The following is a 451,493-nucleotide window of genomic DNA, read 5'->3' as shown; positions in this document are numbered from 1 at the left end:
GTAACCGCTTATGCAAATCATGACCATTGCGTTAAAGTGAAAGTGATTCGTTTAACTCCCGCAATAACGTACTACTACCGTTTTTTATATTTGAAAAATGGGGTTTATTACGCAACAAAAACCGCTAAAACTAAGACCGCGCCAGTGTCGACAGCAGATGTCAGTGTTAAATTTGGATTTGTCAGTTGTCAGGATTATATCGGTCGTTATTACAACCCTTATGTAAAATTATTAGATGAGCAAGCCGACTTTTTTATTCATTTAGGCGACTATGTTTATGAAAGTACAGGCGACCCTAGTTTTCAAAATGCTAGCGGAGTGCGCGTTATTCAATTCACTGACCAAGTAAATGCAATTACTGCGTATGCAAGTAATGGTCAACCTTATTATTTAGCTGCATCTTTAGATAATTATCGGCAGCTATATCGCACTTATCGCAGTGATGCATTATTGCAAGAAGTTCATGAAGCAATGCCCATGATTCCCATCTGGGATGATCACGAATTTGCCGATGATTGCTGGGGCGCGACAGCAACAACTTTCGATGAGCGTCGCAATGAATTATCTATCAGTCGGCGACAAAATGCAGAGCGGGCATGGTTGGAATATATGCCTGTTGACCTAGATGAAGTGAGTGAAGGCTCTATCAGTGTGAATGAAGCGACGTTATACCCGAATAATCGGATTTACCGTGAATTTTATTTCGGTAAACACTTGCATTTAATCATGACCGATTATCGAAGCTATCGCCCTGATCATTTAATTCGAGAAGATGCATTCCCCGCAACCGTCGTGCTAGACGAGGCAACCTTACAACAGTTAATCAGCGCGCAAGGTTTAGATTTTCAAACTGTCCGCAATAGTTTCTTACCCTATTTCAATATCGATTTAGCTGAGTTAGCCACATTAAAAGTTATTTTAACTGCTGTAGTAACACAGGCGTATCTTGCCGAAGGAATTGCCACCGCTGACGCACAACAACGTGCTTCAACCGTTATTCGCGGTAATTTAGATGCAACCGTTGTCAATAACCTGCTGCAATCCTATAACCAAACAACAAGTACGCCATATCCCTTGTTTGACAATACACAACTAGCGAACATGTCGAGAGGTTTATCCTACTTAGGCTTAGGCAAACAATCCCTGTTTAGCTCTTTAGGCTCGCGCTATTTAGTGGTTAAACAATCTTATGATTTATATGCAAACTATCAATATTTAATGGGTTCAGGGGACAGCGGACAAAATGGTTTAGGACAAACCCAAGAGACATGGTTACGCAATACGTTATTAAACTCGACACAAACTTGGCGCGTGGTGGGTAGTTCAGTCTCGTTGACCAGCTTATTACTGGATTTAGCCAATACAGACGGCTTACCTGCCGATTTTATTGCTTTATTAAATAGCTTACCCAGTGCCTATCGTCATTTATTCTATTTCAACGTTGACCAACGGGACGGTTTTGTTAATAAACGCGCTGCGTTGGTTGAATTATTAGACAGCGTAACCAATACCGTTAGCATTGCAGGAGATATTCACGCCAGTTACGTATCACAACATGGCGAAAGAACTTTCGAGTTTACAGGAACATCTGTTTCATCTGGAACGTTTTCCACTCTAGCCAGTAATCAAGCAACAGAAATCGGCTTAAGTAATGTAGAAGCCATTACCGCATCTATCGATTATTTATTAAGACGAGCAAACCCCATGATTAGCTACGCAAATAGCAACGCGAACGGCGTTTCTATCATGCAAGTCAGCGCAGACTCGATTGAGGTTGATTACCACTTACTAGCCGCAGAAGTGGCTTTTGAAAATCATTATAATGATCGTCAAGCAATTCGTGATAACGTACAAACACTCAGTTTTCAAGTAAAATCAGGAAAATTGAGCCTAATTTAACCCCAGTATTGCGAATTTTATAAAATAAAACAGAAATCTACTAGGTTTTGAAAACCTAGCAGGTCTGTCAGAACGCGCAAAAAGAATTCACCAGACAAGATTAAAACATTATCTGAATCAGGATTTTCAGGATTAACAGGATTTAAAACCCTAAAACCAAAAATTTAAGGTGAATAACGCTTTTTAATTCTGAAAATTCTGAAAATTCTGTGAATTCTGATTCAGACAAAAAAAGACCTACTAGGTTTTGAAAACCTAGCAGGTCTGTCAGAACGCGCAAAAAGAATTCACCAGACAAGATTAAAACATTATCTGAATCAGGATTTTCAGGATTAACGGGATTAACAGGATTTAAAATCCTAAAACCAAAAATTTAAGGTGAATAACGCTTTTTAATTCTGCTAATTCTGAAAATTCTGTGAATTCTGATCCAGACAAACGCTTGTCTTTTTAAAAGAAACACGACTAACTCAGGTTAAAGCACGATTTCGCAAAACATAGGGATAACTTTGCGTCCTATCGATAGCTTGCTAGAATATAATTTACTGTAACTTTTCGCTGTGATAGGTATTGTTAAGAAATCAATGGGACGTAAACTTTATATAAAAACATTTGGTTGCCAGATGAATGAATATGATTCATCTCGCATGATGCAAGCTCTACAAGTCGCGCACGGCTTAGAGCCGACGGATGATCCAAACGAAGCAGATGTATTATTACTAAATACTTGCTCTATCCGCGAAAAAGCACAAGAAAAAGTCTTTTCTCAATTAGGCACTTGGCGTTCTTTAAAAGAAGCCCGTCCTGATATCATGATTGGTGTGGGTGGCTGTGTCGCTAGCCAAGAAGGCGCGGCAATTCGAGAACGTGCACCTTATGTCGATGTCATTTTTGGCCCTCAAACCCTGCACCGTTTACCCTTAATGCTCAAAGCGGTTGAACAATCGCGTAAACCACAAATCGATATTTCTTTCCCTGAAATTGAAAAATTTGATTGTCTGCCCGAACCACGAGCGGAAGGCGTTAGCGCGTTTGTTTCTATCATGGAAGGCTGTAGCCGTTATTGCACTTTTTGCGTCGTACCTTATACCCGTGGCGAAGAAGTCAGCCGACCCTTTGATGATGTGCTAGCAGAAGTCGCACAACTAGCAAGACAAGGCGTGCGCGAAGTCAATTTATTAGGACAAAATGTCAACGCCTATCGCGGGTTAATGGCTGACGGGGATACTGCTGACCTTGCCTTACTAATCAGCTACGTTGCCGCGATTGAAGGCATAGAACGCATTCGTTATACCACCTCGCACCCGATGGAATTAAGCGACAGTTTAATTCAAGTTTATGCCGATGTGCCTGCTTTAGTCAGTCACTTACACCTTCCAGTACAAAGTGGTTCTGATTTGGTTCTATCACGCATGAAACGCGGACACACTGCTTTAGAATACAAGCATAAAGTCAGACGCTTGCGAGAAATTCGCCCCGATTTAAGTTTATCCTCCGATTTTATTATTGGCTTCCCTGGAGAAACAGAAGCCGATTTTCGCGCCACCATGCAATTGATTGAGGAAGTGGGCTTTGACCACTCATTCAGTTTCATTTATAGCGCGCGTCCTGGAACACCCGCAGCAAGTATGCCTGATGATGTACCGATGGACGTTAAAAAACAGCGTTTAGCTGAGTTACAAAAACGCATAGAGGACATGGCAAATGTTATTAGTCAATCGATGGTCGGCACTGTACAAAAAATCTTAGTTGAGCGTCCGTCCAAAAAAGACCCGCAACAACTCGCGGGACGGACGGAAAATAATCGTGTGGTTAATTTCAACGCAGACCCCAATTTAATCGGACAATTTGTGAATGTTCGCATTACTGAAGCTCTGCCTAATTCATTACGGGGTATCTTAGCCTCCTAAATACCCCAATGCACTTTTAAGGAAGCTGGTAACACTTGAGCAAACAACTCCCCAATCCTGAAATGCTAATGGTCAACGATTTCACGCTAGAACCGCTTGATAATCAAAAGCTAGCGAACCTCTGTGGACAGTTTGACGAACATTTACGCCAACTTGAAAAACGTTTTAATGTAGAAATCAACAACCGAGGTCATCAATTTCGGGTTGTTGGTATGGACAATGCCGTGAAAAATGTCACTGAAGTTTTAAATCAGCTTTATACCGCTGACGAACCCCTAAACCCTGAACGGGTACATTTATACTCCCAACCCGCAAGCCTTGAAGATGCTTTAATATCAACCGACTTAAACGACCCCGAAGGGGCAGAAGTGATTATTCGCACCCGTCGGGGCATGGTGCGCGGTCGCGGTATTAACCAACGTAACTATCTCAATCGGATATTCCGCCACGATATTAACTTTGGTGTTGGTCCTGCCGGTACGGGTAAAACCTACTTAGCCGTTGCTTGCGCAGTAGAAGCCTTAGAACGCGAACAAATTCGCCGTATTATTCTCGTGCGTCCTGCGGTAGAAGCGGGTGAACGACTAGGTTTTTTACCTGGTGATTTAGCCCAAAAAGTCGACCCCTATTTACGCCCTTTATACGACGCATTATATGAAATGCTCGGCTTTGAACGAGTGACCAAGTTGATTGAACGTAGCGTGATAGAAATTGCCCCATTAGCCTATATGCGCGGACGGACATTAAACGACTCATTCATCATCCTAGACGAAGCCCAAAACACCACGATAGAACAAATGAAAATGTTTCTAACCCGTATTGGTTTTGGCTCTACCGCAGTGATTACAGGCGATGCGACACAAATCGACCTGCCCAATGAACGGCAATCAGGCTTAAGACACGTCATTAAAATCTTACCCGACGTGGAAGGCGTGAGCTTTACCTTTTTTGACAGTAAAGATGTCGTACGTCATCCCATCGTTGCCCGCATCATCAATGCCTACGACCGCGCCGAAAAACAAGCAGAAGCTGAAAAATTGCTCACAAAATAAGGCTTAGGCGAGAACACTTGTTTTTCTGTTGGATGTCACTGTAAACTTTAATTAATTAAGCGCGGGACACTGTTGTACAGTGTCCCCTTTTCTATTCTCAACGCAATACGCACCACTCAAAAATGGACATCTATGAACGCAGACGTTGACCTTCAATACGCCTGTGCTGTGACCGATCTACCGACCCGTAGCCAATTCGTGGACTGGGTCAATGCTGTTTTACACCACCCTGATATACAAAACCGTCTAAAAATCAGCCGTAAAAACGCGCTAACCATTCGCATTGTTGACGAAACAGAAGGAAAAACCCTCAATGAAACATGGCGACATAAAGCCTATGCAACCAATGTTTTATCGTTTCCTTTTGAAACCCCCAAAGGCTTAAAACTCCCCCTCTTGGGAGACATTATCATCTGCGCCCCTGTTGTTGCTCATGAAGCCAGCGAACAAGAAAAACCCCTGCTTGCCCATTGGGCACATTTGGTTATTCATGGCACGCTACACCTCATTGGCTATGATCACATCGACGAAGCAGAAGCAAATGAAATGGAAGCCTTAGAAATTCAAATTCTGCAACAACTAGGTTACTCCGATCCCTATAACACGATAGATAAGCCATGAACGCCGTCCCCCCTGCTCCTCAAGCAAACTCCCTCATGTTCTCTTGGTTTGGTCGTTTACGCCAAGTCCTTGCTAACGAACCACAAGATAAAGAACAACTCATTACCCTGCTTCGTGACGCACAAAAACGTAACCTCTTCAATACAGACACACTCAACATGATTGAAGGCGCGTTAGCCATTTCAGAAATGCAAGTGCGTGACATCATCATTCCACGCGCCCAAATGATAGCCCTCTACCTAGATGACACCCCAGAGGACATGATGCGCACCGTTATTGAATCAGGACATTCACGTTTTCCCATGCTCGGCGAGAATAAAGACGACGTACAAGGCATTTTTCTAGCAAAAGACCTCCTCGAATACTTTGCCCAAGGCAAACCTAACGACTTCAACCCCCGCGATTTAATGCGCCCCGCAGTCTTTGTTCCAGAAAGCAAACGCCTCAATATCCTACTGCGCGAATTTCGCACCAGCCGCAACCACATGGCAATCGTTGTCGACGAATATGGTGGCGTTGCAGGCTTAGTGACCATTGAAGACGTTATCGAACAAATCGTTGGCGATATCGACGATGAACACGATTTTGACGACCAAGTCTATATTAAGCCAAGAGAAACAGATATTTATTCCGTTTTAGCACTCACACCTATCGAAGAATTCAACGACTACTTTAAAACCAATTTTAGCGATGAAGAATTTGACACCATCGGCGGGGTTGTCATCAACACCTTTGGACACCTCCCCCAACGTGGCGAAAAAACCATCCTAGACGGCTTAGAATTCGAAGTTATCCGCTCAAATAGCCGTCGCCTCCATCTTTTACGGGTCAAACGCCTTGCCTACCCACCTGTTACTGACGAAGACTATATCGACCTATAACTAAACCAACACAAACCCTCAATCAATAAACTATCAGGTGTATGCACATAACCGTCATACACCTTTTTTTATCATGCTAAAACCCTTATTAAAAATAAAATCAGCTACTCACAACAGGAGAACGGAATGCCCGAACTCTCACAACGCCTGTTTTTTGCCCTCTTTCCCCCACCAACACTCCACGACCAAATCGCCCAACTTGCGCAAACCCTGACACAGGGACAAACAGGCAAACCCCTACACGACCTAGATTTACACATCACGCTAGTTTTTTTAGGCGATATTCCTGTTGCAAAGATACCTTGCTTACAACAAGTTGCTGATAACATTCGAGCAACTCCTTTCGCAGTATCTCTTAACCAATTTGGTTATTGGGAAAAACCCCGTATTCTCTGGCTTGCGCCTGATGAGCCTATTCCCGCACTTAACCAACTAGTACAACAGCTTACCGATAAACTGACACAACATTGTGCTTACCAAGCAGAAAAACGCCCGTATCGTGCCCATATGACCCTATACCGTCATGCAACACCCTGTTTAAATTACCCAACAATAGACCCCCTTATATGGCAAGCCCAAGAATTCTGTCTTGTTCGTTCTAACCCACAATCAACCAAGAATCGTTATGAAATTATTCAACGCTGGCAGTTTCAAACTACACCTTAACACCCTATTTTTAGCCCTCTTATTACTCAGCTTTACCAGTTTAACCGCTTGTAGTAGCAACAATAATGTTAAAAGCAATACCCAAATGACAGGCATAAAAGCGGCTGTTTTTTCAATTGAAAATGGCGACACACTGTCATTACTAGATAGCAAAAATAAACTATTCACCGTCCGTCTAGCAGGAATAGACGCACCCGAAAATACCCAACCCTCAGGACTTGCCGCCAAACAAAACTTATTCAACCTTGTTTTCGATAAAACAGTACAAGTAGTCATTGAAAAGGCAGACACCCGCCAATCCATCGCACGGGTATATGTCAATAAGGTTGATATCAGTGCCAACCAAGTCCAAAAAGGCTTAGCATGGGTACTCACCGACAGCACTGATAAAAATTTACAAACCCTAGAAAAAACCGCCCGTGCTAAAAAAGTTGGTCTATGGGCAGCCACCAACCCCATCGCCCCATGGGATTGGCGAGCAGGAAAACGGCGTTAATTACTCTCTAAGCGATACTTACCCCCCCATTACGGAGCACCTCTTATGAATAAGCAAACTGTTTTACCCTCTTTTTTTAAACACAGTGCACAAGCCATAACCCTGCTACTATGCGCATCTTTTTCCCTCAACACGGTTCAAGCGGGCTATGTCAATAAAGACCACCAAACTTGCCGAGCGTTGAACAACAACACATTTAATAAACTATATCCCGACGCGAAATTAGTCCAAGAACAAACATTTTCCCTAAACTTACCAAATTTTGGAGAAAGTTGTTTTCTAACCCTTTATCAAGCCAAAGCAGAAAGAACCTCCTTTCTACTCACAGCAACTGATGGCTCAATCCGTTACCAATTTGACACCATCAAAAACAGCGCGTTAGGCGCAGGTTGTAAACTATTAGCAGTCGGTTTTGAAGATGTAAACAGCGATAAACAAATGGATATTATTGCCGTGAATCAATGCCAGACCAGTGTCGGTAATTACAACTACAACAACCTATTAATCATCAGCACTGCTACCACTTGGCAAGTTGATAACGCCCACAGTCAAGCCATTAGCCGTTATAAAACCTTTGCTGATATTCGCTTATATTTACGTGACTATCCCCCCGCAGGCACAACAAAACCCAGTAACAACTTCTCCCTAAATACAGGGGATAAAGAAAAATTTTCCACCACCACAAACAATGCGGATAAGATTTCCAGTGAGAAATTTTCCAGCAATAACAAACCTAACCCAACACCAGAAACCACTAACCCCAGCACAAACAGCAACGATAAAACAGATAAAACCAAAAGCGGTGAAAGCAACCTCAGTATTCGTGGTGAATTAGAATTCGACAGCGACGGCTTTTCACTACTTTCCAGTGAAGAAACCAACACCATTTATTTACTCAAACGTTATCCAAAACGCTTGGACGAACAACGTAATGACTTTGTTGGTAAATCTCTGCTGATTACAGGAAGGATATTAAATACAGAACAGAAAGGCGCGTTAATTTATAAAACCATCGACGCACTGGATGTGAAAGTGGAATAATGTGGGATATTACCTAACCTGAGTTCGGCGAGTTTCTTTTAAAAAGACAACAGCTTGTCTGAATCAGGATTAAAAGATTGTCTGAATCAGAATTTTCAGAATTAAAAAGACAAGAAAATTAAAAGAATAAAAAATTATGTTTTTAATTGTTTTTAATTCTGCTAATTCTGAAAATTCTGTGAATTCTGATTCAGACAAAAAAAGACCTGCTAAGTTTTAAAAATCTAGCAGGTCTCTGTTATAAAAATCACCGAAATCAGGTTGTTTTAAGAACAATGAGCAAGCCCACGCTTTGCTAAATATTGCTGATGATATTCTTCTGCTCGATAAAAAGTCGGTGCTGGTGCGATTTCAGTCACGACAGGGGAACGATAACGCCCGCTTTTATCCAATTCTGTTTTAAAAGCCATTGCTTTTGCCTGTTGCTCTGGCGTGTGAAAGAACACCACCGAACGATATTGAGAGCCAATATCAACCCCTTGGCGGTTTAAAGTCGTTGGGTTGTGATTGTTCCAAAAAATGGTTAAAAGCTGTTCATAACTGACTTGTTCAGGGTCATACTCAATTTGCACAACTTCTGCATGTCCTGTGTTATCTGTACAAACATCTTCATAGCTTGGATTAGCTAAATGTCCACCAGCATAACCGACAGCTGTATTAACAACCCCATTGACTTGACGAAAACGATGTTCTACACCCCAAAAACATCCCGCGCCAAATGTTGCTTTTTCTAACATGATAATGCGCTCCTGTTAGGAAATTATCGTGATGATGAAATTGTGTTTACTGCTGCTCTTATCAAGGTTATTAATGGTAATCCTAAACAAGTAAAATCTAAATTTCCTGAATCAGGATTTTCAAAATTAACAAGATTTAAAACCCTAAAACCAAAAAACTAAGGTGAATCACGCTTTTTAATCCTGCTAATTCTGAAAATTCTGTGAATTTTGATTCAGACAAGTTGTTGTCTTTTTTTAAAAACTCGCCGAACTCAGGTTGCTATCAAAAATATTACAACGCTTGCGTTGATAAAAAAAATTCCCACCTGTCGTAACAAGTGGGAATCAAAGGTTAAAGCGCGTAGGAGATAAGACGTTTTTATAAAAAATTCTAGGATTGGAATTTAGAGATTAAACGGCGTAATTGTCCGCGCCACCATAAATAAATCCCTGTTCCAATTAAAAAGAGGAAAATCGCGGCGATAATATCGCCCCAAAGCCATTCGGCATCGTGTCCCACAATCGCTGTGCCTGTGTGTAAGTCTCGGATAAATCGTGCAATACTGATTTCTCCCGCTTTTGCTTCGCTTGGCGGTAATTTAGCCAGTGTGTCTTTAAATTGTGTTACATCTACCCATGTTTGCCCACCATCGTTTGTCGTTTGCAACGGTTTGCCACGTAAGACTAAATAGAGTTGTTCCCCCGCTACAAATGCGCTGGTAATAAATCCGCGTGGGCTGATGCGTTTCCATTCATTGTTATTTTCTAGCCATAAGCCTTGTTGCGTTAAAACAACGGTTTTCCCTGTCCATTGGAATAAATTGCGAATTTCTTGCCCTGCAAATTGGGGAAGCAGTTGCACATTGTCGCTCGTTTGGCGAACTAATCCGCCTGCTGTGCCTATCCACGCGCCATCAGTGACAGGTAGAAAAATGCGGATGTCGCTTTGTGGGTCATTGCGGGGCGCGTCGCTGTAGGCGGGTAGCCAACTGACATTTATCATTTTGTCTCGAAAACCGAGAGCTTGCCCGTGATAGAGAAAAATAGCGGTAACAGCGACAATTAAAAAGGGTATCGCAAGAATGAATGATAGCCATGCGTGCCACGTGCGGGCGTTGAATTTAAAGCTCATAAAATGTCCTTGGTTTTATTATCAACAGGATGTTAAGAAAGTTGTCGCTAAAACAATTGAGTAGAAAGAAATCGTTTTCATATATCAGCCCACATTCTGAGGAGGTTGTGATAACAACCTGTGAGTTGAACACGGGCGGCTTCGTCGGCGTTGGTTTGGTTTAGCCGTTGGATAGCGGTATCCATATCAAAGAGCATTGAGCGTTGTGCGTCGTGGCGTATCATGCTTTGTACCCAGAGAAAACAGGCGATACGCGCCCCACGGGTGACGGGGGAAACACGGTGCAAGCTGGTGGAGGGGTAAACAACCATGTGTCCCGCAGGTAATTTAATGGCGTTTACGCCGTAGGTGTCTTCAATGAGCAATTCGCCATCGTCGTATTCGTCGGGTTCTGCAAGAAAGAGGGTAGCGGATACATCGGTGCGGATTTTTTGTCCGTTGCTATTGGGGATAATGCGCACGGCGTTGTCGATGTGGTTGCCAAAATACATACCTTCGGCGTAGCAGTTGAACATGGGCGGATAGACGCGCAAGGGCAGTGCCGCGCTGATAAATAGGGGATGACGTTCAATCGCGCTTAAAATCAGGTCGCCGAGTTCTTTGGCTATGGGGGAATTTTCGGGCAGTTGTTGATTATTTTTAACTTGGTAGCCTTGATAGCCTGCGGTGACTCGTCCATCAACCCAGCCTGTGCTTGCAAGGCGTTCACGACAGTATTTAATTTGTTCTGGATTAAGTACGTTTGGAATAGATAACAGCATAATGAGTTGATTTGTTTTTAATCATTTATTGTTATCCTGCTTACTTTGCGTTGTGTTCGCGTGTAAGCAGGGGTTTATAAAAAAGGATTAGAAGCGGTATTGCACGCTGACAATGCCTGCTCTGCCATCAACAGGAACAGCACGCCCTGATGAGGCAGTTTCGAAATAGTCTTCGTCGGTAATATTTTGTAAGTTCAGACGAACGTCATAGCTAGGTTGATGATAAGCAAGCGTTGCGTCATAACGGGTGTAGCCGTCGATGGTTGCGGTGTTGGCGTTATTGACGAAGCGGTCGGAGGAGTAAATTAAACCGCCACCGACTTCCCAATCTTTAAGAAAGTTGTAGGATGTCCAGAGGGATATGGTATGTTCTGGGGTGTTTTGTAGTTTTTTGCCTTGAACCGCGACACCGCTTTGCACATCGTTAGACTTGGTAATTTCGCTGTCTAGGTAGGTGTAACCTGTAAACACTTGCCATTCACGGGTAATCCGTCCTGTTATGCCTAATTCAATCCCTTGAACGCGGTTTTCACCATCTAGGATTTGTAAACTGCTGTTTAAGGGGTCTGTTGTGCGGGCATTGGTTTTTTCAACACGGAATAGGGCTGTATTCAGAGATAACGCACCGTTGAGTAGGTCAAATTTGCCGCCAATTTCCATCGAGCGATTTTTTTCGGGTTCTAAGTCTTGATTCGCATCGCTTAAGGTCATGGTTTCGGCAGAAGGATTAAAGGACGTGCCGTAGGAGGTGTAATAAGATTGGGTGTCGGTGGGTTGATAAATCAGTCCCACTCGTCCACTGGTCATTTTGTCGGTGCGGTCGCGTTTGGTTTCTACGCCTGCGGCGGTACGGCTTAGGCTATCAACTGCGTATCTGTCCCAGCGCAAGCCGGCGGTGGCTTTCCATTCTTTGGTTATTTCTACTTGGTCATTGAGGTAAACGGCAAAGGTGTCGCCTTCGCTGTCGGTGTAAGTGCCTAGTGTACGAGTCGCGCTACTGGGTGCTGATTCATAGAAGGGATTAGCGGCATTGGTTGATGGCAAGGTTGACCATGTGTAGCCTTGGTTTTCGTAGGTATCGCGTCCAATTTCTATGCCTGTTGTGACGGTGTGGCGTATGCCTGCAGTTTCAAATTTGGCGATTAAATCAGTTTGGTTATAAATAGCGGTGTCATCTATTTCGCGGTCACGACGGCTACGGGTAATTGTCATTGCTTCCAGTGGGGTATCTACAGGAAGTGTCGTGGAGTTGGCAATCGATACAGGGGTCGGTGATGCATCTATCCTTGAGTTGTTGTACTGAAGTTGTGTACGAATTTGTAATGAATCTGAAAATTGATGTTCCAAACGAGCGGATAAAATATCGCTGTCTTGGTCATATTTATCATCAGTTAAGCCATAAAAATTGCTGGTTGATGCATCGATGGGTGTGCCGTTAAATAAAGGGAAACCATAATCAGGAATATCACTGCGCCGTTGATGGACGGAATAAATGGTTAATTCTGTCGGCGTGCCTATCCCAAAACGCACTGAGGGCGAAATGCCAAAGCGTTCGGATTCGACGATATCGCGGGTTGATTTACTCGTATGTGCAAGCCCTGCAATTCGAAAAGCAGCGGTTGATGTCATTTCTTGATTAACATCAAAAGTCGCACGGTAATAGTCATCAGTGCCTAAACTAAAACCCACTTCACGGCTGTCTTTTAGATGAGCCACTTTACTCACTTGATTAATTACGCCTCCTGTTGAACCTCGACCAAATTGCATGGAAGAAGGACCTTTTAACACTTCCACCGCTTCTAAGAAAAACGTTTCCCGTGATGCTTGTGAGCGGTCGCGGAAACCGTCTAAAAAGATGTCAGTGCGTGCAGAAAAACCGCGCAAATTGATGTTGTCACCAATCACGCCTCCTTCACCTGCTGATAGGGTTATTCCTGGTACATTACGTAAAGCATCGGTTAAATCCGTCGCTCCTTGTGCTTCCATCACCGCCTTATTTATTACCGTCACTGATTGAGGCACATCGCGCAATAACATAGGTACTTTTCCGCCAACGGTTGTCGTCGTCGGTGCATAATCCGCCGTTTCACTTTCAGTCGTCGCTTGGACGTTCACTTCTGGGAGTGTGGTTTCTTCAGCAAATGCAGAGAGAGCAAGCGGAGCGGTTGCCGCTGTTAATAAAGCAGCAACAAGGGAAGTGTGTTTCTGAGACATCAAAAATCCTCTTCAAAAAGCAGTATGCCTTTAATACATAAATAAAAGTATTGGGTTTATTATCTTATAATAAGCACTTTATATAAACATAAACGCAAATGAGAATCAATATCATTCTTATTTTTTAAGATTTGACAATCAGATAGCACTTGTTTTGTGGGTTTTTTATGGTCAGTAAAGCGTGATGCGATATTAAAACGATTCAGGTGAAAGAGGCAGGATTAAGAGCGGAAAAACAAAGGGGTGAAAAAATCAACCTAAAGAAAATAGATTTACCCAGTAAACTATAGGGACGATACAACAATTTAGGGTAGTGTTAAACAAGTCAGGTTTTTCTCGTCTTAACACGGTTGTCTGAATCAGGATTTTCAGGATTCATAGAATTTAAAAGATTCGTTCACCTTGTTTTTTTATTTGAGGGTTTTAAATCCTGTCTATCTTGATTCAGACAATCAGGTTTTATGCGTTTAAACCCTGACTTGTTTAGCACTACTTAATTTAGGTTAGGAAAAATATCATGCTTGCTACTTTACCGTTATTACAACAAACGGATTTCCCTGCCATTACGCGTCGACAATTAGAAACAGTACAAGTTAATTTAGGTTATCGCTGTAATCAACGTTGTTTACACTGTCATGTCAACGCAAGCCCAACACGACAGGAAAGTATGAGTCGTGAAACGATAGAGCAGGTTTTACAGTATTTAAAAACGGCAGGAGCTTCTACGTTAGATTTAACAGGGGGCGCGCCTGAGCTTAATCCACATTTTCGTTGGTTAGTGATACAAGCCCGTCAGCAAGGGATTAAAGTTATAGACCGTTGTAATTTAACAATTTTATTTGAGCCTGAACAAACGGATTTAGCTGAGTTTTTAGCAGGACAACAGGTTGAAATCGTGGCTTCTTTACCCTGTTATCTGGCTGAAAATGTTGATAAACAGCGCGGTGTTGGGACATTTGAAAAAAGTATTGCGGGTTTACAACGTTTAAATCAACTCGGTTATGGACACGCGGGGAGTGCTTTACAATTAAATCTTGTTTTTAATCCTTTAGATACCTATTTACCGCCCGCTCAACAAACCTTAGAAGCCGATTATAAAAAAATCCTCTTTGAAAATTATGGGATTGTTTTTAATCAACTTTACACTTTGTGCAATATGCCAATTCAACGTTTTGGCAGTAGCTTATTGTCAAAAGGACAGTTTCAAGATTACATGCAATGCTTAAAACAGGCTTTTCAAGTCGAAAATTTAGCGCGAGTGATGTGTCGACAATTAATTAGTATCGATTGGCAAGGTTATGTTTATGATTGTGACTTTAATCAGATGTTAGGTTTACCCCTATACCGACAAGGGCGTAAACAACATATTAAAGACTTAACCAACCAAGATTTAACCAATAACCCCATCACCATTGCAGACCATTGTTATGGCTGTACAGCGGGACAAGGGAGTAGCTGCGGGGGCGCATTATCTTGAGTAAACTTTCTATCATCATCCCGACGCTGAATGAAGCCAAGAATATTGTGGCAATTTTAGAAGCTTTACAGCCACTTCGAAATGCTGGACATGAAGTGATTATTGTCGATGGTGATAGTCATGATGAAACGCGCAAATTAGCAGCTTCGTTTGTTGATAGTTTACTCATTGGACAACGCGGGCGGGCGCATCAAATGAACCTCGGGGCAAACTTTGCCCATTATGATATTCTGCTCTTTCTTCATGCAGATACCCAACTCCCGCCACAAGCCGATAGCCTCATTTTAAATAAGCTCCGTCCGCAACAAGTTTGGGGACGCTTTGACGTTCAATTATCAGGCAAACATTGGTTATTTCGTTGGATTGAACGCTTGATGAATTGGCGTTCCCGTCTGACGGGAATTGCAACGGGAGACCAAGCAATTTTTGTTTATAAATCTGCTTTTCAACAAGTTGAAGGTTATCCCGCACAGCCGTTAATGGAGGATATTGCCTTGAGTAAACGCTTAAAATGTCTCTCTGCACCAATTTGTTTATCTGAAAAAGTGACCAGCTCCAGCCGTCGCTGGGAACAAAAAGGCATTATTCGCACGATTTTTTTAATGTGGTATTTACGCCTTGCCTATTGGTTAGGCGCAAATCCAAAGCAGTTAAAGCAATATTATGATAAATAGGCTACAAATTTTTACAAAAGCTCCAATTGTCGGACACGTTAAAACCCGCTTATTTTCAAGCTACTCACCAGAGCAGGCGACCAAAATACATCAAGGCTTAATTCACCGCTGTCTTGCCCAGTTTACCCCGCACTTTAACAGCGAATTATGGTGTTCTCCTAACTGCCAACATCCTTTTTTTCAACACTGTCAACAACAATACCCCATTTCACTTTATACCCAACAAGGCGATGATTTAGGAATGCGGATGTTATTTGCATTACAACAACATCTCCCTGTTCCAACAGTTTTAATTGGCACTGATTGCCCGAGCCTCAGCGTGGCAGACATTCAACAGGCTTTTCAGGTATTACAACAAGGTTGTCCAGTTGTTTTAGCCCCTGCGGAAGATGGAGGCTATGTCTTAGTTGGAATACAAGGCAAAGCACTGGATATTTTTAGCACAATGCCATGGAGTCAAGAAAATCTGATACATGAAACCCGAGCGCGATTGCGTCAACTGCGCTGTGATTGGTACGAACTCCCCTTACAATGGGACATAGACAGACCTGAAGATGTACAACGCTATTTTGCGAACCCCTCAATAGACAACGCCCGTATCACTTTCAACACTATGTTATAGTTTACCGTCCAAAAACTTCTAAAAACCAATTAACAGGGATAAACCATGAAACTCATCGCTTGTTTAACCACTGCTATTCTGCTCATCTCTCTGAGCAGTCATGCGGCATCCCCGTATATGAGCATCAGCGTTGCAGAAGATTTACAATTCACTGATGAAAACTGTTTAAACACATCAGAAACGGTATTAACCCAAAACGGCTTTACCCAAATTAACCGCGCAACAGGTAGCCCGACCTTATTTGCCAGCGTCAGCGACAGCAAAAATTATGGCTTTAAAGCCCTTGTTCGCTGTTTTTCTAAAGCAGGCATTATAAACGTGGTGGTGGTTTCCGAAGACCGAAGCAAAATCTTAAGCAAAGCCGATACCTTACGGCAACAAATTCAAACCCAACTCACAGGCAACCCACAAACAGCGGTAGAGCCTGCTAATACAAGCCCTGTTGCACCTGCAACCGTCAAAAGTCCAACAACGAGCGCGTTACCAACAACCGTTGTGATTCTCTACTCCATGCAATCGCAACCCAATGCCATAGACAACGCACAACGTTTGATTGCAAAAGGCTTTGATGCAAGCGTTTACTGGGGCACAAATAACTTAAATATTGTCGCTGTCACCGCCTCCAATAAAAGCCAAGCCAATGCGTTACGTACTCAACTGATTAATCAAGGACTCGCGCAAAGTGATGCCTTTGTCGCAGACAATAGCCGTTTACAATATCGAATCTTTCCCACTGGCAAAACGTCACCAACAACTTTAATCAGCAATTTCGACAACAGCGGTTTTGCCTTTGCCGATACAACAGGCTCACGCCTACTGGCTTTAGGCGAACTCAACGCACCTGATAAAATTACCACGGCGTTATGTGAAGGCAATCGCCTTTTACCCGTCAGCTATGTTCAACTACAATCAGGAAATAATAACCGCAACAGTCTGCGCGACATCGCCCAAAACTTTAACAACCAACGTGGGGAATTATTTCTGATTGCGGAGGGCAACACACGCCCCGATAGCACCTGCTTACTGCTCAACGACAACGATAAACTTGCCTTAGGGACACAACAACCCATCATGATGGGCGTTTATGCAGACTGTGAACGCGCAATTATCCAACGCCTTACCCAACAACGACAACGTGCTATTAATCAATGCTGGCACTTAGCCAATGTCGGTAAGAATGGACAAATTGTTGTTGCTGAATTTCAACGACAAAATAACGAAATGTTAGCCAGTATTATCTATGTCAGTCCGACAAACTTGATTTTTCAAGATTACTTAGCAAACTATAATCAATCGAGCTGTTGGCGTATTGATGACAGTTGCAAATTTGATCCAGGTGGATTTCACATTTACAGCGTTTTCCAATCCGCACAAGCCCTATACCTCATCCTCACATGGGATGGTGCAGAAGGACAAAACGCCATGCTACTCAAAGCCAGCAACGCCTTATTTGAAGCTGTTAAACAAGGCTATCGCTACTGGGCGCAATAATATAACCTGATGACAAAAAGAGGATTTATATCATGAAAAAGCCTACATTAGGCGCGAAAAACATGCTCACCCTGCATGTGAAAGATGAACTTACTCTTTACAACTCCTATTTGCCTTTCCTCAAACGTGGTGGGCTATTTTTTCCAACCGATAAAAAATACGAATTGGGTGAAGAAGTCTTCTTAAAACTCACGCTCTTAAACGATGAAGGCACAACCCCCGTTGCAGGCAAAGTTGCATGGATTAACCCTAAAGGTGCACCCGGTGGTCGTCCTGCGGGCATTGGCGTACATTTTAACGAAATGGACAACGGCAAGACTCGTGAAAGAATCGAACAAGCCATCGTTGCGATGCTCAAATCCGAAAAACCCACTTACACCATGTAATTTAAAAAATGCTTGTAGATTCCCACTGTCATTTAGATTTAATTGAAAAAATGCAACCGCAGACTTTAATTGACAACGCCCAACAAGCGGGTGTGAGTCATTTCCTCTGTGTTGCAGTTGATTTACACAATATCCCTAATGTCGTACAACTTGCTGAAAAATATGCAAACGTTTACGCCTCTGTCGGTATCCATCCCAATAGCGAGCGCGATAACGAGCCAGATGTTGAACAACTGATTAAACTTGCCGACCATCCCAAAGTGATTGCTATCGGTGAAACAGGTTTAGACTACTACCGTAGCGAAGGTGATTTAAGCTGGCAAAAACAACGCTTCAGAACGCATATTGCTGCTGCTAAAGTCACAGGCAAACCCCTGATTATTCACTGCCGCGAAGCCCGCGCCGATACGCTACAAATTCTCCGCGAAGAAAAAGCCCACGAAGTTGGCGGGATTTTGCACTGTTTTGTTGAGGATTGGGACACCGCACGGCAAGCCATGGATATGAATTTTTACATCTCCTTTTCAGGCATTGTCACCTTTAAAACGGCAACAGATTTAAAAGCTGTTGCTCGCCAATTGCCTTTAGACTATATGTTGATAGAAACCGACGCGCCCTATCTTGCCCCTGTCCCCTATCGTGGCAAACTCAACCAACCCGCCTACGTTAAATATGTTGCTGAACATATTGCCGAACTCAAAGGCGAACCTTTCGCTAAAGTCGCGCAAGCAACCACGGATAATTTTTTCCGCTTATTCCAGCGACAAATTCACCACTGATTTAAATTTATTGTGCAAATTCAATTAATTTGTGTCGGACAGAAAATGCCTGATTGGGTCACACAAGGCTATCAAGATTATGCAAAACGTCTTCCCGCTAGTTGTAGCTTGCAACTGGTGGAAATTCCTTTGTTAAAACGGGGAAAAAACGCAGATATTGCCCGCTTTCAACGGGAAGAAGGGGAAAAAACTTTGCAGGCTATCGCCCCGCAAGCGCATGTCGTCGCTTTAGATGAACGCGGGCAAGCATGGAATACGCTACAACTTTCTGAACAACTTGCTCAATGGATGCAAACTGCCCGCACTGTCGCGCTGTTAGTAGGTTCTCCTGAAGGATTAGCCCCTGCCTGTTTAGAACGTGCTCAACAACGTTGGTCGTTATCAGCCTTAACCTTGCCTCATCCTTTAGTTCGCATTGTTGTTGCTGAACAGATTTATCGCGCTTGGAGTGTGTTACAAAACCATCCTTATCATCGGGCGTAATAACTTTAATTTGAAGAGTTTTGCTGTTTTTTAATGAAGTTGCATCAATATCGAGTTATTCATCTCGTCGGGATAAACGGGAATAATAGAATAGTCCTTTAAAATCAAGAAGAGAGTTCTACTTTTCGAGGGTCGTAAAATGGGCGGTTTTTTTAAAAACGGCATTTGTATTTTATTGATTTAATTGCATATTTTCTTATGCAAGAAATATGCAAAAGAGTTCTACTTTTTTGGGCAATTTTTCGTGAAAATTTTGGCTTGCAAGCAAGTGAAAAATATGTGATTATTTTGATCGTCGGGGTTACAGCTGATTCGCCAAAGCAGGCGGTTGAAACATATTAATTTTGACACCATAATGGTTAGTGACTGGTTACAGCTGATTCGCCAAAGCAGGCGGTTGAAACATAGAACAGTTATATTGTTCATGAAAGATATTACGTTACAGCTGATTCGCCAAAGCAGGCGGTTGAAACTCCATTAGTTTTCGATTACTATCTTTTACTTCTGCGTTACAGCTGATTCGCCAAAGCAGGCGGTTGAAACATTGAATAACTCCACCGTTACCTTAATCGTATGTTACAGCTGATTCGCCAAAGCAGGCGGTTGAAACACTTTACCTCTACTTTGTTACTACTACATACACCAGTTACAGCTGATTCGCCAAAGCAGGCGGTTGAAACGCATCGGAATGTTTTTTGACAAATTCCTCAACTTCCGTTACAGCTGATTCGCCAAAGCAGGCGGTTTATTGAAGATGATAGAAATGAAAAAGCCTCAGTATGTTGATACTGAGGCTTTTTTATTTGCGCCTTAACCTGAGTTTGGCGGGTTTCTTTTAAAAATTATCTGAATCAGAATTCACAGAATTTTCAGAATTAGCAGAATTAAAAAGCGTGATTCACCCTAACTTTTTGGTTTGAGGGTTTTAAATCCTGCTAATCCTGAAAATCCTGATTCAGACAATATTTTAGTCTTGTCTGGTGAATCTTTTTCGTGTGTTCCGACAGACCTGCTAGGTTTTAAAAAATCTAGCAGGTCTCTGTTTTATTTTATAAAATTCGCAAAACAGGGGTTAATTAATTCGCTAAAACTTGTGTTAAAGTTTTCGCAAAAAATTCAATATCTTCAGCGGTGCGTGTTTCTGTAGCACACACTAATAGAGCATTCCCTAATTCAGGATAATAACGACTGACATCATAACCACCCCAAATGCGTTGTTGTGCCAGTGCGGTTAAAACCTCTGCAACGGGTTTATTCAGTTGTAGCAGATGTTCGTGGAAATAATCGCCTTTAAAGACAGATGTTACGCCATCAATTTGGCTTAAGCGTTGAATTAGTTGATGGGTATTTGCATGGCAGGCTAACGCGGTTCGTTCTAAACCTTCCGCGCCCATGATAGATAGGTAAATAGTTGCTGCTGTGACCATTAAGCCTTGATTGGTGCAAATATTCGAAGTGGCTTTAGAACGGCGAATATGTTGTTCACGGGCTTGTAGGGTGAGGACAAATCCTTCTTTGCCGTCAAGGTCTGTGGTACGTCCAATAATGCGCCCTGGCATTTGGCGAACGTAGTCTTGTTTACAGCAGAGGAAACCAAAGTAAGGGCCGCCTGACGCAAGGGGAATGCCTAGCGGTTGTCCTTCTCCGCACACAATATCCGCGCCTTGTTCACCCCATGTGTCGGGTGAGGAAAGGATTGATAATGTTGTCGGGTTGACTTGTGCAATAACCAATAATTTGTTTGCTTTTGCCCAATCTGTTAGTGCATTAACTGCTTCTAACATGCCAAAGAAGTTTGGTTGAGGAATGACTAACGCCGCCATGTTTTCTGTGACGCTTGGTAATTTTTCGAGGTCAACTGTCCCTGTTTTTGGGTGATAGGGTAGCATTTTTAATTGAATCCCTTGATTTTTAACAAGTGTTTCTACGACTTGTCGATAAATGGGGTGTACTGTTGCAGGCAGTAAAACGGTATTGGCTTTGGCAGATTTGTTTAAACGCACTGCCATTAAAACGGCTTCTGCTAATGCACTCGCGCCATCGTATAAGGAGGCGTTAGAGACATCCATCCCTGTTAAACGGGTCATCATGGTTTGATATTCGTATAACAGTTGTAAAGTGCCTTGACTGGCTTCTGCTTGGTAAGGGGTGTAAGCAGAGTAAAATTCGCCCCGCGTGGCAATTTCCCATACTGCAGCAGGGATATGATGCTCATAAGCACCTGCGCCAATAAAGCATAGGGCATTGCCATCTTGGTTTGCGCGTTGGCGCATAAGTTGACCGATTTCTAATTCAGTCAGTTGGGGGGGGAGTTGTGTCAGTGGCGCACAACGTAATGCGTCTGGGATTTCGTCAAACAAGGCTTCGATGCTACCAACGCCAATGGTGGCTAACATCGTTTCTATTTCTTCTTGAGTATGCGGAATGTAGGGCATTATGAGTTTTAGACGTTTATGAGTCGGAGAGGGTATGTGTTTAACCGTATGTTGCGTAAACGGTCAAACACATGTTTAACGCGGAGAAAAATACGCAGGCGTTATTCTTCGTTGATAGATTCCGCGTATTCTTCCGCGTTTAATAAATCATCAAGACCTGTATCTCCGTCGCTTAAACGTACTTTAAACAGCCAACCGTCATAGTAGGGGCTTTTGTTCACTAATTCAGGTTCATCGACCAGACTAGCATTCACAGCGATGACTTCACCACCAACAGGGCTGTAAACGTCAGACGCGGCTTTGACGGATTCTACAACCGCGCATTCGTCGCCAGCTTCTACAGGTTGCCCGATTTCAGGTAATTCAATGAAGACTAAATCCCCTAACAATTTTTGTGCATGGTCAGTAATGCCGATGATGGCAATATCATTTTCGACTCTAACCCATTCATGGCTTTCTGCATATTTTAAATCATCTAAAATTTCACTCATTTACCATACTCCCAATGAATTACATAATCAGTTAATCAATAAAATTAGGAATTTCAATTAATGCTTTACCTTGACGCACAAACGGGGGTTTGACGACTTGGGCAGGTAGTTGCTTATTGCGTATTGTAACCGTTACATTTTCATAAATCCCAGCGGGAAGTCGAGCTAAGGCAATAGATACGCCTAATGTCGGGGAAAATGTCCCGCTCGTAATTTGCCCTTCTCCGACTTCTGGAATTTGAACCTGTTGATGTGAACGTAACACACCTTTACTTTTTAGCACTAAGCCAACCATAACAAAGTGTTCGCCTGTCGCTAATTGTGCTTTTAAAGCCGCACGTCCAATAAAATCACGGTCATCAGGCGACCATGCAACTGTCCATGTGAGTCCTGATTCTAATGGCGTATAATTTTCATCCATGTCAACGCCGTATAAATTCATGCCTGCTTCTAAACGCAACGTATCTCGCGCACCTAAGCCGATAGGTTTTACCCCTTGAGCCAGTAATTTATCCCAAAAATCAGGGGCAAGATGAGCAGGTAGAATAATCTCGAAACCTTCTTCACCGGTATAGCCTGTTCTTGCAATAAAAAACTCTTCATCCCAGCAGGCTTGAAAGACGCTTAAAGCGGTCGCACTGGCTTGTAAAGCTTGTGGTAATAAGGGCAACGTCAATGCATGTGCTTTAGGACCTTGTATTGCTAACATGGCTAAGTCTTTTTGCTCAGTGACTTGTACCTCAAAAGCCTGTGCATGTTGGCGAATCCACTGCAAATCTTTTTCACGTGTTCCTGCATTCACGACTAAACGATATTGAGTATCTGTCTGTTTATAAACAATGAGGTCATCTAAAATACCGCCTTGTTCATTTAACATGCAGGTATATAACGCTTTACCAATTATTTTTAAACGAGCGACATCATTTGCTAATAAATAGCGTAAAAATGCAGTGACACGTTGACCGACTAAATCAACAACAGCCATGTGTGAAACATCAAACACGCCTGCGTGCTGACGTACTTGATTGTGTTCATTTAATTGAGAGCCATAATGCAAGGGCATATCCCAACCACTAAAATCAACAATTTTAGCGTTGGCTTGCAAATGGTTTGCATACAGCGGTGTTTGTTTACCCATAATCGTGTCTTATTAAATTAAAGGGGGGAAATGTGATAATAAACGACATATTGACTTTAAAAACTGCTTTTATCAAGTCTAATCATGCGCTGTATCACCGTATTAGCGGGTTATTATACAAGGGGTTATGCTTTTTACCATTAATACTCTCTAATCTTGTTTTTGCAACAGATTATCGTATGGATAATTATCGTGCGCCAACGCCTCAAGCATTAGCAGGGGCAACAACGATTAATACAACAGAATTAATACATTTATTACAACAAGAACCTGCATTACTCATAGATGTATTAGCTATTACCTACCGTGAAGAATCCGCCTTATTAGAGGGGGCTTGGTTACTCAGTGAACCGCGAGCCAATTTGCCCCACAGCCTCTGGTTACCCAATGTCGGCTATGGTCACTTAAGCCCCCCAATGCAACACTATTTTAGCGATAATTTAGCCCGTGCTACAAAAGGCAATAAAAACTACCCCCTCGTATTTTACTGCATTATCGATTGTTGGATGTCATGGAATGCAGGAAAACGCGCCCTAGAAATGGGATATACCCGCGTTTATTGGTATCCCGAAGGGACAGACGGCTGGAAAGAAGCAGGACAAGCTTTAGAAAATGCCACACCAATTCCGCTAATCCTTCAAGAAGACAATTAACTCACTTATTTTAAAAATAAATACACAAAAATATCTCAATGCCCTTTGCTGACCTCTGCGTAATCGGTACAGTTAATGCTACTATTAACTAAATACGGGTTAGCAACAAATGCATTATTGCGGTTATCAAAAGCCACAACAATTTAGGCAAAGTGATGAACTAACTAATTGTCCACGAATAATTTTTAAAGCCCTCTTTAGAACTTTTTAAATTGTACGCATAATGCAAAGACTCACATTAAGCAGTTATGTCATATTAAGGTGGTCACCATGTTAGAAGAAGAAGGCGTTATTGTTGAAGCAACAGAAAAATTTGTTTGGGTACGGACACAACGACGCAGTGGCTGCGCCCAATGTAGCGTTGATGGTTGTGGAACAAGCAGCCTCGCCAGCTTATTCGGGCAAAAAATCAATGAAGTCAGAGTGATAAATAACCTATCCGCCAAATTAGGCGATAAAGTCATTATTGGGTTAGAAGAACGCGCCCTATTGCGTGGCTCACTTCTTCTCTATATCTTACCGCTGATTTTTTTATTTTTAGTTGCTGCAAGTTACGATAGTCTTGCGATATCATCAGGATTACCCAGTGGAGAAGGCTGGACAGCACTAGCGGGTTTATTTGGACTTGCAGGCGGATTAGGACTGGCTCACTACCTCTCCTCCCGTTTAGAAGAAGATACACGTTACCAACCTGTATTAATTAAAATAGCCAATCCAACCTTATACTATCCAACCATTAATAATGTCAGTCCTTCTCTTCATGAAACAAGCAGATAAAAGCTTGCCACTTTATTATAAACATGTGTTGTTGGGAGCGAATATGCGGAAAATTTTTGTATATGCTTCATTCCTTATTGGATTAAGCATGAGTTTATTAAGTCTAGGCGTACAATCACGGAGTTTGCCAGAATTTACCGAATTAGTAGAAAAATACGGTCCTGCGGTCGTTAATATCAGTACAACGACAAAGAAAGAAACGACCCCACCGCCAACAGAAAAAAAATTACCCCAAACTATCCCAAATTTACCCGAAGATAGCCCCTTTAACGAATTCTTTCGCCGCTTTTTCGAAGATGAAGAGAACGCCCCCTACTTAAACGAACTCCCCTCAACATCGCTAGGTTCTGGCTTTATCATCTCCGCAGATGGCTACGTTGTCACCAATAATCACGTTATTGAAAATGCTGACGAAATTATTGTTCGACTAACAGACCGCCGAGAATTCACGGCTGAACTCATCGGCGCAGATGCCCGCACCGATTTAGCCCTGTTAAAACTGTCAGCAACCGAACTACCTTTCGTAAAACTAGGCAATGCTAACGATCTAAAAGTAGGCGAATGGGTGCTAGCAATTGGTTCTCCCTTTGGATTTGAATACTCCGCAACAGCAGGGATTGTCAGCGCAAAAGGTCGCAGTTTACCAACAGACAGCTACGTCCCTTTCATCCAAACAGACGTTGCAATCAACCCTGGTAACTCAGGTGGCCCACTCTTCAACTTAGACGGCGAAGTTGTTGGCGTTAACTCACAAATCTACAGTCGCACGGGTGGATTTATGGGCTTATCCTTCGCAATCCCCGTCGATGTCATGAAAAACATTGTTGACCAACTGCGAGAAAAAGGAAAAGTAAGCCGTGGCTGGTTAGGCGTACTCATCCAAGACGTAACAAGAGAACTCGCCGAATCTTTTGGCATGACCAGACCACAAGGCGCGTTAGTAGCAAAAGTTCTACCAAACAGCCCCGCTGAAGCCGCAGGTTTTCAAGCAGGCGATATCATCATTGAATTCAATGGTAAAAAAATAGACCACTCCTCAGATTTACCGCCTATTGTCGGAGTTACCCCCATTAACAGCGTTATTGCGACTAAAATCATTCGTGCAGGTAAAGAACAAAACTTACAAGTGACAATTGCCGAATTACCCGCAGAAGACGACTTGCAAAAAACAATGACAGGTCAATCCAAAGTCATCCGTAATAAGTTAGGACTAACGCTCGGCAATTTGGAAGAAAATCAACGAAAAGAACTAGAAATTGCTGAAGGCGGAGTGATTGTTAAATCTGCCGAAGGTATCGCCCAAGAAGCAGGTGTCAGAGTTGATGACATCATTCTTATGATTGCTAATACATCCGTTAAAGATGTCGCACAAGTTGAAGAATTAATTAGCAATTTAAAATCAGGGCAAGCTGTTCCAATCTTAGTAAAACGTGGCTCATCACAGCTATTCCTCGCACTAAAAATGCCGAAAGAGGAGAAAAAAGAAGAGAAGAAATAACTTAATTTCTGCTCGTCACAAAAAAGCCCCCAACAATTTTACAATTGTTGGGGGCTTTTACATTGATATAGTAAACGCACTATAAAACGATGCGAAGGACTGGCAGTCCTGTGAGGACTGCCAGTCCTAAATTTAACCTGAGTTCTGCGAGATTTATAAAATAAAACAGAGACCTGCTAGGTTTTCAAAACCTAGCAGGTCTTTTTTTGTCTGAATCAGAATTTTCAGAATTAGCAGAATTAAAAAGCGTGATTCGCATTAATTTCTTGGTTTAATTTGAGTTCTGCGAGTTTTATAAAACAAAACAGAGACCTGCTAGGTTTTGAAAACCTAGCAGGTCTGTCGGAACACGCGAAAAGGGTTGAAGGACTGGCAGAGATTACTCTCTTGTTTTTCATCGGAATTCACCAGACAAGATTAAAACATTGTCTGAATCAGGATTAACAGGATTAGCAGGATTTAAAATCCTCAAACCCAAAAGTCAGGTGAATCACGTTTTTTAATTTTGCTAATTCTGTGAATTCTGATTCAGATTTAGACGACAATAGACCTGCTAGGTTTTGAAAACCTAGCAGGTCTATGTGTTATTTATAAAATCTCGCCGAACTCAGATTAAATAAAAAGTTAACTATGCTGTTTGTTTTATGAGTTGTTGATATTTTAAATATAAGTCGTCCTTAGTTTCTATAAAGCTGGGGTTGGTAATAATGCAATCAACGGGGCAAACATCTATACATTGTGGTGTATCATAATGTCCGACACATTCTGTACAGGCGTTCGGGTTAATTACATAAATTTCATCCCCTTCACTGATTGCACCATTTGGGCATTCAGGCTCACAAACATCACAGTTGATACATTCATCAGTTATTAACAGTGCCATTACATTTATTCCATACTAAAAAGCTAGGGTATTGCAAATATTAGCGCATTTTCTTAGAAATGGCATCTAATACTTTTGGGTGAACAAATTCGTGTATTGGTCCCCCTAAACGGGCAATTTCTTTGATAAGGCTTGAGGAAATATAGGTATATTGCGTCGCAGGGGTTAAAAAAATCGTTTCTATTTCAGGCATTAACGTGCGATTCATCCCTGCTAGCTGAAATTCGTATTCAAAATCAGAGACTGCACGTAAACCTCTGACAATGACTTGTGCTTGCGCTCGGGTTGCGAAGTTTGCCAGTAAATTATCAAAGCCACAGACTTCAATATTTGAAACATCGGCTAAAGCTGTTTTCGTTAATTCGACCCGTTCTTCTAAAGGAAATAAGGGAGTTTTTGCAGGGTTTGCAGCAACAGCAATAATAACCTTATTGAAGAGTTTTGCCGCTCGTCTGGCAATATCTGAATGTCCTAATGTAATGGGGTCAAATGTGCCAGGGTAAATTGCCTTAATATTCATGAGATGCTTCACTCAGTAAGGGATAGAGACCATGATCATGTCAGGTGATTATGTCGGATTAAAGAAAAGACGAAGCAGGCAAGCGGGGAAAAAGGGCTTGTCATTCAAGATGACGTGTTTTATTGAAGTATTGTAGAGGTCGCTAATTATCAATGGCAAGTGTTATTTCTATCACAATGACGCACATAGGTTATCGTGCGTCATTGATGCGCAGAGCAGGTTTTTAAGCGTAGGCTAAACCTTCTTCATGTTTAATTTGTACTAGCTCGCCTTGTGATAAGGACATCAGCAGAATGGCAATAATTTCATGCATGATGACTGTGTGATTATTGCCTGTTTTATACAACGCTTGACGTAACTGTTCACGGACTTCTGTTTTCCCCGTGACTTCAATAATGATATCTACCGTTTCGCCCATATTGGCGATTTCCATAAAATCTTGTGTGGTGTGAATTCCTTGCTCACGAGCAAGGCGCATCCCGACGGTGTCTTGATTCACATCCGCAACGGCGACAATTTGGATAAAACTACTTGCAGAGAGTTGTTTTAGTAGTGGTGTCCCTGTCTCTCCTGCACCGATGATTGCAATATTGATTTTTGTTTTTTGTACAGTCATTTGTAAATCTCCATCCGTTTAGCAATATTTTTACAGATAACTACAATTTTAGTTTTTAGATTAAGTAGTTACTTTTTGTGAAAGACAGTAAATATTGTTATTTCAATAAACTCAAAACTTGCAGAGTCTGCAATAAATAACATTTTTTTTCTTTAACATAGTTTAAATTATCGCTTTTATTCAATTTCCTCATTTTGTAACATTTATTACAAAAGGGTTTAAGCGCGTCTTTCGAACCGACAAATACGACATTTTTGCACTGCACTATACGAGGTTATTATTTTGATTTTAGTTGCTTAATTTAGCATTAAAAGCGAGTGGCACACTTTATGCCATGTGTAGGAAAAATGGGTCTTTCCACGAGGGTAATGAGTGTCATGAGCGAGTATTTATTAATTTTGATTGGTACTGTTTTAATCAATAATGTCTTATTGAGTAAATTTTTGGGGTTATGTCCATTTATGGGGGTATCTAACAAAATTGATACTGCCATTAGTATGGGAATAGCAACAACTTTCGTGTTAACGCTTGCAACCATTGCCAGTTGGTTAATGGAGCATTTCATCTTAATTCCCCTCAATATTAGTTTTTTACGAATTATTTTCTTTATTTTAGTGATTGCGGCGGTTGTGCAATTTACTGAAATGGTCATTCATAAAACCAGCCCGACGTTATATCAAGTATTAGGGATTTACTTACCGTTAATCACGACTAACTGTGCGGTGTTAGGGGTTGCGCTTTTAGTGATTCAAGAAAAAATCGGTTTCTTACCTAGCATTGTTTATGGCTTTGGCTCTGCGGTGGGTTTTACGTTAGTCATGGTGATTTTTGCAGGCATTCGGGAACGGATTGCGATTGCAAATGTGCCTGCTGCATTTGTAGGTGCGCCCATTGCCTACGTAACGGCGGGCTTGTTGGCAATGGCGTTTATGGGGTTTGGTGGTTTGTCATTTAAGTAACAGTGAAGGAGTACATGCAATGGTTGCTGCTGTTTTTTGTCTCACAATTTTAGGTTTTGTTTTAGGTATCGGTTTAGGTTATGCCGCGAGAATTTTTAAAGTTGAGAAAAATCCAATTGTTGAAGAAATTTTAGCCATTTTACCTAATTCTAATTGTGGTCAATGTGGATTCCCAGGGTGTGCTGGGGCGGCTGATGCATTAGCAACAGGACAAGCACCTGTAACTTGTTGCCCGCCTGGTGGTCGTGCTTTAGCGGAAGAATTAGCGGTTAAGTTGAATGTGTCATTTGATGCATCCGCAGTGGCAGATAGTGTGCCGATGTTAGCAGGAATTGATGAGAATAATTGTATTGGTTGTGCGCGTTGTATTAAGCATTGTCCAACCGATGCGATTATTGGCGCGCCAAAACAAATTCATGCCGTTATTAAAGATGCTTGTACAGGATGTTCTGCATGTGTTGATCATTGTCCAACAGAGTGCTTACAAATGCGTCCTATTGAGGTGACTTTGAAAACATGGCGTTGGGATAAACCTGCGGAGCAATTACCTGTTGCAGCTTAGTGCACCCGTGTTGAACGGTTAGATGTAATAAAAATTTGGGTAGGGGCTTGGTTAAGTAATTTTGTGACAGTCCCTACACTGTCTTTCCCTTTCCTGAGTTGATGGTAACAGATGGGTTACATCCTCAGTGGTGATGAGAAAAGCGATGAAGTTGTTTAAGTTTAATGGTGGTGTTCATCCCGAAGAACATAAGCAGATTACCAGTGCTAAGCCAATTCGGGTTATGCCCATGCCTAAGCGTCTGTATGTCCCTTTACAACAGCATATTGGCGCGCCTGCTGAACCTGCAGTTAAAGTGGGTGATACGGTTTTAAAAGGTCAGTTACTCGCAAATAGTCAAGGGGCTATTTCTGCCCCTGTACACGCGCCAACGTCGGGCATGATTGTCGATATTAGTGACCATCCTGCCCCCCATCCTTCTGGCTTGCCCGTCCGTACTATCGTTTTAGAATCTGATGGCGAAGATAAGTGGGTAGATTTGCCCAGCATGGATGCAGACCCGTTAAGAACTGATGGGGCTGAAATTGCCTTGCGTGTGGGGGCTGCGGGTATTGTTGGTATGGGCGGGGCAACTTTTCCTTCTGCGGTGAAATTGCGTTTAGGCAGTCGCAATAAAATCCATATGTTAGTGTTAAATGGGGGCGAGTGTGAGCCGTATTTAACCTGTGATGACCGTTTAATGCAAGAGCGAGCGGACGGCATTGTTGATGGGGCACGCATTATTTTACATACCATTAAAGCGGAAAAAGCTTTGTTAGTGGTTGAAGATAATAAGCCTGTTGCGATTGCTGCCCTGCAAAAAGCCTGTGAACATGCGGGCAATCTGCGCGTCGTGGTTGTGCCTGCGCAATATCCCATGGGGTCTGAAAAGCACATGATTAAAGCGGTCACAGGGTTAGAAGTGCCTGCGGGTGGCTTAGGAGCTGATATTGGGGTCTTGGTGCATAACATGGGCACTGCTTACGCGGTACATCAGGCTATTAGACATCATCGTCCTTTAATTTCTCGAGTGATTACAGTCGGTGGTGGGGCTGTGAAAGAGCCTCAAAATGTGGAAGTGCCGATAGGTACGTTATTGTCTGATGTTATTGCTTTTTGTGGCGGATTGTCTGAGCCTCCCGCACGTACTTTGATGGGGGGACCGATGATGGGGCAGATGATGCCTTCTTTAAATGTTCCCGTTGTTAAAGGGACAAGTGGCGTAATAGCGTTAACCGCGCAAGAAGTTTCAGCACAAACAGTCATGCCCTGTATTCGTTGTGGTAGCTGTGTCGGTGCGTGTCCTTGTGGGTTATTGCCGTTACAGATGGCAGCCCATGCAAAAGCGGGCAATTTGGATAAAGTGGTCGATTTTGGTTTAGTTGACTGTGTCAGCTGTGGCTGTTGTTCCTATGTTTGCCCTTCACATATTCCTCTCGTGCAATATTTTAATTATGCCAAAGGGGAAATTGCGGCACGTCAACAAGCGAAGCATAAAACACAGGAAAATCGTCGTTTAGTTGAACAACGTACCCAACGCTTAGAGCGGGAAGCTCAATTAAAAGCAGATGCCGCCGCCAAGCGAAAAGCAGAAGCAGATGCTCGTAAAGCTGCGCAAGCTGCTAAAGCAGTCAATGCAGAATTGTCATTAGATTAAGGTTATTGAAGGTTTACTCGGAGTAATTTCATGAATCCTGCCACGCTGATTAGCGGCCCTCATACTCATGCACCGACATCGGTTGCAACCGTGATGCGTACGGTTATTTACGCCCTCGTTCCAACGACAGCTTTTGGCATTTTTTTGTTTGGTTGGCCTGCTTTATTTTTATTATTAATTAGCATCGCGGCTGCCTTAGCGACAGAAGCTGCCTGTTTGTACTTGATGGGAAAACCGATTAAACCGTTTTTAAATGATGGTTCTGCGGTGTTATCGGGCTGGTTAATTGCGTTAACCTTGCCACCATGGGCCCCTTGGTGGATTGCAGTCGTTGGCGTGGTGTTTGCGCTAGGCATTGGCAAGCATTTATTTGGCGGTTTAGGACAAAATATTTTTAATCCTGCGATGTTAGCGCGGGTCATGCTCCTGATTGCTTTCCCCCTAGAGATGACGACATGGATTAATCCAACGCCACTGTTTTCTAGTAATGCCCCCAGTTTACTGACCAGTTTAGGCATTACTTTTGGCGGGAGTATTCCAAATATCGATGGATACAGCGGTGCAACGCCTTTAGGACATGTCAAGACAGAATTAACTTTAAATCATACCGTGCCACAAGTGCTTACAGACTATAACCCCTTGTATTCCCTTTTAGGATGGACAGGGGGTAGTTTAGGGGAAACCTCTGCATTATTAATATTGTTAGGGGGGTTATATATGCTCTATAAACGGGTGATTACATGGCATATTCCTGTCTCTATGTTATTAACCTCATTAGTTTTAGCAACGGTTTTTCACCTGATTAATCCCGACCGTTATACCGATGGTCTTTATCATATTCTCAATGGCGGGGCGATGTTAGCAGCATTCTTTATTGCAACTGACTATGTGACTTCGCCCTCTAGCAAAATAGGACAAATTTTATTTGGGGTTGGGGCTGGCGTTTTGGAATATACCATTCGGACATGGGGCGGTTTCCCTGAAGGGGTTGGCTTTGCGGTGTTACTGATGAATGCATTAACCCCATTAATTGACCATTATGTACGCCCTCGCATTTATGGTCGTACTTATCGTGGTAAACCTATCGACGTTAGCACCCGTTCTTAAAGAGAAATATCATGACGAAAGGTATTAAAAACCCCAGTTATCGTAACCGTATTGGTTATCACAGCGGTTTATTAGGGAGCGTTGGTTTATTAGCCAGTGCCGCCTTAGTAATTGCTAACGTAGAAACCCATGATGCCATTGAAAAAGCGAAAGCGGCTGAAAAACAGGCTTCTATTGAACAAGTGTTACCCGCTGCGTTACATGACAATGACATGTTAAAAGAAGCGATTGAAGTGACAAATGCGGATGGTTCTAAACGTCAAATTTATGTGGCAAAGAAAGCAGGTGAATTAACAGGTGTCGCTTTTGAAGTGACAGGACATGGTTATGCAGGTGCGATTAATCTCATCATGGGGATTGATAAATCAGGCAAAATTTTAGGTGTACGTACCCTAGCGCATAAAGAAACCCCTGGACTTGGTGACAAAATCGAAATCAGTAAAGCCCCATGGATTGAGAGCTTTACAGCCAAATCCTTAGCTGATCCTGATGAGAAGGGGTGGAAAGTTAAGAAAGACGGCGGGATTTTTGACCAATTCACGGGGGCGACGATTACCCCGCGTGCTGTCGTGAATGCAGTTAAAGAAGGGCTAGATTTCTATAAGGAAAAACAATCCGACATTTTGGCAGAAGTGAATAAACCCGTTGCTGACAGTGCCCCGACAGCAACAACAGCAGGAGGCAAATAGCCATGGCGACAAATTACGGCAAAATTATGCGTGATGGACTTTGGGATAATAATCCTGTGTTAGCGCAACAATTAGCATTATGTCCAGCCCTAGCCGTTACGACGACGGCGACTAACGGCTTAGGCATGGGCTTATCCACCTTGTTAGTATTAGTCCTAACTAACCTCGTGATTGCATTAGTCCGCGACATCGTCACGCCTGAAGTACGGATTCCTGTCTTTATCGTCTTGATTGCGGCAGTAGTGACTATCATTGACATGTGCATCAATGCGTTTTTACATGACTTATACAAAGTACTCGGTTTATTTATTCCCTTAATTGTGACGAACTGCGTTATTTTAGGACGAGCTGAATCATTTGCCTCGCGCAATAGTATTCCCGCCTCTATTGTTGACGGATTTGCCATGGGCTTAGGATTCACTATCATGCTCACTATTATGGGTGGAATTCGCGAAATCATTGGCAGTGGCACTTTATTTGCGCAAGCCTCCTCTTTATTAGGGCAAAGTTTTCACTTCTTAGAAATGACCATTATTCCTGATTATAAAGGCTATTTATTAATGATTCTCCCCCCAGGGGCATTTATTGTCATGGGCTTTTTAATCGCTGCAAAACGGGTATGGGAATCACGGCGTAAAACAGTATCAGCACCTGCCTTAGATTCTGTAGAAACCCCAGCAACTTAATTTTTATCCATGGGGTTATGCTTTAATCCCATGCAAAAAGCAAAATAGGTGATATACGTATGAATGTCGGAATTGCTTATGCAGACTCAACGCAACAAGTCTGGTTGCGTCTTGAAGTGCCTGATGGTAGCTCAGTTGAAGAAGCGATTAATTTATCAGGTATTTTAAAACGATTCCCCCATATTGACCTGAAAAAACAAAAAGTAGGGGTTTATGGAAAAATTGTAAAGTTAGACACCCCATTGCAAGAAAGTGATCGGGTAGAAATCTATCGCGCCATCATTGCCGACCCAAAAACGGTCAAACGGCGAGATCGGGATGACGACGACGACGATGATGAAGATTAATAAAACGGTCATCTGGTGTTATGGTAATTTTTCATAACACCATCTTACACAACCGCGTTAAACGCATTGAATGTATTGCTTGTTGTTGACTGTTAGGATTTAACCCATCTCTTTTTATGATGACGTGAATGAAGGCATTACAAACTTACATAAAAATCTAATAAGATAGAAATGCTTCTGTTGCAGAAGCAAATCACCCGTATTAGGGATGGTGTTAATAATGAGTGAACCACAAGAAAAAATGACTAAGCAATTACTTTCTGCCCGCTTAAATACCTTAACGGACGCAATAGAGTCCTTTCTGAACAACCCACCAGAAGGGACACCCACAGACATCTTAGAATTATTTAAACATGCCGTTACTAACGAAGATACGGCATTACCTCCCCGCCTGTTTTTCGAAGCGGTTGAACAAGCACAAGTTGCAATTTCTATCACTGATTTAGACGCAAAAATTCTCTATGCCAATCCTGCTTTTGAACAAGTCACTGGATACGCCTTAGAAAATATTATCGGTAAAAAAGAATCCGCGTTATCTGACCATAAAACCCCCTCTTTGGTTTATAAAACCTTGTGGGGACGGCTAAAACAGAATAAACCTTGGACAGGGATGTTAGTCAATCGGCGCGAAAATGGAGAACGTTATCTTGCCGAAGTAATTATTGCCCCTGTGCTCAATAAACAAGGCGATGCGGCATATTATCTCGGTATGCACCGTGATATGACCGATGTTTACCATTTAGAACAAAAGGTTAAAAGTCAAAAAGCCCTGATTGAATCCGTTGTTGATTCCGCCCCTGTCGTGATTGCCCTATTAAACGACCATGAAAAAGTCGTATTAGACAATCACGAATATAAAAAATTAGTCGGCGATTTACGCGGGCTAGAACCTGCAAAACTCTTCTTAACCGCTTTAAAAGATGCCTTAGGCAATGAATGGAAAGATTTATCATCAAACGATGGTAGTTTTGAAGACCAAGAAGTCAGTTTAGACATGGGGGGAAATCGTCAGCCGCGCTGGTTTGTTTGTGCGGGGACATGGTTTAGAGAACGCGACAGCAGTGCTGATGCGTTTTTTGAAGTCAGAAAAGAAAGTTATTTTTTATTAGTCGCCAAGGAAATAACCGAGTTGAAACATCGCCAAGAAGAAGTTCGCATGAATGCCTTAAGGGCATTATTGGCAGAGGGAGAAGTTATTGAAAATATGCGTGAAACCCTAACAGGGGCTATTCACCAATTTCAAGGACCTATCAACATGATCGCGGCGGCAGTCGGTATGCTGGAACGACGTTCAGAAGCCAAAGGCTCTTCTGATCCCTTGTGTGATGCATTAAAAAATGCCTTATCAGCGGCTGAACAAGCCATTGATAACCTAAGACAAAGCACACCCAGTTTAACCAATGAAGCCATTGTTCCCGTTAATTTAAACGAACTGCTCCGCGACGTGCTCACCCTCTCTACTAGCCGTTTATTAGCCAACGGCATTGTGGTCGATTGGATTCCAACCCCCATACTCCCCCCAATGCTTGGTCGAGTGGGACGCTTAAGAAGCTTGTTCAAACACCTGATAGATAATGCTTTAGACGCGATGCAAGATAATCGTGGTAAACTATCAGAACTGCGGGTTCGTACCGCAGCAACCGAAGAAGGAATGCTCAGAATCATTGTAGAAGATACAGGTCCTGGTATTCCTGAACATCTGCGTTTAAAAGTCTTTGAACCGTTCTTTACTACCAAAGGTAGAGCACATCGTAGTGCAGGCTTAGGACTGACAGCCGTGCAAGAAGTTGTGAACCTCCACGCGGGTACAATACGGATCGATCCAGACTATGACAGCGGATGTCGGTTTATTGTTCAGTTTCCAAGTGTGCGTTATCGGGAAGCGGTATAAGTGGATTCAAAAAACGATCAAGACGTAACCCTATTAAACAATCGTGCCAACCTAATAGAATCTGAGTTAGAAGCCTTGTTCCAAGTGGGCAAGGTCTTAAGTCGTTCCCTCAATTTGGATGAGACACTAGAAGAAGTGCTAAAACACCTACACCATTATGCGGGTATGCATTATGGTGTTGTTACATTACGCACGGACGACGGTGAATTATCTGTCAACGCAGTTTATGCGGGCGATAAACAACAGCCGCCTAAGTTTCGTTATCGAATTGGGGAAGGAATTATCGGCTCAGTCATGCAGCTCAATAAAACCATTGTGGTCGAACGAGCGGGCGATGACCCGCGTTTTTTAGACCGCTTAGGCTTATACGAGCGGCATCTTCCTTTTATAGGCATACCGATTCACATCAACCAAGAGCTAGTCGGCGTATTAGCCGCCCAGCCCTGTAAAAACGACCGTTTCCTACATGAGCGTACCCGCTTTATGGAAATGGTCGCACAACTGATTGCCCAAAGCGTCCGATTCTCTAATGAAATTGCCAAAGAACGTCGTGACTTAACCGACGAACGCGACCGTTTACGCCAAACCGTGCGCGGACAATACAGCTTTGACAACATCGTCGGACATTCGCCCACCATGCAACGAGTCTTCGAAATGGTGCGCCAAGTTGCTAAATGGAACACCACCGTTTTAATCCGTGGAGAATCAGGCACAGGGAAAGAACTGATTGCCAACGCAATTCATTATAATTCCCCCCGCCACACCGCCGCCTTTATCAAAGTCAACTGTGCCGCCTTGCCTGAAAATCTGCTCGAATCGGAATTATTCGGACATGAAAAAGGCGCGTTCAGTGGGGCGATTAACCAACACAAAGGACGCTTTGAACGGGCCGATGGTGGAACACTCTTTCTCGACGAAATCGGGGAAATATCCCCCACTTTCCAAGCTAAATTATTACGGGTTCTACAAGAAGGCGAATTAGAACGGATTGGCGGGACACGCACAATAAAAGTTGATGTTCGTGTCATTGCAGCAACCAACGTAAACTTAGAAGATGCGGTAGAAAATAACGAATTTCGTGAAGACTTATACTATCGCTTAAACGTTATGCCAATTCGCCTGCCTCCCTTACGGGAACGCATTGAAGATATTCCAGAACTTGCGCATTTTCTCATCACCAAAATTGCCAAAATGCAAGCACGGAAATTGGAACTCACTGATAGTGCTATTCGTTTACTCATCCGTCACGATTGGCCTGGTAATGTCCGCGAGCTAGAGAACTGTTTAGAACGTGCCGCAATTATGTGCGAAGGTGAATTAATTGACCGCTCCATCATCAGCATGACGGGGCTAGAAGAAAAGCTCACCATGCCCACGACAAACAACGATAGCAATAATAACGCGCTCACTAAAGTTGATTTAAACGATGAATCGATTGATGAGCGTGAACGAGTGATTGCAGCCTTAGAACAAGCGGGCTGGGTACAAGCAAAAGCTGCGCGGTTGCTCAACATGACCCCGCGTCAAATTGCCTATCGGATTCAAACGCTCAATATTAAATTGCGGAATATTTAACCCTAACGGAACAAGGTCGAGTCATACTCGACCCCTTTTATAAAACAGTGACACAACAGTAAATTTTGCTATCAGTCATCATAATTCCTGCTTATACTTAACTTGAGTTCGGCGAGTTTTATAAAACAAAACAGATATCTGCTAGGTTTTCAAAACCTAGCAGGTCTGTCGGAACACGCGAAAAGGGTTGAAGGACTGGCAGAGATTATTCTCTTGTTTTTCATCGTGATTCACAGGATTTAAAACCCTTAAACCAAAAAGTCAGGTGAATCACGCTTTTTAATTCTGCTAATTCTGAAAATTCCGTGAATTCTGATTCAGACAAGCTGTTGTCTTTTTAAAAGAAACTCGTAAAACTCAGGCTGTTTTATGCCTAAAAACACAATAACCATCCGTTTTTATTTTTGAATCTCGCAGAATTAGGGTTGACTATGCTGCATTACGACTCCTTTTTTACCATCGGCAAAACGCATGTTGTCTGTGAAGACTATGCCTTACATGGCGACAGTCCAACCCCCTTTTTAATCGTTTGCGATGGTTGCTCGTCCTCACCGAACAGCGATGTCGGGGCGCGTATTCTTGCACTCACCGCAAAAACACTCGTAGAAAAACAAGTCGATAATTTAATCAGCGATTATTATCTATTTGGACAACGTCTGATTAAACAAGCCGCCGATATCGCACAAAAACTGCCAATATCCCTATCCGTCTTAGATGCAACCACATTGATTGCTTATCAAACTGCGGACAGTGTGCGCATTTACGTTTATGGTGATGGAACGATTCTACTTAAAAATCAATCAGATAAGATTGACTATATCAATATCGAATTTACCCACAACGCCCCCTACTACCTTTCTTACTGGCTAACGGAAGAACGCCAACAAGAATATGCCAGCCATGAACTGTACCCATTAATTATTCAGGATTCACGCGCAAGCCAGAAAGAAAACGCTATCTATCATAAACCACTCATTTTTGAGTTTTCCTTAACAGAATATCCCACAATTGCCATTGCATCCGATGGAATTGGACAATGCTACAACTTTAGCGACGGTACGCGGATATCACTACTAGATGTTGCAACACAATTACTGGCTTTTAAACAAGTCGAAGGTGACTTCGTGAAACGTCGAGTAAAACGGGCTTTAGAACAATTCGCCAAACAAGGCATTTATGCCGCAGATGATTTAAGCCTTGCGGCACTGGTACGCACTACATAAAAACACTTTTGCCTAAACTCGCAATAACAACTGTTACCAACCCCAAGGTTAAATTAATCCCAATTAAACGGCGTATTTGCCCCAAGCGTAAACCACCTGTTTGCCAATCCTGTGTTTTTACTGCCTCCTGCAACCGCTGATACAAGATAAAAAAGATATGGATAAAAATCACCATCATGCTTAATCCTGTCAACAGCATGAGGTGTACATGCCATTGCACCTGAGCCATCCCGCCGTACAAATGTATTATGCCGATACCCGTTACCAGCAAGCTAAAAATCGCAACCCATACCCAAGGGAAAAACTTCTTAAAGACCTGCACCCACAATTGCAGACGTAACGGCAACTCCAGAAGTTGCGCAGCAACAGGACGTAAGGCAACGTAAGCGAAAAACATTCCTCCCACCCAAAGAAGACAGGCTAAAATATGCAAGGTTTTTAATAAGCTGAATAACATGAGTTTTCCTAAACAAAGCGTAGTGATAATAAAAACATTCTACCGAAACCTGCTAAGATACCGATAGATATCAATCAACTATAGCGATAACTAGATGATATACTAATGACAAACTAATACACTATTTTAGAATATCTTGCCCTATTTATTCAAAAAGTGATTGCTGATTAACCTGAGTACGGCGAGATTCTTTTAAAAAGATAACAGCCTGTCTGAATCAGAATTTTCAGAATTAACAGAATTTAAACCCCTTAAACCGAGAAATTAATGCGAATCACGTTTTTTAATGCTGCTAATTCTGAAAATTCTGATTCAGACAAAAAAAGACCTGCCTAGATTTTGAAAACCTAGCAGGTCTCTGTTTTATTTTATAAATATCACCGAACTTGGGTTAATTAATACACCCTATTTAAAATCACCATCCATTGCTAAATTGAGTAAATACTTGAACTTTCAAGCAACAGTCATCATATTTTATCTATTAATTTTTTATTAAAATAAATAAGTTAAATTAACGGAGTCACATCTTATGGCTGAATCCCCTTATATCATCGATGTCAATCTACAAAACTTTTTAACGACTGTTGTAGAAAAATCTAAAGAAACCTTAGTTCTCGTCGATTTTTGGGCGGACTGGTGCTCCCCTTGCAAAGTCTTAATACCATTACTTGCAAAATTAGCAGATGAATATCAAGGTAAATTTATACTGGCAAAAGTCAATATTGATGAACAACCAGAACTTGCGGCACAATTTTCTGTTCGTAGCGTGCCAACCGTTAAAATTTTTAAACAAGGCAAAATTGTCGATGAATTTCTAGGCGTACAACCCGAATCAGCCTTACGCACGTTACTAGAACGCCATATCGAACGCCCTGTCGAAAGATTACGCCAACAAGCCTATGATGCGTATAAACAAGGCAATATCCCTGCGGCAATACAAATCATTCAAACCGCACTTGCCAGCGAACCAAACTATTATCCACTACATTTAGACCTTGCAAATTACTACATCAGTAACAAGCAACTAGAAGCCGCCGAAAAAATTTTGCAATCGCTACCCGTCAATATTCAAGCGGATGCACTATTTACACAATTGTCCAATAAATTGAACTTTGCCAAAATAGTCGTAAACGCGCCCTCTTTAGAAACATTAAACGCAACACTGACCACACAAGAAAATGACGTACAAGCTCGCTACCAACGCGGTGCTTATGCCGTTTTACACGGAGAATATGAAAATGCCCTTGCGGACTTTTTAAGCGTGATGCGTTTAAATCGTCGTTTTGAAGATGATGCAGGGCGTAAAGGGCTGATTGCTGTCTTTGAATTACTGGGCAATCAAGGGGATTTAGTCAGTCGCTATCGGAGCAAAATGTCCGCATTGCTTTATTGACGAAAGCCTGTCATGTTTAAATAACATCATTACAGTGATTAAAAAAACCTGTCAGACCTCAAAAGCTGACGGGTTTTTTTAACGATGAAAACAACTGACTGATTAAAAATCAAGCAATAAATCAGAGGATTATCTGTGAATACTTTCATGTTAAGTTTTTCTGCCATGCTCCTCTATGTTGCAACGGCAATTGCACGTTTATACGGCAATAAAATTCCAGTAAATACTGAAAACCCGCCCCTGTTTCAACTCAAAACACTATTAATGGGTTTAGGGGGTATCGCTGTCGTCTTACATGCAATTGTCCTTTATCAAAGCATTATTACAACAGACGGACTAAATCTAGGCATTTTTAACGCCGCGTCGCTGGTGACTTGGGTGATTGCCTTATTACTACTCCTGACCTTATTCCGCGAACCTGTAGAAAATCTGATATTTATCCTCTTTCCTGTTGCTGCCTTAAGCATTGGATTAGATAACTATTTCCAATCAGTTCGCCTTTTAACCGCAGACATGGGGGTTAAATTTCATATTTTTTCCGCCATTGTCGCTTATAGCTTTTTAAGCATTTCCGCATTACAAGCCGTTTTTATTGCCATTCAAGATTATCAATTACGTCACAAGCATTTAGGTTGGGTCATGCATGTTTTACCACCGCTTAAAGTGATGGAAACACTACTCTTTCAGATGATAGCGTTAGGCGTTTTATGGCTAACACTGGGGCTTATCAGCGGTTTTTTATTCATTGAAGATTTATTCGCGCAACACTTAGTTCATAAAACTGTACTATCACTGATAGCATGGGGATTTTTTATGATATTGCTGTGGGGACATTGGCAATATGGTTGGCGCGGACGAAAAGCGATTTATTGGACTTTAAGCGGATTTGCCTTGCTAATGCTTGCCTACTTTGGTAGTAAAATCGTGCTGGAATTGATTTTACAGCGTTATTAGCGGTTAACCGCTAAGGATAAATATTTTTTACAGTTTTTTTAGTAAGCAGGTATTTTTTTTAATTTGCACAAATTTTATTTGCATTTTCAGGTATAGTTAAACGCTCGCGTTCACCCATAATTAATAAGGGATAAACGCGGGGCTAATTTTGTCGCACAAATTCCATCGTATTTAATTGATAAAATTCAATAAAATATAAAATACAGCAAAGGCATTTGACGCATCAAATTATCATTATTGGACAAAACCCATGACGCAAGTTATTCCCGTCCCTGAAGGTGAAGTGACAAAACGTCCTTTGCATTTCTTTTGGCTTACGGATTATTCAGGCTCTATGAGCGGTAAAAAAATTGCTGTTTTAAATCAAGCAATTCGTGAAGCAATTCCTGAAATTCGTAAAGCACTCATCAATCATCCGCAAGTACAAATTATGATGCGTGCCATCAAATTTGCTGATAAAGCTGACTGGCATGTTGGTGCAGACCCTGTCCCCATTGAATCATTTTCATGGCCAGAACTAGAGGTTGCGGGTCTTACTGCAACGGCTCAAGCCGTTGAATTATTAGCGGATGAATTAGAGTTGCAGAAAATGCCTCGTCGTGGCTTGCCACCTGTTTGTCTGTTAGTATCTGACGGTTTTTGTACAGATACCGATGAAGAATACGCGCAAGCCATTAAACGCCTGAATAGCCTGCCATGGGGTAGAAAAGCAGTGCGTTTGGCAATAGCCATCGGAGATGAGAGCGATTATGATGAAGAGCAGTTATTAAAATTCGTTTCCCACCGAGAAATTGGCGTGTTAAAAGCGCATAATCCAGCGGAATTATTAGAATATATTAAATGGGCCAGTATTACCGCTTCTATAGGGGTTTCGCAAGGGAAAAGTAAAGGGTCACAAGCCCTAGAACAAAGTGAAAATGTCATTTTGACACCGCCACCACAACCCATATTAAGCACCAGTGAAGATGTATTTTGACTGCCCATGTTAGCCCATTATCCTATTGGCTGGACGATTGCCGCTTGTCAACAAGGGGCATCACATCGACAAACTCAACTCCCCTGCCAAGATGCCTTTGCAATTCGTCATCATCGTGTACACGATAAATCCTGTATTGCCTTAGCCGTTGCTGATGGACATGGCGATAAACAATATGATTTAAGTCAATATGGTGCACAATTTGCGGTGACTTTAGCCGTTGAACAACTGCTTGAGTTTTTTCAGCACTTTTATATTGAACAACGTAGTATCCCACTATTTATCAATCACTTCCGTCAAGACTTTCCCCGCCGAATGGTGCGCGTATGGCGTAACCACGTGATTCAAGACATACAACGACGTTCTCCCCATTTGTCCACCGAACAAATGACGGCACAACTTAAACGCTACGGCTCTACATTGTTAGTTGCCTTAGTATTACCTGAACTCCTGTTACTTGGACAACTCGGTGATGGCGATATGTTGCGTTTAATGACAGACGGTGGCACAGAATGTCCCTTTCAAGAAGACCCTCATTTACTCGGAAACGCGACATTTTCCTTGATTTCTAACGATGCTGATAAATATTGGCAAATTCGCACAGTAGAACGTCATGCGGGCGAAGCCCTTTTATTAGCAACTGATGGCTTAAGCAATTCGTTTGCGGATGAACAACAATTTCACGCTTTTGCACATAGTTTGCTTGTTAGAGTTCAACAATTTGGCGTGTCTGCGGTAGAGCAAGCATTGCCGCAATGGTTAAATCACTATTCCGATGCAGGAAGTGGTGACGATATTACGCTTATCGTTTTTGGAGAGTCTCGATAAGTTAAAACACAATAGCAGCATATTAGGGAAGTAACGCTAATATCATGCATATTTAGACAAATCCGTTATTAATTCATTGCCTGATAATAGAAAACTCATGACAATATCAGGCTATTCTATACTTAATCATGAATGGGTTAGCGTTAAAAGACTTGTACAAAAGTTGCATCCTTCTCTAAAGTCAAATAACGCCCCCCAACAACTCATCCACATTGGAAAAAATAAAATACGCCAGCTATTCTGCTTTTCCCGCACCAATATTAAAAAAAATTGGTTCGCACATAACTTATTAAAACTAAATGTTTTCATGTGCTGAGTATGATGGAAAAGTAACTAGCGTAAAAGGGAGGTGCATTGCATGGTACCTGATAAATCAGAACCGCTATGGCGGTTACTTGTGACAGGACAAAAAGGCTATAAATGTCAGGTTGTTCCTGCCAGCATGATGTTGGCGCGGGTCATTCGCTCAACACAACTTGATAATTCCGCCGAAAATATCGACAAATGTATTAACGAAATTCACTCGTTTTTTACACGTTACGAACCCATTTTAGAACAGGATATTCAGGCAATTTTTGGCAGTGAACAAAAAATAAGAAATGGTAGTTCGTTGTAAATCACCTAAAATAATAACGTATTAAAAAAGAACAGCTAAAGGGGGAGAATATGTTAATTACAGTAGAACAAGCGCAAGAAGCCATTCGAGCGGGAAAAACGCTGTTTTTGGCAGGGGATGAAAATCTATTACGTCAACTGCCACAAGGTAAATGGATAGGGGGTAGCATCCCCTATTTTATGAGCGAAGCAGGGGGATTATGCACACAACAGCTAATTTTTGCGACAGAAGCCCCTGCCGAAGTTTCTGCAATACATATTTGCGAATACGATAAAAATTCACTCGCACAAATTCCACAAGACGCGCCAAACAATGGTTTTACACTGCTTATCATTCCAGCGTTCAGTTCTGCCCACATCACTTATGCCCACAATGCGCCCAGTTATTCCAACTTATTTTTAAAACCGATTATTGGTTGGATTGCGGGCGTACATTTAGACGAATTTGGTGAACGTTTACCCATTATTTTTAATGGAGAAACGGGCAATAGTTCGCACCAACACGCCATTGCCATGCATTTAACCTTACCCGCTGACATCATGGCATTAATTCACATTCTTAACCTATTTCGACCTGATGAAACAGACGCAATTACCTTTGAACATGAAGGCTTTATGGTCAAAGAATGCATAGTTAATGGACAAAAATGGCGTTTTGCTGACTATATTACTCACAAAAAAGCCGATATACGCTACCCATTAATTGCAGATTACTGTGGTGCTTTAGTAAACGTCAGCTTTCAAGCCATAGACCAAAAAACAGGCGTTGTACATCTTTATGCACCTGTATTCAAACAAGTTAAATACCGATTAGCACAACCATTAACTAATTATATTCAAGCGTTTGAACAAGCTTTTCCAAAAGATGCAAAACCCGTTTTTGCCTGCAACTGCATCCTAAACTACCTATTTTCAGAATTAGAAGGCAAAAAAACGTTACCCATTACAGGCCCTATGACTTTTGGTGAAATTGCCTACCAATTGCTTAACCAAACCCTTGTTTATTTAGAATTAAAATATGTCTAACCCTTACCTAGCGACAGAAAACATGATGACTTATTGCTATGAAATGAGCATTTCGCATCATGATTTCTTCCGCACATTTCACCAAGCTTTTAACGACTGCCTCTATCAAAAACAAGGTAATACGATTACACGTCAAGAAAATAACCAACAACTCACGATAACACTGTCTCCCGAAACACAAAGACGCATTGCCCTGATTTGTTTACCCGTAACACATATTACCCTGACATTTAAAGGCTATTCCCCCCGTTTTGTGCACGATTTTATACGCCAATTTCACCAAGCCTATCAACGTGGTGGCGGTTAAATGGCAAAACCGCTCTACTATAAAAAATCTTGCTAAAATTTCCCTTTTTACCCCCAAAGGAGCTTATACCATGACACAACTAGAAAACCGTTTACCGTGGAGTCGTGAAGAATTTACCGAAAAACTCCGCGCCAAAGGTGCGTATTATCATATCCATCACCCCTTTCACATCGCCATGAACAGCGGTAAATGCACCAAAGAACAAGTACAAGGCTGGGTTGCCAACCGCTACTACTATCAAATCAGCATCCCCATTAAAGATGCCAACGTCATGGCAAACTGCCCAGACCGCGAAGTACGGCGCGGTTGGGTGCAACGCATCCTCGACCACGACGGACAAGGCGACAGCGAAGGCGGTATCGAAGCATGGATAAGACTCGGCGAAGCCTGCGGCATGACCCGCGAAGACATCACCTCCCTTAAATATGTCCTACCAGGTGTCCGCTTTGCCGTTGATGCCTACGTCAATTTCGCCCGTAAAGCCCCATGGCAAGAAGCTGTTTGCTCCTCCCTAACTGAACTCTTTGCCCCCGAAATTCACCAAAAACGCCTAGACAACTGGCCACAATACTACGAATGGATAGACAAAGAAGGCTACTTCTATTTCCGCAAACGTCTTACCGAAGCCCGACGCGATGTTGAACAAGGCTTACAAGTCACCCTAGACTACTTCACCACCCGCGAACAACAAGAACGCGCCCTCAATATCCTCCAATTTAAACTCGATGTTTTATGGACGATGCTCGATGCCATGCACCTCGCCTACGTCGCTGATATGCCTCCCTACTTCAATATTCCCCAACAACCATGATAGAAAACCATCACATTATCAGCATCGCCCCCCTGCACCGCTTTCAATGGGAAGAAGCCCAACAATGCTTTGTCATCCTCTACCCCGAAGGCATGGTACAACTCAACCCCACCGCAGGCGAAATCCTCCAGCGATGTAATGGGCAACGCACAGTCAGTGACATTGTGCAAGACCTACAAACCGCATTCCCCCAAGGGGGGGAGGCTATCGTGCAAGATGTTCATGAATTTCTAAAGGCAGCACAAGAACATGGCTGGATTAGTATCAAATAACGCAAAACCCCTCTGGCTACTCGCAGAACTGACATACGCCTGTCCCCTACAATGTCCCTACTGCTCAAACCCCTTAGATTTTGCCAAAACCAAAAACGAGCTAAATACAGAAGAATGGCTCAAAGTCTTCCGCGAAGCCCGCGCCATGGGTGCGACACAACTTGGCTTTTCAGGCGGAGAACCACTCGTTAGACAAGACCTAGAAATCTTAATCCGCGAAGCCCGTGCCATGGGCTACTACACCAACCTGATAACCTCAGGCGTTGGCATGGATGCAGAACGGGTTAAAGCCTTTAAAGACGCAGGGCTAGACCACATACAAGTCAGCTTTCAAGCCAGCAGTGAAGAACTTAACGACTTCATTGCAGGAACGGATGCCTTTCAACACAAACTTGACATGGCACGAGAAGTGAAAAAAAACGGCTACCCGATGGTACTCTGCTTTGTACTTCACCGCCAAAACATTGAACAAATTGAACAAGTCATTCAATTAGCAGTAGAACTACAAGCCGATTACGTAGAACTCGCCACCACCCAATACTACGGCTGGGCATGGGTCAACCGCGACTACTTACTACCAACCCTTGCCCAACTGCAAACTGCCGAAGCCATTGCCCACGAGTATCAAGCCAAACTTAAAGGCAAAATGAAACTGTACTACGTCGTCCCCGACTACTACGAAAAACGTCCCAAAGCCTGCATGAACGGCTGGGGCGCGGTATTTCTCACCATCACCCCCGACGGTTTAGCCCTCCCCTGCCACGCAGCCCGCCAACTGCCAAATATGACATTTCCCAATGTCCGCGACCACAGCGTCGACTGGATATGGCGCGAATCCCCAGCATTTAACTGGTTTCGTGGTGACGAATGGATGAAAGAACCCTGTCGCTCTTGCCCTGAAAAAACGAAAGATTTCGGTGGATGTCGCTGTCAAGCCTACCTATTCACAGGCGACCCGACCAACACTGACCCTGTTTGCAGTCTCTCGCCCGAACACGAAAAAATCATGCAAGTGATTAACTCTCGAGAACAGATAAACAGTAACGCAGCCCCGCTTGTGTTTCGTAATCCTAAAAATTCTAAGGAATTTATTAAGGCGAGTTAAAAAAGGTTAGAAATAGAAAAAGCCCTATTATGTTATAAAACAGGGCTTTTTTTAGAGTAATCTGAGTTCGGCGAGTTTTATAAAGTAAAACAGAGACCTGCTAGGTTTTAAAAACCTAGCAGGTCTGTAGGAACACACGAAAAGGTCTGCTGACACTTTTCAATCCTGCTAATCCTGAAAATCCTGTGAATCCTGATTCAGACAAGCTGTTGTCTTTTTAAAAGAAACTCGCCGAACTTAGGTTAGAGTAGAATCGGATTAACGCCAAAAATCTTGATTCAAACAAATTATGCAGATAAATAACGGTTTTATTTGAGCTCTCGCTCAACATAAAACTGGAAAATCTCATTTAAAGCTTTTTCTTCATCCTCAGATAAAATAACTTTAGATTCACTGAAACGTATCATCGTTTCCCGAGGACGAATAAACTCAGAAAACTGGCGTTTTGCAAAATCACTTGCCTTTATATCTGAACAGTTTTCTTGCCAATATTTTTGTAAAATTTCTTTAAATCCAGACAACTCTTTTTCAAGAATTGCTTTTCTCGCAAATCGATAAGTATCACGTACTTTTTTACCAAACATATGCCTAATACGTCCTACACGCTTTGTTACTAATTTAAACCCAAAAAAACGCTGTTGGGGTGCTAATAATATAACCCCAATATTAATAAATTCTTCTGTTTCAATCATGGGCATAAAACGCACAACAGCATACTGACAAACAATTTTTTTCATATTACGTCCCAAAAAGTATCATATTGATAAGCAAGTAATTGCTGATAAGCGAGTGTCTTATCAAAATCAACATTTAAGGTTTGTTCTTCATCAATAAACCACCATTCATGAGGAATCATACTACAAATATTTTCCCAATCTTGAAGCGCGTCATTAAATCTTTGCTTATAAATAATTTGTTTTTGCTTATCAGCAAAGATGTGTCTGCCTTGTTCTCTAAAAATATGCGTAGCCATGAAATCATGTACACAAAAGTCTGAATCAAATGCCAAGTTATGATCAATGATAAAAATATGTTTCTGATTATTCTGTTCTTCTAATAATAAATTTGCATTTCCACCATATTCAGACAATGTCCGATCCATATTTCTAATCCACCAATCAAATACAAAAATATCTTGTTGTAACGCAATAGGAATATCGTTATAAAAAGTTGGGAGTAAATTTCTGGGTTCTTCAATACCTGCTTTTTTTTGCGAGCCGAAGACAAGTCCTGTACCTAATGCTCTATATTCTTCACTGGTGATTAAATGCTCAGATACATTCACAATAGAAAATGGTGCAATTGGTAACTGTAAGTTTTTTGCTAAACATCCTGCTATCCATTCACAAATCAAACTACGTGCTCCAGCATTCTTACCTTTAACGAAATAAGTATTGCCATCGCTACCACGACAAATATAGGGTTGTGTTGCCCCTTGAGCAGAACGCTTAAAAATTTCAATGATGTCTATCATAATGTTAAGCTGAAATAAAATTTTTGGCAGTACTAAGCAATCACAAATAAGATATTGATAAGTGTAATAGCTTCAATGATTGCTTTTTTTGCGCATTATTATTTTTTCAATCTAGCGAATCTTGATTTTGGATAGAAACGGGTAAAACACCGTTTTAAGTGGGGGGAACTGTGCGATGGTCTTCAATTGGTACTGAAGAAACCTTAAGGATATTATTGATAATTTTATCAACGACTGAGTTAAATTTTTTATTCTTATTATTAATAATCTTTTCTGGTTTTCTGGCATTTGTAGGAAACAAATCTTTTTCTATTTTAAAAATCTTAGGATTACAAGTTGAGTAAATAGATATATCCGAATTGGTAATGAGTATTTTAGTAATATCTTTATAATATAAAAGTGTATTTCCACAAACAAAATATCGTTGTTCTATATATATTTTATATGGAATTGCTCTTCTATGTGATAGATACAGTGGATAAATTATAATAAAACATATGAATAAAAATAATAAGAATGGATGTGGATATGGCAGGTTGCTGCAAAAAGCAAAGATAACAATAAAAAATATAAATACGTGTCTAAATTTAAGGTTTACATTATTTAGATCTTTATGATTATATCTAAAATGTAAAGGTTTTCTATTAACCATATTTTATTACCCATTACTGCCATTATTATTATTGTTGTTGTTATTATTATTGTTATTGTTGTTATTATTACTAAGCCCGACACTGAAACGGTTTTCAGTGGGAAAAGATGTGAAAGAAGATAGGTATAGAGAACTTAACATAACAATACCTGAGCGTTGTGTAAAATCAACCATGTTATTAATAACAGATATTTTATTGCCGTTACAAAAGATAGTTTCTTGTTCCGTTGCATCAGACAAAAGAAAACTGTTTATTCTTGTTTTATAGTGATAGCAAAACAGTGCTTTTCGATGATAAATAACAAAATTTTTAAAATCTCTTTCGCTATAAAGCCAACCTACAAGATATTTCTCTATTTTCAATCTTTTCTCAGAATCTGTTATCGACAAAGAGTTAAGAAATCTATCTATCGTAAAAGCTATTTTTTGTAATTGACTCATTATTTAATCCTCTCTTTCATTGAGATAAAAAAACTCAAAATTTTGAAAAGGTAAATTCACTGCCTGTATATGATAAAAAGCATTATTTCTCTGCTTGTTATAATGATAATCTCTTAAAAATGAGGTCGTAAAAAATAGGTTATTTAAAACATCCTGTTCATAAAGTTCTTTATGTAAATAAATAAGTTCTTTTAGGTCAAACATAAAGTAATCGTCGCCTAAAACTGTGCTTTTTTTCAACATTGAGCTGTATATCTGATAAGTAAATAAATGCTGTTGTTTACTCCTTTTTTCATCTCCATAAATAACAAAATTATGGTTGAGCATTTGTAGATAAAGCGTATTTTTTACGGTTTCGTCACAATTCACAGTCATCAAATCCACAGGAAAATGAATAATAATCTTATCTTCTGAAGATAAGGTATAAAAATCATTATCCGTTTTTAAGATTTGAGATTCTAAATTTAAAACCTCATCATTAAGCTCAAGTATAAAAGACTTATTACTATAAAGTTTTTGTAATACTTCATCTTCTTCTATCAAATTTAACAAAAAGTTTTTATTTTCGTTTAAATCATTCGGAAAAACTAAAGAAGGTTCTATTGCCTGTTTTTCAATTAAATAAGGGTGCATCTCTCTTGTGTAATATTTTGAATAGGCTTTTTGTTCCTCTTCTGGAGACGCTGGATAAGAATAAGGATTGTCTTTATAGATTTCCTTTTGTAATTCACAAGTATAAGACTTCGCGCTTGAACGTTGAAATTTTACAACAGCACATCCTGTGTTACAGGTTAATAAGTTGTTACAGCCTGAACAGTCAGCATTCATCCCGTATTTTTGATGAATTTCACTGATTTTTCTTGCGCCGTTATCCAATATTTCTTGTACGGAGCTTTCAAAGATATTACCGTAATAAAACTCTTCTATGCCCTGACCTCTAACACAAGAATAAACAGAGCCATTACTTTGTAATAAATAAAATTTTTCGCCACAGTTGAATGCATTTGTACAGTAAGACGGTTTAAATTCATCAAACCAATTTCGTTTAAATCCTTCCTCTAATTCCGTGCCCGTAAACGCTTCTTTCAGTTTTTGATATAAAAATAATTGTTCTTCTTTTGAGGCGGGTGTGAGTACTTTATCTTGTTTATCAATACTGTTTAACGCCGATTCAAAGGCAAACATAAAATTAAAATTGGTCATATCGAAATTTAATTCTTGATGTATAAACCAAATATCTTGAATCATTTGGTCAATATGCTCGATATGTTCGCTAGAAATGGTTGACGATATTTTTTTGCTGTAAGGGTATTGTGAAAGGAGTTTTATATTATCTATCGTTAAGTTAAGCCAATCTTTTCCGCCTTTTGTCGTTCTGTATTTTCCGTGCATAAAAAGCGGTAAATCAATACTGGCACTGATAGAAACCTTATGTTTTTTCATCAAATCGAATTGATTTGCAAATCGATACAAATTTGTTTTTATATGAGGGTTAGATTTTTTATGACCGAGTGCATTGATTTCATCAAAGTTTGTAACGTAATGTTGCTTAATGAGATTAAATAGGTCTTCAAGGATGTTATCAGCAAGGAGGGTAACTTCTCCTCCGTGTAGGGAAATATGAAACGGTAATATGTTTTCTTCGCTACATTTTTTTAAGGCATATTCTAAGGTGCTGACAGCTCTTTCTGCGTCTTTTTTGATGGGTGCAATGCTGGTTTGTCCGCCAAGGTAACAGTATTGACAACCAAGGTTACAAGCTAAGGTAGGACTATAGAGTAAGTGTATATTTTTATTGTAAGATTTTTCCAATTTTTCTATACCGAATCAGGTTTATATTCTAAGTGCTAACATAAATCGGTATAAATAGTAACCATTTATTATTGCAATATCATGAATTTTAGGTTGTGCAAAATAAATTAACCCCAGTTCTGGGTGAATCCTGATTAGCAATAAGTAGGAAGAAAATAAATTATCCGACTTTGTTGGGAATACATAACTGGTTTTTTTAGATTATTGGAGAGAACGCCTATGAGAACAGCAATTGTGTCAGATATTCACGGTAATCTTGAGGCATTAAAGACGGTTTTTATAGATATAGCAACGAGGTCTGTTGATAGAGTTATTTGCCTTGGTGATTTAGTCGAGGGCGGAAAATATAACGATGAAGTTGTTGAGTTTATTAAAAATAATCAAATACAAACCGTGCAGGGTAATCATGATGCGATTAACCCTTGCCAATTAAAACCCGTTAATCAAAGATGGTTAGACCAGCTCCCGACCTGTTTTATAGAAGAAGATATTATTTTTACGCACATTAGCCCACGGAAGAAGAAAGAAAATATTATAGATTATATAGAGGCATGGAATATCTTTGATGAAACAACATACCGTCTTTGTTTTGTTGGTCATCTTCATTTCCCTTGTTTATACGGTTCACAATGTGAGTTTTTCGGAGAGTCTCAAACATATGTCGTGGATCATGGAAGGTATGATTTAGCTTTAGATAATCGATATGTTATTTGTTTTGGCGCAATCGGTTATCCACGACGTGGCGGGCTGTTTATTCGCTATGGTATTTATGACAGTAAAACCCATAGTCTTGAATTTATTAAGTTAGAAGGAACATTATTGCCTTATGGTTTATGTGAAGACCTCTTTTAGAGATTGAGCTGTTTCTTAACGCATCTCACATGAATAAGGGGGGGACAAAAACTAATTTTGTTCGCCCTTATCCTTTTTATAATGCTGACAACATAATTTTATTGATTATCAAGCTCTTGTACGAGCCTAAATCCTAAGTAAGATGTTTTCTTTTCAGGTTCATGATATCCGCGAAATGTAGGGCGAGAACGGCGTGAGTTGTCTTCCCAACTGTTGCCACGAATGACGCGATAAGAGCCTATCATAGAGCCGTAAGGGTCTGTTTTGGGGTCACGACTATAAGATGAGTACCAGTCGCGTATCCATTCCCATACATTGCCAGTCATATCATATAAACCGTAAGGATTAGCGGTAAATGAACCAACAGGAGCGGTTTGATTTGCATATGTATCGCCACAATCTAAGCAGTTTTCCATATTCAGCTTAATGTCATCGCCCCACCAATAAGTCGTTTTTGTCCCGCCTCGCGCGGCATATTCCCATTCAGCTTCGGTTGGTAAGCGGTAGCGTTTATTGGTCAATTCACTTAACCACGCCGCATAATCAGTTGCATCTTGCCAACTCACATTAATCACTGGGCGTTTATCGCGTCCCCAACCTTCATCGTGAGGCTTTTCCCGTCCTGTCGCATCACAAAATAAGTCGTATTCTGCAAAGGTTACTTCGTACTGTCCAATATAAAAATCGCGGGTGAGATTAACCGCATGTATGGGTTTTTCGTCAGGGTCTCCGCCGTTATAGCCCGCAAGGAATTTACCCGCAGTAATTTTGATCATGGTGGGTTCTATAGAACCTATTTGAAGTCTAAGATAAAATGTAAAAGATGAAAAAACAAAACAAAAAGAGTCCTTACACAAGTAGCCTAACAGATGCAGAATGGGCAGTGGTTGAACCCCTCTTAAATGCGTTATTGCCCAAAAAAAAGCTTACCTGTCCGCATAAATGGGGCTATCGCCTGCTATTTGATGCAATGCTTTATCAGCTCAAAAATGGCTGCCATTGGGGCGACCTTCCTAAAGACTTCCCTCCCTATTCAACGGTTTATTGGCATTATAAACAATGGCGGGCTTCGGGAGTTATCGATAAACTGATGATAGGCTTACATGAAAATGCCCGCACGCAATCAAAAAAAACGCTCAATATACAAGCCTAATCATAGTAGATTCCCAAGCGGTGAAAAATACTTGTCTGGCGAGTCGTCAAAGTAAAGGCTTCTGCTTTTACAAAGCTACCAATGGAATTAAAAGACACTTAGCCGTTGATAGTTTAGGCTTGCCCTTGTTTACACGCTGTACAAAAGCCAATATCAATGATGACCTAGGATTGATTGAGCTGTTCAAGGAGAATATCGATTACTTCAGGAACAAACCTTTAGAGATGCCTAAAACGACAATTCTCTTGGATAATGGCTATCATCCTGTGCGTATTCAGGAAGCGTTAGAAAAAATTTATCCTGATATTCTGAGTAAAATCCAGTTTGAGTTATCTCCCAAGCCCAATAAGCAAGAAAAGTTAGCACAAGGTAAGACAGGCTTTGTACCTGTTAAAGCAAGATGGGTAGTAGAACGTTCTAATGCTTGGGTTGAGCGATGTAAGTCCTTAGTTAAGAACTTTGAACGGACTCTTGAGAATGCTAATGCTAAACTGAAACTGTGTTTTATCAGACTCATGATTAAACGAATCGCTTCTTTTTAAACATTTCAAATCGGTTCTATAAAACGGGGTTGTTTTGTCGCTTTATTTTCTGTCGCAACGCTAGAGAGCGGCAGGAAAATTAGGCAAAAGATAATATAGTGAAAAAGGTGTTTAAAGGGATTCATTGACACTTAGTTTCCTTGGTAAAAGGGGGGATAAACCCGTAAATTTGTGTGCTTGCCTTTTTTAGTGGCTTAATGCTTCAATTATCACCGTTCAATTTTTCCTGACAATAATCACATAACCCTACAGGACGTTAAATATTATGCCCGATAGAGAATTTAGCATTGAAACCCTATGCTTACATGCAGGACAGATTCCTGATGCGGCAACGGGATCACGTGCGACCCCGTTGTATCAAACGACTTCTTATGTATTTGATAGCACAGACCATGCCGCGAGTCTGTTTAATTTGCAGACATTTGGCAATATTTACACACGGATTATGAATCCAACCACTGCCGTTTTTGAAGAACGCATGGCGGCTTTAGAAAACGGTCAGGCTGCGGTTGCGGTTGCGTCAGGCATGGCGGCGGAAATGGTAGCAATTCTGACATTGTTGGAAGCTGGGGATGAGCTGTTATCCGCGAGCACTTTATACGGGGGAACATATTCCTTATTTAATGTGAATTTTCGCAAATTAGGCATTCATACAACCTTTGTAAATCCTGATAATCCTGATAATTTTCGCCAAGCAATCACGCCTAAAACTAAAGCAATTTATGCAGAAACAATTGGGAATCCTTCTTGTAATATTTTGGATATTGAAGCCATTGCGAATATTGCGCATGAGGCGGGAATTCCTTTAATTATCGATAATACTTTTGCAACCCCATATCTATGCCGTCCGATAGATTTCGGTGCAGATATTGTTGTGCATTCCGCGACAAAATTTATTGGCGGACATGGTACTTCTATTGGTGGTGTCATTATCGAATCAGGGAAATTCCCTTGGGACAATGGTAATTTTTCTGGTATGGTTGAACCGTCTAAAGGCTATCATGGTGTGCGTTTTTATGAGACATTCGGCGATTTTAGCTACACCATGCGAGCACGTTTAGAAGTTATTCGGACGATGGGACCCGCATTAAGTCCATTTAATTCCTTTCTATTTTTACAAGGTTTAGAAACCTTACATGTCCGCATGGATAGACATTGCGAAAATGCGTTAGCCGTTGCACAGTTTTTACAAGAACATCCCGCTATTGCTTGGGTAAATTATCCCAGTTTAGCAGGCAATAAATATCAAGCATTAGCGAAAAAATACTTACCAAAAGGCGCAAGTTCTATCATGACTTTTGGGATTAAAGGCGGACAAGCAGCAGGGGTAAAGTTTATCGAGAACGTGCAATTCTTGAGTCATTTAGCCAATGTAGGCGATGCAAAAACCTTAATTATCCACCCTGCTTCTACCACGCATCGACAATTGAGCGAATCGGAACAATTAGCAGCGGGTGTCAGTCCCGATATGATACGAATTTCAGTCGGTATTGAAAATATTGATGATATTCTGTGGGATATAGACCAAGCCTTAAAGATTTCACAATCATGAAACCGCATATTCTTGTCGTTGCTAACGGGCGAATTCAAACGCCAGCGTGGTATCAGCCATTAATTCAGCAGGTTGACAAAATCATCGCGGCGGATGGCGGAGCGAATAATTGTCGTTTACTGGGTATAGAGCCTGACTATGTGATTGGTGATTTAGACTCTATAACCCCCACAACCCGCGCCCAGTTGACCGCAAAAACACAAGTCATTGAAGACCCTGACCAAAATAAAACCGATTTAGAACTCGCTTTTAGCCTTGCGCAAACCTTTGACCCCGTTAAATTGAGCATTATCGGCGCAATCGGCACTCGGTTAGACCACACTTTGAGCAATATTATTTCACTGGATCAAGTGCATGTCCCTTGTGTGTTATTAGATGAATATAACGATATTTATCTGGTTCAAGATAGCTTACAAGTTACGGGACAACCCAATGATATTATTTCTATTTTACCCATCACCGCCGTGCAAGGCTTAACTTATACGGGGCTAAAATGGGGCGTGGACAATTTAGACGTGCAAACAGGTTGGCTAGGCACATCTAACCGTTTACTGGAGACAGTTGCAACGATTAGCTTACGACAAGGAAAAGTTGTGGTTATCAAAGCGCGGGAAGTAATAAGCCCGTTTGGATAAATGAGGCTAAAATATTCGGGTCAAGGTTATAAACTTTGACCTGCAAATCAATATGAAAATACAAACCCTCTTGCAAGATAAAGAAACCTATCATTTTTTAATTGAATTAAAAAACGGCAGTATAGAAATCATCACAGATTTAATCAAAACAGAATATTGCTTAATCTTGTATGAATTACATATAGATGGTTTAGGTAAAGGCATGAGTAGTCGCACTGAACTAAAAAATGCAGTTATTGAATTAGGTAAACAATTTGATGTAAAAGAAGTTGTAATATTCGGTGGACGCAGAACAACAGGCGCAAGTGTTGGCATAGTTGCAAAGAATCCTAAAAAGCTAATAAAGTAAAAACCTTTAATATTCAAAGTTGAATGAAACACCCCATGAGTAAACTCATTATTGAATTGACCAACTGGGAAGTAGGTTTGAATAAAATCAAACTGACAAAATTGCTACAACATTATGCAGGCTATTCTTTATCAGAAGCCAAACATAGTGTTGATGCCTTTTTATCTGGAAAAGTCATTAAACTCGATAGTAACAATCTTGCTTTGCCTATTTCTCAACTACTTGAAGAGCTTAATCAGTTCGGTGTTAAATCTAAAATTGATACGGTGCATCTAAAAGGGGCTTATATGCGTGGTTGGAATGATGCACTTAAAGTAAAGAAAGGCAAGAGAAAGCCCTATTCTAACCCCGATAAAGAGACCTTAACGGCGTTGGGTTATCGAGATGCTTCAACATTTGAAATGCCTAAAGAACAAATCTGGCAAAAGCGTTGGTTGGAGTTTTCGCAGAAACATGGAATAAATTGCAACTCGTGAAAACAACTTTTAACTTGAGTACGACAAAAAAAGCCTAATAGCTTGATAAATCTCAAAGAAGTCTTATTGACTTTTGCTAACACTAACTACTTTACATTGCAAAGTACTTGGGCTATTGTTATGACTATGGAAATTGAGAAAGCCTTAGACCAATTAGCGACGATTCACGCGCACCTATCCCGTACAGAACCTTATCGCGGTTTACGTGCGTTACCGATTGCCTTTACAGCACTCAGTGGCTTTATCGCAATGCTGATTCAAGCAATCTGGTTAGATGAAAATCCATATTATTTTCTGATGTTATGGGTAGGCATTGCGACATTGAATATTGCGATAACGCTGATTTTTTTAACGCATCGCTATCTATATCATCAAACCGCTTTAGCCCGTGAAAAAGACCACGCCATGTTTTTGCAATTCGCGCCGAGTCTGTTTGCAGGCGGTTTAGTTGCCTTAGTCGCGGGACAAGTGGGCGAAAGCTTTATTATTCACTTACCTGCGTTATGGTGCTTAATTTTTGGGCTTGGCATCTTTGCCTGTCGCCCCTACTTACCTTTTAAAATGTTGTGGGCAGGCACTTTTTATTTATTAGCAGCTACCGTACTTTTTCTCCAAGCCTTAGCGGGTACGAGTTTACATCCAATAAATATGGGGTTTGCCTTCGGTATCGGACAACTGATTATTGCAGGAATTCTTTACTGGGATTTAGAACGGGTTCGTTAATACAGGTCGGTTTGTTATGTCTCAAGAATCAGGTCGTTATGCATATGATGGGTTAGAACGAGTTATTCATGAAAAAGCTCGTTTAGGTATTTTAACCTCCTTACTCACCCATCCTGAAGGAATTTTATTTAATGATTTAAAAGCATTATGTGCGCTAACAGATGGCAATTTAAGTCGCCATTTAAAAGTTTTAGAAGAAGAAGGCTTAGTCGATATTAATAAAAGTTTTCAAAATAACCGCCCGCAAACCGCGTGCAGTTTAACCCCAACAGGACGAGAGCGATTTCTAGCTTACTTGCAAGCCTTAGAAAAAGTCATTAAAGATGCAGAACTTGCTACGCAACAGACTAAAGCCGTTAATGGCAAAATTATCACTGCTTAATAGTTGAATTAAATAAAAATCCCGTGTTCATTGCGGGATTTTTTCTCCCTTCATACTTTGCATTACAAAGGAAAAAACATGTCTTACCGTTTAAAACGTCCGCTTGATATTGGTTTAGCAACCGTCGGTTGCCTACTCTTTGCCCCCGTAATGCTCATTATTGTTATCAGTATTTATTTAGATGACCGTGGCACGATTTTATTTAAACAACAACGTATTGGACAATATCGCCGACCTTTCATGATTTTCAAATTTCGCAGTATGAATGCGCAAGGCGTGACCCGTGTTGGGCGATGGTTGCGAGCAACAGGGCTGGATGAATTACCACAATTTATCAATATATTACGGGGTGAAATGACGATTGTTGCACCGCGACCATTAACCCAAGCAGATATTGTGCGTTTAGGCTGGGATAAACCCGCATTTGATGCGCGTTGGTCATTACCATCAGGCATTACAGGGCTAGCGCAATTATACAGCGGACACAGTGCACGTGTTTCTGCCTATTTAGACAAACGCTATATTGAACAATCTTCATTAAGCCTTGATAGCTATGTCATCGTTATTTCATTTCTCATAAATGTATTAGGAAAACAGCGTGTTCGTGCGTGGTTACGTCCGAAAAAATTCAGTACGACATTAAGCATATCAACGGCATCAACTGCCTCATAAATCCTATTTTTTTGCTTTTTAACTTTGTAATTTAAAGTATTCTACTATGCAAAACGACTATTTTGGCAGTGACATCACGCGCAAAATTTGGGGCGACGTAGAAAATATCTTACTGATTTATGTGGGAACAGCGGCAGAATTCCCTCTGACCCGCGAAAATCATTGGATGTTTGCCAACTTGCGCTTTACCGAAAACCCACAACAACGGTTTATTAACACATTTTTGTACAATCAAACCCTATTCTTTTCCCCAAAACAGCAAACCCCACAAATTTTAAGCGCGATTCGGGCAATTCATCAGCGATTGGAAGCGGCACAAGAAACCAGTATTTCTAATAAAGCATTTATTGAAGTCTTAAGCATGTTAGTTGAATACGGTATTCAAGGTTATCAATATTTAAACGCTAAACCATTAACTGATAAAGCAATTAATAGCTACTATCAAGATATGTATGCCATTGCACAAGGCTTACATATTCAAGATTTTCCTGCCGATTATGTCCAATTTTGTACTTATCGCGCTAAACATCGCACTAATCAATTAATGAATAATGCTTACACCGCCCGTTTTTATCAAGTTTATCGTGATGATTTAGGCAGTTGGCGATATTGGATACTGTGCCAGTTTCAAGCCTATTTTGCACATCCACAAATTGCTAACCTGTTAGGTTTAAAACGTAATCCCTTATTTTATCTTGCCTATAAACTATATCCTTACTGTCGCAATACGTGGCTACTGCGTTTAATCCTGCGTTTATTGCTAAAACCTGATGTTGTTCACACCTTAACCCGTTTTCAACATCACACTCATACCCCCTAATTTTATAGCCTGTGAGTTTTCAACATGCACAATCAACAACAATCACAAACATGGCTTAAGTACTTTCTGAGTAATCAAAAAACCCTTAAAAGTGTTGACTGGCAATTGCCTGATGACTTATCCCCAGCCCAACAAACCCTTATCCGCCAATCGCTCCAAGCCTTTCAACGCGGTGAAAATTCTGAAGGTAAACACTTATTAAGCTTTGCCCAACAATATGCCCACACGCAAGCAGATGCGCATTACGTCGACGCGATAAAACTCTTTATCCGTGAAGAACAACGCCATGCCTTACTGCTCGCTACTTACATGAAAAAATGGGAAATTCCAACGACTAAACATAATCACTTAGATCACTGTTTCCGTGCATTACGGCGACAATTTAACCTCCGTTTCTCTATTCGTGTTCTACAGGTTGCTGAAATGATTGCCGATGTTTACTACACTGCGCTGGCACGCGCGACACAATCCGCATTGTTAAAACATCTTTGTCATCACATTTTGCAAGATGAACGAATGCATTTGCGGTTTCACGCGGAACAATTGGCAATGATGGACTGGGAAAAAGGGATTATTGGGCGGATAACAGGCAATTTATTGCAAAAATGTCTTTTTTATCCCACATTGTTAATTATTTGGTTTAACTACGCCGATTTATTTCGCGCCAGTGGTTACGATTTCCCGCGTTACTTTGCCCACTGTCAATGGGTGCTATATCAAGGGATTAATTACCAAAATGCCTATTATGCACAGTTGGATAAACCACTTTCTAACCTCAATACGGTTTAAGTCATGCGCCTAATATTCATCAACAGCTAGTTGATTGAAAAAACTAAATTAAACAAAATGTTATCCAAAAACGTAACATTTAGTTATCGCTATAGGCGTGTTTATTATAAGTTTCAGAAGATTAGAAAAGAAAATACAATAAAGTCTGATAGCAATGTTTTTATGACAGGAAATATTCATGACTGCCCGCTTCACAGACGAACAAATTCAAACCTATGCGGCTGATTATGCCAGCCAATCCCCTAAAGCAATTCTACAACTTGCATTACAACATTATGAAAATATAGCGATTGCCTTCAGTGGGGCTGAAGATGTCGTCCTTATCGACATGGTCTATCAACTGCTTAAAAAATCCGTTACGGTTTTCTGTTTAGATACAGGACGTTTACACCCTGAAACTTATCGCTTTTTAGAAACAGTTCGTACCCATTACCACTGCGATTTAAACATACTCACCCCTGAAACGAGCGCATTAGAACGGTTTGTCAAAGAAAAAGGCTTATTCAGCTTTCTACAAGACGGACATCAAGAATGCTGTGGCATCCGCAAAGTTGCACCACTTAAACGCCAACTGAGCCAACTCGACGCATGGATAACAGGACAACGCAAAGACCAAAGCCTAGACACTCGTGCACAACTTGCCGTCATTGAAAAAGACAACGCATTTTCTACCGCAGAAAAAACCTTAGTCAAATTTAACCCGCTTGCTAACTGGACATCCGTCCAAGTGTGGAACTACATCCAACTCTATGAAGTTCCTTATAATCCTTTACACGAAAAAGGCTTTGTTAGCATCGGCTGTGAACCCTGTACCCGCCCTGTTTTACCGCATCAACATGAGCGCGAAGGGCGTTGGTGGTGGGAAGCAGGCACGAAAAAAGAATGCGGTTTACACGCCAGCAATTTGGCAACACCGACAAAATCAACTTGATTATTCCCAACAACTCCCACACTGAATAAGGGCTTGTTACGCTCCCATTTAACAAGCAAAACAATCCCTCCCATTTATTCAGAGAGTTCATGATGAGTGCTAAAAAAATTCTGCTTTTAGCGGGTGATTATGTTGAAGATTATGAAATCATGGTACCGTTCCAAGCCCTAACCATGGTAGGGCACATTGTCCACGCCGTTTGTCCCCAGAAAAAACAAGGTGATATTGTTCGAACTGCTATCCATGATTTTGAAGGCGACCAAACCTACAGCGAAAAAGTCGGGCATAATTTCACCCTCAACGCCACCTTTGCCGATATTAAAGCCAGTGACTACGACGCGCTTTTAATTCCAGGGGGACGTGCGCCTGAATATTTACGCCTAAATCCTGACATTATTACAATCGTCAAACACTTCGCCGAAACCAACAAACCCATTGCTGCTGTTTGTCACGGTGCGCAAATTCTCACTGCGGCGGGCGTTGTGAGCGGTAAAAGCTGCTCGGCTTATCCTGCTGTCGCGCCAGAAATCAATAATACAGGCGGTTGCTGGGTCGATATTGCTGTGACCGATGCCTATGTCGACGGCAACTTAGTCACCGCCCCCGCATGGCCAGCCCATCCGCAATGGTTAGCAAAATTCCTTGAATTGCTGGGAACAAAAATTACGCTATAAATAAAATTTTTTAAATATTAAGGACTAGTAGCTATTTAAATAGGGCTAGTCCTTTTTTATTACATTACCACTTGACTAAATAGTCAACTTCTATTTAAACTAGCCCTTGACTAATCGGTCAACTACTTTAAAAGGAAGACTACCATGCCCTTAATTAGAACCATCAGCCCAGAAACTGCAACGGGTGAAATCGCCGAATTATACAAACACATCATTGCATTACGGGGCAGAGTGCCAAACTCCTCACAGATTTGGAGTATTAGCCCAGAACTTTATAAACAACAACTCAATTTTATTGACTACTACATGACCCACAAAACGCTATCCGCGCCTTTATTGGCGTGCGTGCGTTTGTTAGTGTCTAGCAACACCAATTGTCAATATTGCATTGATTTTAATACTGCTTTACTGGTCAACTTGATGGGCTGGCAAATGGATGATGTGGCACATCTCAAGCAGACGCAACAAAGCCCAAAATTAAGCGAGAAAGAAAACAAAATGCTGACTTTTGTTTTAAAATCGGTGAAAAACTGCAAAAAAGCGGATGTTGCTGATTTAAATGCATTACGGGCATTAGGTTGGGATGACGCGGATATTTTAGACGCAGTACAACACGGTGCAAGAATGTCCGCGATTGACGTGATTTTGAATACGTTTGATGTAGAGCTGGATACGGTGTTGTAAGGTTATTTTTACCCGTTCTCACGCTCTTTTGCGTGGGAATGCGTAAAAATCACTTGAGCCTTGCGGGATTTATAAAAAAACAAAGACCTGCTAGATTTTCAAAACCTAGTAGGTCTTTTTTTATCTGAATCAGAATTCACAGAATTTTCAGAATTAGCAGAATTAAAAAGCGTGATTCGCACTAATTTCTTGGTTTAAGGGGTTTAAATCCTGTTAATTCTGATTCAAACAAACTATTGTCTTTTTTAAAAGAAACTCGCCGAACTCAGGTTAAAAATACGTAAAGATGATTTTATAACCAAAAGTTATGCGTCAATGTCTCATAGCCTCTCGTTTTTAAAAATGCCATAAATTCTGTTTTATCAGTGCTAGGAAATTCAAGTTGAATTTCAGCAGACAGTTTATTAAGGATATGATGTGCAATAGTATTTGCAAATTCTCCACGCAATGCTTTTTCATACCAACGAATTAAATCACTTTCTACTAAAATACTTTGTATTTTTGATTTCCAACCCATTTGATTTAATAATGAAACGATTATCTTTTTTTCTGCATCTTTACACACAATAACAATACGGTCAGCGGATATAGCGGTTACTATATTTTCTGCCAGTTCTTCAGTTAGTGAAAGATGTTTGACTTGTATGGCTAACCCAAAGTTAGCCCACATATCTAACCCTCTGTCAGCAGCATTAGTTACGCCAGTGCGATTGATTCGTGCTTTTAAGCGATAATGTGTTTTTTTAGCATTTAATTGAATCACTGCTTCTGTAAAATCTTCAAAATCTTGTAATATTGTCTTTTTCTCAGTATTAATGCTGACATCAATATTAACTTCTAAAACTTCTACTAAAGTGGAGAAAAGCGCGTAAACAATGATTTCATAAACTTTATCTATACTACGGCGTAATCCCGCTTCGTGCCAAAAAAGAGCTAAAAACTCTCTGAGTTGAAATGTGTTTGCATCATGTGTTTGACAGTAATCTAACCCAGTTGATAATTGTCCAATTCGTTGAGCAAATCGATGATAAATATAGGCTTCAACGATACCTTGATGTATGCGATTTTCTTCACCTAAACAAGCTAATATTGGAGGAGGAATTGCGTTATCGTTGAATAAATCATCTTGATAACGTGCTGAAGAGGCACTCGTTCTACCTAAAAATTGTAAACAAATAATGTCCCGCCATTTTTTCGAACTTATCCGATAAGTTGCTAAATCAATGAGATTAATATCTTGTATTACCCGATCACGGTAAAGTATTTCAGCGATTTGAATTGGTTTATAAAAATGTACTCGCGCCTTATCAATGATTTTATCTAATGCGTATTTAGCATCTTTAATAGTTGTCACAATGTTGATTCGAATAGGTTGAATTGTAATGGTTTAAGTGGGGGTTTTGCTTGTTGTTGTAATGATTTTATCATTTCTTCAGCAATCGCTTGAATGACAGGAACAGAGACCGAATTACCAACAACTTTACGAATGGCTGAATAAGGCAAGTTAATTTTAAAATCTTCAGGAAATCCTTGTAAACGTAACATTTCTCTATCAGTTAAACGCCGTAAGCCATTGACTACTAAATAGTTATAACTACCTCCTGCTCTTAAAGCACATGAATAGGGTAAGGCAGAAATATTTCCTCCAATATTTTCATGCCAAATAGAAGGATAAGGCGGTATTCCTTTCACAAGCTGTAACCGTTTTTGTTTTAAAGCATCGGATAAATAATAATTTTTAGGAACATTATCATCATGCTCCAAAACATCGGCGAGTGGTTTGTAATATCCTAATGGCTTTGGAAATTGGAAATTAAGTGGTTGAGAAAAACCGACAATATAAATGCGTTCTCGTTTTTGAGGTAAACCAAAATCTAATGAATTAAGCACTTGATAGAAAACTGAATAGTTTAATTGTTGGAGTTTTTCTAAAATTATTGCAAAGGTTTTACCGTTATCATGCGTTGTTAAACGTTTAACATTTTCTAATAAAAATGCACGTGGTCTTTTCGTGGCTAAAATAGTTTCAATATTAAAAAACAATGTGCCACGTGTATCCGCAAATCCTAAGCCTTTACCTGCAATGCTAAACGGTTGGCAAGGAAAGCCTGCTAATAAAATATCATGGTCAGGAATATCTTTCGGTTGAATGAGATTGATGTCGCCATGAGGTTGTTCATTAAAATTGGCAAAGTACATCTTTTGTGCATCTTTGTCCCATTCTGAGGAGAAGACATTTTTACATTTATGCGCTTCAAACCCTAGACGGATGCCACCAATTCCTGCAAATAAATCTATTGTTTTATACATATTTAACTTGATTAAAAAAAACAAGAAATTACATGAAAATATTGATATTTTACCATAGCTATTATTATAGCCTGAGTTCAACGAAATCTTTTAGTCAGATATAGGGAGCTATTAGGTTTTTAAACCCTATAGTAAACGTACCATAAAGTGACTAAATTTAGGACTGGCAGTCCTTCGCATCGTTTTATAGTGTGTTTACTATATTTAACGTGAGTTCGGCAAGTTTTATAAAATAAAACAGAGACCTGCTAGATTTTGAAAACCTAGCAGGTCTGTCGGAACACGTGAAAAGGTTTCACCAGACAAGATTAAAACCTTGTCTGAATCAGGATTTTCAGAATTAACAGGATTAGCAGGATTTAAAACCCTTAAACCAAGAAATTAATGCGAATCACGCTTTTTAATTCTGCTAATTCTGAAAATTCTGTGAATTCTGATTCAAACAAGCTGTTGTCTTTTTAAAAGAAACTCGCAGAACTCAGATTAAAATCGCTATGTCCTCCTCAAGCCTATACTCCCACATTTGGTCAATCGTCCAACAAATCCCCGTCGGTAACGTTGCGAGTTATGGGCAGATTGCGCGTTTAGCGGGTTTACCGCGTCAGGCGCGTTTAGTGGGGTATGCGTTGCATCATTTACCGCCTGATAGTGACGTGCCTTGGTTTCGAGTGTTGAATGCACAGGGAAAAATTTCTTTTCCGCTGGATAGTGATTTGTATTTATGGCAAAAACAATTGTTAGAAGCGGAAGGGGTGATTTTTTGGCAGGGTAAAGTCGATTTACAGCAGTTTGGATGGCAGGTGACAACTTTAGCTATAAATCCGTTTGAAGCATGAAGTGTTTAGCTTTTGTGAATCATTTCTTTAATTTTAAGGGGTTGTGGTTCTCCGACCCAGTAGCCTTGTACGTAGTCGACGTTAATTCCCTTGAGTTTGTCTAAAATCGCTTTGGTTTCTACCCGTTCAGCAATGGTTTTTAAGTGCATTAAGTGCCCAATGTCGTTGATGGCTTTTACGGTGGCGTAGTCTATCGGGTCGTTGACGATTCCTTTTACAAAATCCCCATCTATTTTTATAAAGTCTATTGGTAAGTTCTTCAGGTAGTTAAAGGAGGACATGCCAGAGCCAAAGTTATCTAAGGCAAATCGACAGCCGAGCTTTTTCAATTGGGTCATGAAGTTGACTGCACCACTTAAGTTGGTTATCGCGCTGGTTTCGTTGATTTCAAAGCAGAGTTTGTAAGGGGGGATCGGTGCATGACGGATGTCATCGATAACGGTGGTTAAAAAGTTTTTATCGCTGAGGGAGTGTCCCGATATGTTGATTGATAATAGGGTGAGTTGAGGGATGTAGCGCGGGTTGTCAACAAACCATTGGAGGACAGTTTTTACAACCCATTGGTCTAAAACGGGCATTAAGTTGTGCCGTCCTGCTGCTGATAGGAATGAACCAGGGGAGAGTAAGTTACCTCGTTGGTCGTCCATGCGTAGCAGAATTTCGTAGTAGAACCCTTGTTCAGGTTCTGAGAGGGGCATGATGGGTTGATAGTAGAGGGAAAAGCCATTTTCACGGGTGAGATTGTCGTTAATCAGGGAAACCCATTGAATTTCTTTATGGCGTTCGAGTTGTTCGGCGTGTTTTTCTTGATAGACGTGGACAATGTTGCGTCCTGCGTGTTTGGCGGCGAAACAGGAGGCATCTGCCATGGCTAATACGTCATGTTGGGGAGCATGTTCGGTGTTGAAAGGGACAAGACCGATGCTGATACCAATGCTAAAAACGCCTGTTTCTTGGGCATCGCTACGCCAGAAAAATCGGTAGGTTTCTACTGCAACACGGATGTTATTAGCAATTTTGAGTGCTTGTTCTAAATTGCATTTTTCTAGGAGTAAGCCGAATTCATCGCCACCTAAACGGGCAAGCGTAGCGCGTCCATAACCATTGTATTCTTTAACTCGTTGCTTAAGGAGTAGTGCTATATCTTTTAGCAGTTGGTCGCCTGCTTCGTGTCCGCAAAGGTCATTGACAATTTTAAATTGGTCTAAATCCATGTAGAGCAAGCAATGCTCGGTTGGGGTGCGGGTGTGGAGAATGCGTTTTAAACGAGATTCGAATTCACGACGGTTGTAGAGGTCGGTTAGGGAGTCATGTTTGGATTTGTAAACTAATTCGGTGACATCGTGAAAGACAACGACTACGCCGATAATATTGCCTTTGCGGTCACGGATAGGGGCAACGGAGTCTTCTATCGCAAAATAATCTTTGGTTTGATGGTTAAATAAAACGTGATTTTCTTTTGCAATATCGTCGATTTCGCCTTGTTCTAAACAGCGTTGTAATGAAATGGGGACGGCTTCGCCTGTGGTTTCGTCAATGATAAAAAAGACGTTTTGTAGCGGGCGACCATAGGCTTTAGCGGCTGTCCAGCCTGTCAGGCGGGTGGCGACGGGGTTGATGTAGTCAACATTGCCATCAGCATCGGTGGTGATAACGCCATCACCAATAGAGGCAAGGGTAACTTGTGCGCGTTCTTTTTCTTCAAAGAGGGCTTCTTCAGCTTGTCGGGCTTGAAGGATGTAGTGGATGCGGTTGCGTAGGACGTGCCAATTAACGGGTTTTGTTAAATAATCCGTCGCGCCCATTTGGTAAGCACGGTCGACCCATTCACGTTCACCAAATGCAGTAACGATGAGGATAGGAACGTTTTTGCCTTCTGGTAGGTCTCGTATGCGTTGACAGGCTTCTAAGCCGTTAAGTATCGGCATGTCAGCATCCATAAGGATTAAATCGGGATGATGTTCAGTGAAGTAGTCGACTGCTTCTTGCCCATTTTCTGCGGTATTGACGATATAGCCTGCTTTTTTTAACACTTGTACCATCATATTGCGGATGAGTTGTGCATCATCTACAACAAGTATGTGTATTTGTGAGACATTCATGACGATATTCATGAGTTAATGGATGTCACTAAAAGGAATAGTAGTAATATCAATATGAGTGGTAATAGTGACAAAGTAATACTTTAAGTACAATCGCATAGCAGCTTAAGTGGTCGTATCGTTTTCAGGAGAGGCAAAGACAAGCGCGACAAGCATGAAAATATAATACATCAATGTTCTCGGGAAAATAACTAAATAAGGTCAGTACAATTACATATTGCAATTAAAGCAAAACAATTTCTCATTTTTTGCATAGCAATAAATAGAGGCGTTACAAATTTAAATTTGCTGTGTAGTATTGTGTATATCTAATGACATATTTTACATTTCTTTACCAATAACTTCCTTTATTTTATAAGCCTTTATCTTAAGGAGATGTCCCATTATGGCAGTGGTTGAAGAAGACCCCTCCGCATTAGCAAACGATAGTAGTAAGCCTATATCGCCATCCTCTCATAATGCTAACTATATTCGCATTGAAAACGTTACAAAAACCTTTGATAAATTTGTAGCCGTTGATAATGTCAGTTTAACCATTAATAAGGGTGAGATTTTCGCATTATTGGGGAGTTCAGGCTGTGGTAAATCTACTTTATTACGGATGTTAGCAGGTTTTGAAGTACCAACAGAGGGGAAAATTTATATTGATGGGCAAGATATGTCATCTATTCCGCCTTATTTGCGCCCCGTTAATATGATGTTTCAATCATACGCGCTTTTTCCACATTTAACCGTTGCACAGAATATCGAATTTGGTTTAAAGCAAGATAATATTCCTAAAGCAGAACGCCTTGAGCAAGTGGCGAAAATGTTGGAGCTTGTGCGTATGTCACCATATGCGAAGCGTAAACCGCATCAATTGTCAGGCGGGCAAAAGCAACGGGTAGCATTAGCGCGGAGTTTAGCGAAAAAGCCTAAATTGTTATTGTTAGATGAGCCTATGGGCGCACTCGATAAAAAATTGCGTGGACAAATGCAGTTAGAAGTAGTGGAGATTTTAGAACGTGTTGGTGTGACGTGTGTAATGGTGACTCATGACCAAGAAGAAGCCATGACGATGGCGGGGCGCATTGGCATTATGGATAAAGGACGTTTATTGCAAATTGGCGCGCCCAGTGCCGTTTATGAAACCCCAAACAGTCGCTTTACAGCAGAATTCATTGGCTCGGCAAATATGTTTGAAGGGATTTTGATTGAAGACGAGCCTGATTATGTCGTGATTGATTGCCCTACGATGCCGAATAAATTTTATGTAGAACATGGCATTACAGGCGAAGAGGGGATGCAAGTCTGGGTTGCGATTCGTCCTGAAAAAATTTCGATTCTGACAGAACAACCTGAAGGCGACTATAACTGGGCAAAAGGTATTGTTCACGACATCGCCTATTTAGGCAGTCATTCCATTTACTACATCAATTTAGACTCGGGCAAACGGGTACAAGTCATTGTTGCGAATCAAGGGCGATTCTCTAAATTAAGCGTGACTTGGAAAGATGAAGTTTATATCAGTTGGCATTCAGAAAGCATGGTGGTGCTGACATCATGATTAATTTTTTTAACCCTTGGTTGCCGAAACCGCGTTTTTTCGTCATTGCAGTGCCATATATTTGGTTTCTACTGTTTTTCCTGATTCCCTTCGCGATAGTCTTAAAAATCAGCTTCAGTGAAGCCGCAATTTCCATCCCCCCTTATACGCCATTAATTGTGCGTGAAGATGATGTCGTACAATTAACTTTAAAATTAGGTAACTATGCGTATTTATGGACTGATAACTTATATATCAGTGCCTATCTCAGTTCGCTGACTATTGCTTTTTTCACCACATTATTATGCCTACTGATAGGCTATCCCATCGCTTACGCCATCGCTAATGCAGATAGTTCTATTCGTAATGTATTATTAATGCTGGTGATTTTACCCTCATGGACATCGTTTCTTATTCGGGTTTATGCGTGGGTTGGCTTGCTGAAAAATAACGGGATTATTAACAATTTTCTCATTGGTTTAGGCGTTATTGACCAACCCATAGAAATGCTTTATACCCCATTTGCCGTCTATGTTGGTTTAGTTTACAACTACTTACCGTTTATGATTCTGCCACTTTATACCAACTTGGTCAAAATGGATCATTCCCTGCTAGAAGCCGCAGCGGATTTAGGCTGTAAACCGATTAAAGCCTTTTTAACCGTAACAATTCCGCTCTCAATGGGTGGCATTATTGCAGGCTCTATGCTGGTCTTTATTCCCGTCGTAGGTGAATTTATCGTCCCTGAACTCCTCGCAGGGCCTGATACGCTGATGATAGGTAAAGTTTTATGGCAAGAATTCTTCAATAATCGCGATTGGCCTGTTGCCTCTTCCGTTGCGATTATCATGCTACTCCTGCTGATAGTCCCGATAATCATCTTTAACCGTTATCAAAACCGTCAAACAGAGGCTTAAATACCATGTCGAATAAGGCAAATTCAGGCTTTTTATGGTCAATGCTTTTTCTCGGTTACATCTTTCTTTACGCGCCTATCATCATCCTGATGATTTACTCGTTTAATGAAAATCGCCTCGTTACAGTTTGGTCAACTTTCTCGACAAAATGGTACGGTGAATTACTACAAGATGAACAAATGCTCGAAGCGGCATGGATGAGCTTAAAACTGGGCGTTTTTACCGCAACCAGTGCTGTGATTCTGGGCACGTTAGCGGGTTTAGTCATGACGCGCTTTCGGCGTTTTCGCGGACAAGTGACCTTTGCCGCCTTAATTACTGCCCCCTTAGTCATGCCTGAAGTGATTACAGGATTATCCCTGCTCCTGATGTTTGTTGCCTTAGAGCAAACCATTGGATTTCCTGAAGGACGTGGCTTATTAACCATGTGGATAGCACACGTCACTTTTTGCACAGCCTATGTCGCCGTTATCACCACCTCGCGCTTGCGTGAATTGGACAACTCAATTGAAGAAGCGGCAATGGATTTAGGCGCGCCACCACTAAAAGTGTTTTTTGTCATCACCCTGCCCATTATCGCCCCCGCGCTTATTTCAGGCTGGTTATTAGCATTTACCCTTTCTTTAGATGACCTAGTCATTGCCAGCTTTACCTCAGGGCCAGGTTCAACCACCTTACCGATGGTTATTTACTCCAGCGTGCGCTTAGGCGTTAGCCCGAAAATTAATGCATTGGCAACAATTATTATTCTGCTTGTTTCCACAGTCGTCTTTATCTCAGGCTTAATCATGATGCACTTAGAACGTAAACGCACTCGCGAAATGCAACAAGCCGTTGCGGAGGCTTTAGCCGCTGAAAGTGCGGGTTATCGCTAAAACAACGAGTTAACCGAGTTTTCTAAAATAAAACAGAGACCTGTTAGGTTTTCAAAACTTAGCAGGTCTTTTTTTGTCTGAATCAGAGTTCACAGAATTTTCAGAATTAGCAGGATTGAAAAGCGTGATTCGCATTACTTGGTTTAAAGATTTTAAATCCTGCTAATTCTGTTAATCCTGAAAATCCTGATTCAGACAATGTTTTAATCTTGTCTGATGAATCCTTTTCGCGTGTTCCGACAGACCTGCTAGATTTTAAAAACCTAGCAGGTTTCTGTTTTATTTTAAAAAATGTACAAAACGGGGGGTTAGTTTGGACTTGCCTTATTATCGCCAAGCAGCATTTGCCACCATTCACAAACTTGCTGACGATGTTCATTAAACGCATCAGGTGCAAGATAAGCCGATTGATTTTGTAAGGCTAAACGATGTGTTTCTGCTCGATAAACATGGTAAGCCGTACTCAACTGCTCACAAGCTAACTCAGGAATAAGCCCTTGTTCCGCTAACCGTTTTAACATCGGAATCACCCCTGTTGTTGTCAACAATTGCGGATACTGATGCGACCAACGCAATGCTGCATATTGAATCATAAATTCAATATCGATAATGCCCCCATTTCCCTGTTTAATATCAAACTGTTGTGAATTAGTTTTATTCAAGTTATCGCGCATTTTTTGACGCATTTCTAACACGTCTAAACGCAATTTTTCAGGGTCGCGTTGTAAACTCAACACCTCACGACGAATCTGCTCAAAACGCGCTAAACATGCGGACTCACCAGCAACCGCACGCGCTCGCACTAACGCTTGATGTTCCCATGTCCACGCCTCGTGATGTTGATACGACTGAAAAGCCTCAAAACCACTGACTAACAAACCCGATGCCCCGCCTGGACGCAAACGCGGGTCAACTTCATACAATGAACCACCAGCGGTATTCGTCATTAAAATATGAATAATCCGCTGTGCTAAACGCACAAAAAACACACTGTTTTCTAAAGGCTTTTCCCCATCGGTTTGCTGGGATTCCCCTTCACTGTCATGCAAGAAAACAATATCTAAATCAGAGCCATAACTTAACTCTATTCCACCCGCTTTACCATAAGCCACAATACAAAAATGCGCGGGGCGTTTTTGTCCTGCAACTACACAATACGGCACACCATGCTTTGCTATTAAATAATCCCACGCCATGACTAAAGCACGACGGACTAACGTATCTGCAATGGCGGCTAAATAATCGCTGGCAATCATCGGGGTCATATTGCCCGCAATTTCTTCGGTCGCTACTCGCATCACATTGGCACGTTTAAATTGGCGCAAGCAATCCATCTGCATTTCCAAATCATCAGCGGGCAAATGTTGCAATAAATGACTCAATTCATTATCCAGCTCATTCGGCTTTAACATATCGTATAAGCCACGATGGTCTAATAATTCATCCATTAACAAGGGATAACGGGTAATTTGTTCCGCAACCCAAGCACTATTTGCACAAAAATAAATTAATTGACGTAAAACTGCAGGACGTTCAATTAATAAGGCTAAATAAACGCTACGCTGTGCAATCGTGCTGATTAAATCCAATAAACGCGACAAGGCAATATCTTTTTGCGGTAACTCGCTCACCATTTCCAAAACCAATGGAATTAACTTATCAAGACGCTCTCGCCCTTGCCGACTCAATTTCTGCAAGGCGTGCGACTGTGCAACTCGCTGTAAATGCGCTAAAGCCTCATCAGGATTGACATAACCAGCACTGACAAATAAAGTTTTTTGCGTCTCATCAGACACCGCAGAAGCAACGCGCAACCACAACGTCAGCCATGGACTGACAGAATGATTAACACCACTTTGCGCATCTAAAGGTGTTATCACAGTTTGAAACTGTTCGTGTACTAAAGCTTGATGCTTCTCCAATACTGCCAAAAATTGCGCCCAATCGCTAAATCCCAAACTCCATGCCAAACGCGAACGATTTAGCTCATCATCGGGCAAGGTCTGCGTTTGTCGGTCATCAATCGCTTGCAAATGATTTTCTGCCAGCCGTAAAAATAAATAAGCCTCACGCAAGCCCGCCGTGACGGTTGGAGATAAATAGCGATATTTTTCCAAATGGGCGAGCGTGGTTAATAAATGTCGTTGCTGTAAAGCGGGTTGTCGTCCACCGCGAATTAACTGAAAAGTTTGACAAGTAAACTCAACCTCACGAATTCCACCCGCGCCCAATTTAATATTATTTTCCAGCCCTTTACGCTTCGCCTCTTGGTCAATTAACGCTTTCATATTGCGCAAGGATTCAAAAGCGTTGTAATCCAGATAACGCCGATAGATAAACGGGCGGAGCATATTTAATAAAACCTGTCCCGCTTTCTTATCCCCTGCCACTACCCGCGCTTTAATCATTGCATAACGTTCCCAATCACGGGCTTGCAACTGATAATATTCTTCTAGGGCATTAAAATTTAAGACTAATGAGCCACTATCACCAAAAGGACGCAAACGCATATCCACACGGAAAACGAAGCCATCCACCGTAATCGTATGTAAACTATTGATTAATTGCTGTCCTAAACGGGTAAAAAACTCATGATTATCGCGGGCGCGTCCTGCACCGCCCACCGTTTCGCCCGCATGAGGATAGACAAAAATCAAATCGATATCGGATGAGAAATTTAACTCTTGTCCGCCCAGTTTTCCCATACCTAAGACGATTAATGACTGCGCAACGCCATTTTTATCGCAAGGTGTACCAAATTGTTTGCACAACTGTGCATATAAACGGCTTAAACTGCCATCAATCAATGCATCCGCTAAATCTGATAATGATTTTAAAGTTTCCTCAACCGATGCCCAGCCCGCTAAATCCCGCCACGCAATCCGCACCATTTCCCGCCGACGAAATAAACGTAATTTTTGCGATAAACTCGCTTCATTCGGCGTATCGCCTAAAAAATCTTCTAAATGACTTGGATATGCATCAGGTGGGCTTAATAAATCCCCTGTTTTGATTAAATTTTCTAATAAATCAGGATACTGCACACAATGACGCGCCACAAAAGGACTACATGCCCAAACCAACGGTAAGGTTTCGGCAATACTCGCTTGTCGCTCAATGAGTTGCTGTTGCATTGCACTTGCGCGTTGACAAAAATCCTCCCATAAACGCTGTGCCTCTCCCTGCAATAATGGTGGTAATACGCTTATTTTTTCTTTTATATTCATCGCTTAGCCATTTGTCTGTTGTTATTAAAATCTATCACTTATCAATCTGCGATTTACAAGGTAGCCTGAGTTCAGTGAATAGTTATTTAACCCGAATTTTGCGAGATTTTATAAATTAACTCGGGTTAAAATAGTATGACAATTCCAGTGCTGTAAGATAATTAATACAAAACATAGTATTAACAGTAAAATCTGGAAAAATAGAAGGGCTGAAATAAAAAATTGGGTAATGCCCTAAACAAGTTGGGTTTTAAATGCGTAAATCCTGATTCAGACAAGAAGGTTAAAATGAATCACTAAAATCTGACTCGTTTAGCACTACAAAAAGTTGTACCTATTTCCAAGGCACGATCATGAATATGATAACAAGCCTGTTCTGCTCAATCGATGACTTTTATAAATGGTTTATACCCTTATGGGAGCAAAACTTGTTAGCAGAAGGAAATACAAATAAAAGTCGGGTTTTACGTATTTAAAACCTGACTTGTTTAGCACCACCTATTTTTATTCTGGTTGGCGCGCTGTTGATTGAAAAAACACAGAATAACAGGGCATTTACTGCCCCACTCACAGGAATTACTGCTGCTGTGGTGGGGATTATTATCAAACTGGGCTTATTTTTTACTTACCATGTGTTATAGCAAACGTATTATAAAACGATGCGAAGGACTAGCAGTCCTCACAGGACTGCCAGTCCTAGATTTAAATCACTTTATGATACGGTTACTATATATCCACAAGGCTGGTCTGGAGGGCTTGATGGTTTTTCTGCGGTTTTAATGTTAATTGCCTTGTGGGGATTGTTTCGATATCAATGGAATATTTTAATATTATTAGCAGGTTGTGGTACTGCTGGTGTTTGCATTTCATTCCTCAGCTAACGCACGACTGATAACCATACGTTGAATATCGCTTGTGCCTTCATAAATTTGTGTCACGCGCACATCGCGATAAATCCGCTCTACGGGAAAATCGCGCAAATAGCCATAACCGCCATGAATTTGAATAGCTTGTGAGCAGACTTTCTCCGCCATTTCTGAGGCAAAGAGTTTTGCCATGCTGGCTTCTTTGAGGCAAGGATAACCTTGGTCACGTAAATTTGCCGCTTGCCAAATTAATAAACGTGCCGCTTCAATCTGAGTCGCCATATCGGCTAAACGGAAAGCAATGGCTTGATGTTGAATTATTGGCTTGCCAAATGTTTGGCGGTCTTTGGCATATTGCAATGCTGCTTCATAGGCTGCACGGGCTAAACCGACCGACTGGGAAGCAATACCAATACGCCCGCCTTCTAAATTGCCTAAAGCGATTTTATAGCCCTCGCCTTCTGCCCCTAACAAATGGTCAGCAGGAATACGGAGATTTTCTAAAATAATTTGAGCTGTATCAGAGGCATGTAGCCCTAATTTTTCCTCCAGTCGAGCGACAATATAGCCTTTACTATGAGTCGGTACGAGGAACGCGCTAATGCCTTTTTTACCTGCTTTTGGGTCTGTCACGGCGAAAACAATGGCTAAATCGGCATTTTTTCCCGAAGTAATAAACTGTTTAACCCCATTTAGCACATACTCGTCTCCGTCTCGTACCGCACGAGTACGTAAATCAGCCGCGTCTGAGCCTGCTTGTGGTTCGGTTAAACAAAACGCGCCAAGTAATTCCCCGCGTGCCATTGGTTTTAAAAAGCGATTTTTTTGCGCTTCTGTCCCATATTTCAGCAAGGGCATACAAGCCAGTGAGTTCACTACGCTGATAATTGTGGAGCAAGAACCATCTCCCGCCGCAATTTCTTCCAATGCCAGTGCGAAAGAAACATAATCCGCCCCCACGCCGCCCCATTCTTCAGGGATAATAATGCCAAAAAATCCCAGTTTTCCCATTTCGGTAATAGCTTGCTTGGGGTAAATCGCTTCTTTATCCCAATGGGTTGCATTTGGGGCGAGTTGCTCACGGGCAAAATTGCGTGCCATATCACGAATCATGCGCTGTTCTTGCGTGATGTGTAACATAAGGTTTCCTTTGGTGAAAAATAATTTTATTATTCCCATCTCTGCGAAATTCAAAAATCAAAACAGAGGGTTACTATATTTTCAGACATAAAATAACCTGAGTTCTGCCAAGGCAATACGGATTTCTGCACTCATGATGATGGACGAATTCATCAACAACGCTTGTCCATACTTTCCCTCATGCATAATAATTTGCGCTTATTAAAACAGCAGTAAGGGCGTTATAGCCTAAATCCACCATATTTGCCATTGACGCATAAACTGACATGAACATTCATACTTTTTTGGTTTTTTGCTGAGTCTTTTGTTTCAGTCATTATGCAGAACCTTTCTTTTTGCAAGCGTTTTATTATAGTCGCTTTAAGCAAAAAACAATATAAAAAATCAGTTTTTTCAACTCTTAACAACGATTTTGCCTAAAATAGTCCATGCGCTGATTAAACATATCTTCTCTGTCTGATGTCAGGTAAAATAAACGATTGCAATCGATGATTTATTGTAATTTGCTACCGTTTTACTAAACTTTTAACGTTATTAACTGCGCCTACCTCATTCAATGACTGTTGTTCTCGTCACGATTTTTTCAAAATTCATTTTCATTTATTAGCCAGTCAGACAAAATTCTTGTACTTCTCCTTAACGCTTTAATCATGAGGGTAAAAATTTATGTTCTCAAAAAATATGACTATTGCCGAGTTTGACCCCGAATTGTTCCATGCGATTCAACAAGAACAACAACGCCAAGAAGACCATTTAGAATTAATTGCCTCAGAAAACTACACCAGCCCGTGCGTGTTAGAGGCGCAAGGCTCTGTTTTAACCAATAAATATGCAGAAGGTTATCCGAGCAAGCGTTACTATGGCGGGTGTGAATTTGTTGATATCGCTGAACAACTGGCAATTGACCGCGCGAAACAACTATTTAATGCGGATTATGCCAATGTGCAACCCCATTCAGGTTCTCAAGCTAATGCCGCCGTTTACATGGCGTTACTTGAGCCACACGATACCGTACTAGGCATGAGCCTTGCCCACGGTGGACATTTAACCCACGGTGCGAAAGTCAATTTCTCAGGCAAAATCTATAACGCAGTACAATATGGCTTAAACCCTGCGACGGGTGAAATTGATTATGAAGAAGTCGAACGTTTAGCCCTAGAACATAAACCGAAAATGATTGTTGCAGGTTTTAGCGCGTATTCTCGTATTGTCGACTGGCAACGATTCCGCGACATTGCGGACAAAGTGGGCGCGTATTTATTCGTCGACATGGCACACGTTGCGGGCTTAGTGGCAGCGGGTTTATATCCAAGCCCTGTTGCGATTGCTGACGTAACCACGACGACAACGCATAAAACCCTGCGTGGCCCTCGCGGTGGCATGATTTTAGCCCGTGCAAACCCTGAAATTGAGAAAAAACTGCAATCTCTCGTCTTCCCTGGTACTCAAGGGGGCCCTTTAATGCACGTTATCGCGGCGAAAGCCGTTGCATTTAAAGAAGCCTTACAACCCGCGTTTAAAGCCTATCAACAACAAGTCTTAGATAACGCTCGCGCTATGGCTAGCGTCTTTATTGAACGCGGTTACAATATTGTCTCTGGTGGTACAGATAACCACTTGTTCTTAGTTGATTTAATCAATAAAGGCATTACGGGTAAAGCGGCTGATGCGGCGTTAGGCTTATCTCATATCACCGTGAATAAAAACGCAGTGCCAAACGACCCACAATCGCCATTTGTCACCAGTGGTTTACGCATTGGTACGCCAGCGATTACCACGCGGGGCATGGGCTTAAATGAAGCGAAGCAGATTGCAAATTGGATTTGTGACATTTTAGATGACTTGAACAATACCGACGTACAAGCCCGTGTCCGTCATCAAGTCAAACAACTATGCGCACAATTCCCTGTTTATGCAGAGGATACACGCCAAGCAAATGCAGCTTAATTAAGCTGGGTTCGGCGAGATTTTATAAAATAAAACAGAGACCTGCTAGATTTCAAAACCTAGCAGGTCTTTTTTTGTCTGAATCAGAATTCACAGGATTTTCAGGATTAAAAAGCGTTTTTCACCTTCAATGTTTTAATCTTGTCTAGTGAATCCTGATTTACGCCTGAAATTGCTGTAATTCTTTGGGAATTAAGTTTGTAAAGGTAACGACTTTAGGATGTGTTAGCAGGGTTAAATCTTGTTGCACTCGTTGGCTCAATTCGGATGAGCCGATACAATACAGGTGATAGCGATAATCGGTAGAAAATTTATTTTGTTCATTGAGATAATAGCGCAATAAATGACTAATATGTCCTTCATAACAGCCTATCAGTTCTTGTTCACTGGCTAAACGGCTCACAATACCCCAGTCGTCAAGTAACGGCATCGCACCAATGACACCGTGTGGCATCGCGGGGCAATGGATTAAAGAAGGGCGTTGATTAAAGGGGAAATATTGATTTGTATAGAGTAAACAAAGCGATTGAGTCGTTCTTAAGCGTTGTAAGCCTTGTTGTTGTAGGAAAAAAACCAGTGCGCCGATATAAATATCTTCCGCGATGAATAACGGGATTGCGGTTGTTTCTATGGTCGGTATTGGAATACTGATAAAACGCGCTTTGTGTTCTGTTCCTCGTTGATAGCGTGCATTTTCGAGGCATAACACCTCAACAGCGGATTGTTGTGGAAAAACTTGCATCACCGCCAGCAGTTGCTTGTCAATGAAGATAAAACATAAGGTTGATGTGGTTTGTGGGAAAAGTTCGGGCAGGCAAGAGAGTCGCAACAGGCTGTAGCCATTGGACATTGGCGTATTAAGTAATACGGTTGTCGAGAACAAAGGGGCAGTATAAGTGCCCCTTTGTCCGCTCTCTGACTGAGAGCGGGAAAACTGTCGATTTTCTGACATGTTTTAGGGATTACATGGGTAAAGGCATTTCTTTACCGTTAACCATGAGTTTACCCGCTTTCAGGGTAGCATTCAGTTTGAATTGCTCGCCAGCAGGAGCTAAGAAGCCTTCTTTAACCACGCTTTCAATTTGTTGGTCAATCATGGTTTGCATTTGCTTTTCTTGCTCTTCCGTCATTTCTTGGTCGCCCATGCCTTCTGCCATTTGCATCCACATGATTTGTTCAATCAAGGCTTTGTCAATGGTGAAGTCCGCTTTACCAGAAAGCGCGGCGATTAAAGCGGCAGGGTCATCCATTTTTAAAGGTTTGCTACCATCTAAGCTGATGGTGAAACCGCCATCTAATTCGCCTTCGCTTGTTTTAACGTTTAATTTGGTTAAGGCAATTTCAGGAGATTTAGCAATCAGTTTGGGTAAGGCTTGCATGAGAGTTCCCATCATTGCCATGCCCATCATGGATTCGTCCATTTTGCCTTCCATTTGTTGCTTACGCATTTCAGCGGCGGCTTTTTGGACTTCTAATAAAGCAGCAACGTCTAATTTGCGGAATTCTAAATCGGAGACAAAGCTAACATCTAATTCTTGTTCGGTAATCAGTAATTTACCTAACGCAAAATGCATGGCATAGCTGGCGAGGTCTTTTTCTTCGGAGGCATCCAGTTTAATAGAGAGATCGCTCAGTTTGACTTGAGATTCTTCTGCTTTGTTGTCAACGCTAATATCACTAATGCTGATATCGCCTTTACCCAGTTCTAAACCGCTTGCCCCTTTATTACCTGTGAAATCAACGATAATTTTACTGAGCGCAAATTGTGATTTGTCATCCCCGCCAACGAGGGAGGGTAAATTTAAGCTCAACTTGGTGGGGTATAAAGTTTCGTCTAAATCAGCGGAAAAAGTGGTTTTATCGAGGGTGGCTTTGAAATCTTTTGAGTCAAAGGTTAAGCCAGCAATTTCAAAAGATTGAGAGATAGTGCTGAAATCTTCAGGATAACTTAATGTCCCTGTTAAACCTTGCCAATCCAGAGAGGCATCTTTGTCTTTTTTCTGATAAGCGGGCATGGAAATGTCGCTTACCCCTTTACCATCAGCACCAACAGTGGTTTTGACAGTCAGTGGTGGTAAATCTTTTAGATCTTTAGCTGTTTTTTTGTCGCTGAAAACGGGTTTAATTTCCGTTGTCATTTCCAGCGGTTTGCCTTTTTTGACTTGTTCGGCTAGATCCGCTTTTAACTTGCCTAATAACACCAGTGGGTCGCCATCAACTTCAGAAGCAGGTTGAGCCTTGCCACCAACGGTATGGGTTACGGAAAACCCTTTGAAATCGCCTCCCGTATTTGCCGACTCTTCGGCTTTAGCAGGTTCTGCGGCTTTTTTATCAGCATAAACAGGGAGAGAAAGTGTTACAGAACTCGCTAAAATAGCGGCAATACTCAGGTGAAGTAATTTCTTCATGTCAACATTCCTTATAATATGATTATGATTTAACGGAAAAACTTTATCAGGCTTGTGTTAAAGATAAAGTTAAATTTGACAGCCATATACCCGTCATTAGAATAATTGATGTTATTGGATTAACACGACTATTCTATGATGTTTACCCGATAGGCAATATTTACGCCATTCGTATCATTACACGGTAACCATACCAACTATTTTCTACGATTACACGATGTCTTTACAACCCTTAGATACCCCTAAAAAAGATTTATCTTTTAAAACAGCTTGTTGGTATTGGCTCAAGCTGGGATTTATCAGTTTTGGCGGCCCTGCTGGACAAATTAGTATGATGTATCAGGAGTTAGTAGAGCAACGTCGTTGGATTTCTGAGAAACGGTTTTTTCATGCATTAAATTACACAATGATTTTACCCGGCCCTGAAGCACAACAACTGGCAACTTATATTGGTTGGTTACTGCATGGCACATGGGGCGGTATTGTGGCGGGTTTGCTGTTTATACTCCCTGCATTTTTCCTACTCATGATATTTGCGTGGGTTTATATCTGTTGGGGAGAATTACCTGTTATCGCAGGGATTTTATACGGCATTAAACCCGCTGTGACAGCGATTATTTTCTTTGCTGCCTATCGGATAGGTCTAAGAGTGTTAAAAACGCCATGGTTATGGATAATTGCACTGAGTGCATTAGTCGCCATTACGTTTTTTAATCTACCTTATGCATTTATTGTAATCAGTGCGGGTTTACTGGGATATTGGGGCAGTTGCTTATATCCAACAGCGGTATTACCCCTACCGATTAATCCATCTCTTTCTTCAAAAGTTAGTCCAACTGTCATTGATAATGATACGCCTTTAATCACAACAACGGCGACAACGAAACGTGATAGTTGGCGATGGTTAAGTATTGGTTGTTTGGTTTGGCTGGTGAGTATTGTTATTATTATTTTTTATTATGGTACTCAGCATGTTTTATCACAAATGGCATGGTTTTTTACAAAAGTTGCACTTTTAACTTTTGGTGGTGCTTATGCCGCTTTGCCCTATATTTATCAAGCGGGCGTTATGGATTATCAATGGTTAAGTGCGCAGCAAATGATGGATGGGTTAGCACTTGGTGAAACAACACCCGGCCCGTTGATTATGTTAGTAACGTTTGTCGGTTTTGTGGGCGGTTGGCAGTCAGTCAGTGCAGAACATGCGGGATGGATGGGAATCTTAGGGGCAAGTGTTGCGACATTTTTTACTTTTCTACCCTCGTTTATTTTTATTCTGGTTGGCGCGCCGTTGATTGAAAAAACACAGAATAACAGGGCATTTACTGCCCCACTCACAGGAATTACTGCTGCTGTGGTGGGGATTATTATCAAACTGGGCTTATTTTTTACTTACCACGTGTTATACCCACAAGGCTGGTCTGGAAGGCTTGATGGTTTTTCTGCGGTTTTAATGTTAATTGCCTTGTGGGGATTGTTTCGATATCAATGGAATATTTTAATATTATTAGCAGGTTGTGGTACTGCTGGTGTTTGCATTTCATTCCTCAGCTAACGCATGACTGATAACCATAACCTGAGTTCGGCTAGTTTCTTTAAAAAACAATAGCTTGTCTGAATCAGAATTCACAGGATTTTCAGAATTAGCAGAATTAAAAAGCATGATTCACCTTAAATTTTTGGTTTAAGGGTTTTAAATCCTGCTAATTCTGTTAATTCTGAAAATCCTGATTCAGACAAGGTTTTAATCTTGTTTGGTGAATCTGATTCGCGTGTTTCAACAGACCTGCTAGGTTTTAAAAACCTAGTAGGTCTTTTTTTGTCTGAATCAGAATTCACAGAATTTTCAGAATTAGCAGAATTAAAAACAATTAAAAACATAATTTTTTATTCTTTTAATTTTCTTGTCTTTTTAATTCTTGTCTTTTTAATTCTGAAAATTTTGTTAATTCAGAAAATTCTGATTCAGACAATCTTTTAATCCTGAAAATCCTGATTCAGACAAGCTGTTGTCTTTTTAAAAATCTCGCCGAACTCAGGTTACTAGGTTTTAAAAACCTAGTAGGTCTCTGTTTTATTTTATAAAAATCGCAAAACTCAGATTTTTTTACGCTTTCGCTCTGCCTAAAATCACACTGCCCGCTTTAAAAACCGCATACACTTTATCACCAACTTTTAAATTCATTTCCTCTACCGCTTCTTGAGATAAAAAGGCTTTTAACGCATATTTATCAAATAGAGTTAAGACAACTTCCGCACTAATCCGTGCGTTTTGAATGGCGGTAATCGTGCCTAATAACTGATTGCGAGCACTTAATAGCATGTCTTCTTCCGCAGACATCAGCATCAAGTTGGAATATTTAATAAATACGTGAACTTCTACTCCTTCCGCTAATCCCATACGAGCAACGCTAGATTGTGTAATTTGTGCGACGATTTCAAAATCATCGGCAATTTTTACCCCAACCTCCGCGTCGACTTGCCCTTGCTTGATGTAGCTGATTTTTCCAGTAAATTTATTTCTGGCACTGATTTGCATTTTTACATTCTCCTTTCGTCAATATAAACAGATAATACGCTAACAATTACGACTCAATTTTGCCATATCCGCCACCGCTGGGTGTTTCAATGATAAAAACATCCCCAGTTTGCATGGAAACGCTGGCGATACCGTCTAAGATTTCTCGTTCGCCCGTCATCCGCTCTACGCTATTTTTACCCACTTCACCTGCTTCTCCCCCATTCATGCCATAAGGCGGAATACGTCGATGTCCAGATAAAATCCCCGCTGTCATGGGTTCAAGAAAACGTAAACGACGCACAACACCATCACCACCGCGCCAACGTCCCACACCACCACTGCCGTGACGAATTGCAAATGTCTCTAGTATCACAGGGAAACGCCATTCTAAAACTTCAGGGTCGGTTAAGCGTGAATTGGTCATATGTGTTTGTACCGCGCTTGCCCCCGCAAACCCATCACCCGCGCCCGCGCCACCACAAATGGTTTCGTAATACTGATAGCGGTCATTACCAAAGGTAAAATTATTCATTGTTCCTTGTGCTGCTCCCATCACACCCAGCGCACCATACAAGGCATCTGTCACGACTTGCGAGGTTTCCACATTGCCCGCAACCACTGCCGCAGGGGGGCGAGGATTGAGTAAACAGCCGTCAGGAATATGGATAGTTAGTGGTTTTAAACAGCCTTCATTTAAGGGTATCGCTTGGTCGACTAAGGTACGGAAGACATATAACACAGCGGCAATACAAACCGCTTTCGGTGCGTTCCAATTATTTTCTTGTTGGGCGGATGTGCCCGAAAAATCGATAAACATTTGCCGTTTGGCACGGTCACGTTGTAAATGAACTTGTACGACTGCGCCGTTATCCATTGGATAAGTAAAGCGTGCAGTGTCGCTATTATCGGCAAATTGTAAACGGTCAATAACCCGTCTGACGCATTCCTCAGCATTGTCTTGTACATGTTGCATATAGGCTAAAACCACGTCGAGACCCAATTGCGCCACTTTTGCCCGTAATGCCTGTATGCCTTGCTCATTGGCGGCAATTTGTGCGCGTAAATCGGCGAGATTTTGCGCGGGGTTGCGGGCAGGATAAGGATTATCTGTGAGCAAGGTTTGTAAACGTTCTGTTTGAAAAATCCCTTGTTCAACAATCTTAATGCCTGAAATTAAAATGCCTTCTTCCGCAATCGTGCGACTGTGGGGCGGTACAGAACCAGGGGAAATTCCGCCGATATCGGCATGATGTCCGCGTGAAGCGACATAAAAATGTGGTTTTGCCTCAGTTTCTGAGAGAAAAACAGGGGTTATCACGGTTAAATCAGGTAAATGTGTCCCGCCGTGATAGGGGGAGTTTAATAAAAATACATCGCCATAATGGATATCTTCTTGCTGAATAATTTGGCGCACGCTTTCACCCATAGAACCTAAATGTACGGGAATATGAGGCGCGTTAGCAATTAAATTGCCTTCAGCCGTGAATAAGGCACAAGAAAAATCAAGGCGTTCTTTGATATTGACCGAATACGCCGTATTCGCCAGCGTTAAGCCCATTTGTTCGGCGATAGACATAAATAAATTATTGAAAATTTCCAACATCACGGGGTCAACCTGTGTGCCAATCGCGTGCATCGTCTCGCGTGGTTTCACCCGTTTTAAAATTAAATGTCCTTGAGGGTGAATTTCTGCTTGCCAGCCTGCCTCGATGATATTCGTGCCGATGCTTTCTACAATCACCGCTGTGCCTTCAATCACTGTACCGACTGCTAATTGTTCTCGATAATAAATTGGCGCGTCGTGGTATTGTCCCTGACTGTAAAAACGGCTCATGCTTGCAGGTTGTGCGCGGGTTTTGGCTAAATTTTGCACGGTGATGGCTGAAAATGCAGTATGTCCAATGGCTTCCACCGCAACTGCTTCCACCAATAACGGACAATTCGACATCGTAAAGCCGTAACGTTGTTGATGGGCTTGTTGAAAACGCGCTTGCATGGTTTCAATATCCGCGTAGGGCACAATTAAAGCGGTATCCGTGCCTTGATAACGTAAATGTACCTGTTGTATCAGGCTCATTTGTCCCACTTCGGTTTGCTGGCTTTGTACTTGTTGCTGGGCTTGCGTGCTTAATTGTGCAAATAACTGATTTAAGGTATCGAGCAACGCTGTTTTTAACACTTGCTCGACACTTTGTTCACGCAGGACACGAATATCCGCCAAGCCCATGCCATACGCAGATAAAACCCCCGCATAAGGATGAATCACAATCGTTTCCATACCCAAGGCATCTGCCACCGCGCACGCATGTTGCCCACCTGCACCACCAAAACAACACAAGGTGTACTGTGTGACGTTGTAACCGCGTTGCGTAGAAATGTATTTAATCGCGTTTGCCATATTATCGACGGCAATTTGTAAAAACCCTTCGGCAATGGCTTCAGGGCTTAAAATCTGTCCTGTTGTTTGCTGAATAGATTGCGCAAGGATTTTAAATTTTTCTTTAACAATTTCAAAATCTAAAGGTTGGTCGTTATGTTTGCCGAAAACCGCAGGAAACAAATCAGGCTGAATTTTGCCCAATAACACATTGCAATCGGTAACGGTTAAATCTCCCCCCCGTCGATAACAAGCTGGGCCTGGATTTGCGCCTGCTGATTCAGGACCAACACGGAAACGCATGCCATCAAAGGTACACAAAGAGCCACCGCCTGCGGCAACGGTGTGAATAGACAGCATCGGCACACGCAAACGCACGCCTGCGACTTGGGTATCAAATGCCCGTTCGTAAACCCCGTCGAAATGGGAAACATCGGTCGATGTGCCTCCCATATCAAAGCCAATGAGTTGATGAAACCCTGCTTGTCGACTGGTTTCTACTGCACCGACCACGCCCCCCGCAGGACCCGATAAAATACTGTCTTTCCCTTGAAACACGTCCGCTGTCGCAAGTCCGCCATTGGATTGCATTAAGAAAACCCGTGTATTGCCTAAGGATTGCGCAACAGTATCGACATAACGGCGCAAGACGGGGGAAAGGTAAGCATCAACAACGGTGGTATCACCCCGTGCAACAAATTTAATCAGGGGGCTACAAGCGTGAGAGGTAGAAATTTGAGTAAAGCCAATTGTTCGCGCTATTTCTGCAATGCGCTGTTCATGCTGTGGAAAGCGATAAGCGTGCATTAGGACAATGGCTAACGCTCGATAACCTTGTGTATAAATGGCTGTTAATTGTTGTTTTATTTGATTTTCATTGAGCGGGGTTAAGACTTTCCCTTGTGCGTTGAGACGTTCTTCGACTTCGATAACTGTTTGATATAACTGGCTGGGTAGAATGATTTCGCGGGCGAAAATTTGCGGACGGTTTTGGTAGCCGATACGTAAGGCATCGGCAAATCCGCGTGTTGTGATTAAAGCAACCGCATCGCCTTTGCGTTCTAGTAAGGCATTGGTGCCGATGGTTGTGCCCATGCGTACTTCTGCGATAACGGGCGGAATGGCTTCATCGGGATTGAGTTTTAATAAGGTACGAATGCCATGAATAGCTGAGTTATCATACTGTTCAGGATTTTCGGACAGCAATTTATGTGTGAATAATTGTCCATCGGGAGAACGAGCGACGATATCAGTAAACGTGCCACCACGGTCTATCCAAAAATGCCAAGCAGGTTTTGTATTCATACGTTATGCACTCAATCATCAGGGAAATGCGTGTATTGTCGCATGATATGCGGTAATTGTCTGAGTCCTAATTTAACCTGAGTTTGGCGAGTTTTGCTGTTTTTTTAATGAAGTTGTATCAATATTGAGTTATTCATCTCGTCGGGATAAACGGGAATAATAGAATAGTCCTTTAAAATCAAGAAGAGAGTTCTACTTTTCGAGGGTCGTAAAATGGGTAGTTTTTTTGAAAAGCGGTATTTATATTTCATTGATTTAATTATATATTTTCTTATGCAAGAAATATGCAAAAGAGTTCTACTTTTTTGGGTGATTTTTCGTGAAAATTTTGGCTTGCAAGCAAGTGAAAAATATGTGATTATTTTGACCGTCGGGGTTACAGCTGATTCGCCAAAGCAGGCGGTTGAAACGCACAGGAATTATTTACGTAGAGGACGCGCTGTTACAGCTGATTCGCCAAAGCAGGCGGTTGAAACTTGAGAGTTCAATCATATAAATCGCTCAAATGTTACAGCTGATTCGCCAAAGCAGGCGGTTTATTGAAGACGATAGAAATAAAAAAGCCTCAGTATCAATATACTGAGGCTTTTTTTTGTCTGAATCAGAATTCACAGAATTTTCAGAATTAGCAGAATTTAAAACCCCTTAAACCAAAAGATTAATGCGAATAACGTTTTTTAATTCTACCTGAGTACGGAGAGTTTCTTTTAAAAAAACAATAGCTTGAATGTTGTAGGGTGGAATAGCGAAGCGTATTCCACCTTGAAATTCTGCAAAAACTGAGCAAAAAAAGATTATAAATCGTATGGTGGAATACGCTTCGCTATTCCACCCTACATTTTTTAGTTGAAAAATTCTAAAAGGTTTTCGCCACTCGCTGAACTAGCGTTAGTTGTACCTTTGGAAAGTCCTGATGGGCGTTTGGTGATGTTCCATTATTCCTATTTTTCCTTTAGGTACAACTTTTTATTTCTTCCAGTCCGCTTTTATCATTAATCCTCTGTTTTATATCTATTATCTCGCCGTACTCGCGTTAGGTTATTTAAAGATTTTAAATCTTGTTAATCCTGCGAATTCTGACTCAGACAAGTCACTGTTTTTTTTTAAGAAACACTCACCCATAAAAAAACCCCGCTGAATAGCGAGGTTTTTTAACAGCAATTAAAAGGCGAGTTTAAAACGATAGGGCTTACATCATGCCCATGCCGTCCATACCACCCATACCGCCCATGCCACCATGTCCATGACCTGCATGATCATCTTTCTTAGGTAATTCAGCAATCATGGCTTCTGTGGTAATCATTAAACCAGAAACAGAAGCAGCATTTTGTAAAGCAGTGCGGGTTACTTTGGTTGGGTCAAGAATACCCATTTCGATCATATCGCCGAATTCTTCATTCGCAGCGTTATAACCATAGTTACCTTTGCCCTCTAAAATGTTGTTTAAAATCACAGAGGGTTCACCGCCTGCATTAGCGACGATTTGGCGTAAAGGCTCTTCCATCGCACGACGGGCAATGTTAATGCCTACGTCTTGGTCATGGTTTGCACCTTTCAGCTTTTTAATCGCTTGTAAAGCACGGACTAATGCAACGCCACCACCGGGCACGACACCCTCTTCAACGGCTGCACGGGTTGCATGTAACGCATCTTCAACGCGGGCTTTTTTCTCTTTCATTTCAATTTCGGTGGTTGCACCGACTTTGATAACGGCTACACCGCCTGCTAATTTAGCAACGCGCTCTTGTAATTTTTCTTTGTCATAATCAGAAGTTGCTTCTTCGATTTGTTGACGAATTTGACCAACGCGGGCTTTGATGTCTGCATTTTTACCCGCACCGTCGATGATGGTGCTGTTGTCTTTGGTAATAACAACTTTTTTCGCAGTGCCTAAGTCGGTTAAGCTGGCTTTTTCTAAGCTTAAGCCGATTTCTTCAGCAATCACGGTGCCACCCGTCAGAATAGCAATGTCTTGTAACATGGCTTTGCGGCGGTCGCCAAACCCAGGGGCTTTAACGGCAGCAACTTTGACGATACCACGAATATTGTTGACCACTAAAGTGGCTAAGGCTTCGCCTTCTACGTCTTCAGCAATGATGAATAAGGGGCGACCTTGACGGGCAACACCTTCTAAGACGGGAATCATTTCACGGATGTTAGAAATCTTCTTATCGCATAAGAGGATAAGCGGATTTTCTAATTCAACGCTCATGGTTTGTTGGTTATTGATGAAGTAAGGGGATAAGTAACCACGGTCAAATTGCATCCCTTCAACAACATCTAATTCGTTTTCTAAGCCTGAGCCTTCTTCAACGGTAATTACGCCTTCTTTACCAACTTTTTTCATGGCTTTGGCAATAATTCCGCCAATGTCTTCATCGGAGTTAGCAGAGATTGTACCGACTTGTGCAATGGCTTTGTCATCGGTGCAAGGTTTAGACATTTTCTTTAATTCTTCAACGGCAGCAATCACTGCTTTGTCGATACCGCGTTTTAAATCCATAGGATTCATGCCAGCAGCAACGGCTTTTAAACCTTCGACTAAAATGGATTGGGCTAATACAGTGGCGGTGGTGGTGCCGTCGCCTGCGATGTCGGAAGTTTGTGAAGCCACTTCTTTCACCATTTGCGCGCCCATGTTTTCGAACTTATTTTCGAGTTCGATTTCTTTCGCTACGGAAACACCATCTTTGGTGACGGTGGGCGCGCCAAAGGCTTTATCTAAAACAACGTTACGACCTTTAGGACCTAAAGTGACTTTAACGGCATTGGCTAATACATTGACCCCACGTAACATTTGTTGGCGAGCGTCATCAGAAAAACGGACATCTTTAGCTGTCATTGGAATATTTCCTCGGTAGGAATTTAAAATAAAAAATAGGTAACAGGGGGGAGATTAGGCTAAGACACCCATGATGTCTTCTTCACGCATGACGAGTAAATCTTCACCGTCAACTTTGACTTCAGTCCCTGAATATTTACCAAATAAAACGACATCATCAACTTTGACATCTAAAGGACGGATATCGCCGTTTTCTAAAATTTTACCTTTGCCAACAGCAACCACTTTCCCACGAATAGGTTTTTCAGTCGCGCTATCAGGAAGGACGATACCACCTGCGGTTTTACGTTCTTCTTCCATACGTTTGATGATGACTCTATCGTGTAAAGGACGGATTTTCATTAAAAACTCCCTGCGGTTATTGGTGTTAGTGTATTGAAATCGGATAAATAATTAGCACTCTTAGCCAGTGAGTGCTACTAATGATAAAATAAGACTAGACTTCGCAAATTTCAAGGAAAAAAAATAAATTTTATCGGACGACTTCACGCTATTTTAAATCTTTTGAAAAGACAAGCCATTATAAAAAATCGCTCAAAAAAAAACGGATAACCGTTTTTAAGGACAGTTATCCGTTTTGATTGGAACAACCTTCAGCTATGGCTAATTAGTGTAAGCTAGCTGCGCCACCAATGGGGCTATCAGGCTCTTTCGGTTGCAAGGATACATTACCTACATCGCCATCAGAGTTAGGTTTTTTATTGTTCCGATTGCTACGGTCATCCCAGTCTTTTGGCGGTTCTGGCTCTCTTCCTGCCATTAAGGCATCAATTTGTTCTGCGTCGATGGTTTCATACTTCATTAACGCATCAGCCATTTTATGCAGAATGGTGACATTTTCCGTTAGAATCGTTTTAGCCCGATCATAGTTACGGTCAATAAAAGAACGAATTTCTTCATCGATAATGTGGGCGGTTTCATCAGACATCATCTTATGCTGAGTGACGGTATGTCCTAAGAAAACTTCGCCACTTTCATCCCCATAGGCTAAGGGTCCCATCCGTTCTGATAAGCCCCATTTTGTCACCATTTTGCGAGACAATTCTGTTGCCCGATGAATATCATTAGATGCGCCTGTTGTCACATAGTCCGCCCCAAAAATTAACTCTTCGGCAATCCGTCCGCCAAATAAGCTAGAAATTTGACTTTCTAAACGTTGTTTGCTCGCGCTGTAACGGTCTGTTTCAGGTAAAAAGAAAGTCACGCCTAATGCTCGCCCGCGTGGAATAATAGAGACTTTATACACAGGGTCATGTTCTGGTACTAAACGCCCTACAATCGCGTGTCCTGCTTCATGATAAGCGGTTAAGCGTTTTTCATCTTCGCTCATCACCATAGAACGGCGTTCTGCGCCCATCATGACTTTATCTTTTGCTTTTTCAAAGTCTCCCATCTCAACCAGTCGTTTATTTGCCCGTGCAGCAAATAAAGCGGCTTCATTGACTAAGTTAGCTAAGTCCGCTCCTGAAAAACCCGGTGTACCCCGTGCGATAAGACTTGGTACGACATCCTCAGCAATAGGCACTTTACGCATATGCACTTTTAAAATTTGCTCACGTCCACGAATATCAGGCAAGGGCACAACCACTTGACGGTCAAAACGACCAGGACGTAATAAAGCAGGGTCTAACACGTCAGGGCGGTTTGTTGCCGCAATGACGATAATCCCTTCATTGCCTTCAAAACCATCCATCTCGACCAGTAATTGGTTTAAGGTTTGTTCACGTTCATCATGTCCACCGCCTAAACCCGCACCACGATGACGACCGACGGCATCAATTTCATCGATGAAGATGATACAAGGCGCGTGTTTTTTTGCTTGCTCAAACATGTCGCGCACCCGTGATGCCCCCACGCCCACGAACATTTCAACAAAGTCAGAACCTGAAATGGTGAAAAACGGGACTTTTGCCTCACCAGCAATGGCACGGGCTAATAAAGTTTTCCCTGTACCAGGTGAGCCAACCATTAAGACACCGCGTGGAATTTTTCCGCCTAAATTTTGGAATTTTCCAGGGTCACGGAGAAAGTCGACTAACTCGGCAACTTCTTCTTTCGCCTCTTCTACGCCTGCTACATCAGCAAAGGTGACTTTAATCTGATCTTCTTCAATCATGCGTGCGCGACTTTTGCCAAAAGACAGCGCGCCACGTCCGCCACCGCCCTGCATTTGGCGCATGAAGAAAATCAAAATACCAAATAACAACAGCATGGGGAACCATGAAATAAAGATTTGCATCAATAAAGATTGTTGCTCAGGTGCACGAGAGTCGATTTGCACTTGATGCTTCAGCAAGTCATTGATTAAACCGTCGTCACCAGGGTTATAGGTTGTAAAACTTTGCCCATCGGTGGTAGAGCCTTTAATTATCCGACCTTCGATAACGACTTTTGTTACCTGATTTTGCTGAACCTTTCGAATAAACTCTGAATATTCCATTGCCTGTGCAGTGGTGGTGCGAGGACCAAAATTGTTAAACACCATCATCAACACTAGGGCGATAACGACCCAGAGCAGGAGGTTTTTTGCCATGTCGTTCATTGACTTGCCTCTTTAGACTACAAACAAATAAAAAAAAGAAGAATTAAGCAGTATAACACTTTGCGAGTACGTAAATCTCTGGTGAACGAGCACGAGATGCATCAGGTTTACGAATCACAACTTGTTTAAAATGTTGGCGTAAGTCTTTAACAAACATGTCAAAACCTTCGCCTTGAAATATTTTTGCGAGAAAATGCCCATTTTTAGCCAAAACTTGCAGTGCTAAATCCCGCGCTAATTCCGCTAATAACATCGCACTGGGTTGATCGACTGCCTTTATGCCCGTGATATTGGGGGACATGTCAGACATTACAAGATCGGCTTTATGCTCACCTAATTGAGCCAGTAATGTCTCTAAAACGACTTGTTCGCGGAAATCCCCTTTAATAAAGGTAACGCCTGCAAGAGGTTCCATATCTAAAATATCAAGGGCGAAAATTCGCACTTGGTCGCCTAAATGACTTTTTAACCATTGAGACCAGCCACCTGGTGCAGCACCTAAATCGATGACGGTCATTCCTTGATGAAAGAGTTTATCTTTTTCATCAAGTTGAGCGAGTTTATACACTGCTCGTGAGCGATACCCTTCAGATTGGGCACGTTTTACATACATATCGGAATGGTGTTCTTGCAACCATGAATGACTACTTTTGCTTCTGGACATTGGGGTTTTGGGTATTAATGGGAACGAATGACGAGTAAAAAAATGTTAGGTTAATCAATTTACAGTTTTTCAATACTATATCATCACTGGCTGACACTGTTTGAAACGCTGTTTTTACTTTTTACTAATTAATAGATTTTTGTGTAATTTTGCTCAAGTTCTTATTTGATAATCATTCATTTTCCTTAAAACTATCTATTTCACTGAAATAAAGCAATACCCATTGTAACAGTAGAAAAACAACTCGGCTATGTTGGAATAATCCCTGATTTATCGCCATAGATAGCAAATAAATTTTTCGTAAATATCACACGCATTAATTGTGCTTATAATAGAAAAAATTCATGTCACAAAGTCATGATGATTAAGCTGTAATTGACTTTATTTCTATTTATCTTTTTGAGGTTTTATAACGTGTTACAAAGTATTTTGGCAAATCGTCGTAGCATTTACGCTTTTATCTTTTTGGCATGTGTCAGCTTAATGATGGCTGCTTATTACTTTCAGTATGTGCTTGGATTAGAACCTTGTCCATTATGTATGGCGCAACGCTTGGTTATGATTGCGATTGGGTTAACCGCGCTGATTGGTTTAATTCATGGTTCTTTTGGCTGGGCGAATAAAATTTATAGTTTTTTCTTATTCCTATTTGCAGTCGGTGGGATGGCAATTGCAGGCAGACAGTTATGGTTGCAAAGTTTACCTGAAGACCAAGTTCCCGCTTGTGGCCCTGATTTTGAATTTATGGTGAATAATTTCCCGATTTTAAAAACAGTTGAAACGTTATGGCGGGGGTCAGGTTCTTGTGCAGAGGTCACTTGGCAATTTTTAGGGTTATCAATGGCGGGTTGGACATTTATCTGGTTTGGTTTTTTTGCGCTTTTAGCTATTTATCAGATAGTTAAACGGTTTCAACCTATTTCAACATCTGCATAAGTTGACCTGTTTTTTCAGTTTTCCACTCGTTAGCGTTTGGCGGTTAAAGTCAAACGCTTTGAAGACCTGATGATGAACGATTCTTTAAAACCTTTATTAGAACGTGCTGAACTTTTATTAAACCGTTTAGAACACTTTTTCCCGCCAGCCCCCTCATCGCCTGATTGGGAAAATGTCCGAGCTTGTCGTTGGCGTAAACGCCAGCAGTATGGAGAGTTACAAGCGGTTTATCATCCGCATGATATTCGTTTAGCGGATTTACAAGGGATAGATGCGCAAAAAGCCTTAATAAACCGTAATACACAACAATTTATCCGTCATTGTCCTGCCAATAATGTGTTGTTGTGGGGGTCTCGTGGTACAGGTAAATCCTCATTAATTAAGGCGTTATTAAATGAATATGCCACGCAAGGCTTACGTTTGATTGAAGTAGATAAACAGGATTTAATTGATTTACCTGATATTGTTGATAACTTATATAATCGTTCTGAACGCTTTATTATTTTCAGTGACGATTTGTCGTTTGAAAAAGAAGATGCGAGTTATAAAGCATTAAAAAGTGTGTTAGATGGTTCTATCAGCGCGCCACCACGCAATGTTTTGATTTATGCAACGTCTAATCGTCGGCATTTATTGCCTGAATATATGAAGGAAAATTTAGAAGCAACTTATACGCCCGAAGGCGAAATTCACCAAGGCGAAGCCGTTGAAGAAAAAATTTCTTTATCAGAACGCTTTGGCTTATGGCTCTCCTTCTATCCTTTTAATCAGGATGAATATTTAGCAATTGTACGCTATTGGTTGGTGCAGTTAGGTGCAACCGACCTTGAAAATCCTGAAATGCGTAAAATGGCGTTACAGTGGGCATTAACACGCGGTTCAAGAAGTGGGCGTTCAGCTTGGCAGTTTGCGCGAGATTGGGCAGGACAGCAGGGCATTATTGAAAAATAGTGTATTTATTGAGTCACATTAGTTATTCATCATCTGTGCGATTTATCTCATTATCTATTATTGCGTCATATAGGAGTTGAACTGATGGGTGTAGATTTTAATCTGATGGTTTTTTTCGCTGTCGTAGTTATCATTTTTTTATACAACACAATTAAGATATTACGGGAGTATGAGCGCGGGGTTGTATTCTTTTTAGGACGTTATCAATGCGTTAAAGGGCCCGGTTTGATTATCCTGATTCCTTTTCTGCAACAGATGATGAAGGTGGAATTACGCACTGTTGTGATGGATGTGCCAAGTCAAGATGTGATTTCCCGCGATAACGTATCTGTCAAAGTAAACGCGGTGATTTATTTTCGGATTATCGAGCCTGAAAGAGCGGTGATTCAAGTTGAAGATTATCAACAAGCAACCAGTCAATTAGCACAAACCACACTTCGTTCTGTGTTAGGACATCATGAATTAGATGAAATGTTGTCAGAACGAGATAAGTTAAATAAAGATATTCAAGAAATACTGGATAAACAAACAGATGACTGGGGTATTAAAGTCAGCAATGTGGAAATTAAACACATTGATTTAAATGAAAATATGATTCGTGCGATGGCACGACAAGCCGAAGCCGAACGGGAACGGCGGGCAAAAATCATTCATGCAGACGGGGAATTGCAGGCTTCGCAAAAGTTGGTACAAGCGGCGAAAATTTTGGCAACACAACCACAAGCGATGCAATTACGCTATTTGCAAACGCTGAATGATATTTCCTCAGATGATAAAAGCCATACAATTGTTTTCCCACTTCCCATGGATTTAATTACGCCTTTGCAAGGTGCATTAAAAGCCTATGCCGAGGATAGAAGCGCGAAGGGTTAAAAATCACGTTTGGTTAACTGCTGTAAACCTGCTAATATTCATGCAATTAGCAGGTTTTGCGACCCGTCTAGCCACCCAATAATTGGCTCAATTGTCCTGTAAACCACAAATAGCCAACACCCGCAACTGCACCAACGCCAATAATCCCTAATACCCAAGATAACCAACTGGTTGATGATTTTTTATTCATCTCTTTGACGGCTTGAATTGCCTCACTCTTCTCTTTTTGGAGTTTGCGCCATTCCCATGGTGGCATCCGTTTTGCCTTTGGTAACGCCCATAATCCTAATTTTGCTTGTTGAGCTTTTTCTTCCAACTTTGCAAAAGTAGGTTCATTTGCATACTGTTGATAAACCCAAGCATGACCATTTTTAACCATTTCTTCATTGACATAAGTTCGACCACGATACACTTTACCAACAATACGCCCATAACGGTCTTGTGCAGTTTGTTCGATTTTAATGTCCTTATTCAGTACTAACGTAGCTAGAGCCTCTTTTGCCTCTGCACCATAAGGTTGCGCTTTTTCAGGGGCATCAATACTGTCTAAGCGGACAGTAATCGTGAGTCCATTATCACAATTTGCTTTTAATGTATCCCCATCGGATACATGTGTTACTTTAGCTTCTAATAAGTTTTTTTTAGTTGACATCAGCAATTATCACTACAGCGTCGAAATGAATGGAGGAAAAATGACATAGTAGCGTGAACAATCTTTTAGTGAAACTACCAATCAGGTGATTTTAACTAAATCAATATTTTATAAAAATAGGTTATTCAGGTTTCCTTAATGAAACGGCTTTGATAAGCTAACCAAGTGCACTACTTTTGAATTTTTCAATTAAACCCCCATGCAAGAAGAAGCTCCAACTATTTTAATTGTCGATGATGTCCCTGCGAATGTGGGTGTTTTATTTGACTTTTTGTCAGAAAATGGCTTTGAAGTCTTGGTTGCACGTAATGGGGAAAGTGCGTTGCAAATCGTCGACAGTGCCCATCCTCATTTAATTTTATTAGATATCATGATGCCAGGTATTGATGGATTTGAAATCTGTCGTCGTATTAAAGCAGATGAAAAAAATCGAGAAATTCCTATTATTTTTATGACGGCATTAACAGATATTGTTGATAAAGTAAAAGGGTTTAAACTAGGTGCAGTAGATTATGTAACGAAACCTTTTCATCAAGAAGAAGTCTTAGCAAGGGTTAGTACACATTTAAAAATTCATTATTTGCAGACAGAATTACAGAAAAAAAATCGAGAACTGCAAGAAAAAGAAATTGCTTTACAAAAAGCTAATAAAGAATTAGCCGATTTAGTCAGTCAGGATGGTTTAACCCAAATCGCTAATCGACGACGCTTTGATGAGTATTTGCAACTACAGTGGTCGCAAATGTTGAGAGTTGCGTATCCCTTAACTTTAATGATGTGTGATGTTGATTTTTTTAAAGATTATAACGATGCGTATGGACATCAAGCAGGAGATGAATGCTTGAAACAAATTGCGAATACCTTAAGCAATTGTGTAAAGCGTTCTATTGATTTAGCAGCACGTTATGGGGGGGAGGAGTTCGCAATTATTTTGCCTAATACGCATCAAGAGGGTGCAATGCAAATTGCTCAGGCGATTCATCAAGCCATTGCAACCTTGCAAGTTCAGCACAAGAAATCAAAAATCTCGAATTATATTACGTTAAGCATTGGTATTAGTACGGTCATTCCTAAATTGGGAATTAATGCAGAGCAGTTAATCTATGTTGCAGATAGGGCTTTATATATGGCAAAAGAGCAAGGCAGAAATCAAACGGTTTTTCAAGATTTTGAAAAGCTTGCTTCTTAAGAATCTAGTATTTATTTAAGCGAATTTTAATTATGTTAAATAAAGAGTTGCCAAATATTTTAATTGTCGATGATGTACCTGCAAATGTGGGTATTTTATTCGAATTTCTCAGCGAAAAAGGCTTTGAAGTATTAGTCGCACGTAATGGTGAGAATGCTTTACAAATTGCTGAATCTATTCGCCCAAACTTGATTTTATTAGATATTATGATGCCTGGTATTGATGGGTTTGAAACCTGTCAATATTTAAAATCGAATCCTAAGACGGCTGATATTCCTGTTATTTTTATGACTGCTTTAGCTGATACTGTCGATAAAATCAAAGGGTTAGAGATGGGGGCGGTCGATTATGTGACTAAGCCATTTCATCAAGAAGAAGTCTTAGCCCGTATTAATACGCATTTAACGATTCGCCGTTTACAACAGGAATTAGAGAGTAATAATAACGAGTTAGCTAGAAAAAATAAAGAGTTGAGCGATAAAAATAGTGAGTTAGATGCATTTGCTCATACGGTTGCACATGATTTAAAAAATCCATTAAGTGCGATGATAGGACTTACTGATTTATTATTAAATATGAATCAGTTAGATGCTCAATCATTGAACTATCTACAAATCATGTTCCAAACGGGACAGAAAATGGTTGAGATTGTTAATAGCTTGTTGTTACTAGCAAAAATTTCTAAAGAGCAGATTAAAACTGAGTCTTTAGACATGACGCAAATTATTAATAATGTACAACAACGCTTGATGCAGTTATTTATTGAGCATCAAGGACAAATTGTTTTACCTGAACAATGGGAGCAGGCTGTTGGTTATCCGCAATGGATTGAGGAAGTTTGGGCTAATTATTTAAGCAATGCATTGAAATATGGCGGAAAACCCCCTTATTTACATTTGGGGTCAACTCGTGAAGGGCGTTTCGTGCGTTTTTGGGTGCGTGATAATGGCAAGGGTTTAACGCCAGATGCACAAGCGAAACTGTTTGCACCGTTTTCCCGCGTAACAACAGGTTCTGAAGAAGGGCATGGCTTAGGTTTATCTATTGTTCAACGTATTATCCATAAATTAGATGGACAAGTTGGTGTGGAGAGTGAATTAAATAAAGGGAGTATTTTTTATTTCACATTGCCTGCGAAAGACGCTTAATTAAAAAGCTCAGAATTATCAATGTCATCAAACAGTATTTCACCTTTCCTTCTCTCAAGCGCATAGAACGCTTGAAGCGTTTTATATACTGAATCATCTTCATTCGAATGTATTCCCAAGGCAATAAGACAGAAAGAATTGTAAAAATATTTCTGTTTTAGGTCTCCTCATGCCTATTGCTGGGTATAAAAGCCAACTAAATCATAAAACTTTTAACCCACAATATTGATGATTATAAAGATTGAATTAACAGATTGTTCTCTCGGCTTATTTTAATCCCACTACACTTAAGGAAGAAGTAGCAGTAAAGAGTGAATTCTTTTAAACCGTTAGGACAAAAATGATGAACATTTATTTACCCTTAACGCGAAATATTGTGTACGGTTGTTGTTTGCTGGTTATGTTTGGCTTCATGGGGTTTGGTACACAGAGCGCGGCTGAAAAATTACATATTACAGGTGTTGTGGATAGCAATAGCGATATTTTTTTGAATAGTCCGTGGGCAGTTGCGGTAAGTCCTGATAATAAACAGGTGGTTGTTGCTAGTCTTGCGGATGATGCATTGTTATTGTTTGAGCGTAATCTGAATACAGGTAAATTAAGTTTATTAGCCAGTTATTTTAATAATGATTCTATTCAAAATATTTCGGGGCTTTCTGCCATTCAAGCAGTGGTGTTTAGCCCTGACGGCTTAAATCTTTATGTGGCGGCAGATAATGCAGTTGTTGTGTTTAGCCGTGATGTAGAAACAGGGTTATTAACTTTTGTAGAAGTACAGCAAAGTGGGCGATTATTGACGTTCGGCACGTTAACATCATTAGTTGCAAGCCCTGATGGTCAGTTTGTTTATGTTGTTAGTCAATCAGAATCTATTTTGTTTGTTTTTAAAAGAGATTTATCCAGCGGTCATTTAACCTTATTAGAAATGCAGCAAGATGGTGTTAATGGAGTGAGTGGGTTAACTGGTGCAAATACAGTGATTACCACAACAGATGGTCAATATGTTTATGTTTCTGGACAAAATAGTCATAGTATTGTGGTTTTTCGTCGTTTAAGTGCTGGAAATTTAGCGTATTTACAAACAGTAAGCAGTGATATTGATAACGTCACAGGCTTGGAAGGCGTTAGTGCATTACTCTTAAGTCGTGATAATCGTTTTTTATATGCCTTAGGGTTAAGTAGCGATAAATTAGTTATCTTTAGTCGTAACACAGACACAGGCTTTTTAAGTTTTGTAGAAGCTGTGGGCAATGAAAATACGGAAACAGCTTTTTTAGACCAACCGATGACGTTAGCCGTCAGTGATGATGATAGAACATTGTATATTGCGAGTTTGGGGGGGAAAGTTGCCTCTTTATCACGTAATTTATTAACAGGTAAGGTTTTGCTGGACGAAGTGTTTACAAGTTCGGATACCGTGCTGACTGAGGCGCGGGCGATGAGTATTAGCCCTGATGGTCACTCCTTATATGTCGCTTCTAGTAAAGACAATGCATTAGTGATTTTCAGCATTGCCAATTATCCAACGGATTTTTTAGGCTTGGGACTAGGTTTTAATATTGATAAAGACGGGCAAATCATCGGCTCATTTCGCTCTCAAGCCAGTTTCTTCGGTAACTTATTCGTTGGTAATTTATTACAAAATACGATTGGACTGGGCGAAAAAACGCAGCTCTCTATTAGTATTAGAAATCCTGAGCAAATTGGGTCAAGCGTCAATATTTACATAACGGCAAAACTACGTAAAACCTTATTACGTGCGGATGATGATGCAGGCGATTGGATGTTAGTCCCAACAGGGAGCGAGCCTGAATCGTGGGAATGGCAACCATGGGATGGCAATCCTGATACGTTACAACCCACGCAAACAGATGTCACGCTGGAAGAAGAGAATAACGCCCAGTATGACACCAGTTTTCCCGCTGAGGGCAGTTGGGAAATTAACACCAGTTATGGTGATTTACCCCCTGATGACACAGGCTATACCGTCAGCAGTGAACAAAATACGTCCGCAACAGTAACTAATGTTCCCTTATTGGGTGGCGCGGTTGCGTATGATGGCGCAAATAATTCGATTAGTTCTGTTTCTACTTTTTATGGTGGCATTGCTGTCAATCAAGGGACTTTTTTACCTGTACAAAGCGTTGTTTTAGCGCAATCTGTTGTCGTCAAGGGGCGGGTTACTGTTGAACCTGCACACCGTACTCAAGTAGCAGAAATTCTTGTCTTTGCGTATTACTCACCGCCAAATATTACAGAGATTGCCCCATTTATGATGGATGGGTACAACCCTGCTTTATGGAATAACCAATTATCTGCGTTAACCTCACTAACATCTGATGTATTATCAGGGGATTACTACGTGACCATGTACAGCGGTAATTTTGTTGCGACAGGACGTTTAATTGTTCGTTTTGGTTATCGACTGGCTGACCATACAGTTGTCTATAGTGCAAATCCGATAGATATTACAATCCGCTAATATTATTAACCTGAGTACGGCGCGTTTCTTTTAAAAAGACAACAGCTTATCTGAATCAGGATTCACAGGAATTTTCAGGATTAGCAGGATTAAAAAGCGTCATTCACCTGACTTTTGGGTTTGAGGGTTTTAAATTCTGCTAATTCTGTTAATTCTGAAAATCCTGATTCAGACAAATGTTTGTCTTTTTAAAAGAAACTCGCAGAACTCAGGTTAATGTAAGGTATTTAAATCTATACCCTTATAAAGAAACAGTCTGACAATACAAAATAATTTTTGTTAGACTGGGGATATTTTTATAAACGCTTTATGCTTGGGATGAACATGATTAGCTTACGTTTTAATACGCAATATGAAAACACTGAAAATCAAGCCTATGTTTGGCGTATTATCGTGGATGGAAAAGAACATTTAGCAACAGATGTTTTATGTTTAGTGCCCACATTTGGGACTAAAGATGAAATTGCGGAAGGGGTTTATAAATGGCACTTATCCTGTGATGGTGTTTTAACATGGGAAGGGACTAAAGCCGTTATTCGTGCGCCTGCAATGACTTAAATCATCGTGCGTAGTGTTAAAACGACACAGGTCTTTTTTTGTCTGAATCAGGATTAGTAGGATTTAAAACCCTTAAACCAAAAAGTAAGATGAATCACGCTTTTTAATTCTGCTAATTCTGAAAATTTTGTGAATTCTGATTCAGACAAGCCATTGTTTCTTTAACAGAAACTCGCCAAGCTCAGGTTGCTTTACGCTAGTTCGGCGAGTGGCGAAAACCGTTTAGAATTTTTCTAAAAAATGTAGGGTGGAATAGCAAAGCGTATTCCACCCTACGATTTATAATCTGTTTTTGCTCAGTTTTTGCAGAATTTCAAGGTGGAATACGCTTCGCTATTCCACCCTACAACATTCAAGCTGTTGTCTTTTTTAAAAAACTCGCAGAACTCAAGTTAGCTCTACCAAAGTTATAAATTTAAAATTGCCTTAATTGATTAATAATTCAGTAGGTTTTAAAGGTAAATTGACCGTAAACGCAACCATCTTTTCATCCTGATTTTCCGCTTTCACACTCCCGCCGTGATACCAGACGATTAAACGCACCATATATAAGCCTAAGCCTAAATGAGGTTCTTTTTTATGGGCATGATTTCGCAAAGACACCATCGATTCGAAAATACGTTCCTGCATATCTAGTGGTAAAGGTGTGCCCTGATTAATAACTCGTAAACGCGCGGTATTACGTTCTTGTTGTAACTCAATCCGAACAGGAATATCAGGGTCAGAAAAATCTACCGCATTCGACACTAATTTATCCAACATTTGCGCAATTAAATCAGGTGCGCCATCAATAGATAATGGATAAGTGATTAATTCTGCCCAAAATCGTTGCTGTGGGTACGCAAGGCGATAACCAGAAATACAGCTATTCACTAATTCTGTTAAATCAAAGCTTTCCCGCTCTACATTTTGTAATGCTTGTTCTAACCGTGTAGCTTCGCTTAAACGGGTAATTAAAGTGCTTAAGCGGTCTATACCTTGTTTTGCACGTTCGATATAAATAGCTGCTTCTTTATCTAAAATTTCTTGTTCTAAGTTTTCTAAAGAAGAACGGACAACAGCAATCGGTGTGCGTAATTCATGCGATAGTCGGCTAGACATCCCTTCTAAATAGGTATTGTATTGTTGTAATTTTTCCAAAATTGCAGAGAAACTGCGGGATAAATCGCCAATTTCATCTTTAGCAGTAGAACCGATTTTAGTCGTTGTGACACGTCCATTATTATCAATCGCGGCTTCTGCCTGATTACGTAAGCGTCGCAAGCGGAAAGACAAACGGGTTGCAAAAAAGACTAGCAATAAAGCGACAAAAAAGAACATTAACAAGGTTTTAGTAAATAAATTTGCAATTGCTTGACGCTGTAAGGTTTGAATGCGGTTACTGGTTTCTTCCACCACGACAACCCCCGCAACTTGCTTATTTACCCAAACAGGATGCGCAAATGAGACAATCACGACTTGTTCATCTTTTGTACCACGCCACCGTTTTTCTGGCTCACCCAATAAGGCTTTATTCACTTCTATCCCCTCCTCTATTCGTTCAGGATTGTTATCATGTGCTTCATTAAATTCTTCTAAATTAGAGGGTAATAACAAGCTAAAAAATGAATTTAAGGGGTTTTCGCCTAAATCGCGCTGTAAATCGCCCCGTTTGGCTAATACTCGTCGCTGTTGGTCTAAAACCCACACTCGTCGCCCTGCGGTTTCCCCTAAAGCGGTTAAAATACCTTCAGCCTCAGGCTCATAAACGAATCGACTTTTGTTTTCATCTCGATAACGAATCGCTGATGTTCCAATAACACTGCGTAAGACGCGCTCGTTATTATCATCGACATCCGCAACAGCAAAACCCATGCGCTCACCGCTTAGAATCTGTAAGGGGATACGCACCTCAACCACATAACCCGCCTTTGTGACTGACCAATGCGCTTGAATTCGAGAATCTGTATCAGGAATGTAATAAGTGCCACGGTTAGATACTTTATAGCCTGTAACCCAACCGTCATTTGTGGGGGGAATCAGATGACGATAAAAACGTCCATCTATTTCTTGTAAAACAATTTCGATATGGTCGCCCTGCTCTACGTTCACCCCTGAAGAAGGGCGATAAATAATTTTATCGTCACGCACGATAAATAAAGCAAACAAATGGCTTTTGCTACGACTGAGTATTAACTGAAAACTAGATGAGTAAGGCATATAACTACTGTGACTGTATAATAAATAGTTATCGTCATACTCTTTTATATAATCAATGACTTCTCGCCAATCATCAATATTGCCATCTAATTGGATAGAATTACGCAAGGAATATTCAGGCAGTTTAATAAAGGGGTCTGCTTGAACAGTATCTAATAAAGTACGATTAAATAAATCAGGTTTATCATTTAAAACGCTGGCAATGGCTTTCGCGCTATCTTTTAAAGAGGTTTCCAAATTTTCGCGCAAATAAATTTCCATTTCACGCACATATTCATATCCTACATAAGGGACTGATAATAAACTCAATGATAACAATAAAACTTTACTGCGAATACTTAAAGTCATCGTTTGAACTCACACTAAAGCGAATAAGTCTAAAAAAGAAAAACGAAAGCCAACACTAATAACCATCAATGTTATGTCGTAAACCGCCCCGCCATTGCAAACATCGTTGCAGGTAGCCAAATATTCCATCCTTGCACCCAACGCGGTACAACAACCCCCAATTTTTCCGCAATCATGCCTAAAGGATAAGCCTGCGAATAAGGAATATAACGTGTTTCAACCGCACCATTCATAACAAATAGCTGTTTTAACGTATTTTTATCGTAATACACCACATGTTCAGGAATTTTAAACGAAGCCCAATTTTTCCCCTGCAATTTCAACCAAAAACTATTCATCGGGGGTGCGGCAAGAATTACCCACGCATTAGGCTTTAAATGTGGTTTTAACCGCTGTAAAAATTCATGTGGGTTGTAAATATGCTCGATAACACCTGTAGAAATTACCGTATCAAACTGTTGACCTTCAGGCAGGGCATCGACACCGCCTAAATACACCGTTACTCCCGTTTCACGCACCCGCGCAACCGCCTCCGCATCAAAATCCGTCGCGCTCAACCGCTGACAAAATGGTTTTGCCTCAGCCAATAAAAACCCATAACCACAACCAATTTCTAACAAATCCTCGCCTAATAAGCCCTGTTGCCTGATTTTTTTCAACAACTGCCGAAAGGTTAAACGCAAACCCGTCGCCTGCTCCAAATAAGACCCCTGCGTCTGTGCATACCCATGTGCGCCACCACCTTTAAAATAATCAGAATTTGCATAAATTTTTAAAATTTCCGCCTCCTTCAAGCGGGGCGACAAATACCATAAGCCACAGCCCCCACATTCGACCACCTGATACGGTGAAAACTGATAAGGACTTTCAGGCTTAGGCTGATTAAGCCCACACAAAGGACAGGCAGGATATTCCAATAATTCCAATGACATCACCATAAACAATACTTAAGTAAGAAAATGAAAGAAAAGAAAACAAATACAGCCATTCAACCCAATAAAACAGCAAAACAGTAAATTTTCTTGAAATCCACAACGACACCCCTACATCGACACCACTTCAAAACAACAAGGAGAATAATGCAATGGTGGTCGATAACCATAAAGAAACACTTGGATTCCAAGCAGAAGTTAAACAACTGCTAGACCTAATGATTCACGCCTTATACAGCAACAAAGAAATCTTTTTACGCGAACTGATTTCTAACGCTTCCGACGCAGCCGATAAACTCCGCTTCGAAGCCCTCTCTGATGACGGACTGTATGAAGGCGACAGTCAACTAAAAATCTGGGTAGAACTCAATCAAGACGCGAAAACCATAACCATCCGCGATAATGGTATCGGCATGTCACGTGAAGAAGTGATTGAAAACATTGGAACGATTGCCAAATCAGGGACACGTCAATTCTTCAAATCCTTAACAGGCGACCAAGCCAAAGATGCCCAACTGATTGGACAATTTGGCGTTGGTTTCTACTCCTCCTTTATCATCGCGGATAAAGTTACCCTGACAACCCGTCGCGCAGGGCTTACCGCCGAACACGGCGTTCGTTGGGAATCCGCAGGCGATGGCGAATATACCATCGAAACTGTTGATAAAGCTCAACGCGGTACGGAAATCATCCTACATTTACGCGCTGACGAAGACGAATTTTTACAAGAATATCGCATAAAAAGTATTATCAAAAAATACTCCGACCACATTACGTTACCCATCGTCATGCCCAGCGTTAGCGTGGACGAAAACGACGAAAATCAAAAAGTCATTAAAGAAGAAATCATCAACAGCGCGACCGCGCTTTGGGTACGTAATAAATCCGAAGTTACTGAAGAAGAATACAACGAATTCTACAAACACGTTGCCCACGATTTCGAACCGCCCTTATTAACCATCCATAACAAAGTAGAAGGCACACTGGAATACAATTTACTCGCCTTCGTTCCCAGTCGTGCGCCGTTTGACCTGTGGGATAGAAACACCCGTAAAGGCATGAAGCTCTACGTTCGCCGTATCTTCATCATGGATGACAGTGAACAACTGCTTCCACCTTATCTGCGTTTCGTCCGTGGGGTTGTGGACAGCAGCGATTTACCGCTCAACGTCTCCCGCGAAATTCTGCAACAAAACAAACAAATTGAATCCATCCGCTCAGGCACGGTGAAAAAAATTCTCAGTGCGTTAGAAGGATTAGCGAAAAACGAACCCGAAAAATATGCTACCTTCTGGCGTGAATTCGGCAAAGTATTAAAAGAAGGCATTGTCGACGACCACAGCAACCGCGAAAAAGTCGCCAAACTTCTCCGCTTCTCAACCACTCACGACGACAACAACGTCCCTGCAATCTCCCTAGATGATTACATTGGACGAATGAAAGAAGGGCAAGAAAAGATTTACTACATCACTGCCGAAACTTTTGCCGCCGCGAAAAATAGCCCCCACTTGGAAATTTTCCGCAAAAAAGGCATTGAAGTTGTTTTACTGTCAGAGCCGATAGATGAATGGCTAGTGATGCACCTCACTGAGTTTGAAGGTAAACAACTACAATCAGTGACAAAAGGCTCATTAGATTTAGGCTCTTTAGAAGACCAAGCCGAAAAGGAACAAGTTGAAAAAGCCAATACCGAAAAGAAACCCTTATTAGAACGGATTCAAAAAGTATTGGGTAACAAAGTTAAAGAAGTGCGCACAACCTACCGTTTAACCACTTCGCCCGCTTGCTTAGTGGCAGATGAAAACGGTATGGATGCGAGCTTAGAACGCTTACTCAAAGCAGCAGGGCAAAGCATCAACAACAGCCAGCCCATTATTGAAATTAACCCTAGCCATCCGCTAATTTTAGCGATGGAACAAGAACAAGACGAAAATCGCTTTAGTGATTGGGCACTGATTTTATTTGATCAAGCCTTACTCAGCGAAGGTGGACAGTTAGAAGACCCTGCCAGTTTTATTAGTCGCTTAAATCAAATGCTGATACAACTTAGCAAAAGTGCGTAATTTTAGAAATCCCAATCAGTAAGTTTTAGAGGACGGCTCTGCCGTCCTTTTTTTGTCTAAATCAGAATTCACAGAGTTTTCAGAATTAGCAGAATTTAAAATCCTCAAACCCAAAAGTCAGGTGAATCACGCTTTTTAATCCTGCTAATTCTGTGAATCCTGATTCAGACAAGCTGTTGTCTTTTTTAAAAGAAACTTGCAAAACTCAAGTTAATATTAATTCATTTTTATAAATAACGTTTAATTTAAGTTTGGTGTTGATAATGAGCATTGAATTAAAAGGAAATTGGAAAAAAGGTTTTGCTTATGATGTGCATACATTAAGTAGTATTTATATGGGATGTGATGAGCGTGGACATGAACAATGGGATACGACTCGTACCGAAATGGGAGAGTTGATTTACCAACTTAAATATCAGAACAATTTAGCTGTTATTGATAAAATCATTGAACTACTTAATATTTATAAAGGATTAAACACATTAGATGCTATTATTCCTATCCCCCCCAGTAAGCAGAGAGAAATTCAACCTGTTTATGAAATCGCAAAAGCGTTAAGCAAAAAAATCAATGTTCCTCTTCAACCTGTTTTAAATAAGCATCCCATCGAACAAGAATTAAAAAATATAGAAAACCCTATTGAAAGAGAAACACTTTTGTATAAAAGTTTATTTTTACATCAAGATGTTATGCTTTCAGATAAAAATGTTTTATTGCTAGATGATTTATATCGTTCTGGTTCGACTTTGCGGATTGCAACAGATATTCTTTATAAACAAGCTAAAGTAAAAAACGTTTTTGTTTTAACCATGACTAAGACGCGGAGTAAAACATGAGCACGGTCTTTATTTCAGGCTCAAGAAACCTGAGTCGTTTAACTTCACCAGTTTCTGCACGATTACAAAATTTAATTATGTTGCAATTTAATATTGTTGTGGGCGATGCAAATGGTGCAGATAAGGCAGTGCAACATTACTTATACAGTCAACACTATACGTCTGTAAAAGTATTTTGTGCGGGGCATGTTTGTCGAAATAATATCGGCAATTGGGAAGTTGAGCACGTTATCGTTGACCCTAAATTATCGGGACGCGCTTTTTATACACAGAAAGATAAAGCAATGGCAGACATAGCCGATTATGGTTTTGTTATTTGGGATGGAAAAAGCCAAGGTGCTTTTAACAATATCGTTACATTATTAACACAACAGAAAAAAGTGTTACTTTATTTTGCACCTAAACAACTTTTTCATACTTTGCGAACAGTTAGCGAGATACAAACAATTATTGAGCAGGAAAAACAAAAAGAAGAAATTATTTCCATACAAACGCCACTTTCACTTTTTCAACCAACCGCCTAACTTTCCCCAAAAAGTATTGTTGTGTTTTTCCTTGCTTGATGGATTTCACGCAATTTTGCATAAATTGCAAATTTCTGAAATAGTCGCATTTAAATTTTTTAATTCCTTTTTTTCATGCTGTTGTACACCAACGATTAACACAATTGTTTGAGTCATTCCCCTCTGCTTTTAAATTTCACCTTATTCTGTGCTTATTCTCTACAATAAGCCCTTGTTAATCCAAATAGACTATAAAAACCTCATTTGTATCTCTTATTTTCACCTTATAATAAATACCGACTTTTTCACTCTAAAAATATTCCTTAAAAAAAGAAGCTCAATTATGACAGTTCGCACCCGTTTTGCCCCTAGTCCGACAGGTTATTTACACGTTGGCGGTGTTCGTACCGCTTTGTATTCTTGGCTTTATGCACGTCAGCATCAAGGTGAGTTCATTCTGCGCATTGAAGATACTGACCGCGAACGCTCAACGGAGGAAGCCGTACAGGTGATTTTAGAGGGGATGGCGTGGTGTGGTTTAAATCATGATGGCGATGTCCCCCGCCAAACCCAGCGTTTTGACCGTTATAAACAGGTAATTCAGCAGTTGTTAGACGAGGGTAAAGCCTATTATTGTTATTGTTCAAAAGAGGAAGTCGAGCAAATGCGTGCCGAGCAAATGGCGCGTAAGGAAAAACCGCGTTATAACGGTTATTGGCGCGACCGTCAGGAAACACCGCCCGCCGATGTGCAACCCGTTGTCCGTTTTAAAAATCCGTTATCGGGCAATGTGGTTTTTGACGATATGATTAAGGGACAAATTAGTGTCAGCAATGAGGAGTTAGATGATTTAATCATTGCTCGCGCTGATGGTACGCCAACTTATAACTTCTGTGTGGTGGTGGATGATTGGGATATGGGTATCACTCATGTGATTCGTGGTGATGACCATGTGAATAATACACCAAGACAAATTAATATTTTACAGGCATTAGGGGCGCAAATTCCGAAATATGCGCATGTGCCGATGATTTTAGGTAATGACGGGCAACGTTTGTCGAAACGTCATGGCGCGGTTAGTGTGATGAATTATAAAGAGGATGGTTTTTTACCTGAGGCTTTATTGAATTATCTCATTCGGTTAGGTTGGGCAAATGGGGATCAGGAAATATTCTCAATTGAGGACATGCTGCAATTGTTTAAAATCGAGAATGTTAATAGCGCGCCATCTGCGTTTAACACAGATAAGTTGTTATGGTTAAACCAGCATTATATTAAAACGGGGAATCCTGAAAGAATTGCTGAACATTTGGCTTATCAATTTCAATTATTAGGTATTGATGCGAATAATGGTGTTGCGTTACCGCGTGTTGTTACGGCTTTAGCCGAGCGGGCAAAAACGTTGCGGGAAATGGCGGAAAGTAGTCGGATGTTTTATGTAGAACTTGTTGATTATGATACGACTGCCGTTCAAAAACATTTAACAGCGGATACAAAAACGACGTTAAGCACATTATGTGAGCAGTTTGCGACATTGACAACATGGCAGGCAGAGCCTATTCATGCGGTGATTCATGCAGTTAGTGAGCAGTTAGGCTTAAAAATGGGTAAGGTAGCGCAACCGTTGCGGGTCGCTGTGACGGGGGGCACGGTTTCCCCATCGATAGACATTACGCTGGCATTAATTGGACAAGAAAGAACATTAAAACGCTTACAGCAAGCGATTGGCTTGATTGTTGTATAAAAGCGTGTAGCACAGTAACCGTATTAACATGCGATATGAATGTATCGCATTGTAGAGAATGGAGATTATGGATACATTAACACGTAGAACAATTCATGTCATTATTCAAATCCCTGATGGGAATTTATTAAAAGGGACTTTGTTAATCGAGCGTAATTCTCGATTATCTGATGTGTTGAATAACGCAAAAGACTTTATCGTCTTAATGGATTATGAGGATAAAGCGCACATCATTAATAAGCGTCATATTGTGCAGGCGATTGAGTTGGAAGAGTTAAAAATCAATTAGTTTTATTCTGTTGGGTTGTTTTAATAAAAGCGGAATGAGTTGGCTTTATGTTAAAAGTTAATAAATCCCGCTTTTTTGAGAACCCTCTTATGCGCGTCAAAGACTATCTTAATTTTGTAAAAATAACGCTTTAGCAATCAACCCCGCTGTTTTCCCTATACACATCTGCGCAAATCTTCATTACGCTTAAGCATATTCTCCATTCATTACTTAAAAAAAATATCATGCCACGTTTAAATGCTTCTCATCTTGCTGATTTATATCGCATCACTGCGCAAACTTATGGAAACCGCCCCGCATTTGTGTATAAAAAAAATAAGGAATGGACACCCGTCAGTTTTCAAGATTTATACGAATCAGGATTAAATCTCGCAACAGGCTTAATTAGCGTGGGGGTAGAAGCACGTAGCCATGTGGGTTTATTAGCGGATAATCGTATCGAATGGATTTATGCGGATTGTGCTGTGCAATTGTGCGGGGCGGCGGATGTACCGCGTGGGAGCGATGTTTCACAAGCGGATATTGCTTACATTCTGCAACATGCAGAAGTCAGCGTCGTATTTGTGGAGGATGTCGCCCTGCTGAAAAAAGTGCAAGCCGTTGAGTTACCATTAATCAAAATCATTATTTTAATGGATAATCAGGGCTATACAGAAGGTTCAGACCCGCGTGTACAATCCTTATATACCCTGATGGAATTAGGCAAACAACGCCGTGCACAAGGGGATAGACAAGTAGAGGAGCGTGTTGCGGGGATTTTGCCCAGTGATTTATTTACTTTAATCTATACCTCTGGAACAACGGGCACACCGAAAGGCGTGATGTTGCCTCATTCTAATATGATTGCACAGATTGCCAGCGTGCAAGACTTGCCGATTCAAGTTGTGCCAGAAGACCGTTTTTTATCCATTCTGCCCGTTTGGCATATTTTTGAGCGAGTGATTGAAATGGTTGCCGTTTATTACGGTGCGCCAACGTATTACACCAATGTTCGCCAATTAGCAGAAGATTTAAAAACCGTTCGCCCAACATTAATGGCATCTGCCCCCCGTTTATGGGAAAGCATTTACCAACGTATTTTAGCCACACTAAAAAATGCCAGCCCTATACGGAAAACCTTGTTTAATCTAGCTTATGCCTGCGCTCGTCAATTTCATCTGGCACAAGATTTTTTAAAAGGCAATCAACTAGACATCACGGGTAGAAGTGCCGCCGAATCGGCAGGGCTAACCGTTTTAAATCTAGGACGATTAGCTATCTTTTTCCTACCATACAAACTATTAGATACCATTGTGCTCAGTAAATTACGCGCCGTGACGGGGGGATGTTTTCGCGGAACAGTGTCAGGCGGTGGCGCGTTACCGCGTCATATCGATGAGTTTTTCAATTTTATCGGCATTCCGATTTTAGAAGGCTATGGCTTAACAGAAGGCATGGTGCTATCAGTGCGCACCTTTGGACAACGGGTTATTGGCACTGTCGGGGTTTTATTCCCCATTACAACCATTCGCATTGTCGATATTAATACCAACGAAGTGTTATACCCCAATCCTGCCAAAAAAGGCGAAGGGCGTGGCTTGCAAGGCGAAATCCACGTAAAAGGTGAGCAAGTCATGCATTCATATTATAAAAATGATGAAGCAACTGCCAAAGCGTTTAAAGAAGATGGATGGCTCAATACGGGGGATTTAGGGATTTTTACCTTTAACAATAGTTTGAAAATCACAGGACGTTCAAAAGATACAATTGTATTGTTAGGTGGAGAAAATGTAGAACCTGTGCCGATAGAAACCCGTTTATGTCAATCAGATTTGATTGAACAATGCATGTTAGTGGGGCAAGATAAAAAAACAATTGGGGTCTTGTTAGTGCCTGCTTTAGAAGGATTTAAGAAATTAGGCATTACGGCGGAAAACGTAGCGGAATTAAGTCAACAACCTGCTGTCCGTGAGCATTTAGTACAAGCGGTGAAAACCTTAATTTCTACGAAACAAGGCTTTAAACCCTTTGAAGTCATTCAAGATGTGTATGTATTGGATAAACCCTTTGAAGTCGGTGATGAATTAACCAATTTATTTAAATTAAAACGCCACGTGATTACAGCAAAATATCAAGCCGTGATTCAACAAATGTATGCCGATGAATAAATTAATCTGAGTTCGGCAGGTTTTATAAAATAAAACAGAGACTTGCTAGGCTTTCAAAACCTAGCAAGTCTTTTTTGTCTGAATCAGAATTCACAGAATTTTCAGAATTAAAAAGCATGATTCATCTTACTTTTTGGTTTAAGGGTTTTAAATTCCGCTAATTCTGTTAATTCTGAAAATTCTGATTCAGACAATGTTGTAATCTTGTCTGGTGAATCCTGATTAAAATAGCTAAAGCGATTTTACGCCTGAACGCCCTGTTTAATGGGTAAATTCTCACAGAACTCAGGTTGATTATTGTTCAACCTTGAAATGCTCTGCCAAATAAGTCGGAAAATCAACGCCGACTAGTTTAAAACGAATTCCAAAACGCTCTTCCATTTTATCGGCTTCTTTCTGAGTTGGACGAATAAAAGCAACCTCAGTAAAAGCAGGATTATTCGTTAAAATTTCCAACAAAGCAGGCGGATTAGGGCTATAGCCTTCTAATTCCGCAACCCCTGTTTCTATTTTTAACCCCGTTATCCAACTATTTTTTGGAATTAACTCATTTAATTTATTCATTAAATCAGTAATATGTTGCTGTGGAAAGTTTTTCACAGACGCGAGATAATCTTCTATTTCAACCACTTCATTGCGTAATTGTGTCACGTCAACAGTACGACTTTTTACCTCTGCAAGTTTGCGTTCTAAACGTAATTCACGATGGATAGCATAACCCAAACTTAAGATACCAAGCCCGACGATAACCCCCGCCATAACGGCTAATTGTCGGCGTTTTTTCCGTTGTTGCAATTGTTGGGTATGTTTTTGAGTACCTGTCGGTAAAAAACCATACCCATAAACGGCTGAAATAGGCATCGGCAAGCTGTCCCATGCTTCCGTATTCCCTTTATACAACGCATTATCCTGATTAAACGCAGCTAAATTCGTCTGAAACTGCTTATTAAATTCCTCATCTGCACAATCCGCTTTTAACACATGTAACCAGCGACGAATGGCACTGCCTGACCATTCAATGGCAGTGACGGTATTATCATCTTCATCAATTAAATAACCCGCCTTATCTGCTGGACTAGGTAACATGATAAGAATACGAGGAAAAATAGTTGCGAGGAATAAGCCTTGTTTTTCAAACTCGGTAAATAATTCATCCGCTCGCCGTGCTGAAAGCCAAAGCGCGACGGTTGCGCCTGTATGATTTTGTGGTTGCACCGCAAGTAACAACGGGTCTGCAACACCGGGTAATAAAGTTGGCAATTGCAAATGCACCGCATTTTTTAAATTAGCGGGCGCGATAGTGGGTAAATTTAAACTGGTCGCCACAAATTCATCATTCGGTAACGCCAACGCAATACGGGCTTGTTGGTCAGTATTCGGCAATAAACGGCGAGCCGCTTCAGCAATTTCAGTCGCGGTGAGTTTTAGTAAAGACTCATCATCTTGCGCAATTAAATCTTGTTTTTCTGCATGGAATAAAGCATTACCGCGTACAATCAAGCAAATATCGGCTTTTTGTGCTGTCGCGCTACGTTTCAATAAAGGAGGTATGGTTAATTTCATGTGTGTTCAGGTACTAAAGTCTTAGGGGCAAGCATTTCCACTGCCCAGCCCGCAGGTTGAGCCAGTTGCCAATACATCGTTAAACCCATGTCCACTAAATCAGTGGTTAAAAAAGGATTGTAATATGGGTCGCCTTGTTGCAACCACGTTGCCCACTGTTCACAAAATTGTTGACGGTCTGTTGCTGACCAATCGCAAGGTTCTTGCCAGTATTCTACTGACTGAAAGCGGGCAAAAGGCGTATAAACCGTGCGCCAACCCGCTTGCAATGCCCGCAATGCAAAATCAAACAAGGCATAAGGACTGTGATAATCCATCGTTAAGCCTGTTAATGCGCGGACTGTTTCACGCTTTATCGCACAGCAAAATGGATGCGGAATGCTGACATTATGCGCGATAGCCGTCATTGCCATATAATTCGGTGCAGTTTCAGGATGATGCTGATACAAAGCAAGCGGTAAACCATTCGGACGCTGTACCCAACCCGCGTGCAAAATCTGCTTTTCACCATTTAATACTTTTCCCGTTACCATGCCAACGGCAGACAGTTGCAACCAACCCAATAAGGCTTGAATCGCTGTGTCGTCTAAAGGCTGTAAATCGTCGGCAAGAATCACAAAATAAGCCACTTCCGTCGGCGCGTTTTCTACTGCTTGATTCAGACAGTTTACATAATCTACATCGACAGGTAACGTTAAAATCTGATAATGCTCGGCAGGGACGGGCGCGAATGTAATTTGATAATTCCCACGCCATAAGGCTTTATTTTCCGTTACTTGTGCATTTACAACTTGTTGACGTGCTAAAGATTCTTGTAACGCACGAATACCCGCTTGATAAGCATACTCTTTCGCATTATGTGCTAACGCAACAGAATGTTGATGTTGTCGCCAATGATATAAAACCCGCGCAATATGCTGTACTTTAACGCCTTTATCCCGCGCTCGTAAAATCAAATCATAATCTTGCGAGCCTTCAAATTCAGGACGTACCCCGCCTAATTCATTTAATAAAGTACGACGATAAACCATTAAATGAAATAAATAATTTCCTGACAATAACGTTTCTGGCGACCACTGAGGCTTAAACAGATGCATAAAGCGAAACCCAGTCGGCGAAATCATATCGCGGTCGGTGTAAACAATATCGGTTTCTGGCATCTCTCGCAGGGTTTTTGCCACCCAATAAAGCGCGTCGGGTGCGAGGCGGTCATCATGGTCTAAAAACGCGACATAATCGCCCGTAGCCATCGCAATCGCTTGATTCGTCGCGGGACAAATGCCTAAATTTTGTGGGGCGTAATGGACTTTAATCCGCGTATCGTGTTCTGTTAAGGCTTGTAAACAATGTAAACTGTCTGCACTTGAACTGCCATCATCGACTAAACACAATTCCCAATACGGATAACTCTGTGTTTGCACAGAATAAATACATTCGCGGAGAAAGTCAGGTGGGGTATTATAAACAGGGGTTACAAGGCTAATTTTAAGCGGATTTTCCCACGTACAGGATTCATCACGCTGTTGTTGCCACTCTTCTAAACTTAAAAAACTGTAGTGAAATAGCCATGCTTGATATTCAATCCATTCACTGCTTGCCCAACGTTTTAAATCAATCGCGGTCGGTTTATCGACTAAGGGCACAACAGGCGCGGGTTCAGGTTGTTTAGGACGAAATAAAGAAAGAAGTCGGGAAAATGGCACGATAAGATATATTTTTAGAAAATAGGATTAGGATTTTATAGAACATTATCGTTTTTTCAATTAAATGCATATAAAATATTTCTAATAATTTAAGTGTTCTATATATAGAACTGCTTAAAATTTAACTTAACAAAGTTATACACTATATAACTTAGAATCTAAATTAACGTTTAATTATTTTTAGTAAAGCTAGGAGTATTAAAGATGGAATTAACTTTGTATTTTCGTCGTTACGACCTACTAATTATATTTTTTTGTTGTATTAGTAATTATGTTTTTGCTGACTCTCAAAATAGTTATATAAAGGGAGTTGAGTGGTGTAAAAAAGATCGTTGCAATTTTTTAAATGAGAATGATGCATTGTGCCATTGGAATATAATGTGTGCTTCCAATGAGGCAGTAGAAAATAGAGCAGAACACCTTAAACAATTTTTATCAAGTTGTGAAAAATATGGTTGGTATGCAATGCGAAGTGATGAGGACTATAAGGGCATAGGTATTGATGTCTTTCAAGTGGCTAAAGACTCAGATGCTATGCAACGTATGGGGGTTGTACAAACTTCAAGTCCTGCATGTTATTTGGGAATTGTTCCTCAAAAAATGATATATTTTAAATATAGAATAATACCTTGTAAAAGCTTAACAGTGGCACTTGATGCTCAAACAAATGGAAGCAGATTTGAGTGGATTATATCTGATGGTCAAAAAGTACAAGGAAAAAACACTGAAGTATCATTCAAAAAACCAGGAACATATAAAATTAGTCTGGTTGTAGACGGGCAAACCTCTTCAACTGCAACAAAAGAGGTGACTCTAGCACCACAAACATTGGAAATAATAGATTTAGCATGTGAAGATAAATCAGAGTGTAAAGGAACTTCTTTATTGACTAAAAACAAAGATAATATAGTTGTTCCAAAATCACCACGAGAACTTAATACCTCAATGATTGTTGAACGTACTGGCATTGTAACTGATGGTATTTCTAAGTTGCTTTTACGATTGAGAACAGACAAACCAGTTGAATTTAGTATTAAAAATAATGATTCTGATTGTAAATTAGGAGTGTTAAAAACGCGAGATTTGACAACTAGTAGTTGCAAAACTTTGAAGATAGAGCCTGAAGATACGGGTGATGGTGGGAAATGTGTTTTTGCAATTTATGAAGCTCCTAATACTTTTCCTCAAGATCAGTCCAAGGCTACATTTCAATATAAAGTAATTCAAGACCAACAAACTACAACTGAAACAAGTATAACCCTTTATAAACAGCCAGTAATACTGCTACATGGTTTATGGAGTAATAGCCATGCATGGGATGGTTTGGCATCGGAGTTAAGCAAAAGTGGCTATCCAGCAATATCTGTTGGGTATAGTCCAAGCATAGTTCCCGGTGAATATCCAGGTGCCGAAACATTTGATCCTGAAAATAATCCTGTTGGGCCGCCAGAACTAAAAAAAGGGATTGAGCAAGAGCTAAAAAAACAGAGAGATGCAGGAATCGCTACTAGCCAAGTCAATATAGTTGCCCATAGTATGGGAGGGCTTGTTGCTCGTTCATTGATTAAATATAAAAAAAATCAGTATGAATATCAACGTTTAGATAATTATATGAAGGGGGATTTTGCTAGACTAATTACTGTTGGAACACCTCATAGTGGTACTCGAGTAGCTGACTTATTAGTTCATAATAAATGTCATACTAAACAAGTTTGTTTTGGTAAAGTTCCTACAAAAAAAGAGCCTAAAGTAATGACATTTGGTCTTTGTGAAGATATGACATTAGAAGCCTTTTTTAAAGGGTTGGGGCATCCTATTGGCCCAGCAGTTTATGATCTGCAAACAGGAAGTACAGCCTTGCAACATTTAGGAGCCAGCGATGTTTATGCTCACACTATTGCAGGAATTACTCCTTTACCTATACATTTTATTTTTGTTCCTATTTTTTATTATTCTGTTCCTGTTCTTGTTCCTACTCCTGTTTTTATTCTTATTCCTATTCCCATTGAAACTACAGATTCAGAAAAGCTCAATGAGATTGATTTTATTTTTGATGCAGTTAGTCAATTGCGATTTGTGAATGAATATTTAATTCAGGCATTTAATATAACAGCCATTGGTGATAATAGAAAAGATAATCCTTATAACTCTACTGCTCCTGTTGATACTATAAATGAATTGTTTCGTGGCGAAGCACACGATTCGACTGTGCCTGTTTCAAGCCAACAAGGTGGACTTACTGGAGATAATATAACTATATTACAAAATCTTGTCACTCATACACAAGAAACTAAATCTACAGAAGTTTGGATGCAAGTTAAGAAACTCTTAAATACACCAACTACTTCTCAGGTATTTGCTCAAGGATTACCTAAGGCTAACTTAGAAAACTATAGCAATAAAAACTTTGAGTTAGATAAAGAACGTTGTACTGTTTCACAAAATAATGTAAACGCATTTTACTTTCCCGAATTAATTTTTGATTTTTTGAAGTCTATTTCACTTATTACACCAGCGTATGCTGTTGTTACAACATCAACATACACTACTCAGCCAACAAGTCTTGTTACGGGTACATTTGAACCAATAGAAGGAACTGTTGTCAAACCTGATGAGAAAATAACACTTCGCTTTGATATTCAAGGAGGGATACCCCAAAAAGGAGCTATATTCCGAATTGGTAGCACCCTAATTCCTATAATGGGAGAGTCTCCGTATATTGTTGAATATACTCCATCTAATGAAGATATGGGTAAAATACCAATTACTATTTTTACTCTCAATGATAGTCCTCAAAATAATATGTACAGTTTTGAATCCTATATAGTAGTTTCAAATCGGAAAACATCCAATAAAGCGAAATAACGCTAAGTTTAATTTAAGAGTAGTGCTAAACAAAAAGGATACGCCTATCTTTAGGCTCAGTTTGTAGTTTTTTGAACATAGACATATCCTTTCTTGTCTATCACTACCATATCTAAGTATTTATCAATATCATTGTCCCACGCCTCGCAAAAATGCTACATTCACGCCCTCACTATATGCGGGTAGGGGAAAACTATGCGAATTGCCATCGTTGCGGGGGAAATGTCAGGGGACATCTTAGGCGCGAGCTTAATCAAAGCCTTACGCGCTCATTATCCCAATGCACAATTTGAAGGCATTGGCGGGGCGCAAATGTTAGCCGAAGGCTTGCAAGGACTTTTCCCGCTCGAAACCCTATCCGTCATGGATTTAGTCGAAGTCTTAAAACAGTATCGAAGTATTAAGCATTGTTACAACCAATTGCGCGATAGATGGCGACAAAACCCGCCTGATGTGTTTATCGGTATCGATGCACCCGATTTTAATTTACGCTTAGAATACGAACTAAAACAAGCAAATATTCCAACCGTTCACTATGTTAGCCCCACCGTGTGGGCGTGGCGACGCTATCGGGTTAAAAAAGTCATTCGTTCCTGCGACCTCGTTTTATCCATTTTCCCCTTTGAAGTTGATTTTTATAAAAACTATCCCGTCAATGTGCGTTTTGTTGGGCATCCTTTAGCTGATGAAATGCCGTTGACCGTTGACCAAGCACACGCCCGCGAGCAATTAAAACTCCCTAAAGCCTCAGCTTATATCGCATTATTATTTGGCAGTCGTTACGGCGAAGTGCAAAAACTTGGCTCTATTTTTTGTGAAACAGCACAATTATTATTGCAACAAAATCCGCATTTACAGTTTATTATCCCTGTTGCAAACGCGCATTTGCGTCCCTTGGTTGAACAACAACTTGCGCAATTTTCTCCCGCCTTACCCGTCACGCTTTTGGACGGACAAGCTCGCCTTGCGATGGCTGCCGCTGATGTTGTGCTAACCGCGTCAGGCACAGCGACGTTAGAGGCTTTATTAAGTAAGCGTCCGATGGTCGTTGCGTATAAAGTCGCATGGCTCACTTATTATTTATTTAAGCCTTTGGTCAAAGTGCCTTATTTTGCGATGGCGAATTTATTGGCGGATGAGGCGTTAGTCCCTGAATTCTTACAGTATGCGGTAACACCTGCTAATCTGGCTCATGCGATACAGGACTGGCTTAAACATCCTGAGCAGGTTTATGCGCTACAAAAACGTTATTTACAAATCCACCAACAACTGCGATGCAACGCCAGTGAACAGGCTGCGCACGCGATTATTGATTTATTAAGCCATGTCAATCAAACCTGAAAAACCACGAGTCGCTTGGGCATTTACAGGCTCAGGGCATTATTTAACCGAATGCTTGACCCTTGCGAATCAATTACAAGATGTCGATTTTTTCTTCAGTAAAGCCGCTTATGAAGTGTTCCGCATTTATGAGTTAGAACATCATATTCAAGCGTGGCAAGAACAGCAGGGCGTGCGAGTTTTCCGTGATACGGCAGCGAGCGCGCCGCCTGTGGGGCTGTTTTATCGTGGCGATTATCACACTTTAGTGATTGCCCCCGCGACTTCTAACACGGTGGCTAAATGTGTCGTTGGTATTTCTGACACCTTAGTAACGAATATTTTTGCGCAAGCGGGTAAATGTTTGATTCCTTCTATTGTTTTTGCTTGTGATACTGAGCCTGTGATGGAAACGCCCGCGCCTGACCGCATTGTTAAAGTGTATCCGCGTAAAATTGATTTAGAGAATACAGAGCGTTTATGTGAGTTTGAGCGGACAACGGTTGTAAAAAATTTGCCCGATTTAGAACAGGTGATTAAGCAACGGATAGCGACGTGGCAAGCGGAATATTAAGGCTTTTGTCAGCTTAATCAGGATTAAGCAGAATTTAAAAGATTCATTCACATTGTTTTTTTGTTCTAGGGTTTTAATCCTGTTAATTCTGCTAATCCTGAAAATCCTGATTCAGACAATCAAACTTTACGCTTTTATTCCCAGCCTATGCACGTGGATAATACGATTTACAGCGGTGTTCTCGTAAGCGTATGTTTACTGTACTTTATTCTGTGTCATCTCCCATGCCTAATTCTTTAATTTTCCGCGTTAAAGTATTGCGTCCCCAGCCGAGTAATTTGGCTGCTTCTTGGCGTTTCCCCCCTGTTTGTTTTAATGCCATATTAATCATGACCCGTTCAAAACGGGGGAGTGCATCATCTAATAAACTTTCTTCACCCAATGCAAGGCGTTGTTCTACCCATTGGCTTAATCCTTCTTCCCAACCAAGATGTTCGGAGGCAGGGACGACAGGCAAACGGAGTTCGGGCGGTAAATCATCGAGGAGAATTTCTTGCCCTGATGCCATCACTGTGAGCCAACGGCAAGCGTTTTCAAGTTGGCGCACATTTCCATTCCAATCTAATTGGGTGAGATAGCGTTCTGTGGTGGGGTGTAGGCTTTTGACTTCAACGCTCAATTCACGGGCAGCTGAGAGTAGAAAATGACGCATCAGGGCGGGAATGTCTTCACGGCGTTTGCGTAAAGGCGGTAAATGGATTCGAATGACGTTTAAACGGTGGTATAAGTCTTCTCGAAATGAGGATTCTTGTACCCGTTGTTCTAAATTTTGATGGGTTGCAGCAATGATGCGAACATCGACTTTTAATGCGGTGTGTCCACCAACGCGGAAAAAAGTGCCATCAGCTAATACACGCAGTAAACGGGTTTGTAATTCTGCGGGCATATCGCCGATTTCGTCTAAAAAAAGTGTGCCCATATCGGCTTGTTCAAAGCGTCCGCGCCGTTGGGTGAGTGCTCCCGTAAAAGCACCGCGTTCATGTCCAAACAATTCTGATTCGAGTAATTCGCGGGGAATGGCGGCAGTATTCAGGGCTATAAAGGGTTTATCCGCACGCGGGCTGTGACGGTGTAAAGCACGGGCAACCAGTTCTTTACCTGTGCCTGATTCGCCTGTAATTAATACGGTGATATTTGAGCGAGAAAGACGACCAATGGCGCGAAAAACTTCTTGCATAGCAGGGGCTGAACCGATGATTTCGCTGGCTTTGACATTGGGGTCTGCTTCTATGGTGGTATTGCTTTCTTCACTTTTTTGCATGGCACGTCGAACTAATTCGACGGCATCGTCAACATCAAAAGGTTTGGGCAGGTATTCAAACGCACCGCCTTGATAAGCCGCAACCGCACTTTCTAAATCTGAATAAGCCGTCATGATAATGACAGGAATATGTGGATATAAATCGTGCAACTTTTCAAGCAGGGTAAAGCCATCCATACCAGGCATTCGAATATCGGTCATGATGACTTGTGGTTGTTGCTGTTGCTGGTTGAGTTTTGCCAATATGCCGTTTGCACTGTCATAGCATGTGACTTGAAACCCGCCTTGTGTGAGGGCTTTTTCTAGCACCCAACGGATAGATTTATCATCATCAATCACCCAAACATCTACGATTTTTTTCATACCCCATTCTCTCCATATTCCATTGGCAACCATAAGGTAAACACCGTTTCACCCAGTTTGCTGGTGCATTCAATCAGTCCACCATGTTGATTTACCAGCGATTGTGCAATTGAAAGTCCTAAGCCTGTCCCTTGTGCGTGTCCTGTTACCAGTGGGTAAAAGATATGATCAATCATGTCTTCTGGAACACCTGGCCCATTATCAATAATTTCAAGGCGAACAACTAACTTATGGCGTTTATTACCGATATTCATTTGACGGCTGATGCGCGTGCGTAGGGTAATTTGTCCGATGCCATTCATCGCTTGAACAGCATTACGCATGATATTTAAAACTGCTTGAATTAATTGGTCAGAATCTGCCCAGATTTCGGGAATGCTGGGGTCAAAATCGTGCTCGATAATGATGCCTTCTCCCGCTTCAGAGGCAATTAATTGACTTACCCGTAAAAGGATTTGGTGAATATTTGCCCATTTTTTGTGCGTGACGGTATTTGGCACTAACATACGGTTGACTAAATTCTGTAGTCTGTCCGCTTCGCCAATGATAATCGTGGTATATTCCTTTAATCGTGGGTCTGGGAGCTCGCGTTCTAAGAGCTGCGCTGCACCGCGTAGTCCCCCAAGTGGGTTTTTAATTTCGTGGGCAAGCCCGCGCACGATATTTCTAGCGGCTTGTTGTTGTAGTAATAAATTTTCTTCACGGGCAATGCGCAAATGTTGGTCTATCGCGGTTAATTCCATGAGAAAATAAGTCTTTGCATGTTCATCTTGTAAGGGCGTAATGCTGCAATCAACGGTGATGAGACGTGCAAGCGGGAGATGTAGTCGTATCCCATGCTCGATAACCGTGTGATGATTCTGTAACACTTCCAGCAAAGACCGCCCTGATAGGCTCATATCGGGAAATAATTCAGAAATCAATTGCCCTTTTGCTTGTTTTGCACTGATTTCGAGCAGAGTTTCTGCTGCGGGATTGATTGCTTGCAAACGGAACTGTTGGTCAAACCATAAAACAGCAATGGTAAGATTTTCAAAAATAGTCTGCGCGAGTTTTGCCTGTATCATGCACAATGTCCAAAGTGAATTATGGCGCATATCGCAATAAATATGCCGCTCTGAAAATTCGCATTATTTATTTAAAAATTAAATAATTAGCCAACAGAAGCCAAGTATCTTTAAGCGAAGAAATCTTATAGTTGCACTATTGTAGTGCATTTGGAAAAATAAATTTTCCATAAATAATGCCATTACATCTATCAAAAATATTATGAAAACCATTAAAATTTATTTATATTAAGGAGACGTTATAAAAAGCAGATTACAATGCGCTAGTGCTTAAGATAAATGGTAGTCCCTAGTGCAGAACTAATATGATAACCTTGATTTTAAAATAGATTTATGGGTTATCTGTGCTAATAAAGCTCAGAAAATTGATGAATTGCCAATAACGCTTAATGAATAAATACGATTGAACTGGGCTTAAAATTAAAATTTTCTAGTCACTTAAACGACCCTGCCCTCAAGGGGTGGAGCAACACACAACAAAGGAGAGTAAGCATGTCTGAAAAGGTCTATGATGTGTTACCACAAGCCGCTGCGAATGCCTACATCAATGCCGAGCAATACAAAGAAATGTATGCACGCTCTGTGAATGATTCAGACAATTTTTGGGCTGAACAAGCAGACAAGTTTGTCTCTTGGTTTAAAAAATGGGATAAAGTCCAAGACTGGAATTACCACGAAGGGAAAATTAACTGGTTCGTTGGGGGCAAGTTAAACGTATCTTATAATTGCTTAGACCGTCATTTAGAAAAACGTGGCGACCAAGTAGCTATTATTTGGGAAGGCGATAATCCTGCTTCTGATAAAAAAATTACCTATCGTGAATTACATGAAAAAGTTTGTCGTTTAGCCAATGTGTTAAAAGCACAAGGCGTGAAAAAAGGCGATCGGGTTTGTATTTATTTACCCATGATTCCTGAAGCCGCCGTCGCAATGTTGGCTTGCGCCCGTATTGGGGCAGTTCATTCCATCGTTTTTGGGGGATTCTCTCCTGAAGCCTTAAAAGATCGCGTGTTAGACTCTGGTTGTGAAGTGGTTATTACAGCCGATGAAGGTCTGCGTGGTGGTCGTCCTGTTCCTTTAAAAACCAACGTTGATAAAGCGGTCGCTCAATGCCCTAATGTGCGTAAAGTTATTATTGTACGCCACACAGGTCGCCATATGGACTTAGTCGCTGGGCGCGATATTTGGTATCACGAAGAAGTCGAAAAAGTCTCCGCAACCTGCGAACCTGAACACATGGACGCAGAAGACCCTTTATTTATTCTCTATACCTCTGGTTCTACAGGGAAGCCTAAAGGGGCATTGCACAGCACAGGCGGTTATATGCTTTACACCGCCATGACTCACAAGTATGTCTTTGATTATCATGAAGGTGATGTTTATTGGTGTACCGCTGACGTGGGTTGGGTTACAGGGCATTCTTACATTGTCTATGGTCCTTTAGCCAATGGCGCAACCACCCTGATGTTTGAAGGCGTTCCCACCTATCCTGATGCGGGTCGCTTCTGGCAAGTCGTTGATAAGCATCAAGTCAATATTTTCTATACCGCTCCAACCGCCATTCGCGCGTTAATGGGTCAAGGTAATGAATTAGTGACCAAAACCAGCCGTAAGAGCTTACGCTTACTTGGTAGCGTTGGTGAACCCATCAACCCTGAAGCATGGGAATGGTACTACCATGTTATTGGTGAAGACCGTTGCCCCATCGTTGATACATGGTGGCAAACAGAAACAGGCGGTATTTTAATTTCTCCCTTACCAGGTGCAACTAAGTTAAAACCTGGCTCTGCAACATTGCCATTCTTCGGCGTAGTCCCTGCTTTAGTCTCTAACGAAGGGGAAGTGTTAGAGGGGGCTGTTGAAGGTAACTTAGTCATTACTCGTCCTTGGCCAAGCCAAATGCGCACGGTATTCGGTGATCATAACCGCTTCATCGATACCTACTTTAAAACCTATCCTGGTACTTACTTCACAGGCGACGGCGCACGCCGCGATGCGGATGGTTACTACTGGATTACTGGTCGGGTTGACGACGTGATTAACGTCTCTGGTCACCGCATGGGGACGGCTGAAGTAGAAAGCGCGTTAGTGTTACATGAAGCCGTTGCTGAAGCGGCAGTTGTTGGCTATCCTCATGATATTAAAGGTCAAGGCATTTATGCTTATGTGACTTTAATGGCGGATATTGAGCCTAGCGACGAGCTGAAAAAGGATTTAGTCCGTTTAGTGCGTGAAGAGATTGGTCCTATTGCCTCTCCTGACGTGATTCAATGGGCACCTTCCTTACCGAAAACCCGTTCAGGCAAAATTATGCGCCGTATTTTACGGAAGATTGCCGCAAATGAATTAGAAAATTTAGGCGATACTTCCACCCTAGCAGATCCAACCGTGGTTGATCACTTAATTACTAACCGCGCTGTTAAATAATGAATAAGTAAATTTATCATTATGTTGTAATAATAAAGCGTGTGATTTTTATAATCACACGCTTTTTTTATCATTTTATCTTTATCACTTTTAAACGCACTTAATTCGAATCTTACTAAATAATGTGCTTAAATTAATCTGAGTCTGGGCAATATCTGCCAATTTTCAGCAGAAAAACTTGTACTTTTATTGAATTTTGTCATATGGTCTTGTTTTTAATTTTTAATTAAAATTAAATAATTAATTAACAGCTATTTTATAAATCAGTAAAAATAAACCATATTTCCCCCCTATCTCGCTAACTATTCAAAATAACAAACATCTTTAGAAAACTAGCTTACCGACAATAGCTTGGTTAAGTTCTTGCTTAAAACAGTCATCGTTCTCATAAAAATTAAGAAAGTAACTATACGGTTCAAGATGTGTTAAGTCATTGAGCTGTTACTATTAATTCTTTTATTTCGATAATTTGATGAGTATTTCTTGATATTATCAGGCTCACAATGATTGAGAACAATGTAATCCATTAATGACTAAAATCATAAAAACCTGATAAACCTTCAGGTTAATGCTTTGTCAACTAACATAATAATAAGATGAAGAGGAGTAAGTTTTTATGTTGAATTTGCCTAATTATCAAATACAAGCACAAATCTACGAAAGTGCGAATTCTATTATCTATCGTGGTTCTCGAAAAAAGGATAATCTCAAAGTTATCCTGAAAGTGCTGAAAGAAGATTACCCTTCGCCTGAAGAGTTAATGCGTTATCGCCAAGAGTACGAAATTACACGTTGTCTTGAAGAAGCGGAATGCGTGATTAAAGCTTATGACTTGGAGAAAATTCAGAATACCCTCGTCATTGTGTTAGAAGACTTTGGTGGCGAATCGCTCAAACGTCTCATGGTAAAACGACGGCTCACTGTTGCTGAGTTTTTACCTTTAGCCATCAAAATTGCGGATAGCTTAGATCATCTTTATGCAGATCATGTGATTCATAAAGACATTAATCCCGCCAATATTGTTTGGAATCCTGAAACAAATCAGCTCAAAATCATCGACTTTGGTATTGCTAGCCGTTTACCCCGTGAAAATCCTACCCTCAAAAGTCCTGAACAGTTAGAGGGCACATTGCCCTATTTATCGCCTGAGCAAACAGGGCGGATGAATCGTGTGTTGGACTATCGAACGGATTTATATTCTTTAGGAATTACATTTTATGAATTACTAACAGGACAAGTTCCATTTGCTTCTAATGATTTACTAGAAATTATTCATGGTCATATTGCAAAACGTCCCATTCCTCTACATCAACTGAATCCCGATATTCCGCTGATTTTGTCTGATATTGTGATGAAACTCATTGCTAAAAATGCTGAAGATCGTTATCAATCCGCTTATGGGGTGAAACATGATTTACAGGTTTGTTTAGCCAATTTACAAGATTTATCCAGTACAAATTTTGAGTTAGCGCAACAAGATATTTCTGGTAATTTCCATCTGCCCCAAAAACTTTACGGACGCGAAAATGAAACGCAATTGCTTTGCCAAACATTTAACACGGTGAGCCAAGGGACATCTGCTTTTTTACTGATAGCAGGTTATTCAGGGATTGGTAAAACTGCGCTGGTACAAGAAATTTATCGCCCAATTACAGCAAAACGTGGTTATTTTTGTGCAGGAAAATTTGACCAATTACAACGCAATGTTCCATATTCTGCTTTAATTCAAGCATTTAAGCAATTTACACAGCAAATTCTTGCAGAATCAACGACACATTTACAACAATGGCAACAACGTTTAATCAATGCGATTGGTCGCAATGGACGGGTATTAAGTGAAGTTATTCCCGAACTAGAACTATTATTAGGTGAACTCCCCGCTGTTCCGCCCTTATCGCCCGCAGAAGCTCAAAACCGCTTTAATCTAGTTTTTCAATCTTTTGTGCAAGCTTGTTGCCAAGCAGAACACCCCTTAGTTATCTTTTTGGATGATTTACAATGGGCTGACTTGGCAAGTCTCAATTTATTAAATTTGATGGTGGGCAATATTCCTTACCTGTTTTTAGTTGGGGCTTATCGTGATAATGAGGTTAATGCGACGCATCCGTTAATGAAATTAATTAATGAGATGCATGTTGGTGAGTTTGTGTTTAAGTCGGTGACGCTTAAACCATTAGGACTACCCCATATCACGCAATTCTTAATGGATACCCTAAGTTTAAGAAAAGAAACTGCGAATGCCATTGCTATTCAAGGCTTAGCCGAGCTTTTATTAGAAAAAACAGGGGGAAATCCTTTCTTCTTGGGTGAGTTTGTTAAAACGTTATATACAGAAGGTTTATTGACTTTTAACTATCAAGCCCGTGTTTGGCAATGGGATTTATCAAACATTCAAGCGCGAAATATCACGGATAATGTTGTGGAATTGATGAGCGCGAAAGTCAGAAAACTGCCTGCTAAAACACAAGAAGTTTTAAAACTTGCTGCTTGTTTAGGCAATACTTTTGAATTACCCATTCTAGCCAAAATAGCAGACCAACTTGTCAACGAAACACAAACTTATCTTTGGCAGGCATTAGCTGAGGGCATGATTATCACCGTCAGCAATTTGTATAAATTTGTTCATGACCGCGTACAACAATCAACTTATGAGCTTATCCCTGATGAAGATAAACCTGCCTTACATTGGCGGATTGGGCGTTTATTGTTAGCGGATAATTTTGCAGAGGAACGCTTGTTTGAAGTGGTTGACCATTTAAATATTGGCTCGTGTCTGTTGGACAATACAGAAAAATTAGTAAGCACTGAATTAAATTTGCTCGCGGCAAAACGTGCTAAATCATCCGCTGCATTTGATGCCGCACTTAAATATGCCTTATTTGGCTTACGTTTATTAGATGATAATGCATGGCAACATCAGTACCCTTTATGTTTAGACTTACACTGTTTAGCCACTGAAATGGCAAGTTTAACAGGGGATAGTACCCAACTTAATCATTGCTTTACTCAAGTTGTGCAACATGCAAGAACGCCGATAGATATGGCGGGTGTGTATGAAAGTAAAATTCATGGCTATATGTCTGAAGGTAAGTTACAGGAATCTTTAGATATTGCCTTAGAAGTGTTAGAGCGTCTAGGGCTATCTTTACCCACTCAACCTGATGATATTGCTGTAAAAACAGCACTGAAGGAATTAAAAGCGGAATATGCCAATATTGCCATAGAATCCTTGATTGATTTACCTGAAATGCAAGATAAAACTAAACTTGCCATTATGCGCGTTATTACCAAAGCGACCGCCGCTGCTTATATTGGCAGACCCAGTTTATTTTTACTCTTTATCATTCGTCAGGTACAACTTTCTATCCACAGCGGAAATACGAGCGAATCTACTTATATGTATGCTTGCTATGCACTACTGTTATGTGGATTTTTGAATGAGATAGATGAAGGTTATTGCTTTGGACAACTTGCCGCTAAATTGCTAGATAAGTCAGGCGATAAGAAATTTAAATCTAAAACGCTAGAAGTGGTTAATGGGCATGTTTGGCATTTTAAACAATCGCTTAAAAGCACATTACCTAGTTTAGAACAGGGTTATCACAGCGGTTTAGAAACAGGCGATTTAGAATATGCGGGCTATAATGCCTTCTTTTTCTCTTGCAATGCCTATTTTGCAGGACAAGAACTGTCTAATTTAGCGCGTCAAATGATTTCTTATAAAGAAGGGATGCAACGCATTCATGCAGAAGTAGGCATTCGTTGGCAAAGCTCTTTTTTACAAGCGGTCTTGAATCTTCAAGGACAAGCCCAGTCTGTCCCCCAACTTTTAGACGGTGATGCCTTTTCGCAACATGAAACCTTAGCCTTATTGCAAAGCACTAATAATCAATCTGCGTTAGCCGCGTTTTATGTGAATACGGCGATTTTATGCTATCTATTTGAAGATTATGAAAAAGCACTGGAAAACTGCTCATTAGCAACAATTCACAAGGGTGGCATGTTCGCCATGATTTCCGTGCCTGTGTTGAACTTTTACGAATCGCTCACTTGTTTACAACTGTATTCGCGGAGCAATTCCCGCCGACAAGTCATCCTGCATGAAAAAGTGCTGGAAAATCAGAAGTTACTTAAAACATTCGCAAGCTCTGCGCCAATGAACCATTTGCATAAATATCAGTTGGTAGAAGCAGAATTAGCTCGAGTGTTAGGAAAACAATGGTTAGCAACACAGAATTATGAGCAAGCGATTCAAACCGCGACTAAAAATGAATATGTTCAAGAAAAGGCTTTAGCCTATGAACTTGCTGCACGTTTTTATCTTGTTCAAGGGATGGATAAGTTTGCACAAACATACTTGCTTGATGCACGTTATCATTATCAACAATGGGGCGCGTTGGCTAAAGTTGCACAACTAGAAGAAAAATATGTCCAATGGTTAAACGGGACAAAAACTGCGCCGATTATTCCGACCGTGCATGAAGTGAGTACCAGCACGATTACGGTGATGGGAACACGTACTCGTTTACGGGCTTCTAACTGGCTTGATTTAGAAAGTGTGATGAAAGCCACACAAATCTTGTCAGGCGAAATGGTTTTAAGCCAATTGTTAGAAAAAATGATGCATATCGTGATTGAAAATGCAGGGGCTGAACGTGGATTGCTCATTTTAGAGCAAGAGGGACAATGGTTGATTGAAGCAGAAGGGGCATTTCATACAGAAGAGGTGACTGTTTTACAATCGCTTGCCTTAGAGGGGCGTGTACCAACAGCAATTGTGAATTATGTGATTCGTACCCGCGAATCCGTTGTATTAGCAAATGCACGTCAAGAAGGGATGTACACAAATAACAGTTACATACAGCACCACAAGCTCAAATCTATCTTATGTAACCCTATCATTCATCAAGGTAAATTAACAGGTGTGTTATACCTAGAAAACAATATGATTGATGGTGCATTTACACCTGCTCGTTTAAAACTGCTTGAAATGTTGTCATCACAAGCGGCAATTTCCTTAGAAAATGCTTTATTATACCGTACTTTAGAGGGTAAGGTTGCCACACGTACCGCTGAATTAGCCGAAGCCAATCAGCAAATTATGGCGTTGAATACGCAGTTAAAAGCGGAAAATTTACGCATGGGGGCTGAATTAAGCGTTGCGCGACAATTACAACAAATGGTCTTACCGCGTTATGAAGAGCTACAGCAAATCAAAGAGTTAGATATTGCTTGCTTTATGGAACCTGCGGAAGAAGTCGGCGGGGACTATTACGAGGTATTGAACCATCAAGGGCATATTAAAATTGGGATTGGTGACGTAACAGGACATGGCTTAGAAAGCGGCGTATTGATGCTGATGGTACAGACAACTGTACGGGCATTATTACTTGCAGGCATTACCTGCCCCAGTGAATTTATTAATATCGTCAACCGCACCATTTATGAAAATGCACAACGGATGCGTACAGATAAAAATCTCACTTTATCACTACTGGATTATCACAACGGCACACTACAATTGACCGGACAACATGAAGACGTGCTGGTTGTACGCCAAAATGGGGATGTGGAACGCATTGATACCCAAAACTTAGGCTTTATGATTGGCTTAGAGTCGGATATTGGAAACTGGGTGACACAAAAAGAAATCCAGCTTGCTAAAGGCGACGGTATTGTTTTATATACAGACGGTATTACAGAAGCCCGTAATACACAAAAGCAACTTTATGATATTAAACGCCTTTGCGATGTTGTTAGCCAGCATTGGCATCACAATGCAGAACACATTAAACAAGCCATTATTGATGACGTACAACAACATATCGGACAGCAAAAAATCGCTGACGATATTACCTTATTGGTATTAAAACAACGCTAAGTTGCGTAACACAGAAAAAACAAAGGGGAAATGACCATCATCAAAATAGCCATTTCCCCCTATCACGCTCAAAGCAAATGCGTCAGTTTCTCTTCTTAGATAGGACCACGCATTTCTTTATGCACAACGACGGTGCGGGCTAAGGCTTCTTCTAAAGAAACGGCAGTCATATTTTTGGGTTTTAAAGTCTTAGCTTCATTAGCAACTTTAACCACTTTGTCACCAGCCCCTAAGCCTTTGAAATCCCCTTTTTCTAAACCAACCATTTCGGCAAATTCATTCCAAACAACGCCTTCTACTAAAGGATATAAGTAGGTAGCATGACCTTGAATATCAGTTACTAACTTCTCTTTGATGTTTTCTACGAAGAAATACAGAGGAGTCCCAACTTCAAACATACCAAGGTATTTTTCGATAAACAGATTAACATGTTCTAATTTGGTTAAATGCCCAGCGAAGAATGTCACTTTCTCACCATGAGCGGTTAAAACAACTTGTTTAATCAAAGCTTCTGGTGTACCACGGGTATTATGAACAGTTAATTTTCCTTCTTGGAGAATTAAGTCACCACGATACACTAAGGCATCAGAGCTTTCTGCTTTTTCACAGATAGAGACTTGCCACGTTAAATTTTGTGCCTTGATATTTTCTAAAAAGTTACTCATATATCGACCTTAATAATAGTGGGTGTGAATAATGTAAAAAGTTTATGATGTAAGTTATCTGTGGTACAACAGCACGCTAATATTATAATAATTTGGCAAAGCAGTAAAAATAAAAAAAAAGACTTCCCCACTCAACCAACTGAGTGGGAAAGTGAAATGTCTACTGACTAAGCAATAGACGGTTGCAAGGGGGTTTTCCAAGGGGCAGGTTGACGAACGGCTGACCAAATTGGACTTTCAATGGTTAAAGCCAATTGACGCACCAGTTCTAACATACCTTCATAACCTTCATAACCAAATTCACGCTCCTGATTAATATCTAAGAACGGAATTTTTGCTTTTAGCGCGGTGTACATATTTCGACCACCCGCAATCAGAATATCTGCCTTGTAGTCCTTAAAGATATTCAGTAAAGCACGCGGGTTGCCATCATCAATCATTTTGGCATCCTTGCCCATAATTTCCCTGATCCGTTCCTTATCTTCTTCCGTGGATTTCTTTGTGCCTGTTGCAACAACAACCATGCCCAAATCCTGCAACGCAGACACCACTGACCACGATTTAACGCCACCCGTATAGAGCAGTACCCGTTTACCCTTTAAGCGTTCCCGCCATGGAGCAAGGGCTGCACGAATGCGCGTTTCTTCACGCACGATTAATTTTTCGGTGCGCTCGGTTAAGTCTGGATCATTAATAATACGTGCAAAATCACGGAGGGCTTGAGAGGTATCTGTAATGCCGTAGAAACTTCCCTCAAACCAAGGAATTTTATATTGATCTTCGAGTTTACGTGCCACGTTTAACATGGCTTTAGAACAGACCATCATGGTCACTTCTGCACGGTGCATGGTTTGCACTTCACGATAACGTGCATCGCCTGATAAGGTACAGAGCACCCGTAAACCCAGTTCATCTAAGAGGGGTAAAACGTGCCAGAATTCACCCGCAATATTGTATTCGCCGACTAAATTCACGCTGTGAATTTTCATTCCAGCGTCTTGTGCACAGGCAGGTAACGGGTCAGGCTCACGTGTACCAACCACGAATTTGACCATTGCCTCACCCCCAATGCGATTACCTAAATTCTTTGTTCCGTAAAAACCTGCGGAATCAACAGGGACAATGGGCGTACCCCAACGGGCTTGTGCAGATTTACAGACCGCCTCAATATCATCACCAATTAACGCGGGAACACAAGTGTTATATACAAAAATCGCAGCGGGATTATGATCATCAATCGCTTGTTTAATCGCATGAAATAAACGTTTTTCTGCGCGACCCATAATAATATCGTTTTCGGTTAAATCCGTTGTCATACCAAGACGATATAAAGTAGAACCAGAGGAGCGCGTACCACGATTGTCCCAAGAACTCCCCGCGCAAGCGATAGGCCCATGGACAATATGCGCAACGTCGGCAATCGGTAATAATGCGATTTGTGCACCATCAAATGCGCAACCACCTGCTGTCGAACCTGGCTTAGGACGTGCACAGCCTGATTTTTCTTTCTTGTTGTGCGTACATGCTGGCTCATTGAGCAATTCAGCTATATCTTTCGCCTTCATGGTCATGGGCTAACCCCGTTCTGTCGTTGATAGATTAGTATGTAAAGTTATAGCAAAGGCTATGCCATTTAAAAAATTAAATATTTTCAAACTATTATCTGTAATTTGAATTGTAGGGAAGGTGACAACACATAACACATAGGCACAAGCAAATACATAAAATAAATAATAATTTTAATAAGTTACTTATTTTGTCGGATTTTGTCGGGTCAGAAAACTATTGCTAACCATATAGAATGTATTTCTTTCTCTTTATAATGTGAACAACCGCTTTTTTATACGTGCTTAACCCTATTTAACATCACTTCAATGATGATGACATCTTGTTAAGTACATTCATTACTTATAACGCTAATCACTTAATAACAATGACTTACACTGTTTACTTACGTCCCAGCAATCAACATTTTTATGTTGAACCGCAAGAACCCTTATTAACAGCCGCTTTAAAACAGCACTTACTCCTTCCCTATAGTTGTCGCGGGGGAAGTTGTGGCGCATGTAAAGCTAAGTTATTAAGTGGTCAAATCGATTACTTAATTCCCCCCAGTTACAAGAGCCAATTAGCAAAAGACGAAATTCTGTTATGTCTTGCAACGGCACAAACAGACCTTGAGATTGCCAGCACGCTAACGCAATCAACGCAGGGGATAACAGACACTAAAAAAATGCCGTGTCGTGTGGAGAAATTGCAAAAATTATCTGAAGATGTCATGCAACTATGGCTGAAAATTCCTGAGCATGAAGCCCTACACTTTCAAGCAGGACAATATTTAGATATTTTGTTGAACGATGGACGAAAACGCAGTTTTTCCATTGCCTCAACCGTTGCCGATTTACCCCTGATTGAATTACATATTCGTCGAGTTAATGATGGTTGTTTTACCCAACAGGTTTTTGATAGCTTGAAAGTCAAAGACATTTTGCGGATAGAACTGCCATTAGGCGCATTTTTCCTACGTCAGGATACCCAGTTACCCATTTTATTTGTTGCAGGTGGAACTGGCTTTGCACCTGTTAAAGCGATGATTCAACAGGCATTAGCAGAAAATAGACAACGGGAAATGATTTTTTACTGGGGCGTGCGCCATCAACAAGATTTATACATGCACGACACCATTACCCAATGGGCAAAAGATTATCCTTTTATCCACTATGTTCCCGTTTTATCAGAACCTTTAGCGGAAGACCAATGGCAAGGTAAAACAGGTTTAGTACACGAGGTTGTTTTACAAGATATTCCTCATTTAATGGATTATGTCGTTTACGCCAGTGGCCCGCCTGTGATGGTTGCAACTGCACATCAACATTTTATTGCTCGAGGATTACCCGCAACACAATTTTATTCCGACCCTTTCGAATTTGCGAAAGATAAGAAATAACTGGTTAAAAAGTAACCCAAGTTCTGCAAGATTTAAAAACCTAGCAGGTCTGACGGAACACGCGAAAAGGGTTGACCAGACAAGATTAAAACATTGCCTGAATCAGGATTTTCAGGATTAGCAGGATTTAAAACCCTTAACCCAAAAATTTAAGGTGAATCATGCCTTTCAATTCTGCTAATTCTGAAAATTCGGTGAATTCTGATTCAGACAAGCTGTTGTCTTTTTAAAAGAAACTCGCCGAACTCAGGTTAATATTAACCGCAACAAACTACTAATTCCCTCGTGGCGTGCTGGCATGACAATTAAAACAATCTATTTGCACAGCAACATAGGTATGGCACGCATTGCAAAAGTGTTGCGGACTGTCTTTTATGGGATATTGTCCCGTTGCTGTCGGCGTGATATGGCAATTAATACAATCTATAAAACGATAACCACTTGTATAAATACCCTTATTCGCTAAACGATGTCGATATTTGAGTGCATCGCCATGTTGACGGCGTATCGTCTCTATAGGTTCAACACAGGCTTGCGTCGCAGAAAATGCTTGTTTTGCAGGAGACAATACAGGTGGACTCGCAACAATATGATTATTAACTAAAATTATGTATAAACAAGCAAATATTAAACTTATTCCCCCATAATAACCGTATCGTTTCATTGCATATCCAACCCCTTAAAGAATTAACGCATCGCCAACTAAGTGATGCAAACTCATGACTTGATTCATGTTAAATCCATAATAAGGCAGAACTTTACTAAATTGCGTTTTGCAAATCGCGCAGATGGTTACAAGATGCGTCACATTATGCGCTTGTGTCACGGCTTGCAAAGCTTCCATCCGTGGTAACGCGCCTTTAACCCGCAATTCTAACAATTCATCCGTTAATAACCCCCCGCCACCGCCACAACAAAATGTTTTCTCATGCCTTGTCTTTGCAGGCATTTCATAAAAATGATTCGCAACGGCGCGAATAATCTCACGGGGAATACTGAACTGTCCGCCACTTGTATGTCCCATACGCGAAGCACGGGCGATGTTACAAGAGTCGTGAAAAGTGAGGACACGCGCATCATTTGCTGTTTTATCAATATGTAACGCACCACGCTGTAATAAATCATGTGTTACTTCGCAAATATGTTGCGGAATTGGATAACGGGCATCTAAAAATTCAAACTCGCCCACCAGCGATTTTAAGAAGTTATAAGCCACTCGCCACGCATGACCACATTCGCCGAAAACAATTCGCTTCGCTTTTAAATCATGCGCAGCGTCACGAATGCGTAAGGCAATTTTTTGCAAATGTTCCTGACTGCCAATAAATAAGCCAAAATTAGCGGCTTCGCTCGCATGAGTGCTTAATGTCCAAGAAATGCCTGCTTGATGAAAGACTTTTGCATAGCCAATTAAACCGTCGACATGCGGTTCTGCAAAAAAATCTGCTGACGGTGTAATAAACAAAACCTCTGCACCTATTTCATCTAAAGGTAAACGCACGGCAACGCCTGTTTCTTGCAAAATGTCTTCTTCTAAACTTTCTAAAGTGTGGCGCAAAGCAGGAGCAGGTAAGCCTAAGTTATTACCGACTTTATGGACTTTATGCACAATTTCATTACAGTATTTTTGCCCTTTGCCGATGTGGTCTAAAATTTCACGGGCTGCCATTGATATTTCTGCTGTATCAATACCATAAGGACAGAAAACGGCACAACGGCGACATTGTGAACATTGATGAAAATAGTTATACCAATCATCGAGAATTGCGGGAGTTAAATCTTTCGCACCGACCAGTTTCGGAAAAAATCGCCCTGTCCACGTGTAATAACGGCGATACACTTGGCGGAATAAGTCCTGACGGGCAACAGGCATATTTTTAGGGTCAGCAGTACCGATAAAGTAATGGCATTTATCCGTGCACGCGCCACATTTGACACAAGCATCTAAATAGACTTTTAAGGCTTTATTGTGACTGACTAATTCGCCCATTTTAGCAATGGCGACAGTTTGCCAGTTATCGATAAGTTTGGCGGGATAACCAAGTGCGGTTTGTGTATCAGGTTTGGCAGGATAAGGGAATTTATCGCGCATTGCGTCTCTTTGTAACGCAGGCACGCTGGGATGGGTTCTTAATGTTGGCGTTTCAATCGTAGCCATGTGTTTTTTCCTAATCTTTGGCACGCATCGCAAAAGACCTGCTAGGTTTTAAAAACCTAGCAGGTCTCTGTTTTATCCTTAAAACCTCGCCGTACTCAGGTTAATTACTGACAAGCCTCGCAATCAGGGTCGTCAATTAAGCACGCTTTGGGGATTTCGTTATCATCGTCTTGCTGTTCGACAATCGCGTTTTTACTACTACGTACTGTGTTTTTTTCCACATGAGTCGCGCCCATTGTGCGTAAGTAATATGTGGTTTTTAAACCGCGTATCCATGCGAGTTTATAGAGTAAATCGAGTTTGCGTCCTGACGGTTCTAATAGGTATAAATTCAACGATTGCGATTGGTCAATCCATTTTTGCCGACGCGAACCCGCTTCAATCAACCATGACGGGTCAACTTCAAATGCAGTCGCGTATAAGGCTTTTAATTCATTAGGCACTCTGTCGATATTTTGCACGCTACCGTCAAAATATTTTAGGTCGTTGACCATGACATCATCCCATAAATTCAGGGTTTTTAAATCGCGGACAAGATACGGATTAACAACGGTAAATTCGCCCGATAAATTGGATTTCACGAACAGATTTTGATAAGTCGGTTCAATAGATTGGGTCACGCCGACAATGTTGGAAATCGTCGCCGTTGGCGCAATCGCCATGCAGTTGGAGTTGCGCATCCCATCGCGTTTGACTTTCTCGCGCAACTTTTCCCAATCCAAGCTGGAACTATCAGACATTTCTAAATATTGTCCGCGTGTGCCACGCAATGCTTGAATGCTATCAATGGGCAATATGCCTTGACTCCATAAAGAGCCTAAAAACGTGGAGTATTTGCCCCGTTCTACGGCTAATTCTGTCGAGCCTTCAATGGCAAAATAGCTTAAATATTCCATCGATTCATCAGCAAATTCGACGGCTTTATCGGTACTATAAGGAATACGTAGTTGATAAAGGGCATCTTGAAAACCCATGATACCCAAGCCGATTGGACGATGACGTAAGTTAGCGGTGCGGGCTTGTGGCACTGCGTAATAGTTGATGTCGATAACGTTATCGAGCATCCGCATCGCCGTTTTCACCGTGCGTTGTAACTTTTCGACATCTAAACGGTTGTTATTGATATGTCGTGCAAGGTTGACACTGCCTAAATTGCAAACAGCGATTTCATAACGTGATGTATTTAAAGTTATTTCTGTGTTCTTGGTAATCATGCCATTGACTGTCCATGCATGAGTGTCCGAGTCAACCGTTAAACAGTAAGCATCTTCATTGGGCAATTTCGTTAATTCAGTAAAAGTCGCATACAGTTTTTGACTGTATCCCTTTTTTTGTAAATTATCTAAATACTGTTTAGCCGCAAGTGATGATTTATTACTTGCTAATTGCGTGATACTTTCAGCAATTTGACAGCCTTTAATAGAGGTGATAAGTAAACGGTATAATGGTTTACTCCAATATTCCTTATGTCCACCTTTACCATCAGGCATAGGGTGTAGTTCATGACCACGCATTTGATTAATCGAGCTTTTTACACCAAAGTTTGCCCAGAGAATCTGTAATGATTGAATAAATGCTAGGTCTGTAGATGCTAATGCAAGCGTTGTCACTTCATGACTGCTTAAAATATTACCATCGGCTTGATAAAGACCTTTTAGATAAGCCATAACAGTTTCACGATCACCACGCCATACTATTTCAGGTACTTGTAATTTATTTTGTGGTGTAAAACCATGTTGTTCTAGCAAACGATAGAGTGGTGCAGAGCTAAGACGAGCACGTTTTAGCTTCTCGTTGATCGCAAAAGCAGGGGTATTTGTTGAAGTTGTTCGTAAAACAGTATTACCATCAAGCAAATGATGAACACTGTTTTCAATAGAGGGTAAATAATCGAAATCATTTGACCATACATCAATGTAAACCTTACCTTTGTTTTTATCAAAAGTACCATCTCCCGCAATCAATCCCATAAGGTAACTCAGTTCTGGCTTATGTTCTGTTCCCCATAAGCCTTCTAGCTGTTGAATTAGCAATTTATCACCAGCTTTTAAATGTTGAGCTTCTACCCAACCTATATCTTTCACCCATACCTTGTGATCAGGCGTAACTTTATGGGTATAACCTTCACTGGTATTGATGCGTACTATTGGCGCATTAGGACGTGGAAGTAACATTTTTGATGCTGCATAAATACCATCTAAGCCAACAACTTTATTTTCTCCACCCAATTGATATAACTCGCCTACTGTCAATAATCCACGGTCAGTAACAACACGTTGGTCAGCCGCAATACAACACAAGTTAGAAGAATGCACAACACCGACATGTTGTTGCGGTGAGCGAATATTGCAGGGGTCTTTAAAGCATATCCACGGATGACCCGTTTCAAATAGCATGGTCAGCATTTTACGCCAGAGTTCAACCGCAGAAACTCGTTTAAAAATCTTCAGTTTGCCTTGTTCAGCAAGGGCTTCATAGGCTTCATAAGCGGTTTTAAAGGCTTCGCTATGCAATTCGTGCAAATCAGGGGTTTCGTCGGGAGAGAATAAAGACCAATGCCCGTTTTCCATCACCCGTTGCATGAATAAGTCAGGAATCCAGTTTGCGGTATTCATGTCGTGAGTGCGACGGCGTTCATCGCCTGTGTTTTTCCGCAATTCAAGGAATTCTTCAATATCTATGTGCCATGTTTCAAGATAAGCACACCCGCTCCCCTTGCGCTTCCCACCTTGATTAACGCTGACCAGTGTATCATTCGCAACTTTTAGAAAAGGAACAACGCCTTGCGATTTGCCGTTAGTGCCTTTGATTCTCGCCCCCATGCCACGTACAGGTGTCCAGTCGTTACCGATACCGCCCGCCCATTTTTGCATCATGGCGTTGTCTTTAATCGCGCCAAAAATGCCATCTAAATCATCGGGTACAGTGCTAACGAAACAGCTTGAGAGTTGTGAGCGGAGCGTACCTGAGTTAAATAACGTCGGGGTACTGCTCATAAAGTCAAAGCTGGAGAGGAGTTTATAAAACTCTATCGCCCGTTCTTCGCGTTGAATTTCATTAATGGCTAAACCCATTGCAACGCGCATAAAAAACGCTTGGGGCAGTTCAAAGCGGGTATCTTGGCTGTGTAAAAAATAGCGGTCGTATAAGGTTTGTAAGCCTAAATAGGTGAACTGTAAATCGTTATCGGCAATCAGTGCCATGCCTAAACGGTCTAGGTTAAAATCGGCTAGGCTAGGGTTTAGAAGTTCTAATGCAATGCCTTTATGAATATAGTGTTTGAAATAATCTGCATAGTAGTTGCGCATTTCCGTTGCCGTGACGGTATGCGGTTCAAACTTCAGCAGACTTAAGGCTTCAGTGCGGAGGTTATCGAGCAGGAGGCGAGAGGCAACATAGGTATAGTTTGGCTCTTTTTCGACTAAAGCGCGTGCACTCATGACAAGAACGTGACTGACATCTTTTTCAGAAATGCCGTCGTATAGATTTTTTAAACTTTCTTCGACAATTTTTTCCGCATTAACATATTCCAAACCGTCGCAGGCTTCGGTGACAATACGGCGCAAGCGGTCTTCATCTAAGGGGGTCAGTTGATTATTAGTATCTTTTACATGTAACACAGCAGTTTTTTTCCGTTCAGCACGTAAGGTAGCATGGCGTTCACGATAAAGGACGTATTCGCGGGCAACTTTATGTTCACCTTCACGCATTAAAGCAAGTTCGACTTGGTCTTGGATTTCTTCAATGTGGACTTTGCCTGTTTCTTCTAAACGGCGTTCAATCCCTTTTAAGACTTGCTTAGTCAGTTGTTGTACCAGTGTTTTTATACGATTAGAACTAGTAGCAGAATGTCCTTCTACTTCTAAAAAAGCCTTAGTGATAGCGATGGCTATTTTATTCGCGTCAAAGCTGGTCAACTGTCCTTGTCGGCGAATCACTTGGTATTGGCTTAATTCCGCGTTATCCCATTCAGTGAGGATGCTATCTATGAGATGATCAGGGATTTTTTTTGCGGTTTGGGATTCAATGGGATTGTCGATAGTCATAGTTATCTTGCATTAACATTTTGTTTATATTAAATTTTACTAGAGATTTTTTAAATCAGCCTAGATAAAAAAAGGTGTCATAGACACCTTGTTGTCGGTAATGGGCTTGCATTACGCTTAATTTGTTGTCGATTTTTCTTTTTTCTACGGGGATTCTGTTGGACGGCTTTCCTAGTGAGTAGGTTAAAGCATTTGTTTTAATTGTAAAAAAATGATTTAGAAAGGAGTAAAGCCGCTAATAAAGTTAGTATGTATATTACTCTGAAATTGAAAATTTAGCCTATCTAAATTTTTGTAAGCATTCTTTCTCATGAAATATTTTTATGTCTCTTGCTTTTAAGTATCTGAATGATTTTTAATAAAATTAATCAGATTGAAATGGTTTGAGAATTGCTTAAAAAGGGGGGGTTACATTTTTGGGAGTGCTAAACAAGTCTGGTTTTTCTCGTTAATCTTAATGGGGTTGTCTGAATCAGGTTTTATGCGTTTAAATCCTAACTTATTTAGCACTAGCACATTTTCAAGATGGGAGTTGCTGTTAGAGCACAGGGTAGAGCATATACATAAGTTTTATTCATGGATAGATAAAAACGCTTAATATTAGAAACCATTAAAATACTTATGTTATGATTTTCCGCTGAAGATACTTAGGCTGATGTGGAATACAATACAAGGTGACTGATTATGTTTCGTTTCAAGATAATACCTAGAATTTTATTAATAATAGGTGTCGGGTTTAGTATAAGCCCGTCTAGCCATGCAGAAGAAAAAACGCTCCATTTGCAAACTATTCCCGTTGTTTATCAACAGGTAAATAAGGAAATCATTGTTGATGGAATCATTGAAGCGGTGAATGAGGCAACTATTGCCGCACAAACATCAGGGCAAGTACAAGAAGTTTTTTTTGATGTAGATGATTTTGTAAAAAAAGATACAGTGATTGTGCGCTTAAAGTCTATCGAGCAGAAAGCCAGTGTTGCGCAAGGAGAAGCAGGATTGCGTGAGGCTCAAGCAAATTTGCGCGTTGCGCAAGATACTTATAACCGAACTAAAAAGATTTTTGAAAAACAAGCAATTTCTGAATCTGAAATGGAAAAAGCTGCCGCAGAATTAGACGCAGCACGCGCTCGTGTTTCAACTGCTCAAGCCAGTATTAAACGGACAACGCAACAAGAAGAATATACAACCATTCGTGCACCTTATAGTGGCATTGTTAAAGAACGACATATTCAAGTTGGCGAAGTTGCAAATGTCGGTCAGGCGATTATGACGGGATTTTCTTTAGATACATTACGGGTGATTGCAACGATTTCGCAAAATCAGGCAGCAGCGGTACGCCAAAGCCAGTCTGCCAGTGTAATTGTGCATAGTTTGCCCGATAAACCGCGTATTGCTGTGAACAAAATTACCGTTGTGCCTTATGCCGATGCACAATCTCATACCTTCCGCGTGCGTTTACCATTAGCAGAAGCGATTGATGGTATGTATCCTGGTATGTTGGTGAAAGTTGCATTTACTGTGGGCACTGAACAACGCTTGATGGTGCCAACCAGTGCAGTTGCTTATCGTGGAGAGATTCGCGCCGTTTATGTGGTGGATGAAAAAGGCAATGTTTCTATGCGTCAAGTGCGATTAGGAAAAGAATCTTTAAATATGATTGAAGTGCTCGCAGGCTTAGATGTTAATGAGCAAATCGCTACCAATAGCGTTGACGCTGCGATTAAATTAAAAACGCAACGTGCTGCTACCGCACAACCCGCCACAGCCCACCCGTAAGCAGGTATTACTAACATGAGTCATACAAATACGGATAAGCCCGCGAGCATGGGCATTTCTGGGCGTATTACCCAACAATTTTTAACAACCCAAATTACCCCGCTATTAGCCCTAGTTGGGTTATTACTGGGTTTATTTGCGATAGCCGTGACACCGCGCGAGGAAGAACCACAAATTAATGTGACCTTCGCCAACGTGTTTATCCCTTTTGCTGGTGCGTCTGCCCGTGATGTTGAACAAATTGTTGCAACGCCTGCCGAGCAGAAATTTAGCGAAATTGAGGGCATCGAGCATGTATATTCAGTTTCCCGTCCTGGTATGGCGATTCTTACCGTACAGTTTAAAGTAGGTGAACCGCGTACCGATGCCATTGTGCGTCTTTACAACACCATTTATTCCAATACCGATTGGCTTCCGCAAAATTTAGGCGTTGGCTCTCCTTTACTAAAGCCAAAAGGCATTGATGATGTGCCGATTGTCACTTTAACTCTTTGGTCAGAAGAAGGGGGAAGTTATGATTTACAAGATATTGCCCACACCATTGAATCTGAATTAAAACGGGTACAAGGAACACGAGATATTTACACCGTTGGTGGCACTGACCGTATTGTTCGTGTGACTTTAGACCCCGCAAAATTAGCAGGTTATCAACTATCCATTACTGATTTGACGAATGCCTTAGCAGCAAGCAACAGCACGCGAGATGCTGGCAGTATGGTACGAAATAACCAAGAAATTCTAGTTCAAGCAGGGGATTTTCTCTCTAAACCTGAAGAAGTGGGAGATTTAGTCGTTGGGGTAAAAGACGGAAAGCCAATTTATTTACACGATGTTGCTGATATTTCTTTTGGTGCAGAACAACCCGAAAAATATGTATGGTTTGGTACAGGGGCTGCCGCTGCATCGCGTGGCATTACGCAGCGCGGTGAATTTCCTGCCGTGACCATCGCAATAGCCAAACAACCAGGTACGAATGCGGTCGCGGTTGCTAATCAAGTGATAGAACGCTTTGAAGCCATGCGCGGGGTTTTTGTGCCTGATGAGGTACATGTCACCGTCACCCGTAACTATGGGGAAACCGCAGACGCAAAAGCCAAGAAACTTATCAGCAAATTAATTTTTGCAACCAGCTCAGTCGTTCTACTCGTCTTCCTAGCCCTAGGATGGCGTGAGGCATTTATTGTCGGCACAGCGGTTGTGATTACCTTATTAATCACCCTATTTGCTTCATGGGCATGGGGATTTACCTTAAACCGTGTCTCACTCTTCGCGCTGATTTTCTCCATTGGGATTCTGGTCGACGATGCCATTGTTGTGGTGGAAAATATTCACCGACATATTCACTTAGGGGCAAAAAATCTCTTAGAAGCGATTCCTGTGGCTGTCGATGAAGTGGGAGGTCCCACGATTTTGGCAACCTTCACCGTGATTGCTGCGTTATTACCTATGGCATTCGTTTCAGGACTCATGGGACCCTACATGAGCCCGATTCCCATCAATGCCAGCTTAGGCATGATGATATCCCTTGCTGTGGCTTATATTTTCACCCCATGGCTAACCTATAAGGTCTTACGTAAACAGTTTGAAAAATATAGACAAGCGCATGAACACGATACCCATGACCACACGCACGAAGAAAAACCAACCGTAACTTATCGGTTTTTCAATGGTTTAATGCGCCCTTTTTTACGCAGTGCGATTTTACGCTGGCTCTTACTACTTGTTGTCTTAGCCATGATTGCAGGTGCAATGCTGTTACCTATCACACAACATGTCGTACTTAAAATGCTACCCTTTGATAACAAATCTGAATTTCAAGTTGTTGTCGACATGCCTGAAGGAACTAGCGTAGAACAAACTGCGCGAGTGCTAGGTGAATTAGGGCGTTATCTCGCAACGGTTGAAGAAGTCAGTGACTATCAAGTTTATGCAGGCACATCCGCACCAATTAGCTTTAACGGTCTAGTCCGTCAATACTACCTGCGCTCTGGTGCAAATGTCGGTGATATTCAAGTCAATCTTGTCGACTCTCATCACCGTAAACGCAAAAGCCACGAAATCGCTTTAGCCGTGCGTGACCCCCTACAAGCCATCGGTCTAAAATATAACGCCAATGTCAAAATCGTCGAAGTCCCGCCCGGCCCGCCAGTGCAATCCCCATTAGTTGTTGAAATTTATGGATTAGACTATAAAGGGCAATTAAATATCGCCAAAGATATTCATGGCGTTTTCGCCAAAACCCCCGATATCGTCGACATTGATGACAGTATTGAAGCCCCTCAAACCAAGTTGATTATTCGTATTGACCAAAGTCGAGCGGCACTACTCGGAGTCAGCCAAGATACCGCTGTTTCTGCCATTCAAACCGTTTTACATGGTACAGATGTCAGCTTTTTACACAATGCAAACGTTAAATACCCCATTCCCATCCGTTTAGAATACAGCACCGCAGATAAAGCAGAAATTGATCGCATCAAAGACCTTCGTGTACGCAATAACTCAGGTCGTTTAATACCCCTGTCTGAATTCAGCAATATCATTGTTACACAACGGGAAAATGCGATTTATCACAAAGACTTATTACCATTAACAATGGTAACAGGTGATATGGCGGGAAAACTAGACAGCCCTTTATATGGCATGTTTGAAATTTACGAATCTTTAAAAGACCTCGTTGTTGAAGACCAACACAAATTAGAACAATATTTTATTCAACAACCTGCTAATCCCTACCGCTATAGCATAAAATGGGATGGTGAATGGCAAGTAACTTATGAAACGTTCCGCGATATGGGCATCGCTTATGCGGTAGGAATGATAATGATTTACCTACTGGTCGTTGCGCAGTTTCACTCCTACCTTGTTCCACTGATTATCATGGCACCGATTCCACTGACCGTTATCGGCGTAATGCCAGGGCACGCACTACTTGGCGCACAATTTACCGCAACCTCCATGATAGGCATGATTGCACTGGCAGGCATTATTGTCCGTAACTCGATTCTACTAGTTGACTTTATCAATCAACAAGTTGATGAAGGGATGCCTTTCCTAGAAGCCGTGATACGCTCCAGTGCGGTACGTGCGCAACCAATTATTCTGACAGGATTAGCGGCAATGGTGGGGGCATTCTTTATACTGGATGACCCCATTTTTAGCGGTTTAGCCATTGCTCTCATTTTCGGACTATTTGTTTCTACCATGCTTACACTGATTGTTATTCCCATTCTATATTATGCATTTATGCGTAAACGCTTTGCCTAACAAGACAATGACGCAATCTTGATTTAAAATTGCTTCATGCGTGCTTAAAAGCCTTCTAGGTTTTACAAACCTAGAAGGTTTTTTTTATAAATGAAAAATAATCACATACTTATATATAACTGATAATAATGAAAAAAATTTATACTACTGCTTAGTTGCAACACACTAGCAGATAGTGAGGCATGACCATGGATGAAATCGACGTACAAAATATTGAAATTCAACTCCTGCTACAAGCCATTTACCTCAAGTATGGTTACGATTTTCGCAATTATGCTAAGGCCTCACTAAAACGCCGAATTGAACATCGTTTATCAAAAGACAAAATTTCCAGCATCTCTTTAATGCAACATAAAATCCTATACGATGAAGAGTTTTTCAGTAATCTATTGTTAGATTTATCGATTAACGTGACAGAAATGTTTCGCGACCCCGATTTTTACCAAGCCATTCGTAAAACAGTAATACCCCGCTTAAAAAAATTTCCCTTTCTAAAAATTTGGCACGCGGGCTGTTCAACAGGTGAAGAAGTCTATTCCATGGCAATTTTGCTGAAAGAAGAAGGGCTATATGAACGCACACAAATCTACGCAACAGATATGAATGAAGTCGTTTTACGCCAAGCCAAACAAGGCATTTTTTCCATGAGTCGCTTAAAACAATACACAGCTAACTATCAAAAAGCAGGCGGGACAGAATCCTTTTCAGATTACTACTCCGCCCATTACGACCACGTGGTCATGGATAAAACATTAAAAGAAAACATCCTTTTTTCAGACCATAATTTAGCGACAGATGGCGTTTTTGGCGAAATGAATTTAATCATGTGTCGTAATGTTATGATTTACTTTGATAGAGATTTACAAAATCGAGTTTTTCGACTTTTTCACGAAAGTTTATGCCTTGGGGGGATTTTATGCTTAGGCTCAAAAGAAACAGTACGTTTATCTGCCTACGCCCATGCTTTTGATGACCTTGTCAGAGAAGAAAAAATTTACTTAAAAAATAGCTAACTGACATGATACAACGCATGAAAAAACACAATGGCTCACGCTATCAAGCCGTTGTCATTGGCTCTTCGGCAGGTGGTATTAAAGCCCTCTCGGCAATACTCAAAACCCTGCCGAGTACATTTCCTTTACCGATTTTAATCGTCCAACATTTACACCCAGACTCCGATAGCTATATTGTTAATATTCTTAGTAACTGTACCTCATTACGTGTTAAACAAGCCGACGAAAAAGAAGGTATTATGGGGGGGGTTATTTACATAGCCCCGCCTAATTATCATCTGCTTGTAGAAGAAGATAAAACCCTCTCACTCAGTATCGATGCCCCCGTCAACTTCTCCCGTCCTTCTGTTGACGTGCTGTTTGAAACTGCGGCTTATGCTTATCGAGAGGGGCTCATTGGGGTTATCCTAACAGGTGCGAACAGTGATGGCAGTCAAGGCGTTAAAAAGATTAAAAAATTAGGTGGTTGTGTTATCGTACAATCCTTAGAAACGGCTGAGGCAAAAGCAATGCCCCAAGCCGCAATTAACGCCATAAAAGTGGATAAAGTCCTACCGATAGAACAAATCGGCACACATTTATCTTATTTAGCAAATCGTTAATTATAAATAATACAAGGCATTAGCAATGAGAATAGAATCTATTCGGCTAAAAAACTTTAAAGTTTTTCAAAATTTTGAAGTGAAAAACTTACCCGCTTATTGCGTACTGGTTGGCGCAAATGGCACAGGAAAATCAACACTATTTGATGTATTTGGTTTTTTAAAAGATTGTCTAATCAATAATATTAAATATGCTTTACAAAAACGCGGCGGATTTGATGAGGTTTTATCCAGAAACGCAGAAGATAAAATAATTGAAATAGAAATACAATTTAGATTAAAAATTATAAATACAGAAAGATTAGTGACTTATTTACTAAGAATCGCTAAAAATAATAATCAACCTATTATAGAAAGAGAAGTTTTACGCTATAAGCGAGGTGTTTACGGTTCACCCTTCCATTTTTTAGATTTTCAACAAGGAAAAGGCTATGCCATCACCAATGAACAAGATTTTAATCAAGCAGATACTGCATTAACCCGCGAAGAGGAAACATTAGACCCAACGACATTAGCCATTAAAGGCTTAGGACAGTTTCAACGCTTTAAAGCCGCTTATGCGTTTCGTCAACTGTTAGAAAATTGGCATATTTCTGACTTTCATATTAATTTAGCCCGTGGTAGCAAAGATGCAGATTATCATGAACATCTTTCTGTAACAGGAGATAACTTACAACAAGTTACTGATTATATTTTAGAAAATCATCCAGCATTATTTCAAAAAATCATTACGATTATGAAGCAACGTGTTCAAGGTATTTCCGATATAAAAACCATACGCTCCCCTGATGGTAAATTATTACTCAGCTTCCAAGATGGTGCTTTTCAAGACCCTTTTATTGATAGATATGTGTCTGATGGTACTATTAAAATGTTTGCTTATCTCTTGTTATTATATGACCCAAAGCCATACCCCTTACTTTGTGTAGAAGAGCCAGAAAATCAATTGTATGTCAAACTATTATGGGAGTTAGCGGAAGAATTTCGAGCTTATTCAAATCCACCGAGAGAAGGTCAAGTCTTTGTCTCCACACACTCCCCTGATTTTTTAAATGCATTGAAATTAGAAGAAGTTTTTTGGCTGGTTAAACAGAATGGCTATACACAGATAAAGCGGGCTAAAGATAATCAACAATTACGTTGCTTTGTAGAAGAAGGTGATCAATTAGGATATTTATGGAAACAGGGATTTTTTGATGGGATAGACCCACAATGAAGTTATTAGTCTTTTTCTTAGAAGAACCCTCAGCCAGAGAAATGTTACAGTTATTATTACCGCGTTTATTGCCCACAAAAGATTTTCACTATCAATTTATTGTTTTCGAGGGCAAACAAGACTTAGAAAAGAATATTGCCCGTAAAATCAAAAATTGGCATTGTCCCGTTGACTATTTTATTATTTTACGCGACCAAGACAGCGGTGATTGCTATACAATAAAACAACATTTAGTCTTAAAAACGGCAGATAAACCCAATGTTTTAATTAGAATTGCTTGTCATGAACTAGAAAGTTGGTACTTAGGCGATTTAAGTGCCGTAGAAAAAGGACTGAATATAAAAAACCTTTCCAAAAAACAAGATAACCGTAAATATCGCAATCCCGATAAATTAGCAAATGCAGCTGAAGAACTTACAAAATTAACCGACGGTCTTTATCAAAAAGTTTCTGGTTCGCGTGCGATAGGGGCTTATTTATCTATAGAACCCAATACTAATCAATCCACTAGCTTTAATATATTTTTATCAGGATTACAAAAAATTATCACCATTTTAGACAATTCAAATTTTCAAAACTAATTGCTTTTTTTATTATTTTTCATCTTTCACCCTTTTAACGTTAGATAGGTCTTTCCATGGAGTTGACTCCGCTCACTGCTATATCGCCAGTTGATGGGCGTTATCATCACAAAACACTTGCTTTACAACCAATTTTTAGCGAATTTGGGTTGATTCGTTACCGCGTACAAGTCGAAGTCCGTTGGTTACAATATTTAGCCAGTGTGCCAGAAATTACCGAAGTACCCGCTTTAAGCGAATCGGCAAAAACTTTTTTAGATAATTTAGTCGCTAACTTAAGTCCTGCGGAAGCGCAAAAGGTTAAAGACATCGAAAGCAAAACCAACCACGATGTCAAAGCGGTTGAATATTTTTTAAAAGAAAAAATTGCACCAATACCAGAATTGATGGCGATTAATGAATTTATTCATTTTGCTTGTACCTCTGAAGACATCAATAATCTTTCCTACGCGCTGATGTTACGCGATGCACGGAAACAGGTGATTGAACCTTTATTAGGACAACTCATTGATGTACTAGGCAATTTATCCATCAAATACGCCAAAATTCCCATGCTTTCCCGCACGCACGGGCAACCCGCTTCGCCAACAACACTAGGGAAAGAAATTGCTAATGTAGTCTATCGTTTACATCGGCAACGTGAACAGTTCCAACAAGTCCCCCTATTTGGCAAGATGAATGGCGCAGTCGGTAACTACAATGCCCACTTAGCCGCTTATCCGCATTTAGATTGGGAAAGTTTTGCAGAAGATTTTGTGGCGCAACTGGGCTTATCATGGAATCCCTACACTACTCAGATTGAACCACATGATTATATTGCAGAATTGTTTAATGCTTTAACGCGCTTTAATACGATTCTGATAGATTTTTGTCGTGATGTGTGGGGCTACATTTCTTTAGGTTATTTCAAACAAAAATTGGTAGAGGGCGAAGTGGGTTCTTCCACCATGCCACACAAAGTCAACCCCATCGATTTTGAAAATGCTGAGGGAAATCTTGGTATTGCCAATGCCTTAATGGAACATTTAGCCAATAAATTGCCCATTTCTCGCTGGCAACGAGATTTAACTGACTCCACCGTGTTGCGGACGTTAGGCGTAGGTTTTGCGCACAGTGTCATTGCTTACGAATCTTGTTTAAAAGGCGTGGCAAAATTAGAGATTAACGAAGCCTTATTAAGTGCCGATTTAGATAACAATTGGGAAGTATTAGCAGAACCCATTCAAACGGTGATGCGTCGTTATCAAATTGAGCAACCCTATGAAAAATTAAAGGCATTAACGCGCGGTCGCACCATAGACCAAGCCCGTTTACAAGCGTTTATCAAAGCCTTAGAAATTCCTGAAGCAGAAAAAGAACGCTTATTAGTGATGATTCCAGCAACCTACATCGGCAATGCAGCAGCGCAAGCACAAGCCATTGTCGATAGAGTAAAACAAAAAACCCCGAAATATGCCTGAGTTAAAAATGACCCGCACGGTATGGCAACGTTTCCGCCACACGTGGCAAGCCAGTTTGCACGTGTTACAGGATAAAAAACGCTTAAAATTTTATGTCGCTTATTATCTGGTATATGCCTACTACCTATTGTTATTAAAAACAGTACGAATTAAAAAAACAGGCATTGAGGCGGTATTCGCCGATATGGAAGCGGGTCATTGCCCTATCTTTGCGGGGCCACATTTGCATTTACTCGTGTTTTTACTCGCATTTGATGGCAAACCCTGCGCTTTTTTAGCCAGTTCTAGCAAAGATGGGGAATTAATCACTCACTTATTGCATCAACGTGGATTTTCAACGGCACGCGGTTCTTCCTCAAATCGTGCGAGTGATGGCTTGCGGGAATTATTGGGCTTTATTCGGCAAAAAATCCCTGTTGGAGTAACTTTTGATGGTCCTAAAGGGCCTGCATTAGAACCAAAACAGGGCGTTGCTTTGTGTGCGCGGGCAACTGATGGACATGTTTTTTTTACTTACGTCAATTTAGCGCAAGGTAAAAAACCGTTTTGGGGCATACATTTAAAAAGCTGGGATAAATTTGTTTTACCCTTTCCCTTTGCAAAATTGGAAATGGTGTATGAAAAAATTGAAGGGCTACCTGATAAACGCGACCCTAATTTTCAAGCGCAAACCTTAGCGGAAATTCGCCGTCGAGCATTTACACAATACGGCTATTTATTTGAAAACGGGACGAATTAGCTCGCCCCGTTCTGAATATTCTCAAGTTAAGAAGCTGAGGCTTCCTCGCCCATACAGGCTTGCAAGTAATTTTGTAAGCCAATGTGCTTAATCAGGCTTAATTGTTTTTCTAACCAATAAGCATGGTCTTCTTCCGTGTCGTCGAGCATTTGCTCTAACATTTCGCGGGTAACGTAATCTTTAACCGATTCGCAGTAAGCAATCACCGTTTTCAGCTCTTTGACGACACTATATTCTAGGTCTAAATCACTGCCGAGCATTTCAGGGACAGTTTTACCTATTTTCAAGCCATGACGCACGGATAAATCAGGCGTGCCTTCTAAGAACAGAATCCGTTTAATTAACCAATCCGCGTGCTCCATCTCCTCCTGCATTTCATGATGACTTTTTTCGTATAAACGATGATAACCCCAGTTATGATACATCCGTGAATGAATCAGGTACTGGTCGATAGCGGTCAGTTCTCCCGCCAGTAAGTGGTTTAAATGTTTGATAACGCCATTATCACCTTGCATCATGTACTCCTTTTTATCGTGCCTTTTGAGAGGTTGAAATATTACATTTCAACAGCGGTATTATTGCATACTCTTTGCCAGTTGTAGTCGATTTAAGTAACCTGAGTTCGGCGAGTTTCTTTTGAAAAGACAACAGCTTGTCTGAATCAGAATTTTCAGAATTAACAGAATTTTCAGAATTAAAAAGACAAGAAAATTAAAAGAATAAAAAATTATGTTTTTAATTGTTTTTAATTCTGCTAATTCTGAAAATTCTGTGAATTCTGATTCAGACAAAAAAAGACCTGCTAGGTTTTAAAAACCTAGCAGGTCTCTGTTTTATTTTATAAAACTCGCCGAACTCAGGTTAATCCTGCTAATCCTGATTCAGACAAACGCCTTACAAATCCCGCTTTTTCATTAAGTTGTCGCGGGTGTTTCTTCTTTCACTTCATAATCATAAGTTAATTCTGTCGCCAGTTTTAACATAGCAGAAACAGAACAATATTTTTCAGCGGATAAATCTACCGCCCGTTTAACTTGTGGGTCTTTCAGTTGACGACCTGTCACGATGTAATGCACATGTATCTTGGTGTAAACCTTCGGAATTGTTTCCGCTCGTTCGCCTGAGACTTCAATCACACAATCAGTCACATCTTGGCGAGATTTTTCTAAAATGCTGATTACGTCCATTGCCGAGCAACTGCCTAAACTCATCAGCAATAATTCCATCGGACGTGCGCCCAAATTACGCCCGCCAATTTCTGGCGAGCCGTCTAAAACAATGGCGTGACCGCTACCAGATTCCGCAACAAAGCAGGCATTTTCTACCCATTTAATCCGTACTTGCATGATTGTATTACTCGTGTTTTAAACGTAAATGCGGGAATAATAAAACGTCACGTATCGAGGGTTGATTCGTTAAGAGCATGACTAAACGGTCAATGCCAATCCCTTCGCCTGCGGTTGGGGGCAAGCCATATTCTAAGGCTTGAATATAATCCGCATCGTAATGCATCGCTTCTTCATCGCCTGCTTGTTTGGCTTCTACCTGTTGGCGGAAACGTTCTGCTTGGTCTTCGGGGTCATTTAATTCGGAAAAGCCATTCGCAATTTCACGTCCACCGATGAATAACTCAAAGCGGTCGGTAATGCTTGGGTCTTTGTCATTCATCCGTGCTAAGGGAGAAATTTCAGTTGGATATTCCGTGACAAAAGTCGGGTCTTTTAATAAATGCTCGACGGTTTTATCAAAGATTTCAATCTGAATTTTACCCACACCATCATTGGCATGAGGATGAATATCCAAGCGTTTTGCTAAGGCGCGAATGGTGTTTAAATCTTCTAAATCCGATTGGCGAATGTCAGGATTATATTTCAAAATTGCATTTTTAACGGAAATACGCTCGAAAGGCTTCCCAAAATCATAAACCTCATTTTGATAAGGCACGAGGGTAGAACCTAACAGGCTTTCGGCTAAACCACGGAAGAATTCTTCTGTTAAATCCATTAAGTGCGTGTAATCCGCATAGGCTTGATAAAATTCAAGCATGGTAAATTCAGGATTATGACGGGTAGAAACCCCTTCATTGCGGAAATTACGGTTTAATTCAAAAACTCGCTCAAATCCCCCAACAACTAGCCGTTTTAAATAAAGTTCTGGGGCAATTCGTAGATATAAAGGCATATCTAACGCATTGTGATGAGTGACAAAAGGACGCGCCGCCGCACCACCGGGAATGACGTGCATCATTGGGGTTTCAACTTCTAAAAAGTCTTTTTCAATTAAAAAATTACGAATATACGCAATGACTTTTGAGCGTGTTTTAAAGGTTGTGCGCGTTTTTTCATTCATTATTAAATCAAGATACCGCTGACGATAGCAGGTTTCTTGATCAGTTAAGCCATGAAACTTTTCAGGTAAGGGGCGTAGGGCTTTACTCAACAGGCGTATTGAGCTGACTTTAACTGATAATTCGCCTGTTTTAGTTTTAAACATAACACCGTGCACACCGATAATGTCACCAATATCCCAATGTTTAAATTCTTCATAAGTCCCTTCAGGCAATTCTTCTTTTTTCAAATACAATTGCATCCGTCCGCTCATGTCTTGAATGTGGACAAATGCCGCTTTGCCCATAATCCGACGTGTCATGATGCGACCTGCAATTTTGACACGCACATTGCGAATTTCTAATGTCTCGCTGTTTTGTTCAGCATATTCATCATGCAACTGTTGCGCGGTGCTATTGCGACGAAAATCATTCGGAAAGGCAATGCCTGCTTGACGAATAGCCGCTAATTTCTCACGACGCAAAGCAATTTGTTCGTTCTCGTCTTGGGGTTCAGTAGCAGGCGTAAGTTGCTCAGTTTGTTCAGTCATTTAATTACCTTTATTTTTTAACTCAGAAATAGGGTGATTCGGCTTTATGCTTGCAAAAAAATCAGTTTTTCTACTAAAAGTAAAAGCAAGCCTGTGTTGTTATAAATATCGCGTTTTAGCGCGTGTAACCGACCCTAGGTTGTCGCAGACTTGTTAGTTAAATAAATTGAAAGTTTACCAAAAATATAAGCACTTTTTCATTTTATAATGCAGTAGGAAAAAATGATGATGATTTAATGCTTAAAAACACAGGATGTTATCGAAATGGGCGAGTTAATGGTATTTTACATGTTTGTTGTCTTTGCGGGCTGTGCCGTTGTGGCGACATTGGCTTTATACGCTCGACAAGCCTTATTAGTCAGTTACATTTTATTAGGGATTTTACTGGGTCCTTCAGTCTTTGCGGTGGTTTCTAGTCCCTTGTTAATTGGGGGAATTGCCGATATCGGGATTATTTTTTTATTGTTTTTATTGGGGTTACATTTAGAACCGCAAGATTTATTAAAAATGTTGCATAAAACGACGGTTGTCACTGTCGGCAGTTCTGTTGCTTTTGCGTTTATCAGTGCTGTTGTTGGCTGGATATTTGGTTTTAATGCGTTAGAGTGCTTATTGATAGGGGTTAGTATGACTTTTTCTAGCACTATTTTAGGCTTAAAGTTGTTACCAACGACGGTTTTGCATCATAAACATGCAGGAGAAATTATTGTCAGTATTTTGTTATTACAAGATTTAATTGCTATTGTTACTTTATTAGTTTTAAAAGGCTTGGGTAAAGAAGGCAGTTCGCCCTTGTTGGATGTCGCTTTATTAACGCTCAGTTTGCCATTACTAATTATATTTGCGCAGTTATTTCAACGGTATGTCTTAACCCCGTTATTAATGAAGTTTGACAAAATTCAAGAATATATATTTTTAGTCACCATAGGCTGGTGTTTAGGCATGGCAGAGCTGGCAAATGAGTTAAAAATGTCGCATGAAATCGGCGCATTTATTGGCGGTGTTGTCATGGCAAGCCATCCTATTTCGCGCTTTATTGCAGAAAGTTTGAAACCCTTACGCGATTTTTTTCTAGTCCTATTTTTCTTCACGTTAGGGGCAACCTTAAAACTGGATGTGCTTTACAACGTATTACTACCTGCGCTGATATTAGCCAGCATCATGTTAGTCGCTAAACCCTATATTTTTAAATGGTTACTGGTATCAATGAAAGAGCAGCCCCGCTTATCTTTAGAAATGGGGGTTCGTTTGGGACAAGTAAGTGAATTTTCATTATTAATTGCGGTTGTTGCGTTAAATACGAAAATTATCGGCGATTCTGCGTCGTATTTAATTCAAGCCACGACAATTCTTACTTTTATCGCATCATCTTATTTTATTGTTCTGAATTATCCGACACCCGTTGCGGTTTCTGACCGACTGCGACGGGATTAAACAAGAGGTGGTCATTTATCTGTTTAACTCAAAGCACTCTTAATCTATAAGATTGCTTTTAAAATATTTTTTTAGCAGATTTACCCAATCTGCAACGGTTAAACAGTGTGCGTCATATCCATTCTAAAAATTGTCACCGATTACAACTTAAGTTATTAACGCTAAATTCCCACTGTTTTATAGTTGAGATTAGTTTCTCTATTTTTTTGTAGGACACCTGAATATTATGAATTCTCTATTTGCAGACAGAATGCAGAGTGCGCACCGTTCTTTCATCCGCGAAATTCTTAAAGTCACTGAGAACCCTGAGATAATTTCCTTTGCAGGCGGATTGCCTAACCCGCGCTTTTTCCCTGTAGAGCCTATCATTGCCGCCACTGCGAAAGTCATGCAAGATAAAGTCGCTAATCCCTTGCAATACAGTACAACGGAAGGTTATACCCCCTTAAGGGAATATATTGCCCAACGTTATGCCAAACGTCATGGCTTAAAAGTTCACCCCGATGAAATTTTAATAACCAATGGCTCACAACAAGGATTAGATTTAATTGGTAAAATCTTCTTAAACAAAGGGGATTTTGTCGCGTTAGAAAAACCCAGCTATCTGGGAGCAATTCAAGCCTTTTCCCTGTATGAACCACAATTTCATACCGCAACCTTGCAAGCCGATGGCATTGATACAGAACAACTAGCCATATTACTTGCGCAACAACCCACAAAATTATTTTATACCGTTCCTAACTTCCAAAATCCCTCTGGCATTACCTACTCAGAAGCCAAGCGTCGCGCTCTTGCGACTGTTTTTCAAGCACAACAAACCCTTGTTGTTGAAGATGACCCTTATGGCGAATTACGTTTTATCGGAGAAGATTTAGCCCCATTAAAAAGCTATTTAGGCGACCAAGCCATTTTATTAGGCTCTTTCTCAAAAATTGTTGCCCCTGGTTTACGCTTAGGCTGGATATGCGCCAATCGTGAAATTATCGATAAATTAGTCATTGCCAAACAAGCCACAGATTTACAATCTAATACGCTCTCACAACGTCTTGTTTATCAATACGTAACGGATAACGATTTAGACGAACATATTGCGACAATTAAACATCATTATGGGCAACAGCGTGATTTAATGGTGACTGCAATTGAGCAAAATTTCCCGCCAGAAGTGACCTATACCCGTCCAGAAGGCGGAATGTTTTTATGGGTGACATTGCCCCCCAGTTTGAGTGCAATGGATTTATTTGATTACGCTGCCAAAGCCAACGTTGCTTTTGTTCCCGGTAAAGCCTTTTATGTGGACGGCAGTGGTAACAATACCTTACGTTTAAATTTCTCCAATGCTGACGCACAAATGATTGAAGAAGGAATTAAACGTTTAGGCTCTGCCATTAAACAATTACTGTTAGAACGAACTGCTTGTGCAGCATAGTTTCAGCCTGAATTAAGCGATATAGTAACCGTACCATAAAGTGATTTAAATCTAGGACTGCCAGTCCTTCATGTCGTTTTATAATACGTTTGCTATATGTTTTGGTAAAACAGAAACCTGCTAGGTTTTAAAAACCTAGCAGGTTTTTATTTTAACCTGAGTTCTGCGAGTTTTTTAAAAAAGACAACAGCTTGTCTGAATCAGGATTCACAGGATTTTCAGGATTAGCAGGATTAAAAAGCGTCATTCACCTGACTTTTTGGTTTGAGGGTTTTAAATTCTGTTAATTCTGCTAATTCTGAAAATCCTGATTCAGACAATATTTTAATCTTGTCTGGTCAACCCTTTTCGCGTGTTCTGACAGACCTGCTAGATTTTAAAAACCTAGCAGGTCTCTGTTTTATTTTATAAAACTCGCCGAACTCAGGTTATCCTACGTTTGCTCTCCAAACTTGATATAATCATCAAAGCATAACTATTTGAATATATAATATATTTATTGAAACCATTAAAAAAACGAATCGTTTATATTCGTCGAGATTCATGACATGGCAAATTTACCCCCAGCATATCCGCAACGTTTTTTACTTCACAATGAAGTACATGCCCGCCCTTTTGAAGCCCTGCACCCGCCAGAACGCGCTTCTTATCTAGCCTTATTAGTCAACGAACATGAACGTATGCAAGAACACGCACATTTAGTGCGCTTGTGCGAACAATATGGTGTTAAAGCCCCCCCTGCCGATATAAAACATTTTAGTAACAATTTTGGCAATTTTCGCCTGCATTTAGAAAGGCATACAGAATTTACCCGTTACCAATTTATCATAAAAGCCGATTTCACCGACCCCTTTGCTGACCCTGTTATTAATCGCTTACCCCCTGAATGGGTGCAAGCGATTCCAGGGCAATTAATGGTTGCCGCACATCTTGCGATTTTAAAAGCAGATGCCGTAAAACACTTACCCACGACTGTTGATGATATTGTCTCTTATTTTGAAGGAAATCACATTGTTGGGGCGCATATTGGCGATGGGGCAGCACTTGCTTTTACCGACTTTACCATTCATGAAGATGGATTTAGCCGTTTTCTTATCGTCGACAAAAGTCTTTACTCTCGTCAATGTGGGCGGATGATGCTACGCCTGTTAGAAATTGAAACCTATCGAATGATGGCATTTATGGCGTTACCACTTGCCCGTGATTTAATTCCCGTACTCGCCAATGCTGATAAAAAACTCATGACACTGACAACCGCCATGACTCAAGAACAGGGGAAAAAAGATGAAGAGTTATTAGAGGAATTAAGCCAACTTGCGGCAATGATTGAAAATATTGTTTCCTCTACTGCTTACCGTTTCAGTGCGACAGAAGCCTATTATGAACTGGTCGCCCGACGGATTATTGAACTGCGCGAAGTGCGTATTCAAGGCGTGCAAACCTTCCAAGAATTCATGGACAGACGGCTTGCCCCCGCTATTCGCACCTGCGAATCTGTCGCCCAACGACAAGCAGAACTATCAAAACGGGTGAATAATGCCAGTCAATTACTACGAACTCGGGTAGAAATTAAACACGAAGAACAAAATCAAGCCCTATTAGCCTCTATGGATAATCGCGCACACTTACAATTGCGCTTGCAAGAAACGGTTGAAGGATTATCCGTTGCGGCGATTACCTACTATGCAGTCAGCCTCGTTGGTTACATTGCAAAAGCGTTGAAATCTGCGGATTTACTCCATGTAAACCCTGAAATTGTCATGGGCGTTTCTATCCCCATCGTCGCCTTATTTATCGCTTCGGGGGTTAAACATCTCCGTAAAAGCGTCACGGGAAATACCAAACACTAAATCATGTCACTATTATAAACCCTGCTAACAACTCAATATTCAGCAGGGTTTATACTACCTAAGTGACTTGTAAACTATCCACATAATCCCGCAATAATTGATAAATCAAATCCGTTTCAAAATTATGCGCTAAATTGCGCATTTCTTGCCAAAATGCATGTTGTTCCGATACCGCATCTAATGTATCAATCACAGACAAAATTCTATTAATATCCCCAATTTTTGCCAATTCACATAATTCAAGCGCATGGTCTATTGATAACATTAAATCTGTCGGGATAGAAAGCATAACATGATATTCTTCCTCATATTTATTCTGCTCTATTAAAGCCATTGCTGGTGATGAAGTTGCATAAATCCATGTAACTTTTAAATGCGTTTTTAATAAATCAAATAACGCATTTACTTGAATCGGTTTTGCTAAAAATGCATTGCAACCTGCTAATGTACTGTCTTCCTGCGGATGTTCAAAAACACTGGCTGAGGTTGCAATAATCGGAATGGATGCAGTCATAACATCATGATGTACTCGCCGCGTAAATTCAAAGCCATCCATTACAGGCATCACTAAGTCTGTAATAATTAAATCAGGTCTTTGTAACGCCATTTTATGCAACCCATCTTGCCCATTAATTGCCTCAATGGTTAAAAATCCCAATGGTTGCAACAAATTTACTAAAACCACCCGATTTTCCCAACGATCATCAACGATTAAAATAACCTTTTTTTCGCCCTCATACCCTTTAATTACAGGTGCGATATTTTCTACTGATTTTACTAATGTTTCTCGCTCAGGCAACGGCAATTCAAGCCAGAAATGTGTCCCTTTATGTAACTCACTTTCCACCCGAATATGTCCGTGCATCAGCTCAACAAGGCGTTTGGTAATCGTTAAACCTAAACCCGCTCCTTCAATTTTATTGGTAATGCTACAAACTTGATAAAATGGCAGAAAAATATCACTAATTTCATTATGGGGAATACCAATTCCTGTATCTTCAATTTCAATAAATACGGTATTTGCTTGATAAGCAACTTTAAATTTAACCCCTCCTTGTTCAGTAAACTTGACAGCATTACCCAATAAATTAATTAAAATCTGTCGTAGTCGTTTTTCATCGGCATAAATAGCAACTGGTAATGCGGTCAAATGCTCAAAAATAAACATAATGCCTTTTTGCTCCGCTCGTGCATGAAAAAGCGCGACGATATCATCTAAAAAAACATTAAAATCAACATCTGTACAATATAATTCTAATTTATCTGCCTCAATTTTAGATAAATCTAAAATATCGTTAATTAATGTCAATAAATAATTACCACAGCGATGAATAACATCAACTCCTTTTTTTTGCTGACCTGATAATTGCGTATCACGTTGTAAAATTTGGGTATAACCTAAAATACCATTTAACGGCGTGCGCAATTCGTGGCTCATATTCGCTAAAAAAATACTTTTTGCCTGATTTGCAATTTCGGCTTTCGCCGCAGCTTCTTCCGCCTCTACGGCAGCCTCTTCCGCATTATGTTGAGCCTCTTCTGCAATTTGCATCGCAACTTGTAAATCTTGATTCATCTCGCGCAATGCTTGCGTGCGTCTCTCAATTTCCTGTTCCATTGGAATTAAAGCAATTTTGCGTAAAGTTACCCAAATCGCCACCCCTAAAACGGCAACAATTAACAAAGCAATCGCAAATAATTGAAAATTTAAAGTTTGAATAATATGTTGAATATCGGCTAAATCGGTACTGATTTCTATCATTAAGCCATTTGTTGCAGAAAACTGGATTTGCTTTTGTATTGTAAATGTTGCAGCTGCTGGAGTATCACGTTGATAATGTACTAATTCAAAGTCATTTTTCAAAATGGCTTTAATACTGACAATATAAGCCCGTTGTTGTCCCCAATCACTTAAAAATAGGCTTACTGCATTGTAATCACGTTGCAAAAAAGATTCTTTAATAAAACCACTAATTAAATCAAGCTCTAATGTAATTCTATTTTGTTCACTCGCCATTAACAGTGATTTTTGATGTGTTGCAATTAAAGAACCCGCAATCGTCAAAAAAGCCAGTAATATAAATAAGATAAGAATTAACAAACGACCCTGACGGAAATAGTGCGACAATTTTCATCCCCTTGATTTAACTTAATTTAACCCAAACACATCCTTATAATAAAGGATGATTGATTCTTGTTTTATGATTTCTCTATATTTCTCGTTTTAATCTGACCCATTAATGAAACTTTAGACTATTTTTAAGTATCTTTGTACTTATATATTCTAGGGTTTTTCTGGTAAAGAAAATTTTTATTATGTGTACAACATATTGATACTCAAATTTTTTTGAAAAATTTTCAATAATATCAATTTGTAAAAACAAGGCTAATTCATGATAACAAGTGTCATTATTTGAGAAAAACATTAAAAACCATGAATTATTAAAAATTAAAGGTAGTGCCAAACAAGTCAAGTTTTAAACGCATAAAATCTAATTCAGACAAAAGGGTTAAGATTAACGAGAAAAACCTGTCTTGTTTAGTGCTACCAAATTAAAAAAGCCTGATAAATTTTATATAATTGACAGCTTGTCATTGTTTTATGGGTTTTCTAGTCTTACGCAATCGCTTTATATTGTCTTAGCAGGGGATATGCCTATCTGTGCTAAAAAGCGATTGAAAGAAAAATAAAAACAATGAATTCATTAACTAATTAGAAGTTTTCAATAAATAATGACCAATTACATAGTACGAAAAGGTGTTGCGGAAGACATCAATGCAGTTTTTATGCTGGTGCAAGAGTTAGCGCGTTATGAAAATGCGCTGGCTGAAATTATGAATACGCCTGAGCAATTATTAAAAGATGGCTTTGGTGAGCGGGCTTATTTTGAATTTTTTATTGCGGAAACAGTTGATAAAGAAGCGGTTGGAATGATTTTGTATTATTACAGTTATTCGACGTGGAAAGGTAAATCTTTATATATTGATGATTTGGTTGTTAAAGAGACGCATCGTCGACAAGGCATAGGAACATTATTGTTTAATGCATTGATTGCTGAGGCAGCTTTGCAACAAGTGGGTAAATTACATTGGCAGGTTTTAGATTGGAATGAACCCGCTATTCGTTTTTATAAACAGTTAGGGGCGACGTTAGACCCTGAATGGGTTAATTGTAAGTTGAGTAAAACACAGTTACAAACTTATTTAAGTAATTAATCAATGATTATTAATATATTTTCTTATTGATTGATGAGAAAATTATTTTAGTATTTTAATAAAATCACGCATTTTTATTTTTTTGATAAAAATGCCCTTAATTTGACGGAAAACTTAGTTTTCCCTAACTTGTTCGTTATTATGCACTTTGAATTATTGAAAACCCAAGGACTTGCTCGCCGTGCTCGTTTACATTTTGCGCGTGGCGTAGTTGATACGCCTGCTTTTATGCCAGTCGGTACTTATGCCACCGTTAAGGCGGTGACACCTGAACAGGTAGAGGCGACAGGCGCGCAAATTGTGCTGGGTAATACCTTTCATTTGATGTTAAGACCTGGTACTGAAATCATTAAATTACATGGTGATTTACATGATTTTATGCATTGGCGTAAACCTATTTTGACGGATTCAGGCGGGTTTCAGGTGTTCAGTTTGGGACAAATTCGCAAAATCACGGAAGCAGGCGTTACCTTTCGTTCTCCGATTGATGGGGCAAAAGTATTTATGGGACCTGAGGAATCGATGGCGGTACAGCGCGATTTAGGGTCTGATATTGTGATGATTTTTGATGAGTGTACGCCTTATCCTGCAACGGAATCGCAAGCGCGGGAGTCTATGGAATTATCATTGCGTTGGGCGAAGCGTTCTAAGGAAGCGCATGGGGATAATCCTTCGGCATTATTTGGGATTGTGCAGGGGGGGATGTATGAATCTTTACGGCTGGAGTCGTTAGCGGGATTAACCGAGATTGGTTTTGATGGGTATGCCTTAGGTGGTTTATCTGTTGGTGAGCCGAAAGAAGAGATGATTCGTGTATTAACGGCTATCGCACCGCGTTTGCCGTTTGATAAACCGCATTATCTGATGGGGGTGGGTTTACCTGTCGATATTGTCAATGCTGTTTGCCAAGGCATTGATATGTTTGATTGTGTGATTCCAACGCGCAACGCACGCAACGGGCATTTATTTACGAGTAAAGGGGCTATTAAAATTCGGAATAGTCGTCATCGTCATGATACGCGCCCTTTAGATGAAAATTGTGATTGTTATACTTGTCAGAATTACACACGGGCTTATTTGCATTATTTAGATAAAGCCCGCGAAATTTTGGGCGCGCATTTAAATACTATTCATAATTTACATTATTATCAAAAGCTCATGCAGGGATTACGGGCAGCGATTGAAGAGCAACGTTTACCTGCATTTGTCCGTGATTTTTATCGGGATACTCAGGGGAATTTGGAGGATAATTAATCTGACATGGCAGTTAAATTTTTTAAATTTAATGGGTTAAGTTAATCCTGCTAGTCATGTTTACTCGTTTCAATAGACCTGCTAGGTTTTTAAAACCTAGCAGGTCTATTTTTGTCTGAATCAGGATTAAAAATATTTCGATGATTTCATCTTGAAATTTTTGATAATCCTGTAAATCCTGATTTAAACACGATTTTATCTTTTTAAAAAATCCGCTTAACTTTATGATTTTAAATAATTTAAATAAAACATTTTCTTTTCATGATTAATCGCGTAAATTGTTCTCTGTTTTTAAATATTGGACTTTTTGTGCTATCCCTTAAGTTATCCATCCCATACTAATGTTTTTATATTTAATAGGTTAACTTAGTCATGTCTAAAGAAATTTTTACTGTTTTATCACTCTGCCCGTTATTTCATCAATTAGACGCAAAACAGATTTTTTACATTGCGCGTTTTTTTAAACAGCAGTTGTATCGTAAAGGCACGCTCGTCTTACAAGAAGGGCAAAAAGTGGAGGAGCTATATATTATCAGTCAGGGAACTTGGGATGTATTTTTGCCGAAAGATGTTGAAATTCCAAGGGAACATGATGTGCATTTAGGAACGTTAAGCCGTTGTGCGTTACTGGGTGAATATGCTTTTATTGACCAGTGTTTAGCCTCTGCTTCTGTGCGGGCAATCGAGGATGCGGCGTTGTTGTGTATTAGTCGAGAAAACTTTGAGAAAGTTATCAGTGATGATCGGGTTGGTAAAGTAATTTATAAAAATTTGTTACTTGCTCTCATTAGTAGGCTCAGAAAGCAGAATGATGAAAAAGATTTGATGAATTTGTTGGATTTTTAGCTGTAAATTGGTAGAAGAATAAAAAAAAGCGGAACATACCGAGGGATAGTTTGTTCCGCATATCAAAGCACACATAGCGTGTTATTGGTTATTTTCAGGGGTTTGTATTGCAGCATGATGACATGTTACAAGTTTTCTAGTTGATTCCCCAATGCTTTGATAGAGCTGATAATCATGTCTGGTTTAACGCCTGATTTAACAACTTGTTCAGTTCTGAATTTTCCTGTTTGAACAAGAATGCCCATCATGCCACAGGCTTGTCCGCCAGCAACATCGGCTTCTACGTCGTCGCCAATGACGGCAACTTGTTCACGAGATAAGCGTAAATCGCGCATCGCTAATTCAAAAAAAGTACTCGATGGTTTGCCGATAACAGTGGCTGTTTTACCCGTTGCGTATTCTAAGCCTGTGATAAATGAGCCTATATCGAGTTGTAAGCCGTTTGCAGTTTGCCAGAATTTATTTTTATGTAACGCGATGAGTTCCGCGCCTGCCATCATGTATTGAAAGACTTGGTTGAGCAGTGAGTAACGCCAAACATCGCCAATGTCGCCAATGACCACAAAGTTAGGTTTATCTTCCGTTTGAGGAAATTCGCGGAAATCGCGTTTTGCATCTTCTGCAAGCAGGAGGTAGCAACGAGCTTGCGGTTGTTGCCGTAGGTATAAAACGGTTGCATAAGGTGCGCTGATGATTTCCTCTTGTTCAATGGCAAAGCCCATTTGTTTAAGTTTTTGGTAGAGCGTTGCTGTTGATTTAGTTGAGGTATTTGTGAGGAAACGACAGGCAATTTTGCGTTTTTTTAATAAAGCAACGGTTTCAATTGCGCCATCAATCGGGGTGTTATCCACGTATAAAACCCCATCTAAATCAAATAAAAAACCTTTTATTCCACTTAAGTCAGCCATGAGACAACACCACTAAATGACGTTCTGCATTTAATAAGGGAACAGATAACGGAATTGTTTTAATCGTCATTGAAATATCCGTTAATTCTGCAATTTCATTGGTTGGTAATGCGCCTTTCATTGCAATGATTTGTCCTGTTGGTTTGCATAAAGGCATGGTTTGATGATAGAACAGGGCTAAACTTGAGTAAGCCCTTGATATCACTGTATCGAAAAGTTTTATAGGTTGATAGTCTTCGATGCGTTGATGTACAACGCTCACATTGGATAGTTGCAGTTCTCCAATAACTTGTTGTACAAATCGGGTTTTTTTGACATTGCTATCTAGTAAAACCCCTGTGTAGTTGGGCATACAGAGGGCAATCACGAGTCCTGGTAAGCCTGCACCTGTTCCAACGTCTAAAAAATGTGTTCCTTGAATATAGGGCAAAACGGCTAGGCTATCTAATAAATGTTTCACGACCATGTCTTGCGGATCGCGTATAGCCGTTAAGTTATAGGCTTGATTCCATTTCTGTAAGAGTTCTACGTAGCGAATTAATTGTGCTTGTACTTGTGGTGATAATTCTAAAGCTAAAGCACGTAAACCTTGTTGTAATGTATGACTGAGCACGATGTGAGAAGAACGCTTAAAAAAAGAGGGTCAGTATCATAACAGGTGTAGGAGAGGAATGGCGGAATATTTCGCTATTCCTCATTTCTCTTCTCGTGTTTAATGGTTTATAAGACCATGGTGATTTTTTGATGTCCTGTCAGTTCTTGATATAAGGCATCAAGTTGTTCTCGACTGTGTGCCGTAAATGTAACGGTAACTGCCATGTATTTTCCACCGCTACTGGTACGTAAGCTAATTGCTTCTTTGTGTAGCTCATGTTGACAATGGCGTTGTACGATTTCTATTACCAGCGCATCAAAGCCAAGTTCAGCAAATCCCATCACTTTAATGGGAAACTCACAGGGAAAATTAAATAGTTCATCATTTTCGTCTGGGGTCATGATGTCTCCCTTTTTAATTCGCTTGTAAAATCTGTTGTTTATAGCGTTGAAGTAAATCCCATGCCGTTGACCAAACTGCACCAACTTTGCCAGTGCCAACAATTTGATTATCTAGTCGGGTGATGGGGGCTACTTCTAAACTGGTACTTGTTAGCCAAATTTCATCAGCAGTTCTTAATTGTGCTTCAGAAACAGCCGTTTCTTGACATGGGATATTTGCATCGTGCAACACCTTGACTAAAACATCACGTGTGATACCAGGTAATATTAAGTTATTTTTAGGCGGTGTAAATACAATTCCTTGTAATACAACAAAAACATTGGTTGCTGCGCCTTCCGTTAAGTAACCGTCGCGAATTAAAATGGTTTCTTTTGCCTGATTTGCAATCGCTTCTTGACGAAGCAGGACATTGCCTAATAACGCAATGGATTTGATGTCGCAGTTTAGCCAACGAATATCAGGGCGAGTAATGACGTGATAGCCTTCTGTTACTTTGTTGGGTTCTGTAAAGGGGCTGCTGGTCATTAATACGGTGGGTGTTGTATTTTCAGGGAAATGATGTTGACGCTTTGCAACTCCGCGTGTGACTTGAACATAGATGATTTGGCTGCCTCCTTGATTATGGGCAATCAAGGTATTTATCAGTTCTAGCCATGTCGCCCGTGCATAGGGATTAACTAAATTGATTTTTTCTAAGCTATTTTCTAAACGTTGTAAATGTTCTTGAGCTTGAAAAAGTTTGCCATGATAAACAGGAATCACTTCATAAATACCATCTCCAAAAATGAAGCCGCGATCAAGCACGGGTATTTTTGCATCTGCTAAGGGCAGAAATTCACCATTCAGATAAGCAATCGTCATTATTTTAAAATATCCTGAAGATAAGAGAACCATCTGTTATAGATGGATAAATAAAGAAATACATGGCTAAGGTTAGTTAATTAATCAGTCAGCCTACGGTTATTTTAACGGGTAGGTCATTAAAAAAATGAAGCAGGCTTATTGATAAGCCTGCTTTATTTGGGTATTTTTTTAATATTAAGAGGGTAAAAACTCGATGATGACAGTGCCTTCAGGTAAGGAAGGACGATAAACCATCATGACTTTTTCGGTATAAGGATGGATAAAACGGGCAACATAGTGCGCACGTAATTTTGGCGTTTGCGTTGATAAAACGACAGGGCTGCCATCGGCATAATCAGTACCATATACTATTTGAATTTTTTGTGAGGAACGGATTGCAAGTTGTTTTAAAACGTCTTTTAGTTGCGACGTTTCCGCTAGGGTTAATTGCGCTTGGTCTCGTTGAAAATGCAAGAGAATATGCTGGTTATAAGTTTTTTGTTCGGCTAATGCAGTTGCTTGAAAAGCCGTTGGATGATTTGTTTGCAGTTGTCGTTGGGGTAATAAGGGATGAGTCTCTGTTTGCAATCCAACAGGGCGATTTAACACGGGCGTGATTTCGGCTTGTACAGCACTAATTAGCGATTTTTCTCGATTAGCCTGTTGATGAGGATTTAAATAATTCACAATTCCTGTAATCAACGCCATGTTAGCCAGTAGTAAAACAGGAATAAAGGTTAATTTAATGATTGTTTTTAGCATGATAGATTAATTTTGCAAAAACCCGTCTTTCTTTAAGGCAAAAAGTACGCCAACCCTTGTTTATATTCGTTTTTCTTAAGCGGTATTGATAAGCATAGCCTGCTTATTTTGTAAAAACCAATTAAAATAACCAACTATTTTTATCCGCGTTAGAGGTAATCTTAAAACGATCTGTCCACTTGTGGGCTTATTTTAAGAGTTTTTACAGGATTTGTCCCTGTTTTCCATTTTTAGGAATCAACATTCATTTTGATAATGATGATGCTGACTTCATAAAGTGCTTTACTTTGCCTTATGGCAAATTCCTGTCTAAAATACGTTCGCATTTTCAATTTAAAATGGTGATTTTAACATGACTTTTGTGGTGACTGATAACTGTATTCGTTGTAAATACACCGACTGTGTTGAGGTCTGTCCTGTTGACTGTTTTCATGAAGGACCTAATTTTTTAGTCATAGATCCCGAAGAATGTATCGACTGTACGCTGTGTGAGCCTGAATGCCCAGCCCAAGCTATTTTTTCGGAGGATGATTTACCGCCAGAATTTACGCCCTTTATCGAGCTTAACGCTGAATTATCTAAACAATGGCCACTTATCACAGAAAAAATCGACGCTATGTCTGACGCAGCACAATGGGATGGGGTAAAAGATAAATTGAAGTTTTTAGAACGTTAAGTTTAATCAATTAATCCGTTTTATTTTCAAACACAACATAAGTATTGGATTTAGCTGATGTTGTGTTTTTTTATGCTTGATACGTTTTAGGGCGGGGATTGATTTTGTTCATCCGCTAATGGCAGGTAATCAATCGGTTTTTTATGCCATAGGGAAAAGTGACGTATAAAAGCAGGGGCATGGGAAATAATACCAGACATAATCAGAATGCTAAGAAGAAAAAATTTTTCGTAATGGGGTATGTGTAGTAAGAGAAAAATTAGGAATAGTTTGCTTAAAATCACTATACCGCCAAGTTGCACTAACCAAACAGCATTTGTCCACAGTTCTAGTCCTATCAAACCGAAGCCTGTAAAAGTAACAAGGTATAGGTAGGAGTGCCAATGTTGTGGGGGAATGTCAAATAAAATCCCACCACCAAGTCCAACCACGCCGATAATATGTAACGTTCGTAATGTGATTCTAATCCAACGTAATCCATTAAAGTAACGGTGTTTTTTTGGAAAAATCCAATGCAATATAGTGCTCATAAGCAATGTGCTGCGTTACTCAGAAAGGGGAACATATCCTGGTACTTTGTTTAAATCAATGTGGTCAATTTGTTCTGGGGGTAAAAATTGTTCAGCATAGCGGAGATAAATTTGATGATGCATAAAAACATCAAATAAATCAGGGTCTATATGATTATCTAATTTCATGCTGCCTAAAATGTGTAAGGCTTTGGATAGGGGCATGGCTTTTTTATAGGGTCTATCCCCCGCAGTGAGTGCTTCGAAAATATCGGCTATCCCCATAATTCGGGCTTGTACGGACATTTGTTCGCGTTTTAATCCTTTTGGGTAGCCTTTGCCGTCCATACGTTCATGATGTCCACCTGCAAATTCGGGGATTCGGCGCAAGTGTTTGGGGTAGGGCAGTTGCTCTAACATGTTAATTGTTGCAACAATATGATTATTAATAACTTGTCTTTCTTCCGTGGTGAGTGTGCCGCGACTGATCATTAAGTTGTAAATTTCATCTTCTGTCAGTAGGGGAACATTTTCGCCCGCAGGATTTATCCAACGGCGAGTTGCAATATGTTGTACTTGTTCTTTATGTGCGGTATCCATAAATTCGCCGCCAATATTGCAATTTCTGAGAAAATCTCTTTCTGCATAGAGAATTTGCGTTTCACCGTTTATTTGTTGTTCTAATTCACTTAAATCGGCTTGTGGTAAGTGTGTTGTAATATATTGGCGCAATGCATTGATTTCTTTATCTCGCTTGAGCACTTCAAAGCGGGTATCGATGAGGTGGATACGGTCAAAAATAGTTTGTAATTTTGTGGCTTTATCAACGACATATTCTGGGGTTGTGACTTTACCGCAATCATGTAGCCAGCCAGCAACGTATAATTCATAGCGATCTTCTTCTGTCATTTGAAAATCTTTTAATACGCCTGTACTGCTATTTGCAGCAGCATCCGCCAACATCATGGTTAGTTCAGGCACTCGCCGACAATGTCCACCAGTATAAGGGGATTTATTGTCAATAGCAGAAGCAATGAGTTGAATAAACGATTCAAAAAGTTTGCGTTGTTCTTCTAATAATTGTTGGTTCACCATTGCGACAGCGGCTTGTGAGGCGAGCGATTCAACTAATTCTTGATCAAATGGGCTAAATTCTTGAATTTCTTTTGTTAGTGGGTTAATTGTATTAATGAGTTGTAACACGCCGATGATTTCATCTTCATTGTTTTTCATCGGTACAGTGAGGAAGGATTTAGAGTGGTAGCCCGTTTTTTTATCAAATGCACGTGTACCAGAAAAATCAAAATCGGGGTTGCTGTATGCATCGGGAATGTTAATAGTTTGCCCTTGTAGCGCAGCACAAACCGCGACTGTGTGTAAATTTGGCTCGCCTTGTTCGTTATACATTGGTAAAGGCGGAAAGGTAATAGGGTCGCCACTAGTTCCCCCCTTTTGAATATTTAGACTGTCATTTAACATAATTTTGAAGTCTAAGCCATTATTTTCATTACGGGTATATAGTGTACCACCGTCGGCAAATGTGATGCGTTTCGCTTCTTTTAAAATCTTTTCTAATAACCGAGTCCCATTTTTTTCTGCGGATAAAGCAATCCCAATTTCGTTGAGAGCCTTTAAACGCGCTAAGGGATCTAGAATATTGTCAGAAGGTGACGATGGCATCATGGTAATACCTTTACTTTAAATGATTGTTTATTTTTCTAATCGGCTTATAACAACTTAGAGCACCCAACATTAACATGTAACAATTATTAGTGACGCTCTGTTAATTAGCAAATTTGTTTACTGTTTCTAACATGCGGATGTGTGTGATAAGTCCTACCTTGCTTCGTGTTTTGAGGAAGCATTCTAACATTTAACCATTTCCCAACGGTTTTGCTATAGGCAGAAATCGTTAGAAAATGGTGAATCCTATTTTTTGAATAGCGGTTTTTATCAGAAATTTTTGCGCACAATTTCTACGGGTTTTTTTAGCTCTTCAGGATATGCACCCTGACGAATCGAGGGATGCATAGTTGAGAGTTCAATTTCCCACAGGGGCAAAGATGCCATTTTATAGGGGGTAAATATCACTTCTTTATTGACCGCGAATACTTTGTTCGGCGTTGGTATAAAGAGTAAATAGGCATTGTCATATGCTCGTTGCATAATTTTTAACACATTTTCGTTATAGCCTGCTTCGCCAATGGTTTGTTTAAACATGTCATCAATTAAGTTTTCCATTTCAGGGTCTTTATACATCGTGCTCCAAACGTCGCTGGTGCGAAAGGTAAAAAAGACTGTCCATGGATGGTAAAAGAACCAATCATCATTTCCCCAGCTTAATAAATCCCATGTTTGGGTATTTTTGCCTGCACGTGTGCTTAATAATTGTTGAAAAATGGTTGTTTCGGTATTGGTGATGCTGAATTCTAAATTTACACCCACTTTGTTTAATTGATATTCAATACCGCGCCATAAGAACATAAAGCGTTCTTGTGTTAAGACCTTAAGGGTTAAACCGTTGAGAATTTTTTTCAATTGTTCTTGTTTTTCTGGTGTGTAAGGGTCTTGACGGACAGAGAAGGGTTGAATGTGTTGCATTGCTTCACGCACACCTGGAAATTGGGGGGAAACGGCAACGGGCGATAATTCGCCTTCTCCATCATAGGTAAAATATAATAGGTTGTGTTGGTGTAAGGCTTGGTTTAAGGCTAAACGTACAGCAGTATCTTTTAAGCGTTCATTACCCGTTATTGTATTGATATGAATTGTATAGTTATCAGTGGAGGGTGAAACGACTAATTTGCCGTAAGGTGACAGGATGGTTTCAACTTTTTGTGAAAACGCAATAGGCGTGATATCTAAGGCATTTTCTTTATATAACACCCCATCTTTTGCAACTTGGCTGTCTAATTCGGTGTAAATGGTAACTCGTTCTATTTTGGGATAGCGTTTGTCCCAATATAGGGGATTTGCGACTAGTTCTGCTTTGGGTGTTTTTCTATCACCTTCGATATAGCCTTCCGTCAAAATGTAAGGTCCTAAGCCGTATAAGCCTGCTTCTGCTAAGTTAGGACAGGTAGGTTTGCCATTCCAGCCAAATTTTTCTAAATAGGTTTTGGTATAAAATTGAATCCAAACAACGTCATTTAAAAAAACACCATATTTTTCCGTTAAATAAAACCGCACTGTATAATCATCAACTTTTTCAGCATGGTCAAAGACTTGATGTATTTTGCTATAAGTAAAGGGTTTTTGTTTGAAATAGTGCATGTTGAGTAAAACGGCATCTGCATTAAAAGGTGTTCCATCTTGGAAAACAACGCCTTGTCGTAATGTAAATTCATAGACTGTTTCACTGAGTTGACGATAGGTTGTTGCTAAATCAAAATCCCATCCTTTCGTGTTATTTGCGGGGCGGAAGAGTGCGCCATTAATCGCGTGAGAAATGTAGAGATAGGGCAAACTGGGCAGATAAACTTTTAAATGCGAGCCTTTCGTTAACGCTGGCGCGGTGCGTTTACTGCTATCGTCGGCACGTAATGTTAATGGTTCATACCGTGAACCTGTTGTTACAACAGTAGATTTTTCAGTTGTTACTTTATCCGTCGATAAAGGGGGCGTTGCCATCACACTGTAAAATGGCATGGTGCTAAAGAGCAACATTAAGATTGTTTTTAGTGGATTAAACATAAAAAATTCTCCTCAATAATCAGGTTTTTAATTCTTTTAAATGATAATTCATAACTAAAGGTAAATTGTCATGAAATACGATGTTATTAATACACCTAATGCACCTCAAGCGATTGGTACTTATTCTCAAGCCATTAAGGCAGGGAATACTGTGTTTTTATCAGGACAAATTCCATTAGTTCCAGAAACCATGCAACTGTGTCAAGGGGATATGCGAGCTCATGTGCATCAAGTCTTTAAAAATCTACAAGCGGTCGCGCAAGCAGCGGGTGGAGATTTAAAAGATATTGTTAAGCTCACTGTGTTTTTAACAGATTTAACGCATTTTCCCTTAGTGAATGAAATTATGGCAGAGTATTTTCAGCTACCTTATCCAGCACGTGCAGTGGTTGGCGTTGCAACCTTGCCCAAAGGGGTTGGCGTAGAAATGGATGCCATTATGGTATTGGCATAAGTAAAAAAGGGTATGAACCTTTATAGATTCATACCCTCTTAATTTTTAACAATAATCCCGTGCTTTATTTGCTGGGTGTATTGCTCAGACTATAGATATAAGTCGCTAATAAGTGGACTTTTGCTTCACCTAAGAAGTTTAAGTGAGCGGGCATCATTCCACGACGACCATTGCGAATGGTTTCTTCAATGGTTTGTTCGTCACGACCATATAGCCATACGTTGTCGGTTAAGTTAGGTGCGCCCATCGCGGGCATTCCTTTCCCATCCATGCCATGACAAGCCATACAAATGGTGTCAAATTTCTTTTTCCCTTCTGCGGCAACTTCTGCATTATGAGGTAAGCCACTAAAACTGCGAACATATTGCATAACATTTTTAATGTCTTGCTCATTTAAACCGTTGGCTTTTGCATCGGGCATCATGGCTTGACGACCATTGGCAATACTGGCTTGTATCGCTTCAGGAGTTCCCCCCCATAACCAGTCATTATCGCGTAAATTGGGGAAACCAGGACCGCCACCTGCATCAGAACCATGACAGGCAGTGCAGTAGGTCAGAAATAAGCGTTGTCCAATTTTTAGCGCGTCGGGGTTGGCAATTAATTGCGGAATGGGTTGAGATTTATATTGCTCATATAAAGCACCAAACCGTGTATTAGCTGCATCAACTTCTTGCTCATACTGTTTTACTTCTGTCCAGCCAAGAACGCCTTTAAAAGAGCCTAGACCAGGGAACAGAACTAAATAAATAAGTCCAAAAAATAAGGTGATGTAAAACATGTTTAACCACCACATAGGCAGAGGATTATTTAACTCTTCTAAATCCCCGTCCCATACGTGCCCCATGGTTTTAACATCTTCACCTTGTTTTGGGCGTTTAATCCCGAGCGACATCCAAATAATGAGGACAAACAGCAAGAAAATGCCCCCTAACGTGGGCGCAATGATAAACCACTCCCAAAAATCACTCACAAACATACTGCTATCAAACATGCTGTTTCTCCTTCACGCCCGTTGTTACTACGGAATCATCATCCTCAATCAGTTGACGAGCTATATCGTCGAATTCTTCTTTACGCCGACGGCTATACGCCCATGCCACAATGCTTAAAAAGCCTATCATGACTACCACAGTCCAAATAGATTGCACTACGCCTAAAATGTAGTTGTGATCCATTGGTTTATCTCCGTGTTTGGATGGTCTTACCTAAGCCTTGCAAGTAAGCAATCATCGCATCCATCTCAGTTTTACCTTCAACGGCTTTCATTGCGCCTGCAATTTCTTCATCTTTATAAGGATGACCGTAAGTGTCTTTTAACATTTGCATCCGTTCTTGTACGGTTGCACCATCCACTTTATTCTCGGCTAACCAAGGATAACCCGGCATGATGGACTCAGGCACGACTAAACGTGGATTGAGTAGATGTAAACGATGCCACTCATCACTATAACGACCCCCAACGCGGTGTAAGTCTGGACCTGTACGCTTAGAACCCCATTGGAAAGGACGGTCATAAATGAACTCACCTGCAACAGAGTAGTGACCATAACGCTCTGTTTCTGCACGGAAGGGGCGAATCATTTGAGAATGACACACATAACATCCTTCACGAATATAAACGTCACGACCTGCTAAAGATAAAGCGTCATAAGGTTTTAACCCTTCAACAGGTTGAGTCGTGGATTGCATATAAAACAACGGTACGATTTGCACTAATCCCCCAACGCTGACGAAGAGGATGATTAGGATAATCATAAAGCCAATGTTTTTCTCAACTTTTCCATGTGCTGTTGACATTTCTAGCGTTCTCCTTAGTGAGCTAACACAGGGGCAGGAATGCGATCATTCACTTCCGCGTTTTCAGTGCTACGGCTGGTAACAGTTTTGTAAACGTTGAAAGCCATTACTAACGCGCCTAACAAGAAGAATACGCCACCCGCGAAACGGGTCACATAGAAAGGATGCATGGCAGCAACAGACTCAACAAAGCTATAGGTTAATGTGCCATCGGCATTGGTTGCACGCCACATTAAGCCCTGCATAATACCTGCAACCCACATAGCAGAAATGTATAACACAATACCAATCGTAGAAGTCCAGAAATGCACTTCCACTAATTTTAAGCTGTATAAAGGACGACCAAATAAGCGGGGAATCATGTAGTACAAGCTACCCATACTCACCAAAGCCACCCAACCTAATGCCCCAGAGTGAACATGTCCAATTGTCCAATCGGTGTAGTGCGATAAAGCGTTGACAGTCTTAATTGCCATCATAGGACCTTCAAAAGTGGACATACCATAGAAGGACAGAGAAACGATTAAGAAACGTAAAACAGGGTCAGTCCGTAATTTATGCCACGCACCTGATAAGGTCATGATACCATTAATCATCCCACCCCAAGATGGTGCTAAAAGAATTAAGGACATTACCATCCCTAAGGATTGTGCCCAATCTGGTAAGGCGGTGTAGTGTAAGTGATGAGGACCTGCCCAAATATAGACGAAAATCAATGCCCAAAAGTGAACAATAGATAAACGATAGGAATAAACAGGACGACCTGCTTGTTTAGGCACAAAATAATACATCATCCCTAAAAAGCCAGCGGTTAAGAAGAAACCGACCGCATTATGACCATACCACCACTGCACCATTGCATCTTGTACCCCTGCATAAGCAGAGTAAGATTTCCAGCCAAAGAAATTCACAGGCACAGCCGCACTGTTAATAATGTGTAACATGGCAACCGTGATAATAAAAGCCGCATAAAACCAATTAGCCACATAAATATGAGGCACTTTACGTTTAACAATTGTGCCAAAAAACACAACTGCGTAAGCCACCCATACCACGGCAATTAAAATATCAATTGGCCATTCTAATTCCGCATACTCTTTACTTTGGGTAATCCCTAACGGTAAGGTGATTGCGGCTAACACAATCACAGCTTGCCAACCCCAAAACGTAAAACTGGCTAAAGAATCAGAAAATAAGCGAGCATGACAGGTACGTTGTACAACGTAATAAGAAGTTGCAAATAGTGCGCAACCACCAAAGGCGAAAATAACCGCGTTGGTATGTAAAGGACGTAAACGACTAAAAGTCAGATAAGGAATATCGAAATTTAACCAAGGCCATGCCAATTGAGCGGCAATCAACACCCCAACCGCAAAACCGACAATACCCCAGACCACCGTCATAATAGCGAACTGCTTGACGACTTTGTAGTTGTAAGTCTCTTCTTGACCCACCGCTACATCAGCAGAATAAGTAGCTTCCGCCATAAATGTCTCCTTGTAGCAAAATAAAAAATAATTAATAACACCAACCCTTTTTTATCTGGAAACAACCCTCAATTTACAAAAAAGTGGATGCCATTAAAAAATGATGATTCGTGTTATCAGTGGTTTTTAACTAAAAATAAAAATGTTAATCTTTTCATGGGAAAGTAGGTCATTCATTTAAAATAACCCACCTTACAGTTGCATCCATTAAAGGCATGATAAAACACCACCCTCAAAGTCTATCCCTAGCCTTTGAGATTACCTAAATATCCGTTTTCTCCAAACCATCGCTTATGGCAACAGCGGTATGACAACGCGCATTTGTGTGTCGCATTATTTTACGGCATCTATAGGTAATCATACCAATAAATCACACTGCTAAAAATATTACTCCCCATCAATACTAAATCTCAGTAACTCCGTAAGCCTAACACTTATCAGCTTATTTACGCCGCGTTTTCTATTTTATACTTTTTAAGCCAGCTTAAATAGAAAACTTTTTCTATATCGCTAAAAAAAATGCTAGCCCTATAATCTATGTTAAAAAATAATTAGTAACCGACAAAAATACTCAGAAAAAACTTGCCATAATAAGCCAATAAACCCCTGTTTCCTTCAATTCTTCTGCAACTTTTGCACAGATTACTAATAACTGCATAAATTTCAAATTTTTTCCCAATATTGCTATTTTTTCCAAATGATGTAATCGTTATAGAACCTATTTGAAGTCTAAGATAAAATGTAAAAGATGAAAAAACAAAACAAAAAGAGTCCTTACACAAGTAGCCTAACAGATGCAGAATGGGCAGTGGTTGAACCCCTCTTAAATGCGTTATTGCCCAAAAAAAAGCTTACCTGTCCGCATAAATGGGGCTATCGCCTGCTATTTGATGCAATGCTTTATCAGCTCAAAAATGGCTGCCATTGGGGCGACCTTCCTAAAGACTTCCCTCCCTATTCAACGGTTTATTGGCATTATAAACAATGGCGGGCTTCGGGAGTTATCGATAAACTGATGATAGGCTTACATGAAAATGCCCGCACGCAATCAAAAAAAACGCTCAATATACAAGCCTAATCATAGTAGATTCCCAAGCGGTGAAAAATACTTGTCTGGCGAGTCGTCAAAGTAAAGGCTTCTGCTTTTACAAAGCTACCAATGGAATTAAAAGACACTTAGCCGTTGATAGTTTAGGCTTGCCCTTGTTTACACGCTGTACAAAAGCCAATATCAATGATGACCTAGGATTGATTGAGCTGTTCAAGGAGAATATCGATTACTTCAGGAACAAACCTTTAGAGATGCCTAAAACGACAATTCTCTTGGATAATGGCTATCATCCTGTGCGTATTCAGGAAGCGTTAGAAAAATTTATCCTGATATTCTGAGTAAAATCCAGTTTGAGTTATCTCCCAAGCCCAATAAGCAAGAAAGTTAGCACAAGGTAAGACAGGCTTTGTACCTGTTAAAGCAAGATGGGTAGTAGAACGTTCTAATGCTTGGGTTGAGCGATGTAAGTCCTTAGTTAAGAACTTTGAACGGACTCTTGAGAATGCTAATGCTAAACTGAAACTGTGTTTTATCAGACTCATGATAAAACGAATCGCTTTTTTTTAAACATTTCAAATCGGTTCTATATAGCAAGCGAATCACAAAAAGAGTATAGAAAATGACCTATTCAACAGATTTCCGTTGTAAAGTATTAAAAGTGAAACAAGAAGAAAATCTCACCCTAGCAGCGGTAGCAAAACGCTTTCAAATAGCCATCGCAAGTGTAGTGAGATGGAGTAAAGTCTTAGAAGCCAAACGGACACGTAACAAACCAAGCAAAATAGATATGGAAGCTCTAAAACAAGATGTTGTGTTATATCCCGATGCTTACCATTACGAACGTGCAGCCCGTTTTGGAATAACTGAAGGGGGGATTCGCCAAGCGTTAAAACGTCTAGGAATTAGCCGTAAAAAAAAACCTCAAACATCCCAAAGCCAACCCCGAAGCACGGCAAGTCTTCCAAGACAAAATGAATCGTTATAAACAATCTGATAGGCAAATTGTTTTTATCGATGAAAGTGGTTTTGCTCATGATATGCCACGTCGTTTTGGTTATGCCCCTATCGGCAAACGTTGCTCTGGTACGCAAGACTGGCACGCAAAGGGACGCACTAATGTCATCGGGGCTTTGCTCAATTTTTGTTTACTAACGGTCTCTTTAGTTTCTGGGGCGGTTAATTCTGATGTCTTTTTTGCTTGGATAACCCAAGAGTTACTCCCTAAACTCCCTCAGAACTCTGTCATTGTCATGGATAACGCCACTTTTCATAAACGTAGTGATATTCAGCAGGCTATTTTAGATGCTGGGCATCTCTTGGAATATTTACCTCCTTATTCGCCTGATTTAAATCCTATCGAGCATAAATGGGCTCAGGCTAAGACTCTCCGCAAACAACAATATTGTTCTATTGATGCGCTCTTTTTATTGAATTCTATTTAATCTTTTTATAATTCGTTTGCTATAACACATACTCAAGATGAGTAATGGTAGGCACTGAAGCTCTTTATAATGAATCATTAAAAGACCTTCAGAAAAAGAAACAATGACCTAGGAAGGAATAACGTGATGGGCATTCATATCAATGCAGTAATTTCACTGGTTGCAGGCATTTTAATTCTTCTACAACCCAAACTTTTAAATTATGTCGTCGCGCTTTATCTAATTATCGTGGGCGTGATTGGCTTAATTGGTTTAAGATAAATCAATGCCTGACAGAGGCTGATAATTGTCGCTAGTCACCTCTGTCTATCAAATCAATTACTTTTCTATTTCTCCGTTAATGCCTCAACCCCCTGCCAATCTAACGGCATTCCCGTTTCAGCATAACTAGGCAATTAAATTAAAACCTAACAGATTTCTAAAATAACTAATTATCAATTTATTTTTTTGCTTGAAATAATCCCGCTAAATATGGCAATAATTTTTTCTCATTCATAATCCGAATTTTGAACATGCGGCTAAAATTATCCACTTTTTCATTTTCCAAACCAGAAACTAATAACAACGAATAATCAGGATTAATGTTCAATTTCTTACGCAATTCTTGGTATTTATTAATTGAATCACGAAACTCGCCCGATTTGCACTCAATCCATAATGGCTGATTGCCATTAATTAAGAAAAAAATATCAATTTCATGCTGCTGATTGGTAGTTGCAGAAACAATTTTAGAGCTACGCAAACAGGCAAAAGGATATTTATTAGCAAGCAAAAACGAAGCAACTTTCATAAAAACATACCACTCTAACCAATCCCCATTAAAGAAGTTTTGGATTTGTGGCGAATTATTTAACACTAGAGAAATACTATTTAATTCTCGGTTAAACTGATAGCGAGAGAAAAACGCAAATTCATAAGCCGTTTGACAAAATTTCTTAATAAGCTTCTCATCTTCTTGATTATATTCTTTAAGTTCAATTTTGAATCGGTCATAGCCTTTACGCTGTCGATAACGAATGCCATCTAACAATTTATCTAAAATGGTTAAATTATCCCCAATCATCACCGCAACTTCATCAAAATAACCTTGAATATCAGATGCTTGTACATTTGGTTCAATTTGAATATTGCGAGTTTTAAACCAATTTACCACAGGTTGAAAGTTATTTAGTTCAGCGGCATAAGATTGATTTTCAAAAACATAACCATCAGGAACAATGATTGTTTCTGTTGCTTTGCTAGTGGTAGTGTTGTTTTGATTAAACTCTTTAAATAAGGAAGTGCTTAAAGTGGGGGCATCTGTTTTAGCGGGGGTGATTGAGGAGTTATTTTCACTTAATTCTTCAAGTTGTGCTTTTAAAGCATTTTTTTCATTCGTCAGTGTAATTAATTTATCAACAAGGTTCTTTAGTTTTAATTCAGTATTATCACTATTTTGCTTTAACTCTTTATATTTTTGACTCACTTCTAAAAAACGATTTACTGCAGTTTCTACTAATTTAATTGTATCAACAACTTTAGCTTCTTTTTTACACTTTGGACAAGGTGCAGTCTTACCAAGATACGTATTTGCGACTTCTTTTAAAAATTGACAGTGTGGGCATCTTAAAATAGCCATACGATAAATATCCAAGAGAAATAATTTATATAGAGTAAGTTTTATCAATCAGTGCTTGCTAATGAATGCCTTGCAAGTTCCACTTATCAAGCACAAAAGCACTTAACCCGCAGTTTTGCGAGATTCAAAAAACTAAAACAGAAAGTTGCTATAGTTTCAGGTGTAAAGTAGTTTCAGCTATTTTAATTGAATACATTATTTTTTTCCTCTTGTTTTAATTTTGATTTACTTGATAAGATTTAAAAACTGTTTAAATTAAGATTCACAGGATTTAAAATCCTCAAACCAAAAATTAAGGCAAATGATGCTTTTAAATCCTGATTCAGACAATATTGTCTTTTTAAAAGAAACTTGCCGAACGCAGGTTATTTAAACTCTTTTTCGCAATACTTGAGGTGTTAATAAATGTCGCTAGTCACCTCTGTCTATCAAATCAATTATTTTTCTATTTCTCTGTTAATGCCTCAACCCCCTGCCAATCTAACGGTGCGCCCGTCTCTGCATAATAAAGACAACGATTTAAATAAAAATCTGCGGCTCTATCCTCAGTCATTTCAATCAATACCTGCTGAAATAACTTAGCAGCAACACGGAATTGTTTTGCATAATAAAACTCCATTGCCTGATTAAATATTGCCTCTGTTGCAATCTTCCTTTGCCGTATCTGTTCGGGTTCTGCGTCCAAAATTTCAAAAATATAAACGGGAGCATTTTTACCCTTGACTTTTACCTTGCCTAAGAACCGAAAATAATAACGACTTGGGTCTTCTAACTCCGCTAACAGCTCACCACTGATTAACAAAGAAGTTCCATATAATTTCGTTAACCCCTCCAACCGCGAGGCTAAATTAACTGCATCAGAAATAACCGTGCCTTCCATCCGTTTTTCTTCGCCTATCGTCCCTAACATTAACGTGCCAATATGCAGACCAATACCCACTTTAATTGGGACTAACTGTTGCGCTTCCCGTGCTGCATTGAATAAAGCAAGTTCACGATGAATATCAATTGCTGCTTGCACCGCATCGTCCGCTTTTTCAGGAAACAAAGCCATTAATGCATCACCAATATATTTATCAATAAAACCATGATGTACACGAATAACAGGACTAACACGACGTAAATAATTATTAATAAAATCAAAATTTTCTTTCGGGGTCATACTTTCAGATAAGGTTGTAAACGAACGAATATCGGCAAATAAAACTGCCATATATTTCTGCACGTGGTCGCCTAAACGTACATCAATAATACTGTCTTTTTCCAAAAGCTTAAGAAATTCTAAAGGAACAAAATTACTATAAGCGATACTGACACGGGATAATTGAATATGAATTTTTATGCGCGTTAATAACTCATTTTTAGAAAATGGCTTACTTAAATAATCATTCGCGCCTGCTTGTAACCCATCTACGAGGTCAGAAACCTGATTTTTAGCGGTTAGCATAATAATCGGTAATTCATTAGCTCCCCACTTTTCTCGAATAATTCGACACACTTCAAAACCCGACATTCTAGGCATCATAATATCTAACAGAATTAAATTGAAATATGTGCCGCTATTAATTGCATCTAATGCAGCCATTCCATTCGCTGCCCGTGTTACCCCATAATTTTCTAATTTTAATTGATTCTCTAAAACTTGTAGATTAATGGGGTCATCATCCACGATTAAAATCGACAAACTTTTCTTACGATCAGTTTTTTCATCCTGCTGTATTTCTACAAAAGTATTCGTCGATGCCGATACTGTCGTAGTTTGATTGTCTGTTAATACAGATGGTTTTGCCGATAAGGCAGGCAATGCATTTCTATAATTTTCACGCTGTATCAACGGTGTTAAATACCCTTGACTACTTTGTTCTACAGGTTCTTGAGACAGGGGTAAAGTAAAACTGACACGAGTACCTATATTTAACGTAGATTCTAATTTAATTGTCCCGCCATGCAATTCAACCAGTTGTTTAGTAATAGAAAGACCTAAGCCAGTTCCACCAAATTCACGAGAAATAGACCCATCTGCTTGCTCAAAGGGGGTAAAAACTTTCTGCAATTTTTCCTTAGAAATGCCGATACCTGTATCAGAAATCATGATTTTTAAAAATTTACCGTCAGGACGACAATTTATCTCAATCACGCCACTTTCTGTAAATTTAATCGCATTACCAATTAAATTATATAAAATTTGCTGTAGGCGATTTTCATCTGCTAATACAGGTAAATCAGTCTTAATATGATTGACTAACTCAATTTTTTTCTGCCCAATTAAAGGGCGTGAAATTGCCACTACAACATCAACTACCACTTTTATTTCTATTGGTTTTAACTGTAATTCTAAATGTTGATGCTTTAATTTAGAAAAATCTAAAATATCATTCACTAAATTGGCTAAACGGCGACCACTAAAAACAATCATGCTGAGATTATTTTTAACTTCTAGTGGCAAATCACCCGTTGCCCCATCAATCATAGATTCAGCGATTCCAATAATGCCATTAATCGGGGTACGTAATTCATGCGAGGTATTAGAGAGAAAATCATCTTTTAATTTATCTAATTTTAATAATTCGGCATTTTGCCACTTAATCTGTTTAATATAAGTTGACATACTATCAACCATGATAGTAATGCTCTGTTTTAAAAGATTTAATTCATTATTAGTTTTAACATTAATAGGATGTTCTAAATCACCTTGGGCAATTACATCAACGCTATGCACAAGGTCTTGAATAGGGCGAGTTAGCCATGCAGAAATGATAAACGTGAATAAAAAGCAGAGAATAACCGCAATAAAGTCTAACCATAGGTGAAACACAGCAATACGGTTTAATCCTTCATCAATCATTTTAGTATTATAAATTAATTCAATTACTTTACTGGGGTCTGAAACGCTATCTCCTTTTTCGTTTTTTAAGTTAACGAATAAATAACGGATGATTTGCCCTTTATCGCGCTTATCAATTTGATAGGTATTCTTTTCTATATAAATTCTACGAATTAGTGTGACTTTATCATTATCAATTTTATAGGAAGGGTCACTGATTAAATGCCCATGTTGACTGTAAATATTGACTTCATTTAAGGAAGGATTCAGTTTTTTTAAGCGTTCGGCAATTTTAAGTAAATCTAGCCCGCCCATTAGGGATTCAAACTCATTGGATTGTATGCCCATTTCTAAAATATAGCGGTGGTCTGGTGTTGGCATGTAGGAGAATTTACGCAATGCACCAGTACGGGCTTCTACGGCGATACGCCCATGTTTAATTTCACCATGACGACGAATATTATCTAAAAATTCGAAAAAATCAGGAAATTTTCTAAAATCTAGACCTAAGTCTTTAGTATAAGTCGTATATTTCACTTCTCCTTGATGATTAATAATGTATAAATCCATTTTTCCGCCCAATTGTTTTTTTAAGTCGGACAGGTTCATGTTTAATGGATTACGTTCAGCCGCTTCGTAAGCAGCTAAGAATTGAGGAAATAAACGTTCAATTTCTTTTTCTAAAAAACTTTCTAAAACTTTGTGTCCTGCATCGACAAGGTTAATGGCATTAACAATATTGCTTTCAGTTTGCGTTTGTAGCAATAAATAGGCTTTTTCTAAATCTTTTTTTGCATTTAGATAATCAAACACAGAAAGGGATATTAAAATGGGGACAATTAACAGGAGAAAAGAGCCCATTAACATATATTTTAATGGCACATATCTGGGTTGCTTATCGCGTGACATAGGGGTGATGGATGTGCTGGGGGAGCGCGGGTGTTAGTCGATGAAAATAAATAACACGAGAATGGTCTGTATGTGGTCATTCATGTTGAAAACCGTTGAATCCACATAAAATTTTTTTAGCTTTAAACGGGTATTTCATTCAATACCCGTTAAAGTTGTTTAATACTACGCTGTCTCTTGTTTTTCTTCAATTTGCTTTAATAAGGCTTGTACAACAACGCCTGATAACATCATGCCAAAGAGTGCAGGCATGTAGGAAATAGTGCCATTGACTGCACGGGGTCTGCCCTCAACGCCGCTAACGGGTTGATGAGGAAGTGGTTGGCGGGGGATTTCTTGGGAGTAAATCACAGGATAGTTTGTGCGTACACCTTCTTTACGCAGTAAAGCGCGTAATTCGCGGGCTAATCCACAGCCTTCTGTTTGATTGAGTTTTGCAACTTTTACTTTACTGACATCAAGGCGATTGCCTGCCCCCATACTGGAAGCAATCGGTACGTTTAAGCGTAGGCAAGCTGCAACCAGTGCCGCTTTTGAGGCAATAGAATCGATGCAGTCGACGACGAAATCATAGTTGCCTGTTTGAATAAATTCGTGTGCTTGTTCTTTATGTAAAAAGTCGCCGTGTTTAATCAGTTGTATATTTGGATTAATGTCTAATAAACGAGCTGCCATTACTTCAACTTTAGGCTGTCCAAGTGTTGAGTGAAGCGCGACCAGTTGTCGATTTAAATTTGAAGGGGCGACGACATCATGATCAAGAATACTTAAGCGTTTTATGCCTAAACGTCCTAAAGATTCCGCAACAAAACTGCCGACCCCGCCTAAGCCTGCAATTAAAATATGGTGGTCGATGAGGTCATTGAGTGTAGGTTCACCTAATAAAATTTCAGTACGGGTATAAATTGAGTCTGTCATTGTGTTAAACCAAATAATTCAAAGGTGTTACGGGTTGTGATGCGGGCAATCTCGGCGGGGGATTGCTGGCGTAATTCTGCTATACAAGTCAGCACTTCGAGTAAATAAGCAGGTTCGTTGCGTTCCCCCCGATGGCTTGCCAGTGGTTGGTCAGGTGCATCCGTTTCTAATAAGATGCCTTCTAGGGGAAGCACTTGGACTAATTTACGGAGTTTATGCGCTGTTGGATAGGTAATCGGCCCTCCAAAGCTGAGATAAAATCCTAAATCAAGGAGTTGGCGGGCTTGTTGTTCACTGCCTGCGAAACTATGAACAACGCCCCGACAGCGTGGAAAACGGCGTATTTGTTGAATCACTGTTTCTACCGCACGGCGGGCGTGAATGATAACAGGTAATTGTTGGTCGACGGCAATTTGTAGTTGTGCGGTAAAAAAATAATTTTGTTGTGCAGGGTCTAACCCTTTAACGTAGTAGTCTAAACCGCATTCACCAACAGCAATGGCAGATTCATGATGTAGCCATTCAGTCAAGGCGGTTAAATGGCTCGCTTGATGTTCCGCTAAATACATGGGATGCAATCCATATGCAGGGTATAAACCTTGATAAGTGTTGCAAACTGTTCGTAGTGTTTCCCATCCACGAAAGGAAACAGCGGGAACAATTTGCATACTCACACCGACAGCTTGTGCACGTGCAAACGCTTCCGCGCGGTCTTGTGTAAATTCATCCGCGTCAAAATGGCTATGTGTATCAATCAGTAAGTGTGTACTCATACAGTTAGATATTTCAGCAGGTTATCATACAAGCAACGGATTAATTAAACGACACTTTAACCACTTTTCGTTCTTCAGGGCTTTCAATGATAAAGGATAAGGCTTCTTGAAACTGCGTAACGCCTGCGATTAAAAAATTGGGAAATTGTTCACGATAAATGTTGTACATCATCACTGCATCGTTATAAGCCTGACGAGCAAAGGCAATACGGTTTTCAGTACTGCTTAATTCCTCCGTCAGTTGTGCCATGGTTAAATCTGCTTTTAAATCTGGATAATTTTCAGAAAGCGCAAATAAATGTCCTAAAGACCCTGTTAATAAAGATTCTGCACCGATTAACCCTTGAATTGCGCCCGCTTGTTCGGGGTGTTCTGTCGCAAGTTTTGCCGCATTGACGGCTTGATTCCGTGCTTTAATCACCGCTTCTAAGGTTTCGCGTTCGTGTTTCATGTACGCTTTTGCTGTTTCAACCAAGTTAGGAATTAAGTCATAACGCCGTTTTAACTGCACATCAATTTGTGAAAACGCATTTTTAAAGCGATTCCGTAATGTGACTAATTGGTTATAAATGGCAATAACATATAACCCCAATATTAGGAAAATTAGCCCAACGATGATTAAAATGATTGTTTCTACAGACATAATCTAAAATCCTCAATATGTTTATGATAGGTATAAAAAAAGGGGATGGAAGCCAATAGCGTTTAAATATGGGTTATTCCACAGCACTGCATCTTGCAATGAAAGATGGTTCATACAATCTTGGGTATCTTGCTAGATGATAGAGAGCACATCAGGATTAACAGTTAAATCAAGCTATTCAATCACTGTTTTTATTCTGTTTTACGCTTCAGAACTGTTCATACTCCCCCGCTCAGAATGCTTTATACTATTGCCCTTTCGCACTTTTATCAGTAAATCGAGATTCAGGCATGGCACTTTTAAAACGACAGCAATATCCACACGCTGATTTACCCAAACGTCCGTTAGATAAATCAGGGATAAAACATTTACTTGGGCTTTACCAGTTTACACGACCTTATCGCAACTACTTTATTGCCGCGATGGTGAGCCTATTTTTCTCCAGCACCGTTTTATTAGCATTTCCGTTTCTCGCTGGACGTTTAATTGACACGGCAACGGGTAAAACGTTTAGCTTTATCAACGATATTAACGAGCTTGCACTCTTATTAATTGCCGTGCTTGCAGTGCAAAGTGTATTTTCTTTTTTCCGTATTTACTTCATGTCTCAAGTGACAGAATCAACCATTGCAGACATTCGTAAAAGTTTATACGAAAAATTCATGACCCTGCCCATGTCATTTTATGACAATCAACGCGCAGGTGAATTAATCAGCCGACTCACCGCAGATGTGAGCCTCTTACAAGATACTTTTTCTGTTACCCTTTCTGAATTAATTCGCCAAACCCTGATTTTACTCATTGGCATAGTCATTTTATTTGTGATTACCCCAAAGCTAACTATTTTTATGCTGTTAGTTTTTCCTGTCCTTGTGCTCGCCGCGTTAATTTTTGGCAAATTTATCCGCAAATTATCTCGTAAGACACAAGATGAACTCGCAAAAGCCAATATAGTGGTAGAAGAAACACTGCAATCAATTAGCATGGTGAAAGCCTTTACCAATGAAGCCTTTGAAGTTAATCGTTACAGTCAATCGCTGAACCAAGTCGTACAAATCGCGCTTTCTAATGCAAAATATCGCGGTGCATTCATTTCCTTCATTATTTTTGCCTTATTTGGCAGTATCGTATTGGTGTTATGGTTTGGTGCAAGTCTTGTAAAGGCGGGCACGATTTCCATCGGCGACCTCAGTTCGTTCATTATTTACACCATGTTTATTGGGGGGTCTATCGGTGGTTTAGGCGATATTTACAGCACCTTACAAAAAGCCGTTGGTGCAACAGAACGTATTGCCGAATTACTCGACGAGCCTAGCGAATTACAATTAAGGACGGATTCAAGCAGCGCGTTGACTAAGTTTAAAGGCGAAATTGAATACCAAGCCGTTAATTTTGCCTATCCAACCCGTAAAGATGTCCCAGTCTTAAATCACATCAGTTTTAAAATCCATTCAGGGGAAAAAATTGCCCTTGTTGGTCATAGTGGTGCGGGAAAATCAACCTTGATTCAACTCCTACTCCGTTTTTATCCCGTTGATACAGGTGAAATTCTGCTCGATGGTCAAGCGATAGATAGTTATGATTTAAATCACTATCGCCACAATATTGGCATTGTGCCACAAGAAGTTATCCTCTTTGGGGGGACGATTCGTGAAAATATTCTATATGGTAAGCCCACCGCCTCTGAACAGGAAATTCAAGAAGCCGCTCGCCAAGCCAACGCACTAGAATTTATTCAAAATTTCCCCGAAGGTTTTGATACTTTAGTGGGGGAACGTGGCGTTAAACTCTCAGGTGGGCAACGTCAACGCATTGCCATTGCCCGTGCGATATTAAAAGACCCAACAATTTTGATTCTCGACGAGGCGACAAGCTCGCTTGATGCCGAATCAGAACGTCTTGTACAGCAAGCCTTAGAAAAACTCATGGAAGGACGGACAACAATAGTCATTGCGCACCGTTTAGCCACGATTCGCAAAGTTGACCGTATTTATGTCATTGATGAGGGAAAAATTGCTGAATCAGGTGCGCACGATGAATTAGCAAACCTGAGTACAGGCATTTACAACAACTTGTTAAAATTGCAGTTTGCAGAAGATAAACAAACTCCTGTAGAGGCATAGATTTACCATGTCTGCTGATAAATATCCCGTTACGCCTGCCATTCGCGCCTTACGTGATGCTCATGTTGAGATTGAACACCATCTTTATGATTATGTGGAAAAAGGGGGGACAACTGTTTCTGCACAAGCCTTGGGCGTACCTGAACACAGTGTGATAAAAACCCTTATCATGGAAGACGAGCATAAAAAACCACTGATTATCCTGATGCATGGTGATAAAGAAGTCTCAACAAAACAACTTGCCCGTTTATTAGCGGTTAAACAGATAAAACCCTGTAGCCCTGATACCGCTAATAAACATTCTGGTTATTTAGTTGGCGGTACTTCCCCCTTTGGCACACGTAAACCTATGCCTGTTTACATGGAAGAAAGTATTTTGCAACTGCCAAAAATTTACTTAAATGGCGGAAAACGGGGCTATTTAGTCAGCCTCAATCCGCAAGACGTTGTGAGGGTGTTAAAACCAACCTTGGTTAATGTAGCGGTCGATGCTTAAATAAAATAGAGACCTGCTAGGTTTTGAAAACCTAGCAGGTCTTTTTTTGTCTGAATCAGAATTCACAGAATTTTCAGAATTAGCAGAATTAAAAACATAATTTTTTATTCTTTTAATTTTCTTGTCTTTTTAATTCTGAAAATTCTGAAAATTCTGATTCAGACAAACTGTTGTCTTTTTTTAAAAAACTCGCCAAACTCAGGTTAATAAGTCTTTTACGATGCGTGCCAAAACTGAACGCGGTTAAACAGGGGGATTGAGTGCGTGTAGTTGTGAATGATGAAGCATTTTAGGTTTATCTTTTAATCCTTTAAGCCCTTTTTGCCATTGTTCACAAAGCATTATAATGTCTTTTTTATCGGCTTCTGTTTCTAGGCTATCGTGTGGCTTATACAATTCCCTTTCTATAAAATAATAAGTGCCTAGTAATAATTCTGAATTTTCATAATGTTGTGCTAAATATTGCTGAAGTTGGGCAAAATGTACGGGCGTAGCAATTCCCCAAGTTTCTTGAATATTATTCTGAATAACCTGTTGTAACTGTGCCATTGTTTCAATGTGTTGCCATTGATAATGCAAGCTACGTTTCTTTTTATAACGATGAATAGCACGGGCAAGTGAAGGTGAAAACCATAACAAAACACTGAATAATATGATAGGTAAGATAATTGTAATAACTTGATAATTTTTTAAAAAGTAGCGTTTCTCTACTTCTGCCGTGTCTATCGTCGTTTGTATTGCCTCAGCCGTTTGTAAGGGAATAACCGTGATACTTTCATTCGGTAGTTCTGTTAGTTGCAAGCGTTTATTCACCGTATCCCACCATTGAATTTTTAACGGTGGCAAGGTTAGAACACCTGTTTTTAGCGGGGTTATGCTGATTTCTTGTCGAATGGTATTAATAGGGGTTTTTCCGTCTTCCGTTGACACTTTACGTTGTGTTGCTGGACTAGGATGATGAATCCTAAAATCAGTGGTTTGTGTTAATAAATCCACTAATTGAGGCAATGGTTGCCCGCCAACCCCCTCAACAGTGAGTAAAAGCGTACACACTAACGGCACACCAACAGGGATGGCTTGGGTTAAATCTTGTTGCCATGTCCTTGTCAAACTCAAGCTTTTTGCAGGTAACCAATTGTTTTGCAATGGTTCTGGCGGTGCTTGTACATTGAGCACAACAGGACGGCTGGTAATTTCTATTGGTTGATAGTTAATCGTTGAAAAATTAGTTTGTTGGCTGATGAGTGTTTGTTGTTCTTCGGGCTGTAACCCTTTCATTTTACTAGCAGGCAAGTTTAATGTGCCCGTGCGTAGTGGCGTGAGTAAATACACCACTTCGCCGATAATAACTTCTTGATTATTCAATACGCCACGCTGATTTTTTATCACTTTCCCCATAGGATTACCTAAATGTTCCATGATAATGCCATCCGTTGGCGGAATTGGCTGTAAATCACGGAGTTCTCCTTGATAATAAAGGCGCAAGGTATAGTAAATAGGTTCGTATAAATAAGGGTTTGGATTAGAAATCTGTGTTTCTAAGATAAAAGCCGTCTTTATGGGCTGACGGTCATCTAAAATAGTGAGTTCAAGCGTTTGACTGTATAAAACGCCAACGCTGGTATTGAGTGAAAAAGCAGGCAAGGTGACTGTTCCCGCACGATGCGGTTCTAAAGTATATTGCCAGATAATTTGTCGGCGCATTTCGCCATTGACATTAATCGCGGGGGGGAGAATACGCTGCTGATTTTTAATACTAAATGCTGTATGCAAGCCTTCTAAATTAGGGGTGTTATTGCTACGAATATCGGTTTCACTGGCATTAATCAGTGTTATACGAACGCGAAATGTTTGCCCCAAAGTAAGGCGATTTGAATGAGGTTCAACCACCGCATTTAATTGTGCTGCCGCATAACTTGCTCCCGTCCAACTCAGCAGACTGATAAACAAATAGTTATAAATTAAATGCTTCATATTACGTCATTTCCTAATTTATCTATTCAGTCACTGTTGTTTGTAATTCCCCTATCCATTCCTCCACTTGATAAACAACCATTTCCTGACTTTTACCTTTGAATTTTAAAGGGGGTAGTGCATTTGCAATAATATTTTTTGAAACAAAATCATGCGTATAACAGGCGATTAATACCTCATTTGGACGGGCATAACTACAGATACGTGAAGCCACATTAATCGTATCGCCAACCGCACTATATTGATGATGCCACTGCGCCCCGATATTACCAACCAGTGCATCGCCTGTATTAATACCAACACCAAACGTTAATAATGGCGTGTCTGGTGGCAATTTAGCACGCATTTCTTTTGCCATTTTTTGAATCATTACACCCGCTTTAACGACTCGCTGTGCATGGTCTGGTTGCTCATCAGGCGCGTTAAAAATTGCCATGACCCCATCTCCCATATAATTCACAACCACGCCCCCCATGGACATAATGGCTTGTGTCACCATGTCTAAACAAATACTTAAAATTTCAATTGTTTCTGTTGGCGTTAATCGTTCACTAATCGTCGTATAATTACGTAAATCTGCAAATAACACGGAAATACAGCGCACTGTCCCGCCCAGCTCTGGCATAATTCGTTTTTCCATTAATGCTTTACCGACTTCGGCTGGCACATAACGCTTTAAAATATATTGCAAGCGGTTATTGGTATCATCTAAAGATTGTTTTAATAAATGCAACTCATTGCGCTGTTGAGTTAATGTCTGTTGAACCTGAGACCACGCCGTAATATCTAATAATGTAATCACTAATGTTTGCACATCATATGGAAAAATCGTTAAATTCAAATAAGTGACTTCCTGAGTTGCCTCATTGACTCGATTTAAATTTTCTAAACAAAATTTAGGCTCATCGCCTTGCAACATTGCCAGCAATAAATCCTCGCAACCATATAATTCTGGAATAAGTTCTGTCACCATACAATGCAACGTTCCATCTAATTGCACAACTTGTAATAACAGCGTGCTATCTCCCCTATATTCAATAATTTTTAAATCTGCATTGATATGTAAATAAGCAACTTTTTGTTCACGCAAGACGAAATCAGTAATACTTAACATACTTGGAGGCATGGTCGTTTCCTCAATCAACATGAATAACTACACGGTAGCATAAATTGCTGAAGATGATACTTCGAGCGAAAGTCTTAAAATAAATGGTATAAGCCTGTAAACTACGCTATTATAATCGGTTCAAGATTTCTATCTAAATGATGAATATACGCTTTTTAACAACAAGCGATATTGAATGAATCAAACAGTTATCTAAAAACTATCACACGCATCTATTGCACCGCCTGACTACTTATACGCCTGTTTAGAGAATTTTCATGCTGCCAACGATTGCCATTGTGGGTCGTCCGAATGTCGGTAAATCCACGCTGTTCAATGTATTAACTAAAAGCCGTGATGCACTTGTGGCTGAACAAGCGGGCTTGACCCGTGACCGCAAAGTCGGACGCGGTAAAGTCGGCGGGATGCCGTATTTAGTCATCGATACAGGTGGCTTGACAGATGCAAGTGATGGCATTGCCACCCGCATTACCCAACAAGCGCTTCAAGCGATTCAAGAGGCGAATAAAGTCTTATTTGTCGTTGATGGACGCGATGGGCTAACGGCAATTGATGAAATGATTGCGCAACGCTTACGGAGCTTTAACATCCCTGTACACTTAGTTATTAATAAAACTGAAGGGATGCAATCAGAACTCGTTAATATCGATTTTCACCGTCTCGGTTTTTCCCCCGTACACACCATTTCCGCCAGCCATCAGCGTGGTATAGAAGCCATGATGGAAACGGTATTGTCCGATTTTAGCGTGCCAGAAGAAAGCGAAATGGACGAAGCCGAAGCAGGGATTAAAATTGCGATAGTTGGTCGCCCTAATGTGGGCAAATCGACCCTTGTTAATCGAATTTTAGGCTATGAACGGGTGATTGCTTATGACCAACCAGGCACAACCCGCGATAGTATTTTTATTCCTTTTGAACGAGATGGACAAAAATATACCTTAATCGATACCGCAGGCGTGCGTCGTCGTGCCAGAATTGCTGATGTCGTCGAGAAATATAGCGTATTAAAAGCCTTACAAGCAGTAGAAGCGGCACACGTTGTTATCATGATTATTGATGCACGCGAAGGCATGACCGACCAAGATGCCAGCCTGCTCGGCAACGTTTTAGACAGTGGACGCGCCTTAATCATCGCGGTGAATAAATGGGATGGCTTAACCCAAACGGAACGCGAACAAGTACGCTATACCTTAACTCGCAAACTGCACTTTATTGATTTTGCAGAAATCCATTTTATTTCTGCATTACACGGTACAGGGGTTGGGCATTTATATAAATCCGTCAATATCGCATGGACAGCCGCGCATAAACACATCAGCACCCCGTTATTAAACGATGTATTAAAAGACGCAATCACCCGCAACCCACCGCCCTTATCACACGGCAGACGGATAAAAATGCGCTACATCCACCAAGGGGGACAACATCCGCCCTTATTCGTGATTCACGGCTCACAAGTCGACAGTGTTCCTGATGCCTACCAACGTTATTTAATCCGCTTTTTCCGTGATACGTTTGATTTACAAGGTACGCCAATTCGTGTTGAATTTAAACAAGGTGAAAACCCTTACCAAGGACGGAAAAACGTGTTAACACCTCATCAAATGAAAAAACGTCAACGTTTAATGCGCTTTGTGCGACGGAGTAAATAGCATCTGTCTGAATCAGGATTCACAGAATTTTCAGAATTAAAAAGCGTGATTCACCTTAAATTTTTGGTTTAAGGATTTTAAATCCTGCTAATCCTGTTAATGTTAATCCTGAAAGTCCTGATTCAGACAATGTTTTAATCCCGTCTGGTGAATCCTGATGAAAAATAAGAAACCTGAGTTGGGTGAGTTTTTTAAAATAAAGACCTGTTTTATTTTATAAAACTCGCCGAATTCAGGATTTTTTAGTTTAATGCATTGTCATATTGTCTTTTTCTGTCATATTTCTACCCTAAAATACGCCCGTCAAAAAGCGAAATATTTTCGCTAACTATTGGTATAAAAACATTTTTTTGTTTTTGATGCCTATCAACGTTCTTAACACCTTAATCTAAGAATAATTTATTTATTCATCCCGTTATAAAACATTTTTCGTTTTTTAAAATATTTTCCCTATCTTATTAAAGGGAATGAGTTTTTAAAAAAATGTTTTAAGCAAGGTAGTGGAATTTATTGCACCTTTCCTAAAGACCTCAATGAAGACAAGGTAATTGTATGTTGCAGAAATTAACGATTTGGCGTTTTTTATTCTTTTTATGGGGATTTATTCCTTTAAGTAGTCAGGCGACTTTAACCGCTGGTGATATTGCAATTATTGGTTTTAATACAAATACTTCCCCTGATAACCTTGCTATCTTATTTTTAACAGATGTCCCAGCGGGCGAAATATTTTTTATTGTAGATAATGAAGTTACAACTGCTGATGGAACTACTTTTGCGGATTATAACGAAGCGGAATATACCTTTACGGCTATTAGTGCAATTGCAAAAGGCACTGTGATTGTGTTGGGATTTGGGAGCGGGCAGGATGTTTCGAATGCAACATATAGTTATGCTTCTTCAGGCGGAACACCTGGATTAGGGAATGGTGAAGAAATTTATATTTATCAAACTTCAACCAATGTTTATAACACGGGGACAAGTACGTTTATTTTTGGGATTTCTCAAGGTGGAAATACAGGGTTACGTCCGTCTGGATTAATTGATAATCAAACATGGATAGATTTTGGGTCAGACCGTGCTTATCAATATAAACCAACAGGCGCAGTTTATTCTGGTGATAAAAATGCCTTGTTGACCGCTATTGGAAATACCAGTAATTACAATGCTTCTACGAGTTCTATTACCTTAAATAATAGTGATTATAGTTTTAGTATTGGTAGTTCATTGCCAACCGTTACGCTTAGTCTTTCCGCATCCACAGGCGACGAAACAACCGCAACTGTGATTACATTGACTGCAACCGCTTCAAGTGCTGTATCAGGCGACCAAACCCTTGATATATCTGTCACAGGAACAGGAGTTACCGCAAGCGATTACACCTTAAGTTCTGCAACAATGACCATTTTAAGTGGACAAACCACAGGCACGGTAACTTTTACCATTGTTGACGATACTGATGTTGAAGGGACAGAAACGGCAACGCTAACTCTTAGCAATCCTTCCGCAGGCATTAGTTTAGGCAGTCCTGTTTCTCAAGCAGTGACGATTACCGATAATGATTCTACAGGCATTATGCGGATTACTGAATATATGCGCGGGGGGGGAAATGGGGAATTTATCGAATTTACGAATGTTGGCACTGCGGCTATTGATATGACGGGATGGAGTTTTGATGATAGTTCACAGGTAGCGGGGAGTTTTAGTTTATCGGCTTTTGGAACAGTTGCCGCAGGTGAGTCGGTTATTTTAACGGAAAGTGCAGAAGCGACATTTAGAAGTGCGTGGAATTTATGCGCAGGGGTGAAAATCATAGGGGGTTTAACCCAAAATTTAGGGGGAAGCGATGAAATCAATCTGTATGATAGTAGTAATGTTTTAGTTGACCGCTTAACGTATATCAATACGCTGTTTGATGCGAATACAACCAGTGCTTATGTAACAAATGCAGGGGTTGGCGCGAATGATCAAAGCCTTTGGACGCTATCCGTCATTAGCGATGGTGAAAATTCTTATGCTTCTTCAGGTGGAGATAAAGGGAGTCCAAGCACAAGCACCCGTGCAACAGTCAGTTATGACCCTTGTCCAGCAACGCCCGCTAATGCTCCGACAATTACCCTAGATACAGCGACGACCAGCAATTATCTTGATGCGAATGCAAGTAGCCTTACAAGCCCCTTTACTGCTACAGGCACTGTCGGCACGACGGACAGCACTGATCCAATGCGTACTTTAGGGCTGAATTTTACCATTGCTGACCTTGACACGCCGATTGCTAATGTCACCGTGTCCGCTGTCAGTAGTAATACTAGCGTTGTTCCTAATGCGAATATGACGTTAACAGGGAGCGGTACAACGGCGGTTAGTCTCAAAATTCAAGCGGCAGCCGTTGGATATGCAGATATTACCTTAACAGCGGATGATGGAACTTATCAAACTACCTTTATCATTCAATATGCGGCTTCTAGTGCAGGTATGAGTACAAGCCGTTATCACAGTGGCAAAGCTGATGCTTCTACCGCAATCGCCCTTGATAGCAATTATATGTTAGTGGCGGATGATGAAGACCAAACTATCCGTTTATATGACCGTCAAAACTCAGGATTACCGCTAAATAGCTTTGATTTTACCAGTAGTTTAAATTTGACTGATTTATCAGGTGGTGTTCCTCGTGAAGTAGATATCGAAGCTTCGACTCGTAATGGGAATGATATTTATTGGTTAGCCTCGCACAGTCATAGCAGTGGGGGAAGTGTTCGCCCGAACCGTTATCGTTTAATTCGCACGGCGTTATCTGGCAGTGCAAGCAGTAGCACATTAGCTTATACCAGCCATTATGAAGACTTACGTGCGGATTTAATCAGTTGGGGCGATACCAATAGTTATGGTTTTACCACCAGTGCAGCAACAGGCAAAATTCCTGAATTGATTGATGGCTTTAATATCGAAGGCTTTAGCCTTGCACCTGATGGAACAACGGCATTGATAGGTTTTCGTGCGCCACAAGTGCCAACGTCAGGACGGGTAAAAGCCTTAATTGCACCAATCAATAATTTTACCACTTGGGCTAGTAGCGACTTTACAGGCTCTCCCAGTTTAGGCACACCTATCGAATTAGACTTAGGTGGGCGTGGTATTCGTAGCTTGGAATGTAATAGCGATGGTTGCTTAATTATTGCAGGCGCGTCTGACGCATCAGGCAATTTCAAACTATATCGTTGGTCAGGCAATGCAGGAGATGCACCCATTGCGATGACAACCAATTTAAGTAGTGGTGCAATCACGGGCGGTGGTAACGATGGCAGTTTTGAATCTATCGTTGCCTTACCCACAGGCGCGATGACGACATGGGCAGGACAAACTATTCAACTTTTGCTCGATAACGGGGATACGGTTTACTACAACGATGCAACGATAGCAAAAGAGTTAAGCAACGCGAATCAGAAAAAGTTCCGTAGTGAAATCGTTACCTTAAGCGAACCTGCCACAATCGCCAAAATTCATACAATTCAAGGAACAGGTAGCAGTGTCGTCGATACATCAAGCACCTTTATTGTGGAGGGGATTGTTACCGCTGATTATCAAAGCACGACGTTAAAAGGCTTCTTTATTCAAGAAGAAGATAGTGATAACGATGCAGACCCGAATACCTCAGAAGGGATATTTGTATATTGCAATACTTGTCCTGATGTGGTCAGTGTTGGCGATAAAGTGCAGGTGACAGGCAAAGCCTCTGAATATTTTAATATGAGCCAATTATCGGCAACGACAGCAGGCAGTAGTGTTATTGTCAGCACTGGTAATGTGTTACCCGCTATTACAACAATCACCTTACCGATTGCCAATACTTTCGCTAGCAAAGATGCTTATTTAGAACCCTTTGAGGGAATGCGCGTTAAAATTGCGGGAACATTAAGCGTTGCAGAAAATTATCAATTAGGACGTTTTAATGAAATCGTTTTAATTTCAGGGAGTCGCCCCAGCCAATACACACATCTCAATGCGCCAAGTACGACAGGTTATGCAACGCATATAGATAGCCTAGACCGAGCCAGCATTGTATTAGATGATGAGACGGACGCGCAAAACCCTGACCCCGTTATTTACCCACAAGGTAATTTAAGCGCGTCTAATACCCTGCGTTCAGGTTCAACTATTGACAATTTAACAGGGATTTTACACTGGAGTTGGGGCGGAAATTCGACAAGCAGTCCTAATACATGGCGAATTCGTCCAATAACAGGACAAAGTTACGACTTTAACTTAGCCACTCGCCCCAGCAATCCGCCCAGTGTTGGCAGTGCAAACATCAAAGTAGCCAGCTTTAACCTCTTGAACTACTTTAATACTTTTACGAACTGCTCCCTAGGTATTGGCGGTGCAACATCAACCAGCAATTGTCGAGGCGCGGAAAATTCAACCGAATTCACACGACAAAAAAACAAGCATAAACAAGTTTTTGTGGGTTTAGATGCCGATGTCATTGGCTTGATGGAATTAGAAAATGATGGCTATGGCTCAAGCAGTGCGCAACAAGACCTTTTAGACCTGATTAATAGCGCAGGTTTAACGGGTAGAAATTATGTGATGATTGACGCAGATGCCGCTATCGGTGTCAGCAATGCCTTAGGTACAGATGCGATTAAAATCGGCTTTATTTATGACGATAATGCACTTGATTTAGTCGCGGGGTCGGTTAAAACCAGTTCTGATGCCATTTTTGACCGTCATCCTTTAGCCGCAACATTTACACATACCGCAACAGGGGAAAAATTTACCGTTGTGGTTAATCACTTAAAATCCAAAAGTTCAGCAGGTAGCTTAACAGGCGATACAGACCAATATGACGGACAAGGCATGTCAAATGCGACCCGTGTCGCTCAAGCGCAAGCCCTCGTAACATTCTTAAACACTTTAACGGACGATTCAGACATCTTAGTGATTGGCGATATGAACGCTTACCGCATGGAAGACCCCATTACGGTGATTAAAAATGCGGGCTATACCGATTTATTAGGCAGTAGCAAATATTCCTATGTCTATGATGGACAAATTGGCTATTTAGACCACGCGCTTGCTAGCTCTTCACTTGTTGCCCAAATCACAGGCGCGGATGATTGGCATATCAATAGCGATGAACCCAGTATATTAGATTACAACACCAATTATAAAACAGCGGGACAAATCAGCAGTTACTACAATGCAGATGCTTATCGCGCTTCAGACCATGACCCTGTTTTAATTGGCTTAAATCTCGTACCTCGTTATCAATTAAATCTTGCAGTCGCAGGTTCAGGAAGTGTCAATAGTAGCGGTACGCCTACAGGTGAAAGTTGTGGCACAAATTGCTTAAGTTATTTAGCAACAACCACTGTTACCTTAACGGCTACGCCTAATAGTGGTTATTACCTTACAGGTTGGTCATGCACGCCAAGCTTTACCACAGGTAATGTCTTAACCGCAAATACCACTTGCACCGCCACCTTTACCCCAAAACCGACAACGCCTATCACCTATTACAATTTAACGGTTCAAACCGATGGGACAGGCGCAGGGGTTTTAAGTGGTAATAGTTCAGGCAGTTACGCCAGTGGGACAGCCATCAGTTTAAATGCAACTGCAAACGCGGATTCAGTCTTTACAGGCTGGACACCCAACACTTGCGCCAATCCATTCTTGCTCAGTGGAAACATGACTTGTACCGCGACCTTTGAATTAATCACCCCACCGCCACAATACAGCCTGAGTTTAGCAACAACAGGTACAGGCACGGGGACAATTAGCGGCAACAGTGCAGGCACTTACCCCAATGGAACACTGATTACTCTTAGCGCACTTGCCAATACTGATTCCCACTTTATTGGTTGGACACCTGCCAGTTGTGCCACAGCCTTTACTTTAACGGCAAATACTACTTGTACCGCACAATTTGAGCTTAACCCTATCACCCCACCGCCAACAGGCACAAATTACAGCCTGAGTTTAGCAACGACAGGCACAGGCATAGGGACAATTAACGGCAACAGTGCAGGCACTTACCCCAGCGGGACACTGATTAATTTAAGTGTTACAACAGAAGCAGGCTCTCAATTTATTGGTTGGACACCTGCCAATTGTGCAAATCCTTTCACCCTCACAGCAAACACGACATGTACTGCACAATTTGAACGTTTACCGCCTGCAACTTACACCCTCACACTAACACCATCGCCGTTTGGAACAGTCATATTATCCAACAACGTACAATGTCCTGACACATGCCAAGTGACCGCAGAAATGGGGAGCATGTTACAACTCAATCCTGTTGCACAAACAGGCTACCAATTCATGAATTGGGCAGGTGATAACACATGTGCTCATAGCGTGACCCTCAATAGCAATCTACATTGTGAACCTGTGTTTTTACCCATTACGCCCAGCAATAACAGTGGCAGTAACAGCCCAGAATGTCCGATTATTGGCGATGTAAATACCCTATGTAACGCACAAAACCGCGAAACAACGGACCCCTTAACCGTCTTAGCACAAGGCAATATCAGCAATTTAATCGTTACAATTGCCATCACTAACCACGGCTGGTTAGGAAATCTATGGATAAAACCCACAGGACAAATAACGGGCGGGGTGTTAACGGGTTATATCCGCAATCAAGGCACACTCACTGATATAGACTTTAAAGGCGGACTGTTACAAGGTGGGATATTAGCAGGAACAATTATCAATAGTAGCCAAGTAGGCGGCATCATTGCAGACGTGCGTTTTATGAACAACGCCACATTAACAGGCGGGATTTTACAAGGGCGAATTTATGGCAATCCCAATGCCCCTGTGATTCTTAGCAATGTACGCATTAAAGCGGGTAGCCATTTAAGTGGCGTGATACTGGGCGACAATGTCACGTTAGAAGACGATGTTGTGATTGATAACAATATCACCCTACCCTTGCTAGAAAATATCAGTGCCTATGATGCAACAGGTAAATTACTCAACCTGATTCATCAATTTGCGGGCGGGATTTCTGTCAATAACACCGCTTTTACTGCTAAAACCAGCCAAAAACTGGCGGATAAAGTTACCATTCGCGGACGTATCTTTGTCGCGCCTGAACACATTGGACAAACGGCGGATATTTTCATCTACGCACCTTATTGGTATGCAGATGAACGTTTTATTGGCTACTTTATGGCAGATAGCTTAGGGCAAATTTTAAGCTGGGATGAAAAACCCTTAAACCTTACCCCTTTTAAAGCCCAAGTGATTTTAGAACCTGTTCAAGAATTGACCTTATACACAGGTAAATTTGTAGAAATAGGGACATTAAAAATTGTCTTTGGCTATCGCTTAACAGACGGCACTATCGTTCTACATCATGACCCTAGCACGATTCATGTTGATATTCAGCCGTAACATATAGCGACTCGACAACGCTATAGTAAACGTACCACAAAGTGATTTAAATTTAGGACTGGCAGTCCTCACAGGACTGCCAACCCTTCGCATCGTTTTATAATGCGTTTACTATATTAACCTGAGTTCGGCGAGTTTTATAAAATAAAACAGAGACCTGCTAGGTTTTCAAAACCTAGCAGGTCTGTTGGAACACGCGAAAAAGGTTGACGGACTGGTAGAGATTATTCTCTTGTTTTTCACCAAGATTTACCAGACAAGATTACAACATTGTCTGAATCAGGATTTTCAGAATTAACAGAATTAACAGAATTTAAAACCCTTAAACCAAAAAGTTAAGATGAATCATGCTTTTTAATTCTGCTAATTCTGAAAATTTTGTGAATTCTGATTCAGACAAGCCGTTGTTTCTTTAACAGAAACTCGCCGAACTCAGGTTATATTAAAACAGAGACCTGCTAAGTTTTTAAAAACCTAGCAGGTCTTTTTTTATCTGAATCAGGATTCACAGAATTTTCAGAAGTAGCACTTGGATTAACGTAATTTCAATAAGCGATAAAGCAACAGCAAACCGAAACCAACCAGCATGAAGGCAAAGAGATGTACAAAAATAGATTGAAAAATAATCGTATCTTCTGGTAAATCCCCAGCATTTGCATCGATAAGTACGTCATACATTAATGCAAAACCGTTATATAACACATGCCCTAAAATCGCCGTCCATAAAGAGCGTGTCCGATAATAAAGCCATCCCCAAAACATCCCTAATAAAAACAAGGGAATCAGTTGATAAATGCTAAAGTGCGTAAAGGCAAATAAGATGGAAGATAAAAAAATGGCTTCTATCGGCTTGTATTCATACAAAAAACTGCGCAGGAAAATCCCCCGAAATAACATTTCTTCACAAACAGGCGCGATAAGCACAATCGTCATAAAACTATTAAATCCGCTATTTGTAAAACGTTCAAAAGCGTCTATTTCTTCCGTAGTTAACGGCTCATATAATAAAAAAAGATTAATTAAATCATTAAATAAAATCACACTTCCCAACGCAACTAAGGCAACAGGTAAACCAAGCACTAACAAGGTACTTTTGATAGAAACGACTGACATATGAAAAAAATCTTGAATATCCAGCCGTTTATAACGCAATAATGCACTAACAATAATCACTGTCGGAATTAAGGTTAAAACGCCTTCCCAAAAAGGGTCGCCCGCCTGCAAATCTATTTCTAACCCACTAAAAACCACTAATAAAATGATTTGTAATGTAAACTGAAGAAAGAGAATTAACACAGCCCCCCAGACATCAGGGAAATTTGTATATTGTTGCATAGCATTAGGCGCGCGAAGTTAGTGAATTAAATAGCGGGATTTTTTGGCGTAATTAATTGTTTAATCTGTTGTTGTAACAACGTTTCTACACTGATTCCTTGCGCAGTTGCCAGTTCTTTTAATGCCAATCGCTCTTGATAACTCAATTTAATATGAATGTGTACTTGCGGGTCAAAGCGTTCTGTATTGGTTGTTTCTGTGCTTGTCATTACACGCTAACTCCGAATAAATAGTTAAAGATAAATGTGTATTAATTAAAACACATTTATCTTATAAAACAATTACATTTTAGAAAGATACACCCGTCAATGTGGTTACGCGCATGACAGATTCTTGTGCAAATAACGCTTTATACTTTGTGCGAATAGCTTCAATTTTGGCACTGTTTTCAGCAGAATTTTGATGTAACAAAATTAATACTTTTGAGCCTTCATGCGCAATTTCGCCGTTAGACATTAAATATTGCCCATTGCCATTAATCATGGTTAAGCCATCGGGAAAAGCAGGGGTAACATACTCATTAACAAATTGACTCCATTGCTCTTCGGAAACTGTGCCACCCGTCGGAATCGATAAACCGAAATAAAGTTCAGTTTGTACAAACAAATCGCCGTAAAGTAAGGGTAAATCCGCAGGTAATGGCGTACTCCCTGTTGCGGGGGCGGTCGGTTCTACATGGAGCAACTTAAATTCAAATCCGCTGGTACTGGGCTTGAGTTGCAAAACAGCGGTATAAGTCTGCCCATCTTGGTTATTGACAAAACACGGCAAGGATAAAATTTGCAGATTATTATCGTAAATCGGCGCGCTGGTTTGCTGGCAGGCGGTGCTAATCGTGCTATCGGCTGCATACGCATTGGTCAGTAATGTTGTTCCTAAGGCGCATAATAAAGCAACGAGATGTCTTTTTTTCATTGTGCTTCTCTCTCCATATTCTTAATAAAAAAGGAAAATATTTAACGCATTAAAATAAGTGTTATTGCTCACGCCGTATTATTCTACCGAATTTAAAGTAAATTATTCGCCGAGATAAACTTCAATAACACGAGGGTCTGCTTGAATATCCGCCATATTACCTTCCGCTAAGACATGCCCTTCATGTAACACCGTGACCGTTTTCGCAATAGAACGCACGAATGCCATATCATGTTCAACCACAACAATGGCATGTTTTCCCGCCAATGTATTCAACAATTCTGCGGTGCGTTCGATTTCATGTTGTGTCATCCCCGCAACGGGTTCATCTAACAGTAATAGATACGGTTCTTGCACTAATAACATACCAATTTCTAACCACTGCTTTTGCCCATGTGCTAATAAACCTGCTCGCCGTTGTGCGTGGTCAGTCAAGCCAATTAAGCGCAAAATTTCGTCGATACGGTCACGTTGTTCAGGGCTTAAACGTGCGAATAAACTCGACCATACGCCTTTATAAGCTCTTAATGCCAATTCTAAATTTTCTAAAACGCTGTGATTTTCAAATACGGTTGGCTTTTGAAACTTGCGCCCGATACCCGCTGATGCAATTTCCGATTCTGAATACTGTGTTAAATCAATCCATTGACCAAAAAAAGCTGAACCACTATCGGGGCGTGTTTTGCCTGTAATGACATCCATCATCGTGGTTTTTCCTGCCCCATTCGCTCCAACCACACAGCGCAATTCCCCCCGTTTTACATAAAAATTTAAATCATTTAAGGCTTTAAATCCGTCAAAGCTAACGGTGATATTTTCCAAATACAACACGGTATCATGCGATAAATCCAACTGTAGTGTATGAATCGGTGGCATCATCATTTTAAACACGTGGTCGCGTCGCCAAAATTGCCGACTACGTGCTAACCAGCGTGGCGTTGTATCTGCTTTATTCGTTGTATTTTCTGTTGAACTCGTGCTCATTTGCCTGCCTTCCCTTTAAAAATACCGATAAGCCCGCGCGGTAAGAAAAGCGTGACGAGAATAAATAACCCGCCTAAAAAATACAGCCATAAATCAGGATAAGCGACCGTAAACCAGCTTTTTGCTCCATTAATTACACCCGCACCAACCATGCCCCCAACCAGCGTGCCACGCCCCCCCACTGCGACCCAAATCGCCATTTCAATAGAATTCGCGGGAGCTAACTCACTCGGGTTGATAATACCGACTTGAGGCACATACAATGCACCCGCAATTCCGCAAATCATTGCAGAAACGACCCAAACAAATAATTTATAATACAAAGGATTATATCCGCAAAACATCACCCGACTTTCTGCGTCTCGAATCGCGGTTAAAACCCGTCCTAACTTGCTTGTGACTAAAAAACGACAGAGTAAATACACCAAGAGCAACATCACGGCAGTGATGATATACAAGGCTAAACGGGTGTTATGTTCTTGAATAGAATAACCTAAAATAAATTTAAAATCGGTTAAGCCATTATTTCCACCGAACCCTGTTTCATTGCGAAAAAACAGCAACATCAAGGCAAATGTCATGGCTTGGGTAATGATAGAAAAGTAAACCCCTTTAATCCGTGAACGAAAGGCAAACCAGCCAAAAACAAAGGCTAATAAGGCAGGAACTAACAGAACCATCAACAGCGTAAAGGCAAAATTATCAAAACCATACCAATACCATGGTAAAGATTGCCAATTTAAAAATACCATAAAATCAGGTAGTTCACTGCGATAAACCCCAAGCCCAGCCATACTGCGCATTAAGTACATGCCCATCGCATAACCCCCTAAGGCAAAAAATACGCCATGCCCTAGGCTTAAAATGCCTGCATATCCCCAAATTAAATCAATGGCTAAGGCAACCATGGCATAACATAAAAATTTCCCTAATAAGGGAATTAAATAATCAGGCACATGCCCCGCACTATTTGCCGTTAATTGTGTATTTAATAAAGGAATTCCAATAATTAAAACGAGGGCAATAAGTACCAGTGAAAGCCACGCTAGCGGGCTATGTAAGCGATAGAAACGGTTTAACATGGATGTGTCCTTGTCTCTTTAGTTCTCTACAAATCGCCCTTTGAGCGCGAATAAACCTTGTGGTCGTTTTTGAATAAATAGAACAATCAACACTAGCATTAAAATTTTAGCGAGTACTGCGCCGACTTCAGGCTCTAACCACTTACTAAACATTCCCAACCCCAACGCACCAAACACCGCGCCCGCGATATTTCCCACTCCGCCCAATACAACGACCATAAAAGAATCAATAATATAAAGCTGTCCCAATTCAGGGCCAACATTGCCCACTTGTGATAAAGCCACCCCGCCCAAGCCCGCTACGCCTGAGCCTAGCCCAAATGTCCACATATCCACTTGTGCAGTCCGAATTCCCATACATGCCGCCATCTGCCGATTTTGTGTGACTGCTCGCACTTTTAACCCTAAAGACGTATGTCGCAAAATAAACCAAACCAGCACAACGACGAAAATCACAAAGCCGATAATTGCTAAACGGTTGTAAGGTAAAACTAAATTTTGCGCGACCTCTATCCCGCCTGATAACCAACTGGGATTTGCAACTTGCACATTTTGCGCACCGAATAACAAGCGCACTGTTTGAATTAACACCAAACTGATGCCCCACGTAGCTAATAAGGTTTCTAAAGGACGATTGTATAAAAAGCGAATCACGCTACGTTCTAATAAAATTCCAACACTTGCGCTCACAATAAATGCCACAGGCAAGGCAAGTATTAGATACGCATCAAAAAAGCCTGTGGGTAAATATTCACGAAAAAGATTTTGCACTACATACGTGCTATACGCGCCCAACATCAACATTTCCCCATGCGCCATATTAATCACGCCCATCAAGCCGAACGTAATTGCAAGACCTAACGCGGCTAATAACAAAATACTGCCCAAACTTAAGCCGTAAAATAGATTCCCCCATTGCGCAATTCGTGCTTGTTCCCGCTCAATGGCTTGCAATAACGTACTGGCTTTTGTACGAATTTCTGCATCCGTTTCAACAAAACTCCCATCGGGATTTTTAGCGACTAACGGCGTTAATAACGCAGTAAATTCACTGGATTGAACCTCTTGCATTAACTGTAAGGCATTTAAACGGGTTGGGCGGTCAGGGCTATTTAATTCGATTTGTGCCAAGGCAATTTTTAAGGTTTGGCTAATTTTGGGGTCTTGCTCACGGGCAATAGCGATTTTTAAAAACTCATTTGCCCCTTCGGGTGGACGTTTTCGCAACTCTTCTGCTGCCTGCAAACGGATTGTGGGGTCTTTAACACTTAACTGTAACTGCCCAATAGCAGGCAATAAAGCGCGACGTATTGCATTATTAATACTGGGTAATTCCTTAAAATTCAATTGTGAAACGGCGACCATTTCCCCTGTTAAGCCATTTTTTGCTTGCTCGCCCTTGAGGATAAAAACCTGATTATCGGCAGTCATACGCAACTGTCCATCCCGCAAGGCTTCTAAAATAGGCAAACCGCGCTCATCGCCAATATTGGCTAACTGTTGAATAATATTGATTAAACCAGAACGGTCGGAAACTTGACTAAACGTTTGAATACTCTCTTCAAATGTTTGTGCTGAAACAGTCAAAGGTATGAGGCAACAAAGCCATATCAAACGGATAAAACTGAAATGACGTATCATCATGGGAAACTCCCACCAGCAATGATTGATTAACTTAGTAAGGTAAGAGGATATTACCGAATTTTTAGGCGGGGTAAAACAAAAAACACTTAAACCACGAACAACACAAAAAACACGAACATGGTTTTTTTCGTGTTGTTCGTGTTTTTCGTGGAGAAATTGGGAGGGAATTCTTGTGAACTAAAAATTATCCTTAAACACTGCTTTTTCACGCGCTGCTTCACGGGTAATTAAATTTTTCTTCAATAACTCTTGCAGTTTTTGGTCTAAGGTCTGCATCCCTTCTTTCGCGCCTGTTTGAATCGCTGAATACATTTGTGCGGCTTTATTTTCGCGGATTAAGTTCCGAATAGCGGGATTACACACCATAATTTCATGCACCGCAATCCGTCCACCCCCCACTTTTTTCAACAAACTTTGTGAAATAACCGCTTGTAAAGATTCTGAAATCATCGTTCGAATAGTGTCTTTTTCTTCCGTTGGAAACACTTCCACAATACGGGCAATGGTTTTTGCAGCGGATGAGGTGTGTAACGTACCAAATACAGCATGACCTGTTTCTGCGGCGGATAGGGCAAGTCGAATGGTTTCTAAGTCCCGCATTTCCCCAACAAGAATAACATCAGGGTCTTGACGCAAAGCCGAGCGTAACGCCTCAGTAAAACCTAAAGTGTCCCGACGGACTTCACGTTGTGTAATTAAACTATTTTTAGATTCGTGCACAAACTCAATAGGGTCTTCAATCGTTAAAATATGTCCATATTCTTCTTCGTTGCGGTAGTTCATCATTGCCGCAAGCGTAGTTGACTTGCCTGACCCCGTCCCCCCTGTAACCAGCACAATACCGCGTGGATACATGGCAAATTGTTTAAAAATAGACGGTGCATTGAGTTGTTCTAAGGTTAAAATTTTGGAGGGAATGGTACGAATAACCGCACCCGCGCCCCGATTTTGGTTGTATGCGTTGACACGAAAGCGGGCTAAGTTTGGAATTTCAAAAGAGAAGTCGCATTCTAAATATTTTTCGTACTCTTTGCGTTGGTTATCGTTCATGATGTCATAAACCATATCGCGCACCGTGCTATGATCTAACACATCCACATTAAGGCGACGCATATCACCATTAACGCGAATCATGGGCTGTACCCCAGCCGACAAATGAAAGTCAGAAGCGCCATTTTTAACACCGAACGCTAAAATTTCGCCTATATCCATAATTAAACCCTCCGTTAAAAATTGTTTATTTTCTACAGGTTATATGACAATCTTTATATAGCACTCGCATTAAGTCACATAATAAGCATTATAGCCTTATTATTCTTTTTCTGAATAGCCATTTCTCTTTTTCATTCGGCACTTTTTCTATGATAAATAATATGCTAACCGCTAATCCTATCGATTTATCCACTCGTTTCACCTTGTCTGTAAATCAATTACAGTGCATTCGGGATGATAGAATTTTATTTGAAAATCTGAATTTTAGCGTTGCAAGTGGTGAAATTTTGCAAATTGAGGGACGGAATGGGAGCGGAAAAACCAGTTTATTGCGTATTTTATGCGGTTTAGCCTTACCAACAGAGGGAAGCATTTACTGGCAATCAGAAGATATTGCCGCATTAAAAGGGGATTATTGGGAAAATCTGTTGTACGTCGGACATTTAGCAGGTATTAAAACTGAGCTGACACCGTTGGAAAATTTGCGCGTGACGCAAGCCTTAATGATGAAAACCACAGGTATCGATTTAGAGGAAGCCTTAAAAATTATTGGTTTGTGTGGTTTTGAAGATGTGCCTGTCCGCACCTTATCCGCAGGTCAACAACGCCGTGTTGCTTTAGCGCGTTTATTAGTTTGTGATGTGCCTTTATGGATTTTAGATGAGCCGTTTACGTCTTTAGATAAAGCGGCAATTCAAATGATTGAGGGTTTATTAGATGCCCATGCACAGCGGGGCAATTTAGCGGTTTTAACCTCGCACCATGTCGTTAATTGTCAACATGCCCGCTGTTTAGACTTGAATGATTTACCTTAACTTTTTTAAAACGGATACCACTGCTTAAAACGGGTAGTATCCGTCATTAATTATCGTTTAATGCACTTGATAATGTTGGAATTGTTCAACTGCTAACTGATAATAAGCCGTTGCTAAATCCAATTGGGCTTCGTCTTTTTTCGCCAATGGGGTAAAACGTTCATTCTTTGTATCATAGGTCACTTGCTCAGTTTTGCCGTTTAAATCCAATAATGACAAAGTATCGCCTTGGTCTAATGCAACGGTATGATTATGGTTAAACAATAAAGTGCTCATTTGTGTTTCAGGTAAATTAAACACATTTTGCCCAAAGAATGGGGCTTCATAGTCTAAACCCAGTAATCCTAAAATGGTTGGCGCAATGTCAATTTGTCCAATTGGACGGTCAACGATACGCGCTGGAATACGTTGTGGTGCATAAACTAACAAGGGGATTCTATATGTTTTTAAAGGAATTTCCGCTTTTCCATACACCCGCGCACCATGGTCAGCAACAAACACGAAAACCGTTTGATTAAACCATGCTTTCTGCCGTGCCCCTTCGATAAATTTACCTATCGCATAATCCGCATACCGAATACCCGCATCGCGTCCCCCCCCAGAAGCAGGCACTTGGGGAATACCTTCAGGGAAAGTAAAGGGTTTATGATTAGAAGTTGTCATAATCATTGAGAAAAACGGTTGTTTTTTCGCTGCTTGCTGGTCGTAATAACTCAAAGCGTAATTAAATAAATCTTCGTCGCTCACGCCCCAAATATTGGCAAAATGTGGAGGGGGCATGTCGCTACGGTCACGCACTTCAAAACCATTATGGCTGTAGAAATAATTCATATTATCAAAATAGCCATAACCCCCATATAAAAAGCTAGGTTGATACCCCTGCGCTTGCATCACTGTGCCCCAATTCACCATATTTTCATTATTAGGGCGTTTTAACACGGATTCGCTTGGAATCGGGGGAAATGATAAGGTAATGGCTTCTAAACCGCGTACAGTTCTTGTGCCTGTTGCATAGGCATTGGTAAAAAATAGCCCTTGTTGCACTAATTTATCAAACTCGGGTGTCAGTCCTCGTGTATCCCCTAAACTGCCTACAAACTCCCCGCCAAAAGATTCTTCAACAACGACAACGACATTGAGCTTACCTAATCCTTGCGGATTTGCGGGAAAATGGCGGTCGATACGTTGTTCTGTTAAATGGGTAAATTCACCACCGCCCACTTTTAAATTATTCACCAGCTTATCGAACAAGGCTTTATGCTCCCCTGTACGGTAATAGAGGTGATAATCTAGCTCATTCGTTGCTAGTGCTTGAAAGAAACTACTCACCCCGTTTGCTGTAATTTCATTCACAACACGATTTTCTGAAAACGCAAAGGTATTTGTTGAAAACACGTAAGCAACCAGACAAATACTAAGCGTATGTGTGCAAAGAACAAAAAAGCGTTTTTTTAATGGAATGGTCACGCTTAAAGTCGGCGAAATGTTGCGCCAAATGCCATAAAATAGCCCTAATGCCACTGCTAAATTAATGAGCAATACTAAAGTGACAGGATAAGATTCCCAAATATTAATAAAGACTTCATGAGGGTAAACCAGATAATCCACAGCGACTAAGTTAAAACGGGCGTTAAATTCTTCAAAAAAGAAAAATTCGGCTTCCATAATATATAAAAAGCCATATAAGTACGCGAAGATAATTATAAAACTGAGAATTTTACCGCGCCTTTTTTGAAACCAGTGATCAGGTAACAAAAACAGTAAACAAGTTAAGGGAAAGAGAAAATACAGCAAAATGATAAGGTCATTTATAACGCCTGCTAACAGCATAATAGGCAGGTTGTAAACGTTAATATCGGCATCAATGCCAAAGTCACCCCACAGTAAAATACGTAGCAAAGCTGACAAAATGAGATAGATAATACCGATTAAAATAAATGTGTTATAGCGATTTTTAATAAGGTTTAACACAAAAATATCCTGTTACTAAAGAAAAGTGATTTTAAATTTTTTCACTTTATTCTTAAAATTTAGTTAAGAATTAATTCATCTTTAGATTACAGAAACTTAATTAATAAACCTGAATTCTGCAAGATAATGATTTTTTTCATCAGCATACCGTGAACAATCCTGAAAATCCTTGTTCAGATAAAAAAGACTTGCTAGATGTTAAAAACATAACGAACTGTTTTTGTTTAAAATATTATCAGATTTGAATTGCATTGAGTGGTTTATTTCAGGTAAGCATGGCTAATGCATGATAAATGGTACGTTTGCTATATCCTGATTTTTACCTATCCAAATGCATTTGATTATGTCAGTTAATGATAAGGTGATAAATCGCTCTGTTTTTCGAAGGCTATTCAATGGAACTACCACATTTAACCCTATTTATAACCACGCCTAATGATGTTAGTGAGGAACGTGTCATTATTGAACGAGTTGTTCAGCGATTAGCAGAAACCTATGCAAATCAAGTTTGTTTAATAAGTTATTTTTCTGTTACGCCTGACAGCATTAAGCATGAAATTTTGCCGACCTGTATCGATGTTTATATCTGCGTCTTATGGTCACAATTGGGTGAAAGACCAAAATCAGTGCATTATCGTGCTGATGGTAGTCAATACGCCACCAGCGTCGAATATGAATTTGAAACTGCACTGGCTAATTTTCAGTCTATGGGCAAGCCTGACATGTTGATTTATCGTAAAACGTTAGAACCGCCTTTTTTACAAAATTCGAAAGCGACCGACTTTAATCAGCGGATGGCGCAAAAAGAACGCACTGATAATTTTTGTAATTATTGGTCACAGCAACATAAATCTACACAACAAGCAATTTTTCAACCGTTTGATAATCTGGCTTTCTTTGAACAGCATATAGAGGAATATTTACGCCATTTATTAGCCTCAAAAACCGTTCCTTGTGAAGAAAAAGCTTTAACTATTAATCGTTGGACGCATGGTTCTCCCTTTCGGGGCTTACATTTATTTGAAGAGCAACATGCCCCCATTTTTTTTGGGAGAACGCAAGCAGTTGGGGAAATTATTCAATATTTACGCAAGCAGGCACAAGAAAAACATCCTTTTATCATGGTGTTAGGGATGAGTGGCTGTGGAAAGTCTTCGCTAGTACGGGCTGGCGTTATTCCCTTGCTCACACAACCTAATGTGATTGAAGGTGTCAGTGCGTGGCGTAAGGCGGTTTTACGCCCCAGTGATTTTAGTAATGATTTAGCCCTAGGATTAGCCATTGAATTATTAGTTAAAAGTGCCTTACCAACGCTAACCCCTTATGACACACAGATTTTATTAAATTTGTTACGTCTCGCAGAAAAAAATGCGATTACGCGCTTTATCAATGATCGACTTGTGCAAGCGGCTAAGTTGCAGCGGTTAGCTCATAACGCAGTGCATTTATTATTATTTGTTGACCAATTTGAGGAAATTTTTACTTTAGAAGCGATTAGCTCCTCAGACCGTATTGCGTTCATTCAATTGCTTACGTTTTTAGTCAGCATGGAAAATGTCTGGGTGATTAGCACCATGCGCAGCGATTTTTATCATCGGTGTGCCGAATTACCCGCGTTAGTACGTTTAATGGAAGGACATGGACACTATTTATTAACGCCTCCCTCATTAAATGAATTAAGCCAAATTATTCGTTTACCTGCGTTAGCGGCAGGCTTACATTTTGCGGAATTACCTGAAAAAACAATTAGCTTAGATGAAGTATTACTCGAAGCAATCGGCGATAATCCTGAAAATCTCGCCCTGTTAGAATTTACGCTTGAGCGTTTGTATGAACAACGCAATGCACAAGGTGGGCTTACTTATGAGGCTTATCAACGGATTGGCGGTTTAGAAGGGGCGTTAGCGCAACATGCAGAAATGGTTTTTAATCAAGTCAGTCCTGCCGCGCAAGCCTGTTTTCCTAATTTAATGCGAACTTTGGTTACAGTTGCCAAAAATGGGGATGTGCCTGTTTTAGGTCAACGTTTTTTATATGATGACCATAAAACCCCTGAGCCTTTAAAAGAATTACTCCATGCATTGACTCAAGCGCGTTTGTTAGTAACAGGCGAAACAGAAAATAAAATAGCCTTCGCACGCATTGCGCATGAAGCCTTATTGCACCATTGGCCGCGCTTATTAGCATGGTGGCATGAAGACCGCCACGCCTTACAAGTCCGTGCACGGGTGAAAGATGCCGCTATTCATTGGCAAAATGAGGGCAAATTACCTGATTTATTATTGCCAGAGGGTAAATTATTAATTGAAGCAGAAGATTTATTAATCCATTGGCAAGATGCTTTATTACCTGAAACCATTGATTATATTCAAGCCTCTAGCCTTGCCGTTCAACAACGCCAACATCAACATGCTGAACAAGCCCGTAAACGGTTACAACGTAGTCATTATATTGCTTTATTATTTGCGGGTTTATCTGTTTTAGCGTTGCTTGCAGGTTTATTTGCTTACTATCAAGCGCAATTAGCAACAGCACAAGCACGCGCTGCCGAATTAGCGAAACAACGCGCCGAATCTTCTGAGCAACAGGTTCGTAATGCCTTAGCGCAAGCAGAACAATCTAAACAATCTGCTTTAGTGGCTAAAAATCAAGCACAAATTTCTGAAGGGCTTGCCCTACAAGCAAAACAAGCCATAGAAAATATTGAGCAAACCCGCACTACGGAATTATTTGAATCGCATTTAACCCACGCGGCATTATTAGCCCGCGTTGAAGATTATCAAACAGCACGTAAAGTATTGACGGATGCAAGTTATTTAAATAACAGTGTTGCGCCCAGCCGTCGGCATTTATTCACCTTACTAGATTGGTTTGTGCAACAACAAAGTAACCCTGCACAACTGCAATTCCAATTAAATACCCCCATTAACGCCATCGCATTAAGCCCTGATACCCGTTGGTTAGCTGTCGCGAGCACTCGCGGAATCATCCATATTTTGGATGCAAATACGGGAAAAGTGATGCAAATCTTGCAGGCTCATCAAGGTGATATTCAATCCCTTGTTTTTGAACCGCATGGAGAATGGCTTGCCAGTGCAGGACATGATCAAAAAGTGATTTTATGGACACGACAAAACGCAAGCCCCCCCGCTCAAAATACATGGCAAATTCTGCGCGAATGGGATGCTGGTTATAAAATCAATGCGTTAGCCGTTAGCCCTGATGGGCAATTCTTAGCCAGTGCGGGGCGTGAACTAGAGCATTCAATCAGTTTATGGTCAGTGACAGATGCCCATGAATTACGCCGTTTTAAAGGACATACAGGACGCATTCCCGCTTCAGGGTTAGCATTCAGCCCTGATGGCACATTGTTAGCCAGTGCATCCTTTGATAAAACCGCGCGTTTATGGGAAGTTGCGACAGGAAAGCGAATCCGTCTGTATCAAGGACATACTCAAGATGTTGAAGCAATTCGTTTCAGTCCTAATGGGCAATATGTAATTACTGCCAGCAGTGATAAAACCTTGCGATTATGGAGTATTAAAAATGACCAATCGCTCAACGTTTTATCAGGACATCAAAATAGCATCCTAGATGTTGTATTTTTACCAGAAGGACGACGGGTTTTATCCGCCAGTCGTGATAGAACCCTGCGTTTATGGGATATTGACAGCGGTGTGAGCCTACAAGTATGGCAAGGGCATAATGACAGCATCGCTAGTTTAAGTTTACAAAATAACATTGTATTCAGCGGTGGACGTGATGGCACAATTCAACGCTGGCAATTGCAAGATAAACCCAATATTCATACAGTACACTTACCGAGTGAACCCACTTCTGTATTACTACTTCCAGAAAATCAGCAAGTTGTCATTGGATTTGCTACAGGTGTTTTACAAGTTTATTCATTAATAACGGGTAATTTACTAAACACGCTAGAAAAAGCCCACATAGGACGTATTCAACAATTAATACGCATTCAGGGCTTAACCAATAAAAATGGCGAATGGTTCGCTTCTGCTGGGGCGGGTGATGGTTTTGTACGATTATGGCGTAGTGACGCGCAAGGCTTTCAATTACAACAAACTGTGTTTGATGAACAAACTAAAAAAGCGGTTTACGCTCTTGCAGAAAACCCACAACGCAAACAACTTGCAACAGGGCATTATGATGGAGAAGTGCGTTTATTGAGTTTTGACGCAAATGAAGCTGAGATTCAACACCAATGGCAAGCACAACAAAGCGTCGTTACTAGCTTAATGTTCCATCCAAATGGACAACAATTATTAACGACGGGAAAAGAAGGTAATATCCGCTTATGGACATTATTAGAAGATAAACCTGTTTTACGCACAGAATTACCCAGTGAACAACAAACAACTGTTTATAATGCTATTTTTGACCCAATGGGACAGTCTATTGTCAGTGTTGGCGATAGTGCAAGCGTGTATCTCTATGAAACGACTAATCAACAATTAGTTCAACGTTTAATCGGTCATGAAAACAGTATATTAAAAGCACTCTACCTACCTGACCCGCAACAACTGATTACACTCAGCAGTGATGCGTCTATTCGTTTTTGGGATATTAGCGAAAATAACGAGTTATTTAGTTTACGTTTACCCTCACACAGTGGCTATCCAATACCGATGTGGGATATGGATTTTCAATGTATGGCGCAAACCTGTTGGCTTGCTGTGCCATTAACTCGCGGTGAATTGCTCTTGTATAAAATGGGACGAATTTATTAAGACAAACCTTAAGTGCTTTTTCGCAAAATTGGGGGTTGTCATCGTTTTGCTGTTTTTTTAATGAAGGTGTATCAATATCGAGTTATTCATTTCGTCGGGATAAGCGGGAATAATTGAATAGTCCTTTAAAATCAAGAAGAGAGTTCTACTTTTCGAGGGTCGTAAAATGGGCCGTTTTTTTAAAAAACGGTATTTGTATTTTGTTGATTTAACAAGATATTTTCTTACGCAAGAAATATGCAAAAGAGTTCTACTTTTTTGGACAATTTTTCATGAAAATTTTGGCTTGCAAGCAAGTGAAAAATATGCGATTATTTTGACCGTCGGGGTTACAGCTGATTCGCCAAAGCAGGCGGTTGAAACAGTGTTAAGTCACCTGATGATGTGATTGATGTGCGCGTTACAGCTGATTCGCCAAAGCAGGCGGTTGAAACGCCTCCAGTAGCAGTGACCCCTCGAAAACCTTGACGTTACAGCTGATTCGCCAAAGCAGGCGGTTGAAACCAACATGCGTATTCCCCGTAGTAGTCTGAATATCGGTTACAGCTGATTCGCCAAAGCAGGCGGTTGAAACACAACGAGTGTCCCTCGCTCAGGCAAGATAATTTGTTACAGCTGATTCGCCAAAGCAGGCGGTTGAAACCTCATCTATTGCCATTTTTACTTCCCGTGGCACGAGTTACAGCTGATTCGCCAAAGCAGGCGGTTGAAACCTCATCTATTGCCATTTTTACTTCCCGTGGCACGAGTTACAGCTGATTCGCCAAAGCAGGCGGTTGAAACAGTCTCTTTAATGCCGTTGGTAATCTTGTGTTACAGCTGATTCGCCAAAGCAGGCGGTTGAAACTGATAGGACACTCGGGGTATCTTCCCAATGAACGAGGTTACAGCTGATTCGCCAAAGCAGGCGGTTTATTAAAGACGATAGAAATAAAAAAGCCTCAGTATCAATATACTGAGGCTTTTTTTTTGTCTGAATCAGAATTCACAGAATTTTCAGAATTAGCAGAATTTAAAACCCTTAAACCAAAAGATTAATGCGAATAACGCTTTTTAATTCTACCTGAGTTTGGCGAGTTTCCTTTAAAAAGACAACAGCTTGTCTGAATCAGAATTTTCAGAATTAACAGAATTTAAACCCTAAAACCAAAAAGTCAGGTGAATTACGTTTTTTAATTCTGCTAATTCTGAAAATTCTGTGAATTCTGATTCAGACAAAAAAAGACCTGCTAGGTTTTAAAAACCTAGCAGGTCTGTTGGAACATGCGAAAAGATTAAAACATTGTCTGAATCAGAATTTTCAGAATTAACAGAATTTAAACCCTAAAACCAAAAAGTCAGGTGAATTACGTTTTTTAATTCTGCTAATTCTGAAAATTCTGTGAATTCTGATTCAGACAAACTACTCGCCAATCTCAGGTTTTGCAATTAAATCAGTCGATACTCTGGCAATTCCCATAGTGCAACTTGTTGCGGGGGAGTTAGTGGCTCAACAGTCACTTCTTTGAGTGGGTAACTGGTTAAGTAAAAAAGTATTTTTAAGGCAAGATTGGAGCGGGCTGCGGTACGGCTGACAAGATAGCTCAGTTTGACGCTACGACGGGAAATTTTAACCTGTTGCCCGTCTTTGAAATCTAAATGCTTTTGTAGTTTTTTCAGGGTTAATAATGACATTGCCATTGTCCATAGGCAGAAACAGCGGATTTCAACTTCTTTCGATGGCAATAGGCAGATGTAACGCAAGGTATTGTGTAGATGATGATGCGCAACGCCGATTAATTGGCTTAAGCCTTCACCAAAGGCAGGTTGATAGTTGTTAGGGTTCAGCGTGCGTAAATCAAAACCAACTTTGGCAAATTCTTCGCTCGGTAGCCAACACGCGCCCCGTGCTTGGTCGTCCCAAATATCTTTTAAAATATTCGTCATTTGTAAGCCTTGCCCAAAGGATAAGGCAAGCGTCCGTAAGGATTGACGATGTTGATTAATGGCGGGGGAATAATCACAAAATAAGTCCGTCACCATTTCTCCAACCACGCCCGCGACGTAGTAGCAGTAATCATTCATTTGCGTGAGTGTACTTAAGCCTTGTTGTGATTGGCGTAACTTTTCCCATAAAAATTGAAATTCACTCATGCCATTACTCATAATTTTGACGCAGCGTAATAGAATGGCTTGTTGTGTTTGGGGCAGTGAATGGGTGATTTGAATGACTTTTTCGGTATCAAAGACTAATTGTCGTTCCGCAGGCAACATGCTGTCTGAGAGTCGTGGATATAAGGCGCGACTAAAGGTGAACGCGCTTTGTTTACCTGCAACAACGTCAATAAATTTTTGGAAAAATTCGTGTTTTTGTTCAGCCGTTAAGCTCGGTTCATCTTCAATGGTGTCAGCAATTCGGCATAACAAATACCCATTACCAATGCTTCGACATAAACTTGGCGGTAAACGCGGGATAGTGAGGGCAAAAGTACGGGAAACGCCTTGAAGGCTTTGTTGTTGAAACGCTTCATTGCTCATAAGATATTTATTTTTTGGTATAAAAAGAAAAACACATGATGGTACTGCTTTCATGTGTCGTTGATGGGTGTGCCATTATATAAAACTGTGTGTGTTTTGTTCATGGCAAGGTAAGCACGTGGCTTTAATAGACGATGTTATTTTTTTATGGTGCGGGGTTTTCAGGCTTAGTTTTGAGTAAGGGCGTTATATATTTGGCAATGTCCTTCGGGTTTGTCGTTGGTGCAAAACGTTTTATGGGTGTTCCATCGGCGGCTAGTAGAAATTTGGTGAAATTCCATTTAATACGACTGCCTAAAATACCTGATAAGGCTTGTTTTAAATATTGGTAAATGGGGTGTGTATTTTCGCCATTAACATCTATCTTGCTGAATAGTTGGAATGTAACGCCAAAGTTGAGACTGCAAAATTGTTGAATTTCTGTGTCTGAATGGGGTTCTTGATGGGCGAATTGGTCGCAGGGAAACCCTAAAATTTCTAGCCCTTGGGGGTTATATGCTTCATAGAGTTTTTGTAGGGCTTCGTATTGGGGGGTAAAACCGCATTTACTGGCAGTATTGACAATTAATAAAACTTTGCCTTTATAGGCAGACATTTCAATTTCTTTTCCATTGATAGCTTTCGCTTTAAGGCTGTAGAAGTCTGTCATGGTTTACATTCCTTGAATGAGGTGCGTTATAGTAACCGTACCATAAAGTGATTTAAATCTAGGACTGGCAGTCCTGTGAGGACTGCCAGTCCTCCATGTCGTTTTATAATACGTTTGCTATAGTGTTGCCATAACGCACCATGATGATTATCTAAATAATCTGGTTAAAATGTGTTAGCGATGCGGTAAGGGAGGGGGCACGCTACCAAAGAGGCTGGATAATTCCATGACTTGTCCTGCTGCTGTCCAGTTTGCCATGCCTTGTTTCCAGACTAGCGTATCACGGGTAATATGTCCTGATTGAACATGTTGTTTTAACGTCGGTAATTCAAATGGTCCTTGGGTTTGACCGTTGATAGCGACGTGATAGGCGACTGCTTGAGGCAGGGGGGGCGGCATTGTGCCTGCGTTGGGTTGTGGGGCTTGTTGTTGCGCATTTTGCATTTGATTTGCCATGTTCATGCCCATGGCAAAGCCCATACCGCTTTCCATCATACTGCTTGCAATGCCACTGCCACCGTGTTCTGCTGCTTTGCCAATGGCTTCAGCGGTTTGATATTGGGTATAGGTTTGCATATTGCCGAGTATGCCCATGCTACTGCGTTTTTTGAAGGCTTCGTCTAATTCTGGGGGCAGGTTAATATTGGTAATGACGATTTTTAGCAGTTCTACGCCTAATTCTGCAAATTCCCCTTTAATTTTTTCTTTGACAAATTCGCCAAGTTCATCGTGTTTTGCTGCCATGTCTAATACTGACATGCGACTTTCGCCCAATGCGTCGGTAAAGCGGGAAACGATGAAATCGCGCAATTGTTTGTTAATATCGTCCGTTTTTAAACTGCCTGCTGTCCCTACGATTTCTTTTAAGAAGTAAGCCGGTTTGTTAATTCGATAGGAGAATGTGCCAAATGCGCGAATTTGTACCATTTGAAATTCTGGGTCGCGCAGAATAATTGGGTTAGGTGTGCCCCATTTTTGGTCGAGAAAACGGCGGGTATTGATAAAGTAAACTTCTGCTTTGAATGGGCTATCAAAACCGTATTTCCAACCCATTAATGTTGATAAAATAGGTAAGTTTTTAGTGTCTAAGGTATAAGTACCTGCTTCGAAGGTATCGGCAGGCTCTAAAATGTCCATGTCGATGGTGCGTTGGTGCTTACCTTCTTTAATAAAGACCGCAACTTGTCCTTCACGTACAATCAGTTTTGCCCCGTTTTTAATCTCGTTATCATGGCGTTCAAAGCGATAAACGAGGGTGTTTTGTGTATCATCCAGCCATTCAATAATGTCAATAAATTCGCTGGTTAAACTTTTCCAGAAAGACATGTTCGATATTCTCCCCTACAGGTTTGGATATGTCTGATGTGTTGTGTCGTATTGTCAGCATTCAATAGGAATGCAGACATAATATGGCAATACTTTCTACACGAGCAATAGGCATAATGCTTATTAAGGCAAAAACTTTTTAATATTTTAGGTTGCATTAAGCATATAACGATGACGATTAAACCGCTACACGCGACACTTTTATTACTGCTCGCGTCTTTTATTTGGGGAACAACCTTTGTTGCTCAACGAATTAGTATGGGACATATTGGCCCTTTTATGTTTACGGCGATTCGTTTTGCATTAGGAGGCTTATTTTTAATCCCTTTTTTTCTGGTGTTACACCGTAAACGGCAAATAATGCCTTTACCTGATGATAAACGCTTATTAGTGTGGGCAGGGCTTTGTTTAGGGAGTTTATTGTTTTCAGCAGCGACGATTCAGCAAATTAGTTTAATTTATACCGCCGCAGGCAAAGCAGGATTTATTACGGGATTATATGTGATTCTCGTGCCTTTATTGGGGCTACTTTGGCGACAATATCCTGATTTAGGCACATGGTTAGGCTCTATTTTAGCGGTTATCGGGTTATATTTATTGACTGTTAATGCTGATTTTAGTCTGGCTTATGGGGATTTTTTACTGCTGATTAGTACGATTTTCTGGGCATTGCATGTGTTAGCGATTGCATGGTTTGTGCAACGGATAGAGCCGATTTTATTGGCAATTATGCAATTTTTAGTCTGTGCATTTTGTAGTTTTTGGGTCGCGCTTTTTTTAGAGACAACGACGATACAAAGTATTATCGGCGCGGGTATTCCGATTTTATGGGGCGGGCTGTTATCCGTTGGCATTGCTTATACGTTGCAAATTATCGGGCAACGTTATATAGCACCAACTAACGCTGCGTTAATCATGAGTACCGAAACGATTTTTGCGGCATTAGCAGGTTGGCTGATTTTACAAGAAACGTTTTCAACGCAAGGGCTTATTGGCTGTTGCTTGATGTTTTTTGGAATTATACTTTCACAATTGCAGATTACGACAACCCGTTTACAACAATGGTTTTTTATGGCTAAAAGTTTCTAAACAACTTTATCAATATAGTAAACGTACCACAAAATGATTTAAATTTAGGACTGCCAGTCTTTCGCATCGTTTTATAGTGCGTTTACTATATTTCTAACAACTGAATATTTGCTAAATCATGATGAAAATTTTATTTGTTTGCATGGGCAACATTTGCCGTTCTCCGACTGCTGAGGGGGTATTTCGTCAACAAGTTGCTGAGGCTCGTTTAAATCATGTGATTCAAATCGATTCGGCGGGGACACATGCCTATCACATAGGGGAACAACCTGATCGCCGTTCCCAACTTGCTGCGTCAAAACGAGGTATTGATTTAAGCCAATTGCGGGCTAGACAAGTACAACCGCAAGATTTCACAACGTTTGACTATATTCTTGCTATGGATATGCAAAACTACAGACTATTACAAGCCTCATGCCCCGTGAGTGAAAAACAACGGCTACACTTGTTTTTAGATTTTGCCCCGCAGCTAAAAGTCAGGGAAGTACCCGACCCCTATCACGGGATAGATCAAACGGGGTTTGAGCATGTCTTAGATTTAGTAGAGGAAGCAGGTAAAGGCTTATTAAACCATTTACGTGCACAGTTGAATCAGTAGAGGAAGGCTAACGTGCTCGATAAACAATACGACCCTTGCTTAAATCATAAGGGGTTAATTGTACAGTGACTTTATCACCCGTTAAAATACGAATGTAATTTTTACGCATCCGTCCAGAAATATGGGCAGTAACGACGTGACCATTATCTAATTGCACTCTAAACATGGTATTAGGTAAGGTCTCAATCACTGTCCCTTCCATTTCAATATTATCTTCTTTCGCCATATTCCGCTCTTTTAAAAATCCTATCTGCTGTTAGAAAAACGTATATTATGCACCACTCTAGTAAAATAACAAGATTAGACGATGTCTTAAATATTGATAGGATTTTAAAAAATATTTTTTCTAACGGTCAGCCGATATCGCTAATAATCAAACAAACAGCCGTTTAATCACACAACCGCTTTCCGTTTCTTTCCTTTTTTTCTCTTTCTTGCCCATCCTACAAATTATCTTCAGTTGTTATTGTCCGAGTTTTACACTAGGGTATTGCTTATAGGTAGCGATAGATTGCATCTATTTGCTTTGTTTAAATGACTAAAAGCAACGTTATTACTCACTTTTACTAATTTACGCATAAAACTTTAGAAAAATGCGCACCATCATCAATCAAAATGGACGCAATGGATTTTTAGCAAGAATAATAATGAGGAAAAAACCATGTTATTTAATGACTTCTTACCACACGGCTATTGTATTTCTTGGCTACCTGATTTACTCGCTTTACACGTCATTAGTAATGCCATCACTGCATTAGCTTACTACGCTGTTGCAGGTGCAATTGTTTATTTTACCCATGGACGCAATGATTTACCTAAAAATACACAATGGCTATTAATTGGTACATTTTTAGTGTTTGCCATTTGTGGAACAACGCATCTTTTACAAATTGTTACCTTTTGGTATCCCGCTTATTGGGTGAGTGGTTGGCTTGGTTTTATTAATGCCAGCATTTCCTTTTATGTTTTCCTTTTCCTCCTTGTCCCGCTCATTCCCTACGCCATAGAAGCACCAAGCCCCAGCAAATTACAAGCAGAAATCGCCGAACGCATTCGTTCAGAAGAAAAGCTCCGCCTTTCCGAACAAGCCCTGCGCGAAAAAACGGAGGATTTGAGCAATGCTTATTTAGAAATTTCAAAATTAAATCAGCAATTAGCGCAAGAAAATATTCGTATGGGGGCAGAGCTTGCGGTTAGTCGTCAACTGCAACAGATGGTACTTCCACGTCCTGAAGAATTAAGCAATATTGAAGAACTCGACATAGCGAGCTATATGCAACCCGCAACCGAAGTCGCAGGCGATTACTACGATATTTTGCAAGAGCATGGGAAAGTTAAAATTGGTATTGGTGATGTTACAGGACATGGGTTAGAAAGTGGTGTTGTTATGCTGATGGTACAAACCGCCGTAAGAACCTTACTGAATAGTCGTATCGACGACCCCAAGCTATTCTTTAATATTCTGAATCAAGTGGTTTATGACAATGTTAAACGTATGCAATCTGACAAAAATTTAAGCCTATTATTCATGGATTATCAGCAAGGCAAGTTCAGACTCAGTGGACAACATGAAGAGGTTTTAATTGTCCATCATGATGGCGAAGTTGAACGCATAGACACGATAGACATGGGATTTTTAGTCGGCATTGAACGTGATATTACAAACTTTGTCACCAAGTTAGAACGCGACTTAGTCCCCGGAGAGGGCGTTGTACTTTATACCGATGGATTAACTGAAGCACGCAATAAAGCAGGCACACAGTACGGCGTTGACCGCTTATGTAAAGTCATTAGCCATTATTGGCATTTATCGGCTAACGAAATTCAACAAAAAATAGTCGCTGATATTCAATTACATATTGGATTAACTAAAATTGCAGATGATATTACATTCATCGTCGTTAAAATGCGCCAATCTCAAGAGCTACAATCAAAATATGTTTAGAAGCGACGAGAAGATATATTATAAAAAGTTTTCCAAGCTCAACATTTAACTTATAATTGAGCACAGTTTTTACTTTTTATTAACGATATCAATTATTATGCTTAATCGTCTTATTGCCGTCGCGCCCATGTTAGACTGGACGGATCGGCATGACCGCTATTTTTTACGTTTACTCTCCCCATCTGTCCTACTCTATAGCGAAATGGTCACAACAGGCGCGATTATTCACGGCGACCGTGACCGTTTCCTACGTTTCCATCCTTCAGAACACCCCGTAGCCTTACAATTAGGCGGTAGCGACCCCCAAGCCTTAGCAGACTGTGCACGAATTGCCAAAGATTATGGCTATGCCGAAGTCAATTTAAACGTGGGTTGTCCCAGTGACCGCGTGCAATCGGGACAATTCGGTGCATGTCTAATGGCAACGCCTGCACTAGTCGCGGACTGTGTCGCCACCATGAAACAAGCTGTTAATATTCCCATCACAGTTAAATCGCGGATTGGCATCGATGAATTAGACAGCTACGAACATCTTTGCCACTTCATCCAAACCATTGCCCAAGCAGGCTGTGATACCTTTATCATTCACGCCCGTAAAGCATGGTTACAAGGCTTAAGCCCTAAAGAAAATCGAGAAATTCCCCCGCTGTGTTACGATGTTGTACACCAGATTAAAACGGATTTCCCCCATTTAACAATTATTATCAACGGGGGATTAAAAACGATTGCTGATGTGGAGCAACAATTGCTAAAGGTTGACGGGGTGATGATAGGACGCGAAGCCTATCAAAATCCTTATTTACTGGCAGACTTAGAACAACATTTTTTTAACCCCAATTATCAAAAACCGACACGTCAAGCAATTGTCGAGCAAATGATTCCCTATATTACGGCAGAACTTGATAGCGGACGGGCTTACCTCGCTAATATTACCCGTCACCTGCTAGGTTTATTTCAAGGCGAATGCGGTGCACGCCATTGGCGACGCTATTTAAGTGAACATGCCCCCAATCGTCACGCAGATGCACAAGTGCTACGCCAAGCCCTTGCAGCGGTAGAGAAAGTAAACCGTTCCACCTTAGACCAAGGTTTGTAAACTATGCAAGACCCAACTCAAAACCCTTTATTAACCAAAGATAAAACCCAAGAAGCCCTTAACTTTTTACGTGAACGTTTTCCCAAGGCATTTTTTTCCCAAGGCGAAATTAAATACGCGCTTGCGGTTGGCATTCGTCAAGACATCAGTCGCTATTTAAAAAAGCCAGATGGTTCTAATGACTTACCTGAACACTTAAGTTTTAAACGCATCAGTGCCGCCATTTGCCTCTACTGTCATGACTCGCAATATCAAACCTTAATCAAAACACAAGGCAGTAAACGGGTTGATTTAGAAGGTAATATTGTTGGCGAAGTGACAGCGGAACAGGTTTCTTCTTTTAAAGAACGGCGTAAAAATCCACTACAGGTTAAAAGCAGCGCAGAATCAGCGGCAACCGACAAGTACACAGCAGTGATTCCTGTCCGAGCGGTTAAAGTTACCCTGCCAATTCTCTCCTCAAAATTGCCAAAATCTTTACGTCAACCCAGTCGTAAACCAGAGATTGATTGGCAAATTGAGCTTGCCAACCCACGCGGAAAACCTTTCAGTATTTCCACGCAAATCACGCAAAAATCGCAACAGCGTATGTTAAAAACGATTCAACATTACGAACAGGAAAATAAAGAGGCGTGGGTATTACTACAAGCTGTATTAAGTAGTGAACAAAAATTAAAAAATCCACAACTACTTGTTGTTGAAAAGAAGGAAAAAGAGCAGGAGAAAGAAAAGAATAACGAAGCGTCAACGTTTGAATAAGCTGTATTTGATAACTTTCTCTTAAAAAAAGACAATTGCTTTTTTAATCCTAACTTGAGTTCGGCGATATTTATAAAATAAAACAGAGACCTGCTAGGTTTTAAAAACCTAGCAGGTCTTTTTTTGTCTGAATCAGAATTCACAGAATTTTCAGAATTAGCAGAATTAAAAAGCGTTATTCGTATTAATTTCTTGGTTTAAGGGTTTTAAATCCTGTTAATCCTGAAAATCCTGATTCAGACAAGCTTTTATCTTTTTAAAATAAACTTGCAGAACTTAAGTAAATTAGTTTTTAAATATTAAGTAAGTCATTGTATTATTTGTTTAATGCCGCACTATAAAAATGATAATGTTGACGTGTAGAGCCATAGCGACGGAAGTCTGTTGGATTAGCATTTATGCCTGCTTGTATTAATAACGCTTGTAGTTGATTGATATGTTCTAAGTGCATGGGTTTTTCGATGCAGGCTTCGCCTAAACTGCTGACTTTTCCACGCACATAAATCACTGCTTCATATAAGGATGCGCCTAAATTTTCTCCCGCATCGCCACAGACAACAAGGCAACCTTTTTGTGCTAAAAACGCGCTCATATGACCCACTGAGCCACCAACAACAATATTAACGCCTTTCATAGAGATGCCACAGCGTGAGCTTGCATCACCTTCAATCACAACTAATCCACCATGTCCTGAAGAGGCTGCGTATTGTGATGCGTTGCCTTTGATGTGTACCCGTCCCGACATAATATTTTCCGCGACGCCAGAACCTGCATTGCCATTGATATTGAGGGTAGCCAGTTGATTCATCCCGCCACAGTAATAGCCAACATGTCCATCAATATGGATAGTTGCAGGGTGCATAACCCCAACTGCAATATTATGTTTGCCGCGTGGGTTTTTTATTTGCCATTGCGTTTGTATGACATCTTGTTGATGTAAGCGTTGATTTAATTCGCGGACAGTGCTTTGGTCTAAATCAATCATTGACATAATATTTTCCAAAGAGTCGTTTTAAGTTCTGTGCCAACTGTAAATAGTTGCGGGGGCGGGTTCCCAAATTCGGGCATTTTCGGCATTAGGCAGGTGGGCGATGGTTCGATATTCAGAGGCAACGGCAACCCAGTCGTCTGTTTCTGCCATCACGGCAGGTTTACAAGCGATGGGATCACGTAAGACGGCAAAGCCATCGCGTGTGCCTATTGCAAAGGTGTAGAAACCGTCGATATCTTTTAGGGCAGATTCTAGGGCTTGATCCAGTGTCGCGCCTTGTGAGAGTTGCCATGTCAGATAACCTGCGGCGACTTCGCTATCGTTATCTGTTTCAAATTCAATCCCGCGTCGACAGAGTTGTTGGCGAAGCCGATTGTGATTAGATAAAGAGCCGTTATGCACGAGACATAAGTCTAGCCCTGTCGTAAAGGGGTGGGCATGTTCGGTGGTAATCGCGCTTTCTGTTGCCATGCGGGTATGACCCAGTGCATGAGTGCCATGTAGTTCGTGCAGGTTAAAATGTTCTACGAAATCAGCCGCTGTGCCTGTTTCTTTGTAAATTTCTATCGTATCGCCCGCACTCATCAGACGAACATCGGGAAATTGTTGATGCATCCAGCGTTTAATCACGTCTAGGGATTCCATCACGGTGATAACTGCATGATTAGTGCGTATAGATAAATTAACCTTGCCACCGAAGTTTTTTGTCACAATTTCGCCTAAACGTACCCAATCATAATTATTAGAAGGGTGATATAGGGTTAGTTTCATTGCAGGCTGTGGAACTTGGTCTTTATAGATGGCAATGCCTGTGCTGTCTGAACCGCGTTCTCCCATATCAACCAGCATCGCGGAGAGTAATGCCCCGAGTTGCGGTTCTAGCCGTACATTTTTTGTAAATAAGCCAACAATGCCACACATGCGTTTAAAAAGCTCCTTGAGGGTTAATCTGTCCTGATATTAAGACAGGATGTCACAATTTAACGCTGATATTCATTTGTTAAGCAAGATTAAGCAAGCGTTACACCAGTTCGGAGGATATAACGGGCGTGGCAAGGTTATCGCGCAAATCGGTTAAAAATTGATCCAGTATTTTCTGTTGTACTTGTTGCATAACAACGATATGCGCCCAATCACCATCAACAGCAAGTTGCCATTTTTCAATACAAACTTGTGGCGGTTTTTTTAAAACGACAATTATTGAATGCGGATGACGAAAACAGGGATAGTGCATCGCCTGTAATTGTTGTTCCAAATATTGCGCATGGGCTAAACATTGCGCAACTTCTGCCTGTAAGCCCGTATAGCCTTTAAGTTGTAAGGCATACCAGAGAATAATCGGAGTGTGTCCATTACGACAGCCTGATAAAGTCGTGTCTATCGTGTCAATATAGTTGATAGGACGTGCAATATTAGCAACCATTTGAGGACGGCATAACACTATCCCGCAGGGCATGGGCGCACCTAAAAATTTATGCCCAGAAATAGAAAGGCTTTGTATTGGATAGCGAAAAGTGGGATAAGTGGCTTGTGGAATAAATGGCAATGTCATGCCGAATAAAGCCGCATCACAGTGAATATAAAAATCTTGAATGCCCTTTGCTTGTAAAATACTTAACACCATCTCCAGATTATCTATTGCCCCTTTCATCGTTGTACCAATATTCAATAATAAAATGGCAGGATGTTCAGGCTGTAATGCGGTTGCTAAGGCTTGATAATCTAATTCTCCCTGTGCTTGTGTCGCAATTTCTTGAAAAGGCACACGCAATAAATGCGCACTTTTACGCACAGAGTAATGACTTTCACAAGAGAAATATAAAATTCCTGTTGGATATTTTTCCCGCGCTAAATACAAACCGTATAAATTCCCCTCTGTTCCACCCGACGTAATATAACCCGCGACTGTTTCAGTATTTGGAAACTCATAGAGCACGGCTAACGCCTGTAAAACTTCTCGTTCAAAAACATGACTGGGATGGCGACGACTATGATCTGTCCAAGGATTCCCCACATTGTGTAAGGGCTGAGACAATAAATCTTGCAATAAATGAACGTCTAATTGCGTATTTAAAGGATACCCCAATGAGGCGGGTAAGGTTGTAATGTGATCGAGAAAGGCTTGCAAGCGACACGCTATTGTCGCTTGAGGGGCAGGCTCAGCAAACAAGATTAATCGTTCACCTCTTCTTCAAAGCTACTGGCAACATCACGCAAAACGGAACTACCGACCTGATCTAAGGGGTCTAATTCTTGCAATTTAGTCAATACTTGGTCGGCATCTGCAAAACGTAGTTGACGTAAGCGAATAAAACTTAAGGCTTTTAACGTATATAAATAAACCCGTTCCGCGCCTTCAGGGTTAGACCAATTCGCAGAATCTATCGTTAAATGTGTCCAATCCGCGTCGAAACCGCCAACTTTTGCACACATTGCTAATGATAACTCGGCAACACGTCGCGCTTCATCTAAGCGATATTTATAAAAATAAAACTTATAGAGCGCGATATAAACCTCAAGCTGTTCAGGCTTCATCTGTTGGGCTTGCCACAACAACCGTTCAGATTCTTCCGTATTATCATAGGCTTTGACCGCTTGTTGTAATAACAAATCAATTTCGGGCGGAATATTTTGCCCAAACAAAACAGTATCATCAGGAAATAAATAAGAAATACTCATAATAATAAATGGATTAAGTTACTGAGAAGTAGGATAACTTTAGCATAATCAGAATATGCAACATTATACCTTAGTCCTTCACAGATTTGACTTTTTTCTAACCTGCGCATTACTTTTTCGCGCTTTTAGACTGTTTAAACACGATTTTTGAGATTATTTTAAGGAAAAAGGCATGAATATTGTCATTTTTGGCGCAAGTGGTGGGACTGGACGCTGTCTTGTAGAACAAGCATTAGCTGCAGGGCATTACGTCACTGTATTGCAACATCACAGTAAAATTCGTAAAACAGACTCACAATTACGCATTTTACAAGGCGATGTTCTCACTTATTTTGATGTAGAAAACGCGATACGTGGGCAAGATGCGGTACTGTGCGCACTAGGTACAAAGAACGTTAAAGGCACAACTGTTTTATCACAAGGAACGCAAAACATTTGCGCAGCCATGAAACGCTTCGGACTGAACCGCTTTATCTGTGAGTCCTCGCTAGGCGTGGGAGATAGCCTAGCGCAAACCAGTTTTTTCTTTCGTTATTTGTTAATGCCGTTTTTTCTACGTCATGTCTTTGCAGACAAAGCAATACAAGAACAAATTATTCAAGACAGTGGCTTAAGACGCTGGGTTATTGTGCGTCCTGCGGCATTAACTAACGGAAAAGCAACAGGACAATATCGCCTAGACGATACAGAGGATACAAGCTTTAAAGGAGGAACTATTTCTCGTGCCGATGTCGCTGCCTTTATGCTACAACAATTAAAAGAAGATACTTACGCTCAAAAAGTGGTGAGTATTGCTTATTAAAGTAAAGCTAATCTAACCTTAATTTTGCGAGATTTATAAAATAAAACACAGACCTGCTAGGTTTTAAAAACCTAGCAGGTCTTTTTTTGTCTGAATCAGAATTCACAGAATTTTCAGAATTAGCAGAATTAAAAACATAATTTTTTATTCTTTTAATTTTCTTGTCTTTTTAATTCTGAAAATTCTGTTAATTCTGAAAATTCTGATTCAGACAAGCTGTTGTTTTTTTTAAAAGAATATCGCCGAACTCAGGTTAAAGTAAAGCTAATTTAACCCTAATTTTGCGAGATTTATAAAATAAAACAGAGACCTGCTAGGTTTTAAAAACCTAGCAGGTCTGTTGGAACGTGCGAAAAGGTTTGACGGACTGGTAGAGGTTATTCTATTGTTTTTCATCAAGATTCACCAGACAATGTTTTAATCTTGTCTGGTGAATCCTCTCCTTAAGCTGTCCATTCAAAAATCCCTTGTTGGCGATTTTTCACGACTTTATCCCAAGGGAAAACTTGCCCATTCATCGTAATAAAAACCCCCGTTGGTAAACACTGTACAGCAGCAATGGCGCAACCTAAATTAAACAAACTGTCTGAATGTTTAAAACGGTACGGTATCATCGAACCTAATAATACGATGGTTTTCGACAACTGACAGTTGGCTAAACAACGCGCTGTTTCTACCATCGTATCAGTACCATGCGTAATAATTAAACGTGTTTCTACTGATTGTGTCGCATGTTGACAGAGCAACGCTCTATCTGCATCGGTCATTTCTAAACTGTCTTTTAAAAAAACACTTTGCACCGTCAACGGTACTCGACAACGTCCTTGTGCTAATAATGCGGGGATATGCGTGCGAGAAAAAATAAGATTACCTGTATTTTCATCATATTGTTTATCTATTGTACCGCCAGCAACTAATAAACGAATGGTCATGTTGAGAGTCCTTTAATACACTGATAGACCGAAATCATCTTATTGATATCCTGATAATAAAGGTAAAACACTTTCAGGAGAGATGGGGCGTAATTTACTGGCATCTTGCAGAATATGACGAATTTGTTGTAACAACGTTTGTTCCGAGAAATGATCTTTTTGGTAAATATTTTCTACATATCCATATAAACGTGCGAGTTGTTCTGCGGTTAAATTTTCAGCGGTTAAAATGATTACTGGCACTGACCGCCATTTATCAATGATGCGTAAACGGGTAACAAATTCAAAGCCATTCATCACAGGCATATTTAAATCAAGTAGAATCAGCGTCGGATTAACATTCTCTATTTGCGCTAACGCAACTTTCCCATTTTCTGCGGTATGAACTTGCCAGCCTTCTGTTTCTAATAAAATCGAAATCCCTTCGCGCATAGATTCATCATCATCAATCACCATCACTGTTTTAGTCTTACCTTGTTGATGACGACCATATTTTTCTAATAAGATAGAGAGTTGATTGCGTTCTATGGGTTTGACTAAATACTCGGTTGCGCCCAGTGAATAGCCTTTTTGTCTATCATCTGTTGCCGAACTGATAATAACGGGGATATTCATGAGTTCATGATCGGCTTTTAAGCGGGCAATTACGTCCCAACCGTTCATTTTCGGCATTAAGATATCCAAGATAATGGTATCTGGACGTAATTTTTTAGCGAGTTTTAATCCCATATCGCCATCACTGGCGGTTGCGACGGCATAGCCTAATTCACATAAGTAATTCTGTAACATTTGTCGGCTAGCTTCATCATCATCAATGACCAAAACAACGCCATCCCCTTCTTTGCTTGGCTCTGTCACACTACTTTCCGCAAGCTGTTGTAACTGTTCAATACTGATTTGTGTGGGTAATTGAATAATAAATTCGCTACCATGTCCGAATTCACTATGAATACTGATATTTCCGCCCAACATTTCGGCAAACTGTTTTGTGATGGCTAATCCTAAGCCTGTACCGCCATATTTGCGCGTGGTTGATGCATCAGCTTGTGTAAAGGGTTGAAAAAGCTTTGCTTGTTGCTCTGGTGTGATACCAATGCCATTATCGGCAATTTTAAAGCTAATCCAATCGGCATTAGCTTCATGATATTGTTGAATAGTAAAGCGAATCTTGCCATTATCAGTGAATTTTGCGGCATTACTGAGTAGATTTAATAACATTTGCCGTAGTTTAGTGGCATCTGTTTGCATCTTACCTAATTCAGAAACCCGCTCAATAATTAAGACATTCTCTTTTTTCTCAACCAGCGGTTTAACCGTACTTTCTACTTCTGCAATTAAGGTATTCAGGTCAACTTCTTCTAAAGAAAATTGCATTTTTCCTGCTTCAATCTTCGATAAATCTAATACATCATTGATAAGTCCTAATAAATGACGACCTGCAACCTGAATTTTATTTAAATCCTCCAAATAATGCGTATGTCCGACCTCGCTGGCTTCCTCATGTAAAATTTCGCTATAACCAATAATGGCGTTTAAAGGCGTGCGTAATTCGTGTGACATATTGGCAAGAAATTGACTTTTCGTCATATTCGCCGCTTCGGCAGCTAACTGTGCTTTTTCGGCGGCTTCTTTAGCGGTTTTCATTGCCTGCTCAACTTGTTTACGCTCGGTAATATCTCGAAAAAGCAACACCGCGCCTGTAATTTCTCCATTTTCTAAAATTGGTGTCACGGTATATTCCACAGGAAAAAAACTCGCATTTTTTCGCCAAAAAACTTCGTCAGTCACTTGATAAGTGTTACCAGTTTGTAACGCTTGATAAATAGGCGATTCCTCAAATAAATAAGGCGTACCATCTGCATGGGCATAATGAATAACTTCATGTTGATGCAAGCCTTTCAATTCTGACGCGCTGTAGCCTAGCATCATTGTTGCTGCTGGGTTAATAAAGGTCGTGCGCCCTGCTAAATCTACCCCATAAATTCCTTCTCCTACTGCTTCCAAAATCAAACGATTTTGCCGACTTAACTGCTCAATTTCGGCAGTCCGTTCTCGCACACGTTGTTCTAACTCATCGCGTGCGGCTTGTAATTCAGCGGTCCGTTTTTGAACTTTGTTTTCTAACTCTTGATTATGCTCACGCTCTTGCTCAATAAAACGTAAATATGAACGAATACGACTGATTAATTGCGGCGCGTCAATGGGTTTGGTTAAATAGTCGGCTGCACCCACTTCAAAGCCTTGACGCTGAAAGTCTTCAGATTTATAAGCCGCAGTGAGAAATACGATGGGAATGTGTTGAGTTTTCTTTAATGAACGAATTAAACGCGCTGTTTCAAAACCATCCATTTCAGGCATTTGCACATCCATGATAATTAAATCAACAGCCTGTTCGGTAAGAATTTCTAACGCAGTTAATCCTGAATTTGCTTCGATAATGAAAGATTCTTGAATATGTTCACTGATTAATGTTCTTAATGTGAACAAATTATTTTTATTATCATCAACAATTAAGATATTCATCATACGGTTGCGCCCTGTATTAAGGGTAGTGTTGAACTTAATCAGGCAGATGAAAAAAGTGCTTCTTTATTCGCTATTAATATAACGGTTTTTCATAAACACGTTATTACGTCCTTTTCTCTTTATTTAAGCGGACTAGCAAAAAGAGAGCAAGAATAAAGAAATTATCTGATGTGGCTAACACTACATATTTTTTATATGGTTATTGTGACAACAGGCAAATTAATGTGTAAATCTTAATGAGCAAGATTACACAGAAATATATCTATTTAACATACGGGCGGATGTTTTTATCTGAATCTGGATTAGCAGGATTAAAAAGATTGATTCATATTGATTGTTGTGTGAAGGATTTTAAATCCTGAAAATCCTGATTCAGACAGTGTTTTAATTAACCTGAGTGTAGCAAGATTCAAAAGTTAAAAGCGGCTTGTTTTTTACCCCCGAACACACGTTGACAAAGGCGAATGTGCATGAATGCTCAATTGTCCTGCTTCTAGCGACCATAGACTGCTGTCGTTAAATGGTACGTGGTTCTCTAATTCATGACTGGTCAGAATAACACTGACATTTTCTGCAACTAAGCGACGAATTAATGAATAAGTTTGTTCTTTTGCTGTCTTATCCATGCTGGCAGTTGGTTCATCTAATAACAGTAAGCGGGGGGATAAAACCCGCGCACGGGTTAAGGCAACGCGCTGCTTTTCTCCGCCAGATAATTGGCGGGCATGGCGATTGGCTAAATGTTCTAATTCTGCCCACGCTAATGCTTGTTTTACTTTAGTCAGGACAGTTTGACGTGGGAGCGATAATTGTCTTAATCCATAGGCAATATTTTCTGTCACGCTCATATCAAATAAATACGGTTGTTGGTGTAAATAAACGGTTTGTGTAATTAAATGAGAACGTGCTTTTTGCCAAGTTTGTGGTTTATCCGTTGTTCCCCAAACGACTTGGGCTTGTTGTGGTGCAAATAACCCCGCGATAACTTTTAATAAAGTCGTTTTACCGCTACCATTTCGCCCATTCAGTACAACACAGCCTTGTGTTGCAATGGTCAATGATGGAATATCTAAAATAAGACGTTTTTGTTGCAGGATTTTTAAGTTTTTCAGGGTCAATAAAGGCATTGTCATGACAACATTTCTCCTTTGCCCTGTAAAAAAATTAAGGAAACATTTAATAATAACGCCAATACTAATAAAACAATGCCTAATGCAATGCCTTGTTCAAACATTCCTTTGCTCGTTTCTAAAGCAATAGCCGTCGGAATATTACGGGTGTAATGCAAAATATTTCCGCCCACCATCATAGAACTGCCAACTTCTGCAATAATCCGACTAAATGCAGCAATACCCGCAGCAAATAAGCCAAAACGCACTTCATACATGAGCGTAAACATCGCTCGATAAGGTTTCGCGCCTAATGTCAATGCAGTTTCCCATGCACGGCGGTCGGCTGATTGAAAAGTTGCATGTCCCATGGCGACTAAAATCGGCACACTCAGACAGATTTGTGCAATTACCATCGCAGTTTGTGTGAATAATAATTTTAAATCGCCCAGCCAACCTTGGCGGGATAGGAGCATATAGACTAATAAACCTACCACCACCGCAGGAAAAGCTAAAAGCACTTGAAACAAGGCAATCCATAAACGACGTGTTGGAAAGTGACTGAATGCTAATAAAAACGCAATGAATAATGAGGGAGGAATCGCAATAGCAATGGCAATAAACGAGACTTTAAACGATGTCCAAATAATCACCCATAAGTCTATATCACCAGAAACTAATAATATCAAAGCATTAAGAATTGTTTCAGATAAGCTACTCATAGATAATATTGATAAAACAACGGAAAAATGCAGAATGCGTTTATTGACTGAATGAAAACACAGTTATCAGTCAATAAACGCATTTATAAAATGATGGGGTTATTTGTCAAAATGAATCGCAGTCGGGATAAATAAGGCTTCATTATTGATTGTAAAATCATGGATAAGCGTTTGTCCCTCAACAGAAGTCAACCAAGCAATAAGACTCATTGCCCCCATATAGTTAATATCTTTAAATTTTTCAGGATTAACCGCCATAACACCGTAAGGATTAAACAAGCGTTTATCACCTTGTACTAATTCAACCAAAGGGCTTTTTGTTTTATAAGCGAGCCATGTTCCTCTATCGACGATGGTATAAGCGGATAATTCGCCAGACATTTGTAAAACTTCACCCATGCCTTGTCCTGCTTCTCGATACCATTCGCCTGTAGGTTTCACCCCTGCTGCTTGCCATAATTCTAATTCTTTCTCATGTGTGCCTGATTTATCCCCACGGGAGACAAAAACAGCTTTTTTGGCTTGAATCTTTTTTAACGCTTCGGCAGCATCGCTTAAGCCTTTAATCCCTGCGGGGTCATCTTTCGCACCAACGATGAGAAAATCGTTATACATCACATCTCGCCGATTTACGCCATGTCCATCTGCGATAAATTTATCTTCAGCTCCACGCGCATGGGCTAAAACAACATCAACATCGCCGTTCTCTCCCATTTTTAAAGCCTTACCTGTACCGACTGCAATCACTTGCACTTTATACCCTGTTTTCTTCTCAAAAGCAGGTAATAAGACCTTTAATAATCCTGAGTTTTCTGTGCTGGTTGTGGTTGAAAGCCGCAAACTGGGCATTGCATCAGTTGCTAACACATTGGCGGTGATAAATAAAAAGACGGCAAATAAGCCATAAGACAGTCGACGTAGCATGTAATTCTTCCTTAACCTTTGGTTAATATGCGTAATCATCATCATTACGCATGATTTATTATGATAACTGTTTAACTTCAATACGGTTTAAATTACGAACCCAACGCGGCGCGCTATAAACATCACTGGTACATAACAACATCAATTGTGCTAATGGCTCATATTCACAGGTATGAATCACATACACAGAGTCTCCGCCTCGCGCGTTAAATATTTCATGCCATGTAAACATAGCGGTATAGCCATCAACTGCCCTTGCAGCAATATAAATCGGCTGACGATATAAGGGTTTATTACTTGTCTTTAACACCGCTTGGGCTAATAAGTCTCGCAACAACACCCCTTTAAAGTGCTGTGTTACCGCCAACACAGTTTTTGTCGTTGCGCAAACAATGGGAAAGTTATGCACTTCATAATGAGGTAATTCTTGCAACGCATCGAAATCTAAGATTAATGGCGTTTCAACTTCTCCACTAATTTGTAGTAGTGGCAAATTGCTTAATGCCGATGATGCTAAGTGTGTTTCTACACGTAAAACTTGTGACATGATAAAACCCCAACTAAGTAGCTAATTTAACCACTAATAATCGTTATCTTAAAAAATAAGCAATGTTAGCCAATTATTTTTATAAGTATTTAATTAGTAAAAAATTAATATAGAAAGCACTTGCACTTTTAATGATTTTACGCGCTATTCGCTAACGTTATTAGCATTGCATAAATATCTAAGTAATACAAGAAAGGAGATAAAAAAATCGTTATTTCAAAATAAGTATAACGCTCTTAAAAGTAGATGATTAACTGAATAATTCGGTTAAAGTAAAAAATTGTTATTTTAAAAAATACAACGAAAAACAAATATGCTTAAAATAATCAGATAACATCTTAATTATTCTGCTTATCTGTGGTCTGTCCTGTGTAAAAACGTGGAAAAAAAGTTTTTACAACTTCACCATCACAAGAAAGTGCATGACAGGTATCTAATAACGCTGGTTTTTTCTCAGGATTCGCGCTCATTTCTTCTTCACGTTTTTCTTTAGTCGCGCCGTAAATTGTTTGAAAAGCGGTTGTTGCGAGGGGGGCGAGGAGTTCTACTAAATGGGTACAGCCTTTGACATCACCGAGTAATGTTTTAACGTGTCGATTCCAGCCTGTTTTGATTTGTAAGCCTTTAAGCAGGGCAAAGCGGGGGGTAATGGCGGGGCAAACGGCAAAAGGAGAAGCATCAATAATGGCTTGTGCATCCTGTATCACAAAATTATCGTCTAATGTTAAGCGTAGTCCTAAACCGTGCAGGGATTCACCTGCTTGGATGCCTCCGCGAAATTTATTCGGAAAAGAATACGTTTTAGTATCAATTAAATAGGCTTCTATGTCCCATAATCCGTCTTCACGATGGTAGCCTGTACATTCAATTTTGCGGGTATGTAAGAGTTGGCGGTTCACTGGTTTAGAAAAAGGCATTGTATTTTTACTGTCTGGCAAAAGTGGTTATGAATACTTATCGTATCATTAATAAAAGGATAGTTTTGTAGCGGGTATCAAAACGACCTTTAATCATTGGATAAAACAAGGGAGGGAAAAAATGGAGTATTTCATTCAAGGTGGTAGCAAGGTTAAGTTGTCCGATACAGATTTTGTTGCGGAGGGGGGAGAGGGAAAAATTTATGTTAAAAACCAAACCGTTTATAAAATTTATACAGACCCATCACGGGTCATGCCTGCCGCTAAAATTCAGGAATTAAGCGCGTTAGACCATCCTAATATTATCCGTCCATTGGCGTTGTTGTTGGACAAAAAGAATATACCTGTCGGGTTTACGATGTTGCAGGCTCAAAATGCGCAATCGTTACCGCGTTTGTTTACCAATGATTTTCGCCAGCAACAAAATATTTCAGATGCCACGATTTTTGCCTTGTTGGAAGAAATGCAGACGACCATTGAATTTATTCATCGGCAACACTGTTTAATCGTAGATGGCAATGAAATGAATTATTTAGTGGATACACAAACATGGGAAAAACCCTATTTTATCGACGTGGATTCGTATCAAACCCCACATTTTCCCGCGACTGCCTTAATGCCTTCTATCAAAGATTATCACACGCAAGGTTTTACACCGTTAACAGATTGGTTTGCATTTGCCATTGTGGCATGTCAATTGTTGGTGGGCATTCATCCGTATAAAGGTAAACATTCAAATTTAAAGGGGTTAGAAAGTCGGATGAAGGCGAATATTTCTATTTTTAACACGGCGGTATCTTTACCCGCTGCGGTGCGCGATTTCGCCATTATTCCAAGTGCGTGGCAAGATTGGTTTATTCGTTTATTTGAAAAAGGCGAACGTCTTGCACCGCCCCGATTATCTGGCAAATTGCCCGCACCTGTCTTGCGGGTGCAGGTGATTCAGGGAACGAATAATTTTATCGTTAGTCTGATTCATGAATATCCAAGCCCAATTTTTGGATACTTTGATTACAATGGCTTAGAAACCATTTTTATAAAAAATTACATTTTTATTAATAAACAGGCATACACAACGCAAAATACTGCCATACAAGTGATTTTTGAACCGCGCAGTTTAACCGCTGTGAGTGCTTGTATTCAGCAACAGCAGCTACAACTAACGGCTTTAGCAACTGGGGAAATATTGGCTTTAAAACTGAATGCGCAGGATTTATTAACGGTTAATAATCAGCTTTATGCGGTGCAGTATGACAAGTTGATTGCCATTCAATTGCGTCAAGTGAATGATAAATTATTAGCGACAAGTGGAACGGTGTGGCAAATCATGCCCCATTCGCATCAGGTTTTTCAGGGATTTATTTATCAAAATGTGCTGGGTAAGCCTTATTTAGTGATTCCGTATCAACAAGCCTGTGCCATTTTAGCCGTGCCTGAATTAGTGGGTTATACAGTGATTCATGGGAAACATGATAAAGGCGTGGTGATGCTCATTGGGCGGAAAAATGGGCAGTATGATGAAATTATCCTGCGTTTTGATGCGGATTATCGTCAATATGATGTGCGTATTTTGGAAAATCGCGATATTTTGGAAAATAATTTTATTACTTTAGACAATGGGGTTGTCATTCATATTCCTGAAGAAGGGGAAATGCATATTTTCCACCGTCAAGCACAAGCCATGAAAACCGTGAAAGACCCCTTTATTCGGACTTCTATGCGTTTATGTCATGTGGGGACAACGGTTTTATTTTATGAAGGTAATAAATTATTTAGTTTAAAAATGAAGTGAAAAATTTTAGATGAATATATTGTTTTTTAAGCACTTGCTCTATAAGACTTATTCATCATGATACTTGCAAAAAACTAATTGTTATTTTTTTATGAACAATTTGCAGGATAAGAAGAAAGACATGAAGAAGGGTGATAAATCGTTTAAAATTGCTGACTCATTGGATGAATTTTTTATGGGAAAAAATGGCGCAATTTTTGCGTTTTTCTCCGTAAAATGATGCTGTTACGACTTTATGAACTGGGCTGACACAACCATTCTTGCTGTATTTTTTTTCTCTACTATCATCGGTTTAGTGCAAGGATTTATTAAAGAAGTACTATCTTTGCTCGCTTGGTTGATAGCAATGGCGATTGCTATCAGCTTTCTCAGTATTTTTGATGAAATACTCTATAAATCAATTCCATATAGTGATTTACGTCTAGGCATTGCATTCAGTGGCATTTTATTAGTAAGCCTTGCGTTATTGCATTGGATGAATGATTTGATAATACAGTCTGTTGGTGAAATACCGCCTACCTTCTTTGAACACTTTCTTGGTAGTTTACTGGGTTTGGCACGCGCTAATGTGGTGATTTTAGCGTTTGTGTTGTTAGCAGGACTCACACAAATTCCCCATTGGAACAGTTGGCAACAGTCTGTACTGATTCCTTTTTTTCAAACGACTGCGTTAATTTTACGCAATCAATTACCTATCTCTATTGCATCACAGTTCAATTTTGAACCTTTGTCTGCTTACAGACCTTATGTACCTTAGTGGAGCCTTTGAAGTATGTGCGGAATCATCGGAATTGTCGGTAAATCTAGTGTTAATCAGGCACTGTATGATGGACTCACCATGTTACAACATCGTGGACAAGATGCGGCGGGTATCGTCACTTGTGAAAATAATCGCTTTCATTTACGTAAGAGTAATGGCTTAGTACAAAATGTTTTCCACACGCGCCATATGATGGATTTGTTGGGTAATGTTGGTATTGGACATGTGCGTTACCCGACAGCGGGCTGTTCTTCTACCGCAGAAGCACAGCCGTTTTATGTAAATACGCCTTATGGAATTGCCTTGGCACATAATGGCAATTTGACCAATGCGGATGCGTTAAAACAAGAGTTATTTCAAGAAGATTTACGTCATATTAATACAGATTCTGACTCAGAAATTTTATTAAATATTTTTGCCCATGAATTACATCGGGCAGGGCGTTCTAGTTTAACGGATAAGGATATTTTTGCGGCTGTGCGGGGCGTGCACCGTCGTTGTCGGGGTGGATATGCGGTTGTTGCTTTAATTATGGGCTATGGCATCGTTGCCTTCCGTGACCCCTACGGTATTCGCCCCTTAGTTTATGGGAAGGCAGAAACGGAACAAGGCACAGAATATATGGTGGCTTCCGAAAGTGTTGCGTTGAATGTATTAGGATTTGATTTGATTGATGATGTTGCCCCTGGTGAAGCGGTTTATATTTCTAATGATGGTCAGTTAAGCAAGCAAACCTGTGCGGATAACCCTGTTTATAGCCCTTGTATCTTTGAATTGGTTTATATGGCGCGTCCTGATTCCTTTATGGATGGGATTTCGGTGTATAAAGCCCGTTTACGCATGGGCAAAGCCTTAGCCAGAAAAATCGAGAATGTTTTTCCTGAGCATGATATCGATGTGGTGATTCCTATCCCTGATACTAGCCGTACTGCAGCCTTGTCTTTGTCGTATCATTTAAATTTGAAATATCGAGAAGGTTTTGTAAAAAATCGTTATATTCCCCGCACATTCATCATGCCTGGGCAACATTTACGGAAAAAATCGGTTAAGCAGAAATTAAACGCCATTAATTTGGAGTTTAAAAACAAAAATGTCTTATTGGTTGATGATTCCATCGTGCGCGGAACAACTGCGAAGCAAATCATCGAAATGGCTCGTCAAGCAGGCGCACGCAAGGTGTATTTTGCCTCTGCCGCGCCCCCTGTGCGTTTTCCCAATGTTTACGGTATCGACATGCCTTCTGTGCATGAACTTTTAGCCCACAACCGCGATGAAGAGCAAATTGCCCGCGAAATTGGTGCGGATAAAGTGATTTATCAAGATTTAGAAGACTTAATTGCTTGTGCGCGTAAAAAAGCAAGTAAGGAAATTTCTCGCTTTGATACTTCTTGTTTTGATGGGGATTATGTAACAGGTGATGTGAATCAGCCTTATTTAGAAAACTTAGAGCGGATGCGCAATGATGCGGCGAAAACGCAACGTGCTAACAAAGAGTCTGCGGAAGTCATTGACTTACATAATGTTGCTTAGTCACATATAGAAAAACTAAGCGTTTACTTGTCGTTATTCTTTTTCCACTTATCGAGACGCATTATTTTTGCGTCTCTCCTTCACTTTAACCTCTGTTTATCTTCTCTTTCCTGTATAAAAAATTGTTCATTTTTGAAAAATTGGGTAATTTAGACTATTTACAATGGATTAACGAAGTTTAATCTTGTATTCATCCCGCTTGTCACTAATTACTTGTAAAATTTATGGTACTTTTTCATATTTCAATCGTTACCGATTATTTTTAAGAAAAAACATAACATTCAAACGGTTAAGCCCGCTTGAGAGACAAGGTGTGAATGATGTTTATAGCCATGCGCAAAAAAATAATGTTTAAAAAAGCACTTGGATTGTGGGTAATCCTTTTTTTATACAGTGCCTATGGTTTTGCAAATGAAAGCGTTACCGTGGAAATTAGCCGCCACAATGTACAAATGAATGAATCGTTTCAAATCACGTTTACGGCAGTTGGTGCTGTGGGGACACCTGATTTTAAACCGCTTAGTCAAGATTTTGAAATTCTCAGCCAAGCCCAAAGTAATCAAGTGTCTATTATCAACCGTCAATACACCAGCCAAATGGTTTGGCGATTAGAATTAATGCCAAAACATACAGGGACATTAACCGTACCAGCCATTAATTTCGGCAATACCAGTAGCACAGCGGCACAAATAGCCGTTACCGCTGAAGTCCCCGCAAGTAGTACAACGACGGAAAAAGCCAAAGATTTATTTTTAGAAGTCGATGCAGAGCCTAAAAATCCTTATGTGCAATCGCAAGTTATTTATACCTTGCGTCTATTTCATGCGGTTGATATTGCTAATGCGAGTTTAACCGACCTGAATCTTGCACAAGGCGATGCTATCGTGCAACGTTTAGGAGAGGATATTAATTATAAAACGCAACGGGATAATAAGGCTTATCGCGTGATTGAACGTAAATATGCGATTTTCCCGCAAAAAAGTGGAGCGTTGCATATAGACCCTTTAATTTTGCAAGCGCAATTATTAGATAATAATCGTTATCCCCGCTCGGCTTTTGATAGTTTTTTCACCCAACAAACAGGCACAACGAAAAAAATTCTTTCTAATCCAATTGATTTAACAGTGCAACCAATTCCCAGTGAATTTTCTGGTACACAATGGTTGCCCGCTAAACAAATCGTGTTGCAAGAAGAATGGTCAACAAATCCCCCCCAGTTTGAAGTTGGCAAACCCATTACGCGCACCATCACTTTAAATGCGAATGGGCTTACCGCAGGACAATTACCTATTTTAGTGAGTAATAATTATTATCCCGCAGATTTAAAAAGTTATCCTGACCAGACCCAACCCACAGAACAGATGACCAGTAGTGGGGCAATTAGTGCTCGCCAAGAAAAAACAGCGATTATTCCGACAAAAGCAGGTCAATATGTTTTGCCCGCTATTTCCGTGTCTTGGTGGAATACCAACACCAACACGATGGAAGTCGCAACGTTACCAGAACAAACTATTAAAGTAGCCCCAAGCGCGACCGCGCCAGAACCTCAACCTGTTCAAACGACTGCCCCCGTAACTGCTTCCACGCCTCCTGTGGTAAATAATGCAACGACACCTGCACCCGTTGTAGCTGCACCCGCGCCCGCGATGACAGTTGAACATTCTATGTTCTGGCAATGGGTGAGTGCGGGTTTAGCAGTTGGTTGGTTATTAACCATCATGGCGTGGATATGGGTGCATTATCAAGCACGACAAATCAAGCAGTTGGTGAAAAATAATCGACAAAATCCATTACAACATTTGCAACAGGCTTGTATGGCTAATGATGCGATACAGGCGAAATCTGCTTTATTAGAATGGGCAAAAATGCAATGGGCAAGTCGTCCGCCTGTCAGTTTAGGCGATATTGGGGTACGTTGTGGCGAGCCTGTTTTACAGGAAATTCAAACATTAAACCGTTTGTTATACAGTCAACAAACCCAAGATTGGCAAGGGAATACGCTCTGGTCAGCAATACAAGCCTATCTTGCTACACAGGTGCAACAACGAAAATCAAAGGCAAACGTCGAACCGTTAGAGCCATTGTTTAAATTATAATCCAACCTGAGTTTGGCGATATTTATAATATAAAACAGAGACCTGCTAGGCTTTGAAAACTTAGCAGGTCTTTTTTTGTCTGAATCAGAATTTACAGAATTAGCAGGATTAAAAAGCGTCATTCACCTGACTTTTTGGTTTGAGGGTTTTATAGTAAACGCACTATAAAACGATGCGAAGGACTGCCAGTCCTAGATTCAAATCACTTTATGGTACGGTTACTATAAATCCTGATTCAGACAAGGTTTTAATCTTGTCTGATAAATCTTGATGAAAAACAAGAGAGTAATCTTTGCCAGTCCTTCAAATCTTTTCGCGTGTTCCGACAGACCTGCTAGGTTTTCAAAACCTAGCAGGTCTCTGTTTTATTTTATAAAAATCGCCAATATCAGGTTTATTTAGCAACGCGGCTGTTTTCACGTTCGGGTAACACCTTACCATCAGCGGTGGTGTTTAACATCCCTTTTAAGTTGATTAAACCCGTCGTATATACATTTTCAACGATTTCTTTAGCCTTTGCGGGGTCTGTGTTGGGCAGGGCGGAAAATGAGCCTTCCCAAATGACTTGAGATTGATTTTTGTCAACAGGTACAACGCTAATGGTTGACATGTAGTTTTGAACGGGTAAAACCTCTGGGACGGTTTTGGTAATGGCGTAACTATACGTCATTTTTTCAGGGTCTTGACTGAGCAATTGTTCAACAATGACAGGATTATCAGGTACATTTAAGGTCAAAATACGGGAAGTAATCCCGCCTGAATTGGCATCGCCACTGATTTCTAGCTGGCTTTTTGCAATGGCTGGATGCCATTTGGGTAAATCGTTGAATCCGCCAATAATACCCCATACTTTTTCGGGTGTTCCACGTACCATCATGGTGGATTTAACTGCCAGTGTGCCGACAACATCAGCGGCAAAGCTGACAGCACTGTTCATACTAAAGGTGACTAGCCCTAAGATAGCTAACCATTTTTTCATTTTGTATTCCTCTAATCGTTTGGTGATGTTTAAATAGGATTCAAACAGAAATCGGTATTTTTCTAGCCTATTTATCAATTTTAGCGTGTTAGTTGTACCGTATAACGGTTTAAACGTAAAGTAATAAACGCTCAGATTTGTGAAATCAAACTTGCTTATTTTCAATGTAATTCATCGTATTAAAATAATTTAAGTCAGAAATAATGTGTTATCAATGGGCTTGTTTGAATTACTAAAGATTAATCTTTAAATAATGAGAATACGGCATAATAATCATCTATCTACTTTCTTTTTGAAGCCTTTCGTAACCGTTGTTTTTAGGAGTTAAAACACAGGGTATGAGTGAAACAATACAGTCTATCATCAAAGAATTGCAGGCGCATATCAGCGAGCAAATTTTAGGACAAGCGTCACTTGTTGAACGTTTATTGATTGCCTTATTAGCCGATGGGCATTTATTGGTTGAAGGTGCTCCTGGTTTGGCGAAAACACGGGCAATTAAAGTATTAAGTGAGGGAATTGAGGGGGATTTTCATCGAATTCAGTTTACCCCTGATTTATTGCCTGCGGATTTAACGGGGACAGAAATCTATCGCCCGCAAGATGCCAGTTTTCAATTTCAACAAGGTCCTTTATTTCATCATTTAGTCTTAGCGGATGAAATTAATCGCGCTCCCGCGAAAGTCCAATCGGCTTTATTAGAAGCAATGGCAGAGCGTCAGATTACTGTTGGGCGTACCACTTATGCATTACCTACTTTATTTTTAGTGATGGCGACACAAAACCCCATTGAGCAAGAGGGCACGTATCCATTGCCAGAAGCACAGCTCGACCGCTTTTTAATGTACGTCAAGATTACTTATCCCGACCCCGTGCATGAAAAATCTATTTTACGTTTAGCGCGTCAAGAAGCGTTGCAAGCTAATGATAGTCATACATCGCGCAAGGTTTGCCCCCGTGTCAGTCAAGCAACGATTTTTGAGGCACGACAAGCTATTTTACAATTGCATTTAGCTGAGGATTTAGAAGATTATTTATTGCAATTAGTCCTTGCAACACGTAATCCGCGCCCGTATGGGGATGATTTGGCAAAGTGGATACAATATGGTGCAAGTCCACGTGCGAGTATTGCCTTAGAACGTTGTGCGCGGGCTCATGCATGGTTAGCAGGTCGGGATTTTGTCGCGCCTGAGGATATTCAAGCGATGGCGTATGATGTTTTACGACATCGGATTTTATTAAATTATGAAGCAGAAGCGGATGGTGTCAGTAGTGACACGGTGATTGCTGAATTGTTAGCACGGATTGCTGTACCTTAAGCCTGATGGCTTTTTTTCAGAAAGGGCATGTCATGTTTTTCCGCAAGCAAACTGTTAGTACAATAAACGCAACACAAACCGCTATGAATGAGCGTGTTGCCGTCAATTTAGCGCAATTAATTCATTTAAATCAATTTGCCACCAGTCTGCAATTGTGGCAAACCCGTAAACCCCATGCAAAACAAATTGGTGGTTATGTATCGCCATTTAAAGGACGGGGCATGGAGTTTGATGAAGCGCGTCCGTATCAAGCAGGCGATGATATTCGAGCGATTGATTGGCGAGTGACAGCACGGACGGGCAAAGTCCATACAAAACTGTTTCGTGAAGAGCGCGAACGCCCCGTTTTTGTTTGGGTTGACCACCGCGCCCCCATGTTTTTTGCGACACGTGGCGTTTTTAAATCCGTATTGGCGGCGCAATTAGCGAGTTTATTAGCGTGGACAGCTCACCAAGCAGGCGACCGTGTTGGCGGACAGATTTTTACAGATACACAGCATCATGAGCTAAAGCCACGACGGGGAAAAACAGCGGTTTTACAATTGCTAAAACAATTAGCTAACACACAAACTCTCACGCAAACCCCACACCCTGAAGCCATTCAATCCGCCTTAGGACGTTTACGCCACGTTGTTCACCCCGCTAGTTTAATTTTTTTAATCAGTGATTTTCGTCATTTAAATGCGTTAGGAGAATCTCACCTTGTCCATTTATCTCGAGATAATCAACTGATGTTGCTTTTTATATCAGACCCATTAGAAGGGCAACTCCCGCCAACAGGTTACTACCGTTTAAGTAATGGCACGCAAGAAGTAAATTTATATACAGGCGATAAACAGATTGTACAAACCTATGAACAACGGTTTATTCTCCATCAAGCCCATCTACAACGCCTTGCTAAACAACACGGTATGCGCTTTATTCCCTGCCAAACAACAGATAATCCTGTACAAATCCTACAACATGCCATGCGCTATTAACGCAATCGTAAAAACTCATCCTCCTGCAAATCCAGATTTTTAACCTATCATAAAGCAGTGGGTCTTTATTTAGGTTCAAGATAGAAAAATCAGAGACCTGTTTTTTACTTCATTATTTGAGGATTTATATAGACGTTTAAAACTGTTTTACCAACCAATCAGGAGGATGTCGTATGGCTATGCTGGGATTGTTGTTCGCGCTGTTATGTGCAGGCGGTGCATTATTTTATGGTGTTATTTCTATCAAGTGGATTTTGGCACAACCAGCAGGAAATGAGCGAATGCAAGAAATTGCAACCGCCATACAGGAAGGGGCTGAAGCCTATTTAAATCGACAATACACCACAATCGGCATTGTGGGCGCGATTATCTTCATCATCTTATGGGTGTTACTCGATGGTTTAATCGCTTTTGGCTTCTTACTCGGCGCGCTACTTTCTGCGGCTGCGGGCTTTATTGGGATGCATGTCTCTGTCCGTGCAAACGTACGCACGGCTCAAGCAGCCAGCAATGGCTTAAATGCGGCACTTGCCCTTGCATTTCGTGGTGGGGCAATTACAGGGATGTTAGTCGTTGGATTAGGACTATTAGGGGTGGTTTTATATTTCTCACTCCTTTACTTCTCTACAAATACAGATAAGGAAATTATTAACTTATCACCGCTTATTGGTCTTGGATTTGGTGCATCCTTGATTTCCATTTTTGCCCGTTTAGGCGGGGGGATTTTCACCAAAGGGGCGGACGTTGGCGCGGATTTAGTTGGCAAAGTTGAAGCAGGCATTCCCGAAGATGACCCTCGCAATCCTGCCGTCATTGCAGACAATGTTGGCGATAATGTTGGCGATTGCGCAGGGATGGCAGCAGACCTATTTGAAACTTACGCCGTTACACTGATTGCAACCATGTTAGTTGGTGGAATTACCTTCGCCGCTACCTCTCCAGAAACAGCACTGATGTCCATGATTTTACCGCTAGTTTTAGGTGGTGTTTCTATTCTCGCCTCTATTATTGGCACATACTTTGTGAAGATTAACCGCCAAGGCGAAAAAATCATGAATGCCCTCTATCGCGGATTAATCGTCGCGGCAGGCATTTCCGCTGTCCTCTTTCTACCACTCATCCTCATCTTTATGGGCTGGGACGCAGGGATTAAACTCTACTTCGCCTCCCTCGTTGGTCTTGTTCTCACTGCATTGATGGTCTGGATTACCGAATATTACACAGGGACAGAATTCTCACCCGTCAGACATATTGCCCAAGCCTCCACAACAGGTCATGCCACTAACATGATTGCAGGGCTAGGTATCTCTATGAAATCCACTGCATTACCCGTGCTAGCTGTCTGCTTAAGTATTTTTGTTGCCTACTGGCTTGCAGGTTTATACGGCATTGCCATTGCCGCGACTGCCATGCTCTCCATGACAGGCATCGTCGTTGCCCTAGATGCCTATGGCCCGATTACTGACAATGCAGGCGGTATCGCAGAAATGGCAGAATTAGGCAAGGATATTCGTAATATTACCGACCCTTTAGACGCTGTTGGCAATACCACAAAAGCGGTTACAAAAGGCTACGCCATCGGCTCGGCGGGTTTAGCTTCTCTCGTCCTTTTTGCTGACTTTCAACATAAATTAGCTGATGTTGGTGGCGGGACACAGGTCACTTTTGATTTAAGTAACCCTCACGTCATTATTGGCTTATTCATTGGGGGGATGATTCCCTACTTATTCGGCGCAATGGCAATGGAAGCGGTTGGACGGGCAGCGAGTAGCGTTGTGATAGAAGTGCGTCGCCAATTCCGCGAAATTAGTGGCATCATGGAAAAAACCGCGAAACCCGACTACTCCAAAGCAGTGGATATGCTGACAACAGCGGCAATTAAAGAAATGATTATTCCCTCTTTACTTCCTGTTTTAGTCCCAATTCTGGTTGGCTTATTACTCGGTGCGCAAGCCTTAGGCGGGTTACTCATGGGGACAATTATCACAGGCTTATTTGTTGCTATTTCCATGACGACAGGTGGTGGCGCGTGGGATAACGCCAAGAAATACATTGAAGACGGACATCACGGTGGAAAAGGCTCAGACGCACATAAAGCCGCTGTAACAGGCGACACCGTCGGCGACCCCTACAAAGACACCGCAGGTCCTGCGATTAATCCCTTGATTAAGATTATTAATATTGTCGCGTTGTTATTAGTGCCATTTTTATAATTTAATCCATTAATCGCTTTTTTAAATCAAACCTGTCAAGTTTAACCGCTTGTCAGGTTTTTTTATTGATATCTTATAGTAACCGTACCATAAAGTAATTTAAATCTAGGACTGGCAGTCCTCACAGGACTGCCAGTCCTTCATGTCGTTTTATAATACGTTTACTATATTTAACCTGAGTTCTGCGAGATTTCATAAATAAAATAGTGAATTGCTCGTTACCAAGTTTCACTTGGTAATGCCTACTCGCCAAGCTCTGCTTGACTTGTACTTGAACGCTTCAATCTTAAGTTTGCTTGTATTCGGCAAGCGGAGCTTGCAAGGCAGGCATTACCAAGCAGAGCTTGGTAACGAGCAAACCAATATAGTAAACGTATCATAATTAGGACTGCCAGTCCTTCGCATCGTTTTATAGTGCGTTTACTATATTTTCAGGCGTAAAATAGCTGAAGCTCTTTTAAATAGGAACAAGTGCAAAACTTTATAAGGACTTTGCGCAATGACAGAAAAAGATATTGAAGATTTTTTTATTCATAAATTAGAATTACTTAAATATAGTTATCGCCCAGATATTCATGATTATGAGGCGTTAAAAGCGAATTTTCGGGCGCATTTTGACGCATTAAATGCGGTTAAATTGACTGATAGCGAATTTAGCCGTTTGTTAGCGCAAATTATTAGCCCTGATGTGTTTGCGTCGGCTAAACATTTGCGCGAGCGGAATAGTTTCGAGCGGGATGACGGTACGCCACTGCATTATACCTTAGTGAATATTAAAGACTGGTGCAAAAATACTTTTGAAGTTATCAACCAGTTACGCATGAATACTGAAAGTAGTTATCATCGTTATGATGTGTTGTTGTTACTGAATGGCGTGCCTGTGGTGCAAATTGAGTTAAAAAGTCATCAGATTACCCCGCGTCGGGCAATGCAGCAAATCATTGAATATAAGAATGATGCGGGGAATGGTTATAATAAAACTTTGCTTTGTTTTTTACAGTTGTTTATCGTGAGTAATCAGATAGATACATGGTATTTTGCTAATAATAACTTGCGTCATTTTCATTTTAATGCGGATGAGCGTTTTTTACCGCTTTATCAATTTGCCGATGAAAATAATAAAAAAATTACTCATTTAGATGCGTTTGCGGATAAATTTCTTGCTAAGTGTACACTGGGGGAAATGATTAGCCATTACATGGTGTTAGTGGCGAGTGAGCAAAAATTATTGATGATGCGCCCTTATCAAATTTATGCGGTTAAGGCGATTGTCGCTTGTATTCATCAGCATTGTGGTAATGGGTATATTTGGCATACGACGGGCAGCGGTAAAACGTTGACTTCTTTTAAAGCCGCGACGTTATTAAAAAGTAATCCTGATATTGATAAATGTTTGTTTGTGGTTGACCGTAAGGATTTAGACCGCCAAACCCGCGAGGAATTTAATAAATTTCAAGCGGGTTGTGTTGAGGAAAATACTAATACAGAAAGTTTAGTGTCTCGTTTATTGTCGGATGATTATGCGGATAAAGTCATTGTTACGACTATTCAAAAGTTGGGGATTGCGTTGGATGATGAGGGAACAACGCAGAAGGGTAAAAAACGGCATTATCGCGAGCGGTTGAAGGCGTTGCAGGATAAGCGTGTTGTTTTTATTTTTGATGAGTGTCATCGTTCGCAGTTTGGGGAAAATCATCAGGCGATTAAGGAGTTTTTTCCTAATTCTCAATTGTTTGGTTTTACGGGTACGCCGATTTTTGAAGAAAATGCCAGTTATCAGCAAATTGAAGGACAGCAGGCTTCTTATAAAACGACGCAAGCGATTTTTCAACATCAATTACACAGTTATACGATTACGCACGCGATTGAAGACCGCAATGTTTTGCGTTTTCATGTCAATTATTATAAGCCTGAAGGCAATCCGCCCAAGAAAGCAGGCGAAGGATTGGCAAAACGCGCCATTGTTGAGGCGATTCTTGCGAAACATGCGGCGGCAACGAATGATTGCCGTTTTAATGCGATTTTTGCAACTGCGTCGATTGATGATGCGATTGAATATTATGCGTTGTTTAAAGAGTTACAAGCAGATGCTAAACCGTTGAATATTGCTTGTATTTTTTCGCCGCCGCTTACGTCTGGTGATAAAGCGCAAAATTCGAATATCAGCACGCTTGTGAATGATTTGCTTCAGGAAAAGGAAGATAATAAGCATAATCCTGAGCAGAAGAAAAGCGCGTTAATGGCGATTATTGCCGACTATAACGCTCGTTATGGGACAAATTACAGTATTAATGAGTTTGACCTTTATTATCAAGATGTTCAAAAACGGATTAAAGACCAGCAGTATCCAAATAGTGATTTATCGCATTCGCAAAAAATCGATATTGTGATTGTTGTGGATATGTTGTTGACGGGGTTTGATTCTAAGTATTTGAATACGTTGTATGTGGATAAAAATCTTAAATATCATAGTTTAATTCAGGCTTTTTCACGGACAAATCGCGTTTTGAATGATACTAAGCCTTATGGCAATATTTTGGATTTTCGTCAACAGCAGGAAGAAGTTGATACGGCTATTAATTTGTTTTCAGGGCAGGCGAGTCGAGCGGCGCAAGAAATTTGGTTAGTGGATAAAGCCCCCGTTGTGATTGAGAAGTATCAAACCGCTGTGCAGGCGTTAGAATCGTTTATGCAAAAAAATGATTTAGCTGTTGCGCCGTCGGAAGTGGCGAATATTAAAGGCGATAAGGCGCGGGCAAATTTTGTGAATTTGTTTAAAGAGATACAGCGGATTAAAACCCAGCTTGCGCAATATACGGATTTAACAGAAGAAAATACGGCAACGATTGAGCAGATATTACCAACTGAGCAGTTGCAAGGTTTTAAAAGAAGTTATTTGGATGTTGCGCAACGGTTGCGCGAATTGCAAGGCAAACAAGATGAGTCGGTCGCGCCTGAGGTTGAGCAGCTCGATTTTGAGTTTGTGTTGTTTGCTTCGGCGGTGATTGATTACGATTATATTATGACGTTGATTGCGCGTTATTCGCAGGAGTCGCCCGAAAAGCAGAAAATGAGCCGTGAGCAGTTGATTGATTTAATTCAGTCTGATGCGAAGTTTATGGATGAGCGGGATGAGATTGCTGCGTATATTGGTACGTTGGAAATGGGTAAAAGTTTGAGTGTGGAGGCAATTCATGCGGGTTATGCGCAGTTTAAGGCGGATAATTTTGCGCGGGTGTTGCGGGATATGGCGCGTCAACATGGGCTTGATGCGGTTGCGTTGCAGGATTTTGTTGCGGGTGTTTTGCGGCGGATGGTGTTTGATGGTGAGCAGTTGAGTGAGTTGTTTGCGCCGTTGGATTTGGGGTGGAAGTTGCGCGGGCAGAGAGAGCAGGCTTTAATGGTTGATTTAATTCCTTTTTTACATCAGTGTGCTAAAGGGCGAGAAATTTCGGGGTTAAAGATTTATGAGCAGTGATAAGGAGATGAAGACAGTGAAGTCGTCGGCAGGGCAGGGGCTTGTGCCTCGTTTGCGGTTTCCTGAGTTTTTGGAGGCGGGGGAGTGGGAGGAAAGAAAACTCATTGATATATGCAAAAAAATCACACAAGGCGGAACTCCAGATACATCAAATCCAGACTATTGGAACGGTTCTATCGAATGGCTTACACCTGCTGAAATGGGAAAAATAGAAACTCGTTTTATAGATTCAACTGTAAGAAAAATAACGATAACAGGACTTAAAAATTGCTCTTCTGATTTGCTACCTATCAACTCCGTTATAATTTCAACACGCGCCCCAATTGGGCATCTAGCTATTAATAAGTCTGAAATGGCGATTAATCAAGGATGTAAAGGACTAATTCCTAAAGAGTTAACTAATTACGATTTTTTATATTATGCGCTTTTTATTTTTAAGTCTTCGCTGATTGACTTAGGCGCAGGTAATACTTTTAAAGAATTATCTGGAAATTCCTTAAAGAATTTTGAAATATCTTTACCCTCCTTCCCCGAACAACAAAAAATCGCCAATTGCCTCTCCTCCCTCGACGACCTCATCAGCGCAGAAACGCAACAGCTCGCCACGCTCAAAGCGCATAAAAAAGCCTTGATGCAACAACTTTTTCCCGCTGAGGGCGAAACTGTCCCACAATTGCGGTTTCCTGAGTTTTTGGGGGCGGGGGAGTGGGAGGAAAAAACACTGGGGGATATTTGTGACTGCATAGTATCAGGGAGAAACAAACCTAAATCATTCACTGGAAATATACCGTGGATTACAATTCCAGATATTCAAGGCGTAAAAATACACTCATCAATTAGTAAATTAGGGCTTTCAATAGAAGAAATTAAGGAATGTGGGGCAAAGATTGTACCTAAAAACTCAGTTATTATGTCTTGTGTTGGAACATTTGGTTTAGTATCAATTTGTGAGCAGGATTTAGTTATTAATCAACAATTACATGCTTGGTTACCTAGTCAAATAATTAATAATTACTATTTACTGTATTCCCTAGTGTTACATAAGAATCAGATGGAAAGAATGGCAACACATACAACAATTGCATATTTAAATAAGGATAGTTGTAATGCAATAATAATTTCGTTTCCCTCCCTCCCCGAACAACAAAAAATCGCCTCCTGCCTCTCGTCCCTCGACGACCTCATCACCGCCCAGACCCAAAAAATTAACACCCTCAAACAACACAAAAAAGGGCTAATGCAACAACTGTTTCCACTTATATAAGAAGGATGTTTAGAGATGACCCAAAAAAATTATAAATACACTTCCATGCGTAGATTGTCACAAAGATTGCGTGATGACTTGGAAGGGGGAAAACAAAAGTTTATCTTGCTATATGCCTACAACAGAACAGGTAAAACCCGTCTTTCCATGGATTTTAAAAATACATTTCAACAAGCAGATACACTTTACTTTAACGCTTTTACTGAAGACCTTTTTTATTGGGATAATGATATCGAAAATAACACCGAACCAAAACTAAAAATGAATTCCGAGTCTAAATTTATTTCTGGTTTGGAAGGATTATCCTTAGATGGGAGAATTAACCATTATTTAGAACGTTATACCAACTTTGATTTTAAAATTGACTATACACAGTGGCAGATTACTTTCCACACAAAAGAAGGACAGCAAAACATCAAAATATCTCGTGGGGAAGAAAATATTTTTATTTTGTGTCTCTTTATGGTAATTTGCGACATGGTTATAGATGGTGATGATGCATATCAATGGGTTAAATATATATATATTGATGATCCAATCTCTTCACTTGATGACAATAATGTTATTGCTGTAGCAAGCGACCTCGCAAAAATCCTGCGAAAAGGAGCAGAAAAAGAACGAGTTAATGCAGTTATATCATCCCACCATACTCTTTTTTTCAATATTATCTGTAACGAACTAAAGAAAAATCGCCATAAAAAATACTTTCTACAGTATTCGAATAATCAATATTTATTACAAGACACAGCAGAAACCCCCTTTCTTTACCACATTTCTATATTAAATGAAATAAAGGAAGCTGTTGCTTCTGGAAAGTTATATACATACCATTTTAATATGTTACGTAGTATTCTGGAAAAAACGGCAATTTTTTTTGGTTATAATGATTTTTCTAGTTGTATAGACGGTTTAGATGAATCACTTCACGCACGCGCACTTAACCTACTTAGTCATGGAAAATACTCCATTTATGAACCCAAAGAAATGGTAGAAGATAACAAAAAGTTATTTCGCCAAATTTTAGAAAGATTCGAAGAGCGCTATAAGTTTAATACAGATAATTTTCCCAAATAATCATGACCGACCAAGACCAAAAACAACTCGGGAATATCCTCTGGGCAATCGCTGATAAACTGCGCGGCGCAATGAACGCCGACGACTTCCGCGACTACATGCTCTCGTTCCTATTCCTGCGCTACCTCTCAGACAACTACGAAACCGCCGCACAAAAAGAACTCGGCAACCACAACACTCTATCCCTTGCCACTTGGTACACCAACAACCCCGACGATATTCAAGCATTTGAAAGACAAGTTCGTCAAAAAACCCACTACACCATAAAACCCGAATACTTATGGGGCAATATCGCCGAAATGGCACGCACCCAAAACGGCGAACTGCTCAACACCCTACAAAACGCCTTTACCTACATAGAAAATGAATCCTTCTCCAGCACCTTCAACGGATTATTCTCTGAAATCAATCTAAATTCCGACAAACTTGGCAAAGGCTACGAAGCCCGCAACGCAAAACTCTGCGAAGTTATCAAAGCCCTTGCCGATGGACTCGCACAATTCTCTACCGATAAAGACACCCTCGGCGACGCATACGAATATCTAATTGGACAATTTGCCGCAGGCTCAGGCAAAAAAGCGGGCGAATTCTACACCCCGCAAGCTGCCTCTAGCATCCTATCTGGCATCGTTACCCTAGACAGCCAAGACCCCACCACAGGCACACGACACCAACTAGAACAAATTTTAGATTTTGCATGTGGTTCAGGCTCGCTTCTCCTCAATATCCGCAAACGCATGGGAAAAAAAGGCATTGGCAAAATATACGGACAAGAAAAAAATATCACCACCTACAACCTTGCCCGCATGAACATGCTACTGCACGAGGTAAAAGATACCGAATTCGACATCTATCACGGCGATTCACTGCTGAACGAATGGGAATTTCTGCGCGAAATGAACCCCGCAAAAACCCCAAAATTTGACGCAATTGTCGCCAATCCCCCCTTTAGCTACCGCTGGGAACCCACCGACGCACTCGGCGACGACATGCGATTTAAAAATTACGGACTCGCCCCCAAATCCGCCGCCGATTTCGCTTTTTTACTCCATGGTTTCCACTACTTAAAATCCGATGGCGTAATGGCGATTATCCTGCCGCACGGTGTCTTATTCCGTGGTGGCGCAGAAGAACGCATTCGTACCAAACTCCTCAAAGATGGTAACATTGACACCGTCATCGGCTTACCCGCTAACCTGTTCTACTCGACTAGTATTCCCGTTTGCATTCTCGTCCTCAAAAAATGCAAAAAACCCGATGATGTTCTATTCATCAACGCCGCCGAACACTTCGAAAAAGGCAAACGCCAAAACCAATTATTACCCGAACACATCGACAAAATTGTTCAAACTTACCAATATCGCCAAGAAGAACCCCTCTATTCCCGCCGCGTCACAATGGCAGAAATAGAAAGCAACGACTACAACCTAAACATTTCCCGCTACATCAGCACCAACCAACCCGAAGAACAAATAGACCTACAAGCCACCCACGCCGAACTGGTCGCTATTAGTAAAACCATTGAAAGCGCGAAAGAAAAACACAATGCTTTTTTAAAGGAATTAGGTTTATCTCCGTTACCTTAGAGTAATTAACCTGAGTTTGGCGAATTTTATAAAATAAAACAGATACCTGCTAGATTTTCAAAACCTAGCAGGTCTTTTTTTGTCTGAATCAGAATTCACAGAATTTTCAGAATTAGCAGAATTAAAAACAATTAAAAACATAATTTTTTATTCTTTTAATTTTCTTGTCTTTTTAATCCTGAAAATCCTGATTCAGACAAACTGTTGTCTTTTTTAAAAGAAACTCGCCGAACTCAGGTTAAATTACTTTATGGTACGTTTACTATATCTGTCTATACGCCATTTCCTCATTATCTCGTTCAATTGCTAACTCGCGCCCTTTTCTCCTTTTGATTAGACTTCTTTTATTGATTCGGTAGGCGAAGAGGAGCGGGGATAATGCAAGCGGAATATTGGTTAATTGGCGGACGGGTGCAGGGGGTGGGGTTTCGTCCTTATATTTATCGGTTGGCGACTGGTATCGGTTTGTCGGGGTGGGTTAAAAATCTGTCGGGACAGGTGGCAATTCATGTGCAGGGGTCGGTAACACAATTACAGCAGTTTGCGGATTTGTTGTGTCAACAGCCGCCACCGTTGTCGCAGCCAGCCATTTTAGAGAAAAAAACTTGTCAGACTTTGGACTTGCTTAGTTTTAGTATTGAAACCAGTTTGCCTAGTTCCGCAGATATTCATGTCCCGCCCGATTATTTCTTGTGTGACGATTGTTTGCAGGAGTTATTTAGCCCTACAAGCCGTTATTATCATTATCCTTTCATTAATTGTACTCAATGCGGGGCGCGTTATACCTTAATTCGTCAACTGCCTTATGACCGTTCTGCCACCAGTATGGCGGGGTTTCCGCTCTGTTCTGCCTGCCAAGCGGATTATGAGAATCCTGCAAATCGTCGTTTTCATGCGCAACCGTTGGCTTGTCCTGATTGTGGGGTGGGTTTGTGTTTTTATGATACACAGACAACAGAAACGATAGGCAATGATGACCCACATCAGACGGAACAGGCGTTAATGGCTTGTGTGGCACGTTTGCAGGCGGGGCAGATTGTCGCAGTGAAAGGGGTTGGGGGTTATCATTTGTTGTGTTTGGCGCGTTCGTCGCTCAGTGTGCAACGCTTGCGAGTGCGAAAAAATCGCCCTGATAAGCCTTTAGCTGTGATGTTTCCTTTACATGGTCGTGATGGTTTGACCTTTATTCGTCAACAGTGTTATGTCAGTCCGATTGCTGCGCAGTGCTTGAGCAGTCCCGCTCGTCCTATCGTTTTATTACCGCGTCGAGTTGATTGTGATTTGTCGCCTGAGATTGCTCCGAATTTAAATGAGGTAGGGGTTATGTTGCCTTATAGTCCTTTGCATCATTTGTTATTAACAGAATTGGGTGAACCTGTTGTTGCAACTTCTGCAAATGTGAGTGGCGAGCCTGTTTTAACGGATAATCAAGTGGTTGAAGCTCGTTTAATGGGCGTTGCTGATAGTTTTTTGCATCATAACCGTGAGATTATTCGCCCTGCGGATGATTCTGTGATGCACATGATTGGTGGGCAAGCGCGAGCCATACGGGTTGGGCGTGGGCTTGCCCCATTGGAACTGAGTCTGCCATTTACTTTGCCTTATCCTGTGTTAGCAGTGGGTGCACATTTAAAAAATACGGTGGCATTGGCGTGGGAACAACGAGTGGTTGTCTCGCCTCATATTGGCGATTTGGGAACAGCACGGAGTTTAGACGTTTTTAAACAGGTCATTGCGGATTTACAGCATTTGTATGGGGTGCGAGCTGAGGCGGTGATTTGTGACGCACATCCACAGTATGCAAATAGTCGTTGGGCGCGACAAACAGGCTTACCCATTCATGCGGTTTATCATCATCATGCTCATGCGTCTGCGGTTGCGGGGGAGTTTCCAGAAAATGCGCCGTGGCTGGTGTTTACGTGGGATGGGGTTGGATTGGGGAGTGATGGGACATTATGGGGGGGGGATGCGTTATATGGGGAAGCAGGCAATTGGCAACAAGTAGCGCGGTTTCGTCCGTTTGCGGTCGTTGGTGGCGATAAAGCAGGACGTGAGCCGTATCGAAGTGCGGCGGGGCTTTGTTGGGAAGTGGGGTTGCCGTTTACGCACACTGTTGCGGACATGCGTTTGTTACAACTGGCATGGCAGAAGCGATTGAATTGTATAACGACTCATGCTGTTGGGCGTTTATTTGATGCGGCAACGGTTTTAGTGGGGGGAATGCCTGTTGTAAGTTATGAGGGACAAGCACCGATGTGGTTAGCGTCTTTGTGTTTATCAAGAAATGTGCAAAAAGTTCCTGAATTGCCTTTGTTGAGAGTGGGGGGGATTTGGGAGAGTGATTGGTCAGTATTATTGCCTTATTTGCAGGATACAGCATTGACGCAAACGGTACGGGCAACGGGTTTTCATCAGGCAATGGCGCGAACATTGGTACAACAGGTTTTAGCAGTTTGTGCTGAAAAACAGGTAGGACAAATTGGGTTAGCGGGTGGCGTTTTTCAAAATCGTTATTTAACCGAGTGGGTGATTGATGAATTATCGATGCTTGGTTTTAAGGTTTTTTTGCCTACACAGTTGCCTTGTAATGATGGTGGATTGAGTTTTGGGCAGGTGGTGGATGTCGGAAAAAGTTTATTAAAATTGAATTAGCATTATTTAGAACGCTATTTGCATTATTAACGGGTTAAATGTTTTAAATGTTAATAATGTAAATAGCGTTATTTATTTTTATAGAGAAAAATAATTTCATGTAACTGGGTTCATTATTTTGGTAGGCTAATGGGTTTATTGTTCTAATTATAACGATTTTATCGCCAATTTTGTCTGATGTGAGGTTGTTATTTTTGGGGTTGGTGATTGGTGTTGGTGGCGGGAAAAATGGGAAGATTGAAGGAGGGAAAATGTAGTTTAACAACTAAGGTAATCTTAGTTGTTAAAATTATATAATACTTTGTTATTTTTCTAATTTTTTAAAATTTAAAATAAAAAGTAGATTCTATGTAGATTATAAAAATATTAGATATAATTTCTATATATCAGTAAGTTATGTTTAATTGAGCATAACACAGCTTTTATATAAGTCCAGCCATTTCGGCATTCAATTTGCGCTTTTTTTCTGTTTTTTTCTCTCTTCATAGTTGAGTGTTCACATTCTCTGTGGATGACAAAATGACATCCTATGACTCTCCAAACACAAACAAGCTAACTAAAAGGTTTATAGTAAACTTCTCAATATATTTTTTGTTAAAAAATAAATAGCGTTATTAACTTTTATTAAGTGACTAACTTTTTTAACTTAATAAGCATTACTAGCGATATTTAAAAGCAAATAAAAAATTTGCTAATTTCACTCTCAATGAGAGAAGCAATACATATAATTATTTATTTTTATAAATACAAAAAATACGATAAAAATTATTTATTTTTAAAATAAAAAAATACAACTTGTCAATGACACGGACACACAGCAATATCATCTCAATAATAACTGGCACAGTGAGATATTCATCACCGCCATAAAATGTAATAAACAAGAAAATAAAGAACTCTTTTAACTAATTACGTATTTTTATCCGTTTTTTTGGAACCCGTAATTATGTAAAAATTCAGAAAATATAATAAACAACAATTGGTTATTGGACGAGGAGAGTGTGATGTCAGTCAAACATCCTATTATTGCTGTTACAGGGTCATCGGGTGCAGGTACAACAACTGTTAAGAAAGCATTCGAGGATATGTTCCGTCGCTTAAAGCTCAAAACCAGCGTTGTAGAAGGGGATTGTTTTCACCGCTACAACCGCATAGAGATGAAGGAAGCCATTGCAAAAGCGGAGGTAGAAGGGCGCGTCATGAGCCATTTTGGCCCTGATGCAAACTTGTTTCACAAATTAGAAGAGTTATTTGTTCGCTATTCTCAAACAGGAACAGGACAACGTCGTTTTTATTTGCATAACGAGGACGAGGCGACCCCTTATCACCAAGACGCGGGCACGTTTACCGAATGGGAAGATTTACCCACAGAAACGGATTTACTGTTTTATGAAGGCTTACACGGTGGCATTGTGACAAAAGACGTGGATGTCACGCAGTGGGTAGATTTGTTAATCGGCGTTGTGCCTAGTATTAATTTAGAATGGATTCAAAAGATTAACCGAGACATTGCCGAGCGTGGGCATTCCCCTGAGGCAATTGTGCATACAATTTTGCGTCGTATGCCTGATTACATCAATTACATTGTGCCGCAGTTTTCACGGACACATATCAATTTCCAACGTGTTCCCTTAGTTGACACGTCTAACCCTTTTATTGCACGGGATATTCCAACCGCTGATGAAAGTTTAGTTGTGATTCGGTTTAATAAATATCGTGACCAAGATTATCCCTATTTATTGCGGATGATTCACGATTCTTTTATGTCACGTCCCAATACCTTGGTTATCCCCGGTGGAAAAATTGGATTTGCATTACAAGTGATTTTCACACCGATTATTGAACGAATGATGGAAAACCGTCGCAAAGCGTTATTGTTATAAAGTCAGTTTGGCAAAAAAAGAACCCCACTCAGGGCTGGCAGTCCTTGGAAAACTGCTAGTCCTGTTTTATCCCCGTTCATTTTACTTCCCAATACAAAACGTTGAGAAAATTTGCCCTAATAAATCGTCGGGGGTGAATTCGCCTGTGATTTCGCTTAACGCTTGTTGTGCAAGGCGTAATTCTTCAGCGAGCAGTTCATTTTGATAACTGTGGATGTAAGACATGGCATTTTGCAACGCGGTTAAAGTGCGCGTTAGTGCGTCTAAATGACGACGACGGGCAATAAAAGTGCCTTCGGTTTGCGTTTGTAAGCCTAAACGCTCACGTAAGGTCTGTTTTAAATCTTCCACTCCTGCCCCTGTTTTTGCCGAAATATAAACCATTCCTTGCGGGCTAATGCCTGCTTCATGTCCACTTAAATCAATTTTATTTCTGATAATCAGTGGTTTACTCGGAATACTAGCCAGTAATTCAGGCGTGGCTTGGTCATCGGCGTAACGGTCATCTAACAGTAAAATGACTAAATCAACCGCTTGCAAAGCCAATTTTGTGCGCCGAATTCCTTCTTGTTCAACAATATCATCTGTGTCACGCAATCCCGCCGTGTCGATAATGTGTAAGGGCATCCCGTCTAATTGAATTTGGTCACGGACAATGTCGCGGGTTGTGCCTGCAATTGGAGTCACAATGGCAGTTTCGCGCCCAGCCAGACAGTTTAATAAGCTCGATTTCCCTACATTAGGCTCGCCAACTAAGGCAATATGTACCCCCTCTTTTAATAAAAAGCCTTGTTGTGCTTGATTAAAAATTGCCTTTACCGTGTGTTGTAACTCAGTCAGTTGTCGCAATACTTGCCCATCTGCCAACAAGTCGATTTCTTCATCAACAAAATCGATACCCGCTTCGATATACGTTCTTAATAAAATAAGCTGTTCTAATAACTTATTTATTTTTCGAGAAAAATCACCCTGTAGCGAGCGTAACGCCGAACGCATCGCTTGTACAGACGCGCTGTCGATTAAGTCAGCAATGGCTTCCGCTTGGGTTAAATCAATTTTACCGTTTAAAAAAGCCCGTTCGGAAAACTCCCCTGGTTGGGCAAGACGTGCACCTGCATTGAGGACGGCAGCGAGTAATTGATCCATCACCACCGCCCCGCCGTGTCCTTGCAGTTCTAGCACTGCCTCCCCTGTGAAAGAATGCGGCGCAGGAAAATACAGGGCAATGCCTTGGTCTATCAACTCACCTTGTGCATTTAAAAATTGGCTATAAGCGGCATAACGAGGCTTAGGCAATTTATGCAAAATCGATTGTGCAATAACGGGCACATTCGTGCCTGAAATACGTATAACGCCAACGCCACCGCGTCCTGCGGGGGTTGCAATCGCTGCAATAGTATCAACTTGTTCAAACATAGAGGCATGACTCGCTTAAAGCACGGAATGGATACGTTGTCCTAACATATCAGGAGTAACTAAAACAACACCTTTAGGACTGATATAAAAGCGTTTTGCATCTTCTTCTCGATTTTCACCAATCACCGTACCATCCGCAATACGACAGCCTTTATCGATGACGGTTTTATGTAAACGGCAATTTTTTCCAATCGTCACATCAGGCAAAATCACGCTGTCTTGTACATGGGAAAAATCATTTACACGCACATTTGAAAATAAGAGCGAATGCTTAACCACTGCCCCTGAAATAATGCAACCACCTGAAACCATTGTGTCAATTGCCATTCCACGTCGTCCATCATCATCAAAAATAAACTTAGCGGAGGGCAATTGCTCTTGATATGTCCAGATGGGCCATTCTTTATCATATAAATTTAATTCTGGCTCAACGGCAACCAGCTCCATATTGGCTTCCCAGAAAGAATCCAATGTTCCTACATCACGCCAATAAGCCCGTTTATTAGTCACAGGGTCACGGAAAGGATAAGACATTACGCGATGAGATTGGATAATACGTGGAATAATATCGCGTCCAAAATCATGACTAGAATCAGCGTTTTTTGCATCCTCAATTAACTGCTCTGATAAAAAAGACCAGTTAAATAAATAAATCCCCATGGAGGCAAGCGATTGATTAGGGTCATTAGGCAGGGGTTCAGGATGGCTGGGTTTTTCTTGAAATTGTGTCACCCAACCACACTCATCAACACTCATCACGCCGAAACTTTTGGCTAAATCGCGTTGCACTTCAATACAACCGACCGTCATATCAGCTTTGTGGTTGACATGATGGGCAATCATCGTGCCGTAATCCATTTTATAAATATGATCACCTGCAAGAATCAGAACATATTCAGGCTCATGGCTACGAATAATGTCCAAATTTTGATAAACCGAATCAGCCGTTCCCGAATACCACATCGGTTTATCTAAACGTTGCTGTGCAGGCAATAACTCGATAAATTCGCCAAATTCACCCCGTAAAAACCCCCAACCGCGTTGAATATGCCGAATTAATGAATGCGCCTTATATTGCGTTGTTACCCCCACGCGATTAATGCCTGAATTGAGACAATTAGACAGTGGAAAATCGACGATGCGAAATTTTCCACCAAAAGGCACAGCGGGTTTTGCACGCCAGTCGACCAACGGGCCTAAACGTGAACCGCGTCCCCCTGCCAAAATTAACGCGAGCGTATCGCGGGTTAAACGACTCACAAAACGGGATTTTTTTTCCACGTGCATTCTTGCCTCTCCTTGAGTGATTCGATTTTTTCTGTACGCCAACAAACGGATGTGTTGTTAATGTCTCATTATTTGCATGACACCATTCAATTTAAGGTAGCCATTTATAAGGTTTTCGTTATCGTTATGATTGACTGCATAGTGTATCAAAGCCTGCTTTATTCGCGTGTACACCCCCAGCACAGTAACGCTATTTTACTGTAAATATTAGACTTTTATATTGCTTAATATAACAAAAAAACCAGCTATCAGAATATAAATATGATTGACTTTAACCTGCGTGTTAATCGTTAATTTCAAAAAACTGTTAAAATTACCAACTATTCAGTACATTCAAAAGAATTGAATGACTTAAATCTACTTACGCAGTAACTTCAAGTTCAGTAATTTATAAGGCTTTAAAAAATCAAATGGATAAAGACTCCGTTGTCAATGCTTATAAACGTTATGCAAGTGTTTACGATATTATTTTTGGTTGGGTTTTCCATCCAGGGCGGATGCGTTCAGTAGAGCAGATGAAATGCCAATCAGGGGATACAGTATTAGAAGTCGGCGCGGGGACAGGCTTATCGCTCCCCCTTTATCCGTCCGATGTTATGATTATTGGTATTGATTTATCGCCCCATATGTTAAACAAGGCGAAGATTTTAAGTGAGCGTGATGGCTTAAAAAATGTCGCGTTTGCCGTTGCTGATGCACAACAACTCTGCTTTCCCGACAATAGCTTTGATAAAGTGGTCGCCATGTATGTTGCCTCTGTTGTGCCAGACCCACAAGTTTTCGTTGCAGAAATTAAACGAGTCTGTAAACCACATGGTGATATTTTCTTTGTAAACCATTTTAGTCATCAAAATTCATGGGTTAGACGTTTTGAACAGTTTTTAACCCTTTTTGCAAAAGTTATCGGATTTAGAACAGATTTATCGTTAGAAGAATTTATTACACACAATAATCTGATTGTGAAGGAAGTAACGCCGATTAATTTATTCGGTTACTGGAGCATGATTCATGCGATTAATGATTAACAAACCTAAGCATGGCTATATTTTCAGATAAAAAAACCTGCTAGGTTTTCAAAACCTAGCAGGTCTCTGTTTTGTCTGAATCAGAATTAGCAGGATTAAAAAGCGTGATTCACCTTAATTTCTTGGTTCAAAGGGTTTAAATTCTGTTAATCCTGATTCAGACAAATGCTTGTCTTTTTAAAAATCTCGCCGAACTCAGATTACTAACCGATTTCTGTACGTACACGCTCCCAATGGGCTAATAATCCCCATTGTTCTATCGCAACAATCCGTGATTGAGCCACTTCTAAATGATGAATAGCACTATCAGTTGCATGGGTATAATGTGCTAACCGTGCGCCTAATAATGATAATTCGGCTAAACGCAAGCGGTAGTTCATTTCATACAATAAACGCGAGGTTTGACTATATAAAGTTTCTACCTGCGTGAGCGGATTATCTCCCACACCTAGCTGATTTAAGAATGGTGTTGCATTTGGTTGCAGTTGTAAGGCATACCTATCTAACAGTAAGTTAGCCAGTAATAGATTTGCTTTTACTTCATACAAGTGCATATTGCAACGTTTAGCAATTTCTAATACTTCGTCAACATCGCGCTTTGCTAACTCCCAATTTTTCAATTGTTGATACGCCGTTGCACGGGCTAATAAGGCTTCAGGAATGTATAAAAATACTTCAGCAAGATGCAATTGTTGCACTGCAGAATTTAATAAAGGCAAGGCTTCTTGACTACGCGCTAAGGCATTAAAAACCTTTCCTAAGGTTAAACGTCCAAAGGCAATGCTGACTAATCCTAAGCCATCTTCTGCAATGTGTAAGGACTGTTGCGCACGTGACAAAATCGCCTCGCGCTCTGCGGCACTTTGTGCTGTATCCAGTAATAAATCGCAATATTGTGAACCAATGAGCGAATACAATTGCCCGTCGTTTGGCTGGTCTTGTACTTGTAACATTTCAGCCAATTCAAAAGCTGCATGGCTATAATCTAATTCGCCTAACTGATGTAATAAATTGCCGAATTTGGCATGACACAGTAATCGTGTAAAGGTGTGCTGACTGGTTTCAGCCAATTCTATGGCGGTTTGTGCGACTTCTTCCGCTTCGCTTAAGCGTCCCAAGGTCAATAATAAATCCGCGCGGTTATTTTGCGCTTTTGCCGCGTTTTTCCAATCTTGGCGAGTTTTACAAAGCATTGCCGCCCCTTTTAAAGGCATCAATCCTTCTTCTAATTGTCCTAACGCCATCATATAAAAAGCCGCTTGTGCTAGAAGCCAACTTTGGTCAGCAATAGAGAGGCTATTAATCGGTTTTGCCCAATTGCCTGCTTCAAAAAAACTGGCAATCACAGCTAAATCAGCAGAAAACGCCCCTAATTGTTGGGTACTAAAATATTGATCACCGCGTAAAATCCGCTCACGATAAACACGTAAAGCAGCTTCATATTCACCTGCTAAACAACCATGAGTAACCGCACGGTATAAAGGCTCTAAAGAGGCTAAGGTATCAGGCTGATTGGTTGTGGGAAAATTTTGGAAGTGTTCGAATAGCTGATGATGTGCATCTTGCCAAATGTCTTTTTGTTGTGTACGTAATTGTTCACGGAAATATTGACGCACTAAGGGATGCGTGTCCCATGTTGGCGGATTTTGTTGTGCTTGCGTATAAACTAAACCAAGTTTATTTAAATGAAAAATCACGCCCGCCCATTCTAATTCGCTGAGTTTGCGAACAGCTTTAGTTAATTGTGCTTGTTCAAATAACACATGCCGTTCTACAAGGGTTAACGGACGGTCTAACAGGCTTAACACTTGTAAGAAAATCCGTTCTGGCGCATTGACTGTCCAGAATTTTTCGTCGTAAAACTGTAAAACCCGTAATGCTTGCCCGCCCTGTTCTTCCGCAACTGATAACGCGGGTAAACGGGCATGTTGTGTCGCATCGCCTGCATAGACATCAACACATAAATTTCCTAATAACATCAAGGCTAAGGCATGACCTTTATACGTCTTAACCACAGAAACCAGTTGCCATGGTGAGCCTTTTATACCTAAAGATTTTAATAACCGTGCACTTTCTCCAACGTTTAAATTATCGAGCACTAAATTAGTGTAACCGCGTTGCTCAATATCACTTAATTCAATAATTTTTTGCCGTGATGTCAGTACGACCAAACGCTGTCCCCCCAATGGAGAGGTTTTTAAAATTTGTAAAAAAGTTTTTAAGCCTAAATCGGCACACGCGCCTCTGCGCACGCTCGGCGCGTATTGCAGGGTTTCCACTCCGTCTAAAATTAAAATAGTGGGTTTATTGGCTAATAAAGTGACTAAACGTAATGCTTTCGCATCATCGGTTAGAGGTAATTCATCTGTATGTCCAAAAAAACGCAAGGCTTGGGTTAAAAACAAGCTGGAGGAAACGCTAGGCTGTTCATCGGCTTGTCCATAAAACGACCAACCAAAGACATAAGACGCACCTAAATAATGAGGTGCTATTTTTTCTAACCATGCATTGACCAATGCGGATTTCCCCACCCCTGCAGGGGCGGTAACACTGACAATAAATGTATTTTTGCTTTCAAATGCATCGGTTAATGTGGATAAAGCAAACCGTCGTCCGACTAAGGGCATACTCATAATTGGTAAATGCTGTAAATCGACAAGAATTGGCATGTCATCCGTCGCAGTCATTTGTTGTTCTGTACACCAACGATTAACCCGTTTAGCAATCGCTTGCCATTCTTCAATGGGATAAACCGTGCGGTCTAGTGGCACGTCACCTTTTGGCAAAGCCTGTGTTTTACAGAATTCTAAAGCCCCCCAATTGCCACTAGTTAAAATAATCGGCACAACCCGTTTACCCGTCAGCGTTAATTGTTTAAACAAGCGGATTAAGCTCGGCATGGTTATAAAATCAGACTGCATAAAAAATGGGCTGACAAGGAGAAGAATTACCGTTGCTTGACGTAATTCCAATTCTAAGGTCGCAAGCTGTAAAGCCCCTTCTTGTAGTTGCAAATCTTCCCACACAGTGATGGCTTTTTGTTGGCGCAAATCCTGTAAATGGGCTAACAGCGTATTTTTAAATGTCTCGTCTTGATGTGCGTAACATATTAACAACTTAGGGTCTGTTGCCATTGGTGGTCTTCCAGTGGTGCGGGTTTAAGTTTTAACTGTTCAGTTGGTAGGGAGTAAAATCCGACACTTATACAGAAACTAAACGATTAAACAATTATTTTTATTCTAGCATGTTCCTTTCTAATCCGATAAATATCACGATTAGTGTCGTATCTCACTCAAAAAATGGAGGAAATAAAGATGCATGCCGCATTTCAGCGTGTATTGGTATTAACAAATACTGCTCGCCAGCAAGTAGGAGCTTTACCGCTACAGCTTTCGCCTATTTTAATGCAAAGCGCACAAAAACAGGCGGACGAAATGGCTTGTTACGATTATATTGATCATGTGGATAGACAAGGCGGGGTTGTGGGCGACCGACTGCAAGCATTGGGGTATATTTTTCGATTTGCGGGTGAAAATTTATCTGTGGGTTTACAAAGTCCTAACGAGATTATGGCAGGATGGCTACAAAGTGCAGGACATCGTGCCAATATTCTCAAGCCTGAATTTACGGTAATGGGATTGGGATATGCGTACCGCGTTGATGGTTGTTATCAACATTATTGGGTACAAGTATTTGCATCTCCGCTCTTCTAGTTTTTTTCTAATTAACCTGAGTTCGGCAAGTTTCTTTTAAAAAGACAACAGCTTGTCTGAATCAGGATTTTCAGAATTAACAGAATTTAAAACCTAAAACCAAGAAATTAATGCGAATCACGCTTTTTAATCCTGCTAATTCTGAAAATTCTGTGAATTCTGATTCAGACAAAAAAAGACCCACTAGGGTTTGAAAATCTAGCAGGTCTCTGTTTTATTTTATAAATCTCACAGAACTCAGGTTAATTACTCAAACCAATGTTCAGGGGCTTTAGGTACGCCATCCCGTTCCATCTTATGTGTAAAACGGCTTAATTCTTTTACATCTTTAACAACTTTGCAGTTGTCTTTAATTAAAACACTGGCATCTGCAAAATTCGCAGAGAGAATGATTAATGAACCTGTTAAATTTTTAGCGGGGGAAGAAATGAGTATTTCACCATCAATACCCAATTCTGAGGAAGCATCAACAAGGCTTTCACCAGCAATAAACTCTTGTGTACTCAGGTAAATATTGCCACCATTGCCTGCAATTGCTTGGGTAATAATTTGACTATTATCTAAGATAATGAACTGCGGGGCTGTAATCGTGATATTGCCACCGTCACCCGTTCCATTTTGTACCCGTGTGTTTAATTGGCAATCTTGCAAATGTAAAATGTCACTGACTTGTAGGTAAATATCACCACCGCCCGCGTTGACAGCTTCCGTTGTCACATGGCTATTATCTTGTAATGTCATTGATTGTGCTTGAATATCAATAGAACCTGCTTGCCCATCACCTGTACTTGCGGTTGAAATATTAGCGTTACCTTTTAATACCAAGTTATCAATAAATAAATGTATCGTTCCACCTTGTCCCGCATTGCTAAAAGGGCTTTCGGTACGCGCATAAATGCCACTTTGCGATAAGGTGAGCGGCGGGCGTGCAATATCTTCTGCAAAATCTTGTTGATTACTATTTGGGGACTGTAGCGTTATTTGACTAGAATCGCCTTGAATCAGTAAAACTTGCGCATGAACTTCTATATCGCCGCCTGCCTGATTGCTGTTAGTGCTACTGCTCAACAATGCGCCATCTTTTAGCATTAAACGGGTTGCAGAAATACGAATTTTACCTGCTTTACCCACAACGCCTGTTTCTTGCTGTTGCGTAAAAGAACGCGCATAAATGCCTGTCCCAAAACCCTCTTCGGTTTCTCCGTAGGGATTAACGCCTTGAAGAATCATATCGCCCGTAACTGTAATATAAATTTCTCCCGCATCATTTGCACTGCTGGCGACAGTACCTAATGAATTACTTGAAATAATTGCACCTTCTTGCATCCGTAATTCTTTTGCCTCTATAACAATTGTGCCACCTTTACCAATATTTTTAATATTTCTTGCCCCTTCAGAATTGGCAATAATGCCACTGCCTGAACCGTTGGCAGTTGTTCCTTGTAACGCTAAGGTATTATCTACTTTAATAATAATATTCCCACCATTACCTTTCCCTGTCGTCGTAGCTAAGATGATAGCCCCATCATCTAGCACAATGTCGCCTGCTTCAATGCTAATCGTACCGCCACCACCGCCCAAACTCCCACCCAACACCCGCGCTAAAATACGGCTTCCTGTCCCATTGCTGGCTTGTACGCCTGATAATTCTAAGCGGTCACTGGCGTGAATCGTATAATTTCCTAAGTCGCCAACCCCGCGCGTTCCACCTTCTATACCTGCGCCATCTTTAAAAACAATCTCTTTTGCCTCTAATAACACGCTATTCGCATCGCCACTGTTGCTGGTTCGGCTGACATTATCCACCGTAATGCCTGCCCGCCAACGGCTTAACGACTCACCCTGAAATAAAATAAGTTCCCCTGCGCGAAACGTGACAAAACCACCGCCCCCTGTTCCTTCTACACTACCAATAAAATGCCCGCCTTCTTCAAAAATAATTTGTTGAGCTTGCAAAGAAATATCGCTAGATTGTCCTCCATTTGCCTCTTTACTATAGGTATAGGCGGCAATAGAGCTGGCACGTTGCTCTTCACCTTGAAGATTATGCCCATGTAACCAAATCTGGGTTTGTGCTTCTAAAATAATATCTGTTGCGTTTCCCTGCCCAAAGGTATGCGTAAATAATTCACTGCCATCAAATTCTATCGAGTCTGCGCTTAAACGCACTAATCCACCCGTTTGATTTCGGCTATAACTGCGCAAATGACTCTGTTGTAACTGCAATATCCCTGCTCGAATAAAAATATGCCCACCACCCATACCGCTTACATCAACATAAGCATTTTCTAAGCGTGTCGGTGCAAATGTACGGATTGTCGACGTATTAATCCCTTCTGAGCTAAACAATACCTCGCCCGCACTGTCCACACTCACTAAATCAATACGCCCTTCAGGTGCTTGTAAAACAGCACTTTTACTAATTTCAGGGACATGCCCTGTTTCTTCAGTGGATAAATAAAAACTTTCTCCCCGAATGCGAATTTCTCCCCCAACGAGGGCTAACTGTTCACCAGTTGGCACAACTAATTGCCCTTGATTCACGCTAATACCAGCAGGATGAGAATTTAAAAACCCAAAGGCACTGATAGGCGCGCTACTTAACAACGGCGTTGCAGTCGCTTGTGCCTCAAAAACTAAACCATCTGCAAAAACTAACCGTTCTGCACTAGAAAAATAGGCACTCCCTTGAATATCTAACCGCGCATGTTGTCCAAAAATAATGCCTTGTGGGTTAATGAAATAAAAATCTGCATGGGGTATCGTGCTGCGCAATGTCCCGTCTAAAAAAGAGGCTTCGCCCCCTGTCACACGACTGATAACCCGCGCAATCGTTTCATCCCCTGTAAAAGTCGCACTTTCGCCCATATTTAAATTAAATTTTTGAAAACTATGGAATAAATTACCGCCAACTTGTTGCCCTAAAGTAGCATCAATTTGATAATCAGGTGCGGACAGGGTGAGTGTTTGCCCTAAAGACCCATCAAGGACAATTTCAGCCCTAACAAGACAAGGGAAGCAGAGACAACTTAATAAAAAAATGCGTTTCATGGGTGTTCCATTACAGCGAATAACAATTGATTTAGTAAGGTATTAATGCACACAAAACAAATGATTAATCTAAACTTAAGCACTAACTAGACCAAATCTAAGCAATTCATCTTACGTGAAACTCCCTATATCTCCGCTGATTTTTCAAATCACCCTGATTTAATAAAGCGGTGGCAAACCTTTAACACGGTTATATCAGCGTAAACGCTAACACTTCATGAGTTTTATGTTTTATTCTCGCGGTTTTTTACCGAAATGTTTCAAACGCTGCAAAATACCATGCTAATAAACAAAAACAGACTGAAATAAAAATTCATATTTTTAAATAAGTTACATAACAAATTAAATAAATTTTTTAACTTGACAATCCCAAGTATGGCTATTTTCCACTTCCTTTTTTTCTAAATGTCGTTGTATTCATGATTCTCTATTTTTTTAATACATCTGCATTTAATTCTATTAAATCGCTGATTATTCTCTGCGACTTTATTCATTTATAAGTGCTTTAAACTCTCACTTGACATTTAAATAATAAAATATATACATATAGTTATTGCCTAAAAATAAAATTTAGAGTAGCCTTAATCATGAGAATCGTTTTATAGGAGTAATTTCGATGAAATTTATCCACGCTGCGGATATTCATTTAGACAGTCCCTTATGCGGATTAGCTCGCTATGAAGGTGTCCCCGCTGAACAAATGCAAAGCGCGACCCGTCGGGCGTTTATTAATCTTGTCGACTTAGCCTGCGCGGAAGCCGTAGATTTTTTACTGATTGCGGGGGATTTGTACGATGTGGATTGGAAGGATTACAACACGGGTTTATTTTTTAATCAGCAAATGACCCGTTTACGTGAGGTCAATATCCCTGTTTTCATTGTGTTAGGCAATCACGATGCGGGCAGTAGCATTACAAAACAATTGCGCCTGCCTGATAATGTAAAGGAATTTAGCACCCATTCGCCTGAAACCGTGATTTTAGAAAAGATTGGCGTTGCGATTCACGGACAAAGTTTTGCGACAAAAGCAGTAACAGACAATATCAGCCTAAATTATCCGCCAGCCATTGCAGGCTATTACAACATCGGTTTATTGCATACCGCCGTCAATGGTCGAGAAGGACACGATAATTACGCACCTTGCAGCGTGCAAGATTTATTAACACAAGGTTATGATTATTGGGCGTTAGGTCATGTACATAATCGTGAAATTCTTCATGCTGACCCGTATATTGTGTTTTCAGGCAATTTACAAGGGCGACATGTGCGTGAAACAGGTGCGAAAGGTTGCACACTGGTCACTGTGAACGATGAACATAAAACCACACTTACTCACTGTCCTGTGGATGTTTTACGTTGGGGCGTGTGTACCGTTGATGTCGCTCACATCGCTACGGCAGATGAAATTGTGGATAAAGTACGGGAAACTGTCTTAGCAACCTTGCAAACAGCAGATGGTCGCCCGCTTGCGTTACGCATCATGATAGAAGGCACATGCCCAGCACATGCAGAATTGCATAGCAATACAGAACGCTGGAGTAATGAAATTCGCTCGATTGCAACCGATGTGGGTTTAGGCAGTGTTTGGGTAGAAAAAATTTATTTAAATACCCGCGCTATTTCCACCGCGCTACAACAAGACGAAAGTCCATTCGACGAGTTATTACACACATTACGCACTTTACCGCAGAGTAATGATAGCTTATTAGCGTTAAGCTCTGAATTGCGTCATTTAAAACAAGCATTACCCTTAGAAGCACGCACAGAATATGGATTTGACCCTGAAAACCCTGACACCATTCGCCAAATGTTAAACCGCGTTGAAGGATTTTTAATGGGGAGATTATTACCTCAGGCTTAAGCAAGACATTACAATTTATCAATATAAGGACTCACTAACGCTTTTAATTTATCAATATCAAATTCTTTAGCGAGTTGAATAATATCATCGGTAAACCACTGTAAAGCAGGGTGGGTTACTTGTAACTGTCTTGCATATTCAATGATGCGGCGAATATTGCCTGCATTAATAAACTCCAATAAGGCTTCCGCTTGTTGTGAATTAGGCGGTACAGTGGTATCACTACTGTCGCTAGTTTCTTCCGTATCAACGTCATAACTCCAATCGATATGAAAATAGGCTTGTAGGATTTTTAATAAACTTTCAATATGTAATGGTTTGGTTAAAAACTCATTACAGCCTGCCTCAATACTGGCTTGTTTATCGCTATCAAAGACATGAGCGGATAGCATGATAATCAAGGTTTCTTTAAAAACATCTTGTTGACGTAACTTCTTTGTTAACTCAATGCCATCCATCACGGGCATCCGCAAATCGGTAATAATGACTTCAGGTAAAAATTGCGTTGCTTGTTTCAGTGCGCTGTCTCCATTTTCAGTGGTTTGCACTTCAAACCCAAATTCTTTCAACAATTGGCTCAAAACTTGACGATTTTCTGCAATATCATCAACCACTAAAATCCGTTGTTTATTGCCTTTTATCTGTATTAATGAATATTGCTTTTTCTCTTCTAATGGCTCTTGGCTTGGAGCTTCCATCACAATTTCAGGCAATTCAATATCAAACCAAAAAACTGAACCAACACCAACCACACTTTCAACATATAAAGTGCCATCCATCAGTTCTACTAATTTCTTACTGATACTCAAGCCTAAACCTGTGCCTTCCATTTGATGACTTAAATCGCCGACTTGTTTAAACGGTAAGAAAATAGCGTCATGTTGTTCAGTAGCAATACCAATACCCGTGTCTTCCACCTCAAAACGAGCGCGGTTATTGCTATAAATAACGCGGAAATAGACTTCACCATTAACTGTAAATTTCACTGCATTACTGAGTAAATTCAATAAGATTTGGCGCAAGCGTTTTTCATCACCATACACAATTTTTGGAAGGCTAGATAAGGGTTGCGTGAGGAATTGCAGCCCTTTTTGTCCACAGCGCAGGGTGAATAAATCAGCAATATCTTTAAAAAATAAGTCAAATTTAAAATTATTGCGATGTAATTCTAATTTGCCTGCTTCAATTTTTGATAAATCTAAAACATCATTAATCAACGTGAGCAGATGCTCGCCATTCCGTTGGATACTGAGCAATTTTTCTTTTTGTGGCTGTCCTAGCGATTGGTCACGTCGCAAGATTTGCGTATAGCCTAAAATGCCGTTTAACGGGGTACGCAGTTCATGGCTCATATTGGCTAAAAAAATACTTTTATATCGATTGGCTGCTTCAGCGGCTTCTTTAGCAAAACTGAGTTCAATCCGCATTTTTTCTGAAAAACGCAAGGTTTCTTGTAATTCAACCGTTAATAACTCAGCACGTTTACGCGAAGAAATGGCTTCCGAGAGTAAATTAAACATGCTTTTACGTGCTTCTGCTAATTCAATAACACGTTGTTGTAAAACTGTTTCTATCTGCTTACGTTCATTAATATTGGCAAGTAGAGTTAAATTAACTTGAGCAAGTTCTGCGGTTCTATCATTAACTAATTTTTCAACTAATGCGGTGCGTCCTGTGACGAGGAGTAGAAATGCGCCTAATAAGCAACAGAAAAATAAGCCAATTAATAAAATCCCCCATGATTGTAAAGAGGGATTTTTTAATAAATAGGTGTTTGATAAGGTTAGCTGTAAAATCCACTGTTGTTTAGCAACCGTAATCGGGATTTTAAAAGTAATATCTCGTAAATCTTTTATTAAATTATTATTAGGTTCTTGATTTTCATATAACACTAATGTTTTTCGTTGATTTAACACATTACTGAGTTGTATCGAAAACGGTGTATTTTCCTCACGAGAAAAAATTGTTTTAAACAAATTATCTAATTGATATTGAACGATGATAAAACTTTTATGTACATTGTTTGTTAATGTATAACTGATGGGAGCGGCGAGAATCAGATTCAGCTCGCGTTGTGGTGCGTGATGAGATAAATCGGCGTAATAAATTTGTATCTCATTGATATTTTGGTCTAGTTGGGTCAAGACGGTCGATAAATCTGTGCCTATTTCCAGTGTATTTTCTGGTTGTCGTGATTCAATCGCGTGAATAGGCAAATAGAAAGGGCGATTTTTTGCGGCTTGCTTTTGTTCACTCCATTCACTCAATTGTGTCAGGGGTAAATGCGTTTTGTTTTCTGCTTCATAATATGCACGTTCTGAATGGGGTAGCGCGACACACCAAATAATATCTTGAATAAATGGCGTTGTTGCTAAGAGTGGCTGAGTCAGTGCGTGAAATTCGCGTTGTGTTGCTTGGGGATTATTGCTAAAAAATAGATTAATTGCTTGTAAAGCCGTTAATTGCATTTCTATTTCTGTTTGTAACGTTTGTGCGAGTAAACCAGCTTTATCTTGATACGTTTTAATAATCCGTGCTTGTTCTATATGACTGATATAAAGATAAGTGCTTAAAACAGCTAGTAAAGTGATAGCAAGTGGTAGTGCTAGAAATAAACGGCGACGTTGCCAAACTGTGCGCGTTTTTTCAAACCAACTGAGCAAAATAGGGGTTGCAATCATAACTCCAATGCTATCGCCAACCCACCAAGTTAACCAGTTGAAAGTAAAATATTCTTTATTTAACAGTCCCCAATAATATTGCGCTGTAATACTGATTGTTGCACTGATTAAACAACTGCCCATTGCAACAAAAAAGAGGAAGATAACGATTTCTTTTTCTTGTTTTAATTCACAGGGAAAACCGATAAATCGTCGTAATAGCCATGCGCCTGCCCACGCTTGTAAACTCGCCCCAATGCCGATACAGCTTGTTAAAGTGATAGAGCTGATTAAACTAAAAAAGCTCGTACTATCAAGCAAATTGAATGTATTCAGCGTAAAAGAGCCTAAAAACACGCCTAAAAGTATAGATGTCCCTTTGAGTAAAACAGCAGTTAAAGCAATCCCCGCAGGCAGCCAGACAGCAACAGCGGTATAGCTTGGTGGAATTGCCATTAATAATAATAATTTGCCCATCAGAAAATAGCTAAGTGCTACCAGTAAAACACTGGCGACATAACCATGTGGTATAACAGCAACTCCCATTAAGGAGAATTTTAACAGCCGTTGAAAGAGCGAGGAATAAAAGAGGTTATTCATTCAATTGGATAAGCAGGCAGTGTGAAATAAAACAGGCTTCCTTGACCTAATTGGCTTTCTATACCAACTTGCCCACCTAGTTTTTCAACAATTTGACGCACGATTGATAGTCCTAGCCCATACCCTTCAGTTTGCAAATTTAAACGACTAAATGGCATAAACAATTTTTGTTGTTGTTCTTGCGTAATCCCTGTTCCATTATCTTTTACCCAAAAACGCAACATTTTATTGTCTTGTTCATCTGCGCCGATGGTTAGCATGGGAGGAGTTCCACCATATTTTAGAGCGTTACTCAGATAATTACTCCATATTTCTAAAACCCATAGCGGATAGCCCTGCGCAATGGGTAATTCCTCGGGCATGTTGATAATGGCGCGTTTTTTCTTAATGCTATAATCCAAGCGTTGATGAACCACAGTATTGATTAAACTCACCATATCTAAAGGCTCTAACTCTAATACTGTTTCACCGCCCACACGCGCCAATAATAATAATGCTTCAATACATTGATTCATATCCCATCCAACTTGAATCGACCAACGTATTTTTTCATAACTTTCAGATTGTATGGTAATTTCATCTGCAACCATATCTAAGACATTAATTAATGAAGATAAAGGACTTTTTAAATTATGTGCGACCATCTGCGCAAAGGCTTCTAAATCTCTATTTTTTTCTTCTAGTACAATTGTTTGTTGACGTAATGTATTTTGTAACTGATGAATTTGTAATTGTGCATTAACACGCGCTAAAACCTCAGCACTGTGAAAAGGTTTTGTAATGTAATCTACCGCCCCTAATTCAAATCCTCGCACTTTACTGGCTGTATCAGCAATTGCTGTCATAAAAACAATGGGAATATGCCTTGTTTTATCCTGTGATTTTAATATCTTACACGTATCAAATCCATTCATTTCAGGCATCATCATATCTAATAGAATTAAATCAGGCTGAATATATTCAGTCCGTGCAATCCCTTCACGCCCATCACGTGCAACTAATACCCGAAACCCTGCTTCTGTCAGTAGTTTCAGTAATAAGCGCACATTATCTGGCATGTCGTCAATGACCAAGATTGTTTTCTTAGAGAGCGTTAAATTCATCATGATCAGCACCCCTAACTAAAAATAGTGACTCAATAAATCAATTATTATCTAATATCCCTATTAATAACGATAACTTTCCCTCTTTATAAAAAAAGAATGCACAATTAATACACATTTTCTGCCTTATGCTTACAAAAAAGACCTTTAGAGGAGCAAACCATGATGCAAAATTTATTTAAAATTTGCTTAATAAGCCTATTTTCAGCCTTATATTATTCCCCTGCCTATGCAAGCCTTACAATAAAGGAAGTTGCGCATGGTATTTATGTTCATTATGGACTACATGAAGATACCAATGTGGAAAATAAAGGCGATATTGCCAATATTGGCTTTATCGTTGGCAAGACCTGTGTTGCTGTGATTGATACGGGGGGATCATTAATGGTTGGTAAAGCATTGCGTGCTCGCATTCAACAAACAACCACTGTCCCAATTTGTTACGTCATCAACACCCATATGCACCCTGATCATATTTTCGGGAATGCTGCTTTTTTAGATGATCATCCTCAATACATCGCCAATACCCGCTTTTCTGAAGCACTTGCCAGCCATGCCACCAGCTATATCAGTGCTTTTTCTCGCTTATTAGACGAACCCTTAAACGATAAAATACTGGTTTATCCCACGCAAACCGTCGCAGAGACCTTAACATTAGACTTAGGCGAGCGCATTATTCAACTCAAAGCCTACCCGACTGCTCATACTAACAATGATTTAAGCATATATGATGAAAGTACCGACACATTATGGCTTGCAGATTTATTATTTGTTGACAGAATTCCCGTTTTAGATGGCAATTTATCAGGCTGGATTAACGTTTTAGAAATACTGCAACAGCAAACGGTTAAACAAGTCATTGCAGGACATGGGGAAATTAAAGAAGCGGATTGGCATCTAAGCCTAAAAAAACAATTACAATATTTGAAAACCATTCGCCAAGAAGTCCGCGCCTATATTCAACAAATGCGCCCCATTGAAAGCGCGATTGAACAAGTGGGGCAAAGTGAAAAAAATCACTGGTTACTATTTGATAACTATCATAAACGTAATGTAACAGCTGCATTTGCCGAATTAGAGTGGGAGGATGAAGAGAAACAATAACCCAGTCAATATAAGAGAACTTTCCTTTTTAAAGGATTTTAATAGACTTAGCACAACTAGAAAAAGTCGGTAAACTATCACTTTTTCGATGACTGACACATTACACCATGTCTAATCAACTACCTGATATCCTCAAAAAAATCTTACGGCGCAAAACTGAAGAAATCATTGAACGGGCAGAAAAACGCTCCCTAAAAACTCTCAGTGCCATTGCAGCAGATACTGCCGCGCCACGTGATTTTATTGGGGCAATTGAAGCACGTTTGCGCGTTCGTCAAGCAGCCGTTATTGCTGAAATCAAAAAAGCTTCACCCAGCAAAGGCATCATACGCCCACAATTTAACCCTGAAGAAATTGCCAAAAGCTACGAACGTAGCCATGCTGCCTGCTTATCCGTACTCACTGACCATGATTTTTTTCAAGGAACAGAAGCCTATTTACAACAAGCAAAAGCAGCCTGTGCCCTGCCCATATTGCGCAAAGATTTTACAATTGATGCTTATCAAGTCTATGAAGCCCGTGCGATTGGTGCAGATTGCATTCTACTCATTGCGGCGGCATTAGGTGATGCACAACTACAAGATTTAGCAGGGCTTTCTTACCATTTAGGGATGGAAGTCTTAATCGAAGTACATGATCGCGAAGAATTAGAACGGGTACTCCCCTTAAATACAACATTGATAGGGATTAATAACCGTGATTTACGCACATTTAACACCTACCTAGAAACTACACTAGATTTATTGGGCGATATTCCTAAAGGGCGAATTGTCGTCACTGAAAGCGGGATTCATACACCACAAGATGTGAAAATTTTCCGAGATGCAGGGGTGGATACTTTTCTTGTTGGAGAAGCCTTCATGCGTGCGGTTGATCCAGGGGAAGCCTTACAACACCTGTTTTACGCCTAATTCATCAGGGGGAGGGGAAAATTTATGACAGCAGACACGGTATTAACACAACTCTTTATCGGCACACTTCGCCCCTTACCCCCAGAGGGACAACTGACAGGCATTTATAAACTTCCCATTAATAACACAATTCAAATAAATGAATTAGGACTGATTGGTGACTATCAAGCCGACAAACGAGTACACGGTGGAGCAGAAAAAGCGATTCATCATTACGCCGCAGAAAATTACGCCCAATTAGCTGCTCAATACCCACATGAAGCACAACAATTTGTTGCAGGTAGTTTGGGTGAAAATCTATCCAGTATCGGCTTACATGAGCACAATGTTTGTATTGGTGATATATACCAACTTGGGGATTGCACCCTACAAGTGAGCCAACCACGTAGCCCTTGCTGGAAAATCAACCATAAATTTGGTATAGAAAAACTTTCTCTATTTATTCAAGAACACAACATAACAGGCTGGTACTATCGCGTACTACAAGCAGGCAAACTAAACCAAGGCGATAGTTTTAAACGCATCAGTTGCCCAAATCCCCACTTAACCATCGCTTATTTTTGGCAAAATGTCCTAGAACACCGTCCTGAAATTTCACAGCTAGAAGCCATTGCCCATGCAGAAGGCTTAAGCCCTCAATGGCAAAAACGATTAACTGACCGTATTGCTTGGTTACGTCAACACCCTTAAATGCTATCATTTGTTTTAAAAACAAGATGTAACCATTTATAGGAAGATAAACCGTTTTTTTACGCATAAAGTTCTTACACAAACCTCCATCAGGAAAAACCCTAGTATTTTTTAATCACTTAATAATATATCTTTGTTATCAAATAGGTACTTAAAAAAGTACTGTTCAACTAATGACAAAGGTATTTTATGAAGTTTTATACATTGATTTTATGGGGAGGTTTACTCTCCAGTATGCAAAGTTTCGCGGGCGAAAATAACTGGACAATTGGTCATCAACCTGACGGCGGCTCGGCTTATCGTCTTTGGGTGGATACACAAACAACGCCTTATACCCTATTTTCCGAAATGGGAAACAACACTACGCTTTACTACAGCACTGATAAAAGCGAAAACTGGGTATTATCACAAGCCCCTCTTGTTCCAAAAGAATCTTATGAATACCCCTATTCTGTGCCTGTCAAAGACCCTCATGCCGACATTTGGTACGCATTACAGGCAAAAACAGGCGTATTTTATAAACGGGAAGGAATACAGGGAGAATGGGTTGCAGTCACTGCGGATGCAGGATTTGAACTGCCGATTCAAGAAGGAGGATATTATCCCCCCGAACAACGCATACAAATCCGCTTGATTGCACCAACAACACCCAGTTCGATATATGTCAATCTTGCAGAAGGGTCAATTGCTGGAAAAATTTACCGTTCACAAGATGGCGGAAAACGTTGGGAGGAAATGTTCAATACTTGGCAAGATAATGGTAACGAACGTTTATCTTTCTCACCCGATTTATTTGCAGACCCCAATAATCCTGCAACCATCTATACAACCGCTTACCAGACAACAGGACAAGGCGACGCTACAATCACCGTAGCGCGCTTATATCAAAGCACAGATGGCGGTAAACACTGGACAGCAACCAATCATCCTGCCTCCCCCACTTTTAAGGTCGCCACCGTTATACCAACCCAACCAGCAACCCTCTATAGCCTCACATTAATGCCCAATACTGAAACATGGACATTAAACCGTAGCACCTTGACGGGGGATAATTTAACAACGCTAAATCTCTTCCCGACCAGTAGCGACGATTTTTACACTCGCAAAATCCAATTAGTTGCGAATGCCCAACAACCGCAAACCTTATACGCGATTCAAACAGCAAATTATAAAAATTTCCCAAGCTATTATCGTAGTTTACGTTATCCACCCATCCAAGATGCTGGCTTAGAATTTAATCGCATATATAAAAGTATTGATGGCGGTAACACATGGACATTATTACAAGCAGGATTGCCTTACAGTACCATGTCATACAACAGAATTCATGATGCTGTAATAGACCCCAATAATGCTGATATTTTATATTTAGCGAGCAGTTATGGAATTTTGAAAACCACCGACGGCGGTAATCATTGGCAACTTAAAAACCAAGGGATTCATGAAACCCGCAATATTGAAGCCGTTTTTTCACCCAATTCTGTTGCGGCAATCGATACCCCTTCCGTTTATATCTACTCTAATGGCGAGTTTTTCCAATCCACAGACAGAGGCGAAACATGGCAAACCCTAACAAGTCTTTCCTTATCAACAACAAATTTAGCCGTAAATAGCTATCAAACCCCGTTTAAATTCTACGGCTATACCAATGATTGCCAATCCCTATCTATCCAAGTGCAAGGTGAAACGGAAATCCGCCACCCATTACCCACTACGTTACAAACTTGCCCAAATCTTATCCATCACTTACTAACCGTTCCTTATGACAATAAAGTCCTATATCTCATCACAAACTTTATTAATGGAAAGGCAAGTGTGTTTAAAACCACAGACGACGGCGCGACATGGTCAGCACTGTTTGAAGAAACCAACACATCCAGCACATTTATTGTTGACCCCATAACCCCACAAGTTTTATACAAAATAGCGGGCGCGCTCTACCGTAGCACAGATGATGGTAAAACTTGGCAAGTCATTGGCAGCATGGACTTACTCGGCAGTCTTGTACAAATAGGCATTGCCACAGACACACACACCTTATATGCACAAAGCTATAAAGGCATTTTTAAAAGCACCGATCAAGGTGCGACTTGGACAATGATTAATCACGGTTTACAAGCAAAAATTGAGTCTTATAACAATGACGAAAACATCAGCTTTACAGGCAGTGAATTAACCCTGTCTGCCTCAAATACCGTTTATGCGCGTTCTTACAACACCATTGCCCGCTACTACCCCGAAAAAAACGTATGGTGTCCTGTTGCCCCCTTAACAAGCATTTATAACTGGCGTATTGATGCCTATGATGAAAACACCTTATATGGGCGTGATTTCTTAAAAGATGGCATTGCCAGCTACACCCGCAATAATCCAGAACCAGAACTTTTCTCTGGAACACTTGGGGCTTACACCGTAAACACCGCTTTCCCAACGGATGCCATTTTTAAAGGGGGGATTCAACTGCCTAACCTCTGCACAGAGACAGCAAAAGGGTTTTACTTACCCTTGACAAGCCCTGTTAATATTCGAGGTACGATACAACCTGAAACAAAACATCTTGGACAAACGGCGGATATCGTAGTGTATGCAGCGTTTAAACATCCCCTATTACCTAATCAAACCCTTTATTTCATGCTAGGAGAAGACAACAGTATTCAAGTCTGGGATGGAAAAGATGTTACAGCTTTAGTGCCGTTTAAACACAACGTAACATTAGCCGAACAAAATGAAGTGATTATGTATCAAGGACAATTTGTCGCAACAGGACAACTGTTCATTCGCTTTGGCTATCGCCTTGCAGATGGAACTTTAATCGTTAACCAAGAAAGTTTAGTTGTGGATATTGATTAAAGGCTAACCTATTGGCTTTTTTAAACTAAAAGACCTGCTAGGTTTTCAAAACCTAGCAGGTCTTTTTTTGTCTGAATCAGAATTCACAGAATTAGCAGAATTAGCAGAATTAAAAACAATTAAAAACAATTAAAACAATTAAAACATAATTTTTATTCTTTTAATTTTCTTGTCTTTTTAATTCTGAAAATTCTGTTAATTCTGAAAATTCTGATTCAGACAATCTTTTAATCCTGAAAATCCTGATTCAGACAAACTGTTGTCTTTTTAAAAGAAATTCGCCGAACTCAGATTATTATTACGAATACCCTTGCGAATACGGGTCGCCCCATTCCGTTGTATATTTAATTTCAAAATCAATCGCCGCGCCTGCCAGACTTTTATCATGTGGAAAATGAGCAATTTCTGCGGCAATATCTTGAATATCATCAATTAAAGAATCTAATGAGGTATCAGCAATAATTAAGGCTTTTTCAATATCGCCTAATAACGCATTGCTGACAGACGCGGGATGCTTATCAACAGGCGCGTTGACAATGGCTTCTACACGTACTTTTAAAATACGCACTGTTCCCCCATAAGCATTACGTTTGCGCTCCTCCTCCAATTCCCACACAGCAGCAGCAGGCGGACTCGCCTGCTTAATCACCGCTTCTTGACGGTAAACATGCCCAGAACCGATAGTATTTTCATAACCATTAATACTCGTGATGGTTTCTAGTTGAGACATAATGCGCTGAATAATTTGCTCACGAATGGTTTTCATAAGAAATAGACTATAATTATTCGTTTTTTAGGTTTAATTTTAATAAAATACGTCTTTATTTTTACACGTTTTGCAAGAAACGACTATTTAAAAGAAATTCCTTCAAACCTGATACAATACTGCACATATCAACGCATTCCTTGCATTAAAAACGATTATAAAGCCTGTTATCTTAAAAGCTATTGTAAATGATGGATAAACAATCCATGTTATAAACCAATGATGACAGAACGCATCACACAGACTTTGTACCATTTTATGATGGATACCCAGCATGAACGATCAAATTTTTGACCAACAATTGCAATATTATCGAACCGATTTAGCGACGCATTTAAAAGCATTACAAGATATTTCCATCGCCGTTGGTAACAAAGAATTAACAGACTGGGTCAGCGAACTACGAATGCGGACAACTGACCCCTTTATGTTTGTGGTCGTTGGCGAAGTAAAAGCGGGTAAAAGTAGTTTTATTAATGCCTTACTCAGTCGTGATATATGCAAAGTCGCGCCAGACCCTTGCACAGACACCGTCCAACAAATCGTTTACGGTGAAAAAGAAAGCACACATGTGCTTAACGAACATTTAAAGAAAATTACCCTACCTATCGATATTTTAAAAGAACTCGCTATTGTCGACACACCAGGCACAAATAACGTTACAATTAAAGAACATCAAGAAATTACAGAGCATTTTATCCCCCACAGCGATTTAATTATTTTTGTTTTTCCCTGCATCAATCCCTATCAAGAATCTGCTTGGAAATTCCTCAGTTATATTCATCAAGAATGGCACAAAAAAGTTATTTTCATTCTTCAACAAGCCGATTTACTCGCGGCAAGTCCTGAAGGGTTAAACATTAACTTAAACAACGTCGTGCGAGAAGCTCAAAAACGTGGAATTGACAACCCGCGTACTTTTTGCGTTTCTGCAAAAGATGAATTAGCAGGGCAAACCGATAAAAGCGGTTTTCATCTCATTCGTGCCTATATTCAAGAAAATATCACGGGTAGCAATGCCGTTGTTTTAAAACTACATAATGGCGTTAAAACAGCTTTACACATTTTAGAACAACTACAAAAAGGGCTACAAACCCGTCAAGGACAATTAGAAGCTGACCAAGCCTTTCGCTTAGAAGTGAAGCAACTACTCGTACAACGCGAACAACATTCTATTAACGAAGTTGACCGCGTTATTAATTACACCCTTGAAGGTTATCATAAAGTTGCCAAAGACTTAGAACAAGAAATGAGTGAAGAGCTTGGCTTATTCAGTCTATTAGGCAGAACCATCAAAAACTTACCCCTGATTAATAAACTGAGTAATACGAAATCGTTTAACGAATGGTTAGAAGATTTTAAAAATCGGTTACAAAAAGAACTCACACACGTTTTACAAGAACGCCTGAATTCAGGAATTTTTGATGTTGCTCACAACGTACAACAAATGGTTGCCCAAATTGAATTAAAAATTCAAGTGACGCAAAAAAACCCCTTAATCAACAACGATACTGTTTTTACCCATATCGCAGAAAAACGCAACGGCATTTTAGGCGAACTTAAAGAATACTTTAATATTTTCGTAAAAAACGACGGCAAACACATGCAACCAATGACCGACAATAACCCGCTTTGGAATATTGTCGCAGTACTTGCAACAGGGGGCGGGGTTACAGCGGTTGGTGGTATTCTTGCGACCCTTTCACAAGGCATCTGGTTAGACGTAACAGGTGGTTTAGTCGTTGCTTTAGGGCTTGTCGTCGTTGGAGGCGGGGCGCAATGGAGCAAACACCAAGTTATCACGGAATACAACGAAAACATTCAAAGAACCAGTGAAGAACTGAAACGCCGTATTCACGAACACCTCCGCCCCTACATTCAAAATTTAAAATTTGATGTGGATAAACACTTTTTAAAATTTGATGCCTACCTTGCTAACGAAGCCAAAGACATCGCCCAACTCACCACACAACAACAACAAACCCAGCAAGCTTTAGAAGTGCTAAAAAACCGATTGCAAAACGATTACCCCAACCTTGCGTTGGAATAATTACCCCCATTACCCACATAAACGGGTCACAAGCCCATCGCTACCCCACGCATTCTCTATACCCATGATAATGCGTGGTTATACTCAAAACACCATAAGGAGTAATAATGAGCAATATCATAGAAGTTCATGTCCCTGATATCGGAGATTTTAAAAACGTGGCTATCATTGAACTGCTGGTTGCAGTCGGTGATACCGTACAAAAAGATCAATCTCTTCTCACCTTAGAAAGCGACAAAGCGACGATGGAAGTCCCCTGCCCTGTCGCAGGGACTGTAAAAGAATTAAAAGTTAAACTCGGCGATAAAGTCTCAGAAGGCTCACTCGTCCTTCTCTTAGAAACCAGTGGCAGTGGTGCTGTAGCGAGTAAACCCGCGCCAGTGCCTGCGCCCAGCGTTACCAGCGAGCCAGCCCCCAAAGCAGCCAATGTTCCCGCAGGCTCTAGTGATATACAAGCAGAAGTGCTCGTCTTAGGCTCAGGGCCTGGCGGTTACACAGCCGCCTTCCGTGCTGCCGACTTAGGCAAAAAAGTTGTTTTAGTAGAAAAATTCAACACATTAGGCGGAGTTTGCCTCAACGTGGGTTGCATCCCCTCTAAAGCCCTGCTACACACCGCCGCTATCATCAACGAAAGCCAAGAAATGGGTAAACACGGCGTGAGCTTCACCCAACCCATTATTGACCTAAAAAAACTCGCCGATTGGAAAGATAGCGTTATTAAACGCTTAACTTCTGGTTTAGCAGGACTTGCTAAACAACGCAAAGTACAAGTTGTCACAGGAACGGGCAAATTTACCTCCCCGCATACTTTACAAGTAGAAACAACGGAAGGTATTAAAACCATTTCCTTTGAAACGGCCATCATTGCCGCAGGCTCACAACCGACAAAAATTCCCAGTTTTCCCTACCATGACCGACGCTTAATGGACTCTACCGACGCGCTACGGCTGACCGATGTACCTAAAAAATTACTGGTCATCGGTGGTGGCATTATTGGGCTAGAAATGGCAACCGTTTACAACGCCTTAGGCTCAGAAATCAGTATCGTCGAACTGTTAGGCGAACTCATTACAGGTTGCGACCGCGACATTGTCAAACCCTTACAAAAACGGATAGAAAAACAATACGCCAATATCTACCTCAACACCAAAGTGACCCAAATAGAATCCCTTCCCGAAGGTCTAAAAGTCCATTTTGAAGGGGCGAATGCGCCCGCCTCTGTAATATATGACAAAGTGCTGGTTGCTGTGGGTAGAAGACCCAACGGTAAACTGATTGACGCAGATAAAGCAGGCGTGATTGTCAACGAAATGGGCTTTATTCCCGTTGATAAACAAATGCGCACCAATATTCCACATATCTATGCAATTGGGGATATTGTCGGCAATCCCATGTTGGCACATAAAGCCGTACATGAAGGGAAAATTGCGGCAGAAAATGCCTCAGGACATAAATCCTACTTTGATGCCCGCACCATTCCCTCCGTTGCCTACACAGACCCCGAAGTTGCATGGATGGGCTTAACAGAAACCGAAGCTAAAGCCAAAGGTATCGAATACGAAAAAGGCGTATTCCCATGGGCGGCAAGCGGGCGTGCACTCAGTTTAGGACGTGATGAAGGCATGACCAAACTGTTATTTGACCGTAAAACCAAGCGTGTTATTGGTGCGGGCATTGTCGGCGTGAACGCAGGGGATTTACTCGCAGAAACCATGCTTGCCTATGAAATGGGGGCAGATGTGCATGATTTAGGCTTAACGATTCATGCCCATCCAACTTTATCGGAAACAATCGCCTTTGCCGCAGAAGTCGCAACAGGGGAAATCACCGATTTATATGCCCCACGTAAAACCCCTTGGGCATAACAACACCCTTGTTTAAACACGAAAAAATGTAATCGCAAAAAATAGAAGCCTCTCCCACGAATATGGGAGAGGCTTTGTTATTTTTAACCTAAGTTCGGCGATATTCTTTTAAAAAGACAACAGCTTGTCTGAATCAGGATTTTCAGGATTAGCAGGATTAAAAAGCATGATTCACCTAACTTTTTGGTTTGAGGGTTTTAAATCCTGTTAATCCTGAAAATTCTGATTCAGACAAGGTTTTAATCTTGTTTGATGAATCTTGATAAAAAATAAGAGAGTAGTCCCTGCCAGTCCTTCAAACCGATTCGCGTGTTCCGACAGACCTGCTAGGTTTTGAAAACCTAACAGGTCTCTGTTTTATTTTATAAAACTCGCCGAACTCAGGTTATCAACATCATACAACCCACCCGCAAAACCAAACGGTTTAAACTCAGGATTAGTATCTTGGGTGATATTACCAAATGCATCGTAATTTAACCTGAGTACGGCGATATTCTTTCAAAAAAACAACGGCTTGTCTGAATCAGAATTAACAGAATTTAAACCCCTTAAACCAAGAAATTAATGCGAATCACGCTTTTTAATTCTGCTAATTCTGAAAATTCTGTGAATTCTGATTCAGACAAAAAAAGACCTGCTAGGTTTTGAAAACCTAACAGGTATCTGTTTTATTTTATAAATCTCGCCGAACTCGGGTTAATTTAAGCGTTGCGCGATTATGCTTGTTTGTACATCGATGATTAAGCATGGATTGCTTAAATGGTCGGAGATAACTCGATAAGCATAGTAAACGTACTATAAAACGATGCGAAGGACTGCCAGTCCTAGATTTAAATCACTTTATGGCACGTTTGCTATATATTTTGATTTGCATTGTTTTCTTCCATAAAAAAAGCCATCTATTAATGATGACAGATGGCTTTATCTTAGTCGTAAGGTGAGCAATGTCCACCCTACTCGGCTTCTGGTTCATAGAGGAAATAAATATCAATATCGACACTAGCATTTATTTCAGATAACACTTTAACTGTATCTTTCTCTAAAGATAGCTCAGGAATATCCTCGTTATAAATATCAACATAACAACTAAACTCAACATTACATTCTGAAGGTAAGTTTTTAAACTTATCTTTAAATAGAAGGATTTTATCTAATAAATCTTTCTCATGTTCTTTAAATGATTGAGATTTAGACAGAGATGAACACAATTTCCAACCATTCTGTTTATGACGGATAATCCCGCTCTTGCTAATTAAATCTCCTTTACACCAAGTTTTAGAGGGTTGAACACCCAATATTTTGGTTATTTCTGAGGGTAACTCATTAAAATCAGTAATAGTTAAACCAATAACAATTTCATTTTTATCATCATCCATGTTGCTTACCGTATTAGATAGAGTTAGAAAAAAGTTACAGAGTTGAAATCATAAAATATTAACCTAAGAATATTAATTCAAAATCAACTGTGTAACTTAAAAAAACAAAAGTTCACTAAGTCTAGGTTAAACGACAACATTTACAAGATATTAAAATTGGGTAGTGCTAAACAAGTTAAGTATAGTCCTAGCAAGAAATTAGAAGTAAATTGTATATTCATTCTAATGAAAGTAGCACATCTGATGGTATTACACCAACCCCTAGTTATGCGAAATTCAAAAACTAAAACAGATGGTTACTGTATTTCCAGATGTAAAACAGCTTCAGCTATTTTAATCGAATAACTTATTTTCTTACTTCTTGTTTTTCAATAGGATTAACTAGATAAAATTAAAAAATTATCTGAATCAGGATTTTCAGGATTAAAACCCTTAAATAAGGGAATAATGTGAGTGAGTCTTTTTAATTCTGATGAAAAATGAGAAGGAGGAAAATAATTTATCTGAGTTTGGCAAGTAAATTTTTAGAATTTAGGACTGCCAGTTTTTCAAGGGTTAGCAGTCCTAAAATTGAATTCAGGTTAAAACTATTTTTTAAACAGTGGTTTTAACAAACGCAGAATTTCCGCATTACCTGCAAAATCTAAGGCAGTGAAATCATCCTGACTTTTCAGTTGATAATCTGCACCTTGTGCTAATAAGGCTTTTACAACAGCAGTTTTACTGGCGGAAGAGGCATACATTAAACAGGTTGCTCCCGCTGCATTTTGATTGTTGATATCCACGCCCGCTTTTACTAATGCCTCAATCATTTCAATATTGTCACGAAAACAAGCGAACCATAATGTATTGTTTCCGTCATTATTGCGATGATTTAAATCTAAGGTGTTTAAGGCTAATAAGTCATAAGCAATTGCGGATTCGTTACGCATAATTGCCTTTGCCAGTGCATTATTGCCATGTTCGTCTAACTTGTCCCAGTTATTCACATCATAAGCATTTTGGGCTAACCATGTTAACGTTGTTGCTTGTAAGGTCATTGAGAAATATCCTTTTCTTTTAAAATAAAATGAGTGTGTAAACTTTATTATAAAACAATGCTATCCACTAAAAACATGAAGTGTCAGAAAAAACAGAGACCCGCTAGATTTTTAAAACCTAGCAGGTCTTTATTTTACGTTTAGCATTTTGTCAAATTTGGGTTATTTGAGGAAATTAAACGCATTTTAAAAATTAGGGGTGAAACGCTTATTTAGGCGATTTTTGCAAGTATTTCAAGCACAGTTCAGCTTGATGACACTCTTGTTTACGGGCTTCTTCGTACCATTTTATAGCAAGGTCATGATTTACTTTAGCATCAAGATTACCATCATGAGCGCGATACGTTGCTTCTTTTTCGTACCATTGCCCAAGCTCATATTGTGCTTGTTTACAGCCTTGTTTAGCAGATTTTTCTAGCCAAAAGTGGGCTTTTGCCCGATTTTTGAACAAACCAATTGCAGGCGTATAATTATCATATGGGTAATGCATGGTTTTATGAAACAACATGCCCAATTGACATTGAGCTTCTGCATGTCCTGCTTCTGCGGCTTCTAGGAAACAAGCCGCCGCCGTTTCGTGGCTCACTGCCACGCCTTTACCATCACGGTATAACAAACCCAATTGATAAGTAGCCTCAATGCTACCTTGTTCATAAGCACGGCGATACCAATAAAATGCTGTTGTGGCATTTTGATGTGGGGGGTAATGTGTGTAAATGTGTCCAAGTGCAATGATGGCTTCCATGCAGTTGTAACGGGAGGCTTGTTTAAAACAATCAATTGCTTTTTTTACTTCACGAATACCATTATTTTCTTCGCCATGCAAAAAACGGTTGCCTTCTTTGCAAAGCTCCGTGACCTGTTCTTGAGTCAGTTCATCTTCAAAAAACCAGTGATAAAGTGGGAAATCATGCGGTCTCATGACAATTTCTCCTAGAAACAGTGGAAAAACTAAACGCAGATTGAGAATCTATTTAAGGTAACAGCAAGCTCAACGGAATTGGAAAAATCCGCCATTAACTGTCTTTTTGCTAAAAATTGCAAAATGAATAGGATTACTCACAGGGTCGCTTTCTGAATTAGCTATTTTGTTTCTAGTCAGCGATTATTCATCGTTATTATTTCAAAGGTGAAGAATCGTTATGTTAGCTTATTGGCAAACAAAGCTGTTTTTCGGAGATAAGAGCCACTTATCATTTTATTAGAAAATGATAGGATTGGATATCGCTCTATTAATAAGATAATATTAGATTTTTGATAAAGACATGAGTAATGCACATTTACGTTTTTTGTTTATTGTATGGTCTTTACAATAGTCTTTCGCTCAAAAATATTTAAGCTGCAACCGTATTACGTAATTCATTACTTTTATTCTTTTTTATTGGGTCACTTAAAACAGAATTTAGTGAGAGAATGTGAAAAATTCAAGGTAATTTACTCAAGATTTATATAAATTTTTTTACATTTCGGTAGCTTGCCAATATTTATCGGCGTTTAAATTAATGTTTTCAATCAGTTGTTCTTTTACCAATGCGCGTGTAATTTGGCAACGGCTAGGGCTTGCTACTGTTGAATGGGTAGTTAAGGCTTCATGATAGCAATCGCCCGCACAATGCCATTTTGCATAGCAGTTTTGGCAGTCTGGTTTGTGTATAACGCTTTGTTGGCGTAGTTGGTTTAGTTTATTTAAGTCAAAAAGATAGCCTTTTCCTGTTGTTTCAGGTTTGCCGTAAAAAAAGACTGGGGCAAGGCTTTCTTTTTCAGAGAAGCTGGCGTAACAAGCAGAAACATTACCTTGTGGAGATAAAGCAAATGTGTCTTGGCTGATACCGCAATAATGCGTGGTCAATTTTTGTAAGTCTGCGGTTGCATAATGTAAGGTATGCCCATACCGACGGGCGACAGCCTGCGCTTGTTGGTAAGCGGTTAAAAAGGAGCTTGCCACAATAATATTTTGGTTTGCACCGCGTCCTGTGTTGTGTATTAACTCTAATTGAATTTTAGTTGGGTGATAGCGTTCACAGATAAATTGGATTGTGTCAGGAAGATAGGGAAGTTGGTCAGCCGTCAGGGTTAACCGGAGCGTGTAATTTACTTGAAGCGTATCAAAACGTGCCAAGGTGTGCATGACTCGGTCGCTTGAACCTGTTCCATTTGCCATAAAACGGTGCTTGTCGTGCAAATTTGGTAAACCGCCGAATGAAATTCCTATATGATTAATATGTTGTGCAATCCAATCGATTTGTGCGTCTTTTAATACGCCATTGCTGGCTAGAGTGGCATATAGCGTAAGTGCTTTTAAATCCGTTTGTTGTTTTGCGTAGGTATAAGAATCCTGTAAGACTTGCCAGTTAATCGTGGGTTCACCGCCACCATGATAGGCGAGATAAAAACGTGAGAGCGGTGGTTGTTGACAGTTAGTTGCAATAAAGTTTTTCTTTTCTATATTATTGATAATATAGTCTATTCCCCGCTTTGCTGTGGCTAATGGCATCATTTCTGTCGCAGTGTCGCCTGCGCTGGCATAACAATAGCTACAGCGTAGTTGACAGGCGGTTGTTAGAAAAAGGGTTAGGGCTGTGGGTAGTGGATGCCCTGTTTTTGTATTTTCTAAGGGATGCTTATCATTTAATTTTAATAATGCAGGTATTGTTTGGCTGATAGCGAGGTCTGCAATATTTGTTTCGCCTGTTTTGACTGTTTCTAATCGTTGGGCAGTTTGCGGGTCAGTTAAAAAAGCAAGTCGTTGTAAAGGGAGATAGATTAAATACGCTGTATTTTCTATCGGAATAATGTAGATTTCTTTAGCGGTTATTTGTGAATTTTTATCAATTTTCGGGCTTATTAGCGTTTGTGACATCATTTTTAATTTTCCTTCAGTAATAGGGGGAATTATTTTGGCGTGATACCTCGTTTTTTTATAACTTATATTGTAAGAATAGTGCAGTTATACAAGGCTATCATGTGACTTAATTGCAAATAGTGAGGTGTTAAATGGCAACATTATCTTTAAAGAAAAAAACAGTAATAAGCGATACAGCAGAATCAACGCCTATCAATCCTGTAACCGCGACCACAGCCCCTGCTGCCACGAATTCTAAACCTGTTAAGAAATATCATGGGGATACGGTTTTATTAGATAGTATTAAAATTTCTGTGGTATTGCCCGCAGATAGCATACCGTATGAGATTTGCCCGCCTGTTGGTTTAAGTCACAGTTCTAAGATGAAGGTGATTTGGAAATTAGCCGTACCAGAAGAGGCGGGGAAAACTTTGTGGTTAACCGTGCCTTTTAGCCCTACGAATTATCGACGCACGTTAAATAAAATTGATGCACTCAAAGCAGAAGGAAAAGCTTGTATTGTGTTGTTACAAGGAAAATTACAAGGGGATGGTGTTGTTAAAGAAGCGGGGCTGACGGTACATGAATCAAAAAGTGCTTAAGCGATTATGACTTTTTCTAATATTTTGAATTCTAACTTTGTTATGATAATCAGTTATTTTATCCAGCAAAGCGGAATGCTTTTTGCTTAACCTGAAAACCACTCCATTACTTACATTATTGCTACCCTGATTAAGTTATATTATTCAATTCATTATGTATAAAAAATATCGTTACGGCGAGGTCATGAGTGCCGCTACTGTCCAACAGAAGATTGTTAGTTATAACCAAATTACCCATAAGCCAGAGTATGACCCTGAAGGGCATGAATTACACTACACCCCGCCTAAGATTCATCTACGTTGGTTAGATGTTTATCGATTATTGCAACCTTATATACAAGTGCGTTTGTTTGACCAATTAAGAGCAATTTTACCGATTGCTTTTTATCTCTATTTATTTCAGGAGTATATTTTACTCGCAAATATTAATGAGTTGCAGGTTATCTTATTTGGATTATTTGCTGTTGTTATTGGGCTTATGCTGTTCATGGAAGGGCTGAAATATGGATTAATGCCGTTTGGTGAAAATATTGGCGATGTGTTACCGCGTAAATTGGGTTTAAACGGCGTTTTATTCATTGTTTTTCTGCTTGGCATAGGGGTTACTTTAGCCGAACCTGCGATTGGTGCGTTGAAAGCAGCGGGCAGTATTGTCGACCCTTATCAAGCAACTTATTTATATTTCATACTCAATCATCGCAGCGGTGCATTAGTGCTGGTTGTTGGCATTGGCGTAGGTTTGGCGGCGGTGGTGGCAACGTTACGTTTAATTAAATTGTGGAATTTAAAACCACTGATTTATATGACGTTAATTCCAACACTATTATTAAGTTTTTACATGCACGGCGATAGCGATTTGCGCAATATTTTAGGTTTAGCATGGGATTGTGGCGCAGTCACAACGGGGCCTGTTACCGTACCTTTAGTGCTTTCTTTAGGAATTGGGATTGCTGCTGCAACAGGGCGTAGTGATAACGCACTGGCAGGATTTGGCATTGTCACCCTCGCCTCAATTTTCCCCATTTTGGGTGTACTACTATTGGGGGTTTACATCAAGGCAACTGTGCCTGTAGAAACCATTTTAAGCATAGTACAACAAGGGGTTGTGACAGGTGCATTACCTTGGTATGAAACTACGCCTTTTTTTGAAATCATCTCAGGAATTCGGGCAATTGTGCCGTTAGTGATTTTCTTATTTTGCGTGATGGTCTTTATTTTAAAAGAAAAAATTCCCAAACAAAAATTTGTCGCCTACGGCATTATTTTGGCAATCATCGGTATGATTGTCTTCAATTTAGGATTAACTCACGGTTTAACTAAATTAGGCACACAAACAGGCGGTTTAGTACCCAGCGTGTTTGAACGTTTTAGTGAACACTGGATAGGTGCAACGATTATTTTTGTCTTTGCGTGGTTTTTAGGATTTGGCGCAACGTTAGCAGAACCTGCTTTACATGCCGTTGGTTTAACCGTCGAAACCTTAACCCAAGGTTCTTACAAAAAGAATTTATTAATTTATGCGGTTTCTTTAGGGGTTGCGTTTGGTATTGGCTGTGGTGTGTTAATGCTTATCTACCGCGTGCCACTTGCTTATCTGCTCATACCCGGATATGTCGTTGCAATTATTCTGACCATTATGTGTAAAGAAGAATATGTCAATATTGCATGGGATAGTGCGGGCGTTACGACAGGTCCTGTTACCGTGCCGTTAGTGCTTGCTTTAGGACTAGGTTTAGGCAATTCACTACACGCATTAGAAGGCTTTGGTATTTTGGCTCTAGCCTCGATTGGTCCTATTTTAACCGTCTTAATTACAGGCTTATGGATAGAATGGCAAGTTCGCCGTAGCCATAAAACCAAACAACAAGTTCATCTTATTTTAGAAGATGCTAAACGCGCTAAACCCGCGATAAAACCCCCCATCCTTTCTACTAACCCTATTATTTAATGACGTAAGGATTATGAGTAAAGAAATTGTCGTTTTAACAGATGTTGTGTTAATTACCTGTATCGTACAACGGGGGGTTGCTGATGCAGTTGTTCATGCGGCGCGGGAAGCAGGTGCGCAAGGAGCAACGATTTTTTTCGCGCGGGGTGTTGGGTTAGCTGAACGTTTAGGCTTACTCAGCATTACCATCGACGCAGAAAAAGAAATCATTAAAATGGTTGTTTCCAGTGATTTAGCTGACCATATTTTCGAGAAAATCTTCATTGCCGCTAAATTAGACACACCAGGAATGGGTTTTATGTACATGACCCATTTAGAAAAAGCAGCAACGTATGTTCCGCCTGAACTGATTGAACGTTTACACTCAGGTGATCAGCGTTATGATGAAGGCGATAATCAAGATGAACTCTAAAACTCAACTGGCTGACAACAGCAATAATAGAACTGCCTTAAGTTACCCTTATCGCCTGATTACTTGTATTTTGCCACAGGGCGAAGCGCGTATCGTTTTAGAAAAACTACGCGCAGAAAAAGGCGTTACCACTGCAAATATTTACCGTGCACGCGGTACAGGTAGTAGTAGCTTATACCGCACACGTTTTGTTGTTGAATTAGAAAAAGACATGCTCACAGTGCTGGTTTCACGTCGACGCGCCACAGAAATTTTTAACTATCTCTACCATGAAGCACATATTAATCAACCACACAGTGGGATTATTTATGTTGAACGTGTTGCCCGTGCGACAGATTACTTTTTACCTGAAGAAATAAAACAACATCCAGATTTAGTTGAATAACCTGAGTTTGGCAAGTTTTATAAAATAAAACAGAGACCTGCTAGGTTTTAAAAACCTAGCAGGTCTTTTTTTGTCTGAATCAGAATTCACAGAATTTTCAGAATTAGCAGGATTAAAAAGCGTGATTCACATTAATTTTTTGGTTTAAAGGTTTTAAATCTTGTTAATTCTGATTCAGACAAGCCGTTGTCTTTTTAAAAGAAACTCGCCGAACTCAGGTTACTAGCCTTTATGGAGCTAGCTTTTCCTCTGTGTGTAACTCAGGATTCACAAAATAACGTAACCATGGGAATAAATCGCTGGGTAATAAACCGCGCTCACCCTCTAATGCTGCTTTATCGCCTGCTTTGCCATGTAAGCACACACCTAAATAGCTGGCTTGTAAAGGGTTAAATCCTTGTGCCAATAAGCCAACAATCACACCTGTTAAAACATCACCCATGCCACCTGTTGCCATACCAGGATTGCCTGCGGTACAAATCGCAATTTGTCCTTGTGTATCCGCAATTAACGTTCCCGCGCCTTTAAGGATGCAAAGACCACCAAAGCGTAACTGTAGGGCTTGTACCGCTGCAAAACGGTCTGCTTCCACTTCATCCACACTTAAATGGAGTAAGCGTGCAGCTTCGCCCGCGTGGGGAGTAATAACGCTATTGGTCAGGCGGAAAGGGGATTGTGCCAGTAAATTCAGGGCATCAGCATCAATGACGATGGGTTTTTCAACATGTCGTATTGCCTCTAGCATGGCTTTTCCCCACGCGCCTTGTCCTAATCCTGTTCCGATAGCAATTACATCTGCATTGGCGATTAAGGGGGCTAACTCTTTGGCGGTTTCTATACCATGACACATAATTTCAGGGCGGGTTAAATTGAGTACATCGGCATGTGATGCCCGTGTTGCAATGCTAACTTTGCCCGCACCCACTCGTCCTGCTGCTTCAGCGGCTAAACGTGCCGCCCCGCTCATACCTTGTTCACCGCCGATAATTAAGACATGTCCAAATGAGCCTTTATGGGCATTACGTGGACGACGGGCAAAGGCTTCACGGCAAAGGGCATCGGGTAAACGCGATACGGTATGACGAACTTGTTTATAAATGGCTTCAGGGACTTGTAAATCATCAAAATAGATTTTGCCGCAATACTCTGGGCCATCACCTGTGAATAGCCCTTGTTTTAAGCCGATAAAACTCACGGTAATATCTGCTTTAATCGCCGCTCCCATCACTTTGCCTGTATCGGCATGTAGTCCTGAGGGGATATCTAGTGATAAAACAGGACAAGTTCGCCGTCCCACGGCTTCTATCACATCACGAAATTTGCCCGCAACTTCTCGGTCTAAGCCTGTGCCTAAGAGGGCATCGACGATTAGGTCAACAATGGCAAGTTTTTTCTCAGAAAAGACTTGTGGGGATAAGCCTACGCTTAGCATGGCTTCAAAAGCGAGGCGTGCTTCACCTTTTAACTGGTTTGTATTGCCAAGTTGTAAAACTGTTACGTCGTAACCTGCTAAAAAGGCTAAACGGGCAATGACATAACCATCTCCACCGTTATTCCCTGTACCGCATAAAACGATAATGCGTTTTAATTTGGGGTAACAGCTTTGCATGACTTGGAAGGCTGTACTTCCTGCGCGTTCCATTAAGCAAATACCTGGTATGCCCATTTCTTCTATTGCAACGCGGTCCAATTCACGTACTTGGCTAGCACGATATAACGGCAAGGGCAGTACGGATTTATCTTTCATGAATCTACTCCTACACGAAAATGTAAGTTATCGTGCATTATTAAACGACTTATACAGAATGTAAGTGCGAATAGTGGCGCGTAAAAGGTACGAATCAGATATTCATTCATGCACATTGACTTAAACAGGCAATCGCAAAAAATGTTCCCGATAGTATTTTAATTCGCCGATAGATTCATGAATGTCTGACATTGCAAGATGTTGTGCAGTTTTTGAAAATTTGGGCAGTTGTGGCATCCAACGTCGGGCTAATTCTTTTAGTGTGCTGACATCTATTTGACGATAATGAAAATATTTTTCTAACGCAGGCATGTAGGCATGTAAAAACAGGCGGTCTTGACTGACTGTATTGCCACACATTGGCGATTTTCCCGCAGGGACATATTGTTGTAAAAAATCTAGGGTTATTTGTTCTGCATGGGCTAAGTCTATTGTGCTATTGCGAACACGGTTGACCAGCCCTGATTCGTTATGTTGGCGTGTATTCCATTCGTCCATTGCCGCAAGTAAATTTTCGGGTTGATAAATCGCAATCACAGGTCCTTCAGCAATAATATTGAGATTTACATCTGTAACAACGGTGGCAATTTCAATGATAGATTCATGTGCAGGTTCTAACCCTGTCATTTCTAAATCAATCCAAATTAAGTGCGTGGGGTCTTGTGACATTGTGAATGTTACCTTTTAAATTTTAAGTGCTTCATTTTACCTGAGCGGAAAATCTTTTATTAGCATGGATGTTCATTGCTGTCATCGATATATTAACCTGAACCTGAGTTCGGCGAGTTTTATAAAACTCGCCGAACTCAAGTTATTTTAACCTGTATTAAGATAAAAAAGGATTTTATGTTGCTGAATCAATTAGAAACAAAGCGTTTAATTTTCCGCCCTTTAACGTTAGCGGATGCACCAACCTTGTTGTCATTTTGGGAAAATGCTCAGGCAATTCGATATTTATCGCCACCTGACGCTGTGCAACAGCATTGTGTAACGTGGATTCAACGGCAGATAGCCCGCTATGAAAATGATAATGTGGGCTTGATGGCTTTGATATGTCAATCGACTGGGGCTTTTATTGGGCAGTGCGGTTTAGTTTGGCAGTTTGTGGGCAATCGGGATGAATTAGAGGTAGGGTATCATATTCAGCCTGAATATTGGGGACAGGGCTATGCGACAGAGGCAGCAAAAGCCTGTTTGTCGCAAGCATTTACGCAGAAATTAGCCCCGTCAGTCATTTCTATCATTCATGTGAATAATGTCGCTTCGCAACGAGTTGCAACGCGAAACGGGCTACAACGTGAGCAGATGAGCCAATTTAAGGGGTTTCCTGTGTATATCTACCGTATATTTGAGGAAGTTTTCACCACTTCACAATAAACAGCTTGGTTTCGCCCTTGGGCTTTTGCAATGTAGAGTGCTTTGTCTGCTGTGCCTATTAGACTTAAGTGGTTTAATTCAAAATCAGGGATAACGCTTGCTACTCCTAAACTAACCGTTACGTAGTTTTGTAGGGGGGAGTGTTCATAGGGAATGTTGAGATTTTTGATTGCGTCAATTAAAAGCTGGCTCACTTGAATCGCGCCTTCTGCTTTGGTGTTGGGAAGGATAACAATAAATTCTTCTCCCCCATAACGTGCGACAATATCGGCAGAGCGATGCAGTGCGTTTTGAATACACATTGCAACCAGTTGCAGACAGTTATCACCTGCAATATGCCCATAGTTATCGTTATAGTTTTTGAAGTGGTCAACATCGCATAAAATCACTGAAAGGGTTTGTTTTTCGCGTAAATGGCGTTTCCACTCTTGTTCTATTTGCTGGTCAAAAAGACGACGGTTTGCAACTTGCGTGAGTCCGTCCAAGTTTGCAAGGCGTTGTAGTTCTCGATTAGCGGCTTCTAATTTTGCTTCTGCTAATTTTCTTTCAGTAATTTCTTGTTGCAGTTCTCGATTAGCGGCTTCTAATTTTGCTTCTGCTAATTTTCTTTCAGCAATTTCTTCTTGTAATTTCTGGTTTTGAATTTGTAATTCGCGTTGTAGTTTGCGGATTTTTAGGTGTGCGTTGATGCGGGCGAGCACTTCTTCATGTTTAAGGGGTTTTGTAATGTAATCAGAAGCCCCTACATCAAAAGCCTTGAGTTTATCTGGGGTATTGGTTAGCGCGGTCATAAATACAACGGGAATTTCTGAAGTATCTTTCTGAGTTTTTAGCTTTTTACAGACATCAAAGCCGTTAATACCAGGCATCATGACATCTAAGAGGATTAAATCAGGCAATGTTGTAATCGCTAATTGAATACCCTCTTCACCTGTTTTGGCAGAAATCACTTTAAAACCAGCTTTATTGAGAAACCGCGTTAGGATAAGTGTATCCACTAATCGGTCTTCGACAATGAGAAGTACATCAGGCGAATTGGTCATACGTCATGCTTAACAATATAAAATAAACACAGGGGTAATTAATGAACTTATCCATGTTATTTACCTTGTGTCTTTCGTGAATTGATACAGGTTAAAAAAGGTCTATCCCTAGCATTACTGTTTTTCTTAAGCCCTGCGGAAAAATGCGTTTAATTGGCATTATAAACGAGCCTTGCATACTTCCCCTACAGGTTTATTTTTAAACTTGTCTTAATAAGTAAGATTATTTATGTCGTTGTATGATGCTTCAATTTTTTCATCAGTATATTAACGCAGTTAGTTTTCACCAACAGCCGTATTTTGAGGGCGTTTATCGTCTTGATTATCAAAGTTGGGATTATAGGCGTTGATTTGATTTCTACCATTTTCCTTCGCACGATAGAGGGCTTGGTCTGCCTTTTTAATCAGCATACTTTCATTGTGATATTGTTGTGGGGTAAGGGTTGCATAACCAATACTGATGGTAACATATGGATATATTGAAGATTTTTGATGGGGGATATTGAGGTTAATCACAGCTTGTTGCAGATTGGTTGCAATTTGGTGTGCACCTTCTGCTTTTGTGTGAGGCAGGAGAATGGCAAATTCTTCGCCACCATAGCGGGCGACGAGGTCAGTGGCGCGTTTTACAACGTGGGCGAAAGTTTGGGCAATTTTTTGTAAACATTCATCACCTGCTTGATGTCCATAGTAGTCATTATAAGGCTTGAAAAAATCCACATCGCAAAGGAGTAGAGATAAATCAATGCGTTCTCGTAAATGACGATGCCATTCTTGGTAAAGATATTCATCAAAACGACGGCGATTTGCAATTTTAGTCAGTCCGTCATGATTCACTAAATAGGCTAAATCACGGTTAGCTTTAGCTAATTCAGTTTCTGCATTTTGACGTTTATAAATCTCGCGCTGTAATTGAGTGGTTAATTCTTCTAATTCGGTATTGCGCTGCTGTAATTCGGCACTGCGTTCAATCAGCAAGCGAGTATTTTCTTGCAAAATATGTTGAATAGACTCACGGATTTTAATTTCTTCCCGCAATTGACTGTTTTGTTGTTGGAGCTGTTGCTTAAGATGATAAATTTGTAAGTGGGTGTTCACTCTGGCAAGCACTTCAGTTGCTTGAAAAGGCTTCGTAATATAATCAGAAGCCCCAAGTGAAAACCCTTTAATTTTATCGTCATTTTCTGTGAGGGCGGTCATAAAAATGATGGGAATGTCCTTAGTCTTGGGTGTGCTTTTTAGGTATTGGCACGCGGTAAAGCCATCCATAACAGGCATTAAGACATCTAAGAGAATTAAATCAGGATGGATATTTTTCGCTGTTTCTAGCGCAACTTTACCATTTTCTGCAGTAACGACTTCAAACCCTTCTTGAGTGAGAAAAAAAACCAAGATAGCTATACTCATCGGGGTGTCATCAACCACAAGGATTGTATCTCTAATCATTTGCTGACCATTTTACAAAATTATGTAATTGCTAGCTTTTGGATTGTCTTTTTTTTAATAAAGGAACATTATGTTTTTCAAGGACGTGCTTTTCAAAATCGGTGACAGATAAAGGTTTAAAAAAATAGAACCCTTGTACATATTCACAATGAAGTTGATGGAGAAAAGAGAGTTGTTCTTGTGTTTCTACCCCTTCTGCAATCACTTTTAGTTTTAAACCCTGTGCCATTGCAATAATAGCTTTAACCAGTGAAGCATCTTCTTGTTTATTAATTGCATCTCTGATAAACGAGCGGTCTATTTTTAAAAAATCTAAAGGAAATCGTTTTAAATAACTCAGTGAAGAGTAACCCGTTCCAAAATCATCAATAGATATCTTAACGCCCAACTCTTTAATCTTATGAAACCATTGAATATTAGCGACAGTATCTTCCATTAACAGGCTTTCTGTAATCTCTAAGGTTAAAAGCTGAGAGGCTAATTGCGAATAACTTAAGACATCCGCAATGGTCGCTATACTTAAGCCTCGTTTTAATTGATGCGTTGATACATTGATAGAAATGCTAATCGGCATACTGACTTGTGTTTGCCATTGGCTCATTTGACGAGCGGCGGTATATAACACCCATTCACCTAACTTTGTAATTAATCCCGTTTCTTCTGCAAGTGGGATAAATTCATAGGGCGGTACTTTGCCTCTGCTGGGATGTTCCCAACGCAACAAGGCTTCTGCTTTCGCCACAAATCCTGTTTCTAAATCAACAATCGGTTGGTAATAAAGTTCTAACTCTTCACGCTCAATCGCATGGCGTAAATCATGTTCCAAACTCATACGGGTATGAATTTGCTCATTCATGGTTGAGGTAAAGAATTGATAAACATTCGGTCCTAATGATTTAGCACGATACATCGCAATATCCGCATTGCGGAGCAAAATATCTGCGTCATTGGCATCCGTTGGATACACCGTAACCCCAATACTTGTTCCTACAAAAACCGAATGTCCATTTAATTCAAAAGGAGCAGTCAACTGTTCGATAATATTTTCAGCAATAACTGCAATTTCATCCTCTTTCTCAACACTATTTAAGACAATCGTGAATTTATCCCCACTAAACCGTGCAACGGTATCCATCTCGGTGACACAGCCTAATAGCCGTTGCGCCACTTTTTGTAGTAATAAATCCCCCGCAGCATGACCTAATGTATTGTTAATCACTTTAAAATGGTCTAGGTCAATAAATAACAACGCCACTAAATGTTCTTCCCGCATTGCCGTAATGAGCGCGTTAGATAAGCGGTCATTTAATAAGGTGTTATTTGGCAAGCCTGTGAGAAAATCATAATTAGTTTGTCGCCAAAGTTGTTCCTCGTCCTGCTTTATCTTGCTGATGTCGGTAAAAATGGCGATAAACGCGAAAATATCCCCTGTTTCATCCTCGATTTTTGTAATTGTCAACCATTCAGGATAGATTTCCCCACTTTTGCGTCGATTCCAAATTTCCCCTTGCCATTGTCCTGCTTGATTCAATATTTGCCACATATTTCGGTAAAAATTGACATCATGGCGACCAGAACTTAAAAACTGTGGATTTTTACCTAAAACCTCCGCTTTGCTATAGCCCGTAATCCGTGAAAAAGCAGGATTAACGGCGCAAATCGTATTGGTTTTATCGGTGACAACAATCGCCTCAGCTGCAACGTCGAAAATAGTTGTTGCAATGCGTAATTGTTGCGCAACATGTTGTTGCTTGTTTGTATCCACCAATGACATCAATGCACTGGGGTCAAATAACCCTAGATTTTTTTTCAAGAAAAACAACCCTCTTTTATACAAATACCAACTAAAAATATTTAATTTAATCCATGTTATAACGATTTTTTTATTCTCGTTAGATTTTCACAATATACCACTTCCCACAAAGCACGATAATGTTTTATCCAAACGATAAAGAATTATAATTAAAAATATTCTTATAGTTTCTGTAGAATTCAAAAAAAATATTTATATATTAATAATAGTTCCACAACCACCAGCAGAGGAGAGCATCATGCACAATAACCGCATGACTATTACACAATTTATTATAGAAGAACAAAGACATACTCAAGGGGCAACAGGCGAATTTACCGCATTGCTCAACGATATCGTGACTGCCTGCAAATTTATTTCCAATGCTGTGAATCATGGCGCGTTAATGGACATCATGGGCGCGACAGATAACGTCAATATACAGGGAGAAGTACAGAAAAAACTGGATGTTATTTCAAACGAAATTTTTTTACAGTCCAATGAATGGGCGGGACATTTAGCGGCAATGGTTTCGGAAGAAATGGAGGAAATTTATCCCATTCCTTCGCAATATCCACGCGGTAAGTACTTGTTAGTGTTTGACCCGTTAGATGGTTCATCTAATATAGAAAATAATGTGTCTATTGGGACAATTTTCTCTATTCTACGTTGCCCTGAAGGTGTTACAAATCCGACACTGCAAGATTTTCTGCAAGTAGGAACGCAACAAGTTTGCGCAGGATATGCGATTTATGGCCCTGCCACGATGTTGGTTTTAACAACAGGTAACGGCGTAAATGGCTTTACGCTGGATAAAAATGTCGGTGAATTTATCCTGACCCATCCGCATATGATGATTCCCGTGGATACACAAGAGTTTGCAATCAACATGTCAAACATGCGTTTTTGGGAAAGCCCCGTTAAACGTTATATTGGCGAATGTTTAGAAGGAAAAGCAGGCATTCGCAGTAAAGATTTTAATATGCGTTGGATTGCTTCAATGGTTGCCGATGTCCATCGGATATTAATGCGGGGTGGCGTATATTTATACCCCATAGATAGCAAATTGATGAAACAAGGCGGGCGGTTACGTCTATTATACGAAGCTAACCCTATGTCGTTTATTGTAGAACAAGCGGGCGGGTTAAGTTCCACAGGACATGAACGAATTATGCAAGTTCCTCCAACCGCATTACATCAACGTGTCCCTGTTATTTTAGGGTCAAAAAATGAAGTTTCGCGGATTATTGCTTATCATCAAGACCCCACAACAGACGATGCTGATGCGATTAAAAACGCTTTGTACGCCTATTAAATTCAAGTCAAATTCGGCGCGAACGAATATTTTCAGGACTGGCAGTCCTTCAAGAACTGCCAGCCTTGAAACAGACTAAATATTTTTCACTGAATTTAAGGATAAACCCATCACTTGGCGTTTATCCCCCCATTGATACACACTTAAACCTGTTAAAACGATTACTGCACCTAGCCACATATTAAAATGAATCACCTCATTATTTAGAGCCTGTCCCAAAAACAAAGCACAGATAGGCGTAATTAATGTAATTAATGCAACCCGTCCTGCATCAATCTTTTTCAACAAGTAGAAATATAAAACAAAGCCCAGCACTGAGCCGAATAAACCCAGATACAAAATTGCCAACAACGACTTTAACGATATTGCATGAGGAATTTCTACCCCTAAAATCAACCCCGTTAAAACATACATAGGCAAGGCACAGAGTATGCCTCCTGTCGTCATCATCAGCGGAGACAAGGTTACTTTTAACCGTTTAATCAAAACTGCGCTTAAACAATGTAAAAATACTGCCAATAAAATCGCAAATAAGCCTTTTAAACTATCTGTTCCCACACCCATTTCTGTACGAAAGATAATCCATAAGCCTAAAACCCCTAATAATAAGCCTAACCATTTAATAAAATTTAATTGCCGTTCACCCACTAATAAATGCATTGCTAATAAACTGGTGACAATGGGTGAAAGTCCAAATAAAACAGAAATTAAGCCAGAAGGAATAAATTGCGCGCCCCAATAAGTCACCATCAATGAACCATACAAGCCCAAACTGGTTGCAAAATAAATACGCCGTGCCGCTTTATCCCACATGAAAGGCTGATGTAAAACGCGCAATAACAATACGCAAATAATCGCCGCACATAACATGCGCCCCGTCACGCCAAACAACACCCCCGCTGTTTCATTACTCCACTTAATTGCGAGCGGGGTTGTTGACCAGATAAGAATGACGCTGATATAAGCGAGAGGAACAGGAATAGACAACATTTTTTAACACTCCTAAAAAGCAAAAAAGCCACAGACCTTGTGAGTCTGTGGCTTCTGCCGATGTTTAAACTTTATGGGCTTACATCATTATGAAATACGCTTTTCTTGTTGCACACAGACGCACGCGAGCGTCGCTACTCACAGAGCAGCAAGCCAACGGCGTTTTGTGTGTTTCAAAGTAAAAGTATTCATGGTGCGCGATAATGCCTGCAAATAGGGTAAATTGTCAAGTCTATACCCTTATGTTTCCAATTCTTAAACATCCGCTAAAAACAAATATTGATAAAAGACAGATTTATCGTTTTACAAGTGATAGGGATAACAATAAGCTATCAAGCATTATTGATTAGAAAACAATTAAAATTAATTTGATTTATGAAAAAAATAACCCTTGTTATTCCTGTCTTTAACGAAGCCCTTGCGATAGATAAACACCTCCCCATCATTGTCGAAAGTCTCACCCACCAGCCCCATATTGACTGGCATATCTTAATCGTGGATGACGGCTCAACCGACGCAACCGTGACCACCTTACAAGTATTACAACCAACTTACCCCCACTTATCAGTTTTATGCCTAAATCGTAATTTTGGCAAAGAAGCCGCTATTTATGCAGGTTTACAACACAGTCGCCATGCAGACGCGGTCATTGTCATGGACAGTGATTTACAACACCCGCCCGAATTAATCCCGCAAATGGTGCAATTATGGACACAAGGTTTACAAGTGGTGGAAGGCTACAAAGTAGAACGCGGACAAGAAACATGGTTTAGTCGCTGGTTAGCAAACAGTTTTTATTTTATTTTCAGCCTATTATCTAATTTAGAGCTAAAAAATCACAGCGATTTCAAACTACTCGATAAAACCGTTGTCCATACCTACTGTGATTTACCAGAACGCAATCGCTTTTTTCGCGGCATGGTGCAATGGATGGGTTTTACATCAGCACAACTACCGTTTACTGTCCCCGCTCGCCAACACGGGACAAGTACATGGTCACGGTTAAAACTCTTAAAATACTCATTCACCGCCATCATGGCATTTTCATCCACCCTACTATATCTCGTCACCTTTCTAGGCGTACTCAGTTTCTGCGTTGGTTTACTCATCAGCGGAATTGCCCTGTATAAAAAATTTATGGGCAGTGCCATTGGTGGCTTTACAACCGTTATCCTACTCATTTTCTTCATGAGCAGTATCTTAATGATAGCACTAGGATTAATCGGCGTTTATATTGCTAAAATTTACGATGAAGTAAAATGTCGTCCACACTATTTAATTAATTGGCGTAAAAGCACAATGCAAAATCAACAACATGATGATGCGTTGTGATTCTATCAGCCTTTTTGACTATTGATATTTAAGCCAATTTACTCAGGAGCTTTTCATGTCTGCTACATCAGAGACCGTTCATAGCAACGCCCTCATTCACGAAACCAGTCCCTACTTACAACAACATGCAAATAATCCTGTACATTGGTATCCATGGGGAGAAGAAGCCCTGCGTTTAGCACGTGAACAAGATAAACCCATTTTATTATCCGTGGGGTATTCCGCTTGTCATTGGTGTCATGTCATGGCACATGAATCTTTTGAAGACCCAGAAACCGCGCAAGTAATGAATGAATTATTCATCAATATTAAAGTTGACCGCGAAGAACGTCCCGACCTCGATAAAATTTATCAAATGGCGCACCAAATCCTAACCCGTCGCGCTGGCGGTTGGCCCTTAACCATGTTTTTAACCCCTGACGCGCATTATCCTTTTTTCGGCGGGACATATTTCCCAAAAGAACCCCGTTTTAATTTACCCGCATTTAAAAATATTCTTTACCGCGTCGCCGAATTCTATCGACAAAATCGTCATGGTATTGTTGAACAATGCCAACAACTTGCCCAAGCAATTGAATATCATGATACCCCCCGCACTGAAGGGGTTAGCATAACCACCATTAGCCCTGAATTGCTCAATACAGCTCGCCAACAAATCGAGCAAAGTTTTGACAGTGAATGGGGTGGATTCAGTAAAGCTCCGAAATTCCCCCATTTAACCAATGTCGAGCGATTATTTCATCACTATCACATTACGGCACATCAAGAAAATCCTGATGAAGATGGATTACAAATTGCCATGCACACCCTCACACGCATGGCATTAGGCGGGATTTATGACCAAGTTGGCGGGGGCTTTTGTCGCTACTCTGTCGACGATTATTGGATGATTCCGCATTTTGAAAAAATGCTGTATGACAACGCGCCATTTTTAACCATTTACAGCGAAGCGTGGCAACTGGCAAAAATCCCATTATATAAACAGGTTGCGCAGGCAACAGCGGATTGGGTTTTACGCGAAATGCAATTGTCCGAAGGCGGTTTTTATTCCACCTTAGATGCCGATTCAGAAGGTGTGGAAGGTAAATTTTATGTCTGGACACCTGAAGAAATCAAGGGCTTATTGTCGCCTGAACTATACGCGCCATTTGCCTATCAATTTGGTTTAAACCGCCCTGCCAATTTTGAAGAAACACATTGGCATTTATTCGGTTGGCATGACCGTGAAGCAGTCGCAGTAAAATTTGATTTATCCCTAGAAGAAGTCAATGCCCGTTTAGACAAAGCCCTTGCGATTCTTTTTCAAGCCCGTGAACAGCGCGTTCACCCACAACGGGATGAAAAAATCTTAACCGCTTGGAATGGCATGATGATTAAAGCCCTTGCAACCGCAGGACGAATTTTTAAACGCACGGATTATATTCACGCGGCTGAACAATCTTTAAATTTCATCCGTAGTACTTTATGGAAAAATGGCAAATTATTAGCCACTTATAAAGACGGTAAAGCACATTTAAATGCTTATTTAGACGATTATGCGTTTTTAATTGAAGGCATCCTGACATTGTTGCAATGTCGTTGGAATAACAGCGATTATGCATTTATGTTAGAGTTGGTCGATGTTTTACTACATGAGTTTGAAGATAAAGAAAAAGGCGGATTCTTTTTCACAGGAAATCATCATGAACAACTGATTGCGCGTTTAAAACCGTTAGCCGATGAAGCAATTCCTTCTGGCAATGGTGTTGCGGCAGTTGTTTTAGGGCGATTAGGGCATTTATTGGGCAATGATGAGTATTTACGCGCTGCTGCGCGGACTGTCAACATTGCATTACCTGCGATTGAACAAATTGCATATGCTCACAATACGTTATTGTTAGCGGTAGAAGATTATTTATTTCCGCCACAACTCATTATTATTCGTGCTGATGCGAAACATTTAGCCGAATGGCAAGCAGTTTGTCAGCATGATTACGCGCCCCAACGTTTATGCTTTGCGATTCCAAACCATTTAAGCGAACCATTAACGGGCGTTTTAGCTAATTGCAAGCCACAAGGCGAAGCAGTTGCTTATATTTGTCATGGTTATCAATGTAGTGCGCCAATTCACAGTTTAACGGCGTTAGAAGAAGCGTTGCAGGCGTATGAGATGGGTTAGTGATTAACTCTCGACGAAGTTTTATAAAACAAAACAGAGACCTGCTAGGTTTTGAAAACCTAGCAGGTCTTTTTTTGTCTGAATCAGAATTAACAGAATTTTCAGAATTAGCAGAATTAAAAACATAATTTTTTATTCTTTTAATTTTCTTGTCTTTTTAATTCTGAAAATTCTGATTCAGACAAGCTGTTGTCTTTTTAAAAGAAACTTGCCGAACTCAGGTTAAACTAAGTAAACGCACTATAAAACGACACGAAGGACTGGCAGTCCTGTGAGGACTGCTAGTCCTAAATTTAAATTAACGCTAGTTCGGCGAGTGGCGAAAACCGTTTAGAATTTTCAACTAAAAAATGTAGGGTGGAATAGCAAAGCGTATTCCACCATACGATTTATAATCTGTTTTTGCTCAGTTGTTGCAGAATTTCAAGGTGGAATACGCTACGCTATTCCACCCTACAACATTCAAGCTCTTGTCTTTATTAAAAGAAACTCGCCGTACTCGCGTTACTAGGTTTTTAAACCCTAGTAGGTTTGTCGGAACACGCGAAAGACTAGCAGAGGTTACTCTCTTTTTTCATCAGGTTAGCTTATCCATTAATTGATGGTTTTTTGGGGGGAATATCATGGCTTATTTATTTCATGAATTAACAGAATTGATGATTAAAGAACTGAATCAACATCATGCTGTTAATTTATGTGGCTTTGCTGAATACGGACGAGAACGAGTTTTACAGGACATTAAAAGCTATCCACCTGATAATACACTTGTATTATTAGTTAATATGAAGACTTGCCGTAATCGATACGTCAGTTTTTTACAAGCAATGTCGGCGCAAGCAGGAAGTCAAAATATAACGGCTCAATCGTGGGGAGATATTGTTAATGCGTTAGAACAACAACCAAAACAAGTTTTTTTACTCTTAGAAAACTTTGATGCATTAATGGATACTGTTGAATTAGATGCAGCCTATCAATTAGATTTTTTAGACAATTTAAACGCCTTAAAAAATAGGGGAAGAATTCAATTAGTCTGTGCAACTCGTGAGCGGTATAACCAAAGTAGTTTTTATTTGGGTCAACATGCTGGACCGTCAAATTTAGATATTCCCACCCGTATTGAAATAAAAAAACATCATTTTGGACAAAAGAAAATTTTGGCGACATTAAGCGAGATTAATCAAAAATTGTCTAAAAAAGCACAACAAGTGCTGTGTGTTTATATTGAAAAACATATGTATCCATATGCTTTTTTAGTGCATATAAAACCTGACTTAGCCTGTTTAGAACAAATTGATGATGACGGACTAACTGAATGGATTGAACAGTGGAAGAATTCTTTTAAACAAAATACGAAAACGCCGCTCACTCATTGGATTGATAAAATAGTTTCTAAACTGGCTTATGCTGCACAATTTTTGTTTTTTCAGGTCAAAAAACTCCGCTTTGTATTGCCATTAATCAATTCACTCAAAGGATTGAAAGATAGCCTTTGGAAAAACAATAAAAACTAATTAAGGAATATCAACCATGTCTCCTTTTTCTCGCCCCACAATTCCGCGCAATAGTTTAACTTTATGGCGTTGGATGATATTTGAACCCGAATTATTAGAAAACTATGAAAAAACGTTAACAAAACAACAGTTAATCATTAGCTTATTAAAAAGTTATTCTTGGGTAGTTTTACTGTTTTTTATTTTATATATCCCTTTTTCATTGGCACTGTGGGCGTGGGATTTACCGAATGTATATCCTACTTATTTTAGTGAATCTTTTTTAGACCTTTGGGGAAAAGCAGAAAGTATAGAACGCTTACAGTTACTGGCATTACGTCCTTTTATCAATCTATCACCAGCCCAGATAAATAGCGCATGGCTATTTTCAATACTTAAAAATAGTGTGGTAGGAGGGCTATTAATGACGTTGTTTAGTATTGGTGAGCATGCAGGTCATATATTACAACGTTTTATCAGTGCTTTATTTAAAGAGGGTGTTCTTTGGTTTTTATTGACATTTATTTTTTCTTTATTTGGTAATTATGTAGGAGGCTTGGCATTCGGCTTGGCAGGAGGCTTGGCAGGAGGCTTGGCATTCGGCTTGGCAGGAGGCTTGGCAGTAGGCTTAGCAGGAGGCTTGGCAGGAGGCTTGGCAGTAGGCTTGGCAGGAGGCTTGGCAGTAGGCTTGGCAGTAGGCTTGGCAGTAGGCTTGGCAGTAGGCTTGGCAGTAGGCTTGGCAGTAGGCTTGGCAGTAGGCTTGGCAGGAGGCTTGGCAGGAGGCTTGGCAGGAGGCTTGGCAGTAGGCTTGGCATTCGGCTTGGCAGTAGGCTTGGCATTCGGCTTGGCAGTAGGCTTGGCAGGAGGCTTGGCAGGAGGCTTGGCAGGAGGCTTGGCATTTATCATCAGTTTTTATATTTTTTTTCCACGAATTCCATTTTTTCTTTATTACTTATTATTCGCACGGCAACAAGTCACACTGACGGATAACCCTTATATACATGATGCAGTTATCTTTTTTCCCTTGCCTGCAATGGATATACAATTACTAACTGTTGCGCAAAAAAATCCAATATTAGGCACTGAATTTATCGATTTTTTATTAACATCACGCCCGTTACAACGTCGTTTAGTTGCACAATTAACCCATACAACCACTACAGGCTATTGGTTAAAGAAGGACTTTCCTGAAACTACTTTTAACATACCGAAAATTCCCACTGAACAAGCAAACTATCAACCATCAGATAACTGGTTGCAATCTTTAGAACAATTAGAAAAACAGTTAATTACCTATAAACAAGAAACCTCAATTAGTTTAAAACTGCTACATCTAAAACGGTTTAAACAATTATTTGATGAATTTAGCGCACAAACAGCAAGAGAATCAAGAGACTGGAATCATTATTATAACGAGGCACTGAGTTTGTTAAATCAACGCATTGCGCAACAACTCGCTAATGATGAGCTGGAAGCCCAAAAAGCAGAACCCATTGCCCGCAACTGTTACCGCGAAGGCACGCCTTTATTGTTAGACAGTGAAAACGATAAAACGATTTTTATGCAACGGAATGATATTAAAGAAACGCTTGCTTATACCATTAATACATCTGCGACATTGCCCTTATTTTTATTACAAGGTCAACGTCGCGTTGGTAAAACCAGTTTATTAAACTTTTTACCGAAAATGCTCGGCAGTGGTTTTACCTTGATTAAAATAGATTGCCAAGACGGCAATTTTAATGCGGGTGTCGTTGCGATTTTTCAGGATTTATATCAACAAGCGGTTACACAATTAAAACTTTCTGATTTCCCTGAATGGCATCCCTCAAAAAATTGGGTGGAAGCGTTTAATAAATTAAAAAGTGCGCTTGTTGCTGCAAGTGAGATTCGTGGCACAAAGATTATTCTTGCTTTAGATGAATATGAATCTTTGCATAAGAAATTAAAAAAACAGCCTGAACAAGCAGATGAATTACTCAGCGCAATGCGAGCTTTTTCTCAAGCACAAGATAAAGTGATTTTCTTATTTTCGGGTGCGGCGTTGCTTTCAGAATTATATCAACCAAATTGGGCGCAGTTTTTTGTACAAACTAAACGCTTATCTGTTGATTACTTTGATAAAAAAACCAGTATTAAACTCATCACAGAACCTGTACCTTTACAATACACTGAAGAAGCTACCGATTTATTATTTGAGCAAACCCAAGGGCATCCCGCTTTATTACAACGTGCGTGTAAAGAATTGGTTGACCTTGCGAATAAAACTAATCGACGCGAGATGAACCGCAATGATGTAGAAATGGTTTTACAAGAGTTGGTTAATGAGCGGGAAAACTATCCTATTCAATGCTTTTGGACAGATTTTTGTACAGAGCATACTTGTCATCAAACCGTTTTCCAATTATTAGCAGGTGAGCAACCTGATGATATTATTGTAATTGATAAATTAGCCTTACATGGTTTTATTATAGAAACAACAACAGGCTGGCAATTACGTTGTCCATTATTTAAACAGTGGTTACTTAAACACGGCAAAGTAATTTATATCGAACTACAACGATGTGATGCAAAAATAGAGAGTTAGGAAAAAACTTTTATAAACAAGCGTTATAAAAAAAGCCTTTAGGTGTTTGATAGACCTAAAGGCTTTTTTATATACCGCGATTTGATAAAAAATTTAATAAACCGCGAAATATTTCACTTATTTCAAGTTACCCGCTACAAATTCCCAGTTAACGAGATTCCAGAAGGATTCAACGTATTTAGGACGTGCATTGCGGTAGTCCACATAATAAGCATGTTCCCATACGTCACAGGTTAATAAAGGGGTGTCGCCTGTTGTTAAAGGGGTTGCGGCATTGCTGGTGCTGACAAGGGCTAAACTGCCGTCAGCTTTTTGTACTAACCACGCCCAACCAGAACCAAAGGTTGTAATCGCGGTTTGGGTGAATTTTTCTTTAAACTCGGTGAAAGAATTGAAGTTTTTATTAATCGCTTCAGCAAGTTTACCCGTTGGCTCATTGCCACCTTTAGGGCTTAAGCAATGCCAGTAAAATGTGTGATTCCACACTTGAGCGGCGTTATTAAATACCCCGCCTGAGGATTTTTTGACGATATCTTCAAGGCTTGCGTTTTCAAACTCAGTGCCACGAATCAGATTGTTTAAATTGGTGACGTAGGTTTGATGATGTTTGCCGTAATGAAATTCTAATGTTTCCTTAGAAATATGGGGGGCAAGCGCGTCCATTGCGTAGGGAAGTTCGGGTAATTTATGTTCCATGTGTGAATCCTTTGCAAGTGAATGGAAAATCCGAGATAAAAACTTGTTTCAATGGGTGGCTTCCGCCACAATCAACAGTGTAAACAATCATGCACTATTGGTCTATTTTTTACCGTTTTCAAGGTTCTCATGTCATTCAAGCTCCCTTCTCTTTTTTCTCTCACGCATCAATTAATTGCTTTGCCGTCTGTAAGCTCTGCAAGTCCGCAATTTGACCAGAGTAATCGTGCTGTTATTGAGTTGTTAGCAGATTGGTGTACGCATTTAGGATTTCGTTGTGAAGTTTTGCCCGTGAATCCTGCACAGGAAAAGTATAATTTAGTCGCAACCTTCGGCACTGGTGCGGGTGGGTTGGTTCTGGCAGGGCATACGGATACCGTGCCGTTTGATTTGGGGCGTTGGCAAACTGACCCTTTTCAGTTGCAGGAGAAAGATAATCGTTGGTATGGCTTAGGCACGAGTGATATGAAGGCGTTTTTTGCCCTTGCTTTGCAGGCGGTGGAGGAGTTGGCGATTAAGCAGTTGAAACAGCCGCTAATTTTGCTTGCAACGGCTGATGAGGAGTCGACAATGGCGGGGGCGCGGGCTTTGGCTAAATTGGGGTATCCGAAAGCGCGTTATGCGTTGATTGGTGAGCCTACAGGTTTGCGTCCTGTGCGCTTGCATAAGGGTATTTTTATGGAGGCAATTCGTTTAGTGGGTGCGTCAGGACATTCGAGTAATCCTGCTTTGGGCAATAATGCGTTAGAAGGGATGTATCGGGTATTAAGCGAATTGTTGCGTTGGCGTGAGTCTTTGCAGGCAACTTATCAAAATGCGCACTTTCTTGTGCCTGTGCCAACGTTGAATTTAGGACATATTCATGGCGGGGATAATCCAAATCGGATTTGTGCTGAATGTGAGTTGCATATCGATTTGCGTCCCTTGCCGATGATGAAAATTGAGGAGTTGCGGGCAGAGTTACATGCACGTGTGCGGGCGGTGTTGGCGGATAGTGGTTTGCAGGTGAGTTTTAGGGCGTTGTTTGAGGGGATTGAGGCAATGGAAACGCCTGCAACGGCTGAGATTGTGCGTTTAACGGAGCAGTTGACACAGCATAGCGCGGTGGGTGTTGCGTTTGGAACGGAAGCTCCTTATTTGCAACAGTTGGGCATGGAAACGATTATTTTAGGCGCGGGGGATATTGAGCAGGCGCATCAACCTGATGAGTATTTAGGGATTGAGCGTATTCAGCCGATGCTTAGAATTTTAAAGCAAATGATTCAACATTTTTGTTTGTAGGAGGAAATAATGCTGTATCAGTTAGATGAGCGGAAAGTGCAGTTAGTGGGGGATAGTCATTTTATTGCGGGAAATGCGACGGTTATCGGTTCGGTGGTGTTGCATAATCAGGTGAGTATTTGGTTTAACGTGGTTATTCGTGGCGATAATGAGCCAATTGTGATTGGTGAAGATACGAATATTCAGGATGGATCTGTATTGCATACGGATAAAGGTGTCCCGCTAACGATTGGGAAAGGTGTGACGGTGGGGCATTTGGCGATGTTACATGGTTGTACGATAGGTGATAATAGTTTGATTGGAATTAATGCAGTCATTTTGAACAATGCGAAGATTGGGAAAAATTGTATTATTGGGGCAAATGCGTTAGTAGCTGAGGGAAAAGTGATTCCTGATAATTCGCTGGTGGTTGGGAGTCCTGCACAGGTAAAACGGATGGTGACTGATGCGGAAGTTCTCGGCTTGCAGAAGTCTGCCACGCATTATGTGGAGAATTTTAAGCGGTATTTGACGGGTTTAAAGCAGGTTTAGTGGTTAATTTGTCTGAATCGGGACTCACAAGTTAAGCGTTTAATCCTGAAAATCCTGATTCAGATAATCAATTTATAGTTGTCGTTAAGCCTTTGGCACTGCCATATAGGGCGCATCGCGGATTTTGTCATGGATGTGCATTCGATATTCAACAAAATCATTGACTTTATCAAAGTGCATGAAGGGGTTGCCCGCGAGTTGTTCTGCGATAGTCGTCGTGGTTTTTTGGGCGTAGTTATGTCCGGGGTGGATAACGGTATCTGCTGATAAGGCACTGCCCATGTGTTTAAGGGTATGAAACATTTGTTCTGGATTACCGCCTTTTAAGTCGCAACGTCCACAGCCGAAAACAAATAGGGTATCCCCTGTAATAATATTTCCACCTAAGTGGTAACAGGCTGAGCCGGGTGTATGCCCTGGTGTGTGCCAAACGTCTATATCAGTTTTTCCCAGTTGGATCACATCGCCACCGTGATGCAATGTCGGTAAGTCTAAATAATTGCCCCAAAATTGTGCTTCAGGTTTGAGTAAGTGAATTTGTGCGTCATAGACTTTTAATAATGCATTTAAGCCGTTGATATGGTCTTGATGGCTGTGGGTCAGTAAAACATCGGTAATTTGGATTTGTTGGGCTTGTGCAGCAGCGATAATGGCAGGCACGTCCCAAGCAGGGTCGACGACAGCGGCGCGGTTAGTGGCGTGGTCACGGATGAGGTAAATAAAATTTTCCATCGGTCCTAATTCTAGGGCTGTTATTGAAAAAGGTTGTTCCGTTGTCATCGGTGAAACTCCTGATATTGGGGGAATTGGCGAATATTAAGGATTATTTGATACCTAAATCGTAGATTTCCATAATGTCTTTTAAGATTTTTTTGAAATCTATTTTTAAATCAATCAGTTTTCCCGTATAAATGTCAAAAACCCAACCATGTACGGTTAAGCCTCTTTCTTTATAGGCTTGTTGTACAGCAGCGGTTTTAATGAGGTTGATACATTGTTCTTGAACGTTGAGTTCAATTAATCGGTTGTAACGTTGGTTTTCGTCAGTAATAGCGTTTAATTCTTTTTTGTGTAGTCGGTAAACATCGCGGATATTTCTAAGCCATGGGTTTAAAATCCCTAAGTCTTGCGATTGCATGGCGGCTTTGACCCCGCCACAGCAGTAGTGTCCACAGACAACGACATATTTTACTTTCAGGTGTTTAATCGCGTAGTTAAGGACAGACATGATGTTTAAATCAATACTAATCACCATGTTGGCAATATTGCGATGTACAAATACTTCACCTGGTTGAACACCCATCAGTTCTTCCGCAGTCACTCGACTGTCAGAGCAACCAATATAAAGAATTTCAGGGGTTTGCCCTTGTGATAATCGGTTGAAGTAATCAGGGTCGATTGATAGTTTTTCGGCTATCCACTTTTCATTGTTTTTAAAAACATTTTCAAGTTCCGTCATAAGGCTACCCCGTTCATCTGTTTAAATAAACCGTGTTAAAACAGGTTTCCCAGTGAGAGCAGGAAGCGCATACTGCCTGCTTCAGTGTAACCTGTTCCGAGTAAAACCATGCCTAGCGGGCTATCCCAAACAACTGCGCCCAATCCACCAAAAAGTAAATCATTCACTTGAACATCTTCTAATCTGTCCCATGCGTTGCCTGCGTGGAGTGAGGTTAATAAGCGAACATCTCCAGGGATATATTGTTGTAATGATTTAAATTTGAAGAGTCCTCCCACTTTTAGGACTAAGGCGTGTTGTCCACCGATATCGCCTTCTGGATAGCCTGCAAGTAAATTAATTCCGCCCGCGCTAAAGCTTTCATAAGCAGGCGCGTTAGAATTTAAGGTTGAATCAAAGTTTATATCTGCCATCAGTGTGGCTTGGTCGCCCATGGGGAGGTGTTGGCGGAAGTAAACGGAGAGGGTTTGATAATCCGCATCAGAGCCTAAAGAGTCTTCATATTGATGCCCAATAATTCGCACTTTTGTCCCACGTAGGGAGAAAATACGGTCATCTAAATCATCATAGCCCATGTCTAGCACAACCCCTGTGCGGTTAAAATTGCCTGTGGGTAATTCTTCAGCCTTGCCTAAGCGGACATCGTAGGAAAGTTGGTCATGTTGTATTCCTAATTTGATAACCGCGACATTGCTGATATTCACGCCCACATTGCCGCCAAACTCTAAGCCGTTGATGTCATATTCTCCAATGCCTTGTTTATTCCTAAAAATCGAGGGAAAAGTGCGTAGCCAACCAGCATAAGGTTCAACGAAAAAGCGTTGTTTATAGTCTAAGGGTTGATAGAGTTGGGTTTTAAAGCTGTAATTTGTGCCTGCAGTTAGTTCGTTAATCCATTCACCGCCTAACGCATTCATATTAAGTCGTTCATGACGAACCAGTAGGTTAAAGTCGGATTTATCATCGAAGGTTGTAGAAGCGTTAAAACCGAAACGGAGATAATCTGAGCCCCAACTTTTTTCTTTCACTTCAAAATTAATTTTGTCATGACCATCGGTCGTTTTTTCAATTTTATAAGAAACTTGTTCAAATTCATTGAGGGACATAATGCGACGGGTGACATGTTCTATATCTTCTTTTGAAATGGGTTTGCCAACTAAATGTTCCGCTTTCGCTATTAAAATTTTACTGCTAGTGCGTTGATTACCTGAAAAACTGACTTCTACAGGAATAACAGCATTATTATGAAAAGGTTTAAAGTAAGTGGCTTTACTGCGAAGTTTGGCTTTATATTCTGCATATTCTTCAGGGCTTAAGGCGAATACGGCGAGTAAATCGCGTTTTTTCATTGTCGCTTCGTAGCCTTTCTCAATCAATCCTGCTGCTTTATTAAAATCGGTTGAACTGTATTCATCGATATCAGGAATAATCACCATGTCTGCATCTTTCATGGCTTTACGACTATTTTGAATCAGGGAGACATAGAGCGATTGTTTTGCAACCGTTAAATAGGAGCTATTGGCTTCAATTTTTTCAAGCGGGGTTTCAATATTGATGGCAATGACTAAATTTGCCCCCATTTGTTTGACAACATCTGTAGGAATATTGTCTAAAATTCCGCCATCAACCAGCACTTTGCCATCAATTTCTACAGGTGAAAACGCAAACGGCACCGCCATTGAGGCACGCAAAGCAAGGGCTAAATCGCCTTTTTCTAATAAAACGGCTTCGCCAGAATTTAAATCGGTAGCGACTGCTTTAAAAGGGATAGGTAACTGGTCAAAGCTATCGACATAGAGGTCTTGTGTCATATAGCGTAAGTTAAGAAATAAATCTTGCGCACCAATAAAACCACTCGGAACGGATAAGCCTTGCTCGCTAACACCAGCCTCTAAACTAAATAATCGGCGTTGATTTTGTTTTTCTCGATAAGTGAGTTGTTCCCTATCGGGTTCACTGCGAAACATGCCCGCCCAATCGATATCGAAAGCGGCTTTTGTTAAATCTTCAGTGCTCAGACCACTCGCGTATAACCCGCCGACCACGCTACCCATACTAGTGCCTGCAATATAATCAATGGGAACATGTAGTTCTTCTAACGCTTTTAATACGCCAATATGCGCCATACCGCGTGCACCTCCGCCTGACAGTGCAATACCGATTTTAGGATGAGTCGGAGATGCAGTAACCGCTTTAGGTTGTACAACAGCACGTGTGGATTTTGTGGCAGTTGTTTGCATGGTTGTTGCGGCATGTTCGCCCGCTTCAACAGGTTGTAAAACAAATAATAGAAGATAAATACAAGCAAAAATGAGTGGAGTACAAACGCGAATGACCATCATTTCAATACCCTTTAGGCACTGAGGCAGTGAATAATTACAGTTTTGGCGGTAGGGAACAATGCAAGTCCTGAGTGATGCTATCAAACACTTTAACTGTTGATGCGGTAGGCTTGTCATACTGTGGGTTACTATATCACGACAGATATTTAATACAGTCAGAATTGTTATACAAACAGATTAAGTGAAGAAATATGCTGATTGATATTTATAAAGTGTGCCACACCAGAATAAAACATTACTAGAAATATTTAAAATAAATTAGATAGTTAAAAACTACTCAACCATTCATAATTCGTTATTAAGCTAGCCTTAATTGCTATCCGTTAAAAAATTCTCAGTTCATGACAGTTTGTCAAAATTTTGGCTATACAGGGGAAAAGAATAAAATAAATTGTAGCGATTTGTTTCCAGATTCTCGTAGTAAAATAAGATAGACTACTAAACCCGATAAGCAAAAAGCGGAATATCTATTTAATATCTCATCATTTGGTACAAATCTTGCCCAACCTTGAGAATAACGACAAGAAAACAATAGAACAATACGTACTGATTTGGAGCCTTCTCATGGAATTACAGAAAAAATTAATAAATACCAGTTTGTTGATATGGCAACGTTACATGCCCGTTATTTTAACCCTGAGTATAGGGATAGTGTTGTCTGTTGTTATGTACTACATCACACTGGAATGGGAACAACGCAAGATTCAAAGTGAGTTTACAAAACCCGCCGAAGACCGCGCATTAGCCATTGAACGGGCGTTTGCCTTACATTGGAAAGTGTTGCAAACCTTTCAAAACCTGTTTCGGGCAAATGGTAATAATATTGACACCACAACCTTTAACCGCTTTTCACAAAGTGTTCTAGCGCAACAACCCGCCTTAAAAGCGGTCACATGGATTCCTCGTGTTGCCACAGAAGGCAAAACAGATTTTGAACAACAAGCACGTCAATATCAACCTAATTACCGTATTGTTCAATATGATACGGTAGAAGTCACTGAAAAAAGCCAGTTAGTGCCCGCATTAACACGTCCAGAATATTATCCCTTCTTATATATTGAGCCTAAGCGTCGCAATTTGAATGGATTAGGGTTTGACATCGCCAGTTATCCAAAAGTTGAAAAAGTATTACAGACTGTGCGAGATACAGGAGAAATTCAAGCCATTCCTGATATGTTATTTGTGGATGATTCTAACTTATATGGATTAGCTATCTTTTTACCCATTTATAGACAAGATATTGTTATTGATAGTATTGAAAAACGACGTGAAGCCTTACAAGGCTTTGTTGTTGGCATTTACCAACTGGGCGATATTTTAGACATTGAAATGGCGAGTTATTTAGAACCACGCCCCGTTGATATTCGCGTTTTCCAAGTAACAGATGCCAACTCGCCACAGTTTTTATACTACTACCCAGGTGATATTGAAGACGATATTTTAAACCGTTTAACCGAAGAAGAATTATTTAGCGAAGCCCCACCCGCTTTCCAAGTGACTAGCCGCTTTACCAGTGCAGGACAACACTGGGAAGTTGTTTGCACCCCTTCTCCAGGTTATAACTTAGTAACTGGCGAAGGTTGGCAAGCGTTAGGTGTCTTATGTTTAGGCTTATTAATTACGAGTCTATTTGCAGGATATTTCTACGCCTTTATTCATCGCGCGTATCGTTTAGCAGAATTAGCCGAAGCGGCGAATCAATCGCAATCTAGCTTCCTAGCAAATATGAGCCATCAACTGCGCACACCGTTAAATGCCATTATCGGCTACAGTGAATTGCTCACAGAAGATGCAGACGATTTAGACAACCCCCTTATTACCCAAGATATTGATAAAATTCATACCTCAGCCAAATACTTGCTGTCGTTAAGTGAAGGGATTTTAGACTTATCAAAAATCAAATCGGGTAAAATTGAACTACATATTGGTTTATACAACGTTGTAGAAGTGATGCAAGAAGTTGCAAATATTGCAGGGCCATTGATGAAGAAAAACAATAACCAGTTGACCATCGATTGTCCTGAAAATATTGGCACTATCAAAGTTGACTCCACACGTTTGCATCAGATTTTAATCAACCTGTTAAATCATATGTCTGATTTAAGTGAAAGTAGTCAGATTACCTTTTCTGTACGACGTGAAGCCTTACATGAAGGCAAAATCGGCTTGCACTTTGCGATTAAGTCCCACCTTAAGAGCCTCATGACAGTTGAACAACGTGACCGCTTCCTTGAGCGTCTTGCGCGTGCCGAAACGGCAACCTCTGAAAAAGGCATTCGGATGGGTTTACTCATCAGCGCACATTTATGGCGACTAATGGGCGGACGGGTTGATATTGATATTGAAAAAGCTGAACAAGAAGGCACAATTTTCAATTTCTACTTACCGACCTAATCCCTCTCTTAGCCGTATTATCCTTAAAAAAAACCTGATAGAGCTTCATCTATCAGGTTTTATACTATAAAACAGCCAACTAAACGCACTATAAAACAGCGCGGAGGACTGGCAGTCTTCACAGGACTGCCAGTCCTAAATTTAAATCACTTTATGGTACGTTTACTATATTTTTTGATAAAGCCTTAATCTTTTAATAAACTTAAAAATTATTACCTTTACACATGAACCATTCTCATGATGAAAAAGCCCCGTATTTTCTTAATATTCAGTATTTTTCTACTGATAATCAGTGGCTTAATCCCTTATATCACAGGAATTAAAGCTGAAGAGCAATTTACGCTCATTTCAATGCAATTGCCTGATAATTTAAAAATCGTCAACAGCAATTACCAACGCGGTTGGTTAAATTCAACGGCTGAATCAACATTATTACTACGCGAAGCAAACGACACAGTACAAACAATTACGCTAACACATCAAATCGAACATGGATTTTTACCGCTAAAACCCGCCGTAATTTATACCTATATTCAAGCAGATTTATCCAATAATACCCCACCTAATCAACTCACAGGACAAGCAAGCCCGTTTTTTATTCGTACCGAATTACAAGCCAATGGTGATGTCAACAATACGTTGAACATGGAACGATTACGCTTGCAACAAGCAGATAATGCAATGCAATGGCAAGGGCTAACAGGTGAAGTTAATTTAAGCCAAACGGGACATCTTGCCAGTACAACCTTGAAATTACCCGCATTACACAGCCAATCCAAGTTAGGCGAATTAACAATCCAAGACTTACAATTACAAGCAACAGTAGAAGAAAGCATTGCCCATCTATTACTAGGACATGGTCATTTACAAATTGGCACATTAACGCTAACTAATCCATTCATAGGAAAAATTCAACTAAGTGAATTAACTATCAATAGTTATAATGTACCGAATGATACCTACTTAAATCTACAATTTTTGATAACCAGCAAACAATTACAATTAAACACGCATAACTATCAAAATGTAAAAATTGTTTTAGATTTAAATCAAATACATAAAGAAAGTTTGCAAAATATTATTGTTCAACTAAATCAATTACAAAATTTACAATTTACCTCGCCAACACAACTGAATTTTTGGCTTTTGGGAATAATGATGAGAGATGGAATTCCACTTTTAAAACATAATCCTACTGTCAATATTAGCGAACTAAGCGCACTGACTGATGCAGGCACGGTGAATGCGCAATTGAAGGTTCATATAGATAACTTACCTTCTGTATCCATTTTCACCCTAAACACACTCCCCACAAACTTTATCTATGAATTCTCATTAGAAGCCCCTAAACCATTTTTAAATAAACTAATACAAACAATCACATACTATTGGCTAACACCAGAGGCAGTATCCGCTACGATAATCGAAGCACGCTTGCAACATTGGGAAAAACAAGGTTTATTAATTGCGACACAAACAAATCAACAGTATAAAACAGAGATTACTTGGAAAAATAATAGGTTAAATGTGAATGGTCAAAATATACCCACACAACGGGTTGAAACCATAGAAAAAAACTATTAAAAAAATCTATAAAGGTATTCGTTTTATTTATAATAATTAAATATTGATATAACCTTATCAAAAAAAGGTGAGTTAACCCTATCTCCCTATCCATGCATACACCCTAATTCATTATATATAGACGCTCATGACACACCATAACGTACTTTCTCGCAGACAGGCAGCACTTGTGCTTTTAGGATTTATGGGTGTTCTATTGATTTTAAGCCTTGCAACCTTAATCGGTATTAAAAACCTAACCGCTTTAAATACAGAGCTAGAAAAATTAGTGAGAAATAACAATGTTAAATCCCAATTAATCACACAAATGCGCGATATGGTGCGAGAGCGAATGTTAAGCGTTCATACCATTACAAACTTAACAGACCCTTTTGAGATAGAAGCAGAATGGGAACGTTACAGCGCGTATGCTGGGCTATTTATTGAGGCAAAAACGCAACTTTATCAACTGGATATTTCCCCACTTGAAAGACAATTGCTAGACTCACAAAAAAACCTATTAGAAAAAGGGCAAACGATTCTTAATCAAGTCGTTGAATTATCACGAATAGGCTCATCCGACAAAGCCCGTCTGCTCGTTTTACAAGCGCAATCTATGAGCAATCAAGTCATGGATGAATTGCAAACTATCCGCACCGCCCGCGAACTTGAAGCTAAAAAATCAGCAGAGGAAGCAAGCCACGCCTATCACGCAACCCTCATACAAATGCTGATACTAGGCTGTATTGCGCTTGTATTATCAAGTCTTATCATGTGGTTTGTTGTAAAACGCATTAATCAACAAGAATCTCGTCTTGCCCAAGCCTTCCGCGAAATCTCCGTATTAAACGACTTATTACAAGCAGACAATCACCGTATGGGGACAGAGCTTGCAGTTACCCGTCAATTACAGCAAATGCTCTTACCCAAAGAACATGAATTACAAGCAGTCACAGGATTAGACATTGCAGGATTTATGGAACCTGCGGCAGAAGTAGGCGGAGACTATTACGACGTTCTCAAACATAATGAACGAGTTGTTTGCGCAATTGGCGATGTGACAGGACACGGCTTAGAAAGTAGCGTCTTAATGTTAATGGTACAAACCGCTGTTTGCACGCTACTCAACCATCAAGAAAGTGACCCCGTTAAATTTTTAGATACCCTAAATCGAACTATTTACCACAATATTCAACGGATGAATTCAGATAAAAATCTGACGCTGGCATTAGTTGATTATCAAGCAGGTAAGCTCTTTCTCAGTGGGCAACATGAAGAAATGATTGTTGTTCGAGCAGGCGGTGGTATCGAACGAATAGATACTATCGACTTAGGATTTCCCATCGGATTAGAAGAAAATATCGCAAATTATGTCGCACAAACGCAAGTAACCTTATATACAGGGGATGTCGTTGTGCTATACACCGATGGAATTACAGAAGCAGAAAATCACGAAAAAGAACAATATGGCTTAGAACGTTTATGCCAAACTATTAGCGAACACTGGCAAGGTTCTGCAAACGATATTCGTAGCGCAGTGATTAAAGATGTCCGTAAACATATCGGACAACATCGAGTATTTGATGACATTACCCTACTGGTTTTAAAAAAAATTTAACTCATCACCGTCAATGTTGATGCATCCTCCACGGCTGCCACTTCTGCCAGTAGCCAATCCCGAAAAGCGATAATTTTTACATTATTTTCATAATCTTTAGGATACGCCATGTAATAGTAATACACATTCGGCAATTGAATCTCAAACGGAATAATCAATTTACCGGCGTTTAAATCATGCGTGACTAATTTACGGTCAGTAATCGCAACCCCTAAACCTGCAATTGCCGCCTCTAATGCCAACGAAATCGTATTAAATTTAGGGCCGCGTTGTGGGTCGCCCACGTCAACATCTGCCGCATTTAACCACAATCGCCAATCATCAATCCGCACAGAGACCTGTAATAACGTTGCCTGTTGTAAATCGTTTAACTGCCGTAAAGGCAGATTCTTTTGATACTCAGGACTACAAACGGGGACAAGTTCCTCAGCCATTAACGGGTAATAACATAAATCCATCTGCTCCGTATTACGCTCAAAATGAATCATCAAATCAATATCCGAGCGGGAAAAATCGACGAACTCTACAGCAGTGACTAAACGCACTTCAATTTCAGGATAGGCAATTTGAAATCGCGTTAAACGCGGTACTAACCACCGAATTGCAAACGAAGGCGTTACACTCATGTTTAAAGGCCCCGTTGTCCGATTAGACGCAATACGGTCTGTTGCGGCGTGTAACTGCTCAAAAACAGCACTAACAGTCGGTAAATAAGTTTGTCCTTCAGGCGTTAATACAACTTGACGATTTAAACGGCGGAATAATTTAACGCCTAAAAAATCTTCCAATAATCGAATTTGATGACTAATAGCGGAAGGGGTGACATTCAGCTCATCAGCAGCCGTATTAAAACTGAGATGGCGGGCGGCGGCTTCAAAAGCACGAATAGAATTTAAAGGCGGTAAACGGCGCATAATGGTCTTTAAGATGAAAAAAATTCAACGGGTGGTTGAGAAACAATCGTTTGTCGAGTATTTCTTGAGCGATTATTATTTACCTCAACAAAAAATGCTGTAGTACGATAAAAAGTAGTAAATATAACTATTCTCTACGATTTCACAGGGTAAGCGTTTAATAACCCTTATAGAACATAAGGGAAAGCCTACTATTGTAGTGAATATTATCCTTGTCATGCAATCAGTGCAGACAAATTATCTACTGACAGCATCCTGCTTATCCGAAAATAAGCATTGAATATGCCAATTAAGCAGATACACAAAAAAACGTGCTTTTTCCTGAATTTTGTTTTGTAGTGCCCGTTTCTACAAGACTTTTGTACCGCGTTTGTAATGCATGGAGATTTGCGCTAAATGTAGGTAGGCTGACTATCTATGTTTAGCGCGATTTTTTTATGTGCTTGTCTTAAAAAAGTAATGAAACGCTGAATAAGGGGAAAACAAATTTCCCCCTACGACGTTTATGTTACTTCGCAAAAATAAATACTGCCCAGTAAACCCCCGCACCAATAACTGCCATTAAAACCAAAGCTAACCAAGTGCTTGCAAATTTCTTTGCCACGCTTGCTTGTTCAGGCTCAACCAGCTTTGTACCGATAATCATGGGTTTAACAAGGTTTACCCGTTTGTAAACTCGATAAAAAACAATTGCCGCAACATGTAAAACCACCAATAACATCAAAATATTAAAATTAATTTCATGAATAGCGGTTAATAAGCCACGGGTATCACTAGAAACGAATTTCGCAAATGCACCCGTCGTAAAAATATCATCATCCGCAAATAAGCCTGTTCCTGTTTGCACTAAGAGTGCGCACAACAATAAAATCACAGACCACCCACCCACAGGATTATGTCCCACATAAGGACTTGCTTGGCGACTGGGTAAGTGTTTTAAATAATCCAGCGTTGCGGAAATACCATAAATAAAATCACTGAAACGCGCATGTTTACTGCCAACAAACCCCCATACAATGCGAAATAGCACCAATGCCAGCACGCTATAACCAAAATAAGTATGCAAGGTCATATTATAATAAATATCTTCCTCAGCTGTTACCCATAACCCAATAATTAATAACACTAAAACCCAGTGAAACAAGCGCACAGGCAAGTCCCAGACAGGAATCGCTTTTAACTCAGTCGTATGACGTTCTGTTTCCATATAAATACCCTAACAATGTTGTGAATAGTACGAATCAAAACAATTGACGACATGGTAACAAACTCATAGAAAAACAATATTAAAAGCCATTAAGACAAGGCAATAAATTTCTAATAACCTGAGTTCGGCGAGTTTTATAAAATAAAACAGAGACCTGCTAGGTTTTAAAAACCTAGTAGGTCTGTCGGAACAGGCGAAAAGGTTTGAAGGACTGGCAGAGACTACTCTCTTGTTTTTCATCGTGATTCATCAGACAAGCTGTTGTCTTTTTAAAAGAAACTCGCCGAACTCAAAATCTAGGACTGCCAGTCCTTCGCATCGTTTTATAGTGCATTTACTATATTTTTTAAAATAATCTTGTGGAACTCAGGTTAAATTAGTTAAGCGTATATGTTTGTTTCCCTTGTTGTAATAAGGCAAGGAAATTTGGATTTGTCAGTAGATTTTCTTCAATTTTGTGTTGAATAAGCCACTGTTTTAATGGTGCTAAAACGGGATGGGATAAACCCCGTGTTAATAAGCGCAGTAAACGCGGTAAATGTTGTAAATATTGCGCTTTTCCATCTCGTTTAAACAGGCGCACAAAAATACCTAACACTTTGCAATGCCGTTGTACACCAAGCACGGTGTACCATGTATCAAAAGCATCACGGTCTAGTTGTGGAAAGGCTTGATAGTAATGGTTGCGTAGTGTTTCGCTCAGGGTGTCTGGCACATCGCGCCGTGCGTCTTCTAAAAGGGAGACTAAATCGTAGGGACTTGCGCCGAGTAATCCATCTTGAAAATCTAGTAATCCGCAGGCTTTTGCCCCGTCACGTCCAGTAAGTTGCATGAGGTTATCAACGTGATAGTCGCGCAGTACAAGGGTTGTCGGTATGGCGGGCAGTTGTGTCAGGATGTCTTGCCAACAGTGTAGATAACTGTCGCGGGCTATTTTAGGCGTTTCTACGCCTGTAATAACGGGTAATAGCCAATCAACTAATAAAACAGCTTCTGTCAGTAGCCGTTCGATATCGTAAGGTGGTAAGTCGATAGCGGTTGCTTGGGGGTGTTGGTGTAAAGCAATGAGTGCGTCAACGGCGGATAAGTAGAGCGGTAACGGGTCGGCTCTTTGATTGAGTAAACGGGTAAAGGTGGCATCGCCAAAATCTTCTAGGAGTACAAAGCCTGTATTGATATCTGTCGCAAATATGCGGGGAGCACTGAGTTGTAAATGTTGTAAGTGTTGGGCGATTTGTATAAAGGGGCGTACATTTTCGCGCTCTGGTGGGGCATCCATTAGTAGGATGCTTTCGTCGTCAGCGCGTTGTAAACGAAAATAACGCCGAAATGAGGCATCAAAGGGTAAGGCGGTTATTTGTGCGGATTGCCAGTTATGTTGAGTTAAGAAGTCTAGGCGTTGTTGTGTACGAATATCCATAGTTTGTCGTTTAATGAATGCTTGATAGCGTAAAAAAGAGGTGATGTAATGCGGGGTTTTATGTTCCCTATTTTAGGGTTTTGTTCTCATTCGGCAATCATGACTGTATGCGTATTATTACTTTAAATTTGAATGGTATCCGCTCTGCGGCAAAGAAAGGTTTTTTTGATTGGCTGGCGTTACAACAGGCTGATATTGTTTGTTTGCAGGAAATCAAAGCACAATCGGCGCAATTAACTGATAGTTTATTTTATCCTCAACCGTATCATTGTTATTACCATGAGGCAGAGAAAAAAGGGTATAGCGGTGTTGCATTATATGCGCGTCGTCAGCCTGATGCGTTGCAAATGGGCATCGGTTGGGTGGATATTGATTGTGAGGGGCGTTATTTACAGGCGCAGTTTGGCGATTTATGCGTGATTTCTTTGTATATGCATTCAGGGTCATCTGGTGAGGAACGCCAAGCGTTAAAATTTAGTTTTATGGCGCGTTTTCTCCCACATTTGCAGGAGCTTAGAAATAAATATCAACATGTTGTAATTTGTGGCGACTGGAATATTGCGCATAAGCCGATTGATTTAAAAAATTGGAAAGGTAATGTTAAAAATTCGGGATTTTTGCCAGAAGAACGGGCATGGATGGATAAATTATTAACGGAAACAGGTTATAGCGATGCCTTTCGTGTGGTGAATCCGTCCGCAGAGCAATATACTTGGTGGTCTAATCGTGGTCAGGCGTGGGCAAAAAATGTTGGTTGGCGAATTGATTATCAGATTATTAGCGATAATTTGCAGGCTCATGTTAAACAGGCTGAGATTTATACGACTCAGCGTTTTTCAGACCACGCGCCTTTATTGATTGATTATGCTTTTTAATTTTTTATTTTTTTGCTATTAACTTGAGTTCGGCGAGTTTTATAAAACAAAACAGAGAGCTGCTAGGTTTTCAAAACCTAGCAGGTCTGTCGGAACACGTGAAAAGGGTTGAAGGACTAACAGAGCTTACTCTCTTGTTTTTCATCTGGATTCACCAGACAAGCTGTTGTCTTTTTAAAAGAAACTCGCCGAACTCAGGTTATATATAGTACAACCAAAAAAACAAGGGGTTTCTTCTACAATCTAAATAATAGAAGAAACCCCTTGTTTATTGGAAAAATTTTGCTGAATTTAAATTAAAATCCTGTACTTACTTTTTTCCTTCCAGCATATTTTGCAAAATTCGATATTCTGCCGAGCGGGCGTGTGCGGCGAGTCCTTCGCCTTGGGCTAAGGTTGTCGCAATTTGTCCGAGTTGGTGCGCCCCTTCTTCTGAACAGAAGATGATAGAGGAACGTTTTTGAAAGTCGTAAACCCCAAGCGGGGAGGAAAAACGCGCCGTGCCTGATGTGGGCAATACATGGTTAGGGCCTGCGCAATAATCGCCTAACGCTTCAGCAGTGTAGCGTCCCATAAAAATAGCACCCGCATGGCGGATTTTTTTCACTAGTTCTTGTGGTTCTGCAACAGATAATTCTAAGTGTTCAGGGGCAATGAAGTTTGCAACTTCGGCGGCTTCGTTTAAATCTTTGACGTGAATCAACGCGCCACGATTTTGCATAGAGGTGCTGATAATGGTCGCGCGGGGCATTTGTTCAACTAATACGTTGATACTATTTTGTACGGCTTCTAAAAACTCAGCATCAGGGCTAACAAGTATCGATTGTGCTTGTTCATCATGTTCCGCTTGTGAAAATAAGTCCATGGCAATCCAATCGGGGTCGGTTTGTCCATCACACACAACCAGAATTTCGGAGGGGCCTGCAATCATATCAATGCCGACTGCACCAAATACCATGCTTTTTGCGGTTGCGACATAAATATTTCCAGGTCCGACAATTTTATCGACTTTGGCAATTTTTTCTGTGCCATAGGCTAAGGCTGCCACGGCTTGCGCACCGCCAACGCTATAGACTTTGTCAACGCCTGCAATAGCGGCTGCTGCTAATACCATGTTATTGAGGATGTTATCAGGGGCAGGCACGACCATGATAATTTCTTTAACTCCCGCAACTTTGGCGGGTAAGGCATTCATCAGAACGGATGAGGGGTAGGCAGCTTTGCCACCGGGTACATAAATGCCGACACGGTCTAACGGGGTGATTTGTTGACCTAATATTGTGCCATCAGGTTCGGTATAGTGCCAAGAGTCTTGTAGTTGACGTTGATGATAGGCGCGTACTCGTTCGGCTGCTTTTTCTAGGGCTTTGCGTTGATTTTTTTCTAGGGTTGCTAGGGATTGTTGTAGGCGTGTGTCGGGAACTCGTAGCTCGTCGCTGTTTTGCAGTGTGCGTCTATCAAATCGATTGGTGTAGTCTAGTAAGGCATTATCGCCACGATTGCGTACATCGCGGATAATGTCGCGTACTGTTTGAGTAATTTGTTCATCGGCAACACTTTCCCATGCGAGTAAGGCTTTTAAGTCTGTCCAGAACTGGCTGTCATTGGTATTTAAACGACGGATTGATAGCATAATAGTCCAATGGTTCGGTTATTGTAGTAAACGTACCACAAAGTGATTTAAGTTTAGGACTGGCAGTCCTTCGCATCGTTTTATAGTGCGTTTACTATAGTGTTTAATTGTATGCGTGATAACAGGATAGTTGTTATTTATCTACTATGCAGACAGTCCGTTTAAACGTCCCCAAGCGAGTGCATAGTCATTAATGTCTTTTACCCATGCTTTTAATGGGATTTCAGACCAGTCTAATGGGTGCATCGGTACTGTCCCTGTGCGTCCTTCTGAATCATCTAATTCACAGTGGGGCGTGTGCATGGGGGATGCTGACCATGCCCTCAAGGGATTACGTACCACAGGATTTCCCGCTACTTTTGCCATCCCCATTGCTTCTAAACTATTTAGATATCTGGATTTGCTGTGGCGAATTTCATAGTTTGTGGTGGTGGTTGGGTCAAGAATAAACGCATCTACCCCTGTTGGACCTGGCGTGACTATCATGTAATCGGGATGGAGTTCTAATGCTGTCCGATTGATAAAACCGCTACGATGGGGGGTGCGTTTCGCAAATCGGGGTTCTACCCAAAGGCTGATACTCACATCGGCTTTAATCAAGCGAATTTCTCCTCCTAGAAATAAAGCACCAACAGGGTCGTCATAGCATCGCCAGCCTAATGATTCAAAAATTTGTAGCAGTTTTACCCCGCACCAACGTTGATATAAATAGGGGGTATCTGCCATTTCTACCACCCCATTCAGTAAGTTGTATAAAAAACCAGGTAAAAATTCAGAGGGGTCTAGCAATTGTTGAGCGTATCGTCTTAAATGCAACCATGATGCCGACCGTGGGTAGGGTGCGGGTAAATTCGGTGAGGGCATAAAGCGAATTTGTACCGTGCGCAGTAGAAGCGTGGCGGCACTGGTTAATTTAACTTCAGCTTCGGTTAGGCGAGAACGCATACTGAGTAAGGTAGCGCGGTCGTTTTGTGCATAAGCTGAATCACCCTTTTGACTGAGTAGGGAATTATCGATGTATTTATTGGTACGAGTTTCTAGGTTTTTTAACGCGGATTGTTGTAGCTCTAATAGGTAGAGTAACCAGCGTAAGGGGCGTATATCTAATTCAGCAATGGGGACTGTTGTCAGCCAACGCGCAGGTAATAGGCGTTTTTGGGTATCTTGTTGATAATCGCTCGCCCGTGGGGAAAAAGTGCCATATTTGGGTACGGGTGTGTAATGCACGTTTACTTTACGGGTTGCATCTGTTGTGCGTAGTTCGTTGACGAGTTTGGGGACTAATCCCGTTAGAAAATCAATAGATTTGAGTAATGCCGCCGTACTGGCAACAGTGCCTAATCCCGCAGAAATTTGTTGACCTGTATGCAGTCCAGGGTCAAGTAACTCGACAGAAAAAGCTTTTAAATCATCAACGAGTTGTTGAATAAAGTAATTCATAAGACCTGTTTTAAATGATGATGCAGTCGATTGGGTGATTATTGTACGTGTGTATCGTGAAAGTTAGCGAACAGGATAAAAAAACGATTTGTATTATTGGTGAAATAGGGGTTTATGGTTTTTTCTATTGTAAAAACAAATAATTATGTGTGTTTGCAATGTTATTGGTATTTAACGTAATCCCGCAATCGCGCCACCATCTACCGCAATGGCACTGCCTGTGATGTAAGAAGCGCAATCTGAACAGAGAAAGCCGACCAAGTTAGCTAATTCTTGCGGTTGACCGTAACGCCCTGCGGGAATGGCTTCAAAATCGCGTGCCATTTCTTCATTTAAATGACGTTGATGTTGTTCGGCACGAATACGAACTAAATTCATAATTCTATCGGTATTAATCCGACCAGGCATCACACAATTGACGGTTATATTATCTTTTGCGACTTCTGTCGCTAGGCTTTTCGCATAAGCATGGAGTCCGCTACGAGCGACATTGGATAGGGCTAAATTTGGCAGCGGTTGCACAGCAGCGGATGAGGTAATATAGACAATGCGTCCCCATTTACGATTTTGCATACTGGGCAAAACCCTTGAGGATAATGCGATCATGGAAAGCAAGTTATTTTCTATGGCGTTTAAATAATCTGTCGTTTCAAAGGCTAAAGCATTCCCTACGGCGGGTCCGCCTGAACTACAGACAAGGATATCGACCATGCCTAATTTTTCTTGTACATGGCTGAATAAGGTATCGACGGTTTGTCGATTTGTATAGTCTGCTACCATGCCAACGATGTTGGCGGGGTCTGTGGTTTCTGCCAATTTAGCAACGGCTTGTTTAACCTTTTCAGGGGTACGTGCACAAATAGCAACTTTTGCCCCTTCTTGTAGTAATACTTGCGCGGTTGCAAATCCTAAACCTGTCGACGCGCCTGTGACTAAAGCGACTTTATGACGAATACCAAAGTCCATGATGACTACTCCTTTAGTGCAATGAGAAAGGTTTTAATAATTCAGACAATCATGTGTTAATAATAAGTTAATCAACTAGATGAGTTATCTGATAATGGATATTTATCTCGAACAGTTGTTTGTTTTACCTTTTATAGTGTTGCCTGAGTGAGCTTTACAAGAGGTTGATAAAGGTTTGTTGGGAAAATTACATGAGGAACAGCATAGCAAGCCATGCTTGACAACTCCAGTAATAATATAGGCTGTTGTGGAAGGCTAGAATAACCTGAGTTTGGCGATATTTATAAAATAAAACAGAGACCTGCTAGGTTTTGAAAACCTAACAGGTCTGTCGGAACACGCGAAAAGGGTTGAAGGACTGGCAGAGATTATTCTCTTGTTTTTCATCGGGATTCTCCAGACAAGATTAAAACCTTGTCTGAATCAGGATTTTCAGGATTAACAGGATTTAAAACCCTTAAACCAAAAAGTCAGGTGAATCACGCTTTTTAATTCTGCTAATTCTGATTCAGACAAGCTGTTGTTTTTTTAAAAGAAACTCGTAAAACTCAGGCTAGAATAGCGTAAGCGGCAATACAAAAAAAAACGACGTATTATCTCTCATTAATACGTCGTATTCCCAGATACTAGGCTTGCGGGAAAAAATTGCTCAGGAGTTTTAAGCGCAAACAAACTACCTACAATTTACTTCTGTACAACTTTACAACGAAAACTATAGCGTTAATAACTTAACCCGTTGTCCTGCATAGAGCTTATGTGTTCCAGCAGTCACGACCCATTGCCCACCACTTAAGCCTTCTATCACACGCACTTGATTATTGTGGTAATCACCTAATTTAACAGGGATTTGCTTAACCGTATTATTTTGTGAATCTACCACCCAAACGCTGGCTTGTTCCCCTTGTGCATATAAGGCTGAAATCGGTAATAACACGACTTGTTCATCCGTTTGACGTTGTACAGCAACATTCGCAGTCATCCCTAAGTGAATACTGTCATCGGCATCAATAATGCTGATACGTACCGCATAGGTTCTGGTGCTTGCATCGGCATTCGGGGCAATTTCCCGTATTGTGCCTTGCCATTGCTTGTTAGGATAAGCCCATAAGGCAATATTAATTGTGGGATTTGCTTTTAATTGGGCTAAGTGGTTTTCAGGAACACTAATATCGACTTCTTTTTCTTGTAAACGGGCAATGCTGACAATGCTTTGTCCTGCATTCACAACTTCCCCTGCTTCCGCAGAGACTTGCATGACAATACCGTCTCTATCTGCATATAAATCTGTGTAGTTACTTTGATTCTCGTTGACTTCTAAACCTGCTTTGACTTGTTTTAAGCGGGCGGATGCGGTGTTGTATTTATTCACAATTGCATCATAGTCATTACGGCTGACAACGCCTTTTTCCACCAGACTTTGATAACGTTTTAAATCTGCTTGGGCTTTTGTCACATCGGCTTGAGCTGAATTGACTTCTGCACGACTGCTTAAAACATTTAATTTGTAATCGGTAGGGTCTATACGGGCTAATAATTGTCCTTTTTTCACGCTATCGCCAACGTCGACTTTGCGTTCAACGACCTTCCCTGAAACGCGAAACCCTAAATCAGTGACATAACGGGCTTTCACTTCGCCTGCATAAACATTGATTTCTTCAACTTGTTGAAACTGTACTTGTAATGCTCGTACGGGGCGAATTTCTTCTGCTGTTGTTACTTTTTCTTCTGCTTGAATATCACAGCCTGCTATGCCAATAAAACCGATAAGCAGTACAACAGGTTTCCATGAAACAGTTTTGATAAACATGGTTTTTCTCCGTACAACGGCACTGAAATGAATGAAGGTGACGATTTGATTAAAAAATACGATTGTTCTTTTTTTGACTCTTAGTCAAATTTTAGCTGTAGGTATTTTTTTGTCAAGCTGTGCGAATAGAAAAAATAAAATATTCAAATGACCGTTTAGGAAATGAGACAAACAGGTTAGAAAGAACAAGGTAAGGCTAATGCTTTTAAGCACTAGCCTAAAGTTAAAGTGACAACTGTATTAATTTGTTGCCACTCTACGCACCCAAACGGGGGAGAATGGTGGGTTATCACGATACCATGCGACATGGGTATCTGCTTGAGGGGTATAGGCAAATCCGTTTTGATAAACGCCAGCCATTAAACTATCAAATCCTGTATGCGCTAAGGGTTTAACATTGGCATAGTGTTCATCTAGGGTTAATTCCACTTTAACCAATTGTGGCATTGTGCCATGTAATAAATATAAAACAGAACCCGCTTGCCAGCTCATGGCTTGGACAGAAACCAAATTCCAGATTAACCAATTACTATTTAAAACAGTAGTTTGTTCTTTTGGTAAAGGGCTATTTAATTGAACAGTCATAACGTTTTGCGGATTCGCTAAGGCAATACGCCACAAGCTACCATCATGCGCAATGCCAAATAAATATTGTGCAGATTTATTTAAAATTAAGGCATTTAATGGCTTTGGAACGTTGCCCCATGCAAGCACTTGCATACTATTTGGGTCAACTCGATAAATTTGTGTGCAATTCACCCCGCTTAAATAAGCAGCCCCCGTATTGTCTAGCACTAAAGCTGTTAAAGGCGGTTGGCATTGTGCTTGACTTGGCAAAGCGATTTTTTGCAGTAATTGCTGATTATTCAATGCATATAAGCTCACATTGTCTTGATCTAAGACCCACAAACGCTGTCGAGTATTATCCACACTTAACCGTAATGCATGTTGTCGCCCGTCACTATATGCAGGTTGGAATTGTCTGTGTTTTGTGCCATTAGCTTCGACGAATTGGATAGATGCATCGGCATAGCTCCCCACTAAGAAAACATCTTGCGCTGCCCAATAAGCCACACTAATCGGGTAAAATGGTTGCTCTGTCTGTGCAGATTGTTCCGCCTGACAGCCCGATAAAAATACGAAAGCCCATAAAAAACCTAATAGCCTCATTGATTGTCTGATAAACATGTTTGTTTCCCTCATGACAAACGTTATTTCATTATGTTGTCATAACAATAGTGAAGCCTTAGAAAACAAAACAGATACAGTTTTTTAGAAAAAACGACAACCTGTACTGGTTTATCCGCCTGTACAGGGTCGCTGACACTCTGAGTGAGCTGTCGAAATAAAGCACGCGGTTATCGACCTATAGTGACGTTGCTTAACAAGGGCATCCCCTTGCAACAACTGATTAAACGCGATAGTTTACGCATCAAACTGAACAACAAGCGCAACTCATGGAGATTTGGAGAGCCCTTGCATGAAAGAATCAATCATTAGTTTTATTGGTGGCGGGAATATGGCAACTAGCCTAATCGGTGGGTTGCTACAAACAGGCGTGCCTGCGAAAAATTTACGAGTTTCAGATATTAATCCACATTCGCTCGCTAGCCGTTTTCCCATTCAATGCTTTAGCGATAACTTAGAAGCGATTCAAGACGCAGACGTTATTGTGCTTGCCGTAAAGCCTCAAATCATGGCTGAAGTTGCAAAAACCATTGCAACCGCGTTGCCTGAGCGTAACCCATTGTTTATCAGTATTGCGGCAGGGATTCGAGTTGCCGATTTAAACCGTTGGTTAGGCGATGGCGCAATTCCTATCGTGCGCGTGATGCCTAACACCCCCGCTTTAGTACAAAGTGGCGCGTCTGCACTCTATGCCAGCGAACATGTGCGTAAAGAACAACACGAGTTAGCAGAAAGTATTTTGCGGGCTGTTGGCTTAACCGTTTGGCTAACGGATGAAAATCTGATTGATGTTGTCACCGCCCTATCAGGCAGTGGTCCTGCTTACTTTTTCTTATTAATGGAAGTGTTAGAAAAAGCAGGCATACAGTTAGGATTGCCACAAGAAACAGCTCGTTTATTAACCTTACAAACGGCTTTCGGTGCGGCAAAAATGGCGTTAGAAAGTAATGAGGACGCGGCACTATTGCGCGAGCGGGTGACTTCTAAGGGGGGGACAACGGAACAAGCAATTAAATCCCTACAAGCAGGGAATATTCAGGCGATGTTCGACCGTGCTTTACAAGCAGCACAAAAACGCGCTACTCAAATGGCTAATGAATATGGGGAACAAGCATGAGTCCAGTTGCCAACGCTTTCGCGTTTCTCGTTAACGCACTTTTTGGCTTATACATCCTGCTCATCATGTTACGTTTTTTACTGACCCTGTTACGGGTACGTTTTCATGATGAAATCAGCCAGTTTTTACTACAAGTCACTGACCCACCTTTAAAACCGCTATATCTCTTTATTCCACGCTGGCGCAATGTAGATATTGCTGCCATCGTACTCATGCTATTACTGACATTCATCAAGTTAATTTTAACGGTTTATTTATTTGACCAACGCGCCAGTTTTAGCATGTTAGTACTCTACACCGTACTTGATACGCTTTCATTAGTGTTAAATGTCTTTTTCTGGGCGATTATTTTACGGGCTATCCTGAGTTGGGTTGAACTTCTCACACAACAACCGTTATACCACACCCCTATCAGTCGCTTATTACACAGCCTCACAGAGCCATTACTCCAACCTGTGCGCCGTCTTTTACCTGCAACGGGGGGTATTGACCTTTCCCCACTATTAGTCGGTATTTTGCTATATGCAGGGATTTTATTATTAAGTTGGTAATACAATGACGTTTTATCGCTGGGACGGCGCAGATTTAATTCTCTCCGTCCACGTTCAACCCCGCGCGAGTCAAACCAATATTGTTGGTGTTCATCAAGACCGCTTAAAAATTCGCACAACCGCCACGCCCGTTGATGGTCAAGCTAATGCGGAACTTATTAAACTCTTAGCGAAAACCTTCGGGGTTGCAAAATCGCACATCACCTTGTTACAAGGGGATACCAGCCGTGAAAAACGCTTTAAAATTCAATCTCCCCGTCAATTACCGCCCTTTATTGAAAAAAATGAGTAGCGCAGTTAAAAATCCTGATTCAGACAATGTTTTAATCTTGTCTGATGAATTCTTTTCGCGCGTTCCGACAAACCTGCTAGATTTTGAAAACCTAGCAGGTATTTGTTTTATTTTAAAATCTCGCAAAACAGGTGGGTTAAAATCTATGGCACAGGTTGTTGTTGGGTAATGCAATGAATCCCGCCACCGCCTTTAAAAATATCTAGGGCAGGAATTTGTACAATTTCATGGCTTGGGAATGCTTTACGCATGGCTTCATAAGCCAGTGCATCATACTTAGCATCGTTAAACGCTGCCATCACAATGCCACCATTGGCTATATAAAAATTAATGTAAGACAGCGTTAAACGTGCGCCCCGATGGTATTGCGGGCTTGGTTGTTCAATTTCGATAACTTCTAAGGGGCGACCTTTCGCATCAGTTGAACTCCGTAATTTTTTCAAGTTGGCTTGTAAAATCGCGTAGTTTTCATCTGTTGGGTCGTTGGTTGTAATTGCCATAACCACACCTGGACGGACAAAACAAGCAACTTCATCAATATGCCCATCGGTTTCATCATACTTTAAGCCTTTTTCCAGCCAAATCACTTTAGTGACGTTTAAATACTCACATAAGTAACTTTCAATCTCAGCTTTGCTTAATTGCGGGTTACGATTTGGATTTAATAAGCATTCTTCAGTCGTTAAAACAGTGCCTTCGCCATCTACATGGATAGAGCCACCTTCTAAAATCAACGGAGCGATAAAACGCTGGATATTGGTTTGAGCTAATAATTTTTCAGCCACTAACGCATCTGTATCATAAGTTTCATATTTACGACCCCATGCGTTAAATTCCCAATCCACCCCAGCCAATTTACCGTCAGGATGAATCACAAACGTCGGTGCCATGTCGCGCGTCCAAGAGTCATCTAGTCCCATTTCCATAACGGATACCGTTGAACCGCAAACTTTTTGCGCATCCGCGATGAATTCAGCAGGCGTTAACATGGTGACAGGTTCAAAACGCGCAATTGCTTGAGCCACTTGCGCATAAGCACGACGAGCAACGTCTAAATCATCCCAAACACCAACACGGCAAGGATAAGCCATCCAGCAACGGCTATGCGGATGCCATTCTGCGGGCATAAAAAAACCTTCTTTTTTCGGGGTGGTCATGCTGACTCCTATAAAATTAAGCCTGAGGAAAAGGAATAGGGAATTATGACATACTTATGTGACTTGTAACTGACAGCCTATTGTGACCTGTAAAAGACAACTTAGACCGTGTCATCACGATAAAATTTATCGTATTCATCACTGGCAAAACAGCGGTTCAGTGCCGTTAATCTCCCATTTTTTCGCGTTTTTCTACGAATCTCTAGAAAAACATGATATAGCAAACGTACTATAAAACGATGCGAAAGACTGCCAATCCTAAATTTAAATAATTTTATGATAACGCGAGTACGGCGAGATAATAGATATAAAACAGAGGATTAATGATAAAAGCGGAATGGAAGAAATAAAAAGTTGTACCTAAAGGAAAAGTAGGAATAATGGAACATCACTAAACGCCCACCTCCACTTTCCAAAGGTACAACCATGGATATGATAACAATCCTGTTCTGCGCAATCGACGACTTTTGTAAATGGTTCATGCCTTTATGGGAACAAATGTTGTTAGAAGAAGGAAATCTCAAGAAAAGTCAGCGAGATGGGACAATGTCCCCGTCGGAAGTGATGACCTTACTCGTGTTGTTTCATCAATCTAATCAAACCTGAGTTCGGCGAGATTCTTTTAAAAAGACAAGAGATTGTCTGAATCAGAATTAACAGAATTAATAGAATTTAAACCCCCCTTAAACCAAGAAATTAACGCGAATCACGTTTTTTAATTCTGAAAATTCTGTGAATTCTGATTCAGACAAAAAAAGACCTGCTAGGTTTTCAAAACCTAGCAGGTCTGTCGGAACACGCGAAAAGGGTTGAAGGACTGGCAGAGATTACTCTCTTGTTTTTCATCGAAATTCACCAGACAAGATTAAAACATTGTCTGAATCAGGATTAGCAGGATTAACAGGATTTAAAACCCTCAAACCAAAAAGTCAGGTGAATCACGCTTTTTAATCCTGCTAATCCTGAAAATCCTGTGAATCCTGATTCAGACAAGCTGTTGTCTTTTTAAAAGAATCTCGCCGAACTCAGGTTAATCCTAAACTTGATGATGGCTTTAATTTGTTAAATCCTTCTCAACCTCTTTTTATTTAAGCCCTTTTTCGCCGTACTCGCGTTAAAATTAAGGAGATTGTGTGGATTAAGTGAATTTGGAGACAAAAGGACTGCCAGTCCTTGAAGGACTGGCAGTCCTGACTCAGAGTAGATAGAGATTAATTATCCCCTGTATTGACCTCTGCGGGTAAACGCATGATAAAAACGCTACCTTTGCCGAATTCGCTTTCTGCGGTGATGTCACCGCCCATGAGTTGGCAGAATTGTTTTGTAATCGCAAGCCCTAAACCGCTACCGCCATAGCGACGAGTAGGCGAGCTATCGCCTTGTACGAAGGCTTGAAAAAGGCGTTGCATTTGTTCAGGGGTCATGCCGATACCTTGGTCTATCACTTTAAAGACTATCCAGTCGATATCGTCGTCGTGTACTTCGCGGCTGACACTTAAAATAATGGTGCTTTGTTTGGAAAATTTGTTGGCATTGCTGAGGAGGTTCATCAGGTTTTGGCGAATCTTGGTCAGGTCTGCCGACATTGTTCCTAACGCGCTGTCACAGTCAACTTTCAGGATGTTTTGTTGTTTTTCCAGTAGCGGGGCAATGGTGGTGGAAACGTCTTGAATAACAGGGGTTAAGTCAAAAGTTTCTATGTATAAATCCATACGGCTGGATTCAATTTTAGACATATCAAAGAGGTTATTGATAAGGTCTAATAGGTGGTAACTAGCTCCGTGAATTTTTTGTAAGTCGGGAATAAAGTCTTCTTGTCCGTGGTCGCGGGCATCTTCTTGTAAAATTTCGGTGTAGCCGATAATGGCATTCATGGGGGTACGGAGTTCATGGCTCATGTTTGCCAAAAATTGTGCTTTTGCCTGATTGGCGGCTTCTGCTTGTACTTTGGCGCGTTGTGAGGCGAGTTTGTATTTTTGGATTTCGACGCGAGCTTTTTGGATTTGTAGCCGTGCTTTTTGTGCTTCGTTGCGCACGCTTTGGGTTTGTGTATTGGCTTTGTCGATTTCAGCTTGATATTTTTCTACTTCGGCGCGGTGTTTTATTTGTTCTGCGTTTAATTCTTGTAGGCGTTTTGTGCAATCTGTTTTTGATTGCATGAGGTCGTGTAAGCGGGTGCTGTATTGGGCAAATAGTTGGCGTAAGTTTAATAATTCGCGCAATTGCAAGCCTTGAGACAGGGGGGCAAGTTGCATGTCGCTATTGCTTAGGAGTTGTTGTGCAGAGCCAATCAAGCGGTGAAACGGGTTGATAAAATAGAAGTAAATCGTAGCACCAAAAAGAATCAGCAGGAAAAACAGTGTTATAACGAGTAGAAAGCTGTCGTTCAGTTCTAACATGTCGTTGTTTGTAAATTCATCGGTGCGTTGGTAGCCGACCAGTGTCCAAGGTAGATTGCTGAAACGTTTGGATGAAATCACATAGCTGGGACGACCATCAATGCTGACTTCTTGATAAGCAATGTCTTGATTAAAAACTTTACGCCAGAGTTCTTGCTGTTGCGGGTTGTTGTAAAAGTTGTATTTGTTGCGTTCTATGATGTTTAAAAAGTCAAGTTGGGCGCGGTTGCGTGAGCCGATGAGGGTGAGTAGCGCGCCTGATTGGTAGTCGACAAGGAATAGCCCGCCTGTACGTCCAAACATTTCGTTTTCTACTTCTTGATAAAAGCTGTCGAGCAGTAGGGCGACACCGACCATGCCTTCAAAGGTACGATGGGTATAAATCCCTTGAACAATGCCAACAAGTTGTTGTCCCATGTAGTCTTTGTCGGTAAAGTTGGGGATGACTTGAATATCTTGGCTACGTTTGGCGTTGTAATACCATGCACGACGGGGGTCTGTGGCGTAGTTTGCATCTGCCCAGATTTCTACTTGCATGTTTTGAGGACGGTTGTAACGGGGGGTATTGAATTGTGCAGTGTCTTTGTGAACAAGAATCAGTTGCCCGTCTTGTTGAAAATTAGCTTTTGCATTATCGGGTTCTAGCGCAAAAAAATTGCTGTAGTGACTGGGTTCGTATTGAAGATTTTCCATCATGATTTGTTTAAGCATGTCCACATTTTCGGGGGGAACAGGGGCTGTTTTAGTCAAGATGGTGGTATAGCCACGGAGTCGTCCGACGCTATTTTTTGCGGTTTCGATGTGTCGGTCTAAACGGTTGGCAAAGGCAACAACCGAGGTTTTTAAATCCGCATACGCCAGTTGTTGTTGTAACAGGGTATGGCGATAGATTGTCAATCCTGTGGCGGCTGTTAAAATCAATGCGACCATCGTTAGAAAAACAATGGTGATGGTTTTAATACTCAATGCACTATAAGTCATGCACGGGTTCCTCAATAGCATGGCTTTATGTGATGCAATAAGCCAGAGGGGCGGGTGGGTAGGTACATAACAACAGTAGTGTTTAATGCTTTCTGCTTCGTTTCAAATTCTAAACTATCTTGGAATTTTATACTAAGCGTGTTTATCAGTGGGTCGTTGTCCATAAATGGATAGGTATTCGTGAGATGCATGATGTTGTTTTTTTATCCGAATCATAGCAAGAGTCAGTCCACTTTATGCGGTACATTTAGCTTGAGCTATAGCGTTCTTCTTCACGATAATAGTCGTCAAAACCAACTTGTTCTTTAAGTGTTGAAAAACTTAACAGTTGTTGTGGTTGCTGTCCATTTTTTAGCTGTTGCAGTGCTTGTTGCATTGCCTGCATCGCGGTATTGAGCAGGGTTAGTGGATAGGCAACAAGATGATAACCGATGTTTTGTAATTCAGCAGGGGAGAGAATAGGGGTTTTTCCTTGTTCGACCATGTTTGCCATTTTATAGCCCTGTACTTGTTGACAGTAATGTTGCATTTCGGCAATTGAGCGCGGGGCTTCTAAAAAAGTGATGTCTGCCCCTAGTTCGACGAAAGTTTGAGTGCGGAAAATGGCTTCTTCCAATCCTTCAGTCTCTCTTGCGTCTGTTCTTGCCATGATTAAAATGTCGTGTCCTTCCTCACGGGCATCAACGGCCGCACGAATGCGGGTAAATGCTTCATCACGACTGACAACTTGTTTTCCTTTTGTATGTCCACAGCGTTTGGGGGCTAGTTGGTCTTCTAGCATGATGCAGGCAAAGCCAGCTTGAGCATAGCCTTTTACCGTGCGTTTAATATTAATGGCATTGCCATAGCCTGTATCACCATCGCCAATCACAGGCGTTGTGACGGCTGAACAGATATTTTGCCCTTGGTTGAGCATTTCACCATAGGAAATGAGTCCCGTATCAGGCAATCCTAAACGGCTAGCAGAAACGGCAAAGCCACTCATAAAAATGGCAGAGAATCCCGCTTTTTCAATTAATTTTGCAGAGAGCGCATCAAAACAAGCTGGAATTAATAAAATATTCGGTTGTTGTAATAAGTTTCTTAAACGTTGGGCGGGCGTAATAGACATTATTTTTAGGGTTATATCAGTGATTGAAAGAGACAAGCATTATTTGTGTTGTGATGAGCTTACGCAATGTTGCTTAAAAGATGTATGACAACTGGGGTGGATGCAGCGTGAGGGGAAGTATAAATATCATAGGTAATGTCCTTATTGCCGATGTTCTTCTAATAATGTTGTGCTAATGCGAGGAGTAATTTATCTACTTGTTCAGGGGTGTGTAAAGCAGAAAATGTAATACGTAAACGTGCCGTGTGTGGGGGAACTGTTGGCGGACGGATAGCAGTGACTAAAATACCCTGTTGGTACAGTGCTTGACTAAGTTGTAGGGCTTTCTCTGCTTCTCCTAATAAAATGCCTTGTATCGGTGTCATAGAAGGCAGGAGGGGTAATCCTAATTGCGTTGCACCGCGTCGAAATTGTTGAATCAATGCCTGTAACTTTTCCCGTTGTTCTGAACCTGCCTGTACTAATTTCAGACTGGTACGTAGTGTTTCCGCAAGTGCAGGCGGTAAGGCGGTTGTATAAATATAGCTCCGTGCGTACTGAATTAAGTTTTCAATCAGTAACGCACTGCCCGCAACAAATGCACCTGTCACACCAAAGGCTTTGCCTAACGTGCCCATCAGAATGGGAACATCGGTTGCGGATAATTGATAATGTGCAACCGTTCCCCCGCCTGTTGTACCTAATACCCCAAATCCATGCGCATCATCCACCATCACCCATGCTTGATGTTGTTTGGCAAGGGCGACAATCTGCGGTAAGTCGGCAAGGTCTCCATCCATACTAAACACCCCATCAGTCACAATTAATTGATGTCGTGTCATCGTTTGCGACAGTAACCGCGCTAGCATAGACATATCATTGTGTGCATAACGGTGATGATGCGCACGGGATAATTGTGCGGCATCGACTAAGGAGGCATGATTTAATTTATCTGCAAAAATAGCATCTTGACGTTCTACAAGTGCGGTAACAGTGCCCATGTTTGCCATGTAGCCTGTGGAAAATAGCAGCGCACGTTCACGTCCTGTAAAAGCGGCTAATTCCTCTTCTAACGCATGATGTGCTTGAGTGTGACCATTGATTAAATGCGATGCCCCCGCCCCCACTGCGTACTGATTTGCAGCTTGTTGCAGGCAACGGATTAAATCAGGATGACTTGCTAACCCCAAGTAATCATTGCTACAAAAAGCTAAATAGGTACGTCCTTCAATGGTTAAAAGCGGAGATTGCACACCAGCATGGACAAGACGACGGCGATATAAATGCGCTTGTTCGCGTTGCGCTAAACGTTGTTGTAAGAAGGTTTGCATTATTTTAATGAGTTTATAGTAAACGTACCATAAAGTGATTTAAATTTAGGACTGGCAGTCCTCCGCATCGCTTTATAGTGTGTTTACTATAATCGTTCAATTTCTTCGTGTGTTAATCCCGTTGCAACCATAATAAGCTCAAGAGGCACATTGTTTTTCTTCAGTGCGATTGCGACTTTTATTCTTTCTTGTTCGATGCCTTGCTCAATCCCTTTTTTAACACCTTGTTCAATCCCAATCTCAATGCCCTTCTCCAGACCTATTTCAATTCCTTCCTGTTTAGCCGTATCAAGTACATTGATGAAATCGCGGTAGTATTTCAAACTTAATTCATACGCATGACGGTCTTCATAACTCATGTTGGCTAATTTGGCTAACGCAAAGGCTTCTTCAATAATATCTCCTTGAAATTCTCTCGGCATATCGTCAAAGGTCACTAGTTCACGCAGGAAATATAACCACCATTCTAAATGGTTCGCTAATTCAGATTCTTGCTTTTTAAACTTCGCCATTTCTATGTAAATGAAGTTCAATTTCTTAAACATCACTTCTTTACTGTAAATATCGGTAATTTGTCCGAAATGTAAGTAACGCTCATCGGGAAAGCTGGCTAAGGAGAAGTCTAAAATCCCAATGAAATAAATTGGGGTTAATTCAAAGTCCCATTTGCCTTTTTTGGCTTGGTCTTGAATTAAGAAGCTGGCGTAATAGGTAGCGCGGTCTTGAAAGTGTTCTTGTTTTGCACGTTGTAATTCAACAATGAATTCCTGATTTTTTTCATCCCGACAATAAATATCAAAGATGGCACGGCGGTCTTCTTCTAACATGCCGAGTTTTTCGATATTTTTAAATTCTAAGCTGACAATTTTGTGTTTTATCGGTAATAAATCATTAAGAAAGCTGATGAGTAGGGGTTTACTTTCTTCACTGCCGAAGATTTTTTTAAAACCAAAATCGGTGAAGGGGTTGATGAATGTGCCTAGGGATTTGTCGGTCATGTTGATGTTTCCTCATGCTTGGGAAGATATAGTAAACGTATCATAAAATTATTTAAATTTAACTTGAGTTCGGCGATTTTCTTTTAAAAAGACAACAGCTTGTCTGAATCAGGATTCACAGGATTTTCAGGATTAGCAGGATTAAAAAGCGTGATTCACCTGACTTTTTGGTTTGAGGGTTTTAAATCCTGTTAATCCTGATTCAGACAATGTTTTAATCTTGTCTGGTAAATCCCGATGAAAAACAGGAGAGTAACCTCTGCCAGTCCTTCAACCCTTTTCACGTGTTCCGACAGACCTGCTAGATTTTGAAAACCTAGCAGGTCTCTGTTTTATTTTATAAATCTCGCCGAACTCTGGTACTTTAACTAATTGTTTAATATAAAAAATATCGCAAAATACCTGTTAATCAAGAATTTTCACCCCTATTAACAGACTGTCTTGGTAAAAATCATCGATAAGACAGATGAGTTTTGCTACATTACATCATTGTGATACTGCTTAATTGCTCTCTTCTCTGTTAAAGCGATTGTTGTTTTCCTATGTCTAATCTGTCTCATTCTGTACCCTCTCAGGCTGATGAATCTCCCCATTTACCCATCAATTTTATGCCATTGCGTTTAGGAGAAATGCTCATTGCTAATCAGTTGGCAAGTGCAAATGATATTCAGCGCGGGCTTGATTTTCAAAAACGCTTCGGGGGGCGGTTAGGCGCGATTTTAATCCGCATGGGTGCGATTTCAGAAGATGGATTATTAAACACGTTAGCCGAACAACTCAATTTAACTGTTTTACTCACTACCCAATTACCCAGTGATATTAATCAATTGCTCACGGGTTTAGAAGTCACAGGCTTAGATAAAGAATGGTGTTTAGACCAAGAATTAGTTGTTTGGGCAGAAGATGAAAATGCGCAACTTTGTTGCCTTGCCCGCGACCCGTTAGCCGATACCTTACATGAGGTGTTAGACAACCGTTTTCCAGAGCGGATTACGTGGTTTTTAGCCCGCAATCAAGATTTAGACAAACTCCTAGATTTACTTGCTAAAGCCCGCCCGAATGAAGCATTCACTAATACGGATGATGTGAATTTATTGCGCGAATTAGCGGAAGGTGCGCCCGTTGTTGAATTCGTCAATAACATGTTTTCACAAGCCATAGACCGACGCGCTTCTGACGTACATGTAGAACCTGAAGAACATACTTTTTTCGTCCGTTATCGGATTGATGGCGTACTTTATGAACATCTAAATTTACCCAGAGAACGTTTTAACCCCATCGCTTCACGGATTAAATTAATCTCAGGTTTAGACATCGCCGAACGACGGCTACCACAAGACGGACGATTAAATACACGAGTGAGCGGGCAAGATTTAGATATTCGGGTGTCCTGTTTACCAGGTGTGCATGGTGAATCGATTGTCATGCGCTTACTGCCTAAAGAACGACAAACCAATCGACTCGACCGTTTAGGTTTTGCTAACGACCATTTAGAACTGTTTAAACGCTGGATTAGCGAACCGCACGGCATTATTTTAGTCACAGGGCCGACAGGTTCAGGGAAATCTACCACACTTTATGCTGCTTTAGATGAAGTCAATGACCGTACACAAAAAATCATTACTGTAGAAGACCCCGTCGAATATCAATTAAAAGGTGTAACCCAAGTTCAAGCGCACAGCGACATTGGCTATACATTTGCCAGTGCTTTACGGGCTATTTTGCGTCAAGACCCTGATATTATTATGCTTGGTGAAATCCGTGACCGTGAAACCGCTGAAATAGCGATACAAGCCTCGCTCACAGGACACATGGTGCTTTCTACACTACACACCAATGATGCAGTCAGCGCATTTACCCGTTTAGTCGATATGGGCGTTGAACCGTTTTTAGTTGCTACCTCTGTCCGCGCAGTACAAGCGCAACGCCTCGTCCGTCGTTTATGTCCCCACTGTGCCAAACCCAGCAAACCACTTGCCGCAATTAATCAACGGTTGCAAGAAATTATTCCCGCTTATCTCGCTAAACAACCCGCTAAATGGATGGAAGCCGTCGGCTGTACACATTGCCAAGGCACAGGCTATCAAGGACGGGTCGGGATTTATGAACTAGTGTATATCACCACTGAATTACAAAGCCTTGTGTTAAATCGTGCGCCTGTTAATGAATTACGCCGATTAGCCCTGCGGGAAGGATTCCGTAATTTACGCGAAGATGGCTGGCTCAAAGCCTATCAAGGCATAACCAGCATTGAGGAAGTATTGCGTGTTACTGATGAAGGGATGGTGTAACACTTCTGCTTTTTTCCTATTGCTCATTAACCTGAATCACGCAATATTTTTTAGATTAACGCGAGTACGGAGAGATTCTTTTAAAAAGACAACAGCTTGAATGTTGTAGGGTGGAATAGCGAAGCGTATTCCACCTTGAAATTCTGCAAAAACTGAGCAAAAACAGATTATAAATCGTATGGTGGAATACGCTTCGCTATTCCACCCTACATTTTTTAGTTGAAAAATTCTAAAAGGTTTTCGCCACTCGCGTTAATTATAAAACACTTCTAATTTCTCGTAATGCGACGGATAGCATGGCTAAATCAATTTTTTCTTGATGATTTAAGTCTGCTAACAGGGTTAAACAGCGGTTAATCCCCAGTTCGTTGTGTGTTTTCCAACGTTCATACAGGGCTTGAGCACTTAATAGTTCTGTGGTTTCTTGCGCAAGTACGGCAATGGTTAATTCGCGGTGGGTGCGAAAAAGTTCATCGCGTAATGAGGAGCGCGATAGGGATGACCAGCGGTTGTCCCGTGGTAGAGCCGTCATGCAGTCGCGTAGCCAATGCAATTGTAGTTGTGTTCCCAGTAAAAAGTGAAGTTGTCCAACATGGGCAAGGCGTTGATGAAAAGCATTTTCGTCGGTGAAGTGTATCGAGGTGGCATTGGTCACTTCGACGATGTCTAGGGCGGAAAATTGCATTTCTAGGCTGATTATCCGTTGCGCGGTATCTGTTGGTACGCCTGAATTAATCAGTTGTTCGTGCTTTTCGTTGAGACTTTGCCGTTCTTGTGGGGTGATGATGTCCCATAAGATGCTGGAAAGGCGTTTAACTCCGGGTCGTAACGCGCTCACCATTTCTTGCATGTTGAGCGGTACGCGGTGATTGCGTAGTAACCAGCGGGCGGAGCGGTCGATGAGTTTGCGTGCGTCTAGCATCATGCTGTATTGCACGGCGGTTGTAATTTTGCCGTCTAGGCTTTCTATCTCTGCCCAGAGGCTTTTCATGTCGAATACGTCCCATGCAACGCGAAAAGCGCGGGCGATGTCGGCTATGGGAAAGCCTGTGCCTTCTTGGAGTAGGAAAACAAACACGCTACTGCCACGATTAACCAGCATATTGGTGAGTTCAGTCGCAATGATTTCGCGTTTTAAACGGTGTTGCCGAATTTCTTTATCAAAGCGTTCTGGCAGTTGGGGCGGGAAGTAGTTAAGCAGAATGCTGTGTAAGTAGGGGTCGTCAGGCACGTCGGATGCAAGCAGTGCGTCGTATAGGGTAATTTTGCTGTAGGCGAGTAGAACGGCAATTTCTGGTGCGGTTAAGCCGATGCCTTGCGCCCGTCGTTCGCTAATGACTTTGTCATTGGGTAAAAATTCTAGTTCGCGGGCTAGTCGTCCTTTACTTTCTAAGTCGCGGATAAATCGGGCTTGTACGTCGAGTAAGGAGGGGGCAAGGAGTAGCGATAAACTGCGGGCTTGGGTTTGTAGATAGTTGTTGCGGAGGACGAGTTGTGCAACAGATTCGGTCATTTCTGCAAGAAGTTGGTCGCGTTGTTTGGCGGTCATGTCACCGTTGTTGACGATGGCGTTGAGAAGAATTTTTATATTGACTTCGTGGTCGGAGCAGTCAACCCCGCCTGAGTTGTCAATTGCATCGGTGTTTAGCCGTCCGCCTGCAAGGGCGTATTCTATGCGTCCACGTTGGGTAAAGCCTAAATTGCCCCCTTCGCCAACGACTTTACAGCGTAAGTCTTGCCCGTTGACTCGTAGGTTGTCGTTGGTGCGGTCGCCAACATCGCTGTGGTGTTCAATCGTTGCTTTTACATATGTACCAATGCCACCATTCCAGAGTAAGTCGACTGGGGCGCATAAAATGGCGCGAATGAGTTCATTGGGGGTGAGCGCGTAGGTTTGAATGCCCAGTAAATTGCGAATTTCGGGGGTTAAAACGATGGATTTAACACTGCGTGAGTGTATCCCTCCACCTTTAGAAATCAGTTGGCTGTTGTAGTCTCCCCATGTGGAGCGTGGTAGGTTAAATAAGCGTTCGCGTTCTTGAAAGCTGGTTTCAGGGTCGGGATTTGGGTCTAAAAAGATATGTTGATGGTTAAATGCGGCAACTAGGCGGATATGGCGTGATAGTAACATGCCATTGCCAAAGACATCGCCCGACATGTCGCCAATACCAATAACGGTAAAATTTTGGCTTTGGGTATCAATGCCCAGTTCACGGAAATGACGTTTAACGGATTCCCACGCGCCCCGCGCTGTAATCCCCATTTTTTTATGGTCATATCCCGCAGAGCCACCCGAGGCGAAAGCATCACCTAACCAAAAGCCGTATTCTTTGGAAAGTCCGTTTGCAATATCGGAGAAGGTTGCCGTGCCTTTGTCGGCTGCAACAACTAAATAAGGGTCGTCTTCATCGTGACGGATGATGTTAGGCGGTGGCACGATTTTATTGTCGACTAAGTTATCAGTTAAATCTAATAGCCCACGAATTAAGGTTTTATAGCAGGCAATACCCTCCGCTTGTACTGCTTCGCGTCCGCCTTCAGTGGGGGGACGTTTGCAGACAAATCCGCCTTTAGAGCCAACAGGAACGATAATGGCGTTTTTCACCATTTGTGCTTTGACTAAGCCTAACACTTCGGTGCGGAAATCTTCTAAACGGTCTGACCAGCGAATGCCCCCGCGTGCAACTTTGCCACCACGTAGGTGTATCCCTTCCATACGGGGGGAATACACAAAGATTTCAAACAGGGGGCGGGGTTCTGGCAAATCGGGAATTTTGTGCGGGTCAACTTTAAAAGATAAGTAGGGTTTAGGCTCGCCTTCTGCGTCTTGCTGGAAAAAGTTAGTACGGAGCGTTGCTTGTATCACCGCAAGGAATTTGCGCAAAATACGGTCTTCATCCAAGCTGACAACGCTATCGAGGGCAGTTTCTAGTTGTTTTAACAGGGTTTCAACTTGGTTTGCATTGACTTGTTCGGGATTACAGCGGGCATGAAATAGCTGTGAGAGTAGATAGGTAATCGGTAAATTATTGAATAAAGTCTGCTCGATATACGCTTGGCTGAAAGTCGTTCCCGCTTGGCGTATATATTTGTAATAAGCGCGGAACATGACAATATCGCGCCATGTTAATGCAGGATGCAGGACTAAACGGTTAAAGCCGTCGTTTTCAATATCGCCCGACCAAACCCGTTTAAAGGTTTCTTGAAAGGCTTGATTTAACTGTTTAATATCGAGCGTTGTCGCTTGTGTGTGGGTCAGCCCAAAATCCTGAATCCACATGATAGGCTGTTCAGATACATTAATTTCATATGCATCTTCACTGATAACTTTCACGCCCATGTTTTCCAGCATAGGCAAGACATCGGATAACGGTAAATGTTTGTCTAAATGAAACAGTTTGAAGCGCAAAGAATTGTCTAATGCTTCCAACGGTTTGTATAAGTGCATCACCAAGTTTTCATCGGTGCATAACCGTTCTAACTTTTCAATGTCATAAGCAGCATGACGTGGGCGGAAGTTTTCTCGATAAGCACTGGAAAAAGCAGCATGATAACGACGGAATAACTGCGTGCCTTTTTCTTCGCCGTGCATGTCTAACAACGTGGTATTTAACACATCCTCCCAACCGCGAATAATATCAACTAATTGCGCTTCTATTTCTTTTACGTCGTAGCTTGGCGTTACCGTCGCGCTGGTGTGTACGACTAAATGCACTTGGGCTAATACCGATTCTGATAAATTCACTGTAAAATCAATACTATTCCCTTGAAACACTTTCATTAACACTGCTTGCATCCGTTCTCGCACATTCGAATCATAACGGTCACGGGGGACAAAGACTAAGCAGGCGTAAAAGCGTTTATAGGTATCTGGACGGACAAACAAGCGCACCCGTTGACGTTCTTGTAAGCGCAGAATGCCCATAGCGATGCGTAATAATTCGCCAATATCGATTTGTAGTAACTCATCGCGCGGATAGGTTTCTAAAATCGTTAATAATTTTCGCTGTTGATGACTATTGGGACGAAATCCTGCTTGCTCAATCACTTGGCGCACTTTGCGATGCAATAAGGGAATGTGCAATGTGCTTAAATGATACAAGGCTGCTGTATAAAGCCCGATAAATCGCCGTTCGCCAATCACATCGCCTTGCTCATTAAATTGCTTCACGCCGACATAATCCATATAACTAGCGCGATGAATCGCAGAACGAGAACTGGCTTTTGTCAATAATAACAATTGCGCTTGACTGGCTAATTGACGCAAAGCGGGCGGTAATTCATGAAAACCTTTAGAAACCCGTTCAACGGCTGATTCTTCTCGTAAAATGCCTAAGCCAGAACCTGCAACAACGCGCAATTCGTCCTCGCCGTCGCGTTTCACTAATTTATATTCACGATAGCCTAAAAAGGTGAAATGGTCAGCTTGTAACCACTCTAAAAAGGCTTTTGTTTCATTCACTTCAACAGAGTCAAGGCGAGGTGGTGGCGTTTTTGCTAAAGCATCGATGATGCGTTGCATTTGCAGATACATGGGTTTCCAGTCTTCCACAACGGCGCGTAAGGTTTGCAACACACTGGTTAAGGCTTGCTGAATCTTCGCTAAAGTTGCAACATCCGTATGTCGGTCAATCTCGATATGCATAATCGATTCATAACAATCCGCGCTCCCGTCTTCTTTCTCGCTCTCACTATTAAAAGGCGCGATTGGATAAACATCAATTAAATTACCATCATCATCTCTATCTACGCATAAAATCGGATGAGCAATTAAATAAATCGTGATTCCCATTCGATTTAATGCCATCTGCACTGAGTCGACTAAAAAAGGTCTATCCCGTACTAAGATACTGATAATCGTGTGTTGTGATTGCCAGCCATCTTGTTCAAATTGTGGATTAAATACACGGATTTTTACTTCATCACATTGACGTTGTCGCGCAAATTGCCAATAAGAAACCACTGCCCCATATAAATCAATGAGGCTTCCTCGCTCTAAAACATCCTCAGGGGTTAAGAAGTTGAAGAAATACTCGATAAATGTTTTTAACTGCGAGTATTCGTAGGGTGGGAAATTTCGTTGTAAATCATTTAAGATTTTCTGCAACAATTCAGTTGCTTGTGTTTCCAGACTTAAAGACATGTTCCCTCTCCTCGTTTTTATTTATGTTGAAATAAAAGACATGCTTCTGATAACGACAGAAATCAAGATAGGAAAAAATAGGGGTAGTGCTAAAGAAGTGGTGATATTAAAGTAGATAAACTAACCTGAGTTCGGCGAGTTTCTTTTAAAAAGACAACAGCCTGTCTGAATCAGAATTCACAGAATTTTCAGGATTAGCAGAATTAAAAAGATTAATATTGTTTTGTTTTTAGTGTTTTAAATTCTGTTAATTCTGAAAATCCTGATTCAGACAGTGTTTTAATCTTTAAGGTCAACCCTTTTCACGTGTTTCCACAGACCTGCTAGGTTTTCAAAACCTATAGTAAACGTACCATAAAGTGATTTAAATTTAGGACTGGCAGTCCTTCACATCGTTTTATAGTGCGTTTAATATCTTGTGTTTGTAAAATTTTATAAATCACCCAGTTTTTTAAATAAAGACAATATTTTACTTAAATATTAACCCGTAAAACCCAACTTATTGGCATCACTCATCACAAAATTACGTCGCCTGACTCTGCAAGCGTTTTATATACCGTTCTATTCCTATCCATAATAATTCCCCTAAACTTTGGGGTGGGCTGGCGAGATAAATCGTCGCAGTTTCGCCTGCATAAATATTTTTGGGAATGTCTGTAGATAATGCGATGGTCGCGGTAAAGCGGGGGGCGAGGTATTCATAGTTATCGCTATTGTCTTTTTTCGCGGAAGAGTCGCGTTCGCTTTGTTGGGTTTTAGGTTTAACGGGGAGTTCTCCACCCGCTAAAACGGTTAACGCAGGGTGTAGAATGGTTTGGCTCGCGCTGGGGTTGACACGGCTTAAGGTTGCGTTAAAGGTGTGTAAGGGTTGGCTATGGCGGTAAATTTGTACGGTTTGCCCTTCATATGCCCGAAATGCGTCGATGTCGGTTTGGGGAATGGATGCCTTGAGTTCTAGGGCTTGAGGGTTTGCAAGGGTTAGTACTTCTGTCCCGCGTTGGGTGTAAACGCCGAGTAAATCTCTTAAATCAGGGGCGATAATAGTCCCCGCTTGATTGGCTTTCAGGGTTAGACTGGCAATTTGTAGTTGTTTTTCTTGGTATTGATGTTGTAAATCTTGTAGTTTTTCAATTTCGCCTTGTGCATCGCTTAGTTGTCCTTGTGTGATGGCGTGTTGACGGCGTAGTTCTCGATGTTGAATTTGTAGGGCTAAGTCTTTTTCTTCTTGATATAAATCAGGGTTATCTAGTTCAAGCAGTATGTCATCTTTTGCGACAATATCCCCTGTTTTAACGTGAATTTTTTTAATAAATCCTGCGGTTTCTGTGCGGACAATTTGTGCGTTGGCGTAATCAAACACAGCGGGGGCGGTGAGTGTGCGCGACCAGTGAACTTGGGTCAGTAGTAATAGGCTGGCAAGGCTTACGAAAAGAAAGAGTAGGCTTAAGTGACGTAGTACCGCCCCGCGTTGGGGGTCTTTGTGTAAACTCATGCTAAAACGAATCAGGGGAAGAATGAGCACGCTGATACCTGCCATGGTCGCAATGAGAATGCCCGCGCCATAAAAAAGGTGATTCGCGGCAACCAGTAAGCCAATAATAACCACCCATCGCCAAATGAGGGAGGCAATGGCATAGGTTTTAATCAGGGGGGTGTGTTCAGGTTTCCATTGTGGTGGTGTAATGGTGCGCCCTTGAATATAGCGGTGGTTGAGGTAACGGATGTAGCGTTGTCCTGATAGGTAGAGATTTGGGATATTCAGGAGGTCGCTTAGAATGTAGTAACCGTCAAAGCGCATCAGGGGGTTGGCGTTAAAAAGTAGGGTGGAAATGCTGGTAATAATGACGATGTTGTAGCTTAAGTAATTGAGCACGCCTGTTTCTGTTTGCGCCCAAATCCATGCGGCAATTCCTGCAATAAAGAGTTCAGCGTACATGCCTGCAACAGAAACGTGCATCCGTTGCCAGCGTGAAGTTAGTCGCCAGCTGGCGTTGGCGTTCATATACGCGCCAATCGGGATGAATAAAATCAGCATGATGCCTGCATTATGAATATAACCGCCGTATTTTTTGCAGACGAGTCCGTGCGCAGTTTCGTGTAGCACTTTCACGATAATCCATGCAATCAGTAGCCAAAAGGCATTATGAGGCAGAAGGAGACTGCTCGCGCTATGCACAAAGCGGTCAAATTGCGCCATCACAAGATAAAGCCCTGTCCCGCAAATCAAGAGCCAAAGTAGGAAGAAGGGCACGCCTAAAAGCCAGCGCGTATAAGGCAGTAAGCGATTTAACCAGCGGTCAGGACTGCCCAAGGGAATTTTAATGAAAAGGGTATTTAATCGCCCTGCCCATGCTTGTACTTTGTCGTGAGGCGGTTTGGGTAAAAACCAGATTTGTTTTTCGGCATTCCAGACATAAACCAGTTGGGAATGGATGAGCCAGTAACAAATCTGTTGAATTTGTTGGCTCTCTAATTCGGGCGCGACTTGCACCGCTTGTTCGACGCTTTGTTCGCCATCTAGTTGTTGAATAAAAGCGTATTCGACAACACCAATTTGAAAGTAGTTTCCATATAAACTGTCTTCAATCAGATAGCAGGGACGTTCGCCATAGCTTTGAAAGGTAAAACTTAAGTCATCACGCAGACGTAATTTTAAATTCATTGCCTGCGGCGCGGCTTGAGCATTGCTAACAGAGGCGGGCGTTTCTGCTGTAGCGGGCGATGTATCGATTAATATAGCCATCGTAAAACCTTTTCCCAGACTTTATGAAATAACACCCATCCCAAAGGTTGTGCATCTGCTGCAATTTTGCCATCGCCTTTCATACCTGCTCTTAATTTATTGTCCGTATTGGTTAAAGTCGTTTCAACAATAAACACGGCTTCACTATCGCGGACAGTCGCACGCGGTTGAATGCGTTGCACGTTTAATTGCCACTGTTGTTGCGGGTAAGCATCTAATTCTATGCTTAAAGGCATGTCAGGACGAATATAGGCAATATCTTCCGCAGGAATAGCCAACTCGACGCGCATAGTTTCTAAAGGCGCGACTTCAAATAAGCTTTGTCCTTTATCGACGGGGCTGCCTTGTACCCGTTGTAAATCACCGCTGACTACTAAACCATCAATCGGGCTTTTAATGTCTAAATTGGCAATTCGATATTCTAAAAGGGCAATTTGCGATTCTGCGCGTTCTTTTTCCAATTGTGCTAATTGTGTCGCAACAGTATCTTTAGCGGCGGCACTGGCATCTTTTTGTTTTGCTAAACGATTCCGTTCAGCGGTTAAGCTGGTTAATTCTAATTGAATTTCGCGTTCATCTAATTGCGCTAATACATCGCCCGCTTTCACCACGTCGCCCGCTTCATGATGCGTTGCTTTTAAAATTCCCGCAAAAGGCGCGGTTATAAAACGACGGGTATCGGGCTGTAACGTCACTTTTCCCGCAATAGAATGGGTGACAGGAATCCATAACGGCACAAATAACAACACGGCTATCCCCAAGCCCCAGAAAAACCGCCGTTTTAACGTGTTAAGCGTCGCGTGCCATCGCCGTTGTTTAATCCGCCGTAAGGTCGTTAAAGCAATGCCTAATGTGTGACTTAACTGCATTAATAATGGTGTAACCGTTGGATCTGGCGGACTTGCCCACAAAAGGACTAAGACATATTGCACTGGCAATTTTTGATGATGCGCTAGCGGTAAACTCCACACTTGTTGCGTTGCGGTTAAACCCAGAATTTTTTGCGCATGGGGGGAAATTCGATGGGCATCGCCTGTTGTGGCAATAATGGCTTGTCGCTTCTCTGCGGTTTCATCCATTAAGGATTCTAAGGCATAGCCTAAATCGACTTGTTTGGGTAATTCGGCGATTTCTGACATCGCTTGAATTCGACAATGATGTCCTTGGCGATACCCTAAAATAACCCGCTGACAATTGCATAAATGCTGTAAGCGCGTTAATAAATGCTGTTGGGCTTGTGTGACCTGTCCAACATGTAACAACTCTATGAATAACTGTAGAATTTGTTGTTGCGAGCGGGATTGTAACTGATCAATACCTGCATAACCTGCGACTAACTGTAAAATCGTTACAAACGTTTCTAAAGACTGATAACCGCCCAATAACAACACGAGGGAAATCGCTTCCTGCTTCTGCGCTTGTGGTACGGGAGCAGCGATTAACCAAATTTGCCGATGTTGGTCTAACTGCGTTAAGCGGACGCGGTTTTGCTCACAAGCCTGTTGCATCTCTTGCAATAATAAGTTTTCTAAATCCGCCCGCCAGCTTAAGGCTTGACGCGACAAAATGCGCGGTGCAAGCACTAATAGTCCCGTTGTTTTATCAGGCAAGGCATAAGCTGCCCCAGCGGCATTGGTTAAACCTAATAATAACTGTAACAACTCCAGCAACCACGCTTCGCGCTCGTTCTGCTTATCGCGTAATTGCTGTAATTGCGTATGTAGGGTTAATAAGTCAACGGGAGATACTTGCATAAAATTAGCTATTTAAAGTCGGTAGGCGAGCGGCTCCGCTAGAACCCGTTTCACTATTGTTATTGCTGGCTAAAGCTTGATTTAGCAAATTAACCAAGCGTTTCGCGCCCTCCGGTGATAACGCGATACGAGTATGTACGGGCAAATGCGCTTCCCCTGTTACAGGGTCAGGCAAACTGCCCGAAGAAAAATTAATAATCACCTCTTCCCCTGCCACACTCAATACAAATTGAGATGCATAAATAGCAGTTGTTTGCTCATAACGAACACGGACTTGTTGAGAAGTCGCTTTTTTTTCAATAGATTTGCTCATAAATAGTGCTGACGTAATAAATTAAGAATAATTGTGGAGTGCTTATTCTAGGCATAAATGAGTCAAATTTTAAAAACATAACTATTGGTTTGTTTTACTTTATGAAGGTTATTCTAATCTCAGTTATGCGAAATTAAAAAATTAAAACAGATGGTTATAGAGGATTGCTGTATTTTTAGGTGTAAAATAGTTTCAGCTATTTTAATTGGATAAATTATTTTTTTCCGTAAGATTAAAAAACTGTCTAAATCAGGATTAACAAGATTTAAAACCCTCAAACCAAAAGCTAACACGAATAACACTTTTAAATCCTGCTAATCCTGAAAATTCTGATTCAGGCAAATGCTTTAAGACTTGTTTAGCACAAGCAAAGATTAAGGCGGAGTGCAATCGCTGAAGCGATTGCCTCTTTTTTCTTTTCCCCACGTAGCGGGGTAAAGCAGGAGGCGGGAAGAAAACCTCCTATCCTTGTAAAATAACCTGAGTTCGGCGAGTTTCTTTTAAAAAGACAACAGCTTGTCTGAATCAGAATTTTCAGAATTAAAAAGACAAGAAAATTAAAAGAATAAAAAATTATGTTTTTAATTCTGCTAATTCTGAAAATTCTGTGAATTCTGATTCAGACAAAAAAAGACCTGCTAGGTTTTTAAAACCTAGCAGGTATCTGTTTTATTTTATAAATATCGCCGAACTCAGGTTCGCAGAATTCAGGTTACTTGAAACGCTTACAAAAAAAATCCCCCCATCGCTGGGGGGATAATAAGCAGATAATTCGCTATACCTGATAAATGTGTCAGGTGTTGCGATTATTTGCCCGTTTTGATAGTCGTCCAAACACGGGTTAAAGTCCGTTCGGTTTTTTGGGGCAGAATCTTTAACATAAATAATTTTTTCTTCACGTCTTCAGCAGGGAAAACTCCTTTATTGTTTTTCACTTCATCCGCAACTTTTTCTAAAGAAGCTGGATTTGGGTTAGCGTAATGAACAAAGTTGCTAACGCCTGCAATGACTTCAGGACGGAGGATGAAATCTAGGAATTTCAGGGCTGCTTCAGAGTTTTTGGCATCTTTAGGGATTGCCATCATGTCAACCCACATAATTGTCCCTTCTTTGGGAACGCTGTATTCAACTTTAACGCCTTTGTTGGCTTCAGCCGCACGGTCGGCTGCTTGTAATACGTCACCAGACCAGCCAACAGCGACGCAAATATCACCATTGGCTAAGGCGTTGATGTATTCAGAAGAGTGGAAATTAGTGATAAAGGGACGCAGTTTTAACATGAACGGCTGCACAATTTTGGTGTAGTCGTCAGAGTTTTCGCTTAATGGCTCTTTACCCAAGTAATTTAAGACAATGGGAAAAACTTCGGTTGGGGTGTCTAGGAAATAAACGCCACATTTGGAGAGTTTTTCTAAGTTTTCAGGTTTAAATACTAAATCCCAGCTATCAACGGGGGCGTTTTCGCCTAATGCCGCTTTGACTTTTTCAGGGTTGTAGCCTATGCCTGTTGTTCCCCATAAGTAGGGAATTGCAAATTTATTTTCGGGGTCAACCGCTTCTAGGCTTTTTAGAACAACGGGGTCGAGGTTTTTGTAATTGCTTAATTTGCTTTTATCTAAGGGTTGATAAACGCCTGCAACGATTTGTCTGCCTAAGTAGGGGGCGGCGGAAGGGACTACGATATCAAAGCCTGTTTTGCCCGTCATGAGCTTGGCTTCTAATACTTCGTTACTATCAAACACATCATAAACGACTTTAATGCCAGTTTCTTTTTCAAAATTAGCAACTGTGTCTTCAGCAATGTAGTCTGACCAGTTGTAAATATGCAGCACTTTATCTTCTGCCGCATATGCTGCGCTAGAAAGCGTACAAGCAACAGCAATACCTAACAAACTTTGTTGAAACTGCTTTAGCATTATCATAATCCTCATTGGATAGTAGAAAAAACAATCGTGTTAAGCGTAGTGTCACGAAATATGAGTAAAATCTAGGATTATAAGTCCTTCATTATTCCCAATAATAGTGAGTCAGATAGTGGGGGATTATTCCCCGTTTTTAAAGATGGGTATGGGTTGTACCATCTGCATGTGTATGTTGATGTCCTGTATGGACATGGTCATGATGATGGGTGTGGATTCTAGACCCATCGGGTTGTATGGCAGGACGCGCGGTTCTACCTGCTTTTAAACGTTCTCGTTGTGCGTGTAGTTCATGCTGTAGCCATGCAATCCATGCTTGTATGCCAATGCCTTTTTTAGCCGACAGGGGCAAAAACGGGGCGTGGTTAGCGAGGTGACGGAGATGATATTCTGCCGCTTGCGGGTCGAAGTCGTCTAAAAAGGGGAGTAAATCTACTTTGGTGAGCAACATCACGTCCGCAGCGCGGAACATAACGGGATATTTAGCGGGTTTGTCGTCGCCTTCTGTAACAGACAGCAAGGTAACATTGCGATGATGTCCTAAGTCAAAACTGGCAGGACATACTAGGTTTCCTACATTTTCAATAAACAATATATCTAGTTGGCTTAAGTCTAGTTGATGCACAGCTTGATGAACGAGATGGGCATCTAAATGGCAGGCAGTACCTGTGACGATTTGTACAGCGGGGACACCTTTCTGTCTAATACGTTCAGCATCGTTTTCTGTTTCTAAATCGCCCTCAATCACGGCAATTCTGAGACTATCTTTTAAACTTTCAATTGTTTTTTCTAATAATGCCGTTTTTCCCGCACCGGGAGAAGACATTAAATTAATGACTAAAATGCCATGCTCATCAAAATGCTCACGATTATGCAAGGCTTGATGATCATTTTCTGATAATAAATTTTGTAACACTTGAACAGCAACTTTGCCATCTTCCGTTTTGGCTAATTTGCCTGTTCCTTGAATCAGATGCTCATTGCCTGCTGTTACGTTACATCCGCATGTATTACACATAATATCCTCTAAAATCGCTCGGTACACACTTTGACGTTATAGTATAGCTGGTGTCGCTCCTCAATGAGAATGCGTTATAACAGGTTCTAATGAGTTCATTTAGATAAAAGATGTTGTTCAGTCACAAAGGGATTTTGATATAAAAAGAAAAATCCCTCTAGGGATAAATGAGGGGCTAAATGTTTACTGACTAATAGGCTAAAGCTAATCAATAAAAAGAGGAGTAAAAATAAGATAAACCAGCCATAAAGAAAAGTTTTTAAATTAGCGGTCGCACTTTTAATCGTTTCTTGTCTCAACATGTGGCGCGTGGGTTGTTCGTGTGAATGTAACCAACTTGTCATTTTTAGTTTATGCCGACTCGCTTGCAAAAAATACCGTAATGTCCGTAACCAACGTTTATTTTTATAAAACAGCAATGAGTGCATATTCATCAAGATTGCCTGCGGTTTTAAGTAAAAAGATATTGTTAAATAACCATCCCAAAACTTACTAAAAGTCTTTCAATATCATTATGCCACACTTTGTTAAATATGCACTATGCAAGAAGGTTTCTCCATTTTTTAGAATAAAAATCCTTCCTTATTTTTAGGTACAGTTAAAGACGGTTTATTTTTCACTACATTTGTATCTGTATTAGAACTAACTGTCATTTGTTTTATAGGCTTCTGACGAATATTGCTGGCTGTTGTTGCTGTTTGAGGTGCGCTTGTTTGATGACTCTCTGCTTTACTAGGGCTTATTGTTTGATAATGTACGGGCGCGCCAAATAAATCAGCTTCTTCAGATGCCAGTGTGACTATTGGCTTATTGACAGGTTTAGGCACTATGCGTAACTTTGGTTTTTTGGGGCGAGTCGTTTCAGGCTTTGCAGTTTTTTTAGTCTCATCAGCATGCACGATAATATAAGATTTATCTGTTGGAAACTCTTTTAATGGATCTATCGTTTCACCCGTTTCTAACACGATAATAGGCGTTGTTGTAGGTACATAATTTTTTTCTATGCTGTTTTTTGGCGGTGATGGCAATTCTAATGCAACGCTTGCGACTGTTTTTAAACGGGCTTGCATGAGTTGTTCATCACTTAACCAATTATCCGTTGTCGGATCAATCACAGGTTGAGCAGTTTCACTGCCCGCTAATAATAACCCTGTTTGCGGTGCATAAATATTGTCAGGGAAAAATGAATAATTATGTGCCGCTTTGGCTTTTTGTTCTGCTGCAATGGCTTTGTCGCGCTCTGCCTGTGCTAACTCCACATTTTCCCACGCTAAACTTAATTGGTTTTCAACTTCTTCAATAGTTTTGCCTTTCTCATAAATGCCTAATAATGCTGATAAAGATAAGACGGCTAAACTGGCAAAAAACCAGCGTTTTAACCGACTAAAATAACGTTGTCGTTGGTCAGATTCGATAAAAAATGCCTCTTGAATCGTACTAAATTCATGACTTGCCCGCGCATAATATTGGCGTAACAAAGCTAAATCTGTCGACCGCCATAAAAGGCTTGCTGTGCGTTTTTCTTTATCCCATTGTTTAACAGCTTCCGCAAAACGATGCTGAAAAAAGACATCACGTTGTGAAGCACTAATCCAACGGACTAAACGCGCCCAATGGGTTAATAAAATTGCATGTGTTAATTCTACAAATGTGTGACCATGAGCTTTATTAACGGTTAATAAACGGCTTTCTGTTTGCGTGAAAGCCGTTAAAACAGCTTCAACCGTTGCACTGGTATCCGTGAGATTAATTAAACTTTCTTGCGACACTCGACGCGGATAAACTCCTTGTTCATCAATAATTAAGAGTTTTAAAAACACAGCACGAGCGGTTGATTTTTCACGATTCGATAAAGATTGATATAAACGTTCAGCCTCTGCCGACACAGAATCTTGTAAAGTATTCCCCAATAATTTCAAGGCTTGTATTTCTGACATACCTTGTTGCTTGTAATGCCATAAACGGTAAAGCGTAAATTGCAAAAGGGGCAATGATTCTGCGTGGTGGCGGGTTTGCTGAATTAACTCCTCAACGGTTGCAACATTCCATTGCGTACTACTCCCTGCTAAAGGTTCATTGATGACTTGCAATAATTGCGATTTTGTCAACATTGGCACTAATATCGATTGCGTTGCTAAGGTCTGATAGAGCAAATGATGATGTTGTGTCATCGCTAAAAAATCAGTCCTCAGGGTTAAAACAAGGGTAAAACTTAATTGAGGGTCAGCCGCTGCCATTAATAAATTATCGATAAATAAGTTTCTTTCGCTCTCATCCTGACAATGGGTGTATAACTCTTCTAATTGTTCAACGACTAAAAAAACAGGGGACGTAGCGGCTTCAGGAAACGTCTGTAATAACTTACTTAAGCCTTGTTTATGCTGTAATTGTTGAAAAAATTGCGTATTTTTATCGATGCGTTCTGTCGTAACACATTGATATAATCCCGCTAAAGCAGACGCTAGATTTTTTAAAGGATGAACGCTCGGCTTCATCACCGCTGTCCAAACGCGCCGAAAGGGGAGATAACGCTGATTAACCAATTGCGGTAATAAGCCCGCTTGTATCAGTGACGATTTTCCGACACCACTTGGGCCGATGATAGGTAAAACCCGTAAGGTTAAGGGATTGACATCCTCGCCATAAAAGCTGAGTAATCGCTCCCATAATTTATCTAATAATGATTCACGTCCAAAAAACTGGGCATTATTTTGTGCATAGAATGTCGATAAGCCACGGAAAGGATTCGTTTCTTTTTGAGTTTGTGTTTTTCTGTCAGCTAATGAACTATATTGCTGGAAAATAGTCACTTGCCCATAACGTCCGATTAACCGTAAAGTATCTTGAGCAAGATAAGTACTTTGAATATATGTAGAATTACGCATAGTAGCAATTCCCTAAAAAATGTCTTTTTTTAGAGATTGCAGAAAAAATGCCAGTAGAACAGGTTCGAGGGGAATGTTAAAGTGAACAGCACTTAAATTGCTTGCACCGCTCCCCCTATTCACCACATGATTGAGGAGTTTTTGATATGAGCCTTAAATGGACAGATGTTCAAGAAATTGCGATTCAATTAGCAGAACAACATGCTGATATTGACCCACAATATGTTAATTTTATGGATTTGCATCAATGGGTTTGTCAATTAGAAGCGTTTGATGATGACCCAGAAAAATCTAACGAGAAAATTTTAGAAGCGATTCAAGCCTTATGGATTGAAGAAGCACAAGAATAGTGCTTACAATTCACTGAATATATTACACCTGATTTTTTGCGCCCATGTCTGATGACACCCCAGCTCATATTTTGCGCCGCGTCTTTGGTTACGAACATTTTCGCGGACATCAAGAAACCATTATTCAACATGTCATGGCAGGCGGGGATGCGTTAGTATTAATGCCCACGGGTGGCGGAAAATCGCTTTGTTATCAAATTCCTGCTTTGCTACGTTCAGGGGTTGGCGTGGTTATCTCCCCGCTGATTGCCTTGATGCAAGACCAAGTCGATGCCCTGTTACAATTAGGCATTCGTGCGGCGTTTCTTAACTCTAGCCAAGATTCTGCACAAACACGGCAGATAGTCCAACAATTGCGACAAAACGCGCTAGATTTACTCTACGTTGCTCCTGAACGCTTAAATAATCCCCGCTTTTTAGAGTTTTTAGACAGTTTACCATTAGCATTGTTTGCCATTGATGAAGCGCATTGTGTCTCGCAATGGGGGCACGATTTTCGTCCTGATTATGCCCGTTTATCTATTTTGCATGAACGTTTTCCCCATATTCCGCGTATTGCGTTGACTGCAACCGCAGATAAGCCGACACGTCGAGAAATTATCAGCCGTTTAGGCTTAGAAAATGCGCATGTTTTCGTCACAGGTTTTGACCGTCCAAATATTCGTTACCGCATCACACAAAAACGTCCTCCTGCTCGTCAACAATTATTGAGTTTTCTTAATGCGGAACATCGGGGCGATGCGGGGATTGTTTATTGTTTATCCCGTAAAAAGGTGGAAGAAGTTGCGGAATTTCTCACCGTCAATGGTTGGACAGCCTTGCCCTATCACGCGGGTTTATCCAATGAATTACGCCAACAACATCAAAATCGTTTTTTACGGGAAGAGGGTATCGTTATTGTTGCAACGATAGCCTTTGGAATGGGGATTGATAAGCCCAACGTGCGTTTTGTGGCACATTTAGACTTACCTAAAAGTTTAGAAGCCTATTATCAAGAAACAGGGCGGGCGGGGCGCGATGGATTACCCGCTAACGCATGGCTGGCGTATGGTTTAGAAGATGTGATTTTATTGCGTAAATTATTAAGTAATTCTGAAGCGGATGAACAGCATAAACGGCTAGAACAGCAAAAATTAGAGGCTCTATTAGGTTATTGTGAAACGACGCAATGTCGTCGTCAGGTTTTACTAGCGTATTTTGGTGATGATTTGGTTGAACCTTGTGGCAATTGTGATTCTTGCCTAGAGCCTTCAGCGACATATGACGGCTTAGAAGTCGCACAAAAAGCCCTGTCGTGTATTTACCGCACGGGGCAACGCTTTGGCGTGAATTATTTAATAGAAGTCTTACAGGGAAAGGGTATCGATAGAATTATTCAGAATGGACACCAGTATTTAAGCACGTATGGCATTGGTTCTGAATTGAGTACAGACCAATGGCGGTCTGTTTTTCGCCAACTGGTTGCAGGCGGATTTGCAAGCGTGGATATTGAAGGGCATGGCGGTTTATTTTTAACCGAAAAAGCTCGCCCTTTATTACGTGGTGAAACCAGTATCCGCTTACGCAAAGATAGCCCACGCGCAACAGCAGAGAAAAAATTAATCCGTAATGAACAGCATACGGCTTTTACAGGCACAGATTTAATTTTATGGGAAGCCTTAAAAGCGAAACGTTCAGATTTTGCCCAAGCGCAAAATGTCCCGCCTTATGTGATTTTCCATGATAGCACTTTAAGCGATATGGTTATACATCGCCCTGACAGTCTTCAAGCATTAAGCCGTATTTCTGGTGTTGGTGCGCGTAAATTAGAACGTTATGGACAATCTTTTTTAAATGTCTTAGAAGAACATACGCTCACTTATCAAGATATTTCTACCCCACCGCCACAAAAAACGACTGAACCGATTGCAAATACGGTTTCTATGTCAAGTAGTTATACCGTAAAAGCGTTATTAGAAGAGGGTAAAACGCCTGCACAAATCGCCGAGCAACGTAATTTAACTTTATCAACTGTTTATGAGCATTTGGCAATGAGCATTGAGGCAGGCAAGATTCAATTACGTCAAATTTTTTCACGAGAAGAATTAAGCGATGAGGCTATTGATGATATTGAGGATGCGTGTTTATCTAGTGCAGAGGGGCAAATTGCATTACGTCCAATTTTTGAACAGTTTAACGGTAAATATCACTACGGCATTTTAAGATGTGTCCGCGCAAGGGTCGTGCGGGAAATGGCAGGGGATTAATGCGAATCACGTTTTTTAATTCTATAGCAAACGTATTATAAAACGATATGAAGGACTGGCAGTCCTAGATTTAAATCACTTTATGGTACGGTTACTATACCTGAGTTTTGCGAGTTTCTTTTAAAAAGACAACGGCTTGTCTGAATCAGAATTTTCAGGATTAACAGGATTTAAACCCCTTAAACCAAGAAATTAATGCGAATCACGTTTTTTAATTCTGCTAATTCTGAAAATTCTGTGAATTCTGATTCAGACAAATGCTTGCCTTTTTAAAAGAAACTCGCAACACTCAGGTTAGGTCAATTAATCGTAGGTTGTTGTGCAGGACGATTGCGTAATTTACGGATGAATCCTAAAACCCGTGATGACAAACTTTGTTGTTCTTCAGTTTTGGTTGGTTCTACCGCATGACGCATTAACAACTGTGGTTTTAAATGCAACACTTGATAATGCTTTAAAGTCGCTTCTAAGCTCCGTGCTAATAAACTCTTATGAATAGGCTTAGGTAAAAAGCGATAGACTTGACCGTGATTAATTAGCCCAATTAAGGCTTTAGTGTCCTGAAAAGACGTTAATACAACGGTTAAAATATTGGGATTGCATTGCTTAAGCGTTTTAATCGAGGCAGTAATATCCTCGCCATTCAATTCAATTTCTGAAATCACAACACCGATAGGCTTATTATTCAAAATATTAAAGGCTTCATCTAAAGAAGTTGCCCAATGTGTGGGATTTGTCGCGCTTAACAACGTGTGAATTTCTTTATAAATCGCCTCATCATTATCAATAACCATCACATGCGGTGCTTGTCCTAATACAGGGGTAGGCATGATTGCAACGGTATCTGTGGTTTTTGCTTGATGTAATTGCTCAAGTTTTAAAGCAATTTCTACTGCTTTATCCACAGTTGCTTTTAGCTCTTCTGTTTGCCACGGTTTATTAATATAGCGAAAAATTTCCCCTTCATTAACAGAACCAACAATTGCCTGTAAATCAGAATATCCTGTGAGTAACAAGCGCATCGTATTTGGCGCAATTTCTTTCGCTTGGCGTAATAAATCCACTCCCAACATAATCGGCATACGTTGGTCGCTAATAATGACGTGAACGGTTTCCTTTTTGAGAATCTCTAAGGCTTCGTTACCATCAGTTGTACTTAAGACACGATATTTTGCGAGAAATAACATTTTTAACGAACGCAAAATTCGCTCTTCATCATCTACTAATAACAGCGTTGATTTTGACATCTTACTTAATCCTTCAAACAACCATTGTGGATGATTGTTGTGTAATCGACTGTTTTGTTTGCTTATAGGGCAAACTAATCGTAAAACGTGTTCCTACCCCCATTTTGGAATTAACACGGATTTTTCCATTATGCTGTTGAATAATTTGATAGCTAATTGATAATCCTAAGCCAGTTCCTTCGCCGATGGGCTTTGTTGTAAAAAATGGGTCAAAGATTTTAGGGAGCACATCGGGGGGAATACCTTTGCCATTATCTTGAATAATCACATGAACAGCCTCTTTATCAGCAAAGGTTTTTAGCCAAATCGTACCTTTTTCACTCATCGCTTGTACTGCATTGCTAATTAGATTTAAAAAGACTTGGTTTAGCTGCGAAGGCGAACAATAGATTTTTGGCAATGTGCTGTCGTAATCTTTTTTAATCGTGACGCGATTTTTAATTAAATTCTTTGCAATGATAAGTGTGCTTTCTAAACACTCGTTTAAACAGGCAACAGTTGTACGTGCTTGGTCTAAACGGCTAAAGTCTTTTAAGTTAAGCACAATTTCGGAAATCTGGTCTAACCCGTATAATGAATCTTTAAATAAATTCTGCATTTCCTCAAGCATTTCTGGTTCTTGGAAGGTTGCACAGAGTGAGTCGACAAGTTCCGCTTGTGACGCAATTGCGTCGGGGTCTGGCTCTTCATGGGTCAATAAATGAACCAAATGCGCATAGGCTTGTATGCCATCCTGACTTTGTGTGAAAAAGCCTTGCATCATTTCCACATTATTACGAACGTAGCCTAATGGCGTATTAATCTCGTGGGCAATGCCTGCCACCATTTGCCCCAATGAAGCCATTTTTTCCGATTGTACCAATTGCATTTGAGAGTTTTTCAAGGCTGTATAGGCTTTGCTTAACTCATCAGTACGTTGCATTACGCGCTTTTCCATCGCTTTCAGTAAATCGAGGACAACGCCCACGCCTTTATACTCGCCATTCAACATTACAACAAAGTCTTCAGTAATAGGAAATTTAATATTTTCCGTAATATATTGGCTTGCCGTTTCTAAGGATTGGCTAAGGCTAATACGCAGTGGTTGCGCATTCATAAATCGCTCAATAGGACTTTTACCATAAATATCACGCCCATAGAGCTTTAAAAAAATATCCATTAATTGATAACGGCTAATTATTCCAATAGGGCGACCATTATCAACTATCGGTAAGGAAAGAAAGGGCTTATATTCAGCGAGTAAAAACAATTCACCGACATCATTAACCGTATGGTCAGGCGTAATCGGCTTAATCGGAATGGTGAGCGCACTGATATCAGTAACAGGTTTCATCATTAACAACACGAGGCTTTCAGAGGCGGGCTATTGTAAGCAACGGACTGTTACCCCTTGATGACAATTTAATGACAGTTTGTGTTAAGACAAATTCAAATTGTCTGAATCAGGATTTTCAGAATTAACCTGAGTTCGGCGAGTTTCTTTTAAAGAAACAACAGCTTGTCTGAATCAGAATTCACAAAATTTTCAGAATTAGCAGAATTAAAAAGCATGATTCATCTTACTTTTTGGTTTAAGGGTTTTAAATTCCGCTAATTCTGTTAATTCTGAAAATCCTGATTCAGACAATGTTGTAATCTTGTCTGGTGAATTTTGATGAAAAACAAGAGAATAATCTCTGCCAGTCCGTCAACCCTTTTCGCGTGTTCCAACAGACCTGCTAGGTTTTGAAAACCTAGCAGGTCTCTGTTTTATTTTATAAAACTCGCCGAACTCAGGTGAATTAGCAAGATTTAAAAGCGTCATTCACGTTAGTTTTTGATTTGAGGGTTTTAAATCCTGTTAATCAGGTTAATCCTAAAAATCCTGATTCAGACAATTTTTTATCATGTTGTGCCAACGCCCAAACCACATGCTCACGCACTAACGGCGAATCAACCTGCAAACGCGCCTGTAAAACCCGCACAATTTCTGATGTCATCGGCACATTACCCAATGCAACCGCTAGATTGCGCAACCAACATTCATACCCAATCCGCCGAATCGGACTCCCCTCCGTCTTGCGCAAAAACTCCGCCTCAGTCCACTGAAATAAATCCACTAATAACGCTTGTTCTAAACCCTGACGCGGTAAAAAATCCTGCTCCTGCGTCAACTGCGCGAACCGATTCCACGGGCAAAATAACTGACAATCATCACACCCATAAACCCGATTCCCCATTAAAGCACGTAGTTCTACAGGAATACTCCCCCGATACTCAATTGTTAAATACGCAATACACCGCCGAGCATCCAACTGATACGGCGCGACAATCGCCCGCGTTGGGCACACAGTCAAACACGTCTGACACCGCCCACAATGTCCCGCTGTTGGCGCATCCACAGGCAAAGGAATATCAACATAAATTTCCCCCAGAAAAAAATACGAACCTGCCTGCCGATGAATCAAATTCGTATGCTTTCCAATCCACCCCAAGCCCGCCTTTTCCGCTAACGGCTTCTCCAACACAGGCGCACTATCGACAAACACCCGATATTCCTCCCCCTGTACAACCGCGCGAATCCTATCCGCCAATACTTTCAACCGCTGACGCAACACCTTATGATAATCCCGCCCCAAGGCATACCGAGCAATATAAGCCTTATCAAGCTGATGCAACTGCGCCAACATCTGCCCCTGCGTCTCAGGCAAATAATCCATCCGTACCGTAATCACCCGCAAGGTATTCGGCACTAACCAATCAGGACGACTCCGCTTAAGCCCGTGCTTTTCCATAAAATACATATCCCCTTGATACGCATTCGCAAGCCACTGACTTAACTGCTGTTCTGCAAGGCTCAAATCAATATCACAAATACCCACCTGCTGAAAGCCCAACGCCTGCCCCCAACGTTTAATATTTGCCACCAACTCATCATAATTTAAAATAATCCATTCCCCACGAATAAACGCACAATCAGAGAAACTGCACCCATGAAAACCTATTTAGACTGGTCAGCCTACGAAAATGCAGGCATGGGCGATGCCTACGCCGACATCCCCAAAACAGGCGGAGACTTTGCCAAAGCCGTCGCCGTCTGCATCAACAGCCGTCAATGCGAAAACAAAGAACAAGGCAAGGGCGTGATGTGTCCCAGCTTCCGCGTGAGCGACATCGTCAACAACTCCACAGGTGGACGTGTTCGCCTTCTCAAAGCCGCCCTAAACGGTGAACTAGGCAACACCCCGTTTACCGACCCCACCCTTGCCGAAGCCATGGACTTATGCGTTGCCTGCAAAGGTTGCAAACGCGAATGCGAAAACGCCGTCGACATGGCAATGATAAAAGTCGAATACCTCGCCCAACGCAATGCCCTCACAGGATTATCATGGCGTACCCGCTTTTTTGCCAGCACACCCCACTGGCTACACCGCTACAACCTGCTTAAAAAAATCCCCGCATGGCGCAACCGCCACACATGGCTTGCAACACTCGGCGAAAAATTTTTCGGTATCAGCGCGAAACGTCGCCTCCCTGAACCCGTCAACGCCCCCTTTATCAAACCAGAAACCGCCGAAACCATTCCTGACAAAGTAGGCGATGTCGTCCTATTCGTCGACACCTTTACCCGCTACTTTGACCCTAGCGTCATTCAAGACGCGGTACACGTTCTACAAAGCGCGAAATACCACGTTATCATCGCCGAACCCATCAGCGACACCCCAGAACCCGACCGCCCCTTATGCTGTGGTCGCACCTTCATTGCGCATGGCATGGTCAACGAAGCCAAAGCCGAAGCCGAACGAGTTCTAAAAATCCTACTCCCTCACGCCGAAGCAGGACGCACCATTATCGGCTTAGAACCCCCCTGTTTATTAGCCCTACGCGACGACTACAAATCACTAGGACTGGGCAAAACCGCCGAAAAAGTCGCACAACACGCCATTTTATTTGAAGAATTTCTCGCCCGCGAACTCACGGCAAAACGCTTAAAACTGCCCTTAAAACCCTTAAGCGGACAAACTAAACCCATGCTAATACAAGGACATTGCCATCAACACGCTGTCGGCGCAATGAAATCCATGCGCAAAATTCTAAAACTCATCCCTGATTTTCAATATGAATTTTTAGACCCCGCCTGTTGTGGCATGGCGGGCAGTTTTGGACTAGAAGCAGAACACGCAGACATTGCGCTACAAATGGCGGAACAATCTCTATTACCCGCCTTACGTGCCAACCCCGATGCGCCTATTTTAGCCAATGGCTTCTCCTGTCGTCAGCAAATCCTAGAAACAGGCACAGGACAACAACCGATACATTTAGCGACATTATTACGGCAGGCATTGGGGTAGGAGAAATTTAGATAGTAGCTTGTAGAGGTGCATTAGACGTTTTTTATACGAAAATGCACCTTATTTAACCTGAGTTCAGCAAGTTTTATAAAATAAAACAGAGACCTGCTAGGTTTTAAAAACCTAGCAGGTCTGTCGGAACACGCGAAAAGGTTTGAAGGACTGGTAGAGATTATTCTCTTGTTTTTCATCTGGATTCACCAGACCAGATTAAAACATTGTCTGAATCAGGATTTTCAGAATTAACAGAATTTAAACCCCTTAAACCAAGAAATTAATGCGAATCACGCTTTTTAATTCTGCTAATTCTGAAAATTTTGTGAATTCTGATTCAGACAAGCTGTTGTCTTTTTAAAAGAATCTCGCCGAACTCAGGTTAAAGCATTAAAGGCAACTTTGAAAACGCAAGGCATTGAATTAATCACAGGTGTCCGTAAAAACATGAAAAAAGAGCCGCTCAGTGAATTTGATACGATAATGCTAAAAAAACGCTCCTTGATAGAAACCGTCATCGGTCAACTTAAATCATTCACTCAGATTGAACATACGCGCCATCGCAGTGTCTTGGGATTTATGGTCAATGTCATTGCGGGGCTTATTGCTTACACTTGGAAGCTCCATAAGCCTTCTTTGATGTCTCGTATTAATCCTAAACTTGATGAGAACTTTAATTTGCCAAATCCTTCTCAACCTTTTTTTATTTAAGCCATTTTTCGCCGTACTCGCGTTAAAATGCGTTTGCTATATAATCTGTTTTTGCTCAGTTTTTGCAGAATTTCAAGGTGGAATACGCTTCGCTATCCCACCCTACAACATTCAAGCTGTTGTCTTTTTAAAAGAAAATCGCCAAACTCACGTTTTTTAATTTTGCTAATTCTGAAAATTCTGTGAATTCTGATTCAGACAAAAAAAGACCTGCTAGGTTTTGAAAAGCTAGCAGGTCTCTGTTTTACTTTATAAATATCGAGAAACTGAGGTTAAATTGTATTCGCCAACTTCAGGTTAATTAACTCTGTACATCAGTTGTCCATCGCCATTTGGATAAACAATAAGGTAGTCGCTTAAACCGTCTTGGTTCATGTCATCAACATCAAAGATTTCAACATGACCATTTAGGTTAGTACCTTGAGTGATGGCGTAGGTTAGCCAGCCTTTATAGGTTTTACGACTTGCGCCTTCGCCCATGTGTATCAATGCCATGCCATTTTTGTATAACAGGGTATCTTGCGAGAGTGCACGTAATGCGGCGGCATCTGCGGCGGCAGGGTAGAGATATTGGCGAGATTGTCCATTGTTAAAGACTAAATAAGCAACTAGTGCATTTTTCACAGAGACATTCATATTCTCATCTGTGCTTAAGCAGTATAAGTTTGCGCTGATTGGTAAGGTGTCAAAACCTAATTCGGGCGATGTACTGCGGGATGTTGGGGAAGAGCAGATATCGGCACGAATACTGAAGTAAGTAATACCATTGATTTGATTGACTAAGTTTAGCTTTACATTGCCTTCGTCGTTCATTTGCATACTAGAAACAGGTAAGACAAGTGTGTTTAAAACTTGTTCTAGCCCTGTTGTATCTTGAATGACGGGATGTGCGGTAACTTCTCGCCCTGTATGGGTGGTTACTAAAAAGCGGTTATCTTCACGAATGATTAAACCTAAGTCTATATCATTGATGATTTGACCTTCTAGGGCTTGACGTACACGGGTAGGTAGTAAGTTGTAGCGTTTGTTATCGCTGGTAAAGGCAATATAGCCACTTTCGCTGTCTTGGGTGATTAACCAATCTTTTTCTGTTAAATCATATAAACCATTGAGTGCGGATAAAACACCGCCTCGCACACTGTTGACTAGCACGTCGGTGTAGAGGTTGATTGCGAAGCGACCTAAAACCATGCTGGGGGTGTAGCCTAGAAGGTTGGATAAGTCGATGGGCGGAATGTTTCCATTGAGACGGAAACGGACTTGATTTCCCATAGAAACTTCTGTGTCTATGATGGTGTTACCTTCAATAATGACATTTTGGACATAGCTATCAGTGAGAATGCGGACGCTGGTTAGCGTTGCGGGATATTCTCCAATGCCGATGGTGCTGCCTTGTATAAATCCGCCTGTGACATTGGTGTAGTTATTGAGGTAGAGATTAGTTACGACACCTACTTCATAGTTATTTAGTGTTGCATTGGTTAATAGGGTGACGTTTTCTAGTGAGCCAAAGTTGTCAATTTTGCCTGCCAGTTGTCCACCAAAGACTATGCCTGTATTTGTAATACGAACATTGGTTAAGGTGTTGCCTGTGTTATCTAAGTAGCAGTTAATGACGCTGGGCGGGGGGTCGGAGCAAATCACAATGGCATCATCATCTTTAATGGTGATGACTGCTTGTGCAGGAGAGCCAAGCGTGCCGTTTCCTGTTAGGTTGCTTAGGGTAATGCGGAATGTTTCGGTTTCTTCAATGGTGGTGTCGTTGTTGATGGGGATGGATAAAACTTTACTGCTTGCGTCACCATCTTCCCAAACAATCAATCCAGAAATACCAATATAATCTTTATTATCAATCGCAGTATTAGCGTTGGTTTGATAATTAACGGTGATGCGTCCTTGACTGCTACCTTGACGGGTAACGGTAACGTTTACATAGCGTCCGCTTTCGTTAACCAGATAGTCACTGGAGGAGAATTGAACGCGGGTTGCGTCATTGTCGCGAATGGTGACATTAGCCGCAGCAGGTGTGCCTAAGACTAAACCATTGCTAGGGTTAGATAATTGAATGATAAAGTTTTCGTTTTCTTCTGCGGTGATGTCGTCTTGTAAGGTGATGTTGAGGGTTTTAACGTCGCTGTTACCGTCTGCCCAGACTAATGTCCCTGCGGATAAAACAAAGTCTTGTCCATTTGTTGCCGTTCCATTTTGAATGGTGTAGTTAACGCGGACATCTCCTTTAGTGCCAGATACACGTAGAACGTTGATGTTTAAGTTCCCTTGATTTTCATCAACGGTATAGCTACCTGATTCAAATTGTACAGCTCCTGCATCACCAATCACGACCGTTGTTGGATTTCCTGTGCCATCTAAAATTTTTAGATTGGTGCTGGCAATCATACCTAATACAGCGTTACCCGTTGGATTACTTAAGCTAATGGCGAATATTTCATCGTCTTCGGTGTTATTATCAGTGAGAATGGGCACGCTGATGGTTTTGGTGTTATTTTCACCATTTGCCCAGCTTAACGCGCCTTGTGTGAGGGTGTAATCACTGCCAGCAATGGCTGTTCCATTTATTGTGCTATAGCTGACCGTTACACTGCCTTGTGTGCCGTCTAGTCGGCTGACTTCTACGTTTGCAACGCCTGCGTTTTCATTGACGGTGCTTAGTGCGGTTTTAAAGGTTAAAACACCTGCGCTGGAGGTGACAACTGTCCCAAAAACATCTTGAATTGTAAGCGTTGTTGTATTGTTTGCGCCCACTGTTGCCCCACCTGTTGCCGTACTGAGACTTAAAACGAGGGTTTTATCGCCATCTTGTTGGTCATCTAGCAGGAGCGGAATTGCAATATTTTTGTCTTGGGCATCGCCTGTATTCCAGTTTAATGTCCCTTGTACATTCACGTAGTCGGTATTAGCAACGGCAGTTCCGCCTGTAATCGCGTATTGCACAGCAACATTGCCAACACTCCCGCCAATTCGTTCAACGCCAAGTTGTGCAATCCCTGCATTTTCTTTGGCAGTGTATGTGGTGCTTGTAAATTGTAAATTGCCCGCGCCATTGACAGGGGTATCAACGATGGTAATGGCTGTTTGTAGATTTGTTCCTAGTACCGCATTCCCGCTGGGGTTTGCCAGAATAACGGCGAAACTTTCATTATTTTCCGTTGTGCTGTCGGTCAGAATAGTAATTTCAATCACTCGATGGGTTAAGTCGCCATCTGCCCATGTCAATGTTCCTCCTTTCCCTGTGTAATCAACGCCAGACAGTGCTGTTGTGTCGATAGTGGCATAATCTACGGTGACTGCCCCTACACTATCTGCTGCTCGTGTCACAACTATTTGTAGTGTGCCATCGGCTTCATTGACGGCGTAAGCAGCAGAGGCAAATTGTAAACTGGCTTGTGCATAGGCTAGGGAGAACATCCCAAGCCATAAGCCTGTAATAAGCAATAATTGCTGAATTTGTCGCATAAAAAATACTCCCGTATTCCGTCATTAATTACGGTAAACGATAGATAAGTTGTCGGTCACCATTACCATAGGTCACGATAAAGTCGCTTAAACCATCACCATTCGCATCGGCTTGACTAGAAAATTGGATGCCACTGGTAGGAACGCCTGTTGCGGTCACAACATAGTCAAACCGTCCTGAGAAGTTGTACTGCGCATTTTTAACGGTCAATGTGCCATCGTTATTGAAAGTAACGGTTTGTACAGAGGGCATGGCTTGGAAAAAGGCGCGTAAGTTGTCAGGTTCTTTCGCTGCTGGGTAGATATATTGTTGCCACAATGTGCCATTGTCATTGCGGAATACGAGGCGTAGGGTGGTTAAGTTAGGGAGGATATAGCTTAAGCTAGAGACTCCCTCATTGCTGATGGTGATTAATGGGACGGTTGCGACTGTCGCAGGGCGTGCTACGCTACTCACCAACGGATTACTGGTGCGTAATGTAATATTACCGTTTTCATTTTGAATAACCGTATCAAATCCCAAGGCATTGATACCTGTTGTAAAGACATCAATATCTTGAATCAGGGGTTGTGCAGTCACTTGGCGTGCGGTGGGGGTAATAAAGACCACGTGACCATCATCATAAACGCTCATGCTTGGTGATAGTACTGATTGAAGTTGTACGATATTTGTCGGGTTGAGGTATAAACGGCTACTACTGCGAGCCAGTAATAAATTTTCCTCAGCATCACTGCTGACAAGGTAGTTAGCATTTTTAACCGCAGGAATCGCTTGAATATCTTCGGCAACGTCAGGTTGTGGGATGACATAAATAATTTGTCTATCCCCATTGGTATATACCACTAAGGCATCATCAGACCCATCGCCGTTTTGGTCAGCGACAATTTGTAATTGTGTAATAGAGCTTGGAGTCCCTTTCCGCACTATGTAATCAAAGACAACAATATAGGTTCTGCTACCAATTTGTACTAAACCTGTCCCATTTTCATTGAGTTGTACTAATTGTACGTTAGGAATGTCTTGTAACACGTTATTGAGTTGTGAACGGTCAACGGGTGTACCATATAAGTATTGTTGCCGTACTGCACCGTATTTAAATAAGGTTGTTAGTACATTGCTGGCATAGGGGGAGGCTTGGAAAATTAAGCCTGTTGTACCACTGCTTAAGTTAGTAACTAAGGCGGGACGAGCTTTGAAGTAAGCAGTGCTATCAATAGGCATGTATAAAGTGCCGTCCATGAGGTATTCATAAGTTGCTACCCCTAAACGTCCTAATGCGGTGCGTAATGCACTGCTATCTTCTACCGCTGGTTGTACAACAATCACTCGGCGCGTTGCAGTCACTATTGTGGCACTGCCATCGACATTTAAGGTAATGCCCGCCGTTTGGTTTGCGTTAGCTTGTGTCACGCTGACAGGCATAACCACAATATGGTCTGTGCCTATGGGGAGAATCATTAAGCCTGTTGCTGTTTGGGTAAAGACAAAGCCATAATTTTGTAGGTCAGGTAAGGCATTAATTGCGGATAATAAATCCGTTCCTGCCACAATGTCTGTGCTTAAATCTACAACTTCGCTACCCGTCACAGGGTCAGTCAGCTTTGGATATAAGTTGGTTAAATCGATGCCTGCAGGAATATTAGTGCTACTTTGGAAGACCACGCCTTCACCTAAAACAACGCTAGAATCGAGGGTAACGTTAGGGCTGATAATGACATTTTCTAACCGTGCGTTTGCACCAACGATAACGCCTTGTAGTAACGCAGGACTACTGGGGAAGCCGTGAATTGTGCCACGTAAAACCCCCCCATTAATGACTGTACCCGCTAATAAGGTCATATTGCGGATAGTGCCATAATTATTAATAGTTCCGCCTAATTTACCACCGCCTCGGACTTCTGCGCCTGCAAGAATTTCAACCGTATTAGTCCCTGTGCTGTAAATTATCCCTTGGTTGACAATCGTGCCTGCAAATGAGCCATTGCGTACACCGCCTGTGCTGGAAATGGTGTAGTTAGTGAGTGTTTTGCCTGTATTGTCCACCGTTTCAGTAATGATATTCAGCACGACTTCTACGGATAACGTGGCTGTATTGGCTGTTGGGTCAACGGTATCAGTAACGACATTGACGGTATTAGTCAGTGTTCCTGCTTCTGCGGTCGTTACAACTATTGTGACGGTTGCGGTTTTTCCTGCGGGTAAACTGCTTAAATAACAAGTAACTGTGTGTAAATTTTCGGTATAAGTACACGCACTGCTATCTGTGCCTATCAGGGCTGTGTTGAATGTTGTTGTTGCGGGCAACACATTGGTGATGTAAATGCCTTGTGCCGTGTTCACACTGTCGTTATTAGTCAGAGTAATGGTGTAAGTTAAATCACCATATTGACTGGCTGGGTCAGGGCTTGCAGTCATGTTGACCGTTAAGTCTGCGGTTAATGCGGCTGTATTTTCTACCGTCGCGCTGTTATTGGTGCTGTCTGGGTCAAATTGGTTAGCCCCGACAATGGCGGTATTGGTTAATTTACCCGCGCTTGCTGTTTGCACTAACAACGTAATTGTCGCTGCATTATTGGTTGCTAAACTGTCTAAGTTACATGTGATGACATTGCTTGCTTGTGTACATGCACCTTGTGATGGATTGGCACTGACAAAGCTCACCCCCAAGGGCAGGGTATTTCGCACGGTCACACCTGTAGCCGTATCTGCGCCACGATTGGTCACGGTCAGGATATAACTTAAATTAGCCCCAACCAGTAAAGAGCCGCTTGGATTCGCTTGTAGGCTTAAGCTAACATCTGCGCTAGAAATACGGAATGTAGCAACTGCATTGTCATTAAAGCCTGTGGTGTAAATATTAGCACCGCCTGTGCTTAGGGCTAATCCTCTCGCACCCGCTAAACCATCAACGCTATTAACCCCGTCAGTTAGCACACTGAGCAACGTTAATAAGCCTGTGGTGGTATTGCGGACAAAAACAGCAAGGGCGTTATCAGTGGTTGCAGTGACATAGACATAATTACCATCAGGGCTGGCAATCACGGCAAATGCGCCACTTAATCCATCTAAGCCATTCACGCCATCTTGTTGCATTTCAATAAAACTTAAAACGCCTGTTTCTGCATTACGGCTAAAGGTTGTAATCGCATTGTCTGAGCCACTCACGGCATAGGCAAACTTACCATCCGTTGTTACTGTTAGACTACTTACCCCGCCTAATCCCGTTACCCCGTTGGCATTATTGCTGATGGTTTGTAAGAGGCTTAACTTGCCTGTACTGGTATCACGGCTATAAACATTAATGCTGTTGCTGACGGATGCGGCTGCCAGTAATTGTTTACCATCAGGGCTTAAGGTTAAGCCAACAATATTATCCAGTAAGCCTGAACGTTGTGTTTCAACAAGGCTTAAATTACCTGTGTTTGCATCACGACTAAAGACGGTAATGGAATCATCGTTGACATTTGCAACATAGAGATAACTATCTGTCGCCACTAAGGCAAATGCACCCGCTAAACCGCTATAACTGGTTATAAAGCTTAATGCCCCTGTGGTTATATTGCGACTAAAGACAGCAACACTATTGTCGTTATAACCCGCAGCGTATAAATGTTTACCGTCAGGCGTAACGACCGCATTACTTGCCCCTGATAAACCTGTTACACCATTGACTCCATTGATAACACTGCTCAGATAGGTTAAACGCCCTGCATTGCTGGCATTGCGACTGAAAACACTGACGGCACTACTTCCAAAACTGCTGACATAGACATAAGCACCATCTGGGCTAACAGTCACCCCATTTGCCCGTTGTAAATTCTGTGCATTACTGCCATCGCGTAAGTTTTCGACATAAATTAATGTTGTTGGTGTCGTTACTTGTGAGGTTAAGGTTTTTGTATTATTTGCGGTATTTGGGTCTGCTGAATCACTGGCGATTTTGGCAGTAAAACCGATACTCCCTAACCCATTGGGTTGGGCAACAATCGTGATTGTTTGAGTTTGAGCGTTTGCAATCGTGCCTAAATTACACGTTATGACACCCGCATTATGAGCACAATTGCTATTAGAGGTTGATACAAAGCTAACTGTACTTTCTAAGGTTTGAGTTAAAACAACAGCAGTCGCACTGTCTGTGCCGTTATTGGTAATCGTGGTGTTATAACTGATTAAATTACCGACTAAGACAGGGTCAGGCGTTGCGGTGATTGCACTAACGGCTAAATCTGCGCTGGATTGTGTCACTGTTGTTGCCAGTGTGGTCGTGTTATTAGCACTATTACTGTCACTCGGTGTTGCAACTGTCGCGTTTAAAGTGCTGCTTAACGTACCAGAATTATTAGTTTTTACGACAGTTGTTAAAACTACTGAATTTTGGCTGACACTGCTACTCAAACTGCTAACTGTACATGTAACCGTGCTACCACTAACGCTGCATTGTCCATTTGTAATACTAGGCGTTCCGACAATTGTCGTGCCTGTTGGGAGGGTTTGGGTAATCGTTACCGTATTTGCGGTCGAAGGGCCTGCATTGGTAACTGTTGCGGTATAAGTCAGATTATTCCCTACCAAAATAGGGCTTGGGCTGGCTGTGAGACTCACCCCTAAATCGGCGGCAGGTGTTGTAACGGTAACGCTACGTGTCGCTGTATTATTTGCCGTTGTTGGGTCATAAACAGTCGGGGTGACAGTTGCTTGTAGCGTTGCCGTTCCCAATGCATTGGCTTTAGCAACCACAGTAACAGTGCTTGTATTTCCTGTTGTGGTTGAAGTTAGTGCGGCGATGGTACAAGTAAATGCGTTATTAGTAACACTGCTACATGTCCCATTCGCGGCAGTTACACTGCTAATAGTTGCCGTTCCTGCCAAGACTGCCTGCAAATTAGCTGCGGTACTGCTTGGGCCACTATTCGTGGCTGTAATAACGTAGGTAATATTTTCATCGACTAACACACTGTTGCGGTCGCTAGTGATGCTAGTCCCAACCTCTGCAACGATACCGACAATGCTAACAGTCACTGCTTTTGTATTGTTGCTTGTGCTGGCATCTGTATTATTGCTGGAGACATTAAAGCTGGTTGTCGCACCTGTAGAAAGGCTATTTGCTTTAACAATCAGGGTAACGTTGGTGCTAGCATTCCCTAATGCATCTAACACCCCTAAATTACAAGTAACGGTACTTGCGCTAGAACTACCATTACATCCCTGTGTGCCAGAAACATAACTCACTTCACTGGGTAATGTGGCGGTTAATTTAACCCCTGATGCACTGTTTTGTTTATTTTGTAAACTGATGATATAGCTAAAATTCGTATTAATATCAACAATCGTTGAGGGTGAGGCAAAGGCTTGAATAATTTCTAAATCGACTTTGACCGTTTCTACAACAACATTAACAGAAACAGATTTTGCCGTTGTTGTTTTACTACTAACGACTTGGCTTTTAAGCGTTAATGTCCCTTCTGTGGTGCTACTGGTGAGGGGAAGCGCGAAATTAACCGATTGACCTTCTGCTAAAGTGCTTACACTACATACAATACTGCTGGCAGTTTGAGCAACACATGCACTGGGTAATGCCTGTGTGGTATTAAGGGTAATGCCATTCGGTAAGGTATTAGTAACAACGATATTTGTAGCGGCAAGTCCTGTATTGCTGACAGTTGCCGTATAAGTAAATGCCGTATTCACGGATAAAGAACTGGTACTACTGACAGCCGTGATTTGTAAATTTTCGTTAGAACCTGCGAAGGTATTCACCGCGTTGCTATAGTAAGCCGCTGCATAGATATACGCGCCTGAGGTGGCTATTGCGGACACACCTGTCAATGTGTTTGCCGTTGTGCCTTGTTTAGCAACATCATCAATACTTAACAGACCTGTACTGGTATCCCGTTTTAAACTAACAAGGGTGTTATCGCTAAATCCAGCAACATACACTTTTGAACCATCTGAGTTTGTCGCTAAATAGCGTGCTCCCCCTAATCCTGTAAAACCATTTACATTATTGGTATAAACCGCTAACGGCGTTAAAGTACCATCGCTATTACGTGTAAAACTGGCGACTGCATTACTGGTAGGACTGGCAACATATAAATGATTATTGGTCGGGCTAAAGACCAAACCATTTGCACCCTGTAAACCAGTAAGATCATTCACACCTTCCTGATACAGACCCAGAAAAACCAATTCACTACTGCCTTGCTTGGCAAAAACGCTGACCGCATTGTCAACAGTACTTGCAACATAAATAAAGGTATTCGTGCCATCACTCACCGCTTTTACATCAGCCGCCCCTGCAAGCCCATTCACACCATTCACGCCATCAATTTGCACGCCTAATAGGGTTAATAACCCTGTATTACTATCACGGGAAAAGACATTGAGCGCGTTATCTGTGGGAGAGGTCACATAAACCCGAGTACCATCAGGGCTTAAAGTCACCACATTAGCATTTTGCATGGCACTCACAGTGCCTACCCCATCTTTTTGCACTTCAACCAGACTTAACATGCCTGTTGCAGTATTTCGGGTAAACACCGTTAAACTGCTATCCGTTACCCCTGTGACATAAACATGTTTTCCATCAGGGCTAACAGCAATAGCGTTCGCACCCATTAAGCCATTATTAGCGATATGACTACTGGTAACAGTTTGGACAAACGTTAATTGCCCAACCGTTGTAGCACTTGAAACCGTATCACGTTGAAAGACATTAATCGCGTTATCTGTAGAACCCGTTGCATAAAGAAATGCACCATCGGGACTGATAGCAATACCATTTGGACGGGCAAGACCATTTACACCATCCACACTTGCCCCATCCACCTGTGCATTGATAAACGTTAATGCAGATGCAGACGGCGCAATGCAAAGTATCCAAAGGCTCAAGAAAATTGAAAGAAAATAGTTGACTCTAGGGGATACTGTGCAATACCACGCACAAAGTAGAGTCCACCTGCTCAGATAATTGGAAGCGATCATGCCTAGGCTCTCCTAAAAAACTGATGTACACCGCTCGCTAAACGACTGATATGCTTATCAGCAGTTTAGCGTGGAGTACTTTGCATAGATTGGAAACATGGATAAACGTTTACGCTGAGTGGATAACCCTTAATCGTGTTTTATCCCATGGCTATTTTTATAAGCGTTTTATGGCGCAGAGTTTGCCGAAAATCGCCATAACAGCTATCACGTTTAAAGAGTTAAAGATGAGAGTTGATCGGTAAGCCGGGTTCTGTCAAACCTGTTTTACCAAAGTAAAACAAATCTGTAGCAGTCATTCCTCTGGGATGTTTGTCGCCAAACACCTCTAGCAACCTACCCGAGAACCGTGCGGACCACACGTTATTTAAATCCTTATCCGTAGATAATGACTTAAAAAGTTCCCCTATTTGGTCTTGCTTCAGGTAGGGTTTACCCTGCCATCCCTGTTACCAGAGACGCGGTGCGCTCTTACCGCACCATTTCACCCTTACCAATAAGGCAAACATCACCTTAAAGGCGGTATCTTTTCTGTGGCACTTTCCGTAGGCTCGCGCCTCCCAGACGTTATCTGGCACCTTGTCCTATGAAGCCCGGACTTTCCTCCCTGTTACAAAACAGAGCGACTGCCTGATCAACTCTCAAAAACCGTTTTTAAAGTATTTGCTCAAGAGTCTAACGTAAAAAATTGATAATGTAAAAGAAAGCTAATAAGAATATGCATTCTCTATCATGTTTAGAGAGTTATCATGTCAGCAAGAAGGCTAGGCAACTGCAAAACGATATTTTTTACCTCAGGAATATCCAGTAAATGATAGGCTTCGGTTAAGGTCACTAAACGGCGCGAGCGAGCTTTATGCTCATCCCAAATTGTTAAGAGTTGCTCAACCTCAAGGAGAAATAATTGAACATGACAGATTCCCCCCCATTTTGGATACTGATACTCACCAACCTGTTTAGGATAGATATAACCCAATACACCCGCCTCTTCTCGAGCTTCTTTTGCGGCTGATTCAATCGGGGTTAAATACTTCTCCACATTTCCTTTAGGAACAATCCAGCGTTGCCGTCGATTGCTTGCCGTAATTAAGACAATACGAAATTCCTCTGCTTGACGAATAAACGGAATTACGCCTGATTGTGCGTAAAAACTATCTCTAGACATAGATATATAAAGGCTCTGTTTTTAAGAAAAAAATCATAGATACTCAATCCACTATAAACAGCATGACAAAAAACACTGTGTTTATCACTAGTTGAGTATTAATTCTCCCTCTAAATATAACAAATATTTCTTAACCATTTTTTACACATGACAATGAATTTACTGCCTTTCCAATATACCGTTTTACTGGTTGATGACGTTTCCGCCAACATTGATGTCTTATTAAATTGCCTTTTGACAGCGGGTTATAACATTGAAGTTGCTAACTCTGGCGAAGAAGCGTTGCAACAAGCACGCAAGATACAGCCTGATATCATCCTATTAGACATCATGATGCCTGGTATTAATGGGTTTGAAACCTGTCAACGACTGAAAGCAGATACGCAAACAACCGATATTCCCATTATTTTTATGAGTGCATTATCAGCAACCAGCCATAAAATTATGGGGTTTGAAGTTGGTGCGGTTGATTACCTCTCCAAACCGATTCAAGCAAAAGAAGCACTTGCACGCATACAAACCCATTTAACCATTCGCGAGCTACAACGACATTTACAAACGCAAAATACACTATTACAACAACTGAATGTCGAAAAAAGCGAGTTACTCGCCATTACCGCACACGATTTAAAAAACCCACTCTCTGCTATTCAATTATTAGCTGAAGTTTTACACAAATCTTGTCACGAATTACCCCCTAACAAAGTGAGTGAATATGCCCATAAAATTGATGCAACAGCCAGAAGAATGTTTCAACTAATTAATAATTTACTCGATGCCGATAAAATAGAATCAGGACGTTTAAACCTCTCCCTAGAACCTTTAGACTTTCTCCCTATTTTACGCAATCAATTAAAACAATATGCAGAACCTGCTCACAAAAAAGACTTAAATATTAAATTAAAACATCATGATAACGAATACATGATACTGGCAGACTTAACCGCCTTACAACAAATCCTCGATAACTTAATTTCCAATGCAATTAAATACTCCCCCGCTCATAAAAACATTGAGTTATCACTACAAGTAACAGATAACAACATTGTTTTTTCTATCCAAGATCAAGGTTACGGCTTAAGTTATACCGACCAAACCAAACTATTTACCAAATTTGCCCGCTTAACCCCAAAACCGACAGGCGACGAACACTCAACAGGGCTAGGTCTATTCATTGTAAAAAAACTCACCGAGGCAATGGCAGGCGATATTCATTGTGAAAGCAAGGAAAATCAAGGAACAAAGTTCATTCTGACCTTACCGCGTGTTCAATGATTTAATAAACACAATGCTATTTACAACTTCAATGAATATTTTTTATAAACATTCAAAAAATCTTGTGCTATAGTTTGCAGGTATGTGGTTAAAAAACTGCATAGTGGTTTAAAAAATGGTTGTAAACAACCAGTATAAAATCAACTAAATGAGCAAATCCTTTAAAATCAAAAAAATATAGCTCATACACTGAAAACCAAAGGATTCAGACTATTTTTTCAGTTCCCCTGAAAACCAAAAAATTAAGCAGATTTAGTGATTATTCCCCCTTAAAAATGCTTAAAAACAACTGGCTTTCAAAGACTAACCGTCTATAAAAACGGTTTGAATCTTTCGCATTCCTGAAAAAATTGATAGAGAATGGAGAGTTTTATGAATAAAAAACTGTTAGCTACACTGTGTTCTAGCGCACTATTTACCGTTGCACTGGGTGGACAAGTACAAGCCAATGATGAACTACTCAAGCTGCAACAAGACCCCAATCAATGGGTTATGTGGGGTGGTAACTACTCAGGGACACGCTACAGTACCCTAGATCAAATCAACAACAAAAACGTAAAAGAATTGCGTCCTGTTTGGACATTCTCCACAGGGGTTTTACGCGGTCATGAGGGGGGCCCTTTAGTTGTTGGTGATACCCAATACGTTCATACCCCATTCCCTAACAAAGTTTACGCCATCGATCTCAATGACCAAACGGTCAAATGGATGTATGAGCCTAAACAAAATCCCGACGTGATTGCCATCATGTGCTGCGACACAGTTAATCGTGGTTTAGCCTACGCAGACGGCAAAGTTTTCTTACAACAAGCAGATACAACACTTGTTGCCCTCGATGCCAAAACTGGAGCAGTTGTTTGGAGTATTAAAAACGGCGACCCAAGCAAAGGCGAAACCAATACCAACGCCCCCCTGATTATTAAAGACAAAATCTTTACAGGGATTAGCGGCGGCGAATTCGGCGTGCGTGGACGTTTAACCGCCTACTACATCAAAGATGGCTCTGTTGCATGGCAAGCTCACAGCGTAGGACCTGACAAAGACTTATTAGTCGACCCCGAAAAAACCACCGCCATGCTTAAACCCATTGGCAAAGACTCCAGCGTCTCCACATGGCAAGGCGACCAATGGAAAACTGGGGGCGGCACAACATGGGGCTGGTACACCTACGACCCCGCGTTAAACCTCGTTTACTACGGAACTGGCAACCCCAGCACATGGAATCCCGCACAACGCCCAGGTGACAACAAATGGTCTATGACCATTATGGCGCGTGATGCTGATACTGGGATGGCAAAATGGTTCTTCCAAAAAACCCCCCATGACGAATGGGATTATGACGGTGTCAACGAAAACATTCTTGTCGACAAAGAGTTCCAAGGCAAACCCCGTAAACTTCTCGTCAACATGGATCGCAACGGCTTCGCATACACCTTAGACCGCGAAACAGGCGAATTATTAGTTGCTGAAAAATATGACCCTGCTGTCAACTGGGCAACCCACGTCGACAAAGAAACAGGTCGCCCACAAGTCGTAGCACAATACAGCACCCAACAAAATGGTCCTGATGTCAATACAAAAGGCATTTGCCCTGCTGCATTAGGCTCTAAAGACCAACAACCAGCCAGCTACTCCCCTAAAACAGGCTTATTCTACGTACCGACTAACCACGTTTGTATGGATTATGAACCCTTTGAAGTCTCCTATGTTGCTGGTCAACCCTTCATCGGTGCAACCGTCAACATGTTCCCCGCACCTAACAGCCACGGTGGTTTAGGAAACTTCATTGCGTGGGATGCGGTGCAAGGTAAAATTGTGTGGTCATTACCTGAAGCCTTCTCCGTCTGGAGTGGCGCGCTCTCTACTGCTGGCGATGTCGTTTTCTACGGCACTTTAGAAGGCTACCTCAAAGCGGTTGATGCGAAAGATGGTAAAGAACTCTATCGCTTCAAAACCCCATCAGGCATTATCGGTAATATCAACACCTACACCCACAAAGGCAAACAATACATTGCTGTCTTATCAGGAATTGGTGGCTGGGCTGGTATCGGTATGGCGGCAGGCTTAGAAAAAGCCACAGATGGTTTAGGCGCGGTTGGTGCTTACAAGAGCTTAAGCTCTTACACCCAATTAGGTGGTGTCATGACCGTTTTTGCATTACCTGATTAATTAGGCGGTTAAGTATATATAAATAAAATTACCCGTTTTTAATGGGTGCATAAAATGCACCTTATCAAAAAACATTCTATAATGTACCCGACAGCGGTATTTAAGCTGTCGGGTTTTTTTTTATTACCTATATAATAAATAACGTGTTCCTTACCCTAATAAATAAAGCAATATGTGGGGTGGTATAACAACATAAGAGGAATGGAACACGATATTCACACCATCTTGGAGGATGTTTGTAATGAAGAAGTCTGTATTATTTTTGACTGTCACACTCTGTGTGGGAGGTTTATTAAATAGCTCTTTATTAACTGCTGAGACTGCAACCCCTACAACTACGGAAACACCCACCCCCACTGGGGCAACTCCTAACACTGCGACAACTCAACCCGCCACAACCCCTGCGCCTACAACGGTAACAACGCCCTCCGCAACAACTGAAACAACCCCAGCAACAACATCTCCTGCACCCGCTACAGCGAGCACAGAGAAGCCCTATACTGTTGTTTGTGAAGGCAATAAATGCAAGGTTGACGCGCAAACCTTCAAAGGCTGGCGAGCATTTCATGCAACATGCCACGTTTGCCATGCTCAAGATGCTGTTGGTAGCACCTTTGCACCTAGCTTAATAGAACGGCTAAAAGACTTTCCCAAAGAACGCTTTATTCATTCTGTTACAGAAGGATTTCAAGGACAAGTTGGTGTAATGCCAGCATGGAAAGACAATCCTAACGTCATGCCACACTTAGATGAATTATGGTCCTACTTACGTGCCCGTTCTGATGGCGTATTACTCCCTGGTCGTCCAGAAAAACTACAATAATGCGTTAAGTCGTTAGGCAACACGGCGGTATAGTATTGCCCGCCGTGTTTTGTACCATATAAGCATCAGGTTTTCCCTAATGGAGTTATTCATGTCTCCTATTTCACAATGGACTTTTTCGCTTCTCGTTTCAACAGTTATGTTTTTCAGTTTTGCCAGCCACGCCGAAGACAAGCCCACACTACCAACTGCTTTTCGGGTTTGTGCTGACCCAAATAACCTACCGTTTTCTCATCAAAATCTCAGCGGCTTTGAAAACAAAATTGCTGAATTACTCGCTAAAGACCTTAAGCTACCCATTGAATATACTTGGTTTCCCCAACGCATGGGATTTATTCAAACCACATTACGCAAATGGTCAGATGTAAAAGGGCGTTTTGAATGCGATGTCGTCATGGGAGTCCCCCAACGCTTTGATATGACATCAAATACCAAACCTTATTACCGCTCAACTTATACCTTGGTTTATATCAAAGGGCGTGGTTGGGACGATATCAAAACCCCCAATGATTTACTGCAACTCCCTGATGCACGTAAACAACAATTAAAAATTGGCATGTTTGCCCCTGCCCCTTCCGTTGATTGGATTTTAAAACATAACCTAATTAATCAAGCCGTTTCCTACCAAATTATGAATGGCGACCCGAACTACTACGCGGGACAAATCATAGAACAAGACCTTGTTGCCGATAAAATTAACATGGTCTTTATTTGGGGCCCTGTTGCGGGATATTTTGCGTATAAACTGAAAGGACAACAGGAATTAGCCCTATTACCCGTTGATTCTGAAGCAGGAATACGCTTTGATTTTCCAATGGCGGTTGGAGTACGTCGTGGCGAACCTGAATGGAAAGAAACAATAGAACAAGCCTTAGTACGTAATAAAACCGCTATCCACACCATTTTAACGGAATATCATATTCCGCTAGTGCCTGAAACCCTCAGTACAGCAAAGGGTGAAAAATAAATATGACATTACGTATTACCGCATTCATACTTAGTTTAACCTTTGTTTTTTATAGCAGTTATTCACAGGCGGAAGAAACTTATTCTAAAGCTAATCAGCTACTTTTTTTTAGCAATCACCTAGCACAAACACCAGCCGCCAGTAAGCTAACTTATCAATTTACTAAAGCAGGCAGTGCAGAAGTAGGATTTAGTGACACCATTGTATTGCAAGTGAGCGCGGGAAAGACGGGTAAAAATGTACATGTCGACTATTTTACACAAGATCGACGGCAATTTTTTCCTGATATGGAAGAAGTAACAGGCAATCCAATGTTACTGATTTTTCTACAACGTTCTGTACAAGAACTACAACGACTTGCACCCATTGGACACTGGCGGTATTTTCAAAATCAAGTAAAAACCGCGTTAGAAGAAAAAGCAACAATTCAAGCAATTCAATTTACCTATCAAGACAAAATGGTTAATGGTCAAGAAATAACGATTTATCCATTTAAAGACGATAGTAAATTTGATGCTTACCCTGTTTATCAACAAACTCGTTACCAATTCATCCTTTCTACAGATATAAAAGGTGAACTGTATCAATTAAGTTGGCAAACACCCGCAACAAATGAACCTCCTTTATTATCCGAAACGCTAACGCTGACCGCAGAATAAATAACCTGAGTTCGGCAAGTTTCTTTTAAAAAAGACAACATCTTGTCTGATTAAACCAAGAAATTAATGCGAATCATGCTTTTTAATTCTGCTAATTCTGAAAATTCTGTGAATTCTGATTCAGACAAAAAAAGACCTGCTAGGGTTTAAAAACCTAGCAGGTCTCTGTTTTATTTTAAAATACTCACAGAACAGGCGTTATTTACGCCTTCTGCAATTTCACCGTAATAAAACGTTGGTCGCCACGGCGGTCAACCAATAATAACACCGACTGCCGTTTTGTTTGCTCTGCTTCTTTAATTTTTGCCACAACTTCCGCAGGGTTAGAAACTTTTACTTGTCCAACCATTACAATCACATCACCCGCTTGTAAGCCTACGTCTGCCGCTGGACTACGGTTGGCAACATCCGTGATTAAAACCCCTTCTGTATTTTCAGATAATTGAAATTGACGACGAGCTTTCTCAGTCAATGCCGTGAGTTTTAAACCCACTTCATCATGCGTGCTGGTTTCACCATCAAAGCGATTGCTACTGCTGGCAACTTGTTGCGTATCTGCGGGCATATTGCTCAACGTGACTGCAATCATTTGTTGCTGATTGCCACGCCATACCGTGAGTTTTGCCACTTCCCCCGCTTTGCCTTTAGCAATAAAGCGCGGTAAATCTTTAAATTGATTAATCACTTGTCCATCAACAGCAATGATAACATCGCCGACTTTTACACCCGCTGTCCGTGCGGGACTTTCAGGCAGTAAATCCGCCACTAACGCGCCTTTGGTATCGCTTAAGCCTAAACTTTCAGCAATTTCATCGGTGAGCGGTTGAATTTGTACACCTAACCAGCCACGACTAACGCTACCTTTATCACGTAGTTGCTCAATAATGCCGTTGGCAGTATTGGCAGGAATAGCAAAGCCAATGCCGACACTGCCCCCTGTGGGTGAATAAATCGCGGTATTAATGCCAACAACTTCGCCACGATTGTTAAATAAAGGGCCACCTGAATTACCGCGATTGATAGGCGCGTCAAATTGTAAAAAATCATCATAAGGACCTGAGTTTATATCCCGACCCCGCGCCGATAAAATCCCTGCTGTAAATGTATCGCCTAAGCCAAAAGGATTACCGACCGCAATCACCCAATCGCCGACACGGGTTTTATTGGAATCACCAAAACTGACATAAGGCAGGTTTTTTTTGGTATCTAGTTGTAATAAGGCGAGGTCGGTTTTTTCATCGTAGCCGACGATGGTCGCGGTATATTTGCTTTCGTCATGCAATGTCACGTGAATTTCATTTGCGTCTTTAATCACGTGGTAGTTAGTCACGACTTTGCCATCAGCGGAAATGATAAAACCTGAGCCTAGCGCGGTGATGGTATTGGGACTGGGAATTTCCCGTTGCCCATAGGGTTGTTGTTCTTGGAAGCGACGGAAAAACTCTTCAAAGGGTGAGCCTTTTGGAAATTCTGGAAATTCCATCGTAAAATTACTATTAGTAGCTTTTCCAGAGATGGAAATACTGACAACAGCAGGCTGTACTTTTTCCACTAAATCCGCAAAGCTCGCGGGCATCGTTTGAAAGTTACTTAAGTTCTGACTTTCAGCATGTACCCCATAAATATAAGGGGTTGTTACTCCTAAAGCAGCGATAACACATAGGGTTAAAGCATGACGACGTAATTTGTTATAAAACATAGTTTCCCCCGTTTAAAATAGAATTCACTGAAATACTGGTAATAAAGTATTTTTGACAGTTATCACTATAGGGGCGAATACGTTACAGAACAATTTCGAGGAAATTAATCTTTATTAACCCGTGTTTTTCGCGTGTTCCGACAGACCCGCTAGGTCTTTTTTGTCTGAATCAGGATTCACAGAATTTTTAGAATTAGCAGAATTAAAAAACCTGAGTTCGGCGAGTTTTATAAAATAAAATAGAGACCTGCTAGGTTTTTAAAACCTAGCAGGTCTTTTTTTGTCTGAATCAGAATTCACAGAATTTTCAGAATTAGCAGAATTAAAAACATAATTTTTTATTCTTTTAATTTTCTTGTCTTTTTAATTCTGAAAATTTTGCTAATTCTGAAAATTCTGATTCAGACAATCTTTTAATCCTGATTCAGACAAGCTGTTGTCTTTTTAAAAGAAACTCACCGAACACTGGTTATTAAGTTTAGATTATTTAAGGCTTTAAAATCAGTTTATTAGCTTCGGTATAGCCCTTGGTTTGCATCGTGAGATATTCACCTTTTTGCCATAGAGCCAGTAAGTCATCAAAATGCGATGACATGACATTGCCTGATTGTCCCATCGGATGAATATAAGCCGAATTATCTAATTGGCTAAAATCAATGAGTTGGCGATAACTTGGTACATGCGTTGTTTTTAGTGTCTCAGGATTGACCCAGCCAACATTGACCGTGAAACGCTCTCCGCCAAAATCAACTTGTCTGTCAAACAGGGGCGCAAGGGGCGTATGGGTTAAAATTGGATGATTAAACATTGCTTGATGGACTAGTCCCCATTTTGGAATATCTGTTGACCATTGTTTCACAACAGTTTCAAAGACATCGCCCGCAATTTCTAAGCAAGTTCGTTTTTGTTGTGCGCAGGCACTATCGCCAGATTTCAGCGCGTTTAATAAATAGCGCGGATAGAAGAACCAAGATTCCCCTGTTTCTGTCTGTGGTAAGTGCGAAAATGCCATATACCATGCGATGAATAAAGTCGCCTCTGGTGATGTGGGTGACATTTCCCCTTTCCAAGCTAATAGGCGTTGTAAAGCGGCTTGAGCAGTAGGGCTGATAATGGGTAAATTTTGTAAATAGGGGCGAAAATCCGTATATAAAAGACTGAGTTGGTCTAACTGAATGGCTCGCATACTGCTTAAATCATGTTTTTCTTTGGCATCAATTAATTGTTTAATCCGTTCATAACGATAGGGTTCGCCTCCCCATTCTAAAGAAATTGTGTAGGGATAATTTTCTGGGCTAATATTATGATTTGCTGTGATAATATAGCCTTCTGGCGGATTGTAACGGCGGGGTAATTCTTCAAAAGGGATAAAGCCTTGCCAATCCCAATCGCCATTGCCAAGCACGGGATATAAACCTGAATGCCCTGCTTTTCGAATCGGTAAGCGACCTGATACGATATGCCCAATATTGCCCGCAGTATCGGCATAAATAAAATTTTGACTGGGTGCAATGTAATAACGCATTGCGGCGTTAAATTCTGTCCAATTTTTAGCTTTATTAATAGCATAATACGCGCTAAAGGTCGTATCATCAGGGTCATGACCCGTCCAACGTAAGGCTAACGGCTTGGTTTTTGGCGCGTCTGCAACTAGTTCTGTGATAACAACGCCATAACGGCTTTCTTTGACGATAAATGTCTGGTCGGCTTCCCCTTTGACCTTTATCGTTTCAGTACGGGTGTTATACGGTACAACTTCATTTTGATAAACATAGCCTTGTTTATCTTCTGTTTCTTCTAAAACATACACATCTTCGACATCGGCTTCGACATTTGTTACCCCCCAAGCAATCGCTTGATTATGCCCAATGACGATGCAAGGTAATCCCGGTAAAGATGCACCAATAGCATCATAAGTTGGTGCTGATAAATGTACGAGATACCAAAGTGAAGGATTACTCATTTGCAAATGTGGGTCGTTAGCTAATAAGGCTTTCCCGCTGACGGTGCGCTGACCGCTCAAGACCCAATTATTGGACGCTTCTGTCATGGGTGGGGTAAATGCGTCCGCCTGCCATAATGCTTCCATTAAATGATAATCGCTTGTTGTTGGATGAATCAGCGGTGTTGTTGAATCAATCGGCGTTGCTATTTTTGGATATAGTGGCATTAACTCAGCAATTCGCTCCTCAGCTAACCCTTTTGCTAGCAAGCCGTAACGGCGTAATTCTGCACGACGATTGCCCGCTAAATTAAAACTCATCATTTTAGACCATACTAAGACATCCGCAGGTGTCCATTTTGCGGGCTTTACGCCTAATAATTTAAACTCAATCGGCAAAGGCGGGTCACTTTCTAAATAGCCATTAATGCCTGCAACATAGGCATCAATCACGGCTTTACTTTCCGCATTTAACGCCGTATAAGCCTGTTCTGCTGCCCGATAAAATCCCCATGTCTTCAGAAATTTATCTTGCTCTATTGCCTTATTGCCTAAAATTTCGGATAACCGTCCCGCACCAATACGGCGTTGAAACTCCATTTGCCATAAACGGTCTTGTGCATGGATAAGTCCTTGTGCATAAAACATATCTGTTTCATTTTCTGCACGAATGTGTACAACTCCGTTTGTTTCACGGCTAATCGTGACTGGTGCAAGCAAGCCTTTAAAATGTGCCTCGCCCGAGACTTTCGGCAATGTTGATTGTAAAAACCAATATCCCCCACCGACCATTAAAACAATAATGCCTAGCAAGCCTATTAATAGACGTTTTATCCATTTCAACACAATAAAACCTCGTAGAATGATAGAAGTAGTTCAATAGTTATTGAAAAATTGAGCTTATTATAGGTCTTTTCTCAACATTAACGGATTAAAAACAATAAAAATCCTGTTAGTCTTAACCTATAAACTATTTTCAGAATGAAATTGCTAACCTGTTTTTAATTCTGCGAATTCTGTTAATGCTAAAAATTCTGATTCAGACAAAAAAAGACCAACTAGGCTTTTAAAATCTAGCTGGTCTCTGTTCTATTTTCAGGCGTGCAATCACTTCAACGATTACTTCTTTTTTCTTTACCGCTTAATTCTAAAAATCTTAATTCAGACAAAAGTCTTAAGATTAACGACTAAAACCCGACTTATTTAGCACTATCCCCAATGTTAAATAGTCACAATAATTGCTTACCTGTAGAGGTCATCGATAACGTAGCGTGTAAAACCCCTTTGGGTTGTTGTAATAAATTACTTAATTTACGAATATCGCCCGCATGTCCACGCACCATAATCATTTCTGCACACAAATGCGCGTCTAAATGCACATGGGTTGTTGCTAAAATCATAGGATGATAATCATGTTGTAAATCGGTCAATTTTTCATTGAGTAACCGCGAATGATGGTTATAGACCAAAGTAATTGTTCCAATTGCCTCCTCATCCGCTTCCCATGCCTGTTCGACAATCTTTGCGCGAATCATATCGCGAATATATTCAGAACGATTACTGTAATCACCCTGACTCACTAATAATTCTAATTTATCGACTAAAGATGGCTCTAATGAAAAACTTAATCTTGCAAGGTCGGACATACAATTAAACTATGGTTCGTTATGAAAGTTAAAAACAATTTTTTAGCCTGTATTTAGGATAAGCACACACTATGATGAATATTCGCCTTTCAACTCTCAATATAAGCGCACTTATCTTATTAGGATTCATGGTTATTTTATTATCAAGCAGCGTACTATACATGCAGCAAACGCTACAAGAGAAAGAGCATACCTTACAACAGCAAACCCGTTTTAAACAACTTACAGTCGACTTTATTAATACGACAGACTATCTCATCAATGAAGCGCGTAAATTTATTATTACCTACGATATACAACATCTACAAAATTATTATGAAGAAACCTTTTTTACCCAAACTCGAGAAAATATTCTAGGTAATATTAAAACATGGGCAAATAACACCGAAGAATTGGAATTATTAAATAAAGTACAAAGCAACTTACATTTATTACAAACAGAAGATATACATGCTATGCGCCTTGTTTTAGCGGGGCTAAACATTCCAACTGCAGGCGTACCTGAGGAAATTAGCAATTATCCCCTTACGGAAGGCGAGCAACTTGCAGAACCCAGCGAAAAACTGCACATTGCCAGAATTTTATTATTTAGCAATCAATATACCTTTTTAGAGCAAAAAACCATTGAGCCGATACGACGCTTTCAGCTCTTTATTAATCAACGTGTTGCGCAAAATATTACACAAGCTCAGGTTAAAGTAGAACGCGCAGTTATTTCACTGGTTGTCAGTGCAGTATTAATTCCTGCAAGTGTTTTAATTCTACTCTTCATTTTTTGGAAGCAAATCAGTTTACCGATTGCTGATTACATTACCACGCTAAAACAACATGATAATAAATCCAGCAATTTTGCCTTAAAACCTGAAGGCATTCGTGAGCTTCGCGTATTAGCGGATGTCTTTAACCAACAATTGCGTAAAAATCATGAGCAACTACAAAAAAATCATGAATTAATGCAAGAATCACAGAAAACCAATCGAATGTTGATTAAACAGGATTGGTTAAAAACAGGACAAACACAATTACAAAACTTGTTAATTGGTTTGCAAAATGAAACCATCGCCGCCAGACATATTTTGCAATTTTTCTTACATTACCTAGATATACAATCAGGTTTATTTTACATAAATACTTTTCAAAAACCGCCAACATTTAAACTCATTGCGAGCGAAGGCATTTTAATTCGTCAACAATTGGGAAGCATGGTTAATTTAGGTGAGGGATTAATCGGACAAGTTGGCTTAGAGCAAAAATTAATTTTTTTGAGTCAACCGATGAAAATAGATGAATTTATTGCGGAAGAGTTACGCAATGCTATGCCTAATTATTTTCTTGCAATCCCTTTTTTTTATGAAAAACAACTAAAAGGTATTATTGCCTTAGGTACAACGGTTGAATTTAATGAGTTACAACTTGAGTTTTTAGAGCAAATAATGCCTAGTATTGGTATATTTTTTCATACGATTCAAACGAATATGCAGTTGCAGGCGATGAATCAAAAGGGATGATAAAAAAGACCTGTTAGGTTTTTAAAACCTAGCAGGTCTTTTTTTGTCTGAATCAGAATTCACAGAATTTTCAGAATTAGCAGAATTAAAAAGCGTGATTCCCATTAATTTATTGGTTTAAATGGTTTAAATCCTGTTAGTTCTGATTCAGACAAGCTGTTTTTTAATAACGCGAGTTCGGCGAGTGGCAAAAACCTGTTAGAATTTTTCAACTAAAAAATGTAGGGTGGAATAGCGAAGCGTATTCCACCATGCGATTTATAATCTGTTTTTGCTCAGTTTTTGCAGAATTTCAAGGTGGAATACGCTTCGCTATTCCACCCTACAACATTCAAGCTGTTGTCTTTTTAAAAGAAACTCGCCGAACTCACATACTTTAAGCATCCAGCCATTCATATACATCTAACCCTGCATTTTTGCAGCAACTTTTTTGGCAAGCCTCTAGTGTATTGTGTTTCACTTTTCCTTTTTGTACCCAATGTTCTAAAGCTGCTTTAACGGTTTCTGGGTCACGGTTGAAATGATGGGCTAAATCTATCAATGTTGCCTGATGATGCTGTATTAAATAACTTTTTAGTGTGGTTAATGTCATTTGACCCCCTAGGCGATAATATCGCATAAGTTATCTTCAGTTTCAGTATAAAGTGGCAGGCGTGAGGGGCGCGGTATGCGTTTCATAACAACAAGCGTGATGTCGTCTAAGGCTCTCCCAACGCCAATATGTTGGCGAACATCATTAATAACTGCTTGTTGAATTTGTGCAGTTGCTAAATGCCAGTGGCGGCTTACTACATCGCACAAGCGTTTTAAGCCATATAGTTCCCGTTTGGGATTGGTCGCTTCTGTAATACCGTCGGTATAAAGTACCAAACCCTCGCCAGTCTGCAAAAAAAGTTCTTTAAAGTTTATCCATTGAGAAATTTCAGGCTCGATGCCGACAATAAAGCCTAGTTGTTGGGTATCAATTAAATCCACTTGACCATTTTGATTCACCCATAACACGTATTCATGTTGCCCACTTAAACGGACATTGCCATCTTGATAATCCAGTAATGATAATGTGAGGGTTTTATCGCTATTCATGCGTTGGATGTTCGCGTAAATCGTATGATTCAATGCGGTAAAAAATTGAGTAGGGTCAGTGACATTATTCGCTTGTAAGGTTCTCACGGCGGTTTGTACCATCAGCATTAAAACACCGCTTTCTAAGCCGTGTCCTGTCACATCGCCAATGCCAATTTTGACAGAGCCGTTATGTGATAAAACGTCGTAATAATCGCCACCGACTTCGTCCGCAGGTTCCATAAATACGGCAATGTCTAATTCGTGAATGTCTTTTAATTCATGTAATTTAGGTAAAACCATTTGTTGTAAGCGATGTGTAACGGCTAATTCTGCACTCATGCGCTGATTTTCTACTTGTAAGCAGTGATTTAATTGTTGAATTTCGCGGTTTGCAGATTCTAAGGCGAGTGTTCGTTCATGCACTTTGCATTCTAAAGATTCTTTTGCGGATTCCAGTTGGCGAGCATAGGCTTGTAACTGTTGTTCATCGGTCGCAAGACGGCGCACCATGCGGTCAAATGATTTTGCTAACATGCCCAGTTCGTCTTGACGTTTCATTTTTAAGCGAATTGTAAAATCATGCTGTTCTAAGCGTTTTATCGCTAAAATCATATGATGCAAGGGTTTTGCAACTTGTTGCGTGAGGGAGAAATATAATAGGATAAAAACAGCCGTCAGCATAAGTAAGCCAAAGAGAATAAAGAGTTGCGCTGTTTCCCACGCCATTGTACCGACGACTGTTTTAGACAGTGATAATGCTAAATAGCTATTTAATGTCGGTAAGTAGGCAACAGCAACATGATTTTTATGTAAAACATCCCAATAAATACCTGTTTGAATGCTTGGGCTAATGTGCCAACGTGTTGTTGTCGTTGCCTCACTGTCAAGCAGTTCACCGCGTGCGTTATACAGTTGTGGTGTCACTTCATACGGACTTAAGCGATTGTCTGCCATTAATAAGTGATGGACATCTAAAGTCGCAATCAGTGTAAAAGGATGATGCGGATTTTCTATCGGTAAAATAGCAGCAATTTCTTTTTTATTTAAAAGTTGCCATGAAATAGGTTCAGATTGAATGCTAATGGCTTGTAAATGGGCAGGTAATGGGCGTAATTGGCAAGTGCCTTGTGGTTGCCAAAATAAGGTTTGTGTTTGTTGGGCAGTATAAAGATAAATGCCCATTAATGGCTGTTGTTGGGCTTGTACAGGAATATTTGTATTCAAGTATTGGCAAAAGTAATTGATATCTAATGGTAAGGTTAAATCGTGGCTTAAACGTTGTTGGGTGATACGTAAATAGGACATTAATTCAGCAAGTGATTGTTCTTGCAGTTGTACTTGTTGCTGGGTGTAGTGTTGTAGATGTTGCAAACTGCGTTCGCGAATATTATTCGCAATACGGGCGTACCCAAACACGGTGGATAACATGACTATCAACGATAACCATAAGCCTAAACGCTTAAATATGGAAACGATGAGAGCGTTTTCTATCACATGATGAATGTTATACAACATGATTGAGTACTCCCGTTGTTGAGATAGTTATACGGTTTGTTCTGCTCTCGTCAGCGTTAATGCTTGCTCACGTTTTTGTCCGAGCAAATAGAAAGCAAAAATAACAACCGTTAATAAACTGCAGAGAATGCCAACCCATAAAATGCTTTGTAAGGGGTGGGCGGCGAAGGTTGCAACTTGATAAAACAAGGTTGCCGAGAAGTAGGCAACACTGGTTGTCCATGTCGCTACAAATGCGGCATAGCCTGCACTGGTTTCACGATAAATGGTTGCCGTTGCGGCTGTGCAAGGGAAATACATCAGAATAAAAAGTAAGAATGCATAAGCCCCAATTTGTCCATCAAAATGGTGATGCATTTCGGTAAAGGTGTTGCCATTGGTTTCTTGGCTATCTTGTTCTGCGGATTGAAAGCCTAGCGGGTCAAGTAGGTTGCTAAAAACAGCGGTTAAGTTTTCAGGTACGCTGGCAAACGCACTTTGTACGCCTTCCCATAAATTAAAATTATCTTCGGTCGCGTCTGTACTGGCGGATTGTTGCGCTTGTTGGCTATAAATCGCATCTAATGTGCCGACAACCACTTCTTTTGCTAAAACGCCTGTAAAGATACCGACGACAGCTGGCCAGTTATCTTCTTGAATACCCATCGGTTTAAAGGCTGGGGTTAGTGTGCGTCCAATTTCGCTGAGGACAGATTGATTGGTGTTATCTTTGCCAAATGAGCCATCAAGTCCCCATGAATTTAAAAAATTAATGACGATAACCATAGGCACAATAACGCGCCCCGCCCGTACCACAAAGCCTTTTAAACGTTCCCATGTATGCAGGAAAATATTTTTTAAGGTTGGTAGATGGTAAGGGGGTAATTCCATGACGAAATAACCCGCTTCACCTTTAAATAGGGTGTGCTTCATGAGTAATCCTGTCAGCACCGCAACGAGAATGCCGATTAAATAAAGACTAAAAACAACGTTTTGTCCTCCCACAGGAAAAAAAGCAGCGGCAAATAGGGCATAAACAGGTAAGCGTGCGCCACAAGACATGAAGGGGTTCATTAGGATGGTTAAGTAGCGGTCGCGTCGGTGTTCTAAGGTACGGGATGCCATGATGGCGGGGACGTTACAGCCAAAACCAACAATCATTGGCACGAAAGATTTACCAGGTAAGCCAATAAAGCGCATAAATCTATCCATGACAAACGCCGCACGTGCCATGTAGCCAGAATCTTCAAGAATAGAGAGAAAGAGAAAAAGGAAGGCAATCACAGGAATAAAGGTTGCAACAACTTGCACGCCACCGCCGATACCATTAGCGATTAAGGTAACAATCCAATCTGTAACGCCATAATGACTGAGTAAATGACTGAAGCCGTCGACGAAAACCGTCCCGAATAAGATATCGAAGAAGTCAATAAATGCACCGCCGATATTGACGGTAAATAAAAACATGAGGTACATAATCCCTAAAAAAATGGGGATTCCTAAAACTCGATTGAGCACCACACTGTCAATTTTGTCAGAGAGTGAGCGGGTTACTTGATGCGTTTTTTTTACAGCTACTTCATTGACTGTATTGATAAAACTATAGCGAGCATCTGCGATAATAATATCGATATCTTCGTCTAAGTTTTCACGTACTAAGATTTGTTGTTCTTCAATTAACTGTCTGAGTGTTGCGGGTAATGGCTGGCTAATGGTTTCAAGATTTTCTAAGAGTTTTAAACTAAACCAATGGTGATAAGGTTGATGCTCTGCGGGAAGTATTTCCTTGACTTGGGGGATAATCGTTTGTAAGGCTGTTTCTAAAACAGACGGATAACTGGGTTGATTCTTAGGCAGTTGTTTGCGTGCACAATATTCATTAATTTGTTGCTTGAGTAAGTCTAACCCTTGATTTTTAGAAGCCGTAACGGGAATTACGGGAACGCCTAACTGTTCAGATAATTTGTCTAAATCAATTTCAGTGCCCCGCTCTGCCAACATATCCATCATATTCAGCACAACTAATAAAGGGACTTGCATCTCTAACAGTTGTGTTGTTAGGTATAAATTACGTTCTAAATTAGAGGCATCCAGAATATTGATGATTAAATCAGCTTCGCCTGAGAGTGCGTATTCTTGGGCAACTGCTTCATCTAAAGAAGTATGTCCTGGTGTTGTATCGATAGAATAAATACCCGGTAAGTCAACTAATTCAATATTTTGTTCTGCATACTGATAATAGCCTGTTTTCCGTTCTACGGTGACTCCCGGCCAGTTACCAACTCGTTGTTTTGACCCTGTTAATGCATTAAAAAGGGTGGTTTTTCCACAGTTTGGATTACCAATAACGCCCACTGTCCATTCAGCCATTATGCCCCCTCTCAACTAAAATGACATTTGCTTCATCTTTACGTAAGCTCAACGCAAACCCGCGTACTCGAATCTCTATCGGGTCGCCAATGGGGGCGTAACGAGTCACTGTGAACAATGTTCCAGGTGTTAGACCCATGGCTAATAATTTTTGTCGATAACCAGGTTGGCTTTTATCAAACCCTTTCACAATTCCATCTTGACCGATTTGTAATTCATTCAAACGCATCATGCTGTTGTAACTCCTAATTTTCTTCTCGTGTTGCAGGGATTACAAAAATCCGATAGGACACACTTTTATCCAGTGCCCAGCGCGTTTCGCCGCACCGTACCACTAAACCGCCATTTGCTGCTTGGCGATTAACGACTTGCAAAATAGCCCCTTCCACAATTCCCATTGCGGCTAAACGGGCTTGTATCTGCTTATCTGCTTTTATACCCATAACGCTTAACAACTCATTTTCAGTTGCAAGGTTTAAGGGATAACTCCGTGATTGCATCTGTGTGTTCATTAACATGATGTGTTTTACCTTAAAAAATTTAAGTGTACTTACTATTTTAATAATAATGATTCTCACTTGCATTTGCAAATAAACACATTTAGAATCTAATTCATACTGAAAGAACAATGATTTTTTGTGTGTGTTCTTTACTTCATGCGGAGGCTCATCATGGGTGCTTATATTCACCACATACCGGGACGGCTACGGGTACGGACAGATAGGTTACGACATGCAACTTGTCAATCTACGGAACTATCCGAGTTATTGTTACAACTTAAAGGCGTAGAAAGCTGTCAAATCAACCCTAAAACGGGCAGTTTGTTAGTCCATTACGACGTAACCTGTTTAACAGGCGATGATATTTTATATCAGCTTCATAAAGTTGGCTGTTTAGAAAGTGGGCTGACTACCGCAATGTCACAACGGAGTGCAGTCAACCACACAGGGGCTTTATTGGGTAATGCCTTATTCAGTGCTGTTGTAAAGAAAAGCCTTGAAACCTCTATGCTTTCTTTGGCAAAAGCGTTCCTCTAAAAATAAACAATAAATGAGGGTTTATATTTCTAATGATGTCTCAACCAATACAGCCACCAGACTGGCAATGGTTACCGATTGTTTTACCGCACTTACAAATCGTTCACCATGTTCAAGGGCGGTTACGCTTACGGCTACTACCCAGTCTCTTGACTGTATTACCGCATATTTCTGATAGTTTGTTTAAAGCAAAGTTAGCAACTTTACCGGGAATTATTGAGCTACGGATTAATAAACCCGCCGCTTCATTGCTTATCACTTATGACCCCTACCAAATTCAATCAGCTTGGTGGGAACGTTTATTACAAGCCTCTGCCAATGATGTCCCCTCCTTATTAGTCGAAATCGGTTTACTGCATCCCCTCCCATCTGCAACCTCAGAGGATAAAGCACTATGAGTCATCCCCTATATTACCCTGTTCCCGCAAATTACTATCCCCTTAGTCCGCAAACCACCACTTTATTACATAACGCACTCTTAGGCGTGATGATAGGTAGTACGGCAGCAACTGCTACGCAATTACGTAAAACGCCAGAAGCACGTGCAAATCCTATTGGGAGCATTATTAAAGCAGGTGTTGCAACAGGTTTAGCAACAGCCGTTGTTACTGCCATTGGGCAAAACATCAGCCCGAATCATTCTAACCTTGCAACCGTTGCAACCATGTTTGTAGCGGGTACTGCGCTGATATATACCTTAAATCAAGATAATTCCTAATTCACAACACCCTATTAGGTTATCTACCAATCTTACTCACAATCAAAGGTGCATCATTATGGATAATCAACAAACACCACCAAATCCACAAATTACGATGAACACAGGTGCAGTGCCACCACCTGTCACACCACAACAAGCCCCTGTCCAAGCCCAAACTGCAATACCACCTTATGGCTATGGACAAATGCCAACGCCACCTTATCCTTACGCCACCTCACCTTATCAATGCCCACCCGTTGCGCAACCTGTACAACCACAGCAACAAGCATTCTTACCCCCTGCCCCCCCACCAGCTCCTGTATATCCTCACCCCCATTATGCTCATCATCATGGCTATGGCTACCCTCCTGTTTATGACCCTAACAACGCTACGGGTTATCCGGCACATTTATACGCTTGCTATCCTCATCAAGTAACTGCCCCTCAAACAGCAAGCCAAGCCAGTCCTCAACATCCATACCCACAAGCTTATTACCCCTATGGTTATCCCATACCCTACGCGCAACCAATCGCAGCACCTGCAAGCACAGGAGAACATAATCAAACATTTGCCAGTTTCTTTAATTTCCGTGACGAACGTTTTTTAAAAGGCGCGATTACAGGAGCAGCCTTAACATTCTTACTCACTAATGAATCGCTACAAAAAAATACGATTAAATCCTTAGTAAAAGTCTGGAACACCCTACAAGGCGGTATTGAAGAAGTAAAAGAACGTTTTCAAGATGCTGAAGCAGAACTCAAAGCAGAATCACAAAAGTAATACAACTAATAACTCCGCTTACCTGTTAGGTATTTAACGAAGTTTATCCGCTACGTTAAATACCTAATCCGTTTTGCATGAGATAGTTCACCATCTGTTAATGCAAACCATGAGTTAAACACAATCTATTGTGCTAACTGCTTCACCCACACACACGCCAAACCCTCGCGACAATAACAAGGTAAAAAAACGGGAACTACCATGTCGATTGAACTTGTCCACGAACTCCCACAACGCCTGCGCTTTAAATCCGCCCTACTCGCAAATCGCAAAATTGACCATTTACACTTAGAAGCCAGTTTATCCAACTTAAGTGGTGTGCGTAATGTCCGCTTAAATCCTATCGCGGGTAGTGTTGTTGTACATTACGATGGACAAGCAACACATCGCACCGCCATTTTTCGCTGGTTTAAACAACAATTTGCACAAGCGGTAAGCGTGACACTGCCTGAAGGGGAATATAACGAAGTTGCCCCCAGCCCTGCGGGCATTTTTTTTGCGGGCTTAAGTTTACTCAGTCTGCCACTATTGACACCAAACGCTCGACAATGGCTCACTTACGCCATTATCGCGCCAACCGTTTGGCAAGGTGTAGAAGTGTTATGCACACGCGGCATGAAAGTAGAAGTATTAGACAGTCTTGCGATTGGACTTGCTGCGAGCCGTGGCGAATACTTCACCGCGATAGCAACCCAAACCCTGCTTAATTTAGGCGAATATTTAGAACATAAAACCACAAAACACAGCGACGCACTACTACGCTACCTCTTAAAACCCTTACCGACACAAGCATGGGTAGAACGCGATGGTGCATTAATCCAAATAGATTGCAATGAGTTAATTGTTGGTGACTGCATCGAAGTTGGTACAGGTGACATGATTGCCATTGATGGTAAAGTGATTGGCGGAAATGCAGCAGTAAATCAAGCCTCTGTCACAGGAGAATCACTACCCGTTCGCAAAGAAATCGGAGATAAAGTGCTTTCTGGCACGGTCATTGAAGAAGGACGTTTACGCATTCACGTTACCCGTGTTGGTGCAGATACCACGACCGCCCGCATAGCCCACTTTATCGAAGCCTCACTACAACAACAATCTAAAACCCAATGTCTTGCGGAAGACCTTGCAAACAAACGTATTTATATCACGTTAGGGTTAGGTATCGTTGTTTATCTACTCACCCGCGATATTGACCGCCTCGCCTCCGTCTTTTTAGTCGACTATGCCTGCGCGCTAAAACTCGGTACACCTGTTGCCATTAAATCCGCGATGTATCACGGCGCAAAGCAAGGCTTATTATTCCGTGGCGGTCAAGCCATTGAAAACCTAGCCGATACAGACACTTTTATTTTTGACAAAACAGGCACATTAACCAGCGGTTTACTAGAAGTCACAGATATAAAAACCTTTCTTCCCAAAAATTGGCAACCTGAACGTTTATTAGCCCTTGTCGCATCAATTGAAGAACACGCAACCCATCCGATTGCAAATGCAATTGTGCAATTTGCCCGTGCAGAAAAAACAGGGCATATAGAACATGAAGAAGTGGACTATCTCATCGCACATGGCTTAACGACACAAGTCAACAATCAACGGGTTGCCATTGGTAGTCGACACTTTTTAGAAGAACATGAACAAGTTTCTTTTAAACGCTTCAAGCGCACCATAAACAACTTATTAAAACAAGGCAAAACCCTCTTATATGTCGCTATGGATGGACATCCCTTGGGCATTGTCGCACTTCGTGACCATTTACGCCCAGAAGCAAAACAAGTCGTACAACATTTGCGACAATTAGGCATACAAGAAATCATCATGCTTACAGGAGACCAAGCCGACAAAGCACAAGCATTAGGCAAAGAATTAGGCATTGACCACGTCTATGCTGATTGCCCGCCAGAAGATAAAGCCAATATAGTGAAACAATTTAATGCGCAAGGGCGTAAAGTGGCATTTATCGGTGATGGGGTAAACGATGCCCCCGCACTGATTTCAGCAATGGTTGGTATTGCGATGCCCAAAGGCGCGGATTTAGCCCGTGCAACAGCTGATGTAGTATTACTAAACGACGATTTAAGCACCATTGTTGATGCAAAAGCCTTAAGCCAAGCGACAATGAAGTTGATTCACCATCATTTCCATGCTTCTACAGCAATCAATACAGGCTTAACCATTGGCGCGGTATCTGGCGTTGTCTCCCCTATTTTATCCGCCTTACTGCATAATGGCACAACGATAGGCATTTTATTAAATGCCATGATGGGTGCGCGTTATCAGCGTTTTAATGAACCTAAGTTCGGCGAGTTTAATAGCGTGTCTGAATCAGGATTTTCAGGATTAACAGGATTTAAAACCTAAAACCAAGAAATTAATGCGAATCATGATTTTTAATCCTGCTAATTCTGATTCAGACAAAAAAAGACCTGCTAGATTTTCAAAACCTAGCAGGTCTGTTGGAACACGCGAAAAGGTTTGAAGGACTGGCAGAGATTATTCTCTTGTTTTTCATCGGGATTCACCAGACAAGATTAAAACATTGTCTGAATCAGGATTTTCAGGATTAACAGGATTTAAAACCCTCAAACCAAAAAGTTAAGGTGAATCACGCTTTTTAATCCTGCTAATTCTGAAAATTCTGTGAATTCTGATTCAGACAAGCTGTTGTCTTTTTAAAAGAAACTCGCCGAACTCAGGTTTGATTAGATTGATGAAACAACACGAGTAAGGTCATCACTTCTGACGGGGACATTGTCCCATCTCGCTGACTTTTCTTGGGATTTCCTTCTTCTAACAACATTTGTTCCCATAAGGGTATAAACCATTTACAAAAGTCGTCGATTGAGCAGAACAGGATTGTTATCATATCCATGGTTGTACCTTTGGAAAGTGGAGGTGGACGTTTAGTGATGTTCCATTATTCCTACTTTTCCTTTGGGTACAACTTTTTATTTCTTCCATTCCGCTTTTATTCAGCTTTTATCATTAATCCTCTGTTTTATATCTATTATCTCGCCGTACTCGCGCTACATTATTTTAAATCGGATGGTGCGCCCAGCCTTGTTAATCAATAAAGTAGCGTGGGATTATCGAGCGTTGGATGTGGAACGGATGCAAACAGCGGGGAATTTTTTATTAGGCACGCATGATTTTACCTCCTATCGCGCGGTTGGATGTCAGGCAAAACAGCCTGTACGGACGATTAGCCGTTTAAGTGTTACACGCCAAGCGGATTATGTGATTATAGAAGTCTCTGCCAATGCGTTTTTGCATCATATGGTGCGCAACATCGCGGGCGTGTTGATGACAATTGGATGTGGTGAGCAAGCCCCAGAGTGGGCAAAAGCAGTTTTAGAAGCGCGTGACCGTACCGCTGGCGGTGTGACCGCGCCCGCAAGTGGTTTGTATTTTCAAGGGGTGTTATATCCTGCGCCTTATGTGTTTCCACAGGCGGTGGTGCCTGTGTTGTAAGTTAAGTCATCATGTCTGTAAGATAAACAATCTTAATTGAAAATGAATTCTTATATGAAAGACTGGCAAAAAACCCTTGTTTCTCCAACAGCAAGCATTCGTGAGACCATTCAGGCATTAGATAATAGTGCGTTACAAATTGCATTAATTGTTGATGCTCAAAGAAAATTATTAGGAACAGTGACGGATGGCGATGTGCGTCGCGCTATTTTAAAAGGGTTGTCGCTAGAATCAGCCGTGCAATCAATTATGAATACTGCACCGACCGTGTTACGCGATAGCACGAGTACCGCGCATATTTTAAATGTGATGAAACGCACGCGACGACATCATATTCCTTTGCTTAATCCGCAAGGTATCGTTGTTAATCTCGCCGTTTTAGATGAATTAATTCAATCAGGTGAGCGTCAAAATTGGGTGGTTTTAATGGCGGGCGGTTTAGGAACGCGCTTGCGTCCGTTAACAGAACATTGTCCAAAACCTTTGTTAAAAGTCGGGAATAAGCCCGTTTTACAGACGATTATTGAAAGTTTTCGTGAGCAAGGATTTACTCATTTTTATTTATCCGTCAATTATAAAGCGGAAATGATTGAAGCGTATTTTGGCGATGGTTCGGCTTTTGATGTGAATATTCGATATTTGCATGAAAAAGAACGTTTAGGAACAGCGGGGGCATTAACTTTATTGCCTGATGTACCAACAGAACCATTAATCGTGATGAATGGAGATTTATTAACAAAAGTCGATTATCGGCATTTATTAGATTTTCATGTAGAGCATCAAGCGGCGGCGACAATGTGCGTGCGGGAGTATGATTTTCAAGTGCCGTATGGGGTTGTGCAGATTGATAATCATCGTATTTTAGGCATTCAGGAAAAGCCCATTCAGCGTTTTTTTGTCAATGCGGGCATTTACGTATTACAACCTAACCTATTAAGCCTTATACCCAAGGAAACGTTTTTCGATATGCCAACCTTATTCGAGCAGGCATTAACTGAAAAACGGGAAACCGTCGTTTTTCCAATTCGTGAGTATTGGATTGATATTGGACAAATGGCAGATTTAGAGCGTGCAAAAATCGAGTTCTTTGCTCAAGATGAATAAATCCACTTATATTATTGCGGAAGCGGGCGTTAATCATAACGGTTCGCTCGATATGGCGTTGCGTTTGATAGATGTCGCTGTTGATGCGGGTGCGGATGCAGTGAAGTTTCAGACGTTTAAAGCAGAAAAAATTGTGACCCAATCCGCGCCTAAAGCGATATATCAGCAGGAAACAACGGACGCGGCAGAATCGCAATTTGCGATGATTAAAAAATTAGAGTTGAGTGAAGCCGACCATTTGCAATTAATGCAACATTGTCAGCAACAAGGTATTACTTTTTTGTCCACACCGTTTGATGAGGAAAGTGTTGATTTATTGGTAAATCGCTTGCAAATTTCTTGTTTAAAAATGGCTTCGGGTGAAATTACTAATGCCCCGTTATTGTTAAAGGCAGCAAGGACACAGTGCCCTGTGATTTTGTCGACGGGGATGTCAACTTTAGGCGATATTGAGACAGCATTAAGTGTTTTAGCCTTTGGCTATACGCAACCACCGCAGGTCGAGCCGAGTTTAACCCGTTTTGTACAGGTTTATCAGTCACCTATTGGACAAGCGGCATTACAGGAAAAAGTCACGTTATTGCATTGTACAACGGAGTATCCTGCGCCTGTGAATCAGGTGAATTTGTACGCGATGGATACGTTACAGGCGGCTTTTGGTTTACCTGTCGGTTTATCTGACCATACTGAGGGGATTGCGATTCCGCTGGCGGCGGTTGCACGTGGGGCGTGTGTTATCGAGAAACACTTTACCCTAGACCGTCATTTAGCGGGACCCGACCATCGTGCCTCATTAGAACCTGCTGAATTAAAAGCGATGGTGCAAGGCATTCGACAAATCGAGCAGGCATTTGGACATAGCATTAAAAAACCGAGTGCAATGGAACAAGCTAATCGTGATGTTGCGCGTAAGAGTTTAACGGCAGCACGAGCCATTAAACGCGGTGAAGCTTTTACAGCGGAAAATTTGACCGTAAAACGCCCAGGTACGGGGGTATCCCCCTTATTTTATTGGAATTGGTTACATAAGACCGCAGAACGGGATTATCTCGCGGATGAGCTAATTTAATGTCTTTACCTTGCATTATTTTAGGTGCAGGAGGACATGCTGGTGTTTTGCTGGATATTTTAAAACAAATTCAACAGCCTATTTTAGGGGTGACTGATACCCAACCACAAGCTATCTGTGCTTTGGGGTTAAAAGTCTTAGGGGATGATTTACAGGTTTTACAGTATCCAGCAACTGCCGTGCGTTTAGTAAATGGTTTAGGCTCTGTTAAAACCACCATACGACGTACTGATATTTTTCAGCATTTTCAATCTTTGGGTTATTCCTTCCTTTCTGTTATTCATCCACAAAGCATTATCAGTGCAAGTGTAATACTTGGCGAAGGTTGCCAAGTCATGGCAGGCGCGGTTATCAATCCTTATGCTCAAATTGGTAATAATGTCTTAATCAATACCCGCACGGTTATCGAGCATGATTGTGTGATTGCTGACCATTGTCATATTGCAACGGGTGCCGTGTTGTGTGGCGGCTGTAAAGTGGGCACAGGCGCACATATTGGCGCGGGGACAACGGTTTTACAGGGTGTTGAGATTGGAGAGCAGGCGTTAATTGCGGCGGGTGCAGTGGTTACTCGTGCTGTTCCTGCTTACACCCGAGTAGCAGGCGTTCCCGCACGGATTTTTTAAAGACTTATCTGCATAAAATACTGTACTGTATTTATTATCAGTATTTATCGATGAAAGCGTAAAAACATGAAAGGGAAAGATGATGCCAAATCCACCTGATACAGGTTTTTATTATATAACGGATATTAAAAATCTTTCTTCTATTTTAGCACATGGAATTTTATCTTATGCACAAATAAACGCGCAACAAGTAGAGTGTGAAAAAATTTATAATAAACAAGTTATTACTCTTCACCAAACTCGTGAAACGCCACATAAAAAAACACTATGGGAATATGCTAACTTAACGCGAGTACGGCGAGTTTCTTTTAAAAAGACAACAGTTTGTCTGAATCAGAATTTTCAGAATTAAAAAGACAAGAAAATTAAAAGAATAAAAAATTATGTTTTTAATTCTGCTAATTCTGAAAATTCTGTGAATTCTGATTCAGACAAAAAAAGACCTGCTAGGTTTTGAAAACCTAGCAGGTATCTGTTTTACTTTAAAAATCTCACCAAATTTAGACTTGCGTCACAATGCTATGTTGTGCAAGTACTTGCGTAATTGTGTTTAATAAACGTTGATTATCAACAGGCTTTGTCAAATAAGCGTTACATCCTAACTGCATTGCATAATTTCGGTCTTCTTCGAAATTAGAAGCAGATAAGGCAATAATTGGCGCGTGAAACCCTTCTGCACGTAATTGTTTAATGGCATCATAACCATTCATAACAGGCATTTGTAAATCCATTAACACGATATCAGGTTTTTCCACAAAGGCTAAACGTACCGCTTCCTCACCATTATTTGCCATGATTAATTGATAATGCTCATGCAAAATTAGCTTAAATAATAGCCGTAAAACCTCTGTATCTTCTGCTAACAACAACTTTTCTTGTTTATTTTGTATTGATTTAACAGGCGATGTCGGATGTTGTCTAGTATCTCGTTGAATCGTTAATAATTCTGCTTGCCATACACGTGGCGCGCGGACGATGACTTTAAAAGTAGCCCCTTTGCCTTCCACAGAGTTAACGCCAATATTGCCATTCATCAACTGTACAATTTTTTGACTAATTGATAGCCCTAATCCTGTTCCTGCTTGATTTTCCGTTGTTTTATCTCGGTAAAAAGCCGTAAATAATTTTTTTAAGCCTTCCTCAGAAATTCCAACGCCAGAGTCTTCAATCGTAAAACTTAGTTGGTCTTCACGCCATTCAACGGTAACATGGACATACCCTTGTGCGGTAAATTTTAAGGCATTATTAATAAGGTTAATAAATACTTGGCGCAAACGGATTTCATCAATGAGGACAGAGGGTAAAAAAGAATTTTCGCGGGTGACGATTTGAAAATCTAAATGTTTTTCTTTTGCGACGGGTAAAAATAGTTGTCGTAAATTATTAATTAATTCACTTAAGTTGCAAGCTATTGGTTTTAATTGAATATTACCAATATCTAATTTTGCTTGTTCTAAAATATCGTCCACTAAACGAATCAAATGATTCGCATTATTTTCAACTGCGCTGAGATAATCATTATTTTGTGGCGCAGTTTCTTGAGCGTCGTTTAATAGCTTGGTATAGCCCATGATAGAGGCTAAGGGCGCGCGTAACTCATGCGATAGAGAGGCAATAAAGCGAGTTTTTTGCTCATTGGCTTGCTGTAACTGATTTTTTTCGTGTTCTAAATTACGGCGAATATTTTCTAATTCTTGCAATAAACGGCTTTGGCGATAGGTTAGGATGCTTAATTCATTGGCTTGTTGTTGTAGTCGTTGCTGGCGGTCATGTTCTTCCGTCGCATCTAGCATTAAAACCCACGTGCCTTTATGAAAAGGTAATAAATGAATATGGGCAACACGTCCATTGCCCATGCTAATAAATTCAACAATTTGTGTGTGTGTAACGGGGAGTAATCCTTCTAGGACATAAACCTGTTCTACGACAGGCATATCGGTTTTTAACTCACCAAGTCCGTAATGTCGTGGATACCCGCCCCAACTCACTAATATCCCCTCTTCGTCCACGTGTAAATATGTCAGTACCAGTTCTGACATCCATAACGTATGGGCATATTTCGCAATACTGAGCGGAATTTTTATCATGAGTATTATCCTGTAAGCTGCATAGCGAGTTGAAAAAACGCCTCTTCTATATTTAATCCTTCTTTTGCACTGGTTTCTAAAAACTGCCACCCTTGTTCACGCTGTGGCGCGAGTAACGCATCTGTAATTTCCCATTGCGCTTGTAAATCTGCTTTATTTAATAGGACTAAAAAAGGTTTTTTCCCAATTTGTTGCATAACTGATTGATGTAGGTTTAGCGCACTTTCCCAAGTGGGTAAACGTGTCCCATCAACAACCAGCAAATATCCTGCCGCACCACGTAAATAAGTCATAGAGGCGGTTGTTAGTTTATCCGCGCCTGCAATATCCCATAAAATAAACTTTATATCTCCCGATGGTAAAGTTATTGTTTTCGTGTCAATTTTTACCCCAACAGTTGTAAGATATTTCTCGGAAAATGCTTGATGAACATAACGTGCAACAAGGCTGGTTTTTCCCACAGAAAAATCTCCAATCATACAAATCTTTTTTTGAAGCATGGACACGGATTTATCCTCTGTATTTAATCAACGACGACAATGCCTATTTATTGTTATATCAATCCCTGAACTGACTGTTGTATTTTGATTGACGCACGACGCTCTAAGTAATTCGGCGCGATATCTCCAAAGGGGATATTTAATGGGGGAACAATTTGTAGATAGCGCGTTTCAATACCTCTTATGCTTAACTCATGATAAACCCGTTCAGCCCGTTGTTGGCTTAATGTTTGATTATGTAGTTGTGTTCCTAAACCATCGGTATAACCACTGATTTGAAACACTAAGTGTTTTTGATGGCGTTCTGCTAATGTAATTATTTGTTTTATAAGGTTGCTTAACTGCGTTAGGTTTGTTTCTTGTGAGTCACTGAAATTATAATCTTCACCAAAATAGATATTGATGGCACTAATTTGATGTTCAAGCTCTTGTAATTGTTGGGTGACATTAATCAGACCAGTGGTGTCTATTTCTGCATATCCTGTTAATTGAGGCGTTTCACTGGTGATACGTAAATAGTCAGCCGCTTCGACCTCTCCTTTTAGGGTTAAAACGGTGTCTTTTACGGTTAATTGTGTAAACGTTGTCGGTGGTTTTAAGCGTGTTTGTGCTTGTTTTAATAAAAATTGGTCGATATTTTCTAATTCGCTGACATTAATATCTGTCACACCAACCACTTGCAAGGCTTTTGTTGGTACGGATTCTATCCACGCGGGTGTTGCATAGCCTGTTATCTTTAAGGTGGAAACCTCTGTTACTTGCAGTTGTACCGTTTTAGGGGGTTGTAAACGTTGTTGTGCCCGTTGCAGGATAAATTCGGGCGTTAAATCGTAATGGGGTTGGGTGTGTAATTCCACTCTATCGGCTACTGCGTATTGTTGTGCAAGATTGGCAGGGTCTATGGCTAAAGGGTCGCGTAAAGCGCGCACTTGTAACTTGCCGTTGCGTGTCTCTCCTTCAATAAATACAATGCCATGTGTTTGCTTTAAGGCAGCAATATAGTTTTCTAAAGTTTGTTGCCATTGCCAATAACGGTAACTGCCATAGCCGATGCCTAATAACAGGAGGAAGAGAACGACCAATAAAGGCATTGAAAAAAAGCGTTTTGCGCGGGCGGTTTCTTCTTCTTTTTTCTGGGATTGTAAAGCGTTTTGTAATAACGGTTGTGTTGTTTCAAACGTCGTATTATCGCCTTCAAAATTTTCTAGTTCTCGTCCATAACGTGCGTGCAATTTTTCTAAAATCGCTTTCATTAAATGACGAAATTCATAGGGCGGAACGCCACGAATGACACAGGCAAGCACAGCATGGGGGGCGCGTTCTAACCAAACGGTATAACTGCCTAACTCGATGCGGTCTAGCTCTTCGGTTTTATCTTTTGAGAATGAATCGCGGGTAAAATCTTGAATTGCCGTCAACATGCCTGAAATTGCATCGCTATCGCCTAAGGTTGAATCTTCTTGATGAATGTGTTGTAACAATAATCCCGTTTGTCTATGAATTAAAAAGATTTCTTCAACTCGGTAAACAAGGGTATTTTGTAAAACCACTTCGGCAAAACTGCGCCCTGAGCGCATCGCTTCAATCCGCCAGCCTATCCCACGTGGTGATAATACGCTGTGTTCTAAGCGCATATTTAAATCTTGAATCAGTCCTTTTAAAGATTCATTAATCGACTTGCGAATCGCGGGACCCATGATAGGAAATAGCGCGTCAGCAAGTGATTGTGTGTCTTCATTCACGGATTGTTTTAAACAGTTTTTAACAGGCTCTTTTAAAGACTCGGTTAATTCTGCTTCGTTATTGTTTAAACCATCGTGAATATGTTGTGCAGAGGCTTGGCGAATGGCATGCGGTAAAATATGGGCAAGGTCAGTAATACGACCTTCTGTATTTGTTAAGCGTGCTTCAATCTCTTTAATCTCTTGCCAACGGACTTCAATATCTGCCAACCGTTGCACTAATTCTGCGGGGTGGTCGCGCTCTAAAATTTGTAGCCGTTCTACTTGTTGGACTAATTGGGTTTGTAAGGCTTCCGCTTGTGTCGCAAGCTGTGCTTTATCCTGCATTAACTCATTGAGTAAACGAGTATGTTCTTTAGTAATTAAACTTAATTGTGCAACTTGTTGGCTAGGGCTGGTTTCAACTAAATGAGCTAATTGATGGTCGTGATTGCTTAATTGATGTTGTAATGTTGCTAGTGTTATAACTGATTCTTGTAAAGATTTTTCATTCGTACTGAGCCGTTTAGCAGTTGCATTTAAGGCTTCTGTTTGTGTTTTTAAATCTGCTTGTTGTGCTTGAACGCTTTGATAAAGCTGTTGCCACTGTTGTTCGGCACTGGTGATGCGTTTGACCAACTCGGCGGGGTGATGCTTTTCTAAGGCATTTAATCGGCTGATTTGTTGGTCTAGTTGTAGCTGGATATAAGCTTCTATTGTGGCTAATGATTTATTTTTTTCTTCTAATTCTAATGCTTGTTGTTTTAAGCTGGCTTCATGTGTTGCAATCTCACGCTGTAAGGCTTGCCCCCGTTGTTCAAACTCGCTGAGGCGTTTCACCAATTCGGCAGGGTGATATTTTTCTAAATTATTCAGTCTTTGGTGTTGAGCATCTATATATTTTTGTAAGCTACTCTCAACCGTTTTTAACTGTTGTTGTTGTTCGGTAACTTGAAGGGTTTGATTTTTTAAAGTGGTTTGATATTGTGCAACATCAGTTTGTACATCAAACCATTGCTGATGTATTTCATCAAGTTGATGACTATGTTCATCCAGCACTTGATTAATACCACTAGAAAACTCACGAAGGTCTTTCAGGAGCTGATAAACAATTTTTTTTAAGTTTTCTTCTTCATGCGATAGCAGTTGACGAAGTTGTTTATACTCATCCATTGTGGTCATCATGTTTGTCAGTGAGTGGCAATTAATCGCAGTTTGTTGGTAAGTATCTTGAGTTGTCTTACTTACCAACGTATTCCTACATCATCAAAACCAGTTTAAGCTTATTTCTCATCGATGGTTTTAACCGTGTTTTGCTCTAAACGCAGGGCAAACTCGTTGAAAAAGGCGGCTAAGTCGCTACGGCTGACTTTTTCTTCATGTAACTGAGAAATTTCTTGATTGACTAAACCCGTTAAACTATCGTTTTGCAGGCGTAATTGAGTAATGATTTCTTGTGTTTTGCTATGTAATTGTTGACGTAACAGCTTTAATTCTTTGCTGAATTGTTCCTCTAATTGCATACTACGCACATTGACATCATTCTTGAGTGCGTTCAGTTCGTGCTGTATGTCTTGAACATTGACAATACGCTCTTGACGCTCTGCCTTATTTTTCTCGCTTAAGGCATCTACTTCACTATTCAGCAGTTCTTCTAAGGCGTGGATACGGTTAGACATATCATCACGCATTTGTTGATTTTCTTGAATCAAACGTTCTTCTAAGCGTTTGAATCGTTTGTCGTAATCCCGAATTTGATTACCAAACAGGATATCGCGGATTTTTTCAACACTACCAATACCCGTGTTTAAATTCGCTTCCACCAATTTATTTAATTTTGCATCATCGCTTTTAGAGTCCTCTAAAGCACTCTCAGCAACACGGATTTGTTGGTTAAAGGTATTAAAGTAGTTAGTTTTATCATTGGTCATGATGATTCCTTTGAGTGATGGGAATTTTTGGCGTTATTGAAACATGCAAAATTTATACTCACAAAAATTGTTGTAAATTATTATGTTATAAATAAAGCTTCAATAATTTAGAATTGATGGTTGTTTGAGTGTATAACGCATCATAAATTGGTGAATGCATTCTTTAGCGGTAACACATTAAACCGATGAAATAGTGAGTAGTATAACAGTTTAGTTAATATACGTGATATTACTTATATCACTAAGTATTAATACGTAGAAGGTAGAGATTGGCAATTTTCTGGGAATCAAACAGGATGGGAAACGTGCTGGTAAACTTAACCTGAGTTCGGCGATATTTATAAAATAAAACAGAGACCTGCTAGGTTTTGAAACCCTAGCAGGTCTTTGTTTATCTGAATCAGAGTTCACAGAATTTTTAGAACTAGCAGAATTAAAAAGCGTGATTCGCCTTAATTTCTTGGTTTAAGGGTTTTAAATTCTGTTAATTCTGAAAATCCTGATTCAGACAAATGCTTGTCTTTTTAAAAAATCTCGCCGAACTCAGGTTATTTAGCACCACCAATTTAGTATTGTTTAAACATGAATTACGCTTTATCTGTCAAATGTTGCAAGAGCGTTGTTTGCGCTGAAATAGGGGCTTCTCCCTCTTTCGGTTTTAGCCATGTGTAATTGCCCTCACTGTCTAATACCCATGCTTGAGTATTATCGGCTAAATAGAGTTTTAACCCTTGTTCAATCACGCGCTCTTTTAATTCAGGATGTTCAATCGGGAAACATTCTTCTACTCGTTTCAGTAGGTTGCGGTCCATCCAATCTGCACTGGCACAATACACTTCTGGCTTGCCATCATTATGGAAGTAAAAACAGCGTGTATGTTCTAAAAAGCGTCCAACGACAGAACGCACGTGGATATTTTCTGAAATCCCTTCTACACCTGGGCGTAAACAACAAATTCCCCGCACGATTAAGTCAATTTTAACCCCCGCCATAGAAGCACGATATAGGGATCTGATAATTTCAGCTTCAGTTAATGCGTTGACTTTTACAATAATATGCGCGGGTTTTCCTTCCTTTGCATTTTCTGCTTCACGGGCAATGCGTTCAATCATGCCACTGTGTAATGTGAATGGGGCTTGTAACATTTTGCGCATTTTTGCATTGCGCCCTAACGATGTAAGCTGCATAAAAATTTTATGCACGTCTTCGCCTATGTCTTCGTCGCACGTAAATAGTCCATAGTCGGTGTAAATACGGGCGGTTTTCGCATGATAGTTACCTGTGCCTAAATGGACATAACGACGGAGTTTTTTACCTTCACGGCGAATAATCATCATGATTTTAGCGTGTGTCTTAAAGCCCACTACGCCATAAACCACATGTGCCCCCGCTTCTTGTAATCGATTTGCTAGACGAATATTAGCCTCTTCGTCAAAACGGGCGCGTAATTCCACAACAACGGTGATTTCTTTCCCTGCTTTTGCTGCTTCAACCAGTGCATCAACCAGCACAGAGTCAGGCCCTGTTCGATATAAAGTTTGTTTAATGGCTAAAACTTGCGGGTCGGCGGCGGCTTGACGCACAAAGTCAATCACTGGGGTAAATGATTGAAATGGATGATGGAGTAGGACATCCCCTTCTCGAATCGTCGCAAATAAATTGCGTCCTAAATTTTTAGGTAATCCTGATGTAAAGCTTGGATATTTTAACTCAGGACGGTCTAACATATCAGGGATAGCAATCAAACGCCCTAAATTAACAGGACCATTCACTTGGAAAAGTTCCCGTTGTTCTAATTGGAATTTTTTCAGCAAGTAATTCACAATTTTTTCAGGACAATTATCTGCAACCTCTAAACGCACGCTGTCGCCATAACGTCTGCCAGGTAATTCACCTTCTAATGCACGCAATAAATCGTCGACTTCTTCTTCATCAACAAATAAATCGCTATTGCGGGTTAGGCGGAATTGATAGCATCCCAATACTTCCATACCAGGGAATAAATCCGCAACATGGGCATGAATAATCGAAGAGAGAAAGACAAATTCTTGCGGGCGTTGGCTTGCTTCTGCGGGGAGTGAAATTAAACGGGGCAAGGCGCGGGGAGCTTGAACAACTGCCATGTCAATATTGCGCCCAAAAGCATCTTTGCCTTTTAAAGAAACAATAAAGTTAAGACTTTTATTCAGAATACGCGGGAAAGGGTGAGCAGGGTCTAAACCAATAGGACTTAGAATGGGTAAGAGTTCATTATTAAAATAATCCCTAATCCATTGATTTTGTGTTTCATTCCATTGGTCACGTTTTAGAAAATAAATATTTTCTTTTTCTAAACTGGGAATAATTTCATTATTCAATAATCGATATTGTTCATCGACAAAATCATGCGCTGCGATACTAATACGATTTAAAATTTCTTGGGGGGATAAATTATCAGCCCCTGTTTGTACAGAGCCAAACTGAACCTGTTCTTTTAATCCTGCTACCCGTACTTCGTAAAACTCATCTAAATTAGAGCTAGCAATACATAAAAAACGTAACCGCTCTAATAATGGCTTGCTCGTATCTTTTGCCTGAGCAAGTACGCGACGATGAAAAGCAAGCAAGCTCAATTCACGATTAATATATAAATCAGGGCGATTTAAATCGATTTCTTCCATAGTATTCGTATTAATGCTTGGGGTAGTCAATTGTTCAGTTGTTTTAGAGGCTTTTCTGCGTGCATACACACGCGCCCGAGGGTCTTCTGTTCTAGGATTGTCCATCACAACGGTCACTTTAGTAGCGTTATTCGAGAATCAGCGTATCAAGTTTTATTTTCGATAAGATGACAGATACAGGCACTTTAACTAATTTCTACTATTCAACTTGCCTTAGAGAATGATATAGAATCATCTATTTAAAACACTTAATCATACGCATTACAAACTATTTTGGTATATAAATAAACACAAGTTATCTATGAAAACTCTATCTACTTATTGCTTATACTATGAAATATAAAGCAATATATATCAATTACAGAACTGTCATGAAAATTTCCTTTAATTCCCCTGAATACACACACATAATGAGTCAGTTTTTTATTGCCCTCACTAAATTGCATCAGAATAAATTAAAAAATGTTGGAATTTGAATGGCTTTGGGCATTTCTAGCCCTCCCGCTCCCGCTACTGATTCACTACGGGTTAAAACCTGCAAAGCCAGCCCGTACCGTAGCGATTCGTGTACCCTTTTTAGAAGACTTTAGCACATTACAAACAGCGACTCCGACAACGCCGAAAAAATATCAATTACAACGCTTGTTCATGGTGCTTGCTTGGTTAGCATTAGTCATTGCCTGCGCCCGCCCACAATGGTTAGGCGAGCCTGTCGAGTTACCCATTAGTGGTCGTGATTTAATGCTCGCGGTGGATTTATCAGGCAGTATGGAAATTGGCGATTTTCAACTCAATCAACAAATGGTTGACCGTTTAACCGCAACAAAAGCTGTTGCTGGAGATTTTATTCAACGGCGAGTTGGTGACCGTGTTGGCTTGATTCTCTTTGGTGACCAAGCCTATTTACAAACGCCATTAACCTTTGACCGTACAACTGTACGTACTTTACTGTTAGAGTCCGCTATTGGTTTAGCGGGGCAAAAAACCGCCATTGGGGATGCAATCGGTCTTGCTGTAAAACGCTTACGCAATCAACCCGTCAACAGTCGAATTTTGATTTTATTAACCGATGGTGCAAATACCGCTGGGGAAGTAGAGCCACTCAAAGCGGCTGATTTAGCCGCACAGGCAGGATTAAAAATTTATACGATAGGTGTTGGCGCAGATGAAATGCTTGTTCGGGATTTATTTGGCACGCGACGCATTAACCCATCTAGCGATTTAGACGAGAAAACGTTAACGGCTATCGCTGAAAAAACACAAGGGCGTTATTTTCGTGCACGAGATACCCAAGCTTTAGAAGAAATTTATGCCGAGTTAGATAAATTAGAGCCGATAGAAAAGGACAATCAATATTTCCGCCCTTCAACGCCCTTATTTTATTATCCCCTAGCGTTCGCGCTACTGTTAGCATCACTGATATGGATTAAACGTTTGCGGACAGTTTAAAGATTTTCTTTCATGAAACATGATGACACTAACAGCGTTGCCCTATCTATTACAATCGTTAGAAGAAGACGATTTTAACCGCTTATTCTCAGCCTTAACCGAGCATACGACGCTAAAACCGCAAGAAAGACCCATTTTATGCCGTTTTTGTCAACATCCGATTACGCACCATCGCTATAAAATTGATATTCAAGGGCAACATCATCACATTTTCCATAATCCTGCTGAAATCAGTTTTCAAATTGGTTGTTTTTCTCAAGCGGATGGCTGTTTCTGCTATGGCGTGCCAACCTTAGAATACACATGGTTTGCAGGTCATTACTGGCGATATGCGCAATGTGCTAATTGCCATCAACAATTAGGCTGGTATTATCAAGCTGTCAATCAAGGCTTTTTTGGGCTGATTTTAGCAAATTTGCGGGATGGGTAATCCAGTCAACATGCTAATATCTAAAGTATTATTTTAGAATTGCTAATCCTTTCCTTATTAACTCTGCTAATCCTGATTCAGACAAAAGGAAGAAAATCCCCCATCTTTGTAAAATCGCTAAAGCGATTTTACGCATTAACTCGCTGTTTAATCCATAAAATCTTGCAGAATTCAGGTTACTTTAGTATAAAGCCATTATCTTTTTAACCACAGCGTTAGGTGTTCCCACACCTAACGCATTTTAATTTTAGATGATTACAACACAGGCACCACCGCCTGCGGAAACATATAAGGTTCAGGATACAACACGCTTTGAAAATACAAACCACTTGCGGGCGCGGTCACACCGCCAGCGGTACGGTCACGCGCTTCTAAAACTGCTTTTGCCCACTCTGGGGCTTGCTCACCACATCCAATTGTCATCAACACGCCCGCGATGTTGCGCACCATATGATGTAAAAACGCATTGGCAGAGACTTCTATAATCACATAATCCGCTTGGCGTGTAACACTTAAACGGCTAATCGTCCGTACAGGCTGTTTTGCCTGACATCCAACAGCGCGATAGGAGGTAAAATCATGCGTGCCTAATAAAAAATTCCCCGCTGTTTGCATCCGTTCTACATCCAACGCTCGATAATCCCACGCTACTTTATTGATTAACAAGGCTGGGCGCACCATCCGATTTAAAATAATGTAGCGATAAGACCGTCCCCGCGCTGAAAAGCGAGCATGAAATTGTTCATCAACTTCTTGCGCCCATAAAAAGCCAATATCATTGGGTAAATTAACATTTCCTCCCAAGACCCAAGAACGCATAGAACGCTGTGCGGTAACATCGATATGAATTATCTGACTCAGTGCGTGCACGCCTTTATCCGTCCGCCCCGCACATGTTGCCACAACAGGATGATTTGCGACTTTAGACAAGGCTTCCTCGACGCATCCCTGCACCGTGCGCACGCCCGCTTCTTGCAATTGCCACCCACAAAACGCCGCCCCGTTATATTCAACCCCTAACGCAATTCTCATTCTTTACAAAAACCTATTGCAATAAATCCTGTCGGCAATACGCCACCTGTTTGGTTTGAACGAGGGAGAATATCACAGACGATTTACTTACAAACAGCATTTTTATTCATGTAGCGGGATGAATAATAAAAAAGCGGTATTTATGACAGAACATTGTTTTTTCTTTCATCAGTTCAGTTTTTTATAGGTTTTATCTTTAATAAATTGTTTTGTAATTAAAATATTTTTAGGCTCAAATTTATTAGTAAGTATTAACAGAGACTATTATGAAAATAAAGAACTCTAACAGAAACAAGGTTAAAAATTTACTGTTCAACTTGTTGAGTTAAAATAAAAATAAGTATTTTTTGACTTTTTTTTGAAAAACTAAACTTGCTGTTATAAAAGAGAAATACTATTAGTTATAAAAAGGCAATGTGAGTACTAAAGGGGGGGAAACAACAATGTCATTTACCACAATAATAGTCATGACATTACTATTGGGTCTATGTGTTGGAGCGGGTCTGATAGGGTATAAGTTCATCAATACGTTGAAGCAAGCTGAAGTTGTTGATGATGATAAGCATTTGTTTATTTGAATATTTCAACATTAATTAAGTAGAGTTACATTGTTGAGATGAAATAAGGGGAGGATATATATCATTTGCCTAAATTCGGTTTTTCTAACAGAAAAAACAGCTTGATTAAAATGAGGGTGGACAAACAAAGTACCGTTTGCCACCCATTTTTTTATAGTCATCTGAGCGAGTTTCTTTCTTTTAGAAGGATTGGCAGACCTTTAGGCGTGTTTTAACAGACTTGTTAGGGGTTAATGTCTGATATTTCTTTATTTTTTATGAAAAAATTTGTCAAGGCATATAATTTTCTAATTGCCAGTCATTTGGGCGACACACTAAAATCATGGCTTGTGTTGTTTGCCAATCCCCAACGACATAGCGATAAGCAGGTTGTTGATTTGCGGTTAAATGGTGAATCGCAGGGCGATGGGTATGTCCATGAATTAAATGTTGTAATTTGGCTTGTTCTAAGATTTTCACGACTTCAGTCGGGGTGACATCCATAATGCTATTTTCAGTTTGTTGTTGATAATTTTGGCTTTCTTGTCGTGCTTGTTGTGCTATTAAGCGTCGTTGTGCTAAAGGGTAGGTTAAAAAAGTTTTTTGCCAGAGTGGATTGCGTACTTGTTGTCGAAAGGTTTGATAGGCATGGTCTAATGTGCATAAGGTATCGCCATGCATTAATAATGTTGGTGTGCCATAAAGGGTTATTTGTAGGCTATCTGCTTCTATCAATTGGCATCCTGTTTGTTGGGCAAATCTTGTGCTTAATAAAAAATCACGATTTCCGTGTAAAACTGTCACGGGCACGCCTTGCTCTGTGAGTTGTTGTAATTGTTTTAGTATGTTGTGATAAAAAATATGTTCTTCGTCATCTCCTAGCCATGCTTCAAATAAGTCTCCTAAAATGTATAACGCTTGTGCTTTAACCGCTCGTTGGTTTAAAAAATGTTGAAAACGTGCAGCTAAATCGGTTTTTTCGGGACTTAAATGTAAATCGGCAATGAATAAAGTTTCCATAATGTATAGGATTTATGCAGGTTGGTAGAAAAAGGAAACCCGTCAGCAGTATGAGACAACCGACGGGTTTATTGATTTTTATCAGCAATCTGTGGTTTATTCAACGACGCTGGCTTTTTCGATGATGACGTTTTCAATAGGCACGTCTTGATGTCCCGCGCGGTTGGTTGTGCTGACTGTTTTGATTTTATTCACGATGTCCATGCCATCGATAACTGTGCCGAATACGCAGTAGCCCCAGCCTTGCATAGTTGGGGCTGTAAAGTCTAAAAATTTGTTGTCGGCAACGTTAATAAAGAATTGCGCTGTGGCGGAGTGTGGGTCAGATGTCCGAGCCATTGCAATCGTTCCAGCTTTATTGCTCAAGCCATTATTAGCTTCATTTTCAATGGGTTTGTTGGTTGGTTTATTAACCATTCCTGCTTCTAACCCCCCGCCTTGTATCATAAAGCCGTTGATGACGCGGTGAAATAATGTGCCATCATAAAAACCAGAACGGACATAACTGGCGAAATTTTCTACTGTTTTTGGTGCTTTTTCGCTGTTTAATTCGAGAGTAATTGTACCGTAGTTGGTTTGTAAGCTAACCTGCATAATATTATCATCCTCAATGGGTTACACGAAGTAAAATAGTCTTAATTAGTGAGTTTCAAGCGTATTTTATGCGTGATAAAAAAGACGTTTTAGGGGGTTGGTTCTGGTTTATCTGGTTTAGATGGTGCGTCTGTTGCCTTGCTTGCCTTGCTTAACATTTCAGGGGTTAGCGTTGGTTTAGGAGGCACGCTTTCTATTTTTTCTTCTGCTTTAGGGGGTGGTATGGTGGCGGTTATTGTTGGGGTTGGTGCTTTTTCCTCAACTTTATTGGTCGCAGGTGCTTCTGTTGTATTAGCGGTTGTCGCACTCGTTGGGGTTGGTGGCGTGGGCATGACTGGTTTAGTTTCTTTGAGTAAAGCTGCTGGGGGAGCGGCTAAAACAGCTTCTGCATTTTTTAATTTCATGCCATCAATGGTAATAGCTTGTTCAGGGACGTTTTTTGTAAAAGTACCACCCGCGCCTGTTGTAACAGCTTGGATTTTATCTACAACATCCATGCCTGTGGTGACTTTTCCAAAAACGGTATATCCCCAGCCTGAAGGGGTGGAGGATTGATAATCGAGGAAGTAGTTATCTTTAACGTTGACAAAAAATTGAGAGCTTGCCGAATCAGGGTCAGCAGAGCGAGCCATTGCAACTGTGCCACGTAGATTTTTTAATCCATTGTTTGCTTCGTTTTTGATTTCTGGGCGAGTTGTTTTTTTCTCAAAATCAGCGGTATATCCGCCCCCTTGAACCATAAAATCTTTAATGACCCGATGAAAAATTGTACCTGTATAAAATCCTTCTTGTGCGTAAGTTAGAAAGTTGTAAACAGTTACTGGGGCTTTTTCTGGGTATAGCTCCAGTACGATTTTGCCCATACTGGTTTGGATTTCAACTTGTGGTAATGGCGGTTCTGCGGCGTAACTGCTCGTTGTTGCAAAAAATAGAAGTAAACAGGCTGTGACATATCTCATCATTTTAAACATCCTGTGTGGCGTTAGTGGGTTTATATCATAAGAGGTTTTAACAGGCTTAAAAAGAATTTATGTGTATTCTAATGATTAACCTGCTTTTGGTATAGCGGATGATACGTTTGTTTGGGGGGTATCTATAGAAGGTTCTTCGCTTCCCGTTGTTGTGGTTGATTGTGGCACGGTTTTTGGGGTTTGAATAGCGTCTTTTATATTGTTGGTTGGGTTAGAAATCAATTCTTGTGTGTTTTCTTTTAGGACATTGGCTTTTTGTGTTAGTAAACTGCGAATTTCATGAGGAATAACATCGCCTAATGGCTCAAACTGGGTGTAATCTTCGTGATAAATGTCTAGTCCATCCATGTCGTTAAAACGAGGGTGATGGAAGAGTTTACGTAAGGCTAATGTCCGTAATTCTTGGCTGACTTTTTTCGCAAAAAACTGCTGATAATCGCTATGTTCGTCTAAGTTGTCTAAAGCAGGCATATCAGCATCTGTGAGTGTTTCCATATCAGTCGGAAAGGCTTTTGTCTGATTTGCTATGTCCGCAGTAGGGGCAGGCGGTGAAGCGGGGGAAACTTCATCAGGGGGAAAAGAGGAAGCTTGTTGAACTTGGGCGTGTTTGCGACGTGACCAGCGTTGAATAAAGTTGTCTTGTGTCGGGGCGTGTTTTTTATCCATCATCATGAGGGTCTCACGAAGGTGAGGATTTATCATTAAACCATTTTTGCCGTTCGCGTTTTTCGCGGGGTTTTGGGTTGTAGTATTCGAGTACATACAATTCCATCCAGCGATAAATTTCAGCGGGCATACTGACATCATAAACTCGAGATTCAGCTTCGCCATAAGCGGCTGATTCGTCGTAGCTTAAGGTGACAAGAAACGGGATAGGTTCTTCATTTGCGTCTCCATGACAGACAACATAAAGCCGTGGCTTAGGGGCTGTTAAGTTATGGTAATAGCTTTCTAGTTCGTCTTTGTGTAATTGTAGTGTGAACCCTGTCCATAAATATTGGGTTTCTTGGTCTGTCACTAACAGTTCTGTGCGTGAGGTTGCTTGTTCTTCATGTACAGGAACAACGCCTAAAATGCGCCAGCGTTCTTTTAACCATGTATGTCCTTCTACGCGCTCACAGGCTGTGAGTACAGAAACGCGGAAAAGTGTGGGGAAATCATTGCCTAATGACATCATTATATCCTCATAACTTAACCACTGTTATTTAACAACTTTTAAGAATGGTGCTTTTTTCGCTGTGGGGGTAGGGGCTGGTGGTGGCGTTTCGGGTGGAGTTTCATCTTGAAATTCTTCTGCATTGAAGAAAAAACCACGTCCGTTTTCTTTTGTATAAATGCCTAATACAGCTGCAATAGGGACTAGCACATTTTGCGCTCTGCCAGAAAAACGTGCATTAAAACTCAGCCATTCATTGCCTAGTTCTAAATCACGAACTGCGGAAGGGGAGATATTTAATACAATACTACCCTCTTCATTCACGAACTCTCGGGGTACTTCGACCTGTTCTAGGTTCGCATTGACTTTTAGGTAAGGGGTAAAATTGTTGTCTATAATCCACTCATAGACAGCACGGATTAAGTAAGGGCGTGGAGAAGTCATCATATATCAAAATAATTCAAGGGTTAGCATAATAGAAAAGGGAACTCTATAGAGTTCCCTTATTCCTATTAGGTTAGGTAATAATAGGGTTTAATGCACGTCGCGCCAAAACTCTTTTTTCAGTGCGTAAGCAAAGACAAAGAGGAAGGCGAGTCCTAATAAAACCCACATACCGAGATAATGTCTTTGTAATTTGGCAGGTTCGCCAACATAATCAAGGAAGTTGACCAAATCGCGGACGGTGCGACGATAGTCATCGGCTTTTTGCTTGGCTTCTGCGTCAGTGACACCTGCGGGATGAATGACTGCTAAAGACGCAATTACTTCATGTTCTTTGCCTTCAGCATCTTTGATTTTTTCAGTCACAGGCATTTGATAACCTTGTAATTCCCATAAGACATGCGGCATTGCAGTGTCTTTAAAAACGAGGTTATTCACGCCTGTTGCTTTGTTTTCATCTAAGTAGAAAGATAATAAAAAGCTGTAAATCCAGTCAGTGCCACGTGCGCGAGCAATGACGCTTAAGTCTGGGGGGGCAACCCCAAACCAGCCAAGGGCTTCTTTTTTCTGCATAGGAATTGTCATTAAATCGCCAATTTTTTCGCTGGTAAACATAAGATTGGCTTTCATGACATCTTCAGGAATATCTAAGTCTTTAGCAACTCGCTGAAAACGTGAGTATTGTAATGAATGACAGCCCATGCAGTAATTGGTGAACAATTTTGCACCATTTTGTAAAGAGGCTTTATCATAAACATCGTTATTAGCATGTTGTAACGGGACTGTCTCGGCTGCAAATACGATAGAAGGCAGTAACAGTAAACAACTTAAAAGCAGTTTTTTCATAGTTTTCTTTATCCTATTCACGCTGTTAGTGTGCGGGCATCGTGACACGTTCAGGGACTTCTTTATAAGAGTCCAGCGAGGTATAAACTGGCATCAAGAGGAAGAAGGCGAAGTAAATCACCGCTAAAATTTGCGCTAATAGTGTCAAGGCGGGAGATGGAGGTAATACGCCTAAAATCCCTAAACCAATAAAGCTTACTACGAAAATAGATAAGGCAATTTTAAATAAAGGTCCTTTGTAGCGAATAGATTTAACAGGGCTACGGTCTAACCAAGGGAGTAAGCAGAAAATCATCACGGCTGCTCCCATTGCAATAACGCCCATTAATTTATCAGGCACTGCGCGTAAAATGGCATAGTAGGGAGTGAAGTACCATACAGGGGCAATATGTGCAGGTGTGACTAAGGGGTCAGCAGGGACAAAGTTGGGTGCTTCTAAGAAATAGCCACCCATTTCAGGCATGTAGAACATAACAACTGAGAAGAACATTAAGAAGACGATAACGCCCATGAAATCTTTCACGGTATAGTAAGGATGGAAAGGAATCCCATCTAAAGGTTTGCCATCCACATCTTTTAATTTCTTAATTTCTACGCCATCGGGGTTGTTAGAGCCGACTGCATGTAAAGCAACAATGTGTAAGAACACTAAACCCACTAATACTAAAGGAATAGCAATCACGTGTAAGGCAAAGAAACGGTTCAAGGTTGCATCAGAAACAACGTAATCACCGCGAATCCATAAAGTTAAATCATCGCCAATCACAGGAACCGCACCAAAGAGGGAAATAATTACTTGTGCACCCCAGTAAGACATTTGTCCCCAAGGTAACAGATAGCCGAAGAAGGCTTCAGCCATTAAGCATAGATAAATCCCCATTCCAACCAGCCAAACTAATTCGCGTGGTTTTTTGTAAGAACCGTATAATAAGGCTCTAAACATATGCAAATACACGACGATAAAGAAGAAGGATGCGCCCGTAGAGTGCATGTAGCGAATTAACCAGCCAAAGGACACATCCCGCATGATATATTCCACTGAGGCAAAAGCTAAATTGCCATCAGGTTTATAATTCATGGTTAAGAAAATCCCAGTAACGATTTGAATCACTAAGACAACAATGGAAAATACACCGAAGTAGTACCAGAAGTTAAAATTTTTCGGTGCATAATATTTCCCCATGTGGGTATCCCACGTTTCAATCAGGGGAAAACGGTCATCAAACCAACCTAATAAACCGCCTAATAAAGTACTTCTATCAATGTTGCTCGCCTCTTTACTCATTACGCGGCTCCTACTTTATCTGCACCCACTAAAATACGGGTGTCGCTTAAATAACTGTAAGGGGGAATTGTTAAATTGGTGGGAGCGGGAACATTTTGGAACACACGACCCGCTAAGTCAAAGCGTGAACCATGGCAAGGACAGAAAAAACCGCCTTTCCAATCAGACCCTAATGCACTAGCACCTTCGCCTAGCGGTACGTAATTTGGTGAACAACCTAAATGGGTACAAATTCCCACAACGACTAAATATTCGTCTTTAATTGCCCGATTCGCATTTTTCGCGTAGTCAGGTTGAATGCTGTTATCTGACACAGGGTCGCGTAATTGAGCATCTAAAGTTGGTAACGCTTCTAAGATTTCCTTAGTCCGTCTTACAATCCACACAGGTTTTCCGCGCCATTCAACGGTTAAACGTTGACCGGGTTCTAACTTGCTGATGTCAACTTCTACAGGCGCGCCTGCTGCTTGCGCTTTCGCGCTAGGTTGCCAATAAGCAACAAAAGGATACGCGGCAGCCGCGACCCCCATTGCACCGACAACGGAAGTGGAAGCCACTAAAAACCGTCGTCTGCCTTTATTTACACCCTCTGTACTCATGTACTCATCATCTCCGCATGTTTGAGTGAATTAACACAAAGAATTAAACATCACTGTTTAGCCGTAAAAATCTAATCAATCAATCTATTGTAAAACAATGCAAATAGTAAAATATGATAAACGTGACTGTATTTTAATACTATTAAATTAAATGAGTTAATCTCTTGATAATTGCCGATTAATCCTTAACTTTAGTGAAAAGTAAAAAATTTATCTACTTTAATTCAACTTATATAATAAATTCAGGGTTTTTTGGTAGGTAATTAAGGCGTTAATTAAAATTTCAAACGAGTATTATAACACGCTTGCGCTACCGTTAAGTAGTTTCCAATCAATAGAAATACAATTCTTCACGATTTGCCCCTATGCTCCCATGATTCCCTATCTACAAAATCATCAAAACCACATGAAAATTAAGCACGAATTACTCCAATCGTAGCTTTAAATAAGCTTGTACTAATCACGTCACCATGACATCTATTAGTGTATGCTAATATACGATAAGATTCTTTATATAATTTATGAGGGTAAAATAATGTCTGAATGCAAGTTATCTTTTCAACAAATGTCGCTATTTCAACAAGGTTATCAAAGCTATACACCCACTGAATTGAAGCAATTAGAATGGGGATTGCGCTTTACCCCCGCTATCTGCTCATCAATTACCCTGATTGGGTTACTGACACAATCACCTCTAGTGCTCTTTGCAGTCAGTATATTAGGTTTTTGGGCGTTCTTTTTTCCCGCAGGACACCCCATGGACTTACTCTATAATCATGTAGTACGTCATTGGTTTAGTGCTGCAAAACTTCCCCCGAATCCTTTTCAACGTCGGCTTGCGTGCTTATCAGCCGCCGTGATGAATGTCATCGCTGGCGTTCTCTTCTTAGCTGCCTTGCCTGTTGCGGCGTGGGTTGTTGGTGGTATTTTGTTAGTATTACAACTGATTGTCATTACAACACATTTTTGCACATTATCTTGGATGTATGAAGGCTTAATGCGTGCGTTAGGCAAATGGACAGTACCGATTGAATTAGTACAAGTCGAAAAACTGTGTCAAGAAGGGGCTATTTTAGTGGATGTCAGAGGCGCGGATGAATTCGCACAAGGACATTTACCCAATGCTTTAAATATCCCATTAGAACAATTACCTAACTACTTTGCGCAATTAGCGGATAAGAAAGTTATGCTCTATTGCGCCAGTGGAATGCGTAGTTTTATCGCAAGCGAAATGTTCCAAAAACAGGGTTATCACAACAGCTACAACATTGGTGCAATGGCACGTTGTCAGCCTGTATTTGCGAAACAACCTGCAACACCAGCACAAAGCCATCTTGCTAACCAAGTCGTTTAATTAATATATTAAGATTGATGCTTTTCTAAAAAGACCTGTTAGTCAACAAAACAGGTCTTTTTTATTTGGGACACGCGAATCAATGATGAAATTTCTTAATTAACTGAATGCGGCTAATATTCCATTCTAATATCTGACGACTATCTGCGGGTATTTTATCCTGATAAAAACGGGCTGCAGGCGTTACAATCAATTCAAGCCCTAAATGTGCTTTTAAAACTTGTAATTCTGCCAAAATTAACCCAGTCATCCCAAAAGCCTCAGTTGGTGTAATTTTTCTAGTATGAATATCCTGATAAACATCAGTTTTTAGATTGACCATTTTTATATTAAAGTTTTTCTGTAACTCTTGAATTTCCCTTACTAATTCTAATCCTGTATTAAATACATCGGCGGGCGTACTATTGATTTTTTTAGGATTTGGCAGTGTGGTATCTGTAATTTCTAAAAAATAGAGTAGCGCATCAATATCTTCATGAATCCGCATTGTTTGTCCAAACACATGAGACGGCGTAAAGCTAGAATTTGCCAAAGCATCTAAATCGTAAAAAATGGCATTGAGCGCGTTATAATTATCTAAATCAGTCTTTTGTGTAAAAACAGGGGGTGGCGGAGGAAATGCAGTAACGCCTAAATATTGTTTTAACAAGTTAAATTCTGTATGTAACCGAATGACTTGTTCATAAATAGCATCATTAGACATATTTTTTTCTGGTTCTCGTGATGGGATATTTAAGGGAGGAAAACCATATTTTTCAAAAACATGATTGAGCTTAAATAAAATTTGATAAATCTTTTGCCAACTATGACGTGGACTAATTTGTAGGGTTACTTTGGGACGTTCTATGGTTTCTGTTAAGTTAAGACGCTGTTTAATTAAAGCAAGCTCTTGTTGAACTTTATAAATTTCTGTATAGGTTTCATCTAAACTGATGGGAATATGTGTTTCTGTTGCAAAGCTTAAAAAAGATATTCCCCAAAATAACCAGATATTTATTATGAAAATAAAATAATTACGCATGTTTAAAACCCTTTTGTTTTACAAAGTTCGTCTAGTTCACGCCACTTTTTTCCGCGACTAAAATGTGCCGCAATCTTTGGGTCTATTTGTTCTATCAAGGTTTGATACATCCCAAGGCGTTTAATACGTTTTTTTAAAATCGCCTTTTCTTTATTTTCCTCCGCCACCATCCCCGCATAAATCACGGTAAACCAGATGGCAATCTCTAATGCATCTTCTTGATATTTTTCTGCTACGTCTAAAATAAGCGTTAATACATCGCTATCAATTTTAGCGGTCGTTTGTGCGTAAATTTCTACATAATCATTATATAAACTTTGCGCTCCGTGTTGTGTCGCTAATTGTTGTAAACGGGTGAAGTACTCTGTATCAGAGGGGGCATAACGTTTTTTTAGTGGTAAATGTAAATAAACACACCAATCATCAAAACGCCCTCGATCAAATACAACAGTACTTCCATCATAAAAAGTTTGCAAAATTATTGGCATGGCGAGTATTGATGTAAATGCGGTGTAAATGGTTTTATTTTTCTACATATAAAAAGATATGTCCTTTACCTAAATAGTATTTTTTCGCTGATTGCGCAACAATGAACTTAACATAACGAAACCCAATTTTTCGCAGTAATAAGTTAATATCTAAACCAAAATCTTGAAAACATAAAACACCTGCTTGATTAACAGGGTCGCCATGATATTCAGGGGGGAGTAGATGTGTAATGTGTCCTTTTGTGTCTTGTGTCGCACGAATTAAGGTTTTTGATTTATCTAAATGAATTGGTACGCTGAATAAAAAGCGTCCGCCTTTTGTTAGTACGCGATAAATCTCGTTAAACGCTTGGTGATATGCGCTAACGTGTTCTAAAACATCAAAAGATAGGATTAAATCAAAGGATTCATTAGCAAAAGATAAATGGGTTAAATCTTCATGTTGTACCGATTGCCCAAGATATTCGTAAACTTTACCGCCTACTTTATCGATTCCTAAGAATTCACTGCCGATGAGTTTAGGTAAGCGGGTTGATAAATGATGATAAAGGGGGGTAACCGCTTCGCTGATATAGGTTTCACGGGGTAATTGTTGCGCGATTAAGTATTGAATCAATTCAACTGTAGCACGCATCCGTGCATTGAAATGACAGCATTCACAACTTAAATCTTCCCGCCAATTGACAAAAGTTTGTTGTTGAATAGCGGTATAAAATGCGGGAGAAAATTGTAAATGTGTGGTGTCCTGACAAACACTGCAATGACCCGCAATGTAAGGAATAGGTATTTGTAGCAGTTGTTGTTCTATGGCAGTCGTCGGAATAAAGTTAAATTTTTGTGGTGTATCAGTGATAAAAAAATTGTTTTCTGTCGGCGGAAAGTGCAACACGATTAATAATATTCCTGTTTTATGAGAAAGCGAGCCACTAACATTTTTTCTACGGTATTTTCTATTTTGTTTCCCCTTGCAATTATACAGTGGCTAATTTAGTTTATATACTAAGTAGTTACTTAATTTATCGAGAGTTAGTATGTTACGTTTTATCATTCAGTTACTCATTAGCAGCTATTTTTTATTATTATCAATGGTTGCTTCCGCAACGTGTTTATTTACCACGACAACAGGCGTGAATGTGGATGGACATTATCCCCGTTTTGCTGAACTTGCTGATGGCAGTGTCTTAATGTCGGTTGACCGTTATATTGTCAACGAGCAGGGACAAGGCGGACAAGCCATTGTTATTTATCGTGGAGATAAAAATTTATTAGTGTGGGAAGAAATCGCCATTGCGGCTTATAATCCCCCCGCTAATTTTAGTAATGCTTATCTGGTTGTTTTAAAAGCTAAGGGAAATCGCCCAGAAACTGTTTTATTGGCATTGCGTGCATGGGAAGGGGTTAATTCTCACATTGATGTCATACAAAGTACTGATAAGGGGAAAACATGGGGATTCCGTGCGCAAACCTTTGGGGAAACAATGGGGACTTTGACCAATGGCGAAAGTAATGATGGGAGTAGTGTCAGTGACGTAGGGGTTTATGAGCCTGCTTTATGGGTTTCTCATGATGGTTATAACCCTAATGGAAACGAAACTTTATATATTACTTTTGCCTCTGAAGTTTCAGAAACGGGGACATTGGCATATGAAAATGAGCAAATCATTTTACTTCAACGTTCTGATGACTTAGGCGTGTCATGGTCTGCGCCTGTAGTTGTAACAAAAAACGAATCTTATCAGCGTTTTGGAATGCCTGCTATTATTGGTGTTGGTGATTTATTAGCCATTTTTTATGAGCAAGTGGATTTAACGCCTGAGCGTGTTTATTCGTGGTGGGATTTTAAAACCCGCCCCGCGTGGAAATGGTCAATTCGCTCAGCATTATCGGTGGATAATGGCACATCATGGGCAAGTGGCTATATGTTGTTCGATAGTCGTTTAGGGTATGTGGACAATGAAGGCTTGAGCATTAACTATTCAGGTGCGCCCGTTGTGCGTTTATTACGGTTTCCAGATACGGGTTTAGAAACGATAGGAGTTATTTTCCAAGTCGCTAATATTCCTAACTATGCTGACCGTAATAACGCAAAAGTAAGCCCTTATTATGTGGGACTGACTAAAGAAGGCATTGAATTTTATCGTGGTCCTTTATCTCAGCCATTCTCTGCATGGTGGGCAAGCAGTTTTCAACATAGCGTCAGCCAGAAAATTATCTTAGCGGGTGATAAGGATGGCTGTGTACAAGCTGGGTTTTACTAAGTCTTAACCGCTAGTCATTCACGCGACCTTTAAACCTTCTAGGCTTGATTGCCTAGAAGGTTTTTTTATGTGTTTAAAAACGGACTTCGGCAATACCCGCAACCACAGGATTGGTTAAATCCCCTGTTAACTCAGTAAATTTATCGATAACAATTTGTGGTAATAAGTTATAAATCAATTCAGCACGAATCATGGTAACGCCTGCACTTGGAATGTTGTAGCTTAAGCTACGTTTTTCATATGGGCGTAAACGTGTATCTGTTTGCACATCTTTTGTTGTAACCTGACGCGGTAAAATCGGTTGTACCTCACCGTTATCATTTAGCACAACCAATTGTAAAAAGGCTTGAGGGTCATCACTGGCAACAGGCGGGAAGGATTGAAAATTACGCCATAACAATTCCCCTGTTTTTCCATAAGCGGTTAATTTTAAATAAGCATTACGTAAGGGAGAACCGTCAGGAAAATGATGCGGTAAAATATTTTGTAAATTTACCTGTGTTTTTAATGTATCACTAACGGTTTCTGTGGTTAAAGTGACAATCACCGCCCGCTTAATCATTACCTCACTATGTCCCCCCGCAATAGCATGATAAGTTGATTCGTTAATCTTGGGCATATGGCAAGATTGACAAGTTGGGCTTGGCTGTTCGCTAGGTTCGCTGGCGGGAATATGGAATTGACTATGACAACCGACACAGACTTGACTTGTGCGCAAAACAGTTTGATTAGGTTCCATCGGAAATGGATGTGTTGCGTCTAACTCTGGCGCGAAATACCGTCCTGAAGGGCTTTGTAAATGGGTATTCGATAAAGAATAGGTTTGTATGCCAAATAAAACCTGCTCTTTTTCGTCAAAAATGCCATTAAATTGGCGAATCGTGTGACAAGTTACACAACTGACACCTTCATGATAATTCGCATTGTCCAACTTCGTTTTGCCTGCTAAAGCGGCGTTAGGTGCATGACAATTTAAACACACAGGATACGTGCCGTTTAACTGCACACCTTCCTCCGTTGGACTGCCAACCACCTCTTTATAAATACCCCCATGAACAGGGTCACTTAATGCGGTACTTTGTGCATGCATGGAACTTTGCCATTGTGCAAAGACATCCTGATGACACGCACCACAAACGGCGGTAGATAATTGATGCGGGTCTAATGGTGGATTAGCATAGGTCAAACAATGGCATAGTAGTAAAATACCTAGCACACAAATGCGTAAGAGTGATGTTTTAAACTGAGTAAAATGAGTAAATTGCATGGGTAACTCCCAACATTGTTGTTATAGTGTTAGTGACATTATCGTTTCTTTAAAAAACTGTCTTACTATTGTCACAATGCAAAAAACATTCATCTCTAACATAAGTTATAAGTCATCTTCCAGATAATACCGAATGCATACTCTACAATGATAAGTAAATTAACACGGGTATCTTGTGATTTGCGAAAATAGGATGATGAAGGATTTATTATGACCTCAATAGCAGAGACGATTTATAACAATGGCATTATTTGAATCAACTTATCATCATTAAACCGCTACCCCATATTACTGATATAGCGTATGATTTCTCTTTAGCATAAAGGGGGAGTAATTCAATGAGTTTCCTTAAAAAAATCCGTAATTTAGTGACACAAAATAGTAATGAAATCGCCGTAACCGAAGCTGTACATGCTTTTTCACCCGAAGCATTAGACAGCCCACCGAATTATGTTTTTATTAATGCATTACATGCCGCTAAACAAGGCGATTTAGCTAAAATTCAATCCTATCTGCAATTTAATAAAAATTATGTTTTTTGCCGTAATTGGGAAGATAGAACATTACTGCATGACGCGGTTTCTACTGCACGGGTTGAAGTTGTTAAATATTTGCTAGAACAAGGGGCTGATGCAAATGCGATTTGTAAAGAACAAACCCCATTACATTTTGCAATTGAAGGGGATGTCCGCGAAATGGCGAATAAAACCCCAGAACAATTTTTAGAATATCGAAAAAGACGACGTGAAGTCATCCGATTATTACTAAATCATCATGCTGACTTTAATATTGCGAATGAAAACGGCGAATTTCCGCTACACGTTGCCGCTAAACTGGGCTTGTTTGAACTCATCGATGTACTCCTCAGTGCAGGCGATGATGTCAATAAATTGACAGCCCCGCCAGAACAGACTGATGAAAAAACCGTTATAAATGCAGCTCGCCCGCCCTTACTTCTCGCCTGCAAATACAGCAAAGAACTCAAAACGATTCAATTACTCCTCAATAAAGGTGCAAATCCAAACGTTACAGACCAAGAACCCGGTTATAACGCACTTCACTATCTAGTTGCCTATCGCGCAGCAAAACAAGAAAAAGAAGTAAAAGAAAGTCGTTTACGCGATGTAGCCTTACTACTGATTAAAGCAGGTATTGATGTTAATGCACTGACAAATGATGTAGAAGCACAAACCGCGTTACACCTTGCCGTTAATAACGACTACTTTTCACTGGTTGAGTTATTAGTACAACATGGCGCAAATCTTGAGCTTAAGAATGCAAAAGGCTTGATGCCCTTAGGAATCGCTGCCCGCAATGGCGATGCCCGCATGGCAGAATATTTATTAAAAAAAGGGGCTGGGGCAAGACGTTCTCGAGTTTTATTTCACGCCGCCTCTTGTACAAAAAATGATACTGTTTTACGGATGCTGTTAGACCAAGGCATGGACGTGAATCTACCTGATGAAGAAGGCTACACCCCTATTTTTGCTGCTATTGCCGCCTATTCATTGCACAATGTGAAATTGTTGATGGAAAAAGGTGTCGATTTAACGCAACGTTCTCCTAAAGGGCAAACCGTGTTAGAACTCGCCTTTGCCTGCTGGGGCGAAGTCTCCAACCTAACGGGCGAAACCGTCTCTCAAGAACGTAAACAAGCCGAATCAGATGCAAAAGAAATTATTCGACTATTAGGTGGTTTTGAACGTCCTGAGAAAAGACTCTTTGTTTAACAAGGAAAAGCCCATGCACAATACACATCCTAGCCGTCGACACCTTTTTCTATACCTAGAAATCATCGACCGTGATACACAAACCCTATTAGGACATCTCGGCGACCTTTCTAAAGAAGGTGTATTAATCATTACCGACAAACCATTAAAAATGAATGGTATTTATAATATCCGCATCCAACTCCCTGAAGATGAAGATATATCAAAACCCTATATCGACGTAAAAGTTGAGGTTCGTTGGGAAAAACCCGATATTAATCCTGCTTTACAACTGGTTGGTTGTCATTTTATTGAAATTGACCCAGAAGACTTATACGTCATTGATGATGTCAGCGAAGTATTGGGATTTAACGAATAATACCTATCGACAGCAGGAGGTACATCATCACAATACTGCATGATGCAACAATGAAGAGCCTCCCGATATGCCAAGAATTTTATTAAATTTTCTAAACCTACTCCGTGCCCGCCTTTCATCACGGATAGCCCTCTGGATTTTTGTCAGCATTGTGATTATTGAAATCATCATCTTGTTACCCTCAACACTACGGCGGGAGCGAGAGACGATGGTGCAATTAGAACAAATTAGCATCCCAATACTGGACGCAGTCGCCCGCTTTAGTACATATGACAGCACCGCCAATGATATTTTGGCAAAAGCGCAAATGTTAACGAATAATTTTCCTGTGCTTGGTGGTACTGTTTATGACCAAACAGGAAAAGTGCTGAACCATTTTGGCGAACAACCAGAATTAGCCTTTCAACAAATTCAAAAAATCACAGAACCTTATCGCCAGCTGACCGCAAATAACAGCCGTTACGATGTTGCTTTTCCCATCGTTGCTAATAGCCCTTATGACCTATTAGCAAAATCGCTTGCTATGCAACACTGCCGTTACCCAACACAGATACAACAAAGTCAGACAACGACAAATTGCAACCTAGAAAATCCCTTACTTGTGCTCAGAATTAATGCGGAAAAAGTCAACGAAGAAGTACAAGAATTTATCTGGCGAATTGCAGGCTTAATTCTCATTATCTGCTTATTTGTCACCATCTCTATGCTATTTGTTCTTGCACTTTTAATCATCAATCCGATTCTCCGTTTACGCAACGCGCTTGCCAGCATCAGTGAAGTAACCAACGAAACCCCAAATATTCAACTACTAGAAACAAAACGTTGTGACGAATTAGGCGATGTCATGCGTACCTTTAACCACATGGCAAAGCGATTACTGGAACAAGTTGGCGATATTAAAGACCGCGAAAAACAACTTAAAATCGTTGTCAGCGAATTATGCGAAGCGAATACTCAAGCAGAAAACTTACTGTTAAATATCTTACCTGTTCCCATTGCAACCCAATTAAAACAAGGCGTATATCCCATTGCTGAAAGCTTTCCAGAAGCAACCGTCTTATTTGCAGATATTGTTGGCTTTACCCAACTATCAGTACATACCCCCCCTGCGGATATGGTCAACCTACTTAATCAACTCTTTACCACCTTTGACCATCTCGCAGAACGTCATGGTTTAGAAAAGATTAAAACCATTGGTGATGCTTATATGGTTGTTGGAGGTTTACCTGTGCCAAATCAATACCATGCTGAAGCAGTGGCGAATATGGCAATAGACATGTTGGACGCTATTCAAGACTTCAGCAACGCACAGCAACAACCTTTAAGCATTCGTATTGGTATCAATACAGGTCCTGTGGTTGCGGGGGTCATAGGCGTGAAGAAATTTATTTATGATTTATGGGGAGATACGGTTAATACGGCTAGCCGTATGGAATCGCACGGTTTAGCCAATACGATACATATCGCAGAAAGCACTTATTTATTATTAAAAGATAAATATCAGGTAGAACCACGTGGCACGATTAACGTTAAAGGCAAAGGCGATATGGCAACTTACTGGTTACAAGGGAAACAAATGGTAGAAATAACCTGAGTTCGGCGAGTTTCTTTTAAAAAGGCAACAGCTTGTCTGAATCAGAATTTTCAGAATTAAAAAGACAAGAAAATTAAAAGAATAAAAAATTATGTTTTTAATTCTGTTAATTCTGAAAATTCTGTGAATTCTGATTCAGACAAGTTATTGTCTTTTTAAAAGAAACTCGCCGTATTCAGTTGATTTAAAAGCTAATCACTTTCGCGTTGGTGTTCATTTTCACCTCTTTTTCTACATCTAAAACCATCGATAATTCTTCGCGTAATGCATCTAATTGGTCAGATGAATACAATAAATGATTATTACGGTCAGTGATAAAAAACACGTCTTCTACCCGTGAACCTAAGGTTGCAATATTGGCTTTTTTCAAACGTACATCACAATTAACAAACGCTTGCGCAATTCGTGACAATAATCCTGGGCGGTCGGTAGTAATCACTTCTAAAATGGTGTGGTCGTTACCACGGTCTTGTGTAAAAGTAATCCGTGTCGGAACGGTGAAGTATTTCACTTGTCGAGGAATTCGACGATTAATGGGATAAAACGGTACGCTGGTATCACGGCTTAATGCATCTTTAAGTGCCTGTAAAATTTCTTCTACACGTTCTTGATCATGAATTTCTGCCCCACTTTCCTCTAAGACAGAAAAGCCCGCCATCGTAAATTCGCTTTGTGTTGGAATAATATAAGCGTCGACAATGGTAATCCCTTGTTGTTCCAAGAAATAAGTGATTTCCGCAAATAAAGAATCACGTTCATGTGCAAATACAGTAAATTCTGTACTACCTTGCGTATTATGCCGTTCCATGACTAACGGCTTTTCTGTATTCGTGTGATTTAAAATAGCAAATGTTTCCCGCGCGACTTCTTCAGGTGATGAACGTAAAAAGTAGTCGTCGCCCAAATCATCCCAAAAGGCTTTAATCTTTTTCTCATGCGAACCTTGTAATAATTGCAAGGCTTGACTGCGAATATTATGAATATGAAATTGCTTATCGGGCACATTATTTAAGCCATTACGCAAAACATGCTGAGTTTTACGATATAAATCAACTAATAAAGCATCTTTCCAATTATTCCATAACTTTGGATTTGTTCCGCGAATATCCGCAACGGTTAATAAATATAAATAATCTAAACGCACACAATCGCCCACTTTCTGCGCAAAATGATTAATGACTTCAGGGTCAGACGTATCTTGACGCTGTGCAGTGATAGACATCAGCAAATGATGACGCACCAGCCATGAAACAAAACGTGCATCGTAATCACTTAAACCATGTGCTTGGCAAAATGTCATTGCCTCCGCTTCGCCTAAAACAGAATGGTCACCACCGCAACCTTTTGCAATATCATGAAATAAACCCGCTAAATATAAAAGTTCGGGTTTTGGCAAAGAATCCATAATTTTAGAACAAAAGGGGAATTCATGACGAAATTCTAAAATGCCAAAACGGCGTAAATTACGTACGACGAAAATACTATGTTCATCAACCGTATAAACGTGAAATAAATCATATTGCATTTGTCCCACAATCCGCCCAAAAGCAGGAATATACGCGCCTAAAATGCCATAACGATTCATCCGCCGTAATGAACGGGTTAAACCGCGCGGTTGGCGAATGATTTCAAAAAATAAGCTACGCGCCCGTAAATCACGATGAAAGGCATCATCGATTAACCAGCGATATTGACGCATTAAGCGGATAGTACTTGCTCGTATGCCTTGAATTTCAGGATTTTGTTGGAGAAGTAAAAAAATTTCTAGTAAAGCAAAAGGGTAATTCATAAAGACTTTATCGTTTGTGACCTCGATATAATCATTACGAACTTGAAAGCGTTTATTCAGCGGACGGATATTTGCAGACAAATCGCCGTATAAAATGACTTCATGGAATAATTGCAACAGCATGTCATTTAAACTACTTAAATCTTTAATTGTCCGATAGTAGTTTTTCATGAAATCTTCAACGCCTAAACGGACTTCACTGTCATGATAACCCAGTGTTGCAGCAAGAGAACGTTGATGATCAAATAAAATACGGTCTTCGCGTCGTCTTGCCATAATGTGCAATAAATGGCGAATTTTCCATAAAAATTCTTGACCTGCCATCATTGCTTTATATTCATCTTCGGTGAGAAAACCATGATGGACTAAATCATGTAAGGTACGTGCACCAAAATGACGTTTAGCAACCCATGCGACTGTTTGAATATCCCGTAATCCCCCCGGTCCTTCTTTAATATTCGGCTCAAGGTTGTAACCTGTACCATGATATTTTTCATGGCGAATATTCTGTTCATTGATTTTTGCGGCAAAAAATTCTTTGCTTGCCCACAAATGGCTAGGATGAATGCGCCCAACCATATCATTAAACAAGGCTTGTGACCCTGTTAATAAACGGGCTTCCATTAAATTCGTAATCACCGTAATGTCAGCAAGGGCTTCTTGTTCACATTCATCTAGGGTGCGGACACTATGCCCAACTTCGAGCTGAATATCCCATAAAAATGTGACGAATGCCGTTGCATTTTGTTGCATCATTTCATTCATGGGATGACGCAATAGAATCATCAAATCAATGTCAGAATAAGGATGCAATTCACCGCGTCCATAACCGCCAACCGCAATTAATGCAATATCATCCGTGCTAACCCAATCATAACGTTGCCAAACCGCTAATAGAATTTGATCGATAAACCAAGCCCGCTGTGTAACCGCCTCCATCGCATTCATCGATAACTGAAAACGTGATTTTAAAATCTCGTTTCCTTGTTGTAAGGCTTCACGAAACGCTTTAATTGGCGAAGACGCTTGCGCGAATTGAAGCGCGAATTTTTGCGGGTCAAACAATTGATGGTCGGTCGGAATCGCGGCAAACATGATGGCAGGTATCAGTAGCAGTGGATAATAGGGAGTATAGACAAGATAGCAACAAACTTTTTTGTAATAACACAATTACGCATAAGGGTATTGTAACGATATTAACGTGTTTTTTTTAGCGGATGATTAATTAATTATCCCTGCAAATTGCACTTGCCATGCAGGTTTAATACCCAATGCATTTGCAACGGCTAATCCAGAGTTTAAAGCGTCCTCATGAAATCCATGACTAAAATAACTGCCACAAAACCATGTATGACGCTGTCCTTGTAATTGATGCAATTCTGCTTGTGCGCTAATTGCCGTGCTATCAAAAATAGGATGTTGATAATAAAACTCGCGCAAAATATTTTTTGGTTCTTGGTGGGGGTTAAAAGATAGGAAAAAATTTTCAGCCTGACTCAGGGGTTGCAAGCGATTAATCCAGTAGCTGACAGAAACGCTGTCTATTTTGGCTTGTTCTGTCGTCGCTAAATAGTTCCATGTTGACCAAATACGGGGACGCAATGGCATCAGCTCAGTATCTTGATGTAAAACCGCTCGATTTTCACGATATTTAAAACGACTTAATAAGTGTTGTTCTGTGTCACTGGGGTCTGTCAATAAACTTAAGGCTTGGTCGGCATGGGTAGCGATAACAACAGTATCAAACGTATTTTTTTCTCCCCGTGCATCTAAAATATCGCAACCTGTTTCGTAACGGCTGACTGCAACAGCGGGTGTAGAAAGTCGTAGTTTATGCTGAATGCTCGATAACATACGCTGAATATAACAATGAGTTCCCCCTTGCACGGTATGCCACAAAGGGCGGTCATTAAGCGTTAATAAGCCATGATTATGAAAGAACCGTAGCAGGGTCAGTGCGGGAAATGAGAGAATTTTATTGGCGGGGCATGACCAAATTGTCGCGCTCATGGGTAATAAGTAATGTAAGCAAAATGTTTGGCTATATCCCCCTTGTTGTAAAAAATCAGCTAAGGTGAGCGACGCAATCGGCGCGACTTGTTTACTTAATAATGCCTTCCCTTCGCGGTTAAAGCGCAAAATATCCCATAATAAGCGATAAAAATCGGGATTAAATAAATTGCGCCGTTGTCCAAACAGCGTATTTAAATCACTGCCCGCATATTCAATCGTTCCGCGATCAATAGACATGGAAAAGCTCATCGCGGTCGGAATCGTTTCAATTTCTAAATATTTAAATAAGGCAGTTAAATTCGGATAATGCGCTTCATTATAGAGAATAAATCCCGTATCGATGTCTAGTTTACCGTCTGTCGTCTCTATGCTGACTGTTTGGCTATGTCCGCCCACATAAGCATTTTGTTCATACACCGTAATATCATGTTGTGTATCTAATAACCACGCAGCACATAAGCCAGAAATCCCCGTCCCAATGATTGCTATTTTCAAGCATATTCCCCTTTTTAGGATTCACTCGGTTTTTCAACAGCCATATCAATCATACTTAATTGAGAAACTGGGTCTTGCGGTTTTACAACCACGACAGAGACAATCCCATTTGCATTTTTTTGCAATCTTTCCGCACAGGCAACAGCCTCATCATACACCTCATAAAGACTACCACCGCCTTGTTTAGCATATTGATGAAAAACATCATTCCACTCTAATAATTCGGAAGCCTCTCTCAATTGGATTTTATACAAACGTTGTGGTTTACCCGCTTGAGTGGGATTTGTGTGAGCAGTTGTGCTTTGGACGGTTGTAGCAGGTTTACGCTTATTACGCTCCGCATCATGCCAACCTGTATCCCAACAAACATGCTGTAACGTGCGGGCTGGGTAAGGATTTTGTTGTCGTGATAAGCCTTGATAAAAAGCAACTTCCCCCTTTTTCAGATAGATAGAACGTTCTTTATCTTCCTCTGTCACGCCTGTAGAAATTTCTAACAACATGGTATCAATCAGTTCCATTAATTCACTGACTGTCCAATTTTTATGATTTTCCATTTTTAAACGTTGTAAAAAATAACGCAGTGTACGCAAGGTATCGCAAGCCGTATCGCGTTGTGTTTGAGTTTCTAGTTTTAATTTGTTATCAACATCTATCGTTGTCATTTTGTAAGCCTCCACGCTGTTTTACTATTATTTTCATCTGCTTTAGTGCATAAATCCTGATAGTGAACAATTTTATTCAAGGTGACATCAGGAGACAAAACGCTACTCTGTATTTTTAAATCAATGAACCGTGAAATAAAACTATTTTTATTATTTTTTTATGGCTTCTCACGCGCTGTTTATATCACTAATATGCCCTGTTTATCTGCAATAGAAATCGTTGCCTGTGTCCCTGCATTAAATTCTAAAAAATCACTTTCGATACCATCGCTAAATACAACCCCATTTTCAGCCATTTGCGAGACAATAATTAAAGGGCTTGTCGGCGTAATTTTGCCAAATACACAATGAGCCGTTGAAGTTGTACTGATAAAAGGTTCACGGACAGTAAAACATAAGTAATCACTATCCCATGCAAATTGGCTATTAATTGCAGGGAGTAACTCTGTCACCGCTGTTTTTTTAACAGACGCTTTTTTATCTTCAGGTTGCCACGCTTGCATAATGGCATTTGCGCCCACTAATAAACTTTTAAACCAGCCTGTTGAGCCTAATCCTGTTGAAACAATAACACCACTTGATGATTGATTTTCATTAAAAATATCAGATTGAATTTGATAGCGTGCAGAACCATGTGAGCGCGTGCCGATAAATAAGTCATTGACTGCGTATAGTTTTAACCCATTATTCAAAATTGCTTGTGCCATTGTGACCGTTTTATATGAGCGACGGCGTGCAAATACTTCGGTAACAACGTTTTTTAAGTCTTGGACGGTAAACGGCAATAAAACCCCATCATACCGACGCGGGTCGGGGTTCACACCAATAACTGATTGTCCATTTAAATATTTCAAAGTATTAGCGACTAAACCATCTTGCCCTAGCACAACAATCGTGTCTGTTTCAGCAAAAATAAAATTCGGTAAATAACGACGGTCTAAAAGATGAACTCGTCCTAATTGATTGAGATATAAAAGGGTTTGCTCGATTGCCTGTTGATAAGTTTCATGTTCCGTCACATAATCAGAAAAATCTGCGCCTAATTGTTCAACATAAAATTTTGCTTGGGCGCGAGTATTAAAACGGGCTTTGAGTTCATCTAAACGAGTGTGGCGGGTGACTAGAATAATTTTATTTTCTGTCGTGCGAAACATAGATGTAACTCTCTTTGAGTCAAAATGATTATTTTTAGATAAAGCCTGATAAGGCTAATCTTCACCTATCAGGCTTTATCTATGCCAATTGCTTAAGGTAAAGGCTTTAAAGTACCACAACGGGCTTCACCCAACATTGCCCCGATTTCCATCGTCCATTTAGACTGCAACTCGACTGATTGCCATTGTTTTTCGGCAACATCACAGCGATACTCATTCTTTTTATCCGTTAAATGTAAATAATAAGCACCTGTCCGTTTGCCTTCGCGTTCACATCCTAAGCAATTTGAACCATTGCCTTTTAATTGAAAACTTCCCCATTGTGGCGAATGGTTTACACCCTCTGTTGTAACTGCACGGCTAAATTGCCAACGGTTGATGCTGTAATAACATTTATCCGCATAAATAGGCTCACTGCGGTATTTTGGCTGACAAACATCTTCTGTTCTAAAAGTCCCATCGCCTTGGTCAACACGACGCGCTGTGCAAGATTCACCATCAGGAACTTGCTGATACGATTTAATTTCTGATTTACGCGAGACATTATAAGCGGCTGAAGGAACGGCATCACACCAAGCACTATCATCCCGCGCTTTATAATCTTCAATCTCAATCGCTCGCTCCCAACTATAAGCCGTGAGGGTTAAGGCAACGTTTTTTGTCCAAAATATCGCAATCCCTCCGCCAACCAAGAGCAATAACAGCCCTGCAATCAGCCAGTATTTAAAACGACTATTGCTTGAAACAGGATTTTTATTAGCTGGTTTGGTACTGTCTTGGACAAGCTTAACGCGGGCAGCTTCTGTTAAAGGCGAGCCACATTGCTGGCAATATTCGGCTTGTGCGGCGTTACCTGTACCACAAGCAGCACACAAACGGTCTGCGCCAACATATTTATGATCTTCAACGGCGATTTCTTCCCCTGCTTTAGGAAAGTAGCGTTTTTCTGTCGCCTGTGGCGCGCCACAATTTGGGCAAAATCGATGCGTCACCCCTAATAATTTAGGCGTGTTGCAATACTCACAGTCCCATAACATTTGATACGTGCCTGTTTGGCGAACGCTTGCATTTTTAGGAATATTAGGGTCTGACGATTCGGATTGATGAGATTGGTTTTTTTGATGTTCGTTCATAAAAATCCGTGATGGTGTATTAAGTAAGTAGAGAGAATACTTTCTTGGCGTGAGGCTGGGGACGACTTCATTATATAGGAAACCCCAGTATTGCAAAAAAGTCCTTAAGTAACCTGAATTCAGCGAGTTTTATAAAACAAAACAGAGACCTGCTAGGTTTTCAAAACCTAGCAGGTCTGTCGGAACACGACGAAAAGGGTTGAAGGACTGGCAGAGATTATTCTCTTGTAATTGATAAAATCTTGCCGAACTCAGGTTTGTTTAGCACTAACCTGAGTTCGGCGAGTTTCTTTTAAAAAGACAACAGCTTGTCTGAA

At 40.7% G+C, this 451,493-nt stretch carries 353 protein-coding genes, 1 other RNA gene, 1 pseudogene and 2 CRISPR repeat arrays; of the genes and pseudogenes, 183 read left to right on the top strand and 172 right to left on the bottom strand.

The genetic code is table 11. The features are described 5' to 3' along the window. The 8 genes from BEGALDRAFT_RS01830 to BEGALDRAFT_RS01795 form a co-directional block, all read left to right on the top strand. Window positions 1-1,899: alkaline phosphatase D family protein (locus BEGALDRAFT_RS01830; RefSeq protein WP_002683085.1), on the top strand; the 1,899-nt coding region annotated here is incomplete at its 5' end. Between the two features lie 584 nt (window positions 1,900-2,483). Then, window positions 2,484-3,809, top strand: coding sequence for a tRNA (N6-isopentenyl adenosine(37)-C2)-methylthiotransferase MiaB (miaB, locus tag BEGALDRAFT_RS01825; RefSeq protein WP_040294846.1), 1,326 nt, complete (start codon window positions 2,484-2,486; stop codon window positions 3,807-3,809). A 35-nt stretch (window positions 3,810-3,844) separates the two neighbouring features. After that, the gene (locus BEGALDRAFT_RS01820) at window positions 3,845-4,861 is read left to right on the top strand and encodes a PhoH family protein (protein ID WP_002683081.1); all 1,017 of its coding nucleotides are present in this window, start codon (window positions 3,845-3,847) and stop codon (window positions 4,859-4,861) included. Between the two features lie 132 nt (window positions 4,862-4,993). Further along, the gene (gene ybeY, locus BEGALDRAFT_RS01815; protein WP_002683079.1) at window positions 4,994-5,482 is read left to right on the top strand and encodes an rRNA maturation RNase YbeY; all 489 of its coding nucleotides are present in this window, start codon (window positions 4,994-4,996) and stop codon (window positions 5,480-5,482) included. After that, window positions 5,479-6,363 (top strand): HlyC/CorC family transporter, encoded by an 885-nt coding sequence (locus BEGALDRAFT_RS01810; RefSeq protein ID WP_002683077.1) that lies wholly within the window; start codon window positions 5,479-5,481, stop codon window positions 6,361-6,363. The genes ybeY and BEGALDRAFT_RS01810 overlap by 4 nt, the downstream gene beginning before the upstream one ends. Window positions 6,364-6,489: 126 nt before the next feature. After that, window positions 6,490-7,029: an RNA 2',3'-cyclic phosphodiesterase gene (gene thpR, locus BEGALDRAFT_RS01805; RefSeq protein ID WP_002683076.1), complete on the top strand. Its 540-nt coding sequence runs from the start codon at window positions 6,490-6,492 to the stop codon at window positions 7,027-7,029. Beyond that, on the top strand, window positions 6,989-7,525 hold the full coding sequence (locus BEGALDRAFT_RS01800; RefSeq protein ID WP_002683074.1) for a thermonuclease family protein: 537 nt from the start codon (window positions 6,989-6,991) through the stop codon (window positions 7,523-7,525). Before thpR ends, BEGALDRAFT_RS01800 begins: the two co-directional genes overlap by 41 nt. 45 nt (window positions 7,526-7,570) lie before the next feature. Next, complete coding sequence (locus BEGALDRAFT_RS01795; protein ID WP_002683072.1) at window positions 7,571-8,566, top strand: hypothetical protein; 996 nt, start codon at window positions 7,571-7,573, stop codon at window positions 8,564-8,566. 266 nt (window positions 8,567-8,832) lie between these two features. Here the strand turns inward: BEGALDRAFT_RS01795 and msrA are convergent, their stop codons facing one another. The 4 genes from msrA to BEGALDRAFT_RS01775 all read right to left on the bottom strand — a co-directional run bounded on the left by msrA (window position 8,833) and on the right by BEGALDRAFT_RS01775 (window position 13,392). Beyond that, entirely contained in the window at window positions 8,833-9,303 is a 471-nt protein-coding gene (msrA, locus tag BEGALDRAFT_RS01790) for a peptide-methionine (S)-S-oxide reductase MsrA (protein ID WP_002683070.1), read from the bottom strand. 373 nt (window positions 9,304-9,676) lie between these two features. Next, a complete protein-coding gene (locus BEGALDRAFT_RS01785) occupies window positions 9,677-10,417 on the bottom strand; it encodes a PepSY domain-containing protein (protein ID WP_002683068.1) in 741 nt (246 codons plus the stop codon). 77 nt (window positions 10,418-10,494) lie between these two features. Beyond that, complete coding sequence (locus BEGALDRAFT_RS01780) at window positions 10,495-11,178, bottom strand: Fe2+-dependent dioxygenase (protein ID WP_002683066.1); 684 nt, start codon at window positions 11,176-11,178, stop codon at window positions 10,495-10,497. An 87-nt stretch (window positions 11,179-11,265) separates the two neighbouring features. Beyond that, a complete protein-coding gene (locus BEGALDRAFT_RS01775; RefSeq protein WP_002683065.1) occupies window positions 11,266-13,392 on the bottom strand; it encodes a TonB-dependent receptor in 2,127 nt (708 codons plus the stop codon). Between the two features lie 517 nt (window positions 13,393-13,909). Between BEGALDRAFT_RS01775 and arsS the strand changes: the two genes are divergently transcribed. From arsS to rlmH, 7 genes are read left to right on the top strand one after another with little or no spacing between them, the layout of a single operon-like run. Next, window positions 13,910-14,869: an arsenosugar biosynthesis radical SAM (seleno)protein ArsS gene (gene arsS / locus BEGALDRAFT_RS01770; protein WP_002683064.1), complete on the top strand. Its 960-nt coding sequence runs from the start codon at window positions 13,910-13,912 to the stop codon at window positions 14,867-14,869. Further along, window positions 14,866-15,543, top strand: coding sequence for a TIGR04283 family arsenosugar biosynthesis glycosyltransferase (locus BEGALDRAFT_RS01765; protein ID WP_002683063.1), 678 nt, complete (start codon window positions 14,866-14,868; stop codon window positions 15,541-15,543). The genes arsS and BEGALDRAFT_RS01765 overlap by 4 nt, the downstream gene beginning before the upstream one ends. After that, window positions 15,533-16,165: a TIGR04282 family arsenosugar biosynthesis glycosyltransferase gene (locus BEGALDRAFT_RS01760; protein WP_002683062.1), complete on the top strand. Its 633-nt coding sequence runs from the start codon at window positions 15,533-15,535 to the stop codon at window positions 16,163-16,165. Before BEGALDRAFT_RS01765 ends, BEGALDRAFT_RS01760 begins: the two co-directional genes overlap by 11 nt. A gap of 45 nt (window positions 16,166-16,210) precedes the next feature. Continuing rightward, a complete protein-coding gene (locus tag BEGALDRAFT_RS01755; protein ID WP_002683061.1) occupies window positions 16,211-17,656 on the top strand; it encodes an SPOR domain-containing protein in 1,446 nt (481 codons plus the stop codon). 32 nt (window positions 17,657-17,688) lie between these two features. Next, a complete protein-coding gene (locus BEGALDRAFT_RS01750) occupies window positions 17,689-18,042 on the top strand; it encodes a PilZ domain-containing protein (RefSeq protein WP_002683060.1) in 354 nt (117 codons plus the stop codon). A gap of 8 nt (window positions 18,043-18,050) precedes the next feature. Further along, window positions 18,051-18,821, top strand: coding sequence for a TatD family hydrolase (locus BEGALDRAFT_RS01745; RefSeq protein WP_002683059.1), 771 nt, complete (start codon window positions 18,051-18,053; stop codon window positions 18,819-18,821). 12 nt (window positions 18,822-18,833) lie between these two features. Beyond that, window positions 18,834-19,304: a 23S rRNA (pseudouridine(1915)-N(3))-methyltransferase RlmH gene (gene rlmH / locus BEGALDRAFT_RS01740; protein WP_002683057.1), complete on the top strand. Its 471-nt coding sequence runs from the start codon at window positions 18,834-18,836 to the stop codon at window positions 19,302-19,304. Between the two features lie 300 nt (window positions 19,305-19,604). After that, window positions 19,605-20,055: direct repeats of the CRISPR family, unit length 35 nt; unit sequence GTTACAGCTGATTCGCCAAAGCAGGCGGTTGAAAC. Between the two features lie 325 nt (window positions 20,056-20,380). Here the strand turns inward: rlmH and gcvPA are convergent. The 3 genes from gcvPA to gcvT all read right to left on the bottom strand — a co-directional run bounded on the left by gcvPA (window position 20,381) and on the right by gcvT (window position 23,368). After that, window positions 20,381-21,739, bottom strand: coding sequence for an aminomethyl-transferring glycine dehydrogenase subunit GcvPA (gcvPA, locus tag BEGALDRAFT_RS01735; protein WP_002683055.1), 1,359 nt, complete (start codon window positions 21,737-21,739; stop codon window positions 20,381-20,383). A gap of 101 nt (window positions 21,740-21,840) precedes the next feature. Next, window positions 21,841-22,230: a glycine cleavage system protein GcvH gene (gcvH, locus tag BEGALDRAFT_RS01730; RefSeq protein ID WP_002683053.1), complete on the bottom strand. Its 390-nt coding sequence runs from the start codon at window positions 22,228-22,230 to the stop codon at window positions 21,841-21,843. 31 nt (window positions 22,231-22,261) lie between these two features. After that, window positions 22,262-23,368, bottom strand: a complete 1,107-nt coding sequence (gene gcvT / locus BEGALDRAFT_RS01725) for a glycine cleavage system aminomethyltransferase GcvT (RefSeq protein WP_002683051.1) — start codon at window positions 23,366-23,368, stop codon at window positions 22,262-22,264. Window positions 23,369-23,400: 32 nt separating this feature from the next. Here gcvT and BEGALDRAFT_RS01720 point away from each other — a divergent pair, with 32 nt between their 5' ends. The 3 genes from BEGALDRAFT_RS01720 to BEGALDRAFT_RS01710 all read left to right on the top strand — a co-directional run bounded on the left by BEGALDRAFT_RS01720 (window position 23,401) and on the right by BEGALDRAFT_RS01710 (window position 26,296). Beyond that, on the top strand, window positions 23,401-24,021 hold the full coding sequence (locus tag BEGALDRAFT_RS01720; RefSeq protein ID WP_269719543.1) for a PQQ-dependent catabolism-associated CXXCW motif protein: 621 nt from the start codon (window positions 23,401-23,403) through the stop codon (window positions 24,019-24,021). Window positions 24,022-24,291: 270 nt separating this feature from the next. After that, window positions 24,292-24,798, top strand: a complete 507-nt coding sequence (locus tag BEGALDRAFT_RS01715; protein ID WP_002683048.1) for a SoxR reducing system RseC family protein — start codon at window positions 24,292-24,294, stop codon at window positions 24,796-24,798. Window positions 24,799-24,841: 43 nt separating this feature from the next. Next, entirely contained in the window at window positions 24,842-26,296 is a 1,455-nt protein-coding gene (locus BEGALDRAFT_RS01710; RefSeq protein WP_002683047.1) for a Do family serine endopeptidase, read from the top strand. A 628-nt stretch (window positions 26,297-26,924) separates the two neighbouring features. On the opposite strand, the gene BEGALDRAFT_RS01705 is transcribed toward BEGALDRAFT_RS01710, so the two are convergent. The 3 genes from BEGALDRAFT_RS01705 to BEGALDRAFT_RS01695 all read right to left on the bottom strand — a co-directional run bounded on the left by BEGALDRAFT_RS01705 (window position 26,925) and on the right by BEGALDRAFT_RS01695 (window position 28,315). Beyond that, window positions 26,925-27,179: a YfhL family 4Fe-4S dicluster ferredoxin gene (locus BEGALDRAFT_RS01705; protein WP_002683045.1), complete on the bottom strand. Its 255-nt coding sequence runs from the start codon at window positions 27,177-27,179 to the stop codon at window positions 26,925-26,927. Window positions 27,180-27,219: 40 nt separating this feature from the next. Further along, window positions 27,220-27,699, bottom strand: a complete 480-nt coding sequence (gene coaD / locus BEGALDRAFT_RS01700) for a pantetheine-phosphate adenylyltransferase (RefSeq protein ID WP_002683043.1) — start codon at window positions 27,697-27,699, stop codon at window positions 27,220-27,222. Window positions 27,700-27,922: 223 nt separating this feature from the next. Beyond that, the gene (locus BEGALDRAFT_RS01695) at window positions 27,923-28,315 is read right to left on the bottom strand and encodes a Gfo/Idh/MocA family oxidoreductase (RefSeq protein WP_002683041.1); all 393 of its coding nucleotides are present in this window, start codon (window positions 28,313-28,315) and stop codon (window positions 27,923-27,925) included. Window positions 28,316-28,692: 377 nt separating this feature from the next. On the opposite strand from BEGALDRAFT_RS01695, the gene rsxA reads away from it, so the two are divergent. From rsxA to BEGALDRAFT_RS01645, 10 genes are all read left to right on the top strand, one after another. After that, the gene (gene rsxA, locus BEGALDRAFT_RS01690; protein WP_002683039.1) at window positions 28,693-29,274 is read left to right on the top strand and encodes an electron transport complex subunit RsxA; all 582 of its coding nucleotides are present in this window, start codon (window positions 28,693-28,695) and stop codon (window positions 29,272-29,274) included. A gap of 19 nt (window positions 29,275-29,293) precedes the next feature. Further along, window positions 29,294-29,836, top strand: coding sequence for an RnfABCDGE type electron transport complex subunit B (locus BEGALDRAFT_RS01685; protein ID WP_002683037.1), 543 nt, complete (start codon window positions 29,294-29,296; stop codon window positions 29,834-29,836). Window positions 29,837-29,981: 145 nt separating this feature from the next. Next, a complete protein-coding gene (gene rsxC, locus BEGALDRAFT_RS01680) occupies window positions 29,982-31,472 on the top strand; it encodes an electron transport complex subunit RsxC (protein WP_002683036.1) in 1,491 nt (496 codons plus the stop codon). Window positions 31,473-31,502: 30 nt separating this feature from the next. Further along, entirely contained in the window at window positions 31,503-32,579 is a 1,077-nt protein-coding gene (locus tag BEGALDRAFT_RS01675; protein WP_002683035.1) for an RnfABCDGE type electron transport complex subunit D, read from the top strand. Window positions 32,580-32,590: 11 nt separating this feature from the next. Continuing rightward, on the top strand, window positions 32,591-33,268 hold the full coding sequence (rsxG, locus tag BEGALDRAFT_RS01670; protein ID WP_002683034.1) for an electron transport complex subunit RsxG: 678 nt from the start codon (window positions 32,591-32,593) through the stop codon (window positions 33,266-33,268). 2 nt (window positions 33,269-33,270) lie between these two features. Next, window positions 33,271-33,954 carry an electron transport complex subunit E gene (locus BEGALDRAFT_RS01665; protein ID WP_002683033.1) on the top strand — a complete coding sequence of 228 codons (684 nt, stop codon included), beginning with the start codon at window positions 33,271-33,273 and terminating at the stop codon, window positions 33,952-33,954. A 59-nt stretch (window positions 33,955-34,013) separates the two neighbouring features. After that, window positions 34,014-34,301 (top strand): RnfH family protein, encoded by a 288-nt coding sequence (locus BEGALDRAFT_RS01660; protein ID WP_002683032.1) that lies wholly within the window; start codon window positions 34,014-34,016, stop codon window positions 34,299-34,301. A gap of 220 nt (window positions 34,302-34,521) precedes the next feature. After that, window positions 34,522-36,192: a nitrogen fixation negative regulator NifL gene (gene nifL / locus BEGALDRAFT_RS01655; protein WP_002683031.1), complete on the top strand. Its 1,671-nt coding sequence runs from the start codon at window positions 34,522-34,524 to the stop codon at window positions 36,190-36,192. Next, window positions 36,193-37,767, top strand: a complete 1,575-nt coding sequence (gene nifA / locus BEGALDRAFT_RS01650; protein ID WP_002683030.1) for a nif-specific transcriptional activator NifA — start codon at window positions 36,193-36,195, stop codon at window positions 37,765-37,767. It abuts the gene before it with no gap. A gap of 431 nt (window positions 37,768-38,198) precedes the next feature. After that, window positions 38,199-38,990, top strand: coding sequence for a protein phosphatase 2C domain-containing protein (locus BEGALDRAFT_RS01645; RefSeq protein WP_002683029.1), 792 nt, complete (start codon window positions 38,199-38,201; stop codon window positions 38,988-38,990). On the opposite strand, the gene BEGALDRAFT_RS01640 is transcribed toward BEGALDRAFT_RS01645, so the two are convergent. After that, on the bottom strand, window positions 38,983-39,447 hold the full coding sequence (locus BEGALDRAFT_RS01640; RefSeq protein WP_002683028.1) for a CopD family protein: 465 nt from the start codon (window positions 39,445-39,447) through the stop codon (window positions 38,983-38,985). The two genes, BEGALDRAFT_RS01645 and BEGALDRAFT_RS01640, sit on opposite strands and share 8 nt — an antisense overlap. 529 nt (window positions 39,448-39,976) lie before the next feature. Here BEGALDRAFT_RS01640 and trxA point away from each other — a divergent pair. From trxA to pqqE, 10 genes are all read left to right on the top strand, one after another. Continuing rightward, window positions 39,977-40,840: a thioredoxin gene (gene trxA / locus BEGALDRAFT_RS01635; protein WP_002683026.1), complete on the top strand. Its 864-nt coding sequence runs from the start codon at window positions 39,977-39,979 to the stop codon at window positions 40,838-40,840. A 135-nt stretch (window positions 40,841-40,975) separates the two neighbouring features. Continuing rightward, window positions 40,976-41,794 carry a cytochrome C assembly family protein gene (locus BEGALDRAFT_RS01630; protein ID WP_002683025.1) on the top strand — a complete coding sequence of 273 codons (819 nt, stop codon included), beginning with the start codon at window positions 40,976-40,978 and terminating at the stop codon, window positions 41,792-41,794. A 250-nt stretch (window positions 41,795-42,044) separates the two neighbouring features. Further along, entirely contained in the window at window positions 42,045-42,770 is a 726-nt protein-coding gene (locus BEGALDRAFT_RS01625; protein ID WP_002683024.1) for a vWA domain-containing protein, read from the top strand. Window positions 42,771-42,776: 6 nt separating this feature from the next. Continuing rightward, the gene (locus BEGALDRAFT_RS01620) at window positions 42,777-43,598 is read left to right on the top strand and encodes a protein phosphatase 2C domain-containing protein (RefSeq protein ID WP_002683022.1); all 822 of its coding nucleotides are present in this window, start codon (window positions 42,777-42,779) and stop codon (window positions 43,596-43,598) included. Between the two features lie 358 nt (window positions 43,599-43,956). Further along, a complete protein-coding gene (locus BEGALDRAFT_RS01615) occupies window positions 43,957-44,214 on the top strand; it encodes a hypothetical protein (RefSeq protein ID WP_002683021.1) in 258 nt (85 codons plus the stop codon). Between the two features lie 50 nt (window positions 44,215-44,264). Beyond that, window positions 44,265-45,239 carry a DUF6976 family protein gene (locus tag BEGALDRAFT_RS01610; protein ID WP_002683017.1) on the top strand — a complete coding sequence of 325 codons (975 nt, stop codon included), beginning with the start codon at window positions 44,265-44,267 and terminating at the stop codon, window positions 45,237-45,239. After that, entirely contained in the window at window positions 45,232-45,546 is a 315-nt protein-coding gene (locus BEGALDRAFT_RS01605; protein ID WP_002683016.1) for a hypothetical protein, read from the top strand. Before BEGALDRAFT_RS01610 ends, BEGALDRAFT_RS01605 begins: the two co-directional genes overlap by 8 nt. Window positions 45,547-45,616: 70 nt before the next feature. After that, window positions 45,617-46,357: a pyrroloquinoline-quinone synthase PqqC gene (pqqC, locus tag BEGALDRAFT_RS01600; protein ID WP_002683015.1), complete on the top strand. Its 741-nt coding sequence runs from the start codon at window positions 45,617-45,619 to the stop codon at window positions 46,355-46,357. Then, window positions 46,354-46,629 (top strand): pyrroloquinoline quinone biosynthesis peptide chaperone PqqD, encoded by a 276-nt coding sequence (pqqD, locus tag BEGALDRAFT_RS01595; protein ID WP_002683014.1) that lies wholly within the window; start codon window positions 46,354-46,356, stop codon window positions 46,627-46,629. The genes pqqC and pqqD overlap by 4 nt, the downstream gene beginning before the upstream one ends. After that, window positions 46,607-47,734, top strand: coding sequence for a pyrroloquinoline quinone biosynthesis protein PqqE (gene pqqE, locus BEGALDRAFT_RS01590; RefSeq protein WP_002683013.1), 1,128 nt, complete (start codon window positions 46,607-46,609; stop codon window positions 47,732-47,734). Before pqqD ends, pqqE begins: the two co-directional genes overlap by 23 nt. Window positions 47,735-48,042: 308 nt before the next feature. On the opposite strand, the gene BEGALDRAFT_RS01585 is transcribed toward pqqE, so the two are convergent. The 4 genes from BEGALDRAFT_RS01585 to BEGALDRAFT_RS01565 all read right to left on the bottom strand — a co-directional run bounded on the left by BEGALDRAFT_RS01585 (window position 48,043) and on the right by BEGALDRAFT_RS01565 (window position 52,113). After that, window positions 48,043-48,471: a DUF3037 domain-containing protein gene (locus tag BEGALDRAFT_RS01585; RefSeq protein WP_002683012.1), complete on the bottom strand. Its 429-nt coding sequence runs from the start codon at window positions 48,469-48,471 to the stop codon at window positions 48,043-48,045. Then, window positions 48,468-49,208 carry a HipA family kinase gene (locus tag BEGALDRAFT_RS01580; protein WP_002683010.1) on the bottom strand — a complete coding sequence of 247 codons (741 nt, stop codon included), beginning with the start codon at window positions 49,206-49,208 and terminating at the stop codon, window positions 48,468-48,470. Before BEGALDRAFT_RS01580 ends, BEGALDRAFT_RS01585 begins: the two co-directional genes overlap by 4 nt. Window positions 49,209-49,866: 658 nt before the next feature. Further along, window positions 49,867-50,301: a hypothetical protein gene (locus tag BEGALDRAFT_RS01570; protein ID WP_002682996.1), complete on the bottom strand. Its 435-nt coding sequence runs from the start codon at window positions 50,299-50,301 to the stop codon at window positions 49,867-49,869. A gap of 3 nt (window positions 50,302-50,304) precedes the next feature. Beyond that, on the bottom strand, window positions 50,305-52,113 hold the full coding sequence (locus BEGALDRAFT_RS01565) for a radical SAM/SPASM domain-containing protein (RefSeq protein WP_002682994.1): 1,809 nt from the start codon (window positions 52,111-52,113) through the stop codon (window positions 50,305-50,307). Between the two features lie 219 nt (window positions 52,114-52,332). On the opposite strand from BEGALDRAFT_RS01565, the gene BEGALDRAFT_RS01560 reads away from it, so the two are divergent. Beyond that, window positions 52,333-52,965, top strand: a complete 633-nt coding sequence (locus BEGALDRAFT_RS01560; RefSeq protein WP_002682984.1) for a metallophosphoesterase family protein — start codon at window positions 52,333-52,335, stop codon at window positions 52,963-52,965. A 98-nt stretch (window positions 52,966-53,063) separates the two neighbouring features. On the opposite strand, the gene BEGALDRAFT_RS01555 is transcribed toward BEGALDRAFT_RS01560, so the two are convergent. Next, entirely contained in the window at window positions 53,064-53,741 is a 678-nt protein-coding gene (locus tag BEGALDRAFT_RS01555) for a formylglycine-generating enzyme family protein (RefSeq protein WP_050978385.1), read from the bottom strand. A gap of 47 nt (window positions 53,742-53,788) precedes the next feature. Between BEGALDRAFT_RS01555 and BEGALDRAFT_RS01550 the strand changes: the two genes are divergently transcribed. The 14 genes from BEGALDRAFT_RS01550 (at window position 53,789) to BEGALDRAFT_RS01485 (ending at window position 63,347) form a co-directional block, all read left to right on the top strand. Next, on the top strand, window positions 53,789-54,118 hold the full coding sequence (locus tag BEGALDRAFT_RS01550; protein ID WP_040294833.1) for a transposase: 330 nt from the start codon (window positions 53,789-53,791) through the stop codon (window positions 54,116-54,118). Between the two features lie 20 nt (window positions 54,119-54,138). Next, window positions 54,139-54,660 (top strand): transposase, encoded by a 522-nt coding sequence (locus BEGALDRAFT_RS01545; RefSeq protein ID WP_198284588.1) that lies wholly within the window; start codon window positions 54,139-54,141, stop codon window positions 54,658-54,660. Window positions 54,661-54,925: 265 nt separating this feature from the next. After that, the gene (locus BEGALDRAFT_RS01540; RefSeq protein ID WP_002682963.1) at window positions 54,926-56,212 is read left to right on the top strand and encodes an O-acetylhomoserine aminocarboxypropyltransferase/cysteine synthase family protein; all 1,287 of its coding nucleotides are present in this window, start codon (window positions 54,926-54,928) and stop codon (window positions 56,210-56,212) included. Further along, window positions 56,209-56,847, top strand: coding sequence for a thiamine diphosphokinase (locus tag BEGALDRAFT_RS01535; RefSeq protein WP_002682962.1), 639 nt, complete (start codon window positions 56,209-56,211; stop codon window positions 56,845-56,847). Before BEGALDRAFT_RS01540 ends, BEGALDRAFT_RS01535 begins: the two co-directional genes overlap by 4 nt. Window positions 56,848-56,899: 52 nt before the next feature. After that, a complete protein-coding gene (locus BEGALDRAFT_RS01530; RefSeq protein WP_002682961.1) occupies window positions 56,900-57,196 on the top strand; it encodes a hypothetical protein in 297 nt (98 codons plus the stop codon). Window positions 57,197-57,231: 35 nt separating this feature from the next. Beyond that, window positions 57,232-57,672, top strand: a complete 441-nt coding sequence (locus tag BEGALDRAFT_RS01525; protein ID WP_002682960.1) for a hypothetical protein — start codon at window positions 57,232-57,234, stop codon at window positions 57,670-57,672. A gap of 120 nt (window positions 57,673-57,792) precedes the next feature. Next, window positions 57,793-58,395 (top strand): hypothetical protein, encoded by a 603-nt coding sequence (locus BEGALDRAFT_RS17710; protein ID WP_002682959.1) that lies wholly within the window; start codon window positions 57,793-57,795, stop codon window positions 58,393-58,395. Window positions 58,396-58,411: 16 nt separating this feature from the next. Continuing rightward, on the top strand, window positions 58,412-58,777 hold the full coding sequence (locus tag BEGALDRAFT_RS01515) for a transcriptional regulator (RefSeq protein WP_002682958.1): 366 nt from the start codon (window positions 58,412-58,414) through the stop codon (window positions 58,775-58,777). A gap of 78 nt (window positions 58,778-58,855) precedes the next feature. Continuing rightward, the gene (locus BEGALDRAFT_RS01510; RefSeq protein WP_002682957.1) at window positions 58,856-59,449 is read left to right on the top strand and encodes a sugar transferase; all 594 of its coding nucleotides are present in this window, start codon (window positions 58,856-58,858) and stop codon (window positions 59,447-59,449) included. 46 nt (window positions 59,450-59,495) lie between these two features. Further along, window positions 59,496-60,269, top strand: a complete 774-nt coding sequence (locus BEGALDRAFT_RS01505; protein WP_002682955.1) for an oxygenase MpaB family protein — start codon at window positions 59,496-59,498, stop codon at window positions 60,267-60,269. 24 nt (window positions 60,270-60,293) lie between these two features. Continuing rightward, window positions 60,294-61,058 (top strand): ferritin-like domain-containing protein, encoded by a 765-nt coding sequence (locus tag BEGALDRAFT_RS17705; protein ID WP_002682952.1) that lies wholly within the window; start codon window positions 60,294-60,296, stop codon window positions 61,056-61,058. A gap of 178 nt (window positions 61,059-61,236) precedes the next feature. Continuing rightward, on the top strand, window positions 61,237-61,989 hold the full coding sequence (locus tag BEGALDRAFT_RS01495; protein ID WP_002682951.1) for a phosphoadenylyl-sulfate reductase: 753 nt from the start codon (window positions 61,237-61,239) through the stop codon (window positions 61,987-61,989). Between the two features lie 89 nt (window positions 61,990-62,078). Next, window positions 62,079-62,663, top strand: coding sequence for a DJ-1/PfpI family protein (locus BEGALDRAFT_RS01490; RefSeq protein ID WP_002682949.1), 585 nt, complete (start codon window positions 62,079-62,081; stop codon window positions 62,661-62,663). Between the two features lie 144 nt (window positions 62,664-62,807). Next, window positions 62,808-63,347: a carboxymuconolactone decarboxylase family protein gene (locus tag BEGALDRAFT_RS01485; protein WP_002682947.1), complete on the top strand. Its 540-nt coding sequence runs from the start codon at window positions 62,808-62,810 to the stop codon at window positions 63,345-63,347. A gap of 292 nt (window positions 63,348-63,639) precedes the next feature. Here the strand turns inward: BEGALDRAFT_RS01485 and BEGALDRAFT_RS01480 are convergent, their stop codons facing one another. Both BEGALDRAFT_RS01480 and dcm read right to left on the bottom strand, forming a co-directional pair. Beyond that, on the bottom strand, window positions 63,640-64,701 hold the full coding sequence (locus tag BEGALDRAFT_RS01480) for a HaeII family restriction endonuclease (protein ID WP_002682945.1): 1,062 nt from the start codon (window positions 64,699-64,701) through the stop codon (window positions 63,640-63,642). Further along, complete coding sequence (gene dcm / locus BEGALDRAFT_RS01475; protein WP_002682944.1) at window positions 64,698-65,657, bottom strand: DNA cytosine methyltransferase; 960 nt, start codon at window positions 65,655-65,657, stop codon at window positions 64,698-64,700. Before dcm ends, BEGALDRAFT_RS01480 begins: the two co-directional genes overlap by 4 nt. Before the next feature lie 494 nt (window positions 65,658-66,151). Here dcm and BEGALDRAFT_RS01470 point away from each other — a divergent pair, with 494 nt between their 5' ends. Beyond that, entirely contained in the window at window positions 66,152-66,493 is a 342-nt protein-coding gene (locus BEGALDRAFT_RS01470) for an MGMT family protein (protein ID WP_002682938.1), read from the top strand. 5 nt (window positions 66,494-66,498) lie between these two features. Here the strand turns inward: BEGALDRAFT_RS01470 and BEGALDRAFT_RS01465 are convergent, their stop codons facing one another. Then, the gene (locus BEGALDRAFT_RS01465) at window positions 66,499-68,595 is read right to left on the bottom strand and encodes a GGDEF domain-containing response regulator (protein WP_050978383.1); all 2,097 of its coding nucleotides are present in this window, start codon (window positions 68,593-68,595) and stop codon (window positions 66,499-66,501) included. Between the two features lie 385 nt (window positions 68,596-68,980). On the opposite strand from BEGALDRAFT_RS01465, the gene potA reads away from it, so the two are divergent. Genes potA through BEGALDRAFT_RS01450 form a run of 3 tightly spaced genes read left to right on the top strand, consistent with a single transcriptional unit; the run spans window position 68,981 to window position 71,912 of the window. After that, on the top strand, window positions 68,981-70,141 hold the full coding sequence (gene potA, locus BEGALDRAFT_RS01460; RefSeq protein WP_002682934.1) for a polyamine ABC transporter ATP-binding protein: 1,161 nt from the start codon (window positions 68,981-68,983) through the stop codon (window positions 70,139-70,141). Then, window positions 70,138-71,037, top strand: a complete 900-nt coding sequence (locus BEGALDRAFT_RS01455; protein WP_002682933.1) for an ABC transporter permease subunit — start codon at window positions 70,138-70,140, stop codon at window positions 71,035-71,037. The genes potA and BEGALDRAFT_RS01455 overlap by 4 nt, the downstream gene beginning before the upstream one ends. Window positions 71,038-71,042: 5 nt before the next feature. Continuing rightward, the gene (locus BEGALDRAFT_RS01450; RefSeq protein ID WP_002682931.1) at window positions 71,043-71,912 is read left to right on the top strand and encodes an ABC transporter permease subunit; all 870 of its coding nucleotides are present in this window, start codon (window positions 71,043-71,045) and stop codon (window positions 71,910-71,912) included. A 308-nt stretch (window positions 71,913-72,220) separates the two neighbouring features. Here BEGALDRAFT_RS01450 and glnE read toward each other — a convergent pair whose 3' ends face one another. Then, window positions 72,221-75,139 (bottom strand): bifunctional [glutamate--ammonia ligase]-adenylyl-L-tyrosine phosphorylase/[glutamate--ammonia-ligase] adenylyltransferase, encoded by a 2,919-nt coding sequence (gene glnE / locus BEGALDRAFT_RS01445; RefSeq protein WP_002682929.1) that lies wholly within the window; start codon window positions 75,137-75,139, stop codon window positions 72,221-72,223. A 353-nt stretch (window positions 75,140-75,492) separates the two neighbouring features. Between glnE and BEGALDRAFT_RS19590 the strand changes: the two genes are divergently transcribed. Next, on the top strand, window positions 75,493-75,615 hold the full coding sequence (locus tag BEGALDRAFT_RS19590; RefSeq protein WP_269719542.1) for a hypothetical protein: 123 nt from the start codon (window positions 75,493-75,495) through the stop codon (window positions 75,613-75,615). Window positions 75,616-76,005: 390 nt separating this feature from the next. Here the strand turns inward: BEGALDRAFT_RS19590 and BEGALDRAFT_RS01440 are convergent, their stop codons facing one another. Further along, the gene (locus BEGALDRAFT_RS01440; RefSeq protein ID WP_002682927.1) at window positions 76,006-77,145 is read right to left on the bottom strand and encodes an acyl-CoA dehydrogenase; all 1,140 of its coding nucleotides are present in this window, start codon (window positions 77,143-77,145) and stop codon (window positions 76,006-76,008) included. 666 nt (window positions 77,146-77,811) lie between these two features. Between BEGALDRAFT_RS01440 and glyA the strand changes: the two genes are divergently transcribed. Then, window positions 77,812-79,092: a serine hydroxymethyltransferase gene (glyA, locus tag BEGALDRAFT_RS01435; protein WP_002682925.1), complete on the top strand. Its 1,281-nt coding sequence runs from the start codon at window positions 77,812-77,814 to the stop codon at window positions 79,090-79,092. Between the two features lie 160 nt (window positions 79,093-79,252). On the opposite strand, the gene BEGALDRAFT_RS01430 is transcribed toward glyA, so the two are convergent. Beyond that, the gene (locus BEGALDRAFT_RS01430) at window positions 79,253-80,044 is read right to left on the bottom strand and encodes a hypothetical protein (protein ID WP_002682923.1); all 792 of its coding nucleotides are present in this window, start codon (window positions 80,042-80,044) and stop codon (window positions 79,253-79,255) included. A gap of 10 nt (window positions 80,045-80,054) precedes the next feature. Beyond that, the gene (locus BEGALDRAFT_RS01425; protein WP_002682921.1) at window positions 80,055-81,500 is read right to left on the bottom strand and encodes a DUF945 family protein; all 1,446 of its coding nucleotides are present in this window, start codon (window positions 81,498-81,500) and stop codon (window positions 80,055-80,057) included. Window positions 81,501-81,717: 217 nt separating this feature from the next. On the opposite strand from BEGALDRAFT_RS01425, the gene chrA reads away from it, so the two are divergent. Then, window positions 81,718-83,055 (top strand): chromate efflux transporter, encoded by a 1,338-nt coding sequence (chrA, locus tag BEGALDRAFT_RS01420; RefSeq protein ID WP_002682919.1) that lies wholly within the window; start codon window positions 81,718-81,720, stop codon window positions 83,053-83,055. A gap of 116 nt (window positions 83,056-83,171) precedes the next feature. Here chrA and BEGALDRAFT_RS19090 read toward each other — a convergent pair whose 3' ends face one another. From BEGALDRAFT_RS19090 to BEGALDRAFT_RS01405, 3 genes are all read right to left on the bottom strand, one after another. Further along, on the bottom strand, window positions 83,172-83,381 hold the full coding sequence (locus tag BEGALDRAFT_RS19090; RefSeq protein ID WP_002682916.1) for a hypothetical protein: 210 nt from the start codon (window positions 83,379-83,381) through the stop codon (window positions 83,172-83,174). A 226-nt stretch (window positions 83,382-83,607) separates the two neighbouring features. Continuing rightward, a complete protein-coding gene (locus BEGALDRAFT_RS01410) occupies window positions 83,608-84,039 on the bottom strand; it encodes a TOBE domain-containing protein (RefSeq protein ID WP_002682914.1) in 432 nt (143 codons plus the stop codon). Window positions 84,040-84,085: 46 nt separating this feature from the next. Beyond that, window positions 84,086-87,703: a hydantoinase B/oxoprolinase family protein gene (locus tag BEGALDRAFT_RS01405; RefSeq protein WP_002682913.1), complete on the bottom strand. Its 3,618-nt coding sequence runs from the start codon at window positions 87,701-87,703 to the stop codon at window positions 84,086-84,088. A 213-nt stretch (window positions 87,704-87,916) separates the two neighbouring features. On the opposite strand from BEGALDRAFT_RS01405, the gene BEGALDRAFT_RS01400 reads away from it, so the two are divergent. Next, window positions 87,917-88,183: a hypothetical protein gene (locus BEGALDRAFT_RS01400; RefSeq protein ID WP_040294839.1), complete on the top strand. Its 267-nt coding sequence runs from the start codon at window positions 87,917-87,919 to the stop codon at window positions 88,181-88,183. 709 nt (window positions 88,184-88,892) lie between these two features. On the opposite strand, the gene groL is transcribed toward BEGALDRAFT_RS01400, so the two are convergent. The 4 genes from groL to rlmE all read right to left on the bottom strand — a co-directional run bounded on the left by groL (window position 88,893) and on the right by rlmE (window position 93,751). After that, complete coding sequence (gene groL / locus BEGALDRAFT_RS01395; RefSeq protein WP_002682911.1) at window positions 88,893-90,545, bottom strand: chaperonin GroEL; 1,653 nt, start codon at window positions 90,543-90,545, stop codon at window positions 88,893-88,895. 54 nt (window positions 90,546-90,599) lie between these two features. Then, window positions 90,600-90,887 carry a co-chaperone GroES gene (gene groES / locus BEGALDRAFT_RS01390; RefSeq protein ID WP_002682908.1) on the bottom strand — a complete coding sequence of 96 codons (288 nt, stop codon included), beginning with the start codon at window positions 90,885-90,887 and terminating at the stop codon, window positions 90,600-90,602. Window positions 90,888-91,152: 265 nt separating this feature from the next. Further along, window positions 91,153-93,087 (bottom strand): ATP-dependent zinc metalloprotease FtsH, encoded by a 1,935-nt coding sequence (ftsH, locus tag BEGALDRAFT_RS01385; protein ID WP_002682906.1) that lies wholly within the window; start codon window positions 93,085-93,087, stop codon window positions 91,153-91,155. A 43-nt stretch (window positions 93,088-93,130) separates the two neighbouring features. Further along, window positions 93,131-93,751, bottom strand: coding sequence for a 23S rRNA (uridine(2552)-2'-O)-methyltransferase RlmE (gene rlmE / locus BEGALDRAFT_RS01380; RefSeq protein ID WP_002682904.1), 621 nt, complete (start codon window positions 93,749-93,751; stop codon window positions 93,131-93,133). Window positions 93,752-94,165: 414 nt separating this feature from the next. Here rlmE and BEGALDRAFT_RS01375 point away from each other — a divergent pair, with 414 nt between their 5' ends. From BEGALDRAFT_RS01375 to BEGALDRAFT_RS01365, 3 genes are all read left to right on the top strand, one after another. Continuing rightward, window positions 94,166-94,687 (top strand): disulfide bond formation protein B, encoded by a 522-nt coding sequence (locus BEGALDRAFT_RS01375; protein WP_002682903.1) that lies wholly within the window; start codon window positions 94,166-94,168, stop codon window positions 94,685-94,687. A gap of 69 nt (window positions 94,688-94,756) precedes the next feature. Beyond that, entirely contained in the window at window positions 94,757-95,638 is an 882-nt protein-coding gene (locus BEGALDRAFT_RS01370; RefSeq protein WP_002682902.1) for an ATP-binding protein, read from the top strand. Window positions 95,639-95,722: 84 nt separating this feature from the next. Then, window positions 95,723-96,511 (top strand): slipin family protein, encoded by a 789-nt coding sequence (locus BEGALDRAFT_RS01365; protein WP_002682900.1) that lies wholly within the window; start codon window positions 95,723-95,725, stop codon window positions 96,509-96,511. Window positions 96,512-96,578: 67 nt separating this feature from the next. On the opposite strand, the gene BEGALDRAFT_RS01360 is transcribed toward BEGALDRAFT_RS01365, so the two are convergent. After that, window positions 96,579-97,163, bottom strand: coding sequence for a thermonuclease family protein (locus BEGALDRAFT_RS01360; RefSeq protein WP_002682898.1), 585 nt, complete (start codon window positions 97,161-97,163; stop codon window positions 96,579-96,581). Between the two features lie 199 nt (window positions 97,164-97,362). On the opposite strand from BEGALDRAFT_RS01360, the gene BEGALDRAFT_RS01355 reads away from it, so the two are divergent. The 4 genes from BEGALDRAFT_RS01355 (at window position 97,363) to BEGALDRAFT_RS01340 (ending at window position 102,540) form a co-directional block, all read left to right on the top strand. Continuing rightward, window positions 97,363-98,352 carry a diguanylate cyclase domain-containing protein gene (locus tag BEGALDRAFT_RS01355; RefSeq protein WP_002682896.1) on the top strand — a complete coding sequence of 330 codons (990 nt, stop codon included), beginning with the start codon at window positions 97,363-97,365 and terminating at the stop codon, window positions 98,350-98,352. 32 nt (window positions 98,353-98,384) lie between these two features. After that, the gene (locus BEGALDRAFT_RS01350) at window positions 98,385-99,500 is read left to right on the top strand and encodes a sensor histidine kinase (RefSeq protein ID WP_002682895.1); all 1,116 of its coding nucleotides are present in this window, start codon (window positions 98,385-98,387) and stop codon (window positions 99,498-99,500) included. A gap of 340 nt (window positions 99,501-99,840) precedes the next feature. Next, entirely contained in the window at window positions 99,841-101,982 is a 2,142-nt protein-coding gene (locus BEGALDRAFT_RS01345; protein ID WP_002682893.1) for a beta-propeller fold lactonase family protein, read from the top strand. A 324-nt stretch (window positions 101,983-102,306) separates the two neighbouring features. After that, on the top strand, window positions 102,307-102,540 hold the full coding sequence (locus BEGALDRAFT_RS01340; RefSeq protein ID WP_002682891.1) for a hypothetical protein: 234 nt from the start codon (window positions 102,307-102,309) through the stop codon (window positions 102,538-102,540). Between the two features lie 426 nt (window positions 102,541-102,966). On the opposite strand, the gene pdsS is transcribed toward BEGALDRAFT_RS01340, so the two are convergent. Together pdsS and BEGALDRAFT_RS01330 are read right to left on the bottom strand one after the other, a co-directional pair. Continuing rightward, on the bottom strand, window positions 102,967-105,087 hold the full coding sequence (gene pdsS / locus BEGALDRAFT_RS01335) for a proteobacterial dedicated sortase system histidine kinase (RefSeq protein WP_002682889.1): 2,121 nt from the start codon (window positions 105,085-105,087) through the stop codon (window positions 102,967-102,969). A 71-nt stretch (window positions 105,088-105,158) separates the two neighbouring features. Continuing rightward, window positions 105,159-106,025: a class I SAM-dependent methyltransferase gene (locus BEGALDRAFT_RS01330; protein WP_002682887.1), complete on the bottom strand. Its 867-nt coding sequence runs from the start codon at window positions 106,023-106,025 to the stop codon at window positions 105,159-105,161. A gap of 146 nt (window positions 106,026-106,171) precedes the next feature. Between BEGALDRAFT_RS01330 and htpG the strand changes: the two genes are divergently transcribed. The 6 genes from htpG (at window position 106,172) to BEGALDRAFT_RS01300 (ending at window position 113,601) form a co-directional block, all read left to right on the top strand. After that, window positions 106,172-108,082, top strand: coding sequence for a molecular chaperone HtpG (gene htpG, locus BEGALDRAFT_RS01325; protein ID WP_002682886.1), 1,911 nt, complete (start codon window positions 106,172-106,174; stop codon window positions 108,080-108,082). 263 nt (window positions 108,083-108,345) lie between these two features. Continuing rightward, window positions 108,346-108,918 (top strand): ComF family protein, encoded by a 573-nt coding sequence (locus BEGALDRAFT_RS01320; protein ID WP_002682884.1) that lies wholly within the window; start codon window positions 108,346-108,348, stop codon window positions 108,916-108,918. Then, window positions 108,915-109,442 (top strand): hypothetical protein, encoded by a 528-nt coding sequence (locus BEGALDRAFT_RS01315; protein ID WP_002682882.1) that lies wholly within the window; start codon window positions 108,915-108,917, stop codon window positions 109,440-109,442. The genes BEGALDRAFT_RS01320 and BEGALDRAFT_RS01315 overlap by 4 nt, the downstream gene beginning before the upstream one ends. Before the next feature lie 322 nt (window positions 109,443-109,764). Further along, on the top strand, window positions 109,765-111,165 hold the full coding sequence (gltX, locus tag BEGALDRAFT_RS01310) for a glutamate--tRNA ligase (RefSeq protein WP_002682878.1): 1,401 nt from the start codon (window positions 109,765-109,767) through the stop codon (window positions 111,163-111,165). 67 nt (window positions 111,166-111,232) lie between these two features. Next, window positions 111,233-111,454, top strand: coding sequence for a DUF6812 domain-containing protein (locus BEGALDRAFT_RS01305; RefSeq protein ID WP_002682876.1), 222 nt, complete (start codon window positions 111,233-111,235; stop codon window positions 111,452-111,454). 224 nt (window positions 111,455-111,678) lie between these two features. Next, entirely contained in the window at window positions 111,679-113,601 is a 1,923-nt protein-coding gene (locus BEGALDRAFT_RS01300) for an AMP-dependent synthetase/ligase (protein ID WP_002682875.1), read from the top strand. Window positions 113,602-113,895: 294 nt separating this feature from the next. Here the strand turns inward: BEGALDRAFT_RS01300 and BEGALDRAFT_RS01295 are convergent, their stop codons facing one another. Together BEGALDRAFT_RS01295 and BEGALDRAFT_RS01290 are read right to left on the bottom strand one after the other, a co-directional pair. Beyond that, on the bottom strand, window positions 113,896-115,164 hold the full coding sequence (locus tag BEGALDRAFT_RS01295; RefSeq protein WP_002682873.1) for a PilN domain-containing protein: 1,269 nt from the start codon (window positions 115,162-115,164) through the stop codon (window positions 113,896-113,898). After that, the gene (locus tag BEGALDRAFT_RS01290; protein WP_002682872.1) at window positions 115,161-116,867 is read right to left on the bottom strand and encodes a glycosyltransferase; all 1,707 of its coding nucleotides are present in this window, start codon (window positions 116,865-116,867) and stop codon (window positions 115,161-115,163) included. Before BEGALDRAFT_RS01290 ends, BEGALDRAFT_RS01295 begins: the two co-directional genes overlap by 4 nt. Window positions 116,868-117,071: 204 nt before the next feature. On the opposite strand from BEGALDRAFT_RS01290, the gene BEGALDRAFT_RS01285 reads away from it, so the two are divergent. The 3 genes from BEGALDRAFT_RS01285 (at window position 117,072) to BEGALDRAFT_RS01275 (ending at window position 121,626) form a co-directional block, all read left to right on the top strand. Further along, complete coding sequence (locus BEGALDRAFT_RS01285; RefSeq protein ID WP_002682870.1) at window positions 117,072-119,732, top strand: alpha/beta hydrolase; 2,661 nt, start codon at window positions 117,072-117,074, stop codon at window positions 119,730-119,732. A 195-nt stretch (window positions 119,733-119,927) separates the two neighbouring features. Continuing rightward, a complete protein-coding gene (gene lpxB, locus BEGALDRAFT_RS01280; protein WP_002682868.1) occupies window positions 119,928-121,073 on the top strand; it encodes a lipid-A-disaccharide synthase in 1,146 nt (381 codons plus the stop codon). Next, a complete protein-coding gene (locus BEGALDRAFT_RS01275) occupies window positions 121,057-121,626 on the top strand; it encodes a flavoprotein (RefSeq protein WP_002682867.1) in 570 nt (189 codons plus the stop codon). Before lpxB ends, BEGALDRAFT_RS01275 begins: the two co-directional genes overlap by 17 nt. 205 nt (window positions 121,627-121,831) lie before the next feature. Here the strand turns inward: BEGALDRAFT_RS01275 and ntrC are convergent, their stop codons facing one another. Together ntrC and glnL are read right to left on the bottom strand one after the other, a co-directional pair. Continuing rightward, complete coding sequence (ntrC, locus tag BEGALDRAFT_RS01270; RefSeq protein ID WP_002682865.1) at window positions 121,832-123,250, bottom strand: nitrogen regulation protein NR(I); 1,419 nt, start codon at window positions 123,248-123,250, stop codon at window positions 121,832-121,834. Further along, window positions 123,247-124,317 (bottom strand): nitrogen regulation protein NR(II), encoded by a 1,071-nt coding sequence (gene glnL / locus BEGALDRAFT_RS01265; protein WP_002682864.1) that lies wholly within the window; start codon window positions 124,315-124,317, stop codon window positions 123,247-123,249. Before glnL ends, ntrC begins: the two co-directional genes overlap by 4 nt. Before the next feature lie 492 nt (window positions 124,318-124,809). Between glnL and acs the strand changes: the two genes are divergently transcribed. After that, a complete protein-coding gene (gene acs / locus BEGALDRAFT_RS01260; protein ID WP_002682863.1) occupies window positions 124,810-126,744 on the top strand; it encodes an acetate--CoA ligase in 1,935 nt (644 codons plus the stop codon). A gap of 616 nt (window positions 126,745-127,360) precedes the next feature. After that, entirely contained in the window at window positions 127,361-132,625 is a 5,265-nt protein-coding gene (locus tag BEGALDRAFT_RS01255; RefSeq protein WP_002682861.1) for an AAA family ATPase, read from the top strand. Window positions 132,626-132,720: 95 nt separating this feature from the next. Here the strand turns inward: BEGALDRAFT_RS01255 and BEGALDRAFT_RS01250 are convergent, their stop codons facing one another. Next, a complete protein-coding gene (locus BEGALDRAFT_RS01250) occupies window positions 132,721-133,290 on the bottom strand; it encodes a hypothetical protein (RefSeq protein ID WP_002682860.1) in 570 nt (189 codons plus the stop codon). 167 nt (window positions 133,291-133,457) lie between these two features. Then, complete coding sequence (nifE, locus tag BEGALDRAFT_RS01245; RefSeq protein WP_002682858.1) at window positions 133,458-134,861, bottom strand: nitrogenase iron-molybdenum cofactor biosynthesis protein NifE; 1,404 nt, start codon at window positions 134,859-134,861, stop codon at window positions 133,458-133,460. Between the two features lie 317 nt (window positions 134,862-135,178). Here nifE and BEGALDRAFT_RS01240 point away from each other — a divergent pair, with 317 nt between their 5' ends. Beyond that, window positions 135,179-136,237, top strand: a complete 1,059-nt coding sequence (locus BEGALDRAFT_RS01240) for a CDP-6-deoxy-delta-3,4-glucoseen reductase (protein ID WP_232281965.1) — start codon at window positions 135,179-135,181, stop codon at window positions 136,235-136,237. Window positions 136,238-136,511: 274 nt separating this feature from the next. Here the strand turns inward: BEGALDRAFT_RS01240 and BEGALDRAFT_RS01235 are convergent, their stop codons facing one another. The 3 genes from BEGALDRAFT_RS01235 to BEGALDRAFT_RS18650 all read right to left on the bottom strand — a co-directional run bounded on the left by BEGALDRAFT_RS01235 (window position 136,512) and on the right by BEGALDRAFT_RS18650 (window position 142,441). After that, window positions 136,512-136,901: a hypothetical protein gene (locus tag BEGALDRAFT_RS01235; protein WP_002682855.1), complete on the bottom strand. Its 390-nt coding sequence runs from the start codon at window positions 136,899-136,901 to the stop codon at window positions 136,512-136,514. A 15-nt stretch (window positions 136,902-136,916) separates the two neighbouring features. Beyond that, on the bottom strand, window positions 136,917-138,395 hold the full coding sequence (dsrK, locus tag BEGALDRAFT_RS01230) for a sulfate reduction electron transfer complex DsrMKJOP subunit DsrK (RefSeq protein WP_002682853.1): 1,479 nt from the start codon (window positions 138,393-138,395) through the stop codon (window positions 136,917-136,919). Window positions 138,396-138,499: 104 nt separating this feature from the next. Further along, window positions 138,500-142,441 carry a ribonucleoside-diphosphate reductase subunit alpha gene (locus BEGALDRAFT_RS18650; protein WP_002682851.1) on the bottom strand — a complete coding sequence of 1,314 codons (3,942 nt, stop codon included), beginning with the start codon at window positions 142,439-142,441 and terminating at the stop codon, window positions 138,500-138,502. A 684-nt stretch (window positions 142,442-143,125) separates the two neighbouring features. On the opposite strand from BEGALDRAFT_RS18650, the gene BEGALDRAFT_RS01220 reads away from it, so the two are divergent. From BEGALDRAFT_RS01220 to BEGALDRAFT_RS17695, 8 genes are all read left to right on the top strand, one after another. Beyond that, a complete protein-coding gene (locus tag BEGALDRAFT_RS01220) occupies window positions 143,126-144,217 on the top strand; it encodes an efflux RND transporter periplasmic adaptor subunit (protein WP_002682850.1) in 1,092 nt (363 codons plus the stop codon). A 15-nt stretch (window positions 144,218-144,232) separates the two neighbouring features. After that, window positions 144,233-147,481 carry an efflux RND transporter permease subunit gene (locus BEGALDRAFT_RS01215; protein WP_002682848.1) on the top strand — a complete coding sequence of 1,083 codons (3,249 nt, stop codon included), beginning with the start codon at window positions 144,233-144,235 and terminating at the stop codon, window positions 147,479-147,481. 182 nt (window positions 147,482-147,663) lie between these two features. After that, on the top strand, window positions 147,664-148,494 hold the full coding sequence (locus tag BEGALDRAFT_RS01210; protein ID WP_040294835.1) for a CheR family methyltransferase: 831 nt from the start codon (window positions 147,664-147,666) through the stop codon (window positions 148,492-148,494). 17 nt (window positions 148,495-148,511) lie between these two features. Further along, on the top strand, window positions 148,512-149,096 hold the full coding sequence (locus tag BEGALDRAFT_RS01205; RefSeq protein ID WP_040294834.1) for a chemotaxis protein CheB: 585 nt from the start codon (window positions 148,512-148,514) through the stop codon (window positions 149,094-149,096). 25 nt (window positions 149,097-149,121) lie between these two features. Beyond that, window positions 149,122-150,312 carry an AAA family ATPase gene (locus BEGALDRAFT_RS01200; RefSeq protein ID WP_002682837.1) on the top strand — a complete coding sequence of 397 codons (1,191 nt, stop codon included), beginning with the start codon at window positions 149,122-149,124 and terminating at the stop codon, window positions 150,310-150,312. Continuing rightward, window positions 150,309-150,893 (top strand): DUF4276 family protein, encoded by a 585-nt coding sequence (locus BEGALDRAFT_RS01195; protein ID WP_002682836.1) that lies wholly within the window; start codon window positions 150,309-150,311, stop codon window positions 150,891-150,893. Before BEGALDRAFT_RS01200 ends, BEGALDRAFT_RS01195 begins: the two co-directional genes overlap by 4 nt. A 56-nt stretch (window positions 150,894-150,949) precedes the next feature. Then, entirely contained in the window at window positions 150,950-152,353 is a 1,404-nt protein-coding gene (gene purB, locus BEGALDRAFT_RS01190) for an adenylosuccinate lyase (RefSeq protein WP_002682835.1), read from the top strand. Next, window positions 152,346-153,092, top strand: a complete 747-nt coding sequence (locus BEGALDRAFT_RS17695; RefSeq protein WP_050978382.1) for a lysophospholipid acyltransferase family protein — start codon at window positions 152,346-152,348, stop codon at window positions 153,090-153,092. The genes purB and BEGALDRAFT_RS17695 overlap by 8 nt, the downstream gene beginning before the upstream one ends. Before the next feature lie 26 nt (window positions 153,093-153,118). On the opposite strand, the gene bfr is transcribed toward BEGALDRAFT_RS17695, so the two are convergent. The 3 genes from bfr to lysS form a co-directional block, all read right to left on the bottom strand. Further along, entirely contained in the window at window positions 153,119-153,607 is a 489-nt protein-coding gene (gene bfr, locus BEGALDRAFT_RS01180) for a bacterioferritin (RefSeq protein ID WP_002682833.1), read from the bottom strand. Window positions 153,608-154,006: 399 nt separating this feature from the next. Continuing rightward, window positions 154,007-154,438 (bottom strand): OsmC family protein, encoded by a 432-nt coding sequence (locus BEGALDRAFT_RS01175; protein WP_002682831.1) that lies wholly within the window; start codon window positions 154,436-154,438, stop codon window positions 154,007-154,009. 7 nt (window positions 154,439-154,445) lie between these two features. Beyond that, window positions 154,446-155,969 (bottom strand): lysine--tRNA ligase, encoded by a 1,524-nt coding sequence (gene lysS, locus BEGALDRAFT_RS01170; RefSeq protein ID WP_002682827.1) that lies wholly within the window; start codon window positions 155,967-155,969, stop codon window positions 154,446-154,448. Between the two features lie 264 nt (window positions 155,970-156,233). On the opposite strand from lysS, the gene BEGALDRAFT_RS01165 reads away from it, so the two are divergent. The 3 genes from BEGALDRAFT_RS01165 to BEGALDRAFT_RS01155 all read left to right on the top strand — a co-directional run bounded on the left by BEGALDRAFT_RS01165 (window position 156,234) and on the right by BEGALDRAFT_RS01155 (window position 160,682). After that, on the top strand, window positions 156,234-157,403 hold the full coding sequence (locus tag BEGALDRAFT_RS01165) for a cation:proton antiporter domain-containing protein (protein WP_002682814.1): 1,170 nt from the start codon (window positions 156,234-156,236) through the stop codon (window positions 157,401-157,403). Between the two features lie 226 nt (window positions 157,404-157,629). Beyond that, window positions 157,630-158,832: an aminotransferase-like domain-containing protein gene (locus BEGALDRAFT_RS01160; RefSeq protein ID WP_002682812.1), complete on the top strand. Its 1,203-nt coding sequence runs from the start codon at window positions 157,630-157,632 to the stop codon at window positions 158,830-158,832. 548 nt (window positions 158,833-159,380) lie between these two features. Continuing rightward, window positions 159,381-160,682 (top strand): DUF3422 family protein, encoded by a 1,302-nt coding sequence (locus BEGALDRAFT_RS01155; protein WP_002682811.1) that lies wholly within the window; start codon window positions 159,381-159,383, stop codon window positions 160,680-160,682. Window positions 160,683-160,740: 58 nt separating this feature from the next. On the opposite strand, the gene BEGALDRAFT_RS01150 is transcribed toward BEGALDRAFT_RS01155, so the two are convergent. After that, window positions 160,741-162,810 carry an ATP-binding protein gene (locus tag BEGALDRAFT_RS01150; RefSeq protein WP_002682809.1) on the bottom strand — a complete coding sequence of 690 codons (2,070 nt, stop codon included), beginning with the start codon at window positions 162,808-162,810 and terminating at the stop codon, window positions 160,741-160,743. Between the two features lie 605 nt (window positions 162,811-163,415). Here BEGALDRAFT_RS01150 and BEGALDRAFT_RS01145 point away from each other — a divergent pair. The 3 genes from BEGALDRAFT_RS01145 (at window position 163,416) to BEGALDRAFT_RS01135 (ending at window position 165,998) form a co-directional block, all read left to right on the top strand. Then, window positions 163,416-163,898 (top strand): GNAT family N-acetyltransferase, encoded by a 483-nt coding sequence (locus BEGALDRAFT_RS01145; RefSeq protein ID WP_002682807.1) that lies wholly within the window; start codon window positions 163,416-163,418, stop codon window positions 163,896-163,898. 141 nt (window positions 163,899-164,039) lie between these two features. Next, on the top strand, window positions 164,040-165,152 hold the full coding sequence (gene tgt / locus BEGALDRAFT_RS01140) for a tRNA guanosine(34) transglycosylase Tgt (protein ID WP_002682805.1): 1,113 nt from the start codon (window positions 164,040-164,042) through the stop codon (window positions 165,150-165,152). A 372-nt stretch (window positions 165,153-165,524) separates the two neighbouring features. Then, complete coding sequence (locus tag BEGALDRAFT_RS01135; RefSeq protein ID WP_002682803.1) at window positions 165,525-165,998, top strand: cyclic nucleotide-binding domain-containing protein; 474 nt, start codon at window positions 165,525-165,527, stop codon at window positions 165,996-165,998. Between the two features lie 125 nt (window positions 165,999-166,123). Here BEGALDRAFT_RS01135 and BEGALDRAFT_RS01130 read toward each other — a convergent pair whose 3' ends face one another. The 5 genes from BEGALDRAFT_RS01130 to BEGALDRAFT_RS01110 form a co-directional block, all read right to left on the bottom strand. Continuing rightward, window positions 166,124-166,906, bottom strand: coding sequence for a TIGR01458 family HAD-type hydrolase (locus tag BEGALDRAFT_RS01130; RefSeq protein ID WP_002682801.1), 783 nt, complete (start codon window positions 166,904-166,906; stop codon window positions 166,124-166,126). Continuing rightward, window positions 166,899-167,519, bottom strand: coding sequence for a 16S rRNA (guanine(527)-N(7))-methyltransferase RsmG (gene rsmG / locus BEGALDRAFT_RS01125; protein ID WP_002682799.1), 621 nt, complete (start codon window positions 167,517-167,519; stop codon window positions 166,899-166,901). The genes BEGALDRAFT_RS01130 and rsmG overlap by 8 nt, the downstream gene beginning before the upstream one ends. A 107-nt stretch (window positions 167,520-167,626) precedes the next feature. Further along, window positions 167,627-167,902: a YbeD family protein gene (locus tag BEGALDRAFT_RS01120; RefSeq protein WP_002682797.1), complete on the bottom strand. Its 276-nt coding sequence runs from the start codon at window positions 167,900-167,902 to the stop codon at window positions 167,627-167,629. A gap of 13 nt (window positions 167,903-167,915) precedes the next feature. Beyond that, window positions 167,916-168,764 carry a D-amino-acid transaminase gene (gene dat, locus BEGALDRAFT_RS01115; protein WP_002682795.1) on the bottom strand — a complete coding sequence of 283 codons (849 nt, stop codon included), beginning with the start codon at window positions 168,762-168,764 and terminating at the stop codon, window positions 167,916-167,918. 177 nt (window positions 168,765-168,941) lie between these two features. Next, window positions 168,942-169,508, bottom strand: a complete 567-nt coding sequence (locus BEGALDRAFT_RS01110) for a hypothetical protein (protein ID WP_002682794.1) — start codon at window positions 169,506-169,508, stop codon at window positions 168,942-168,944. A 352-nt stretch (window positions 169,509-169,860) separates the two neighbouring features. Between BEGALDRAFT_RS01110 and fdxA the strand changes: the two genes are divergently transcribed. Beyond that, window positions 169,861-170,184, top strand: a complete 324-nt coding sequence (gene fdxA / locus BEGALDRAFT_RS01105) for a ferredoxin FdxA (RefSeq protein WP_002682792.1) — start codon at window positions 169,861-169,863, stop codon at window positions 170,182-170,184. An 86-nt stretch (window positions 170,185-170,270) separates the two neighbouring features. Here fdxA and BEGALDRAFT_RS01100 read toward each other — a convergent pair whose 3' ends face one another. The 3 genes from BEGALDRAFT_RS01100 to BEGALDRAFT_RS01090 form a co-directional block, all read right to left on the bottom strand. Next, window positions 170,271-170,714, bottom strand: a complete 444-nt coding sequence (locus tag BEGALDRAFT_RS01100; protein WP_002682790.1) for a hypothetical protein — start codon at window positions 170,712-170,714, stop codon at window positions 170,271-170,273. 15 nt (window positions 170,715-170,729) lie between these two features. Next, the gene (locus BEGALDRAFT_RS01095; RefSeq protein WP_002682788.1) at window positions 170,730-172,376 is read right to left on the bottom strand and encodes an HD family phosphohydrolase; all 1,647 of its coding nucleotides are present in this window, start codon (window positions 172,374-172,376) and stop codon (window positions 170,730-170,732) included. A gap of 270 nt (window positions 172,377-172,646) precedes the next feature. Beyond that, window positions 172,647-174,386 (bottom strand): ABC transporter substrate-binding protein, encoded by a 1,740-nt coding sequence (locus BEGALDRAFT_RS01090; RefSeq protein ID WP_002682786.1) that lies wholly within the window; start codon window positions 174,384-174,386, stop codon window positions 172,647-172,649. Between the two features lie 70 nt (window positions 174,387-174,456). Between BEGALDRAFT_RS01090 and BEGALDRAFT_RS01085 the strand changes: the two genes are divergently transcribed. Beyond that, on the top strand, window positions 174,457-174,840 hold the full coding sequence (locus BEGALDRAFT_RS01085; protein WP_002682784.1) for a RidA family protein: 384 nt from the start codon (window positions 174,457-174,459) through the stop codon (window positions 174,838-174,840). 64 nt (window positions 174,841-174,904) lie between these two features. On the opposite strand, the gene ccoP is transcribed toward BEGALDRAFT_RS01085, so the two are convergent. From ccoP to ccoN, 4 genes are read right to left on the bottom strand one after another with little or no spacing between them, the layout of a single operon-like run. Further along, window positions 174,905-175,834 carry a cytochrome-c oxidase, cbb3-type subunit III gene (gene ccoP / locus BEGALDRAFT_RS01080; RefSeq protein WP_002682783.1) on the bottom strand — a complete coding sequence of 310 codons (930 nt, stop codon included), beginning with the start codon at window positions 175,832-175,834 and terminating at the stop codon, window positions 174,905-174,907. After that, a complete protein-coding gene (locus tag BEGALDRAFT_RS01075) occupies window positions 175,827-176,018 on the bottom strand; it encodes a cbb3-type cytochrome oxidase subunit 3 (protein WP_002682781.1) in 192 nt (63 codons plus the stop codon). Before BEGALDRAFT_RS01075 ends, ccoP begins: the two co-directional genes overlap by 8 nt. A gap of 4 nt (window positions 176,019-176,022) precedes the next feature. Continuing rightward, complete coding sequence (gene ccoO / locus BEGALDRAFT_RS01070; RefSeq protein ID WP_002682779.1) at window positions 176,023-176,640, bottom strand: cytochrome-c oxidase, cbb3-type subunit II; 618 nt, start codon at window positions 176,638-176,640, stop codon at window positions 176,023-176,025. A gap of 14 nt (window positions 176,641-176,654) precedes the next feature. Then, window positions 176,655-178,127: a cytochrome-c oxidase, cbb3-type subunit I gene (gene ccoN / locus BEGALDRAFT_RS01065; RefSeq protein ID WP_002682777.1), complete on the bottom strand. Its 1,473-nt coding sequence runs from the start codon at window positions 178,125-178,127 to the stop codon at window positions 176,655-176,657. A gap of 748 nt (window positions 178,128-178,875) precedes the next feature. Between ccoN and BEGALDRAFT_RS01060 the strand changes: the two genes are divergently transcribed. The 5 genes from BEGALDRAFT_RS01060 (at window position 178,876) to BEGALDRAFT_RS18645 (ending at window position 180,881) form a co-directional block, all read left to right on the top strand. Then, window positions 178,876-179,205, top strand: coding sequence for a transposase (locus tag BEGALDRAFT_RS01060; RefSeq protein WP_040294833.1), 330 nt, complete (start codon window positions 178,876-178,878; stop codon window positions 179,203-179,205). A 20-nt stretch (window positions 179,206-179,225) separates the two neighbouring features. Beyond that, a complete protein-coding gene (locus tag BEGALDRAFT_RS19340) occupies window positions 179,226-179,516 on the top strand; it encodes a transposase (protein WP_198284587.1) in 291 nt (96 codons plus the stop codon). A gap of 281 nt (window positions 179,517-179,797) precedes the next feature. Beyond that, entirely contained in the window at window positions 179,798-180,163 is a 366-nt protein-coding gene (locus BEGALDRAFT_RS19475; protein WP_040294832.1) for an IS630 transposase-related protein, read from the top strand. Continuing rightward, window positions 180,150-180,620 carry an IS630 family transposase gene (locus BEGALDRAFT_RS19470; RefSeq protein WP_157237528.1) on the top strand — a complete coding sequence of 157 codons (471 nt, stop codon included), beginning with the start codon at window positions 180,150-180,152 and terminating at the stop codon, window positions 180,618-180,620. Before BEGALDRAFT_RS19475 ends, BEGALDRAFT_RS19470 begins: the two co-directional genes overlap by 14 nt. Before the next feature lie 126 nt (window positions 180,621-180,746). Further along, window positions 180,747-180,881 (top strand): DUF3096 domain-containing protein, encoded by a 135-nt coding sequence (locus BEGALDRAFT_RS18645; RefSeq protein ID WP_002682773.1) that lies wholly within the window; start codon window positions 180,747-180,749, stop codon window positions 180,879-180,881. Between the two features lie 178 nt (window positions 180,882-181,059). On the opposite strand, the gene BEGALDRAFT_RS01040 is transcribed toward BEGALDRAFT_RS18645, so the two are convergent. The 5 genes from BEGALDRAFT_RS01040 to BEGALDRAFT_RS01020 all read right to left on the bottom strand — a co-directional run bounded on the left by BEGALDRAFT_RS01040 (window position 181,060) and on the right by BEGALDRAFT_RS01020 (window position 188,305). After that, on the bottom strand, window positions 181,060-182,238 hold the full coding sequence (locus tag BEGALDRAFT_RS01040) for a hypothetical protein (RefSeq protein ID WP_002682772.1): 1,179 nt from the start codon (window positions 182,236-182,238) through the stop codon (window positions 181,060-181,062). Between the two features lie 445 nt (window positions 182,239-182,683). After that, window positions 182,684-185,944 (bottom strand): ATP-binding protein, encoded by a 3,261-nt coding sequence (locus tag BEGALDRAFT_RS01035; RefSeq protein ID WP_198284586.1) that lies wholly within the window; start codon window positions 185,942-185,944, stop codon window positions 182,684-182,686. Between the two features lie 192 nt (window positions 185,945-186,136). After that, on the bottom strand, window positions 186,137-186,889 hold the full coding sequence (locus BEGALDRAFT_RS01030; RefSeq protein ID WP_002682769.1) for a tRNA threonylcarbamoyladenosine dehydratase: 753 nt from the start codon (window positions 186,887-186,889) through the stop codon (window positions 186,137-186,139). Then, window positions 186,886-187,662 carry a TatD family hydrolase gene (locus BEGALDRAFT_RS01025; RefSeq protein ID WP_002682767.1) on the bottom strand — a complete coding sequence of 259 codons (777 nt, stop codon included), beginning with the start codon at window positions 187,660-187,662 and terminating at the stop codon, window positions 186,886-186,888. Before BEGALDRAFT_RS01025 ends, BEGALDRAFT_RS01030 begins: the two co-directional genes overlap by 4 nt. A gap of 40 nt (window positions 187,663-187,702) precedes the next feature. Beyond that, on the bottom strand, window positions 187,703-188,305 hold the full coding sequence (locus BEGALDRAFT_RS01020) for a LemA family protein (protein ID WP_002682765.1): 603 nt from the start codon (window positions 188,303-188,305) through the stop codon (window positions 187,703-187,705). Window positions 188,306-188,595: 290 nt separating this feature from the next. Between BEGALDRAFT_RS01020 and BEGALDRAFT_RS01015 the strand changes: the two genes are divergently transcribed. Together BEGALDRAFT_RS01015 and ybaK are read left to right on the top strand one after the other, a co-directional pair. Next, window positions 188,596-190,428: an ABC transporter ATP-binding protein gene (locus tag BEGALDRAFT_RS01015; RefSeq protein ID WP_002682763.1), complete on the top strand. Its 1,833-nt coding sequence runs from the start codon at window positions 188,596-188,598 to the stop codon at window positions 190,426-190,428. A gap of 7 nt (window positions 190,429-190,435) precedes the next feature. After that, a complete protein-coding gene (gene ybaK, locus BEGALDRAFT_RS01010) occupies window positions 190,436-190,924 on the top strand; it encodes a Cys-tRNA(Pro) deacylase (RefSeq protein WP_002682756.1) in 489 nt (162 codons plus the stop codon). Window positions 190,925-191,167: 243 nt separating this feature from the next. On the opposite strand, the gene BEGALDRAFT_RS01005 is transcribed toward ybaK, so the two are convergent. Beyond that, complete coding sequence (locus BEGALDRAFT_RS01005; protein WP_002682755.1) at window positions 191,168-192,898, bottom strand: BatD family protein; 1,731 nt, start codon at window positions 192,896-192,898, stop codon at window positions 191,168-191,170. A 22-nt stretch (window positions 192,899-192,920) separates the two neighbouring features. Next, window positions 192,921-194,024 (bottom strand): adenylate/guanylate cyclase domain-containing protein, encoded by a 1,104-nt coding sequence (locus BEGALDRAFT_RS01000; RefSeq protein ID WP_002682753.1) that lies wholly within the window; start codon window positions 194,022-194,024, stop codon window positions 192,921-192,923. A gap of 257 nt (window positions 194,025-194,281) precedes the next feature. Between BEGALDRAFT_RS01000 and der the strand changes: the two genes are divergently transcribed. Continuing rightward, window positions 194,282-195,676, top strand: coding sequence for a ribosome biogenesis GTPase Der (gene der, locus BEGALDRAFT_RS00995; RefSeq protein ID WP_002682751.1), 1,395 nt, complete (start codon window positions 194,282-194,284; stop codon window positions 195,674-195,676). A 552-nt stretch (window positions 195,677-196,228) separates the two neighbouring features. Beyond that, window positions 196,229-203,080, top strand: coding sequence for an ExeM/NucH family extracellular endonuclease (locus BEGALDRAFT_RS17690; protein WP_002682750.1), 6,852 nt, complete (start codon window positions 196,229-196,231; stop codon window positions 203,078-203,080). Between the two features lie 534 nt (window positions 203,081-203,614). Here the strand turns inward: BEGALDRAFT_RS17690 and BEGALDRAFT_RS00985 are convergent. The 7 genes from BEGALDRAFT_RS00985 to BEGALDRAFT_RS00955 form a co-directional block, all read right to left on the bottom strand. Further along, a complete protein-coding gene (locus BEGALDRAFT_RS00985; protein ID WP_002682749.1) occupies window positions 203,615-204,415 on the bottom strand; it encodes a type II CAAX endopeptidase family protein in 801 nt (266 codons plus the stop codon). 26 nt (window positions 204,416-204,441) lie between these two features. Beyond that, the gene (locus BEGALDRAFT_RS00980) at window positions 204,442-204,624 is read right to left on the bottom strand and encodes a hypothetical protein (protein ID WP_002682748.1); all 183 of its coding nucleotides are present in this window, start codon (window positions 204,622-204,624) and stop codon (window positions 204,442-204,444) included. A gap of 79 nt (window positions 204,625-204,703) precedes the next feature. Continuing rightward, window positions 204,704-205,330 (bottom strand): DUF3574 domain-containing protein, encoded by a 627-nt coding sequence (locus BEGALDRAFT_RS18640; RefSeq protein WP_002682747.1) that lies wholly within the window; start codon window positions 205,328-205,330, stop codon window positions 204,704-204,706. A 102-nt stretch (window positions 205,331-205,432) separates the two neighbouring features. Then, a complete protein-coding gene (gene urtD / locus BEGALDRAFT_RS00970; RefSeq protein ID WP_002682746.1) occupies window positions 205,433-206,314 on the bottom strand; it encodes an urea ABC transporter ATP-binding protein UrtD in 882 nt (293 codons plus the stop codon). Then, a complete protein-coding gene (gene urtC, locus BEGALDRAFT_RS00965) occupies window positions 206,311-207,396 on the bottom strand; it encodes an urea ABC transporter permease subunit UrtC (RefSeq protein ID WP_002682745.1) in 1,086 nt (361 codons plus the stop codon). The genes urtD and urtC overlap by 4 nt, the downstream gene beginning before the upstream one ends. 18 nt (window positions 207,397-207,414) lie before the next feature. Further along, entirely contained in the window at window positions 207,415-209,040 is a 1,626-nt protein-coding gene (gene urtB, locus BEGALDRAFT_RS00960; protein WP_002682742.1) for an urea ABC transporter permease subunit UrtB, read from the bottom strand. 177 nt (window positions 209,041-209,217) lie between these two features. Beyond that, a complete protein-coding gene (locus tag BEGALDRAFT_RS00955; protein ID WP_002682741.1) occupies window positions 209,218-210,252 on the bottom strand; it encodes a type IV pilus twitching motility protein PilT in 1,035 nt (344 codons plus the stop codon). A gap of 149 nt (window positions 210,253-210,401) precedes the next feature. Here BEGALDRAFT_RS00955 and ccmA point away from each other — a divergent pair, with 149 nt between their 5' ends. Further along, on the top strand, window positions 210,402-211,067 hold the full coding sequence (ccmA, locus tag BEGALDRAFT_RS00950; RefSeq protein ID WP_002682739.1) for a cytochrome c biogenesis heme-transporting ATPase CcmA: 666 nt from the start codon (window positions 210,402-210,404) through the stop codon (window positions 211,065-211,067). Between the two features lie 57 nt (window positions 211,068-211,124). On the opposite strand, the gene BEGALDRAFT_RS00945 is transcribed toward ccmA, so the two are convergent. Next, window positions 211,125-213,038 carry an LTA synthase family protein gene (locus BEGALDRAFT_RS00945; RefSeq protein ID WP_002682736.1) on the bottom strand — a complete coding sequence of 638 codons (1,914 nt, stop codon included), beginning with the start codon at window positions 213,036-213,038 and terminating at the stop codon, window positions 211,125-211,127. 395 nt (window positions 213,039-213,433) lie between these two features. Here BEGALDRAFT_RS00945 and BEGALDRAFT_RS00940 point away from each other — a divergent pair, with 395 nt between their 5' ends. Further along, complete coding sequence (locus BEGALDRAFT_RS00940) at window positions 213,434-217,789, top strand: WD40 repeat domain-containing protein (protein ID WP_002682734.1); 4,356 nt, start codon at window positions 213,434-213,436, stop codon at window positions 217,787-217,789. A gap of 328 nt (window positions 217,790-218,117) precedes the next feature. Next, window positions 218,118-218,707: direct repeats of the CRISPR family, unit length 35 nt; unit sequence GTTACAGCTGATTCGCCAAAGCAGGCGGTTGAAAC. 510 nt (window positions 218,708-219,217) lie between these two features. Here the strand turns inward: BEGALDRAFT_RS00940 and BEGALDRAFT_RS00935 are convergent. From BEGALDRAFT_RS00935 to BEGALDRAFT_RS00925, 3 genes are all read right to left on the bottom strand, one after another. Continuing rightward, the gene (locus BEGALDRAFT_RS00935) at window positions 219,218-220,306 is read right to left on the bottom strand and encodes a phytoene/squalene synthase family protein (RefSeq protein WP_002682732.1); all 1,089 of its coding nucleotides are present in this window, start codon (window positions 220,304-220,306) and stop codon (window positions 219,218-219,220) included. A 145-nt stretch (window positions 220,307-220,451) separates the two neighbouring features. Further along, window positions 220,452-220,955: a glutathione peroxidase gene (locus tag BEGALDRAFT_RS00930; RefSeq protein WP_002682730.1), complete on the bottom strand. Its 504-nt coding sequence runs from the start codon at window positions 220,953-220,955 to the stop codon at window positions 220,452-220,454. A 174-nt stretch (window positions 220,956-221,129) separates the two neighbouring features. Beyond that, window positions 221,130-222,281 (bottom strand): SPFH domain-containing protein, encoded by a 1,152-nt coding sequence (locus BEGALDRAFT_RS00925; protein WP_002682728.1) that lies wholly within the window; start codon window positions 222,279-222,281, stop codon window positions 221,130-221,132. A gap of 171 nt (window positions 222,282-222,452) precedes the next feature. Here BEGALDRAFT_RS00925 and BEGALDRAFT_RS00920 point away from each other — a divergent pair, with 171 nt between their 5' ends. After that, window positions 222,453-223,370, top strand: coding sequence for a DMT family transporter (locus BEGALDRAFT_RS00920; RefSeq protein WP_002682725.1), 918 nt, complete (start codon window positions 222,453-222,455; stop codon window positions 223,368-223,370). Between the two features lie 118 nt (window positions 223,371-223,488). Continuing rightward, the gene (locus BEGALDRAFT_RS00915; protein ID WP_002682724.1) at window positions 223,489-223,968 is read left to right on the top strand and encodes a low molecular weight protein-tyrosine-phosphatase; all 480 of its coding nucleotides are present in this window, start codon (window positions 223,489-223,491) and stop codon (window positions 223,966-223,968) included. Between the two features lie 7 nt (window positions 223,969-223,975). Here BEGALDRAFT_RS00915 and infA read toward each other — a convergent pair whose 3' ends face one another. Then, window positions 223,976-224,194, bottom strand: a complete 219-nt coding sequence (infA, locus tag BEGALDRAFT_RS00910; RefSeq protein ID WP_002682723.1) for a translation initiation factor IF-1 — start codon at window positions 224,192-224,194, stop codon at window positions 223,976-223,978. A 435-nt stretch (window positions 224,195-224,629) separates the two neighbouring features. Here infA and BEGALDRAFT_RS00905 point away from each other — a divergent pair, with 435 nt between their 5' ends. The 3 genes from BEGALDRAFT_RS00905 to BEGALDRAFT_RS17685 all read left to right on the top strand — a co-directional run bounded on the left by BEGALDRAFT_RS00905 (window position 224,630) and on the right by BEGALDRAFT_RS17685 (window position 227,768). Then, window positions 224,630-225,913 (top strand): PP2C family protein-serine/threonine phosphatase, encoded by a 1,284-nt coding sequence (locus tag BEGALDRAFT_RS00905; protein ID WP_002682721.1) that lies wholly within the window; start codon window positions 224,630-224,632, stop codon window positions 225,911-225,913. Window positions 225,914-226,010: 97 nt separating this feature from the next. Then, the gene (dusA, locus tag BEGALDRAFT_RS00900) at window positions 226,011-227,009 is read left to right on the top strand and encodes a tRNA dihydrouridine(20/20a) synthase DusA (RefSeq protein ID WP_002682717.1); all 999 of its coding nucleotides are present in this window, start codon (window positions 226,011-226,013) and stop codon (window positions 227,007-227,009) included. A 3-nt stretch (window positions 227,010-227,012) separates the two neighbouring features. Continuing rightward, entirely contained in the window at window positions 227,013-227,768 is a 756-nt protein-coding gene (locus BEGALDRAFT_RS17685; protein WP_002682716.1) for a ProQ/FinO family protein, read from the top strand. A gap of 316 nt (window positions 227,769-228,084) precedes the next feature. Here the strand turns inward: BEGALDRAFT_RS17685 and BEGALDRAFT_RS00890 are convergent, their stop codons facing one another. The 4 genes from BEGALDRAFT_RS00890 to BEGALDRAFT_RS00875 all read right to left on the bottom strand — a co-directional run bounded on the left by BEGALDRAFT_RS00890 (window position 228,085) and on the right by BEGALDRAFT_RS00875 (window position 231,438). Then, a complete protein-coding gene (locus BEGALDRAFT_RS00890) occupies window positions 228,085-228,759 on the bottom strand; it encodes a GltB/FmdC/FwdC-like GXGXG domain-containing protein (protein ID WP_002682714.1) in 675 nt (224 codons plus the stop codon). A gap of 21 nt (window positions 228,760-228,780) precedes the next feature. Next, complete coding sequence (locus tag BEGALDRAFT_RS00885; RefSeq protein WP_002682712.1) at window positions 228,781-229,680, bottom strand: class II glutamine amidotransferase; 900 nt, start codon at window positions 229,678-229,680, stop codon at window positions 228,781-228,783. A gap of 100 nt (window positions 229,681-229,780) precedes the next feature. After that, window positions 229,781-230,929 (bottom strand): histidine decarboxylase, encoded by a 1,149-nt coding sequence (locus BEGALDRAFT_RS00880; protein WP_002682709.1) that lies wholly within the window; start codon window positions 230,927-230,929, stop codon window positions 229,781-229,783. A 2-nt stretch (window positions 230,930-230,931) separates the two neighbouring features. After that, window positions 230,932-231,438: a hypothetical protein gene (locus BEGALDRAFT_RS00875; RefSeq protein ID WP_002682707.1), complete on the bottom strand. Its 507-nt coding sequence runs from the start codon at window positions 231,436-231,438 to the stop codon at window positions 230,932-230,934. 172 nt (window positions 231,439-231,610) lie between these two features. Here BEGALDRAFT_RS00875 and BEGALDRAFT_RS00870 point away from each other — a divergent pair, with 172 nt between their 5' ends. Further along, complete coding sequence (locus BEGALDRAFT_RS00870; protein ID WP_002682705.1) at window positions 231,611-232,240, top strand: NAD(P)-dependent oxidoreductase; 630 nt, start codon at window positions 231,611-231,613, stop codon at window positions 232,238-232,240. 443 nt (window positions 232,241-232,683) lie between these two features. Here the strand turns inward: BEGALDRAFT_RS00870 and BEGALDRAFT_RS00865 are convergent, their stop codons facing one another. From BEGALDRAFT_RS00865 to BEGALDRAFT_RS00835, 7 genes are all read right to left on the bottom strand, one after another. Beyond that, complete coding sequence (locus BEGALDRAFT_RS00865) at window positions 232,684-233,172, bottom strand: asparaginase domain-containing protein (protein ID WP_002682703.1); 489 nt, start codon at window positions 233,170-233,172, stop codon at window positions 232,684-232,686. A 39-nt stretch (window positions 233,173-233,211) separates the two neighbouring features. After that, on the bottom strand, window positions 233,212-235,698 hold the full coding sequence (locus BEGALDRAFT_RS00860) for a response regulator (RefSeq protein WP_002682702.1): 2,487 nt from the start codon (window positions 235,696-235,698) through the stop codon (window positions 233,212-233,214). Window positions 235,699-236,132: 434 nt separating this feature from the next. Next, entirely contained in the window at window positions 236,133-236,831 is a 699-nt protein-coding gene (locus tag BEGALDRAFT_RS00855; RefSeq protein ID WP_002682700.1) for an energy-coupling factor ABC transporter ATP-binding protein, read from the bottom strand. Further along, the gene (locus tag BEGALDRAFT_RS00850; protein WP_002682699.1) at window positions 236,828-237,529 is read right to left on the bottom strand and encodes an ABC transporter permease; all 702 of its coding nucleotides are present in this window, start codon (window positions 237,527-237,529) and stop codon (window positions 236,828-236,830) included. Before BEGALDRAFT_RS00850 ends, BEGALDRAFT_RS00855 begins: the two co-directional genes overlap by 4 nt. 99 nt (window positions 237,530-237,628) lie before the next feature. Continuing rightward, complete coding sequence (locus tag BEGALDRAFT_RS00845) at window positions 237,629-238,453, bottom strand: substrate-binding domain-containing protein (protein WP_002682696.1); 825 nt, start codon at window positions 238,451-238,453, stop codon at window positions 237,629-237,631. A gap of 58 nt (window positions 238,454-238,511) precedes the next feature. Next, a complete protein-coding gene (locus BEGALDRAFT_RS00840; protein ID WP_002682695.1) occupies window positions 238,512-239,000 on the bottom strand; it encodes a molybdopterin-dependent oxidoreductase in 489 nt (162 codons plus the stop codon). A 338-nt stretch (window positions 239,001-239,338) separates the two neighbouring features. Continuing rightward, on the bottom strand, window positions 239,339-239,917 hold the full coding sequence (locus BEGALDRAFT_RS00835; RefSeq protein WP_002682693.1) for a DUF2889 domain-containing protein: 579 nt from the start codon (window positions 239,915-239,917) through the stop codon (window positions 239,339-239,341). A gap of 121 nt (window positions 239,918-240,038) precedes the next feature. Here BEGALDRAFT_RS00835 and BEGALDRAFT_RS00830 point away from each other — a divergent pair, with 121 nt between their 5' ends. From BEGALDRAFT_RS00830 to BEGALDRAFT_RS00815, 4 genes are all read left to right on the top strand, one after another. Next, window positions 240,039-241,709: a hypothetical protein gene (locus tag BEGALDRAFT_RS00830; RefSeq protein ID WP_002682692.1), complete on the top strand. Its 1,671-nt coding sequence runs from the start codon at window positions 240,039-240,041 to the stop codon at window positions 241,707-241,709. Between the two features lie 235 nt (window positions 241,710-241,944). After that, the gene (locus tag BEGALDRAFT_RS00825) at window positions 241,945-242,466 is read left to right on the top strand and encodes a CvpA family protein (RefSeq protein ID WP_002682690.1); all 522 of its coding nucleotides are present in this window, start codon (window positions 241,945-241,947) and stop codon (window positions 242,464-242,466) included. Between the two features lie 15 nt (window positions 242,467-242,481). Next, window positions 242,482-243,999 carry an amidophosphoribosyltransferase gene (gene purF / locus BEGALDRAFT_RS00820; protein ID WP_002682687.1) on the top strand — a complete coding sequence of 506 codons (1,518 nt, stop codon included), beginning with the start codon at window positions 242,482-242,484 and terminating at the stop codon, window positions 243,997-243,999. Window positions 244,000-244,331: 332 nt separating this feature from the next. Next, window positions 244,332-246,095, top strand: coding sequence for a BatD family protein (locus BEGALDRAFT_RS00815; protein ID WP_157237526.1), 1,764 nt, complete (start codon window positions 244,332-244,334; stop codon window positions 246,093-246,095). 394 nt (window positions 246,096-246,489) lie between these two features. Here the strand turns inward: BEGALDRAFT_RS00815 and BEGALDRAFT_RS17680 are convergent, their stop codons facing one another. Continuing rightward, on the bottom strand, window positions 246,490-247,074 hold the full coding sequence (locus BEGALDRAFT_RS17680) for an SRPBCC family protein (protein WP_002682684.1): 585 nt from the start codon (window positions 247,072-247,074) through the stop codon (window positions 246,490-246,492). Between the two features lie 338 nt (window positions 247,075-247,412). Here BEGALDRAFT_RS17680 and BEGALDRAFT_RS00805 point away from each other — a divergent pair, with 338 nt between their 5' ends. From BEGALDRAFT_RS00805 to BEGALDRAFT_RS00795, 3 genes are all read left to right on the top strand, one after another. Next, the gene (locus tag BEGALDRAFT_RS00805) at window positions 247,413-248,393 is read left to right on the top strand and encodes an AAA family ATPase (protein WP_002682682.1); all 981 of its coding nucleotides are present in this window, start codon (window positions 247,413-247,415) and stop codon (window positions 248,391-248,393) included. A gap of 32 nt (window positions 248,394-248,425) precedes the next feature. Then, the gene (locus BEGALDRAFT_RS00800) at window positions 248,426-249,373 is read left to right on the top strand and encodes a DUF58 domain-containing protein (RefSeq protein WP_002682681.1); all 948 of its coding nucleotides are present in this window, start codon (window positions 248,426-248,428) and stop codon (window positions 249,371-249,373) included. A gap of 173 nt (window positions 249,374-249,546) precedes the next feature. Further along, on the top strand, window positions 249,547-251,586 hold the full coding sequence (locus BEGALDRAFT_RS00795) for a sodium-translocating pyrophosphatase (RefSeq protein WP_002682680.1): 2,040 nt from the start codon (window positions 249,547-249,549) through the stop codon (window positions 251,584-251,586). Between the two features lie 242 nt (window positions 251,587-251,828). Here BEGALDRAFT_RS00795 and BEGALDRAFT_RS19075 read toward each other — a convergent pair whose 3' ends face one another. After that, window positions 251,829-251,966 (bottom strand): hypothetical protein, encoded by a 138-nt coding sequence (locus BEGALDRAFT_RS19075; protein WP_157237525.1) that lies wholly within the window; start codon window positions 251,964-251,966, stop codon window positions 251,829-251,831. 119 nt (window positions 251,967-252,085) lie between these two features. Here BEGALDRAFT_RS19075 and BEGALDRAFT_RS00790 point away from each other — a divergent pair, with 119 nt between their 5' ends. The 6 genes from BEGALDRAFT_RS00790 (at window position 252,086) to BEGALDRAFT_RS00760 (ending at window position 263,523) form a co-directional block, all read left to right on the top strand. Next, window positions 252,086-255,064: a type I restriction endonuclease subunit R gene (locus BEGALDRAFT_RS00790; protein ID WP_002682679.1), complete on the top strand. Its 2,979-nt coding sequence runs from the start codon at window positions 252,086-252,088 to the stop codon at window positions 255,062-255,064. Then, window positions 255,054-256,328 (top strand): restriction endonuclease subunit S, encoded by a 1,275-nt coding sequence (locus BEGALDRAFT_RS17675; protein ID WP_050978379.1) that lies wholly within the window; start codon window positions 255,054-255,056, stop codon window positions 256,326-256,328. Before BEGALDRAFT_RS00790 ends, BEGALDRAFT_RS17675 begins: the two co-directional genes overlap by 11 nt. Window positions 256,329-256,343: 15 nt before the next feature. Then, entirely contained in the window at window positions 256,344-257,402 is a 1,059-nt protein-coding gene (locus tag BEGALDRAFT_RS00775; protein ID WP_002682677.1) for an AAA family ATPase, read from the top strand. Window positions 257,403-257,404: 2 nt separating this feature from the next. Further along, entirely contained in the window at window positions 257,405-258,988 is a 1,584-nt protein-coding gene (locus BEGALDRAFT_RS00770; RefSeq protein ID WP_002682676.1) for a type I restriction-modification system subunit M, read from the top strand. A gap of 378 nt (window positions 258,989-259,366) precedes the next feature. Then, entirely contained in the window at window positions 259,367-261,640 is a 2,274-nt protein-coding gene (hypF, locus tag BEGALDRAFT_RS00765) for a carbamoyltransferase HypF (RefSeq protein WP_002682675.1), read from the top strand. Between the two features lie 1,004 nt (window positions 261,641-262,644). After that, entirely contained in the window at window positions 262,645-263,523 is an 879-nt protein-coding gene (locus tag BEGALDRAFT_RS00760) for a phosphoribulokinase (protein ID WP_002682674.1), read from the top strand. Window positions 263,524-263,604: 81 nt separating this feature from the next. Here the strand turns inward: BEGALDRAFT_RS00760 and mnmE are convergent, their stop codons facing one another. Both mnmE and glgC read right to left on the bottom strand, forming a co-directional pair. Then, window positions 263,605-264,939 (bottom strand): tRNA uridine-5-carboxymethylaminomethyl(34) synthesis GTPase MnmE, encoded by a 1,335-nt coding sequence (gene mnmE / locus BEGALDRAFT_RS00755; RefSeq protein WP_002682673.1) that lies wholly within the window; start codon window positions 264,937-264,939, stop codon window positions 263,605-263,607. 15 nt (window positions 264,940-264,954) lie between these two features. Further along, window positions 264,955-266,226, bottom strand: coding sequence for a glucose-1-phosphate adenylyltransferase (gene glgC / locus BEGALDRAFT_RS00750; RefSeq protein ID WP_002682672.1), 1,272 nt, complete (start codon window positions 266,224-266,226; stop codon window positions 264,955-264,957). A 410-nt stretch (window positions 266,227-266,636) separates the two neighbouring features. Here glgC and BEGALDRAFT_RS00745 point away from each other — a divergent pair, with 410 nt between their 5' ends. Continuing rightward, window positions 266,637-267,251 (top strand): class I SAM-dependent methyltransferase, encoded by a 615-nt coding sequence (locus BEGALDRAFT_RS00745; RefSeq protein ID WP_002682671.1) that lies wholly within the window; start codon window positions 266,637-266,639, stop codon window positions 267,249-267,251. Between the two features lie 203 nt (window positions 267,252-267,454). Here the strand turns inward: BEGALDRAFT_RS00745 and BEGALDRAFT_RS00740 are convergent, their stop codons facing one another. After that, window positions 267,455-270,385 carry a TIR and AAA domain-containing protein gene (locus BEGALDRAFT_RS00740; protein ID WP_002682670.1) on the bottom strand — a complete coding sequence of 977 codons (2,931 nt, stop codon included), beginning with the start codon at window positions 270,383-270,385 and terminating at the stop codon, window positions 267,455-267,457. A gap of 180 nt (window positions 270,386-270,565) precedes the next feature. Between BEGALDRAFT_RS00740 and BEGALDRAFT_RS00735 the strand changes: the two genes are divergently transcribed. Beyond that, a complete protein-coding gene (locus BEGALDRAFT_RS00735) occupies window positions 270,566-270,964 on the top strand; it encodes a CAP domain-containing protein (protein ID WP_002682669.1) in 399 nt (132 codons plus the stop codon). A 246-nt stretch (window positions 270,965-271,210) separates the two neighbouring features. Here BEGALDRAFT_RS00735 and BEGALDRAFT_RS00730 read toward each other — a convergent pair whose 3' ends face one another. Further along, window positions 271,211-274,015 (bottom strand): two-partner secretion domain-containing protein, encoded by a 2,805-nt coding sequence (locus BEGALDRAFT_RS00730; RefSeq protein WP_002682667.1) that lies wholly within the window; start codon window positions 274,013-274,015, stop codon window positions 271,211-271,213. A gap of 616 nt (window positions 274,016-274,631) precedes the next feature. On the opposite strand from BEGALDRAFT_RS00730, the gene BEGALDRAFT_RS00725 reads away from it, so the two are divergent. Then, the gene (locus tag BEGALDRAFT_RS00725; RefSeq protein ID WP_002682665.1) at window positions 274,632-275,876 is read left to right on the top strand and encodes a metallophosphoesterase family protein; all 1,245 of its coding nucleotides are present in this window, start codon (window positions 274,632-274,634) and stop codon (window positions 275,874-275,876) included. Between the two features lie 8 nt (window positions 275,877-275,884). Here BEGALDRAFT_RS00725 and BEGALDRAFT_RS17670 read toward each other — a convergent pair whose 3' ends face one another. Both BEGALDRAFT_RS17670 and BEGALDRAFT_RS00715 read right to left on the bottom strand, forming a co-directional pair. Continuing rightward, window positions 275,885-279,136, bottom strand: a complete 3,252-nt coding sequence (locus tag BEGALDRAFT_RS17670; RefSeq protein ID WP_002682662.1) for an ATP-binding protein — start codon at window positions 279,134-279,136, stop codon at window positions 275,885-275,887. Then, window positions 279,133-280,242, bottom strand: coding sequence for a sensor histidine kinase (locus tag BEGALDRAFT_RS00715; RefSeq protein ID WP_002682661.1), 1,110 nt, complete (start codon window positions 280,240-280,242; stop codon window positions 279,133-279,135). Before BEGALDRAFT_RS00715 ends, BEGALDRAFT_RS17670 begins: the two co-directional genes overlap by 4 nt. Before the next feature lie 159 nt (window positions 280,243-280,401). Between BEGALDRAFT_RS00715 and BEGALDRAFT_RS00710 the strand changes: the two genes are divergently transcribed. The 4 genes from BEGALDRAFT_RS00710 to BEGALDRAFT_RS00695 all read left to right on the top strand — a co-directional run bounded on the left by BEGALDRAFT_RS00710 (window position 280,402) and on the right by BEGALDRAFT_RS00695 (window position 285,794). Continuing rightward, window positions 280,402-281,343: a quinoprotein relay system zinc metallohydrolase 2 gene (locus BEGALDRAFT_RS00710; RefSeq protein ID WP_002682658.1), complete on the top strand. Its 942-nt coding sequence runs from the start codon at window positions 280,402-280,404 to the stop codon at window positions 281,341-281,343. A gap of 107 nt (window positions 281,344-281,450) precedes the next feature. Beyond that, entirely contained in the window at window positions 281,451-282,254 is an 804-nt protein-coding gene (trpC, locus tag BEGALDRAFT_RS00705; RefSeq protein WP_002682656.1) for an indole-3-glycerol phosphate synthase TrpC, read from the top strand. A gap of 24 nt (window positions 282,255-282,278) precedes the next feature. Beyond that, complete coding sequence (locus BEGALDRAFT_RS00700; RefSeq protein WP_002682654.1) at window positions 282,279-282,944, top strand: MOSC domain-containing protein; 666 nt, start codon at window positions 282,279-282,281, stop codon at window positions 282,942-282,944. Window positions 282,945-283,133: 189 nt separating this feature from the next. Continuing rightward, window positions 283,134-285,794 (top strand): WD40/YVTN/BNR-like repeat-containing protein, encoded by a 2,661-nt coding sequence (locus BEGALDRAFT_RS00695; protein WP_002682649.1) that lies wholly within the window; start codon window positions 283,134-283,136, stop codon window positions 285,792-285,794. A gap of 298 nt (window positions 285,795-286,092) precedes the next feature. Here BEGALDRAFT_RS00695 and BEGALDRAFT_RS00690 read toward each other — a convergent pair whose 3' ends face one another. Continuing rightward, window positions 286,093-286,560, bottom strand: coding sequence for a hypothetical protein (locus BEGALDRAFT_RS00690; protein WP_002682648.1), 468 nt, complete (start codon window positions 286,558-286,560; stop codon window positions 286,093-286,095). Between the two features lie 274 nt (window positions 286,561-286,834). On the opposite strand from BEGALDRAFT_RS00690, the gene BEGALDRAFT_RS00685 reads away from it, so the two are divergent. Both BEGALDRAFT_RS00685 and lpdA read left to right on the top strand, forming a co-directional pair. Then, window positions 286,835-288,610: a dynamin family protein gene (locus BEGALDRAFT_RS00685; protein WP_002682647.1), complete on the top strand. Its 1,776-nt coding sequence runs from the start codon at window positions 286,835-286,837 to the stop codon at window positions 288,608-288,610. Between the two features lie 107 nt (window positions 288,611-288,717). Next, window positions 288,718-290,475: a dihydrolipoyl dehydrogenase gene (gene lpdA / locus BEGALDRAFT_RS00680; protein WP_002682646.1), complete on the top strand. Its 1,758-nt coding sequence runs from the start codon at window positions 288,718-288,720 to the stop codon at window positions 290,473-290,475. A 953-nt stretch (window positions 290,476-291,428) separates the two neighbouring features. On the opposite strand, the gene BEGALDRAFT_RS00675 is transcribed toward lpdA, so the two are convergent. From BEGALDRAFT_RS00675 to BEGALDRAFT_RS00660, 4 genes are all read right to left on the bottom strand, one after another. Then, on the bottom strand, window positions 291,429-291,851 hold the full coding sequence (locus BEGALDRAFT_RS00675; protein ID WP_002682645.1) for a DUF4279 domain-containing protein: 423 nt from the start codon (window positions 291,849-291,851) through the stop codon (window positions 291,429-291,431). Window positions 291,852-292,438: 587 nt separating this feature from the next. Then, the gene (locus BEGALDRAFT_RS00670; protein ID WP_002682644.1) at window positions 292,439-292,891 is read right to left on the bottom strand and encodes an ankyrin repeat domain-containing protein; all 453 of its coding nucleotides are present in this window, start codon (window positions 292,889-292,891) and stop codon (window positions 292,439-292,441) included. A 208-nt stretch (window positions 292,892-293,099) separates the two neighbouring features. Next, a complete protein-coding gene (locus tag BEGALDRAFT_RS17665; protein WP_002682642.1) occupies window positions 293,100-293,813 on the bottom strand; it encodes a tetratricopeptide repeat protein in 714 nt (237 codons plus the stop codon). Between the two features lie 537 nt (window positions 293,814-294,350). After that, window positions 294,351-295,754 (bottom strand): radical SAM/SPASM domain-containing protein, encoded by a 1,404-nt coding sequence (locus tag BEGALDRAFT_RS00660; protein ID WP_002682640.1) that lies wholly within the window; start codon window positions 295,752-295,754, stop codon window positions 294,351-294,353. Window positions 295,755-295,885: 131 nt separating this feature from the next. Here BEGALDRAFT_RS00660 and BEGALDRAFT_RS00655 point away from each other — a divergent pair, with 131 nt between their 5' ends. The 4 genes from BEGALDRAFT_RS00655 to BEGALDRAFT_RS00640 all read left to right on the top strand — a co-directional run bounded on the left by BEGALDRAFT_RS00655 (window position 295,886) and on the right by BEGALDRAFT_RS00640 (window position 299,080). After that, window positions 295,886-296,335, top strand: a complete 450-nt coding sequence (locus tag BEGALDRAFT_RS00655; RefSeq protein ID WP_002682639.1) for a hypothetical protein — start codon at window positions 295,886-295,888, stop codon at window positions 296,333-296,335. 184 nt (window positions 296,336-296,519) lie between these two features. Then, complete coding sequence (locus tag BEGALDRAFT_RS00650) at window positions 296,520-298,283, top strand: DUF1538 domain-containing protein (protein ID WP_232281964.1); 1,764 nt, start codon at window positions 296,520-296,522, stop codon at window positions 298,281-298,283. Window positions 298,284-298,296: 13 nt separating this feature from the next. Continuing rightward, on the top strand, window positions 298,297-298,695 hold the full coding sequence (locus BEGALDRAFT_RS00645) for a P-II family nitrogen regulator (RefSeq protein WP_002682637.1): 399 nt from the start codon (window positions 298,297-298,299) through the stop codon (window positions 298,693-298,695). Further along, a complete protein-coding gene (locus BEGALDRAFT_RS00640; RefSeq protein WP_002682636.1) occupies window positions 298,685-299,080 on the top strand; it encodes a P-II family nitrogen regulator in 396 nt (131 codons plus the stop codon). The genes BEGALDRAFT_RS00645 and BEGALDRAFT_RS00640 overlap by 11 nt, the downstream gene beginning before the upstream one ends. Window positions 299,081-299,309: 229 nt before the next feature. Here the strand turns inward: BEGALDRAFT_RS00640 and BEGALDRAFT_RS00635 are convergent, their stop codons facing one another. Beyond that, window positions 299,310-300,827 carry an NAD(P)H-hydrate dehydratase gene (locus BEGALDRAFT_RS00635; RefSeq protein ID WP_002682635.1) on the bottom strand — a complete coding sequence of 506 codons (1,518 nt, stop codon included), beginning with the start codon at window positions 300,825-300,827 and terminating at the stop codon, window positions 299,310-299,312. A 120-nt stretch (window positions 300,828-300,947) separates the two neighbouring features. Next, window positions 300,948-301,496, bottom strand: a complete 549-nt coding sequence (gene orn, locus BEGALDRAFT_RS00630) for an oligoribonuclease (protein WP_002682634.1) — start codon at window positions 301,494-301,496, stop codon at window positions 300,948-300,950. Between the two features lie 177 nt (window positions 301,497-301,673). Here orn and BEGALDRAFT_RS00625 point away from each other — a divergent pair, with 177 nt between their 5' ends. Further along, complete coding sequence (locus BEGALDRAFT_RS00625) at window positions 301,674-302,204, top strand: GNAT family N-acetyltransferase (RefSeq protein WP_002682631.1); 531 nt, start codon at window positions 301,674-301,676, stop codon at window positions 302,202-302,204. On the opposite strand, the gene BEGALDRAFT_RS00620 is transcribed toward BEGALDRAFT_RS00625, so the two are convergent. From BEGALDRAFT_RS00620 to BEGALDRAFT_RS00610, 3 genes are all read right to left on the bottom strand, one after another. Further along, on the bottom strand, window positions 302,165-303,247 hold the full coding sequence (locus BEGALDRAFT_RS00620; protein WP_002682630.1) for a GGDEF domain-containing response regulator: 1,083 nt from the start codon (window positions 303,245-303,247) through the stop codon (window positions 302,165-302,167). The genes BEGALDRAFT_RS00625 and BEGALDRAFT_RS00620 overlap by 40 nt on opposite strands. Before the next feature lie 276 nt (window positions 303,248-303,523). After that, window positions 303,524-304,693, bottom strand: coding sequence for a diguanylate cyclase domain-containing protein (locus tag BEGALDRAFT_RS00615; protein WP_040294827.1), 1,170 nt, complete (start codon window positions 304,691-304,693; stop codon window positions 303,524-303,526). A 31-nt stretch (window positions 304,694-304,724) separates the two neighbouring features. Further along, window positions 304,725-306,506, bottom strand: a complete 1,782-nt coding sequence (locus tag BEGALDRAFT_RS00610; protein ID WP_002682627.1) for a putative bifunctional diguanylate cyclase/phosphodiesterase — start codon at window positions 306,504-306,506, stop codon at window positions 304,725-304,727. A 238-nt stretch (window positions 306,507-306,744) separates the two neighbouring features. Here BEGALDRAFT_RS00610 and BEGALDRAFT_RS00605 point away from each other — a divergent pair, with 238 nt between their 5' ends. Continuing rightward, a complete protein-coding gene (locus tag BEGALDRAFT_RS00605; RefSeq protein WP_002682624.1) occupies window positions 306,745-307,800 on the top strand; it encodes a class 1 fructose-bisphosphatase in 1,056 nt (351 codons plus the stop codon). Between the two features lie 75 nt (window positions 307,801-307,875). Here BEGALDRAFT_RS00605 and BEGALDRAFT_RS00600 read toward each other — a convergent pair whose 3' ends face one another. Further along, entirely contained in the window at window positions 307,876-308,790 is a 915-nt protein-coding gene (locus BEGALDRAFT_RS00600; RefSeq protein ID WP_002682622.1) for a DMT family transporter, read from the bottom strand. 375 nt (window positions 308,791-309,165) lie between these two features. Between BEGALDRAFT_RS00600 and BEGALDRAFT_RS00595 the strand changes: the two genes are divergently transcribed. The 4 genes from BEGALDRAFT_RS00595 to BEGALDRAFT_RS00580 all read left to right on the top strand — a co-directional run bounded on the left by BEGALDRAFT_RS00595 (window position 309,166) and on the right by BEGALDRAFT_RS00580 (window position 316,357). Next, window positions 309,166-310,122, top strand: coding sequence for a glycosyltransferase family 2 protein (locus BEGALDRAFT_RS00595; protein ID WP_002682621.1), 957 nt, complete (start codon window positions 309,166-309,168; stop codon window positions 310,120-310,122). Window positions 310,123-310,177: 55 nt separating this feature from the next. Continuing rightward, on the top strand, window positions 310,178-312,280 hold the full coding sequence (locus BEGALDRAFT_RS00590) for a thioredoxin domain-containing protein (protein ID WP_002682620.1): 2,103 nt from the start codon (window positions 310,178-310,180) through the stop codon (window positions 312,278-312,280). Window positions 312,281-312,903: 623 nt separating this feature from the next. Beyond that, window positions 312,904-313,791 carry a hypothetical protein gene (locus BEGALDRAFT_RS00585; RefSeq protein ID WP_002682613.1) on the top strand — a complete coding sequence of 296 codons (888 nt, stop codon included), beginning with the start codon at window positions 312,904-312,906 and terminating at the stop codon, window positions 313,789-313,791. Between the two features lie 16 nt (window positions 313,792-313,807). Beyond that, complete coding sequence (locus BEGALDRAFT_RS00580; RefSeq protein WP_002682611.1) at window positions 313,808-316,357, top strand: ATP-binding protein; 2,550 nt, start codon at window positions 313,808-313,810, stop codon at window positions 316,355-316,357. 117 nt (window positions 316,358-316,474) lie between these two features. On the opposite strand, the gene sodB is transcribed toward BEGALDRAFT_RS00580, so the two are convergent. Beyond that, the gene (sodB, locus tag BEGALDRAFT_RS00575; RefSeq protein WP_002682609.1) at window positions 316,475-317,053 is read right to left on the bottom strand and encodes a superoxide dismutase [Fe]; all 579 of its coding nucleotides are present in this window, start codon (window positions 317,051-317,053) and stop codon (window positions 316,475-316,477) included. 129 nt (window positions 317,054-317,182) lie between these two features. Between sodB and argE the strand changes: the two genes are divergently transcribed. Both argE and BEGALDRAFT_RS00565 read left to right on the top strand, forming a co-directional pair. Continuing rightward, window positions 317,183-318,334 carry an acetylornithine deacetylase gene (gene argE, locus BEGALDRAFT_RS00570; protein ID WP_002682606.1) on the top strand — a complete coding sequence of 384 codons (1,152 nt, stop codon included), beginning with the start codon at window positions 317,183-317,185 and terminating at the stop codon, window positions 318,332-318,334. A 9-nt stretch (window positions 318,335-318,343) separates the two neighbouring features. Continuing rightward, window positions 318,344-318,865, top strand: a complete 522-nt coding sequence (locus BEGALDRAFT_RS00565; protein WP_002682605.1) for a gamma carbonic anhydrase family protein — start codon at window positions 318,344-318,346, stop codon at window positions 318,863-318,865. 84 nt (window positions 318,866-318,949) lie between these two features. Here BEGALDRAFT_RS00565 and BEGALDRAFT_RS00560 read toward each other — a convergent pair whose 3' ends face one another. From BEGALDRAFT_RS00560 to BEGALDRAFT_RS00550, 3 genes are read right to left on the bottom strand one after another with little or no spacing between them, the layout of a single operon-like run. Further along, entirely contained in the window at window positions 318,950-319,645 is a 696-nt protein-coding gene (locus tag BEGALDRAFT_RS00560) for an MBL fold metallo-hydrolase (RefSeq protein ID WP_002682604.1), read from the bottom strand. A gap of 43 nt (window positions 319,646-319,688) precedes the next feature. Further along, the gene (locus BEGALDRAFT_RS00555) at window positions 319,689-320,324 is read right to left on the bottom strand and encodes a carbonic anhydrase (RefSeq protein ID WP_002682603.1); all 636 of its coding nucleotides are present in this window, start codon (window positions 320,322-320,324) and stop codon (window positions 319,689-319,691) included. Window positions 320,325-320,359: 35 nt separating this feature from the next. Further along, a complete protein-coding gene (locus tag BEGALDRAFT_RS00550; protein ID WP_002682602.1) occupies window positions 320,360-322,666 on the bottom strand; it encodes a patatin-like phospholipase family protein in 2,307 nt (768 codons plus the stop codon). Between the two features lie 564 nt (window positions 322,667-323,230). Here BEGALDRAFT_RS00550 and BEGALDRAFT_RS00545 point away from each other — a divergent pair. From BEGALDRAFT_RS00545 to BEGALDRAFT_RS17660, 3 genes are all read left to right on the top strand, one after another. Next, window positions 323,231-325,060, top strand: a complete 1,830-nt coding sequence (locus BEGALDRAFT_RS00545; protein WP_002682600.1) for a CHASE domain-containing protein — start codon at window positions 323,231-323,233, stop codon at window positions 325,058-325,060. A gap of 237 nt (window positions 325,061-325,297) precedes the next feature. Then, window positions 325,298-326,644: a YdgA family protein gene (locus BEGALDRAFT_RS00540; protein WP_002682594.1), complete on the top strand. Its 1,347-nt coding sequence runs from the start codon at window positions 325,298-325,300 to the stop codon at window positions 326,642-326,644. A 127-nt stretch (window positions 326,645-326,771) separates the two neighbouring features. Further along, window positions 326,772-328,241, top strand: coding sequence for a PP2C family protein-serine/threonine phosphatase (locus tag BEGALDRAFT_RS17660; RefSeq protein WP_002682592.1), 1,470 nt, complete (start codon window positions 326,772-326,774; stop codon window positions 328,239-328,241). On the opposite strand, the gene gcvA is transcribed toward BEGALDRAFT_RS17660, so the two are convergent. From gcvA to BEGALDRAFT_RS00520, 3 genes are all read right to left on the bottom strand, one after another. Continuing rightward, on the bottom strand, window positions 328,238-329,155 hold the full coding sequence (gene gcvA / locus BEGALDRAFT_RS00530) for a transcriptional regulator GcvA (RefSeq protein ID WP_002682591.1): 918 nt from the start codon (window positions 329,153-329,155) through the stop codon (window positions 328,238-328,240). The genes BEGALDRAFT_RS17660 and gcvA overlap by 4 nt on opposite strands. A 508-nt stretch (window positions 329,156-329,663) precedes the next feature. Next, window positions 329,664-330,362, bottom strand: a complete 699-nt coding sequence (locus tag BEGALDRAFT_RS00525) for a cytochrome b/b6 domain-containing protein (protein ID WP_002682590.1) — start codon at window positions 330,360-330,362, stop codon at window positions 329,664-329,666. A gap of 376 nt (window positions 330,363-330,738) precedes the next feature. Then, on the bottom strand, window positions 330,739-331,782 hold the full coding sequence (locus tag BEGALDRAFT_RS00520; RefSeq protein WP_002682589.1) for an aminoglycoside phosphotransferase family protein: 1,044 nt from the start codon (window positions 331,780-331,782) through the stop codon (window positions 330,739-330,741). A 107-nt stretch (window positions 331,783-331,889) separates the two neighbouring features. Here BEGALDRAFT_RS00520 and BEGALDRAFT_RS00515 point away from each other — a divergent pair, with 107 nt between their 5' ends. Continuing rightward, window positions 331,890-332,657 carry an exodeoxyribonuclease III gene (locus tag BEGALDRAFT_RS00515; RefSeq protein ID WP_002682587.1) on the top strand — a complete coding sequence of 256 codons (768 nt, stop codon included), beginning with the start codon at window positions 331,890-331,892 and terminating at the stop codon, window positions 332,655-332,657. A gap of 310 nt (window positions 332,658-332,967) precedes the next feature. Here BEGALDRAFT_RS00515 and hisD read toward each other — a convergent pair whose 3' ends face one another. From hisD to BEGALDRAFT_RS00490, 5 genes are all read right to left on the bottom strand, one after another. Next, window positions 332,968-334,290: a histidinol dehydrogenase gene (gene hisD / locus BEGALDRAFT_RS00510; RefSeq protein ID WP_002682586.1), complete on the bottom strand. Its 1,323-nt coding sequence runs from the start codon at window positions 334,288-334,290 to the stop codon at window positions 332,968-332,970. Between the two features lie 144 nt (window positions 334,291-334,434). After that, the gene (locus BEGALDRAFT_RS00505; protein ID WP_002682584.1) at window positions 334,435-335,730 is read right to left on the bottom strand and encodes a hypothetical protein; all 1,296 of its coding nucleotides are present in this window, start codon (window positions 335,728-335,730) and stop codon (window positions 334,435-334,437) included. 171 nt (window positions 335,731-335,901) lie between these two features. Beyond that, window positions 335,902-336,696, bottom strand: coding sequence for an SDR family oxidoreductase (locus BEGALDRAFT_RS00500; RefSeq protein ID WP_002682582.1), 795 nt, complete (start codon window positions 336,694-336,696; stop codon window positions 335,902-335,904). 712 nt (window positions 336,697-337,408) lie between these two features. Then, window positions 337,409-338,503: an efflux RND transporter periplasmic adaptor subunit gene (locus BEGALDRAFT_RS00495; RefSeq protein WP_002682581.1), complete on the bottom strand. Its 1,095-nt coding sequence runs from the start codon at window positions 338,501-338,503 to the stop codon at window positions 337,409-337,411. Window positions 338,504-338,743: 240 nt separating this feature from the next. Further along, complete coding sequence (locus tag BEGALDRAFT_RS00490) at window positions 338,744-339,691, bottom strand: hypothetical protein (RefSeq protein ID WP_002682579.1); 948 nt, start codon at window positions 339,689-339,691, stop codon at window positions 338,744-338,746. Between the two features lie 292 nt (window positions 339,692-339,983). On the opposite strand from BEGALDRAFT_RS00490, the gene proC reads away from it, so the two are divergent. The 3 genes from proC to BEGALDRAFT_RS00475 are packed head-to-tail and all read left to right on the top strand — an operon-like array spanning window position 339,984 to window position 341,651. Continuing rightward, complete coding sequence (proC, locus tag BEGALDRAFT_RS00485; protein WP_002682576.1) at window positions 339,984-340,808, top strand: pyrroline-5-carboxylate reductase; 825 nt, start codon at window positions 339,984-339,986, stop codon at window positions 340,806-340,808. Then, window positions 340,805-341,359: a YggT family protein gene (locus BEGALDRAFT_RS00480; RefSeq protein ID WP_002682575.1), complete on the top strand. Its 555-nt coding sequence runs from the start codon at window positions 340,805-340,807 to the stop codon at window positions 341,357-341,359. Before proC ends, BEGALDRAFT_RS00480 begins: the two co-directional genes overlap by 4 nt. Window positions 341,360-341,363: 4 nt before the next feature. Next, on the top strand, window positions 341,364-341,651 hold the full coding sequence (locus tag BEGALDRAFT_RS00475; protein WP_002682574.1) for a DUF167 family protein: 288 nt from the start codon (window positions 341,364-341,366) through the stop codon (window positions 341,649-341,651). Between the two features lie 143 nt (window positions 341,652-341,794). On the opposite strand, the gene aguA is transcribed toward BEGALDRAFT_RS00475, so the two are convergent. Beyond that, window positions 341,795-342,808: an agmatine deiminase gene (aguA, locus tag BEGALDRAFT_RS00470; RefSeq protein ID WP_002682572.1), complete on the bottom strand. Its 1,014-nt coding sequence runs from the start codon at window positions 342,806-342,808 to the stop codon at window positions 341,795-341,797. 426 nt (window positions 342,809-343,234) lie between these two features. On the opposite strand from aguA, the gene BEGALDRAFT_RS00465 reads away from it, so the two are divergent. Further along, window positions 343,235-343,414: a transposase gene (locus BEGALDRAFT_RS00465; protein ID WP_002682571.1), complete on the top strand. Its 180-nt coding sequence runs from the start codon at window positions 343,235-343,237 to the stop codon at window positions 343,412-343,414. A gap of 605 nt (window positions 343,415-344,019) precedes the next feature. Here the strand turns inward: BEGALDRAFT_RS00465 and BEGALDRAFT_RS19465 are convergent. The 4 genes from BEGALDRAFT_RS19465 to BEGALDRAFT_RS00445 form a co-directional block, all read right to left on the bottom strand. Continuing rightward, on the bottom strand, window positions 344,020-346,188 hold the full coding sequence (locus BEGALDRAFT_RS19465; RefSeq protein ID WP_002682569.1) for a sensor histidine kinase: 2,169 nt from the start codon (window positions 346,186-346,188) through the stop codon (window positions 344,020-344,022). A 247-nt stretch (window positions 346,189-346,435) separates the two neighbouring features. After that, complete coding sequence (locus tag BEGALDRAFT_RS00455) at window positions 346,436-347,299, bottom strand: isocitrate lyase/PEP mutase family protein (RefSeq protein WP_002682566.1); 864 nt, start codon at window positions 347,297-347,299, stop codon at window positions 346,436-346,438. A gap of 158 nt (window positions 347,300-347,457) precedes the next feature. Next, on the bottom strand, window positions 347,458-348,609 hold the full coding sequence (bioF, locus tag BEGALDRAFT_RS00450; RefSeq protein ID WP_002682563.1) for an 8-amino-7-oxononanoate synthase: 1,152 nt from the start codon (window positions 348,607-348,609) through the stop codon (window positions 347,458-347,460). Between the two features lie 86 nt (window positions 348,610-348,695). Then, window positions 348,696-349,607, bottom strand: coding sequence for an Rpn family recombination-promoting nuclease/putative transposase (locus BEGALDRAFT_RS00445; RefSeq protein ID WP_002682561.1), 912 nt, complete (start codon window positions 349,605-349,607; stop codon window positions 348,696-348,698). A 542-nt stretch (window positions 349,608-350,149) separates the two neighbouring features. Here BEGALDRAFT_RS00445 and BEGALDRAFT_RS00440 point away from each other — a divergent pair. Next, window positions 350,150-351,898 (top strand): GspE/PulE family protein, encoded by a 1,749-nt coding sequence (locus BEGALDRAFT_RS00440; RefSeq protein WP_002682559.1) that lies wholly within the window; start codon window positions 350,150-350,152, stop codon window positions 351,896-351,898. A 256-nt stretch (window positions 351,899-352,154) separates the two neighbouring features. Here BEGALDRAFT_RS00440 and BEGALDRAFT_RS00435 read toward each other — a convergent pair whose 3' ends face one another. The 8 genes from BEGALDRAFT_RS00435 to BEGALDRAFT_RS00400 all read right to left on the bottom strand — a co-directional run bounded on the left by BEGALDRAFT_RS00435 (window position 352,155) and on the right by BEGALDRAFT_RS00400 (window position 367,673). Beyond that, a complete protein-coding gene (locus BEGALDRAFT_RS00435; protein WP_002682557.1) occupies window positions 352,155-357,041 on the bottom strand; it encodes an NAD-glutamate dehydrogenase in 4,887 nt (1,628 codons plus the stop codon). A gap of 523 nt (window positions 357,042-357,564) precedes the next feature. Next, on the bottom strand, window positions 357,565-359,784 hold the full coding sequence (locus BEGALDRAFT_RS00430; protein WP_002682556.1) for an efflux RND transporter periplasmic adaptor subunit: 2,220 nt from the start codon (window positions 359,782-359,784) through the stop codon (window positions 357,565-357,567). Then, entirely contained in the window at window positions 359,772-361,538 is a 1,767-nt protein-coding gene (locus BEGALDRAFT_RS00425) for an efflux RND transporter periplasmic adaptor subunit (protein ID WP_002682554.1), read from the bottom strand. The genes BEGALDRAFT_RS00430 and BEGALDRAFT_RS00425 overlap by 13 nt, the downstream gene beginning before the upstream one ends. A 4-nt stretch (window positions 361,539-361,542) precedes the next feature. Continuing rightward, the gene (locus tag BEGALDRAFT_RS00420; RefSeq protein WP_002682552.1) at window positions 361,543-361,851 is read right to left on the bottom strand and encodes a DUF3467 domain-containing protein; all 309 of its coding nucleotides are present in this window, start codon (window positions 361,849-361,851) and stop codon (window positions 361,543-361,545) included. Window positions 361,852-362,657: 806 nt separating this feature from the next. Continuing rightward, window positions 362,658-363,767 (bottom strand): extracellular solute-binding protein, encoded by a 1,110-nt coding sequence (locus tag BEGALDRAFT_RS00415; protein WP_002682550.1) that lies wholly within the window; start codon window positions 363,765-363,767, stop codon window positions 362,658-362,660. Window positions 363,768-363,906: 139 nt separating this feature from the next. After that, complete coding sequence (gene hypB, locus BEGALDRAFT_RS00410; RefSeq protein ID WP_002682543.1) at window positions 363,907-364,788, bottom strand: hydrogenase nickel incorporation protein HypB; 882 nt, start codon at window positions 364,786-364,788, stop codon at window positions 363,907-363,909. A 95-nt stretch (window positions 364,789-364,883) separates the two neighbouring features. Then, window positions 364,884-365,222, bottom strand: a complete 339-nt coding sequence (locus BEGALDRAFT_RS00405) for a hypothetical protein (RefSeq protein ID WP_002682541.1) — start codon at window positions 365,220-365,222, stop codon at window positions 364,884-364,886. A gap of 129 nt (window positions 365,223-365,351) precedes the next feature. Then, window positions 365,352-367,673: an ATP-binding protein gene (locus BEGALDRAFT_RS00400; protein ID WP_002682539.1), complete on the bottom strand. Its 2,322-nt coding sequence runs from the start codon at window positions 367,671-367,673 to the stop codon at window positions 365,352-365,354. 146 nt (window positions 367,674-367,819) lie between these two features. Here BEGALDRAFT_RS00400 and iscX point away from each other — a divergent pair, with 146 nt between their 5' ends. Then, entirely contained in the window at window positions 367,820-368,023 is a 204-nt protein-coding gene (gene iscX, locus BEGALDRAFT_RS00395; protein WP_002682536.1) for a Fe-S cluster assembly protein IscX, read from the top strand. A gap of 44 nt (window positions 368,024-368,067) precedes the next feature. Then, the gene (gene recQ / locus BEGALDRAFT_RS00390; protein ID WP_002682534.1) at window positions 368,068-370,269 is read left to right on the top strand and encodes a DNA helicase RecQ; all 2,202 of its coding nucleotides are present in this window, start codon (window positions 368,068-368,070) and stop codon (window positions 370,267-370,269) included. Window positions 370,270-370,568: 299 nt separating this feature from the next. Here recQ and BEGALDRAFT_RS00385 read toward each other — a convergent pair whose 3' ends face one another. From BEGALDRAFT_RS00385 to queG, 3 genes are all read right to left on the bottom strand, one after another. Next, complete coding sequence (locus BEGALDRAFT_RS00385) at window positions 370,569-371,516, bottom strand: response regulator (RefSeq protein WP_002682532.1); 948 nt, start codon at window positions 371,514-371,516, stop codon at window positions 370,569-370,571. Between the two features lie 13 nt (window positions 371,517-371,529). After that, a complete protein-coding gene (locus BEGALDRAFT_RS00380) occupies window positions 371,530-372,852 on the bottom strand; it encodes an ATP-binding protein (RefSeq protein ID WP_002682527.1) in 1,323 nt (440 codons plus the stop codon). A 508-nt stretch (window positions 372,853-373,360) separates the two neighbouring features. Then, a complete protein-coding gene (queG, locus tag BEGALDRAFT_RS00375) occupies window positions 373,361-374,422 on the bottom strand; it encodes a tRNA epoxyqueuosine(34) reductase QueG (protein WP_002682524.1) in 1,062 nt (353 codons plus the stop codon). A 66-nt stretch (window positions 374,423-374,488) separates the two neighbouring features. On the opposite strand from queG, the gene BEGALDRAFT_RS00370 reads away from it, so the two are divergent. Beyond that, window positions 374,489-375,847: a (Fe-S)-binding protein gene (locus tag BEGALDRAFT_RS00370; RefSeq protein ID WP_002682522.1), complete on the top strand. Its 1,359-nt coding sequence runs from the start codon at window positions 374,489-374,491 to the stop codon at window positions 375,845-375,847. A 378-nt stretch (window positions 375,848-376,225) separates the two neighbouring features. Next, window positions 376,226-376,552 (top strand): annotated as a pseudogene (locus BEGALDRAFT_RS00365) (transposase); the annotation flags it as partial. A 297-nt stretch (window positions 376,553-376,849) separates the two neighbouring features. Here BEGALDRAFT_RS00365 and BEGALDRAFT_RS00360 read toward each other — a convergent pair. From BEGALDRAFT_RS00360 to BEGALDRAFT_RS00350, 4 genes are all read right to left on the bottom strand, one after another. Further along, window positions 376,850-380,026 carry a Calx-beta domain-containing protein gene (locus BEGALDRAFT_RS00360; protein WP_002682520.1) on the bottom strand — a complete coding sequence of 1,059 codons (3,177 nt, stop codon included), beginning with the start codon at window positions 380,024-380,026 and terminating at the stop codon, window positions 376,850-376,852. A gap of 28 nt (window positions 380,027-380,054) precedes the next feature. Further along, window positions 380,055-386,915 (bottom strand): beta-propeller fold lactonase family protein, encoded by a 6,861-nt coding sequence (locus BEGALDRAFT_RS00355; protein WP_198284585.1) that lies wholly within the window; start codon window positions 386,913-386,915, stop codon window positions 380,055-380,057. 319 nt (window positions 386,916-387,234) lie between these two features. After that, an RNA gene (gene rnpB / locus BEGALDRAFT_RS18625) (RNase P RNA component class A) lies at window positions 387,235-387,650 on the bottom strand. 94 nt (window positions 387,651-387,744) lie between these two features. Next, window positions 387,745-388,173 (bottom strand): NUDIX hydrolase, encoded by a 429-nt coding sequence (locus BEGALDRAFT_RS00350; protein ID WP_002682516.1) that lies wholly within the window; start codon window positions 388,171-388,173, stop codon window positions 387,745-387,747. Between the two features lie 147 nt (window positions 388,174-388,320). Here BEGALDRAFT_RS00350 and BEGALDRAFT_RS00345 point away from each other — a divergent pair, with 147 nt between their 5' ends. The 5 genes from BEGALDRAFT_RS00345 to BEGALDRAFT_RS00325 all read left to right on the top strand — a co-directional run bounded on the left by BEGALDRAFT_RS00345 (window position 388,321) and on the right by BEGALDRAFT_RS00325 (window position 394,066). Next, window positions 388,321-389,448 carry a hybrid sensor histidine kinase/response regulator gene (locus tag BEGALDRAFT_RS00345; RefSeq protein ID WP_040294822.1) on the top strand — a complete coding sequence of 376 codons (1,128 nt, stop codon included), beginning with the start codon at window positions 388,321-388,323 and terminating at the stop codon, window positions 389,446-389,448. Between the two features lie 372 nt (window positions 389,449-389,820). Next, entirely contained in the window at window positions 389,821-391,617 is a 1,797-nt protein-coding gene (locus tag BEGALDRAFT_RS00340; protein WP_002682507.1) for a methanol/ethanol family PQQ-dependent dehydrogenase, read from the top strand. Window positions 391,618-391,858: 241 nt separating this feature from the next. Further along, the gene (locus BEGALDRAFT_RS17650) at window positions 391,859-392,440 is read left to right on the top strand and encodes a c-type cytochrome (RefSeq protein ID WP_002682506.1); all 582 of its coding nucleotides are present in this window, start codon (window positions 391,859-391,861) and stop codon (window positions 392,438-392,440) included. Between the two features lie 91 nt (window positions 392,441-392,531). Beyond that, window positions 392,532-393,407: a quinoprotein dehydrogenase-associated putative ABC transporter substrate-binding protein gene (locus tag BEGALDRAFT_RS00330; protein WP_002682505.1), complete on the top strand. Its 876-nt coding sequence runs from the start codon at window positions 392,532-392,534 to the stop codon at window positions 393,405-393,407. A gap of 2 nt (window positions 393,408-393,409) precedes the next feature. Next, window positions 393,410-394,066 carry a hypothetical protein gene (locus BEGALDRAFT_RS00325; RefSeq protein ID WP_002682504.1) on the top strand — a complete coding sequence of 219 codons (657 nt, stop codon included), beginning with the start codon at window positions 393,410-393,412 and terminating at the stop codon, window positions 394,064-394,066. A 202-nt stretch (window positions 394,067-394,268) separates the two neighbouring features. Here the strand turns inward: BEGALDRAFT_RS00325 and BEGALDRAFT_RS00320 are convergent, their stop codons facing one another. The 3 genes from BEGALDRAFT_RS00320 to nikR form a co-directional block, all read right to left on the bottom strand. After that, window positions 394,269-395,765 (bottom strand): DegQ family serine endoprotease, encoded by a 1,497-nt coding sequence (locus tag BEGALDRAFT_RS00320; protein ID WP_002682503.1) that lies wholly within the window; start codon window positions 395,763-395,765, stop codon window positions 394,269-394,271. A gap of 487 nt (window positions 395,766-396,252) precedes the next feature. Beyond that, on the bottom strand, window positions 396,253-398,553 hold the full coding sequence (locus BEGALDRAFT_RS00315) for a penicillin acylase family protein (protein ID WP_002682502.1): 2,301 nt from the start codon (window positions 398,551-398,553) through the stop codon (window positions 396,253-396,255). A gap of 383 nt (window positions 398,554-398,936) precedes the next feature. Further along, complete coding sequence (nikR, locus tag BEGALDRAFT_RS00310; protein WP_002682501.1) at window positions 398,937-399,353, bottom strand: nickel-responsive transcriptional regulator NikR; 417 nt, start codon at window positions 399,351-399,353, stop codon at window positions 398,937-398,939. Between the two features lie 71 nt (window positions 399,354-399,424). Between nikR and BEGALDRAFT_RS00305 the strand changes: the two genes are divergently transcribed. Next, on the top strand, window positions 399,425-400,861 hold the full coding sequence (locus tag BEGALDRAFT_RS00305) for a GAF domain-containing protein (protein WP_002682499.1): 1,437 nt from the start codon (window positions 399,425-399,427) through the stop codon (window positions 400,859-400,861). Between the two features lie 376 nt (window positions 400,862-401,237). Here the strand turns inward: BEGALDRAFT_RS00305 and BEGALDRAFT_RS00300 are convergent, their stop codons facing one another. From BEGALDRAFT_RS00300 to BEGALDRAFT_RS00280, 5 genes are read right to left on the bottom strand one after another with little or no spacing between them, the layout of a single operon-like run. Then, window positions 401,238-401,453 carry a FeoC-like transcriptional regulator gene (locus BEGALDRAFT_RS00300; protein WP_002682492.1) on the bottom strand — a complete coding sequence of 72 codons (216 nt, stop codon included), beginning with the start codon at window positions 401,451-401,453 and terminating at the stop codon, window positions 401,238-401,240. 8 nt (window positions 401,454-401,461) lie between these two features. After that, on the bottom strand, window positions 401,462-403,441 hold the full coding sequence (locus BEGALDRAFT_RS19460) for a PP2C family protein-serine/threonine phosphatase (RefSeq protein ID WP_002682490.1): 1,980 nt from the start codon (window positions 403,439-403,441) through the stop codon (window positions 401,462-401,464). A 27-nt stretch (window positions 403,442-403,468) separates the two neighbouring features. Continuing rightward, window positions 403,469-405,790, bottom strand: coding sequence for a Fe(2+) transporter permease subunit FeoB (gene feoB / locus BEGALDRAFT_RS00290; RefSeq protein ID WP_002682488.1), 2,322 nt, complete (start codon window positions 405,788-405,790; stop codon window positions 403,469-403,471). After that, a complete protein-coding gene (locus BEGALDRAFT_RS00285) occupies window positions 405,783-406,022 on the bottom strand; it encodes a FeoA family protein (protein WP_002682486.1) in 240 nt (79 codons plus the stop codon). The genes feoB and BEGALDRAFT_RS00285 overlap by 8 nt, the downstream gene beginning before the upstream one ends. A 13-nt stretch (window positions 406,023-406,035) precedes the next feature. Further along, entirely contained in the window at window positions 406,036-406,308 is a 273-nt protein-coding gene (locus BEGALDRAFT_RS00280) for a FeoA family protein (protein WP_002682485.1), read from the bottom strand. Window positions 406,309-406,461: 153 nt separating this feature from the next. Here BEGALDRAFT_RS00280 and BEGALDRAFT_RS00275 point away from each other — a divergent pair, with 153 nt between their 5' ends. From BEGALDRAFT_RS00275 to BEGALDRAFT_RS00250, 5 genes are all read left to right on the top strand, one after another. Continuing rightward, window positions 406,462-406,827, top strand: a complete 366-nt coding sequence (locus BEGALDRAFT_RS00275) for an HMA2 domain-containing protein (protein WP_002682484.1) — start codon at window positions 406,462-406,464, stop codon at window positions 406,825-406,827. Window positions 406,828-406,859: 32 nt separating this feature from the next. Beyond that, on the top strand, window positions 406,860-407,225 hold the full coding sequence (locus BEGALDRAFT_RS00270) for a hypothetical protein (protein WP_002682483.1): 366 nt from the start codon (window positions 406,860-406,862) through the stop codon (window positions 407,223-407,225). After that, window positions 407,222-407,545 carry a hypothetical protein gene (locus BEGALDRAFT_RS00265; RefSeq protein WP_002682482.1) on the top strand — a complete coding sequence of 108 codons (324 nt, stop codon included), beginning with the start codon at window positions 407,222-407,224 and terminating at the stop codon, window positions 407,543-407,545. Before BEGALDRAFT_RS00270 ends, BEGALDRAFT_RS00265 begins: the two co-directional genes overlap by 4 nt. Before the next feature lie 58 nt (window positions 407,546-407,603). Continuing rightward, window positions 407,604-408,308 carry a YtxH domain-containing protein gene (locus BEGALDRAFT_RS00260; RefSeq protein ID WP_002682481.1) on the top strand — a complete coding sequence of 235 codons (705 nt, stop codon included), beginning with the start codon at window positions 407,604-407,606 and terminating at the stop codon, window positions 408,306-408,308. A gap of 201 nt (window positions 408,309-408,509) precedes the next feature. Further along, window positions 408,510-410,666, top strand: a complete 2,157-nt coding sequence (locus BEGALDRAFT_RS00250; RefSeq protein WP_002682480.1) for a heavy metal translocating P-type ATPase — start codon at window positions 408,510-408,512, stop codon at window positions 410,664-410,666. A gap of 331 nt (window positions 410,667-410,997) precedes the next feature. Here the strand turns inward: BEGALDRAFT_RS00250 and BEGALDRAFT_RS00245 are convergent, their stop codons facing one another. Further along, entirely contained in the window at window positions 410,998-411,177 is a 180-nt protein-coding gene (locus BEGALDRAFT_RS00245; RefSeq protein WP_002682479.1) for an IS982 family transposase, read from the bottom strand. A 188-nt stretch (window positions 411,178-411,365) separates the two neighbouring features. On the opposite strand from BEGALDRAFT_RS00245, the gene BEGALDRAFT_RS00240 reads away from it, so the two are divergent. From BEGALDRAFT_RS00240 to BEGALDRAFT_RS00220, 5 genes are all read left to right on the top strand, one after another. Next, complete coding sequence (locus tag BEGALDRAFT_RS00240; protein WP_232281962.1) at window positions 411,366-411,776, top strand: tRNA pseudouridine synthase A; 411 nt, start codon at window positions 411,366-411,368, stop codon at window positions 411,774-411,776. A gap of 54 nt (window positions 411,777-411,830) precedes the next feature. Continuing rightward, a complete protein-coding gene (locus BEGALDRAFT_RS00235; RefSeq protein ID WP_040294820.1) occupies window positions 411,831-412,880 on the top strand; it encodes a nucleotidyltransferase family protein in 1,050 nt (349 codons plus the stop codon). Further along, a complete protein-coding gene (gene neuB, locus BEGALDRAFT_RS00230) occupies window positions 412,873-413,949 on the top strand; it encodes an N-acetylneuraminate synthase (RefSeq protein ID WP_002682477.1) in 1,077 nt (358 codons plus the stop codon). Before BEGALDRAFT_RS00235 ends, neuB begins: the two co-directional genes overlap by 8 nt. After that, window positions 413,949-414,575, top strand: coding sequence for an acetyltransferase (locus tag BEGALDRAFT_RS00225; protein WP_002682476.1), 627 nt, complete (start codon window positions 413,949-413,951; stop codon window positions 414,573-414,575). Before neuB ends, BEGALDRAFT_RS00225 begins: the two co-directional genes overlap by 1 nt. Before the next feature lie 79 nt (window positions 414,576-414,654). Continuing rightward, window positions 414,655-414,927 (top strand): DarT ssDNA thymidine ADP-ribosyltransferase family protein, encoded by a 273-nt coding sequence (locus BEGALDRAFT_RS00220; RefSeq protein WP_002682475.1) that lies wholly within the window; start codon window positions 414,655-414,657, stop codon window positions 414,925-414,927. A gap of 148 nt (window positions 414,928-415,075) precedes the next feature. On the opposite strand, the gene BEGALDRAFT_RS00215 is transcribed toward BEGALDRAFT_RS00220, so the two are convergent. From BEGALDRAFT_RS00215 to ppk1, 5 genes are all read right to left on the bottom strand, one after another. After that, a complete protein-coding gene (locus BEGALDRAFT_RS00215) occupies window positions 415,076-416,662 on the bottom strand; it encodes a hybrid sensor histidine kinase/response regulator (RefSeq protein WP_002682474.1) in 1,587 nt (528 codons plus the stop codon). 5 nt (window positions 416,663-416,667) lie between these two features. Next, on the bottom strand, window positions 416,668-417,162 hold the full coding sequence (locus BEGALDRAFT_RS00210; RefSeq protein ID WP_040294818.1) for a Rab family GTPase: 495 nt from the start codon (window positions 417,160-417,162) through the stop codon (window positions 416,668-416,670). Between the two features lie 53 nt (window positions 417,163-417,215). Then, window positions 417,216-420,134, bottom strand: coding sequence for an OmpA family protein (locus BEGALDRAFT_RS00205; protein WP_198284584.1), 2,919 nt, complete (start codon window positions 420,132-420,134; stop codon window positions 417,216-417,218). A gap of 32 nt (window positions 420,135-420,166) precedes the next feature. Then, on the bottom strand, window positions 420,167-420,814 hold the full coding sequence (locus BEGALDRAFT_RS00200) for a hypothetical protein (protein WP_002682471.1): 648 nt from the start codon (window positions 420,812-420,814) through the stop codon (window positions 420,167-420,169). 587 nt (window positions 420,815-421,401) lie between these two features. Then, window positions 421,402-423,579, bottom strand: a complete 2,178-nt coding sequence (gene ppk1, locus BEGALDRAFT_RS00195) for a polyphosphate kinase 1 (RefSeq protein ID WP_002682470.1) — start codon at window positions 423,577-423,579, stop codon at window positions 421,402-421,404. Window positions 423,580-423,936: 357 nt separating this feature from the next. On the opposite strand from ppk1, the gene BEGALDRAFT_RS00190 reads away from it, so the two are divergent. Then, window positions 423,937-424,923 carry a vWA domain-containing protein gene (locus BEGALDRAFT_RS00190; protein ID WP_002682469.1) on the top strand — a complete coding sequence of 329 codons (987 nt, stop codon included), beginning with the start codon at window positions 423,937-423,939 and terminating at the stop codon, window positions 424,921-424,923. Between the two features lie 19 nt (window positions 424,924-424,942). Beyond that, on the top strand, window positions 424,943-425,353 hold the full coding sequence (locus BEGALDRAFT_RS00185; RefSeq protein WP_002682468.1) for a cereblon family protein: 411 nt from the start codon (window positions 424,943-424,945) through the stop codon (window positions 425,351-425,353). Between the two features lie 255 nt (window positions 425,354-425,608). Here the strand turns inward: BEGALDRAFT_RS00185 and truA are convergent, their stop codons facing one another. The 10 genes from truA to petA form a co-directional block, all read right to left on the bottom strand. Further along, window positions 425,609-426,385: a tRNA pseudouridine(38-40) synthase TruA gene (gene truA, locus BEGALDRAFT_RS00180; RefSeq protein ID WP_002682467.1), complete on the bottom strand. Its 777-nt coding sequence runs from the start codon at window positions 426,383-426,385 to the stop codon at window positions 425,609-425,611. Window positions 426,386-427,233: 848 nt separating this feature from the next. Continuing rightward, window positions 427,234-427,962, bottom strand: coding sequence for a UDP-2,3-diacylglucosamine diphosphatase (locus BEGALDRAFT_RS00175; RefSeq protein ID WP_002682466.1), 729 nt, complete (start codon window positions 427,960-427,962; stop codon window positions 427,234-427,236). Between the two features lie 96 nt (window positions 427,963-428,058). After that, the gene (locus BEGALDRAFT_RS00170; protein WP_002682465.1) at window positions 428,059-428,556 is read right to left on the bottom strand and encodes a peptidylprolyl isomerase; all 498 of its coding nucleotides are present in this window, start codon (window positions 428,554-428,556) and stop codon (window positions 428,059-428,061) included. 89 nt (window positions 428,557-428,645) lie between these two features. Next, complete coding sequence (locus BEGALDRAFT_RS19650; protein ID WP_002682464.1) at window positions 428,646-429,518, bottom strand: peptidylprolyl isomerase; 873 nt, start codon at window positions 429,516-429,518, stop codon at window positions 428,646-428,648. 84 nt (window positions 429,519-429,602) lie between these two features. Next, on the bottom strand, window positions 429,603-430,199 hold the full coding sequence (locus tag BEGALDRAFT_RS17640) for a DUF3306 domain-containing protein (protein ID WP_002682463.1): 597 nt from the start codon (window positions 430,197-430,199) through the stop codon (window positions 429,603-429,605). 7 nt (window positions 430,200-430,206) lie between these two features. Continuing rightward, window positions 430,207-430,704 (bottom strand): DUF3305 domain-containing protein, encoded by a 498-nt coding sequence (locus BEGALDRAFT_RS00155; protein WP_002682462.1) that lies wholly within the window; start codon window positions 430,702-430,704, stop codon window positions 430,207-430,209. A gap of 24 nt (window positions 430,705-430,728) precedes the next feature. Then, window positions 430,729-431,130: a ClpXP protease specificity-enhancing factor gene (locus BEGALDRAFT_RS00150; protein WP_002682461.1), complete on the bottom strand. Its 402-nt coding sequence runs from the start codon at window positions 431,128-431,130 to the stop codon at window positions 430,729-430,731. A gap of 87 nt (window positions 431,131-431,217) precedes the next feature. Beyond that, window positions 431,218-431,973, bottom strand: a complete 756-nt coding sequence (locus tag BEGALDRAFT_RS00145) for a cytochrome c1 (RefSeq protein ID WP_002682460.1) — start codon at window positions 431,971-431,973, stop codon at window positions 431,218-431,220. 25 nt (window positions 431,974-431,998) lie between these two features. Then, window positions 431,999-433,258, bottom strand: coding sequence for a cytochrome b (locus BEGALDRAFT_RS00140; protein WP_002682459.1), 1,260 nt, complete (start codon window positions 433,256-433,258; stop codon window positions 431,999-432,001). Further along, window positions 433,258-433,857 carry a ubiquinol-cytochrome c reductase iron-sulfur subunit gene (gene petA / locus BEGALDRAFT_RS00135; RefSeq protein ID WP_002682458.1) on the bottom strand — a complete coding sequence of 200 codons (600 nt, stop codon included), beginning with the start codon at window positions 433,855-433,857 and terminating at the stop codon, window positions 433,258-433,260. The genes BEGALDRAFT_RS00140 and petA overlap by 1 nt, the downstream gene beginning before the upstream one ends. A gap of 535 nt (window positions 433,858-434,392) precedes the next feature. On the opposite strand from petA, the gene BEGALDRAFT_RS17635 reads away from it, so the two are divergent. Then, window positions 434,393-435,211, top strand: a complete 819-nt coding sequence (locus tag BEGALDRAFT_RS17635) for a DUF4395 family protein (RefSeq protein WP_002682457.1) — start codon at window positions 434,393-434,395, stop codon at window positions 435,209-435,211. Between the two features lie 79 nt (window positions 435,212-435,290). On the opposite strand, the gene BEGALDRAFT_RS00125 is transcribed toward BEGALDRAFT_RS17635, so the two are convergent. The 3 genes from BEGALDRAFT_RS00125 to BEGALDRAFT_RS17630 are packed head-to-tail and all read right to left on the bottom strand — an operon-like array spanning window position 435,291 to window position 437,609. Next, window positions 435,291-436,232 (bottom strand): hypothetical protein, encoded by a 942-nt coding sequence (locus BEGALDRAFT_RS00125; RefSeq protein WP_002682456.1) that lies wholly within the window; start codon window positions 436,230-436,232, stop codon window positions 435,291-435,293. Window positions 436,233-436,234: 2 nt separating this feature from the next. Next, a complete protein-coding gene (locus BEGALDRAFT_RS00120) occupies window positions 436,235-436,720 on the bottom strand; it encodes a DUF7004 family protein (RefSeq protein WP_002682455.1) in 486 nt (161 codons plus the stop codon). Window positions 436,721-436,754: 34 nt separating this feature from the next. After that, window positions 436,755-437,609: a class I SAM-dependent methyltransferase gene (locus BEGALDRAFT_RS17630; protein WP_002682454.1), complete on the bottom strand. Its 855-nt coding sequence runs from the start codon at window positions 437,607-437,609 to the stop codon at window positions 436,755-436,757. A gap of 142 nt (window positions 437,610-437,751) precedes the next feature. Between BEGALDRAFT_RS17630 and BEGALDRAFT_RS00110 the strand changes: the two genes are divergently transcribed. After that, window positions 437,752-438,978, top strand: coding sequence for a sialidase family protein (locus BEGALDRAFT_RS00110; protein WP_002682453.1), 1,227 nt, complete (start codon window positions 437,752-437,754; stop codon window positions 438,976-438,978). A 73-nt stretch (window positions 438,979-439,051) separates the two neighbouring features. On the opposite strand, the gene BEGALDRAFT_RS00105 is transcribed toward BEGALDRAFT_RS00110, so the two are convergent. Continuing rightward, window positions 439,052-440,245 (bottom strand): cytochrome c family protein, encoded by a 1,194-nt coding sequence (locus BEGALDRAFT_RS00105; protein ID WP_002682452.1) that lies wholly within the window; start codon window positions 440,243-440,245, stop codon window positions 439,052-439,054. A 338-nt stretch (window positions 440,246-440,583) separates the two neighbouring features. On the opposite strand from BEGALDRAFT_RS00105, the gene BEGALDRAFT_RS00100 reads away from it, so the two are divergent. The 3 genes from BEGALDRAFT_RS00100 (at window position 440,584) to BEGALDRAFT_RS00090 (ending at window position 443,927) form a co-directional block, all read left to right on the top strand. Further along, window positions 440,584-441,975: an ankyrin repeat domain-containing protein gene (locus tag BEGALDRAFT_RS00100; protein WP_002682451.1), complete on the top strand. Its 1,392-nt coding sequence runs from the start codon at window positions 440,584-440,586 to the stop codon at window positions 441,973-441,975. A 13-nt stretch (window positions 441,976-441,988) separates the two neighbouring features. Continuing rightward, a complete protein-coding gene (locus BEGALDRAFT_RS00095; RefSeq protein ID WP_002682450.1) occupies window positions 441,989-442,333 on the top strand; it encodes a PilZ domain-containing protein in 345 nt (114 codons plus the stop codon). A gap of 67 nt (window positions 442,334-442,400) precedes the next feature. Then, a complete protein-coding gene (locus tag BEGALDRAFT_RS00090; RefSeq protein ID WP_002682449.1) occupies window positions 442,401-443,927 on the top strand; it encodes an adenylate/guanylate cyclase domain-containing protein in 1,527 nt (508 codons plus the stop codon). A 184-nt stretch (window positions 443,928-444,111) separates the two neighbouring features. On the opposite strand, the gene glnD is transcribed toward BEGALDRAFT_RS00090, so the two are convergent. The 5 genes from glnD to BEGALDRAFT_RS00065 all read right to left on the bottom strand — a co-directional run bounded on the left by glnD (window position 444,112) and on the right by BEGALDRAFT_RS00065 (window position 451,176). Continuing rightward, window positions 444,112-446,811, bottom strand: coding sequence for a [protein-PII] uridylyltransferase (glnD, locus tag BEGALDRAFT_RS00085; protein ID WP_002682448.1), 2,700 nt, complete (start codon window positions 446,809-446,811; stop codon window positions 444,112-444,114). A 126-nt stretch (window positions 446,812-446,937) separates the two neighbouring features. Further along, window positions 446,938-448,224 carry an NAD(P)/FAD-dependent oxidoreductase gene (locus BEGALDRAFT_RS00080; RefSeq protein WP_002682447.1) on the bottom strand — a complete coding sequence of 429 codons (1,287 nt, stop codon included), beginning with the start codon at window positions 448,222-448,224 and terminating at the stop codon, window positions 446,938-446,940. A gap of 14 nt (window positions 448,225-448,238) precedes the next feature. After that, window positions 448,239-448,889 carry a hypothetical protein gene (locus tag BEGALDRAFT_RS00075; RefSeq protein ID WP_002682446.1) on the bottom strand — a complete coding sequence of 217 codons (651 nt, stop codon included), beginning with the start codon at window positions 448,887-448,889 and terminating at the stop codon, window positions 448,239-448,241. A gap of 179 nt (window positions 448,890-449,068) precedes the next feature. Beyond that, window positions 449,069-450,043 carry a diacylglycerol kinase catalytic domain-containing protein gene (locus BEGALDRAFT_RS00070; RefSeq protein WP_002682445.1) on the bottom strand — a complete coding sequence of 325 codons (975 nt, stop codon included), beginning with the start codon at window positions 450,041-450,043 and terminating at the stop codon, window positions 449,069-449,071. A gap of 92 nt (window positions 450,044-450,135) precedes the next feature. After that, entirely contained in the window at window positions 450,136-451,176 is a 1,041-nt protein-coding gene (locus BEGALDRAFT_RS00065) for a hypothetical protein (RefSeq protein ID WP_002682444.1), read from the bottom strand. Window positions 451,177-451,493 lie beyond the last annotated feature (317 nt).

This window comes from Beggiatoa alba B18LD, from assembly GCF_000245015.1.
GTDB classification, from domain to species: domain Bacteria; phylum Pseudomonadota; class Gammaproteobacteria; order Beggiatoales; family Beggiatoaceae; genus Beggiatoa; species Beggiatoa alba.
This window is presented reverse-complemented; position numbering and strand designations above follow the sequence as displayed.

Coding starts and splice junctions, on each gene's coding strand:
- miaB (WP_040294846.1), top strand. CDS start 2,484: ATGGGACGTAAACTTTATATAAAAACATTTGGTTGCCAGATGAATGAA.
- ybeY (WP_002683079.1), top strand. CDS start 4,994: ATGAACGCAGACGTTGACCTTCAATACGCCTGTGCTGTGACCGATCTA.
- BEGALDRAFT_RS01810 (WP_002683077.1), top strand. CDS start 5,479: ATGAACGCCGTCCCCCCTGCTCCTCAAGCAAACTCCCTCATGTTCTCT.
- thpR (WP_002683076.1), top strand. CDS start 6,490: ATGCCCGAACTCTCACAACGCCTGTTTTTTGCCCTCTTTCCCCCACCA.
- BEGALDRAFT_RS01800 (WP_002683074.1), top strand. CDS start 6,989: ATGAAATTATTCAACGCTGGCAGTTTCAAACTACACCTTAACACCCTA.
- BEGALDRAFT_RS01795 (WP_002683072.1), top strand. CDS start 7,571: ATGAATAAGCAAACTGTTTTACCCTCTTTTTTTAAACACAGTGCACAA.
- msrA (WP_002683070.1), bottom strand. CDS start 9,303: ATGTTAGAAAAAGCAACATTTGGCGCGGGATGTTTTTGGGGTGTAGAA.
- BEGALDRAFT_RS01785 (WP_002683068.1), bottom strand. CDS start 10,417: ATGAGCTTTAAATTCAACGCCCGCACGTGGCACGCATGGCTATCATTC.
- BEGALDRAFT_RS01780 (WP_002683066.1), bottom strand. CDS start 11,178: ATGCTGTTATCTATTCCAAACGTACTTAATCCAGAACAAATTAAATAC.
- BEGALDRAFT_RS01775 (WP_002683065.1), bottom strand. CDS start 13,392: ATGTCTCAGAAACACACTTCCCTTGTTGCTGCTTTATTAACAGCGGCA.
- arsS (WP_002683064.1), top strand. CDS start 13,910: ATGCTTGCTACTTTACCGTTATTACAACAAACGGATTTCCCTGCCATT.
- BEGALDRAFT_RS01760 (WP_002683062.1), top strand. CDS start 15,533: ATGATAAATAGGCTACAAATTTTTACAAAAGCTCCAATTGTCGGACAC.
- BEGALDRAFT_RS01755 (WP_002683061.1), top strand. CDS start 16,211: ATGAAACTCATCGCTTGTTTAACCACTGCTATTCTGCTCATCTCTCTG.
- BEGALDRAFT_RS01750 (WP_002683060.1), top strand. CDS start 17,689: ATGAAAAAGCCTACATTAGGCGCGAAAAACATGCTCACCCTGCATGTG.
- BEGALDRAFT_RS01745 (WP_002683059.1), top strand. CDS start 18,051: ATGCTTGTAGATTCCCACTGTCATTTAGATTTAATTGAAAAAATGCAA.
- gcvPA (WP_002683055.1), bottom strand. CDS start 21,739: ATGCCCTACATTCCGCATACTCAAGAAGAAATAGAAACGATGTTAGCC.
- gcvH (WP_002683053.1), bottom strand. CDS start 22,230: ATGAGTGAAATTTTAGATGATTTAAAATATGCAGAAAGCCATGAATGG.
- gcvT (WP_002683051.1), bottom strand. CDS start 23,368: ATGGGTAAACAAACACCGCTGTATGCAAACCATTTGCAAGCCAACGCT.
- BEGALDRAFT_RS01715 (WP_002683048.1), top strand. CDS start 24,292: ATGTTAGAAGAAGAAGGCGTTATTGTTGAAGCAACAGAAAAATTTGTT.
- BEGALDRAFT_RS01710 (WP_002683047.1), top strand. CDS start 24,842: ATGCGGAAAATTTTTGTATATGCTTCATTCCTTATTGGATTAAGCATG.
- BEGALDRAFT_RS01705 (WP_002683045.1), bottom strand. CDS start 27,179: ATGGCACTGTTAATAACTGATGAATGTATCAACTGTGATGTTTGTGAG.
- coaD (WP_002683043.1), bottom strand. CDS start 27,699: ATGAATATTAAGGCAATTTACCCTGGCACATTTGACCCCATTACATTA.
- BEGALDRAFT_RS01695 (WP_002683041.1), bottom strand. CDS start 28,315: ATGACTGTACAAAAAACAAAAATCAATATTGCAATCATCGGTGCAGGA.
- rsxA (WP_002683039.1), top strand. CDS start 28,693: ATGAGCGAGTATTTATTAATTTTGATTGGTACTGTTTTAATCAATAAT.
- BEGALDRAFT_RS01685 (WP_002683037.1), top strand. CDS start 29,294: ATGGTTGCTGCTGTTTTTTGTCTCACAATTTTAGGTTTTGTTTTAGGT.
- rsxC (WP_002683036.1), top strand. CDS start 29,982: ATGAAGTTGTTTAAGTTTAATGGTGGTGTTCATCCCGAAGAACATAAG.
- BEGALDRAFT_RS01675 (WP_002683035.1), top strand. CDS start 31,503: ATGAATCCTGCCACGCTGATTAGCGGCCCTCATACTCATGCACCGACA.
- rsxG (WP_002683034.1), top strand. CDS start 32,591: ATGACGAAAGGTATTAAAAACCCCAGTTATCGTAACCGTATTGGTTAT.
- BEGALDRAFT_RS01665 (WP_002683033.1), top strand. CDS start 33,271: ATGGCGACAAATTACGGCAAAATTATGCGTGATGGACTTTGGGATAAT.
- BEGALDRAFT_RS01660 (WP_002683032.1), top strand. CDS start 34,014: ATGAATGTCGGAATTGCTTATGCAGACTCAACGCAACAAGTCTGGTTG.
- nifL (WP_002683031.1), top strand. CDS start 34,522: ATGAGTGAACCACAAGAAAAAATGACTAAGCAATTACTTTCTGCCCGC.
- BEGALDRAFT_RS01645 (WP_002683029.1), top strand. CDS start 38,199: ATGCTGCATTACGACTCCTTTTTTACCATCGGCAAAACGCATGTTGTC.
- BEGALDRAFT_RS01640 (WP_002683028.1), bottom strand. CDS start 39,447: ATGTTATTCAGCTTATTAAAAACCTTGCATATTTTAGCCTGTCTTCTT.
- trxA (WP_002683026.1), top strand. CDS start 39,977: ATGGCTGAATCCCCTTATATCATCGATGTCAATCTACAAAACTTTTTA.
- BEGALDRAFT_RS01625 (WP_002683024.1), top strand. CDS start 42,045: ATGACGCAAGTTATTCCCGTCCCTGAAGGTGAAGTGACAAAACGTCCT.
- BEGALDRAFT_RS01620 (WP_002683022.1), top strand. CDS start 42,777: ATGTTAGCCCATTATCCTATTGGCTGGACGATTGCCGCTTGTCAACAA.
- BEGALDRAFT_RS01615 (WP_002683021.1), top strand. CDS start 43,957: ATGGTACCTGATAAATCAGAACCGCTATGGCGGTTACTTGTGACAGGA.
- BEGALDRAFT_RS01610 (WP_002683017.1), top strand. CDS start 44,265: ATGTTAATTACAGTAGAACAAGCGCAAGAAGCCATTCGAGCGGGAAAA.
- BEGALDRAFT_RS01605 (WP_002683016.1), top strand. CDS start 45,232: ATGTCTAACCCTTACCTAGCGACAGAAAACATGATGACTTATTGCTAT.
- pqqC (WP_002683015.1), top strand. CDS start 45,617: ATGACACAACTAGAAAACCGTTTACCGTGGAGTCGTGAAGAATTTACC.
- pqqD (WP_002683014.1), top strand. CDS start 46,354: ATGATAGAAAACCATCACATTATCAGCATCGCCCCCCTGCACCGCTTT.
- pqqE (WP_002683013.1), top strand. CDS start 46,607: ATGGCTGGATTAGTATCAAATAACGCAAAACCCCTCTGGCTACTCGCA.
- BEGALDRAFT_RS01585 (WP_002683012.1), bottom strand. CDS start 48,471: ATGAAAAAAATTGTTTGTCAGTATGCTGTTGTGCGTTTTATGCCCATG.
- BEGALDRAFT_RS01580 (WP_002683010.1), bottom strand. CDS start 49,208: ATGATAGACATCATTGAAATTTTTAAGCGTTCTGCTCAAGGGGCAACA.
- BEGALDRAFT_RS01570 (WP_002682996.1), bottom strand. CDS start 50,301: ATGAGTCAATTACAAAAAATAGCTTTTACGATAGATAGATTTCTTAAC.
- BEGALDRAFT_RS01560 (WP_002682984.1), top strand. CDS start 52,333: ATGAGAACAGCAATTGTGTCAGATATTCACGGTAATCTTGAGGCATTA.
- BEGALDRAFT_RS01555 (WP_050978385.1), bottom strand. CDS start 53,741: ATGATCAAAATTACTGCGGGTAAATTCCTTGCGGGCTATAACGGCGGA.
- BEGALDRAFT_RS01550 (WP_040294833.1), top strand. CDS start 53,789: ATGAAAAAACAAAACAAAAAGAGTCCTTACACAAGTAGCCTAACAGAT.
- BEGALDRAFT_RS01540 (WP_002682963.1), top strand. CDS start 54,926: ATGCCCGATAGAGAATTTAGCATTGAAACCCTATGCTTACATGCAGGA.
- BEGALDRAFT_RS01535 (WP_002682962.1), top strand. CDS start 56,209: ATGAAACCGCATATTCTTGTCGTTGCTAACGGGCGAATTCAAACGCCA.
- BEGALDRAFT_RS01530 (WP_002682961.1), top strand. CDS start 56,900: ATGAAAATACAAACCCTCTTGCAAGATAAAGAAACCTATCATTTTTTA.
- BEGALDRAFT_RS01525 (WP_002682960.1), top strand. CDS start 57,232: ATGAGTAAACTCATTATTGAATTGACCAACTGGGAAGTAGGTTTGAAT.
- BEGALDRAFT_RS17710 (WP_002682959.1), top strand. CDS start 57,793: ATGACTATGGAAATTGAGAAAGCCTTAGACCAATTAGCGACGATTCAC.
- BEGALDRAFT_RS01515 (WP_002682958.1), top strand. CDS start 58,412: ATGTCTCAAGAATCAGGTCGTTATGCATATGATGGGTTAGAACGAGTT.
- BEGALDRAFT_RS01510 (WP_002682957.1), top strand. CDS start 58,856: ATGTCTTACCGTTTAAAACGTCCGCTTGATATTGGTTTAGCAACCGTC.
- BEGALDRAFT_RS01505 (WP_002682955.1), top strand. CDS start 59,496: ATGCAAAACGACTATTTTGGCAGTGACATCACGCGCAAAATTTGGGGC.
- BEGALDRAFT_RS17705 (WP_002682952.1), top strand. CDS start 60,294: ATGCACAATCAACAACAATCACAAACATGGCTTAAGTACTTTCTGAGT.
- BEGALDRAFT_RS01495 (WP_002682951.1), top strand. CDS start 61,237: ATGACTGCCCGCTTCACAGACGAACAAATTCAAACCTATGCGGCTGAT.
- BEGALDRAFT_RS01490 (WP_002682949.1), top strand. CDS start 62,079: ATGATGAGTGCTAAAAAAATTCTGCTTTTAGCGGGTGATTATGTTGAA.
- BEGALDRAFT_RS01485 (WP_002682947.1), top strand. CDS start 62,808: ATGCCCTTAATTAGAACCATCAGCCCAGAAACTGCAACGGGTGAAATC.
- dcm (WP_002682944.1), bottom strand. CDS start 65,657: ATGTATAAAACAATAGATTTATTTGCAGGAATTGGTGGCATCCGTCTA.
- BEGALDRAFT_RS01470 (WP_002682938.1), top strand. CDS start 66,152: ATGTCCTCCTCAAGCCTATACTCCCACATTTGGTCAATCGTCCAACAA.
- BEGALDRAFT_RS01465 (WP_050978383.1), bottom strand. CDS start 68,595: ATGAATGTCTCACAAATACACATACTTGTTGTAGATGATGCACAACTC.
- potA (WP_002682934.1), top strand. CDS start 68,981: ATGGCAGTGGTTGAAGAAGACCCCTCCGCATTAGCAAACGATAGTAGT.
- BEGALDRAFT_RS01455 (WP_002682933.1), top strand. CDS start 70,138: ATGATTAATTTTTTTAACCCTTGGTTGCCGAAACCGCGTTTTTTCGTC.
- BEGALDRAFT_RS01450 (WP_002682931.1), top strand. CDS start 71,043: ATGTCGAATAAGGCAAATTCAGGCTTTTTATGGTCAATGCTTTTTCTC.
- glnE (WP_002682929.1), bottom strand. CDS start 75,139: ATGAATATAAAAGAAAAAATAAGCGTATTACCACCATTATTGCAGGGA.
- BEGALDRAFT_RS19590 (WP_269719542.1), top strand. CDS start 75,493: ATGAATATGATAACAAGCCTGTTCTGCTCAATCGATGACTTTTATAAA.
- BEGALDRAFT_RS01440 (WP_002682927.1), bottom strand. CDS start 77,145: ATGTTACACATCACGCAAGAACAGCGCATGATTCGTGATATGGCACGC.
- glyA (WP_002682925.1), top strand. CDS start 77,812: ATGTTCTCAAAAAATATGACTATTGCCGAGTTTGACCCCGAATTGTTC.
- BEGALDRAFT_RS01430 (WP_002682923.1), bottom strand. CDS start 80,044: ATGTCAGAAAATCGACAGTTTTCCCGCTCTCAGTCAGAGAGCGGACAA.
- BEGALDRAFT_RS01425 (WP_002682921.1), bottom strand. CDS start 81,500: ATGAAGAAATTACTTCACCTGAGTATTGCCGCTATTTTAGCGAGTTCT.
- chrA (WP_002682919.1), top strand. CDS start 81,718: ATGTCTTTACAACCCTTAGATACCCCTAAAAAAGATTTATCTTTTAAA.
- BEGALDRAFT_RS19090 (WP_002682916.1), bottom strand. CDS start 83,381: ATGTTTTTAATTGTTTTTAATTCTGCTAATTCTGAAAATTCTGTGAAT.
- BEGALDRAFT_RS01410 (WP_002682914.1), bottom strand. CDS start 84,039: ATGCAAATCAGTGCCAGAAATAAATTTACTGGAAAAATCAGCTACATC.
- BEGALDRAFT_RS01405 (WP_002682913.1), bottom strand. CDS start 87,703: ATGAATACAAAACCTGCTTGGCATTTTTGGATAGACCGTGGTGGCACG.
- BEGALDRAFT_RS01400 (WP_040294839.1), top strand. CDS start 87,917: ATGGGTAGTTTTTTTGAAAAGCGGTATTTATATTTCATTGATTTAATT.
- groL (WP_002682911.1), bottom strand. CDS start 90,545: ATGACAGCTAAAGATGTCCGTTTTTCTGATGACGCTCGCCAACAAATG.
- groES (WP_002682908.1), bottom strand. CDS start 90,887: ATGAAAATCCGTCCTTTACACGATAGAGTCATCATCAAACGTATGGAA.
- ftsH (WP_002682906.1), bottom strand. CDS start 93,087: ATGAACGACATGGCAAAAAACCTCCTGCTCTGGGTCGTTATCGCCCTA.
- rlmE (WP_002682904.1), bottom strand. CDS start 93,751: ATGTCCAGAAGCAAAAGTAGTCATTCATGGTTGCAAGAACACCATTCC.
- BEGALDRAFT_RS01370 (WP_002682902.1), top strand. CDS start 94,757: ATGATGAACGATTCTTTAAAACCTTTATTAGAACGTGCTGAACTTTTA.
- BEGALDRAFT_RS01365 (WP_002682900.1), top strand. CDS start 95,723: ATGGGTGTAGATTTTAATCTGATGGTTTTTTTCGCTGTCGTAGTTATC.
- BEGALDRAFT_RS01360 (WP_002682898.1), bottom strand. CDS start 97,163: ATGTCAACTAAAAAAAACTTATTAGAAGCTAAAGTAACACATGTATCC.
- BEGALDRAFT_RS01355 (WP_002682896.1), top strand. CDS start 97,363: ATGCAAGAAGAAGCTCCAACTATTTTAATTGTCGATGATGTCCCTGCG.
- BEGALDRAFT_RS01350 (WP_002682895.1), top strand. CDS start 98,385: ATGTTAAATAAAGAGTTGCCAAATATTTTAATTGTCGATGATGTACCT.
- BEGALDRAFT_RS01345 (WP_002682893.1), top strand. CDS start 99,841: ATGATGAACATTTATTTACCCTTAACGCGAAATATTGTGTACGGTTGT.
- BEGALDRAFT_RS01340 (WP_002682891.1), top strand. CDS start 102,307: ATGATTAGCTTACGTTTTAATACGCAATATGAAAACACTGAAAATCAA.
- pdsS (WP_002682889.1), bottom strand. CDS start 105,087: ATGACTTTAAGTATTCGCAGTAAAGTTTTATTGTTATCATTGAGTTTA.
- BEGALDRAFT_RS01330 (WP_002682887.1), bottom strand. CDS start 106,025: ATGGTGATGTCATTGGAATTATTGGAATATCCTGCCTGTCCTTTGTGT.
- htpG (WP_002682886.1), top strand. CDS start 106,172: ATGGTGGTCGATAACCATAAAGAAACACTTGGATTCCAAGCAGAAGTT.
- BEGALDRAFT_RS01320 (WP_002682884.1), top strand. CDS start 108,346: ATGAGCATTGAATTAAAAGGAAATTGGAAAAAAGGTTTTGCTTATGAT.
- BEGALDRAFT_RS01315 (WP_002682882.1), top strand. CDS start 108,915: ATGAGCACGGTCTTTATTTCAGGCTCAAGAAACCTGAGTCGTTTAACT.
- gltX (WP_002682878.1), top strand. CDS start 109,765: ATGACAGTTCGCACCCGTTTTGCCCCTAGTCCGACAGGTTATTTACAC.
- BEGALDRAFT_RS01305 (WP_002682876.1), top strand. CDS start 111,233: ATGGATACATTAACACGTAGAACAATTCATGTCATTATTCAAATCCCT.
- BEGALDRAFT_RS01300 (WP_002682875.1), top strand. CDS start 111,679: ATGCCACGTTTAAATGCTTCTCATCTTGCTGATTTATATCGCATCACT.
- BEGALDRAFT_RS01295 (WP_002682873.1), bottom strand. CDS start 115,164: ATGAAATTAACCATACCTCCTTTATTGAAACGTAGCGCGACAGCACAA.
- BEGALDRAFT_RS01285 (WP_002682870.1), top strand. CDS start 117,072: ATGGAATTAACTTTGTATTTTCGTCGTTACGACCTACTAATTATATTT.
- lpxB (WP_002682868.1), top strand. CDS start 119,928: ATGCGAATTGCCATCGTTGCGGGGGAAATGTCAGGGGACATCTTAGGC.
- BEGALDRAFT_RS01275 (WP_002682867.1), top strand. CDS start 121,057: ATGTCAATCAAACCTGAAAAACCACGAGTCGCTTGGGCATTTACAGGC.
- ntrC (WP_002682865.1), bottom strand. CDS start 123,250: ATGAAAAAAATCGTAGATGTTTGGGTGATTGATGATGATAAATCTATC.
- glnL (WP_002682864.1), bottom strand. CDS start 124,317: ATGATACAGGCAAAACTCGCGCAGACTATTTTTGAAAATCTTACCATT.
- acs (WP_002682863.1), top strand. CDS start 124,810: ATGTCTGAAAAGGTCTATGATGTGTTACCACAAGCCGCTGCGAATGCC.
- BEGALDRAFT_RS01255 (WP_002682861.1), top strand. CDS start 127,361: ATGTTGAATTTGCCTAATTATCAAATACAAGCACAAATCTACGAAAGT.
- BEGALDRAFT_RS01250 (WP_002682860.1), bottom strand. CDS start 133,290: ATGAGTAACTTTTTAGAAAATATCAAGGCACAAAATTTAACGTGGCAA.
- nifE (WP_002682858.1), bottom strand. CDS start 134,861: ATGACCATGAAGGCGAAAGATATAGCTGAATTGCTCAATGAGCCAGCA.
- BEGALDRAFT_RS01235 (WP_002682855.1), bottom strand. CDS start 136,901: ATGAAACGATACGGTTATTATGGGGGAATAAGTTTAATATTTGCTTGT.
- dsrK (WP_002682853.1), bottom strand. CDS start 138,395: ATGGCTACGATTGAAACGCCAACATTAAGAACCCATCCCAGCGTGCCT.
- BEGALDRAFT_RS18650 (WP_002682851.1), bottom strand. CDS start 142,441: ATGACTATCGACAATCCCATTGAATCCCAAACCGCAAAAAAAATCCCT.
- BEGALDRAFT_RS01220 (WP_002682850.1), top strand. CDS start 143,126: ATGTTTCGTTTCAAGATAATACCTAGAATTTTATTAATAATAGGTGTC.
- BEGALDRAFT_RS01215 (WP_002682848.1), top strand. CDS start 144,233: ATGAGTCATACAAATACGGATAAGCCCGCGAGCATGGGCATTTCTGGG.
- BEGALDRAFT_RS01210 (WP_040294835.1), top strand. CDS start 147,664: ATGACCATGGATGAAATCGACGTACAAAATATTGAAATTCAACTCCTG.
- BEGALDRAFT_RS01205 (WP_040294834.1), top strand. CDS start 148,512: ATGAAAAAACACAATGGCTCACGCTATCAAGCCGTTGTCATTGGCTCT.
- BEGALDRAFT_RS01200 (WP_002682837.1), top strand. CDS start 149,122: ATGAGAATAGAATCTATTCGGCTAAAAAACTTTAAAGTTTTTCAAAAT.
- BEGALDRAFT_RS01195 (WP_002682836.1), top strand. CDS start 150,309: ATGAAGTTATTAGTCTTTTTCTTAGAAGAACCCTCAGCCAGAGAAATG.
- purB (WP_002682835.1), top strand. CDS start 150,950: ATGGAGTTGACTCCGCTCACTGCTATATCGCCAGTTGATGGGCGTTAT.
- BEGALDRAFT_RS17695 (WP_050978382.1), top strand. CDS start 152,346: ATGCCTGAGTTAAAAATGACCCGCACGGTATGGCAACGTTTCCGCCAC.
- bfr (WP_002682833.1), bottom strand. CDS start 153,607: ATGCAAGGTGATAATGGCGTTATCAAACATTTAAACCACTTACTGGCG.
- BEGALDRAFT_RS01175 (WP_002682831.1), bottom strand. CDS start 154,438: ATGCAAGTACGGATTAAATGGGTAGAAAATGCCTGCTTTGTTGCGGAA.
- lysS (WP_002682827.1), bottom strand. CDS start 155,969: ATGACTGAACAAACTGAGCAACTTACGCCTGCTACTGAACCCCAAGAC.
- BEGALDRAFT_RS01165 (WP_002682814.1), top strand. CDS start 156,234: ATGGGCGAGTTAATGGTATTTTACATGTTTGTTGTCTTTGCGGGCTGT.
- BEGALDRAFT_RS01160 (WP_002682812.1), top strand. CDS start 157,630: ATGAATTCTCTATTTGCAGACAGAATGCAGAGTGCGCACCGTTCTTTC.
- BEGALDRAFT_RS01155 (WP_002682811.1), top strand. CDS start 159,381: ATGGCAAATTTACCCCCAGCATATCCGCAACGTTTTTTACTTCACAAT.
- BEGALDRAFT_RS01145 (WP_002682807.1), top strand. CDS start 163,416: ATGACCAATTACATAGTACGAAAAGGTGTTGCGGAAGACATCAATGCA.
- tgt (WP_002682805.1), top strand. CDS start 164,040: ATGCACTTTGAATTATTGAAAACCCAAGGACTTGCTCGCCGTGCTCGT.
- BEGALDRAFT_RS01135 (WP_002682803.1), top strand. CDS start 165,525: ATGTCTAAAGAAATTTTTACTGTTTTATCACTCTGCCCGTTATTTCAT.
- BEGALDRAFT_RS01130 (WP_002682801.1), bottom strand. CDS start 166,906: ATGGCTGACTTAAGTGGAATAAAAGGTTTTTTATTTGATTTAGATGGG.
- BEGALDRAFT_RS01120 (WP_002682797.1), bottom strand. CDS start 167,902: ATGACCCCAGACGAAAATGATGAACTATTTAATTTTCCCTGTGAGTTT.
- dat (WP_002682795.1), bottom strand. CDS start 168,764: ATGACGATTGCTTATCTGAATGGTGAATTTCTGCCCTTAGCAGATGCA.
- BEGALDRAFT_RS01110 (WP_002682794.1), bottom strand. CDS start 169,508: ATGCTAAAAACAATCATTAAATTAACCTTTATTCCTGTTTTACTACTG.
- fdxA (WP_002682792.1), top strand. CDS start 169,861: ATGACTTTTGTGGTGACTGATAACTGTATTCGTTGTAAATACACCGAC.
- BEGALDRAFT_RS01100 (WP_002682790.1), bottom strand. CDS start 170,714: ATGAGCACTATATTGCATTGGATTTTTCCAAAAAAACACCGTTACTTT.
- BEGALDRAFT_RS01095 (WP_002682788.1), bottom strand. CDS start 172,376: ATGATGCCATCGTCACCTTCTGACAATATTCTAGATCCCTTAGCGCGT.
- BEGALDRAFT_RS01090 (WP_002682786.1), bottom strand. CDS start 174,386: ATGTTTAATCCACTAAAAACAATCTTAATGTTGCTCTTTAGCACCATG.
- BEGALDRAFT_RS01085 (WP_002682784.1), top strand. CDS start 174,457: ATGAAATACGATGTTATTAATACACCTAATGCACCTCAAGCGATTGGT.
- ccoP (WP_002682783.1), bottom strand. CDS start 175,834: ATGTTTGATAGCAGTATGTTTGTGAGTGATTTTTGGGAGTGGTTTATC.
- BEGALDRAFT_RS01075 (WP_002682781.1), bottom strand. CDS start 176,018: ATGGATCACAACTACATTTTAGGCGTAGTGCAATCTATTTGGACTGTG.
- ccoO (WP_002682779.1), bottom strand. CDS start 176,640: ATGTCAACAGCACATGGAAAAGTTGAGAAAAACATTGGCTTTATGATT.
- ccoN (WP_002682777.1), bottom strand. CDS start 178,127: ATGGCGGAAGCTACTTATTCTGCTGATGTAGCGGTGGGTCAAGAAGAG.
- BEGALDRAFT_RS01060 (WP_040294833.1), top strand. CDS start 178,876: ATGAAAAAACAAAACAAAAAGAGTCCTTACACAAGTAGCCTAACAGAT.
- BEGALDRAFT_RS19475 (WP_040294832.1), top strand. CDS start 179,798: ATGACCTATTCAACAGATTTCCGTTGTAAAGTATTAAAAGTGAAACAA.
- BEGALDRAFT_RS19470 (WP_157237528.1), top strand. CDS start 180,150: ATGAATCGTTATAAACAATCTGATAGGCAAATTGTTTTTATCGATGAA.
- BEGALDRAFT_RS18645 (WP_002682773.1), top strand. CDS start 180,747: ATGGGCATTCATATCAATGCAGTAATTTCACTGGTTGCAGGCATTTTA.
- BEGALDRAFT_RS01040 (WP_002682772.1), bottom strand. CDS start 182,238: ATGGCTATTTTAAGATGCCCACACTGTCAATTTTTAAAAGAAGTCGCA.
- BEGALDRAFT_RS01030 (WP_002682769.1), bottom strand. CDS start 186,889: ATGACAGACTCAATTTATACCCGTACTGAAATTTTATTAGGTGAACCT.
- BEGALDRAFT_RS01025 (WP_002682767.1), bottom strand. CDS start 187,662: ATGAGTACACACTTACTGATTGATACACATAGCCATTTTGACGCGGAT.
- BEGALDRAFT_RS01020 (WP_002682765.1), bottom strand. CDS start 188,305: ATGTCTGTAGAAACAATCATTTTAATCATCGTTGGGCTAATTTTCCTA.
- BEGALDRAFT_RS01015 (WP_002682763.1), top strand. CDS start 188,596: ATGGCACTTTTAAAACGACAGCAATATCCACACGCTGATTTACCCAAA.
- ybaK (WP_002682756.1), top strand. CDS start 190,436: ATGTCTGCTGATAAATATCCCGTTACGCCTGCCATTCGCGCCTTACGT.
- BEGALDRAFT_RS01005 (WP_002682755.1), bottom strand. CDS start 192,898: ATGAAGCATTTAATTTATAACTATTTGTTTATCAGTCTGCTGAGTTGG.
- BEGALDRAFT_RS01000 (WP_002682753.1), bottom strand. CDS start 194,024: ATGCCTCCAAGTATGTTAAGTATTACTGATTTCGTCTTGCGTGAACAA.
- der (WP_002682751.1), top strand. CDS start 194,282: ATGCTGCCAACGATTGCCATTGTGGGTCGTCCGAATGTCGGTAAATCC.
- BEGALDRAFT_RS17690 (WP_002682750.1), top strand. CDS start 196,229: ATGTTGCAGAAATTAACGATTTGGCGTTTTTTATTCTTTTTATGGGGA.
- BEGALDRAFT_RS00985 (WP_002682749.1), bottom strand. CDS start 204,415: ATGCAACAATATACAAATTTCCCTGATGTCTGGGGGGCTGTGTTAATT.
- BEGALDRAFT_RS00980 (WP_002682748.1), bottom strand. CDS start 204,624: ATGACAAGCACAGAAACAACCAATACAGAACGCTTTGACCCGCAAGTA.
- BEGALDRAFT_RS18640 (WP_002682747.1), bottom strand. CDS start 205,330: ATGAAAAAAAGACATCTCGTTGCTTTATTATGCGCCTTAGGAACAACA.
- urtD (WP_002682746.1), bottom strand. CDS start 206,314: ATGAGCACGAGTTCAACAGAAAATACAACGAATAAAGCAGATACAACG.
- urtC (WP_002682745.1), bottom strand. CDS start 207,396: ATGTTAAACCGTTTCTATCGCTTACATAGCCCGCTAGCGTGGCTTTCA.
- urtB (WP_002682742.1), bottom strand. CDS start 209,040: ATGATGATACGTCATTTCAGTTTTATCCGTTTGATATGGCTTTGTTGC.
- BEGALDRAFT_RS00955 (WP_002682741.1), bottom strand. CDS start 210,252: ATGGATATAGGCGAAATTTTAGCGTTCGGTGTTAAAAATGGCGCTTCT.
- ccmA (WP_002682739.1), top strand. CDS start 210,402: ATGATAAATAATATGCTAACCGCTAATCCTATCGATTTATCCACTCGT.
- BEGALDRAFT_RS00940 (WP_002682734.1), top strand. CDS start 213,434: ATGGAACTACCACATTTAACCCTATTTATAACCACGCCTAATGATGTT.
- BEGALDRAFT_RS00935 (WP_002682732.1), bottom strand. CDS start 220,306: ATGAGCAATGAAGCGTTTCAACAACAAAGCCTTCAAGGCGTTTCCCGT.
- BEGALDRAFT_RS00930 (WP_002682730.1), bottom strand. CDS start 220,955: ATGACAGACTTCTACAGCCTTAAAGCGAAAGCTATCAATGGAAAAGAA.
- BEGALDRAFT_RS00925 (WP_002682728.1), bottom strand. CDS start 222,281: ATGTCTTTCTGGAAAAGTTTAACCAGCGAATTTATTGACATTATTGAA.
- BEGALDRAFT_RS00920 (WP_002682725.1), top strand. CDS start 222,453: ATGACGATTAAACCGCTACACGCGACACTTTTATTACTGCTCGCGTCT.
- BEGALDRAFT_RS00915 (WP_002682724.1), top strand. CDS start 223,489: ATGATGAAAATTTTATTTGTTTGCATGGGCAACATTTGCCGTTCTCCG.
- infA (WP_002682723.1), bottom strand. CDS start 224,194: ATGGCGAAAGAAGATAATATTGAAATGGAAGGGACAGTGATTGAGACC.
- BEGALDRAFT_RS00905 (WP_002682721.1), top strand. CDS start 224,630: ATGTTATTTAATGACTTCTTACCACACGGCTATTGTATTTCTTGGCTA.
- dusA (WP_002682717.1), top strand. CDS start 226,011: ATGCTTAATCGTCTTATTGCCGTCGCGCCCATGTTAGACTGGACGGAT.
- BEGALDRAFT_RS17685 (WP_002682716.1), top strand. CDS start 227,013: ATGCAAGACCCAACTCAAAACCCTTTATTAACCAAAGATAAAACCCAA.
- BEGALDRAFT_RS00890 (WP_002682714.1), bottom strand. CDS start 228,759: ATGTCAATGATTGATTTAGACCAAAGCACTGTCCGCGAATTAAATCAA.
- BEGALDRAFT_RS00885 (WP_002682712.1), bottom strand. CDS start 229,680: ATGTGTGGCATTGTTGGCTTATTTACAAAAAATGTACGGCTAGAACCG.
- BEGALDRAFT_RS00875 (WP_002682707.1), bottom strand. CDS start 231,438: ATGAGTATTTCTTATTTATTTCCTGATGATACTGTTTTGTTTGGGCAA.
- BEGALDRAFT_RS00870 (WP_002682705.1), top strand. CDS start 231,611: ATGAATATTGTCATTTTTGGCGCAAGTGGTGGGACTGGACGCTGTCTT.
- BEGALDRAFT_RS00865 (WP_002682703.1), bottom strand. CDS start 233,172: ATGACCATTCGTTTATTAGTTGCTGGCGGTACAATAGATAAACAATAT.
- BEGALDRAFT_RS00860 (WP_002682702.1), bottom strand. CDS start 235,698: ATGATGAATATCTTAATTGTTGATGATAATAAAAATAATTTGTTCACA.
- BEGALDRAFT_RS00855 (WP_002682700.1), bottom strand. CDS start 236,831: ATGACAATGCCTTTATTGACCCTGAAAAACTTAAAAATCCTGCAACAA.
- BEGALDRAFT_RS00850 (WP_002682699.1), bottom strand. CDS start 237,529: ATGAGTAGCTTATCTGAAACAATTCTTAATGCTTTGATATTATTAGTT.
- BEGALDRAFT_RS00845 (WP_002682696.1), bottom strand. CDS start 238,453: ATGCTACGTCGACTGTCTTATGGCTTATTTGCCGTCTTTTTATTTATC.
- BEGALDRAFT_RS00840 (WP_002682695.1), bottom strand. CDS start 239,000: ATGTCACAAGTTTTACGTGTAGAAACACACTTAGCATCATCGGCATTA.
- BEGALDRAFT_RS00835 (WP_002682693.1), bottom strand. CDS start 239,917: ATGCCTTTTTCTAAACCAGTGAACCGCCAACTCTTACATACCCGCAAA.
- BEGALDRAFT_RS00830 (WP_002682692.1), top strand. CDS start 240,039: ATGGAGTATTTCATTCAAGGTGGTAGCAAGGTTAAGTTGTCCGATACA.
- BEGALDRAFT_RS00825 (WP_002682690.1), top strand. CDS start 241,945: ATGAACTGGGCTGACACAACCATTCTTGCTGTATTTTTTTTCTCTACT.
- purF (WP_002682687.1), top strand. CDS start 242,482: ATGTGCGGAATCATCGGAATTGTCGGTAAATCTAGTGTTAATCAGGCA.
- BEGALDRAFT_RS00815 (WP_157237526.1), top strand. CDS start 244,332: ATGCGCAAAAAAATAATGTTTAAAAAAGCACTTGGATTGTGGGTAATC.
- BEGALDRAFT_RS17680 (WP_002682684.1), bottom strand. CDS start 247,074: ATGAAAAAATGGTTAGCTATCTTAGGGCTAGTCACCTTTAGTATGAAC.
- BEGALDRAFT_RS00805 (WP_002682682.1), top strand. CDS start 247,413: ATGAGTGAAACAATACAGTCTATCATCAAAGAATTGCAGGCGCATATC.
- BEGALDRAFT_RS00800 (WP_002682681.1), top strand. CDS start 248,426: ATGTTTTTCCGCAAGCAAACTGTTAGTACAATAAACGCAACACAAACC.
- BEGALDRAFT_RS00795 (WP_002682680.1), top strand. CDS start 249,547: ATGGCTATGCTGGGATTGTTGTTCGCGCTGTTATGTGCAGGCGGTGCA.
- BEGALDRAFT_RS19075 (WP_157237525.1), bottom strand. CDS start 251,966: ATGATACGTTTACTATATTGGTTTGCTCGTTACCAAGCTCTGCTTGGT.
- BEGALDRAFT_RS00790 (WP_002682679.1), top strand. CDS start 252,086: ATGACAGAAAAAGATATTGAAGATTTTTTTATTCATAAATTAGAATTA.
- BEGALDRAFT_RS17675 (WP_050978379.1), top strand. CDS start 255,054: ATGAGCAGTGATAAGGAGATGAAGACAGTGAAGTCGTCGGCAGGGCAG.
- BEGALDRAFT_RS00775 (WP_002682677.1), top strand. CDS start 256,344: ATGACCCAAAAAAATTATAAATACACTTCCATGCGTAGATTGTCACAA.
- BEGALDRAFT_RS00770 (WP_002682676.1), top strand. CDS start 257,405: ATGACCGACCAAGACCAAAAACAACTCGGGAATATCCTCTGGGCAATC.
- hypF (WP_002682675.1), top strand. CDS start 259,367: ATGCAAGCGGAATATTGGTTAATTGGCGGACGGGTGCAGGGGGTGGGG.
- BEGALDRAFT_RS00760 (WP_002682674.1), top strand. CDS start 262,645: ATGTCAGTCAAACATCCTATTATTGCTGTTACAGGGTCATCGGGTGCA.
- mnmE (WP_002682673.1), bottom strand. CDS start 264,939: ATGTTTGAACAAGTTGATACTATTGCAGCGATTGCAACCCCCGCAGGA.
- glgC (WP_002682672.1), bottom strand. CDS start 266,226: ATGCACGTGGAAAAAAAATCCCGTTTTGTGAGTCGTTTAACCCGCGAT.
- BEGALDRAFT_RS00745 (WP_002682671.1), top strand. CDS start 266,637: ATGGATAAAGACTCCGTTGTCAATGCTTATAAACGTTATGCAAGTGTT.
- BEGALDRAFT_RS00740 (WP_002682670.1), bottom strand. CDS start 270,385: ATGGCAACAGACCCTAAGTTGTTAATATGTTACGCACATCAAGACGAG.
- BEGALDRAFT_RS00735 (WP_002682669.1), top strand. CDS start 270,566: ATGCATGCCGCATTTCAGCGTGTATTGGTATTAACAAATACTGCTCGC.
- BEGALDRAFT_RS00730 (WP_002682667.1), bottom strand. CDS start 274,015: ATGAAACGCATTTTTTTATTAAGTTGTCTCTGCTTCCCTTGTCTTGTT.
- BEGALDRAFT_RS00725 (WP_002682665.1), top strand. CDS start 274,632: ATGAAATTTATCCACGCTGCGGATATTCATTTAGACAGTCCCTTATGC.
- BEGALDRAFT_RS17670 (WP_002682662.1), bottom strand. CDS start 279,136: ATGAATAACCTCTTTTATTCCTCGCTCTTTCAACGGCTGTTAAAATTC.
- BEGALDRAFT_RS00715 (WP_002682661.1), bottom strand. CDS start 280,242: ATGATGAATTTAACGCTCTCTAAGAAAACAATCTTGGTCATTGACGAC.
- BEGALDRAFT_RS00710 (WP_002682658.1), top strand. CDS start 280,402: ATGATGCAAAATTTATTTAAAATTTGCTTAATAAGCCTATTTTCAGCC.
- trpC (WP_002682656.1), top strand. CDS start 281,451: ATGTCTAATCAACTACCTGATATCCTCAAAAAAATCTTACGGCGCAAA.
- BEGALDRAFT_RS00700 (WP_002682654.1), top strand. CDS start 282,279: ATGACAGCAGACACGGTATTAACACAACTCTTTATCGGCACACTTCGC.
- BEGALDRAFT_RS00695 (WP_002682649.1), top strand. CDS start 283,134: ATGAAGTTTTATACATTGATTTTATGGGGAGGTTTACTCTCCAGTATG.
- BEGALDRAFT_RS00690 (WP_002682648.1), bottom strand. CDS start 286,560: ATGAAAACCATTCGTGAGCAAATTATTCAGCGCATTATGTCTCAACTA.
- BEGALDRAFT_RS00685 (WP_002682647.1), top strand. CDS start 286,835: ATGAACGATCAAATTTTTGACCAACAATTGCAATATTATCGAACCGAT.
- lpdA (WP_002682646.1), top strand. CDS start 288,718: ATGAGCAATATCATAGAAGTTCATGTCCCTGATATCGGAGATTTTAAA.
- BEGALDRAFT_RS00675 (WP_002682645.1), bottom strand. CDS start 291,851: ATGGATGATGATAAAAATGAAATTGTTATTGGTTTAACTATTACTGAT.
- BEGALDRAFT_RS00670 (WP_002682644.1), bottom strand. CDS start 292,891: ATGACCTTACAAGCAACAACGTTAACATGGTTAGCCCAAAATGCTTAT.
- BEGALDRAFT_RS17665 (WP_002682642.1), bottom strand. CDS start 293,813: ATGAGACCGCATGATTTCCCACTTTATCACTGGTTTTTTGAAGATGAA.
- BEGALDRAFT_RS00660 (WP_002682640.1), bottom strand. CDS start 295,754: ATGATGTCACAAACGCTAATAAGCCCGAAAATTGATAAAAATTCACAA.
- BEGALDRAFT_RS00655 (WP_002682639.1), top strand. CDS start 295,886: ATGGCAACATTATCTTTAAAGAAAAAAACAGTAATAAGCGATACAGCA.
- BEGALDRAFT_RS00650 (WP_232281964.1), top strand. CDS start 296,520: ATGAGTGCCGCTACTGTCCAACAGAAGATTGTTAGTTATAACCAAATT.
- BEGALDRAFT_RS00645 (WP_002682637.1), top strand. CDS start 298,297: ATGAGTAAAGAAATTGTCGTTTTAACAGATGTTGTGTTAATTACCTGT.
- BEGALDRAFT_RS00640 (WP_002682636.1), top strand. CDS start 298,685: ATGAACTCTAAAACTCAACTGGCTGACAACAGCAATAATAGAACTGCC.
- BEGALDRAFT_RS00635 (WP_002682635.1), bottom strand. CDS start 300,827: ATGAAAGATAAATCCGTACTGCCCTTGCCGTTATATCGTGCTAGCCAA.
- orn (WP_002682634.1), bottom strand. CDS start 301,496: ATGTCACAAGACCCCACGCACTTAATTTGGATTGATTTAGAAATGACA.
- BEGALDRAFT_RS00625 (WP_002682631.1), top strand. CDS start 301,674: ATGTTGCTGAATCAATTAGAAACAAAGCGTTTAATTTTCCGCCCTTTA.
- BEGALDRAFT_RS00620 (WP_002682630.1), bottom strand. CDS start 303,247: ATGACCAATTCGCCTGATGTACTTCTCATTGTCGAAGACCGATTAGTG.
- BEGALDRAFT_RS00615 (WP_040294827.1), bottom strand. CDS start 304,693: ATGATTAGAGATACAATCCTTGTGGTTGATGACACCCCGATGAGTATA.
- BEGALDRAFT_RS00605 (WP_002682624.1), top strand. CDS start 306,745: ATGCACAATAACCGCATGACTATTACACAATTTATTATAGAAGAACAA.
- BEGALDRAFT_RS00600 (WP_002682622.1), bottom strand. CDS start 308,790: ATGTTGTCTATTCCTGTTCCTCTCGCTTATATCAGCGTCATTCTTATC.
- BEGALDRAFT_RS00595 (WP_002682621.1), top strand. CDS start 309,166: ATGAAAAAAATAACCCTTGTTATTCCTGTCTTTAACGAAGCCCTTGCG.
- BEGALDRAFT_RS00590 (WP_002682620.1), top strand. CDS start 310,178: ATGTCTGCTACATCAGAGACCGTTCATAGCAACGCCCTCATTCACGAA.
- BEGALDRAFT_RS00585 (WP_002682613.1), top strand. CDS start 312,904: ATGGCTTATTTATTTCATGAATTAACAGAATTGATGATTAAAGAACTG.
- BEGALDRAFT_RS00580 (WP_002682611.1), top strand. CDS start 313,808: ATGTCTCCTTTTTCTCGCCCCACAATTCCGCGCAATAGTTTAACTTTA.
- sodB (WP_002682609.1), bottom strand. CDS start 317,053: ATGGAACATAAATTACCCGAACTTCCCTACGCAATGGACGCGCTTGCC.
- argE (WP_002682606.1), top strand. CDS start 317,183: ATGTCATTCAAGCTCCCTTCTCTTTTTTCTCTCACGCATCAATTAATT.
- BEGALDRAFT_RS00565 (WP_002682605.1), top strand. CDS start 318,344: ATGCTGTATCAGTTAGATGAGCGGAAAGTGCAGTTAGTGGGGGATAGT.
- BEGALDRAFT_RS00560 (WP_002682604.1), bottom strand. CDS start 319,645: ATGACAACGGAACAACCTTTTTCAATAACAGCCCTAGAATTAGGACCG.
- BEGALDRAFT_RS00555 (WP_002682603.1), bottom strand. CDS start 320,324: ATGACGGAACTTGAAAATGTTTTTAAAAACAATGAAAAGTGGATAGCC.
- BEGALDRAFT_RS00550 (WP_002682602.1), bottom strand. CDS start 322,666: ATGATGGTCATTCGCGTTTGTACTCCACTCATTTTTGCTTGTATTTAT.
- BEGALDRAFT_RS00545 (WP_002682600.1), top strand. CDS start 323,231: ATGGAATTACAGAAAAAATTAATAAATACCAGTTTGTTGATATGGCAA.
- BEGALDRAFT_RS00540 (WP_002682594.1), top strand. CDS start 325,298: ATGATGAAAAAGCCCCGTATTTTCTTAATATTCAGTATTTTTCTACTG.
- BEGALDRAFT_RS17660 (WP_002682592.1), top strand. CDS start 326,772: ATGACACACCATAACGTACTTTCTCGCAGACAGGCAGCACTTGTGCTT.
- gcvA (WP_002682591.1), bottom strand. CDS start 329,155: ATGCGCCGTTTACCGCCTTTAAATTCTATTCGTGCTTTTGAAGCCGCC.
- BEGALDRAFT_RS00525 (WP_002682590.1), bottom strand. CDS start 330,362: ATGGAAACAGAACGTCATACGACTGAGTTAAAAGCGATTCCTGTCTGG.
- BEGALDRAFT_RS00520 (WP_002682589.1), bottom strand. CDS start 331,782: ATGGATATTCGTACACAACAACGCCTAGACTTCTTAACTCAACATAAC.
- BEGALDRAFT_RS00515 (WP_002682587.1), top strand. CDS start 331,890: ATGCGTATTATTACTTTAAATTTGAATGGTATCCGCTCTGCGGCAAAG.
- hisD (WP_002682586.1), bottom strand. CDS start 334,290: ATGCTATCAATCCGTCGTTTAAATACCAATGACAGCCAGTTCTGGACA.
- BEGALDRAFT_RS00505 (WP_002682584.1), bottom strand. CDS start 335,730: ATGAATTACTTTATTCAACAACTCGTTGATGATTTAAAAGCTTTTTCT.
- BEGALDRAFT_RS00500 (WP_002682582.1), bottom strand. CDS start 336,696: ATGGACTTTGGTATTCGTCATAAAGTCGCTTTAGTCACAGGCGCGTCG.
- BEGALDRAFT_RS00495 (WP_002682581.1), bottom strand. CDS start 338,503: ATGTTTATCAAAACTGTTTCATGGAAACCTGTTGTACTGCTTATCGGT.
- BEGALDRAFT_RS00490 (WP_002682579.1), bottom strand. CDS start 339,691: ATGTTTATCAGACAATCAATGAGGCTATTAGGTTTTTTATGGGCTTTC.
- proC (WP_002682576.1), top strand. CDS start 339,984: ATGAAAGAATCAATCATTAGTTTTATTGGTGGCGGGAATATGGCAACT.
- BEGALDRAFT_RS00480 (WP_002682575.1), top strand. CDS start 340,805: ATGAGTCCAGTTGCCAACGCTTTCGCGTTTCTCGTTAACGCACTTTTT.
- BEGALDRAFT_RS00475 (WP_002682574.1), top strand. CDS start 341,364: ATGACGTTTTATCGCTGGGACGGCGCAGATTTAATTCTCTCCGTCCAC.
- aguA (WP_002682572.1), bottom strand. CDS start 342,808: ATGACCACCCCGAAAAAAGAAGGTTTTTTTATGCCCGCAGAATGGCAT.
- BEGALDRAFT_RS00465 (WP_002682571.1), top strand. CDS start 343,235: ATGGATATGATAACAATCCTGTTCTGCGCAATCGACGACTTTTGTAAA.
- BEGALDRAFT_RS19465 (WP_002682569.1), bottom strand. CDS start 346,188: ATGACTTATAGTGCATTGAGTATTAAAACCATCACCATTGTTTTTCTA.
- BEGALDRAFT_RS00455 (WP_002682566.1), bottom strand. CDS start 347,299: ATGTCTATTACGCCCGCCCAACGTTTAAGAAACTTATTACAACAACCG.
- bioF (WP_002682563.1), bottom strand. CDS start 348,609: ATGCAAACCTTCTTACAACAACGTTTAGCGCAACGCGAACAAGCGCAT.
- BEGALDRAFT_RS00445 (WP_002682561.1), bottom strand. CDS start 349,607: ATGACCGACAAATCCCTAGGCACATTCATCAACCCCTTCACCGATTTT.
- BEGALDRAFT_RS00440 (WP_002682559.1), top strand. CDS start 350,150: ATGTCTAATCTGTCTCATTCTGTACCCTCTCAGGCTGATGAATCTCCC.
- BEGALDRAFT_RS00435 (WP_002682557.1), bottom strand. CDS start 357,041: ATGTCTTTAAGTCTGGAAACACAAGCAACTGAATTGTTGCAGAAAATC.
- BEGALDRAFT_RS00430 (WP_002682556.1), bottom strand. CDS start 359,784: ATGGCTATATTAATCGATACATCGCCCGCTACAGCAGAAACGCCCGCC.
- BEGALDRAFT_RS00425 (WP_002682554.1), bottom strand. CDS start 361,538: ATGCAAGTATCTCCCGTTGACTTATTAACCCTACATACGCAATTACAG.
- BEGALDRAFT_RS00420 (WP_002682552.1), bottom strand. CDS start 361,851: ATGAGCAAATCTATTGAAAAAAAAGCGACTTCTCAACAAGTCCGTGTT.
- BEGALDRAFT_RS00415 (WP_002682550.1), bottom strand. CDS start 363,767: ATGCTAAAGCAGTTTCAACAAAGTTTGTTAGGTATTGCTGTTGCTTGT.
- hypB (WP_002682543.1), bottom strand. CDS start 364,788: ATGTGTAATACATGCGGATGTAACGTAACAGCAGGCAATGAGCATCTG.
- BEGALDRAFT_RS00405 (WP_002682541.1), bottom strand. CDS start 365,222: ATGAATATGCACTCATTGCTGTTTTATAAAAATAAACGTTGGTTACGG.
- BEGALDRAFT_RS00400 (WP_002682539.1), bottom strand. CDS start 367,673: ATGCGTAATTCTACATATATTCAAAGTACTTATCTTGCTCAAGATACT.
- iscX (WP_002682536.1), top strand. CDS start 367,820: ATGAGCCTTAAATGGACAGATGTTCAAGAAATTGCGATTCAATTAGCA.
- recQ (WP_002682534.1), top strand. CDS start 368,068: ATGTCTGATGACACCCCAGCTCATATTTTGCGCCGCGTCTTTGGTTAC.
- BEGALDRAFT_RS00385 (WP_002682532.1), bottom strand. CDS start 371,516: ATGTCAAAATCAACGCTGTTATTAGTAGATGATGAAGAGCGAATTTTG.
- BEGALDRAFT_RS00380 (WP_002682527.1), bottom strand. CDS start 372,852: ATGATGAAACCTGTTACTGATATCAGTGCGCTCACCATTCCGATTAAG.
- BEGALDRAFT_RS00370 (WP_002682522.1), top strand. CDS start 374,489: ATGAAAACCTATTTAGACTGGTCAGCCTACGAAAATGCAGGCATGGGC.
- BEGALDRAFT_RS00360 (WP_002682520.1), bottom strand. CDS start 380,026: ATGCGACAAATTCAGCAATTATTGCTTATTACAGGCTTATGGCTTGGG.
- BEGALDRAFT_RS00350 (WP_002682516.1), bottom strand. CDS start 388,173: ATGTCTAGAGATAGTTTTTACGCACAATCAGGCGTAATTCCGTTTATT.
- BEGALDRAFT_RS00345 (WP_040294822.1), top strand. CDS start 388,321: ATGACAATGAATTTACTGCCTTTCCAATATACCGTTTTACTGGTTGAT.
- BEGALDRAFT_RS00340 (WP_002682507.1), top strand. CDS start 389,821: ATGAATAAAAAACTGTTAGCTACACTGTGTTCTAGCGCACTATTTACC.
- BEGALDRAFT_RS17650 (WP_002682506.1), top strand. CDS start 391,859: ATGAAGAAGTCTGTATTATTTTTGACTGTCACACTCTGTGTGGGAGGT.
- BEGALDRAFT_RS00330 (WP_002682505.1), top strand. CDS start 392,532: ATGTCTCCTATTTCACAATGGACTTTTTCGCTTCTCGTTTCAACAGTT.
- BEGALDRAFT_RS00325 (WP_002682504.1), top strand. CDS start 393,410: ATGACATTACGTATTACCGCATTCATACTTAGTTTAACCTTTGTTTTT.
- BEGALDRAFT_RS00320 (WP_002682503.1), bottom strand. CDS start 395,765: ATGTTTTATAACAAATTACGTCGTCATGCTTTAACCCTATGTGTTATC.
- nikR (WP_002682501.1), bottom strand. CDS start 399,353: ATGTCCGACCTTGCAAGATTAAGTTTTTCATTAGAGCCATCTTTAGTC.
- BEGALDRAFT_RS00305 (WP_002682499.1), top strand. CDS start 399,425: ATGATGAATATTCGCCTTTCAACTCTCAATATAAGCGCACTTATCTTA.
- BEGALDRAFT_RS00300 (WP_002682492.1), bottom strand. CDS start 401,453: ATGACATTAACCACACTAAAAAGTTATTTAATACAGCATCATCAGGCA.
- BEGALDRAFT_RS19460 (WP_002682490.1), bottom strand. CDS start 403,441: ATGTTGTATAACATTCATCATGTGATAGAAAACGCTCTCATCGTTTCC.
- feoB (WP_002682488.1), bottom strand. CDS start 405,790: ATGGCTGAATGGACAGTGGGCGTTATTGGTAATCCAAACTGTGGAAAA.
- BEGALDRAFT_RS00285 (WP_002682486.1), bottom strand. CDS start 406,022: ATGATGCGTTTGAATGAATTACAAATCGGTCAAGATGGAATTGTGAAA.
- BEGALDRAFT_RS00280 (WP_002682485.1), bottom strand. CDS start 406,308: ATGTTAATGAACACACAGATGCAATCACGGAGTTATCCCTTAAACCTT.
- BEGALDRAFT_RS00275 (WP_002682484.1), top strand. CDS start 406,462: ATGGGTGCTTATATTCACCACATACCGGGACGGCTACGGGTACGGACA.
- BEGALDRAFT_RS00270 (WP_002682483.1), top strand. CDS start 406,860: ATGATGTCTCAACCAATACAGCCACCAGACTGGCAATGGTTACCGATT.
- BEGALDRAFT_RS00265 (WP_002682482.1), top strand. CDS start 407,222: ATGAGTCATCCCCTATATTACCCTGTTCCCGCAAATTACTATCCCCTT.
- BEGALDRAFT_RS00260 (WP_002682481.1), top strand. CDS start 407,604: ATGGATAATCAACAAACACCACCAAATCCACAAATTACGATGAACACA.
- BEGALDRAFT_RS00250 (WP_002682480.1), top strand. CDS start 408,510: ATGTCGATTGAACTTGTCCACGAACTCCCACAACGCCTGCGCTTTAAA.
- BEGALDRAFT_RS00245 (WP_002682479.1), bottom strand. CDS start 411,177: ATGGATATGATAACAATCCTGTTCTGCTCAATCGACGACTTTTGTAAA.
- BEGALDRAFT_RS00235 (WP_040294820.1), top strand. CDS start 411,831: ATGAAAGACTGGCAAAAAACCCTTGTTTCTCCAACAGCAAGCATTCGT.
- neuB (WP_002682477.1), top strand. CDS start 412,873: ATGAATAAATCCACTTATATTATTGCGGAAGCGGGCGTTAATCATAAC.
- BEGALDRAFT_RS00225 (WP_002682476.1), top strand. CDS start 413,949: ATGTCTTTACCTTGCATTATTTTAGGTGCAGGAGGACATGCTGGTGTT.
- BEGALDRAFT_RS00220 (WP_002682475.1), top strand. CDS start 414,655: ATGATGCCAAATCCACCTGATACAGGTTTTTATTATATAACGGATATT.
- BEGALDRAFT_RS00215 (WP_002682474.1), bottom strand. CDS start 416,662: ATGATAAAAATTCCGCTCAGTATTGCGAAATATGCCCATACGTTATGG.
- BEGALDRAFT_RS00210 (WP_040294818.1), bottom strand. CDS start 417,162: ATGCTTCAAAAAAAGATTTGTATGATTGGAGATTTTTCTGTGGGAAAA.
- BEGALDRAFT_RS00200 (WP_002682471.1), bottom strand. CDS start 420,814: ATGACCAATGATAAAACTAACTACTTTAATACCTTTAACCAACAAATC.
- ppk1 (WP_002682470.1), bottom strand. CDS start 423,579: ATGGACAATCCTAGAACAGAAGACCCTCGGGCGCGTGTGTATGCACGC.
- BEGALDRAFT_RS00190 (WP_002682469.1), top strand. CDS start 423,937: ATGTTGGAATTTGAATGGCTTTGGGCATTTCTAGCCCTCCCGCTCCCG.
- BEGALDRAFT_RS00185 (WP_002682468.1), top strand. CDS start 424,943: ATGATGACACTAACAGCGTTGCCCTATCTATTACAATCGTTAGAAGAA.
- truA (WP_002682467.1), bottom strand. CDS start 426,385: ATGAGAATTGCGTTAGGGGTTGAATATAACGGGGCGGCGTTTTGTGGG.
- BEGALDRAFT_RS00175 (WP_002682466.1), bottom strand. CDS start 427,962: ATGGAAACTTTATTCATTGCCGATTTACATTTAAGTCCCGAAAAAACC.
- BEGALDRAFT_RS00170 (WP_002682465.1), bottom strand. CDS start 428,556: ATGCAGGTTAGCTTACAAACCAACTACGGTACAATTACTCTCGAATTA.
- BEGALDRAFT_RS19650 (WP_002682464.1), bottom strand. CDS start 429,518: ATGATGAGATATGTCACAGCCTGTTTACTTCTATTTTTTGCAACAACG.
- BEGALDRAFT_RS17640 (WP_002682463.1), bottom strand. CDS start 430,199: ATGATGATGGATAAAAAACACGCCCCGACACAAGACAACTTTATTCAA.
- BEGALDRAFT_RS00155 (WP_002682462.1), bottom strand. CDS start 430,704: ATGATGTCATTAGGCAATGATTTCCCCACACTTTTCCGCGTTTCTGTA.
- BEGALDRAFT_RS00150 (WP_002682461.1), bottom strand. CDS start 431,130: ATGATGACTTCTCCACGCCCTTACTTAATCCGTGCTGTCTATGAGTGG.
- BEGALDRAFT_RS00145 (WP_002682460.1), bottom strand. CDS start 431,973: ATGAAAAAACTGCTTTTAAGTTGTTTACTGTTACTGCCTTCTATCGTA.
- BEGALDRAFT_RS00140 (WP_002682459.1), bottom strand. CDS start 433,258: ATGAGTAAAGAGGCGAGCAACATTGATAGAAGTACTTTATTAGGCGGT.
- petA (WP_002682458.1), bottom strand. CDS start 433,857: ATGAGTACAGAGGGTGTAAATAAAGGCAGACGACGGTTTTTAGTGGCT.
- BEGALDRAFT_RS17635 (WP_002682457.1), top strand. CDS start 434,393: ATGTCTGAATGCAAGTTATCTTTTCAACAAATGTCGCTATTTCAACAA.
- BEGALDRAFT_RS00125 (WP_002682456.1), bottom strand. CDS start 436,232: ATGCGTAATTATTTTATTTTCATAATAAATATCTGGTTATTTTGGGGA.
- BEGALDRAFT_RS00120 (WP_002682455.1), bottom strand. CDS start 436,720: ATGCCAATAATTTTGCAAACTTTTTATGATGGAAGTACTGTTGTATTT.
- BEGALDRAFT_RS00110 (WP_002682453.1), top strand. CDS start 437,752: ATGTTACGTTTTATCATTCAGTTACTCATTAGCAGCTATTTTTTATTA.
- BEGALDRAFT_RS00105 (WP_002682452.1), bottom strand. CDS start 440,245: ATGCAATTTACTCATTTTACTCAGTTTAAAACATCACTCTTACGCATT.
- BEGALDRAFT_RS00100 (WP_002682451.1), top strand. CDS start 440,584: ATGAGTTTCCTTAAAAAAATCCGTAATTTAGTGACACAAAATAGTAAT.
- BEGALDRAFT_RS00095 (WP_002682450.1), top strand. CDS start 441,989: ATGCACAATACACATCCTAGCCGTCGACACCTTTTTCTATACCTAGAA.
- BEGALDRAFT_RS00090 (WP_002682449.1), top strand. CDS start 442,401: ATGCCAAGAATTTTATTAAATTTTCTAAACCTACTCCGTGCCCGCCTT.
- glnD (WP_002682448.1), bottom strand. CDS start 446,811: ATGTTTGCCGCGATTCCGACCGACCATCAATTGTTTGACCCGCAAAAA.
- BEGALDRAFT_RS00075 (WP_002682446.1), bottom strand. CDS start 448,889: ATGACAACGATAGATGTTGATAACAAATTAAAACTAGAAACTCAAACA.
- BEGALDRAFT_RS00070 (WP_002682445.1), bottom strand. CDS start 450,043: ATGTTTCGCACGACAGAAAATAAAATTATTCTAGTCACCCGCCACACT.
- BEGALDRAFT_RS00065 (WP_002682444.1), bottom strand. CDS start 451,176: ATGAACGAACATCAAAAAAACCAATCTCATCAATCCGAATCGTCAGAC.